Source organism: Halioglobus maricola, assembly GCF_009388985.1.
GTDB lineage: Bacteria > Pseudomonadota > Gammaproteobacteria > Pseudomonadales > Halieaceae > Halioglobus > Halioglobus maricola.
The window spans coordinates 2,549,897-3,011,269 of record NZ_CP036422.1; the positions used below are offsets into that span (position 1 = coordinate 2,549,897).

At 56.2% G+C, this 461,373-nt stretch carries 422 protein-coding genes, 3 tRNA genes and 1 pseudogene (2 of these 426 only partly in view); 197 read left to right on the forward strand and 229 right to left on the reverse strand.

What is annotated here, in order from left to right:
- Positions 1 to 162, reverse strand: partial view of a DUF1294 domain-containing protein gene (locus EY643_RS11600; protein ID WP_152662358.1) — the 5' portion only. 495 nt of this gene lie to the left of the window's left edge; 162 of the gene's 657 nt are visible here — the first part of the coding sequence; the start codon lies at positions 160 to 162; its stop codon lies beyond the left edge, outside the window.
- Positions 163 to 324: 162 nt separating this feature from the next.
- On the opposite strand from EY643_RS11600, the gene EY643_RS11605 reads away from it, so the two are divergent.
- Together EY643_RS11605 and EY643_RS11610 are read left to right on the forward strand one after the other, a co-directional pair.
- Positions 325 to 663: a hypothetical protein gene (locus EY643_RS11605; RefSeq protein ID WP_152662359.1), complete on the forward strand. Its 339-nt coding sequence runs from the start codon at positions 325 to 327 to the stop codon at positions 661 to 663.
- An 83-nt stretch (positions 664 to 746) separates the two neighbouring features.
- Positions 747 to 2,876: a TonB-dependent receptor domain-containing protein gene (locus tag EY643_RS11610; protein WP_152662360.1), complete on the forward strand. Its 2,130-nt coding sequence runs from the start codon at positions 747 to 749 to the stop codon at positions 2,874 to 2,876.
- Between the two features lie 13 nt (positions 2,877 to 2,889).
- Here EY643_RS11610 and katG read toward each other — a convergent pair whose 3' ends face one another.
- Both katG and EY643_RS19895 read right to left on the reverse strand, forming a co-directional pair.
- Positions 2,890 to 5,055: a catalase/peroxidase HPI gene (gene katG, locus EY643_RS11615; RefSeq protein ID WP_153241004.1), complete on the reverse strand. Its 2,166-nt coding sequence runs from the start codon at positions 5,053 to 5,055 to the stop codon at positions 2,890 to 2,892.
- 385 nt (positions 5,056 to 5,440) lie between these two features.
- Positions 5,441 to 5,800 carry a response regulator gene (locus EY643_RS19895; protein ID WP_152662361.1) on the reverse strand — a complete coding sequence of 120 codons (360 nt, stop codon included), beginning with the start codon at positions 5,798 to 5,800 and terminating at the stop codon, positions 5,441 to 5,443.
- A 110-nt stretch (positions 5,801 to 5,910) separates the two neighbouring features.
- Here EY643_RS19895 and EY643_RS11625 point away from each other — a divergent pair, with 110 nt between their 5' ends.
- Positions 5,911 to 7,278 carry a metal-dependent hydrolase family protein gene (locus EY643_RS11625; protein ID WP_152662362.1) on the forward strand — a complete coding sequence of 456 codons (1,368 nt, stop codon included), beginning with the start codon at positions 5,911 to 5,913 and terminating at the stop codon, positions 7,276 to 7,278.
- Between the two features lie 280 nt (positions 7,279 to 7,558).
- Here the strand turns inward: EY643_RS11625 and EY643_RS19935 are convergent, their stop codons facing one another.
- Positions 7,559 to 9,502: a hypothetical protein gene (locus EY643_RS19935; RefSeq protein ID WP_205743044.1), complete on the reverse strand. Its 1,944-nt coding sequence runs from the start codon at positions 9,500 to 9,502 to the stop codon at positions 7,559 to 7,561.
- Between the two features lie 313 nt (positions 9,503 to 9,815).
- Here EY643_RS19935 and EY643_RS11635 point away from each other — a divergent pair, with 313 nt between their 5' ends.
- Positions 9,816 to 11,564: an ATP-binding protein gene (locus EY643_RS11635; RefSeq protein ID WP_205743045.1), complete on the forward strand. Its 1,749-nt coding sequence runs from the start codon at positions 9,816 to 9,818 to the stop codon at positions 11,562 to 11,564.
- 4 nt (positions 11,565 to 11,568) lie between these two features.
- Here the strand turns inward: EY643_RS11635 and EY643_RS11640 are convergent, their stop codons facing one another.
- Complete coding sequence (locus EY643_RS11640; RefSeq protein WP_152662364.1) at positions 11,569 to 12,177, reverse strand: response regulator; 609 nt, start codon at positions 12,175 to 12,177, stop codon at positions 11,569 to 11,571.
- A 478-nt stretch (positions 12,178 to 12,655) separates the two neighbouring features.
- Here EY643_RS11640 and EY643_RS11645 point away from each other — a divergent pair, with 478 nt between their 5' ends.
- Entirely contained in the window at positions 12,656 to 12,811 is a 156-nt protein-coding gene (locus tag EY643_RS11645) for a hypothetical protein (protein WP_153239449.1), read from the forward strand.
- Positions 12,812 to 12,890: 79 nt separating this feature from the next.
- Here the strand turns inward: EY643_RS11645 and EY643_RS11650 are convergent, their stop codons facing one another.
- Genes EY643_RS11650 through EY643_RS11660 form a run of 3 tightly spaced genes read right to left on the reverse strand, consistent with a single transcriptional unit; the run spans position 12,891 to position 16,550 of the window.
- Complete coding sequence (locus tag EY643_RS11650) at positions 12,891 to 13,541, reverse strand: LamG-like jellyroll fold domain-containing protein (RefSeq protein ID WP_152662365.1); 651 nt, start codon at positions 13,539 to 13,541, stop codon at positions 12,891 to 12,893.
- A gap of 22 nt (positions 13,542 to 13,563) precedes the next feature.
- A complete protein-coding gene (locus EY643_RS11655; RefSeq protein ID WP_152662366.1) occupies positions 13,564 to 15,693 on the reverse strand; it encodes an MAC/perforin domain-containing protein in 2,130 nt (709 codons plus the stop codon).
- Between the two features lie 26 nt (positions 15,694 to 15,719).
- The gene (locus EY643_RS11660; RefSeq protein ID WP_152662367.1) at positions 15,720 to 16,550 is read right to left on the reverse strand and encodes a hypothetical protein; all 831 of its coding nucleotides are present in this window, start codon (positions 16,548 to 16,550) and stop codon (positions 15,720 to 15,722) included.
- A gap of 488 nt (positions 16,551 to 17,038) precedes the next feature.
- Between EY643_RS11660 and EY643_RS11665 the strand changes: the two genes are divergently transcribed.
- Positions 17,039 to 17,926 carry a UDP-glucuronic acid decarboxylase family protein gene (locus EY643_RS11665; protein WP_240732681.1) on the forward strand — a complete coding sequence of 296 codons (888 nt, stop codon included), beginning with the start codon at positions 17,039 to 17,041 and terminating at the stop codon, positions 17,924 to 17,926.
- Between the two features lie 45 nt (positions 17,927 to 17,971).
- Here EY643_RS11665 and EY643_RS11670 read toward each other — a convergent pair whose 3' ends face one another.
- A complete protein-coding gene (locus EY643_RS11670; protein ID WP_152662369.1) occupies positions 17,972 to 18,976 on the reverse strand; it encodes a hypothetical protein in 1,005 nt (334 codons plus the stop codon).
- Positions 18,977 to 19,334: 358 nt separating this feature from the next.
- On the opposite strand from EY643_RS11670, the gene EY643_RS11675 reads away from it, so the two are divergent.
- From EY643_RS11675 to EY643_RS11685, 3 genes are all read left to right on the forward strand, one after another.
- The gene (locus tag EY643_RS11675; RefSeq protein WP_205743046.1) at positions 19,335 to 20,012 is read left to right on the forward strand and encodes a methylamine utilization protein; all 678 of its coding nucleotides are present in this window, start codon (positions 19,335 to 19,337) and stop codon (positions 20,010 to 20,012) included.
- Positions 20,002 to 21,267, forward strand: a complete 1,266-nt coding sequence (locus EY643_RS11680; RefSeq protein ID WP_152662371.1) for a hypothetical protein — start codon at positions 20,002 to 20,004, stop codon at positions 21,265 to 21,267. Before EY643_RS11675 ends, EY643_RS11680 begins: the two co-directional genes overlap by 11 nt.
- Positions 21,268 to 21,332: 65 nt before the next feature.
- Positions 21,333 to 23,687, forward strand: a complete 2,355-nt coding sequence (locus EY643_RS11685; protein WP_152662372.1) for an EAL domain-containing protein — start codon at positions 21,333 to 21,335, stop codon at positions 23,685 to 23,687.
- Positions 23,688 to 23,726: 39 nt separating this feature from the next.
- Here EY643_RS11685 and EY643_RS11690 read toward each other — a convergent pair whose 3' ends face one another.
- Positions 23,727 to 23,924 carry a hypothetical protein gene (locus EY643_RS11690; protein WP_152662373.1) on the reverse strand — a complete coding sequence of 66 codons (198 nt, stop codon included), beginning with the start codon at positions 23,922 to 23,924 and terminating at the stop codon, positions 23,727 to 23,729.
- Between the two features lie 270 nt (positions 23,925 to 24,194).
- Here EY643_RS11690 and EY643_RS19700 point away from each other — a divergent pair, with 270 nt between their 5' ends.
- Both EY643_RS19700 and EY643_RS11695 read left to right on the forward strand, forming a co-directional pair.
- Positions 24,195 to 24,362, forward strand: a complete 168-nt coding sequence (locus EY643_RS19700; RefSeq protein WP_205743047.1) for a type 2 periplasmic-binding domain-containing protein — start codon at positions 24,195 to 24,197, stop codon at positions 24,360 to 24,362.
- Between the two features lie 178 nt (positions 24,363 to 24,540).
- The gene (locus EY643_RS11695) at positions 24,541 to 26,808 is read left to right on the forward strand and encodes a hypothetical protein (RefSeq protein WP_152662374.1); all 2,268 of its coding nucleotides are present in this window, start codon (positions 24,541 to 24,543) and stop codon (positions 26,806 to 26,808) included.
- Here the strand turns inward: EY643_RS11695 and EY643_RS11700 are convergent.
- Positions 26,805 to 26,957 (reverse strand): hypothetical protein, encoded by a 153-nt coding sequence (locus tag EY643_RS11700; RefSeq protein ID WP_153239450.1) that lies wholly within the window; start codon positions 26,955 to 26,957, stop codon positions 26,805 to 26,807. The genes EY643_RS11695 and EY643_RS11700 overlap by 4 nt on opposite strands.
- Positions 26,950 to 27,894: a bile acid:sodium symporter family protein gene (locus EY643_RS11705; RefSeq protein ID WP_152662375.1), complete on the reverse strand. Its 945-nt coding sequence runs from the start codon at positions 27,892 to 27,894 to the stop codon at positions 26,950 to 26,952. The genes EY643_RS11700 and EY643_RS11705 overlap by 8 nt, the downstream gene beginning before the upstream one ends.
- Positions 27,895 to 28,083: 189 nt before the next feature.
- Here EY643_RS11705 and EY643_RS11710 point away from each other — a divergent pair, with 189 nt between their 5' ends.
- A complete protein-coding gene (locus EY643_RS11710) occupies positions 28,084 to 29,316 on the forward strand; it encodes a YHYH protein (protein ID WP_152662376.1) in 1,233 nt (410 codons plus the stop codon).
- A 122-nt stretch (positions 29,317 to 29,438) separates the two neighbouring features.
- Here EY643_RS11710 and EY643_RS19705 read toward each other — a convergent pair whose 3' ends face one another.
- On the reverse strand, positions 29,439 to 33,197 hold the full coding sequence (locus EY643_RS19705; protein ID WP_205743048.1) for a thrombospondin type 3 repeat-containing protein: 3,759 nt from the start codon (positions 33,195 to 33,197) through the stop codon (positions 29,439 to 29,441).
- A 333-nt stretch (positions 33,198 to 33,530) separates the two neighbouring features.
- Between EY643_RS19705 and EY643_RS11720 the strand changes: the two genes are divergently transcribed.
- Positions 33,531 to 34,478 (forward strand): TolB family protein, encoded by a 948-nt coding sequence (locus EY643_RS11720; RefSeq protein WP_152662377.1) that lies wholly within the window; start codon positions 33,531 to 33,533, stop codon positions 34,476 to 34,478.
- Between the two features lie 94 nt (positions 34,479 to 34,572).
- Here EY643_RS11720 and EY643_RS11725 read toward each other — a convergent pair whose 3' ends face one another.
- From EY643_RS11725 to EY643_RS11740, 4 genes are all read right to left on the reverse strand, one after another.
- Positions 34,573 to 36,687: a TonB-dependent receptor family protein gene (locus EY643_RS11725; protein ID WP_152662378.1), complete on the reverse strand. Its 2,115-nt coding sequence runs from the start codon at positions 36,685 to 36,687 to the stop codon at positions 34,573 to 34,575.
- Between the two features lie 191 nt (positions 36,688 to 36,878).
- Positions 36,879 to 37,904: an ABC transporter ATP-binding protein gene (locus EY643_RS11730; protein WP_152662379.1), complete on the reverse strand. Its 1,026-nt coding sequence runs from the start codon at positions 37,902 to 37,904 to the stop codon at positions 36,879 to 36,881.
- Complete coding sequence (locus EY643_RS11735) at positions 37,888 to 39,459, reverse strand: ABC transporter permease (RefSeq protein ID WP_240732682.1); 1,572 nt, start codon at positions 39,457 to 39,459, stop codon at positions 37,888 to 37,890. Before EY643_RS11735 ends, EY643_RS11730 begins: the two co-directional genes overlap by 17 nt.
- A gap of 110 nt (positions 39,460 to 39,569) precedes the next feature.
- Positions 39,570 to 40,610 (reverse strand): Fe(3+) ABC transporter substrate-binding protein, encoded by a 1,041-nt coding sequence (locus EY643_RS11740; protein ID WP_152662380.1) that lies wholly within the window; start codon positions 40,608 to 40,610, stop codon positions 39,570 to 39,572.
- A gap of 256 nt (positions 40,611 to 40,866) precedes the next feature.
- Here EY643_RS11740 and EY643_RS11745 point away from each other — a divergent pair, with 256 nt between their 5' ends.
- The 3 genes from EY643_RS11745 (at position 40,867) to EY643_RS11755 (ending at position 44,227) form a co-directional block, all read left to right on the forward strand.
- Positions 40,867 to 42,105 carry an amidohydrolase family protein gene (locus EY643_RS11745; protein WP_240732683.1) on the forward strand — a complete coding sequence of 413 codons (1,239 nt, stop codon included), beginning with the start codon at positions 40,867 to 40,869 and terminating at the stop codon, positions 42,103 to 42,105.
- Between the two features lie 43 nt (positions 42,106 to 42,148).
- Complete coding sequence (locus tag EY643_RS11750; RefSeq protein ID WP_152662381.1) at positions 42,149 to 43,063, forward strand: sulfotransferase domain-containing protein; 915 nt, start codon at positions 42,149 to 42,151, stop codon at positions 43,061 to 43,063.
- A 195-nt stretch (positions 43,064 to 43,258) separates the two neighbouring features.
- A complete protein-coding gene (locus EY643_RS11755) occupies positions 43,259 to 44,227 on the forward strand; it encodes an alpha/beta hydrolase (RefSeq protein WP_205743049.1) in 969 nt (322 codons plus the stop codon).
- Positions 44,228 to 44,319: 92 nt separating this feature from the next.
- Here EY643_RS11755 and EY643_RS11760 read toward each other — a convergent pair whose 3' ends face one another.
- Positions 44,320 to 46,752: a TonB-dependent receptor gene (locus EY643_RS11760; protein ID WP_170287372.1), complete on the reverse strand. Its 2,433-nt coding sequence runs from the start codon at positions 46,750 to 46,752 to the stop codon at positions 44,320 to 44,322.
- A gap of 175 nt (positions 46,753 to 46,927) precedes the next feature.
- Positions 46,928 to 48,169, reverse strand: coding sequence for a carbohydrate porin (locus EY643_RS11765; protein ID WP_240732900.1), 1,242 nt, complete (start codon positions 48,167 to 48,169; stop codon positions 46,928 to 46,930).
- Between the two features lie 256 nt (positions 48,170 to 48,425).
- Between EY643_RS11765 and EY643_RS11770 the strand changes: the two genes are divergently transcribed.
- Both EY643_RS11770 and EY643_RS11775 read left to right on the forward strand, forming a co-directional pair.
- The gene (locus EY643_RS11770) at positions 48,426 to 50,129 is read left to right on the forward strand and encodes an OprO/OprP family phosphate-selective porin (RefSeq protein ID WP_152662385.1); all 1,704 of its coding nucleotides are present in this window, start codon (positions 48,426 to 48,428) and stop codon (positions 50,127 to 50,129) included.
- A gap of 74 nt (positions 50,130 to 50,203) precedes the next feature.
- Positions 50,204 to 50,989 (forward strand): hypothetical protein, encoded by a 786-nt coding sequence (locus tag EY643_RS11775; RefSeq protein WP_152662386.1) that lies wholly within the window; start codon positions 50,204 to 50,206, stop codon positions 50,987 to 50,989.
- A 55-nt stretch (positions 50,990 to 51,044) separates the two neighbouring features.
- Here the strand turns inward: EY643_RS11775 and EY643_RS11780 are convergent, their stop codons facing one another.
- Positions 51,045 to 52,076, reverse strand: coding sequence for an alpha/beta hydrolase (locus EY643_RS11780; protein WP_152662387.1), 1,032 nt, complete (start codon positions 52,074 to 52,076; stop codon positions 51,045 to 51,047).
- 180 nt (positions 52,077 to 52,256) lie between these two features.
- Here EY643_RS11780 and EY643_RS11785 point away from each other — a divergent pair, with 180 nt between their 5' ends.
- Positions 52,257 to 52,724 carry a nitroreductase family deazaflavin-dependent oxidoreductase gene (locus EY643_RS11785; RefSeq protein WP_152662388.1) on the forward strand — a complete coding sequence of 156 codons (468 nt, stop codon included), beginning with the start codon at positions 52,257 to 52,259 and terminating at the stop codon, positions 52,722 to 52,724.
- A gap of 62 nt (positions 52,725 to 52,786) precedes the next feature.
- Here EY643_RS11785 and EY643_RS11790 read toward each other — a convergent pair whose 3' ends face one another.
- Both EY643_RS11790 and EY643_RS11795 read right to left on the reverse strand, forming a co-directional pair.
- Positions 52,787 to 53,050 carry a hypothetical protein gene (locus EY643_RS11790; protein ID WP_152662389.1) on the reverse strand — a complete coding sequence of 88 codons (264 nt, stop codon included), beginning with the start codon at positions 53,048 to 53,050 and terminating at the stop codon, positions 52,787 to 52,789.
- 187 nt (positions 53,051 to 53,237) lie between these two features.
- On the reverse strand, positions 53,238 to 54,476 hold the full coding sequence (locus EY643_RS11795; RefSeq protein WP_170287374.1) for a cytochrome P450: 1,239 nt from the start codon (positions 54,474 to 54,476) through the stop codon (positions 53,238 to 53,240).
- Positions 54,477 to 54,667: 191 nt separating this feature from the next.
- Here EY643_RS11795 and EY643_RS11800 point away from each other — a divergent pair, with 191 nt between their 5' ends.
- Positions 54,668 to 55,729 carry an alpha/beta hydrolase family protein gene (locus tag EY643_RS11800; RefSeq protein ID WP_170287375.1) on the forward strand — a complete coding sequence of 354 codons (1,062 nt, stop codon included), beginning with the start codon at positions 54,668 to 54,670 and terminating at the stop codon, positions 55,727 to 55,729.
- Positions 55,730 to 55,773: 44 nt separating this feature from the next.
- Here EY643_RS11800 and EY643_RS11805 read toward each other — a convergent pair whose 3' ends face one another.
- Together EY643_RS11805 and EY643_RS11810 are read right to left on the reverse strand one after the other, a co-directional pair.
- Positions 55,774 to 56,466: a pirin family protein gene (locus EY643_RS11805; RefSeq protein WP_152662392.1), complete on the reverse strand. Its 693-nt coding sequence runs from the start codon at positions 56,464 to 56,466 to the stop codon at positions 55,774 to 55,776.
- A 24-nt stretch (positions 56,467 to 56,490) separates the two neighbouring features.
- A complete protein-coding gene (locus EY643_RS11810; protein WP_152662393.1) occupies positions 56,491 to 57,450 on the reverse strand; it encodes a glutathione S-transferase family protein in 960 nt (319 codons plus the stop codon).
- A 136-nt stretch (positions 57,451 to 57,586) separates the two neighbouring features.
- Between EY643_RS11810 and EY643_RS11815 the strand changes: the two genes are divergently transcribed.
- From EY643_RS11815 to EY643_RS11835, 5 genes are all read left to right on the forward strand, one after another.
- Complete coding sequence (locus EY643_RS11815; RefSeq protein WP_152662394.1) at positions 57,587 to 58,462, forward strand: LysR family transcriptional regulator; 876 nt, start codon at positions 57,587 to 57,589, stop codon at positions 58,460 to 58,462.
- A gap of 225 nt (positions 58,463 to 58,687) precedes the next feature.
- Complete coding sequence (locus EY643_RS11820) at positions 58,688 to 60,220, forward strand: phytoene desaturase family protein (RefSeq protein ID WP_152662395.1); 1,533 nt, start codon at positions 58,688 to 58,690, stop codon at positions 60,218 to 60,220.
- Entirely contained in the window at positions 60,213 to 61,397 is a 1,185-nt protein-coding gene (locus EY643_RS11825) for an FAD-binding oxidoreductase (RefSeq protein WP_152662396.1), read from the forward strand. The genes EY643_RS11820 and EY643_RS11825 overlap by 8 nt, the downstream gene beginning before the upstream one ends.
- Positions 61,398 to 61,433: 36 nt before the next feature.
- On the forward strand, positions 61,434 to 61,829 hold the full coding sequence (locus EY643_RS11830; protein WP_152662397.1) for a nuclear transport factor 2-like protein: 396 nt from the start codon (positions 61,434 to 61,436) through the stop codon (positions 61,827 to 61,829).
- 5 nt (positions 61,830 to 61,834) lie between these two features.
- Entirely contained in the window at positions 61,835 to 62,449 is a 615-nt protein-coding gene (locus EY643_RS11835) for a TetR/AcrR family transcriptional regulator (protein ID WP_152662398.1), read from the forward strand.
- A 54-nt stretch (positions 62,450 to 62,503) separates the two neighbouring features.
- On the opposite strand, the gene EY643_RS19710 is transcribed toward EY643_RS11835, so the two are convergent.
- Together EY643_RS19710 and EY643_RS11845 are read right to left on the reverse strand one after the other, a co-directional pair.
- A complete protein-coding gene (locus EY643_RS19710) occupies positions 62,504 to 63,265 on the reverse strand; it encodes a GNAT family N-acetyltransferase (RefSeq protein WP_205743050.1) in 762 nt (253 codons plus the stop codon).
- Between the two features lie 13 nt (positions 63,266 to 63,278).
- Positions 63,279 to 64,274, reverse strand: coding sequence for an alpha/beta hydrolase (locus EY643_RS11845; protein WP_205743051.1), 996 nt, complete (start codon positions 64,272 to 64,274; stop codon positions 63,279 to 63,281).
- 219 nt (positions 64,275 to 64,493) lie between these two features.
- Between EY643_RS11845 and EY643_RS11850 the strand changes: the two genes are divergently transcribed.
- Positions 64,494 to 65,900, forward strand: coding sequence for a TIGR00341 family protein (locus tag EY643_RS11850; RefSeq protein WP_152662399.1), 1,407 nt, complete (start codon positions 64,494 to 64,496; stop codon positions 65,898 to 65,900).
- 96 nt (positions 65,901 to 65,996) lie between these two features.
- On the opposite strand, the gene EY643_RS11855 is transcribed toward EY643_RS11850, so the two are convergent.
- On the reverse strand, positions 65,997 to 66,863 hold the full coding sequence (locus EY643_RS11855) for a TIGR03619 family F420-dependent LLM class oxidoreductase (RefSeq protein WP_170287376.1): 867 nt from the start codon (positions 66,861 to 66,863) through the stop codon (positions 65,997 to 65,999).
- 110 nt (positions 66,864 to 66,973) lie between these two features.
- The gene (locus EY643_RS11860; RefSeq protein ID WP_152662400.1) at positions 66,974 to 67,588 is read right to left on the reverse strand and encodes a TetR/AcrR family transcriptional regulator; all 615 of its coding nucleotides are present in this window, start codon (positions 67,586 to 67,588) and stop codon (positions 66,974 to 66,976) included.
- Between the two features lie 106 nt (positions 67,589 to 67,694).
- Here EY643_RS11860 and EY643_RS11865 point away from each other — a divergent pair, with 106 nt between their 5' ends.
- The 3 genes from EY643_RS11865 to EY643_RS11875 all read left to right on the forward strand — a co-directional run bounded on the left by EY643_RS11865 (position 67,695) and on the right by EY643_RS11875 (position 72,156).
- A complete protein-coding gene (locus tag EY643_RS11865) occupies positions 67,695 to 69,128 on the forward strand; it encodes a phosphotransferase (protein WP_152662401.1) in 1,434 nt (477 codons plus the stop codon).
- 90 nt (positions 69,129 to 69,218) lie between these two features.
- A complete protein-coding gene (locus EY643_RS11870; RefSeq protein ID WP_152662402.1) occupies positions 69,219 to 70,925 on the forward strand; it encodes a hypothetical protein in 1,707 nt (568 codons plus the stop codon).
- A 31-nt stretch (positions 70,926 to 70,956) separates the two neighbouring features.
- A complete protein-coding gene (locus EY643_RS11875; protein WP_152662403.1) occupies positions 70,957 to 72,156 on the forward strand; it encodes a patatin-like phospholipase family protein in 1,200 nt (399 codons plus the stop codon).
- Positions 72,157 to 72,227: 71 nt separating this feature from the next.
- On the opposite strand, the gene EY643_RS11880 is transcribed toward EY643_RS11875, so the two are convergent.
- The 3 genes from EY643_RS11880 to EY643_RS11890 all read right to left on the reverse strand — a co-directional run bounded on the left by EY643_RS11880 (position 72,228) and on the right by EY643_RS11890 (position 74,241).
- Positions 72,228 to 72,728 carry a YehS family protein gene (locus tag EY643_RS11880; RefSeq protein ID WP_152662404.1) on the reverse strand — a complete coding sequence of 167 codons (501 nt, stop codon included), beginning with the start codon at positions 72,726 to 72,728 and terminating at the stop codon, positions 72,228 to 72,230.
- The gene (locus EY643_RS11885; protein ID WP_152662405.1) at positions 72,715 to 73,626 is read right to left on the reverse strand and encodes an NAD(P)H-binding protein; all 912 of its coding nucleotides are present in this window, start codon (positions 73,624 to 73,626) and stop codon (positions 72,715 to 72,717) included. The genes EY643_RS11880 and EY643_RS11885 overlap by 14 nt, the downstream gene beginning before the upstream one ends.
- Before the next feature lie 180 nt (positions 73,627 to 73,806).
- Positions 73,807 to 74,241, reverse strand: coding sequence for a nitroreductase/quinone reductase family protein (locus EY643_RS11890; protein ID WP_170287378.1), 435 nt, complete (start codon positions 74,239 to 74,241; stop codon positions 73,807 to 73,809).
- A 201-nt stretch (positions 74,242 to 74,442) separates the two neighbouring features.
- Here EY643_RS11890 and EY643_RS11895 point away from each other — a divergent pair, with 201 nt between their 5' ends.
- Positions 74,443 to 75,576 (forward strand): diguanylate phosphodiesterase, encoded by a 1,134-nt coding sequence (locus EY643_RS11895; RefSeq protein WP_240732684.1) that lies wholly within the window; start codon positions 74,443 to 74,445, stop codon positions 75,574 to 75,576.
- A 41-nt stretch (positions 75,577 to 75,617) separates the two neighbouring features.
- Here the strand turns inward: EY643_RS11895 and EY643_RS11900 are convergent, their stop codons facing one another.
- The gene (locus EY643_RS11900; RefSeq protein ID WP_240732685.1) at positions 75,618 to 76,025 is read right to left on the reverse strand and encodes a BLUF domain-containing protein; all 408 of its coding nucleotides are present in this window, start codon (positions 76,023 to 76,025) and stop codon (positions 75,618 to 75,620) included.
- A 138-nt stretch (positions 76,026 to 76,163) separates the two neighbouring features.
- On the opposite strand from EY643_RS11900, the gene EY643_RS11905 reads away from it, so the two are divergent.
- Positions 76,164 to 76,805 (forward strand): glutathione S-transferase family protein, encoded by a 642-nt coding sequence (locus tag EY643_RS11905; protein ID WP_152662409.1) that lies wholly within the window; start codon positions 76,164 to 76,166, stop codon positions 76,803 to 76,805.
- A 36-nt stretch (positions 76,806 to 76,841) separates the two neighbouring features.
- Here the strand turns inward: EY643_RS11905 and EY643_RS11910 are convergent, their stop codons facing one another.
- Positions 76,842 to 77,390, reverse strand: coding sequence for a histidine phosphatase family protein (locus EY643_RS11910; protein ID WP_152662410.1), 549 nt, complete (start codon positions 77,388 to 77,390; stop codon positions 76,842 to 76,844).
- Between the two features lie 155 nt (positions 77,391 to 77,545).
- Between EY643_RS11910 and EY643_RS11915 the strand changes: the two genes are divergently transcribed.
- Together EY643_RS11915 and EY643_RS11920 are read left to right on the forward strand one after the other, a co-directional pair.
- Positions 77,546 to 78,616 (forward strand): MBL fold metallo-hydrolase, encoded by a 1,071-nt coding sequence (locus EY643_RS11915; RefSeq protein WP_152662411.1) that lies wholly within the window; start codon positions 77,546 to 77,548, stop codon positions 78,614 to 78,616.
- A gap of 5 nt (positions 78,617 to 78,621) precedes the next feature.
- Positions 78,622 to 79,407: an enoyl-CoA hydratase/isomerase family protein gene (locus EY643_RS11920; protein ID WP_152662412.1), complete on the forward strand. Its 786-nt coding sequence runs from the start codon at positions 78,622 to 78,624 to the stop codon at positions 79,405 to 79,407.
- A 3-nt stretch (positions 79,408 to 79,410) separates the two neighbouring features.
- Here the strand turns inward: EY643_RS11920 and EY643_RS11925 are convergent, their stop codons facing one another.
- Both EY643_RS11925 and EY643_RS11930 read right to left on the reverse strand, forming a co-directional pair.
- Entirely contained in the window at positions 79,411 to 80,781 is a 1,371-nt protein-coding gene (locus tag EY643_RS11925) for a DsbA family protein (protein WP_153239451.1), read from the reverse strand.
- Positions 80,782 to 80,886: 105 nt separating this feature from the next.
- A complete protein-coding gene (locus tag EY643_RS11930) occupies positions 80,887 to 82,425 on the reverse strand; it encodes an Lcl domain-containing protein (RefSeq protein ID WP_170287380.1) in 1,539 nt (512 codons plus the stop codon).
- A gap of 207 nt (positions 82,426 to 82,632) precedes the next feature.
- Here EY643_RS11930 and EY643_RS11935 point away from each other — a divergent pair, with 207 nt between their 5' ends.
- From EY643_RS11935 to yegS, 7 genes are all read left to right on the forward strand, one after another.
- Positions 82,633 to 83,139 carry a 2,4'-dihydroxyacetophenone dioxygenase family protein gene (locus EY643_RS11935; RefSeq protein WP_153239453.1) on the forward strand — a complete coding sequence of 169 codons (507 nt, stop codon included), beginning with the start codon at positions 82,633 to 82,635 and terminating at the stop codon, positions 83,137 to 83,139.
- A 112-nt stretch (positions 83,140 to 83,251) separates the two neighbouring features.
- A complete protein-coding gene (locus EY643_RS11940) occupies positions 83,252 to 84,094 on the forward strand; it encodes a lipoprotein N-acyltransferase Lnb domain-containing protein (RefSeq protein ID WP_153239454.1) in 843 nt (280 codons plus the stop codon).
- Positions 84,095 to 84,221: 127 nt separating this feature from the next.
- Positions 84,222 to 85,637 carry a cardiolipin synthase gene (gene cls / locus EY643_RS11945; protein WP_170287381.1) on the forward strand — a complete coding sequence of 472 codons (1,416 nt, stop codon included), beginning with the start codon at positions 84,222 to 84,224 and terminating at the stop codon, positions 85,635 to 85,637.
- Between the two features lie 122 nt (positions 85,638 to 85,759).
- Positions 85,760 to 86,593: a CE1 family esterase gene (locus EY643_RS11950; protein WP_205743052.1), complete on the forward strand. Its 834-nt coding sequence runs from the start codon at positions 85,760 to 85,762 to the stop codon at positions 86,591 to 86,593.
- A 92-nt stretch (positions 86,594 to 86,685) separates the two neighbouring features.
- Positions 86,686 to 87,006, forward strand: a complete 321-nt coding sequence (locus EY643_RS11955; RefSeq protein ID WP_153239457.1) for a hypothetical protein — start codon at positions 86,686 to 86,688, stop codon at positions 87,004 to 87,006.
- 9 nt (positions 87,007 to 87,015) lie between these two features.
- Entirely contained in the window at positions 87,016 to 87,465 is a 450-nt protein-coding gene (locus EY643_RS11960; RefSeq protein WP_153239458.1) for a phage holin family protein, read from the forward strand.
- 7 nt (positions 87,466 to 87,472) lie between these two features.
- The gene (gene yegS, locus EY643_RS11965) at positions 87,473 to 88,375 is read left to right on the forward strand and encodes a lipid kinase YegS (RefSeq protein WP_153239459.1); all 903 of its coding nucleotides are present in this window, start codon (positions 87,473 to 87,475) and stop codon (positions 88,373 to 88,375) included.
- Between the two features lie 72 nt (positions 88,376 to 88,447).
- Here the strand turns inward: yegS and manD are convergent, their stop codons facing one another.
- Genes manD through EY643_RS11985 form a run of 4 tightly spaced genes read right to left on the reverse strand, consistent with a single transcriptional unit; the run spans position 88,448 to position 93,933 of the window.
- Positions 88,448 to 89,671, reverse strand: coding sequence for a D-mannonate dehydratase ManD (manD, locus tag EY643_RS11970; protein WP_153239460.1), 1,224 nt, complete (start codon positions 89,669 to 89,671; stop codon positions 88,448 to 88,450).
- Between the two features lie 34 nt (positions 89,672 to 89,705).
- Complete coding sequence (locus tag EY643_RS11975; RefSeq protein ID WP_153239461.1) at positions 89,706 to 91,274, reverse strand: aldehyde dehydrogenase (NADP(+)); 1,569 nt, start codon at positions 91,272 to 91,274, stop codon at positions 89,706 to 89,708.
- A 28-nt stretch (positions 91,275 to 91,302) separates the two neighbouring features.
- Positions 91,303 to 93,108 (reverse strand): sodium:solute symporter family transporter, encoded by a 1,806-nt coding sequence (locus EY643_RS11980; RefSeq protein WP_153239462.1) that lies wholly within the window; start codon positions 93,106 to 93,108, stop codon positions 91,303 to 91,305.
- Positions 93,109 to 93,144: 36 nt separating this feature from the next.
- The gene (locus tag EY643_RS11985; protein ID WP_153239463.1) at positions 93,145 to 93,933 is read right to left on the reverse strand and encodes a GntR family transcriptional regulator; all 789 of its coding nucleotides are present in this window, start codon (positions 93,931 to 93,933) and stop codon (positions 93,145 to 93,147) included.
- 104 nt (positions 93,934 to 94,037) lie between these two features.
- Between EY643_RS11985 and EY643_RS11990 the strand changes: the two genes are divergently transcribed.
- On the forward strand, positions 94,038 to 94,736 hold the full coding sequence (locus EY643_RS11990) for a ribonuclease activity regulator RraA (protein ID WP_153239464.1): 699 nt from the start codon (positions 94,038 to 94,040) through the stop codon (positions 94,734 to 94,736).
- 35 nt (positions 94,737 to 94,771) lie between these two features.
- Here EY643_RS11990 and EY643_RS19780 read toward each other — a convergent pair.
- Positions 94,772 to 96,028 (reverse strand): annotated as a pseudogene (locus EY643_RS19780) (dipeptidase).
- 75 nt (positions 96,029 to 96,103) lie between these two features.
- Complete coding sequence (locus EY643_RS12005; RefSeq protein WP_153239467.1) at positions 96,104 to 96,760, reverse strand: cupin domain-containing protein; 657 nt, start codon at positions 96,758 to 96,760, stop codon at positions 96,104 to 96,106.
- Positions 96,761 to 96,929: 169 nt separating this feature from the next.
- On the opposite strand from EY643_RS12005, the gene EY643_RS12010 reads away from it, so the two are divergent.
- The 4 genes from EY643_RS12010 (at position 96,930) to EY643_RS12025 (ending at position 100,888) form a co-directional block, all read left to right on the forward strand.
- Positions 96,930 to 98,240, forward strand: a complete 1,311-nt coding sequence (locus EY643_RS12010; RefSeq protein WP_170287383.1) for an MFS transporter — start codon at positions 96,930 to 96,932, stop codon at positions 98,238 to 98,240.
- A 45-nt stretch (positions 98,241 to 98,285) separates the two neighbouring features.
- Positions 98,286 to 99,227 (forward strand): sodium:calcium antiporter, encoded by a 942-nt coding sequence (locus EY643_RS12015; protein WP_153239469.1) that lies wholly within the window; start codon positions 98,286 to 98,288, stop codon positions 99,225 to 99,227.
- A 108-nt stretch (positions 99,228 to 99,335) separates the two neighbouring features.
- Positions 99,336 to 99,761: a hypothetical protein gene (locus EY643_RS12020; RefSeq protein ID WP_153239470.1), complete on the forward strand. Its 426-nt coding sequence runs from the start codon at positions 99,336 to 99,338 to the stop codon at positions 99,759 to 99,761.
- A 185-nt stretch (positions 99,762 to 99,946) separates the two neighbouring features.
- On the forward strand, positions 99,947 to 100,888 hold the full coding sequence (locus EY643_RS12025; protein ID WP_153239471.1) for a c-type cytochrome: 942 nt from the start codon (positions 99,947 to 99,949) through the stop codon (positions 100,886 to 100,888).
- A 36-nt stretch (positions 100,889 to 100,924) separates the two neighbouring features.
- Here EY643_RS12025 and EY643_RS12030 read toward each other — a convergent pair whose 3' ends face one another.
- From EY643_RS12030 to EY643_RS12050, 5 genes are all read right to left on the reverse strand, one after another.
- Complete coding sequence (locus EY643_RS12030) at positions 100,925 to 101,335, reverse strand: DUF6691 family protein (RefSeq protein ID WP_153239472.1); 411 nt, start codon at positions 101,333 to 101,335, stop codon at positions 100,925 to 100,927.
- Positions 101,336 to 101,755 (reverse strand): YeeE/YedE family protein, encoded by a 420-nt coding sequence (locus EY643_RS12035; RefSeq protein ID WP_153239473.1) that lies wholly within the window; start codon positions 101,753 to 101,755, stop codon positions 101,336 to 101,338.
- The gene (purK, locus tag EY643_RS12040; RefSeq protein WP_153239474.1) at positions 101,752 to 102,837 is read right to left on the reverse strand and encodes a 5-(carboxyamino)imidazole ribonucleotide synthase; all 1,086 of its coding nucleotides are present in this window, start codon (positions 102,835 to 102,837) and stop codon (positions 101,752 to 101,754) included. Before purK ends, EY643_RS12035 begins: the two co-directional genes overlap by 4 nt.
- Before the next feature lie 12 nt (positions 102,838 to 102,849).
- Positions 102,850 to 103,353: a 5-(carboxyamino)imidazole ribonucleotide mutase gene (purE, locus tag EY643_RS12045; RefSeq protein WP_153239475.1), complete on the reverse strand. Its 504-nt coding sequence runs from the start codon at positions 103,351 to 103,353 to the stop codon at positions 102,850 to 102,852.
- Between the two features lie 100 nt (positions 103,354 to 103,453).
- A complete protein-coding gene (locus tag EY643_RS12050) occupies positions 103,454 to 104,566 on the reverse strand; it encodes a zinc-binding dehydrogenase (RefSeq protein WP_240732686.1) in 1,113 nt (370 codons plus the stop codon).
- Positions 104,567 to 104,648: 82 nt separating this feature from the next.
- Between EY643_RS12050 and EY643_RS19785 the strand changes: the two genes are divergently transcribed.
- On the forward strand, positions 104,649 to 105,875 hold the full coding sequence (locus EY643_RS19785; RefSeq protein ID WP_240732687.1) for a peptidylprolyl isomerase: 1,227 nt from the start codon (positions 104,649 to 104,651) through the stop codon (positions 105,873 to 105,875).
- 7 nt (positions 105,876 to 105,882) lie between these two features.
- Positions 105,883 to 106,731 (forward strand): CvfB family protein, encoded by an 849-nt coding sequence (locus EY643_RS12060; protein ID WP_153239476.1) that lies wholly within the window; start codon positions 105,883 to 105,885, stop codon positions 106,729 to 106,731.
- Here EY643_RS12060 and EY643_RS12065 read toward each other — a convergent pair.
- From EY643_RS12065 to EY643_RS12085, 5 genes are all read right to left on the reverse strand, one after another.
- Positions 106,728 to 106,913 (reverse strand): hypothetical protein, encoded by a 186-nt coding sequence (locus EY643_RS12065; protein WP_153239477.1) that lies wholly within the window; start codon positions 106,911 to 106,913, stop codon positions 106,728 to 106,730. The genes EY643_RS12060 and EY643_RS12065 overlap by 4 nt on opposite strands.
- 11 nt (positions 106,914 to 106,924) lie before the next feature.
- Positions 106,925 to 107,395, reverse strand: coding sequence for an FKBP-type peptidyl-prolyl cis-trans isomerase (locus EY643_RS12070; RefSeq protein WP_205743053.1), 471 nt, complete (start codon positions 107,393 to 107,395; stop codon positions 106,925 to 106,927).
- Positions 107,396 to 107,453: 58 nt separating this feature from the next.
- Positions 107,454 to 107,663 carry a cold-shock protein gene (locus EY643_RS12075; protein WP_153239478.1) on the reverse strand — a complete coding sequence of 70 codons (210 nt, stop codon included), beginning with the start codon at positions 107,661 to 107,663 and terminating at the stop codon, positions 107,454 to 107,456.
- 213 nt (positions 107,664 to 107,876) lie between these two features.
- Positions 107,877 to 109,034: a serine hydrolase domain-containing protein gene (locus EY643_RS12080; RefSeq protein ID WP_153239479.1), complete on the reverse strand. Its 1,158-nt coding sequence runs from the start codon at positions 109,032 to 109,034 to the stop codon at positions 107,877 to 107,879.
- Positions 109,035 to 109,132: 98 nt separating this feature from the next.
- Positions 109,133 to 110,647, reverse strand: coding sequence for a phospholipase D-like domain-containing protein (locus EY643_RS12085; protein WP_153239480.1), 1,515 nt, complete (start codon positions 110,645 to 110,647; stop codon positions 109,133 to 109,135).
- Between the two features lie 113 nt (positions 110,648 to 110,760).
- Between EY643_RS12085 and EY643_RS12090 the strand changes: the two genes are divergently transcribed.
- Positions 110,761 to 111,165: a YidB family protein gene (locus tag EY643_RS12090; protein WP_153239481.1), complete on the forward strand. Its 405-nt coding sequence runs from the start codon at positions 110,761 to 110,763 to the stop codon at positions 111,163 to 111,165.
- Positions 111,166 to 111,194: 29 nt separating this feature from the next.
- Positions 111,195 to 112,076, forward strand: coding sequence for an alpha/beta hydrolase family protein (locus EY643_RS12095; protein ID WP_153239482.1), 882 nt, complete (start codon positions 111,195 to 111,197; stop codon positions 112,074 to 112,076).
- A gap of 14 nt (positions 112,077 to 112,090) precedes the next feature.
- Here EY643_RS12095 and EY643_RS12100 read toward each other — a convergent pair whose 3' ends face one another.
- A complete protein-coding gene (locus EY643_RS12100; RefSeq protein ID WP_153239483.1) occupies positions 112,091 to 113,947 on the reverse strand; it encodes a propionyl-CoA synthetase in 1,857 nt (618 codons plus the stop codon).
- Between the two features lie 152 nt (positions 113,948 to 114,099).
- On the opposite strand from EY643_RS12100, the gene EY643_RS12105 reads away from it, so the two are divergent.
- On the forward strand, positions 114,100 to 114,864 hold the full coding sequence (locus EY643_RS12105) for a DUF2189 domain-containing protein (protein ID WP_153239484.1): 765 nt from the start codon (positions 114,100 to 114,102) through the stop codon (positions 114,862 to 114,864).
- A 73-nt stretch (positions 114,865 to 114,937) separates the two neighbouring features.
- Here EY643_RS12105 and EY643_RS12110 read toward each other — a convergent pair whose 3' ends face one another.
- Positions 114,938 to 116,380, reverse strand: coding sequence for a coniferyl aldehyde dehydrogenase (locus tag EY643_RS12110; protein WP_153239485.1), 1,443 nt, complete (start codon positions 116,378 to 116,380; stop codon positions 114,938 to 114,940).
- A 150-nt stretch (positions 116,381 to 116,530) separates the two neighbouring features.
- Here EY643_RS12110 and EY643_RS12115 point away from each other — a divergent pair, with 150 nt between their 5' ends.
- Complete coding sequence (locus EY643_RS12115) at positions 116,531 to 117,958, forward strand: SDR family NAD(P)-dependent oxidoreductase (RefSeq protein ID WP_153239486.1); 1,428 nt, start codon at positions 116,531 to 116,533, stop codon at positions 117,956 to 117,958.
- Positions 117,955 to 119,346: a cryptochrome/photolyase family protein gene (locus tag EY643_RS12120; protein WP_153239487.1), complete on the forward strand. Its 1,392-nt coding sequence runs from the start codon at positions 117,955 to 117,957 to the stop codon at positions 119,344 to 119,346. Before EY643_RS12115 ends, EY643_RS12120 begins: the two co-directional genes overlap by 4 nt.
- Here EY643_RS12120 and EY643_RS12125 read toward each other — a convergent pair.
- From EY643_RS12125 to EY643_RS12145, 5 genes are read right to left on the reverse strand one after another with little or no spacing between them, the layout of a single operon-like run.
- Positions 119,334 to 119,963, reverse strand: a complete 630-nt coding sequence (locus tag EY643_RS12125; RefSeq protein ID WP_153239488.1) for a hypothetical protein — start codon at positions 119,961 to 119,963, stop codon at positions 119,334 to 119,336. The genes EY643_RS12120 and EY643_RS12125 overlap by 13 nt on opposite strands.
- On the reverse strand, positions 119,944 to 120,471 hold the full coding sequence (locus tag EY643_RS12130) for a DUF2878 domain-containing protein (protein WP_205743054.1): 528 nt from the start codon (positions 120,469 to 120,471) through the stop codon (positions 119,944 to 119,946). Before EY643_RS12130 ends, EY643_RS12125 begins: the two co-directional genes overlap by 20 nt.
- A 2-nt stretch (positions 120,472 to 120,473) precedes the next feature.
- Complete coding sequence (locus EY643_RS12135) at positions 120,474 to 121,724, reverse strand: SAM-dependent methyltransferase (protein ID WP_153239490.1); 1,251 nt, start codon at positions 121,722 to 121,724, stop codon at positions 120,474 to 120,476.
- Positions 121,721 to 122,479 (reverse strand): DUF1365 domain-containing protein, encoded by a 759-nt coding sequence (locus EY643_RS12140; RefSeq protein ID WP_153239491.1) that lies wholly within the window; start codon positions 122,477 to 122,479, stop codon positions 121,721 to 121,723. The genes EY643_RS12135 and EY643_RS12140 overlap by 4 nt, the downstream gene beginning before the upstream one ends.
- Positions 122,476 to 123,750, reverse strand: a complete 1,275-nt coding sequence (locus tag EY643_RS12145; RefSeq protein ID WP_153239492.1) for an NAD(P)/FAD-dependent oxidoreductase — start codon at positions 123,748 to 123,750, stop codon at positions 122,476 to 122,478. The genes EY643_RS12140 and EY643_RS12145 overlap by 4 nt, the downstream gene beginning before the upstream one ends.
- A 181-nt stretch (positions 123,751 to 123,931) precedes the next feature.
- Here EY643_RS12145 and EY643_RS12150 point away from each other — a divergent pair, with 181 nt between their 5' ends.
- From EY643_RS12150 to folE, 5 genes are all read left to right on the forward strand, one after another.
- Positions 123,932 to 124,522, forward strand: a complete 591-nt coding sequence (locus tag EY643_RS12150) for a sigma-70 family RNA polymerase sigma factor (RefSeq protein WP_153239493.1) — start codon at positions 123,932 to 123,934, stop codon at positions 124,520 to 124,522.
- Position 124,523: 1 nt separating this feature from the next.
- Positions 124,524 to 125,180: a ChrR family anti-sigma-E factor gene (locus EY643_RS12155; protein ID WP_153239494.1), complete on the forward strand. Its 657-nt coding sequence runs from the start codon at positions 124,524 to 124,526 to the stop codon at positions 125,178 to 125,180.
- 122 nt (positions 125,181 to 125,302) lie between these two features.
- On the forward strand, positions 125,303 to 127,570 hold the full coding sequence (locus tag EY643_RS12160) for an ATPase, T2SS/T4P/T4SS family (RefSeq protein ID WP_153239495.1): 2,268 nt from the start codon (positions 125,303 to 125,305) through the stop codon (positions 127,568 to 127,570).
- Positions 127,567 to 128,667 carry an ATP-binding protein gene (locus EY643_RS12165; RefSeq protein ID WP_153239496.1) on the forward strand — a complete coding sequence of 367 codons (1,101 nt, stop codon included), beginning with the start codon at positions 127,567 to 127,569 and terminating at the stop codon, positions 128,665 to 128,667. Before EY643_RS12160 ends, EY643_RS12165 begins: the two co-directional genes overlap by 4 nt.
- Before the next feature lie 56 nt (positions 128,668 to 128,723).
- A complete protein-coding gene (gene folE / locus EY643_RS12170; protein ID WP_153239497.1) occupies positions 128,724 to 129,401 on the forward strand; it encodes a GTP cyclohydrolase I FolE in 678 nt (225 codons plus the stop codon).
- A gap of 24 nt (positions 129,402 to 129,425) precedes the next feature.
- On the opposite strand, the gene EY643_RS12175 is transcribed toward folE, so the two are convergent.
- The 4 genes from EY643_RS12175 to EY643_RS12190 are packed head-to-tail and all read right to left on the reverse strand — an operon-like array spanning position 129,426 to position 132,036.
- The gene (locus EY643_RS12175) at positions 129,426 to 130,025 is read right to left on the reverse strand and encodes a PepSY domain-containing protein (protein ID WP_153239498.1); all 600 of its coding nucleotides are present in this window, start codon (positions 130,023 to 130,025) and stop codon (positions 129,426 to 129,428) included.
- A 32-nt stretch (positions 130,026 to 130,057) separates the two neighbouring features.
- Entirely contained in the window at positions 130,058 to 130,657 is a 600-nt protein-coding gene (locus EY643_RS12180; protein WP_153239499.1) for a 1-acyl-sn-glycerol-3-phosphate acyltransferase, read from the reverse strand.
- Between the two features lie 48 nt (positions 130,658 to 130,705).
- Positions 130,706 to 131,158, reverse strand: a complete 453-nt coding sequence (locus tag EY643_RS12185; protein WP_153241014.1) for a YaiI/YqxD family protein — start codon at positions 131,156 to 131,158, stop codon at positions 130,706 to 130,708.
- A 2-nt stretch (positions 131,159 to 131,160) separates the two neighbouring features.
- Entirely contained in the window at positions 131,161 to 132,036 is an 876-nt protein-coding gene (locus EY643_RS12190) for an SDR family NAD(P)-dependent oxidoreductase (RefSeq protein WP_153239500.1), read from the reverse strand.
- 237 nt (positions 132,037 to 132,273) lie between these two features.
- Here EY643_RS12190 and EY643_RS12195 point away from each other — a divergent pair, with 237 nt between their 5' ends.
- The 5 genes from EY643_RS12195 (at position 132,274) to EY643_RS12215 (ending at position 138,015) form a co-directional block, all read left to right on the forward strand.
- Entirely contained in the window at positions 132,274 to 132,633 is a 360-nt protein-coding gene (locus EY643_RS12195; protein ID WP_153239501.1) for a secondary thiamine-phosphate synthase enzyme YjbQ, read from the forward strand.
- 72 nt (positions 132,634 to 132,705) lie between these two features.
- Positions 132,706 to 133,944: a tyrosine-type recombinase/integrase gene (locus EY643_RS12200; RefSeq protein ID WP_240732688.1), complete on the forward strand. Its 1,239-nt coding sequence runs from the start codon at positions 132,706 to 132,708 to the stop codon at positions 133,942 to 133,944.
- 12 nt (positions 133,945 to 133,956) lie between these two features.
- On the forward strand, positions 133,957 to 135,627 hold the full coding sequence (locus EY643_RS12205) for a hypothetical protein (protein WP_153239502.1): 1,671 nt from the start codon (positions 133,957 to 133,959) through the stop codon (positions 135,625 to 135,627).
- Positions 135,624 to 137,615, forward strand: a complete 1,992-nt coding sequence (locus EY643_RS12210) for a tyrosine-type recombinase/integrase (protein WP_153239503.1) — start codon at positions 135,624 to 135,626, stop codon at positions 137,613 to 137,615. Before EY643_RS12205 ends, EY643_RS12210 begins: the two co-directional genes overlap by 4 nt.
- On the forward strand, positions 137,602 to 138,015 hold the full coding sequence (locus EY643_RS12215) for a hypothetical protein (protein ID WP_153239504.1): 414 nt from the start codon (positions 137,602 to 137,604) through the stop codon (positions 138,013 to 138,015). Before EY643_RS12210 ends, EY643_RS12215 begins: the two co-directional genes overlap by 14 nt.
- Positions 138,016 to 138,146: 131 nt before the next feature.
- Here the strand turns inward: EY643_RS12215 and EY643_RS12220 are convergent, their stop codons facing one another.
- Positions 138,147 to 138,830, reverse strand: coding sequence for a hypothetical protein (locus tag EY643_RS12220; RefSeq protein WP_170287384.1), 684 nt, complete (start codon positions 138,828 to 138,830; stop codon positions 138,147 to 138,149).
- Between the two features lie 847 nt (positions 138,831 to 139,677).
- Between EY643_RS12220 and EY643_RS12225 the strand changes: the two genes are divergently transcribed.
- The gene (locus EY643_RS12225) at positions 139,678 to 139,866 is read left to right on the forward strand and encodes a helix-turn-helix transcriptional regulator (protein ID WP_153241016.1); all 189 of its coding nucleotides are present in this window, start codon (positions 139,678 to 139,680) and stop codon (positions 139,864 to 139,866) included.
- 360 nt (positions 139,867 to 140,226) lie between these two features.
- Here the strand turns inward: EY643_RS12225 and cadR are convergent, their stop codons facing one another.
- Positions 140,227 to 140,622 (reverse strand): Cd(II)/Pb(II)-responsive transcriptional regulator, encoded by a 396-nt coding sequence (cadR, locus tag EY643_RS12230; RefSeq protein WP_153239506.1) that lies wholly within the window; start codon positions 140,620 to 140,622, stop codon positions 140,227 to 140,229.
- 79 nt (positions 140,623 to 140,701) lie between these two features.
- Here cadR and EY643_RS12235 point away from each other — a divergent pair, with 79 nt between their 5' ends.
- The 7 genes from EY643_RS12235 (at position 140,702) to EY643_RS12265 (ending at position 150,140) form a co-directional block, all read left to right on the forward strand.
- Positions 140,702 to 141,601 carry a cation efflux transmembrane domain-containing protein gene (locus EY643_RS12235; protein ID WP_153239507.1) on the forward strand — a complete coding sequence of 300 codons (900 nt, stop codon included), beginning with the start codon at positions 140,702 to 140,704 and terminating at the stop codon, positions 141,599 to 141,601.
- A gap of 10 nt (positions 141,602 to 141,611) precedes the next feature.
- Positions 141,612 to 142,274 (forward strand): class I SAM-dependent methyltransferase, encoded by a 663-nt coding sequence (locus EY643_RS12240; RefSeq protein WP_240732689.1) that lies wholly within the window; start codon positions 141,612 to 141,614, stop codon positions 142,272 to 142,274.
- A gap of 697 nt (positions 142,275 to 142,971) precedes the next feature.
- Entirely contained in the window at positions 142,972 to 144,315 is a 1,344-nt protein-coding gene (locus tag EY643_RS12245; protein WP_153239508.1) for a TolC family protein, read from the forward strand.
- Positions 144,315 to 145,238, forward strand: a complete 924-nt coding sequence (locus EY643_RS12250; protein ID WP_153239509.1) for an efflux RND transporter periplasmic adaptor subunit — start codon at positions 144,315 to 144,317, stop codon at positions 145,236 to 145,238. The genes EY643_RS12245 and EY643_RS12250 overlap by 1 nt, the downstream gene beginning before the upstream one ends.
- Before the next feature lie 90 nt (positions 145,239 to 145,328).
- Positions 145,329 to 148,469: an efflux RND transporter permease subunit gene (locus tag EY643_RS12255; RefSeq protein WP_153239510.1), complete on the forward strand. Its 3,141-nt coding sequence runs from the start codon at positions 145,329 to 145,331 to the stop codon at positions 148,467 to 148,469.
- Positions 148,470 to 148,643: 174 nt separating this feature from the next.
- A complete protein-coding gene (locus tag EY643_RS12260; protein ID WP_153239511.1) occupies positions 148,644 to 149,525 on the forward strand; it encodes a cation diffusion facilitator family transporter in 882 nt (293 codons plus the stop codon).
- A gap of 21 nt (positions 149,526 to 149,546) precedes the next feature.
- A complete protein-coding gene (locus tag EY643_RS12265) occupies positions 149,547 to 150,140 on the forward strand; it encodes a methyltransferase family protein (protein ID WP_153239512.1) in 594 nt (197 codons plus the stop codon).
- Between the two features lie 200 nt (positions 150,141 to 150,340).
- Here the strand turns inward: EY643_RS12265 and EY643_RS12270 are convergent, their stop codons facing one another.
- The 11 genes from EY643_RS12270 to EY643_RS12320 form a co-directional block, all read right to left on the reverse strand.
- Entirely contained in the window at positions 150,341 to 150,604 is a 264-nt protein-coding gene (locus EY643_RS12270) for a DUF5676 family membrane protein (protein ID WP_153239513.1), read from the reverse strand.
- On the reverse strand, positions 150,601 to 151,092 hold the full coding sequence (locus tag EY643_RS12275) for an ion channel (RefSeq protein WP_153239514.1): 492 nt from the start codon (positions 151,090 to 151,092) through the stop codon (positions 150,601 to 150,603). The genes EY643_RS12270 and EY643_RS12275 overlap by 4 nt, the downstream gene beginning before the upstream one ends.
- Positions 151,089 to 154,283 carry an efflux RND transporter permease subunit gene (locus EY643_RS12280; RefSeq protein WP_153241018.1) on the reverse strand — a complete coding sequence of 1,065 codons (3,195 nt, stop codon included), beginning with the start codon at positions 154,281 to 154,283 and terminating at the stop codon, positions 151,089 to 151,091. Before EY643_RS12280 ends, EY643_RS12275 begins: the two co-directional genes overlap by 4 nt.
- The gene (locus EY643_RS12285) at positions 154,276 to 155,835 is read right to left on the reverse strand and encodes an efflux RND transporter periplasmic adaptor subunit (protein ID WP_153239515.1); all 1,560 of its coding nucleotides are present in this window, start codon (positions 155,833 to 155,835) and stop codon (positions 154,276 to 154,278) included. The genes EY643_RS12280 and EY643_RS12285 overlap by 8 nt, the downstream gene beginning before the upstream one ends.
- Positions 155,828 to 157,285, reverse strand: a complete 1,458-nt coding sequence (locus EY643_RS12290) for a TolC family protein (protein ID WP_240732690.1) — start codon at positions 157,283 to 157,285, stop codon at positions 155,828 to 155,830. The genes EY643_RS12285 and EY643_RS12290 overlap by 8 nt, the downstream gene beginning before the upstream one ends.
- On the reverse strand, positions 157,197 to 157,382 hold the full coding sequence (locus EY643_RS19790; RefSeq protein ID WP_240732901.1) for a DUF2933 domain-containing protein: 186 nt from the start codon (positions 157,380 to 157,382) through the stop codon (positions 157,197 to 157,199). The genes EY643_RS12290 and EY643_RS19790 overlap by 89 nt, the downstream gene beginning before the upstream one ends.
- 115 nt (positions 157,383 to 157,497) lie before the next feature.
- Entirely contained in the window at positions 157,498 to 157,857 is a 360-nt protein-coding gene (locus EY643_RS12300) for a cupredoxin domain-containing protein (RefSeq protein WP_153239518.1), read from the reverse strand.
- A gap of 5 nt (positions 157,858 to 157,862) precedes the next feature.
- Positions 157,863 to 160,148 (reverse strand): heavy metal translocating P-type ATPase, encoded by a 2,286-nt coding sequence (locus EY643_RS12305; protein WP_153239519.1) that lies wholly within the window; start codon positions 160,146 to 160,148, stop codon positions 157,863 to 157,865.
- Positions 160,132 to 160,590 (reverse strand): MerR family DNA-binding protein, encoded by a 459-nt coding sequence (locus tag EY643_RS12310; RefSeq protein ID WP_153239520.1) that lies wholly within the window; start codon positions 160,588 to 160,590, stop codon positions 160,132 to 160,134. Before EY643_RS12310 ends, EY643_RS12305 begins: the two co-directional genes overlap by 17 nt.
- A gap of 191 nt (positions 160,591 to 160,781) precedes the next feature.
- Complete coding sequence (locus tag EY643_RS19715; RefSeq protein ID WP_153239521.1) at positions 160,782 to 161,192, reverse strand: hypothetical protein; 411 nt, start codon at positions 161,190 to 161,192, stop codon at positions 160,782 to 160,784.
- 373 nt (positions 161,193 to 161,565) lie between these two features.
- A complete protein-coding gene (locus EY643_RS12320; protein ID WP_153239522.1) occupies positions 161,566 to 161,976 on the reverse strand; it encodes a MerR family transcriptional regulator in 411 nt (136 codons plus the stop codon).
- Between the two features lie 77 nt (positions 161,977 to 162,053).
- Here EY643_RS12320 and merC point away from each other — a divergent pair, with 77 nt between their 5' ends.
- The 9 genes from merC to EY643_RS12360 all read left to right on the forward strand — a co-directional run bounded on the left by merC (position 162,054) and on the right by EY643_RS12360 (position 173,476).
- Positions 162,054 to 162,458, forward strand: coding sequence for an organomercurial transporter MerC (gene merC / locus EY643_RS12325; RefSeq protein WP_153239523.1), 405 nt, complete (start codon positions 162,054 to 162,056; stop codon positions 162,456 to 162,458).
- Positions 162,459 to 162,523: 65 nt separating this feature from the next.
- Complete coding sequence (locus EY643_RS19855) at positions 162,524 to 162,670, forward strand: GDCCVxC domain-containing (seleno)protein (RefSeq protein ID WP_476729739.1); 147 nt, start codon at positions 162,524 to 162,526, stop codon at positions 162,668 to 162,670.
- Positions 162,671 to 163,146: 476 nt separating this feature from the next.
- Positions 163,147 to 166,254 carry an InlB B-repeat-containing protein gene (locus tag EY643_RS12330; RefSeq protein ID WP_153239524.1) on the forward strand — a complete coding sequence of 1,036 codons (3,108 nt, stop codon included), beginning with the start codon at positions 163,147 to 163,149 and terminating at the stop codon, positions 166,252 to 166,254.
- Between the two features lie 94 nt (positions 166,255 to 166,348).
- Entirely contained in the window at positions 166,349 to 167,455 is a 1,107-nt protein-coding gene (locus EY643_RS12335) for an EAL domain-containing protein (protein ID WP_153239525.1), read from the forward strand.
- Positions 167,456 to 167,493: 38 nt separating this feature from the next.
- A complete protein-coding gene (locus tag EY643_RS12340; protein WP_153239526.1) occupies positions 167,494 to 168,954 on the forward strand; it encodes an FAD-linked oxidase C-terminal domain-containing protein in 1,461 nt (486 codons plus the stop codon).
- Positions 168,947 to 169,981, forward strand: a complete 1,035-nt coding sequence (gene glcE, locus EY643_RS12345) for a glycolate oxidase subunit GlcE (protein ID WP_153239527.1) — start codon at positions 168,947 to 168,949, stop codon at positions 169,979 to 169,981. Before EY643_RS12340 ends, glcE begins: the two co-directional genes overlap by 8 nt.
- Positions 169,982 to 169,983: 2 nt before the next feature.
- Positions 169,984 to 171,204 carry a glycolate oxidase subunit GlcF gene (glcF, locus tag EY643_RS12350; protein WP_153239528.1) on the forward strand — a complete coding sequence of 407 codons (1,221 nt, stop codon included), beginning with the start codon at positions 169,984 to 169,986 and terminating at the stop codon, positions 171,202 to 171,204.
- Positions 171,205 to 171,308: 104 nt separating this feature from the next.
- Positions 171,309 to 172,976, forward strand: coding sequence for an AMP-binding protein (locus EY643_RS12355; protein ID WP_153239529.1), 1,668 nt, complete (start codon positions 171,309 to 171,311; stop codon positions 172,974 to 172,976).
- A gap of 5 nt (positions 172,977 to 172,981) precedes the next feature.
- A complete protein-coding gene (locus tag EY643_RS12360; RefSeq protein WP_153239530.1) occupies positions 172,982 to 173,476 on the forward strand; it encodes a GNAT family N-acetyltransferase in 495 nt (164 codons plus the stop codon).
- On the opposite strand, the gene EY643_RS12365 is transcribed toward EY643_RS12360, so the two are convergent.
- The gene (locus tag EY643_RS12365; protein ID WP_153239531.1) at positions 173,473 to 174,045 is read right to left on the reverse strand and encodes a class I SAM-dependent methyltransferase; all 573 of its coding nucleotides are present in this window, start codon (positions 174,043 to 174,045) and stop codon (positions 173,473 to 173,475) included. The two genes, EY643_RS12360 and EY643_RS12365, sit on opposite strands and share 4 nt — an antisense overlap.
- Before the next feature lie 19 nt (positions 174,046 to 174,064).
- The gene (locus EY643_RS12370; RefSeq protein WP_153239532.1) at positions 174,065 to 174,457 is read right to left on the reverse strand and encodes a bactofilin family protein; all 393 of its coding nucleotides are present in this window, start codon (positions 174,455 to 174,457) and stop codon (positions 174,065 to 174,067) included.
- Between the two features lie 509 nt (positions 174,458 to 174,966).
- On the opposite strand from EY643_RS12370, the gene rmf reads away from it, so the two are divergent.
- On the forward strand, positions 174,967 to 175,170 hold the full coding sequence (rmf, locus tag EY643_RS12375; protein ID WP_153239533.1) for a ribosome modulation factor: 204 nt from the start codon (positions 174,967 to 174,969) through the stop codon (positions 175,168 to 175,170).
- 27 nt (positions 175,171 to 175,197) lie between these two features.
- Here the strand turns inward: rmf and EY643_RS12380 are convergent, their stop codons facing one another.
- Positions 175,198 to 180,078, reverse strand: a complete 4,881-nt coding sequence (locus EY643_RS12380) for an NAD-glutamate dehydrogenase (protein ID WP_153239534.1) — start codon at positions 180,076 to 180,078, stop codon at positions 175,198 to 175,200.
- Positions 180,079 to 180,313: 235 nt separating this feature from the next.
- On the opposite strand from EY643_RS12380, the gene EY643_RS12385 reads away from it, so the two are divergent.
- From EY643_RS12385 to EY643_RS12410, 6 genes are read left to right on the forward strand one after another with little or no spacing between them, the layout of a single operon-like run.
- Complete coding sequence (locus EY643_RS12385; protein ID WP_153239535.1) at positions 180,314 to 181,273, forward strand: AAA family ATPase; 960 nt, start codon at positions 180,314 to 180,316, stop codon at positions 181,271 to 181,273.
- The gene (locus EY643_RS12390) at positions 181,270 to 182,214 is read left to right on the forward strand and encodes a DUF58 domain-containing protein (protein WP_240732691.1); all 945 of its coding nucleotides are present in this window, start codon (positions 181,270 to 181,272) and stop codon (positions 182,212 to 182,214) included. The genes EY643_RS12385 and EY643_RS12390 overlap by 4 nt, the downstream gene beginning before the upstream one ends.
- A complete protein-coding gene (locus EY643_RS12395) occupies positions 182,211 to 182,687 on the forward strand; it encodes a DUF4381 domain-containing protein (RefSeq protein WP_170287385.1) in 477 nt (158 codons plus the stop codon). Before EY643_RS12390 ends, EY643_RS12395 begins: the two co-directional genes overlap by 4 nt.
- Entirely contained in the window at positions 182,684 to 183,718 is a 1,035-nt protein-coding gene (locus tag EY643_RS12400) for a VWA domain-containing protein (RefSeq protein WP_153239537.1), read from the forward strand. The genes EY643_RS12395 and EY643_RS12400 overlap by 4 nt, the downstream gene beginning before the upstream one ends.
- Positions 183,715 to 185,505 (forward strand): VWA domain-containing protein, encoded by a 1,791-nt coding sequence (locus tag EY643_RS12405; RefSeq protein WP_240732692.1) that lies wholly within the window; start codon positions 183,715 to 183,717, stop codon positions 185,503 to 185,505. The genes EY643_RS12400 and EY643_RS12405 overlap by 4 nt, the downstream gene beginning before the upstream one ends.
- Positions 185,489 to 187,126, forward strand: a complete 1,638-nt coding sequence (locus EY643_RS12410) for a BatD family protein (RefSeq protein WP_153239538.1) — start codon at positions 185,489 to 185,491, stop codon at positions 187,124 to 187,126. Before EY643_RS12405 ends, EY643_RS12410 begins: the two co-directional genes overlap by 17 nt.
- 7 nt (positions 187,127 to 187,133) lie before the next feature.
- Here EY643_RS12410 and pepN read toward each other — a convergent pair whose 3' ends face one another.
- The 6 genes from pepN to EY643_RS12440 all read right to left on the reverse strand — a co-directional run bounded on the left by pepN (position 187,134) and on the right by EY643_RS12440 (position 193,211).
- Positions 187,134 to 189,788 carry an aminopeptidase N gene (gene pepN / locus EY643_RS12415; protein WP_153239539.1) on the reverse strand — a complete coding sequence of 885 codons (2,655 nt, stop codon included), beginning with the start codon at positions 189,786 to 189,788 and terminating at the stop codon, positions 187,134 to 187,136.
- Positions 189,789 to 189,796: 8 nt separating this feature from the next.
- Complete coding sequence (locus tag EY643_RS12420; protein WP_240732693.1) at positions 189,797 to 190,633, reverse strand: DUF2797 domain-containing protein; 837 nt, start codon at positions 190,631 to 190,633, stop codon at positions 189,797 to 189,799.
- Between the two features lie 9 nt (positions 190,634 to 190,642).
- On the reverse strand, positions 190,643 to 190,894 hold the full coding sequence (locus tag EY643_RS12425) for a YeaC family protein (protein WP_153239540.1): 252 nt from the start codon (positions 190,892 to 190,894) through the stop codon (positions 190,643 to 190,645).
- A gap of 98 nt (positions 190,895 to 190,992) precedes the next feature.
- The gene (locus EY643_RS12430) at positions 190,993 to 191,403 is read right to left on the reverse strand and encodes a zf-TFIIB domain-containing protein (protein WP_153239541.1); all 411 of its coding nucleotides are present in this window, start codon (positions 191,401 to 191,403) and stop codon (positions 190,993 to 190,995) included.
- An 87-nt stretch (positions 191,404 to 191,490) separates the two neighbouring features.
- Positions 191,491 to 192,336, reverse strand: coding sequence for a rhomboid family intramembrane serine protease (locus tag EY643_RS12435; protein WP_153239542.1), 846 nt, complete (start codon positions 192,334 to 192,336; stop codon positions 191,491 to 191,493).
- A complete protein-coding gene (locus tag EY643_RS12440; protein ID WP_153239543.1) occupies positions 192,336 to 193,211 on the reverse strand; it encodes an NAD(+) kinase in 876 nt (291 codons plus the stop codon). The genes EY643_RS12435 and EY643_RS12440 overlap by 1 nt, the downstream gene beginning before the upstream one ends.
- Before the next feature lie 41 nt (positions 193,212 to 193,252).
- Here EY643_RS12440 and EY643_RS12445 point away from each other — a divergent pair, with 41 nt between their 5' ends.
- On the forward strand, positions 193,253 to 194,167 hold the full coding sequence (locus EY643_RS12445) for a DUF1853 family protein (protein ID WP_153239544.1): 915 nt from the start codon (positions 193,253 to 193,255) through the stop codon (positions 194,165 to 194,167).
- Here the strand turns inward: EY643_RS12445 and EY643_RS12450 are convergent.
- Positions 194,110 to 195,054: a 1-aminocyclopropane-1-carboxylate deaminase/D-cysteine desulfhydrase gene (locus EY643_RS12450; protein WP_153239545.1), complete on the reverse strand. Its 945-nt coding sequence runs from the start codon at positions 195,052 to 195,054 to the stop codon at positions 194,110 to 194,112. The two genes, EY643_RS12445 and EY643_RS12450, sit on opposite strands and share 58 nt — an antisense overlap.
- A gap of 61 nt (positions 195,055 to 195,115) precedes the next feature.
- Here EY643_RS12450 and EY643_RS12455 point away from each other — a divergent pair, with 61 nt between their 5' ends.
- A complete protein-coding gene (locus EY643_RS12455; protein WP_153239546.1) occupies positions 195,116 to 195,802 on the forward strand; it encodes a DUF3313 family protein in 687 nt (228 codons plus the stop codon).
- Positions 195,803 to 195,839: 37 nt separating this feature from the next.
- Here the strand turns inward: EY643_RS12455 and lipA are convergent, their stop codons facing one another.
- The gene (gene lipA, locus EY643_RS12460) at positions 195,840 to 196,829 is read right to left on the reverse strand and encodes a lipoyl synthase (RefSeq protein WP_153239547.1); all 990 of its coding nucleotides are present in this window, start codon (positions 196,827 to 196,829) and stop codon (positions 195,840 to 195,842) included.
- Between the two features lie 126 nt (positions 196,830 to 196,955).
- Here lipA and EY643_RS12465 point away from each other — a divergent pair, with 126 nt between their 5' ends.
- The 6 genes from EY643_RS12465 to EY643_RS12490 all read left to right on the forward strand — a co-directional run bounded on the left by EY643_RS12465 (position 196,956) and on the right by EY643_RS12490 (position 204,181).
- A complete protein-coding gene (locus EY643_RS12465) occupies positions 196,956 to 197,672 on the forward strand; it encodes a fumarate reductase cytochrome b subunit (RefSeq protein WP_153239548.1) in 717 nt (238 codons plus the stop codon).
- Positions 197,672 to 199,651 (forward strand): fumarate reductase flavoprotein subunit, encoded by a 1,980-nt coding sequence (locus EY643_RS12470; protein ID WP_153239549.1) that lies wholly within the window; start codon positions 197,672 to 197,674, stop codon positions 199,649 to 199,651. Before EY643_RS12465 ends, EY643_RS12470 begins: the two co-directional genes overlap by 1 nt.
- On the forward strand, positions 199,648 to 200,388 hold the full coding sequence (locus EY643_RS12475; protein WP_153239550.1) for a fumarate reductase iron-sulfur subunit: 741 nt from the start codon (positions 199,648 to 199,650) through the stop codon (positions 200,386 to 200,388). The genes EY643_RS12470 and EY643_RS12475 overlap by 4 nt, the downstream gene beginning before the upstream one ends.
- Before the next feature lie 22 nt (positions 200,389 to 200,410).
- Entirely contained in the window at positions 200,411 to 202,201 is a 1,791-nt protein-coding gene (locus tag EY643_RS12480) for an ABCB family ABC transporter ATP-binding protein/permease (protein ID WP_240732694.1), read from the forward strand.
- Positions 202,202 to 202,280: 79 nt separating this feature from the next.
- Positions 202,281 to 203,375 carry a sensor histidine kinase gene (locus EY643_RS12485; protein WP_153239552.1) on the forward strand — a complete coding sequence of 365 codons (1,095 nt, stop codon included), beginning with the start codon at positions 202,281 to 202,283 and terminating at the stop codon, positions 203,373 to 203,375.
- Entirely contained in the window at positions 203,372 to 204,181 is an 810-nt protein-coding gene (locus tag EY643_RS12490) for a LytR/AlgR family response regulator transcription factor (RefSeq protein ID WP_153239553.1), read from the forward strand. The genes EY643_RS12485 and EY643_RS12490 overlap by 4 nt, the downstream gene beginning before the upstream one ends.
- Positions 204,182 to 204,200: 19 nt before the next feature.
- Here the strand turns inward: EY643_RS12490 and EY643_RS12495 are convergent, their stop codons facing one another.
- The 3 genes from EY643_RS12495 to EY643_RS19585 all read right to left on the reverse strand — a co-directional run bounded on the left by EY643_RS12495 (position 204,201) and on the right by EY643_RS19585 (position 207,914).
- Positions 204,201 to 205,250 (reverse strand): energy transducer TonB, encoded by a 1,050-nt coding sequence (locus EY643_RS12495; RefSeq protein WP_153239554.1) that lies wholly within the window; start codon positions 205,248 to 205,250, stop codon positions 204,201 to 204,203.
- A gap of 80 nt (positions 205,251 to 205,330) precedes the next feature.
- Positions 205,331 to 207,631 carry a serine/threonine-protein kinase gene (locus EY643_RS12500; RefSeq protein WP_153239555.1) on the reverse strand — a complete coding sequence of 767 codons (2,301 nt, stop codon included), beginning with the start codon at positions 207,629 to 207,631 and terminating at the stop codon, positions 205,331 to 205,333.
- 130 nt (positions 207,632 to 207,761) lie between these two features.
- The gene (locus EY643_RS19585; protein WP_170287386.1) at positions 207,762 to 207,914 is read right to left on the reverse strand and encodes a hypothetical protein; all 153 of its coding nucleotides are present in this window, start codon (positions 207,912 to 207,914) and stop codon (positions 207,762 to 207,764) included.
- Here EY643_RS19585 and EY643_RS12505 point away from each other — a divergent pair.
- The gene (locus EY643_RS12505; protein ID WP_240732902.1) at positions 207,882 to 208,655 is read left to right on the forward strand and encodes a PP2C family protein-serine/threonine phosphatase; all 774 of its coding nucleotides are present in this window, start codon (positions 207,882 to 207,884) and stop codon (positions 208,653 to 208,655) included. The two genes, EY643_RS19585 and EY643_RS12505, sit on opposite strands and share 33 nt — an antisense overlap.
- A gap of 1 nt (position 208,656) precedes the next feature.
- Here EY643_RS12505 and EY643_RS12510 read toward each other — a convergent pair whose 3' ends face one another.
- The 4 genes from EY643_RS12510 to EY643_RS12525 form a co-directional block, all read right to left on the reverse strand.
- Positions 208,657 to 209,376, reverse strand: a complete 720-nt coding sequence (locus tag EY643_RS12510) for an FHA domain-containing protein (protein ID WP_153239557.1) — start codon at positions 209,374 to 209,376, stop codon at positions 208,657 to 208,659.
- An 82-nt stretch (positions 209,377 to 209,458) separates the two neighbouring features.
- Entirely contained in the window at positions 209,459 to 209,929 is a 471-nt protein-coding gene (locus EY643_RS12515) for a tellurite resistance TerB family protein (protein ID WP_153239558.1), read from the reverse strand.
- A 135-nt stretch (positions 209,930 to 210,064) separates the two neighbouring features.
- Positions 210,065 to 210,141: transfer RNA gene (locus tag EY643_RS12520), tRNA-Asp, on the reverse strand.
- Between the two features lie 63 nt (positions 210,142 to 210,204).
- Positions 210,205 to 210,280, reverse strand: a tRNA-Val gene (locus EY643_RS12525).
- 180 nt (positions 210,281 to 210,460) lie between these two features.
- Between EY643_RS12525 and queD the strand changes: the two genes are divergently transcribed.
- Positions 210,461 to 210,817, forward strand: coding sequence for a 6-carboxytetrahydropterin synthase QueD (queD, locus tag EY643_RS12530; protein WP_153239559.1), 357 nt, complete (start codon positions 210,461 to 210,463; stop codon positions 210,815 to 210,817).
- Positions 210,818 to 211,227: 410 nt separating this feature from the next.
- Here the strand turns inward: queD and EY643_RS12535 are convergent, their stop codons facing one another.
- Positions 211,228 to 211,827, reverse strand: a complete 600-nt coding sequence (locus EY643_RS12535; protein WP_170287388.1) for a TetR/AcrR family transcriptional regulator — start codon at positions 211,825 to 211,827, stop codon at positions 211,228 to 211,230.
- A gap of 72 nt (positions 211,828 to 211,899) precedes the next feature.
- Between EY643_RS12535 and EY643_RS12540 the strand changes: the two genes are divergently transcribed.
- The 3 genes from EY643_RS12540 to EY643_RS12550 are packed head-to-tail and all read left to right on the forward strand — an operon-like array spanning position 211,900 to position 215,695.
- Positions 211,900 to 213,603 (forward strand): GMC family oxidoreductase, encoded by a 1,704-nt coding sequence (locus EY643_RS12540; protein ID WP_153239561.1) that lies wholly within the window; start codon positions 211,900 to 211,902, stop codon positions 213,601 to 213,603.
- Positions 213,604 to 213,620: 17 nt separating this feature from the next.
- The gene (locus EY643_RS12545; protein WP_240732695.1) at positions 213,621 to 215,069 is read left to right on the forward strand and encodes a coniferyl aldehyde dehydrogenase; all 1,449 of its coding nucleotides are present in this window, start codon (positions 213,621 to 213,623) and stop codon (positions 215,067 to 215,069) included.
- Positions 215,070 to 215,074: 5 nt separating this feature from the next.
- Complete coding sequence (locus EY643_RS12550) at positions 215,075 to 215,695, forward strand: LysE family translocator (RefSeq protein ID WP_153239563.1); 621 nt, start codon at positions 215,075 to 215,077, stop codon at positions 215,693 to 215,695.
- A gap of 1 nt (position 215,696) precedes the next feature.
- Here the strand turns inward: EY643_RS12550 and EY643_RS12555 are convergent, their stop codons facing one another.
- A complete protein-coding gene (locus EY643_RS12555) occupies positions 215,697 to 216,023 on the reverse strand; it encodes a DUF3301 domain-containing protein (RefSeq protein WP_153239564.1) in 327 nt (108 codons plus the stop codon).
- Between the two features lie 127 nt (positions 216,024 to 216,150).
- On the opposite strand from EY643_RS12555, the gene EY643_RS12560 reads away from it, so the two are divergent.
- Positions 216,151 to 216,780 (forward strand): TetR/AcrR family transcriptional regulator, encoded by a 630-nt coding sequence (locus EY643_RS12560; RefSeq protein WP_153239565.1) that lies wholly within the window; start codon positions 216,151 to 216,153, stop codon positions 216,778 to 216,780.
- On the opposite strand, the gene EY643_RS12565 is transcribed toward EY643_RS12560, so the two are convergent.
- Positions 216,766 to 217,569 carry an alpha/beta fold hydrolase gene (locus tag EY643_RS12565; RefSeq protein ID WP_205743055.1) on the reverse strand — a complete coding sequence of 268 codons (804 nt, stop codon included), beginning with the start codon at positions 217,567 to 217,569 and terminating at the stop codon, positions 216,766 to 216,768. The genes EY643_RS12560 and EY643_RS12565 overlap by 15 nt on opposite strands.
- Before the next feature lie 30 nt (positions 217,570 to 217,599).
- Here EY643_RS12565 and EY643_RS12570 point away from each other — a divergent pair, with 30 nt between their 5' ends.
- On the forward strand, positions 217,600 to 218,379 hold the full coding sequence (locus EY643_RS12570; protein ID WP_153239566.1) for a hypothetical protein: 780 nt from the start codon (positions 217,600 to 217,602) through the stop codon (positions 218,377 to 218,379).
- An 11-nt stretch (positions 218,380 to 218,390) separates the two neighbouring features.
- Here the strand turns inward: EY643_RS12570 and EY643_RS12575 are convergent, their stop codons facing one another.
- The 7 genes from EY643_RS12575 to EY643_RS12605 are packed head-to-tail and all read right to left on the reverse strand — an operon-like array spanning position 218,391 to position 224,906.
- Positions 218,391 to 219,410: a HupE/UreJ family protein gene (locus tag EY643_RS12575; protein WP_153239567.1), complete on the reverse strand. Its 1,020-nt coding sequence runs from the start codon at positions 219,408 to 219,410 to the stop codon at positions 218,391 to 218,393.
- A complete protein-coding gene (locus EY643_RS12580; RefSeq protein ID WP_153239568.1) occupies positions 219,407 to 220,339 on the reverse strand; it encodes a peptidyl-prolyl cis-trans isomerase in 933 nt (310 codons plus the stop codon). Before EY643_RS12580 ends, EY643_RS12575 begins: the two co-directional genes overlap by 4 nt.
- A gap of 23 nt (positions 220,340 to 220,362) precedes the next feature.
- Positions 220,363 to 220,920, reverse strand: a complete 558-nt coding sequence (locus EY643_RS12585; RefSeq protein WP_153239569.1) for a nitroreductase family protein — start codon at positions 220,918 to 220,920, stop codon at positions 220,363 to 220,365.
- 16 nt (positions 220,921 to 220,936) lie between these two features.
- Positions 220,937 to 221,740 (reverse strand): FkbM family methyltransferase, encoded by an 804-nt coding sequence (locus tag EY643_RS12590; RefSeq protein WP_240732696.1) that lies wholly within the window; start codon positions 221,738 to 221,740, stop codon positions 220,937 to 220,939.
- A 39-nt stretch (positions 221,741 to 221,779) separates the two neighbouring features.
- Positions 221,780 to 221,965: a hypothetical protein gene (locus EY643_RS12595; protein WP_153239571.1), complete on the reverse strand. Its 186-nt coding sequence runs from the start codon at positions 221,963 to 221,965 to the stop codon at positions 221,780 to 221,782.
- Between the two features lie 3 nt (positions 221,966 to 221,968).
- Positions 221,969 to 223,459, reverse strand: a complete 1,491-nt coding sequence (glpK, locus tag EY643_RS12600; protein ID WP_153239572.1) for a glycerol kinase GlpK — start codon at positions 223,457 to 223,459, stop codon at positions 221,969 to 221,971.
- 19 nt (positions 223,460 to 223,478) lie between these two features.
- On the reverse strand, positions 223,479 to 224,906 hold the full coding sequence (locus tag EY643_RS12605; protein ID WP_153239573.1) for an aldehyde dehydrogenase family protein: 1,428 nt from the start codon (positions 224,904 to 224,906) through the stop codon (positions 223,479 to 223,481).
- A 127-nt stretch (positions 224,907 to 225,033) separates the two neighbouring features.
- On the opposite strand from EY643_RS12605, the gene EY643_RS12610 reads away from it, so the two are divergent.
- On the forward strand, positions 225,034 to 226,170 hold the full coding sequence (locus tag EY643_RS12610; RefSeq protein WP_153239574.1) for an acyl-CoA dehydrogenase family protein: 1,137 nt from the start codon (positions 225,034 to 225,036) through the stop codon (positions 226,168 to 226,170).
- A gap of 10 nt (positions 226,171 to 226,180) precedes the next feature.
- On the opposite strand, the gene EY643_RS12615 is transcribed toward EY643_RS12610, so the two are convergent.
- The 3 genes from EY643_RS12615 to aptA all read right to left on the reverse strand — a co-directional run bounded on the left by EY643_RS12615 (position 226,181) and on the right by aptA (position 228,981).
- Positions 226,181 to 226,555: a PilZ domain-containing protein gene (locus tag EY643_RS12615; RefSeq protein ID WP_153239575.1), complete on the reverse strand. Its 375-nt coding sequence runs from the start codon at positions 226,553 to 226,555 to the stop codon at positions 226,181 to 226,183.
- An 86-nt stretch (positions 226,556 to 226,641) separates the two neighbouring features.
- Entirely contained in the window at positions 226,642 to 227,613 is a 972-nt protein-coding gene (locus EY643_RS12620; RefSeq protein ID WP_153239576.1) for an AEC family transporter, read from the reverse strand.
- Positions 227,614 to 227,640: 27 nt separating this feature from the next.
- A complete protein-coding gene (gene aptA, locus EY643_RS12625) occupies positions 227,641 to 228,981 on the reverse strand; it encodes an omega-aminotransferase AptA (protein ID WP_153239577.1) in 1,341 nt (446 codons plus the stop codon).
- A 132-nt stretch (positions 228,982 to 229,113) separates the two neighbouring features.
- On the opposite strand from aptA, the gene EY643_RS12630 reads away from it, so the two are divergent.
- The 4 genes from EY643_RS12630 (at position 229,114) to EY643_RS12645 (ending at position 232,673) form a co-directional block, all read left to right on the forward strand.
- The gene (locus EY643_RS12630; protein ID WP_153239578.1) at positions 229,114 to 230,037 is read left to right on the forward strand and encodes a LysR family transcriptional regulator; all 924 of its coding nucleotides are present in this window, start codon (positions 229,114 to 229,116) and stop codon (positions 230,035 to 230,037) included.
- A 37-nt stretch (positions 230,038 to 230,074) separates the two neighbouring features.
- Positions 230,075 to 231,229, forward strand: coding sequence for a tetratricopeptide repeat protein (locus EY643_RS12635; RefSeq protein WP_153239579.1), 1,155 nt, complete (start codon positions 230,075 to 230,077; stop codon positions 231,227 to 231,229).
- A gap of 70 nt (positions 231,230 to 231,299) precedes the next feature.
- Positions 231,300 to 232,133 carry a glutathione-dependent disulfide-bond oxidoreductase gene (yghU, locus tag EY643_RS12640; RefSeq protein ID WP_153239580.1) on the forward strand — a complete coding sequence of 278 codons (834 nt, stop codon included), beginning with the start codon at positions 231,300 to 231,302 and terminating at the stop codon, positions 232,131 to 232,133.
- A gap of 15 nt (positions 232,134 to 232,148) precedes the next feature.
- Positions 232,149 to 232,673 (forward strand): retropepsin-like aspartic protease family protein, encoded by a 525-nt coding sequence (locus EY643_RS12645; RefSeq protein WP_240732697.1) that lies wholly within the window; start codon positions 232,149 to 232,151, stop codon positions 232,671 to 232,673.
- A 2-nt stretch (positions 232,674 to 232,675) separates the two neighbouring features.
- On the opposite strand, the gene EY643_RS12650 is transcribed toward EY643_RS12645, so the two are convergent.
- The 9 genes from EY643_RS12650 to EY643_RS12690 form a co-directional block, all read right to left on the reverse strand.
- Positions 232,676 to 233,176: a potassium channel family protein gene (locus tag EY643_RS12650; protein WP_153239581.1), complete on the reverse strand. Its 501-nt coding sequence runs from the start codon at positions 233,174 to 233,176 to the stop codon at positions 232,676 to 232,678.
- Positions 233,177 to 233,242: 66 nt separating this feature from the next.
- Entirely contained in the window at positions 233,243 to 234,223 is a 981-nt protein-coding gene (locus tag EY643_RS12655) for an NADPH:quinone oxidoreductase family protein (protein WP_153239582.1), read from the reverse strand.
- A gap of 5 nt (positions 234,224 to 234,228) precedes the next feature.
- Entirely contained in the window at positions 234,229 to 235,149 is a 921-nt protein-coding gene (locus EY643_RS12660) for an SDR family NAD(P)-dependent oxidoreductase (protein WP_153239583.1), read from the reverse strand.
- A gap of 35 nt (positions 235,150 to 235,184) precedes the next feature.
- On the reverse strand, positions 235,185 to 235,649 hold the full coding sequence (locus tag EY643_RS12665; protein WP_153239584.1) for a MaoC family dehydratase: 465 nt from the start codon (positions 235,647 to 235,649) through the stop codon (positions 235,185 to 235,187).
- Positions 235,650 to 235,812: 163 nt separating this feature from the next.
- Entirely contained in the window at positions 235,813 to 237,228 is a 1,416-nt protein-coding gene (locus EY643_RS12670) for an MFS transporter (RefSeq protein WP_153239585.1), read from the reverse strand.
- On the reverse strand, positions 237,228 to 238,055 hold the full coding sequence (locus EY643_RS12675) for an SDR family oxidoreductase (RefSeq protein ID WP_240732698.1): 828 nt from the start codon (positions 238,053 to 238,055) through the stop codon (positions 237,228 to 237,230). The genes EY643_RS12670 and EY643_RS12675 overlap by 1 nt, the downstream gene beginning before the upstream one ends.
- On the reverse strand, positions 238,055 to 239,239 hold the full coding sequence (locus EY643_RS12680) for a 3-hydroxyacyl-CoA dehydrogenase NAD-binding domain-containing protein (protein WP_153239586.1): 1,185 nt from the start codon (positions 239,237 to 239,239) through the stop codon (positions 238,055 to 238,057). Before EY643_RS12680 ends, EY643_RS12675 begins: the two co-directional genes overlap by 1 nt.
- A gap of 3 nt (positions 239,240 to 239,242) precedes the next feature.
- A complete protein-coding gene (locus EY643_RS12685) occupies positions 239,243 to 240,052 on the reverse strand; it encodes an acetoacetate decarboxylase family protein (RefSeq protein ID WP_240732699.1) in 810 nt (269 codons plus the stop codon).
- 82 nt (positions 240,053 to 240,134) lie between these two features.
- On the reverse strand, positions 240,135 to 240,872 hold the full coding sequence (locus EY643_RS12690; protein WP_153239587.1) for a Crp/Fnr family transcriptional regulator: 738 nt from the start codon (positions 240,870 to 240,872) through the stop codon (positions 240,135 to 240,137).
- A 134-nt stretch (positions 240,873 to 241,006) separates the two neighbouring features.
- On the opposite strand from EY643_RS12690, the gene EY643_RS12695 reads away from it, so the two are divergent.
- The 5 genes from EY643_RS12695 (at position 241,007) to EY643_RS12715 (ending at position 247,466) form a co-directional block, all read left to right on the forward strand.
- Positions 241,007 to 241,579: a peroxiredoxin gene (locus tag EY643_RS12695; RefSeq protein WP_153239588.1), complete on the forward strand. Its 573-nt coding sequence runs from the start codon at positions 241,007 to 241,009 to the stop codon at positions 241,577 to 241,579.
- Positions 241,580 to 241,663: 84 nt separating this feature from the next.
- The gene (locus EY643_RS12700; RefSeq protein ID WP_205743056.1) at positions 241,664 to 243,793 is read left to right on the forward strand and encodes a carbohydrate-binding family V/XII; all 2,130 of its coding nucleotides are present in this window, start codon (positions 241,664 to 241,666) and stop codon (positions 243,791 to 243,793) included.
- A gap of 93 nt (positions 243,794 to 243,886) precedes the next feature.
- Complete coding sequence (gene mutS / locus EY643_RS12705) at positions 243,887 to 246,427, forward strand: DNA mismatch repair protein MutS (RefSeq protein WP_153241026.1); 2,541 nt, start codon at positions 243,887 to 243,889, stop codon at positions 246,425 to 246,427.
- A 108-nt stretch (positions 246,428 to 246,535) separates the two neighbouring features.
- Complete coding sequence (gene fdxA / locus EY643_RS12710) at positions 246,536 to 246,859, forward strand: ferredoxin FdxA (RefSeq protein ID WP_153239589.1); 324 nt, start codon at positions 246,536 to 246,538, stop codon at positions 246,857 to 246,859.
- A gap of 52 nt (positions 246,860 to 246,911) precedes the next feature.
- Positions 246,912 to 247,466, forward strand: a complete 555-nt coding sequence (locus EY643_RS12715) for a nucleotidyltransferase family protein (RefSeq protein ID WP_153239590.1) — start codon at positions 246,912 to 246,914, stop codon at positions 247,464 to 247,466.
- A 13-nt stretch (positions 247,467 to 247,479) separates the two neighbouring features.
- On the opposite strand, the gene EY643_RS12720 is transcribed toward EY643_RS12715, so the two are convergent.
- Positions 247,480 to 248,724: a cytochrome P450 gene (locus EY643_RS12720; protein WP_153239591.1), complete on the reverse strand. Its 1,245-nt coding sequence runs from the start codon at positions 248,722 to 248,724 to the stop codon at positions 247,480 to 247,482.
- Between the two features lie 11 nt (positions 248,725 to 248,735).
- A complete protein-coding gene (locus EY643_RS12725) occupies positions 248,736 to 249,056 on the reverse strand; it encodes a 2Fe-2S iron-sulfur cluster-binding protein (protein ID WP_153239592.1) in 321 nt (106 codons plus the stop codon).
- A gap of 99 nt (positions 249,057 to 249,155) precedes the next feature.
- Here EY643_RS12725 and EY643_RS12730 point away from each other — a divergent pair, with 99 nt between their 5' ends.
- Genes EY643_RS12730 through EY643_RS12740 form a run of 3 tightly spaced genes read left to right on the forward strand, consistent with a single transcriptional unit; the run spans position 249,156 to position 251,159 of the window.
- A complete protein-coding gene (locus EY643_RS12730) occupies positions 249,156 to 250,196 on the forward strand; it encodes an AraC family transcriptional regulator (RefSeq protein ID WP_153239593.1) in 1,041 nt (346 codons plus the stop codon).
- Between the two features lie 54 nt (positions 250,197 to 250,250).
- Complete coding sequence (locus EY643_RS12735; protein ID WP_153239594.1) at positions 250,251 to 250,412, forward strand: YqaE/Pmp3 family membrane protein; 162 nt, start codon at positions 250,251 to 250,253, stop codon at positions 250,410 to 250,412.
- Positions 250,413 to 250,418: 6 nt separating this feature from the next.
- Positions 250,419 to 251,159 carry a hypothetical protein gene (locus EY643_RS12740; protein ID WP_153239595.1) on the forward strand — a complete coding sequence of 247 codons (741 nt, stop codon included), beginning with the start codon at positions 250,419 to 250,421 and terminating at the stop codon, positions 251,157 to 251,159.
- Between the two features lie 41 nt (positions 251,160 to 251,200).
- On the opposite strand, the gene EY643_RS12745 is transcribed toward EY643_RS12740, so the two are convergent.
- Positions 251,201 to 252,109: a fatty acid desaturase family protein gene (locus EY643_RS12745; protein ID WP_205743057.1), complete on the reverse strand. Its 909-nt coding sequence runs from the start codon at positions 252,107 to 252,109 to the stop codon at positions 251,201 to 251,203.
- Between the two features lie 121 nt (positions 252,110 to 252,230).
- On the opposite strand from EY643_RS12745, the gene EY643_RS12750 reads away from it, so the two are divergent.
- Positions 252,231 to 253,262, forward strand: coding sequence for a helix-turn-helix domain-containing protein (locus EY643_RS12750; protein ID WP_153239596.1), 1,032 nt, complete (start codon positions 252,231 to 252,233; stop codon positions 253,260 to 253,262).
- On the opposite strand, the gene EY643_RS12755 is transcribed toward EY643_RS12750, so the two are convergent.
- Positions 253,235 to 253,483 (reverse strand): hypothetical protein, encoded by a 249-nt coding sequence (locus EY643_RS12755; RefSeq protein ID WP_153239597.1) that lies wholly within the window; start codon positions 253,481 to 253,483, stop codon positions 253,235 to 253,237. The genes EY643_RS12750 and EY643_RS12755 overlap by 28 nt on opposite strands.
- Positions 253,484 to 253,628: 145 nt before the next feature.
- On the opposite strand from EY643_RS12755, the gene EY643_RS12760 reads away from it, so the two are divergent.
- Both EY643_RS12760 and EY643_RS12765 read left to right on the forward strand, forming a co-directional pair.
- Positions 253,629 to 254,549: a LysR family transcriptional regulator gene (locus EY643_RS12760; protein WP_153239598.1), complete on the forward strand. Its 921-nt coding sequence runs from the start codon at positions 253,629 to 253,631 to the stop codon at positions 254,547 to 254,549.
- 171 nt (positions 254,550 to 254,720) lie between these two features.
- A complete protein-coding gene (locus EY643_RS12765; protein ID WP_153239599.1) occupies positions 254,721 to 255,743 on the forward strand; it encodes a DUF1254 domain-containing protein in 1,023 nt (340 codons plus the stop codon).
- A gap of 25 nt (positions 255,744 to 255,768) precedes the next feature.
- Here EY643_RS12765 and EY643_RS12770 read toward each other — a convergent pair whose 3' ends face one another.
- From EY643_RS12770 to aceE, 4 genes are read right to left on the reverse strand one after another with little or no spacing between them, the layout of a single operon-like run.
- Complete coding sequence (locus EY643_RS12770; protein ID WP_153239600.1) at positions 255,769 to 256,077, reverse strand: DUF1272 domain-containing protein; 309 nt, start codon at positions 256,075 to 256,077, stop codon at positions 255,769 to 255,771.
- Between the two features lie 8 nt (positions 256,078 to 256,085).
- Positions 256,086 to 256,733 (reverse strand): hypothetical protein, encoded by a 648-nt coding sequence (locus EY643_RS12775; protein ID WP_153239601.1) that lies wholly within the window; start codon positions 256,731 to 256,733, stop codon positions 256,086 to 256,088.
- 21 nt (positions 256,734 to 256,754) lie between these two features.
- Complete coding sequence (locus EY643_RS12780; protein WP_153239602.1) at positions 256,755 to 257,417, reverse strand: hypothetical protein; 663 nt, start codon at positions 257,415 to 257,417, stop codon at positions 256,755 to 256,757.
- Between the two features lie 32 nt (positions 257,418 to 257,449).
- Entirely contained in the window at positions 257,450 to 260,128 is a 2,679-nt protein-coding gene (aceE, locus tag EY643_RS12785; RefSeq protein ID WP_153239603.1) for a pyruvate dehydrogenase (acetyl-transferring), homodimeric type, read from the reverse strand.
- 220 nt (positions 260,129 to 260,348) lie between these two features.
- On the opposite strand from aceE, the gene EY643_RS12790 reads away from it, so the two are divergent.
- Positions 260,349 to 261,827 carry an aldehyde dehydrogenase family protein gene (locus tag EY643_RS12790; RefSeq protein WP_153239604.1) on the forward strand — a complete coding sequence of 493 codons (1,479 nt, stop codon included), beginning with the start codon at positions 260,349 to 260,351 and terminating at the stop codon, positions 261,825 to 261,827.
- Here EY643_RS12790 and EY643_RS12795 read toward each other — a convergent pair whose 3' ends face one another.
- Positions 261,828 to 262,280 (reverse strand): DUF2141 domain-containing protein, encoded by a 453-nt coding sequence (locus EY643_RS12795; RefSeq protein WP_153239605.1) that lies wholly within the window; start codon positions 262,278 to 262,280, stop codon positions 261,828 to 261,830.
- Positions 262,281 to 262,383: 103 nt separating this feature from the next.
- On the opposite strand from EY643_RS12795, the gene EY643_RS12800 reads away from it, so the two are divergent.
- Positions 262,384 to 263,286: a DMT family transporter gene (locus EY643_RS12800; protein ID WP_205743058.1), complete on the forward strand. Its 903-nt coding sequence runs from the start codon at positions 262,384 to 262,386 to the stop codon at positions 263,284 to 263,286.
- A gap of 19 nt (positions 263,287 to 263,305) precedes the next feature.
- On the opposite strand, the gene EY643_RS12805 is transcribed toward EY643_RS12800, so the two are convergent.
- The 3 genes from EY643_RS12805 to EY643_RS12815 all read right to left on the reverse strand — a co-directional run bounded on the left by EY643_RS12805 (position 263,306) and on the right by EY643_RS12815 (position 266,370).
- On the reverse strand, positions 263,306 to 263,827 hold the full coding sequence (locus EY643_RS12805) for a DUF2306 domain-containing protein (protein ID WP_153239606.1): 522 nt from the start codon (positions 263,825 to 263,827) through the stop codon (positions 263,306 to 263,308).
- Positions 263,800 to 264,366, reverse strand: a complete 567-nt coding sequence (locus EY643_RS12810; RefSeq protein WP_153239607.1) for a dihydrofolate reductase family protein — start codon at positions 264,364 to 264,366, stop codon at positions 263,800 to 263,802. The genes EY643_RS12805 and EY643_RS12810 overlap by 28 nt, the downstream gene beginning before the upstream one ends.
- A gap of 66 nt (positions 264,367 to 264,432) precedes the next feature.
- Positions 264,433 to 266,370 (reverse strand): DUF3604 domain-containing protein, encoded by a 1,938-nt coding sequence (locus EY643_RS12815; RefSeq protein ID WP_205743059.1) that lies wholly within the window; start codon positions 266,368 to 266,370, stop codon positions 264,433 to 264,435.
- 333 nt (positions 266,371 to 266,703) lie between these two features.
- Between EY643_RS12815 and EY643_RS12820 the strand changes: the two genes are divergently transcribed.
- The 3 genes from EY643_RS12820 to EY643_RS12830 all read left to right on the forward strand — a co-directional run bounded on the left by EY643_RS12820 (position 266,704) and on the right by EY643_RS12830 (position 268,834).
- Entirely contained in the window at positions 266,704 to 267,333 is a 630-nt protein-coding gene (locus EY643_RS12820; protein ID WP_153239608.1) for a hypothetical protein, read from the forward strand.
- A 93-nt stretch (positions 267,334 to 267,426) separates the two neighbouring features.
- Complete coding sequence (locus tag EY643_RS12825) at positions 267,427 to 267,720, forward strand: DUF1330 domain-containing protein (RefSeq protein WP_153239609.1); 294 nt, start codon at positions 267,427 to 267,429, stop codon at positions 267,718 to 267,720.
- Positions 267,721 to 267,814: 94 nt separating this feature from the next.
- Positions 267,815 to 268,834 (forward strand): AraC family transcriptional regulator, encoded by a 1,020-nt coding sequence (locus tag EY643_RS12830; RefSeq protein ID WP_153239610.1) that lies wholly within the window; start codon positions 267,815 to 267,817, stop codon positions 268,832 to 268,834.
- Between the two features lie 3 nt (positions 268,835 to 268,837).
- Here the strand turns inward: EY643_RS12830 and EY643_RS12835 are convergent, their stop codons facing one another.
- From EY643_RS12835 to EY643_RS12850, 4 genes are all read right to left on the reverse strand, one after another.
- Entirely contained in the window at positions 268,838 to 269,143 is a 306-nt protein-coding gene (locus EY643_RS12835) for a hypothetical protein (RefSeq protein ID WP_153239611.1), read from the reverse strand.
- A 137-nt stretch (positions 269,144 to 269,280) separates the two neighbouring features.
- Positions 269,281 to 269,943 carry a hypothetical protein gene (locus EY643_RS12840; protein ID WP_153239612.1) on the reverse strand — a complete coding sequence of 221 codons (663 nt, stop codon included), beginning with the start codon at positions 269,941 to 269,943 and terminating at the stop codon, positions 269,281 to 269,283.
- Complete coding sequence (locus tag EY643_RS12845) at positions 269,943 to 270,401, reverse strand: VOC family protein (RefSeq protein ID WP_153239613.1); 459 nt, start codon at positions 270,399 to 270,401, stop codon at positions 269,943 to 269,945. Before EY643_RS12845 ends, EY643_RS12840 begins: the two co-directional genes overlap by 1 nt.
- Positions 270,398 to 272,074, reverse strand: coding sequence for a carbon-nitrogen hydrolase family protein (locus tag EY643_RS12850; protein WP_170287389.1), 1,677 nt, complete (start codon positions 272,072 to 272,074; stop codon positions 270,398 to 270,400). Before EY643_RS12850 ends, EY643_RS12845 begins: the two co-directional genes overlap by 4 nt.
- Positions 272,075 to 272,183: 109 nt before the next feature.
- On the opposite strand from EY643_RS12850, the gene EY643_RS12855 reads away from it, so the two are divergent.
- The 5 genes from EY643_RS12855 (at position 272,184) to EY643_RS12875 (ending at position 276,648) form a co-directional block, all read left to right on the forward strand.
- On the forward strand, positions 272,184 to 273,035 hold the full coding sequence (locus EY643_RS12855) for an NAD-dependent epimerase/dehydratase family protein (protein ID WP_153239615.1): 852 nt from the start codon (positions 272,184 to 272,186) through the stop codon (positions 273,033 to 273,035).
- The gene (locus tag EY643_RS12860) at positions 273,032 to 273,832 is read left to right on the forward strand and encodes an SDR family NAD(P)-dependent oxidoreductase (RefSeq protein ID WP_153239616.1); all 801 of its coding nucleotides are present in this window, start codon (positions 273,032 to 273,034) and stop codon (positions 273,830 to 273,832) included. The genes EY643_RS12855 and EY643_RS12860 overlap by 4 nt, the downstream gene beginning before the upstream one ends.
- A 31-nt stretch (positions 273,833 to 273,863) precedes the next feature.
- Positions 273,864 to 274,673 (forward strand): hypothetical protein, encoded by an 810-nt coding sequence (locus tag EY643_RS12865; RefSeq protein ID WP_153239617.1) that lies wholly within the window; start codon positions 273,864 to 273,866, stop codon positions 274,671 to 274,673.
- Positions 274,670 to 275,953 (forward strand): MFS transporter, encoded by a 1,284-nt coding sequence (locus EY643_RS12870; RefSeq protein WP_153239618.1) that lies wholly within the window; start codon positions 274,670 to 274,672, stop codon positions 275,951 to 275,953. The genes EY643_RS12865 and EY643_RS12870 overlap by 4 nt, the downstream gene beginning before the upstream one ends.
- 92 nt (positions 275,954 to 276,045) lie before the next feature.
- Entirely contained in the window at positions 276,046 to 276,648 is a 603-nt protein-coding gene (locus EY643_RS12875; RefSeq protein ID WP_153239619.1) for a LysE/ArgO family amino acid transporter, read from the forward strand.
- 9 nt (positions 276,649 to 276,657) lie between these two features.
- Here the strand turns inward: EY643_RS12875 and EY643_RS12880 are convergent, their stop codons facing one another.
- The 10 genes from EY643_RS12880 to EY643_RS12925 form a co-directional block, all read right to left on the reverse strand.
- Complete coding sequence (locus EY643_RS12880) at positions 276,658 to 277,434, reverse strand: maleate cis-trans isomerase family protein (protein WP_153239620.1); 777 nt, start codon at positions 277,432 to 277,434, stop codon at positions 276,658 to 276,660.
- A 92-nt stretch (positions 277,435 to 277,526) separates the two neighbouring features.
- On the reverse strand, positions 277,527 to 278,162 hold the full coding sequence (locus EY643_RS12885) for a hypothetical protein (RefSeq protein ID WP_153239621.1): 636 nt from the start codon (positions 278,160 to 278,162) through the stop codon (positions 277,527 to 277,529).
- A 3-nt stretch (positions 278,163 to 278,165) separates the two neighbouring features.
- Complete coding sequence (locus EY643_RS12890) at positions 278,166 to 279,002, reverse strand: maleate cis-trans isomerase family protein (RefSeq protein ID WP_153239622.1); 837 nt, start codon at positions 279,000 to 279,002, stop codon at positions 278,166 to 278,168.
- A gap of 13 nt (positions 279,003 to 279,015) precedes the next feature.
- Positions 279,016 to 280,227 (reverse strand): FAD-dependent oxidoreductase, encoded by a 1,212-nt coding sequence (locus EY643_RS12895; RefSeq protein WP_170287390.1) that lies wholly within the window; start codon positions 280,225 to 280,227, stop codon positions 279,016 to 279,018.
- Complete coding sequence (locus tag EY643_RS12900) at positions 280,224 to 280,826, reverse strand: isochorismatase family protein (protein ID WP_153239624.1); 603 nt, start codon at positions 280,824 to 280,826, stop codon at positions 280,224 to 280,226. The genes EY643_RS12895 and EY643_RS12900 overlap by 4 nt, the downstream gene beginning before the upstream one ends.
- 5 nt (positions 280,827 to 280,831) lie before the next feature.
- Entirely contained in the window at positions 280,832 to 281,638 is an 807-nt protein-coding gene (locus EY643_RS12905) for an alpha/beta fold hydrolase (RefSeq protein WP_170287391.1), read from the reverse strand.
- Positions 281,635 to 283,071, reverse strand: coding sequence for an aldehyde dehydrogenase family protein (locus EY643_RS12910; RefSeq protein WP_153239626.1), 1,437 nt, complete (start codon positions 283,069 to 283,071; stop codon positions 281,635 to 281,637). The genes EY643_RS12905 and EY643_RS12910 overlap by 4 nt, the downstream gene beginning before the upstream one ends.
- 6 nt (positions 283,072 to 283,077) lie before the next feature.
- Positions 283,078 to 284,349 (reverse strand): acyl-CoA dehydrogenase family protein, encoded by a 1,272-nt coding sequence (locus tag EY643_RS12915; RefSeq protein ID WP_153239627.1) that lies wholly within the window; start codon positions 284,347 to 284,349, stop codon positions 283,078 to 283,080.
- A 37-nt stretch (positions 284,350 to 284,386) separates the two neighbouring features.
- Positions 284,387 to 285,139, reverse strand: coding sequence for a hypothetical protein (locus EY643_RS12920; RefSeq protein WP_240732700.1), 753 nt, complete (start codon positions 285,137 to 285,139; stop codon positions 284,387 to 284,389).
- 109 nt (positions 285,140 to 285,248) lie between these two features.
- On the reverse strand, positions 285,249 to 286,952 hold the full coding sequence (locus tag EY643_RS12925; protein WP_240732701.1) for a nitrilase-related carbon-nitrogen hydrolase: 1,704 nt from the start codon (positions 286,950 to 286,952) through the stop codon (positions 285,249 to 285,251).
- A gap of 122 nt (positions 286,953 to 287,074) precedes the next feature.
- Between EY643_RS12925 and EY643_RS12930 the strand changes: the two genes are divergently transcribed.
- Positions 287,075 to 287,737 carry a hypothetical protein gene (locus EY643_RS12930; protein WP_153239628.1) on the forward strand — a complete coding sequence of 221 codons (663 nt, stop codon included), beginning with the start codon at positions 287,075 to 287,077 and terminating at the stop codon, positions 287,735 to 287,737.
- A 51-nt stretch (positions 287,738 to 287,788) separates the two neighbouring features.
- Positions 287,789 to 289,090, forward strand: a complete 1,302-nt coding sequence (locus EY643_RS12935) for an MFS transporter (RefSeq protein ID WP_153239629.1) — start codon at positions 287,789 to 287,791, stop codon at positions 289,088 to 289,090.
- Here EY643_RS12935 and EY643_RS12940 read toward each other — a convergent pair whose 3' ends face one another.
- On the reverse strand, positions 289,091 to 289,894 hold the full coding sequence (locus EY643_RS12940) for an SDR family NAD(P)-dependent oxidoreductase (RefSeq protein WP_153239630.1): 804 nt from the start codon (positions 289,892 to 289,894) through the stop codon (positions 289,091 to 289,093). It lies immediately after the preceding gene.
- A 91-nt stretch (positions 289,895 to 289,985) separates the two neighbouring features.
- Between EY643_RS12940 and EY643_RS12945 the strand changes: the two genes are divergently transcribed.
- The 5 genes from EY643_RS12945 to EY643_RS12965 all read left to right on the forward strand — a co-directional run bounded on the left by EY643_RS12945 (position 289,986) and on the right by EY643_RS12965 (position 294,241).
- Positions 289,986 to 290,630 (forward strand): hypothetical protein, encoded by a 645-nt coding sequence (locus tag EY643_RS12945; RefSeq protein WP_240732702.1) that lies wholly within the window; start codon positions 289,986 to 289,988, stop codon positions 290,628 to 290,630.
- A 100-nt stretch (positions 290,631 to 290,730) separates the two neighbouring features.
- On the forward strand, positions 290,731 to 291,552 hold the full coding sequence (locus EY643_RS12950; protein WP_153239631.1) for a red chlorophyll catabolite reductase: 822 nt from the start codon (positions 290,731 to 290,733) through the stop codon (positions 291,550 to 291,552).
- Between the two features lie 202 nt (positions 291,553 to 291,754).
- Positions 291,755 to 292,393 (forward strand): hypothetical protein, encoded by a 639-nt coding sequence (locus EY643_RS12955; protein WP_153239632.1) that lies wholly within the window; start codon positions 291,755 to 291,757, stop codon positions 292,391 to 292,393.
- Positions 292,394 to 292,514: 121 nt separating this feature from the next.
- Positions 292,515 to 293,489, forward strand: a complete 975-nt coding sequence (locus EY643_RS12960; RefSeq protein WP_153239633.1) for a hypothetical protein — start codon at positions 292,515 to 292,517, stop codon at positions 293,487 to 293,489.
- An 80-nt stretch (positions 293,490 to 293,569) separates the two neighbouring features.
- Positions 293,570 to 294,241 (forward strand): Crp/Fnr family transcriptional regulator, encoded by a 672-nt coding sequence (locus EY643_RS12965; protein WP_170287392.1) that lies wholly within the window; start codon positions 293,570 to 293,572, stop codon positions 294,239 to 294,241.
- Here the strand turns inward: EY643_RS12965 and EY643_RS12970 are convergent.
- Positions 294,238 to 294,876 (reverse strand): glutathione S-transferase family protein, encoded by a 639-nt coding sequence (locus EY643_RS12970; protein WP_153239635.1) that lies wholly within the window; start codon positions 294,874 to 294,876, stop codon positions 294,238 to 294,240. The genes EY643_RS12965 and EY643_RS12970 overlap by 4 nt on opposite strands.
- Before the next feature lie 84 nt (positions 294,877 to 294,960).
- On the opposite strand from EY643_RS12970, the gene EY643_RS12975 reads away from it, so the two are divergent.
- Genes EY643_RS12975 through EY643_RS12990 form a run of 4 tightly spaced genes read left to right on the forward strand, consistent with a single transcriptional unit; the run spans position 294,961 to position 298,840 of the window.
- Positions 294,961 to 295,836 (forward strand): isocitrate lyase/PEP mutase family protein, encoded by an 876-nt coding sequence (locus EY643_RS12975; protein ID WP_153239636.1) that lies wholly within the window; start codon positions 294,961 to 294,963, stop codon positions 295,834 to 295,836.
- 4 nt (positions 295,837 to 295,840) lie between these two features.
- Positions 295,841 to 296,791 carry an alpha/beta fold hydrolase gene (locus tag EY643_RS12980; protein ID WP_153239637.1) on the forward strand — a complete coding sequence of 317 codons (951 nt, stop codon included), beginning with the start codon at positions 295,841 to 295,843 and terminating at the stop codon, positions 296,789 to 296,791.
- Positions 296,788 to 297,825, forward strand: a complete 1,038-nt coding sequence (locus EY643_RS12985; protein WP_153239638.1) for an alpha/beta hydrolase family protein — start codon at positions 296,788 to 296,790, stop codon at positions 297,823 to 297,825. The genes EY643_RS12980 and EY643_RS12985 overlap by 4 nt, the downstream gene beginning before the upstream one ends.
- Before the next feature lie 7 nt (positions 297,826 to 297,832).
- Positions 297,833 to 298,840 (forward strand): hypothetical protein, encoded by a 1,008-nt coding sequence (locus EY643_RS12990; RefSeq protein ID WP_153239639.1) that lies wholly within the window; start codon positions 297,833 to 297,835, stop codon positions 298,838 to 298,840.
- On the opposite strand, the gene EY643_RS12995 is transcribed toward EY643_RS12990, so the two are convergent.
- Positions 298,827 to 299,996, reverse strand: coding sequence for an aromatic ring-hydroxylating dioxygenase subunit alpha (locus EY643_RS12995; RefSeq protein WP_153239640.1), 1,170 nt, complete (start codon positions 299,994 to 299,996; stop codon positions 298,827 to 298,829). The genes EY643_RS12990 and EY643_RS12995 overlap by 14 nt on opposite strands.
- 158 nt (positions 299,997 to 300,154) lie before the next feature.
- Here EY643_RS12995 and EY643_RS13000 point away from each other — a divergent pair, with 158 nt between their 5' ends.
- The 3 genes from EY643_RS13000 (at position 300,155) to tal (ending at position 302,671) form a co-directional block, all read left to right on the forward strand.
- On the forward strand, positions 300,155 to 300,574 hold the full coding sequence (locus tag EY643_RS13000) for a hypothetical protein (RefSeq protein WP_153239641.1): 420 nt from the start codon (positions 300,155 to 300,157) through the stop codon (positions 300,572 to 300,574).
- Positions 300,575 to 300,660: 86 nt separating this feature from the next.
- Positions 300,661 to 301,707 (forward strand): tRNA dihydrouridine(20/20a) synthase DusA, encoded by a 1,047-nt coding sequence (dusA, locus tag EY643_RS13005; protein WP_153239642.1) that lies wholly within the window; start codon positions 300,661 to 300,663, stop codon positions 301,705 to 301,707.
- Between the two features lie 10 nt (positions 301,708 to 301,717).
- Positions 301,718 to 302,671, forward strand: coding sequence for a transaldolase (gene tal, locus EY643_RS13010; RefSeq protein ID WP_153239643.1), 954 nt, complete (start codon positions 301,718 to 301,720; stop codon positions 302,669 to 302,671).
- Positions 302,672 to 302,749: 78 nt separating this feature from the next.
- Here tal and EY643_RS13015 read toward each other — a convergent pair whose 3' ends face one another.
- Genes EY643_RS13015 through tsaB form a run of 6 tightly spaced genes read right to left on the reverse strand, consistent with a single transcriptional unit; the run spans position 302,750 to position 308,641 of the window.
- Complete coding sequence (locus EY643_RS13015) at positions 302,750 to 303,757, reverse strand: tryptophan--tRNA ligase (RefSeq protein WP_153239644.1); 1,008 nt, start codon at positions 303,755 to 303,757, stop codon at positions 302,750 to 302,752.
- A gap of 54 nt (positions 303,758 to 303,811) precedes the next feature.
- A complete protein-coding gene (locus EY643_RS13020; protein ID WP_153239645.1) occupies positions 303,812 to 304,915 on the reverse strand; it encodes a tRNA-queuosine alpha-mannosyltransferase domain-containing protein in 1,104 nt (367 codons plus the stop codon).
- Complete coding sequence (locus EY643_RS13025; protein ID WP_153239646.1) at positions 304,916 to 306,226, reverse strand: M18 family aminopeptidase; 1,311 nt, start codon at positions 306,224 to 306,226, stop codon at positions 304,916 to 304,918. It abuts the gene before it with no gap.
- Between the two features lie 15 nt (positions 306,227 to 306,241).
- Positions 306,242 to 307,114, reverse strand: coding sequence for an NAD(P)-dependent oxidoreductase (locus tag EY643_RS13030; protein WP_153239647.1), 873 nt, complete (start codon positions 307,112 to 307,114; stop codon positions 306,242 to 306,244).
- Positions 307,115 to 307,124: 10 nt separating this feature from the next.
- The gene (locus tag EY643_RS13035; RefSeq protein WP_153241033.1) at positions 307,125 to 307,928 is read right to left on the reverse strand and encodes an undecaprenyl-diphosphate phosphatase; all 804 of its coding nucleotides are present in this window, start codon (positions 307,926 to 307,928) and stop codon (positions 307,125 to 307,127) included.
- Positions 307,928 to 308,641 carry a tRNA (adenosine(37)-N6)-threonylcarbamoyltransferase complex dimerization subunit type 1 TsaB gene (gene tsaB, locus EY643_RS13040; RefSeq protein WP_153239648.1) on the reverse strand — a complete coding sequence of 238 codons (714 nt, stop codon included), beginning with the start codon at positions 308,639 to 308,641 and terminating at the stop codon, positions 307,928 to 307,930. The genes EY643_RS13035 and tsaB overlap by 1 nt, the downstream gene beginning before the upstream one ends.
- Before the next feature lie 68 nt (positions 308,642 to 308,709).
- On the opposite strand from tsaB, the gene mobA reads away from it, so the two are divergent.
- The gene (gene mobA, locus EY643_RS13045; protein WP_205743060.1) at positions 308,710 to 309,297 is read left to right on the forward strand and encodes a molybdenum cofactor guanylyltransferase MobA; all 588 of its coding nucleotides are present in this window, start codon (positions 308,710 to 308,712) and stop codon (positions 309,295 to 309,297) included.
- 52 nt (positions 309,298 to 309,349) lie between these two features.
- Here mobA and EY643_RS19795 read toward each other — a convergent pair whose 3' ends face one another.
- From EY643_RS19795 to rpoE, 16 genes are all read right to left on the reverse strand, one after another.
- The gene (locus tag EY643_RS19795; protein ID WP_153239649.1) at positions 309,350 to 310,135 is read right to left on the reverse strand and encodes a hypothetical protein; all 786 of its coding nucleotides are present in this window, start codon (positions 310,133 to 310,135) and stop codon (positions 309,350 to 309,352) included.
- A 147-nt stretch (positions 310,136 to 310,282) separates the two neighbouring features.
- Positions 310,283 to 310,927 (reverse strand): adenylate kinase, encoded by a 645-nt coding sequence (gene adk / locus EY643_RS13055; protein ID WP_153239650.1) that lies wholly within the window; start codon positions 310,925 to 310,927, stop codon positions 310,283 to 310,285.
- Between the two features lie 116 nt (positions 310,928 to 311,043).
- Positions 311,044 to 311,856, reverse strand: a complete 813-nt coding sequence (gene mazG, locus EY643_RS13060) for a nucleoside triphosphate pyrophosphohydrolase (protein ID WP_153239651.1) — start codon at positions 311,854 to 311,856, stop codon at positions 311,044 to 311,046.
- Complete coding sequence (gene relA / locus EY643_RS13065; protein WP_153239652.1) at positions 311,853 to 314,087, reverse strand: GTP diphosphokinase; 2,235 nt, start codon at positions 314,085 to 314,087, stop codon at positions 311,853 to 311,855. The genes mazG and relA overlap by 4 nt, the downstream gene beginning before the upstream one ends.
- 6 nt (positions 314,088 to 314,093) lie before the next feature.
- Positions 314,094 to 314,990: a cysteine synthase CysM gene (gene cysM / locus EY643_RS13070; RefSeq protein WP_153239653.1), complete on the reverse strand. Its 897-nt coding sequence runs from the start codon at positions 314,988 to 314,990 to the stop codon at positions 314,094 to 314,096.
- Between the two features lie 71 nt (positions 314,991 to 315,061).
- Positions 315,062 to 315,817 carry a DNA repair protein RecO gene (gene recO / locus EY643_RS13075; protein WP_153239654.1) on the reverse strand — a complete coding sequence of 252 codons (756 nt, stop codon included), beginning with the start codon at positions 315,815 to 315,817 and terminating at the stop codon, positions 315,062 to 315,064.
- 21 nt (positions 315,818 to 315,838) lie between these two features.
- The gene (gene era / locus EY643_RS13080) at positions 315,839 to 316,738 is read right to left on the reverse strand and encodes a GTPase Era (protein ID WP_153239655.1); all 900 of its coding nucleotides are present in this window, start codon (positions 316,736 to 316,738) and stop codon (positions 315,839 to 315,841) included.
- Complete coding sequence (gene rnc / locus EY643_RS13085) at positions 316,728 to 317,420, reverse strand: ribonuclease III (protein ID WP_153239656.1); 693 nt, start codon at positions 317,418 to 317,420, stop codon at positions 316,728 to 316,730. Before rnc ends, era begins: the two co-directional genes overlap by 11 nt.
- A complete protein-coding gene (locus EY643_RS13090) occupies positions 317,417 to 317,803 on the reverse strand; it encodes a DUF4845 domain-containing protein (protein ID WP_153239657.1) in 387 nt (128 codons plus the stop codon). The genes rnc and EY643_RS13090 overlap by 4 nt, the downstream gene beginning before the upstream one ends.
- Before the next feature lie 41 nt (positions 317,804 to 317,844).
- Positions 317,845 to 318,684 carry a signal peptidase I gene (gene lepB, locus EY643_RS13095; RefSeq protein ID WP_153241035.1) on the reverse strand — a complete coding sequence of 280 codons (840 nt, stop codon included), beginning with the start codon at positions 318,682 to 318,684 and terminating at the stop codon, positions 317,845 to 317,847.
- Positions 318,685 to 318,705: 21 nt separating this feature from the next.
- Positions 318,706 to 320,505, reverse strand: a complete 1,800-nt coding sequence (gene lepA / locus EY643_RS13100; protein WP_153239658.1) for a translation elongation factor 4 — start codon at positions 320,503 to 320,505, stop codon at positions 318,706 to 318,708.
- A gap of 84 nt (positions 320,506 to 320,589) precedes the next feature.
- Positions 320,590 to 321,984 (reverse strand): DegQ family serine endoprotease, encoded by a 1,395-nt coding sequence (locus EY643_RS13105; RefSeq protein ID WP_153239659.1) that lies wholly within the window; start codon positions 321,982 to 321,984, stop codon positions 320,590 to 320,592.
- A gap of 23 nt (positions 321,985 to 322,007) precedes the next feature.
- Positions 322,008 to 322,475, reverse strand: a complete 468-nt coding sequence (locus EY643_RS13110) for a SoxR reducing system RseC family protein (protein WP_153239660.1) — start codon at positions 322,473 to 322,475, stop codon at positions 322,008 to 322,010.
- A gap of 1 nt (position 322,476) precedes the next feature.
- Positions 322,477 to 323,415, reverse strand: coding sequence for a MucB/RseB C-terminal domain-containing protein (locus tag EY643_RS13115; protein WP_153239661.1), 939 nt, complete (start codon positions 323,413 to 323,415; stop codon positions 322,477 to 322,479).
- 1 nt (position 323,416) lies between these two features.
- Positions 323,417 to 324,013, reverse strand: coding sequence for a sigma-E factor negative regulatory protein (locus EY643_RS13120; RefSeq protein WP_153239662.1), 597 nt, complete (start codon positions 324,011 to 324,013; stop codon positions 323,417 to 323,419).
- A gap of 48 nt (positions 324,014 to 324,061) precedes the next feature.
- A complete protein-coding gene (rpoE, locus tag EY643_RS13125; protein ID WP_153239663.1) occupies positions 324,062 to 324,646 on the reverse strand; it encodes an RNA polymerase sigma factor RpoE in 585 nt (194 codons plus the stop codon).
- Positions 324,647 to 324,911: 265 nt separating this feature from the next.
- Between rpoE and nadB the strand changes: the two genes are divergently transcribed.
- Complete coding sequence (gene nadB / locus EY643_RS13130; RefSeq protein WP_153239664.1) at positions 324,912 to 326,513, forward strand: L-aspartate oxidase; 1,602 nt, start codon at positions 324,912 to 324,914, stop codon at positions 326,511 to 326,513.
- Here the strand turns inward: nadB and EY643_RS19590 are convergent.
- Positions 326,490 to 326,918, reverse strand: a complete 429-nt coding sequence (locus tag EY643_RS19590) for a protein YgfX (protein WP_170287393.1) — start codon at positions 326,916 to 326,918, stop codon at positions 326,490 to 326,492. The two genes, nadB and EY643_RS19590, sit on opposite strands and share 24 nt — an antisense overlap.
- The gene (locus tag EY643_RS13140; protein ID WP_153239666.1) at positions 326,869 to 327,135 is read right to left on the reverse strand and encodes an FAD assembly factor SdhE; all 267 of its coding nucleotides are present in this window, start codon (positions 327,133 to 327,135) and stop codon (positions 326,869 to 326,871) included. The genes EY643_RS19590 and EY643_RS13140 overlap by 50 nt, the downstream gene beginning before the upstream one ends.
- A 129-nt stretch (positions 327,136 to 327,264) precedes the next feature.
- Between EY643_RS13140 and ygfZ the strand changes: the two genes are divergently transcribed.
- Positions 327,265 to 328,194 carry a CAF17-like 4Fe-4S cluster assembly/insertion protein YgfZ gene (gene ygfZ, locus EY643_RS13145; protein ID WP_205743061.1) on the forward strand — a complete coding sequence of 310 codons (930 nt, stop codon included), beginning with the start codon at positions 327,265 to 327,267 and terminating at the stop codon, positions 328,192 to 328,194.
- 9 nt (positions 328,195 to 328,203) lie between these two features.
- Here the strand turns inward: ygfZ and EY643_RS13150 are convergent, their stop codons facing one another.
- Together EY643_RS13150 and EY643_RS13155 are read right to left on the reverse strand one after the other, a co-directional pair.
- Positions 328,204 to 329,943, reverse strand: a complete 1,740-nt coding sequence (locus EY643_RS13150; RefSeq protein WP_153239668.1) for an isocitrate/isopropylmalate family dehydrogenase — start codon at positions 329,941 to 329,943, stop codon at positions 328,204 to 328,206.
- A gap of 68 nt (positions 329,944 to 330,011) precedes the next feature.
- Entirely contained in the window at positions 330,012 to 330,767 is a 756-nt protein-coding gene (locus EY643_RS13155) for a hypothetical protein (protein ID WP_153239669.1), read from the reverse strand.
- 121 nt (positions 330,768 to 330,888) lie between these two features.
- On the opposite strand from EY643_RS13155, the gene EY643_RS13160 reads away from it, so the two are divergent.
- On the forward strand, positions 330,889 to 331,458 hold the full coding sequence (locus EY643_RS13160) for a phosphoribosyltransferase (protein ID WP_153241036.1): 570 nt from the start codon (positions 330,889 to 330,891) through the stop codon (positions 331,456 to 331,458).
- Between the two features lie 15 nt (positions 331,459 to 331,473).
- Here the strand turns inward: EY643_RS13160 and ung are convergent, their stop codons facing one another.
- Genes ung through npdG form a run of 5 tightly spaced genes read right to left on the reverse strand, consistent with a single transcriptional unit; the run spans position 331,474 to position 337,778 of the window.
- Entirely contained in the window at positions 331,474 to 332,160 is a 687-nt protein-coding gene (ung, locus tag EY643_RS13165) for a uracil-DNA glycosylase (RefSeq protein WP_170287494.1), read from the reverse strand.
- Between the two features lie 10 nt (positions 332,161 to 332,170).
- Complete coding sequence (gene cofH, locus EY643_RS13170) at positions 332,171 to 335,350, reverse strand: 5-amino-6-(D-ribitylamino)uracil--L-tyrosine 4-hydroxyphenyl transferase CofH (protein ID WP_153239670.1); 3,180 nt, start codon at positions 335,348 to 335,350, stop codon at positions 332,171 to 332,173.
- Positions 335,347 to 336,312, reverse strand: a complete 966-nt coding sequence (gene cofD / locus EY643_RS13175) for a 2-phospho-L-lactate transferase (protein ID WP_153239671.1) — start codon at positions 336,310 to 336,312, stop codon at positions 335,347 to 335,349. Before cofD ends, cofH begins: the two co-directional genes overlap by 4 nt.
- Entirely contained in the window at positions 336,312 to 337,079 is a 768-nt protein-coding gene (gene cofE / locus EY643_RS13180; protein ID WP_153239672.1) for a coenzyme F420-0:L-glutamate ligase, read from the reverse strand. The genes cofD and cofE overlap by 1 nt, the downstream gene beginning before the upstream one ends.
- 15 nt (positions 337,080 to 337,094) lie before the next feature.
- A complete protein-coding gene (npdG, locus tag EY643_RS13185; RefSeq protein WP_153239673.1) occupies positions 337,095 to 337,778 on the reverse strand; it encodes an NADPH-dependent F420 reductase in 684 nt (227 codons plus the stop codon).
- A gap of 206 nt (positions 337,779 to 337,984) precedes the next feature.
- Between npdG and EY643_RS13190 the strand changes: the two genes are divergently transcribed.
- From EY643_RS13190 to EY643_RS13270, 17 genes are all read left to right on the forward strand, one after another.
- Positions 337,985 to 338,764: an SDR family oxidoreductase gene (locus tag EY643_RS13190; RefSeq protein WP_153239674.1), complete on the forward strand. Its 780-nt coding sequence runs from the start codon at positions 337,985 to 337,987 to the stop codon at positions 338,762 to 338,764.
- Between the two features lie 67 nt (positions 338,765 to 338,831).
- Positions 338,832 to 341,060 (forward strand): lipopolysaccharide kinase InaA family protein, encoded by a 2,229-nt coding sequence (locus EY643_RS13195; protein ID WP_153239675.1) that lies wholly within the window; start codon positions 338,832 to 338,834, stop codon positions 341,058 to 341,060.
- A 101-nt stretch (positions 341,061 to 341,161) separates the two neighbouring features.
- Positions 341,162 to 345,112: a DUF1631 family protein gene (locus tag EY643_RS13200; protein WP_153239676.1), complete on the forward strand. Its 3,951-nt coding sequence runs from the start codon at positions 341,162 to 341,164 to the stop codon at positions 345,110 to 345,112.
- On the forward strand, positions 345,102 to 346,280 hold the full coding sequence (locus EY643_RS13205; protein WP_153239677.1) for a helix-turn-helix transcriptional regulator: 1,179 nt from the start codon (positions 345,102 to 345,104) through the stop codon (positions 346,278 to 346,280). Before EY643_RS13200 ends, EY643_RS13205 begins: the two co-directional genes overlap by 11 nt.
- Before the next feature lie 125 nt (positions 346,281 to 346,405).
- The gene (hemN, locus tag EY643_RS13210; RefSeq protein ID WP_153239678.1) at positions 346,406 to 347,833 is read left to right on the forward strand and encodes an oxygen-independent coproporphyrinogen III oxidase; all 1,428 of its coding nucleotides are present in this window, start codon (positions 346,406 to 346,408) and stop codon (positions 347,831 to 347,833) included.
- 78 nt (positions 347,834 to 347,911) lie between these two features.
- Entirely contained in the window at positions 347,912 to 348,664 is a 753-nt protein-coding gene (fnr, locus tag EY643_RS13215; RefSeq protein WP_153239679.1) for a fumarate/nitrate reduction transcriptional regulator Fnr, read from the forward strand.
- 144 nt (positions 348,665 to 348,808) lie between these two features.
- Positions 348,809 to 349,408: a Yip1 family protein gene (locus EY643_RS13220; protein WP_153239680.1), complete on the forward strand. Its 600-nt coding sequence runs from the start codon at positions 348,809 to 348,811 to the stop codon at positions 349,406 to 349,408.
- 53 nt (positions 349,409 to 349,461) lie between these two features.
- Entirely contained in the window at positions 349,462 to 350,901 is a 1,440-nt protein-coding gene (ccoN, locus tag EY643_RS13225) for a cytochrome-c oxidase, cbb3-type subunit I (protein ID WP_153239681.1), read from the forward strand.
- 13 nt (positions 350,902 to 350,914) lie between these two features.
- A complete protein-coding gene (gene ccoO / locus EY643_RS13230; protein ID WP_153239682.1) occupies positions 350,915 to 351,523 on the forward strand; it encodes a cytochrome-c oxidase, cbb3-type subunit II in 609 nt (202 codons plus the stop codon).
- A 4-nt stretch (positions 351,524 to 351,527) separates the two neighbouring features.
- Positions 351,528 to 351,707, forward strand: coding sequence for a cbb3-type cytochrome oxidase subunit 3 (locus EY643_RS13235; protein WP_153239683.1), 180 nt, complete (start codon positions 351,528 to 351,530; stop codon positions 351,705 to 351,707).
- The gene (gene ccoP, locus EY643_RS13240; protein ID WP_153239684.1) at positions 351,700 to 352,575 is read left to right on the forward strand and encodes a cytochrome-c oxidase, cbb3-type subunit III; all 876 of its coding nucleotides are present in this window, start codon (positions 351,700 to 351,702) and stop codon (positions 352,573 to 352,575) included. Before EY643_RS13235 ends, ccoP begins: the two co-directional genes overlap by 8 nt.
- A 75-nt stretch (positions 352,576 to 352,650) precedes the next feature.
- Positions 352,651 to 354,063: a cytochrome c oxidase accessory protein CcoG gene (gene ccoG, locus EY643_RS13245; RefSeq protein ID WP_153239685.1), complete on the forward strand. Its 1,413-nt coding sequence runs from the start codon at positions 352,651 to 352,653 to the stop codon at positions 354,061 to 354,063.
- Between the two features lie 29 nt (positions 354,064 to 354,092).
- Positions 354,093 to 354,590: a FixH family protein gene (locus EY643_RS13250; protein ID WP_153239686.1), complete on the forward strand. Its 498-nt coding sequence runs from the start codon at positions 354,093 to 354,095 to the stop codon at positions 354,588 to 354,590.
- Entirely contained in the window at positions 354,568 to 357,012 is a 2,445-nt protein-coding gene (locus EY643_RS13255; protein WP_240732703.1) for a heavy metal translocating P-type ATPase, read from the forward strand. Before EY643_RS13250 ends, EY643_RS13255 begins: the two co-directional genes overlap by 23 nt.
- A gap of 11 nt (positions 357,013 to 357,023) precedes the next feature.
- On the forward strand, positions 357,024 to 357,215 hold the full coding sequence (gene ccoS, locus EY643_RS13260; RefSeq protein WP_153239687.1) for a cbb3-type cytochrome oxidase assembly protein CcoS: 192 nt from the start codon (positions 357,024 to 357,026) through the stop codon (positions 357,213 to 357,215).
- Positions 357,202 to 357,936, forward strand: coding sequence for a sulfite exporter TauE/SafE family protein (locus EY643_RS13265; RefSeq protein WP_153239688.1), 735 nt, complete (start codon positions 357,202 to 357,204; stop codon positions 357,934 to 357,936). Before ccoS ends, EY643_RS13265 begins: the two co-directional genes overlap by 14 nt.
- Positions 357,937 to 357,961: 25 nt before the next feature.
- Positions 357,962 to 358,945, forward strand: coding sequence for a phosphotransferase (locus EY643_RS13270; protein ID WP_205743062.1), 984 nt, complete (start codon positions 357,962 to 357,964; stop codon positions 358,943 to 358,945).
- Between the two features lie 93 nt (positions 358,946 to 359,038).
- Here the strand turns inward: EY643_RS13270 and EY643_RS13275 are convergent, their stop codons facing one another.
- The 11 genes from EY643_RS13275 to EY643_RS13325 form a co-directional block, all read right to left on the reverse strand.
- Positions 359,039 to 359,698: an OmpW/AlkL family protein gene (locus EY643_RS13275; protein WP_153239689.1), complete on the reverse strand. Its 660-nt coding sequence runs from the start codon at positions 359,696 to 359,698 to the stop codon at positions 359,039 to 359,041.
- A 134-nt stretch (positions 359,699 to 359,832) separates the two neighbouring features.
- Complete coding sequence (locus EY643_RS13280; RefSeq protein WP_153239690.1) at positions 359,833 to 360,501, reverse strand: COG3650 family protein; 669 nt, start codon at positions 360,499 to 360,501, stop codon at positions 359,833 to 359,835.
- Between the two features lie 3 nt (positions 360,502 to 360,504).
- Complete coding sequence (gene rarD, locus EY643_RS13285) at positions 360,505 to 361,395, reverse strand: EamA family transporter RarD (RefSeq protein WP_153239691.1); 891 nt, start codon at positions 361,393 to 361,395, stop codon at positions 360,505 to 360,507.
- A 22-nt stretch (positions 361,396 to 361,417) separates the two neighbouring features.
- Positions 361,418 to 362,137, reverse strand: a complete 720-nt coding sequence (locus tag EY643_RS13290; RefSeq protein ID WP_205743063.1) for a TSUP family transporter — start codon at positions 362,135 to 362,137, stop codon at positions 361,418 to 361,420.
- A 7-nt stretch (positions 362,138 to 362,144) separates the two neighbouring features.
- On the reverse strand, positions 362,145 to 364,019 hold the full coding sequence (locus EY643_RS13295; protein ID WP_240732903.1) for a S8 family serine peptidase: 1,875 nt from the start codon (positions 364,017 to 364,019) through the stop codon (positions 362,145 to 362,147).
- Positions 364,020 to 364,106: 87 nt separating this feature from the next.
- Positions 364,107 to 365,138: a 4-hydroxy-2-oxovalerate aldolase gene (gene dmpG / locus EY643_RS13300; protein ID WP_153239693.1), complete on the reverse strand. Its 1,032-nt coding sequence runs from the start codon at positions 365,136 to 365,138 to the stop codon at positions 364,107 to 364,109.
- Between the two features lie 12 nt (positions 365,139 to 365,150).
- Positions 365,151 to 366,059, reverse strand: coding sequence for an acetaldehyde dehydrogenase (acetylating) (locus EY643_RS13305; RefSeq protein WP_153239694.1), 909 nt, complete (start codon positions 366,057 to 366,059; stop codon positions 365,151 to 365,153).
- Between the two features lie 12 nt (positions 366,060 to 366,071).
- Positions 366,072 to 366,860, reverse strand: coding sequence for a fumarylacetoacetate hydrolase family protein (locus EY643_RS13310; protein ID WP_153239695.1), 789 nt, complete (start codon positions 366,858 to 366,860; stop codon positions 366,072 to 366,074).
- Between the two features lie 87 nt (positions 366,861 to 366,947).
- Positions 366,948 to 367,781: an alpha/beta fold hydrolase gene (locus EY643_RS13315; protein ID WP_153239696.1), complete on the reverse strand. Its 834-nt coding sequence runs from the start codon at positions 367,779 to 367,781 to the stop codon at positions 366,948 to 366,950.
- A 15-nt stretch (positions 367,782 to 367,796) separates the two neighbouring features.
- Positions 367,797 to 368,987: an acyl-CoA dehydrogenase family protein gene (locus EY643_RS13320; protein WP_153239697.1), complete on the reverse strand. Its 1,191-nt coding sequence runs from the start codon at positions 368,985 to 368,987 to the stop codon at positions 367,797 to 367,799.
- 114 nt (positions 368,988 to 369,101) lie between these two features.
- Complete coding sequence (locus tag EY643_RS13325) at positions 369,102 to 369,965, reverse strand: SDR family NAD(P)-dependent oxidoreductase (protein WP_153239698.1); 864 nt, start codon at positions 369,963 to 369,965, stop codon at positions 369,102 to 369,104.
- 127 nt (positions 369,966 to 370,092) lie between these two features.
- On the opposite strand from EY643_RS13325, the gene EY643_RS13330 reads away from it, so the two are divergent.
- Positions 370,093 to 370,824, forward strand: a complete 732-nt coding sequence (locus EY643_RS13330) for a trypsin-like serine peptidase (protein WP_170287395.1) — start codon at positions 370,093 to 370,095, stop codon at positions 370,822 to 370,824.
- Here the strand turns inward: EY643_RS13330 and trhO are convergent.
- Genes trhO through EY643_RS13345 form a run of 3 tightly spaced genes read right to left on the reverse strand, consistent with a single transcriptional unit; the run spans position 370,793 to position 373,143 of the window.
- Positions 370,793 to 371,749: an oxygen-dependent tRNA uridine(34) hydroxylase TrhO gene (gene trhO, locus EY643_RS13335; protein WP_153239700.1), complete on the reverse strand. Its 957-nt coding sequence runs from the start codon at positions 371,747 to 371,749 to the stop codon at positions 370,793 to 370,795. The two genes, EY643_RS13330 and trhO, sit on opposite strands and share 32 nt — an antisense overlap.
- The gene (locus tag EY643_RS13340) at positions 371,746 to 372,066 is read right to left on the reverse strand and encodes a BolA family protein (RefSeq protein WP_153239701.1); all 321 of its coding nucleotides are present in this window, start codon (positions 372,064 to 372,066) and stop codon (positions 371,746 to 371,748) included. The genes trhO and EY643_RS13340 overlap by 4 nt, the downstream gene beginning before the upstream one ends.
- Positions 372,067 to 372,108: 42 nt before the next feature.
- The gene (locus EY643_RS13345; RefSeq protein ID WP_240732704.1) at positions 372,109 to 373,143 is read right to left on the reverse strand and encodes an AraC family transcriptional regulator; all 1,035 of its coding nucleotides are present in this window, start codon (positions 373,141 to 373,143) and stop codon (positions 372,109 to 372,111) included.
- Positions 373,144 to 373,260: 117 nt separating this feature from the next.
- Between EY643_RS13345 and EY643_RS13350 the strand changes: the two genes are divergently transcribed.
- Entirely contained in the window at positions 373,261 to 374,094 is an 834-nt protein-coding gene (locus EY643_RS13350) for a hypothetical protein (protein ID WP_153239702.1), read from the forward strand.
- 10 nt (positions 374,095 to 374,104) lie between these two features.
- Here EY643_RS13350 and EY643_RS13355 read toward each other — a convergent pair whose 3' ends face one another.
- Both EY643_RS13355 and EY643_RS13360 read right to left on the reverse strand, forming a co-directional pair.
- A complete protein-coding gene (locus EY643_RS13355) occupies positions 374,105 to 375,472 on the reverse strand; it encodes a sensor histidine kinase (RefSeq protein WP_153239703.1) in 1,368 nt (455 codons plus the stop codon).
- A 5-nt stretch (positions 375,473 to 375,477) separates the two neighbouring features.
- The gene (locus EY643_RS13360) at positions 375,478 to 376,161 is read right to left on the reverse strand and encodes a response regulator transcription factor (protein WP_153239704.1); all 684 of its coding nucleotides are present in this window, start codon (positions 376,159 to 376,161) and stop codon (positions 375,478 to 375,480) included.
- 128 nt (positions 376,162 to 376,289) lie between these two features.
- Between EY643_RS13360 and EY643_RS13365 the strand changes: the two genes are divergently transcribed.
- Positions 376,290 to 376,775 carry an RDD family protein gene (locus tag EY643_RS13365; RefSeq protein ID WP_153239705.1) on the forward strand — a complete coding sequence of 162 codons (486 nt, stop codon included), beginning with the start codon at positions 376,290 to 376,292 and terminating at the stop codon, positions 376,773 to 376,775.
- Positions 376,776 to 376,778: 3 nt separating this feature from the next.
- On the opposite strand, the gene lptG is transcribed toward EY643_RS13365, so the two are convergent.
- Positions 376,779 to 377,840 carry an LPS export ABC transporter permease LptG gene (gene lptG / locus EY643_RS13370; protein WP_153239706.1) on the reverse strand — a complete coding sequence of 354 codons (1,062 nt, stop codon included), beginning with the start codon at positions 377,838 to 377,840 and terminating at the stop codon, positions 376,779 to 376,781.
- Entirely contained in the window at positions 377,827 to 378,936 is a 1,110-nt protein-coding gene (lptF, locus tag EY643_RS13375) for an LPS export ABC transporter permease LptF (protein WP_153239707.1), read from the reverse strand. Before lptF ends, lptG begins: the two co-directional genes overlap by 14 nt.
- A 92-nt stretch (positions 378,937 to 379,028) precedes the next feature.
- On the opposite strand from lptF, the gene EY643_RS13380 reads away from it, so the two are divergent.
- The 5 genes from EY643_RS13380 to EY643_RS19800 all read left to right on the forward strand — a co-directional run bounded on the left by EY643_RS13380 (position 379,029) and on the right by EY643_RS19800 (position 384,645).
- On the forward strand, positions 379,029 to 380,516 hold the full coding sequence (locus EY643_RS13380; RefSeq protein ID WP_205743064.1) for a leucyl aminopeptidase: 1,488 nt from the start codon (positions 379,029 to 379,031) through the stop codon (positions 380,514 to 380,516).
- The gene (locus EY643_RS13385; protein ID WP_153239708.1) at positions 380,513 to 380,932 is read left to right on the forward strand and encodes a DNA polymerase III subunit chi; all 420 of its coding nucleotides are present in this window, start codon (positions 380,513 to 380,515) and stop codon (positions 380,930 to 380,932) included. Before EY643_RS13380 ends, EY643_RS13385 begins: the two co-directional genes overlap by 4 nt.
- Positions 380,933 to 381,004: 72 nt before the next feature.
- On the forward strand, positions 381,005 to 383,773 hold the full coding sequence (locus EY643_RS13390; protein ID WP_153239709.1) for a valine--tRNA ligase: 2,769 nt from the start codon (positions 381,005 to 381,007) through the stop codon (positions 383,771 to 383,773).
- Positions 383,774 to 383,863: 90 nt separating this feature from the next.
- Entirely contained in the window at positions 383,864 to 384,076 is a 213-nt protein-coding gene (locus EY643_RS13395; RefSeq protein ID WP_153239710.1) for a cold-shock protein, read from the forward strand.
- A gap of 410 nt (positions 384,077 to 384,486) precedes the next feature.
- Entirely contained in the window at positions 384,487 to 384,645 is a 159-nt protein-coding gene (locus EY643_RS19800) for a cold-shock protein (RefSeq protein WP_240732904.1), read from the forward strand.
- 7 nt (positions 384,646 to 384,652) lie between these two features.
- Here the strand turns inward: EY643_RS19800 and EY643_RS13405 are convergent, their stop codons facing one another.
- The 4 genes from EY643_RS13405 to EY643_RS13420 all read right to left on the reverse strand — a co-directional run bounded on the left by EY643_RS13405 (position 384,653) and on the right by EY643_RS13420 (position 390,541).
- The gene (locus EY643_RS13405; RefSeq protein WP_153239712.1) at positions 384,653 to 385,297 is read right to left on the reverse strand and encodes a TetR/AcrR family transcriptional regulator; all 645 of its coding nucleotides are present in this window, start codon (positions 385,295 to 385,297) and stop codon (positions 384,653 to 384,655) included.
- Between the two features lie 128 nt (positions 385,298 to 385,425).
- On the reverse strand, positions 385,426 to 387,015 hold the full coding sequence (locus tag EY643_RS13410; protein ID WP_153239713.1) for a DUF1302 domain-containing protein: 1,590 nt from the start codon (positions 387,013 to 387,015) through the stop codon (positions 385,426 to 385,428).
- 15 nt (positions 387,016 to 387,030) lie between these two features.
- Positions 387,031 to 389,400 (reverse strand): efflux RND transporter permease subunit, encoded by a 2,370-nt coding sequence (locus EY643_RS13415; RefSeq protein ID WP_153239714.1) that lies wholly within the window; start codon positions 389,398 to 389,400, stop codon positions 387,031 to 387,033.
- On the reverse strand, positions 389,393 to 390,541 hold the full coding sequence (locus tag EY643_RS13420; RefSeq protein ID WP_153239715.1) for a WD40/YVTN/BNR-like repeat-containing protein: 1,149 nt from the start codon (positions 390,539 to 390,541) through the stop codon (positions 389,393 to 389,395). The genes EY643_RS13415 and EY643_RS13420 overlap by 8 nt, the downstream gene beginning before the upstream one ends.
- Positions 390,542 to 390,707: 166 nt before the next feature.
- On the opposite strand from EY643_RS13420, the gene EY643_RS13425 reads away from it, so the two are divergent.
- Together EY643_RS13425 and EY643_RS13430 are read left to right on the forward strand one after the other, a co-directional pair.
- On the forward strand, positions 390,708 to 392,720 hold the full coding sequence (locus tag EY643_RS13425; RefSeq protein WP_240732705.1) for a DUF3604 domain-containing protein: 2,013 nt from the start codon (positions 390,708 to 390,710) through the stop codon (positions 392,718 to 392,720).
- Between the two features lie 2 nt (positions 392,721 to 392,722).
- Positions 392,723 to 393,343 (forward strand): class I SAM-dependent methyltransferase, encoded by a 621-nt coding sequence (locus EY643_RS13430; protein ID WP_240732706.1) that lies wholly within the window; start codon positions 392,723 to 392,725, stop codon positions 393,341 to 393,343.
- A gap of 17 nt (positions 393,344 to 393,360) precedes the next feature.
- Here the strand turns inward: EY643_RS13430 and EY643_RS13435 are convergent, their stop codons facing one another.
- A complete protein-coding gene (locus EY643_RS13435) occupies positions 393,361 to 394,647 on the reverse strand; it encodes a hypothetical protein (RefSeq protein WP_205743065.1) in 1,287 nt (428 codons plus the stop codon).
- A gap of 119 nt (positions 394,648 to 394,766) precedes the next feature.
- On the opposite strand from EY643_RS13435, the gene EY643_RS13440 reads away from it, so the two are divergent.
- Positions 394,767 to 396,533 carry a WS/DGAT/MGAT family O-acyltransferase gene (locus EY643_RS13440; protein WP_153239717.1) on the forward strand — a complete coding sequence of 589 codons (1,767 nt, stop codon included), beginning with the start codon at positions 394,767 to 394,769 and terminating at the stop codon, positions 396,531 to 396,533.
- 68 nt (positions 396,534 to 396,601) lie between these two features.
- On the opposite strand, the gene EY643_RS13445 is transcribed toward EY643_RS13440, so the two are convergent.
- The 5 genes from EY643_RS13445 to eda form a co-directional block, all read right to left on the reverse strand.
- On the reverse strand, positions 396,602 to 397,177 hold the full coding sequence (locus EY643_RS13445) for a lipid-binding SYLF domain-containing protein (RefSeq protein ID WP_153239718.1): 576 nt from the start codon (positions 397,175 to 397,177) through the stop codon (positions 396,602 to 396,604).
- Positions 397,178 to 397,246: 69 nt separating this feature from the next.
- Positions 397,247 to 399,871 (reverse strand): phosphoenolpyruvate carboxylase, encoded by a 2,625-nt coding sequence (ppc, locus tag EY643_RS13450; RefSeq protein ID WP_153239719.1) that lies wholly within the window; start codon positions 399,869 to 399,871, stop codon positions 397,247 to 397,249.
- A gap of 12 nt (positions 399,872 to 399,883) precedes the next feature.
- Complete coding sequence (gene gap / locus EY643_RS13455) at positions 399,884 to 400,882, reverse strand: type I glyceraldehyde-3-phosphate dehydrogenase (RefSeq protein WP_153239720.1); 999 nt, start codon at positions 400,880 to 400,882, stop codon at positions 399,884 to 399,886.
- Positions 400,882 to 401,904, reverse strand: coding sequence for a glyceraldehyde 3-phosphate dehydrogenase NAD-binding domain-containing protein (locus tag EY643_RS13460; RefSeq protein ID WP_153239721.1), 1,023 nt, complete (start codon positions 401,902 to 401,904; stop codon positions 400,882 to 400,884). Before EY643_RS13460 ends, gap begins: the two co-directional genes overlap by 1 nt.
- 20 nt (positions 401,905 to 401,924) lie before the next feature.
- On the reverse strand, positions 401,925 to 402,542 hold the full coding sequence (gene eda, locus EY643_RS13465; protein WP_153239722.1) for a bifunctional 4-hydroxy-2-oxoglutarate aldolase/2-dehydro-3-deoxy-phosphogluconate aldolase: 618 nt from the start codon (positions 402,540 to 402,542) through the stop codon (positions 401,925 to 401,927).
- A 126-nt stretch (positions 402,543 to 402,668) separates the two neighbouring features.
- On the opposite strand from eda, the gene hexR reads away from it, so the two are divergent.
- The 5 genes from hexR to EY643_RS13490 all read left to right on the forward strand — a co-directional run bounded on the left by hexR (position 402,669) and on the right by EY643_RS13490 (position 408,257).
- A complete protein-coding gene (hexR, locus tag EY643_RS13470) occupies positions 402,669 to 403,511 on the forward strand; it encodes a transcriptional regulator HexR (RefSeq protein WP_153239723.1) in 843 nt (280 codons plus the stop codon).
- A 75-nt stretch (positions 403,512 to 403,586) separates the two neighbouring features.
- Positions 403,587 to 405,071 (forward strand): PQQ-dependent sugar dehydrogenase, encoded by a 1,485-nt coding sequence (locus EY643_RS13475; RefSeq protein ID WP_205743066.1) that lies wholly within the window; start codon positions 403,587 to 403,589, stop codon positions 405,069 to 405,071.
- 16 nt (positions 405,072 to 405,087) lie between these two features.
- Positions 405,088 to 405,642, forward strand: coding sequence for a CDP-alcohol phosphatidyltransferase family protein (locus EY643_RS13480; protein WP_153239724.1), 555 nt, complete (start codon positions 405,088 to 405,090; stop codon positions 405,640 to 405,642).
- Between the two features lies 1 nt (position 405,643).
- Complete coding sequence (locus EY643_RS13485; RefSeq protein WP_153239725.1) at positions 405,644 to 406,408, forward strand: endonuclease/exonuclease/phosphatase family protein; 765 nt, start codon at positions 405,644 to 405,646, stop codon at positions 406,406 to 406,408.
- A 49-nt stretch (positions 406,409 to 406,457) separates the two neighbouring features.
- Complete coding sequence (locus tag EY643_RS13490; protein WP_153239726.1) at positions 406,458 to 408,257, forward strand: long-chain-acyl-CoA synthetase; 1,800 nt, start codon at positions 406,458 to 406,460, stop codon at positions 408,255 to 408,257.
- 21 nt (positions 408,258 to 408,278) lie between these two features.
- Here the strand turns inward: EY643_RS13490 and EY643_RS13495 are convergent, their stop codons facing one another.
- Both EY643_RS13495 and EY643_RS13500 read right to left on the reverse strand, forming a co-directional pair.
- Positions 408,279 to 409,604, reverse strand: coding sequence for a DEAD/DEAH box helicase (locus EY643_RS13495; RefSeq protein WP_153239727.1), 1,326 nt, complete (start codon positions 409,602 to 409,604; stop codon positions 408,279 to 408,281).
- 86 nt (positions 409,605 to 409,690) lie between these two features.
- A complete protein-coding gene (locus EY643_RS13500) occupies positions 409,691 to 410,491 on the reverse strand; it encodes a glycerophosphodiester phosphodiesterase (protein WP_170287396.1) in 801 nt (266 codons plus the stop codon).
- A 23-nt stretch (positions 410,492 to 410,514) separates the two neighbouring features.
- Between EY643_RS13500 and EY643_RS13505 the strand changes: the two genes are divergently transcribed.
- Positions 410,515 to 411,834: an MFS transporter gene (locus tag EY643_RS13505; RefSeq protein ID WP_153239729.1), complete on the forward strand. Its 1,320-nt coding sequence runs from the start codon at positions 410,515 to 410,517 to the stop codon at positions 411,832 to 411,834.
- On the opposite strand, the gene EY643_RS13510 is transcribed toward EY643_RS13505, so the two are convergent.
- The gene (locus EY643_RS13510) at positions 411,835 to 412,350 is read right to left on the reverse strand and encodes a DUF4124 domain-containing protein (protein WP_170287397.1); all 516 of its coding nucleotides are present in this window, start codon (positions 412,348 to 412,350) and stop codon (positions 411,835 to 411,837) included. It abuts the gene before it with no gap.
- A 159-nt stretch (positions 412,351 to 412,509) separates the two neighbouring features.
- Between EY643_RS13510 and EY643_RS19860 the strand changes: the two genes are divergently transcribed.
- Positions 412,510 to 412,641, forward strand: a complete 132-nt coding sequence (locus tag EY643_RS19860; RefSeq protein WP_276612646.1) for a hypothetical protein — start codon at positions 412,510 to 412,512, stop codon at positions 412,639 to 412,641.
- A gap of 12 nt (positions 412,642 to 412,653) precedes the next feature.
- On the opposite strand, the gene EY643_RS13515 is transcribed toward EY643_RS19860, so the two are convergent.
- The 5 genes from EY643_RS13515 to EY643_RS13535 form a co-directional block, all read right to left on the reverse strand.
- Positions 412,654 to 413,463 carry a putative RNA methyltransferase gene (locus EY643_RS13515; RefSeq protein WP_153239731.1) on the reverse strand — a complete coding sequence of 270 codons (810 nt, stop codon included), beginning with the start codon at positions 413,461 to 413,463 and terminating at the stop codon, positions 412,654 to 412,656.
- 23 nt (positions 413,464 to 413,486) lie between these two features.
- Positions 413,487 to 414,374 (reverse strand): crotonase/enoyl-CoA hydratase family protein, encoded by an 888-nt coding sequence (locus EY643_RS13520; RefSeq protein WP_153239732.1) that lies wholly within the window; start codon positions 414,372 to 414,374, stop codon positions 413,487 to 413,489.
- Positions 414,367 to 415,257 carry a phytanoyl-CoA dioxygenase family protein gene (locus EY643_RS13525; RefSeq protein WP_153239733.1) on the reverse strand — a complete coding sequence of 297 codons (891 nt, stop codon included), beginning with the start codon at positions 415,255 to 415,257 and terminating at the stop codon, positions 414,367 to 414,369. The genes EY643_RS13520 and EY643_RS13525 overlap by 8 nt, the downstream gene beginning before the upstream one ends.
- Before the next feature lie 119 nt (positions 415,258 to 415,376).
- A complete protein-coding gene (locus EY643_RS13530) occupies positions 415,377 to 418,511 on the reverse strand; it encodes an efflux RND transporter permease subunit (protein ID WP_153239734.1) in 3,135 nt (1,044 codons plus the stop codon).
- Between the two features lie 34 nt (positions 418,512 to 418,545).
- The gene (locus EY643_RS13535) at positions 418,546 to 419,682 is read right to left on the reverse strand and encodes an efflux RND transporter periplasmic adaptor subunit (protein ID WP_240732905.1); all 1,137 of its coding nucleotides are present in this window, start codon (positions 419,680 to 419,682) and stop codon (positions 418,546 to 418,548) included.
- 196 nt (positions 419,683 to 419,878) lie between these two features.
- Here EY643_RS13535 and EY643_RS13540 point away from each other — a divergent pair, with 196 nt between their 5' ends.
- Positions 419,879 to 421,741, forward strand: a complete 1,863-nt coding sequence (locus EY643_RS13540; RefSeq protein ID WP_153239736.1) for a Na+/H+ antiporter NhaC family protein — start codon at positions 419,879 to 419,881, stop codon at positions 421,739 to 421,741.
- Here EY643_RS13540 and EY643_RS13545 read toward each other — a convergent pair.
- From EY643_RS13545 to EY643_RS13555, 3 genes are all read right to left on the reverse strand, one after another.
- Entirely contained in the window at positions 421,726 to 422,808 is a 1,083-nt protein-coding gene (locus EY643_RS13545; protein WP_153239737.1) for an Ldh family oxidoreductase, read from the reverse strand. The two genes, EY643_RS13540 and EY643_RS13545, sit on opposite strands and share 16 nt — an antisense overlap.
- Before the next feature lie 67 nt (positions 422,809 to 422,875).
- On the reverse strand, positions 422,876 to 423,430 hold the full coding sequence (locus EY643_RS13550) for a lipid-binding SYLF domain-containing protein (protein ID WP_153239738.1): 555 nt from the start codon (positions 423,428 to 423,430) through the stop codon (positions 422,876 to 422,878).
- A complete protein-coding gene (locus EY643_RS13555) occupies positions 423,427 to 424,881 on the reverse strand; it encodes a MipA/OmpV family protein (RefSeq protein WP_153239739.1) in 1,455 nt (484 codons plus the stop codon). The genes EY643_RS13550 and EY643_RS13555 overlap by 4 nt, the downstream gene beginning before the upstream one ends.
- A 350-nt stretch (positions 424,882 to 425,231) precedes the next feature.
- Here EY643_RS13555 and EY643_RS13560 point away from each other — a divergent pair, with 350 nt between their 5' ends.
- The 4 genes from EY643_RS13560 (at position 425,232) to EY643_RS13575 (ending at position 429,749) form a co-directional block, all read left to right on the forward strand.
- Positions 425,232 to 426,209, forward strand: a complete 978-nt coding sequence (locus EY643_RS13560) for an AraC family transcriptional regulator (protein WP_205743067.1) — start codon at positions 425,232 to 425,234, stop codon at positions 426,207 to 426,209.
- Positions 426,210 to 426,327: 118 nt separating this feature from the next.
- Positions 426,328 to 427,098, forward strand: coding sequence for a class II aldolase/adducin family protein (locus EY643_RS13565; RefSeq protein WP_153239741.1), 771 nt, complete (start codon positions 426,328 to 426,330; stop codon positions 427,096 to 427,098).
- A gap of 39 nt (positions 427,099 to 427,137) precedes the next feature.
- Positions 427,138 to 428,076 carry a TauD/TfdA dioxygenase family protein gene (locus tag EY643_RS13570; RefSeq protein ID WP_153239742.1) on the forward strand — a complete coding sequence of 313 codons (939 nt, stop codon included), beginning with the start codon at positions 427,138 to 427,140 and terminating at the stop codon, positions 428,074 to 428,076.
- 56 nt (positions 428,077 to 428,132) lie between these two features.
- Entirely contained in the window at positions 428,133 to 429,749 is a 1,617-nt protein-coding gene (locus EY643_RS13575; RefSeq protein ID WP_153239743.1) for an AMP-binding protein, read from the forward strand.
- A 121-nt stretch (positions 429,750 to 429,870) separates the two neighbouring features.
- Here EY643_RS13575 and EY643_RS13580 read toward each other — a convergent pair whose 3' ends face one another.
- On the reverse strand, positions 429,871 to 430,821 hold the full coding sequence (locus EY643_RS13580) for a hypothetical protein (RefSeq protein ID WP_153239744.1): 951 nt from the start codon (positions 430,819 to 430,821) through the stop codon (positions 429,871 to 429,873).
- A gap of 518 nt (positions 430,822 to 431,339) precedes the next feature.
- On the opposite strand from EY643_RS13580, the gene EY643_RS13585 reads away from it, so the two are divergent.
- Positions 431,340 to 432,533: a serine hydrolase domain-containing protein gene (locus tag EY643_RS13585; RefSeq protein WP_153239745.1), complete on the forward strand. Its 1,194-nt coding sequence runs from the start codon at positions 431,340 to 431,342 to the stop codon at positions 432,531 to 432,533.
- 123 nt (positions 432,534 to 432,656) lie between these two features.
- On the opposite strand, the gene EY643_RS13590 is transcribed toward EY643_RS13585, so the two are convergent.
- The 9 genes from EY643_RS13590 to EY643_RS13630 all read right to left on the reverse strand — a co-directional run bounded on the left by EY643_RS13590 (position 432,657) and on the right by EY643_RS13630 (position 440,286).
- Positions 432,657 to 432,733: transfer RNA gene (locus EY643_RS13590), tRNA-Arg, on the reverse strand.
- 80 nt (positions 432,734 to 432,813) lie between these two features.
- On the reverse strand, positions 432,814 to 434,097 hold the full coding sequence (locus EY643_RS13595; RefSeq protein ID WP_153239746.1) for an acetyl-CoA hydrolase/transferase family protein: 1,284 nt from the start codon (positions 434,095 to 434,097) through the stop codon (positions 432,814 to 432,816).
- Positions 434,098 to 434,108: 11 nt separating this feature from the next.
- On the reverse strand, positions 434,109 to 435,881 hold the full coding sequence (locus EY643_RS13600; protein ID WP_153239747.1) for an alkyl sulfatase dimerization domain-containing protein: 1,773 nt from the start codon (positions 435,879 to 435,881) through the stop codon (positions 434,109 to 434,111).
- Positions 435,882 to 435,910: 29 nt separating this feature from the next.
- A complete protein-coding gene (locus EY643_RS13605; RefSeq protein ID WP_153239748.1) occupies positions 435,911 to 436,324 on the reverse strand; it encodes a hypothetical protein in 414 nt (137 codons plus the stop codon).
- Complete coding sequence (locus EY643_RS13610) at positions 436,321 to 436,704, reverse strand: hypothetical protein (protein ID WP_205743068.1); 384 nt, start codon at positions 436,702 to 436,704, stop codon at positions 436,321 to 436,323. Before EY643_RS13610 ends, EY643_RS13605 begins: the two co-directional genes overlap by 4 nt.
- Positions 436,705 to 436,779: 75 nt before the next feature.
- A complete protein-coding gene (locus tag EY643_RS13615) occupies positions 436,780 to 437,193 on the reverse strand; it encodes a PGPGW domain-containing protein (RefSeq protein WP_153239749.1) in 414 nt (137 codons plus the stop codon).
- On the reverse strand, positions 437,193 to 438,146 hold the full coding sequence (locus EY643_RS13620) for an alpha-L-glutamate ligase-like protein (RefSeq protein ID WP_153239750.1): 954 nt from the start codon (positions 438,144 to 438,146) through the stop codon (positions 437,193 to 437,195). Before EY643_RS13620 ends, EY643_RS13615 begins: the two co-directional genes overlap by 1 nt.
- Positions 438,143 to 439,663 carry an inactive transglutaminase family protein gene (locus EY643_RS13625; RefSeq protein ID WP_205743069.1) on the reverse strand — a complete coding sequence of 507 codons (1,521 nt, stop codon included), beginning with the start codon at positions 439,661 to 439,663 and terminating at the stop codon, positions 438,143 to 438,145. Before EY643_RS13625 ends, EY643_RS13620 begins: the two co-directional genes overlap by 4 nt.
- Entirely contained in the window at positions 439,663 to 440,286 is a 624-nt protein-coding gene (locus EY643_RS13630; RefSeq protein ID WP_170287399.1) for an ATP-dependent zinc protease family protein, read from the reverse strand. Before EY643_RS13630 ends, EY643_RS13625 begins: the two co-directional genes overlap by 1 nt.
- 183 nt (positions 440,287 to 440,469) lie before the next feature.
- On the opposite strand from EY643_RS13630, the gene EY643_RS13635 reads away from it, so the two are divergent.
- The 4 genes from EY643_RS13635 to EY643_RS13650 all read left to right on the forward strand — a co-directional run bounded on the left by EY643_RS13635 (position 440,470) and on the right by EY643_RS13650 (position 444,108).
- A complete protein-coding gene (locus EY643_RS13635; RefSeq protein ID WP_153239751.1) occupies positions 440,470 to 440,793 on the forward strand; it encodes a DUF4124 domain-containing protein in 324 nt (107 codons plus the stop codon).
- Between the two features lie 98 nt (positions 440,794 to 440,891).
- Positions 440,892 to 441,920 (forward strand): L-threonine 3-dehydrogenase, encoded by a 1,029-nt coding sequence (gene tdh, locus EY643_RS13640; protein ID WP_153239752.1) that lies wholly within the window; start codon positions 440,892 to 440,894, stop codon positions 441,918 to 441,920.
- 2 nt (positions 441,921 to 441,922) lie between these two features.
- Positions 441,923 to 443,107 (forward strand): glycine C-acetyltransferase, encoded by a 1,185-nt coding sequence (locus EY643_RS13645; protein WP_153239753.1) that lies wholly within the window; start codon positions 441,923 to 441,925, stop codon positions 443,105 to 443,107.
- Positions 443,108 to 443,142: 35 nt separating this feature from the next.
- The gene (locus EY643_RS13650; protein WP_153239754.1) at positions 443,143 to 444,108 is read left to right on the forward strand and encodes a YheT family hydrolase; all 966 of its coding nucleotides are present in this window, start codon (positions 443,143 to 443,145) and stop codon (positions 444,106 to 444,108) included.
- Here the strand turns inward: EY643_RS13650 and EY643_RS13655 are convergent.
- Positions 444,105 to 445,523 carry a DUF3482 domain-containing protein gene (locus tag EY643_RS13655; protein WP_153239755.1) on the reverse strand — a complete coding sequence of 473 codons (1,419 nt, stop codon included), beginning with the start codon at positions 445,521 to 445,523 and terminating at the stop codon, positions 444,105 to 444,107. The two genes, EY643_RS13650 and EY643_RS13655, sit on opposite strands and share 4 nt — an antisense overlap.
- 1 nt (position 445,524) lies before the next feature.
- Positions 445,525 to 446,925, reverse strand: a complete 1,401-nt coding sequence (locus tag EY643_RS13660) for a DUF2868 domain-containing protein (protein ID WP_153239756.1) — start codon at positions 446,923 to 446,925, stop codon at positions 445,525 to 445,527.
- A gap of 41 nt (positions 446,926 to 446,966) precedes the next feature.
- Here EY643_RS13660 and EY643_RS13665 point away from each other — a divergent pair, with 41 nt between their 5' ends.
- Positions 446,967 to 447,410 carry a hypothetical protein gene (locus EY643_RS13665; RefSeq protein WP_153239757.1) on the forward strand — a complete coding sequence of 148 codons (444 nt, stop codon included), beginning with the start codon at positions 446,967 to 446,969 and terminating at the stop codon, positions 447,408 to 447,410.
- 3 nt (positions 447,411 to 447,413) lie between these two features.
- Positions 447,414 to 448,982 carry an alpha/beta hydrolase gene (locus EY643_RS13670; RefSeq protein WP_153239758.1) on the forward strand — a complete coding sequence of 523 codons (1,569 nt, stop codon included), beginning with the start codon at positions 447,414 to 447,416 and terminating at the stop codon, positions 448,980 to 448,982.
- Here the strand turns inward: EY643_RS13670 and EY643_RS13675 are convergent.
- The gene (locus EY643_RS13675) at positions 448,979 to 449,692 is read right to left on the reverse strand and encodes a YebC/PmpR family DNA-binding transcriptional regulator (protein WP_153239759.1); all 714 of its coding nucleotides are present in this window, start codon (positions 449,690 to 449,692) and stop codon (positions 448,979 to 448,981) included. The two genes, EY643_RS13670 and EY643_RS13675, sit on opposite strands and share 4 nt — an antisense overlap.
- Positions 449,693 to 449,736: 44 nt before the next feature.
- Here EY643_RS13675 and EY643_RS13680 point away from each other — a divergent pair, with 44 nt between their 5' ends.
- Positions 449,737 to 450,957 (forward strand): serine hydrolase domain-containing protein, encoded by a 1,221-nt coding sequence (locus tag EY643_RS13680; protein ID WP_153239760.1) that lies wholly within the window; start codon positions 449,737 to 449,739, stop codon positions 450,955 to 450,957.
- A 1-nt stretch (position 450,958) separates the two neighbouring features.
- Here the strand turns inward: EY643_RS13680 and EY643_RS13685 are convergent, their stop codons facing one another.
- The gene (locus EY643_RS13685) at positions 450,959 to 452,320 is read right to left on the reverse strand and encodes a cytochrome P450 (RefSeq protein ID WP_153239761.1); all 1,362 of its coding nucleotides are present in this window, start codon (positions 452,318 to 452,320) and stop codon (positions 450,959 to 450,961) included.
- Positions 452,321 to 452,475: 155 nt separating this feature from the next.
- Between EY643_RS13685 and EY643_RS13690 the strand changes: the two genes are divergently transcribed.
- Both EY643_RS13690 and EY643_RS13695 read left to right on the forward strand, forming a co-directional pair.
- Positions 452,476 to 452,943, forward strand: a complete 468-nt coding sequence (locus EY643_RS13690; protein WP_153239762.1) for an EVE domain-containing protein — start codon at positions 452,476 to 452,478, stop codon at positions 452,941 to 452,943.
- Positions 452,940 to 454,472 (forward strand): acyl-CoA carboxylase subunit beta, encoded by a 1,533-nt coding sequence (locus EY643_RS13695; RefSeq protein WP_153239763.1) that lies wholly within the window; start codon positions 452,940 to 452,942, stop codon positions 454,470 to 454,472. Before EY643_RS13690 ends, EY643_RS13695 begins: the two co-directional genes overlap by 4 nt.
- Here the strand turns inward: EY643_RS13695 and EY643_RS13700 are convergent.
- Positions 454,469 to 455,833, reverse strand: a complete 1,365-nt coding sequence (locus EY643_RS13700; RefSeq protein ID WP_153239764.1) for a wax ester/triacylglycerol synthase family O-acyltransferase — start codon at positions 455,831 to 455,833, stop codon at positions 454,469 to 454,471. The genes EY643_RS13695 and EY643_RS13700 overlap by 4 nt on opposite strands.
- A 173-nt stretch (positions 455,834 to 456,006) precedes the next feature.
- Here EY643_RS13700 and EY643_RS13705 point away from each other — a divergent pair, with 173 nt between their 5' ends.
- Positions 456,007 to 458,820: a DUF885 family protein gene (locus EY643_RS13705; RefSeq protein ID WP_205743070.1), complete on the forward strand. Its 2,814-nt coding sequence runs from the start codon at positions 456,007 to 456,009 to the stop codon at positions 458,818 to 458,820.
- A 72-nt stretch (positions 458,821 to 458,892) separates the two neighbouring features.
- A protein-coding gene (locus tag EY643_RS13710) for a mechanosensitive ion channel domain-containing protein (RefSeq protein ID WP_153239765.1) crosses the window boundary here: on the forward strand, positions 458,893 to 461,373 show its 5' portion. Its footprint extends 777 nt past the window's final position; 2,481 of the gene's 3,258 nt are visible here — the first part of the coding sequence; its start codon is at positions 458,893 to 458,895; its stop codon lies off the right edge, out of view.

The window sequence follows — 461,373 nt, forward strand, 5'->3', positions numbered from 1 at the left end:
CTTGGATATCGCGTATGTAACAGCTTGGCCGACTTGAGGTCTTCGATTGCGGTGCTCCAGGTCTGAAACATGGAGAAACAACTGTTTGCCTCCATCACTGGGCTCGATAAAACCAAACCCTTTTTCGTCGTTCCATGACCGTATTTCTCCACTCTTTCGCAAACCCTACTCCTTCTTTTTAACCGGCTAGGGCGTATATCTACCCCGTACTTCCGCTCGTGCAAGCTCCACTGCAATTTCTGATATCTGATCTATTCTTAACTTCAGCCTCGGTTGCGTTGGGTAAGGTTCATTTTAACCGGGGTTCAAATCAGGAGTTATCTCATGCATATCATCTCAAAACTAGTGGTACTGTTTTCGTTTTCAGTTCTTGTTGCGGCTAACCCGTCACTGGCAAAGACACCTGACGGTAAGACTCCCGCTGAAGAATCGATTTGTAGCGCTTTCCAGGAATTAAAAGGGCCGGCTTTTGGCCTGTGCAATGCCTATTGCGAGGCACTGGACTGCGGTCACCCCGAGCAGCGGGCGAATGAGAAGGCCTGCGACAAAATCAACAAGAATTTTGAGCGGCTCACGGGCTTTAAAATTCCCGACGATCTGGAATACGATGAGTACGGGGAGGCAATGGATAATTGTAGTATTGAATCTGAAGAACCGCGCTAAGACGCACACAGGCTTTGCACGATAGATTGGGGCCGGCTTTTTTGAGCAATTGCCGGCCCCTGAGCAGTCAGCGATTCTTCTGTGTGACGCCAGATTTGGAGACAAAGGCTGATGGCACCTTGTTTGAGGGCGGTAGTGCCGCTGTACCGGGTGGGTACTTTCCTGCACCGGCGCAGGTCGACGGCGAGCTGGCACCTGACGGATTTGGTTACGACAAGTCTGGCGACCCGGTCGCATTTGCGCAACCCGAAGACCTGTATAACCTTAATGAGCAAACATCACTGACCTCGGCCATGCAGCGTTCCGGGCTGGGCCTGTTCGCCCATTACAATCTTGGCGAACACATGGTACTTGACGCTTCCCTGCTACATGCACAGAACACTGTGGATTCACAATTTTCCCCAGCCGCTGCGTTCCTGGGTAACCTTATTGTCAACCTCAAAAACCCACTGTTAAGTGAGGCTAACCGAGACACCCTTGCCTCCAGCTTCGACCCCCAGAACCGGGGTTTTGTGGTGCAGCCGTATTACTACCGTGCGATGCAGGCGGGTAATCGCACGCGAAAGGATGATTCAGAAAACACCTGGTTCAACCTGGAAGCCAGTGGACGTCTATTCGATGACTGGCAATGGACTGCAGCCTATACCCAATCAGACTATGACATGGAACTGAAGCAAAAAGGTGGCGTGTTGGCGCCATCCATACGCCAGGCTGCGCTGGTCAACCCCGCCACCGGCGGTTGTTTTGACACATCTGGAGGGTGCCAGCCAGCAGATATCTTTGGCCCGGGACGCCTGTCAGAGCAGGCTCTGTCTTTTATTTCCGCCGAGCCTTACCTCAGTACCGAGTCTACCCGCCAGCAGGTGGCATCCCTGCGCGCCAATGGTTTTATCAACATCAGTCAATGGACGGATATTGGCCTGGCTGCAGGCCTGGAGTGGCGTCGCGATAAGAGCCGCCATCGCCCCGACCCTCGCCTCTTGGAAGCAAACAGCTTTCGCATCGCGCAGCCAGTGTCCGGTGAGGACGATGTGACCGAGGCCTACGGCGAGATACTCTTGCCTTTACTTCGGGAACGCAAAGGCGCACAGCTACTGGAGCTGGAACTGGGTGCACGATTCTCCGACTACTCAAAGACCGGCAATGAGTGGACATGGAAAGCAGGCGCCAACTGGGTACCGATGGACGGGCTGCGGCTGCGCGCCAGTTTTAATCGCGCCGCTCGGGCACCCAATATGAATGAAACCTACACCCCCCTGGTGGAGGAAGACTTTTTTCAACTGGGGGCCATCTTCCCTGACCCTTGTGCCGCCTCTAACCGCCCGCAAGACACTCCCGGCCGCTCGGAACTGTGTATCAGTCAGGGCATGGACCCTGCCAACCTGCCTACCTTCGAACCCCCCACCGTTTTCCGATTCACCGACGCCATTAGCGGCAATCCTGAATTAGAAACAGAGGTGGCCGACACCTATACGCTGGGAGTGGTATGGACGCCGCCCAGCGTAACAGGCTTGTCTGTCACTCTCGATTATTACGATATTGAAATCACAGACGCTATCAGCGCAATTAACCCCTACCCCGCGTTCCAATTATGCTGGGTGGACCAGGCATTTTGCCAGGGCATCGAGCGGGCGCCAGAGGGCCAGGTAACAAGATTTTTCGGCACTTATTACAACACCGACAGCCTGCAGACCAATGGCATTGATTTGGCCTTCACTTACACCTGGTCGCACCAGGCCCCATGGGCCTGGCCCTCCAGTCTGGGAGTGTCGGTTGCGGCTAATTGGTTACACAGTTTTGAGCTGGTCGGTAATGTCGGCAGCTGGGAACGCGCAGGACGATTTGGTAGCCCCTGTCGCGCGGTACTGCCTGATTATCGGAGCCTGTCGAGTATCCACTACAACACAGGCCCCCTATCGGCCACACTCAGTTGGCAGTGGCTGGATGGCGCGGAGAACGCGGGCGATTTGCTAACCCCGCCCGGCGCCACCCCGGCGCCACAGGCGGTTCCTGAACTGGCATCTGAAAGTTATTTTGACTTAACCCTAGGTTGGCTAGCCAGCGAACGTCTGTCACTCAACTTCGCGGTCATCAACCTGACAGATACCACTCCACCCTTGCTAGGGCACAACGCTAGCCATGCTAATACTAATTCCGCCACTTATGATGTCTTGGGGCGTCGCTATCACGCGAGTATCGCGCTACAGTTTTAGCCAGGCGAGTGCCTCAAGTGCGATCGAAACGATCTGCGTTCATAACTTTGGTCCAGGCTGCGACAAAGTCACTCACAAAGCGCTCACTGTTGTCGTCCTGGGCATAGAACTCTGCATAGGACCGCAGGATGGAATTCGATCCAAAAACCAGGTCGATGCGGGTGGCCGTCCACTTCTCATCGCCAGACCTGCGGTCACAGATTGAGTACAGGCCATTGTCGAGTGGTATCCAGCTGTTACCCATGTCGGTCAGGTTGACGAAGAAATCGTTCGTCAGTGCGCCAACCCGATCGGTCAGCACGCCATGAGCTGTACCACCATAGTTAGTACCGAGTACCCGCATACCTCCGATCAGCGCCGTCATTTCATGCGCTGTCAGACCCATGAGTTGAGTACGGTCGAGCATCAACTCCTCGGGGCTGACCAGATACTCATCCTTGAGCCAGTTCCGATAGCCGTCGTGAATGGGTTCCAGCACATCGAATGATTCCGCATCTGTATGCTCCTGGTCTGCGTCGCCACGACCGGGCGTGAAAGGTACATCCACAGTGAAGCCGGCAGCCTTGATCGCCTGCTCTATACCCACACTACCAGCCAGCACGATCACGTCTGCGAGACTCGCGCCTGTGTCAACGGCAATCCCTTCCAGTAGGCCAAGTACCCGTGCGAGACGGTCCGGCTCGTTGCCCTCCCAGTCCTTTTGGGGTGCGAGGCGGATTCGTGCCCCGTTGGCGCCGCCGCGCATATCCGAGCCGCGGTAGGTACGGGCACTGTCCCAAGCGGTGGCGACCATGTCGCCGATACTGAGTTCACTGTCGACGATCCGGGCTTTCACCGTAGCCACGTCATAGTCAGTGTTGCCTGCGGGTATGGGGTCCTGCCAGATCAGATCTTCCGCGGGGACGTCGGGACCCAGGTACCGTACCTTCGGCCCCATATCGCGATGAGTCAGCTTGAACCAGGCGCGGGCGAAGGTGTCTTTGAAGTAATCCGGGTTGGCGCGAAAATTCTCCATGATCTCCCGATAGGCCGGGTCCACCTTCATCGCCATATCGGCGTCGGTCATCATCGGAGTACAGCGGATTGAGGGATCCTCGACATCCACTGGCCGGTCTTCGTCTGCGAGCCCCACCGGTTCCCACTGGCGCGCACCCGCGGGACTTGAGCGAATCTCCCATTCGTGGTCGAGCAGCATGTCGAAGTACCCCATATCGAACACTGTCGGGTTGGACGTCCAGGCCCCCTCGATACCGCTAGTCACAGTATCGCGGCCGACGCCCTTGCCACCCGGGTTGTGCCAACCCATGCCCTGCATTTCGACGTCTGCACCTTCCGGGTCCGGGCCAATATTTTCGGCATCACCGTTGCCGTGGGCCTTCCCCACGGTGTGTCCGCCTGCGGTCAGAGCAACGGTTTCCTCGTCGTTCATGGCCATGCGGGCAAAGGTTTCACGCACCGCCTCAGCGGTTTTCTGCGGGTCGGGTTTACCGTCCACGCCTTCCGGATTTACGTAGATCAGGCCCATCTGAACTGCGGCCAGCGGGTTCTCCAAAGTGCTTTCGTCCCTGCCATCTGCATAACGGTCCTTGGCCAGCCACTCTTTCTCCGCGCCCCAGTAGATGTCCGTCTCCGGGTGCCAGATATCCTCGCGTCCGAACCCGAAGCCGAAGGTCTTTAACCCCATCGACTCGTACGCGATGGTACCGGCAAGCATGATCAGATCCGCCCAGCTCAACTTGTTGCCATATTTCTTTTTGATAGGCCACAACAGACGTCGCGCCTTGTCGAGGCTCACGTTGTCGGGCCAGGAATTCAGAGGGGCAAAACGCTGATTACCAGTACCGCCACCGCCGCGTCCATCCGCTATGCGGTAAGTGCCGGCTGCATGCCAGGACATACGGACCATCAGGCCGCCGTAGTGGCCCCAATCTGCTGGCCACCATTCCTGGCTGTCGGTCATCAGGTCGTGCAAGTCCTTTTTTAACGCGCCAACATCTAGAGATTTAACTTCTTCACGGTAGTCGAAGTTCTGCCCTAATGGATCTGTTTTCGTATCGTGTTGATGAAGAATGTCCAGGTCCAGTGCGTCGGGCCACCAGTTCATCACCGTTTTTTCAGCAGTGGTATTTGCGCCGTGCATAACGGGACATTTCCCGGCCTGATTCTCGCCATTGTCCATGGTTTCGTCCTCCATCTTTCGATTTTTGTGCGGCCGGGACATCGGAATGGTCAGCGCTGTCCGGCTGGAATCCGCAGGCAGTTTGTCTTGCCTGACTGTTAGAGCTTTAAGCGTAGGCAAGGAATGGACATACGTAAATTTGAAATATCGTATCGTAGCAATAGATATATTTGATACACCCTCTATAACCAGGCGGGCTCTACTCTATCAATTTGGCCTTTCTAGCTTGGCAATACCCCAGAAAATAATAAACACTGGAGTACATGGAATTGTCGAGCATTCAATCAATAACACGAAGCCAATCTTGAGTTCTACGTCCAGGAGAGAACAATGCGCAATGCACCACCACAACTATTTCTGTGGTCAGCCAATGCCAGTGCCCTGCTTACCGCGTTAGTGGCGCCCGGTTTGCAGGAGAGAGTGATCTGTGAGTGCATTGGTATTCAGGGGTGCTGGCGGTCAGAAAAATTATCGGAGTATTGACCCCATGATCTCTTCGAAGGGCCTGGCACGCGGTTAGGCCATCCATAATTGGCATCGATACATCCATGATGATCACCGCATACCCATTGGTGCTTGCCAGCTCGATAGCGCTGCGTCCATTAAACGCAAAATCTATGTCGTAACCAAAATCTGAAAGAAAGTCCGACAGTGATCTCGCGAGGCTGGAATCGTCCTCTACGAGAAGAAGTGGTATGTTGTCGGCTTTCAAGATAATGGGCTCTTGGTTCTCAGGCGCATGCAAACAATAGTAGAGGTGATTATAACCTTGTTAATGTGACTCATTTGTCACGCTCGCCACAGAGCAGTCCGATTGCCGCAACGACATCACTTGATCGCGAAGGAATATACTTTATGAAATTAGAAAAAATATTACTCTTCATAGGCTTATCTGCTTTATCAGTGGCCGCTTTTTCAGACACGGAAAAAGAAAATCAAGTAGCTCAAACCTTGATCACCAATGCTCATGTTTGGGATGGCACCAGCGACGGCATCACCAAGAAGGTCAATGTTCTTGTTGAGAACAATTTAATCAAAAAAATCCGAGCAGAAGTCAGTGATGCTCATGCCGAAGCAACGATCATCGATGCTCACGGCAAAGTACTGATGCCAGGCCTTATAGATACACACACTCACATTGCGGCACCAGAGCAATTAGAGAGGCTAATGGATGACGTTGACTGGATGTACTGGGGAATTTCTGCCGCTCAAGTTACCGAAGACTGGTTAATGAGGGGATACACCACAGTTCGCGATGCAGGCGGTCCGGCGTCAAGCATACATAAAGCAGTTGAAGACGGTCGCCTTATAGGCCCGAGAATTTACTCATCTGGTCAAGTCATATCGCAAACTTCAGGGCATGGCGACCATCGGCATTTTAATACTCCGCATCCAAATTTTCAGGGTAATCATGGAGGCAAAATGCAAAGCATGGACGGCTTTGAACTTATATGTGATGGCGTAGATGAAGTATTGCGCTGTACAAGAGAAGTCTTACGCCAAGGCGCCACGCAAATAAAGATCATGGCAGGTGGTGGCACATCATCAAACTTTGGCCCTCTCTACACGATGCAGTACTTGCCAGAAGAGATCGAGGCGGCTGTTCGAGCAGCAGCAGACTACGGAACTTACGTTATGGTGCATGCCTACCATGATGAGTCGATTATCCGTAGTCTTGATGCGGGTGTTCGTTCAATTGAGCACGGTACGTTGATGACCGAGAAAGGCATGGAAGCGATCATGGAAAAAGATGCCTGGATTTCACCATATTTCACTGTGCTGTCCTTGCCGTTCGAGGTGGTCGCTGCCTATGTGGGTCCGGAAAACGTAGACAAATCAAAGCAAGTTATTGATGGCGCAAGAAACCAACTTAGAATCCTAAAGGAGTCTGGGTACGAAAAAATTGCGTTTGGCGCTGATGTTGTAGGACCTCTTTCTGTACAGCAAACAGCAAACAACGAATTTGCAGTGCGTGCCGAATACTGGACGCCGGTAGAGGTACTGAAACAAGCGACTTATAACAATGGCCGAATGCTTAAAGAAGAAACTGGACTACGCAACCCTTACCAGGAGGGGGATTTGGGCGTTATCAGGGAAGGTGCATATGCCGATATGATTATTGTTGATGGGAACCCTCTAACTGACATTTCATTATTAACCCGGCCTAAAGAAAGCATCGATCTAATTATGAAAGATGGCGTGATCTACAAAAACACCTTGTAGTAAATATGGAACGCTATTCATCTGGATAGCGCTCCATCTTCATTCTCTTTCTACGATTCTGACAAGTTGACTGGTTGAGACGGACGAACTCCAGTGCGCAGTAACCCGTTATTCTTGCACTTTAAGCGCACTTCAAGTTGGCCATACGCTCGGCTACTCTTCCTAAACCAAAACTCCAGGAAACGTCCAGCTTTTCGAGCTTACTGTCGAAAACCACCTCGACCCCACCAACCCTGGGGCCAGGCGAATCAGCTCAGGCTGGCCACTTACAGATTCAGAGTTACAGAGATGACGCCCGCCGCCTTGTCTGAACCAGATTGGCAGCACCCCAGAGAGCCATCAGAACGGTAAGGGCCATCAGAATATGGGAAGGCAAAGCTGGTATGGCGTTTGGTACGGTCGCCGATCTTACCGGTGCAGCGGCAGCGGGAACAGCAACAGAAACCGGGTCGCTGATCCTTCCAATAGCTGGATCCTGATCCAGGAAACCATCGTTGTCGGAAATGGAATAGCTGATCTTGCTTTCTCTAACTATTGCTCCCGGTATAGCAGCCCAACTGTCACCGATCACCTTGTAAGCAGCTGCTCCGGGTGGCAACTCAGTGCCGAAGTCAATTATGATTTGTATTGTTTCACCACTGATATAACAACCCGCCAGCTCAAAGTTAACACCGAAAGTCAGTGCATTCTCGGCTATGGCCTTACCTGGAGCTGCCATTTCAATAGAAGGGTTGAAGCCTTCTCGAACAAGAGTGCATTCTGAGTTCGGATTGCTAGGGATGGCGGTAATTGTTACATCGCTTTGACCTATTTCGGTCAAGGCCCTAGGGAAATCGTCTGCGTTGTCGCCGACACCGTCACCGTCGGTGTCTTTACTCTCGTTAGGATCACTCGGGAAGTCGTCTGCGTTGTCACCGACACCGTCACCGTCTGAGTCTTTACTCTCGCTGGGATCACTGGGAAAGTCGTCTGCGTTGTCGCCGACACCGTCACCGTCGGTGTCTTTAGTCTCGCTGGGATCACTGGGGAAGTCGTCTGCGTTGTCGCCAACACCGTCACCGTCGGTGTCTTTAGTCTCGCTGGGATCATTGGGGAAGTCGTCTGCGTTGTCGCCGACACCGTCACCGTCGGTGTCTTTAGTCTCGCTGGGATCATTGGGGAAATCATCGTCAAGGTCACCTACACCATCGTTGTCGCTGTCTGCCAGGACAAATTGCACACTGATATTACAAGCGCCTCCCGTCATTCTCGCCGTCCTATAGACATAGCGTCGGAGAAATTCGGAAGCCTCGACTATGCCACCGCCACATGTGCCTTCAACGATAGGTCGATAACCAGGACTCGTGGTTATCGAATAGCTGGCAGAGGTATTGTGCGAAACAAATTGACTTAGTGACGAAACGTCAAGCGGCGACTGAGCTTGCACGACGCCACCAGGCGGAAAAGTATTAACGACTACCAGTGTAGGAGCAGTAATTTTTGCCTGATACCTTGGAAGGAGATCGTAATACTTTCCCTTGTCGCGTTCGTAATTGAAACGTATCCGATACAGTGATTGTTCATCTTCGCTGTAGACGAATAGATCCTTGTCGTACAGCGTCGGAAAATTTCTAATCAAGACACCCCCAAGATTATCCCAATCACTCCCGAACAGGCCCCCGACATCGACCTCAAAAAGTTGGAGAAATGCCCCCCAATTGGAAGGCGCCGTAAAAACTATCCGTGTTCGTAAAATTTGGGAACTGCTAATTGGCTGGAATGGCTCGCGACTAGATATAGAAGGCACGACCCGATCTACATAGTTATTGGGATCTTCTCTGGTAGCAGGTACTCCGAGATAAACGGCCAGGTCGTCCTGAATATCCGTTAGGTCGGCTAATAATTGCACATTGGTCATTGCTGCTTTCGCCGCACCGGTTGCGCTGGTCAATCCTTCAACGCCGGTAAGCCATACAGCGCCCTTAACCCCTTTTAGAGCCAGCCCAGCGGCGCTAAACGGACCCGGCCCCCCTGGAACTATCCCCGGTAGCTTGAACAAAGCCGAATACAAAGTATAGCCCGCAGCGCCAGCTATCGCGAGAGTGACCTCGTCTATCGAGTTCGATATCGCTACGGCCTCTATTTCTGTGATGGTGATCACATCAATGCCGGCTTCTGCATGAGCTGACCGCTGCTCTAGCAACATCGAGAATGAGAGCACAACAACCACCAAAATTTTCTTCATATAACACCCAAAATATCCACAATCTGGTGGCCAACATCGAGTTCTACAGTGCAGAACATATCACTGCCCCGAACGTTCATTGCCTCGGCCACTTCCGTTACAAAAGATAGCCAGTTCTGGCACTAAGCGGTATTACCCGGACGTCTGCCTCACTTACAGACTTAAGTCTGTATCGTGAATCGCGGACAAAGCCTTTATCCCACCTAGCTCGTACCGCGTAACGTTCAACTTTCTCAATCATTTCGTTGTAGCTTTCTCAATCAAAACGTATGTTGGTGACTTGAGAAACCCAGAGACCAATATGCCAAACACAGTGAGCACCCCGAATGATCCCGGCAACGCTATTCGAATAGAGCAGATAAAGACGCTCTACCAGTCGATTGCTTCATTGGTCTTAATCAACCTGGTAGTCAGTACAGCATTGGTCTATGTATTTTGGGATGTGGTAGCCCATAGCTGGCTCTTGGCGTGGATGGCCACAATGCTTGCCATGCTCAGCGTACGAGTTGCTATCTACCTTTCGTTCAAACAACGCTTTGACGAAAGCAAACTGAAGCGTTACCAAACGTTCCTGATATTAGGCAGCGCCTCTGCCGGGATCATCTGGGGTGCTGGTGGCCTGATAATGTTCATTCCAGGTCAGCTGGAATACCAACTTTTGATTCTACTGAGCCTGCTTGCCATGGCAGCCGGGTCGGCTTTCTCACTCAGCATCTACTTGCCTGCCTATTTTGCCTTTGTGCCGCTGATGTTAGCGCCTATCACCCTGCGCTTACTGTTCACAGGTGACACCATTCACACGGCGCTGGCCAGCGTGACGATTATCTTTTTGATTGCCCAGACCGCTTTCAATATGAAGATCAATCGAGGCCTAAGCAGCGCCATGGAGCTGCGATTCGAGAATCTGGACCTGATTGAACAGCTCAAGGAGCAGAAGGCTGATGCAGAACAGGCTAATAGTGCGAAATCGCGTTTTTTGGCAGCCGCCAGTCACGACTTACGCCAACCTCTCTATGCGCTAACGTTGTTTGTATCGGCACTCGAAGAACGGATTACTTCGCCAGAAGACCGAAAGATCACTCACCAGATCAAACGCGCTGCCGAATCGTTGCAGAGTCTTTTCGAAGCCTTGCTCGATATATCGAAACTCGACGCGGGTACCGTTGATATTCAAAAGACCGATTTTTGGCTGGAGGATATGCTAGCCAGATTAGAGGATGAGTTTGATCCACAGGCTACTCAAGGCGGAATCACTATTCATTGGCCGAAGGTGCCCCCTGCGGTGCACAGTGAACCCGCCTTATTAGAACAAATATTGCGCAATTTTCTCGCCAATGCTATTCGCTACACCGAAGCTGGCGAAATCAGTGTGACCTGCGAGCCATACACTGACAGCACAAAGATAAGTGTGAGCGATACCGGAATTGGCATTCCCGGTGAAGATCAGAGCGCCATATTTGAGGAATTTTATCAGCTGGGAAACCCTGAGAGAGATCGACAGAAAGGTCTGGGGCTTGGTCTTTCAATCGTTCAACGTGCGGCAGAGTTGTTGGATCACAAAATCGAGGTGGCTTCAAAGCCCGACCAGGGCTCAACTTTTTCCGTTACGGTCGATACCGCCGTTGAACCCGAACTGATATCAAGCAACGTCAATCCGATAGACCACGAAGCAATGATAACGACCCAGCCACTCATCGTTGTCATAGATGATGAAGAGAATATTCGCGACGGCATGCAGCAGTTGCTAGGGGCCTGGGGTTGCGAGGTAGTGGTAAGCGCAGACGCAGAAGACACCATTGCACAACTGAATGCGGGCCATCGCAAACCCGATGGGATTATCAGCGATTATCGGCTACGTAATTCGCAAACTGGACTGGAAGCGATCAAGGCTATCAACGGTCTCTACGACTCGGCTATCCCTGCCCTCATTGTTACCGGAGATACAGAAAAGCAGTTGCTTATTGAACTGAAGACGAGCGGACATCAAGTACTACATAAGCCCGTTGCACCCGCCAAACTCCGGGCTTTCTTACGCAGTTTGCCGATCAGCCAGGAACTTTAACCCGCTATACTAACGCCTGGCCGGCGAGAGCGGCCTGGGTGCGGTTCTTTACGTTCAGGGCTTTAAAGATAGCCGTCACGTGCATTTTGATGGTCGCCTCGGCAATTCCGAGTTTTCCCGCTATCTGCTTATTGGAGTCGCCACCCACCAACAAGGCCAGAACTTCCAACTGGCGGCCGGTTATCGCTACTTCGTCGTTCACACCTCCGGCCACTTCCGATAGCGTAGTAATTGGCGGCGTATAGAGGCCGCCTGCCAGCATGAGCTGCACGGCGCCTAGAAGTAATTTGCTCGGCGTATTCTTATGAATATAGCCTACCGCAGATGTTGCCATAACCTTATCCACATCCTCCTGCCTCGCAGACGCCGACAGCACCGCTACCGGGACAGTTGAATATTCCTGGCTCATGGCTTCGAGAACAGAGAAGCCATCTTCTCCAGGAATATTGAGATCGAGGAGCATAAAGTCCAGATCGGGGTGTTTGGATAGCGCATCGAATGCTGAAACCGAATCGACAGCCTCAATCACAAGGACGTCTTCAGCCAGTGTGTCTAGCAACAGTGATAGGCCGTCGCGAAACAGGGCGTGATCGTCAACAATTAGAATTTTCATGCGACTCAGTTTACCGGCTTGCCGGGCTTAACAATAGTCGCTGTCTATTTTTTGCATGTTTAGCGTGAACCGGCTGGCTATCATTGGCATTCCTTGCTCGAGGCAGCCTTGCTTCACTCGCTGCTAGGAACTGCGGCTTCGACGCATCTGGTTCTTACTGACTAATTTGGTGCTATTTGGATTCCCCGGTTCTCGCTGCAAACGGGGTAGTACCACCGACGCAGTGCTCTCACGACGCGGCTCATTGAAAGTGACACCCCGATTGATGTTGCGGTCCATTCTTTTGAGACCAGAATTCTGTTCCGCCGCATTGGTTTGCCTGGCGTTGGCCCGGTTCCAGCCTGACCACGTGGAGGTCGGACTGCTGCTTAATCTAACCCCTTGTCGCTTGTTACCACTCAGCGCACTTTGGCCACTGTCGACACGCCGTTGTTTCATCGCACTGTTGTTCGGGTAGTTTCCGCGCTTCAGCGATCGATTGCTGTACGTCGAGGACTTACTCTTGCTGCTCGGGGCGCTGGTTGAAGCGCTGGCAGCCGTCGATTTCGGCTTTGCATTACTGTTTGGCCGGGATGAAGCGGCACTAGCGCTGGTGGAACCCTTTGCAGCAACAGCCTGTTCCGGCGCCAGCTGAAACGTGGTTGCAGTTATCGTCATGGCAGCCGTTAAAAATAGTTTTGTGATTTTCATTTTTCTCATCTCGCTATGCTGTTCTATTCGGCAAGTAAAAGTTCAGATGTATTGAAGTCACTGATGGCGAGCAGGTTAGCCAGCTCCGGATGCTCGGCCGCGAAAACGTCCTGCATGACATTATTCACTAACATTTCCTGGGTAAGCACAGCATCCCATATCCGCAGGCCAGCGATTGCGCCATAAAAGGGATTGCCCTCCCCATCTATTGTTCCCAACCAGAAACCGCTGGTAGCAACGCTTGCGATATCCAACTCCATGGCGGCGACAAAGCGTCCGTCAATAAGCACATCTTGCCCCTCATCAGGAAAGAAGCGTATGGCCACATGGTGTAGCTTGTTGTCAGCGAAATTGAATGCCGCCACATCTTCTTGCTCACCGCTGGCGAGAATCAGGCCATCACGCTCGCGAGAAATGGCAATCAGGTAATTGGCGCCATCGGGGCCGGCGTTAACAATAAGTGCGGGGTCATAGCCAGGATCGTCGTTCCAGTCAGCGGCAACCCAAAATTCTATAGTGCCGCCAGACGTCATTTCGTACATGACGGATGGGTCGAACTCCAGGCCATTGGCGCCTTTGAATTCGTAAACATCCGGGCTGTAGCTCTGGCCGCTGACGTTGGTCGCCATGAGCAACCCCAGAAACACCATTCCAAATATCGTTTTTACTTTCACAGGATTACTCCTTGGCTGCTAACTACTGGGTATCTTTTAGTCTATCGACCACAAACTTGAGTTTGATATCTGGCCACTTGCTCTCACCAAATGTGACGTTGTAGCTGTGAGATTTATTTTCTTTCACCTTGCCGCTTTTGAGTGGATGATCGCTGGTGCCATACGGGTCATCTTTTGTCTCTTTGTTCCAGTGCTTCTTAAACAGCGTGCCATCGTATTTCCACTCGACGTCGTAAAGGATGCGAGTGTTCTTGAGTTGTTCACGGGTAGCGGTGAATGACAGCTGAGCCTTGCTGCTGGCTACAAGCTTGTGCTTGGTTTTGGAGTACTTTTTCTTGCAATCGACCTTAGTCGTCGCTTGCGAAGTTTTCTGCGTCTGTTTAGCGTCGCTCTCAATACGGATGGTAGTTTTTACAATTGCGCTCTTAACTTGCCCGACTTTTTTGCCGGTGCAATAGACCTCTGCAAGGCGAATATGCCATTTTTCCATTGGCGCTTTCTTGGCCGGCTTTATATTTGCCACCAGTGACTCGCTGCTAATGTCGCCCTGTATTGAGTCGGCGTAGCGGTTTACCGCACCTTCGAGGTTTTTCCGCACGACCTGATATATCTCCGGCTGCGCCGGAAAATACATGGGATTGAGCAACTCCCATATGGGACGTAAATGCAAAAGTACGGGGGGGTGCGAGTCGCCGGCCATATAACCGTCCTGGTTCCAGGATCCGTTGCCGCCCACCGCGATGAATTCAATTTCCTCGTTCTCGGAAGTTCCAGACTTTCCGTTCATGTCACTCAAAGCCACACTGAAGTTACCGCTCCCTGTATTGAGGCCTTTTTCTCCAGCTACCTTGCTCGATTCAGTGAGAGTCTGGGAATAGCTTTCGCTCGTCATATTTTTGGTGAGTTTGGCTGAGGCACCATAGGTAACGGCGTAGGGATAATGCGTGCCGAACTTATCAATCAGAGCCTGATAACGGAAGTTAGTGCGGGCGTCATCAACAGCGTCTATGAAATCCTCAGATAAGCTGGTGTAGGCGTAGTCGAGGATCAATGTGTACTTTTTAGTGCGCGAGTAGGCAACGGCTTGCGCAACGCTCTTCGACTGTTTCATCCTCTCCATCGAAGATTGAGTGGCCTTCAGAGAGGCCTTGGGTCCTACGCCTCGCACTGCTTGTGTTTTGTCAAAACCCAGTGAAAAGCTGAATGTGTTCTGCATCTGGGATGCGGAAGTGATCAAGGAGCGCCGGTATATCATCCCCTGCAGGGTTTCTGGCTGATACAAGTAGTTAACGGGAATGATTTTTTTCTCTTCGATGTAGTATTTTTTATCGTCAAGTTTCGCAAAGACGTTTTGTTTCGTGTTTGTATCCCAAAGAAGAAATGGGTCGATATTAATCACGTCATACCCGCGGCGGCTTGATTCCACGAATTCCAGAGTACGATCAAGAAGAAATGGGTCGTTGGCAGAAAGTTGAGCCTCCATTGCTTCGGTGGAATTATTGGGTGCCGGTCGCTCGTAGGTGATGCCGCCCAGGTTGAGCAGCATGCGTCCACTGGCAGATACTTTCACAATAAGGCGATTGCCTAGCGCAAATTGACCGGTAGCCGTGTACGTTTTCTGCGCGCGGCTTTCTACAATATCTGCAATTGCTATGCCGTCAGCACTGACAAATTTTACGAATGGGCTCCCGCCGAAACCCGACGAGAGATAGAGTGCCTCTTCCGGATTTTTGGGTTCCACAATAACCAGATGATTGAGCATGCTGTAGCGACCAGAGGCGAGACCCAGCAGCGCAGCGTTGCTGGCCTCCCAGACGTCAGACCCGGTCTGAGTCCCAATGAAATGAGGATCGTCATCTTGACGCCAAATTCCATCCAGCCTTAACCAACACAGCGATGCAAGACTCTCGTCGTCGTTTTGTTCAACCTCATCGAGACTGAAGCTGGCAAAGGCGCGCTGGGTAAACGGGTCAACTACATCCTGATTACGGTTATCTATACGATCTCTAGGGTTACCGCTAGGCGCTGATTCGACCCGTTTTTCGCAGCCAGTGAAAACACTGCTTTCTTCACTACCGAAAACTTGCACTGAGCAACTGAGCGCCAGTGCAAATAGTGGCACCGCTAGCCATTTCGAGTGGTGAGCTTTCATCCTTGATCTTCCGCGACAGGTTTATTTCAGGCGCAAATCGTGGCACCGCTATCCGGATCAATACCGATAGGGGTGCAATCAGCAGCCGGCACAGTCTGGGACGGCGGCTGTGGCGAGGTGTATACCGGTTGGGGTGGCGGTGGTGCTTGCACCGGTTGGGGTTGCGGTGGCACTTGCACCGGCTGCGTGGCTGGTTGCTGATACCCGGGATGAGTTTGCGGCGGCGGTGACTGAACGGTCTGCGGATGTAATTGTGGCTGCGGTTGTTGCGGATACGTCTGTGGATACGATTGCTGCGGCTGCATGGGTTGATACCCGCCACGCATCTGTGCCATGGCTGCAAGTTCCTGCTGCATATGCTGGGGATAGCTCAATTCACGCTGCTGCAATTCAAATTTAACCGGGCCAAAAGTGCCATCGACATGTACATCGATATTGCCATTGGGTTTAAGACTCATCGTGGACGGCCCAAGCAGTGGCAAGTCGTAACCGCTGTACTGTCCTACATTAACCTGCTTGATGTCCCTAACAACCACCATGCCCTTATTTACTTTAAGGACAAACAGATGCAGCCAAGGATCGATGACAATAGCCCTGCCCTGTTCGATGCGAATTTTTTTATTGATTATGGATATATTCCACAACCCGTCTATCACCAGGGGCGCGGTTTTTGGCACGTCGTAAGAATGAGGAAGGAAAGCATCCAAACTCGGTACCCCTGCGGCCTTCATGAGCATTTCGGCATAATCCTGCGCTTTCGCGGCGGATGAGAAGGCGACTATTGAGAGCAATACAGGCAACCTCAGGTAAGTTAAAAGTGGTCGCATAAGCGCAACGGCAGAGATTTTATTAGTCATCGCTCGATTTCTCGCATAAGATGCCACCGCCTTGCTCGATGTTCTCAGACCCATCTGTCTTCCACTGCATTTTCAAATAATTTCTAAAGTTATAGACCTATTTGGCGCAACGTGCATACTTCTTGTTGGCTCTAAAACCCTAGTTTTTATAGGGCAATATGACTCTCAGCCTAAAAAGTGCGTTTATTTGCCGGGATCGGCTTCTGCTCAATTGGGACTACTGAACCTGGGACACGTAGAGTTGGGAGGAAGTTAGGATGGCTCTTTGTGCGGGTGATTTTGAGCCGCATAAGCAGTTGCTCTTGTGGCTCTAGCTTTTCTAGAGAGCTGATCTAGCAAGCACATTCGTGGTAGAATTTTCGGCCTCAAATCAGCAGGCGGTCCACCCTGACAGCCCACACTAAATCTACTGTCATTATGGGAGATACAACATCCATTTACGTAAAAGAATTCTAGTCACAGGTGGAGCAGGCTTTGTCGGCTCACACTTGTGTCGCCGCCTGCTCGCCGAAGGCAATGAAGTGATCTGCGTCGATAATTTCTATACAGGAACAAAGGACAATATCCTGGACCTGTTGGCGAACCCATACTTCGAGCTTTTGCGCCACGACGTAACGTTTCCTCTCTACATAGAAGTGGACGAGATTTACAATCTTGCGTGCCCCGCTTCTCCCGTTCATTATCAATACGATCCTGTCCAAACCACCAAAACCAGTGTGCATGGCGCGATCAATATGCTGGGGTTGGCGAAAAGAAATAACGCCAAGATATTGCAGGCATCCACCAGTGAAGTCTATGGCGACCCTCAGGTACACCCGCAGGCAGAGGGTTATTGGGGGCACGTGAATCCTATCGGTATTCGGTCTTGTTACGACGAAGGAAAGCGCTGCGCCGAGACGTTGTTTTTTGATTACCATCGACAGCACAAACTGCAGATCAAAGTGGCACGTATCTTCAACACCTATGGCCCGAATATGCATCCGAATGACGGGCGGGTTGTGTCGAACTTTATTATGCAATCATTGCGCAGTGATCCGATCACAATCTTTGGCGATGGCACTCAAACTCGGTCCTTCTGCTATGTTGATGACTTGGTGGGAGGACTGATAGCGCTGATGAGCACCGGGGAAGACATTACCGGCCCTATAAATCTCGGTAATCCCAACGAATTTACAATGCTTGCGCTCGCCGAGAAGATTGTTACCTTAACGGGCTCTAAATCCGAGCTGGTTTTCAAGCCCTTACCCCAGGACGATCCGGTACAGCGACAACCGGACATTAGCGTTGCCAGACGGGATCTAAACTGGGAGCCGCTTGTCCAGTTGGAAGAGGGATTGAGTAAGGCTATCCCCTACTTCAAGAGCCTGGCTGGCTAGCTTGCTGACTGGACCCAAGAAGCCCTAAACAGTCCTGAACTGCGCTTAGCGTCGATGTAAGCGCTTTACACCAATACTCACTAAAATACCCGCAACTAGCACGAGGAATGGTAAAGGCAAGGTTGGGACTGGCGTCGGTATGGCAGTCGGTGTCAGGGTAGGTGTCGCTATTGGTGTTGCGATCGGAATGGGGCCAGGAATCAGTGGAGGGATAGCTGTCGGCACTAACGGCAACTGCAGGCTAACAAGCGTACCCCAAGCATAAATGCTCTCCTGATACGACGGCCCAACTGCCGGGATCACCTCCGCTTCACCGAACCTCAAATTCAGAGGACGATTTAAGTTAGTCACTGCGAAGCCTGTGCCAACAATGTCATCGTCTAACAGTACAAGATCACGGACATTGCCAGTCACTCGCGATGCTCCCTGGAAGAACAGGTTAAAATCAAACGGAGACACAGTGACGCTGCGATCCTCGAGGTAGTCTTCGGGATTAGAGGCGTTGAGTGGCTGAACATTACTGAAATTAATCACCACATCCGTTAAATCTCCACCCAGACCCGCGGGCGTTGGTGCTGTCGCGGCTAGTAGTCGAATAACTTCCTTATTGGCGACAGCGTTGTTTGACTTGTAAACAGCTACGGCATCAGATGTGGTTGATGCGGTAGACGAGCTAATAGAAACACCCGATGGATCGTATGTGCCAGCATTGCCTGCACCGGCCTCAATGGCTAACGAATGTAATACTGAGCCGAAGTTACCAATTCGCGCATCTGAAGCAAGAAAAGCATTATCTTGCATATCGATAACATCACTCGAGTCCGTTTGATCTGTATCGATAATGAAGTGAACCGTGAATTGATCGCCGATCTGAACCTCGTCGAAATCCCCACCAGTGATGATTACTGTGTCAGTAGGGTCAAACGTGGTTTTTCTGTCGATCTGAAATACAGCCTCGAATTGCACCAGCTCGGCATGGACAGGAGCGCTCGACAGCAAGAGCCAGAAAGATAATCCGAGACCCATCCGAACAGAAATTTTCTTCAACATATGTCACCCTTTTTATTTGACCGCCATTCACACCTCCGTTCAAAGATAGCGCACAATCGCGCCCACGTGAACGACATATTTTGGCCGCGGCACCCCACCGCCCCCCAGCCACTCCTAGGCGGCAGGTCGGCCCGCCATTCCCGGCTATTTTCAGTAAATACAGGTGTTCCCCGTAAATGGTGAGGAGCCGAACTCCGCTGCACCGGGCGTTCTGTGATATGCATCACATCTGGGCGCTGAAAAACCGAAAAGTCGAGATAACAGTTAAAGCCGCCACTGCGTCACTGTAGGATTTGCTACATGTGGAAAACCTCGGGTATTTTGACGTCTCCCGAACGAATAGACTTGCTGAGCGACTATGGGTTTGTCTCAACTAATAAGAAAACAGGTACTGTTGGCGCTGACGGTGGGCCTGGTGTGCAGCGCGGCCCTGGCCGATCTTTCCGTTGCCTTGCGTTCTGATAATTCAGACGGCCCCATCAGCCTGCCCGGTGCCGTGATTTCTGCCGTACCTCTTGATAGCCAACTCAGCGAGGGTGTCACTGCCCCACCGCGGGACATGGCACAGGAAAATCGGCAGTTCAGGCCCTATATACTGGCCACCCAGGTGGGTGCACCTGTCCACTTCCCCAATCGCGACCCTATCGCACACCACGTCTACTCGTTCTCGCAAACCAAGACCTTTGAATTGCCTCTTTATCGTGAAGATACGCCCGAGCCCATTATATTCAATGAGCCAGGAGTTGTGCCGCTGGGCTGCAATATCCACGACTGGATGCTCGGCTACATCGTCGTCGTGGACACACCGTTCTATACCCAAATGACAGGTGCCGAAGCCGTACTCAAAAACCTGCCGCCGGGAGAATACGAGATCGCCGTCTGGCACCCGTCACTGCATCCTGAAGAGACGCTTGGCAAGATAGTCACAGTTACCGGAAAGGATCAGCTTGAGACTCTCGTCCTTCACTTCAAAAGGAGAAAAGTGTCACAACCAGAGGCGCCTGAACCTCGGCTGGATGAGTGGGATGATTACTGAGAACTGCAGACAGTTCCTACCCGCTTTCCTGGCTGCGATTCTGGCCGCCACTCCGCTTCATTCCCATGGAGAAGAAGTACGCAAGAAAGGACTTCAGGTCTCTGGCCTGGTTGATACACAGCTATCCTTTAATGACGGGGAAGAAAGTTGGTTACAGCGAGGCCCGGGCAAGTTCCGTTACGATGAGAGTGATTCCGGCGACCTCCAGCTGAACCAGCTGGCACTGGGTCTACGCTACTCCTTCAATCTAGAATCCCACATCAAGATAGCAGCGCACTATTACCCCGACCCGGACAGTTCGGTGGAGCTCACAGAAGCCTACTGGCAGCATCGCTCCATGAACAGCAAGTCGTGGCGATCACGCTACCGCATTGGCGCATTCCACCCCGAGTTTTCGCTCGAAAATCGGGGCAAATTCTGGACATCGCCGTACACCTTGAACAGCTCTTTCATCAACACATGGATTGGCGAAGAGATACGGACGATAGGCGCCGAAGGTAAATGGACCTGGTCCGGGCGGGACTCAAAAGGCACCCAGCACCGGGTCAGTTTCACGGGAGCCCTGTTCGGATTCAACGACCCTATGGGGGCTATGATCTCCTGGCGCGGCTGGGCCGGCCACGACCGGCAAACGGGCATCAACGGCACTCTGCCGGCTCGAGAGCTGCCAATTCTGGAGCCCCAACCTGGCGGGTCCGAGCTGAGCCCCGACTTCGAGCCCTTCATGGAAATCGACGACAGGCCAGGCTACTACCTCGCTGCCACATGGGAATTACCCAGAACGCTCGAAGTTCAGGCTGTGTTCTACGATAATCTGGCAGACGACGAATTGCTTGAGGACGGTCAGTACGGCTGGCGCACCTGGTTCTACCAGATTGGTGCAAAGTGGCAGTTACCGGGCGATTTCACCCTGCTCAGCCAGGTCCTTCGCGGCAATACCATCATGAATGTCGATGTTGTCGACAACGACTTTGAGTCGGCTTACCTGATGTTGGTCAAAACCCATGGCCGCCACCGGTTAGCAGCGCGCTGGGAATACAGCGAAGTTATCGATCTCGACGACACTGACATTGATTATAACGATGAGGAAGGTGACGCCTGGACTCTGGCATACTCTTATCTATTGCCAAAGAACTGGAAGTTCTCAATAGAAGGCACGCGCCGTTACTCTAACCAGAAAAGCCGTATTTACTTTTCAGAACCAACCCGGATGACAGAAAAGCAGCTGTTGCTTAGCGTCCGGTATTACTACTGATACATTGGCAGCACTGACGAAATGCTGATTTTTATAAACACAATTCAGGGGGTTCGGTGATAACCATGAAGCTACACAGTCGAATATTCCTGTTACTCATGTCCCTGCTGCTGGGTCTGGCGATCGCGAGCATGGGCTTCCTGTACAGTTCGGCGCGAGAAAATGTCGAGCTGGAGACTGAACAGCGCCTGGTCACGGCGCAACGCTCGTTCACGGACTCCCTGCAAAACCAGCAGACTTTTTTAAGCCAGAACGTAGTGACGGTTGCCCGTGACTGGGGCTTGCGCCAGGCCGTAGGTCAGCGCGATACCGAGACCATGGAGAGCGTACTGGCAAACCACAGTCGACGCATAGGCGCTGACGTCGCGCTTTTTGTCGATAGCCAGGGGACGATGCTGGCGAGCACCGATCTCGACATTGACCATCTACCTGATGAACTCTGGTCATTCCTGAACAACGAGAACGAACAGCGACTCGGGTTGGCGAAACTCGCAGGCAGGTATTATCAGCTGGTTTTCGTCGAAGTTATGGCACCGCTATCCATGGGCTGGATCGGCATGGGGTTCGTGGTCGACGACGCACTTGCCATGCATCACAGTCAGGTGACAGGCGTGGACATCAGCTTTATGGAGACAGCCGAATCCGGTTTCGCATTTGTTGGCAGTTCACTCAATGCTGACCAAAAAAAGGCAATTAACGATAAAGGCGTCATTACTCAGGGCATCTGGCAAGTCAGCTCGCCGGGGTGGGAAGACCTGGCCCTCTACAGCGAGCTCGGCAATCACGCCGCCGGCCTGGGTGTGCTACTACAGAGTTCGCTGAACGAACCCCTCGCCCGCTTCCAGTCCTGGTGGATGAGCCTCCTAAGCATCTACCTGGCGATTACCCTTCTCGCACTTGGTCTTGCCTATGTTTTCGCGCGTGGCATCACGCGCCCGTTACACACCCTGATGAAGGCCGCGGGCGACATCGCGCGAGGCGACTATTCAACGCCACTGGACAGTAAGCGTCGTGATGAAATCGGGTTCCTTTCACGCTCCTTTGCCCACATGCAGGGCGCAATCTCCGAACGTGAGAACGAAATTCAGTACCAAGCACACCATGACAGTATCACTGACGCCTTGAATCGTGCAGGTTTCATTCACCGGCTACAGGACGAAATCAAGGTGGCCGATGAAAAAGGAACGCACCTGATCGTAGCTTGCTGTGGCCTCAATCACTTCAAAGATATCAACGATTCACTGGGGCACAATTGGGGCGACAAACTACTGGCAATCATCACGGAGCGCCTGGAGCAGCGATTTAACAAGCACTGTATCGCCAACCTCAATTCCAGTGAATTCGCCGTACTCATAAGTACCGATCGCGTAACCAACGCCTATCACTTGGCCGAGCAAATTCACCAGTGTTTCGCCAATGAATTCAATATTCGCGGTATTGCGCTGTCTGTCTCTTCAACCATAGGCATTGCGGCATATCCAGAGAATGCTCCAGACGCACAAGGTCTGCTTCGGCTCGCGAGCGTAGCTGCAAACGAGGCGAAGCAAAGGCACCTGACCACTATGGTCTACGACCCTGCCCTGGACCAAAACAGTATCAAGCGCCTGACCCTTATGAGCGAACTGCCGAGTGCTGTCAGAAATGGCGACCTGGAGCTGTACTACCAGCCACAGGTTTCAGCACTAGCCGAACAGAGAACTGTACACGGTGTAGAGTGCCTGGTGCGCTGGAAGCATGCTGATTTAGGCTTCGTCCCCCCGGATGAGTTTATCGGGCTGGCCGAAAAAACAGGCTATATTGTGGAATTGACTGAATGGGTGCTGACGCAAGCGCTTGCCCAGTTTGCCATCTGGCGCAAACAAAAATACCACCTGACCCTATCGGTAAACATCTCCGCCCTTGATATTCAGCGCGAGGGTTTCGAGGAACTGCTGCTCAACTTACTTCAATCTCACCAGATACCGGCCGAGATGCTAACGCTCGAGATCACGGAGAGCGCAGCGATGCGCGATCCCGAAGCCTCTATCGCTCAACTGAAAAAGTTACACAAACTGGGCGTAAGGCTGGCCATCGACGACTATGGCGCCGGGTACTCTTCGCTTGCATACCTGAAGAAAATGCCTGTTCACGAACTGAAGATCGATAAAAGTTTCGTAACCGAGTTGGATCGCGACAAAGACGACGAGACTATCGTGCGCTCGACCATTGAGCTTGGGCACAACATGGGCTTAGCTGTTGTCGCAGAGGGTGTTGAAGACGCTCGAGTGGCATGGGAACTGGAGCGACTGGGCTGCGATATCTTGCAAGGTTACTACGTGTCCAAGCCACTCCCGGTGGCCAGCCTTAACCAATGGCTACAGGAGAATTCCCGACAAGTGCCTTCTGTGACACGCATCGTCGACAAGGTGCTCAAGACTTAGCCTATCAGGCAGCGGACCTCATCATTACGTAAAACGGGCTTAGTACTCCCATCCAATACCCGTCGTCAGGGAATAGTCCCTGCTGGCTTCAGAATTCTCCGCTGCATTGTCGGTAGCGGCCCAGGCAGTGATATGCCAGTAAAGATCCTCGATCAGCTCCCAGCGTAGCCGGATATTGGTATTGGAGCGAACTCGCTCCGTTCCAGTTTTCCAGCGCCAGTTTATCGTTATCCTCATAGCTGGCAAATACAGCACGAAAGCTATCGGCACGGTGCTTGCGCCACACATCCCGAAAAGATCGACGCGGGTGGTAGAGGTAACGTCTTCCCTGGTCGCTGTTCGGTAACCTGCAACCCCTCCAGTTCGTGCTCGCCGAGTGTATCCAGAAGTACAACCTGTCCTACAGCGCGCTTTCAGCCAGGGATCGATAGAAACGGCGGCCGTCGCTAAGCAGCAATCACATCATTTGTGAAGGAAACGCGGTTGATTGCTACGGAACTGGAATTAATGAAGCTTTGCACGCTCAAGGATCTCGACGTTGCCCCGCTGCCACAGACATCTGACCCCGTCAGGATGTTCATGACCTGGCATCGCCGCAGTGATCAGCAGCCAGCCCACATGTGGCTTCGCTCTCGAATCGAGAAAATAGCGCAGGAAGCAAGAAAAAAACCATGAACGACCACCCATCCAGTCTTATCCGTTGCACCTGACGAAAAGACCAGCCGGCTGGGAAGATGTTCAGCACGTGCGCTCGTTCAGCCTGACTCAGGCTCGAACACATTCACACCTTTTGCGTGACAGGATAGAACTGTATATATTCAGGTGAACTCGACAGGGCCGGTCATTCATTCCAATGAGTGCAGAGAACAACAACGAGCCAGATCAGCAGGCCACTCTGGGCTTCTGGAAGGAACTAAGGCGCCGCAAGGTCATTCGCGTTGCCTCGGTCTATATCGTTACCGGCTGGCTCATCATCCAGGTGGCCTCGTCCACTTTCGCCAGTTTCGGCATCCCTGATTGGGCATTTCGTTTCGTCGCTTTGATGCTGCTATTGGGATTCCCGGTAGCGCTCATAATTACATGGGCGTTCGAATTAACTCCGGATGGGATCAAGCCATCGAGTAAAGCGGTGGCCGCGGGAGATTCGACGCAGGCTTTGACCGCGAAACGGAACTGGCACGCCTATGGACTGGGCGCAGCCATTCCGACGCTGATATTCGGCACTCTGGGGCTCTTCTTCTATTTTCAGGAGCGGACTCCAGTGACCGCGATGAGCCCCTCAGCCAAGCACCAATCAACCGTGATGGAAGTCCAGATTGAAGAGTCGATCGCAGTCATGCCGTTGGTCAATATGAGCTCGCATCCGGAAAACGCATTTTTTGCCGGCGGCATTCACGAGGATGTGCTGACCAACCTGTCACGAATCGATGACCTCCAGGTGATCTCGCGTACCTCCATGCTCAAGTATGCCGCTTCAGATATGACCCTGCGCGAGATCGGCGAAGAACTGGACGTGGACTACATCGTTGAGGGCTCAGTACGGCGTATGGGCGATCATGTGCGAGTCACGATCCAGTTGATTAACGCCCACAACGATCTCCACCTGTGGGCGAACAATTATGAACGGGAAGTGGTAGACGTGTTTGCTACCCAGAGCGAACTCGCTCGGGAGATCAGCGACTCTATTCACCTGGAACTTCAGCCAGAGTCGGTGGGTGACCTGCATGACATGCCAACGGTGAGTGTCCTCGCCTACGACAGCTACATCAAAGCAGCAAGCATCGAGAAAACCGAGGGCGAGAACGAAGCGAGCATGACGCGCAGGCGAGAACTGCTCGAGCAAGCTGTGGCGGAAGACCCCGATTTTGTAGAAGCATGGGCGGTCCTCAAGCGACTCTATGACCTTCAGCTGGATCGCCTCAAGCGACGGGGCTGGTATCTCAGCGACGAGCAGGATAGAGAGAAAGCGATCGCTGAACTCACAGCAGATTCACAGCGCGCACTGCAGAAGGCTGTCGCTCTGGATCCCCAGAACGAAGAGACCCTCATTTCCCAGGCTGTCGACTATAACTGGCCAAAAACTGCAGCAGAAATGGAGACACAGAGAGCGATATTTGACCAAATCATCGCCGCCTATCCAGATAGCGCCAAGGCCTGGTACCACTTGGGTCACTGGCATTCACACCTCGTTGATCTGCCTGACCATGATCAGGAAACAGCATGGTCTGCTGCAATTGAAGCTTTCGACAAGGCCCTTGAACTGGACCCTTTTAACGCACGTATGGTAGCTGCCGTTCTCAAATGGCACAGGGATAAAGGGTTCGAGGAGAGCTTGCCGCGTCTTGCCGCACGGCTGAATCAGATTCTCCCTGAGACCGCCGCCGATCGAAACCTCGCCCGGGTTGCCTGGAACTTCAAGCGGCGGCAGATTCGCTCAGCGTTTCTGATCACTGCAGACGAATCCTTCCTGAAAGAGTATGAAAAAGGACTCGCTGAAGCTATCGTCAACGAGAACTTTGTCGACCCGGTGTTTCGCTTCTGGGACGAGGTGGATCTGCACATATTCACCAACGATCTCGACAGCTTGATTGAGATGTCCTCAGATGACGTGGTGCCCAGAGAAAGCCCCTGGTTTCCTCTGGTCTCAAATGTGGTCGATGCTGCCGCGATGACGGCTCACCTATCCAGGCAAGAGCAGGACAGCGCCCGCCTGAGAGCCCGGAAAGTCCTGGCCAACGAAGAGTACGTGTTGTCCCAGACTGTGGACGACGGCCACGAGCACATAGCATTGCTGATCAAGGCCCACAACCTGCTGGGAAGCAACGACCAAGCCGAAAGATTGACTCGGGAGGTCTTATCAAAAATCAAAGCAGACGGGGAATGGCAGCCCTGGGAACTCAGCATCGTGGCGGGCATGGATGCGGAACGGGCTGTGAATTTACTGTTTGAACAGTTGGAAAAACACCCGGAATGGAATGGCTTTGACGGTATTGCAGCCTACCATTTGTGGAGCCGGAAATTACTCGTTCATCCGCGGGTGAAGAACTACTACCTGTCTGAAGGCAAGTGGACGAAATTTCTCGCGGCGCGCCTGGATGAATACGCTGAACCCAAACCCTAGAAGTCAAACTTCTTGAGCAAGGCAAAGGAATTCACTGCGCACCGAGGAGGAAAATGGACGACATTCTGGCAGCCTGCGAAATAGCGCTGTAAATCCTGAGTGCCATCAATATCCAGTACCGGCAGACTCTGGATATTGCCATTAGTCATTGTCGCCCTTTCGAACGCTGTCCGCGCTTTTGCGCCAATATGAAGCCAGAATGGAACCATTGATATTCATTATCGGGCCGAAGACAGCCGGCGCTATGCCCATGGAGGCGACACGCCCCATCTCCACTGCAATGCCGGATGCCAGACCAGAGTTCTGCATGCCGACTTCGAACGCAATCGAGCGCGCCGAAGCTTCGTCCATACGTATCAGTTTCGCGGTACCGTAACCCAGTGCCAGGCCCAGTATGTTTTGCAGTGCGACGAAGCCAATCAAGGCAAATCCCAGTGACAGCAGGTTGTCTCGGCCCGCGGCAGTGATCACCGCAATAATAATGACGATCCCCCCCATCGACACCAGCGGCAGGGCTCGATCGAGCAAGGGGAATTTTCCATGCATGTAGTGATTGAACAACAGGCCAGCGCAAACCGGTAAGAGCACCATTTTCGTGATACTCCAGAACATCTCTATCGGGTGTATGGGCACATGCTCGCCGGCAAGCAAAGACATCAACAGCGGCATCGTCAAGGGCGCAATAATCGTGGAAAAGGCAGTCAAAGACAGGGAAAGAGCCAGGTTTGCTCCCGAAATGTAGGCCATGACATTCGAGGCAAGCCCACCCGGTGCGCAGCCCACAAGAATCATTCCGACGGCGATTTCAGGTGGGAGCCCCGATGCACTTGCCAGAGCCACCCCGATCATCGGCATCAACGTATATTGACAACCCAGGCCGACAGCAATGCTCTTGGGCATCTTCAATACCCTCACAAAGTCAGCCACTCCAACAGATGTCCCCATCCCGAACATGATTATCATCAGCAGCGGAACGATCAATCCTGTGAGTTCGAAATTGCCGATACTCAGAAACAGAGAAGGAAACGCCAGGGCGATCGCTACGACGATCAGAATAGACAGCGTAAATGCAGCGTTCTTTAACATCCGGTGATCCCCAAGTCAGAGAATGGCTATTCTCAATGGAAGCGCGCACTTAGTCAAAAACCCAGGTCGTGCGCCCAGCATATTACGGCACAGCACATGCCGCTGCAGGTATTAACAATTCTTTACTTCACTGGCCGCTGACGAAACACTACGATGGCGATCTACTGATTCTTCAGGTCACTTGATTTCATGCGCAAGATACTACTTCTCTGGCTACCGCTCGCACTGGCCGGCTGCAAGATACAGATCGACAACCCTGAAACCGGGGCAGTGATTTCACAGAATTACGGCTGCGCGGCAGCCAGTTCCTGCACTATCGAGGTTGGGGGCGTCGACTTTGATGAAACATTTGTCGCTGTTCCCGAATCCGGATTTGCCTTCATTGGGTGGAAGCGGCAGTCGCGAGGTCTGTGTGGTGGTAGCGATTCCTACTGCCAACTGGTGACAAATGGATTCCTCGGTATAGAAGCTCTATTGTCCATACTCGATTCTGATGAAGTGTTCTATCTGACGCCAGAATTCGCACCGCTGGCTGACGCTGAAGCGGTGGACATCACCGATGCCATCCTGGTGGAGACAAGTGGCGACTGCGCGCTCTACGCACAGCTTTACTCATCTTCCGTATTGGACGTTCAACGCAGCCAGTTGTTCGCGGGTGATGTATCAATCGTCGCAGGCCTGGACCGCTGCACTCTCAGCTCCAATTCGATCCCAAATCACAATTTTAATGATGATTCGGCACGTTTCGCCACGAACGTGAGCGAAGTGGGTCAGGACTTCGAGCTGCCGAGACTGCCCACGCTGGCCGCGGAGCCGACAGCCCTCAGCCAGATCTATTACAACGCGGTAATGCTCAATGGCGTGCCGCTGGACCTGTTGTCCGCGGGTTGCTACAGCCCTGATGACCCCCGGGCGGATGCCGATGGCAACGTAGCTATCGGCTGCGAGCTCGGGCGAGATGACTGGATGCTCGATCCACTGGGCACCCCAGGTGGCTTTGGCGTAGACGCCCACAACGCACATACCCAGCCCAATGGGTTGTACCACTACCATGGCAATCCGCTTGCCCTCTTCGACGACAATCCCGGTCGCAATGGTTCACCGGTGATCGGCTTCGCAGCTGATGGGTTTCCCGTCTACGGCAGTTACTTCTACGACAACGACTCAGGACAAGTGCGCAAGGCCCAATCAGGCTACACCTTGAAGAGCGGCACCCGCCCGGCTGGCAGCGCCGACCCCGGAGGCAACTATGACGGAATGTACATAGACGACTGGGAGTTCACGAACAACGGCGACCTGGACGTCTGCAATGGCATGTTCGTCGATAACCAATACGGCTACTACGTAACCGACACTTACCCCTGGGTGATGGCTTGCTTCTCGGGCACTGCAGACCCCTCCTTCGCCAAGGGCGGCAATTGAGGAGAGTAGCCTGTACTTCCTCACCAATCGTAAGAGCACAGTGCTGTCGGTGACACCGCAAGAGCAGGCCCATCGTCTCCAGAATCTGGGGGCCTGAGCCAATAGCTAAGCAGACTCTCTCATCAACGGGGCCTGCTCACTGTAAGGCCAACAGCGACAAGCATCAGCAATACCAATAGCCAAACCCAGTACTGCATCATGGGGACAGGCCTGGCCATGCTGCCGGCAGAACTTGGCAAGGACACCCCAGGGCCGTCAGCAACGCCAGCAGCCATTAGCCCCACCGTGACCGGGTCAGAAATCGCGCCTGGCGTGGGGTCTGTGTCCAGAGGGCCATTGTCTATCAACAAGTATCGGATCCGTGTGTCAGAAATCTGCTCTGCGGCAAATGGTGCCCAGCCGTTCGATTGAAGCTTGAGCGCTACCGCGGATTTGGGAATAGGCACCCCAAAATCGATGATAACTTCAATTGCTTCGTTCTCATCGCAACCGTGCAGAGTGAAGCTCACCTGGCGATCGATGCCAACCTCAAGTTGCTGCGGTTTATCAGCAGCACCAACAAACCCACTGGTCAAGGAGCAGGAAGAAGATACGCCGGGGCGCGTCTCAATTGTGGCAGAAAACTCGCCGGCGCTGACAGCCTTCATTACAGTAACCGCGTCAGGATACGGGTCATCAACATCATCAATGCCGTCGTTATCCCCGTCGTATTGCATCGCATCACAGATATCACCCAGGCCGTCCAGATCTGAATCCAACTGATCTGCATTGGCCGTGTAAGGACAGTTGTCGAGAAGGAATTCCACCCCATCGTTGTCGTCATCATCACCGAATACCGTCGGATCGCAGCTGTCGCCCAATCCGTCCGCGTCCGCATCTTGTTGCTCCGCGTTTGGAGTATCCGGACAGTTGTCAAAGAAGTCGGTCACACCGTCTGTATCACGATCGGAGATCTGCTGTATGGCATCACAACGGTTGCCCAGGCCATCGCCGTCATCGTCCAGTTGATCCGCATTAGGCGTCTCAGGGCAATTATCCAGCAAATCGGGGATACCATCTCTATCTTTATCGGCGATTGTTTCCAGATCGAAATCGGCCAGCCGTGCGCGTTCTAACGCGGCTGTGGCAATCACTTCGAGTTGCGCTCGCCAGTACTCACCGCCGCTCACGCTCGTTTCCTGAGTTGCCAGAATCCAGTACTGATGCAGCAGCGCTGTGCCACCTTCCTGGTCAACCATTTTTGCCAAATCGACATCTCTCTTCGCGAAATCTATCTGTGCGATGAGTTTCGGTTCCATATTGGCGTTTTCGACAATTTCCGTAATGATCAGCTCGGCTACCAGCGCGGCGACGCCAACAACGTTCATAGCCGTCGTTACGGATCTGGTTGCCGCCAACCTGGCTGCATTTATCGCGGCCTGGGTAGTGAGCTGGCCGGCGGCTTGCGCAGCCTTGAGCGCACTCTTTGTATAAATTTTTGTGAGAGCCGTCTGCAGCGTCTTTTCAGCAAGGATAATGCCGACTTCCTGTCCACCAGCGGCGGCAGCATTGAAATAGTCTCCCGAGAACAGCGCATAACTGATGGGAAGCACCATCAAGGTGTTGACCCCCGCGTCAAGATACTTGGAGCTGGGAGTATCCAGAAGATCGCTGCCTACGTTCGTAGCGCCCACTACGCCGGTCGTTTTCAGCAACTTATTGACGCTCTGCGTATTGGTGAATACGACCGCAGCCTGGCCTATGGCGTCGGCCGCCAACACACCGGCAGCATTAAGCTCGATACTTTGCGTGGAGATGATCTCGAAAAAGTCCGGTCTCGAATGAATCCCATACTTGAACAGGCTATCAAAAGGGAGCTCGCCCTGTGAGAAGCGCCAGAGTTTTGCATCCTCGTACGCATAAAAGGCCTTGAGCGCCTCCTGCGCGATTGCCACGCGTCGCTCACGCACATACAGCTCCACTGCCTCTACAAGCGCCTGCTCCTCCGCATTGCGATCCGGCTCCGGGACAATCACCGCTTCCAGCAATCGAAAGTAGAGAACCTGCTTGATATGAACGTTATCGAGCGGGTTTTGTCGAATCAATTCCCACTCTCTGTCGACAGCAGCCTTATCCTGATACACCTCCTGCAGGTACCACGTCAGTAACGTTTCATCTGCCAATAACTTTTCCAGGATTCCAACTATGGGCGACTTCTTGTCGGTGACATCCAGGTCATCGTAAGTACCATTGGTGCCAATTTCCTCAGCACTTTTTGGTTCGACACTCACCAGGCCTACCATACCCGGCTCCCGAAACTTCTCAGCCTCCCACACGAAGCCACTACTGATGCAGGCGTCAGTCCGGGTAATGTGGGTAGCGCTGCGCTGATGCTGGCTCGGGCACTCCCAACAACTGCCGCTGCCTGTCCCCTTACCATCGTCATAGAGATCAAAGAAGGAACCCGTGGGGCAGTCAGCCTTACGCACAAACTCCGCAGGACTGATTTTTGCAATATCCAGAGCGCACGCGGTCGGCGAATCAATAGGATCCCAGGTTCTACCGTACAACTCCGGACACTGGTAACAACCTGGTTTGGTCAAATCATTGAACGTCCCATCATCGCACTTGAGGGACTTCTCAAAGTTTGCGAATACGCGCTCGTGCTCTACCGCCTGAGAACAGGCATTACCCGCCGTTACGGGCGCCAACGAGCGGTTATAGCCAGACGGGCAAGACCAGCATTCCCCGCCACTTCGAGGGTCGAAAAATGTGCCTGAGGAGCACTTTCTGTCAAGATGAAAAGTGGCCGCGCTCAGGTCTCCCGGAATCAGTTTTGAACAGGCGTTATAGGCCGTCACCGGAGCCAGGGAACGATTGTACGTAGCGGGGCATGACCAGCATTCCCCGCCATTGCGCAAGTCGCCGAACTGCCCCGCGGCACAGCCGGTTTTTTTATGGAACGTAGCGCCACTGAAGGGCCCCCAAACCGCCTTGGAGCAGGCGGTTGAAGCCGTAACCGGGTCCCAGGTTCTGGCGTAACCCGACGGGCACGACCAGCACTCTCCACCGCCGCGCGGATCAAAAAAAGTACCTGACTCACAGCCGGACTTCCCATGATAGTCAGCTTCAGTAACACTCTCGGACGCAAGCTTCGCACAAGCGGTACCGCTGGTTACCGAATCGAGTGTTCTGCCATAGCCAGAGGGACACGACCAGCACTCGTTGCGCCCGATATCCAGGAATGTACCGGAGGGGCAGGATGCAGGTACCGACTTTTCAAAGGTAGCCACAGAGCGCTTTTCCGTCCTGATGCAGGCATCCCAGGCGTCGACCGCCGACAAAGTCCGGTCAAAACCCGCCGGACACGACCAGCACTCATCGCGCCAGATATCATGGAACGAGCCGGCAGGGCAGCTCGTCTCCTTTTCACTGACCTTTACAATTTTCTCAAATGCGACCGGCTTATCGACGCTACTCAAGCACGCGCTGCTCGTCGCTATGAGGAGCGGGTCATTGATTGTCCCATTGGGGCAGGAGTAGCAAAACCTGTTTTCCGGGTCGGGGATCTGCCCGGCGGGGCATTGTCTATATTCAGGAGGATTATGCTTTACCGCCGCCGTGGTTATATCGGTCCAGGGGCGAGAACAAGCGTTATCTCCATCGACCGGCGCGAGAGTGCGACCATACCCGGCTGGACACTTCCAGCACTCGCCTTCATTGCGAGGATCGCGAAATGTGCCCGGCCCACAAGGATCAGGGCCGGCAACCCGCTCGGCAGGAGAGGTGCCACAGATACCGCTCTCTTCGCCTCCGCATACTTCTTCCGACTGCGCAAAATGGCTGGCGGCGAGCAACAGCACGCCGAGTACCAGCGGCACCAAGGTAATCTTTCGAACCATCGCCCCTTCCCTGAGTTTTTATTGCCCCGTTGGCTCCCGCTGTTGCCGGAGCATTAATCTTTGTACATTGAACAGGGGTAGGTAGCAAGCTCATGGATAGGCCCTGCTCGGGAAGTGGCTACTTATTCCGGTAATCGGTTGCCAAATCCCACCAACGAAGCCGGCAAGCCTGCCTGGCGTTACAACGGCGGAACGACATGCGTTTATCGTCTAAGCTATTTGAATATGTGAACCGCCCCTAAAGCACCACATCAACCAAACTTGTGGTTTGATGCGCACAGTGCATGTGACCTTTTGGCGCGGGAAACTTAGTGTGAGACAGGAACGGAATTCATGAAGAAAAATGACCCGGCAATGATAAAGGCGCCCATCCTTGCACTGATTGCGCTTGTGATGACTACGGGCTGCCAGATCAGTGAGCCGCCTCCATCTACTCAGTACTCGATCGTGTATTCAGCAAATGGCGAAAACGGCAGAGAAATCTATCTTAGTGATGCGCAGGGGGAATCACGGGTCAGGGTTACTAATTTCACAGGAGACGATGGCTATCCCGCGGTTTCGCCTGACGGAAAAAGCATCGCGTTCTACGGCAAATACGATAACCGTAAGACCTGGTCGATACACTCCGTAAATACCGACGGTAGTAATATGCAGAGGCTGACCCATCTCGACAACGTATGGGACAGCGCACCGGCGTGGTCACCGGATGGAAAAACGATTGTCTTTGCACGTGAGTACGAGGATTCGCAAAACGGTTGGCAAGAAGAAATTTTCCTGATGGATGCCGATGGTAGCAACCAGCGCCAGATACAAGGGCTTGAAGGTCGGGCGCCTTATTTCCTGCAAGACGGGAGAATACTCTTCCACTCCAAAACAGGGCCCAGCCAGATTTGCATAGCCGACATCGACGGCAGCAACATCATACAACTCACGAACAATCAGGCTAACGATTGGTCTCCCAAAGTCTCGCCCGATGGTTCCAGGGTCGTTTTTCTATCAAACAGAGATGGGAACCAGGAAATTTATACGATGAACATTGATGGTTCCAACCAACAACGTGTTACATACAGCGATGATGAAAATTGGGGGCCCGTCTGGTCTGCAGATGGGGATCAACTGTTCTTTAACTCGAAAACCGAGTCAGGCATGCGCTACGTCTACAAAATGAATAGCGACGGATCGTCATTGGAGAAGATCATCGACAATGGTTCACAGCTTGCTTCGGTCAAACATCTAGACGAGCGCAATCTGAAAAAACTGATTGCGAACACGGCGCAGTAACTCAAGCTCTACGAGTTTGAGCCACTGGACGGTTGAGCCAGGCTACTCAAGTGTCTCCTGGTTCCTCCACCTACACCGCGCCCATATTTAAACTTCAGAACTGCCACTCGAAGCCAACAGAAGCAGTGCGTGGCTTATTCGGCCGAGCGCCGTCGGGCTGACGTGAGACGATAGCCTGCTCGTCCATCAGGTTGTCGACCTTGAGGAACACGGTGGCCGAATCATTGATGCTGTAACGACTGATCAAGTCCAACACGAACAGGTCTTCACTGCGATCAAACTTGGTGCCGCCATTGTTGCAGCCCACGTTCATGCACATCTCATCGATGTACTTGGCCACTGCATAGTTGTTCCAGCCAAAGCCGGTTTCTACGCCCAGGCGGAGGCTGAAAACGTTCTCCGGGACGGATGCGAGATGGTCGCCCTTGACGAAACCTTCCTCGTCGTTGTCCTTGCTGATTTCTGCGTCTGTGTAGGTATACATGGCATCAAGCGGGATGACGACGCTGCCCACGTCGAAGGAGGTACCTGCCTGCAGTTCCAGGCCAGCAATGGTCGCCTCGCCGGTATTGAAAGAACCAGAGGTAGAACCGTCGCTGCAGGGGCTGGCGTTGGAGCAGTTCTCAGTCTTGTTGTCGAAATCACTGTAAAAGCCGATCGCCTCGACAAACCAACTGCCACGGTAACGTACACCTGCTTCCCAGTTGTCACTGGTCTCAGGCTCTTCATTGGCCTGGGCACCACCACCCAAAGGTGAGAAACCCCGGTGCACACCAGCCAGCACTTGCCAGCTGTCGTTCAAATCGTAAGTGAAGGATGCTCCGGGCAACCATTCGTCAGAGCTATTTTTACGGCGGCTGTCCAGTACATTGCGCTCGGGGTCAGCATATTGCTTGCGCCAGGATTCAACATCCTCGTAGCGCAGGGCCAGATTGACGTTCAGCGCGTCGTTCACCTGCCAGCTGTCCACTGCCCAGAAACTCAGGGCGTCTGCTTCTTCCAGCCGATTATTGCTGCCGGTGGGGGCCTTGGTGCTCACGTAAACCAGATCGCCATCCACCTGATCGTAGTACTCGGTAGGCTGGAAGCGGTCCATCTCGTCCTGGTGTACGCGTCCACCCAGGGCCAACTGGTGGGAGCCGAGGTCGACATCAAAGTTGACGTCCACGCCCTTCGATTCATACTCCCGGTTGTTGTGCTTATAGGACAAGTCTTCAGCATCAGTAGTGCCGTCCAAAATGCCCTGGGCCAGCGTGTCACCGCCATTCGCTGCATTCACGAGCGAGCCGCCACCGCTGAGCTTGAACCAGTCCCGGGCGAATTCGTTGTAGTACGCAATCGCTGTCATAGAGACGTTATCGCCCAGCCCCAGATTGTAAGTCAGGCTGTAGCCCTGGTGGTCGTTGTCCATCTCGTCAATACTGGACAGGCCATAACGACGATTTTCGTCGCGGTCGAAATCAGCATCGGTTAGCCCCAGGTAGGTTTCGTCAGAGGTCTCCTCGGAGTACTGGGCCTTGAACAGCAGGCTCTGTCTTTCACCTTCCCAACCCAACTTCACCAGGTAGTCGGCGATGTCATAGCCGGAGTCATTGCTACTGCGGTCAATGTCCTTGAAGCCATCGCTCTGGCGCTGTGCGGTTTCAACCAGATAGCCGAAAGCGCCGGAACGGCCGCCCCAACTGGCCAGCAGATCCATCTCGTTGTTCTCACCGTAGCGAAAGCTGATTTTGCCGGTATTATCCTGCGGGATCGGCGTCGAAATCATGTTGATCACGCCACCAGTGGTCTGGGGACCATAGCGTAGTAGCGGAGCGCCTTTAAGAACTTCCACCGAATGCATACGCAGGGTGGTGGGGAAATAATATGCGGCCGGATTAGAGTATGGAGCAGGGGCGATCATGACGCCGTCTTCCATCAGCGTGACCTTGGATGCACGCTCACTGGTAGCGCCACGGATACCGATATTCGGGCGCAGGCCGTAGCCATCTTCCTCCTGGATATAAATTCCAGGCACCGTCTTGAGGAGCTGGTTGATATCATTGGCAGCCTCGATGCGGATCTGTTCATTATCCACAACGGAGCCTGAACCGGGCAGCACCCGGGCATCTTCCTCGCTACCTACAATCGTTATTTCCTCGAGCGCGGTGCCGTTAGCGTTGCTCGCTACCGAGGCCGCTAGCGCGACAGTGAGAATTCCCCGTTTCATGCCCTACTCCTGAATGCTGTTCTCTTTAAACTGAGAGTGGTCTCACAATGGCCACATCAGTATGAATCGGGAGGCATCTTAATAGCACTGATTCTCATTTTCAACTCATATTGAGAAGTATTCTTATTCGGTATTGGGCAAGTTTGGATGCGAACGGTGCCCCGGGAGTAGCACCTCAGATGCTGGCTGGGTTAGTGAGGGAGCTTCACTACGCGAGTGCTATCGATGCGCACCGGGAGTAGCGAGCCCACCGTCAAGTCCACCTCATTCGGTGCGAGACAGAGCAAGCGCTGATCGCCTTCCAGAGCAAGCTCATACAAATACTCGGAACCGCGGAAGGTGCGCGCTGTTATGGTCAGGCGCAGGTCACTGTCGGCGCTATATGTCACCGCTTCCGGGCGAATGAGCACCCGGTGTTGCGCGCCAGTTGATACGCCGCCCAGACCCAGCTGCCGCGCCAGTCTCTCACTCCCGCCTTCAGCAAAGGTAATGACACTCCCCTGCCCCATGAACCCGGCGACGAATTCGTCCACAGGACGGTTGTAAAGTTCCCAGGGCGTTCCCGCCTGTACCACTCTACCCTCGTCGAGAAGTGCTATGTGCTCGGCCATGGCAAAAGCTTCGTGTTGATCGTGCGTCACCAGAACTGCAGTAACGCCTGTGGCCTTGAGCAGGTCTCGCACTTCGCAGGCAAGTTGTTCACGCAGCTGGCTGTCCAGGCTTGAGAAGGGCTCGTCGAGCAGCAGCAGTTCTGGCTCGGGGGCCAGGGCACGCGCCAGTGCGACCCGCTGTTGTTGCCCACCGGAAAGTTCGTGAGGGTAGCGCCCGCCGTACCCGGCAAGCCCTACCAGTTGCAACATTTCCTGCACCCGCTGGCTCCGCCTCGAAGCGTCCAATCCGGCCAGGCCAAAACCCACGTTGCGCTCTACGTCCAGGTGGGGAAATAGCGCAAAGTCCTGGAACACCATGCCCACCTTGCGCTGCTCCGGTGGCACGCTGTGGCCGCTGGAACTGATACGTCTTCCCTGCAAATTGATCTCACCGGACGCAATCGCTTCGAATCCGGCGATGGCCCTCAGTAGAGTCGTCTTGCCGCAGCCAGAGGGGCCTAGCAGGCAGCCGATCTGGCCCGCGCGCAGGGACAGGGATACATTGCGGGCCGCGACAAACTCACCATAGTTAACACTGACCTCTCGCAATTCAAGTTGGCCGGACATAAGACTCTCGCTTGGCCGACAGGCCTCGGCTCAATAACATGACAGGTAACAGGCCGATGATAACGACAGCCAGCGCGGGCGCAGCGGCGTCCGCCAAGCGCTCATCGGATGCCAGTTCATAGGTTCGCACCGCCAGGGTGTTGAAATTGAAGGGCCGCAGTATCAAGGTGGCGGGCAACTCTTTCAGTACATCAACGAAAACCAACAGCAGCGCCGTCAGCAAGCTGCCGCGCAACATCGGCATGTGAACCCTGCGCAATACGCCCGCCGGTGTCAGACCCAGCCCGCGAGCAGACTCGTCAAGACTGGGACGGATACGCGCCAGGCCAGATTCGACTGACTGCAAGGAGACAGACAGAAACCGCACAACGTAGGCAAACACCAGCGCAACCAGTGTACCGCTCAACAGAAGACCACTGGAAACACCGAAGTACTGCCGCAGGAAACTGTCCAGTTGATTGTCCAGCCAGGCAAATGGGATCAGCACCCCTACCGCAATCACGGTGCCGGGTACGGCATATCCCATCGCTGCAGTTCGAACGGAGACGGTTTCCACCCTACCCGGGTGAAGTCGTCGACCATAGCCCAAAAACAGTGCCACCAGTAAACAGCACAGGCTGGCAATAGCTGCCAACATAAAGCTGTTGCCCGCCAATTCGAGAAAGGCGCCACTGGAGAACTGCGACCAATCACTCGCTGCCCAAAGCGATAATCTGGCTGCCGGAATGACAAAACCTGCCAGGAGTATTCCTCCGGCCAGTAAAAAACAGCAGCTACCGCGCCAACCCGTGAGACGTATTGGCTGTGCCTGCTGCGTTGGGGCTGCGGGGTGGAACCGCATACGTCCGCGAGACCGACGCTCCAGCGCAAACAGTACGAATACAAACAAGAGCAGGAACGAGGCAAGCTGTGCCGCCGTCTTCAGCTCGCCCAGCCCATACCACGTCCGAAAAATACCCGTGGTAAACGTACTGACGCCGAAATAGTCGACCGTGCCGAAGTCTGCCAGCGTTTCCATTAGCGCCAGGCTGACGCCGGCTGCTATTGCCGGGCGGGCCATAGGCAGCGCCACAAAAAACAGTGTCTGCCAGGGGCCTCTACCCAGGTTTCGCGAGGCTTCCAGCAAGGCAGTGGATTGTTCGGCAAAAGCGACGCGGGCAAGGAGATAAACATAGGGGTAAAGTACCAAGGACAACATGCAGACTGCCCCACCCAGCGATCGTATTTCCGGGAACCAGTAATCACCGTAGCCCCAGCCAAAGGACTCACGCAAACTCGTCTGAACGGGGCCAGTAAAATCCAGCATCCCCGTATAGGTATAGGCAATGATATAGGCTGGCATTGCCATGGGCAGAAGCAACGCCCAGCTAAAAAAGCGGCGGCCAGGAAAATCGCACATTACCGTGATCCAGGCGGTACTCACCCCCAGCAGGAATGTACCGACGCCTACGCCGATCATCAGCAACAGGGAATTCAACACGTAGTCGCCGAGAACCGTATTGCGCAGGTGCACCCAGACTTCGCTGTAGGGCAGCGCCAGGCTTCCTCCAATCACAAGTATTGGCAATGCGAGTAGCGCAGCTACTGCAACGAGCCCTATCCGCCAGTAACGGCCAGGCTCTGATATGGCTATAGGGGCTGACGCCACCGTTGTGTTTGACTGACCTACTTCCAACCGGCCCGGTCCATTGCCATCACGGCCTGAGCATTGAGCCTGCCCAGTTCACTGGCATCCACCTGGTCTTGCTTGAAGCCTCCCCATGATTTGAGCAGGTCGCTAACTTCAACGCCTTCCCTTGCCGGGTACTCATTATTGGTTTCGGCGTACCAGCGCTGGCTTTCCTGACGCGCCAGGAATTCAATCAGGGCGATTGCCTGATCAGTGTTCTTGCTGGCAGCGACCACCCCGGCCCCGCTGACGTTAATGTGTGTGCCGCGCCCCGCCTGGTTGGGCCAGAAGATGCCAACCTTGCTGGCGGCCTGTTGCTGCGCAGGGTCATCAGACTTGACCATGGCTCCCAGATAGTAGCTGTTGACCACCGCCACATCACACTGGCCTGCCGCCACCGCAGCGATCTGGTCTCGGTCTCCACCTTGCGGTGGGCGGGCAAAATTCGGCACGAAAGACGACAACCATTGTGCAGTTTTGTCTGCGCCTTCAGTGGCCAGCATGCCGGCGACCAACGATTGGTTATAAATATTGCCGGAGGAGCGAATGCACACTCGGCCTTTCCACTCAGGGCCTGCCAGCGCCTCGTATGTGCTCAGCGCTTCGGGCTCTACCCTATCGCTTGCGAATACAATCGCTCGAGCGCGCACTGACAGCCCATACCAGTAGTTCTCCGGGCTGCGCAGATGGGCGGGAATCGCCGCCTGCAAAACTTCCGATTCGACCGGCTGCAGTACGTCGGCTTCTTGCGCACGGTACAGTCGGCCGGCATCTGTGGTTATCAATACATCCGCAGGCGAATTGGCGCCTTCACTCTTGAGCCGCGTGAGCAAGGCATCGCCTTTGGCGGTGACCAGGTTCACATCAACACCTGTCTCTTTAGTGAACTTGTCCAGCAGAGGCTTAATCAGCGCTTCTTTCCGGGCCGAGTAGACATTCACTTCCGCGGCAGAAAGCAGCGGCGCGACAAGTATGGAAGACAGCAGCGTGGCACAGAGCGTCAATCGACCCTGGAAAGAGTTCAATGGCTTTCTCATGGTATGTTGTTCCAGATCTATTTGAGAACGCCAATTATTCTCATTATCCTGAAAGTTGCAAGGCAATTACGTTACTTCTGGACATCGACGCGCTCAGTCCCCCATCGGAATCGAATCACGCCATGCCGGGCTCAGGTCTAGTCCATTCTATTACCATCGAGGTCATCTGACTGATCGCTGCGACATTTCAGCTTAAACATGCGATCGGTTGGCTGCTATTCTAGTATTCAAAATAGTATCCCAACACGAGGCTCTCGTGAAAAATATCAGGCTTAGCAGACGACGGTTTTTTGCCGGCGCAGGTACTTGCGCCGCCGCCATGGCCATACCTGGTTGCTCAGATGAACCGCCACACGAACGCTACAATCAGGCAGACCGAGACCTGCTGCGACGGCAGCGTGAGCAAGAACAACGTTCGAGCGGCATGAGTCGCTTCGGTCCACAGGTATATCGGGGGTATCAAGGCCTTTCAGCTCTTCCCTGGTTTGATCTAGATGAACACGGCAAACTGCAGTGCATCGATGACAGTGTGCCACTAGCGATCGATATGCACAGTCATCTAGGAATATCTGTCCTGCTTGCTCCCGATATCAACCTGCAAGCCCGCACAGAAAGAACACGACATCTGCTCGACTGTGATGCACCCAACGCGCCCTGCCGTCTTGACCTTGACGTATACGCCAATGCCAACTTTACCGAAGAAGACGAACGCTCCATGCAGAGGAGCACGCTAGCCCAGGGGCTCTGGGGAAGCGACATGGCGGCCACGCAGACAATACCGAACCTGCTCGCGGAAATGGATGCAATGCGCGTCAAACAATCCGTGGTTCTACCGATAAAAATGGGGCTACCCTTTGGCGATAACCTGACATCCCGGTGGCTTGATGCCATCGACACTGCCAAGGTCGGCGATCGCCTGGTGGCAGGGCTCTCAGTACACCCTCGCGGGGCCGACCGTATACAACAACTGCGCTCCCACGCTGCCAGAGGTGCGAGGGTGATGAAGCTGCACCCCACCGTGCAGGCTTTTTACCCCGACGACCCCGACATGATGGAACTGTATGAGGAAGCGCAGCGGCTAGGTATCGTCTTGTTTTTCCACGGCGGTCGCGCTGGAATAGAACCGGAGTCACGCCAGCGATATGCGATGCCCAGGCACTACGAAGCGGTGCTGAATGAATTTCCGAAACTCCAGGTAGTGCTGGGGCACGGCGGCGCCCGGGATGGCTCAGCAATGCTGGAGATGGCAGTGCGCTATGAAAACGCCTGGCTGGGCATTCACGGCCAGTCTATCAGCGCCCTCGACACCATGATCAACCGTACGGGTGGAGAGCGCCTGCTCTTCGGTTCAGACTGGCCCTTTTACCACATAGGCATGTCGCTGGCGAAAGTCCTGTTAGTTACCGAAGAAAAGAAACGCCACGCTGTGCGTTCCAGGATACTGCAGGGCAATGCACTCGAGCTCCTCCCCGCTCTTGCCATCAGCCAAGACTGATTCCTGAGCTATACTGACTCCAAAAATTCAGCAGATGAAACCTATGTCAAACCAAAAACCGAGACGTGCTCGCACATTGGAAGAATTCATCAGGATTTCATCGCTGGCAGCGCAGGGCCCCTCTCCAAACTATCGTCCTTACGAACCCGGCAATGAGGATGTGTTCATCAGCAGCTGGGCCAAAAGTGGAACGACACTGCTGCAGCAGATGTTCCATCAGATTCGGACCGCGGCAACCGGCGGCGACATGGACTTCGACGACATCAGCCGGGTGGTACCGTGGGAAGATACGGCGCAAATGGTTGACCTCGATATGCAAGCCGATCAGCGTGCGATCCCGCGCGGATTCAAGTCTCATCGGGAGTACGAGCGACTGCCAGCAGGCATGCGCTATGTGATCGCGCTTCGTGACCCCAAGGAAACCTTTGTATCCTTCTATCGCTTCTTCAACGGATGGCACCTGGAACGCGATGCCCTACCCTTGGAAGACTTTATGCCTCTATGGATGGGCGGCGGCCCGGGTGGCTGCGACTACTTCTCACACCTGCTTAGCTGGTTCCCACGTCGCGACGAGAACGATACCTTATTGGTGACTTATGACTGGGTGACCAGGCATCGCGAAAAGATGGCCCGACAACTTGCGCAGTTTTGCCGGGTCGAGCTGGATGAGGCTCAACTGTCCATGGTCGTCCAGCGCACATCGAGGGAGTACATGTACACCCACAAGGATCGATTCGACGACGCTATGATAGTTCGAGCCATGGAAGAGCGGAGTGGCCTGCCGCCCGGTAGCGATTCGAGCAAAGTTCAGGCCACTGGCAGCAACGCACACGCGCTGCCAGATAGCATTGCCTCAGAGATAGATCGATTCTGGGAAGAGCGTGTACTCCCCGCAACCGGGCACGCGAACTTCGCTTCGCTGGCAAACGCAGTAGACAATTTACCCGGCAACGCCTGATTTCTCCCTCAAGCAAAAGCGGAGGTCACACACTAACTCCGCCCAGTGAGTCGTCTTTTCACACAAAAAATTTCACTGCCGCAGGACTCTCTATGTCACGTGAGTGACACATTTTAAGCAGCTCGATCGCTTATCGTTGAACGTACCTGCTAATAAGAAGTGCATGCAGTTCAATCTGCTGAAAGAGGTTCAATGATGCTATCCCCAAAAGTCCCCTGCCAAATCGTGGCACCCTTGATCGCCCTGTTGCTTGCGGTCGCTACGCCCGCCTATTCGAATGAGCCCTCGATCAATGAGGAATCGATCACTTTCTGGAGTGGTGGCGCTCAGCTGCGAGGGAGTGTTTTCAAGCCGCAAGGCTTGCAGCCAGAAGAAAAACTTCCCGGGATACTGCTAATTCACGGCTGGGGCGGAAACCGAAGCAACCTCAACAGGTCATTTGCCCCGAATTTTGCCAGCAAGGGCTTTGTCGTGATGACATTCGATCTCCGCAGCTGGGGAGAGAGCGAAGGGTTCCTGTTGAACACAGGGGAAATTCCGGTAGCAGAAGAGGCCAATGAAGTAAGCCTCAAGGCACAACATCTTCGCTCCATAGTGAATCCCGCGAAGATGATTGAAGACTCTCGCGCCGCCCTCTCATGGTTTGTAGCTGAACCCAATTTGCAGGCAGACAATATCGGCGTTTGGGGTACCAGCCTGGGTGGAGGCCTGGCACTGGTCACCGCCGCCAATGACAAGCGAATCAAGGCGGTGGTCACCCAGGTAGGTGCCGTCAACAACAAGGCAAACTTTCTTATGATTCCTGACAAGATGGTGGCCGAGTGGGAAACACAGCGAGCTCGAGGAAAAATTGCGCCCTACCCTGGCCCGGAATCGGCTATTCCTGGATTCAAGGGCTACCCGGACATGATCGCCATCAAGCAGTATGACCCAGCGGCATACTGGCAGGATCTCAACGTGCCTACGCTTATTATCGACGCAGAGGACGAAGAGCTGTTTGACCGACGCGTCAATGGCATGGCACTGCATGAATCTCTAGAGGGGCGCGTTGAGAATCAATATCTCGTGCTTCCGGGAAAGCACTATGACATCTATCGCGACGAAGGCTACAGGCAAGCGCTGACGGCGGCCCAGAATTGGTTTTTGAAGTATTTGAAGAAGTAACTGGACCCCTTTGCAGCACTAGCATGTGCTGCAAAGGGGTGTCCTCGTATAGATAACCAAAGAGCTGTTATCTGCACGAGGTGGCTTAAACGCTAGAAGTTATACGTCAGGCGTATACCGTAAGTACGAGGCTCGGTGAGGTCGTACTCAGCCACTTGCTGCGTTGTGCTGATTTCACTCTTCAAAATCACCTGTCGATCGTCGGTGATGTTCTTAACATAAGCAGTGACTTCCCAGGTCAAATCCGTAGAACCGGCACTGAGCCGAGCGTCCCAGCGATCCCAGCTATCGAGCGTGTCATAACTGTTATTGAAGGGGCTGGTGTACTGCTCATCAGTATACATATAGCTCGCCGCTGCTCTCCACGCCAACGACATCATGTCCCATTCGTAGATGAGATTGGCAGAGAAGCCAAGCTCCGGAGAAAGGGTGAAGTTGTTGCCCGACAGATCCTGTTCCTCAGTACAGAGAGGCGCCAGACTATTGCCTTGCGCCAACGGCCCAATGGCACAGCCGGTACTATCGAGAGAGCTGAAGTCTTCATATTCAGTATCGTTATACGACATTGCCATACTGAAGGTTAGCCCTTCAGCCAGCAGCGCAGCCAATTCAGCTTCAAGGCCCCAGGCATTGGCTTCATCTGCGTTTTCGTAGATAGCGATGGCGACACCGTCAACCACTTCATCTTTCTGAACCTGCAGATCGGTATAGTCATAGTAATAGGCGGCGGTCGTCAGGTTCAGGCGCTGGTCCCAGAAGCTACCCTTATAGCCCACCTCAAACGACAGTAGGTTTTCCGGATCTACAGAACCCACTTGATCACCACCGGATGGCGACAGCAAGTTAAAGCCGCCCGAACGATAGCCTGTCGCGGCAAATGCATACAGGAAATGATCGTCCGAGAGGAAATGATCTACGCCGACACGCCAGGTGAACTTGTCCCAATCGTCTTCAATACTGCGATAGGTCGTTGGATTCTCGGGATCACCCACCCACTGGGCAAACCAACTGTCATCGCCATCTTTCTCGTCATAGCTGTAACGCAAGCCGAATGTCAGGATGGTACTCGCTGTCAAATCCCAGTTCATCTGGCCATAAACTGCGTAAGAGGTGGTATCAACACTGCCGACACCGCGAAAGAGATCACCCCCTTCCACATCCACTGGCGCACCGATAAATGACCCGAACAGTGCGTAGGTTTCCATCAACTCGCGATTGTGTTCGATAAATGCGAGGGTCTGGTCTTCTTCGCTGTTGTAGTAGTACAAACCACCGATGAAATTGATATCGCCATCAAAATCGGAGGTCAGTTGCAGTTCATGAGAGATCGTTTCAGAACTCAATGAGAATGGCCTGGTAGTATCGTTTGGCGTTACCCCATAGCCGGTAAGCAGCGATACCGGAAGTGCAAGGCCGGGAGCAACGGTGAGATTCAGCTGGTTCCAGTCCAGCCTGGAGTCCTCTGCCCGAATGCCATCCGCATCCCGGTCCGACTTGTAGTTAAAATCCGACCAACCGAAGGTGTACTTTAGCGAGAAATTATCGGCGTCGTAGTCGCTGATAAAGGTAACGCCATCACGCTCGTTTTCAACAAAGGGCTTGCGATCGACAGACACGTACTTCTCGTCCCGAAGCGCCGGATTGTTTTCTTCCATACCCTGATTCGGGTTGACGAAGTTTTGCCCAGGGAAGATGCCCGGAAAATTCAACTGCTCCCCAGTGTCGACATCAAATACTTCCTGGATATAGTCAGTGGAGTAGGCATCCAGAACATAGGGGCTTTCAGGTGTAGTACTGGCGTCGCGGGTAAATACCTTGAGTGAGTTGGTCCAGCGGTCTGTCGTCAGATGCTTGAAGGCAATCGAGGCATACTCCCTGTCAGCGAGATCGTATTCATCGCCATTGCTGATATTTTCCTGAAAGCCTTCTTTTCTTTCAATCTTGGACAGGGCCGCCAACATCGATAGTTTGTCAGTAATGGGCCCACTCACCATGCCCTGGGCAAGATACGATTCATGGCTACCCACCTCGCCAACGACCTTCCCTTCCCATTCGTCTGTTGGCTGCATGCTAATGAAGTTGATCGCGCCGCCAATGGAATTGCGCCCATAAAGCGTACCTTGCGGGCCTCGCAGCACTTCAAGACGCTCGATATCGAGAAAATTGGAATAACCGAAGATGGTTTCCGTACTGTAAACACCGTCCCAGTACATTCCCACACCGGGATCTGAACCCACGCCAACAGTTGTCCGTCCTACCCCTCGAATACCGACCCGACTGGGCGCAACAGTGAGTGACGGCGTGCGAGCCGATATGTCCTGGCCATTTTCAATCCCCAACTGATCGCGCATGCCAGCGTCAAACGCTGTGACCGCGGTGGCAGTTTCCATCAAGTTGGACTCCACACGATTCGCGACGACCACAACTTCTTCCAGCACCATTTGGGCAGACACGCCAGAAGACAGGGCTGAGAATCCCGCCACGGCAAGAGCGCCGGCTATCGGTTTACGCTTTAGTAGGGTCATGTATATCTCCATTAATTTTATATGGGATACATCCTAGCGATTCTGGCGGCCACAAGGGTGTCACGCAGGTGACTACCCTGGTGAGTTTCTTGATCTCAGGGGGTGGGACCGGACTGTGGGCAAACTCGAACTAGAGAGCGCGAAAAGACAATACGCTGTCTCCCGCATCAGGGCTTCATAGGGTGAAGCGAATGCGCAACCCCGTAACCCATACCGCGTCCTCTTGATTATTAAGCGCTGGATCCTTAAGCAATTGAACGTTGGGAGTGAGCGCGAGGTTCTCAGCCAATTGCAGGCGGTAAAACAGCTCACCCGTGGTCTGGGCTTCGAGATCGTCCTGAGGCGGATCACCCCAATCGACGGCCAGGCCCAGCAGGTCTGCATTGCGTCTGAACTTACGCATAAAACCGAGCGTGTACGATTCCTGATAGACAGCGGAGTCACCATCCGCCCAGCCGGCGCGACCAAAGAGCATCCAGCGCTCGTCCTTACTGGTCCAGTTTCCGCCGATGGTGACACCTTCAGCAGAAACAAGGCCAAGATCCTCTCGCTCATCCACGTGCCAGGCCGCCAGATGAATGTTGGTGGTGTACCGCTGTGAGCGGGAAGGCGACCAGCCCACCTCACCCCAGTAATAAAACTCCGAGCCGCCTTCAAAGAATTCGTAGTTCGTCAGCGTGCCGTTGGCGTCATTGATTGAGCCTTTGACATACCAATTCTCATCGCCCAACCAGGAACCACCGCCAATACCCCAGGAAGCATCCGGGAAAGCCATGGCTTTATTGAGTAAAGAGGCCAGATTGGCAAACGTCGTCCAGGGGTTGGCATACCCCAGCACGGAGACATAGTCAGAGGGGTCAAAGCGGCCCGCGATTAGACCACCGCTACCATCGCCCAAGTCCTGCTGCCAATTGAAATTGATCACTTGCCAGCCGATATCATTGAACAACGTGGCTGTCTGGCCGATATATCCTGCCTCAGCACCAAGGTTAACCGCCGTGATATCAGAACCAACTTTATGGCGGTTATCTACCATTAAAACCAGGCGGCCCGCGCTCTTATCCTGACGGTGGAAAGGCTGCCACTCACCGTATACACGGAAGATACCGGAGGCAGCCCAGTCATCGCCGGTCAATGAATCGCTGAGTTGCTGGTACCAGGCCGTATAATCGATACCGAAGCGAAAGCCGTGCTCCTCATTGACCTGCGTCTTGAAGTCGTACCAGCCCTCCATGGAGTCATCAATCTGGGGAAAACGTAACAGGGGCTCGGTGCGAATATCTTCCTCCACCAGCAAGCGAGACGAGGTATTGGGCGATCCAAAACTCGCGCCTCGGTCCTCATAACCTGCCTTGACGCGCAATTCCCCCTCAGCCACCGCAATCTTCGCATCTTGCTCTTGCGCTGCTACAGCCATTGCAGCCACAAGCAACACCGAGCAAGCAGTAGTTCGGCGGGCAACCACCACAATCATTTTCATCCCCCACAACGACAACTGAGCAACAACATATCCCTATAGATCACACCATCTTTTATGCCTATCCGCAACGGCTTGGCTGGCCTGATGTTTGTCCAGCAGCTGCCACAGCCCGCCGTTTACCAAGGTATTACTTCCCCTCAAACGCACTTCACGAGACAATAAGCGATCACTCTAATTTCGGCTGTACCGATCGATGAAACACCTGGCCACTCTGCTCAGCTCACTGGCACTTGCTATTTCGCTCCCTGTCCTGGCGGATGATAAGCTCGTCTCGACCTCTACAGAAACTGCGAAAGAGCAGTTCACATCGCTCTTGACGGAGAATCCGAACTCCATTCTTCTTCGCAACGTACAGCTAATCGACCCGAAGAATTCCGGAAACAAGCTACAGGTCAGCATCCTGATCAAGGGTGACACGCTGGACTTGATCTCTGAAGACCTGATTCCCCTCGAAGAAGCCGATGTGACCTATGATGCGCGCAATGGCGTGGTGCTTGGAAAACTGACGCTAGGTGAACCCGCCAGTTTTATGGTGATGAACGGTGATCCGCAACAGAATATAGATATCTTACTCGACACGAAGCGCCACAACCTCTTCGCTATTCGACGTGGCGAGGTACTACGCAACAGGCTGGAGATCGTGACTGGCCAGACACCGGAAGGAGAGAAACGCAGTTCGGGTGGCTGGCTAGCCTACGCCCCTCCTCCGCTGGCTGTACCACTGGATTATCAAGACCCGAGCAAGTTCAACCGCTTTGATACCAAGGCGGTATCTGGCATCTTCGCCGGCGCGGTGGTACTCGATCGTATGAAGTGGCTGGACCAGGACGCTGACAGCGCACTTCAGGTTGGCGACCTGGAGGCGTTCGACGGCGGAGAAATTCGAGGCCTACGCGCTGGCGGAGTAGGTACAATAAATTTTCAGCGGCCATGGGTGTGGACGGTATTTGGCGCCACTCATGCATTCGACAAGGGCTTTGATTCGCGCGAGAGCGACGAATTCACATTCTTTGATGTACGGTTGGACATCCCTGTATGGGAAAAAACCAGCTTCTCCATAGGGAAACAGAAAGAGCCAATTTCCATGGAGCGCATGATGTCTATGGTCTATCTGCCACAGCAGGAACGCTCCGCAATAGCAGACGCCATTCTGCCCTCTCGCAATGTGGGTCTGGTAATGGCCGGCTCCGCCTTCAACGACCGTATAGTGTTGGCTGGCGGCGCCTTCAATGACTGGATCGACAAAGATCAGCCAAGTTCTTTTGACGACAATACGACCAACTATGTCGGCCGCGCCACCTGGGTACCTTTCGAGGATGAGAGTAAAAGTACGCTGCTTCACCTGGGGCTGGGGTACCGTTACTCGGACGCAAAAGAGGGTGCCAGGGTTACCAGCGAACCTGAATTCAACCAGGCACCGGACTTTATCAATAGTGACATTTTCGAGGCAGAGCGTATCGACACCTATCAGGCAGAGGCCTCCTTGCGATCCGGCCGGTTTTGGCTGCATGGCGAATGGCTAAGCGCTGATACGGAATCCCTCGAAATGGGGGACCCCTCAATTGACGGCTACCATGTCACGGCCTCCTGGTCCCTGACCGGCGAGATGCGCGAGTACAACAAGCCGGTAGGTATTTTCAAGAGGTTGCCCATTGCGCGCACCGTGCACCAGAACGGCTGGGGCGCCTGGGAAGTTTCCGCTCGCTACAGCACGCTGGACGCCAACGACAGTTTGCTTGAAGCAGGTGATATGGACATCTGGTCCGCGGGGCTCAACTGGTGGCTGACGCCCTATTTCAACGTCAATCTTAACTATCGCTACATCACGCTGGACAAAGATGGCATTGAGGGCAGCAGTCAGGGCATCAACTCCCGGATTGTATTGGTGCTGGAATAGATTGAAATAGAGAAAAAGCCTCTAATGCCAACCACCATCGCCCGCCTTCCTCGCTACCAACAAGGGAACACACTGTGATCACAACACGCCTGATTTTAGCCTCTGTCTTGAGTATATTTTTCAGCGCCCTCGCGGTCGCATCCACAGCATCCGAGCCCTACCCCACGCATCAAACCTCCTATGAAGCGATCGAGGCAGACATCGCGCAAGCGCGCGAAACTGCCATCAAGGATGAAACCCTGCTGTTATTGGCCCTTGGAGGGAACTGGTGCCACGACAGCGTTGGCTTTGTGGAGAAGACACAGGACACAAAGGTGGCAGCGCTGTTCGACGACCGATATACGGTGCAGCTGGTAAACGTGGGCTACCTCGAATTTATACGCGAGATTGTGCAGCACTATAACGTGCCGGTGATCTACGGCACGCCCACGGTTTTGGTCATAGAGCCCAATAGCAACAGCGTACTGAACCGAGATACCCTGTCTTATTGGCGCAGTGCCGACGCTCGCAGCATCGATGACACACTCGAGTATTTTGGGGCGTTTGCTCCTGGTCAAATGCCCGAGACGGAGCAAGTTGGGGTTGCACTGTCTGCTGCCTACAAGCGAATAGACGCTTTTGAGCAGGAACAGGCTGAGCGCCTCTATGAGGCCTATTCAGATCTGGGTCGCCAGATGGCCGCCACTGGCGACAACAAACCTTCAGATGACTTTATTGAAAAATGGACGAATGTCGGAGCGATGCGTAGCAGCATAACCACCGATCTAGCGAACTTGCGCGCATCTGCCCGAGAACAGGATGAACAAGGTGTAGCACCGATTGAGCTGAGCTTTCCGAGCTACACCCTGTATACCGATTGAGACAGTCCCTTCCCTCCTTCGGGCGACTAAATAAGTTGGGGACTGTCCACGGTGATTAGATCTCGCGGCAGAAACGGGCGATACTCGCGGCGCATTCACGGCTCACATCAGGACAGCAGATTGCGAACACCTCCGTGCCGTGGATGGTACCCATGGTCTGCAGGCAGCGGGCGGAAACTCCAGCCCGCAACAGCAGACGATAGAACTCTATACCCTCATCGCGCAGCGGGTCGCATTCATTCACGCTAATCACCGTCGGCGGCAGGCCCTTCACGTCATCTTCCGTAGCAAAGCCCGGCCAAGCCAGTGGATTGCCCTTCTCGAACTCCTCTATTCCATAAGCCATTGCGCCGTAGTTACTGTGCAGATCAAGCAACAGACCATTGTTCTCGGTCGAAGAAGGGTAACGCTCCTGTGGCCAGGCGCCTGCGATGTAGGGGCAAAGCGCATAAAGACCGCGAACAAGATCGATATCGCCATCCTGTTTCAGTCGCAGGCCCGTAGCGAGAGTCAGGTTACCTCCACCGCTCTCGCCAGAAACGATGATGTGATTCTTATCGATACCCAAGTCGTCCGCCTGGCTTGCCAGCCAACGTACGCCAGACACACAGTCATTCAACCCCGCCGGGAAAGGCGCGACCTCCGGTGCAGAGGACGGGTTAACGCAGTTGCGGAAATCTACCATCGCCACCGCCACGCCCTGCGCGGCGATAATTTTGCCCCAGGCCCGATAAATACCGTAGTAGCAGGACATCGACTGCATGCCGCCACCGTGTATGTAATACACACATGGCAGTGGGGCTTCCGATTCGGGGCGGATAAACTGGATCTTCACCCTATTGCCATCGGGTTGGGAAACAAAGTCGAGATCGCTAATGGTTAAACCCGACGAGGGCGCGACATCCTCGTTATCCGCCAGCTCTAACATAGCTCTCATTTCCTCTATGCGCGCGACGCTTTCCGGACGATTTGCATCCTCGAGCAGCTGCTCGCGGGAGACCACATCCTTACTCTTGGGCAGAGGCATACTGCCCATCAGGGCTTTTATTCGGGGGTCGATCCGGGGGTCGTCTTCTAAATTACTCATCGACTGGGGAACTCATTAGCTTTAGCGAGAGAATAGAATATCGAAAGCCGTGTGATAGCTCTAACACTATTTCCGCCATGAGGGACGGCCAGGCCGAGCAATTGGTATTGCCAAGCAGGCCATTATGGGCGTAGATTTTCTCTCGGATCACGACACTCGCCAAACAGGCAATTTCAAATCATGGCTCTACTTCAAACCAATCTGGCAGCGAAGGCTCTAAATCAAACCAAAGTGGTCACGCTGCTAAAACGTGTGGTGCCTCCTCTGGACAGATTTCTGCTGAAGATATCTCGCGGCTGGATAAACACGGCGATGCAATCGGTAATGTTGTTGGAAACGACTGGCGCGAAATCAGGGCAAACCCGACAACTCGCGACGCTGTGCATGCCTTTTAATGGTGACCTGATTCTGGTCGGGTCCAACTGGGGTCAGGAGCGACACCCTGCATGGGTGCACAACTTGCGAGCCAACCCAACGGCCAGAGTGCGTTTTCGAGGCTATGTAGGCACAGTAACCGCCACAGAGCTGGAACCGGAACAGCGTGATCGTGTTTGGCCTCAGCTGGTGAAATTCAACCCCCAGTATGCCCAATACCAGGCGAACACCTCTCGGACGTTACCCGTGTTCACGCTTTCTCCAAATCCCTAGAAGGAATACCGGAGGCAGACCAAGGCTAAACAATCGTTGCCTGCCCCCTTTTAACCTGAGACTCAGTTGACGCTGGTGTATCCCTGGCGGATACGGACTGTGATCTGTGGCTCCAGATCCATCGCCATCTGCTGTTCCAGCATGTTATCCAGATTCGGCGTGAGATCTTTCTCCAATGCCTTTATCTGGACAGCGCTGGCCTCTGTCTCAACAGGTGCGAGCGTATTCTTTGCTTCAGCCGCAGCGACCGCTTCAGTCGAAGAATCTGCCAGCACAAGCTGGCTGGAGAGTGTGAGTACCGCAATAACAGATAACTTTATTTTCATGATTTTGTCCCTGCCTGTTCGTACTATCGCTTATGGGTGACCGTATTAATTCGGGTCGTGCGTACAATATTGGTCACCCGTTGCAATAGCGCAATGTCCGCTTCTCATTTCTGAGAACCGCCTCACATTCAGGAAATCTGGCGTTTTATCGTGTTTTTTGTTGACCAGAGCAAACCAGACCGGCTCGCTATCGGGAAAATGTCAAAGGCAAGCGCCGCAGGCGGCGGACGAATATACTGGGCACATACTCTGGCCTGGTATTGGGCGTAACGAAAAATGTGCTGCTCGCGCTGAGCAATTCCTCAATGATCACGATCGCCTCCATCCTCGCGAGCCTGGCACCAACGCAAAAATGAATCCCTCGGCCAAAGCCCAGATGGTCCCGCGGCTTCGCTCTATCAAGCTGTAGCTCGTTCGGCTCAGAAAACGCGCCAGGGTCCCTATTCGCAGCCGACCAAAGCAAAAATACGCGTGCGCTTTCAGTCAGCTCAATGCCATTGAGCCGCGTGGGGTGCAAAACTGCCCGATAGTGTCCCTTGAATGGAGATTCGAGGCGCACAATTTCTTCAACAAAGTTGGGTATCAGATCCGGTGACTTTCGCAACTTTTGCTGCAGAAGCGCATCTTCTGCCAGTACTCGTACGGCGCTACCGGTGAGACTGGAAGTCGATTCTCCGGCTGCCCCCACTAATACGACCAGGATGGAGACCGCTTCGCGCTCACTGATCAGGCCGGATCGAACGCCGTTAACCAACTCTTCTGTGAGGTCATTAGGCGCGGAAACCGGCTCTGGTCGCTCAGCAAGCGCACCCTGCATATGTTTCTGTAAATACGTATTCATAGCCTCGGTCGAGACCGAAAGCGCCAATAACTGATCCAGGGTTGTGGTGCCGGCAAGTATCGCCCCACCACTAAAGGCCCAGTCGAGAAGCTGAGGCAGGTCTACCAACGGTAATCCAATCAAACGAGCCATCGCCAGTACCGGAATGGGGTCGGCGACTTCTTCAATCCAGTCACCCGCCCCACGTTCTACCAGCGCCCCCACCCTCCGTGCAGACCATTGGCGTATCTCTTCCTCCATAGCGTCGATCTTGCGAGCATTTAGCTGCGGCATAACCAGCTTGCGATGAACACTGTGAACGGGCTCGTCGGCGTTGGCGATAGCATCGACAACCCCGCCAAATGCCGTGAAGTCGAACAATTCTGCCGTGCCATCAGCCCCAGTTACGAGAATACCGGTAAGATTTGCCGAGTAGTCTTTTTGATTGCGTAGAACCTCTTCAATCAACTGCCAGGATGACACCAGATAGATGTCGGTTCCGGGGACTCTGTACAGTGGCGCCTGCTGCAATAAAGCCTGATAAAAAGGATATGGATTCTCAATCACGTGCGTATCGAGAATATTGAATTCGGAAAGTGTAGGCATCAGCGCACCCATCTGGATATTTGTAGGACGTATCCGCAATCAGTCATACTACTCGAAATACTCATGCAACTTCAGGACAAATAATAATGCGAAACTGCAGAGCTTCGGCCCGATCAGTCTACATATTGTCTACATTGCTTCTTGTTGCAGCATGTTCCGATAGTAGTACGCGTAGTAGAGATGAAGCCGAAGTGCCATTGATAGAGCCCACCCAAACGGCAAACAGCGTTGGCCCCTTCGTTGTCGGCCACAAGCGCGTTGATCTGTTTGATCCCGCTCGAGAAAATCGAAGCCTCCCCTACGATATCTGGTATCCCAGTGATGAGCCCCAGACAGAGGATTTACCTCGCACCCGCTACCCTCTCGCCGGACCTATTGCCCTAACGTCGGAATTTGCGTTTGATGACCTGCCTGTATCCGATTCAGGGAAATTGCCTTTCCTGGTGTTTTCCCACGGCTCCGGCGGCACCAACACGCAGTCCATACGCATGATGGAGGCACTGGCCAGCCACGGCTTTGTGATTGTCTCCCCCGAGCATACCGGCAACACCAATGCTGATTCCAGTGACACGCTTGCCGAAGCGGGTGCAAAGCGCGTGCCGGATGTCAGCTTTATCATCGACACGTTTATGGGGCGGAACTCGATTCAAGGCGACGAATTTTTCGAACGGCTAGACCCCGACAAAATTGGCGTCGCGGGCCATTCCTATGGCGGCGGCACAGCACTTGGAATGGTCGGTGGGTTCTTTGGCGCTCAGCCCGATGACAGGGTGAAAGCCGTAATGCCAATTTCAGCCCCGGTTTTCGACCTGTTTACAGAGCGGGCCTTACTCGATATTGAAGAGCCCGTGTTATTCCTGGGCGGCACAGAAGATACCGCTGTCTCCATAACCAATCAGGACTATGCCTTCGATACACTTACGAACTCCAGCGCAACATACCAGATCGATATTCGCGGCGCCGGCCACAACGCCTTTGCGGCCATTTGTGACATTGGCAACACACTGATTGAAAATGGCCTGGGCAAGGAAAGCTGGCCGAGCATCGGCGCATCGGCACTATTGGAGCCCTACGAAGACGCCTGCGGAGAAGCAGCATTTCCGATAGAAGTTGCGCAGCGTATCCAGAACACCTTTGCCGTCGCTTTCTTCAGGCGCCATTTATTGGAGCAGCAGGAATATGACTTCTACCTCCGAACCGAGTGGGCAGAAGAAAACGAGCCAGACGTGAACTTCAGGTCGCGTACTAAATAATCGAGACAGACTCCAATTAAAGACGCTGCCTGTCTCCCTATTTCTTATGGCAAGCTGAACCAGAGAGCTTCGAAGCCAGTTGCACCGGCTACAACATTCACTTCCTGCTCACTCTCAGTAAAGCCGGCGCCGTCTCCATCAGCGATGGAGAATCCGTCCACTTCGGCCATCCCTGAGACACCATGTATGTATCCAGTTCCTGCGCCCCGTTTTAGTTTCTGCGATTGGCCAGGCGCCAGTTTGAGCCTGTACAAGATGACATTCTGATTGATTGATAGCGTGCTATCTGCGCCATTGGGCGTGACCAGTGTATTCAAACCATCGGAGGAGCCCACCGTCAGCGTTTCGTAGCCGGGCTCTCCACCTTCCTGTGCCGGCCGGATCCACATTTGCAGAAACCGCAAGGGCAGATCACTGGAAGCATTGTATTCAGAATGAACTATGCCAGTGCCCGCACTCATCCGCTGGATTTGTCCCGCCTTTAGCAGGGAGACATGCCCCATACTGTCACGATGCTCGATAGTGCCCTCTAAAACATAGGTAATGATCTCCATATTTTTGTGACTGTGGGAATCAAAACCTCTGCCGGGTGCGACCCAGTCATCATTGATGACACGAAGCTCAGAAAACCCCATGTGTGCAGGATCATAGTAGTGAGCAAAGGAAAAAGTATGGTGGCTTTTGAGCCACCCATGATTTGCTGCGCCTCGCTCTTCTGCTCGTCTGTAATAGTCCATGTTGGTTCTCCCTGACGAGCCCATCTAGCCAATTAGCTGGCGATCATGAGGCGCGTTGTAGTCCACGTCCGCTCCCACAGGCACAATTCCGGTCGGGTTAATTGTTTGATGACTGACGTAGTAATGGGTCTTGATATGATCGAAGTTGACTGTATTCGCCACTCCCGGCACCTGGTAGAGCTCACGAACATAGGCGCTGATAGCTGAGAACTCCGTAAGCAGTTGACGATTAGTTTTGAAATGTCCGTGATACACCGCATCAAAGCGAATCAATGTGGTAAACAAGCGCCAGTCTGCCTCTGTTAGCTGATTGCCCGCCAAATACCGCTGCCGAGACAGTCGTTCCTCCACCCAGTCAAGCGCGGAGAACAGTTGATGGAAGGCCTCATCATAGGCTGCCTGCGATGTCGCAAAACCGGCCCGATAGACGCCGTTGTTGATGCTGTCGTAAATACGGTGATTCAAGTTATGTATTTCTTCGCGCAGGGTTTGCGGGTAGTAGTCGTCGCTGTTGCCGGTAAGGTGGTTAAAAGCGCTATTTAGCATCCGGATAATCTCAGAGGACTCATTGCTCACTACACTCTCCTCTTGCTTGTCCCAGAGCACAGGGACAGTCACCCTGCCCTCATAGCCTGGATCGGCCTTCAGGTACAACTCATAGAGAAAATTCAGTCCATAAAGTGGGTCCGCCATTTCCCAGCCGTTTTCCAGCATGATCGGATCAACCACCGTCACGTCGATGTAATCTTCCAATTGCTTCAGCCGACGGAAAATCAATGTCCGGTGGGCCCAGGGGCATGCCAGTGATACATACAAGTGATAGCGGCCTTTCTCTGCCTTGAAACCCGCCTCCCCATTGGGTCCAGCAGAGCCATCCGCTGTCAGCCAATTTCTGAATCGACTGTCCTGTCGCCGAAACTCGCCGCCCGAATTTTTGGTGTCATACCACTGATCAACCCACTCACCGTTCTGTAATAGACCCATTTTTCTGCTCCATTAATAATACCCGAAATAGCTTTTTTAAAAGCTCATGGATCAATTTTAATGGATAGCGAACTCGTAATAAGGCTCAATTTCTGTTTAATATGTTCTAAATTTCAGAACAATAGAGGTGGGCACCATGCAGCGAAATCCAATCACATTGGAGTTACTGGAGATGCTTGATGCCATAGACCGGCGAGGAAGCTTTGCAAAAGCTGCTGAGGAGCTGAACAAGGCCACGTCGGCCATTTCCTACGCGGTGCAGAAGATCGAAGAGCAATTGGATGTTGCACTTTTTCAACGCCAGGGGCGGCGTTCCGTATTGACGCCGGCAGGCCGACTGATGCTAAACGAGGGTCGGCACATACTCCTCGCCGCATCACACTTGGCCAACCAGGCCAAGGAGGTCGCCACCGGCTGGGAAACACGTATCCGTATTGCGGTAGAGTCCCTGCACAACTATTCAGCTTTCTTCGCCGTGCTCGAAGCTTTCATGCAAGCGCACGCCAGTATGGAACTTGATATAAGTGAATGTGTCCTAAATGGTGGCTGGGAGGCCCTGGAGCAGGACAGAGTAGACCTTATTGTCGGCGTGCCCGGACCAATACCACTACAAAAAGGTTACCGGGCAATTCCCATCAATCAGAGCGACCTGGTTCCCGTAATCGCCGCTACGCATGAGCATGCAAGATGCGCCAGCGCTGTCGACGAACTGCGGCGCGTCATTGTCCACGACACATCCACTTCCCATATTCCCCGCAGCGCCGGACTCGCGAGTGGCGGCAGAAACTTGTACGTGCAGACTATTGAGCAAAAGGAACAGGCGATACTTGCGGGGCTCGGGGTCGGCCACCTACCCCGCCACCGGATTAGCAAACGCCTGGAGGACGGCACCCTGGTGGAATTGCCGCTCGACGGAATTATCAATCACGAGCAATTCGTTGCATGGAAGATCAGTAACAAAGGCAAAGGGCTACAAGCACTGAGCAGCGCGCTTGCGCAAGCACGGCAATAACCACCACATCGCCCGCTGTTTCTACCTCATCGCTTTCCATAAAACTCTCTTCTGACTAGCTAGCTCACTAATGTAAGCCCGTGGCGCCATAACAAAAGAACCGAGCTCACGGCCCCGCCCACATGGATCAAGGCACTTGACCCGGCTTTCAGCACACTCTATCCTTACACTGTATAGTTTGTAGCAGATCCTGAAATACACAAGTTATCGACAACGAGATTTACCATGACCGACTACGATGCCATCGTTATTGGCGCAGGCAACGCCGGGCTCACAGCCGCGACGGCCCTCCAACTCGGGGGCGCCCGCACCCTGCTTCTGGAACGGCACAATATTCCCGGCGGTTGTGCGACTTCCTTCGTGCGTGGCAACTTTGAGTTTGAGGTAGCCTTGCACCAGTTGAGCGGAATGGGCACTGAGGAACAGCCCTTCGTACTGCGGCAACTCTTTGATCGCCTGGGCGTCATGGACCGAATTGAGGTGGTGATAGAACACGAACTCTACCGGACGATTCTGCCTGGCGAGTTTGACATCACCTTGCCCGCCGATTGGGTTTCTCTGCAAGACACACTCACCCAGGCGTACCCATCAGAAGAAACCAATATCCAGCGCTTTATGACGCTGTGTGAGACTCTTACGCTTGAAACCTTTATGTCACTGCCTCGTGCGCTTCGCGCAGAGAACGCCGAACTGCTGGATAACACCTGTGCAAACTATAAAGAGTATGGCCTGCGCCCTACGCGCGATGTTCTGGACGAGTTTTTTGACGACCCTGACCTGAAATCGATCATAGCCTCCTACTGGTGTTACCTGGGAATGCCACCAAGCGTGCTGCCGTTCTCCGATATGGCCATGCTTCTCTACGCCTACGCAGCGTTCAAACCGACCCACGTGAAGGGCGGATCGCAGGCGATATCCAGCGCAATGCTCGAGTCATTTCTTGAAGCCGGCGGGCAAGTACAGTTCAACACAGGCGCAGCAAAGATCGTAACCAGCAATGGACAGGCAGCCGGCGTAACCACTGAGCATGGAGAGACATACAGCTGCGAGGCGGTTGTATCAAACGCCAGCGCACTGCACACCTTTAATGAACTGCTGGACACCGGGCCGCCGGCTCAGGCCTCAGACGACTTCAAAACCCGACGCATCGGCCCTTCGGCATTCGTTCTGTACCTCGGGCTGGACTGCTCGCCAGAAGACCTCGGTATCGACTGCGCGACCAATTTCATGATCAGCCACCGGGATGAAGACTTTGCCTTCGCTGCTACTCGCAATATTGAGCCTGCCGGTGCCTTAATGCTGACGTGCTATAACCTCACGGACGCAAGTTTTGCGCCTCCCGGAAAAACCGTCATCTCACTGTTGTGCCTGCAATATGGCGAACCCTGGGAAAAACTTGCAGCCGCCGAATACAACAGCGCCAAGTACGAGATGTCCAATCACCTGATCGATGCTGCGGAAAAAACGTTCCCCGGCATTCGCGAGCACATTGAAGAGGTGGAAGCCGCATCACCTCTCACCATGATGCGCTATCTCAATACACCGGGTGGTGCAATCTATGGATTCGACCAGAATGCTCAGGACTCGGGCATGTTCCGCCAACGCCTGGATGCGGTCGACGGCTTATATCTGGCGGGTAGTTGGTCTGATATGGGTGGTTTTCAACCTACCTATATGGCAGGAGAGAGCACCGCCAAAGCTGTGCTGAAGCGCCTCGCTGAAACCCATCAAAAGCAGGAGCAAACAGCCAATGCCTGACCAGAATACGCAAGTAAAAAAGGCCTCAGTACTCTCCGGAGTCAGAGGCTACCAGGAGGTCGTTGATCACCAGGCTGAACTGGCAAAAACCGGGACCGACTACCTCGAGCAAAGAGGTGCTGTAGCCAATACTGTCGGACGCTTGCACCCAAAGCGGATCAAACTTGTGGTAGACGAAATCCGTGAAGATACTCCAAGTACTGGCACGCTTCGACTAGTTACTGAAGATGGCGGCACCCTCCCCCCCTTTCAGGCAGGCCAGTACATCAACCTGTTCGTCAGCATCAACAATGTAGAAACCGCCCGGCCTTATGCGATTTCATCGTCACCACAGTCTCTGGAATACTACGACCTGACAGTCAAAAGAGTGGATCCAGGCTTTGTGAGTCACCACCTTCTCGACCAAATCGAAGTGGGAGAGCGTCTGCTCAGCACCGGCCCTATGGGAACCTTCTATCACAACCCGCTCTTTCATGGTGAGCAGTTGGTATTTCTCGCAGGCGGCTCCGGCATCGCGCCGGCCATCAGTATGATTCGGGATATCGCAGAGCGCGCACTGCCCTATCGCTTCCACCTCATCTACAGCTCAAGCTACGAGGTTGACGTAATTTTCGAACGTGAACTCAAGCTGCTGGAGGAAGCGCACGATTTCCTCACCATCGATTGGGTAATAACCCGTCCCAGTAATGGCTACAACGGACACACTGGCCGTCTCTCTGCCGATTTCCTCGAAAAGCAAATAGGTTCTCTGGAAAGTAAAACCTACTACATCTGCGGCCCCACGCCGTTCAACGAGTGGTGCGAGCAACAGCTAGCTGAACTGGAGATTAAGCCCCGCCGTATCCGCGTTGAGTGCAATGGCCCGCCCTCCCATCCTGAGCAGTTGCAGGAGTGGCCTACAGATCTCCCCGCCACAAAGGAAGTTACAGTGACCATTCAGGGCAAAGGCAGCTTCAAGGCGCTCTCGGGTGAGCCATTGTTAAACAGCATGGAGCGCAATGGCTACGGTGCCGAGAATGCCTGCCGTTCGGGGGAATGCAGTCTCTGCCGGGTCAAGGTAGTAAGCGGCTCTGTGCTGAACCCCAAGGAGGCTCGTCTGCGCGCGAGTGATGCCCAGTATGGCTGGTGCCATTCCTGTGTAGCATTCCCCACGGAAGATATTGAAATCATCGTCTAGACCACAACACTTACATTACTGCTATCAGGAATCAACATGTCTGACCCACGACTAACACTATGGCACAAGGCGGTTATCGAGAATGATAGCGAGCTGTTACGCGACCTTCTCGACGAGAATGTGTCCTTTCATTCCCCTACGGTTTGGCAACCGAAGGAAGGTCGTGACATCACGCACTTCATTCTCTCCATGGTTAATGACATTTTTCAGGACTTCACCTACCATCGCCAGTGGATCGACGGCAACAATATGGCACTGGAGTTTTCCGCTGCAGTGAAAGGGAAGCAGATCAAAGGCATCGACCTTATCCGCTGGAATCAAGCAGACAAGATAGTCCACTTCGAAGTTATGATGAGGCCCATCAACGGGCTACAACTCATGCTTGACGAAATGACCATGCGTCTGGAAAAAGGTGGCTTTCTCAAGTCATAACTCTCATGAGCGCTAGAAAAAAAGGCGGCGGTAGCTACCACCATGGTGAACTGAGAAGCTCGCTTGTTGCAGCGGCAGATACAATCTTGCAGCGAGATGGTGCCGATGCTCTTTCGCTAAGAGCAATAGCCGCCGAGGCCGGGGTTTCTCACATGGCCCCCTACTCTCACTTCAAAAACAAAAAAGAGCTAATAGAGGTTGTCACGGAGACGGGCTTCGAGCGACTGGCCACCGCCATGACCAAGGCAGCCCAGGCCTCTGCCGCGGACAAAGACCTGGTACTCACCTACGGCGTCGCTTACCTCGAGTTTGCTATCGGCAACCCACAACTCTATAGACTGATGCTCGGGCAAATCGAATCCCGCGGTAGAAAGAAATCGTCCGCCCAGCCCCCGCCGCTAGACACCGACGAGATCAGCCCGAGCATAAAGCGGCCCTTCCAACTTCTGTGTGCAGCATTTTCGACAAGTTCCGGCGATGAGAAGCAGATAACGAACAAGGCCCTCGGTGCCTGGGCATTGGTACACGGTTTAGCTGCATTGATTATCGAAGGTCGAGTTAGCTTACCTGAAGACCAAACACTGAGAGATTTTCTCCTGCAGGTGACACCGCAGCGCTGATCAAGCGATTTCAGACGACTATTCGCCCTTCATCGTGATCTGTCCATTCACAATCTAGAATGCCAGGCGCATGCATACCTCGCCCTCATCGATCTCGCCGGTCTCGATGAAGCCCAGCTTGCGATAGAACTGCGCAGGGCCCTGCTCGTGTGGGATATAACTCAGCGAAAGTTCACTAGCACCAGGACGAGATTTCACATAATCGATAATGCACTCTATGGCGGCTCTGCCATAACCAAATTTCTGAAACTGCGGAGCGATCATAAACCGCCACAGGTAATAGTTTTGATTCTGTTCGTCATCTTCCAGCATAGCAAAGCCGACCGGGGCCTTACCGACATAAACCGCGCGATACCACGCAATATCACTGAAAAGCGCTTGAGCAAGTGAATAAGCATTTGGCGCTACAAACGTACTCTGTGGATATTGCATCAGCTCGCTGAGCAAGCACACCCCGTTAACGGTCGTAGAGTCGATCTCGCGCAAGGTCACCGCTTCATATGGCCCAAAGTGGCCATCGAGCTGCGTTTCGAGCTCATCCATCGCCTGGCCATACTGGGAATTCAGCGCGGGAACGTCCTCGAGGCCTTTACGGATGATGTACAGCCCTGTCTGCCACCAATGGGTCTCATGTGCATCCGGATCGAGCACCTCACGCAGCAGGGTTCGTTCCCCGAACTCGATTCTGTACTTGTGCTGGGCTGGGTAAAGCGAACTGAGCGCAGCCACCGCCTGGACAAATTGCTCCAGGCCCGCCTCCAGCTCATCGCTGAAGCTCGCCGAGCGAACCTCGCGGATCAATTCCTGGTTGCTCATATGGGAGATCCTGTTACGAGGGCACGCCTGAGGCGTCCGCACCGCTGACAACATATTTGTCGTAAAACGCAGCAAAATTATCATACGTAAAAGCACGGGCTTTCCTGCTCACTTCCGCTTGCCCTCCCAATGCGTCAAACGCGTGGTAGCAGCCCTCATACTCTTCGTAGGCGACATCAACCTGCTCGCTCCTCAAGGCGTCAACATACGCGGCAGTTTCCCAGTAAAAAGGCTCCAGCGTGCCTACAAAGGTTATCGTGGGCGGAAAGCCGCGGTAGTCGCTGTTCCGCGCCGGTGCCGCATACGCCGGAATTTCTTCCCCACTGCGCTTCAAACCCGCGAGATACGCACCCCACCCGAGTTTGTTCATGCGCGTATCCCAGACAGGCGTGTGAATCTCACGTGCTGGATCGTCCGGCTGAGTGTCATCGATCATCGGGTAGATAGGCATCTGGAAAGCAATATCAACGTCCTGGGTGTCGCGAGCCTTCAGCGTAACCGCCGCGGCCAGCCCACCACCTGCACTATGCCCAGCAACGATAAACCTCGTGGCTGCTATGCCAAGTTCCGCGGCATGGTCTCTTGCCCAGAGCAATGTGTCGTAGCAGTCATCAAACCCGGCGGGGAACGGTTTGGTAAACGACTTTCGATAGTCGGGCGCGATGACGACACAGGGCCGGGTCTTGATGAATTTTTCGATCATTTCGACTGATTGTTCAGGGTTCCCCATGATGTAGCCACCGCCGTGGCAGTAGAGCAACGCCGGCAATTCGCCGGATACATTCTCAGGGCGGTATATCACCAGGCGAAGGGTCGCGGTTCCGTCGCTGCTGCGGATAGTCCGCTCTTCGAGATGGACTCCCTCAATGACCTTTGCCTGACGAAAGCGCTCGACGACATAGTTAAGAAGTTTCACCACCCGAGGAAACCTCAAAATCTTTGGCATGAAATTGAGAATGCCGTACAGAGAGCGCAGATCCTCGCGCAGCATATCTTTGGTAACTTTCATCTAAATCTTAGTGAACCTCATAGTCTTGATCCCCAAACCCTGAAACATCCGATGCACCAATAGTAATGTAGATCGATCGTGTTGCTACAGCTAAAACTTCAAACGCCCGGCCAAGCATGCGCTCGTGCCGTGTTTGTACCCTGCGGGCGTCGCAATGAATCGACCTTGTGGTATTGTTCAGGCCTTTAATGAGCACCTTCACAACTCGGAATTTGATTGATGGGAAAGTTCAGTTTACAGGCACTTCTTGCCGACCGCGGTCTCACCCCGGAGGAAAGACGCGAGGTACTGGAAGACCTGTTCGTTTTCGGCAAGAAAAACCGCAATCCCTACCTGGTGAGAATGAGCATCCTCCTCGTTCTTTCAACCATGATAGCAACGGCGGGACTATTGTCAGACTCGGCGGCTGTGGTTATCGGTGCGATGCTTGTCGCGCCCCTGATGAACCCGGTAATGGCTGCCGCCGGTGCGGTCGTCATGGGATGGCCCGGGCGTTTTTATGGTGCGCTATGGCTGGTAACGGCCATGGGGCTGGGGGCCCTGCTGCTGTCCTCGCTGATCACTGGCCTGTCACCCGATCTGGTCTTTCTACCCGAGCAGGTGCTGGCGCGCACCCGCCCGACCTTCTATGACCTTCTGATCGCCCTGGCAGCAGGCTCTGCAGGCGCCTACACCATCACCCGCAAACAAACCAGCGCAATCCCCGGCGTGGCTGTTGCTGTCGCCCTACTGCCCCCCCTCGCTTCCGCGGGCATCCTACTGACGAGTGGAGAGTATGAGCTGGCGACACGGGCCGTTGTGCTGTTTTTAACCAATCTAATCGCCATGGTGCTTGCAGGTGCGCTCACTTTCATGGCGGTGGGCGTATCACCGGCGACCACGCGCAAGAAGACAGCCGCTTTCGTGCGCAGCCAATTATCACTATTCCTGGTTTTGACCATAGCGGTGTCCATCCCGCTTTGGTTCTACAGCGAGAAAATTCTCTTTAACGCACGCTATCGCGCTGCGAAATCCGAGGTCTTGCAAAACTGGCTACAGGCGAGTGATCTGGAACTGGTCGATATCGAGCTGCTAACCGAGCGAAAAACCATCTACCTTGCACTGGAAGGGCCCTCTCCCCCTGTCACGCTTGGCGAACTGCATCAACAGCTATCTGAAACACGATCAGACTGGGCGGTACACAACTTCAAAATCCATTACACATGGACCCAAAAAGTGACTGGTGTATGGCCGCAGGTTGGAAACTCGATCAGCAGCATAGCAAAGCAAGCCGAGAGTAGCCTGGACAAACTGGCGGGTGTTAACTGGGTCTGGCAATCCACTCAATACAATGCGGAATCTGCAGCAACGGCTTCGGATGGAGAACACTACAGCCTGGTATTCGCCGACACAGGCAAATTCAAACTTACGGCGGCATGCGGGCAATGGACAGGCAAGTACAGCTTCGGCGGGCGCTCTCTGGACATTGAAATGAACAGAAACTGGTTCTCCGGATGCCGCGACGACAATGTACTCAAAATTTTCCTCGATGACCTGGATCGCGCGCGTGCGGCGTACATCGACAAGAACAACTTGCAGATCACGCTCGCAGGCAGCGAGGGAATCATGTATTTCAAGCAGCAATAGCGTTTTGTGGAGATAGCGTGCCTGGTGTTGCTTGATGCGCTCTATGTCGAGTAGTTCAGTCGTTTGGACAATCCTCCAAACCGGAAGTCCGGTTCTCTAGTTTCGAATAAATTCGTTCGCATACCATTCGAGCATTTTAATTTTGTCCTCGAATGAACTGTCCGGCTGGCCCGCAAAGGGATCCCTGAAACCGATAACCACGTCGGTGACGCCAATACTTTCGAGGCGCTCTATGCCTTCACGGGTAAAGGCATCCTGACCGGTAGCCCAGAATCTGAAGGGGGTATCGCTGCAGCCATACTCTTCGCGCAGCTCGCGTATACGCTTGATATACGCTTCCAGCTCATCCGTCTGCGCACCGGCACAGGCCCAGCCGTCTCCTACTCTGGCCGCGCGTTTTAGAGCAGCCTCTGAATGGCCGCCAATGTAGATCGGCGTTGGGTTGGCCGGAGCCGGGCTCATCTTGCTCTCTGGCAGACTATGACAAGCACCTTCGAATCCAAAGTACTCTCCCGTCTCCAGACCTCGCAGAATCGCCACTTGCTCATCCAGGCGCTTGCCGCGCTTCTCCCAGGGCACACCGGCGACGGCAAAATCCTCCGGCCATGGGCTGAGACCTATCCCAAGATCAAGGCGCCCCCCGCTAAATGCCTGGATACTCTGTACTTGCTTGGCCACAATGGCCGCTTGCCGAATGGCAAGCTTATAGACGTAAGTGCAGAAACGGATGTTCTTAGTCACCGCCGCCATATGGGTTACGGCGATCAGGGCTTCCATGAACGGCTGGTTCTCCAGAAAATCCCGACCACCATCCTTGGTATAGGGGTACTTGGTGTCAGAGGCTTTTGGATAACAAATGCTATCCGGCACCGCGATACTGTCGTAGCCTGCTGCCTCCGCCTTTTGTGCCATTGGTGCGTAGTGAGATGGCTCGCACATTCCAATGTTCAGACTAAATTTCATTCTGGCTTTTCCTTTTCTACCGGGACGCGTAAGTGGCGACAACAATGTCGTCCACCCGTTGACTTTTCAAGCCACTAAAAGTCAATGAGCTCACTCGGCCCCTATAGGGTCTAAGCCTGAATACCCCGTATAAACACTGCGCTAGCCAGTTGCACTGTTTTACTGTCGTAATGAGGGAGCGTGTTCTCGGAAGCCTTACTGGACAATAACCCCGTCTGTAACTGATGAAATATCAACGACATTCGCCGGATATCAAGATCACGGATCTCCCCTCTCTCAATGCCCTGCTTCAGTGTTCGCCTTACCCGATCCCGCCAGCGCCGGTTTTGGCGGACGATCTGGGGCAAGTAAGGCGCCAGCAGCGTATCGTCCTCACGAGCGAACAGCGATAACACCGGATTGCGTTCCATGAAATCAAAGGAAGTGATGAAAAGGCTATTGAGCTCTTCCAGCGTCGTTTCTTCCGAACCGGAGGCCTTGTATTCGACAAACGTCGTCCACTGCTTCAGCGTGTCTTCCACCACGGCATTAAACAAGCCGGATTTGCTGTCAAAGAAGTGGTACACGAGCCCCTTAGAAACCTCAGCTCGCCGCGCAACTTCATCCATCGTGGTTTTCTTGTAGCCCAGCTCTGCAAAACAGCCCCCTGCCTTGCCCAAAACGGCAATACGCCGCCTGGCAGAACCCTGCTTACGGCGAATTTCATAATCAGAATGTTCACGCATACATCGACACTCAAGCAAACGTCATTGACCCTAGCTATCTATTATAGTCAATAGTGTCCTACTATCCTTCAATCAACACCAGTTACCGATAAAGAGAGTTCACAGGATGGCCACTTCAACCAACGTTACATCAGCCGACGATCTTGACCCTGTTGAGGCGGAGAACCTGGCAGGAATCAGTGCCTGGGTATTAGCTAAGCTCGGCGGCGAGGTGCAGGGAATGAGACGCCTGGAACGGTGGCGCCCTCAATGGAAGGTCAACTACACCGTCGACGGTGAGAATCGGGCCGTACTGGTGAGGGGCGACAGGCCCAACTCCGGCAAACACGACCTCAGGTTCGAGATGGATGTAATGGCCGTGCTAGAGTCCAATGGCATTCGTGTTCCACACATCTATGGCTGGATGGAAACCCCGAAAGCTTTCGTTATGGAGTGGATAGACACAGAGGACCGCGCGCCAGGAATGCTGCATACAGCGATCGAAAACCCGACAACAATGGATGATGAGCGTTGGCAGGCAATGCTGAGCTATATGGATCATCTGGCCAAGGTTCATGCCGTTCCAGTCAGTGAGTTTGCCAAGGTCAAAAAGCTCAGCAGCCCTCCCGAAACTGCTGCAGACATCGCCCTTAGAGCAACTGAAGAAATGTATCTGGCGGGTGTCTATACCAACAACAACGAACCCACCTTCGAATTTCTTCAGTCATGGCTGAGACGCAACGTGCCCTCACACCGCACCCGTGCGAGCTTCATCGCGGGCGACGCGGGACAGTTCATGTCCGCAGGCACGGAAGTACTCGCGCTGCTCGACTTTGAAATTGCCAATATTGGCGATACACACTGGGATCTTGCCTGTTTCCGGGGCAGACATCCTTACGAAAACATGGGTGACATTCCCGCACTTTACCGTCGCTATGCTGAGGTCACCGGTGAAGAGGTCGACCTTCCGGTGGTTGGCTACTACACCGTCGCTTTTCTCCAACTGGCAGGCATAGCCTCAAAGTTCTTTGGTGATCCAAAAGCGGTCGGCGGCAACTGGATTGAAGGCCTGCTTGAATACGCAAGCATCACGCGGCGCGCCTATGAGGCCATTGCTGAGTTGCAGGGCATCACCCTGGACTATGACCTGAAGCTACCAGAACCGACAAGCAACGACCGGGAAGAATCCGCACTCAAAAAGCTCTTGGTGGATATTGAGCGACTCCCCACCTCCAAAACATTCGAGCCCTGGGAACGCGACTTGCTGCATGCTATTCCGGAATTCTTGCTCAATAACTCTCGCTATCGGAATTGGTTTGAGAGAGAGACAATCGCCGATATCAATGCCCTCACGGGGGGCAAACATGAAAACCTACAGAGCGCCGATGCCGCAGCAACAGCGCTCATTTCGGCCAATGATCCAGCCAACGACGAAGCCATTGTGCGGCTTATGCACCACCGCGCGCTGCGCTTATCCATGATCATCGCAAACAGTAACCCCAATGACACAAATCCACTTTTCCACAAGCTTGATCCCATCCTCGCAGTGGCAGCTGATTAGCGACAACACCGAACTCGAATTTTTCATCGTTTTGGATATCTCGTGCGGTACACTGTGGGGCGTGTACTTTATCTTTGGAAAGAGCTACCAATGCGACGTTTCAAGCCCCTGGCCGTTAGGTTCAATGCTCTGGTTTTATTGCTTGCGGCTTCTTTTCCGGCGTTCGCCCTTGCCGATGCTACGCCCATACTGGGCCCGATAAACAGCGACCCCCTAACCCAGCGCGGCATCAGCCCGCGCATTCTCGATGTCGCCATTGTTCCCATGTCTCAGGGGCTCGGCTGGAAGAGCAAGGCCGTATACCGCCAGACTCTCCCTGACGGCTCCTCTGGCACGGAACGATTCCGGGTGATATTTGATCCAGATACTGACTACGGTCGCGACCTATATATAGAGCTGGAATCTGAGCCATTGCGATCGGCGCGAAGCTATCGGCGAATTCTTGAAGTGACTCTGGGCGCAGACCAATGGCTGAGAACAGGCGATCGCCTTCACGATGCGGCCAGCATCAAACTAGTCTCCTCCGATAATGGGCAGGAAATTATCGAGTTTCGCTACGCGACACAAAGTCTCCCTACCAGCCTCAAATGGCTGACAAAACTGGCTGGGCGAGTCTATGTACTCGATGGCCGTCTGGACCGCATAGAATTGACAGCCAGCGGAGAGATGCAACGGGAAGGGATCACTCACCAGGACCTCACAATGAAGGTCTATTTCGGCGAAGTACAGTCACCGGGTGGCCACGTAATATCAGCCATACGTGAAACTTTTCGCGCTCGCCTGGGCCGGCAGTGGGTAGATGTTGATTCCTGGGTGCGGATGCTCGAATACTCTGGCACAGATCTTGGGGATATCGCCTGGGACACCAGCAACCTGCCCATACCGGATAAAACCGAAGAGGGCCCACTCCCCGCGCCAGATGAAGCCGTGGCAGCGCTTAACAAGGATACGATGGGAAGCCTTCCTGTTATCGGCGATATGCTAAACGACGATGTAGCAGCCGAAGATACCATTCGCCTGAACCTGCAGCGCACCCTGCCCATCTGGGCAGATGACGTACGCAAGCTAGGGTTCGAGTTACCAAAGACCTACGGATTGGGGCTGGCGGGCTACTATCAGCGCCAGGATATCGACCTGCAGGGTTTCAAAGTACAGGGCATTGACATCACTAATGATCTACCGCTGATTGACCCCTTCGGATCCGATGTGGAAAACGAGGCCGTCACCGGCCAACTGCGCGCAGACGTCTGGGTGCTGCCGTTCCTGAACGTAAGCCTGCTACTGGGCGAACTCGAAACAGAATCCGATGTGACCCTGCGCTTTACGCCTGGGTTCCGCAACCTGGTCGGTTTGGGTGGAGGTGTCGAACTTCCGGAATTCTATAGCTTCGAAAGCAATACCAGCGGCAGTACCGTGGGGCTTGGTTTGTTGACCGGCTTTCAGTACGAACAGCTCGTAATGTCTCTCGGGGTCAATTATGTCGAGACTACAACCAACGAAACAAACTCTGACATAACATCGATACTCTGGCTGGGCATGGTGGGCTATGACTTCGGTGCGATCGGCCTACAAGCGCTCGCGGGCGTGCAATACCTGGATATCGAGCAGACGCTGGAAGGAAGCTTACCCCTTGAAGGCGGTCAAGCGTTAAACTTCTCACTCGACCTGGGTATCGATGAAACCACCTTCCTGGTTGGCTTCAACAAGGACATTGGCAGCAACTGGACTTTGTCCGCATTCCTGGGCGCCAACAGTACCAAGTCTTCCCTAACCGGCAACTTTGGCTATCGCTGGTAAGGCGCGAAGGCCTCGACTTTGAGATGTAGAAATGCGAGCTGACCCCAACCGACTTATCTTCCTGCTGGCCCTGTTCGTTCTCGCAGGCTGCAGTAGCATCGCGCGAAACCCCCTACCGGAAGAGCAACATCTACAGGCATCTGTTCTCGGGCGCAATGACCTGCGCTTCTGGGGCGACGAGCTGGACGCTGATCGCCTCTCCTGGTTAACGAAGGAGAGTGATGTGAGCAAGGAATTCCCCGGGATCATCAACCGCCAGCACGATTACCTTGTGCTCTCTGGCGGCGGTGCTAACGGCTCGTATGGTGCGGGCTTACTCGTGGGTTGGACCGACGCCGGATCGAGGCCAGAATTTACCATTGTGACAGGCATTAGCATCGGGGCTTTGACAGCACCCTTCGCTTTCCTCGGCAGCGACTATGATCCGGTGCTGACCGAGATCTATACCACGCTGGACAGCAGCAGTATCTTCGAGTTTCGCAGTGTCTTTCGCGTACTCGGGCAGGATTCACTTGCCAACACTGCCCCCATGCAGCGCACACTCGAAACCTACGTAGACGATGACGTCATAGAGGCGCTGGCACGCGAGTATCATCGAGGCCGACGACTACAGATAGGCACTACCAATCTTGACGCGGGGCGATCAGTAGTCTGGGACGTGACTCGTATTGCAGCCACTGGCCATCCTGAGGCCAAGAGTCTTATTCACCAGGTCCTTATGGCCTCAGCTGCTCTACCGGGTCTGTTCCCTCCAGTGTATATCGACGTCGAAGCACCCGATGGAAGCCGCTACGATGAAATGCATGTAGATGGTGGCACCACCGCCCAGATGTTCTTCTATCCCAACAATGTGGATTGGGGCCAAGTCACTGAGCGCCTGAATGTCCAGGGCACACCCACCATTTATGTGATCCGTAATTCCAGGGTACGTCCCGACTATAAGACCGTCCCGCCCAGGATGAGTGCTATCGGTGGCCGAACGATCAACTCCCTCATACGCACCCAGGGTATTGGCGACTACTACAGAATTCTTGCTCTGGCCGAACGGGATGGGCTTGATCTCGAGATTAGCTGGATTCCCAGGAGCGCTGCCTCTGATGTGGAAACAGATGAGCCATTCGATCCAGAAATGATGCGAGCGCTTTATCACTTTGGCTATAAACGGATGATCGAAGGGAGCGCGTGGAAAAATCCACGAGAGACCGGTGGCGTTCTGGAGCGCTCAAACTAGTTTCATCCCTATCTGCTACCAGTCTCTGCCTAGCGGAGCAGAAATCACTCGCTGTCGTTGTACTAGCTTGTCTAGGTTTTCCAGGGCGATTTCACTACGGGCTTGTCCTCGTTGGCTCCTCGACGCTTCACCTGTAAACCCATAAGGAAGTTTCGCAAAACCTGATCCTTGCACTCACGATAGTTCCGATGCCCGGGTCGTCTCAGGAAAGAGCTCAGCTCGTGGGCGGACAGCGCAAAATCGGCCAGCGCCATGGTCGCGATGATATCTTCCGATTTCATATTCAAGGCTATTTTTAACTTCATCAAGATGAGGTTATTGCTGAGCTGATTCTCGGGTTTGGGTTGCGGCCCATCTCTCTTGCCGCGTTTTTCGATAATAAGGCCGTTGAGAAACGTGGCCAGCATCCGGTCATTACATTCCTCAAACGCGGGATCAACATCCTTCAGGGTCCAGGCGATGATATGGCCCCGCTTCACATCTCGGCCCGCATTGGCAAAAATCTTGATCATTTTTGCGTCGTTAAAGCCAAAGATATAACGGAGGCGGCGTAATACATCATTGTTGGTCATTGTGGCTGCCTTTCAGAATCGGTAAGTAACCGGCTTTGTAATCGGGAAATTGTAGTTTGTATCCGGTGGCATTGAGTAGCTTATTGATGCAGCGCTTGTGGCCAGTCGCGCCGCTTTTGGCCGCTACATCAGGTACACACCCCATTCTCGCAGCGAGCCAGCTTTCAACCTCATGCGCAGCGGCTGGATCGTTATCCACACCGTTATAAACCGGAAGCACCTCGTCACCCTCCCCGGCCATCTGCATCAAATGTGCAAGAAAGCCGACGCAGTCATCGCGATGGATTCGATTGGTGTACCGCACAGGCTCGGCGGGCGCAATTTCACCTCGAGCAATCCTCGCCATTAGCCGGCTGCCCTCACCTCCATATATGCCGCCAAAACGTACTACCGTTGCCTCGTGTTGCGATGCCAGCAGACAGCGCTCTGCCTCAGCGATGGCTACTGCCCTTTCATCCATCGTGGAAAGTTCGGAGGACTCATCAACCCACCCACCTTCTTTCTCCGCGTAGACGCGTGTGCTGGACACCATGATCAGGCGCTTCGGACGGTGCTCTCCCAGACCCTGCAAAAGATTATATGCTGCGTCGGTAAAGCCTCGTTGATAGCCCGAGATATCCCGTGTGCCTGGCGTGAATGTCGCTACAACGAAGTCCGGTTGTAGGCTCTCTGCGAACTGGAGGCTTCCTGGCACAGTGTAATCAGCAGCAAACTGCGATATTTGTGCTCCGGGATCTGGGTGTCGTCTACAGGCGCTTATATCCCAGGTATCGCTGTAAAGCAGCCGGGCCAAGCGTGAACCCAGGTCGCCGAAGCCTACGATAAGGAGTGAGTTAGTATTGGCCAAAAGAATCTCAGATAGTGGAATGGAAGCTTTAACAGTGCTCAAGGCTACCACACAGAACGCCCTGTCATCGGCAAAATCCCGTCACTAATTAGAGTCAATGTTCCTTGTTCTGCGCCTCGGCAAGGGCTGCTCGCTGTTAACGGGGACCTGCAAGCAAGTCGTTACAGCGCGGTAAAGATGGCGGGAGTAGTACCTGGCGAAGCAGGTAAAACTGGGTAGGCGAATTCAGGCTCAGACCTCGGAGGGAACCAGAATCGCAAAGGCCCAACCCTGCTGCACCTGCCGTGACAGCACAGACGTTAAACGCGCCAGCCACGAGTTCAATTCCCACTCATCGAGATTGTCGAATTGAGGCCCTATCACAATAGCTTCAGCTGCTTGGGCCTTGCCACCGACGATAAATCGGGTCTGTGACCGCTTCTGCAGGTTCTTGACCCAGAAAGACCGATCTCCCCGTGCGGTGCTGATCAATCTGTAGCGACCCAGGCGGAGGCTCCAGAGTGGCGTACTTCGTTGCTGTCCACTCTTGAATCCAACCGTTTCAAGCACCACCAGGCTGGCTGGTGCACAGCTGGGCGATCCAATACCACGGCGAACCAGTGGCTCCACAACCGTGTTTATACTGCGGAACATGCTTTGCTCAAGCCGTTTGCTTCTTTCGTTCATAGGGATTCTCTTCTTGGATGTCTGTACTACGAGCAACCGGATAAGACGGATCATAAAAGGGACCGCCACTGTCTCCTCAGAGTCGCATTATTCCCAGGCCTAATCTATAGTTATCGTATACAGCCGGAAAGGGATATAGACATTAAACTAGTCCACTTGGTGTATAGCAGCACAACCTCCCCTCCTCTATGTCGCTCAGACATGGATCAATTGCTCAGTCATGCTCGAAAACGTAATGAGGCGCTCGGGATCACAGGCATGTTGCTCTACGCTGAAGGCGACTTTTTCCAGGTCATTGAGGGCCACCCCGATACAGTAGAAGAACTCTTCAAAAAAATAAGCGCAGACGAACGTCATGGCAAGGTGACAGTCATTATCCGTGAACCTATAGCACAGCGCTCATTCGCTGACTGGACCATGGGGTATGCGGATCTCTCCGCAGAAGAGGCTGAATCTGCCATCGGAGTGAATGATTTTTTCAGCAAGGGCAACTCACTCGGTGATCTCACTGAAGGGCGCGCAAAGAAACTCTTGAGCGCCTTCAAGCAGGGCCGTTGGCGAAGTCAGATACACGGCAAGAAAAGCCCATCAGCAACGCCAGCCAGGCGCGAATCAACAAGCAAGCCCGACGCACCTGCGTTTTCATATGCGTTCCAACCCATAGTGAATGCTTCAACCGGCAACATTTTCTCATATGAAGCATTGGTACGTGGCCCAAACAACGAACCGGCCGGAGAAGTACTTGGAAAGCTCACGGGGTCAGATCAATACAAATTCGATGAGCACAGCCGCACTTTGGCTATCGAGATGGCTGCGAAACTGGGTATTGATACCAGGTTAAACCTCAACATGATGCCGCGATCTATAGAATTTTCTTCAACAGCTCTCACCTCTGTCGTTGAAACAGCGAAAGAAGTGGGTATCGAGCCAAATCGAATCGTGCTCGAAATTCTCGAGAATGAGATCATCAACAACGTTGATCGCTTCCGCGAAGAGGTCGAGTCATACCGAATTCACGGAATTAACTTTGCGATCGATGATTTCGGCGCTGGCTACGCTGGCCTTAACCTGCTGGCCGACTTCCAACCTGACATCATCAAGCTGGACATGGCTCTCGTAAGAGGCATTGAAAGCAACGGACCTCGCCAGGCCATAGTGCGCGGCCTAACCCGAACCTGCATGGATCTCGGCATCGATATCATCGCGGAAGGCATTGAAACACAAGACGAATTCCTGTGGCTCAGAAACGAGGGTGTTGAACTATTTCAGGGGCTTCTTCTGGCTGGGCCAGCATTCGAGCAGCTAGCGGTATCCTTCAGCCTTCCCGAGCAATGACCTGGAAGCGGTAAAATCCTCCCTGACCAAGGATCTTTGATTTATTTCTTCCATTCCGGAAGGTCGCGAATCATCTTGATATCGCTGATCATCGCCAGCGCCTGCCATTCCTCCAACGGGAAGTGAATACCGCCTTCTTCTTCCCCATACTTCTCAACCAGTTCACTCTCTATCTTCTGGTTAAAATCAAAGGCACCTATCCCGCGCATACCCCACCCACCGAAGAGACGAGCATCGATGATGCTGTATCCAATGATACAAAGCTCCGAGTGCCTTTCATCTTTGCATATACGCTGAAAAGCAGCGTTAACGTCTTCAAAATTACCTTCAATAACCTGTAGAAAATGTGTTCTGCTGGCAAGCAAAACACCGGTGAGACCCGCGATTTCATTATTATTTTCACTGACACTGGTGATGCTGCGCACGATCCCCCAGTTCAGAGTTTCCACGCTACGGCTTTTGTATATTAGTCTATACATATCAGTTATCCGACTCCAAGCTACCGACTAGTCTCGGACACTGGTAGATTAGTTGCAATAACAAAATATAAAATGGCATATGTTCCACGAATTTTACAGGAGGAAAGAATGATTAAAATCTATGGCGTACATGGGTCGCCATTCGTGCGGAAAGTACTTATTGCCCTCGACTACAAGGGCATACCCTATGAAATCATCCCGCAGATGCCTTTTTCCGGCGACAAGGAATACCTCAAGATTAACCCACTGGGTAAGATCCCCACACTGGTGGATGGTGAGCTGACGCTAGGGGATTCCAAGGTGATCTGCCGCTATATCGAAAGTGCCTATCCAGAGCCGGCTTTGTACCCTACCGGCACTGCAGACAAGGCCATGGCAGACTGGTTCGAAGATCTATGCGGTGGAGCTGTAGCGGAGATGGCCGCTGGTATTTTTTTCCAACGCTTCATGCGGCCCTTCGCATTCAAACAAGAGCCTGACGAGGAACTGGTTGCCAAAATTATCGAAAAACGTCTACCTCCGATGCTCGACTACCTGGAGGGCAAGCTTCCTGAAAAGGGCTTCCTGTTCGGCAACTTCACCATGGCAGACCTGAGCATCGTCAGCCCCTTTATCAATGCCTCCTATGCAGGCTACGAAGTAGACCCCTCTCGCTGGCCGCGCATGGCGGGCCTGATCACAGCTGTGCGGGAAGTATCCGAAGTGAAATCTGTCCTCGAAAAAGAAGCCAAGGCGTTGGGACTAGGATAGCGAAGTTCCCGCTCGTAGCAGACCGAAGCGCGGCGACTAGTTGACCACGGTCTGCATTTGCTGGCCCAGGGATGCCAGTTCTAGCTGGCCGTTGGATATTTTAAAATGTGTTACGGAAGCATTGTCGGGATAGAAGCAGACCGTTTCCGAGCGATCGGTCAACTTGCCGACGATGGCATTGATGGCAAGAAAATGGCTAAAAATGACCGTAGTGTTGGGTAGCAAGGCAAGCTCTTGGTGTAGCGCATCTCTCCAGGCGATTAAGTAGTCTGGTTGATCACTCCACTCCCCCGCCATAAATGCACCAAGCCAGGCCTTGCGCTCTGTCAACGCTACGCGAGCGGGAATTTCGCGATAGGTATCGTCGACAACCACAGGCTTATCCATCAGTTCAGCCAAAGCCTGTGCCGTTTCCCGGGCGCGCAGCAGTGGGCTGCTAAGCAGGCTCACATTATCCGGAAGTAGCGTCAACAAATCTGTAGCTGTGTCTCTGGCCTGCTCCCTGCCCAGCTCGCTAAGCCCAGGGTCGGAAGACTTGCCCCAATCCGTCGCTGCCTCTCCATGCCGAACTAGATAGATATCCATGCCACTGCCATTCTCTTACCCGGGGAAAGAACACATTCTATAACGAATGCCAGCGACCCCTAAATCGCACCTTGTCCTCTATTCTTTGCAATTTGACACAGGTAGTGCCACATCTTATGCTCGCGACCTGAACATGATTTCCGGAAAACTGTTTCATGAAGAAGATCATTGTAGTACTTGTTAGTTTGGCCGTGTTGACTGTCATCGCTTATAGCCAGCGAGCCAGCATCGCAACGATCCTGCTGGAGAAAGGCCTTGAGACGGCCATGGGCGCCGACAAAATCGCGGACCTGGAGGATGGCCTACACCTGGCATTGTGTGGCGCCGGCGGCCCTCTGCCTGCCCCCAACGCCTCTGGGCCCTGTGTTGCAGTGATTGCCGGCAAGCAGCTTTTCGTGGTGGACGCGGGCACCGACAGTCCTCGCAACCTCGGCCGAATGGGATACCAACAAGGTTTCGTACAAGCCGTGTTCCTCACCCACTTTCACTCAGATCACATCGATGGGCTCGGTGAATTGAGCACGCTGCGCTGGGCTGGCGGCGATGTCAGCGCCCCTTTGCCTGTCTATGGACCGAACGGTGTCGAGCAAATCGTCGACGGCTTCAACGCCGCTTATGCACAAGATTTTACTTATCGACACGAGCATCACGGCGACACAGTCGCGCCAATGAGCGCTGCGGGCATGCAAGCCATGCCCTTTGACAAACCCGCCATGGGTGAGCTGGCATTGGTATATGAAGGCGAAGGCGTCAAGGTAGAAGCCTTGGCAGTCGACCACTCCCCGGTAGAACCCGCTGTGGGATATCTCTTCACCTACAAGGGGCGCTCAATACTGATTTCTGGCGATACGACCAAGCAGGCCAATATCGAACATTTCGCTCAAGGTGTTGATCTGCTGGTCCACGAGGCTCTGGCCCCCAATCTAGTCAACATGATGAATGACGCCGCGACCAAGCAAGGCAACAAAATCATCGCCAAAATCACCTACGACATTCTGGACTACCACGCGAGCCCGGTGGAAGCGGCAGAGACGGCACGAGACGCGGGTGTTGGACATTTGCTGTACTACCACATCGTGCCGCCGCTGATTATTCCAGGGCAGACAGCACTGTTTCTGAATGGCGCAGAAGATATTTTCCCGAACTACACCGTCGGTCAAGATGGCGTCAGCTTCACCCTCCCCGCCAATAGCGATGAGATCAAACTGACCCAAAAAGGTTTGTAGACAGCATGAGTGAATCACTGCTGTTCAAGCTGGAAGGCCCCGTCGCGATCATCTCTGTCAATGACGCGCCTCGCAATCGCATGACCCTGGACTTCATTGACGAACTGGAAACCCTGGTAAACGATATCGCCAACGACGACGGCATACGCGCAGTGGTTATCACTGCGGAAGGGCTGGAAAACTTCTCAGTCGGTATGAACCTTAAACAGCTTCCTGAAGGTATCCAGCGGGCGGGCGATCCCGAGACGTTCTTCGACCAGCGCCTGCGACTGATTGCGGCTATCGAGAACATGGGTAAGCCCTGGATCGCCACCCTCTTCGGCTATTGTCTGGGAGCCGGCCTGGAACTACCTCTGGGCTGCCACTTCCGCCTGGCAGCGGAAGAAGGCGCGCAAATTGGCCTGCCGGAAATGGACCTGGGCACAGTGCCTGCCTGGGGCGGCAGCGCTCGCCTGAGCAAATGCGTCGGGCGTAATCACGCTCTGGACCTGATTTTGCGCGGGAAAAAAATCTCCGGGCCGGAAGCCTTGCGCATCGGTCTCGTACATGAGGTTTGGCCACTGCAAGAGCTTAAGCAGCGTGCCATAGATCTGGCGCAAGAACTGGCGGCGCAACCTGCCGCAGCGGTAAAAGGTGTAATGGACGTGGTGATTGGCAGTGAAGATCGCGATCTGGCGGACTTGCTCAAAGCCGAACGGGCAGCCGTAATGGGCACCTTCGGCACGCCCGACCAGCAGGAGGGCATGCTCGCCTTTCTGGAAAAACGTAAACCTGTCTTTAATCAGGGCTAGCGCTTACCTTTGCTCTAACTGGCGTTGGATTTCACGGGCAAACAGCCACAGTCGATCCTGCCCCCAGAGCGCCAGAAGCTGCTCGCCCTGTTCGTCCAATAAGCGCAAACTGGGCACGCCCCAGAGGCCTGCGTCATACATAGCCAGACGATTTACCTCTACGACCTCCTCCCAACCCGGCTGACCGAGATGTTCTTGCGCCTCGGACCAGCTGAGCCCCGCAGCTTCCACAACTTTGCGCAGGCCTCGATCGTTGTTCGTGTTGATACCCTGCGCAAACGCCGCACTGAGGAAACTAGACAGGAGCTCATTACCCTTGCCCTGCTCGCAGGCCCAGGGATAAAGGGAATAGCAGCGCCGCACTGGGTCGCCAATCGGATCGTAAAAATTGCCGTAGGGCACACCAGCCTCTTCCGCCTCCCGCACGGTATCCGAGAAAATATACAGGCCTTTTTCCCGCGTGGCAGGCACGCCGCGCATCACCATGGGCAACACGGGACGCACCGATAGCGTTACGCCAGAATCATTGGCTAGCTTCACTGCGCGATCAAACACAATCGCACTGTATGGGCTGCGTAATGAAGGATAGATTTCGAGCGTGAGACTACCGTTGTCTTTTAGCGGCCCTGCTTTCGCATCAGGACGAGGCACCAGTAGCTCCCCACCAGGCTCGCGATCGGCACCTAGTTGCGCAAGACGCTTTTCCAGATGGTAGAGACGATCGACGCCCCAGTACCATTCGCCGCTGTAGTAAAACATCGCTCCCGAATAGTGTTTTAGCTCGGTACGCCGGGCAGTACCTGCGTCCAGGCACGCTTCACGTTCGTTGTCGCTGGCACGGCCCAGGCTATCGGCCAGGCTTTGAAGCCGCGCCGTATCGCCGGACCAGAGCGCGTCGCCAACATAGGCTGCGCACTCGATGAAGCCCTCGGCCTCTTGTGCTGCCAACACTGATGTCGCCAAATCCACCTGGCTCTGATCCAAAGGCTGGGGGTGCTCGGGAAACTGCAGGCCATATTCTGGCCCCACATGAAAGGCGTCATAGCGCGACAGCTGTAGCAGCAGCTCAGGCTCGGCTGAGTTTTTGCCCAGGGGCCCACGCACCAGGTGGCACACAAGTTCAATATCGTAGCGCTGGCACAACTGCTGGAGTATCTGCGCGGTCAGGTGGCTATAACCATCGTCCGTCTGATGGAAGTACTCCACCACATGCCCCTCGCCCGCCTTGACTCGAGCACGCTCCACTTTCTGCCGCTGTTTTTGAACGCGCCGGGAATTGCAGATCCGCCCGACGACGCGCGAACTCATCCAGCGCACGAAAGGACTGGGGTCCATGGAGGCAAGCCCTCCCTGATCCTTGAATTGCTCCGCCATAAGTTACGTCTCCGGGTTACTCAGCCATGACCCAATGAAATCGGTAGGCCAGAATAATTACTGACAGTAGAAGTGCCATATCATCACCCAAAGCGCCCGGACTCTTCAAGGGGTAGCGTAGCTTTCACAGTAGGGCCCGGTGGACTCCCACACGCCACCCGCGAAATTACAGACAATATCGCCCACGTCCATCAGGAAATAGTGCTTGCTGTCCTGCTCTACGACACAGCGGCCGCTAGCGCTTCCGCCTTGTTGCACCAGCGCGCTTTGCCCACCGCCGTGCACAATACGAGGATTGTTTACCCCTGCTATGGTAGCGCAGGTTTCGAGGGCGTCGCTCTCATTCCACCCCTCCGCCAGGGGATAGTCGATGACCGTGAGCGCACCGGCATCAAAGCCGTTCTCGTACACACAACTGAGTATGTCATCGTCTCCAGGGCAATCGGGGTGACAACTGCTGCTCTCTGGACAAAGGCTGGTTAATTCACACGCAGCTTCATCCACCGCACAACTCCCGTCACGACAGGCGGTTGGGGTATCGTCGGGGCAGCCGACTAGTGAGAGTTCAACTTCAAGCTCCAGCATACCTGCGCTATGTTCAGCGCCATTGAGCGGAAACGCTATCGCCGCTTCACCCTCTCCGTAAACAAAGTCTCCATCCACAGGAATGGGCGGAAAGACATTCACGCTCTGGAGCATGAAAAACAATTGAAACTGGCCTTCCAGGAGTGCCTCCCGATAGTACGTTGTCGCGGGAATCTCCATCACAAAGGGCGTGGTTTCGTCGAAAATGGGGGCACCCTCGTCAGCGAAAAAGACCTGGTTATAATCGGTGCCCCCTGCCGGGGGGCCAATAGGCGGATACCAGTTGGGTCCGGACTCATAGAGAAAACCCAACAACTGATAGGGCTGCTCAACCGGCAGCGGCCCAGGCAGCGTCACTGTCACACGCAAGGTATCCGCCTGGCTTGTCAGGTCTTGCTCACAATGAGCCACGCTGCGGTAAAAATCGTGACATGGCTGCCCGTTCAACTCACAGGGGGCTGACGGCTCATCACTGCGAACACAGCGCACCTCGGCGAGGCTGCAGGCGTGATTGTATCCTGCAGCGCCGGTGGCAAAAGTGATATATGAAATCCAATTGTCGGGCTTGTCATTCGCCGGGTCCGCCGCCAGGGTTTCGTAAGGGTGCCTGCCAAAGGGATCTATCCGATCACATGCACCCTTAAGTCCTTCCTTCCAATAGCAACCCTGAAGCCCCGGGCCACCGTACTCGCCTTCAGCAGCTGTGCTTGCACAGGCCGGCGTAATGCCGTCGCTGGTACCCGCGCCGGGCGCACCTACCCGGCACTCTCCCCCTGCCTCAACTGCAGGATTTCCGACAAGAATACTCTGAAGCTCTGCAAACCTTGGCAGTCGCCAGTCGCTATAGCCCCCAGCTTCCAACTGCTGGCAATATTCGTAGGCTTCAGCAGGGATGATGCCAAGAAACTCTGGGTTATCGCTCCCTTTACCGTACAGCTGCCAGTGAAGGCCTGTGACCTCGTCCAGCCATACCTCGCTCTCCTGAGGAACGGGCTCGGGCGCTACAGGAGTGGCTCTGTCACTCGTATCGGAGCAGGCAACGCATAACGAAACGGACAATGTTAAGACAGCGAGTGATCTGAAGGTCATCATTTCTCTGATTATAAGTATTTTTATTCAGCTCTCTCAGCGTACGCCTGGCAAGTCTGTGAGGCAAATCGGCCGCCGGTTAAAATTCCAGAATTGCCCATTCCGGTTTGCCCCCGGCAAGCTATAGTGTAACCAAGCCCTTAAACCCTATTCCGTAAAAGAAACGAGGAACACGTCATGGCACTGCCCGAACCCTTCAACCACCAGGACTTTCTGCTCACCCTGGACACCAGCAAATTGCCTCTCATCGAGAATGCACTCCCGGGCGTTCACATCTGGCCGCTGTTTCTGGATGCCGAGAACGGACTGTGGGTGATTCGGGCCAAATTCGAGCCTGGCATCGTCCTGCCGAAACACTTTCACACCGGCACCGTTCATTTCTATACCACCGCGGGTAGCTGGCACTACCTCGAGTACCCGGACCAGCCTCAAACTGCCGGTTGCTACCTGTATGAGCCCGGTGGCTCGATACACACTTTCGCCACTGACGCCGAAGGTGAAGGCGCCGACGGATTTATGATCATCAACGGCTGCAACGTCAATTTCGACGATGAAGGTAATTTCCTGAACATCATGGATGCCGGCTGGATTGAGATGATGGTGTTGGAAGCGGCCAAGGCCCAGGGCATACCTTCACCGCGTTACATCCGCCCCGGGGGCAATGCAAAATTCACGAGTGAGTAACCAGAGCCTAGCGCGACAGAGGACAGTTATCCATGAATAGGCCAGGCCTTCGGTTGCTGGCCGCTCCGGCTATCGCTAACAAGCCGCCACAAAGTCGTTGGGAGAGATCGATTTGAAGTTGATCGCAGCTATTTTTCTCGTGTTGCTGGCAGGTGCTATATACCTGTCTCAGCTGGAACCCGGAAACTCTGGCCCCTGGCAACCACAGCATTCGCTCACACCGGAGGCGAAGTTTGAAGGCAGAACCCTTCGGGTTAAAAATGTGCGCGATTTTCGCTATGCGGGCAATGGAGAAATCCTCGAGAAAAACTATCGCTCTCTTGCATATGACCTGAATAAACTGGAGCGCATGTGGTTCGGGCTCTCACATTTCGGCCCGAGCGGGCTGGCTCACTCCTTTCTCAGCTTTGAGTTTAGCGACGGACAGAATCTGGCCCTGTCAGTAGAAGCCAGGCTGACCCCTGAGCAGAACTATAGCCCGGTACTGGGACTATTCAGGCAGTACACCAAGATCTACGTACTCAGCACGGAATCTGATGTCATCGGTCTCAGAAGCCACTATCGCAAAGAAAAAGTATTGCTGTATCCGGTGATAGCCAAACACAAAGATGAGCCGGAAATAGCGCTACGGTGGTTACTGGAGGATGCGAACGAGGCCAGACTAGAGCCACAGTTTTACAATACCGTTCTGGATAACTGCCTCACCAGCCTGTTGCAGCACTCAGCAAGATTTGCAGAAATCAGCTGGCACGACGCGCGTATACTGCTGCCAGGTCGAACAGATCGTTTAACTTACGCCTTTGGTATGACGCCCGATACTGTGCCCTTCGATCAGGCCCGGGCGATGGCGACGATACACGCCGACTACACCACAGCAGAATCTGCCGATTTTTCGGAAGTTATACGCTGCGGCTGGCACGATTTAATGCCCCAGCACATTGCCGCGTGCCCCTGACGCTGGCTTCGGCCAGCAGTAGTGCTCACCACAGCTCGTACTCTTCGTCGAGCGCCATAGCGAAATGCCTTTCCAACAAGGAGCGCAGCAGCTAGTCTGCTATCAGCGTCTTCCCACGAGCCAACACATGATCGCATTCATTGTAGCGCTATCCTTTATTCTCGGCATCGTCAGCGCTGTTCACGCTATTTTGGAAACTCGAACCCCGCAAGGTGCCATCGCCTGGGTGGTTTGCCTGCTCGTTTTTCCAATTGTGTCTGTGCCGGCCTACTGGGTACTCGGACGCTCGCGATTTCATGGGTATGTGAACGCATGGCAAGAGGCATCGGACGCGATACGAAAGCCTCTCGATGAGGCACTGGAAGAATTCAAACCGTTGCAGGTACAAGCGCCTGAATCAATGCCAGAATATGCCGCGATCACTAGGCTGGCTAACTTCCAGTTCGTCACTGGGAACCACACCGAGCTACTAATCGATGGCCAAAACACCTTTGAAAGTATTGAGGCCGGAATAGAGGCCGCAACTGACTACGTCTTATTTCAATTCTACATTCTGCGCCTCGACGGGGTGGGCAATCGGTTTAAAGAACAGCTCATTCGCAAGGCCCGCGAGGGAGTTAAGGTGCTGGTACTTTATGACGAGCTCGGCAGTAGTTCACTCGCCAAGGAGAATGCCGCCTCGCTGGTAGCGCCGAATATCAGCGTGCGACCCTTCAACACTCGTCAGGGCCGCCGCAATCGTTTTCAGCTGAACTTCAGGAATCACCGAAAGATCGTCGTCGTTGACGGCAGAGTGGCGTGGCTTGGGGGCCTCAACGTCGGCGACGACTACCTGGGGCTGGACCCCAAACTATCGCCGTGGCGAGACACCCACATGCGAATCGAAGGCCCGGCCGCTGTGACGGCTCAGGCAATTTTCGTCTCCGATTGGTACTGGGCTGCGAGAGAGTTTCTGGACTTCTTGTCCTGGCGGCCATATCCGACAGAGGCCGCAGGCAAACCGGCCCTGGTTCTGGGATCCGGGCCTGCAGATGAATTGGAAACCGCCAGCCTGTTTTTTACCACGGTTCTTAATCTCGCCCGCGAGCGCATATGGATTGCCACTCCCTATTTCATACCTGACGAAGCAACCATGGTTGCTCTGCGCCTCGCGCTGCTCAGAGGCACCGAGGTCCGTATTCTGACTCCGCGCCTGAACGACAATTGGTTCGTTCGACAAGCAGCCAATGTCTATCTCAGTGAACTCGCCGATATGGGAGCCCGAATTTTCTTTTATGAGAAGGGTTTCATGCATCAGAAAGTTGTCCTGATAGACAGCGCTGCAGCCATCATTGGCACTGTAAACTTCGACAATCGTTCTTTCCGCCTGAACTTTGAAGTATCCGGCGCTGTTGCCGACAGCGAATTCGCGAACCAGGTGGAAACGATGCTGGAGCAAGACTTTGGCAATTCGACAGAGGCCTCAGATTACCGGTTGCGCGATCAACCTTTTCTGGATCGCCTCCAGGCTCGCACTGCAGCGCTGCTGGCGCCGGTGCTGTGAGCCGCCCTGAACAGGCTTGCCCTCTTTGGCGTTCTCACCGTATAGGCCTGCTCACTCACCTACTTTTGCTGCTACTTATCACAAGCTGTAGCACACAAGAAAAATCATCCGATACATTGGCCGTGCTCTCTGCCAATACTTTACGCCCAACCCAACTGTTCATCCCTGCGTCTTATCACGATGGAAGGCCAGCGCCCCTACTCATCCTGCTCCATGGCTTTGGGCTCGATGGCCGGCTTCAGGATGCCTACCTGCATATTAAACCGGCGGCACTCGAACGCGGCTATCTCTACGCCCATCCAAACGGTACACGTGACGCAGGCGGCTCTCGATTCTGGAACTCGGGCGAAGCCTGCTGCAACTTCTTTAACGCGTCCGTAGATGATGCTGCCTATATCACGGAGCTGGTGAATGAGGCGAAAGAGCGTTTCAAGGTTGATCCGGAGCGAGTTTTTTTGGTGGGTTACTCAAATGGAGGGTTTCTTGCACACAAGCTCGCTTGTGATCAGGCAGACACTTTCGCCGCTATCGTGAGCATTGCCGGTTCGATGGATAGTTATAATTCGCCTTGCATGGTGAACGGGAGGGTCAGCGTTCTGCAGGTACACGGCACTCTCGATCTCACGATTCTGTATTCGGGCGGGATGCTGGCCGGCAGTCAGTATAAAGGGGCAATGGATACAGCAGAGACATGGGCTGCCCGTAATGGCTGCCAGTCGCCGCCGGAAAAGGCGCCCAACATCGACCTCGAAGCTGGCATCGCTGGACGAGAGACTGGCGTTTATCAGTGGCGCAAAGGTTGCGATTCAGGCGCTCACGTGGAGCTCTGGAAAATTAACGCAGCGAGCCACGCGCCCTTGTTCAATAAGCAATTTACCGGAGCGCTGCTGGACTTTCTTGACGACAATATTGCCGCCAAAGGAACTACTTTATGGGGCGGCCCAGGGAATCAGTGATACGATGCGAGCAATAATCCATGTTCCGCTCCTGTCTCAAGCTACACTGGCTCGGACATGCGTGAGTTTCAAGAACTCGATGGAGGGCACCGATGCCTGATACAGCCGCAGAATTGTCAGCGCTTAAGCAGCAGCTAGAGCAGGTGCGTGAAGCACGTCTAAGTGCACCGGCGCCAACCACTCCCCCGCCTGTGCCGGTTGAAACCGACGCGCCCGGCGTCGATACCATACCCGAGGCACTCAGCGACTGGCTGGATGAAAACGGTGAACTCGATCCGGAAATCGCTATGGAAAAAATACAGAAATTCGGGCGTGAATGGCTGGAGGGGTTCAATGAAGACCTGTCCGATGCCAAGCCATCAAGCATTCTTGCAATATTTGCTCTCGGCGTGATGGTCGGGAAACTAAGTTAGGAGAACATCATGTCTGATCCGGTATTCAAACTGCAGCTGCTCGCCCGGGCGGAACTGGCGCTAACGGAAATCTATGCCCGCCGCGCCGCCACTCGCACAGGCTATCTGGCCTTCGCCCTGGTCTTGGCCCTACTTGGGTTGGGTATGCTCAATCTCGCAGGCTACCTGGCCCTGAGCACGAGTGTCAGCCCTGCGATGGCAGCCTTAATCATGGCCATCGCCAACGGGGTCATTGCTGCCTTGGTCATCTCGGCTAGTCGCAAAGCGGGCCCCTCTGAAGGCGAAGAGCGCATGGCCAGAGAGCTCCGTGAGTTGGCCTATCGTGAGGTAAGCGAAGATGTCGATGAAGTTAAAGCCCGGCTTGAACACCTCACTGGTGAAGTCACTGCGATAGGCGAAAGTGTCAACCGCGGTGCCAGTACCTTGAAATTCCTGATTGGCCTGCTGAAAAAGGGATAGCGTTGAGATGGGCAAGCGAAAACGCAAACAACAACCGGTACTGGTGCTGCACCGAAAATCAGCGAACCGGCCTGAAGTAAAGGCCGCCGTGAAAGCAGTGCGTAGTCGAGGTATTGATCTCAAGGTACGCATTCCCTGGAACAAGAAGGACAAGCCCCGCGTAGTGCGTGAACTCATTGCCGCGGGTCACCAGCGCCTGATCGCCGGCGGCGGCGACGGCACGCTCAATGCCATCGCCGACGCACTGGTGCGCCATGCAGAACACGACGAGTGTCCCACGATGGGCATCCTGCCGCTGGGCACCGCGAATGACCTGGCTCACGGCCTTGGCTTGCCCTGTGAAGATCTGGATTCCTGTCTCTACCTCGCCGCCACGGGCGATGCGAAGCCGATGGATCTGGGTATTATGAATGGCCGACACTTCATCAATGTAGCCAGCGGCGGCTTCGGAGCCCAGGTGACTGCGACGACGCCTCAAGACGTCAAACGTCATCTGGGTGGCGCAGCGTATACACTCAACGGATTGATCAAAATCTGGGAGATGAAGCCTTACCGAGGGTCTCTTCATCTTCCCGGCCAGGCACCCATTGAAGGGAGCATGGTATTGATGGCGGTCGGTAACAATCGCCTGGCAGGTGGTGGCTTTGAGGTCGCTCCGGCCGCAGATCCCGCAGACGGCCTCCTGGATCTCATGATATTGACCGATTCCGTGATCACCGAGCCCGGGCCCACCCTGGCCGAGCTCAAGGACCCGCTCAATCCCGCCAACACACGCCTGCGCTATGTGCAGGCACCCGCGTTCAGGATAGAGGCAGAGACCCCCGTCCATATTAATCTGGATGGGGAGCCGGTTGTTTCAAAAGAACTGAACTTCTCTGTACTCGAGCACGCGCTTAACGTGGTGTATTAAGAGCAAAGCTCGGGAACCTGTCTACTGATCGCAAGTGACAGGAACGGTATCGCGCTCCGAGCACAACAGCTCTCAGTAGTTCCACATCGTACCGTCTTCCAGACGTACCACTGGATGATAGCGGCGCTCGTAGCTGTAGCGCTGCGCCTCATTCTCATCGAAATCTACGCCTAGCCCCGGCGCATCGCTGATAAGAAATTGGCCGTCTTCGCAGCGGTGCTCAGAGGGAAACAGAGCATCGCACTCAGGGGTTCCCAGCACCAGATATTCCTGAATGCCAAAATTGGGAGCCCAGGCGTTGAGGTGGCCCTGGGCGGCCATTGAGATCGGGGAATGACTGGGTGCCCCATGGAAGCCTGTTCTAACGTGATGGATGGCGGCCAGCTCGACGATCCGTTTGGCGTGGGTAATGCCGCCAGCATAGGTAACCGATACCCGGATAAAGTCGATGAGTTCCTGCTCGATCATATCCTTGCAGTCCCAGAGCGAATTGAACACCTCCCCTATCGCTATCGGAATTGTGGTGTGCTCCCTGATAAGCTTAAGAGCCATCTGATCCTCCGCGGGCGTTGGGTCTTCAAGCCAGAACAAATTGTACTTCTCAACTTCCCTGCCGAAGGCAGCGGCTTCCCGGGGGGTTAATCGATGATGGACATCGTGTAGAACCTTCAACTCCGGGCCGAAGCGATCTCGAATTTTCTCGAAAACATGCGGCATATACCTCAGGTATTTTTCACTATCCCAGATCTCCTCATCTGGCAGCGTGCCGTATTGGGTAATGAAGTGTTTGCTATCGTCATTCTTGCCAGAGATTCCGTAGCCTCCGGCTGGCATTCCAGGGATGCCGCATTGCACCCGAACCGCCTTGTATCCCTGGGACTGGTAGTGCTCGATCGTATCGAGCAAGGCCTCCAGGTCTGATCCAGTGGCGTGAGCGTAAACCATAGCGCCATCGCGGCTTTTGCCACCAAACAACTGATAGGCTGGCAGGCCGGCCACTTTTCCCTTGATATCCCAAAGCGCCATATCAATCGCGCCAATCGCCGCCATCGAAATTGGCCCGCGTCTGAAGTAGGCACCGCGATAAAAGTACTGCCAGATATCCTCGCTGTTCATCGGATCCTTGCCAATAAGACAGGGAATCAGATAGTCCGTCAGATATTGGGCTGGGAGGGTTTCGCGATTGTTGAGGGTGGCATCCCCGAGGCCGTAAACACCCTCATCGGTCATGATCTTTAAGGTAACGTAGTTCTTGCCGGGGCCACCAACGAATACTTCAGCATGTGTAATTTTCAAAATAGTTTTCCTGTTCCAGTCGCCACAAAGGCAATCAATATGAACCGTCTACAAGTCGTCTTAAACCAGTGTTGCCATCCCGCAGCTCAGCGGACAGCAAAGATGCCGGCATATCCTGATAGCTAACCGGCCTTAAAAAACGGTAAATCGCAGCGCTGCCCACCGACGTAGTGCGGCTATCTGATGTCGCGGGGAATGGCCCGCCATGAACCATCGCGTGACAAACCTCCACACCAGTTGGATAACCATTGCAGAGCACCCTGCCCACCTTGCGCTCCAGCACGGTAAGCAGCTTTCTGGCGATATCAGTATCATCATCATGCAATTGCAGAGTGGCCGTCAGCTGTCCTTCCAGAGACTCCGCCACGGCAACGAGCTCCTCTGTTGATTCACATTGAACGACAAGTGACGCCGCACCAAAAACTTCATCTTGCATACTCGCGTCTTCGAGAAACTGTTTTGCAGTAGACATGAATAGATTCGCCTGACATCCGTTTGGGGAATCTGCTTCCGCTCCCTGTGAAAGCAGTTCCACTGCGGGATTTCCGACCATGTTTGCAACGCTGTTCTCATAGGCTCGATGAATACCTTCGGTCAGCATAGTCTGCGCCGGCACGCCGGAGAGGTCCGCAGAAGCTGCACTGATAAATTCATTGAGCGCTTCGCTCGCCAGCCCTACAACGAGGCCAGGGTTGGTGCAAAACTGCCCTGCCCCCAGCGTCAATGAACTCACAAATCCAGAAGCCAGCTCCTCCCCGCTGTTTTCAAGAGCATTGGGCAGCAGGAACACAGGGTTAATACTGCTCATTTCTGCATAGACTGGAATGGGCTCCGACCGTCTTGCAGCGACATTCATTAGCGCCAGACCTGCTGCTCTCGACCCCGTGAAGCCAACGGCTTTTATGGCTGCGTCCGCTACCAATGCTTTTCCTATTTCAATTCCACTGTCAAAGAGCAGCGAAAATACACCCGCGGGGATATTGCTTCTGCTCGCGGCACAGTGAATTGCTTTTGCTACGAGCTCACTGGTACCGGGATGCGCTGGATGCGCCTTGACGACAACCGGGCATCCCGCAGCCAAGGCAGACGCGGTATCGCCACCGGCCACCGAGAACGCCAGCGGAAAATTGCTGGCACCAAATACCGCTACGGGGCCCAGTGGAATGTGGCGAAGACGAATGTCAGACCGAGGCAATGGCGTTCTATCGGGCAGCGCAGGGTCAATTCTCGCATCCACCCAGTGGCCTGCGCGTACCACACTGGCAAACAGCCTCAACTGGCCGACCGTTCGACCGCGCTCACCTTCGATACGTATCCGTGGCAGGCCACTTTCAGCCACGGCCCTGTCAACAAGCGCATCACCCAACGCGAGAATTTCTTCGGCAATGCACTCGAGAAAGCACGCCCGCTGCTCCAACGGAATATTTCGATACTCATCAAAAGCGACAGATGCAAGGCTACAAGCCTCGCGGACATTGTCCTCATTCGCACACGCAAATGACGGCTCGAGCGTTTCCCCGCTCGCCGGGTTCTGTGCGTAAAACGCTGTGCCACTCCCTGCAATACAGCGCCCGCCTATGACCATCTCACCGCAAATATTCACTTCAACTACTCCTGTTAGTAACTTTCTTTCACACTCGGACCGGGTTGCTTATGTCAGCACCATCGTCGACATCATCCTCATCGCTGTCATGCCCTTCTGGGACGTCAGTTGTCGCAGAGAAGAGCGCAAAGCCGACGAGAAAAACCAATGCGCCACATGCCAGAAACACGAGCCTGCCCCACAGTGGATTTGGCATCGCCATCAAGGCCATTACCAGGATTCCCGCTATAGCGACCATACGGCCCAACAAGATGCGCTGGCGGTTATCCAGGTGGGCATGGTCTCGTTCCTCTTTCACCAGCGGCGTATGGATATTGGTAAAGAAGCGCTCTACCGCTTCACTTCGTTCCGCGGGCAACTCTTTATAGAACAGCGTCGTCAAACAAAAGAAGCCTCCGGTGATAACAATGTGACTGAACAGACTGATCGTGACTGTAAGGTCGGTCCACTCGCGCCGCGTGAATTCAGTGCTCAGACCCAGCAGCTGCTGCACATGCGCAGGCTCCAGGACTGCAGCGATGAAATAGGAAACGATAGCGCCGACCATGATCGTCGCCCAGGCAGCCCAGTCGGGAGTCTTGCGAATAAAGAAGCCCAGGAAGCTCGGGATCATTTGCGGGAATCCCAGCAGCGCACTCATATATAACATCGCATCAAACAGGCTCAGTTCCTTCAGCGAGTTCAAGAACAACGCCAGCGAAATAATGATCGCTCCAAAGCAGATCGTCGCCACGCGAGAGACAATCATCAGTCGACTTTCTGAGATGTTCGGAACCAGTACCGGCTGCACAAAGTTTTTAACAAATATGCCCGCATTACGATTCAATCCAGAATCGATAGAGCTCATGGTCGCAGCAAACATCGCTGCCACTAACAGGCCGATCATACCGACCGGCATATAGATCTCGACGAAGGCGAGATAGGCTGCATCTGCATATTTCGCGCCGAGCTCAGGATGCATGGCACTGATATCTATGCCCGAACCCGCCATAAACCACGAAGGAATGAACCAGATAATGGGCCCAAGCGTCATCAGCAGACACGCCAACAACGCGCCTTTACGCGCATTGTTTGAATCCTTGGCGGTGAGGTATCGGTAGGAGTAAAGGATGTTATTGGTCAATCCAATTTGCTTGAGGAAAATACTAAACGCCCAGACATAGATGATGGCCATGTAGTTCATATCTGATCCGGCGACGAAATCACCCGGGAATTTTTCGACGATTGGCATGAAACCGCCCGCCTCGTAGATCCCCACAGCAGCGCAAGCCACGGTGACAGCCACAATCACAATCATCTGCATAAAGTCCGATGCAATCACAGCCCAGGCACCACCGGTCACTGACATAATCAGTACCACGAGGCCGGTGGCTATGATCGTGACCTCCATGCTGTAGTCAAAAATAGTAGAGGTAACAATTGCCAACCCATTTAGCGCGATACTTGCGCTAATCATGGTGGTGAACATATTGACCCACGCAAAGGCCTGCTCATTAGTCTTACCAAACCTCAGGCGCAAGGCCTCAACCACCGTGACCACCCGCATCTGTCGAAAGCGTGGCGCGAAGTACAGGTAATTCAAAAAGAACCCGATAGCGTTACCTACAAAAATAAAAGCCACCGCGATGCCGTCCGTGTAAGCCTTGCCAGCAGCCCCTGTGAATGTCCACGAAGAGAACTGGGTCATAAAGGCGGAGGCACCCACCATCCACCAGAGGACGTTTCCCCCGCCCCGGAAATAGTCGCTGGTATTACTCGTGAGATTTCTGAATGCCCAGCCAATGGCGATCAGGAATACGAAATAAATCAGCACAACCGCCGTATTCAAATCCATAACAACTTCTCTTATCCGGGTGCGCTATTAGCGGTGCTAATCAATTTTTCGCTTGTTGCGGGTTTTGCGGCTTAATGCCACCAGTTCGTTCAGATCTTCAATCGTCTTAATCAATTGCGGATGTTTCGATATCACCGAAATTTCATCGTCTATCCCGCCAATATGGCTCTGCAGTGTCTTACCAGCCACATCCGGGTTCTGAGCCACGATGGCATCGACAATTTTCCTATGCTCGCTGACCACAGCTTCACTGCGTTTTACACCGAACAAACGTTTCAAGTGACGCACTCTATCGAGCTCGGCTTTGGCAGCATTCAGCGTATCCCAGGCACTGTTCAAACCTGCAAGTTCAAACAGTTTGCGATGGAACTTCTCGTCGAGGGCGAAGAAATTGGCATAGCTCTCTTCATGCATTGCGCTTTCTTGCTCATCGACTATTGCCCGCAGTTCCTCAGCACCTGCTGGATCTACTCCCATCAGGGCAAGTCGTTTCACACAGCCTGATTCCAGCTGCTGGCGCACAAAGCAATCCTGCAAGTAGCGATCAATATTGATCGGGGTCACGTAGCTTCCGCTTTTGGGAACGACTTCGACCAATCCTTCTCGGGTGAGTCTGATGATGGCTTCGCGCACTGGCGTCTTGCTCGCATCGAGAAGGACAGCCACGTCTTTCTCTACCAGCGGCATCTCCGGCGGCAGAGACAAATCGATTATGCGTGCCCGCAGCAACTTGTAGATCCTGGCGACCAGGCTCGCCTCGTCACACAAATCGTCCTTGCGCAGTACCTCACCGAGGGGTTTGATCTCGAATTCCAGCTTTTTCATTGCTACATATCTAATATATTAGATTTGCATTCTAGCCATCTATTGAGAGAAAATACAGCCCTCACAACAAACACCTCTACCCAGCGACCACTGGAACCCTGTCTATGAACTCAGATACACACGCCATTTTGAAAGCAACAAGCACCGCCTCGATCGCTACGATGCTCTACAAGCGCGGGCTCAGAGGGCAATACATTCAAGGGGTAGCGCGCCTGAACCCGGCAGCACAGAGAATGGTTGGGCCGGTATATACCCTGCGCTATATCCCAGCGAGGGAAGATCTGAACCCCATCACCGTATTTCAGGATACGAACCACCCCCAGCGCCGGGCGGTGGAGGAAATACCCAGCGGTCACGTGCTGGTGATGGACTGTCGTCAGGATGCCAGCGCCGCGTCGGCCGGCTCGATTCTCGCCACGCGCCTGGAAATTCGCGGCTGTGCCGGGATTGTTACGGATGGAGGCCTGCGTGATGCAGAAGAGATCGCGCAGCTAGACATGCCTTCCTTCTGCACCAAGCCGTCAGCGCCCACCAACCTGACCAAACATCAGGCGATGGACCTCGATGTACCCATCGGCTGTGGCGGCGTAGCGGTTTTCCCCGGCGACATCGCTGTCGGCGACGGGGATGGCGTGATCATCATTCCCGCACATCTGGCTGACGAAATCGCACAAGAAGCCAAGGGCATGGAAAAATACGAAGCCTGGGTGATCGAACAGGTGAAATCGGGCAGGCCCATTATTGGGCTCTACCCTATGAACGAAGATACCCGGGCTGAATTCGAGGCCTATCTCGACGAATAGATACGCTGGCAGGAAACGTCATTGTCTATGAAAGACTAGTTCCAAACCTGGCCATAGAATCGAACCAGATTCTCACCAAGAAAGCCGGCGATCTCCGTTTCTGTCCAACCATAGGTCTCTTCCAAAACGCGGGCAACAGCCCACATTTCGCTGGGCTTACCCATATGCGAAGGCGTCGCATAGCCGCTTTCCACCGGAAAATCTTTTGGATTGCGCAATATCCAATGCAGCGTACCTGCATAATTCCACACATAATCCGAACCAGCACAGACATGTTCCGGCCCCGTCAGATTACGAACGTACTCAGCGTGTTTGGCAATGCTGAAAGCTGAGGCGTCGCCACCAGCGTTCAGGAAACCACCAATGAAGTTCACACAGATAACGCCACCGGTCGACGCGACGGCCTTGATGGCTTCGTCTGATGCGTTGCGGTCAATCGGCTGTAAGGTCGCCACATTTGAGTGTGACAACATGATCGGCTTGGTGCTCGCGGCAGCACCTTCGATACAAGTCTGGTTCGAAGAGTGTGAGCAATCAAAAGCTATACCCTAACGGTTCATTTCCCTGATAACAGCGAAGCCCGCCTCGTGAACACCCTGATCGGTGCCATCGGAGTTTGAGACTCCTCCATCGGCATAGGGGGTATCAACATTATAGGTAGCCATAATCTGGCGCACACCAAGATCATAAGCCTTGTGTAAATTGCTTATCGCTTCCTTTTCATCACCACTCTGACTGAGCGGCATCATGCCCTGGTAGTTGTGAAACACGCCCAACTTGCCACTTTTCTTGGCCTTGTAGAAATCATCAACCGTACGCACTTGCATGTACTTGTCACTACGTTCGGCCCAGTACTTGTTGGTATCCTCAAGTCGTTTGAATACCACATCAGGAGTATCTTCCGCATTGGCGTTGGTGACCGTCCAGGACGCGACATTATATTGATGCTCGACTGAATGAGCGGTGCCGACCTCATACATTTCACTACTGAAACCTGCTGGAAAACCCGGAGCGCCCACGGCCAGTGAATCGACGATCATGGTGTCGCGAAAACGATACTTTATACAGTCGTCCTGCTGCATCTGCGCTTCACTGCGAGGGTTAGCGACCTCTACCAGAAATTGCACATACTCATCGAAATATTGTTCTTCCGTAGGGCGAGGTCGCATCTCAAATTGTGGAGAGACGATCATCGCCGAGGGCTCACTTTTTGTGCAGGGATCAGCTGCACTGGCTATTGCAGGCAACAGAAAAATCAGAATCGCTGCATGAAAGAACACGTTTTTAGTCATCACAGGACCTCTCCGAATTTCAGGACCCGAATAGCCTAATACAAAATTTTTGTGCGTGCGAACTCAGCCACTCATTCACCCCTGCAGGTGACCCGTCTTAACGTAAATCACGCACCCTTGCTCGCTAAAAGGGCTGTGAACGCTACCCGGAGGGTTACGTAGCCAGGTTCCTGCGGGATAAGCACCCTCTTCATCTTCAAAAACGCCGGAAATCACGAAGATTTCTTCCCCTCCAGGATGCCGGTGTTCGACAAACCGACAACCGGGCTCCCATTTCACCAATGCCACGTGCTCTGCACCAAACTCATGCAGCGGCATCACCGACAAACCTGCGGCGGCCCCAGGACGCCAGGCGGTCTGTTTGGTATCAATCCGCACAAAATCCTGGTCCGCAGGATCAAACTGCTGCAGCTTGACAAGGATGACCGCTCCGTCTCTGGAAAAAGGTTTGTGCGAAGACCCCACCGGATTGCGGACATACATACCTGTTGGAAAGTCGCCCATCTCGTCAGAAAACACACCATCCAGTACGAGAAATTCTTCCCCTCCCCCGTGAGTGTGGGCATCGAAATAGGAGCCCGGCGCGTAGCGGACGATCGTCGTGGCGCGGGCCACCTCGCCGCCATCACGTTCGAGCATACGTCGCTCTACCCCCGCCAATGGCGATGCCACCCAGGGCAATTGATTGGAGTCCACGACTGCGCGTTGAGCAAGGTCGGCGTGTATCTGCATCCGTCTAGATCCTTTCGTTGTCACTGCTAGCATGCGCAAAGTAAGGTTTACGAGCAAGACTAAACCATGGATCTTCGCTGCCTGTAGCGGATAGCAGCACGCTTCGTCCTTGTGTTTCACCAGTCCAACTACGATACTCAAAGACTTGCACCACAATAAGAAGAAGCCATTGCGCTCAAAAAACCTGCTCGACACCACCAACGGACGCTTCCTGACATTCGGTCTGCTCTATATCTCGGAAGGGATTCCCTACGGCTTCACGTCCACCGCCATGGTGGCCATCATGCGCAAGCAGGGGCTTAACCTCGAACAAATCGGCGTATTCGTCGCCGCCCTCTTCCTACCCTGGGCCTTCAAATGGGCATGGGCTCCCCTGATCGACCTGATCAAGCTGCCACGTATCGGGGGCCGCAAAGCCTGGATCGTGTTTTGCACCGTTATGATGATTATCACGGTGGCGATAACCGGCCTGATCGATTTCGCAGAAAATTTTCACCTCGTGCTGATGATGGTTGTCCTCAACAATGTGTTTTGCGCCACTCAGGACGTGGCTATCGATTCGCTCGCGGTGAATACCCTGAGAGAAGAAGAGCGAGGACGCGGAAACGGCTTCATGTTCGGCGGCCAGTATCTGGGCATTGCCTTGGGCGGGGGCGTCGCGATCTTTGTCTACGGCCAATTTGGTATAGAGACAACCATGACGTACATCAGCGGCATGTTACTGATGACACTGCTGTTCGTGCTGTTCTTCGTCAAGGATCCGGAGGCGAACCCCAACGCGCCCAGGGAACCGGGTCTCGGTAGTAAATTGATCCAAAACCTGGTGGCCTTCGTTAAAACTACCTACGACAGTTTCTGGCGATCAGGGCCAGGCCCCAAACTGGGCACACTGTTAGCGCTTCTGCCTATGGGAACAATGGCACTCGCCTATGCGACCCTCGGCACGCTTCAGGTGGACTACGGTCTAGACGAAAACCAGATCGCGGCACTCACCATCTACAATACGATTGCCAGTGGTGCCGGCTGCCTTGTGGGGGGCTGGCTGGGCGACCGCTATGGCCTCAAGCGAACTCTCTTTGTGACCTATATATTGACCGCCCTGCCCACCCTGCTGCTCGCCACCCAGATCCAACAGCTTGGTCTGGCTGCGGTACCTGCCGCATTACTTTACGGGGCGATCATCGGCCATGGCCTCCTATACGGCATGTGCTTTGGCGTGTGCAGCGCCGTCTTTATGGGCATGACCAATCCCGCGGTCGCCGCCACCCAGTTTACTGCGTATATGGGCATGAAAAACCTGGCCATCAGCTTTGCCAATTACTGGCAGGGAAGCGTTGCCGAGAGCTACAACTACTCGACCGTTCTCTATCTGGATTCGCTGTTCATTCTTGTACCGCTCATGATCATTCCGTTCCTGCGCAATCGTGAACCCAAGCAGTTAAGCGCAAAAGATGAGGCATTGATCGAGATCAGTACCTAATATGCCGGGGATGACTACTGTGTGGGCTGATAGACAGGGGGTTTCTTGCTCGATTTATTCCTACTGGTAGTCGGCCTCGCGGGGCTGTGGGCCGGCTCGGAACTGCTGGTAAACGCTGCGATCTCGATCGCCGATCGCTTTCGCCTGTCCGACGCTTACATCGGCATGGTCGTTCTGGCGATTGGCACAGACCTGCCTGAGATATTCGTGGCGGCCGACGCCTCGATACACACACTGGCTGGGGAAGATTTCAGCCACGTTGTCATTGGCAGTGCGGTAGGCAGTTCCATGGGGCAACTTGGTCTTGTGCTGGGTATAGCTGGCTGTTTTGGTTTCGCGTCCAGGCCCTTCCGCAGAGTGTGGCGCAACGCATTGTTTCTCCTTGGAGGTCTGGCTGCTCTTGCCCTGTTCTCTGTTGATGGCGTCATCTCGCGTTTGCAGGGATGGGCTCTGATAGGCTGCTACGCGGCCTATCTCGCCTCGCTGGCACTCTGGCGCCCTGCCGCTGGAGATACGGAGCCCACAGAGCCCTCAAACACACCCTCAAGGGACCTCGTATACCTATTGGTGGGTTTTTGCGTATTGCTGGTGGCTGCAGAACTGACCGTTACCCACGCAGTTAGCTTTGCAGCTTACGTCGGTTTGAGCCAGCTCAGTGTCTCGGCGGTAATCATCGGCCTGGGCAGTTCGCTGCCGGAACTCAGTGTGTCGCTCATTGCGCTCTGGCGGGGCCGTGGCGGCCTCTCAGTGGGCAACCTGCTAGGCAGTAATGTGCTGGACACTCTGCTCGTACCGGGCATTGGTGCCGCGATCGCGCCGCTGATTGTGCCGCCTGAAGTGCTCTTCATTGATATCCCCATGTTGGCCCTTGTCACCACACTGGCACTCGGATTTCTCTACGCGTCACCGCGTGGCATCAAGATGCCCGAGGCCCTACTCTTACTCAGCATCTACCTGCTCTACGTCGGTATTCGACTGACTGCCTGAAATACTTCCTAGCAGTGATTAGTTTTTGTACTACGCTCAATTAACGTGTTTGCGGCTTTCACCGCGAAGATGTCGAATAACAATTGTGTTTTACAAGGAGCAGTAAAAATGAAAAACGTTCTGTTAGCGGTACTGTTACTACTTCCTCTGGGTGCTATGGCCCAGGAGGATTACTCGTGGGGGTCATACTGGTCGGTGACATCTGTCGACACCATGGATGGGCGCTTCGATGATTACATTGCGGACCTGAAAAAGAACTGGCGCCGGTCGTTGGAGATGCAGAAGAAAGACGGCCATGTATTGAGCTACAGGATGTTCGCTAACGCGGACAAACGCATGGGAGAGCCTGATCTGTGGTTGTTCGTGGAGCACAAATCCGCCGGCTCAGCCTATGACCTGCCCTACGACTATTGGGAGAAAATGGCCGATAAGCTCTGGGGCTCAACGGAAAAAGGCGACAAAGCGAATGTGAAGCGTGGTGAACTGCGCACCATCATGAGCAGCACCCTGCTGCGAGAATTCGACTTCAAGTGAGTTGAACCCCTGACGAGGAGCCGGGCCCCTGCGCCCGGCTCCTCACTCACATATTGAGTCCATGTTAGCTAACCACGGCATGCTTGATCTGTGTCAGAAAAGCTCCAAAGGGGTTGGAGTAGGATTTTGAGGTATAGGCCGAGTTGCACCGGCATAAAGCAGACCTTAATAATCCAGGTGACACTATGCGACGCACACTTCCCAAGCTGATGGCCACGGCAATGGCCGTGTTCACCCTTCACGCACCCGCTCACGCTGAAGGTTACGATTTCAATCACAATCTCGCGCAGGTTGACTACGCCCTGGAAAACAACCCCACGCACGCCCTGCGGCTGTCCATGGAATCCTGCATGCGCCAGCGCAATCACGCGGTGGCATTGAATCGACGCGGTCACGAAGAGCGAGCACGCAGGGCACTACAGTACTGCTTCGATTCCCTCAATCTCTCGCAAACCTACGTACCGAGAGAGACCGCTCCCTCCCGTAAAGAGCTCTCAGACAAGGCCATGGCTGAATTCGACGTCGCTATGACGTTGACGCCTGACGTGAGAAATGGCCTCGCGATCTATCGCGAATGCGCTGCCTGCCACGAACCCGAAGGCTGGGGTCGCACTACCGGCAGTGTGCCGCAAATTGCCGGACAGCACGCCAAGGTACTGATCAAACAGCTGGCGGATTTCCGTGCCGGCAACCGGGAGGCCGTGCTGATGGTGCCCTACGCCACGGTAGAATCTATCGGCGGTACGCAAGCGCTGGCGGATGTGACTGAGTACATATCGACTCTGGAGATGAGTGTGGAAAACGGCAAAGGTGCCGGTGAAAATTTGACCTTTGGCGAACAACTCTACAAAGACAAGTGTATGGACTGCCACGGCCCCAGTGGTGAGGGCAACAACGATGAGTTTGCCCCCCGCATTCAGGCTCAGCACTACAAATACATGCTGCGTCAGTTCAAGTGGTTACGCAGCGGCACGCGCGGCAATGCCAGTGACGAGATGACCTCACTCGCGCTCGCGCTTAATCAGGAAGAGATTGAAGCAGTGCTGGACTACGTGTCCCGGCTGCAACCACCGGAAGAGTTTATCGCTGCGAAGGACTGGAAAAACCCGGACTTCGAACAAAAATAGCACGGGTGATTTACGGCGCTTGACCTGAACATGGGTTCAAGTGCGGAGAAAACGCTGGGACACCGCCATGCCAACCAACATGGCAAGCACGAACAGTACCGTGTTGGTATTGAGATACACGAGGGCGGCGAGCGCGGGCCCCGGGCAATAGCCGTACAGCCCCCAACCCACGCCAAACAAAGCAGCGCCGCCAATCAGGCGACCATCGATATGCTTGCTGAGGGGCAGTCGGAACTCAGTGTCCAAGACCGGGGTCTGGCACCGCAGGATAAAGCGAAAACTCACCAGGGTAATGCAGACAGCACCGCCCATGACAAAGGCCAGGTCGGGATCCCACTGACCGAACAGATCCAGAAAACCCTGCACTTTGGCTGTGTCGGTCATGCCTGAGACCGCCAGGCCCGCACCGAACAGCAGGCCACATACCAGGGCGACAAGTGACTTCATTCAAATCACTCCCAGTAGCTGGCGAAACACATAGACGGTCGCTATACCGGCAGCCATAAAGGTCAGAGTAGCAACAAGGGAACGCAGAGAGAGCCGGCCCAGACCGCAAACACCATGACCACTGGTGCAACCTGAACCCAACCTGGTTCCAACGCCAACCAGCAAGCCGGCGACGATGGCCAGCCAGGCCGGAGCTTCACTGGCGCGGGGAAAAGGAACACCGAGCACCAGGTGGTAGACGAGCGCGCCGCCCAGTAAACCCAGCAGAAACATCCAGCGCCAGGCGTTGTCCGAGCTCGCTGAGATGGCACCCCAGAGAATGCCACTGATCCCGGCGATACGCCCCAGCAGGTACAGCAATAAGCTGGCCGCGACACCAATCAGGATTCCTCCTGCCAGCGGCGTGGCAAACGTCATCATCCCGCGAGACTCCGAAGCTCCTCGCGAACCCAGTCGAGAACCTCACCGTAGTTCTCACTCAAATGCGACTGGAGATTGTCTAGCGACACCAGGAGTTTTTCGATACTGCCATCGTTGATATTGATATGCCCCACTTTGCGGCCCGGGCGCACTTCTTTGTTATACCAGTGCAACTGGGTGTCGGCGAAATCCAACCACGCCTCGTCGTAATCCACGCCGATCAGGTTAATCATCACCGATGTATTACGAATCAGTGGTTGAGGCAGGGGCAGCTCAGTAATAGCGCGCAGATGCATTTCAAATTGACTGATACTTGCGCCAGCCTGGGTCCAGTGGCCGCTGTTGTGAACGCGGGGAGCCAACTCATTCACAATCAACTTGTCGCCGATTCGAAAACACTCCATCGCCATCACGCCGACGTATTCGAGTTTGTTTAAAATCGCTCCCAGCATCTGCTCCGCCTGCGGTTGCAGGTGATCCAGCCGTTGCAGCGGAGAGATAGATGCCATCAGGATACCGTTGACATGCAGGTTTCGTGTTAGCGGGTAGAACACCAGTTCGCCGCTCTGGGTGCGCGCGCCAACCAGGGAAACTTCTTCATCAAAGGGGCACTTCTCCTCGGCGATAGAGGTCTGTTTCCATTCGTCGGGAAGCGCATCACCGTCGGCCTGCTTCAGCCAGAGCTGACCGCGGCCATCGTAGCCGCCGGAGCGACGCTTGAGCAAAACCGTGTCACCCAACTCACGGTAGCACTGCTCCGCTGAGGTCGAGGCTTCTACATTCAGCCACTTTGCGGTGGCCACACCGAGTGCATCGATCAACTCTTTCTGAGTCTTGCGATCGGCGGTGCGCCCAAAGACGGTGTTGTTTTTGAAGTTGCCATGGGCCTGTAGCGCCTGGCCCGTTGGCGTCTGGGGCCAAAGTTCACGCTCGGCGGTAATAACACCATGAGCGGGCAGTTCAGGGGCTGGCAGTGTCGGGTCATCGACATTGACCGGATGTACGTTAATACCCAGGGGAGTCCCGGCGTACTGCATCATGCGCCCGAGCTGACCAGCGCCAATCACCCAAACATCTTTCATAGTCAGGCCGCTCTACTGCTCACGTGGGTCTGGATTGTCGAGTACGTCCTGCGTTTGCTGGGCGCGGAAGGCGGCCAGCTTTGCGGCGACGTCGGCATCGTGCAGGGCCAGCATCTGGCTGGCCAGCAGCCCTGCGTTGAAAGCGCCAGCGCCACCGATCGCCAGTGTGCCGACAGCTACGCCACGTGGCATCTGGACGATAGACAGCAAACTGTCATTGCCGCTCAGTGCCTTGCTCTGCACTGGCACGCCCAACACAGGCAGCGGCGTCATCGCAGCGATCATACCGGGCAAATGCGCTGCACCGCCGGCGCCAGCGACAATCACATCGTAACCATTGGCCTGAGCCTCTTTGGCAAAGCTCATCAGCTTGTCGGGCGTGCGGTGTGCAGATACCACTTCCACGTGATAGCTCACACCGAGCTTGTCCATAATGCCGGTGGCTTCCGACATGGTGGGCCAGTCGCTCTTGGAGCCCATGACCACCGCTACTTTCGGCTGGCTTGTCGCTGTCATTTACAGTCCTCGCATTCGCGCAGATTGTGCGAAAAAGCCGGCGATTATAAACCCAGAGCGAGCGGAAACAAAGCGCCGCGCCAACTTGCCGCTACAGCCCTCAGGGCGTGACCAGGTACTTCTCGCCCGTTCTCATCACGCTGTAATCGAGCACTGCTTCTTTGGTCAGCATTTCTTCCAGGGTGACGTTCGCTTTGTAGGAACTGGCAAAAGTGGATGTCAGGCCTTCCAGCACGCGTTGACGCATGCGAATCACCGTTTCCATGCCCGCATGCTGCAGGAACGGAGTGAGTAGCCAGCCAGACAGCGTCCAGCCGAAACCGTAGGCTGGGGTGAGGATGGTGGGACCCAGATCGAGACGTCCGTAGATGAACATTTTCTTGGCCTGATCAGAGCCATAGCGTGAGAATTCCGTCATCTTGCGTGACGCAACCTGCTCCATCGCTTTGAAACAGGTATCCGTCATCTGGCCACCGCCAATGGGATCGAAGCCAAAATAGGCGCCAGTTTCATCGATAGCGGCACAGAGCTGGGCGAAGAAATCATCGTCCGAAGTGTTGACTATATGAGTGGCGCCGAGCCCCTTGAGCATTTCGACGTGTTCCTGCTTGCGCACAATGTTCACGAGTGCGATGTCGTCCTGTTGGCAAATTTTCACCAACATCTGACCCAGATTAGACGCCGCCGCCGTGTGGATGATCGCGCTCTGCCCTTCAGCCTTCGCGGTTTCCACAAATCCCAGCGCGGTCATGGGGTTAACGAAGGCGGAAGCCCCCGCTTCAGCAGATATGTCACCCAGCGGCAGGCAGAGGCCGGCATCGGCAATACAGTATTCCGAATAAGCAGTGCCTGGGACACAAGCTACACGCTGGCCTACAAGAGACTGTGCATACTCGCTGTCGCCCGCTGCGACGACCTCCCCGGCACCTTCATTACCCACGGGCAGGCGTATCCCGTGACGCGCTTTTTGCCCGCTATAGAAGGGTTCCGGCATATCTGCAACAAATTTGCCAGCGCTGTATTCTGCATTGGCGAGATCGGCCGGGCCCGTGAGTATAGCCAGATCAGAGGGATTAATAGGCGCCGCCTCCATCCTCACCAACACCTGGTTGCCAGTGGGCTCGGCGACCGGTGCCTCGGCGACTTCTACGGTCAGTTTGCCATCGGCCAGGGTGCTAAAAATTTGTTTGCCTGTTGTAATTGCGGTGGTCATTGATTTCTCCAATCCTCGGGTTGCTGCTGGACGTTAACACGCTCACAATACGCGATCTAGATATTGATGGATTTGAACCACAGTGACCCTGCAAAAAATTGCTCTCGCCGCTCTCTCCAGCCTCGCTCTGAGCGGCTGCTTCCAGACCCAGCTCAAAGGCGGGGTCGGCGACGCCGAACTCAGCATCGCGCCGCTGCGGTTCCCGAATAATATCCAGGCCAGCGCCACATCCTGGAATGCGGCGACCCTGCGAGAGAATTGGGGGGAAGACACCTGGGCCGACGCCAGCGATCTCTTCAAACTGATCTCCGTGGGCGCTGCGCAGCCCAATACCGACGGTATCGACCCCGCCACCCTGTACCTGGTCACTGCCACCGGCGGCGTAGACTACGACCCTAATCTGCAGCAGAAACGCCTGAGCGATAACCCAGAAACGGTACAGGGGAGCTGGCACGCTATCGTCAGCGGCGAACGCATTCTGGAGGGCAACCTGAAAGTCTCTGCCCTCACCGAGGCACTCTATCTTCAAGTACGCAATGCGGGCTTCGACTCACAGCAGGAGGACGAGATTCTCACCCAGCTCAACGCCGCGGCACAGCTGGTGGTAAGCGATATCGATGACAATGGCATCGTCGACTACAACGATGTGTTGCGTTTTCATCGCTCTCTCGATGCAGAATCGTTTGTTGGCGACCTCGCCGCGCTGGACCGGCTTGCCAGGGGCGTTATCGCTGGCCAGCCCGAGAGCACTCTGGCTCAGCATGCCAAAGACGCTTTCAGTACCTCTCCCGTCACCCTGACGTTTGACGCAGGGATTGTCGAAGTTGAAACCTACAACTGGGAAGCCCCAATCACCGCGGCAAACTTCCTCAACTATGTGACCACGGGTTTTTATGACCAGACACTGGTTCACCGCGCGATTAACGATTTCATGATCCAGATGGGCTGGATTGCCTACCTCGGCCGCGATACCTTCGAGCGGATAGAGTGGGAGCAAAAAGCGCCCGGCCCCGCCATCTTCAACGAAGCCAGCAATGGCCTCTCAAACGTGCGCGGAGCACTGGCCATGGCTCGCACCAGCGACCCCAACAGCGCCACCAGCCAGTTCTTTATCAACCAGGCAAACAACACTTTCCTGGACTATGGCTCTGCCAGCAACCCCGACGGCTACGCGGTATTCGGCCGAGTCATCTCCGGGCTATCAGTGGTAGATACCATCGCCGCCGAGCGCACTACCTCGGTTAGCGGTATCGGTCAGGATGTTCCCTCTCGCGGCGTTGTGCTTGAATCAGCAGTAGCGGGAAACTGAGGCCCACATGAATTCTCCCACCCTTGAGATCGGCCGCTACAATGAGCTCACCATCCTTGAAACAGGCGATCACGGTGTCATTCTGGACGGTCATCAAGCTGGCCGTCTGCTGCTCTCGCGCCGCCAGTGTCCTCCGGACCTAAGCCCCGGGGATAATCTGGAGGTGTTTATTTTCGTCGATTCACTCGGCGACGCTGTACCCACCACTCGCCGCCCGGCGGCGCAAGTCGGCGAAGTTGCCTGGCTAGAGATCGTAGAGGTGAACGAGATCGGCGCCTTTGCGGATTGGGGCATGAGCAAAGACCTGTTCATTCCCTTCGCCGAACAACCCCACAAACTCAGCAAGGGTCGCCATGCCCTGGTGCGCGTCTACATCGACAACAAGGGCCGCCTCGCTGGCTCCAATCGTATTGATCACTGGATAGAGGATGAAACCGAGGGATTTAAAACAGGCCAGGCGGTGAGACTGATGATAGCTGACAAGACCGAAATGGGATTCAAGGCCATCATCAATCACCAGTATTGGGGGCTACTATACGCCAACGAACTCTACCAACGGGTGCGTAAAGGCCAGACCGTAGACGGCTACATCAAGCGCGTGCGGGACGACAGCCGAGTAGACCTCACCCTGAGTCAACCGGGTTTCAGCAAGGGCAAAATGGCGGGGATCAGCGAGCAGATACTCGCTGCGCTCGAAGACAATGACGGATTCCTGCCCCTAAACGACAAAAGCCCACCCAAAGAAATTTACGCGACCTTCAAGGTCAGCAAAAAAGTCTTCAAGCAGGCTGTTGGTGGTTTATACAAGCAGCGCAAGATTGTGCTGGAAAATGGCGGGATTCGCCTTTCCGACTAATTGCCTCGCGGCGTGGCTGTTTTCACTGCACCCAGAATAGGTGCTGAACTGATGCCGGACTCAATCACATCAATTTTGTTACCAGATTCCAGGAACGCCTTGGTTTGCTCGGCGATGGTCTCAGAACTGGTCACCGCGGCCGGGGCCTTGCGGGATGAATTTTTAGATCGTAGTTGCGCCATGATGGCCTCCCTTAGTGCACGTGACCGTGAGCGATTTCTTCTTCTGTAGCTTCCCGAACATCGACAATCTCTACATCGAAATTGAGGTGCACGCCCGCCAGCGGATGGTTGGCATCAACTGTCACCTGCTCAGCTTCAACCGCTTTGACAACAACGCGACGCGCATTGCCTGAGGGATCCTGGGCTTCAAATGCCATACCTGGCTCGATCTCTTCAACGCCCTGGAATGCTTCCAGCGGCACCTGCTGAATCAGCTCAGGCTGAAGTTCGCCATAGGCCTCAGCGGGCTCTACGCTCACTTGTGCTTTGGCGCCGGCAGTCTTGCCGACCAGTGCCTTCTCGAGGCCCGGAATAATATTGCTTGCACCCTGAAGATACGCCAGTGGTTCAGCGCCCTCGGAGCTATCCAGAACTTCACCCTCGTTATTTGTCAGGGTGTAGTGCATTGAGACGACCACATTGTCGCCGATCATCAGACTCATTTTATTAGTGTTCCTTAAACGACACGGGCGGCCCGAAGGCCGCCCGCTAAAGACAGGATCAGGAGATTACGGTGATCGCTTCTGCCTGAGGGCCTTTCTGGCCGGCTGTAACGGTGAACTCAACTTCCTGGCCCTCTGCGAGAGTCTTGAAGCCGGAACCCTGGATGGCGCTGAAGTGTGCAAACACATCGGGGCCGGATTCCTGTTCGATGAAACCAAAACCTTTAGTCTCGTTAAACCATTTAACTTTGCCAGTAACTCTGGACATGTCATATTCCTCTATTCATTTAGATATTTCCCATTTTGGGGCAGTACTTGAGGGAAAAACTATCTATGCACTACAGGAAGGAGGCTTAGCACGGCTAATCGCTAAATGCGATACACAAATAAAGAATCAAACAAGCTGGCGCGCATCATACAGGGATTTTTGGTGAATTAACATCCACTTATATGACATCAAATTGCAGATACGCGCCCGCGGTTATTCCTGCTCTGCCCTGGCGCGATCAACCTCCGCCGCGACGGCAGCGATGATTTCCGCTTCGACCAGCTCTCGGACAGGACCTGAGGTGCCTATTGAGTATGTATCAACGGCAACAAAACCCCCTATTCCACGCTCGATATCAATCCAGGTGGTATGACCGAACAAGCCAGGATCAGTGAACAAAGTAGGGGCTGAACCGTCTTCAGGCACGTCAATAAACCATCCCATACCGTACGGAGTCCCGAATTCACCTCCCCGATCCTCGCGCATAAACGCTGCCGCACCTGGTGCCAGTACCTGGCTATCGCCACAAAGCCCGTCGTTCAGATGCATCATCATCAGCTTGGCCACGTCATCGAGATTACTGATGGCGCCACCTTCGATATTGGGATTGTCTCTACCGATCAGGCTGTCCGGACTGCCGTCGAAGCTCTCGAAGTCACTCCAGGGGTTTCCGAACTCCATCACTTCCAGCTCACAAGGCTGAGCAATATACGCGTCGAATGCCTGCGCCCAGGTAGAATTGCTCACGATTTCAGCGACGGCGCCGGCCACCTGCCACTGGCTACCACCATAGTTATACTCAGTGCTGGGAGGGACGATGCCCGGAACTTCGGTGATGTAAATACGTTCAGCGCACTCTTGTAACGTCCCGGTCGGGAAGAACTGGCAAGCGAGATCCCAATAGGTCGCCGTGTCTGCCAGAATAGTCGTCAAGCCGGGCATGCCCGAGGTATTGCTCACTAATTGCTCGACCGTGCGATCGGCAAAAAGACCGTCCCAGGGCAGGTACGGGCCGATGGGCTCTGAGATACCAAAATCCAGGCCTTCGTCGCCGTCGAGTGCCATCAACAAACTTACCGCTGGCACCTTACTGCCGGACGCCAGCTGGGTGATGAGATCCTCTGTGTGATCTCCGAACGCGGCCCGATGAATCACACCCCATTCAGCGTCTACGAGAATATAAGATACTCCGTCAAAATCTGCCGCTTCATCAACAAATTGCTGCATCCGGTCATCGACAGCAGCAAAGTCATACGCCGGGGGAGCAGGTGGTGGCTCAGGGGCCGTATTATCTCGATCACTGGAATCGGAACAAGCGGTTGCAAGTATCAACAGCGGTGCCGCCATCAGGGCACGCAAGGATTGGGTCATCGGGTCTCTCCGTTTTTATTGTCGTCAGCGATATTCGAAGTACCGCGATAGTGTATATGCTTCGCTTGCGCAATTGGATCACCCAACTCTAGTCTAGGTCACATATTGGCGTCTACTGGCAAGAGCCCGATGAACCAATCTTCCAGTCGCTGGAATTCTGAATCAGCGGGAGACTGATGCAGCGTTTCGTTCAGGCCTCGCCACTGCAGGTGCCCGCTTTCATCAAGGGCCACCTGCCAGCTATTGGCCGGTTCGAAATCGATGGCTATCGCAGCGCGCAGTTCGCTGTTGAATGCCTCACTTTCGATCAACAGTCCCACTTCCGTGTTCAGCTCAAGTGACCGCGGATCCAGATTGCTACTGCCAATAAAAATGCGATCGAAGTCGAAAAGCATGAATTTCGCGTGCAGCCCCAGCTCTTTTTCCGCCACGGGCGAGCGCATGTAGAGCTGTCTGTCGCTGGCATCCACCCGGACTTCATATAGCTCGACGCCCTCTTGCAACAACTCGCGGATATATCCCGAATAGGCAGCGTGTGCCGCCAGGTGATTATTGGATCGCAGTGAATTGGTGAGAATGCGCACCCTCACCCCCCTGGCCCGGGCCTGTGCAATTGCGTCACTCAATTCCGCCGTCGGCACCAGATAAGCACTCACCAGCACCACATCTTTCTCGGCAGCGTTAATCAACTCGACCAATTGGCCCGCCAACTGCCGGGGAGCTTCTCGCGAGGGGTCTTCCAGCGCCGGAGAATCCGCTATCAAGGTAGCCTTGCCCGGCAACGCACCCGTCGCAGCCTCCCGCCAACGCTCACCTAATTCCGTGTCATCGGCTACCTGGACATCGCCAACGGCCGCTGCCAGTTTTTGCCTCAGCCGCACCAACGCCTCATCGCCCTCTTTAATGAACACTGTCGCTTCGACGGGCACTGACCAACCGCTGTTCCAGAAATCAGCAAAGTGCTGGCTGACGCTGGCGACCCCACTGCCCATGGCAAGAACTTCCATATCGCGAAAGTTATAATCGCGATGCAAGCCGAAGTACTCGTCCGCGAGGTTGCGCCCACCCACGATCACGGCCCAGCCATCGACGGTCAGAGTCTTGTTGTGCAGGCGATGATTTACCCGCAGAAAATCATCGAGATTAAAGACCATTCGACTGAGCATGCCGCCACTGCGATTGCCGTAGGGGTTATAGACACGCAACTGGATCCGGGGGTGATGTGCGATGCGGCTCAGCACCAGGTCCTGGTGGGGCGTGAATGAGTCGTCAAGCAAGACCCTGACTTGCACTCCGCGATCAGCCGCTGCCAACAAGTGTGCCAAAATTTTCTGGCCAGCCTCATCTTCCTTCCAAAGGAAGGTTTCCATATCGATCTGGTGGTGGGCGCTGTCGATCATTGCCAAACGCCAGGCGAGCGCCTCCTCACTGCCGTTGAGGAGATGAAACCAGTCGTGCCCACCTGCGGCATCGATGTGGCGCCAGAACTGATCGCTACTCGCGATCGCCGCAGGCTGTGCCAGGTGATCGTGGCGCTGCACTGGCGCACTGCAGGCGATCATCGCAAAAACAACGAAAGCTAACCCTAACTGCCTACACCAAAAATTCTGCATGGCCCCTCCCTCAGTCCCCCATTATTCTCACATTGAAGGAAGTCAGGCAACGCATCTTCACGAGCAGCATCTATACTGTTTCCATCCTTTCCACCTACAAGAGGTAACGCCCCATGGATATGATTGAACTTGGCGCCCAGATGCTGCAAGAAAAACTCGGTCTTGACGTAGACCCCGCCACACTCCAATCCGCCCTCTCCTCCCTGCTCGGCGATGGCCAGGGCAATATCGATATCGCCGCACTGACAAGCCAGTTTGCAGCCAGTGGAGGCCTGGGAGATGTTGTGAACTCCTGGCTCGGTGACGGCAGCAACTCGCCTATTTCTGCCGACACCATCGCGAATGTGCTTGGCAGTAACAAGATCAATGATTTTGCCAGCCAGGTGGGCACAGATGCAGGCTCTGCAGCAGGTGGGCTAGCCGATATGATTCCAGGCCTGGTTGACCAGGCCAGCAGTGGCGGTAATTTGCTGGAATCCGCCGGCGGCCTCCTCGGTGCGGCAAAGTCATTCTTCTGACCTCTGACTTCTGACCAAGAGTTAACAGCATGAAAAATTTTCTGGGGGCCATCAGCCTCTGGCTAGGTGCGATTGCGCCGATGACCCTGGCCGCACAGGACCCGCAACCGCATCCGGCACATCTACCAACCATTGAGGAGCTCACAATAGTCAGCGCTGGCAGCCGGATGCCAGGGCTTATCTATGTCGCCGACGGCCCAGGCCCCCACCCCACTGTGGTGATGCTGCACGGTATTCCCGGTAACGAGAAAAACCTGGATATTGCCCAGGAATTACGCAGACAAGGCTTCAATACTGTCTTCTTTCACTATCGCGGCGCCTGGGGCGCCGAGGGCGACTACTCTGTATTGACGCTGACTGATGACGCTGCCGCGGTTGTGGACTATCTGCGGGCACCGGCAAACGCAGGGCGACTCAGAATCGATACCCATAAAATCTCCCTCTTGGGCCACTCTCTCGGAGGCTATACAGCACTCGCTGCCGGGAATCGTATTGAGAGCCTGAGTTGTGTAGGCGCTATGGCGCCGGTCAATATGGGGTTGTGGCAGATGGGGCTCGCGGTGGAGGACAAGAATTCGCTGCGCCTGCTGGAATACGCCGACACGCTGTTTATGCTGAACAACTTCAACGGGGCTGCTCTACTCGCCCAACTGCGTGCAGGCTCCCTGCGCGAGCTGGACACTCGCGGCTTCGGCCCGGGACTGAAAGGCAAGTCGGTGTTGCTGGTGGTGGGTGAAGCTGACCCGGTGACGCCCGCTGCCACTATGACACTGCCCGTCGCCAAGGCTTACGAAGACGTACCCGGTCTAAAGGTAGAGGCACACGTCATCCCGGGCGACCACTCCTTTTCACAAAGCAGGCTTCAGCTGACCGGCCTGCTACTCGAGTGGCTGAACAGGGACTGCCGCTGACCGTACCGCCGGGCTCAGCTGGCGTATCCCAACCCGCGCAACGCTTCGGTGATTTCCTCGAGAATCGTGGGATCGTCGATGGTCGCCGGCATTTTCCAGGCCTCACCATCGGCGATATTACGCATGGTTCCCCGCAGAATTTTCCCTGACCGCGTCTTCGGCAAACGCTCTACCACCGCACACAGTTTAAACGCGGCCACAGGGCCAATTCGATCACGCACCAGTTGGACACACTCGGCTGCTATCTCAGCCACATCTCGGTCGACACCGGAATTAACCACAACCAGCCCCAGTGGCAGTTGGCCCTTCATCGCGTCCGCCACACCTACCACGGCACACTCGGCCACATCGGGATGCTCGGCCAGCACCTCCTCCATGGCGCCGGTGGACAAACGGTGCCCCGCCACATTGATCACGTCGTCAGTGCGCGCCATTACGAAAATATAGCCGTCGTCATCGATATATCCGGCATCTCCTGTTTCGTAATAGCCCGGATAGCGATTGAAGTAGGCGCTTTTGTAGCGATCTTCCGCATTCCACAAAGTGGTAAACGTACCGGGTGGCAACGGTGACTTGACTACCAGGGCGCCGATATCGCCCGCACCCACTTGCTCGCCATTCTCATCCAACACCTGCACGTCGTAACCTGGCACTGCGCGGGCAGGCGAACCCGGCACGATGGGTAGTTCTTCGATGCCCAGACAGTTGGAGCAGATCGGCCAGCCTGTCTCGGTCTGCCACCAGTGATCGATTACCGGCACGCCCAGTTGCTGCTGGGCCCACTCAAGCGTGCTCGGGTCACAGCGTTCTCCAGCAAGAAACAGCGACTGAAGACAGGAAAGATCATAACGTTTCAGGTATTCCCCGGTCGGGTCCTCCTTCTTGATCGCTCGAAACGCCGTGGGCGCCGTGAACATCACCTTCACTTTGTACTCGGAGATGACCCGCCAAAAAGCGCCAGGGTCAGGCGTACCGACGGGCTTGCCCTCGTAGATGACCGTCGTATTGCCATTGAAGAGCGGGCCGTAAACGATGTAGGAATGGCCCACCACCCAGCCTACGTCAGACGCGGCCCAGTAAACATCGCCAGGCTCAACGTTATATACGGCTTTCATGCTCCACTTGAGGGCCACAATGGAACCACCGGTATCGCGCACAACACCCTTGGGCTGGCCGGTAGTGCCTGATGTATAGAGAATATACAGGGGGTCGTTTGCCGCAACTGGCGTACAGGGCGCAGGTTCTGCAGAAGCCATCGCGTGCGCCCAGTCGAGGTCGCGACCGGAGACGAGATCAGCATCCTGCATCGGGCGTCGCAGGATCACACAGGCATCAGGTTTGTGTTCGGCCAGCTCAATAGCAGCATCAAGTAATGGCTTGTAGGGAACAATGCGCGCGGGCTCTACACCGCAGGTTGCAGACACGATCACCCTCGGAGCTGCATCGTCTATACGAACCGCCAGTTCATTGCTCGCGAAACCGCCGAAGACCACCGAGTGAACGGCACCCAGACGCGCGCATGCCAGCATGGCAATCAGCGCCTCTGGCACCATAGGCATATAGACAATCACACGATCGCCCTTGACCACGCCCTGCTCGGCGAGCACACCGGCGAACCGTGCAACCTCGTCCAGCAACTCTGCGTAAGTGTATTGGCGCTTGGTATCGGTGACCGGGCTGTCGTAAATCAGGGCCGCCTGATCACCACGCCCTTGCTCCACGTGCAGGTCTAGCGCGTTGTAGCAGGCGTTGGTTGTACCATCCGGAAACCAGCGATAGAACGGTGGCTTGGCGGCGTCCAGAACTTCACTGGGCGAGTCGTACCAATGGATGTTTGCGGCGGCTTCACGCCACAGATCCAGATTGTTCATATTCTCACTCCGGGTTGTCGGTCTATTGCCTCCAGCGTAGTCGCGATTGCTGCCTTATTACAATTCGACCAAAGTGGAAGCGGCTTACAGCAGCTTTCGTTCTAGCCACCGCCCCTGTCGCATCTATACTTTTTAGACTAGGAGGAATCGCTATGGCGTCTGTTCACGAATCCACCGAGATGTATCCGGTACACCGCGTACCAGCCACCCGGCCCTTCGTATGGCTGATGGAGGGTTGGGATTCACTCATCCACAGCTGGCAGGCAAGCCTCGCCCACGGCGGCATTATCGCGCTTTTAGGCAGCCTGATTCTGGCCTATGACCAACACCCCCTGTATATCGCAGCGGCAATTTGCGCCTTTCTGGTGGTGGGCCCGGTGGTCACCGCAGGTATCTGTGAATTGAGTCGCTGTCGCGACCACGGTGAGCCCTGCGACTTCGGCGGTTCTCTGGCGCCCCTCTCGCGCAATCGAGCGAGTTTGATTGTTTTTGCCGAGGCACTGGTATTCGTCGCGGTCGGTGGTTTCAGCCTCGCAGCGCTGTTTCTCTACAGCGGAACCGGGGCCATCGCGCCGTCTATTGAGGCGACCGTGTGGGGTGACGTGGTGAGCCAGCTTACGCCGTTGCAAGTAACCACCTACACAGCGACCTTTGCTGTACTCGCGACGGGAGTTTTTCTGCTTTCAGTGGTCAGCGTACCCATGATCATCGACCGCCATGTCGATGCCGGCGTTGCCATGCGGATGAGCCTGAAAGTGGCCACTCGCGACTTCCCGGCCATGATTATCTGGGCCGGGTTAATCATTGCATTGGTTGCTTTCGGCTTCGGTACACGGTTGGTGGGAATGATCTTTGTCGTACCGCTGCTGGGCCACGCCACCTGGTTCGCTTACCGCGAGATGGTCTCCGAGGCCTGAAACAAAAAAGCCCGCTCATTGAGCGGGCTATGCAATTAATTGCAGGTAGCTTTCACTGACTGCCGGTAACTACCTACCCTTTGAACTTCACCAGGAAATCAAACACCCGCGTGGCGAATTTCCCATAAGGCGGACGCAGAAGCTGCATGGCGGAAAAACCTGCCTGGTAGAAGATCGGACGCATCTTGGAGAACGTCTCGAAACCCTCACGCCCGTGATAGTGGCCCATGCCACTTGCGCCAACACCACCGAACGGAATATCGTGCTGCGCCACATGGAACAACGCATCGTTGACGGTCACCCCGCCAGACATCACTCGCTCGATATACATGTCCTGTAACTTGCGGTCATTCGTGAACGGGTAGAGCGCCAGCGGGCGATCCTTGCTGTTTACGTAATCCACGACTTCCTGATGGTCAGTGTAAGTCATCACCATAAGCAAAGGGCCAAAAGTCTCGCGGTTGCGGATCGTCATGTCCGGTGTTGTGTCCATGACCGCCGTCATCGGAAATTTACGTGTCTCAAAATTGGGCTGTTGGTCACCACACAGGTTAACGATGGTGGCACCTTTGTCGCGGGCATCTTCCAGGGTATCGGAGATACGCTGCATAGAGCGGTCATCGATCAGCGAGGTGTAGTCAGTGTGCTCAATATCGGGACAGTGCTTGGCAGCATAGGCCGTAGCGTGCGCCACGAACTCATCGCGCTGACTCTCGTGTACAAAGACATAGTCGACGTTGGTACAGATCTGGCCGGCATTGAACTGTTTCACGAACATGATCCGTCCGACCGCTTTCTCCAGATCGTAATTGGGGTCGATAACGGCCGGCGCCTTGCCACCCAGCTCCAGTACTACCGGTGTCAGGTTTTGCGCTGCTGACGCCATGACGGACTTACCGGTCTGGCCGGAACCCGTAAAGATAATCAGGTCGAAGGGTATCTTGGAAAATTCGATGCCCACACCGCCGGTTTCCTCAAAGAAGCGCAGCTTGTCTTCAGCAAAATATTTCGGCGACAACTCCATCAACAGGCGGGTCAGGTGGATGGAGTTCTCAGACATCTTCACCATGGCCCGGTTGCCCGCCGCAAACGCGGCTGCCAAAGGCATAAAACTCAGGTTGATAGGGAAGTTCCAGGGTACGATCATGCCCACTACACCCAAAGGCTGAGGTATCACGCGATTTTTGGCCCCAGGAAACATCTGGAAATCAACGTGTCGTTTTTGCACCTTCATCCACTTCTTCAGGTGTTTGATGACATCCTGAACACCGTCAGTCACTGAGATGATCTCAGCAAACTGGGTCTCGTGGCGGGAGCGATTACCGTAGTCCGCACTGATAGCGTCCATGATCGCATCGACGTTCTCGGATATCATCCGCTTCAGGTTCTTCAGATCCTGCTTGCGCTCGTCATAACTGGGATTGGGGGCATCCATGTAGTGCTTGCGCTGGAGCTCAAAATGATCGCTAAGGAGGGTGGCGGTGGGGTTATCGAGATTCTCTTGTGCGGCAGTCATGGTATCTCTCTGTTCTTCTGCTCAATAATTCGTCAGTTTAGCCCATTGGGGGCATTCCGGGCCACCCGGGTCAAAAAAAGGTAAGCCAACCATCGTCAGTGTGCGTATCAACCCTTAATCCAATCTGAAACACCACCAGGAAACACCGCCATGACAACTTTGCGCGAAACTATCCGCGTCAGCCGCCCCGCTGCAGAAGCCTTCAACTACATCGCTGATTTCACCACGACCCAGGAGTGGGACAGCACCGCGCGCCGGGCGAGCAAGCTCACCCAGGGCCCCATAGGGGTCGGCACATGCTTCCTGGTCAACTGCAAGCTGCCCGTGGGCGCGGTTGACTTGGAGTACACAGTGATCGAACACCGTCCTCCAGAGCGGATTGTGCTCAGGGGGCAGTGCTCGCTGTTTACCGTAGAAGACACTATTACCCTCGCCCCCGATGGGGCGAAGACCCGCATTGATTACGAGGCGAAGTTCGAATTTTCCCCTCTGCTCCGACGGACAATGTTCGCCATAGGCCCGGGCATGCGCAAGATGGGCAGGGAATCGCTAGAGGGCCTGCGGGCCGCGCTCGATGACGCGCAGCCGGCACCAAAGCCTGCCGAAAGTTCGGTATCCGGGCTGGCATCCATGGCGTCGGTAGCGCGCTTCTCCCGCCTTGGTTATCGTCGGGCTAGCCCCGGATTTGCGCCATTATCGGCTGACATCCGCGAGCGTCATATCCTCCTCACGGGAGCAACATCTGGTTTGGGCCTGGCTACCGCGCGAGACCTCGCGGCACGCGGTGCGCAATTAACGTTGGTGATACGCGACGCTGAGCGCGGGAAGCGACTACGAGACGAATTGATCGCCGACACTGGCAATCCTCATATCAGGATTGAGGTGGCTGACCTTGGCCTGCTCGCAGAAACGGAAGACCTCGCCAAACGCCTGCGCAAGCGTGGCGAACCGATCGATATATTGATCAACAATGCCGGCGCGCTATTCCCCGAGCACGCGCTGACCAGCGAAGGCTACGAGCGCAGTGTCGCCCTGCTGCTTCTCTCACCGTGGATCCTGACGCTCGGCATAAAGCCATTACTCGCAGGCCGCAGCGATTCCAGAGTGATCAATGTCGTCTCCGGAGGCATGTATACGCAACGCCTGAGCACACAACAGCTCGGCAGTACCTCTGATGAAGGCTACTCTGGCCCGGTGGCCTACGCTCAAGCCAAGCGTGCGTTAATGATTGTGACCCAGGCATGGGCCCGGGAGTGGGCTGACGAGGGCATCACCGTTAATGCGATGCACCCCGGCTGGGCAGACACCCCCGGGGTGCGTGATTCACTACCACGTTTCCATCGCCTCACCCGTGGCATTCTTCGCACTCCGGAAGAAGGCGCAGATACCATCATATGGCAAGCGGTGTCCCCGGAAGCGGGCGAAATCAGCGGACAACTACTGCTGGACAGACAGCCGCAGCCATTCTACCTGAGCGGAAAAACCGTCGAAGACGAGCTGGAGCGGCAGAGACTGGTACAGTTTCTCGAGCCGTTCCGTCCCGTCATCCGCAAAGCACGCAAACGGGCTGTAAAATGACCGCACCGGTCATCTACTGGCATCGTCAGGATTTGAGGCTGGACGACCTGCCGGGGCTGAGTGCAGCGAGCGCCGAAGGCGAGGTCATCCCCTGTTACATCCTGGACGATACCCCGTCAGACCCCTGGGGCCCGGGAACGGCCAGCCGCTGGTGGCTGCATCACAGCCTTGTGGCTCTGAGCGAGCAATTGAAGGAAAGGGGCGGCAAGCTTCTGGTCCTGCGCGGCAAACCCGAAAAGCTGTTGCCAAAGCTGGCCGCTGAAACCGGTGCCAGCGCTGTCTACTGCAGCGAATTACTCGAACCCGCGGCGCGTCAATTGCAGCAACATGTGGCCCGATCACTGGAACAGGCAGCATTAGTCCTGCGCGCCAGCCCAGGCACTACTCTGGTACACCCGGAGTATATGCGCCGACCCGATGGGAGCTTTTACAAAGTCTTCACGCCGTTCTGGCGAAAATTACGCCAGGGCGATATCGCTGCGCCAACTTCAACCGCCAGCACTCGCTTCTGGCGTGGCCCGCTGACATCCCTGCCCGCTTCAGAATGGGGCCTGCTTGAGGGATCTCGGGACTACAGCGCAGCTCTGGCCCACCCCTGGCAACCCGGTCAGCACGGCGCCCAACAGCGGATGGAGAGCTTTGTAGCGAGCCAGATTCACCACTATGACGCGCACCGCAACGCGCCGGCGAAAAATGCCTGCTCGAGACTGTCGCCGCATCTGCACTACGGCGAAATTTCTCCCCACAGGGTCTGGCACACGGCTATCGCGCAAGGGCCGGAAGCGGACGGATTCCTCTCTGAGGTCGCCTGGCGCGAATTCAACTATCACCAGCTCTACGCCAACCCCGACATGCCCGAGGTCGCTCTGCGGGCTCCTTTTCGCGATTTCCCGTGGCTGCCAAGGGAAGATTTATTCGAGGCCTGGAAGGCAGGGATGACCGGGTATCCGTTGGTGGATGCAGGCATGCGTGAGCTCGCCCAAACCGGCTTTATGCATAACCGGGTGCGCATGGTCGCCGCCTCATTTCTGTGCAAACACCTGTTGATTCCCTGGCAGTGGGGCGCGCGATGGTTCTGGGATCAACTGGTAGACGCCGACCTGGCAAGCAACAGTGGCGGCTGGCAGTGGGTAGCAGGTTGCGGGCTGGACGCAGCGCCCTACTTCCGGGTTTTCAACCCGATCATTCAGAGCGAGAAGTTCGACCCGCAGGGCGACTACCTGAAACAATGGCTACCCGAACTCTCGGCACTGCAGGGCAAAAGCGTGCACAAGCCCTGGCTTACTCCTCTCCTTGCGCCGGACTACCCCGCCCCCGTCGTCGATCACGCGGAGGCGCGTCAAGCCGCTCTCGCCGCCTGGGATACCATTCGCACTCAGTCGGCGTAGCGGTATCGGATCTCGACGTTCTGACCCTGCCCCTGGGCATCGGGAATATTGCTGAGGCCGGAAAACCTGACCAGTCTCCGGTCACTGTCATACGCCAACTCAATGTTGTCGGTCAGCATTGCGAGCCACCAGGCATCAAGGCTGACCGACAAACACGTTAGACCTTCCTCGCATGCGGCACCGGAATTGGTGACACGCATTCCCAACGGCTTGGATCTGCCGAGCACGAGAAACGGAAAGGCCACTTCGTCACCGGCGCTCAATGCGTCCCAGCTCTGGCGTATGAAATGATCAAACCCCGCGTCTACCACGACATCCGGTTTTAGCCCGGTCGGTGATGTTGTGGTTTTACCGCGGCGCAGATCGCGCATCGTTACCGTGGGCGCTGGCAACGCAGTGGAATAGTCGAGCGATTTGACGCCAATGGTTTCTCCACTGGCATCCACGTAAGTGATCTCGCACTGACTTTTGGTCTCATTGCAGGCATGCATTTCTCGATACAGTAACTCCTCGCCACCCAGAGCCCGTGCTTCACCAATAATGTCAGCTGCGCTGGATGCACCTGCAGTCCCGCTCACGAGTGCCAGGAGCAGCGCGTTAGTAAGCTGATTGCGCATCGGCACTCCCTGCGGCTGCACCGCGTTCCAGACGACCTGCGAGCACCAGCAACAGGGGGAATAATAAACCCCAACTCACCAGTAACACTGCAGTACTGACACCGGCTGAACCCAACTCCACATCACTCAGGCTTGCCCCCAGCCGATAGCTGCCGTAACCACCAAAACCTCCTACCAGCGCGGCCAGCCACAGGTGCTCGCGTAAACCGGCAAAGGCATGCATCAAGGTTGAGGCGAATGCGGGCCACAGCGCTGACAACCAGAGTGGTGCCGTTCCTGCAGCAACAACAAGAATGCCTGCCGCAAACATGAGCTGGTCGAGCAGGAAACCGCCCGCCGCCACCAGCGCCAACAGCATTAGCTCAGCCCTGCCCGGTTTGAAAATGGCAACATGCACCGCGAGATAGACGGAGGTAGCCACCCAGGACCACAGGTCATGCTGCAGCATCACGACCGCAAACCAGCACACGTTGAACAGGGTGCCGTTGAGCAGCTTCCGCGCCATCATCATCAAGCCCCGAACCGGTACCCAGGCTTGGCCATGGTGACCTGCACTGTGCTGATAATGCGTTCCCTGAAACCGCCTTCGCAATAGCAGAGATAAAACTCCCACATACGCTCAAACGTTTGGTCAAAGCCTTGCGCGGTCACCTCTTCTCGTGCGGCTGTAAAGCGCTCACGCCAATCGGCCAGCGTGCGAGCGTAATCGAGTGTGATATCGCGAAGATTGATGATCTGCAGATCGGTATCCTTGGCCAGATGCTTTGCAATCACTTCCACTGAAGGCAAGGCGCCACCGGGGAAAATGTAGCGTTTGATGAAGTCGACCGAGTCCCGCGCCTGACGGTAGCGCTGATCCTGAACAGTAATCGCCTGCATCGCAAAAAGACCGCCGGGCTTGAGCAGGTGGCTACAGCGGCTGAAATATTCGCTGTAGAACTGGTGCCCCACCGCTTCTACCATTTCTATTGAAACGAGTTTGTCGTAGGTTCCTTCCAATTCCCGATAGTCTTTACACAAGACCTCTACACGGTCTTCCAGGCCCAGTTCTTTAACCCGCGCCTGCGCATACTCGTGCTGCTCGCGGGAGATAGTAGTTGTAGTGACCCGACAACCGTAGTGGGTGGCCGCGTGGATGGCCATGCCGCCCCAGCCAGTACCAATTTCCAGCAGATGATCATCGGCTGTTAGCTCCAGTTGCTTACACAGCAGGTCGAGCTTGTGGACTGAAGCCTCCTCCAGTGTGCTGTCAGCTGCTGGATAGACGCCCGACGAATACATCATGGTCGGGTCTAAAAACAGGCTGAAGAAGTCGTTACCCAGGTCGTAATGCGCTGAGATATTGCGCGCCGAGCCAGACTTACTGTTGGCGTTGCCCAGATGCATCAATTTCAGCAGCACCTTCTTGCTCCAGGAAGCACTGGTGTTGATCGCCTGCATTGCCTGCAGATTGGCACTGAACAGACGAATAACAGCGACGAGGTCTGGCGTCGTCCACAAGCCCTGCATATAAGCCTCACCTGAGCCGACAATGCCTGAGCGCAGGAGACTGGCATAGGCCTCGTCAGAATGGATATGCACCACCGCCTCCGGCTGCCCGCCCGGTCCGAATTCCTGACGGCTGGTGCCTTCTACAATCGTCAGGGACCCTGTGCTGACCCTGGACAACATGCGCATCACAATGCGGCGGGAAAAGCCCCCTCCGCGCCAATGCTCACGCAGTGTGGGCAGGCGGACGAGACGAACACTGGGATTACTCATAAAATATTCTCGCTCTTGGAGTTGTGTGGGTGGGGAACAAAAGGAACACCTTTAGACCAGAGGCGCAGCGCCTGCCAGTAGATACCGAGGGCAACGCGCGCAGTCATGAACGGGTACAGCAACAAGTGCCGGGTGAAGTTCGCTGCACTGGCGGGCTGTCGCTCCAGGTGAAGCGTGGCATCAAATTCCTTGCTGCCCCTGCGCAAATTAGCCAGGTGTAAGACCAGCTTTTCATCCGGGACGTTACAGCGCCAGCGGTAGCGCATATCCATCGGCATAAAGGGAGAGACATGCATAGCCTTGTCGAACTCGGTTTCCTGCCAGCCGGGGCGGCCGCCGGCCGCCAAGACATAGATGTGGCTCTGATTCCAGGGCGTATTGGTGACTTCCAGTACCGTGTAGCGCAGCTCATCGGTCTCGTCATAGCAGTAGTAGCAGGTGATCGGGTTAATCAGATAGCCAAAATAGCGCAGATTGGCGAGCATACACACTCTGCCAGTAAAGGGCTCTCCGCTGAAATTCTCCACCTCCGCCAGCACCGCCTCCTTGAGGGGTACCTGGGGGTCGCCAAGAAAATCCTCGCGGCGGAACCTGGCCAGCGCGGGCGATGTTGCTGACCATCCTGGCGCACGGCCCAACAACTGGGGCAATTCATCGAGATCGAGGAAAGGCATGAAGACGCGATAGCGAAAGCTGTGTCCCTTGCCCGTCAATCGGCGATGCTGCACCCAACCCGTGTAGAGGGCACTGTTCACGCAACGCTGCCAAGGCTGGTAATGACGCTGGCACGGCTATTCAATTTTTCGGCTACCCGCTTGGCAGAGAATACGCCATCTTCGTGAAAACCGTTGCGCCAATAAGCACCACAAAACCACGTGGCGCCGCCGTTGATCTCACCCCAACGTTCCTGTGCGGCCATCCCCTCCACGGTGAAGACCGGGTGGTCATAGCTGAACCTGCCAAGAATCTTGTGGGGGTTGATCGCCTCACTGTCGTTAAGCGTGACGCAGAAAGTCTCCGGCGCTTCGATACCTTGCAGCAAATTCATATTGTAAGTGAGCGTAGCCCGCTCACGACCCGGTTTGCGTTGATAATTCCAGCACGACCAGGTGAGGCGATTGGTGGGCAGCAAAGTGGTATCTGTGTGCAACACCACATCGTTGCTCTGGTAAGGAATCGCTCCAAGTACGGCAACTTCGTCTTCGCTCGGGTCGGCCAGTAACTTCAGGGCCTGGTCGCTGTGGCACGCAAAAACCACCGCGTCGAAATTTTCCCGCTTGCCGTTCTGGAATAGAATTTCTGCTCCGCCAGCACTGCGCTTGACGCCAGAGATATTCACATTGGTGCGCACACGGTCGAGAAACGGATCCACGAGGGGCTTGAGATACTCTCTGGAGCCGCCTTCTACCACCCGCCACTGGGGCCGGTTGCGGACACTCAAAAGCCCGTGGTTAGCGAAGAAACGAATGAAGAATTCCAGCGGGAAATCGAGCATTACCTGTACATCGGCGGACCAGATAGCGGACCCCATGGGCACAAGGTAATAGTCGCGGAAGGTATCGCTGTAGCTGTTGTGTGCAAGATACTGGCCCAGCGTCATGCCGGGAGCCAGCTTCCCACTCTCGAGATCGGCGACCGACTCCCGGTTGAAACGCAGGATATCTCGCACCATTCTCAGGAAACGCGGTGACACCAGGTTCCGGCGCTGGGCGAACAGGCTGTTGAGGCCGGAACCGGCATACTCCAGGCCGCTGGCGCGGTCAGACAGGCTGAAACTCATGCGGGTGGGCTTGTTACTCACCCCCAGCTCGTCCAGCAGCGCGATAAAGTTAGGGTAGGTCCAATCGTTATAGACAATGAACCCCGTATCGATCGCATAGCGCCGACCGCCAAGTGCGACATCGACCGTCGCCGTGTGGCCGCCGATGCGCTTGTCTCGCTCCAACACGTGCACTTCGTGATCCCTGTTAAGGTAATGCGCACATGCCAGCCCGGAGATACCTGACCCTATCACTGCAATTTTCATAAGCTCCCTGCTTATATGGTTACACGTTCATGGCTAATTACGCCAATTCAGGGCCCGCGGATCAATCTAGCCAACAAATGGACAATCGGGGTGATCCACCCCCAAAGAACACGCGTAACAATGCTCAAAGGTGCTAGACTTTGGAAGAATAACAGTGACTTACACGGGAGCTCAGCCTCATATGGCAGGTAGCATCGGGATAGATTCCACCGGTCGCAGAGACGACGAGTGGAGCCAATGTCTGCAATTAGTTGCAGACAACCAGGACCGCGAGGCATTTTCACGCCTCTTCGGACACTTTGCTCCTCTCATCAAGGCCTTCGCGATCAACGGGTCCGCTATGGCGGCAGCCCACGCTGAGGAGCTTGTGCAAGAGGTCATGATCAAGGTCTGGCAGAAGGCCGCGGCCTTCAACCCGCACAAGGCGGCCGCAAGCACCTGGATTTACACAATAGCGCGGAACTGTAGAACCGACATGTACCGCCGCCTGCAGAAGTTTGACACGCCTTTGAGCGCGGAAGACATCTGGCCCGATCACGAGGGCGATAACGAAGAACTCTTCACCGCGGTGCAGCAAAAACGCGATGAAGTGAAGGTGAGGGAAATGCTCCAGCAATTGCCACACGAGCAGGCACTGATCCTGAACAAGGTATATATGGAAGGCAAATCTCATAGCGAGGTCGCAGAGGAACTTGATCTGCCACTGGGGACAGTGAAGTCCCGAGTTCGACTCGCAATGAAAAAATTACAACTGACAGCAGAAAGACACTGATATGGCTAAGCATCATCCAGACGCACGACTACTAAACGAGTATGCCTCCGGCACCCTCCCGTTGGCCCAGTCGGCATGCATATCCCTTCACCTGAACTACTGCGAGCAGTGCAAACGCACGCAGCAGCGGCTCCAGCAGATGGGTGCAGCCCTGTTCGAAGATCTCTCTCCTCAACAGGTCGATGACTCTTTGCTGAACACGGTGATGGCTCGCCTGGACCAGGAACCAGAGCCCCTGCGCTATGCGCCACCGGCGGACACCGAGGACGGCTACCCGTCCCTGGTCCAGCGGCTGATGCAGCGTGACTATGAGGACCTGGAGTGGCAACGTATCAACTCCAACCTTCGGATCAGTCGCCTGCGCACCGGGGACGTCGATAATGAGTTTGCCCTCTACCATATCAAGGCCGGTGGCACGATTCCGCTGCACACGCACAAGGGCAATGAGCTGACCCTGGTATTGGAAGGCGGCTTTTCCGACGACGAAGGTCACTACACCCAGGGCGACTTCCTCTTCCGTGACGCATCCCAGCAGCACAGCCCAACAGCTGACCAGGACGGCGACTGCATTTGCATCGGCGTATTGGATGCACCGATCAAGTTCACCGAGTGGAAATATCGCGCTCTCAACCCGTTCCTGAAGCTGCGCGCTGAGTAACGGTTCACACTTTCACACGAGGCTCCCGGTTGGTCACTCTCCGGGGGCCTTTTTTTTGATCCATCTCATGGGGATCGAGGCTCGCTCCGGCCTATGCTCTAATAGAAGCCGGAGGAACACCCATGACTTCCACCCAACAGGCCATCGCAGAACGCACAACTGAGGCGTTGCGCTCGCTGCCGCGCGACCACTTTATTGAGATGAGCGATCACTCATTAGTGCTCGGCCGCAGTATTCCGCCCACTAACGCGGTCTCGGAAATTCTTAATCACGCCGCTATCGAGCCGGATCACAAAGTGCTGCAGATCGGCACCGGCGCTGGCTACAGCGCGGCACTGTGTGCCCGTCTGGCACAGCAAGTGGTGACCATTGAGATCAGCCAGGCAATGGCGCAACAAGCCCAGGAGCGCTTCAACAAGCTCGAATTAGCCAACCTTATCCTGCGCGTAGATGACGGCAGCCATGGCGCCGCGGATCTAGGACCGTTCAATCGTATTCTGGTCGCCACGCCGCGCATTCATGATAAAGGGCCGCTGATTGACCAACTGGCAGACGGCGGCAAACTCATCGCCCTGGAACAGGGAGAGAACGACACTCTCATTCTCGCCAGCTACAGAATCAGTGAGTTGGGCGCCACGCTGCGCAAGGAGTTGGCTCTCGTTGATTTTTCTCGCGATTCCGGGATGACCTTGCTGGATATGGGCGTGGTTGACCAGGTCATGTTGTCGGAAGCACGGCGAATCGCCCGCGACCGCAAGCAACCGATCATCAAGGTGCTGCGGGACAAACTGGATGTCGAGCATGCGACCCTGTACCGCAAGCTCGCGGAAGAAAACGGCATGCCATTCGCCGCCGTCGACGACCTGCTGCAGCAAGTGCACCCGGAATTGATGGAAGCCTTTTCCCGCAGCTTTCTCGATAGCCACCACCTGATCCCCCTGCGGGTCGATCACCGTGTCCTGCATGTCGTCACCGACGATCCAGATAGCAAAATCGACGATATATTTCACATGTACCCGTACGACCGGGTGGCAAAAGTCCTGGTGACACCAAATGATTTCAAGCGCCTGTGGACCACGGTGGAGCTATCACTTCAAGGTGAAGCCATCAGGTCGCGGCATCGTCAGGCACAGCTGGAGGCGATCAAGCCGAAGGAAGATCTGCTAGACCCCGGCAGGAACAAGGTGGAAGCACGCCTGATTACATTGTGCGACGCCCTGCTGCTCGACGCCGTGAGCGAGGGCGCCAGTGATCTCCATGTTGAACAGTATGATGACAAAGTCAGAATCCGCCTGCGAGTAGACGGCGACTTGCACGACATCACGCACTATACGCTCTCCCCCGCCGATGCCCGGGGCCTGATCAACGTTATCAAGATCCGCGGTGACATGGATATCGCCGAGAAGCGCCTCCCCCAGGGGGGTCGGTCAACACTCACCGCCGGCGGTGCCAGCTTTGACCTGCGCATCCAGGTACAACCCTCCCTGCACGGAGAGGCCGTGGTCATCCGCATGCTGCCCCAATCGGGCAATGTCGTCGCCATTGAAGATCTCGGCCTGCCACCCAGACTGATGAAGGACTACCGACGCCTGCTGGATAATCCCTCTGGCCTGGTACTCGTGGTTGGCCCCACCGGCTCGGGAAAATCCACGACGCTTTACGCGGGCCTTTCTGAATTGGCCAAGGATGGACGGCGCAAGGTCATTACCATTGAAGATCCTATTGAATACTCCATTGACGGCATCCAGCAGACCCACACCCGGCCGGACATCGGATTCAATTTCGCCGATGGCATGCGCTCCTTTGTGCGCCTGGATCCCGATGTCATCCTCGTGGGTGAGATACGCGACACCGAGACCGCTGTCGAGGCCATACGAGCCTCCCAGACCGGCCACGTGGTGTTATCGACCCTGCACGCGAACGATTCTGTGGATGCCCTTCAGCGCATTTTTGACCTTGAGGTCCATGCCAACTCCATCGCCAGCGAGTTGATGGCCGTGATCTCACAGAAACTGGCGAAGCGCATCTGCCCGGACTGCCGCAAGCCTGCCGTGCCGGACCCAGCCATTCTCGCCGAATTGTTTCCGGAAAGTGCGCCGGACAATTTTGTTTGCTTTGAAGGCACCGGCTGCAGCGAGTGTGGTGGCCGTGGCACCCGCGGTCGGGTCGCCGTGGTGGAATACATGCAGACCAACAGCGAGATCCGCGACGGTATTTCCCTGCGCTACCCTATCGCCCGGCTCCGCGCTATCGCTCTGGATTCAGGCCTGATCACCATGCGCGACAGCGCACTGGAACACGTTGTGGCTGGCGTCATCCCCCTGGAAGAGCTGCCCCGTATCCTGCCTGCGGAACGAATGGCCCCCGAGAAACGAGGAGTATGGGAATGAGCGACTCGAGCAAGCAAGTCCAGCGCCTGCCCGCAGAACAGTTTTTCGCGGATGAGCTGGCTCAATTACGGGACAAGGACCCCTGGCCGCGACCACCCGGCTGGCAGCTCTCGCCTCGGGGAGTTGAAGCGTTTGTCCTGGGTAGCGAAGAGATGGGAACAACGCCCAAGTTTGTTGCCCCTCCGGAGATTGTCACCCGGGTCATTATCTCTCTGGCAACCCAGCGCGGCGCCATGCTCGTTGGCGAACCAGGCACCGCAAAGTCCTGGCTGTCAGAGCTCATCTGCGCAGCCATCTGCGACAACTCCACCCTGGTCATTCAGGGCGGCGCCATCGAGACCGTGCAGCAACTGCTCTACAGCTGGAATCAGTCCATCCTGGAGAACAAGGGCCCCTGCCCTGAGGCGCTGATTCCCGGCCCCATTTATCGCGGCATGGCACAGGGCATGCTGGTGCGCTATGAAGAAATTGCTCGCTCATCTCCCGCCCTGCAGGACGCCCTGCTCTCCATCATGTCCGAGCGCGCCATTACCGTGCCCGAGCTGTCCGGAGATGCATCGATACTCTATGCCCGCGATGGCTTCAATCTGGTCGCCACGTCAAACACCACCGATGTGGGCGTGAATGAGATGAGTTCAGCACTCAAGCGCAGAATGAACTTCGAAACCATCAAGCCAATATCAGCAGTAGATGACGAAATCGCAGTGGTGATGCGCGAAGCCGCCAGATTGTTGCGCAGCTCCGGTGTGGAGGTAGAGCCCGATCCGGACATTGTTCGCGTGCTGGTAACTATTTTTCACGAATTACGCAATGGCCAGTCGCTGGAGGGGCGCAGTACAGACCGCCTGGCCAGCGCCGCCATGTCCACCGCAGAGGCAGTGTCTGTGGCACATGCAATGGGCGTCTACGCCTATTACTACCGGGACGGGACAATGAACGCAGAGGACTTCACCGACTTCCTGGTGGGCGCTGCGATCAAGAACAACACCGCCGACCTCAGACGCATGAACCACTACTTCGAAACCGAAGTTGGCAGTCGTAAGGGACATGTCTGGGAAACCGCCTATCGCCGCTGGCGTGCGTCATTCAGATACTGACAAATCTGTTTCGCTCCTACGCCCGTATGTAAGAAAAACATACTATGGACTTGAGCATGAACGCGATTACCTCCCCCGCCCTGGAACGGGCAGCTAATTATTCTCCTGAAGCCCTCCTCGTACGAGAAGCCCTGATAGAAAAGGGTTTGGAGACGCCCCTCGTGGAGACCGGCCTGGCCCCCGAAGAGCAATATCAACGGCTGCACGTGGCCTTCACCGACATCATGTCAGTGCTCGGTCTGGATCTGCGTGATGACAGCCTGAACGAAACGCCACATCGCATCGCCAGCATGTATCTGAACGACCTTTTCGAAGGCCTCGATTACGCCAGCTTCCCCAAGATCACGTCAATTGAGAACAAGATGGGCGTAGACGAGATGGTGTTAGTCGACAACATCGAATTGATCTCTACCTGCGAGCACCACTTTGTGACCATCGATGGTTTTGCAAAGATCGCCTACATCCCGGGCGAACGCGTCATCGGCCTGTCCAAGATCAATCGGTTGGTTCGCTTCTTCGCACGCCGGCCCCAGGTACAGGAACGACTCACCCGGCAGATACAGGTCGCACTGCAGACGCTGCTCGCCACAGAGGATGTCGCTGTCGTGATTGAAGCGACCCACTACTGCGTCAAATCGCGCGGCGTGATGGACACAAGTTCATCGACGCGCACTCAGGCGCTAGGTGGCGTGTTCAGTGAAAACGAAAATCGCCGGCGTGAATTCCTCGGCTAGGACTTTTCAAACCCGCCTGACACGCTAGCCTCGCTTTTTCGCGTAGCTGAAGAGGCCTAGCCCAGTCAGGCACAATAGCAATACCAGGCCCAGCACACCCAGAGCGGTGTTCACTCTGGGCCCGGTCAACCACTGCAGGTAATGTATCTTGTACAGTGTGTTGATCAGCCTGGTATCATCGCCCTGCTGTCGCAACTTCAGCGTCTCCCAGTCAAAGCTAATCGTCACCCCGGTGTCGGTGGTGACGGCCCCATTATCTAGTGATACTGCCCTGCCATAGCGCTCAACATTATGCGCGGTTGCATCATCTATCAGTCTAAAGACAGCTTCTTCCGAAGGCCTGGACGCGGGCTCAAGCGTCACCGGATCGAGGTTAGCGAGGCCGTCACTGCCTCTGGCAAGCAAGTGATATCCAAGTGTCGTGCGCACGAGCCGCAACTCCTGCCATTGGCCCGATGGCGGCACTACCCATTCTCGCTCGATGGCATAGAGTTTTGGTGCCAGCTGTTCGTAGGCAGTTTCATACCCCGGCTTGGTGAGAAAAACGAAACCCGTGAGCGCCCAGAGCAGTAGCGGTATCGCCATGATCAGACCAGCGAGACTGTGGAGGCTGTTGATTTTCATTGTTGGACTGAGAGGTGGCCGACAAACAGCCCTCAAGCCGCTTCGCGCGGCGGGGTATCCTCAAACACAGGGTCCTCTTCCCGCAACCTGATGGGCCCGAATTTGTCAGGAAACTTGCCGCTGGCGCCAGCGTAGACATCACGAAAGTAATCCATGTCCAGCTTCACATTCCCTGTGGGCATTATGCCGGCACCAAAGCCGCCACGTTTGCGACCGAAATCCAGCACAGAGGGAACAATAGGCACATTGGCCTGGCGAGCAATGTGATAGAACCCTGACTTCCAGTATTCCACTCTTTCGCGAGTGCCCTCGGCGGGCACTACCAGCACCAGTTCTTTTGCCTTGACCAGGGTTTGCGCCATCGAGCCCACAATGCCATTGCTACTTTTACGATCGATAGGCAAACCACCCAGAGCGCGCATAAGCCAGCCTGTGAAGGGGTTGAACAGGCTGTCCTTGGCCATCCACTGAATCTTGATATCAAATGCCGCAGCAAACAGCAGCATCATGGGAAAATCCCAGTTGGATGTGTGCGGCGCCGCGATCAAAACATAGCGTTCGTGAACCGGCCGTGCCCCTTCCAGGGTCCAGCCCATCCAGGCCAGTAATTTTCGTGCAATTGTCTGTTTCATATTCCGTGTCTCTTACCGGGCGCGGATACTAGCAGACACCAGCCTATATTACTTATGATGTTTCGCAAGGTAGCGGTCCAGAACATTGGCAAATTCCATTTTGTCCCGCTCGCCCAGAGCAGGTGGCCCACCGCGTATTTCCACCGCCGATGAGCGCATGGTGTCCATGAAATCGCGCATATTGAGGCGCTGGCGAATATTATTGGCCGTGAATTTCTCGCCCCGTGAAGACAGCGCCCCCGCGCCCTTCTCTATCACCTCTGCCGCCAGCGGGATATCCGAAGTGATCACCAGGTCCCCCGCCTCAACTTGCTGGGCTATGTAGTCGTCGGCGACATCGAACCCTGATTCGACCTGACGTGCGGTAATCCAGGGGGACGCGGGGATGGGGATCAGATGATTGGCCACAAAGATAAGCGGGCACTCAACCCGCTTGGCCGCGCGGCACAATATTTCCCTGATCACCTTCGGGCAGGCATCGGCGTCCACCCAGATAGTCATGCTCACAACTGTGGAATTTCCGCCAGATCGATAGGAAGTTCGCTACGCCCAATGCGAGCGGCACGCTCCTGCAAGGTGATTTCTGCTTCTTCCACGCCAATCATAATGACGAAGCGCTGCTCGCGAATACCCTGCAGGCAATACCGTGCAAGTTCATCAAGGTCCTGCACTTCCAGGGTGACGCCAGCAGCCTCCATAGCAACCTTGAAATCAGCCACAGTCGGCACTGGGTCGTATGCTTTCTCGCGCGCCAGTTCCTCGGGGCGATTGCGGTCAGTGGTCCAGATACCCGTGTCCAGGAGTCCGCCAGAAGGGTAGAACACAGAGGCACTCAGCCTGGTCTCCTCGCTTTGCAACTGGGCCGCAAGGCACTCGCTGATACACGACACCGCGGCTTTACTGGAAGCGTAGACGGACTGGTAAGGCAGTGGCGAGATACCGCCGTCGCCCGATGAGGTGTTGATAATGTGCCCTTCCTGGCCACCCTCGATCATGCGCGGTACGAAAGCGCGTATGCCGTTCATCACGCCGCCGACATTCACACCGTGCACCCAGGTCCAATCGTTTTCGGTAGTTTCCCAGACGTTGGCAGAAGGTGCGGCCACACCAGCGTTGTTAAACAACAGGTGACACACACCATATTTGGCATACACTTCATCGGCGAGCGTATCCAGCGAGGTCTGGCTGGACACATCCGTCACCACCCCAGTGATCTCACCTGCTTCTGAGAATTCGGCCAACACTTTGTCCAGGGCCGCCTGCTCAACATCGCCGACGACAACCTTTGCACCTGCCGCGAGCAATTCCTTGACGATGGAACGACCTATACCTGAAGCGCCACCAGTAACCACGGCGACCTTTCCACTGAAATCCTGCATTCGCTTGTTTTCCTCTGTTATCGAATTGGTGTGATTACAGTAGCGTCACTGCCGCTACTCGGCCACCAGTTCCAGTTGCCGCGGCACGCGTTTAACGCCTTGGTTTATCTTTGTATTCAGCGCCTGGCATGAATGGCCTCACGCATAGTGGGTATATTCCTTTTTCAGGATTGTTCTCCTTGTCGACCCGGAGTTACGATAAGGTTTCTTCCAATACCCCAGAGCGACATTCAAGCGGTGATTCAGGAACTCAACATTCGCGTCAAGGGCCAGGGCCTTCATGCTTTCACGCCACAGGTGCAACAGCTTGTCGCACAGAGTGGCTCTGGCGAGGGCCTGTGTACGCTGTTTATTCGCCACACGTCGGCCTCCCTGCTGATTCAGGAAAACTACGATGAATCAGCCCGGGTCGATCTGGAAGCCTGGCTCAATCGCCTGGTGCCGGAAAATGACCCGCTCTACACCCACACCCTGGAAGGCGCGGACGACATGCCGGCTCACATCAAGAGTGCGCTCACCGCCACCCAGATCAGCATTCCGTTCCAGCGGGGGGAGTTGATGCTGGGTACCTGGCAGGGCATATTCCTTACACATTAGTTAGCATATTGACATAACCACACATTAGTGGAAATATAGCTGACATAATTCTAAGCACACAGGCACTGCCCTTTGGCTTTTATTCAACCCTATTCGGCTCAACCATATATCCGCAGCAGTGGGGAGTGGGTTCCGGATGAGTCTAGAAGTCCGAAGACCAAATACACCATTTTTTGGTCAGACGGAGAACTATGGATGGAGGCTCACCGTTATTTAGCAGAAAGAAGGGCAAAATCTGAAACAATTCGTAGCAACGCTAATGATCTGAGGGCTTACGCTGACTGGCTGGAAGCAAATAATCTTCACTGGTTGCATTTCCCCATCAGACGAGAGGACCGCTGTTTAGACCGATTCAGGGGCTACCTAATAAAAACTTCGAGTGGAACCAGCGCAGTTCCTTCGCGAAGAATGAACGCTGTCGTAAATTTCTACAAGTGGGCCAAGGCTAAAGGACTGATCGACAAACAGCTCGATATGTGGGAAGACCAGCAGGTGGCAGTCACGTTTTTTAACCCAACAGGGTTTCAAAGAACGGCAGGCGTTTGGACCACCGACCTGAGAATCCCCCATCGAAAAACTAACATCACTACCCTTGAAGACGGGCTTCTGCCACTTTCTGCAGTGGACCGAGATATCTTACTGGCTTATCTCAAACGCAAGCCAAGCGAACAGAACACAGTTCTACATGCCATGCTCACTCTTGGTTTTTTCACTGGTGCGCGTATCGGTTCCATCAGATCCCTCCGGATCGAAAATTTACTAAACGCAATACCGGACCCGACTTTCACACCAGAGCCCACGCATCCTGAGAATTTACTGCTGTTAGTTGCGGCCGGACCCGGCACAGGCATTGATACCAAACTTGATGTGGCTGGAAACCTGCGTTTCCTCTCAGCAATACACAATTTCATTCTTGATTATGCTCAAACAAACGTCACCAGACTGAAACGGCAAGCGAAGGCAAATAAGGAAGATAAGTCTCACGTTTTTCTGACGAAAGATGGAAAACCATACAGCGAAGGCAGCGTGAATACAGCCATTTACGATCTGAGAAAGGCTTTGGTTCGCGATGGTTTAACCCAGTTTCATGACTTCAAATTTCACCAATCCAGAGCGACCTGTGGAACTGAACTGGCACGGCTTTACATGACGAACAGCGACGCTGACGCAATTGAACACGTTAAAGACTGGCTGATGCACAAGGACGCACGCACAACGTGGACTTACATAAAGTTTTTGAAGTCAACAAAGACCGCGAGAAAGGTAAATATGGCGTTCACGAACCAGTTCTTAGGCCCAAATTTTTCATAGCGAATTGACTGAATGCCGAAACCTGACAATCTAACCATCAAAGAAATTGAAGGCGCCTGGTCCGATCTCAGTCGCTGGCTCGTCAAAGGCGGGGCTGCGATCAACCCCAGGTGGTTCTATCACAGTGCAACCACTAATACCTGGAAAAACGTGATCAAGGATCGCCTTCCCTTCGTCGAAGCAGCTAGAGACTATTTCAACTATGAGGTAACGCGCGGCACCAAGGTGTCATCACTAGCTGGCTATGCCTCTTACATGAACACGTTTATGCAATGGGTGGATGAAAATAATATCGTTCTATCGCTGGACGATAATGAGTTAGAGGAGATTTATCTCGCATTCGATGAATACTGCTACCAAAGTGCCTGGATCAAAAAGGAGGTAAAGAAAAGCTCGGCCTACCATAAATCTTTCAATGTATCTCAATCTTTATCCAAAATATTGGAAAGACCTGCTCATGCGTTATTAAGGTATAAATCCAGAACTGTCAAAGCGTTCAGTCGGACCGCAAAAACATCAGTCAGCCGAGCAGCTGAAAAGCAGCACTTAGGCGATACAAGTACTCTTGGTTACTACTGTGTCGATCTAGCGAATGCGATAACGATCGAGTCTGTCTACGGCCAACTACCTATCCGAGCAAACTCCTTTAGACCTGATGGGACAGTTCTACCAATCTCAATAGTACCGCCAGGCCTCCAGAGCGCACTTGATGGTAAAAGATACAATAGGTCTAGAGCATGGGCGGAAAAGATGTGCGCCCCAACAACATCTATAGGAAGGGATCGCGCGCCCCTTTTACGACTCCGTCTGCTAGCGGAACTGGTAGTCTTCGTTTATCAGACTGGAATCAACGTATCGCTAGCTCTCCAAATTGAGCGCAAAGGCTTCAAGTACAAGTCCCAGGGGAATAGTGATTGGCTAGTCACCGGGCGGAAAGGCAGAAAACAAGGACCCGCAAGCTTTACTATCTACAAGGAATACAGAGAACGGTTTAAACGTCTTATAGATTTTGTCGATCATTTTTATCCGGGGGATACCCAACTTTTTCCTATCGCGACAAAGAGCGGAAGGCAGAAAGGAACTATAAACTACGATGTGTTAAAGAATCACGCGGCACGTGATGATGTGCCTTGGATTCCCCCCAGGGTTACACGAAACACTCGTGCAAACTTTCTAGATCGCCAATCTGGTGACCCGAATCTCAGTGATGAAATGAACCAGCACACCAGGGAGGTATTTCGACAGAATTATGAGAGGCCGTCACAGCAACGCGCAATGACAGCGCTGACACAATTCTGGAAAAATAGTCCGGTTAGCTTGATAAACAGCGGCTGTGACGCGAAACCCGAATCGACAGAAGATAAACCATCAGGCGTTATCAGCCCTAACTGTATCAACGAATCCGGCTGCCTGTGGTGCAAGAGTCACCGTGACATCGACTCCGAGGACTATGTTTGGTCGTTAGCAACGTTTAGACACCTAAAACTGATTGAAGCCGCACAACCCATCAAACGTGAAATCCCCTCCGATCTAGTGATTGATCGTTTGTCGAATAAACTTCAAGCCTTCAAAGATCGAAACGAAAAGTCGCGGAAATGGGTGGAAGAGGCGCTTTTGCGGATTGAAGAGGGTGACTATCACCCAACGTGGAAAAATGTCTTAAATTTCTGGGAGTCTAGATGAACAAGCATGCACTTCGATTCTGTGGAAATCTCGAGTCATCCCAGGAAGCATCAGAACTTCGTAACTACCAACCTTGCACCTTCCCTCCTCCGGATGACTTTTACGTTTCTGTAGACAAAGACGGAAACCCACTTTCAAAATATTCCGATGACAGGTGGGACTTCAGCGCCTACGGCAGCAAAGGATTTAATTTTGGCAAACATAAACTCACTTCAAAGAACAATGACCTACTCAAACAGTTGATCTTTTTGTATCTGTATCACATGCCGCTTTTTCCTGGAAAAGTACAGTCAGTCAACCACCCGTTTTACACTCTAGCCAAGCTCTGCAAACTTGCAGATTCTCATAACGTAAGCGTAGATCAGCTATATCGCTTTCCACGGTTGGCTGGCGACGTTATGAAATATTTTCAGCCAGCACAGCACGAAAAATTGTTCGGCGTCCTGAATAGCTTGTTGAGATCAGAGGAGTTCCTTGGCTGGAAGATAGCTGATGCCGCTTTCATCGAAGAACTCGCCCGACATCGTATTCCCCACATAAATACGCAGAGTGCTTACATACCTCCACGCCTTTGGATGTCATTGATTCAGAGCACCGAGACTGTTATGGACGCATTTCAAACACACCAAGCAGCTTTCGAAAAGGCCTGGGTATGGATATCAAATGCGTACCGGCACAACATAGAAAATGGCTACAGCCAGATGAGCCCATTTCACAACTCAGAAGTGGACGTCAACTATATAAATCATAGCTCGAGGAAGCCAAGACGGGTTTATCCAGGTGGTTCGAAGGCCTTTTTTGAAAACTATGGTATAGCGAATCTATTAAACCAATGGGTTGGCTACGTACCTGATCCTACATATGATACCGCGGCTCTGTCCTCCTACGCGAATCTAGTCCGAGATTGCGCATTCACATTTATCCTGGCACACAGTATTCAGCGTGTTGGAGAGGGGTTGTCCTTGCGCTCAGATTGCTTTCACTTAGACTACGACCCCACTCTTGGAAACATCGGGCTATTGGTGGGTGAAACCACGAAGACAGACCCTGACAGTGACGCACGCTGGGTGGTGCCAACCTCAGTTGAACGCGCGGTGAACATCCTCAAGTTTCTAGGTCATTTGCGCATAGACAATACATTCAAGTCAGTCACACAAGAATTTGCCAGAAACCCATATCTTATGACAGGCCAGATAGAATGCTGGCACAGAGGCTCTACTTCCCTGAATTTGAGCCAATGGGGTTTGGGTAAGTTTGTAGAAAAAAACCCTCTTGTCTTCGAAGAAGCCAACTTTTCCATCACTGAAGAAGATTACAAGATTGCGTACCAACTTACACCGCGCCTCACAGAGAAGAGCTGGTTCAAGGTTGGTGGGATTTGGTCGTTCAGCGCACACCAACTACGGCGCACGTTGGCCGTAAACCTATTTACCTCCGACGTACCGGAATCAGTCATTCAGTGGATGATGAAACACAAAAGCCTCAATCAAAGCTACTACTATGGTCGCAATTATACTCGCTTGCGAATGAATACCGCTGCGGAACAGGCTGTTGTGACGGAAAGCTATAGAGCGACAATAAGGAACCTAAGCGAAATAGCTGATAACACCTTGGGTGAAAATGTCCACGCGACTGGAAACAACCTGATCAATGTCGACACTCTTAATCTAATTGAAAAGCGTGATCACAAGAAACTTGAGGCCCTTGCAAAGAAGGGGGAGATCGCTGCAAGACAAACACTACTCGGCTTTTGCATGACACAGAGTTGCGAGTACGGTGGAGTAGAGTCTGCTGTACATTGCGCTGGTGTCGATGGCAGCGGCCCTTGCAAGGACGCTGTTTTCTCCAAACGAAACCGCAAGCGACTTAAAATTATGTACGACAACAATGCGGAGGAACTAAACGATTTAGTTGAAAATACCCCGAGGCATTCGAAACTGAAGGCCGAAAACGAAGCCATTGAGGTATATTTCCATGCCACGTCCTAAGACTGTTGAATCAGAAATGCGAGCTGCGTTTGAGCGACTGAAAAATGACGAACCAATCATTCTGGCCAAAGGCTCCCCCGTGTCTCTCTCTAATGTCGCCAAAGAGGCTGGAAGTCTACCGAATAGCTTGAGAAGCGATCGCTACCCGGGTCTACACGGAGAGATTACTTCTTACGCCGAGATTAATGCCAAGCCAGTTAAGAGAGCCAATGCCCGAAAGACAAGAGAATCTGCCTCCAAACGTATCAAACGACTGCAAAAGCAGCACCAGAAGCTTCTAAATATAGTAAACGCGCTAACCTCCCTCAACGAAGAGTTGAAACGAGAGAACGAAATGCTCAGGGAAGGAAACGTAACGCGGTTAGAAAAGCCAATGAGTTCAGAAGGTGATGTGTTATGAGTGACTTCAGATGGATCAGCTTATAGATGCTACTTATCAATCCAGTGCGATGGTATCGGAAGATATTGTGGCTGTTATTTACTCTACTTTGGGCTTCTGATAATGACCTAAACCAGATCGTAGACTCGTGCTCAACCGACTGTTGAGTCAGCCAACATTACATGAAAGTTTGCAAAAGCTGTTTCGGAGTTATCGATAAGCACCTGATAATCTGAATTGATGCCTCCGAACTGGTCTTGGATTTGCCTGAGTTTCTTCTTGGAAAAATAGTTTGTAGCAAAGGCAGTCCCCAATGCCTCCTTTAGAGAGTTTTCTGAGCTCTTAATAGCCTTGCTGCACGAACTTTGCAGTTCCTTACGCTTTTCCAATTCACCCGCCTGCGGAATCGGTTTACCCGACATCAGCGATATCGCCAGTTCGAACGGGAGACCTTGACCCGTACGTTGAAAATACTGAAAAGCTGCCTGTACGGCAAAGTATCTTCTCCCCAAGGCAGCCTGTTGGCCACGGCTAGCGACGCGCATGAATTTTTCGAAATCTATTGAAACCATCATAGGTGACTGCGTGTCGTGCACGGGACTACACTCAACAAGAAACTGGACCACCTTTTTTTGCAGTGATAGTTCACTAACACGGACTTTCTCTTCGTTGCCAATGGCGCACGACAGGTCATCGAAAATGCGCCGCAACCCGGGTGATGTAATATTAGGCTCATCTAAAAGATATCTAAGTGTAGAGGTTCTAATAGCGTAGTGTTGACTTAGATTGCTTTGTGATCGTTGCACTTCAATCAACACAGCAAACAAAACACGCATCTTGATTGAGGTTCGCATTAGACAGGGGTGTACCATCATACTTATTGAAACGGGCACACTACGTCCAATTTTTATTACTGCTCTTTGAAGAAAGTTTGCCTCTAATAATTCGGCCGTTCTGGCAGGGCTATTTCCAATCCAATCACCAGTTCCGTCATCTCTTTCGTTGAGAGCGGAGCAAGACATCGTGCACGGGCGCGCCCTAGTTGTCGTTAGAACCGCGGGAACTAGACTTTTATCCGATGACTCTTTCCGCTCAATGTATTCTCTAAGTCGCTCGAGTACTGTCTTCGCATCGGACCGCCAATGGCGGAGCAAGTGTTCTTTATTCAGTATTTCCCAGTTTTTACCAGGACCTAAGCGACGGGATTCTTCATACGACTCTAGTATCAGTCTCTTCTCTTCGTCTTCAAGAACGCTTTCCAGGGTGCCACACGGGAATTCGGACAGTATAATTTTGTGCCAACCTAGCTCGGCTTGTTCCTTTCCGAAGCATAGAACAGTGTTCGCTATCACCCTATTGAGTTCAGAAGAACCGGATAGATATCCCGAGTTTTCCCCTGAAGACCTCCCAATGTACGAAATGGTCTTCATTCCATTTAACGAGAAATATATCTCGTAAATATGTGGGAAACCTACCTTGGACCGGTCAGCGCGGATAATTGGCATCTACATACCCATCTATCCACTGTTACCGCACTTCAACTGAATAACCATCGTCTAAACCCCGATAAAGCATCAATTTCTCCAAAATGAGCATTATAGCCCGTGGTGTTATAGCGCTCAATTCCAGATATTTCTATCTTTTGGCTGGGAGTGTATCGGCGTGGAAAGTAATCTAGAGTCAATGGGCCGACGGATTAGAGAAACAAGAAATTCTCAACAAATTTCACAAGAGACTCTAGCCGACATGGCAGGGGTCGATCGGAGTCACATGGGCTTTATAGAACGTGGAAAGAGGGATATCCGAGTTAGTACTCTGTTTAAGATAGCCCGGGCGTTAAAAATGCCTCCTGGCAACTTACTGGATTTCTAGAGATAGCCGCATTGCATTGGTGGCTTGCTTCTAATCTAAGGTTTCACTTGACTCTCGATTCTAACGAATTTGCGAGAGCCGATATTCCGTTCCTAGGCACATTACCATTCGCCCTCGGAACCACGCCTCTCTCAAACAATCTGGCAGGACAGCTTTGAACTTCCATGGAGGCCTATCCTTCTCCCGACAAAGCCGAAATACTATCAAAAGCTCGCCACCCCAGAGCTCTCCGCATCGACTTGCACCCTACCGGCGCTTAAAACCGCTGGACTGCTTGAAGTTGCCAAGCTGAGGCTCCAAACACGCTTTTCATGGCGCCTCAAGTGAAGTAGTTTGACCAAATCATTGATAGTGCTGTAGTCACTGCCCAGACGACAACGATTGTAAAATTCCACAGTGCTCTACTGTTTGCTGATCTGAGCAATGGCGGCGCAGTGACTTCAATTGTGCATTTAGCTGCATCAGTTCGCGAATTCTCGTCTCTACCTGCTGAATATGCGTCTCCATCATGCGATTCACCTCATCACATTGAGCCCCTGGCGAGCGCTTCAGTTCCAACAATTGGCGAATCTCTGACAAGCTGAGGTCCAGTCCACGACAGAGTTTGATAAATGACAGCTGCTCTATGTGACTGTCGTCGTAAAGGCGGAAGTTTCCTTCACTGCGTTGGGTCGAAGGCAGCAAATTCTCCTTTTCATAGTAACGAATGGCTTGCACAGAGCAGCCGGTCAATTTTGCGAGTTTACCGATTTTCATTGGGGGTTCGCCCTGGTGCTTGACTCTATAGTAACTATAGAGTTTAGACTGCAATGCATTAACGTGACAAGAGGCCTGTATGACTGATCAAAATGACAGTTGTTGTCAGGGCAATAAAACGAAGAGTCCTACCCAGGATGCGACAAATGGCGACCTTTCAGCAGTCGGCTTTGTCAGTGAATATGATGTGCCCAAAATGGATTGCCCCTCAGAGGAGGGAATCATCCGTATGGCGCTGGAGGGTGTGAAGCCGAGCGTTGTTCTGGAGTTTGATACGCCCAATCGGAAAGTCCGCATTTTCCATGGTGAGGACACAGAAGCGGTTGAAGAACGGATGCTTTCCATAGGCCTTGGGGCCCGGCGTAAGAGCACCGAGCCAGTGTCTGACGATGCGATCGCTTGTGCCCAGGAAACCGCCCAGGACACAGCAGAGAAGGAAATGGGCGTTCTCAAGTGGCTGCTAGCAATTAACGGCATTATGTTTGTCGTGGAGATAGTGGTTGGCTGGTGGGCGCAATCCACTGGTCTGATTGCAGATTCGCTGGACATGTTTGCCGATGCGGCGGTCTACGGCGTCGCACTCTATGCCGTCGGCCAAAGTGCTCAGATGAAATTGAGGGCTGCGCATTTTTCAGGCTGGCTGCAGGTTATTCTGGCTCTCGGCGCATTGAGTGAGGTTGTTCGTCGATTCCTGTACGGCAGTGAACCGGACTCAAACTTGATGATGTCGTTCGGTCTAATAGCTCTCGCAGCTAACGTGTTGTGCTTGGCGCTCATCACCAAGCATCGCGAAGGTGGAGTGCACATGAGAGCCAGTTGGATTTTCTCTGCCAATGACGTCATCGCTAACCTGGGTATCATTATTGCCGGAGCCCTGGTCGCCTGGACAGGGTCACGCTATCCGGACCTGATCATTGGCTTCATCATCGCCGGGGTCGTTCTGAACGGTGCCTACAGAATACTGAAGCTTAGATCCTGAACAGAGAAGTATGATGAAACCTTCCAATACCCAATCATATATTCCGGCCCTCAAATATCATGCGCTAACGCGGTATTACGATCAGGTGGTTTCCCTGACGACGCGAGAAGCAACGTTCAAGTCCGCACTGGTAAACCAGACTGCCCCGCTTGCTAGACATCACCTGCTCGATATTGGCTGCGGAACAGGCACATTGACCCGGATGTTTGCCGAACGAGAGCCATCGTTGACGATTACAGGCCTGGACGCTGATCCAGGCGCACTTGAGATCGCCAGAAATAGGCTTACGTCAGCAAATCAGTGCGTGAGCTTGCAACAAGGGTTTGCTCAAGACATGCCGTTCGAATCGGCCACTTTTGACATGGCAGTGTCGAGCCTATTTTTCCACCACCTGAACCGACGGCAAAAACTTGAAGTGCTGCATGAGATTCGCCGTGTCCTTAAACCGGGAGGACAACTGCACATTGCCGACTGGGGTAAGCCATCGTCATTGGTTCAACGTGGCCTATTCTTGCTGGTTCAGTGTCTCGACGGCTTCGAAACAACCCGGGATAGCGTGGAGGACTTGCTGCCGGTCTTACTTGAGGAGGCTGGATTTCTCGATATAGCCAGAGGCGTATGCATTCCTACCGCTTTAGGTACCATCAGATTGTTCCAGGCAAAGGAGAGCTAATTCTGTGGAACTCACGAATAAGACATCCAAGACCAAAAATCTACCAAACCCCTGTGGCCCAGAGGTGGTACGGTGTGTTCTTTAAACACTTGTGCTACGATCTGTGGTCTTAAAACTGTTGAATGATCCGTCCTCGAGACAATGATTAAATTCCGCCGCACAATAGCCATATGTATTTTGGCGCTGCTAACCAGCCAGTCAGTGATGGCTGGCCTCGGCGAGCATTACGCGGTTTTCGCTGGCGATGAGGCAGGGCATACACAATCTACGGATAGCGCGAATCACTCTGTTAACAGCCAATCTGATCATGGACAACATGACTCGGAAGACATATTCGACACCAATTGTTGTCATTCCCACGGCCACTGCCATGTATTGGGCATAGGCAGCTTGGTGAATAGCGTGTCAGCTCTCTTTGGGCGGCACTTCGTTGCTCCTCCCTCTCCTTCATACCACTCTCAGTACCAAGACCCCCTTCTTAGGCCCCCTGCGACCGCCTGATCTCGCCACACCTGGCGAGAAAGCGCATTCTGCTACACAAATTCCGTACCTGAAATACCTCGGGGATGTACGCGTATCCCTGTTGAAAATCGTATCCCGGATACTGAGTTTGGCGGCAGCTGCGTTGTTTTGAGCTTGTGTTTCGCCTCGGCGATCCAGGCAAAAACAGGTAGACCTAAGCTAGGGACATAACAGGATGTATCAAACTATCTGCGGGGCGCAAACCCGCTATATTGATGGGTATCGATCTTCGATACTCACTTTTCTCTGCTGCCTCTTCGCGGCCCTGCTGGCATTGCCCGCAAATGCCGCTGAGCGGAGCGACACAGCGATGACGCTGGGGTCCGCGATAAAACTCGCTCTTTCCGAGAACCCGGACCTCCAGGTTTATCGGCTCAGAGAGACCGGTCTGCAGGGCCTGGTGCAAAACGCCAGTCTAGCGCCGCCGATTGACCTGAGCGCGGAAGCTGAAAACATTGGCGGCACCGACGATTACAGTGGGTTCGATAGTGCAGAATTTACCCTTGCCCTATCGTCAGTTATCGAATTGGGCGACAAGCGAGAGGCGCGAGTTGCGGCTGTCGAAGCTCAACGACAGGTAATCGCTGGAGAGCGCCAGACCCGCGCCCTGGATCTGATGGGTGAGGTGACCCGCCGCTATGTGGAGGTGGTCGCCACCCAGGCACGACTTGATCTTGCGGTCAATGCCAGGTCGCTTGCGCAAGAGGTTGTCCAATCAGTAGAGCACCGCGCCCGCGCTGGCGCTGCTCCCGAGGCAGAGCCCCTTCGGGCGCGAGCGAATTTGGCACAGGCTGAGTTGGTAGTGAGTGAAGGACAGAATCGGCTGCGAGCCGCCCGGCTTTCACTCTCCGTATTGTGGGGAGATATGGAGCCCGGTTTTGTGCGAGTGGCTGGCAACTTAGATAATCTGGGCAATGTCGGTGACTTTGACGCACTCTATCAGCGAGCAATCCAGAACCCGGCTATCGAGTTCTTCGCCAGCGAGGAGCGCTTACGCGAAGCGGAATTTCAACTCGCCACGTCCCAGTCCAATACCGATATCGGCTGGTCTGTAGGCATTCGGCAATACCAGGAAACAAACGATACTGCTTTTGTTGCTGGATTGAGCATTCCGCTGGTCGGCGCTAAGCGGAATACCGGCGCCCTCCAATCTGCAAGAGCTGCTCGGGATGAGGTCTCAATGCGCCGCGAGTCCGCCCTTCTCAATCTGCGCGCTAGTCTTTTCGACGCGTATCAGCAGCGGAGGCTAGGGATAGAAACAGCTAACTCACTCCGAAGCGATGTCATCCCCTTATTACAACGCGCGCTACAGCAAACCCAGGCGGCCTACGAAAACGGACGCTATAGCTATCAGGAGTGGGCTGCGGCACAACAGGAACTACTCTCAGCAGAGTACGCCCTGATAGCGGCAGCCTCGGCTGCGCTCCAAAGTGGCGCCACGATAGAACAACTCACCTCTGAACCCCTATTACCTTCACTGGAGCCCGGTTCCAGTAACATTGAGCAGGAATCTGACTAATGCAAACACTTACACGAAAGCGCATCATTTCCTGGCTGCACCTGCTCATATTGGCCACTTCGTTTGGTTGGGTAGTTGCATCCGCTGATGAAGAGGCCCACAGTGAGGAGGGCCATATCACTCTAACGCCAGAGCAAGTCAAACACGCCGGAATAACCCTTGATCGTGTCGGGCCTGCAAGCATACGTGAGACCCTTCCGCTATACGGACAGGTCGTGCCCAATGCGCTGCGCCAGCAGGCTGTCTCCGCTCGTTTCCCTGGCGTCATCAAAAGCGTGGCCAAACAGGTGGGCGATGCAGTGCAACGGGGTGAAACGCTGGCAACAGTGGAAAGCAACGAGAGCCTGAAGTCCTACCCCGTGGTTGCTTCGCTTGACGGCGTTGTCGCGCAGCGTAGTGCCAATGTGGGCGAGCAGACTGACGGCAGAACGTTGTTTGTGATCGGCGACTACTCCACCGTGTGGGTGGAGCTCGCAGTATTTCCGGCAGACCTTTCCAAAGTGCACGTCGGGCAGCCAGTCAGAATCGAAACCCGTGATGCCACCGTTACCGGAAAAGGCAAGATCATCGCCATTTTGCCTGTAGGCAGCAGCACCAACCAGACCACCACGGCAAGAGTCCTCCTCGACAACCCGGATCGGCAGTGGATACCTGGACACTTTATCACCGCAGAAGTGTTCCTTTCTGAGGCAGTAGTAGCGACGGTTATTCAGGATAAAGCCATTCAAATAATCGAGGATGAAAGTGTTGTTTTTGTAGCTGGCGATGAGGGCTTTGAACCACGGCCTGTAATTCTGGGACGTAGCGATGGTCAGGTCAGTGAAGTGCTGGAAGGGTTACGAGCCGGAGAGGCCTATGTATCCACCAACAGTTTCACCCTGAAGTCTGAACTGGGCAAGGAGGACCTTGAACATGATGACTAGGGCTCCCCAAGGACAGAATTTTCCCTTCACAAGTCAATTGGCTTCGCGACTTAAAGTCTGTGTCGTAAAAGCCGCTAGCAGGTTCGTACTATGATTGATGCGCTTATCCAGTTTTCCATTGCCCGCCGCTGGCTGGTTGTCTTTCTGGTTGCGATAGTGGCTGCGGTCGGCGTCTGGAACTACCAAAAACTTCCCATCGATGCGGTCCCCGACATCACCAATGTGCAGGTCCAGATTAATACCGAGGCGCCTGGTTACTCACCTCTGGAAGTTGAGCAACGAATCACCTATCTGGTGGAACTGGCAATCACCGGGCTACCCCTTGTGGAGCAGACCCGATCCATATCCCGCTACGCCCTATCCCAGGTCACTGTTGTATTTGAGAAGGGTACCGATATCTACTTTGCTCGCAATCTCATCAATGAACGCTTGCAGCAAGCCAAGAGTGAGATGCCCTCGGGCATTGAGCCTGTCATGGGTCCTGTTGCTACAGGGCTGGGTGAAATATTTCACTACGCGGTGAAAGCTGAGCCCGGGGCAAGACAAGACAATGGCGAACCCTACGACGCGATGGCGCTGCGCACGCTGCAAGATTGGGTTATTCGGCCGCAATTGCGTCTGGTGCCAGGGGTGACAGAGATCAACACCATTGGGGGCTATGAAAAAGAGTTCCACATCACCCCTGATCCCGCTGGATTGCTAGCCTACGGTCTGACCTTTGATGATCTGGTAGATGCGCTACCAAAAAATAACGCCAACGTTGGGGCAGGCTATATAGAGAAAAACGGCGAGCAGTACCTTATTCGTGCGCCGGGTCAGGTATCTGATATAGCGTCTATAGAGAGCGTAATCGTCGCCCATCGCGATAACGTGCCGATCACAATATCCGATGTCGCTGATGTCGGTTTCGGCAAACAACTGCGCACCGGTGCCGCCACGCTGGATGGGAAGGAAACGGTTCTGGGAACAGCGGTAATGTTACTCGGAGCCAACAGCCGAACTGTATCAGCCGCGGTGGCTGAGAAACTTTCTGAGATCAACAAAACCCTTCCCGAAGGGGTCACTGCTGAGCCTGTCTACGACCGCACGGTGCTGGTAGATAAAACCATAACCACGGTGCAGACAAATTTGCTAGAAGGCGCCGTATTAGTAGTCGTTGTACTGCTGGTGATGCTGGGAAATGTCCGCGCTGCACTGCTCACAGCGATGGTCATACCCCTGTCCATGCTCATGTTGATGTCCGGCATGGTGGAAACCAAGGTCAGCGCCAATCTGATGAGCCTGGGTGCGCTGGATTTTGGTCTGATCGTCGATGGTGCCGTTATCATTGTTGAAAACTGTATCCTCCGACTCTCCGAACGCCAGCAACATCTCGGTCGCCTCTTGAAGCTGGAGGAGCGTTTGCAGACAGTGTTTACCGCCACTAGAGAGGTGTTTACCCCCAGTCTGATCAGCGTGCTGGTCGTGATTCTGGTCAACCTCCCGATTCTGGCCCTGACGGGCGTTGAGGGCAAGATGTTCACGCCTATGGCTATGGCAGTGATTATGGCATTGGTTTCGGCGTTAATACTCTCACTCACGTTTGTACCGGCGGCCGTTGCTCTGCTGCTCACCGGGCACATAAAGGAAAAGGACAACGCCATTGTTCGCGGCGCCAAATCACTGTACCTCCCCACGTTGACGGCTGCTCTGAAATTCCGACTTCCCGTATTCCTCAGCGCGGTGCTGTTTGTGCTCGGCTGTGGTTGGTTGGCAACCCGGATGGGCGCTGAATTCATTCCAAACCTGGATGAGGGGGATGTTGCGATACAAGCACTACGCATACCAGGCACGAGCCTGACTCAATCGCTTGAGATGCAGTTTCAGCTGGAGCGCGCGATTCTCGAACTCCCCGAAGTGAAAACCTACTTCTCGCGTGTAGGGACTGCTGAAGTCGCCAGCGATCCCATGGGGCCTAATATTTCCGATGGCTACGTAATGCTCAAGGACCGAGAGGAGTGGCCAGACCCGGATAAGTCCAAAACACAGTTGCTGGAAGACATAGACGAGAAACTGGCGCAATTGCCTGGCAATGCGTTTGAAATCAGCCAGCCCATTCAGTTGCGCTTCAATGAACTGATTTCCGGTGTGCGCTCTGACCTCGGGGTGAAGGTGTTTGGTGACGATTTGGGGCAACTGTTGCGCTCTGGCAATGAAATCGCCGAGGTCATCAATAGCATCGATGGCGCAGAAGGGGTTAAGGTCGAACAGGTGTCAGGTCTGCCAATCCTATCGATTGAAGCAGACCGGCCGTCCCTGTATCGCTACGGCCTCAATGTTGCCGATGTCCAGGAAGTCATCGCGGCCGCTACTGGCGGCGAGGATGCGGGACTTGTTTTTGAGGGTGACAGACGATTCTCGATTGTGGTGCGGCTGTCCGAGCGCCTACGTAGTGATCTCCGTACGCTGGAGCGCCTGCCAATCCCCTTACCCAGGGGTGGCTATGTACCCCTTGGCGAGGTGGCGACGGTAAAACTGGCGCCGGGTGCGAACCAGATTTCGCGAGAAAATGGGAAGCGACGACTGGTGGTCAGTACCAATGTTCGAAACAGAGATCTGGCAGGCTTTGTTGCCGAAGTTCAGCAACAGGTGGAAGAACAGGTCAAAATCCCCCCCGGTTATTGGTTGAGCTACGGCGGCACATTCGAACAGCTAGAGTCAGCCTCTAAGCGGCTAAGCCTACTGGTGCCAGTAACGCTGGTGATGATCTTCGCACTATTGATGATGACGTTCGGCTCAGCGAAAGACGCTGTGCTGGTTTTTAGCGGTGTTCCCCTTGCCTTGACGGGTGGTGTGATTTCGTTATGGCTGCGTGATATACCGCTATCGATCACCGCAGGCGTTGGGTTCATCACCCTGTGCGGCGTATCGGTACTGACAGGCGTCATGATGGTATCGGCGTTCCGCGACGGGCTGGCAAGTGGCAAAGATATCGATGCATCGATTCACGACGGTGCCATGTTGCGGTTGCGCCCCATCCTGATGGTGGCGCTCGTGGCTGCCCTGGGGTTCTTGCCGATGGCACTCAATACAAGTACTGGTGCCGAGGTGCAACGTCCGCTCGCCACAGTGGTGATTGGCGGCATTATGTCTTCCACCTTACTGACACTCGTTGTGTTGCCCGGGCTCTATCGGATGGCCTATCGGAAGCCGAAAGCTGCAACAGTGTCTACAGAGTTGGCTTCGACATGAAAAGTGTAAAAGTTTTTCACGGTGACGCTGCAGAAATAGTTGACCTTCCAGTCACTAGAAGGTGTAACTTTCATTATGTCCGAGCGAGTGTGGTAGACATCGGATCAATGGACACCTTCCGGGTGCACAAGGGTCAACTTCGAACAGACGTACTATTTATGTAGAAAAATTGTTATGCACGATCACCAACACGACCATAAGAATTCCTCCTCCAATCGAATCGGTTGGGCATTCTTTTTGAATGTCTCGTTTACCATTATCGAGTTCGTTGGAGGCGTGCTGACAAACAGCACTGCGATTATGGCGGATGCTGTACATGATCTGGGAGATAGTCTTTCTATCGGGCTGGCGTGGTTGCTCAGCAAGCTGGGGAGCAAAGAGCCAAACGGGTCATTCACCTACGGTTACCAGCGATTCTCACTACTGGGAGCGCTGATAAATGGGCTGGTTCTCATCGCAGGCTCTTTATGGGTTCTCAACGCCGCAATCCCCCGACTCTTTGAGCCACAGCAACCGCACGCGGTCGGTATGTTTTGGCTTGCCATCCTGGGGGTTGTTGTAAATGGATATGCGGCCTTCAAATTGAGTCATGGGAAAACTTTGAACGAGCGGGTGTTGAATTGGCACCTGCTAGAAGATGTCCTGGGATGGGTTGCGGTGCTGATTGTTGCAGTGACTTTGATGTTTGTGGATTGGCCCATTCTCGATCCGTTGCTGTCTATTGGGTTCACACTTTTTATACTCGTCAACGTGGTGAGAAACTTTATCGAAGCGATTTCTCTGCTTATGCAAGGTACTCCGAGCGGCTCTCTCCATTCTCGCGTCGTGGAGGCATTGCTCGAAATAGAGCACGTTGAAGAGACTCACCATGTTCATTTGTGGTCGCTGGATGGCGAAAGTCATGTGTTAACGGCCCATCTACGGTTAGATAAGACTGTAGATTCGGAGAGGCAGAAGGAGATGAAGGAGGAAATTGGCAAAGTTCTTGATCCTTTTAGCTTCCTCCATACGACCATCGAGTTTGAGTTTCCGGACGAATATTGCCGAGACAATTGAAGACTTATAGAGATAGCTATCATGACATTGGACACCTGGCTCATATTGCTGCACCAAGTACTATTTCAGGGCATGTTTCTGGCAAAGAATATCCTGCTTCGGCACAGACTCCAGCAGCCCATCAGGGGCTACAACCTGGAGGCCAACCTGTCCATTGCGTTCTTCGTGATCTTCATCGGCGTCGCACTCTGGTTGTCCCTGGACCCGGATTCACATCGGGCCACTGGCTCTACGGGTGGCGCAGCGCAAGCCATTGCCGGGCTGTTCATGCTAGCGAGCTTAGGCATTGCCGCCGCGTCACTGAATGATCTTGGCGACTCCTGGCGCGTGGGAGTCATCGAGGAGCAGGAGACCGAACTGATAGAGACGGGAGTATACAGCTTCAGCAGAAATCCCTATTTTCTCGCTTATTTGCTAATGTTCGCCGCATACACCACATTACTCCAAAGCATTCTACTACTGGCGCTATCTGTAATTGGTTTCGGGATGGTACACACCATGATCCTCCGGGAAGAGCGGTACCTGGTGAACAAACATGCGGCCGACTATGAGCGCTACCGGAACCGTGTGCCACGCTACATGAACCTGAAGCTACGTAAGGCGAAAATGTCCTAGGCGTAAATCAAGATGCATTCTTGAAATTTCTATTGCTTTTCTGCCAAGCCTTAAGTGAAAGGCTCCCATCTCTTTAGCCAGGCGACTAAAAGTTACTACTCCAGCACATATTCATCTGGTAGTTCTGGATATCTTGCCAGTGGTTCCACAAAAGGGGTAGTAATCCCAGTGGTGAACGTGGAGCTCGTTTCTCGTTGTTTCTAAGCATCTGGCCCCGATAGTTGATTGTAAACTAACGCCAATAACGCACCCGCCAAAGCCGCCAGCACACTCCAGCTCAATAGGCCTGAAAAGAACCCAGACCAGTCCATTGCCCAGCTCACCTCGGAAAGCTCAACATGAAGCATCTGCGCTGTCATTTTCCACATAGCTTCAGGAAGGACGGCAACCAGCGCGCTGCACCCGATCCATAGTATTGCGGCTGTTACAGCGCTCGCCGCAGAAAACGCCTTCGTCTTGATCATTTTCTTTCTCCTCTATCGGTAATTAGTGTTGAGTCCACATACTGACTCGATTGATCACATTGCTTCTCCCATGGCCACAAGCGACCCATCGCCAGGAAGGTAAACGAAGCCGACCATGTGATGAGTAGGAACCCGTTCAGTGCCTCCATCGCAGTGATGAAGCGGATGTGTCCCTGTGGCTCAATATCTCCCAAACCTAGCGTCGTATAGATCACGCCTGAGTAGTAGAGATAGCTCATCGCATCCGTGACCAAGGCACCTTGAAACACGCCAAGCTCAAGCACCGACACAGAGAAACCGTAGGTAATCGCATACATCCCGATCTCGGCTATATGCACAAGAAAGAGTGTCACAACGATAAATAGCACTTTTGCCTGTGTAGAAATTCCGAACCGGGTAGCTCTTAATCCCAGCCAAAGTAACGCCCGGTAGTGAAAGAGGAAGGTCAAGGCGACGAGCCCGAATGCTAGCGCAATCGCAATAATCATGAAGCCGCACCTGCGGGCCGATCTGCAGAAGGTGCGTCAGAGCTATCGGCCAGAATACGTCCCTCCTCCTGAAACTGGAGGACAAAGCTATAGATCACCGGCAGCACTAGCAGATTGAGAATCATTACCGTCAGCATTCCACCGAGCATAGGCGCGGCAATCCGATGGGTGACATCTGATCCTGTGCCACTACTCAGCATGATTGGGATTAAACCGGCCATCGTGGAAATCGCCGTCATCGCGACTGGCCTGACACGCTTTGAGGTCGCGCTCAGCACAGCGTCTCGAACCTCTTCCAGCGTAAGTCGCCTGTCACTCTCGCTTCTGCGCTGAGCCATCTCTGTGTCGATAAAGCTCAGTACCAGTACGCCAATCTCTGCCGCCATGCCCGCTAGCGCAATAAATCCAACAGCTACGGCAACCGACATGTTGTAGTCGTTGAAGTAGATAAGCCAGATTCCCCCTATCAACCCGAAGGGAATTGACATCATCACTACGACGGGCTCAACCACATTCCGGAAGTTGAAGTACAGAAGCAGGAAGATAATGAAGAGTGTTGCAGGCGCGACAATGCTAAGTCGCTTAGCGGCCCTTTCCATGTACTCGAACTGGCCGGACCACGTTAGTGTATACCCAGATGGAATCTTCACTTGCTGGTTTATGGCCTCTTTGGCCTTGTTCACGAAGCCACCAATATCTGATGTTGAGATATCGACATAGATCCACGCATTGGGCCTGGCATCCTCACTCTTGATGACCGGCGGACCTCTTGTGTAGTTGATCTCGGTCACTAGCGCGAGCGGTATTTGCGCACCCGTTGGCGTGGGTATGATGACGCGTTTCAGAGTCTCCAGATCATCCCGGAGCTCTCTGGGATAGCGAAGATTCACGGGATAGCGCTCCAATCCCTCCACTGTCTCAGTAATATTCATACCACCGATGGCGCTCTGAATGACGTTTTGGACCGCGCCCACCGTGAGTCCATAGCGCGCTGCGCTTTCCCGATTGATGTCAAAATCTAGGTAGTAGCCACCAACCGCGCGATCCCCGAACGCAGAGGTCGTTTCAGGAAGGGTTTTCATCGCCTGTTCTATATCCTGCGAAACCTCCTGCAGGACATTAAGATCCGGTCCCGATACTTTGATGCCAATGGGGGTCTTGATACCGGTGGAGAGCATGTCGATACGTGTCTTGATCGGCATAGTCCATGCATTAGCAAGACCCGGAAACTGAATCGCGGCATCCATCTCGCTCATGAGCTCCTTTGTCGTTTTACCTGGATCGGGCCATTCATCCTTCGGCTTCAATCGGACAGTGGTCTCAATCATTGCTAGTGGAGCAGAGTCGGTCGCTGTTTCCGCGCGGCCAACCTTGCCGAAGACATGATGGACCTCGGGGAAGGTCGCAAGAATCTTATCGGTTTGCTGGAGTAACTCCTTTGCCTTGGTAATTGATATGCCGGGGAATGTAGTCGGCATATAGAGAATGTCGCCCTCATCGAGTGGTGGCATGAACTCACTGCCCAGCTTGGAATAGGGATAGTAGGTAGCGCCTAGAAGCGCCACAGCACACACGACTGTCACTACCCTCCAGCGCATCGCCATTTTCAAAGCAGGCCGGTGGAGTGCGTGAAGTGCGCGATTCAGTGGGTTCTTTTGTTCCGCAATAATCTTGCCTCGAAGGAAGTAGCCCATCATTACTGGCACTAATGTGATGGCCAGTATTGCCGAAGCGGCCATTGCATAGGTCGCGGTGAAAGCCAATGGACTGAAAAGCCTCCCTTCTTGCGCTTGCATCGTAAAAATGGGGAGGAACGATACGGTAATCACGAGAAGTGAGAAAAAGAGAGCTGGCCCGACCTCCTGGCAAGATTCGCCGATGGTTTTCCAACGCTCGTCAATCGTGAGATCACTACCCTTGGCGTCTCGGGCGATAGCTAACCTGCTGTGCGCGTTCTCCACCATCACGATGGCACCGTCCACCATGGTGCCAATAGTGATTGCAATACCACCGAGCGACATAATATTGGCGTTGAGCCCCTGAATGCGCATAACGATAAAGGCCATGAGAACGCCCAATGGCAGCGTGATGATAACCACAAACGCCGAGCGAGCATGCAGTAGGAATAGAATCACCACGATGCTCACGATAACTAGTTCCTGTGCAAGTGATGTGTTCAGACTGTCTACTGCGCGCTCAATCAAATCACCACGGTCATAGACCGGAACGATCTCAACGCCTTCGGGCAGTCCTGCTTTAAGATCCTCGAGTTTCGCCCGCACCGCTTGAATCGTAGCCAGCGCATTCTCGCCGAAGCGCATAATGACAACGCCGCCTGCAACCTCGCCCTCTCCATTGAGATCCACAAGTCCGCGACGAAGCTCGGGGCCGATCTGAACGTTCGCGACGTCGCGGAGCCTGATTGGCGTGCCATTTTGATCAACCGAGACCGGTATCGAATTGAGATCATCAATAGACTGTATATAGCCCAGTCCTCGGACCATATACTCGGTCTCAGCCATCTCCACGAGGCGACCACCGACATCCTTATTGGACATCTTGATTGCCATCCTCACTTTGTCGAGCGGGATGTTGTAGCGAAGCAGCGCGTTCGGATCGACTTCAACCTGATACTGCTTTACGAAACCGCCAACAGACGCGACTTCAGAAACGCCGTTTACCGTTTGTAGTGGATATCGAAGATACCAATCCTGCAAGGAGCGAAGCTCCGCCAGGTCGTGTTTTCCCGTTCTATCGACAAGCGCGTATTCGTAGATCCAACCCACACCCGTCGCATCGGGACCTAGCGTAGGCGTAACGCCCTGGGGCAGTCGACCGCTGACGTAGTTAATGGACTCCAGGACACGGGATCGCGCCCAGTACATATCCGTCCCATCTTCAAAGATGATGTAGACAAACGACAACCCGAAAAATGAATAACCTCGTACGACTTTCGTATCAGGAACGGCAAGCATCGAGGTCGTCAGTGGGTAGGTGACCTGATCCTCCACAACCTGTGGCGACTGGCCGGGATATTCGGTGAAGATAATGACCTGTACATCTGACAAATCCGGAATAGCATCCAGCGGAACGTTCTTATAGGCAAAGATGCCGACCGCCCCGATGATGAAGGTTGCCACCAGGACCATAAATCGGTCACGCAAGGAGGCATTGATGATGGCCTTAATCATGAACCATGCCTCCTTGAGCGTCTTCGCCCATCCCGTGGTCTGGTTCATCACTCATCTCATGCCCCATATCGCTATGAGAGTCGCCATGTCCCGCCCCGGACATATCGGAATCACTACCATCGATACCTTCATGACCACCTGAGTGAGCAGAGTGATCAGCGTCGGTTTGTGGATCGCCGCCTTTAAGTGCTTCCATCATTTTGGCGGTGGCCTCGCGCAGCTTTGATTCTGAATCAACAAGAAACTGAGCGGATGTCACCACCTCCTCTCCATCACTAACACCGTCAAGAACCTCGATGCGGCCGCCTGACTCCACGCCTAGCGTAACGACCCTTGGCTCAAACTTTCCGGGCTCCCTCACAACAAACACCTGCGGATTGCCTCCAGAGCGCACTACCGCCTCTGATGGCACGACTATGGAGTTCGTACGCGTATCAGATAGTATTTTCACCTCGGAGAACATATCGGGTCGTAGCAATAGATCAGGGTTGTCAAACACCAGCCTGACTTTGGTGGTCCGGGTCTTGGCTTCCGAATAGGGATAGATGTAAGCCACTTCACCTGTGAAGGTTTTACCGGGCACAGACGTTAGGGTCATTTCGACGTCATCGCCGACATTTACCCACGGAATCTCATTCTCGTAAATGTCCGCCAACACCCACACTTCCCTCAAGTCTGCCAGCATGTAGAGCTCTTGCTGGGGCGTTACATGTTGGCCCTGTCGCACACCAATCCGCAGCACCGTTCCATCTACAGGCGAATGAATGTGTATGTTTTTCTTGATCTCGCGGCTTTTTTCAAGCTCTCGGATCTGATGCTCAGGTACATCCAAAAACTGCAACCGCTCTCGTGAACTCTTTGCGAGGTTCTCCGCTCCATGGCGGATCTCCTCAAATGGGCTCTCGCCAAGTGCAGCCAAATTGTTCAGCGCCAGCAGATATTCCTGTTGGGTTGACACCAACTGCGGAGAGTAAATACTGAGTAAAATATCGTCCGAAACAACAGTCTCTCCGGTCTTATCAATGTACAGCTCCTCAATCCAGCCTTGCACCTTTGGATGAAGGCGCGCCATCCGTTCTTCATTGAAATCAACGCGGCCAACGGTTCTTATTGTTCGGCTAATGGATTCAGATTTCGCAATAGCGGTGCGAACACCGATATTTTGCACCACCACAGGATCAATCTTGACCGTACCAACAACATCGCCACTTTCACCTTCGGCATACACAGGTACATAATCCATACCCATAGAATCCTTCATCGGAGTAGGCGAAGTGACCGATGGATTCATCGGGTTTCGGTAATACAATATCTTGCGCTCGCTCGGTGTGCTTTTCTCCTCAGCGTAGACCGGGATATAGTCCATACCCATAGAATCTTGGGCAGGGACCGGCGAGGTGACGCTGGGGTTCATCGGATTACGGTAGTAAAGCGGCTCAGAGTCACTGACTTCAGCAACCATGCTGCCTCCGATGTTCTGGGACAGCCAATAGCCTCCTGCCAGCCCGAGGCCAAGCATGATGACCCCTGCAATAATTGTTGCTTTACTCATAGATGGACCCCTTTCCTACTGCGGCTTCTAGACGCGATAACGCCTGGTTTGCTTCACTAACTGATTTCCAATACCGAAGCTCATAGTTGAACAATGTCATTTGACTGCGAACCAAATTGAGAAAATCGACTTCACTAACCTGATAGGCAGCCAGCATGGATTGAACCGTTTGTTCGGCTTGTGGAATGATCCCCTTACTGAACAATTTGTTCTGCTCTTGCGCTCTTTGATAGTCGGTGGTGGCAGCCGCAATGGCGGCTCTCACGACACCTTTTTCATCAATTAGTGCATAACGATTCTTCGCGAGCTCTGCGGTTTTTTGAGAGATCGCCCGTGACTGTTTGCGGCCTGAATAAATCGGTATCTTGGCCCCAATCATCACCGAGAGAAGATCCGCTCGTGATCCACCCATGAAGGGTGGATTGTCACCAGTCCGCTCTCCATACATCACTCCTAGCTTGAAATCCGGATATCTGTCTTTCTTCGCAAGCTCGAGCCGTGATTGAGCCGCTTCTACTTGGGTCTCCTTTTGTTTAAGCGTCGGTCTGGCCTCATCTGCGATCTCAAAGAGTTCCGTTTCGCTGAGGATGTCCGGCATTGCTGTGGGGTCAATCACGGCGAGCACTACATTATTGCTGGCCGGCCTATCCATTAGCGTATTGAGTTGGATCGACTGGTGTTTTCTCAAAGCCTCCAGTTTGATGCCCTGATCAATAAATTTGGACAGTTCTAGCTGTGCAAGAAGAATGTCCTGCTGTAGTCCCTTACCTGTCTCGTACTTCGTTTTCGCCACCGCAATAAACTGGCGCAGTAGCTCCTTATTCTTTTCCAGCGTCTCCAATGCGCGATCGAGATAATGTATCTGCCACCACGTTGTTCTTACGGAGTTGGCGAGCCGCACTCTCATTTCGTCCACAGAGTAGCCAGCAGCAATCGCATCAAACGTCGCAGCTTCCTCTTTGAGATCCAGCTTTCCGGGGAAAGGGAATACCTGGCTAAACCCTAACTGCAGTTGCGTCATGCCCTCCTGGTCCCGATCAAAACTGTCAGTTGGAAAATTCATCGCATTTATATTGACCATCGGGTCTGGCAGGCTGCCAACCTGGCTGGGCACTTCCTGCAGCGCCTCGTAGCGATGCTGCATTGCAGCCAGGCTAGGATTGTCGTCGAGCGCAACCAACACCGCCGCCCGCGCCGTCAGACGTGATTCCGTTGCCCTGGCCTCCGAAGCAAGGGCGTTTGTCGACTGGTTCACCACGAGGCAAAACATCAGCAACCGAAACAGTGCTCGACCTCGTGAGGCGCGCGCTCGACTACCTATGGAAAATCGAGCGAGTTTGTTGGATAAGAGGCAGGCCATGCTAGTTGTTCCTTTCTTGTTTTGCTCGGTGAGAGTCGATCTCATCACCTGTCGATGGCGCCTTTGAATCTTCATGATCAGCAGCGACACGGGTGTCATTCCAATGACGCACGTGCGAATGGCCACCGTGCATAAAGATGTGAACGAAGGGACACAGGATAAAAATGGCGTAGGGGAGAAAGTGGATGAGATGCGTGTGGTGCTCGACCCACAAGTAGTAGAGCACCGCGCCGCCAATCGAGGTGATGGCGATATTTCTAGTCGTTAGCCATTGCTTTGGTTCATTCTCAGTTATGTTCATATCACACCTCCTTCACAGTTAGATCGCCCCGATACATTTGCATCTGGCACGTAAATGGGTACTTACCAGGCGGCAGAGCAGGCAAAGCAACTTCAGACACCTCACCCACTGTCAATTCCTGGCTAATATCTAGATCAGCGAAGACAACTACAGCCGCGCACGGGGACTCATCCATTCGTAGAAATCGCAGCGTTGAGGGCTGGCCGGAAGTGATGGATATGTGCGCAGGATCGTAGATGCCATTTGCAACATGGATTACCGCATCACCGCCACTTTTAGTGTCCGATTCAGATTTGTACAGCCAAAACCACCATACGATTAGTGCGATTAGGAGCAGTCCAGCTATATTTATTGCAAGCATCCTAGTTACCCCTCAGTTTCATTGGCTTTGAAAAGTCGAAGCCGGTTGGCATTAGTGACTACCGTAAGAGACGAGAACGCCATTGCTGCTCCGGCAATAACGGGATTCAAGAGAATGCCAATAAACGGGTACAAGACACCTGCCGCAACCGGGACTCCGGCTGCGTTATAGATAAATGCACCTACAAGATTCTGCTTAATGTTGGTCATGGTGGCTCTGCTGACTTCTATGGCGTCCGCAAGACCATGCAGTGACCCGCGCATTAAAGTGATATCTGCGCTTTCGATCGCCACATCAGTCCCCGTGCCGACCGCAAAGCCCACATTGGCTAACGCAAGCGCGGGCGCATCATTGATACCATCTCCCGTCATACCGACGATTTCGCCACTCGCTTGCAGCTCCGATATTTTTTCCGACTTCTGACCTGGTAACACTTCCGCGTAATACTCATCAATCCCCACGCGCGCAGCAACGGCTTTGGCCGTTTCCCGATTGTCGCCGGTCAGCATAACGATACGTATACCGTCCTCTTTGAGACGATTGATGGCTAATATGGAGTCCTCTTTGATCGGGTCTTCCACCGCGATGATCGCTGCGAGCTTCCCATCGATGCTAAAATACATTGGCGTCTGGGCACGCGCCGCCATAGCTTGGCTCTTGGCTACATAGTCCCCAAGTGAGATTCCGTGCTTGTCCATTAAACGTTCGTTGCCGAAAAGAAGATCATGCTCACCTACTGTTCCGCTCACGCCATGTCCAGCTATTGCGCTAAATGATTCGACTTGTTCTACGGAGATGCCGCGTTCTTTAGCGGACTCTACAATCGATTGGGCCAGCGGATGCTCCGAGCCCGATTCCAGACTTGCCGCCAGGGATAGAACATCCTCTTCGAGCCCGCCATCAACGAGCACGATCTCTGTGACTTTTGGCTGTCCGAGCGTAATCGTGCCGGTTTTATCCAACACCATCGCCGAAAGCTTCGAGGCTGTCTGCAGAGCTTCTCCATTGCGGATTAGAACGCCTGCTTCGGCAGCCTTACCCACACCCACCATGACGGACATAGGTGTGGCTAGTCCCAGTGCACAAGGGCAGGCAATGATTAAGACAGTCGTCGCGCAGACAATCGCGAAGGCCAATCGGGGATCTGGGCCGAAATTAAGCCAAGCCAGGGCGCTAACAACGGCGATGATCATGACTGCGGGAACAAAATAGGCCGAAATAACATCAGCTAGTCGCCCAATTGGCGGCTTGGAATTCTGGGCCCGTTTTACCATCTGGATGATTTGAGCCAGGGCCGTATCTTTGCCCACCTTTGTCGCTTCGAAGACCACAGAGCCGCTCTTGTTTATGGTTCCCGCTACTACGGTGTCGCCGGGTTGTTTTTCTATCGGCATCGGTTCGCCCGTTAGCATGGACTCATCGACCGATGTGTGGCCCTCGAGCACCACACCATCTACCGGTAGCTTGTCGCCTGGGCGCAGCCGCAATTGATCACCCAGAACAACCCTCTCAATCGCTATATCGATTTCCTCTCCATCGCGAAGAACGCGTGCGAGCTTGGGCTGCAGGCCAATAAGGCGCTTGATCGCAAGGGATGTCTTGCCTCTGGCGCGAAACTCTAGCGCTAGTCCAAGATTGATTAGTCCGATAATCATGGCCGTCGCCTCGAAGTAGACGTGCCTGGCCATCTCTGGCACCGTAGCCGGAAATACCACGACAAACATGGAGTAGATCCAGGCCGTGCCTGTTCCTAACGCGATGAGGGTGTCCATATTTGCCGAGTGATTGAGGAGCGACTTCCATGCTCCTACGTAGAAGTGTTTTCCTGCCCAGTACATAACGCCAAGCGTTGCAAGCCCTACGCCAAGCCAGACGGAGCGCTCGACTGGAGTATTGACTGTCATCTCACCGATAAAGAGACCGTAGATCATGAGCGGAGCGCCCAGAGCTAGAGCAACCCAGGTTTCGCGCATTAATCTGCGATAGTAGGCTTTGTCAGATTTCTCCTGCTCATCCAGAGCCTCTGGGTCCGAGGGGTCACCCGCCACCTTCGCTGTGTAACCGGCATATTCGATCGCTTCGATTAATCTGGTTACTTCTGCAGAGCCGGTCACAGTCACACTTCGCTGCGCGAGGTTCATCGCGGCTTCCTGAACATCCTCCAGTCCAGTGAGGGCACGTTCAATCTTGTCTACGCAACTCGCGCACGACGCATCCGGGACACTCAAGAACACCGTTAGAGTGTTGGGCGCGTCAGCCCGCTGCAATGTTTGTTCACTGGGGTTTTTCATCACGGTCCTCTGGCTTTATCTCGGGGTCGATTACACCAGCCTGCCAGGTCTCTATGAGGTGACAGATCGAGTCTCCCGATGGCATTCGGTCTGGTAGCTCGCGCCATCTATCACAGGCGAGTTCTAGGCGATTTGCTAGGCGTTGCGACTCGGCAATCTCTTCCCTGATCTCGCCAAGTCTTCGTTGAATCAGCTCTCGAACGAGTGGACACGGCGTATCGCCATGATCGGCGGTAACAAGTATTTGTCCGATTTCCTTTAGGCTGAAGCCTAGTTTCTTGGCCGACAGGATGAAGCCGAGCTTGTTTGCTTCGGCAATATCGAAATAGCGATAACCATTGATTTCACTGCGCAAAGGATTGAGCAGCCCTAGCTTGGTGTAGTGCCGGACAGCGTCCGGACTGACCCCATAATGTCTAGCGACGACGGTGACCGTTCTCATTGCGTATATCTTTCTTGTATGAGCACGAGCATCAGCTGCGGGACTTGCGACCATTTACAGATCAAATGGCTCGCGCTCAGAAATTCGATTCTTAATCGGATTTATCGTACAACCTAGGAGTAACACCTAGGTCAATGGTCTAACCCAAAAAAGTTTTTGCGGGAGAGCGCGGGGGCACGCTCAAAGAGGGATCAAGCGTGTTTCGGGGGATGAAAAATACGTGTAAGGAGGCCTTGTAGGAGTGCGTCACTCGTTGCAGCAACTCGAGCAGGTGCACGACCCACGATTTTTGTCAGGGCCTGGTTAGCAATTGCCGGACTGCTAACCGAGCAGGATGAAGCACATGCACCAGTCGCACATCCATCATCACAATCGGCACAATCCAACGATGAATTTGAAACTTCATCGACCATGTCATGGCAGGGGGATACAGAGGCGCTATTGTCGCTCATGGCATGGTGAGCGGCAGCCAAAGTGTTATCGCTATCAACGACCACTGCTGTAGAAGAACCGTCTACAGGCATTAGATCGGGAACAGCAGCTCTCAGAGGTTGAAGAATCAACCCCCAAATCATCAGCGCTATTACGATCTTGTGCAGCATAGTTTTCCTCTTCTCTTCCAGTATAATCACAATTAGTGCAATTGAAGCAAGCCAGAACCGCAGCAGTACACTCAGACTCTCAACCAGACTCCAAGTTCCTTGACCACGATCAAGGGTTAGCTCGGCATTATCACGACCCATTGGTAAACGGTACGAACGACTGGCAAGAATTGTCCAACACGGCCCCCGGCCAAGATTCAAGTAAATGCGGCCACCAAAGCACTATACCACTGGTGCTGCCTGCAATTGATTTCGGGATGGTACACACCATGACCCTTGGGGAAGAACGGTACCTGGTGAACAAACACGCGGCCGACTACGAGCACTACCGGCAGAAAGTGCCCCGCTATCCGGGTCTGTGAAAGTAAAATTTCTAGTTTTCAGACAGGGCTTCGATAATTGGACATATAGGTGATGAAAGATCGTCGCACTGACTGATTAACACAGCCAGTGTAGCTTCCATTTTTTTCAGGTCTGATATTTTTTCCTGCACGTCCTTTAGGTGGACTGCCGTGGTATGACGAACTTGCTCACAAGTTTTGTCCTCGCCGCTATCTAGTTCTAGCAAACCTTCGATCTCTCCTAAAGAGAACCCTAACTCTCGGCAGCGTCGAATAAATTGAAGTCTTTTTACGTGACCCTCTGAATAAATTCGATGGCCTCCTGCACTTCTGGCAGTCACGGCCAGCAGTCCGCACTTCTCGTAATAGCGGACAGTTTCGCTTTTAACTCCGGTTACTTCGGCCAGTTGTCCTCGGGAGTATGTACCAGAAAGTTTCGGCATATTGGAGCTTGAACCTGTAGTTACTACAGGATTTATAGTCCGCATATTGTTTGTCGTCAATTAGGTGCGAAACGAAAATGGCTCGATTAGTTCGATATATCGATAAGATTGGCGTTGGAGGTGTGATAATAGCCGCACTTAGCTGTGCTGCCTGCTTCCCCGCCTTGGGCACGCTTGCCGCAGCCTTGGGCCTTGGTTTTCTCAGCCAGTTGGAGGGAGTTGCTATAAACAGGCTACTGCCCGCATTTGCTGGCCTCGCGCTGACGGTCAATGCCTATGGCTGGTACCAGCACCGGATACACTGGAGAGGTATATTGTCAGTTTCAGGGCCGATAGCGATACTGGCCACTCTCTACCCACTGTGGCAGTACGGGTGGAGCACATACTTGTTCTATGGCGCACTGGTCTTGATGTTGGTGGTATCGTTTGCCGACCAGATCTGCCCCCCGAAAGCAGTCTGCTCGTTACCGGCTGCGGGATAATGGCTAAGCCGATGCTGAACTCAGAGATTACTTGCCCTGCCTGCGGGCATAAGAAGACTGAGATAATGCCTACTGATGCCTGTCAGTGGTTCTATGAATGTGAATCCTGTCACGAACTATTGAAACCTAATTCCGGCGACTGCTGCGTGTATTGCTCCTATGGAAGCGTAAAGTGTCCGCCTATTCAAGCCGGTGATTCCTGCTGTGGCTAATTTTCAGTGACCGGCCATGGATTGTAGATCAAAACAGGAAACTCGTAAGATGGGGTAGTGACCGCATAGCTGCGATAACCGCCAACTTTTAGGCCGCTCGGTGTCAGGCGACCCCAGCAAGAGATATGTTTGGCTCAAATTAGTTAAGGAAAGCGCCTTACCAAAAGCTGCTTCTCACTTTGTGAGCGCTATATCGGTTTAGCTCGAAGATGATAAGAGTCTGCCCAGGCAGCGCTCTCATCGTATAATGCAAAGCGGCATCCAAGATTAAGCCCCTTATCACCTGACATTTGAAATTGCCCCAAATTCGCAAATTATGGACATATCGACATGACAAAACAGAGTCCACACAAATCCACCAGGTGCGGGGCCTCAGCGAGCGTCATATGTTTTGTCACTAATGGGGACGACGTCTGGGAGCACCGCCATCACCAAGGCACACGCCAGGTGATCGTACACATTTAGCAGCGAGAATCATGACTAGAAAAAGCGCCCTGACCAGACTTACCCTCGTTCCCATTTTCTTGCTAAGTGCCTGCCGCCTGGACGTGAGCACCGAGGGCAACGGGGTAGTTCAATCCGACTCAGGAAAAATCGAGTGCCGCGAGGCTCAGGGTGCCTGCCAGGGCTGGTACGGATCCGCCGAACCGGAAACAGAAATTCTCGTGGCAGCAGCAGACAACGGCCATCGCTTTGTCGGCTGGAGCGGTGCCTGTAGCGGCGAGGCGCAGAATTGCGAGCTTCTCATCGGTGCCACCTCTGCAGACCTCGAGGTTCGCGCCCACTTCCAACCGGGGCAAGGGGCAGTGTTGGAACTCCAGCCCGCCGCCGGGGGCGTCATTACCTCCTCGGACAACCGGCTGCGCTGCGGTATCGAATGTGCCGCGGGCTACCCTGCCGGCAGCGAAATCACACTGACGGCCACCCCGCTCCCGGGCTACCGCTTTAACGGCTGGGTAGGCGCCTGCGCCGGCAACGAACAGGCCACCTGCACGCTCGTCACCGGCAGTGATCGCAGCAACGCAGCGGCGATATTCAGCGGCAGCCTCACCTCGAACTCCGAATTCGTCAACTTCGAGAGTGGCCAGGTGCGCCCCCTGGCACTGTCCCCCGATGGCAACTTGCTCTTTGCGACCAACACACCCGCCAATACCCTGGAAATCTATGCCGTGAGTGGCGGCCAACTTGAATTTCAACACTCAGTGCCCGTAGGTCTGGAGCCTGTCGCGGTAGCGGCGCCCGACAATAGTGAAGTCTGGGTCGTCAATCATCTTTCCGATTCCATCAGTATTGTCGATCTCGACGCCGAAGTTCCCCAGGTCGTGCGCACCTTACAAGTGGGTGATGAACCTAGAGATATCGTATTTGCCGGGCCCGGCGGCAACCGCGCCTTCGTCACCACCGCGCGGCGCGGACAGAACACCCCATACCCGTTGGAGGAATACCGCACACCCGGCCTGCCACGGGCCGATGTCTGGGTATTCGACCGGGGCAGAGATGATCTGATGTCCGGCGGCGAGCCTCTGACCATTGTCAACCTGTTCGGCGATGTGCCGCGCGCACTGGCCACCAATGATTCCGGTAGCCGGGTGTACGCAGCAGTGTTCAGCTCCGGCAACCAGACAACATCGCTACTCATGTCCCCCGAGGTTGATATCGGCAAAGCAGCGCCACAAGCGGACATCCACGGTGACCGGCAACCCGCCACTGGCCTGATCGTGAAATACGACGGCGCCGCATGGCGCGACGACGCCGGCACTGACTGGAGTGACCGCGTCAGGCTTTCCCTGCCCGACTACGATGTCTTCGAAATTAACGCCAATGCCAGCACCCCGCGAGAGATAAACCGGGTCAGTGGTGTGGGCACCACACTGTTTAACATGGCCTTCAATCCTGTGCGTCAGGAACTCTACGTTACCAACACGGAAGCCAGAAATGAGGTGCGCTTTGAGGGCCCTGGCACGATATCTACCACCGTGCGTGGGCATATCGCCGACAGTCGCATCAGCGTGATCAATCGCGAGCGTCAGGTAAATCCAGTAGATCTTAACCCCCACGTCGATTACAGCCTGCCCCAGGGCGAGGCCATTGATCCGGCTGACAAAGCACTAAGTCTCGCTCAACCGGTGGGCATAGCAGTAGCTCCGGATGGGGAGCGCGTGTTTATCGCTGCTATGGGGTCCAATAAGGTTGCCGCGATCAGTGCCGATGTTCTCAGTGCGGATTATCAAGCGCAGCAGGCTGCAACAGTGTCTATACCCGGGGGCGGCCCTACAGGGATAACGCTGGATGCTGCCGGCCGCTATTTGTACGTACTCGCACGCTACAACAACAGCATTGTGGCCGTCGATACCACTGGTCTCAGTATCACGTCGACCACTGCGATGGAGAACCCGGAGCCCGATCTCATCCGTCAGGGCCGGCCGTTTTTGTACGACGCCACGCTCACCTCGAGCAACGGCACAACGTCCTGCGCCGCCTGTCATATTTTCGGCGACACCGATCACCTCGCCTGGGATCTCGGCAACCCCAACGAGGAGGTCGTGTCCAATCCACTGCCGTTTACCCCGACAGGCCGCCCCGATGGGGGCGCTACCTTTCACCCGATGAAAGGCCCCATGACCACACAGACATTTCGCGGCATCAATGACTCTGGCCCCATGCACTGGCGCGGCGATCGCACGGGCACCAACAGGGTCGAAGTCAATGGTCAGCTCGAATCTGTAGAAGCCGCCGCTTTCAAGGAATTCCGCGGGGCGTTTGTTGGCCTGCTGGGTAGAGAAGAAGAAATCGATGAATCAGACCTGCAGGCCTTTACCGATTTCGCACTCACACTGATGCCGCCGCCCAACCCTCTGCGCGCACTGGACAATAGCCGCACTCCGGCACAGCAATTGGGCGAACAGATTTATTTCAATGAAATCACTACCGGCGGCAACCTTGTATGCAATGACTGCCACACCCTCAATCCTGGACAGAACCAGTTCGGCACCGGCGGCGAGGTCAGCGATGAGGGCCCGGGCATTACCGAGGACTTCAAGGTGCCTCACTTCCGCAACCTGTACACCAAGGTAGGCATGTTTGGCCTTTCGCCAGGTGCAATTCTGCGCGGCACACCGCATCAGGGAGACCAGGTCCGTGGTTTCGGCTACCTGCATGACGGCTCCATGGACACTCTCGACAACTTCTTCTCTGCAATACAGTTCAACCTGTTCAACAACACTGAACGCCGCTTTGCAATTATTGACTTCGTGATGGCATCGGACAGCAACCTGGCACCCATCGTGGGGCAACAAATCACACTGGACGGCACTGGGCGCTATGCAGCGGCATCGCTGCGCCTTGATCTGCTGATAGCTCGCGCCCTCGCGGGAAGCGATCGCCCTGAGTGCGACCTGGTCGTCCATGGTGTGGTGGGCGGGGAGCAGCGCGCCGCGATGCTCCGCGAGGATGGCTATTTCCACTTCGGCAATCCTGCCTCCCTGCCGTTGCCTATCGGCGAAATCAAACAACTGGCGAAACAGCCTGGGCGCGCTTTCACGTTCAGCTGTGTCCCCCCGGGCACGGCGCCAATGCAGCTGTGAGCTAGCGCCGCTTTTCGCGAGGAAGCTATTGCTTTCTTTGCGAATTCTCTTAAGGTGGTGACCACTAGGTTATGTGGGACGTACGAAATCGTTCATGAGCAGTGAAGATCAGTGGTTCATTGAAGGATATTTCAATGGCCTGGACGTTCTCGGCCGGGTAGCTGTAAACCAGTTCCCGTTCCAGATCGGACGCAAGCCCGGCATTCACTTTACCGTGCCCAGCCGGAAAACATCGCGCCTGCATGCGGTCATGGAAAATCGCGGCGGCCAGATTTTCCTCACCGACACAAACAGCACCAACGGCACCTACATCAATCGCAAGCTCGTTCAAGGAGAGCAGCGTTTGCATCACGGTGACGTCCTTCACTTTGCTGACTTCGAAGTCCGCTTGATCAGGGCCCGGGGCGAGGCAGCAACAGACGCCCCCAACAGTGACATGACCGTCACCAGTATGCCCGCCCTGCCAAGGAACCTGGCAGTTGGCATTCGTGAATTGCAAGAGTTACTGGAACATAAAATGGTGGAGCCAGCGTTCCAGCCCATCGTTGAGTGCGCCCAAGGCAATGCCATTCACGCCTACGAAATACTCGGTCGCGGTACCCATGAGCAGCTGTCTCCCTTTCCCGGTCCACTGTTCCATATTGCCGAAAGCATTTCCGGGCTGGCGCTGGAGCTGAGCAAGCTGTTTCGCAGCAATGGCCTTGAAGTCGCTGCCCAGATCGACACCGACCTCACATTTTTTATCAACATCCATCCCGAAGAAGTCAGAAACATTCCGCTCTTACTCGAGCAGATTAGCGCGTCTCGCGAGCAATACCCCTCCATGCCTATGGTATTGGAAATCCACGAAAAAGCCGTGTCCGACATCCCCCAGATGAAAATTCTGCGCGACGAGCTCAGCCGCCTCGACATAGGGCTTGCCTACGACGATTTTGGCGCGGGACAGGCGCGATTGATGGAATTGATCGAAGTACCTGCCGACTACCTGAAGTTCGACATGAACCTGATTCGCGATATCGACCAGGCCGAACCTAAACGCAGGGAAATGGTGCGCATGTTTGTGGACATGGCCAAGAGAGTGGGCAGTAGAACGATTGCCGAGGGCGTGGAAACAGCAGGCGAATCACAGGCCTGTCACGACATGGGCTTCGACTTTATCCAGGGCTATTACTACGGCAAACCAAAACAAGGAAAGCTTTGACACACGCTCTGCTTGTATAGCTGTTAACATTCCCTCCCATGGACAATCTTCAACCCAAGCTACAGGCTGTTGCCGCTGATGAATTGCGCAACCGCCTGGCGGCGATCCTACCAGCGCACTCGCTGATCGAAGAGACGGAAGCCCAGCGCCCCTATGAGTGTGATGCACTCTCTCTCTACCGCGAATTGCCGCTATTTGTCGCCCTGCCAGAAACTGTTGACCAAGCCCAGGCCGTACTGCGCTGTTGCCACGCGTTGGAAGTACCCGTGGTCGCACGCGGCGCCGGAACAGGCCTCACAGCCGGCGCCATGGGCCACCCCGAAGGCGTGCTCCTCGGGCTCGCCAAACTGAACCGTATTATCAAAATCGATCCAGTGGCACGCACCGCGACGCTCCAGCCGGGCGTCACCAATCTCGCTATCTCAGCGGCAGCGGCAAAATATGGCCTGTACTATGCGCCGGACCCCTCCTCCCAGATCGCTTGCACCATCGGCGGCAACGTGGCGGCGAATTCAGGCGGGGTGCACTGCCTCAAGTACGGCCTCACCACACACAACCTGCTGTCGATCGAGATGCTTACCGTTGAGGGTGAGCGGGTAACGATCGGCAGCCCCGGGCTAGACAGCCCGGGGCTGGACCTGATGGCCGTCATCACTGGCTCCGAAGGACTTCTCGGTATCGCAGTCGAGATCACAGTGAAACTACTGCCACAACCCGAGCTTGCGCGCGTCCTGCTGGCGGGCTTCGACTCGGTGCGCAGTGCCGGTGACGCGGTAGGCGCCGTGGTTGCAGCGGGCATTATCCCCGCCGGCCTGGAGATGATGGACGCACTGGCCATACAGGCTGCCGAGGATTTTGCCCAGGCAGGCTACCCGCGCGATGCAGAGGCACTGCTGCTGTGCGAACTTGACGGTACGGTGGAGGAAGTCGATCAACATATTGCGCAGGTTAGCAATATATTCAGCGCCCACGGTGCCACCAGCCTGCGGATATCACAGGATGAGGCTGAGCGCGCGTTACTGTGGAAAGGCCGTAAATCAGCCTTTCCTGCAGTGGGCAGGTTGGCGCCAGACTACTACTGCATGGATGGCACCATCCCAAGGGGCCAGGTCTCCCACGTACTGGAAAAGATAAGTCAGTTAGCCGAGCAGTATGACCTGAGGGTCGCGAATGTCTTCCACGCGGGCGACGGTAACTTACACCCCCTGATCATGTATGACGGCTCCGATCCCGCGCAGATCCGGCGTGCTGAGCAATTCGGGGCAGATATCCTCGATCTGTCGGTGGCCGTCGGCGGCGCCATTACCGGTGAACACGGCGTCGGCCTGGAGAAACTCAATCAGATGCAAACCCAGTTCGGCGAGGCCGAACTACACCTGTTTGAAGACATAAAAATCGCTTTCGATCCCCGGCTGACACTGAATCCCGGCAAAGGCATTCCTATTCTGAAGCGCTGCCAGGAATATCGCGCGCTACCAGGAAAGCACAATCATGGCTGACCTGACCCAAAATCTGCTGGACGCGGTCTCGGAAGCTCACGAGCGCAGCAATCCGATATACCTGCGTGCAGGCGGCACCAAAGCCAACTCGGTCGGCCGCGATTGCAACGCTCATGTACTGGATATTTCCGGCCACAGCGGCGTGATCGACTATGAACCCGGTGAGCTGGTCCTGCGTGCGCGGGCTGGCACTACGCTGGCAGAGCTGACGGAATTGCTCGCTGGCGAAGGACAAATGTTACCGTTCGAGCCCCCGGCTTTCGGCGGCAAAGCCACTCTGGGCGGGACCCTTGCCTGCAATCTATCGGGCCCGGGACGGCCGTGGTTTGGCTCTGTGCGAGACGCAACCATGGGGCTCGGCCTGATCAACGGCCGTGCCGAACATCTCGCCCTGGGCGGCAAAGTCATGAAAAATGTAGCGGGATACGACGCGAGCCGGCTTCAGGCAGGCGCACTCGGTTGCCTCGGGCTGATCACTGATATGGCCGTGAAAGTACTGCCACTGCCGGAGGCCAGTGTGACACTGCGCTACGAGGTGGACGCACAGCAGGCTCTGGCGACCATGTGCGAACGCGCCGCAGCGCCGCGACCGCTGACCGGGGCCTGTTGGCTAGACGGACAGCTCTATCTCCGCCTTGCCGGCGCATCCTCGGCAGTGCAGGCGACGGCCGCACAATGGGGCGGTGAGCAACTCGATAACGCCGGTGCATTCTGGGCTGATCTGCGCGATATGGCCCTGCCATTCTTCAGCGCCTCCTCGCCCCTGTGGCGCCTATCTACCAGCGCCACAGAAGCACTGACGCCGGACGTCGGCCTCATAGACTGGGCCGGCCAGCAGCGCTGGGCTCACAGCCAGGCCGCACCGCAGGTACAAGCCGGTCACGCCGTGATGTTCGCCGGTGGCGACCGCAGCGCTGAAGTTCGCGGCGAACTCGATCCAGTACAACAACGCCTGCAGCACAAACTGAAGCAGGCCTTCGACCCGGGCAACATATTCAACCCGGGCCGCTTGTACAGCTGGATGTAATCATGCACGTCGAACTTCACAACGATTTCGTGGACAACACTACCGCTCGCCGCGGTGCCGACCTTATCAGCGCCTGCGTCCACTGCGGGTTCTGCCTGGCCACCTGCCCAACATACCTGGATACGGGAGATGAGCGCGACAGCCCTCGCGGCCGGATCTATCTGGTGAAGCAATTACTGGAAGAAGGCGAGGCCTCAGAGATTACGCGGCATCATCTGGACCGCTGCCTCACCTGTCGCAGTTGCGAAACGACATGCCCCTCTGGCATGCGCTACGGCGCGCTGGCAGACCTTGGGCGCGGCCTCATGGAAGCTGAGGCTCCGCGCTCATTGCCCTCGCGCGTGTTCCGCACCGCTCTTCGACGAGTCCTTTCACGACCTGCGCTGTTCACCCCGCTGCTGCGTGTCGGCCAACTTCTCAAGCCCCTCCTGCCCGGCGCACTTGGTCGCAAAGTACCGCCGCGCCAAACCACCGGCGCTCGCCCGCAGAAGCAACACACCCGCAGAGTCCTGGTGCTGGAGGGCTGCGCCCAGAAAGCGGCCACGCCGGCCACCAATGCGGCCGCAGCGCGAGTACTGGACCGCCTCTCGATAAGCCTGCAGGCAATCCCAGGTGCGGGTTGTTGCGGCGCCGTAGACTATCATCTCGGCGCCCATCAAGACGGCCTGGCACACATGCGCCGCAACATCGATGCGTGGTGGCCGGAACTAGAGAAAGGCGCTGAAGCCGTGATCTCAAGCGCCACAGGTTGTGGCAGCTTGCTGCAGGAATACGGTGAACTGCTGGCCCACGATAAGCACTACGCTGCAAAGGCGCAGCGCATTTCAGAGCTACACAGAGACCTGGCGGCCTATCTGCTGGAACAGGATCTCGAGACACTCCAGCCGACACCGACAAAGGCCAGAATCGCCCTGCACATTCCCTGTAGCCAACAGCACGCATTACAGCAGCCGGACACCACGCGCGCCATTCTTTCCCGAGCCGGGTTCGAACTGGTCGTCACCCGCGATGACCACCTCTGCTGCGGTTCTGCCGGCACCTACTCCATTCTCCAGGCCGACACCAGCGAGCGCCTGAGGCAGCGTAAACTCACGGCCCTGTGCGGCGATACACCAGAGATTATCGCCACGGCCAATGTGGGTTGTCAGATGCATCTGGGAGAAGAGGCAACAGTGCCAGTGCAACACTGGATTGAACTTCTGGACGAAGCGATCTCCCCTTAGCTGGCGGCGAATAACCAATATCGACCGTGGTGATGCACCTCAACATTGCCTGTCAGCCCGGATTCCTGTATTAACCCCTCTTCCACAGAGAAGGATTAACAATAATGAGCGAGCACACTCAAACTCTCGTACTTCAGGCTGCAGTAGAGCGCGAACGCAAACACCCAGACCGGATATTCATGACCCAACCGATTAACGGCCAGGTCACCGAGTACACCTGGGGCGAGACGATGGACCAGGCGCGCCGCATGGCTGCGCATATCGACACCCTGGGTCTGCCGGCCAATAGCAATATAGCGATGATTTCCAAGAACTGTGCTCACTTCATCATCGCCGAGTTGGCTATCTGGATGGCCGGTCACTGTACCGTGGCCCTGTACCCCACTCTGAACGCCGAAACCGTGAATTATATTCTCGACCATTCAGAGTCAAAACTCCTGTTCGTCGGCAAACTGGACGGCTGGGAAGCGATGAAAAAGGGCGTCCCTGAAGACATGCCCCGCATCGCCCTGCCCCTGGCACCGGAGAACGACTATGCCAAGTGGGACGACATCATTGCGGCGCAAGAGCCGATCACCGAAGTCCCGGTATGGCCGGCAGATCAGCGTGCACTGATCTGCTACACCTCTGGCAGTACTGGCCGGCCCAAGGGAGTCGCTCACTCGTTCCAGTCGATTTCTGCGCCTGCCTCGCTGCAGGGCAGCGTGCTCGAAATTAACGAGAGTGATCGCATCATCTCCTACCTGCCGCTGGCTCACGTGATGGAGCGGGCACTGGTCGAAGCGGGTTCAATCTATCAAGGTGTTCACGTTTTCTTCGCTGAGGAACTGGACACATTCTTGCAGGACTTGCACCGGGCCAAACCCACACTGTTCATCAGCGTGCCACGCCTTTGGCTTAAATTTCAATCCGGTGTCTTCCAGAAATTCCCCGAAGAAAAACTGAATCTGCTACTCAAAATCCCCGTGGTAAAAGGCATTATTCGCAAAAAAGTGTTGGACGGTCTCGGCCTGGGCAGCGTCCGCATGGCAGCCAGTGGCTCCGCCCCGATCCCCGCGGACCTGATTCGCTGGTACGACAAGTTGGGCCTGACCATCATGGAAGGCTACGGCATGACCGAGGACTTCGCATACTCGCACATGTCCACCGAGGGAGGGCGTGCTCCAGGGACGGTGGGTCATCCGGCCGAAGGCGTGGTTTCGCGCATATCCGACGTCGGCGAGATCGAGGTGAAGTCCCCCGGTTTGATGATGGGCTACTACAAAGCCCCCGAACTCACCGCCGAAGTAATGACAGAAGACGGCTTTTTCAAAACCGGCGACCGCGGCGTCTATGAAGACGGTCTGCTGCGTATTACGGGCCGGGTAAAGGAGTTGTTCAAAACCAGCAAGGGCAAATACGTGGCGCCCGTACCGCTGGAAAACCTGCTCAGCGCCGATGGCTGGCTCGAGCAATCTTGTGTGTCGGGCCCCGGACGCCCGGCTTGTTATGCCACCCTGCAACTCGCTGAAGGTCTGCGAGACAAATTCGACGATCCGCAGTTTCGCGAGAAAGCCACAACGCACTTTGAGAAACTGATCAAGGAGGTCAACAGTCAGGTAGAAAACTACGAACAACTGCAGTTTGTCGCCGTGATTCGCGAGCCCTGGCAGGTGGAGAACGAATTCCTCACGCCCACCCTCAAGATCAAGCGCAACGTGATCGAAGAAGCCTACGAGCCGCTGTTGGATGGATGGTATGCGAGTGGCGACAAGGTCGTCTGGCAGGACTAAAACCAATGGTCGAAATCACTACCTGGCACCTGGAAATGACGTCCCCGGAGCAATCGGTCCCGCGGAACGAAAGCCGGGGCCTGCTCGTCGCAGAATGCGAAGTCGACCAGTGGCAATTCAACCGCTTCCTCTACCAGTTTGTGGGAGCGGCCTGGGAGTGGCAGGACAAGCTCAGCTGGCCTGAACAGGAGTGGCGCTCTTACGTCGAACGGCCCGAACTACGCACCTGGCTTGCCAGCTGCGAGGGATCACCCGCGGGCTATTTCGAACTGGAAAAACAGGGCAGTGATGTAGAGATCAAATATTTCGGACTCGCGCCCGCCTTCATCGGCCGCGGCTTTGGCAGCTACTTACTCAGCCAGGCTATTCACAACGCCTGGCGCTGGGATTCACCGGAACGCGTGTGGGTTCACACCTGCTCGCTGGACCACCCCTCTGCCCTCACCAACTACCAGGCCAGGGGCTTTTCCCTCTTCAAGACAGACGTCGAAGCGATCTAACGCGCGCCCAGCAGCATCTCCAGGCGACTGTCGGCCAGCAACACCGTTCGCCGAATTTCAAAACCCTCCAGCACTTCCTTTAACTTGCTCTGCGGCAGCGGGGCATAGCCCGGCAGGCGGGCACGCCGTGGGCGCAGCCTGAGGCTATCAGTGCGCTCGATACTGAACGTCACATCCTGTTGTGGTGCACGCGTGTTATGGACTCCGAAACCGTGGCCCAGGCATCCGCGCTGCAACTGGGGTTTGAGCCGCGCATCGATCAGGCGCAGGGCTGCGGGCTCTAGATAATTGAATAGATCCCAGAACAGACACAGATCTATTCTGGCGTCCGGCGAAATTCCCACCATCGCCGCATCCACCCGCGCTTGCAGGGATATATCGCCCTCCGGATCAGCGATCAGCGGCAGCTCCGAAAATGGGTCAACAAAATGCAGCTTGCAGCGATAGTCTGAGAAAAACGTCACCGTCTCGGGCAATGCAGGCCCGAAATTGAGCACCTCGAAACGTTGCTCGGGATCGATATTCTCAAACAAGGCCGGCAGCAGCTTGGCGCTTTGCTGCGCAGACATGGGAAGTCCTGGTCAGGTATCAGCCACTCTTAAGATCAAATCCGGGGGCAATATCATCGCTCTTGGGTGCCGGCTTGGTTGCCAACGAGACTTTGGCGCCCTCGTCACCGGGGTCCATGTCGATACTGCCTTTGAAGATGGCGCCGTCTTCCAGGGTAACCCGCGGGGCGACGATATTGCCGCGCACATTGCCGGATTTGGAGATAATCACCTTCTCATGCCCCTTGATATCGCCGGCGACCTCACCGTCGATTCGCACGGTCTTGGCGGTAATATCAGCACTGACCCTGCCGCTCTGGCCGACAGACACCTCGTGCTGGCCCAGTTCCACGGTACCCTCCACGCTGCCCTGTATGACCAGGTCCTCGTCGCCGCTCACTGTTCCTTTGATGACTATGCTCTGTCCGATCATGGCTTCGCTCCTAGAGGGGGTTTGGGGGGCACTGGGTGCCGGAGTGCTGGACACCCTGGCGCTCGGGCGCTCGGGCTCTGGTGCAGCTCCGGGCTTGTTCTTGTTTCGCTCAAACATCGATCCACTACCTTCGATTTGCTCGGACGAAATATCCTACCCCTCTCTCACCTCTCCGTCATTCCTTTCGCTGGATGAAACTCGACTTTTTGATTTTTGACGTCGATTCAGCATTGCAAAATAAAGCTAAGCTATTGAAAAAAATGGCTATTCAATCCAGGGGCACAAAACCGTTATAAAAACCGTATTTTCAAAGAACAAATTGTTAGTGGCCGTGGGCAGCCAGCTTTGGTTTTATAGATCCTGTGCCTGCGGGCACCTCCGCTGAATTGCTTCGTTGTATCAAGTCAAATACCAGCAGTACAGACCACATATTTAGCACCGCGAACCGGTGCGCGAGGGGAAGCTCCCCGCGCCGGCAGCGACTGCTCCGCCTGAAATCGGAGATCTCTATGAGAAGACAGAAGCGTGATATGAACACCCGGGCATTCGACAAAGGCTACCAGGCCGGCATAACAGGCCGCAGCCAGGAGCTTTGTCCCCATTCCGACGACGAACACCGCCAGAACTGGATCTCCGGTTGGCGTGAAGGCCGTTCGGATCAGTGGGACGGCCTTACCGGCGTGTCTGGTGTTCATAAGATCAGAGCGCTCTGACCTCTCAAGCCACCTAGATCACGCCAGCTAGTCGTCGCCCTGGCTCTCCCCAGAGTCGGGAGAAGCTGTGCGCAGACTGCTCTGGGCCAAGTCCAGCAGCTCTCTGTTGGCCACCGCGAACATGGCGAAGTCCGGTACGTCTGTGGCATGCAGCTCGGCGAGCATCTCCTGCCAGCGATTGAGCAGAACACTCTCCTGCTCTCCCCAACGCGTGAGACAGGTCAGTAGGTTGCGGTCTTCCGGCAGGTGATGCAGCGCACCGACTGCCAGAGTACGCTGCTGCCACTCCAGGTCTTCCAGATAGGTGTCACGGGCAAGGGCCTGCCACTCATTGCCGACTTTTGCCGCCAGAATCTGGCTACCAAACCAGTCGAGCTCGAGTTGTTCACCCATGGCATAGTAAAGACTAGCCACATTCTCCAGCGGCGCGCCGCTCTCTTTGGCAGCCTGGATAATCCCCAGTGCGGTGTAAGCAAGATGATTGCCAGACACTCTTGCCGCAATATCCTCTCGCACTCCCTGCTCGAGGTAGCTGCCCATAATCTCTTCATACTGTTCCCGGGCGCGGCCGCGCAGCATGTCCTGAAAGGAATCTCGCAGCGCATCCAGCCCGGGGCGGAACTCGTCAATCAACGGGGTAGGTGCTAGTTCGTGCCTGCGGTTGCGCAGCAACCATCGGCTGGCACGTTTCACCAGGCGAATAAGCCGCACCATCATGTCCAACTGCACGCCAGTAGACACCTTGTGATCCATAAGCTCTATCAGTTCCCACAGTTCCCTGAGCTGGAAAACCTCCATCACTGTCGTGTACGCGCGCGCCACGTCCGCTATTGAGGCACCGGTGGCTTTGCGCAGGCGGAGAATAAAATTGAGCCCCATGCGGTTAACAATATCGTTTGCCACCTGCGTACACATGATTTCCCGGTGCAGGCGGTGGCTGAGAATTTCATCTGGGTAAGCCGCGACCAACCGCGCCGGGAATGCGGTCTTAACGGCATTGGCAAGATAGGGGTCGCGGCCAAGATCAGATGCGATCAGTTCCTCTTTCAACACCCCTTTGCTGTAGGAGACCAGCACGGACAGCTCTGGACGTGTCAGTGGTTGGCCGGCGCTGCGTCGCTCCTGCAACTCCTCATCGTTCGGGAGAAATTCAAGTGCCCGGTCAAGGCGTCCCATCTCCTCCATATTCTCAATGAAACGCTTGTATTCGTCGAAACGCTCATCGGCTTGCATTTCAGTCAGCGAAATCGCCTGTACCTGGCGATAGTTATTGTGCAGCACCAGATCGGAGACCTCGTCCGTCATCTCTTCCAACAGAATATTACGCTGCTTCTCGGTAAGATCCCCGCGGGCCACAACCGCGTTGAGCAGAATCTTGATGTTGACCTCGTGATCAGAACAATCGACTCCACCAGCATTATCGATAAAGTCAGTATTTGAGCGTCCGCCTGCAAGGCTGTACTCGACGCGGCCGAGTTGGGTCATGCCCAGATTACCGCCCTCGCCCACCACGCGACAGCGGAGCTCATCGCCATTGATCCGCAGACCATCGTTTGCCTTGTCGCCAACGTCGAGGTGCGATTCACTGCTGGCCTTCACATAAGTGCCGATCCCGCCATTCCACAATAGATCCACCCGTGCCCTCAACAGGTAACCAATCAATTCGTTGGGAGGAAGCTGCGTGTGAGGAATGTCGAACAGATCGCGCATCTGTTCAGACACCGGAATCGACTTGGCCGAGCGCAGGAAAACACCTCCTCCAGCCGACACCAGATTTTCATCGTAATCAGACCAGGCCGAACGCGGCTGCTCAAACAGACGCTTGCGCTCGGCATAGCTCGCACTGGTATCAGGGTCCGGGTCGATAAATATATGCATGTGGTTAAAGGCAGCCACCAGCTTGATATGCTCGGACAGCAGCATGCCATTGCCGAAAACATCACCGCCCATATCGCCTACGCCGACAACAGTGAAGTCGGTGCTCTGTATATCCAGGTCCATTTCGCGAAAGTGTCGCTGTACAGACACCCAGGCACCTCGCGCGGTAATCCCCATTTTCTTGTGGTCATAGCCCTCGCTGCCGCCCGAGGCGAAGGCATCACCGAGCCAGAAATCGTAGTCGGCCGATAGCTGGTTGGCGATATCGGAAAACGTCGCGGTGCCCTTATCTGCAGCCACAACCAGATAGGGATCGTCCTCGTCTTTTGCCACTACATGCGGCGGCCGTATCACGTTTACGTCACCGCGGTTGTCGGTGATATCCAACAGGCCGCGGATAAACATCTTGTAGCAGGCAATCCCTTCCTGCTGCACCTCGTCACGACTCATGCGCGGATTGAGCTGGCGGGCTACGAAGCCACCCTTGGCGCCCACCGGCACGATAACGGCATTTTTCACCTGCTGTGCTTTCACCAGGCCCAGCACTTCGGTGCGAAAATCTTCTTGTCGATCTGACCAGCGCAATCCACCGCGGGCAACCCGACCGCCGCGCAAGTGCACGCCTTCCACGCGAGGAGAGTAGACGTAGATTTCAAACATCGGTACAGGCTGGGGAACGTCGGGTATCGCAGACGGATTCAGCTTGAATGACATATAGGGTTTGAGACTGCCATCGCGCTCCTGTTGGAAAAAGTTGGTCCGCAGAGTTGCCTTGATGGCCTTGAGGTACTGGCGAATGATTCTATCCTGACCGAGGTTTTCCACCTCATCCAGCATTTCAGAAATTCGCTGTTCAACACTTAATTCACGCTCGCCGCGCCAGTCCTCATCGCCGTCAAACACCGGCGAGAAACGCGTCAGGAACATCTCCACAATACGGGCAGTAATGTGTAGATGGCTCGCCATGGTCTCTGCGATGTACTCCACGCTGTACGGGAACTGCAGCTGGCGCAGATAGCGTGCGTACGCTCTGAGCATGGCAATTTCACGCCAACTCAAACGGGTTCCAATCAATAATCGATTGAACGAATCACTCTCAGCTTCGCCGTACCAGATACGGGCAAAAGCGTCTTCGAATTCCTCCTTGATTTCGTCCAGCTCAAAATTCTGCGACAGGCTGTAGAGCACCGTGAATTCCTGCACCCAATACAGCTCGCCACCACGAGCCCTGATCCCATAAGGGCGCTCGCTGGTGACACGCAGCCCCAGGTTCTCCAGAATGGGCAGCACGTCCGAAAGAGGTAAGCTCTCGCCGGCGTGATAGAGCCGGAGGCGCAAAGTGGTGGTGCTGTCTTCCGCCAGCCGGTAAAGCGACAGTTCCAGCGACTTGCCACTGACCAGCGACAAAATTTTGCGTATATCTGCCACCGCCATACGCGGGTCAAAATCGTCGCGATAGCCGGGTGGAAAACCATTGCCCAGGAGATTGGCATGGGCATTGCCAACTTCCTCGCCAAACTCTTCGACCAGGCGAATACGCAGGCGGTCTTCCCAGGCCAGAGTCGCCTGTACCAACTCCTCTTCCAATTCGACCGGATCGCAGTCAATGTCGCGAGCAGGGTTTACTCGCAACACAAAGTGACAACGGACAAGAATAGATTCGGAGAATTGGGTGTTGAATTCCGACTCTTCGGCCTCATAGGCTCGAGTAAGAATTTCCCCCATCAACTCGCGCAGTTCCGTCGTGTAACGATCACGCGGCACAAACACGATGCAACTGACAAATTTGCCATGTACATCGCGGCGCACAAACAAACGCGTCTGGCGGCGCTCCTGAATCCGGTTAATCGCATTCACGGCTGTATCCAGGTCGGCAATGCTGGACTGGAACAACTCGTCTCTGGGGTACATCTCGAGCACACGCGCCAGTTCGCGGGTTTCATGTTCGGCCCAGTCTACATGTGACATTTCCATGATCGTTGCCACCTTGCGGCGCAAGATCGGTATGTACTTGGGGTTCATGGTGTAGACCGATGAGGTGTAGAGGCCAATAAACCGGTGCTGGCCAACCACCCTGCCCTGCTCGTCAAAAACGCGCGCCTCGACATAGTCTGGGTAGGTCAGGCGATGCACCCGCGAACGTTTACGCGACTTGGAAAAACTCAGTTGGCGGCGATGCAGCTCATCTGATTTCATACTCGCAAGATCCGCCTCCAGATCAGCCACTCCCCGGGTCCCGCGCTGACGCAAGAGCCCGAGACTTCGGTCCCTGCATACGCGCACAGCAGGTGCAGCATCGCCGTATTCCACCTCCAGATACTCATAGCCCAGCATGGTCATATGCTGTTGCCGCAGCCAGATGAGAAATTCAGCGGCCTCATCCCGATAATCGGGCTCGACACAGGCACTGGCGTTGATCGCGTCTACCGCTTCACCCAGACAATCGTTCATGGCGGGGAAGTCGTCGACCACCATGCCGACTTCAGCCAGAATTTCCAGCAAGGTTTGTTTAAGCTCGTCCAGCTGCGAAGGGTCGGAGTGGCGACCGAGCTCGAAGTAAATAACGGCCTCGCTGCTGCTGTCTTCCGCCGAGGCTTCACCGGGGCTGAATATCTCCTGCAGGGCTCCTGCCGCGTCACGATGAACCGCCACATTGGTACTGGCAATAATGTGGATAGGCAGATTGCGACGATTGAGCTCTCCGCGCACGGAGGCGGTGACGAACGGGATACCACGACAGAGGATAACCAATACCGTGTTCGGGCTCTCCCAGCCGTCGCGGTGCAGCTGCGGGTTAAAAAATTCCACCTTGGGCACCGCGCCATCCCAACTGCGCGCAATCTCCAGCAGTTGGTAGAGTGAGCCGTACAGGTTCTCTACCGCCCTGCCGTGCAGGTCTTCTGCCGCGAACCGGCGGAACAGGGACGCCGCCAGGTGTTGCAGGGATTCTCGATCGACAGTCTCGGCGCGATCTTCGATACGCTGTTGCAGAGATTCAAGCAGGGCTTTCTTGTGGTTTTCCCAGGTCATTGCTCAGTTTCCAGTGTCAGAGGGGGAGCCGCTTGCAATGGGCTTCCATATCTTGGAAGTCTAGACCAGAAGTGGTGAAAAAGACGTATTCGATGGAACCTTTAGAGCGGTGAAAAGTCACAGTTTGCGCACGGGATGGAACCCGCGGTTCGATGCGCTACAATGCCTGCCTCTTCGGCGCCGCGACCCAGGTCCGACAGCCCAAAAAATACTCATTCAGAAAACAGGAGCGAGCGTGGCTAGCGCTGATTTACGATCTCTTCAGGACTGGCTCAGCAGCCAGATTATCGGTCAACAACACCTGGTGGAACGCCTCATCATTGCCCTGCTGGCAGATGGACACCTCTTGGTAGAAGGCGCACCCGGGCTGGCCAAGACGCGGGCAGTCAAATGCCTTGCGGATGGTCTGGAAGGAGACTTCCAGCGCATCCAGTTCACGCCCGACCTGTTGCCGGGTGACGTCACCGGCACCGAGATATATCGTCCCCAGGAAGGATCTTTCCACTTCCAGCGCGGGCCCATATTTCACAATCTGGTATTGGCGGACGAAATCAACCGCGCGCCCGCAAAGGTGCAATCGGCGCTGCTTGAGGCCATGGCGGAACGCCAGGTCAGCGTGGGCTCTGAAACCTACGACTTGCCGCCGCTATTTCTGGTGATGGCCACCCAGAACCCGATCGAGCAGGAAGGCACATATCCGCTGCCGGAAGCTCAGCTCGATCGTTTCCTGCTGCATGTCAATGTGGACTACCCTGCCGCCGACGCCGAGCTCGAGATTCTGCGCCTCACCCGGCGTGAAGCCGGCCAGACCGAGGCTGCCAGCGCTCCGCCGGAACTGTCCCAGCAAAGTATTTTCCAGGCGCGCGAAGAACTTCTGGCACTGCACATGGCTGAGACGGTCGAGCAATATATCGTGCAGCTGGTGATTGCATCCCGCAATCCCGGCAACTACAGCGAGGAACTGGCTGCCTGGATAGCCTACGGCGGCAGCCCCAGGGCAACCATCGCCCTGGACCGCTGTGCCCGTGCCCACGCCTGGTTGGCCGGCCGCGATTTTGTCGGCCCCGACGACGTCCAGGCCATCGCCGGTGACGTTCTGCGCCACCGCCTGATCCTGACGTTTGAAGCCGAAGCAAATGGCGTGACCCCGGACCAGGTGATCCGCGAACTACTGACACTGGTGCCCGTGGCTTGAGCCAGCTGGGTGACATCACCGGCAAGGCCCGCGGCAGCTATGCCGATCTGGAGCAGTTGATTGCGCTGCGCTTCCCCGCACGCCAGTTACAACTGCTGCGCCGCAACCGCGCGCTGAGCGCCCTCGCCGGCGCCAACAAATCCAATTTCCGTGGCCGTGGCATCGACTTCGAAGAAGTCCGCCGCTACCAGGCCGGCGATGACATTCGCAACATCGACTGGCGCGTCACCGCCCGCACTGGCGCCGCCCACACCAAAATGTTCCGCGAGGAGCGCGAACGTCCCGTGATGCTACTGGTAGACCAACGCCAGGGCATGTTCTTTGGTTCACGCAACTGTTTCAAATCCGTACTGGCAGCGCACATATCCGCGCTGCTCACCTGGGCCGCACTGGAAGGCGGCGACAAGGTGGGAGGCCTCGTCTTTAATCGGCAGGGCCACCGCGAAATTCGGCCCCGACGCAGCCGGCGCACCGCGCTCGCCCTGCTCTCGGAAATTTGTAGCTACAACGCTAGCCTGCCCGTCCCGCCAGGCGAAGACGGCGCGACCCTGAGCGACACTCTGGCCAACTTGCGCCGGGTAACACGCCCCGGCAGCAACGTCTTTTTGATCAGTGATTTCCAGGGTATCGAAGACGAGCAGGCACGTGACCATCTGTTCCAGCTCGCCCAGCACACCCAGATTTCCGCCATCGTCTGTAGCGACCCGCTGGAGGCGAAATTACCGCGCGGCGGACGCTATGCGGTCACTGACGGCGAGCATCGCAGCGAACTCAACACCGCAGACCGGCATCTGCGCAAGGCCTACCGTGAAGCCTATGCCAAGCGGCAGGAGACTCTGGAAGACATCATGCAGCGGCTCGGTATCCCACTGATCGGGGCGAGCACCAGCGAATCTCCTTTCAGTGTGTTGCAAACCTACTTCGGCGAGGCGAGGGTGTGAACCCAAACGATCCACTCGCCGCACTCAATCCGCTGCGTGAGCCAGCGCCCATCAGCGCCTGGCCGTATGCCCCCGGGTGGTGGCTGCTCGCGGTGTTGCTGCTGACGGGCATCGCTGCTCTGCTCTGGGTGCTGGTGCAACGACGGCGCCGTAACTTGTATCGACGTCAGGGCCTCGCGGCACTGGCAGTGATAGAGCAGCGCTACGCCCAGATGAATGACCCGCTCACCTGTGTCTCTGACGTTAACCGGGTGCTCAAAACTGTCGCCCTGCACGCCTATCCCGATGAAAATGTGGCCGCGCTCCACGGCTACGAATGGGTGACGTTTCTCGAGACGAGAGCGGCCCGGGCTGTGACCTTTGATCCCGCATTCGCAGACTTCCACTATCGCAAACCCGGAACGGATTTTTCCGCGGACGCCTTGCTGCAACAGGCACAGACCTGGATTGCCCACCACAAGGTGAGTGCATGATAGAACTCCTGTGGCCATGGTTACTACTGCTCGCGCCGCTACCGCTGCTGGTGCGTGCACTCCTGCCCCCTGCCAGCGGCCAGGAACCCGCGCTCAGGGCGCCCTTTTTCAGTAGCTGGGAAGCTCTCAGTAAAGGCAGTGGCAAACGTCGCGGTGGCCCCGGCGCTATAACGCTGGTACTGGTGTGGCTTATCTGGGCGTTGTTATTGTTGGCGGCGTCCCGCCCGATGTGGATCGGAGACGCTATCGAGTTACCCAATAGCGGCCGCGACCTGATGATGGCCGTCGACATTTCCGGCTCCATGGAGACTGACGACATGGAAGTCAGCGGCAACCGTGTTTCTCGCTGGGAAGCCGTGCGCCAACTCGGCGCCAACTTTATCGACCAGCGCCGCGGCGATCGCCTGGGCCTCATTCTGTTCGGCAGCAACGCCTACGTGCAATCCCCACTGAGCTTCGATGGCGCGACCGTGAAACGCTTCTTGTTGGAGGCGCGAATAGGCTTCGCCGGCCAGGAAACCGCGATCGGCGACGCCATTGGCCTGGCGGTAAAACGGCTGAAAGAGCGTCCGGCCGAAAACCGGGTCCTCATTCTGCTCAGCGATGGCGAGGACACTGCCAGCTCAGTCCAGCCTCTGCAGGCCGCCAGACTCGCAGCCGATCTCGGCATCCGTATCTATACCATCGGTATTGGCGCCGACAAGATGACGGTGCCCGGTCTGTTCGGTTCCAGTTTCGGGTCTCGCCAGGTCAACCCCTCTCGTGGCCTTGATGAGGCCACGTTGGGGGAAATCGCCCAACTCACCGGCGGCCGCTATTTCCGCGCCCGCAATCCAGCGGACCTCGCCAATATTTATGCCGCGGTCGATGAGCTGGAACCCATAGAAGTTGAGAGCGCAAGCTACCGGCCACGCCAGGCGCTGGCCTATCTTCCACTGGGAGCAGCGCTCGCACTCAGTTTCTTGCTGGCCCTCACACGGGTATGGCGCCACTTCGGCTGGCGCAGCCATCCATTGGAGGAATCTGCGTGAGCTTCCACCTGATGCGCCCCGAATGGCTGTGGGCCCTGGCGCCCGCAGTTCTGCTCGCTCTGGCGCTCTGGCGCCGCAGCCGCAACGCCGGCAACTGGGAAAGTGTTATCGCCCCTGAGCTGCTCGAGTCACTGCTCGACGGGAAAGCTACGAGTGCCAAACGCAATCCGGCACCAGCAGTTCTCGCCGTCTGGCTGATCGCAGTCTTCGCCGCTGCCGGCCCCAGCTGGGAGAAAATCCCGCAGCCCGTGCACCAGACCGAAGACGCCCTGGTGGTCGCGCTGGACCTGAGCTATTCCATGATCGCCGCAGATCTGGAACCCTCGCGGATCGATCGCGCTCGACAGAAACTGCTCGACCTGCTGGCGCGACGCAAAGAGGGCCAGACCGGCTTGATTGCCTATGCAGGCGACCCGCATATCGTCACCCCGCTCACCGACGACACGCCTACTATTGCCAATCTGTTACCCGCGCTCCACCCCGAGATCATGCCACTACCCGGCAGCGATCCAGCTGCGGCGCTGGGCGAAGCTGTATCGCTGCTGCACTCCGCCGGCATCCGCGACGGCAAGGTCTTGCTGGTGACCGACAGCATCACTGCGCGTGACCAGCGCGCCATCGAGGACGTCCTTGAAGGCAGTGGCGCCAGCCTTGCCATCATGGGTGTGGGCACCGCCACCGGAGCGCCACTGCCCCTCCCCCGCGGCGGTTTCCTCAAGGACAGCAGTGGCGGCATTGTCATGCCTGGTCTTGAAGAAACCAACCTGCGCGCAGTGGCTGCCGCTACGGGTGGTCGCTATATGCGCATGCAGATTGACGACGGCGACCTGGACTATCTGCTGGCGGAAAACGAACTGAACCTCGCCACCCGAACAGCCGAGCTCGGCCGCACGGCAGACGCATGGGAAGACCAGGGCTACTGGCTTGTCGCAATGCTGTTGCTACCGGCGCTCGCGCTGTTTCGTCGGGGCTGGCTGCTCGGGCTTGCCCCACTGATCTTCCTGCCGGCCACGCCTGATGCCCATGCTGCTTTATGGGATGATCTCTGGCTCACTCGCGATCAACAGGGCCAGCGCGCACTGCAGGCTGAAGACCCTGAAGCAGCCTCCCGCTTGTTCGAAAATAAAGACTGGGCTGGCACTGCGGCTTATCGCAATAGCGACTACGAGCGCGCTGCGCAGGATTTTGCCAATGGCGACAGTGCGGATGCCTGGTACAACCGGGGTAATGCCCTGGCGCGCGCCGGCCAGCTCGAAGAAGCGGCATCGGCCTATCGTGAATCTCTCGCTCGCAACCCTGAGGCTGAGGACGCCCAGCAGAACCTCGATCTCGTAGAGCAGCTACAACAACAGCAAGAGCAGGAGCAACAGCAACAGGAACAGCAGTCCGGTGAAGATGGCGAACAAGACGACGCCAACCAGGATGCGCAGCAGGACTCACAGCAAGACCAGGGCGAGCAGCAGGAAGGCGAGCAACAACAGGGCGAATCACAGGACAGCGAAGGCAGCGAGGGCGAACCGCAGGAGCCCGCTGAACAGAACGAGCAAGCAGGCGAGCCGCAAGAGGGAGAGCAGCAAGAACAGCAGCCCGCTGAACCCGGCGACGAATTGATGGATATGGCGCAAGAGGCCGCCACCGACGACAACCTCGAACGCGACCAGGCCATGGAACAGTGGTTGCGGCGCGTTCCCGACGATCCCTCGGGCTTGTTGCGGGAAAAATTCAGGTACGAGAGCCGTAAGCGGCAGCAGCAAGGACAAGACAACGACAATGAAACGTACTGGTAATCTGGCGATCGCGGTGCTGGGTTTATTTCTGGCCCAGGTAGCACTCGCTAAAGTAGAAGCCACACTGGACCGCTATCAGGCGGCCCTGGGTGACACGCTAAGCCTGACGATAACCGTCACCGAGAACGACGAAAATCTGGCCGACATCGACACCGCTCAGGTCAGTCGTGACTTTGAGATCCTCAATAAGTCGACGCGCAGCAGCACGCAGATCATCAATGGCCAACGCACGCATGAGCGCCAGTTGATTCTGAATATTACCCCGCTGCGCACCGGCTCGCTTAGCATCGGTGCGTTCCGCAGTGGCAACAGTAGCAGTGCGCCCCTGACGATAGAGGTCAGCGAACCGGTTGAAATCGATCCCGGCGCCGAAACCGTGCTGTTTGAAGCCGAGCTCGACCGCGAATCAGTTTATGTGCAGGGCCAGTTGATTCTCACCTTGCGCTTGCAACAGGCCGTCAACCTAAATCAACGCAGTATCAGCGAGCTACAGCTGGACGACGCTTTCGTGCTGCCACTGGAACAACGCAGTTTCCAGCGCAATGCCGGCGGCAGGCCGTGGTTGGTGCACGAGGTGCGATATGCAATATTCCCCGAACAAAGCGGCACGCTGAGGATTCCCGCGCAGTCATTCAGTGCCCGGGAAGGCAGCCGCCTGCGCGGACGTCTGGTGCGCATGAATACGCCCGCGCTTTCAGTGGACGTTCTGCCGCGGCCCGCTAACTACCCGCTGGGAGCCACGTGGTTGCCAGCGCGAGATCTGAAAATCGAAGAACAATGGTCCAGCGACCCACAGCAGCTGACAGCGGGAAGCTCGATCACCCGCAGCATCCGTCTGGTCGCTGAGGGAATGCAGGGAGCCCAGTTGCCGCCTGTGGCGAGCACACCGGTCGACGGCATCAAGCTATTCCCTGACCAACCTGTGATCGGTGACAGCGAAATTGCCAGCGGTAAACGGGGCGTGCGCACTGACAGCGCGGCTCTCGTTGCGACTCGCGCAGGCTCGTTCACCCTGCCGGAGATTCGCATCCCCTGGTGGGACATCGAAGCCGAGCAATTGCGCTACGCCGTCGTGCCGGCTCGCACCATCGATGTCACCAGCAGCGGCTCCCCTGCCCTTGGCAACAGTGCTGCGACGAAGCCCTCCGCGCCCGTATCGGCAGATCAACAACGCGACCCCGCCAATCCGTTCTGGCAGTGGCTGGCGGCACTATGCGCAATCGGCTGGGCCACGACCGCACTGCTCTGGTGGCGCGCCCGCAAACCCTCCCAACCCGACGTGGCTGGCCACACAGACTCACCAAGGCTTGGTAAAAGCTACAAGAGCTTGCTGGCTGCCTGCAGTGCAAACCAGGCCAATCAGGCTCGCCACTGGCTGCAACAATGGGCAGGCGCAATCAATCCGGCGCTCGAGGGAAGCGCACTTGCTGATGTAGCGCGCCAGTTCGACGACGAGTTGTTAACGCAGGAAATCGCGCTACTGGATCAGCAACTCTACAGCGCTAACACTGGCGCATGGGATGGGTCAGTACTCGCACTGAGCGTGAAGCGCCTGCACAAAAGCAGAAAAAAAGGCGGCAAGGCCACCAACGACCTGCCGCCTCTTTACCCGGGAAAGTAACGTCCCGTTATTTTAGTGACTTACTAACCACTTCGAACACATCCGGGGATAGGCCGTCCAGCGCTGCCAACTGTTCCAACTCGGCGCGCATCAAGTCAGCGCGGCCACTGTAATAACGCCACTTGGTCAACGGCGCCAACAGCCGTGACGCGATTTGAGGGTTGATGGCATTGAGCTCTGCGACGATCTGACGCAACAGCCGATAACCCGTGCCATCAGCGCGATGGAAATTCACCGGATTCTGGCCGGCAAATGTACCCACCAGAGAACGCACCTTGTTGGGGTTTCGAATATCAAAATCAGGGTGCTCCATCAGATGACGCACACGAGCGACGGCCGCATCATCCGGCATAGTGGCCTGCAGCGCCAACCACTGATTGACGGCCAGAGTCTCGTGCCCCCAGTCCTTATAGAACTGCTCCATGGGCTGTTCCCAATCGGCACGCTTACCAAAATGGCTCAGCACCCGCAGTGCCGAAAGACGTTCGGTAATATTGTCGGCGGCGGAAAACTGCTCCTGGGCAAGCTCAAGCCCGCGCTCACCTGCTGCAGCAAGGTAAGTCAGACAGGTCGCGCGCAGGCTGCGTGCAGCAATCTGTGCACCGCTCGCCGCATAGGCTTCTTCTACCCTAAGTTCACGATAGCGTTGCTCCAGTGCCTGCGCACAATGTCCGCCAACCGCAGCCTGCACCGCACGACGCGCTGAGTGAATAGCGTCAACGTCAGCCGCTCCCTCACCCGCCAGTTCAGCCAAATAGTTCTCACTGGGCAAGGTTAGCATTTCGGCCAACATCGCCGGATCGAGTGACGGGTCCTGCAGCAGTTGGATACTCGCCTGGAGGAACAATGGATCCACAACAGGCTCGCCGCCGCTGGCAAGCTGCTGCTGAACTTCTGCAATCACGCCCACTGCCAGAGTCTGGGCGCTATCCCAACGTACGAAGCCATCGTCATCACCGCTCATCAGGCGGCACAGGTCTTCGCGGCTGTAATCAAAATCCAGACGCACTGGCGCGGAGAAACCGCGCAACAGTGAAGGAACCGGTTTTTCCGGCAAGCCAGTGAAGACAAAATCCTGCTGCTGTTGGTCAACCATCAACACGGTGTGTGTGTTGTCCTCCAGCTCAGGGTCTGGCTCTTCACCCTCAAGCTGCAAGCGCAGGTTACCCGCGTCGCCGAGCAAGCCTATGCCCAGCGGGATAACAAACGGCTTTTTCTCAGCCTGACCGGGTGTGGGTGGGCAGCTTTGCGCCACGCTGAGCGTATAGGCTCCCGCGTCCTCGTCCCAACTCTCGCTTACCGCCAGGCGCGGTGTGCCGGCCTGGGAATACCAGTTGCGGAACTGACTGAGGTCCTTGCCGCTGGCCTCTTCCATCGCCAATACAAAGTCTTCACAAGTCACTGCCTGGCCGTCGTGACGTTCGAAATAAAGATCGGAACCTGCCCGGAACGCGTCCGGCCCCAGCAGGGTATGAATCATGCGAACCACTTCCGCACCCTTTTCGTAAACGGTCAGGGTGTAGAAATTGTTGATTTCGATGTAGGACTCCGGGCGAACCGGATGAGCCATCGGGCCCGCGTCTTCAGCGAACTGGGCGCTGCGCAACAAGGTCACATCCTCGACTCTTTTCACTGTGCGTGAACCCATGTCCGAGGAAAACTCGGCATCGCGAAATACAGTGAAGCCCTCCTTTAAACTCAACTGGAACCAGTCGCGACAAGTGACCCGGTTGCCGGACCAGTTGTGAAAGTACTCATGGGCCACAATAGCTTCGACACGCTGATAACCAACATCCGTTGTGGTATCAGGATCGCAGAGAACACAGGACGTATTGAATATATTGAGGCTCTTGTTTTCCATCGCCCCCATATTGAAGTCATCCACCGCGACCACGTTGAAAATATCCAGATCATACTCGCGACCAAAGCGCTCTTCGTCCCAACGCATGGAGCGCTGCAGTGAATCCATGGCGTGGCCGCACTTGTCTATGTCTTTCTCCTCGACATATATGCGCAGGGTGACGTCGCGGCCACTGCAGGTGACAAAGCTGTCCTCAACATGCTCCAACTGCCCCGCCACTAGCGCGAACAGATAGCTTGGCTTGGGGAATGGATCGTGCCACACGACACGGGTGTCACCGCTGGGCAGAAGCGTGGTCTCTTCGAGGTTGCCGTTGGACAGCAGTACCGGATAGCGCGACGCATCAGCATCAATGGTGACAGTGAATACGCTCATGACATCCGGGCGATCGAGGTAGTACGTGATCTTGCGAAAACCCTCGGCCTCACATTGAGTGCAGAACATAGTCTGGGAACGATACAGCCCTTCCAATGATGTGTTGAGCTGGGGCTGTATGCGCGTGACACAGGAAAGCAGGCACTGCTCGGGAAGGTCGCGCAATAGCAGAGAAGCCTCGCGCAGTTCATACCTGTCCGCCTCCAGGATTTCACCATCGAGACGAATTTCCACCAGCTCCAGATCCTGGCCGTCCAGCTCAAGTTCGCCGCTGCTACTACCCTCGGTGTTGCGCAGCAGATGCAGCTTCGACGTTACGATAGTGTCTTCCTCGCCGAGGAGGAAGTGAAGTTCTGTACGATTGACCAGGTAACCTGGGGGCTGGTAATCCTTCAGATGAATGGTGCCGGGGGTTGCGTCTCGCATGTTTAGTCTCAGTCGATTTGCGCTACTTCAAGATGGTAACCGGCGTACTTGCGCATATTAATCACACCGGTGTCGAATATCAGGTACTGGCCTTTGATGCCCTGAAGCGTGCCTTCAACCAGTGGAGCCTTATCCAGATTAAAAGACTTCACCTTGCTCGGGTGCTCCAGCACGGGGTAGCTGATACGGGTTTCTTCCGCACCCTCTAATTCCGTGATTGCTTGCAAGCCATAGCGTTCGCGCAACTGGGCCAGTTCTGCCGCGCAATCGGCTGTCAGTTGCTGCCGGCGCTGCTCGAGGTCCACCGGTTCAGCATCGCCCTTGAGCATGGCCTGCCAACTGGTTTTGTCCGCAACATGGGATTTGAACGCAGTTTCGACCAGCCCTGACTGCAGCCTAGTGCTCACTCTAAAGATCGGTTGTGCCTGTGTAGCCCCCTGGTCCATCCAACGCGTTGGCACCTGACTATGGCGCGTGATACCCACTTTTACGCCAGAGGTATTGGACAGATACACGATATGATCGATCAGGCAGTTCTCCTCGCCCCAGGCGGGTTCGCGGCAGGTGCCCGCGTCATAGTGGCACTTTTCTGGAGACACAATGCAGCTATCGCACTGCGCCAGGCGCTTGAAACAGGGGTAGCAAAAGCCCTGACTGAAACTCTTGTTGGTTTTGCGATCGCAGGCGATGCAGTTAATTTGCCCCGCATAGGATAGAGACAGCGTCTTGCCCAGCAAGTCATTCATGGGCAGCTTGGTATCGCCGAGTGGCAGCTTGTACTGCACCTGTTCAGCGAGTTCGGTTTTCATCTTGCGCACCGCACCGGCGGCCAGGGTCTGGGGCACGTTGTTCTCCTACTTCCAGTTAAGTGGGGTTTCAGTAGGGTCGTCGCAGTCGTCCCCATCCTTGTGCCCTTTATCGATAAAACCAACCCTTTCCTCGGCCGGCAGGTGCTGTTCGCCCCAGGCGATAACCGCCTGCATTGCGTTGGCGCGCTGCTCGGGAGTAACCGGGTTGCCATCGGGCCATTTGCCAAGCTCTACGGCCCGACGGAGGTTGGTATACAACTCCGGGGTCATATTCTCGATCATTTGTTGGTAATCCATGGGGAATTCCGCGCAATTCGTGGAGAGGTGGGGGATTATACTCTCCGGCGGCCCATAGAAAAACGCCCCGCGGTCGCGGGACGCCTGATTTTGTTATTTCAGGGGCAGACGGTTTCCCGATTACCCTTAATAACGCCGCGGAACCAGTCCAGCAGATTTTCTTCCTTGAAGTCGGAGAATTCTCCCGCGTCCATAAACATGCCGTGATCCGGACAGACCTCGTACCAGATATGCTTTTGCTTGGCGTCCGAAGTCAACTCCATGTGCTTGCCACAACGTGGGCAGTCGATATCGACGCGACTGTCCCACTTCCATCCTTCTTTTGAAGACCCTGTATCGACGACGGCGCTTTCCGGCAGGCTCTTGAGCTGTTGTGCTTCGTCCGCGTCGAACCAGAGGCCCTGACAATTACTGCAACGATCAATCGTGACGCCTTCGTGAGTAACCTCCTCCATGCCGTGCCGGCACTTGGGGCACTTCAGGCTGTGTACTGATGCATCGTGTTCCATGGCTGAGCCTCTGTTATGTCTCCTGCTTCCAGTATAGCCACGTCGAGGCTATCAGCAAGAGCGGCAGCAGACGTACCCGAAAGACGCTCAAGCCCGCCTGGCAAGCACCCCGAGCAGTGCGCCCAATGCTGCACCAGCCAACAGCCCACCAAGGTGCGCTGCATTGGCTATAGATCCCATGCCAAGCCCCTCCAGTACCCCAAGGTAACCGGCGACGAGCCAGCCAACCATGAAGACCATGATGGCGGGAGGTGGCTGGATATCCCAGCGTGATTGCAGCAGCGGCGCCACCCAGGCAAAGCCCAGCAAGCCATACACCACACCGGAAAGTCCGCCAAAGATGGAAGGGCCGCTACTGAAGTACTGGAGACAATTCGACACGAGTGCAATCGCAAGAATCAGCCCTATCTGGTTAACCGGACCCAAAACTCGCTCCGTGCGCCGGCCAAACTCCCAGACCCAGAGACAGTTGAAAATAATATGCAACCAGCCGAAATGGAGGAAGATAGGGCTGATCAAACGCCAGTACTGTTGTCCCATCTCGTAAAAAACAATCTGGCCAGCCACGATATCCACGGGCAGGAACGTCAACCAGGGAATCAGCCCCTGCATTCCCGCTACGTCGATAAGCAGAAATACAACTATGGCAATCACAGCGAAGACGGCTGTCACAGGCCCCTGACGCCAATTGATGGACGGTGCGCGGGCCTGAACCCGATTGCCCCGCTCCACCGAGATGGTGACCTCCTCGGCCCGCCACGCTCGATACAGCTCCCGCACAGGCGCTACATTATTCTCAGCAAACACGGTGAGGATCTGCCTGCCCTCTTCCTCATAAATTCGGTGCGGCACACCCCGGCTGCGCAGCAGCGCAGTCAGCGGCAACAGATCTTCCTCGACCGAAACGTCGAGCACGTCAAAGGTATCAGCCATCAATCGACCAGCGCGTTGCCCCAGCGCAGCTTGTCGCGGCAACTGGCGTAGAAGCTGTGACCCACAGGGTGCAACAGACGCAACGAATACGGCTTCTTGCGGATGAGCACAGCATCGCCCGGACGCGCGGTCATGTTTTCCTGACCATCGCAGGTCACGGGGGGATGGATTCGATTGCGCGCGAGTATGTCCACGCGAATCTCACTCGAGCCATCCACCACGATCGGCCGGCTACTGAGCGCATGGGGGAACATGGGGACCAACACTATCGCATCCAGCGATGGATGCATGATCGGGCCACCTCCAGAGAGTGAATACGCGGTGGAGCCGGTAGGAGAAGAGACGATCAGCCCGTCGGCGCGCTGGCGGTAAACAAAGGTGTTATCGATACTGAGCTCGATTTCGATCATCTGCGCTGATGCGCCGGAGTTCACCACGACATCGTTGAGCGCGTCAGCCCGAGCCACGACCTCGCCGTCGCGCAAGACATGGGCGTCCAGGAGAAAGCGATTCTCTTCGTCGAACTGCCCGTCCAGCACTTGAGGAATCTGGTCGGCGATAAGATCCGGCGTAATATCTGTGAGAAAACCGAGGCGACCGCGATTTACGCCCAGTACCGGTGTACCGTACTTGGCCAGGGTGCGCGCGGCACCCAGCAGGCTGCCATCACCACCTGAGACGATCACCAGGTCTGCCCACTGGCCGATCTCATCAGGAGTGCCCAGGCCAACACCATGATCGGGCACCAACTCTGCCAGACGATCCTGCAGCATGACCTCGTGGCCGCGAGAGCCCAACAAAGCCAGCAGTTCTTGTAACACGGGGCCGAGGCCATCTTGCTGACTGCGGCCTACCAGCCCAACCTTGTCAAACATTGCCTAAGGTCCGTAATAGTGAGGGCTGTTATTATAGCCACATGATCACCCTCGCCCACAAGCCACTGCTGTCCCTTACCCATACGGCGGTGCGAGATCTCGCCTGGGCCTGTTTCTCGACCCCGATCATTGAATGCTGCGACCTGCAGTGGGAAGGCCCACCTGCCGCCAACTGTCAGCTGGGCCTAAGCTCGCAGCGAATGGCCTGGCTGGAAGCCCTCGACCGGCAGCCAGATGCCCTCGAAGCGCACCTGGCAGACGCCAAGAGCGCCCGTCTGGGGCTGTATGTTGAATCCTTATGGCATTTTTTCCTGACACAGGACCCGCTGGTTGACCTGCTGTCCACCAATCTGGCAGTGCGCGAGGGTGGCCGTACCATCGGCGAATTCGACGTCCTCTACTACTGCCACCAGCGTCGACGGCACGTACATCTCGAGCTCGCAGTAAAGTTCTATCTGTGCTCGCCAGGCCTGGACGGCAGCGAATGGCGGCATTGGCTGGGGCCCAATAGACGCGATCGACTGGATTTAAAACTGGACCGTTTGATCCAGCACCAGCTTGCGCTTTCTGCTCGCCCTGAGTCCGCTCCCTTGCTAGCCGAACTGGGCATCGACAATCCGCTGCGGGAGATGGAGATCAAGGGCCGCCTGTTTGCACAGAATCCTGACGTCTCGAAAAAGCCGCCTGGCTGGCCCGCGAACAAGAACATGGACTGCTATCTTCGCGCCCACAGCAGCGACTTGGCGGCAAGCATTCCCGCCGGCGGTCAGCCTCTTGAACGGCGTCAATGGCTTGCTCCTGTGGATGCAAGCTCCCTTCCCCAACGGGAAGACAAGGACCGCGGGGACAGAGCGTTTGTGGCTGCAGAGTTCGACCGCGCAGGCCGGGAGAAGCGGCGCTACTTTGTCGTTCCGCCAGACTGGCCTGACTCGGCCGAGCCATCGAGCCAGGGGTAACCCCGCCGGCCCTGTAGCCCCCCGGTGTGCACCAACAGGAGCTCTTCAGTATCAGCCCAGTGTTGTTCACACAACATACGGTAGGCCGCGTAAAACATTTTTGCCGTGTAAACCGGCTCGAGGCGTATCGACTGGGCTGCTTCAAATGCCAGTAGAAAATCCCGTAGTTCGCGATTGACGCGGGCGAAGCCACCACAGTGGAAGTCGTGCAGGATGCTCCAGTCGACGCGAGCAGCTTGCGCCGCGTCCTTCAGGATTGAAGAGATAGTTGCACCCAGGTCGGAAGCGCCCCGCAGTGCGGAAACACCGTGCAGCACAGTGCCAGGGGCTAATCCGGCGGCAAGACCTGCCAGGGTCGCTCCACTACCTACTGGCACCAGAACACGGTCAAATTTTTCGCCGCGGGCATTAATAGCATCGGCGATATGCATACACCCTCGCACCGCTTCAGCATTGGCACCGCCTTCGGGGAGGATGGCACAGGGGCCGAATCGCTGGGCAAGCTCGCGCTGGAACTCTACTTCATGGCGCCGCTTATAGTCGCTACGGGTAATTTTCACTATCTGCATTCCCCAGCGCCGGGCATCATCAAGCATCGCTGTTTGAACCTCGCCCCCGCGCACCACCCCGATAGTTTCGAGCCCGTGTTCGGCGCCCACAGCCGCCAGCGCATGAAGATGATTGGACCAGGCGCCGCCGAAACTGAGCACGCGAGACTCACCGCTCTGTTGCAGCTTTTGCAGGTTGTAGCGCAGTTTGAATACCTTGTTGCCCGGGGCATTCCCACCCAACTGATCCAGGCGCAACACGGTGATATTGCCCATAGCCTGGCCAAGAACCGGCAGCTGATTAAGGCGATAGAATGGAAGCTCAGGGGTTGCGTGCATCTCGCGTATTGTGCCTGTATTCTATGTTCGGAAACACGCAAAAAAAACTAAAGGAGCAAGCATGTTGAACAGATTTTTCCTTTCCGCCGCTACCCTGGCATTGGTCAGTGCCTGCTCGGGCACACCCCCAACTGTACAGACGGGCGAAGACGCTGAAGTGATCGGCGATAACCTGCACCGGGTCGACAACTCCCGTGCCGATGCGGCCTATATCGATCCGCAGGCTGACTTCAGCAAGTACACCAAGATACTGCTAAGGCCACTGGGCGTCGACAACGTTGAGATCGTCCAGCCCGACCGAACCACCAGTGCAGTCAATCGTCGCGACTGGGAACTCACCGACAAAGATCGCGAGTCACTGCAACAGATCTACCACGACGCCATGGTGAAACAGCTGCAGGAAAAAGGAGACTTTGAAATTGTAGCGGCACCAGCGGACGACGTTCTGGAAATCGGCGCAATCATCACCGGTATCGCGCCATCCGCGGCGAAAGACGACGGCCAGTCGCGCACTGTCGGGCGCAGCTATGTTGTTACTGAAGGCGCGGGCGCTATCGCAGTGGCTGTGGCTTTTGGCGATTCAGAAACCGGAGAAATTCTTGCACTGATCAAAGATTCACGCACAAGTTCCACTCACTGGGGGCTAAACAACAGCGTCAGCAATAGAGCGGATGTTCAGCGGGTATTTACCAGTTGGGCGATGCAGATCAACACCTCACTGGCAAAGATTACCGGCAAAACCGAGTAATAACCGCCTCGATTGTGGCCCCGAGCCGGGGCCACCCTCACAAACCCACGTTATTTTTTGCCAACACCTGTTCCGCGCGATAGCTGGAACGAACAAATACACCTGACACCACTTCCATAAAGCCTTTCTCAAGGCCCCACTGACGGTATTGCTCGAACTCCTCAGGGGTCACGTAGCGGGCGATGGGATAGTGATTGCTCGTTGGCTGCAGGTACTGCCCGAAGGTGAGTATGTCTACTTTGGCCGCTCGCAGATCGTCCATGCACTCGAGAATCTCTGCCTCGGTTTCCCCCAACCCCAGCATCAGGCTGGTCTTGGTCAACACATCCGGGCGATAGGCCTTGGCGTGTGCGAGCACCTCTATCGTCTGCTCATAACTCGCGCGGGGATCGCGCACTGGGTGGGTCAGGCGCCTGACCGTTTCCACGTTCTGGGCGAACACTTCGATACCAGAGTCCACCACTGTTTCAACGTCGGCAAGCACACCGAGAAAATCTGGCGTAAGCGCCTCAACCGCCGTCTCCGGGTTGGCTGTTTTTACCTGCCGCACGCAGTCAGCGTAGTGCCCCGCCCCACCGTCCGGCAGATCATCACGATTGACCGATGTCAGCACAATGTACTTGAGCCCCATCAATTGCACAGACCGCGCCGTATTGGCAGGCTCTTCAGGGTCGAGCCAACCTCTGGGGTTGCCGGTATTGACCGAGCAGAACTGGCATGCCCGGGTGCATACGTCACCCATCAGCATGATGGTTGCAGTACCCGAACTCCAGCACTCGCTCATATTCGGGCACTTGGCCTCTTCACAAACGGTGGCCAGCTTGTGTTCATGCACAATGGCAGTGACCTTGTCGTAAGTCTGACCACCCTTGACCTTGATTCTCAGCCAGTCCGGCTTGGCCAGGCGCTCAGTATCGCTAGAGCTGGCCTTGATGCCGTCCTTGATGGCCTTAATTCCCCGCGCATTAACGAATTTTTCGCCACTACTCACCTGGGTGGCGGGAATGATGTTGTCGTTTTCAGACATGCTGGATGCTCGGGATTCACAAGTTGAGGCCGATTATACCTCAGAGCGGCAAGAATATTGAGCCAGCGCAAAGTGACATGCCGCGAATACGATCTAGAATAAAGCTGTCGCCAACGGAGCCCAACCATGTCATCGATCAGCAACCGCTGGCCCGCCCGAATGGATGTGCTGCAAAGCGCGAGTGGCCTGCTGCTTGTGTTGTTCGTCTGGGCACACATGTTCTTCGAATCCAGCATCCTGCTCGGCAAGGATGCGATGCTCTGGGTTACCAGAATGTTCGAAGGTGAGCCGATCCTGGGCAAGCCCTACCCTGTCCTGGTGTCATTGGTCGCACTGTTCATACTCACTCTGCTGGTCGTTCACGCCATTCTTGCACTGCGCAAGTTCCCCGCAAACTACCGCCAGTACAGCCAGCTCCACCGCCACCTCGGACAACTGCGACACGGTGACTCCACGTTATGGTATGTCCAGGTCATCACAGGCTTCGCATTATTTTTTCTCGCCGTTGGCCATGTTGTGATGGTGCTGTTACAACCGGACAATATCGGCCCTTATGCGTCATCAGACAGAATCTGGACAGGCCGGTTCTGGATTCTCTACGCCCTGCTGTTACCGGTAGTCCATATCCACGCCGCAATCGGTATCTATCGCCTGAGCATGAAATGGGGCGTTTTCCCCAGCGAGCGCCACGGTCTGTGGCGCGGACGCATAAAACTCGCGCTCTACTGTATCTTCGCTTTCTACCTGTGTCTGGGGACCGCATCTCTGGCGACCTATATGCAGATTGGCTACGAGCACGCCGATCAGGCCGGCGAGCGCTATCGGCCGGTGGGGGCGCACTGATGGAAATAATCTACACCGACGTACTCGTCATCGGCGGGGGCCTCGCCGGGCAACGGGCTGCCATAGGGGCGCGGCGCCGCGGCCTCGATGTCACCATACTCAGCCTCGTGCCGGCCAAACGCTCGCACTCGGCAGCGGCGCAGGGCGGGATGCAGGCGAGCCTGGGCAATTGCCTCGGGGGTTCGGGAGACAACGAAGACCTGCATTTTGCCGACACCGTGCGCGGCTCCGACTGGGGCGCCGACCAGGAAGTCGTCAGAATGTTCACCCATACAGCGCCCAAGGCCATTCGCGAAATGGCCGCCTGGGGGGTGCCCTGGAGTCGGGTGCGCCAGGGACCTCACTCAATCACTGAGGATGGAGAACAAAAGACGATCACCGAGCCCGCAGCAGCTCACGGCCTGATCGACAGTCGCAATTTTGGCGGCACGGCCAAGTGGCGCGCCTGCTATGTCGCCGATGGTACGGGCCACGCGATGCTTTACGCTATGAGCAATCAGGCGATAGCCGCCGGTATTCCGGTGCATGAAAGACTCGAAGCGATCGCCCTGATTTGCGATGGCGAGCGTTGCTGTGGCGCCGTGGTCCGCAACTTGATGACCGGGGCACTTAGCGCCTACATGGCCCGGGCGACCTGTATTGCAACGGGCGGCTTTGGCCGTATTTATCGGGTTTCAACCAACGCTGTGATCAATGAGGGTATGGGTGCTGCCATTGCCCTGGAAACCGGTATCGCCCGGCTGGGCAATATGGAGGCAGTGCAGTTTCATCCGACCGGTATCTTTCCGGCGGGCATCCTGGTGACTGAAGGCTGTCGCGGCGACGGTGGCTTGTTGCTCGACGGCGCTGAACATCGCTTCATGCCGGGGTACGAACCGGAGAAGCGCGAGCTCGCTTCTCGCGATGTAGTGTCGCGCCGCATGGAAGAACACATCGCCGCGGGCCACGGCGCTACCACTCGATTCGGCGATCACCTGTGGCTCGACATTCGCCTGCTTGGCGCCGAACATATCGATGGCAAGCTGCGCGAGGTCAAAGAAATCTGCCAGTATTTTCTCGGCATAGATCCAAGCCGCGAGCTTATCCCTGTGCGACCCGCCCAACATTATTCCATGGGCGGAATCAGAACCGATCACAACTGCCATAGCAGGGAATTGCGCGGGCTATTCGCCGTCGGCGAGGCCGCCTGCTGGGACATGCACGGATTCAATCGTCTGGGCGGAAACTCGGTCGCAGAGACCGTCGTGGCAGGCATGATCGCCGGTGAATCCATCGCCGATTTTTGCGCTTCAGCGGACGGCTCAATTCAACTTGCAACCAACCTGGCTAACGACGCACTGAGCGCACAGGCGGCGCAGCTGACGGCCATCGCAGACAGTACTGGCAATGAAAGCGCCGTAGAACTCACCAAACTGATGCAGGAAACCATGACCGACAAGGTCGGCATATTTCGCCGCGGCGAATCACTGCAACAGGCAGTGCAGACACTGCTTGAACTACAGCGCCGCAGTGCGGGGGTTCGATTGCGTAGCAGCGCTTCAGGTGCAAACCCGGAATTGGTAGCGGCCTATCGCCTGCCTCGAATGCTCAAGCTGGCCCTGTGCGTCACCCACGGCGCCCTCATGCGCTGCGAGAGTCGCGGTGCGCACTACCGCGAGGATTACCCGCAACGGGATGACGCCCAGTGGTTGCGGCGGACCCTCGCGTCCTGGCCCGATGCGGACGATACATTGCCCACCCTCGACTACGAAGCGCTCGATATACACCGCATGGAGCTGCCGCCTGGGTGGCGTGGCTACGGCACCAAAGACAGCATCGATCACCCTTCGACTGCCATACGCGAAACCGAGATTGCCCAGCTGATTGCCAACTATCCTGAAGCGGATCGCTACCAGCGCCAGAACCTCCTGATGCCCTTCCACCACCTTCTTCCTCCCGGATTCCGCGGCCGCAACCAACGGCTTGAGGACACTGAATGAACACCATCCCTCTCAACCAGGCTCGCACGCTCACCCTGCGTATCCTCCGGCACAACCCAACGGATCCTGACAGCGAGCCTCGACTACAGGATTTCCAGGTTGAGGAGACCGACGCCATGACCTTGTTTGTGGCACTGAACATCGTGCGCGAAGAACAGGACCCGAGCCTTCAGTTCGATTTTGTCTGTCGCGCCGGCATTTGCGGCAGCTGCGGGATGCTGATCAATGGCCGTCCAGCCCTCGCCTGCCGCACACTGACCCGAGACCTTGGCGACACGGTCGTGCTTGCGCCGCTGCCTGGGTTCGCCTTGATAGGCGACCTCTCAGTGGACACGGGCAAGTGGATGCGCGGAATGTCTGAACGTCTCGAAACGTGGATTCACGCCGAGGGTTTAGAGACAAAAAACCTCGACGCGATTGAAGACGCGATGGATCCAGAACTCGCAGAACAACTCTATGAACTAGAACGCTGCATTGAATGCGGCTGCTGTGTTGCAGCCTGCGGCACCATGCAAATGCGCGAGGAATTTGTCGGCGCGGTGGGTCTGAACCAGATCGCCCGCTTTCAGTTGGACCCGAGGGATACACGCAGCGACAGCGATTACTACGAATTGATCGGCGACGACTCCGGTGTTTTCGGGTGCATGACTTTGCTGGGCTGCGACGACATGTGCCCCAAGCAATTGCCCCTGGCGACCCAGATCGCCTTTCTGCGCAGGCGGATGGCCGCCGTCTGAAGAAAGCCGTAGAATGCGCGGCATGCGTGGAACCAATACCGTCGTAGATCCTGATACTCCAACCAACTGGCGAATCGTCAAACACCTGCTGCCGTACCTGCTCGAGTCGAAGTATCGAGTCGGCCTGGCCCTGGCCTGTCTGATAGCAGCCAAAGGGGCGATCCTGCTCATCCCCTTTTTGCTCAAGCACCTCGTCGACGCCCTGGAACAAGGTGGCCCGGGGCTCACTATTTCACTGCTATCGGGCCTGGTATTGGCCTACGGTGGCGCGCGCTTCGCCAACGTATTTTTCGGCGAGCTACGCGACACAATTTTTGGCCGGGTGACGGAAAACGCGATGCGCAGAATCGGCCTGCAGGTGTTTCGTCACGTGCACTCGCTGGACCTTAAATATCACGTTGAACGCCGCACCGGCGGACTGGCCCGAGACATAGAACGAGGCACAACCGGCATCAGTTTCCTGATGCGATTTTTCGTTTTCAACATCGCCCCCACGCTGTTCGAAATCGCAATGGTGGTGGGCATTCTGCTGTTTAATTACGGCCCCGGTTTCGCGGTCATCACCCTCATAGCGGTCATTTTCTATGGCCTGTTTACCGTCCGCGCAACAGATTGGCGGACCCAGTTCGTGCGTGAGATGAACGAGGCAGATTCTGCCAGCAATACGCGCGCCGTGGACAGCCTGCTCAATTTTGAAACAGTCAAATACTTCACCAACGAGGCGTTCGAAGCACAGCGCTACGACAAAGAACTAGCAGCATGGGAGCAGGCCCGCCGTCGCAATCGTCTCTCACTATTTGGCCTGAATGGCGGTCAGGCGTTTATCATCGCCGTGGCGCAGACGGCGATGATCGGCCTCGCAGCGTGGCAGGTGAGCGACGGCATTCTCACCCTCGGTGATTTCATCCTGATAAACCAGTTTATGATCCAGCTGTTTATGCCGCTGGGTTTTCTCGGCTTCGTGTTCCGTGAAATCAAGGGCTCCATGGCCAACATTGAGAAACTGTTCGAGCTGCTTGCAATCCGACCGCGCATCCAGGACCGACCGGGGGCGTCAGAGTTGGCGCTGCAGGCCGGGCATATTCGTTTCGACCGTGTGGCCTTCGCCTACGACGAGCAGCGCCAGATTCTCAAGGATGTGAGTTTTGATATCAGCCCGGGTGAGAAGGTGGCAGTTGTCGGTGCGAGTGGCTCGGGCAAATCCACTCTGGTCAAATTGTTGTTCCGCTTCTACGACCCGGACAGTGGCTCGATCACGATCGATGGCCAGGATATCAGCGCCGTGAGCCAACACAGCCTCCGCCAGGCCATCGGCATCGTCCCCCAGGACACCGTGCTGTTCAATGACACTATTCGCGAGAACATCCGCTACGGTGATCCCGAGGCCAGCGAAAGCGATGTCGATGAAGCCATTCGACTCGCGCATCTCGAAACCTTTATCGCCCAGCTGCCCGACGGCGACAACACCCTCGTAGGCGAGCGCGGCCTCAAGCTGTCCGGCGGTGAAAAGCAGCGCGTGTCCATTGCTCGCACCATCCTCAAACGCCCGCCTATCCTGGTCTTCGATGAAGCTACCTCCTCCCTCGATTCCCGCTCCGAGCGAGCCATCCTGGAGGCCCTGGCGCAGATATCCGAAGGCCACACCAGTCTGGTGATAGCTCACCGCCTCTCAACCATCATCGATGCTGACAGGATCATCGTGCTCCATCTCGGCGAGATTTCGGAGAGCGGCACCCACGAGGCATTGCTCGAGCGAGATGGCCGCTATGCGCGCCTTTGGCGCGCACAGCAACGCAAGCAAGATGGCGAATAGTTACAGCGCTTGCGGTGAACTGCCGCTGGTTTGAGATGAATTGCGCCGCCCAGGGTGGCAATGCCCGTATAATGGCGCCATGAATACGAATACTCTTCTCAAAGATAAGCGCACCCTATTCTGGACTCTGCAGTTCGCAGGCTGGAGCGGATGGGCCATGTCCTTCTACCTCGGCGTGATCATGTGGGGCAGCCCACCTCAGAACTATCTATGGTACCTGCCGCTGATCGCCACCATCGGCATGGGCCTCAGCCTCGTACTGCGCGGAATTTATCGCTACATGTGGGAAATGGACCTGCCGCGGCGAATTGTCGCCATCGTCGCAGGCTCCTACGGTGCCGGGTTGGTCTGGATGGCTTGCCGAGGTACGATTTTCTACAACATGTTCCCCACAGAGCGCAAGACGTCTGAGCGGGGCGGCATGGAGTTTTTGTCCTATTTCGACGGTGCCATTTCCGCTTTCTGGGTCATGCTGGTCTGGAGCGCCCTCTATTTCGGGATCAAGAACTATCTCCAGGCCCAGGCTGAAAAAGAACGCAGCCTCAAAGCCCTGTCCATGGCCCACGAGGCGCAGCTGAAAATGCTGCAATACCAGCTCAACCCACACTTCCTGTTCAACACCTTGAACGCAATATCCACCCTCGTCCTGGACAAGAACAATGAACTGGCCAATGTGATGGTCACTCGCCTCAGCCGCTTCCTGCGCTACACCCTGGACAATGACCCAATGCAGAAAGTGACCGTATCCGAGGAGGTTGAAGCGCTAAAACTCTACCTGGACATCGAAAAAGTCCGCTTCGACGAACGCCTGCAACTGCGTTTTAACATTCAGCCAGAGGCCAGCGGTGCGATGATGCCCTCACTGCTTCTCCAGCCATTGGTGGAGAATTCCATCAAGTATGCAATTGCGCACGCGATCAATGGCGGCTATATAAGTGTTAACGCCCGCGTCGAGCCAGACACTCTGGTACTGGAAGTAGCAGATGACGGCCCGGGGCTGGATGTCAACAATGGTGTCTCGACCAACGGCGGCGGTGTTGGCCTGTCGAACTGCCGTGAACGTCTCAATGAGATCTACCATGAGCGCCAGTCCTTCACGCTAGGCAAGACGGAACCACATGGCCTGACCATCACCATCAGGATACCTCTCGAATACGGCAAGGAAGTTCAATGAACAATCTTCGCGCGATCATCGTTGACGACGAATCTCTGGCCCGCCGCGGCCTGTCGCTACGACTCCAGCAAATCCCCCAGGTAGACGTCATTGCGGAGTGCGCCAACGGAGCTGAAGCACTGGCGGCGATTGCCAAGGAAAGTCCCGACCTGGTCTTTCTCGACATCCAGATGCCTGGCATTGACGGTTTCGAGGTTGTACGCCAGCTGCAGACCGACAACATGCCCATGGTGATTTTCGTCACTGCTTTCGACCAGTACGCCGTGGAAGCTTTCAAGGTTCACGCGGTGGACTACGTCCTCAAGCCAATCGATGACGACCGCCTGCACGAGGCGATTGATCGCGCAGTCGCACACCACAGCCAGGAGCAGTCCGAACTGACCAAGCAGCGCCTGATGGAGCTCATGATGGGCATGACTGGCGCCACCGCGAGCTCTATCGAGGAGATGGCCAAGGGCGAATCCGCGGCCCAACAGTGGCCTGAAAAACTGGTGATAAAGGATGGCAGCGACATTCACCTGATCAAGGCCCAGGATATTCACTGGATCGACGCGGCTGGAGACTACATGTGCATTCACGCCGGCGGCGACACCCACATCATGCGAATCACGATGAAGGAACTGGAAGCGATGTTAAATCCAGCCCAATTCCTGCGCATTCACCGCTCTACCATTATCAACACAAACTACATCAGTGGCGCCCAGACGCTGGGCAACGGTGAATACATGCTGGCGCTGGAAGGCGACACCCAGCTCAAGGTCAGCCGCGGCTTCCGCGACCGGGTGAAAGAACTTCTTAGCGCCTGATCGAGCTGCTCTGAGAGCGTCAGTTCAGCTGGTGTAAAACCAGGCTCGTACCCGCGCGGCCAGTCACGTCGATCACACAATCGCTCCAGCCAGTGGGAATGGTCCAGGGCTCTTGAGAGGGATAGCGCAGGGGCATTTCCGAGGTACCACAAACCAGAAATACTCCACCGACGCGTCCGCGCACATCCGAAATGGAGAAGCGTGAGCGCGACAGACCGATCTTCAAAGACCCGGGACCGTCGCGAAACAGTGGCAACAATTCTCCGCGCACGGTGATATCAGCGACATTCTGCAACGAGCTCAAGGATTCGCTATAACGCCGGGCCGCATCATTCACCGCATCCGATCCACGGCCCAGTTGCTGCATATCGTCGAGGGTGCCCCCCGCATCTGCCAGCATGCCGCGATTAAGCTGCAAGGTCACGACACGATTGAGCACCTGCAGGTACTGATCCGTGGGCATGTAGCGATTTTTGAAGTTGTTATCGATGGCGAGGTTCTGAAATTCGACCACGCGCGTGAGATGTTGCAGTTCCGCCGCCTCGTCCTTCCAGCGGCTCGCAAGCGAGGCCGCGAGTATCTGGAACTTCACTTCCTCCAGGGCATTGCGGCCGGGGTAATTCTTGAGCTCGGCAGCAATATCAAAAGCCCCGTCGTAGTTTTCCTCTGAATAGAGCGCCCAGGCCTCGCGATACTTGTCCGCAAATGCCGCAGACATGATGCGCGGCTTGTCCAGAATCCAGGTATAGACCACAGGGTCAGCAGAAACCTTGACCGGCATACCGCTACGTGAAGCAGGCTCGAAGCGCATGGAGCGTATCTGCGCGAGCACAGCCTGCTCCACTGCGACGACACCATTGGAGCTCTGGATCGTGGCGTTGATTACACTGCCGGTATGGTCGATATCATAGGTGTACACCAGCCAGGCGTCTTGCTGGAAGGTGCTGTCGAGTTGAATGGTCGAATTCGCCGGGTCCAGATTTCGCGGCGGCACAAAATTACTCCAGGCAGGTGCCGCCAGGCTGAACAGGATCACTGCAAACAGTGGCAGCGCGCGGAAACGGATCATCTCAACTCCAACAGATAGATACTGAAACCGAAAGTGTACCAGAGCGACGCAACGCAGTGCGCGCTATTCTCAGGAGCAAGTCAGTAGGCGCCCAGGCGGCGACGAGAGCTGGAACGGCCGGTTTCGATCTCGGCCTGCAATTCCATCCACAAAGCGTCGTCAGGGAAGCTCGTTTCGCCCTGCCCGACGAGCACTTCAGCTGCATCGAATTCCTTCAGATCAATCTGTTCCCGGGCTGCAGAAGCATAGCCCTGCAGCAGGGCCTGGCCCAAACCCTGGACGGCCGCCACCTCACCGAACTGAACGGATACCTCGTCATAGGCTGCCTGCGCCACATCCAGCGTGCCGCTCTCCAGAGCGCGCATGCCCTTGGCGGCAGTAGCTTCCGCCCCGGCGATGGCCTGCTGCTGTCGCTCTTGCTCTTCACGCTGGCGCTGGGCCCTGTCCTGCTCCGCCTTGGCAGCTCGCTCTTCGGCAGCAATTTTTTCGTTCCAGCTCGATTCCAGTGAACCCAGAGAGTCGCGCATTTCCTGTGCGCTGGCGCTTTCAGGCAACAATGCCAGAGAAGAACTAACAGCTGCACGAGCCGCCTCGAAATCGCCTTCGGCTGCTGCGGCCTCAGCTTGCTGCAGTAATTCATCGACCTGCTGCTGTTGCGCCGCCGCCAGCGCTGCAGTCTCAGCGGCCACTTCATCCTGCGCTACTTCAAGCTGGCCCAGCAGTGGCGTGAGTTCTGGCGCTTCTTCATCAATGGATGCAGCTTCCGCGAGAGAGGATGCCGCCAGCTCCAACTCGCCGCTTTCGAGCGCCGCTTTGGCCGCAACGATGCTCGTCAGAAAAGTCTGTTTTTGCTCTTCAGTGAAAGGGGCCCAACGCTCCTCAATGGCCGCAGTTTCTGCCTGCGCCGTCGCAAAGGCGGCCTGCTCCGCCGCGAGATTCTGCTCCTCCTCGAGCAGGGCCACCTCCGCGGTGTACCGTTCGAGGTTCAGGTTGTTGGCGAAGTAACCGGTAAAACTGTCGAGCAGCTTTTTCGACAGGTCGATGTCACCGGCGCTGAGCGCAGCCTCTAACTGTTCGGTATACAGCTCTTCCACCTGCGCCATCCCCGCGGAAGCGGCAGCATTATTTCGATCCTGGCTCAGCACCTTGAAAAAGGCACTCGCAGCGCCCTGCAGGTCGTTGGCATTCATGGCGCTGTATGCCGTTGCCAGTTCCGCCGTTGCATTGCGTCGATCCTTGACTGAGCCACCCTGCTGCTCCTGCAACCAGAAATAGCCACCGGCACCGAGCCCAACGGTGACTAACACCGCTACCAGCCACTTGAGTGCACCGCCACCCGACTTCTTGGTAGACCCACCCTCCGCGTAAGTACCACTCACCATGCGTTCACGCTGTAGCGAGTTTTCCAGACGATAGGGGCGCGATTGCGAACCAGGGGCCGATACCGCGGGCCCGGATGACTGACTGAGACGTGTTGCCTCAAAGCCCGCCAGCGAAGTCTTGTCGTTCTCATCTGCAGGTGCTGAAGATGGGCTGGGCTTGCGCGGTTCTGCGGCCTCAGTAAGAACATCGTCAGGGGCGAAGCCAGAACTCGCTTCCATCATGAAGTCGTAGAGCTCACGCCCGGTCTGGAAACGATCGTCTGCCGCTTTGGCCAGGCCCTTGTTGATGAAGTCCTGGTAGGCAGCAAGATTCTCCGGGAGCGTCGGAATATCTTCTGTAAGATGCTTTACCGCCGTGGTTACCGCTGATTCTGACTCATAGGGCAAGGTCTTGGTGAGCATTTCGTAGATAAGTACGGCCAGCGCATAGAGGTCAGAGCGACCATCGACCTCGTGCCCCTTGGCCTGTTCCGGACTCATATAACTGGGCGTACCAACCATCAGCCCGGTCTGCGTCATCTGGGTTCCCGAGTTCGCGGCCCGAGCGATACCGAAGTCCGCCAGAACAAAATCATGCTCAGAGCGCAGCATGATGTTGCTGGGCTTGATATCGCGGTGCACATAACCACGGCCTGCCGCATAGTCGAGCGCGTCCGTCATTTGCTGCACGATCTCGTAAATCCGTTGCTGCTGAATCTCGCCGTGAATAAAATCTGCGAGCTCTCCACCCGGCAGCAATTCCATGGCGATATAATTCAGGCCTTCAAAGGTATTAACGTCGTAAATCTGCAGGATATGCGGATGGGTCAGGCGCGCCGAAATTCTCGCCTCGCGGATAAAGCGCTCCGAAAAGCTCTCGTCGGCGTTCATGGACGGATCCATGACCTTGATCGCCACCTCACGATCGAGGTTGAGGTGCAGGGCACGATAGACCGACGCCATACCGCCCCGCCCTAAACGCTCGTAGATTTCGTACCCTGGTAACTCGAAGTCCGCCATGCTGAATTCGTTTTCGCACCGATTCTGAGAACGATCTAGAGTAGCTATTATAGCGACTACACACAATTACACCGCCATTGTAAAAATTTCGCGCTACAGGCAGGATTATTGGTATAAACTGATTTGACGCTCAGCGGTCGAGAACAGGACGATCATCGATACCGAGATAACAATAAGCTTCGGAGACACTCACTCCGGGCACAAGCGTAGTCACAATGAGGATTGCTTCCTCACTGACCCTGAAAGGGGGCTGTATCTCGTCGCCGATGGTGTGGGTGGACATGCAGATGGCGAAGTAGCAGCCGCGATTGTACGCGATACTCTGCAGCGCGATGTCGGAGAAGGCCTCCCCCTGATTGAAGCCATTCATCGGTCGCACAGAGCCGTACTCGATGAGATAGATCGCCGCACCGACAGCAATATGGGCTCTACCGTTGTCGCCGCGCGTATTGGCAGCGATGAATATGACATTGCCTGGGTCGGCGACAGCCGGGCCTACTTCTACGATGGCGAGCTGAAACAAGTCTCCCGCGACCACAACCCTGTCAGTGAAATGGTGGCGCGCGGCGCCATCACCCCAGAGCAGGCGGCATCCCACCCGGAGCGCAATGTACTCTCCCAGTCACTGGGCGTTTCAGAGGCCATCAATGTTGCGCCCGGACGTATTCGCGGCGACTTTGGGCCTGGCGACCAGTTAATTCTGTGCAGTGACGGTCTCACCGACGAAATCAGCGATACCCAGATCGCCCAGATAATGGGCCGTGAGGCGACACCTGAGGCACAAGTCAAAGGGCTGATTGAAGCTGCTCTCAACGCCGGCGGCAGAGACAATGTCACGGTAGTGGTCATCGGGGCCAAAGGCGAACAGGCTGGAGGCAGCAAGAAGGGCGCCAGCACTCTGGGTGGCTCACCGGCCGTCTACGCTGACGCCAAAGATAGCGGCGGTCACGATAACAAAGTACTTATGCTGCTGGGATTGATGGCTGCAATCGCGATTGCCTGGGTGGCAATAAAAATCTTCTGAACTAGTCGCCGACCCCGGGCGCCTGGATAAAGGTCGTCTGGCTGGATGCCTGGCGCTCACTATGACCGCGAGTCAGGTTCTCAGTTACCCTGAAAATAATATCGTGAAAACGCAATTCGTCATCGTGGCGCAGCCTGGTTCGGCCTGACGCGCGCTTGCCGTTCACGACGGTGCCGTTGGACGAGCCGAGGTCCTCTATGAACAGGCCATCCTCTGCCTGCTCCAACTTGGCATGTTGACGCGAGACATGGGGAGTAACAACGGCGAGGTCGCAATCCAAGGCGCGTCCCAGCACCATCTCTCCATGTACCGGATAACTCATGCCACTTAGTGGGCCGGTCTCCGCTGACACTATCCACTCATGCTCTTCCTCTTCCTCGCCTTTGCGCAAGAAATTGGACACACCCGAACGTCGGCGATCATTCACCGGAGAGACATTATCGAGAACGCGTCGCTCAACAAAGGACTGGGTGCGCACGATGCCGCCAGTGGTGAACTGGAAAAACCAGGCGAGCGCAAACGTCACCGGAAAACCGAGCACGGCTGCGTAGATGAAATAACGGGACACCAGATCTGCGTCGTAACCCAGGGCGGGCACAACAATGTCGAACACCTGAAGCACACCCCAGCAAACCAGAACATAGAGCAGGCAGGTGCGAATAACCTTCCGCCTGCGCAACTCGCTGAAGAATGAACCCGAAGACTTGCCGCTCTCTTCCATGATGCAACTGCCGCCTTTAACTAGAGGACTGGTCTAATATAGACCTTTGCCCCTCCTATGTGAATGACCCTGTAATAAGCTGTCACTGTTCACTGGAAGCGAAGTAACGCTGAAAAGCAGCATGACGCTCCTCTTCAGTGAGTTCCAGACAGGCCACCACCTCGTCGATCGCCCTGAGCTCGTCCGCGCCCTGCCGGCCGTCTGCCGCCACAACCCTGAGCATCATGAGCATCACCTCTTCTCGCTCGGCAGGCGTCAGAATTTCGCGCAGCACCCGCCCCACCTCGGCCAGGTCCATGCTTCCCGCATAGAGATTCAGGGCATGGGCGAGCCGCGATCGCGTCGCTGTTTCGTCAAGGGAGAAGTGATCGGAGACAAGGGCCAACATGGTTTCCGACTCGACTTCACTGACACTGCCGTCACCGTGAGCCACATGGTCCAGAAGCGCTGCCACCAGAAAGCGCGGGTCAAAAAAACCATTCTCGCTGTTAGCCACAATCGACAAAACATTGCCGCTAAGCTCAAGGCCGTAAGTCTTTGCCTGGGTCGCCATTGCGCGCTCCCCCGTGGTGCTGTGGATACCCCCAAAGTATAGATGAGCTTACCCGGTAGGGGGGGAAGGATTGTTAAGGCGTCTAAATCGCAGGCAAAAAAAAGGCCATCCCAAGGGGATAGCCTTTTTCATATATGGCGGACCGGACGGGACTCGAACCCGCGACCTCCGGCGTGACAGGCCGGCATTCTAACCAACTGAACTACCGGTCCAAAACGGTAGCGATTCTCCTTTGAACCGGGCGCTGTCAGGTGCCCTGAGAATCTGTTCGGTATTGGTGGGTGATGACGGGATCGAACCGCCGACCCTCTGCTTGTAAGGCAGATGCTCTCCCAGCTGAGCTAATCACCCCCGAACCGAGATGCGCATTATAGGGATTCTTTAGAGGCTGTCAAACGTTCGCGGAAAAAAAGTTTCAATTTTTTGAAAGCGTGAAAAGCCATTGATTTTAGTAGTAAAATTCGCACACTCAGATCGTGCAAAAACTGCTCGCAGAGTAGCCTCCTATCCGCCCCTGAAGAGTTCGACGCTATGGAAATCTACAAGGAATTTCACTTCGAAGCAGCACACCTCCTGCCTAACGTCCCGGAAGGTCACAAGTGCGCCCGCCTCCACGGTCACTCATTCCACGTGCGCCTGTCGGTGACAGGACCGGTCGGTGAAACCTCCGGCTGGATTATGGACTTCGGTGATCTCAAAGCGGCATTCAAACCGATACTTGAGCAGCTTGACCACTACTACCTGAATGACATTGATGGCCTGGAAAACCCTACCAGCGAAAACATCGCCCGCTGGATCTGGCAGCAACTCAAGCCCGCCCTACCCCAATTGTGCGCCGTGCAAATCCGCGAGACCTGCACCAGCGGCTGCATCTACCGCGGCGAGTGAATGTAACTGCAACAATTCGGTAACACTGAAAATAAATGTTGACGGATTCGCATACGCTACAAATAAAGATTGAATCGTCGGTACGAGGTGCGGGAAGACTCACCAGGATCCACATGATGTTCCCAGAGCTACCCTAAAAGTTACCTGCGGTAGCACAAGCACAAAGGTTATACACAAAACAATAGTGATAGCGAAATTTTCACACAGTTACCTATCACTTTAAAATCTCAACATCAGATAACGGTCATATCTACATGTTTTTATTGAATTTTTAGGGTTTGTGCATTTTTTAACCAATCTGTAACATACTGGGCAAACACTGCGCTACCTCCCCGGTTAAACACTTTATTCACCGACTTATCCACAGAATCTGTGGACAACACTGGACCGGATGTTACAGATCTAAGCTGTTACCCCAGGCCGTGATACACCGCCTGCTCGACATAGGCCTTCAAGTGCTGTGGATCGTCCAGTTTCATCCCCATATGCGGAAACATCACCAGTGAAACCGCGAGCCGCATGAGAAAGTCTGTTGCCATCTCCACATCGACGCTGGCGGCGATTTCACCGCGAGAACGCGCCAGTTCAACATGGGACGGCCAGAAAGAAACACTGCGAGCGTAAAAACCTGGGCTGAGATACATCATGGCAACGGTTTCCGGCTCGATCTCTGCAAGGTTGGCGATCAGCCCCCGGGCAGCAGAAGCTCTGCCCCGGGTTACCGAGAGCAGAACTTTATCGACGAGCGTCTCCTGCTTTTCCAACTCAGCCTCAGTTTCATTCAGGAAGGTCTGCTGCCGCCGCTGCAGAACAGCCTGCACCAAGGCATCTTTATCGCCAAAGTGATGATAGATCGAGCCGCGAGATAACTTGCCGATCCGTGCAACCTCCCCCATCGAGGTGCGCCGAATCCCATAGCGGCCAATACAATGCTCCGCGGCATCAAGGATGCGGTCCACCATCGGGTCTGTCTGGTCTGGCGATTTGAACTGCAGGCCTGGGTCATTCACGTACCATGCTCTCCACATATGCTACAATTGAACAATATTCGTTTTTTGTTCAAATGTCTAACGAGCGTAAGAATGGCCACATCAAAAGAATTCGATTACATCATCGTCGGTGCTGGTTCAGCCGGCTGCGCCCTCGCCTACCGCCTGTCCCGGGAAGCGAGTCGCAAGGTATTGCTGCTGGAGGCCGGCGGCAAAGACAGCTTCCCCATGATCCACATACCGCTGGGCTTCGCCTTCATGATGAAGAACCCCAAGGTGAACTGGTGCTACGAAACCGAGCCTGAAACCCAGATGCACAATCGCCGGATAACCTTTCCGCGCGGCAAGGTGCTCGGCGGTACCAGTTGTATCAACGGCATGGTTTACATCCGCGGGCAGCGCGAGGACTACGACGGCTGGGCGGCGCAAGGCAACAGCGGCTGGTCATACGATGAGGTACTACCCTACTTCAAACGCTCCGAACACCGGGCCGAAGGCGCCAATGAGTTCCACGGCCAGGGGGGGCCATTGTGGGTAGAGAACCCGCCGATGGAAGAGAAGCTGGAGCTCGCTGATATCTTTGTCCAGGCAGCGGTTCAGACCGGCCTGCCTTTCAACGAAGATTTCAACGGCGCCTGCCAGGAAGGCGCCGGCGACTACCAGACCAATATCTGCAAGGGCAAACGCCAGAGCGCAGCGAAGACTTTTCTCAAAGCCTGTGAAAACCGGCCAAACCTCCATATCGCTACCGGCGCTCTGGCAGAGAAAATCCTGCTTGAAGAAGGGCGAGCCGTTGGGGTTCGCTACAGCACCTCAGGCAAGAATGCTGAAACTGTTGAAGCGCGCACCAAGGGTGAAGTCATCCTGTGCGGCGGTGTTATCAATTCTCCGCAACTTCTGGAGCTGTCCGGTATCGGTAATCCGGAAGTACTGGAAAAAGCCGGCATTGAAGTCCAGCACCCATTACCTGGTGTGGGCGAGAATATGCAGGATCATCTCACTATCAATGTTCAGCAGGGGATCAACGGCCTGCAAACCTTCTACGAGGAAACCCGGCCGCTCTCTCTCATCGGCAATGTCATTAAGTACTTCACCCGTGGCAAAGGGCTATTGGCCCACCCGGCTGCGCAGATCGGCGTATTCTTCCGTAGCAGCGACGATGAGAAAACACCCAATGCGCAGATCCATTTCGCGCCAGCAGCGAGTGAGCCAGACGCAAAGGGTAACCTTAAGCCCACCCCCGGAACTACAGCGACTGTGTGTAATCTCCGGCCCGAAAGTCGTGGCAGCGTACACATCCGCAGCGCCGACCCGAAGCAACATCCGATTATTCACGCCAACTACCTGGACACCGAGAAAGATCGGCAGGTTCTGATTGATGCGTTGCGCAAGGTCCGAGGCATCTTTCGCGCCCCTGCCCTGGCAGGAAACCTGGGCACGGAGTTTCGCCCCGGCCCCGAGGTCGAATCGGATGAAGAGATTCTGTCCTACATCCGCGCCGAGGCAGAATCGGTCTACCACCCTGTGGGTACCTGCAAGATGGGCAGCGGCGAAGCCGCGGTGGTCGACGAACGGCTTCGCGTCCATGGTATCGCCGGTTTGCGCGTGGCGGACGCCGCTATCATGCCCAACATCATCTCCGGCAACACCCACGCCCCCGCCGTTATGATTGCCGAAAAATGCGCCGACATGCTGCTGCAGGATGCCGGCGTTCGCGTCACCCTGCCCGAGGGGCTGGAATCCGATTCGCAGGCTTCGCCCCGTTCGCCCGCTGCGTTAAAAGCCGTCGCCAACTAATTACAGGAGAAAACACAGTGAATGCACCCACCATCGTACAAGACGCCGCCGCAGAACTGCAGCTGATACTCGACAACCAGCGCCAGGCCTTCAGAGCAGAGGGGCCGGTCAGCCTGGAGACTCGCATTGACCGCATCGATCGCTGTATCGCCCTGCTGGTCGACCACAAACAAGCAATCTGCGACGCAGTGGACAAGGACTTTGGCTGCCGCTCACCCTATACCACCCAGATGATGGACATCATGAACTCGGTTGGCAGTCTCAAGTTCGTGAAGAAAAATCTCAAAAAGTGGATGAAGCCGGAAAAGCGCACGCCGTTCATGCCGATGAACTTTCTCGGGGCCAGGGCCTATGTAAAGTATCAGCCCAAAGGCGTGGTAGGCATCATGACGCCATGGAATGTGCCAGTGAACATGATTTTCAGCCCTCTGGCTGACGTGCTGGGCGCGGGTAATCGAGCCATGATCAAGCCCTCGGAATTTACCCCTCATACGTCTGCACTCATGGGCAAACTATTCGCCCAGTATTTCGAGGAAACCGAAGTCGCGGTCGTCACCGGCGGACCCGAGGTGGGTGCAGCGTTCAGCTCATTGAAGCTGGATCACATCATTTTCACCGGCGCCTCCTCCATCGGCCGCCTGGTCGGTAAAGCGGCCGCGGACAATATGGTACCGGTCACTCTGGAACTGGGCGGGAAGTCACCGGTGGTGATTTCGCCATCAGCCGACATCAACAAAGCAGCCGAGACCTTAATCACGGGCAAGGCCATGAACGGCGGTCAGCTCTGCGTGAGCCCTGACTACTGCTTTGTGCCACAGTCGAAACTGGAAGCGTTCATCAAACGCTGCAGGGATGTTATTGCCGAACAGTTCCCCACTGTGCAGGGCAATCCAGACTTTGTCGCCTGCATCAACGAGCGGCACTACGAGCGCGTGAAAGGCTATATCGACGAAGCGGCTGAGCGGGGCACCCGAATCGTTCCGCTGTGCCCCAAGGGTGAAGAAGTATCCTCGCCCGAAGAGCACAAGCTCGCCCTGCATCTTATTGTCGATCCGGCGGATGACCTCGCCTGCATGCAGGACGAAATTTTCGGCGCCGTGCTGAACGTCAAGACCTATGACGATCTCGACCCGGTGCTTCATTTCATCAATGAGCGCGAGCACCCCCTGGCCCTCTACTACTTCGGCGAGGACAAGGCCGAGGAAGAGCGGGTCATCAATGAGACAATTTCCGGTGGCGTTTCGGTCAATCAGATTGCCATGCACGTCGGCTGTGACGACCTCCCCTTCGGCGGAATAGGCCATTCAGGCAGCGGGAACTACCGAGGCTTCGACGGATTCCGCACCTTTAGCCACGGCCGCGGTGTGTATCGCGAAGGCTGGGTGAACATGGCTAAACTTGCGGGCACCCTGCCCCCGTTCGGGCAAAAGCTTGATAAGATGCTGGACTCGCAAATCAAGAAGTAACATCCATGGATATTGGCCAGTGGCTGTCCCTGGCTGGTATCTGCCTGTTGGGCGCAATGTCGCCCGGGCCGAGTCTGGCCGTCGTCGTTAATGCCGCCCTGCAGAGCGGGCGCAATGCAGGCGTGATCGCAGCTGTGTGTCATGGGGTGGCCACCGGGCTATACGGCCTGCTCACGGTTACCGGCCTCGCGGTGCTGATAGCGCGCTCGCCCGCGGTTTTCCTTGCCATTCAACTCGCCGGCGCCTTCTACCTGATTTATCTGGGCGTTAAATCCCTGCGCAGTCAAGGCTCTGGCGCCCTCACCGCGCAGGCTAAAACCGACAACCGCGGTGCCGCAGTGAGCGGTTTCCTGGTCGCATTCCTCAACCCCAAACTCGCCATCTTCATGCTGGCTCTGTTTGCACAGTTTCTGCGACCCGATGCAGACGTCGTCGAGAAAGGCATCATGGCTGTCACCGTCGGAGTGGTCGACGGTGCCTGGTACTGCCTGATGGCGCTGCTGGTGTCTCACCCGCTGTTCTTTGAGCGCCTGCGCAGCAATAGCCGGAAGATTGATAGGCTTTTCGGTGTCATCCTGATCGCACTGGCTCTTACAGTGCTGTACCGCGCCCTCGCCGCTGCGTGATTCAGTGCAGCACTCGCGGCTGTTCGCTCACCACGACAGACTGAAGCTTCCGGCCCAGCATAATCACATGCCCCTGGCGGCGCTGAACACCATCGTAGCTGTAGTCAAACCGGTATTGACGCCAGATTCGCCAGCGGCCATCCGTGTCGCGACTGAGTGATACACGCTGCACATGAACCGATTGATCAAGCAGCTGAAAATCGTCTCGCTGACCGGCGCGGGCGACATGCTGCAGGGCAATTTCGCGCACTCGAGTCGAGGAAAATAAATAGAGGCAGACTGTTCCCACGATGAAGAGCGTGAGAATTTCGCCGAGCGAAAGATACATCGAAAATGGAACACCGGTCAGTAATGAAGGGCCAAGGATACCTAGGCTCGCCCCCAACGTATAGCCGCTCGTAGAGTGGGCGTGTAAACTTCACTGTACACACGTATTGTCACTTGGATCGCTCGCTATGACTCAGGCTGAGGAGGCGCTTACCAGCAGACAGCGCCAGCGCCAACAGACCCGCTCTCACATACTCGCCGCCGCTGCAGATGCGTTCGCTCGCGCTGGCTTTGAAGCCGCATCTCTGGCGGATATCGCGGCGAGCGCGGACGTCAAAAAAGCACTGGTACAGTATCATTTTTCTACCAAGGAACAGCTGTGGCGGGAGACAGCACTGCACATCTGGCAGCTGCGTAACGATGCCATAGCCACCCGCATGGCGTCGTGTGGAGATAGCGAACTGCCCAGAAAAATGCGTGAGGGCTTTACCGCGCTGCTGGAATTCACCCGGGAAAAACCCCAATGGCTGTGGTTCATGTTTCACGAAGCTGCTGCTCAGGGAGAACGCCAGCGTTGGCTGATCGAACACTGCCTGGCGGAAGACTACCGGCTCGGAGAGATTTTCGTAGTGGAATTTCAAAAACAGGGGCTGATTCGCGCCGGTTCGCCACTGCACTTATTACACCTCATCTCGGGCGCGCTTACCTACAATCTATTGGTGGCCCCCTCTACCCGCCTCACCACCGGCGTCGATCTTGCAAGCCCCGCGGCTATTGCCGAGCAGGTTGACCTGCTCCTGGAGCTACTGCGCCCCTGAATAGTTAGTCTCAAGGAAGCGCCCGACAATGCTGTTAAACAGCGCAGGTTGCTGCGCGTGCAACCAGTGGCCACAGCCTGGCATCGTTTTCAGCCCGGCGGCAGGGAACAACTGCAGCACCCGCTCGCGATGCTCAGGCAGGATGTAGTCAGAGTCGCCGCCTTTTACAAACAGCACCGGGCCGCTGAACACCCGATCTCTATCTGGCGCCGCCCGCACTGCACTATAACCAGCCTTGATGCCCTCCAGGTTGAAACGCCAATCATAGTAACCGTCGGCTCCGCGCTGCAGGCTCATCAGCAGGAACTGAATCACACCCTCCTCTCTCAGGTGAGACTTCATAAGCTGCTCCGCGTCGGCCCGCGAGCGGCAATGGCCTGTGGAAACCGCATCTAACGCAGCAAAAACAGCATCGTGATGAGGTGGGTAGGCTACTGGCGCGATGTCCGCGACCACCAACGCTGCAACCAGCGCGGGGTCCTGCAGCGCGATTTCCATGGCAACCTTACCGCCGAGGGAGTGTCCCATCAGGGCCGCCTGCGGTAACCCCTGCTCTGCAATCCAGGCGCGCACAATGGCAGCGAGCGCGGCCAGGCTGGTGTCATCTGCCCAACCGGAGCGCCCGTGGTTGGGCAGATCCAGGCTGTAGACGGTGTAAACAGGAGCCAGGGAGCGAGCTAGCGCTCCAAGGTTATTGCCGGCGCCAAACAGGCCGTGCATCAGCACAACAGGTGGCCCCTCGCCAGAGACGCTGAAATGAATGTGCTGGTTTTGAGATTTTGCTACCATGCGGCCCACTATATCGAATTGGATTCCATTATGCGTATTGTCCTCGCTCGTCTCGGCGCCCTGCTGACCCTGTGTACTGTTGCTGCCTGCTCCAGCACCCCCAGCTATAACCCGACCACCTTTAACTCTGAGATCGAAACAGCCAAGCTGGCTGAAAAGCCGATCAAAACGGTCGTTATCCCGCACGTCAATCTCGGTATGCCATCGCGCAACTATCTCGAGAAAGAAGCGCCCCGCATCGACGGAATGATCTCAGCCTACCTCAAGGATAACGGCTACAAGGTCATTCCTCAGCGTGAATTCCAGCAGCGCTGGAGCACCGGCGTCCGCGCCTATGGTAACCCTGTCGAACCGACCACGGGCAAAGTAAATATGCGTACCTTCGCCCAGATCATGGAAAGCATTCGCGACGACATGAAGAAGGAATTCAAACTGGACGCGTTCGTTTTTACCGATCTGGTAGAAGTGGAAGTAGCCTTCAATATTGGCATGAAGCACCTTGCCCGCTGGGATGGCGTGAGTCGCAAGCCTGCTCTGCAAGGCCCGGGGGACGGTGTCTCGGTCGATTTCGACTGGAACCAGCTGGCCGCAGTGGCGACTCTACAGGTGGCTGTTTTTGATACAGACTTACAGCGCCTTTTCTTCGGTCGCGGTGGCCTGGATGCGACCGAAGCGATCGACACCCGTTCTTCCAGCGGCCGTTTCACACGTCGCCGCAATATGCTGGAAAACTACAACCACCTCTACGAGGGTATCCAGCTCGCTTTCCACCCTCTCATCGAAATGAAGGCCTGGCCAGGTAACCCCTAGCGAGCCCTATATCAAGCGAGGGTTTCCAACCCTCGCTCGATACACCACATGGCGGACAGGCCACCCAGCACATAGACCGGCACCCAGCGCAGACGATCCTGCCAGGGTGCTATCGGTTTGCGCACAACCCACCACAATGCCAGCACTGCAAGAATGAACGCGATCTGGCCCAGTTCAATTCCGACGTTAAAGAACAGTAGTGCCAGGGGAACGTTATCCTGCGGCAGGCCGGTCTCTGCCAGCGCGCCGGCAAAGCCCATGCCGTGCAGCAGGCCAAAACCGCCCGCCAGCCACCAGGGGTGGCGCCAGAGCAAATCATTACTGCCCTTGCGGGTAAGCTCGACTGCCAGCAGAAAGATGCTCAAGGCGATGGTGAATTCCACCAGTGCCACCGGGTAGTCAAAGAACCCCAGGGTGACCAGCGACAAGGTAATACTGTGGCCCACAGTGAACGCTGTAATTGTCCACAGCAGGCGCGCACCGCCCCCTACCAACAGCAACAGGCCGAACACGAACAGGAGATGGTCTATACCGCCCCAGATATGCTCGAAGCCGAGCACGGTGTAATCCGTAACCACCTCTCCGGCGCCGGGCTCCACGGGCACGACAAATTCCGCTTGCTCGCCATTAAGGACTTCCTGGTACTGGCGCCCGTCCAACAGGCTCAGCATCACCATTGCAGACGCCTGGTTCGCACTGAGGCCGGACACGCCGATGGTGTCCCCAACGAGACCATCGTCACCCAGGCTCTTGCATGTGAGTTGCAGGCTCGTCACCTTGCCCGTGCCCTCGATCTGGGCAGGACTGCTCTGGCTCACCTCACAGCTCTCTGGCCAGGTGGGCCTTAGCGGAACACTACTGGTTGCCTGGACCGGCGTTTTCCACACCAGGTGGTACTGCTCGGCGCCGATCTGCTTGATTTTAAGCAGCGAGGGCGCGAAGCGATGTGCATTGGCGGCGTTGCCCAGAGTCAAACCAAGGGTCAGCAGCAACAGGCTGGCGAGTACTTTTTTCATTGCAGCACCTTTCATTGCAGCACCTCGTAGTCTTCACGCATCCGAGTGATGCTCCTCTCCAGTGCCTCTGTCCGCGCCTGCGACTTGAGATCGCGTTCAAGCATCGGCCGCACTTCTTCCAATGTCGCCGGGCGAGCGGGGACTATTTCACTGGTGAACACATAGTGCTGGCCGTAGGTGGAACGAACCGGCCCGACCCAGCTGTTAACTTCGGGCTCCGCCTCAATCAGATTCATGACAAATGCACTGCCAAAGTGACGCGCAAGCTGGTCCGGTGTCTGGCGAACGAAACGGTATCCCGGCAGGAAGGGCGAACTGAGCTGACGCGCCTCCGCTGGTCCCAGGCCCTCGGCCTCAATCTGGGCTATCGTGCTCTCTATCTCCGACTCGCGGTCGCGATTGAAGTAAATATGCTCAACGGTATAACGCGCAGGCCGGCGAAGCTCTTCCTGACGCTGCTCAAACTCCGTCGCTATTTGGGCCTCACTCGGCAATGCCGGCGGGTTAGCGGCCAGCAACAACTGCTCTACCACCTGAATCATTCGCCGTTTGACCACCTCGTCGCCGAGATGCAGACGCATTTCCAGCGCCTGTTTATATTTCTCCTGCTCGCTCATGCCCTCGCCCATACCGAGAAAGAGCATATTCCGCAGCAGACGCTGATAGACCACCGGGTCATACAGGTGCAATTCAAGTTCAAGCGCTCGCTGGTACAACATATCCCGATCCAGCTCGGCGCTTACCATATTAGCCAGTTGTTCTTCTGACGGCGGGCGACCCACTGCAGAAAACCACTGCTCTTCGAGCGCCTCAACACGCGCATCGGAAAGCGGTCCGATTGTTGGCTTGGGTTCAGGAAACAGCTGGCCCTGCAGCCACAAAAGCAGTATCCCCAACAAAACGAAATGTATCCAGGGCCGATTCAGCCTGGCCAAAAATTGCATAAATAAAACTCCGGAAGGTCAGCTCACCAGTAACGGTTAAACTCGTCAGGATTCATATCGGGAAGTGGTTTGGCATTGCCGTCTCGGGTACCGAGATACAAGAAACCCGTAATTTCTTCATTTGCAGCCAGCTCCATGGCGTCCATAAATGTGCGGTCAAATGCAGCGTCCCCGGTGCGCCAGATGCCAGCGAAGCCTAGCGCTTCTGCAGCGAGCAATAGCCCGTGGGCCGCGCAAGCCGCAGACTGGCGCTGCTCTATCGGGGGCACTTTGGGATGCTCAGACAATGTGCAGATCACCACGACCACGAGCGGCGCCCGCAAAGGCGAATTGCGCGCCTTGGCCTGGGCAGTCTCATCGGCATCGGGATTTCGCTGCAAAAGGGCCTCGTGTAACAGGCCTCCCAGGGCTTCGCGGCGCTCGCCGGCTACCGTCAGGAAACGCCAGGGGCGCAGTCTTGCGTGATCAGGCGCGCGCATGGCGACCTTGATCATCTGTGCCATTTGGTCGGCGTTTGGACCAGGAGCACAGAGTTTCGGGGCAGAATTCCTGTTGGCCAGAAACTGAAGCTGTTCGTTCATCAACATACCGCGTTTGTTATTGCCGGCCTATGATAGCAGGCTCGGGGCCGACCATGATATTCATGAAGCCCTCATCTTCCGGCACAGCGTCTACATTGTCACACCACTGCGCCAGCTCGGCGGCATCGCTGGCGACCAGACGATGTTCGATGTGATCAACAATCCAGAAAGGCTGGTTCAATTGCGCAAGAAGTTCAATCAGTTGGCGGCCACTACTACCACATTGACGCAAAGACCGCGGGGTGAGCTCGACGATAATCCTGCAGGGCGCCGCCTGCGCCTGCAGTAGTGGCAGCAATCCAGCAACGACACCGTACTCCGAACCCTGGGTGTCAATTTTGAGTAAATCAATACGATTGGTGCGCGCCACCAGATAATCGGTTCCATTGAGCAGGGAAATCGCAACACTGCGTCTCGCGTCCCCGGCATCAAAAATCTGGTGATCGCCGAGATTGTGTTCACTGAGATAAAGCTGGGCGTCGCTGGCCTGTGCTGCAAGCCCGGCGTTGACGGCCTCGATACAGCTCAGTTGATTGTGACCAATGCTTCTCTGCATCAGGATGAAATTCGCCGGATCAGGCTCGAATGCAAACACCCTCCCCTTTGGCCCGACGACACCAGCGGCCAACAGCGAGAAGTAGCCTATATTGGCACCCACGTCGATGAAGACCTGGCCGGGACGCAACACCTGTAATAACAGGCTGGATTCATAGGGCTCCCACACTGCTGACTCACGCAGCTGGCGCGAGACATGCTGGTCGTGATCGCCGTGTACATAAATACTGAGAGGAGCAGCCTGACCAGGGACTGCCAGCGACACCAGCTCAACTCCGGATTGGACATCAGTACTCGACATTATTCAGTGCGCTTTTACTTTTGCTTCGCCGCAGCGGGTACAAACATATCGGGTCACCAGTTTGCCCTGCTTGACGTCAAACTGCTTCGCCACATCCACCTGCCACTTGTGGTGGCCATGGCGGCACAGGGTTTTACCCTTGTGCTTTTCTTTGGCTGAGGGTTTGCGAAATGGAATTACGTCGGCCATGGTTCAGAGGAGTGTCCGCTCCAGAGCTTTGTCCCATGACGCCTGGCGCCTGCGTCGTGCACTGGCGTTCATGGTCACAGAAAACTCATTCTCGACCTGCCAGATATCGCGAATTTCCTTGGGGCTCTGCCACAGGCCTACCCCTAAACCGGCGAGGTAGCATGCACCAGCAACTGTGGTTTCAATCACCTGCGGGCGGATCAGCTTACGGCCCAATACATCTGCCTGGATCTGCATCAGCAGATCGTTTGCAGCGGCACCGCCATCTACGCGCAGTGGCTTCATACGCTTGCCCAGATCTGCTTCCATCGCGCGCAGAATATCTGCGTTTTGTAATGCCATGGCGTCCAGTGTCGCCCTGGCGATATGACCCCACTCAGTGCCTCGGGTGAGGCCGGTGAGCGTGCCGCGGGCCTCCGGCGCCCAGTGCGGTGCGCCCAGCCCCGTCAGGGCCGGCACGAACTCAACCCCGCCGTGGTCCGGCACTTCTCGCGCCAGCGCTTCCACCGCGTGGGCTTGTTTAATAATTTTGAGGCCATCGCGCAACCACTGCACGGCCGCGCCGCAAATAAACGCCCCGCCCTCCAGCGCAAATACAGGCTTGTCTTTCTCACCCAGTTGCCAGGCAACTGTCGTGAGCAGACCTGAGTCGGATTGCAGCGGTTCGGTCCCTGTATTCATCAGGATGAATGAGCCTGTACCGAAGGTACACTTGGCATCGCCAGTGGCAAAGCAGGCCTGGCCAAACAGGGCCGCCTGCTGGTCGCCGGCCACCCCGGTAATAGGAATACCATCGGGCAAGCCAGGCACGCCCTGGGTACGCCCGAGCTCGGCGCTTGACGGCGCAATCCGCGGCAAGATGTCGACAGGGACCTGAAACAGATCCAGCATCTTGCGATCCCAGGCGCAGGTTTTGAGGTTCATCAGTGAGGTGCGCGAGGCATTCGACACGTCGGTGACATGGCTCTCGCCACCACTAAGCTGCCAGATCAGATAGCTATCGACAGTACCTGCTGCCACTCTGCCGGCTCGGCGCAGACGCGAGATACCAGAAGTGTTATTGAGCAGCCAGCGAAACTTACTGGCTGAGAAATAAGGATCAAGCACCAGGCCGGTCCTGTGCCGGACATCCAGCTCATGACCGTCTGACTTGAGCTTTTCGCAAAAATCAGTGGTTCGCCGGCACTGCCAGACAATCGCATTGTTCAGCGGATCGCCTGTCTCGCGATCCCACAAAAGTGCGGTTTCACGCTGGTTGGTAATGCCAATTGCGGCAATATCGGACGCCTTGCAAATACGCTTGCGCAGCACTGCGCGAATGCCCTTGAGGACCGAGCCCCAGATCTCCGCAGGCCGGTGTTCAACCCAACCGGGCTTCGGGTAGATCTGGGGAAACTCGTTGTTGACGCTGGCCCTGACCTTTCCCGCAGAATCCATCAGGGCCACTGTGCTTCCCGTGGTGCCCTGGTCGATTGCCAGAATGAAGTCGGCCATATCTCAGCTCCGCATTAGTTTACTCGCCGTAACCTTCTACGGCTTTAGTCTCGAGGAAATCCGTGAAGCCATGTTCGCCCCACTCGCGCCCGTTGCCGGACTGTTTATATCCGCCAAAGGGTACGGCATAGCCGCCCGACTGGCCATTGATTTTCACGTTGCCGGCGCGGATTTGAGAGGCCACCTGACGCGCGTGCTCCATGCTTTCACTCTGCACATAACCGGCAAGACCGTAAACGGTATCATTGGCGATCGCGATAGCCTCTTCCTCTGTCTCGTAGGGAATCATCGTGAGCACCGGGCCAAAAATTTCTTCTCGCGCGATCGTCATATCGTTATTCGCAGCCGAGAAAACAGTGGGCTGCACAAAATAACCTTTGTCGATGCCCTGGGGAAGACCGGGCCCACCAGCGACCAACTTTGCGCCTTCGGCAACACCCGCTTCAATCAGGCCCTGAATTTTGTCGTACTGCAGTTTCGACACCACAGGCCCCATGGTTGTCTCGGTATTGGCCGGGTCGCCCACTACCACCGAGGCAGCTGCCCTGGCTGCAATGTCTTCGGCCTCGGCAAGCTTGGCCGCGGGCACCAGCATGCGCGATGGCGCATTACAGGACTGCCCCGTATTGGCGAACATGTGCAATGCGCCGCGCGTAACAGCCACTTCCAGATTGGCATCGTCGAGAATAATATTGGGGCTCTTGCCGCCAAGTTCCTGGGCAACTCGCTTCACCGTGGGTGCCGCGTTCTGAGCCACGGCAATTCCAGCGCGGGTAGAACCGGTAAACGACATCATATCGACGTCAGGATGTTTCGACAGCGCTGTTCCCACGCCAGGGCCATCGCCGTTGACCATATTGTAAACACCCGCGGGAACACCGGCCTCGTGCATGACTTCAGTCCAGAGCCAGGCCGACAACGGGGCGATCTCACTGGGTTTGAGCACCATGGTACAGCCCACCGCAAGCGCGGGCGCCACTTTGCAACCGATCTGGTTAACCGGCCAATTCCATGGTGTGATCAAGCCGCACACGCCAATCGGCTCGCGAAACACACGCGCATTGCCCACATCTTCCTCGAACTCAAATTGGCGCAGCACGCGCAGGGCCTCAGCAAGATGGCCCAGGCCGCAGTCCGCCTGCTCTTCCACGGCAAATGTCTGGGGTGAACCCATTTCCTCACGGATTGCCACCGCGATATCGTCATAGCGTTTCTTATAGATTTCGACACAGGATTCCAGCAGCTCAATGCGCTCCTGACGTGTGGTGCGACTGAAGCTTGTGAAGGCGCGCTTCGCCGCTGCCACCGCTAGTTCAACATCGGCCTCAGCGCCAATAGAAATCACAGCACAGGCCTCTTCGTTGGCCGGGTTAATCACTTCCAGGTCAAGTGGTGTAGCAGGGGCCACCCACTGGCCGTCGATATAGAATTTGCGGTAGTCGCGCATGACTGGCTCCAAAATAGACTAGTAACAATCCGTCCAAGTCTAGCAGCGACGTCGCCCTTGGGTATCACCCAAGAGGGGTGTACAATCCGCGCGTTTTTTAACCAACTTGGTTTGGAGATCCACGCTCATGGACAACGAAGAATTGACCCTGTTTCGCGATATGGCACGCCGCGCTTATGAACAGGAAATCGAGCCCCACTACGAAAGCTGGGAAGAACAACACATCGTGCCTCGCGAGTTGTGGAATACCCTAGGTGCTGCCGGGCTTCTGTGCCCCGATATGCCTGAGGAATATGGCGGTGCAGGCACCTCCCCCCGCGTTTGTCTCGCCATGATTGAGGAGATGTCGCGCATGGGCTACGGCGGTCTCGCCAGCGGCTACGGCATCCACAGCAATATCGTTGCTCCTTACATTAATCACTTCGGCACCGAAGAGCAGAAACAACAGTGGCTGCCAAAAATGATTACCGGTGAGGCTGTCGGCGCACTGGCGATGACCGAGCCCGGTGCGGGCTCTGATGTTCAGGGTATTCGTACTTCCGCGGTTCGTGATGGCGATGAGTGGGTACTGAACGGCTCCAAAATATTCATCACCAACGGCATCCACGCCGATATTGTTATCGTGGCAGCGATTACAGACCCCGGCAAAGGCGCCAAGGGCACGTCCCTCTTTCTGGTAGACACCACCCTCCCCGGTTTCGAGAAAGGCAACAAGATCGAGAAAATAGGCCAGCACGCGTCAGACACCGCCGAGCTGTTTTTCCAGGATGTACGTATGCCTGCCAACGCGCTGTTGGGAGAAGAGAACAAGGGCTTCGTGATCATGATGACAGAGCTGCCACGCGAACGCCTGGGCATTGCGGCACAGGCCGTGGCCGCGGCGGAAGGTGCCCTCGATCTTACCGTGGACTATGTGCTGCAGCGCAAGGCCTTTGGCCAGACGGTAGCCTCTTTCCAGAATACCCGCTTTACTCTTGCCACCGTGAAAACAGAGATCGCCCTGAACCGGGCCCTGTACGAAAAGTGTGCCGAGGAATATTCACGCAACGAGCTGTCTGCCGACGATGCGGCGATGCTCAAATACGCCAGCACCGAAATGCAGTGCAGCACGGTTGATGACTGCCTGCAGCTCTTCGGCGGCTACGGCTACACCGCCGAGTACCCCATCTCACGTTACTACACCGACGCGCGTATCCAGCGCATTTACGGCGGGTCTTCGGAGATCATGCGCGAGCTGGTTGCTCGCTCCATGCTGGGCAGGTGATTCTCGTCGCTTAGTTGGCTCCTAACTGGTGCACCACTTTGCACCACTTTTCCATGTTCTCGCGGGTGGTGTCCTTGAGCTCGAGGCCCACCCAGTAACCCGACTTTCCGTGGGCGTCCTGACACCATTTGGCCTCGCCCACCAGTTCGAGGTTGTTTTTCCAATCGCTCATTGGCACTGCGATATGCACGGTGCTGCCAGCATCGATACTCTCGGGCACCAGAATACGCAGGCCCGCCACCGAAACATCAACAGTCTCGCAGCGAATGACCTTGCTTTCACTTTGCCTGCGGCCACCCCCGGCCTCCACCTCTAGAAAAATCGCCTGGACGACGGAAACTCGTTCGTGCTCACGGCGTTCAGCGTAATCAACGGCTTCGGACATGACTTCCTCCTGATTGATGTCAGCTGGAAATATAGCCAGTGATGATGATGTTCGTCAGCAGGGAATTGGAGTTTTCTCGAGTTTTTTTAGCCGCTGAAACTTCCGACCAAACCCAGCAGCGACAGTAGAAATAGGCCGGCCGTCAGTGTGATGCCTGATAGAACAGTGGTGAGCACCACAATATTTGCCGCCAGTACTGCGTTGCCCCGCGCTGCGGCGACCATGATATACCCCGAGGCTGCTGCCGGGGTGCCAACCAGCAGAAACAACACACCCAGCGCCTCTCCGCGCACACCCATGGCCAAAGCCAGCAACACCGTCAGCAGCGGCGCCACAACAAGTCGCCAGACACAGGCCTCCCAGGCCAGAGGGCCTGAGCTGCGCAATTCACCGAGGCGCATCGCAGCACCGATACACAACAACACCAGAGGCAGGAAAAATGCTGACAGCATCGGCGCGCTCGCCGTGACCAATGGCGGTACCGGTATCGGCGCGATCGACAACAACGCGCCAGCTATAATCCCGATAATCAGCGGGTTGCGCAGCACTCCGCTGACAGCTCCCCAAAGAGAAGCGTTTCCACCCAGTGTGGCATTGAGCACGATCACAGCGAGAACATTGTAGAAGCTTGTCATGGCTGCAATTGCCAATGCCGCGAGCCGCGCTCCCTCCTCACCGTAGGCTGCGACACACAGCGCAACGCCGACGATCGCGAGATTAGAACGGTACGCTCCCTGAACGAAAATGCCCCGCTCGGCAAAAGGATGGCCGCGTCTGGCACTGTATATCCAGGCGCCCACTACGACGAGGGCAGTACTGAGAACACCTGCTAACAGGTAGGTGACGCTGTTGATATCATTGAAGTCGATACTGGCGGCACCGGCGAATAACATCAGCGGCAGCCCCAGGTTAAACGACCAGCGAGATATCCAGTCGTTCAAGGCTTGCGGAAACAGGCCAATGCGATTGAGTAACACACCCGCTGCCACCCAGGCAAAGGTGGGCAGCGAGACTGCAAGGCAGGCGGAGAGGAGCTGAGAGGCGTCTTGTAAATTCAAGCGCCAATTCTGGCGCAAGCAGCTTGATTACGCTAGTTCTGTCAGGGTATCGCCAAGTGCGCTGACCAGGCTGTCGATCTCATCTTTCTCGGTAATGAAAGGCAGGCCCAGCTGAATAGTGTCTCCACCATAGCGCACGTAAAAACCCTTCTCCCACATGCGCATAGCGATTTCATAGGGGCGGCGAGCGGGCTCGCCCGGGTAGGCGGCGAAAGTCAGACCACCGGCGAACCCGTAATTGCGGATATCCACGAGGTGCGGTAAGCCCTTGAGTTGATGCAAGGTTTCCTCGAAGTGCGGTGCCAGCGCGGCAACACGTTGAGGCAGCTTCTCCGCCTCCAGCAAGTCCAGTGCAGCAAGGCCCGCAGCGCAGGCCACAGGGTGGGCAGAATAGGTATAGCCGTGCGGGAATTCGAGCATATACTCGGGTCCGCCCTGTGCCATGAATGTCTGGTAGATCTCATTGCTTGCCATCACAGCGCCCATGGGGATGGCACCGTTAGTCATCTGCTTGGCCATGGTCATGATGTTCGGGGTCACCCCGAAGGCATCGGCACCGGTCATCGCCCCCATACGTCCAAAGGCGGTAATCACCTCGTCAAAGATCAACAAGATGTCGTTGGCGTCGCAGATGTCGCGAAGGCGTTGCAGGTAGCCTGCGGGCGGAGGGATGACACCGGCAGACCCGGCCAGCGGTTCCACGATCACTGCTGCGATATTGGAAGCATCGTGCAGGGCAATGAGCTCATTCATTTGATCCGCCAACTGCCAGCCCTCAGCAGGCATCCCCCTGGTGAATTCATTACCTGCTATCTGAGTATGGGACAAGTGATCGGCATCGACCGCCGGGCCAAACAGCTTGCGGTTGGCGCCGATGCCGCCCACGGAAATGCCGCCGAAATTCACGCCGTGGTAGCCCTTGGCGCGACCGATCAGTTTAGTCTTACTGGGCTGCCCCTTGAGGCGCCAGTAGGCTCGGGCCATTTTCAGCGCAGTCTCCACACTCTCGGAGCCTGAGTTGGTAAAGAAAACATAGTCCAGCCCCTCGGGTGTAAGCTCCTTGAGCTTGTTGGCAAGCTGAAATGACTTTCGTTGGCCGAACTGAAATGCCGGAGAGTAATCGAGGGTTGTGAGTTGCTTCGCCACCGCAGCGGCAATTTCGGGGCGATTGTGGCCCAGGCCTGTGGTCCAGAGCCCAGAGAGGCCATCGAAAATCCTGCGCCCCCTATCGTCGATGTAGTAGGCGCCTTCCGCCGCCACCAGCATGCGCGGGTCATCCTTGAACTGACGGTTGCCCGTATAGGCCATCCAATGGGCTTCAAGTTCCTCACGGGTCAGGGGAGGCTGAACGTCTGGAATGTTGGTCATTTCGATCTGCTCGGGTAAAAGCACGACATTCTACGGCGCAGACTTAGTTTCATAAATAATTACCTATAAACGTAAAGTTTCATTACTATCTAACTTTAAACTCAATCACTTTCATTGTGGAGAACACCTACCGTGGCCAGAAAAGCACTACTGGGAAATGTCACCGACAATGATTTGCGCCTGCTGCGGGTGTTTCTCGCGGTGGTCAGCTGCGGTGGCTTTGCCGCAGCCGAGTTAGAGCTCAATATCAACCGCTCCACTATTTCGCGCCATATCAAGGATCTCGAGACCCGGCTCGGAGTTACGCTATGCCGGCGCGGCCGTGGCGGTTTTGCCCTCACTCGCGAAGGCGAGCAGGTTCACGCCAGCACCCAAAAAATCATGACCGCGATGGATGAATTCCAGCAGGATGTGCACGGCCTGCATCAGCAGCTCACAGGCAATCTCGCAATCGCCATCTTCGACAAAACCGCCTCCAATCCGGCCTGCCATATCGACCGCGCTATTGCCCGCTTTGACCAACTCGCGCCGGATGTGGAACCAGAGATTCACGTGGAGCCTATCAACGCTATCGAGCGCGGAGTGATGGAGGGACGTTTTCAGCTTGGAATTATCCCCAACCACCGCCCCTCCTCCAGCCTGAATTACTACAAGCTGTTTGATGAGCAAATGTACCTGTACTGCGCCCGAGGAAATCATCTGTTCGATCTGGCGGAAGACGATGTCTCGGCCCAGCAGATCCGCGAATCACGCTATGTCGGCATCGGTTATCACTCACCCAACATGGAGGCCAGCCGCAGTGTAGGCCTGGTACGCCACGCCACCGCCCACGACCAGGAGGCTGTCGCCCACCTGGTGTTGTCGGGGCGTTATGTTGGCTACCTGCCGGAACACTACGCAGAGACTTTCGTCAGCAAGGGTGTGATGCGTGCCCTGCGCCCGCAAACGTTTCAGTATGCATGTGAATTCAGTGCCATAGTGCGCCATTCTCCGCCACCTTCGCGGGTTGTACAGACGCTGCTTGATGCGCTGGTAGACGCGCACGCACGGGTGTAAGCTCAGATGTCATTCCGCTGAGACGGGAGATCAGACAATGAATACTTCAATAAGAGTAATTTTTGCTGTTCTGTGCGGCGCGCTATTGGGCGGCTGCGCAAGCCAGGACTACGCCCAGCCCCGCCAGGCACCCTATACGGACTACGCCAGTTTCGCGGCCACCCCGGATATTCCCTCAGCAGACGCTATTCATCAGCTCGACAGCAACCAGCAAGCCCGTTTTCTCCAGTATTTCCACGATCCCGCAAAGGCCGAGCTTCCTCCCCATCGTCGGCTCGCACAGTTCATCGCTTCTTTTGGGGAAGCGTTTACTTTCTACGACGACACCCTGACGGCATCCGACACTTTCACGGAAGAGCGAGGCAACTGTCTTTCGCTGGCGATTCTCACCACCGCGCTGGCGGAGCTCGTGGACGTCGAAGTGCAATTCCAGCTTGTTGAATCCATTCCGGTGTATAGCCTGGAAGGCGCCATTACGCTCAAACAACAACACGTGCGCAGCTACATCTATACCCCGGTTACCAAAGCCGCGATCGGCTCAAACATTCGCAGGCCACCGGGTATCACCATCGACTACTTCCCCTCCGGGGATGAGGTCTTTGTCGGCAATATCAGCCGCCAACAGTATATCGCCATGTTCTATCGCAATCTGGCTGCCGAAGCGCTGATTGAGGGGCGCCACGATCGCGGCTTCGCCCTGCTGCAGGCATCTCTGGAGTTTGCCCCTGACCACCCGGATGCACTGAATATGATGGCCGTGCTTCACCGCCGGGTGGGAGATTCCAGTCGCGCGGAAAAAATCTATCGCCACGCGATTGTCGACAACCCAGAGAATGTATCGCTGCTGAAGAACTATCAGTTACTCCTGGCCAGACAGGGACGCGACTCAGAGTCCGAACAGTTGAGCCAAAAACTGCTGTTGCTCGAGGACCCCAGCCCGATGAACTGGATCGCTGCCGGTGATATCGCTTTTGAACAGGGGGAGTACCGTCAGGCAAAGGCCCTGTATCGCCGCGCCAGTCAGATTGCGCCATACATGCACAACGGCTATTTTGGTCAAGCCAGATCGTCTTATATGCTAGGTGACATCGACAGTGCCGAGACACTCATGGCCCAGGCCAGGGATAGGGCCACTGACGACCAGCGCCAGCGTCTCTACGAGAGTAAGCTCTCGGCGTTGACTTCACACTGAACCGCCCCCATCTATTATTCGTATCCACGAAGGCCACGCGCCTTCACGGCCCACTACGCAGGAATTTTTCATGACCGAGTATGTACCCCCTAAAGTCTGGACCAACGACGCCGAAAATGGCGGCCGCTTTGCATCGATCAATCGCCCCGTTGCCGGCGCTACCCACGAGGAGGAACTGCCGGTAGGTGAACACCCGCTACAGCTGTATTCCCTGGGCACACCCAACGGTCAGAAGGTGACCATCCTGCTGGAGGAACTACTGGAGCGCGGTATCAGCGACGCCGAGTACGATGCCTGGATCGTCAATATTATCGAGGGCGCTCAATTTGGCTCGGGCTTTGTTGCAGCCAACCCCAACTCCAAAATCCCGGCCATGGTCGATCACAGCGGTGCTACCCCTATTCGGATATTCGAATCCGGTGCCATCATGATGCACCTGGCGGAGAAGTTCAGCGCCTTCCTCCCCACCGATACCGCGGACCGCGCCGAGTGCCTGTCCTGGCTGATGTGGCAAATGGGGGCAACACCCTTCCTCGGCGGCGGCTTTGGTCACTTCTACGCCTACGCGCCAGAAAAATTCGAATACCCAATCAATCGCTACACCATGGAAGTGAAGCGTCAGTTAGATGTACTCGACCGCAACCTGGCAGAGCGAGAGTTCATGATTGGCGATGAGTACACTCTGGCCGATATGGCCATCTATCCCTGGTACGGCGTGCTCATTACCGGCCAGACCTACAACGCCCAGGAATTTCTCGAGGTGGAAAGCTATGAGAACGTCAATCGTTGGGCTCGCCAGCTGGAGGCCCGCCCCGGTGTTGATCGTGGCCTTCGCGTCAACGTGCGCTGGGGTGACGAGGATCGCCAGGTGCCTGAGCGCCACAGTGCGGCCGACTTCAAGTAAGCGCTGGTCTCAGATATGAGCGAGCACCCCGGGCTTAAAGAGCAGAAACGCATGGGGGCGGGCATGATGATCCTCGCCTGGATTGTGCTGCTCGGCCTGGGAGCCGTATTTTTCGGCGACGTGCTTGAAAAGCAGTTCAACCCCAATCAGCGGGTGGATACACGCTACGGTGAAGGCGGCTCCCGTGAAGTGGTCTTGCAACGCAACAAGTTTGGCCACTATGTCACCAGCGGCACGATCAACGGTCAGCCTGTGACATTCATGCTCGACACTGGGGCTACCGGCGTTGCCATTCCAGAGGCGGTCGCCAATCGGCTGGGCATACCGCGTGGACGGAGCTACCGCACCCAGACGGCCAATGGGATGTCTACCAGCTACGCCGCGTTACTGGACAGAGTTGCCGTAGGAGATATTGAGCTACGCAATGTTCAGGCCGGCATCGCGCCGGGCCTGCGCATGGAAGAAATACTGCTGGGTATGTCTTTTCTGAAGCATATTGAATTCACCCAGCGGGGAGATACGCTAATCTTGCGGCAATAGTTTCAACTGCCCTGGTCGCCGGATGATGCTCCTGGAGATTGCGACAATTGTTCATCGCCCCGCAGCATGTAGAGAATCTTGGCAACAAAAATACCCATGAAGACATAGCCGAGCAAAGCCTCGGTCATCACCCAGACCTTTGCGTCGTGCACCGGGCGGAAGTCGCCATAGCCGAGCGTGGTCCAGGTAACCACGCTAAAGTACATCGCATCAAGCCACTCGGGCCTGATCGTCTCTCCGGTTGCACTGTCGATAATACCGAAAACACGGTAAATCAACGCGAAATAGAAAATAACAACGACTGCCTGAATCAAAAACAGCAGCAACTTCAGGCCGCGATTATCGCTGTGAAAAAAGGTGTAACTGTAATAAAAGGTGGTGAGACACAGCACCATCACAGAGCTCCACAGCGACCACTTACCCAGCAGTGAGTAAGCTGCCGTCAGCGCAAAGGCCGACCCCAGGCCCGCAACCAGCACGAGCTCATCTCTGTAACGTCGCAATCTCTATCCCTCGTGTTCGTTGACTGATGCACTACCAGACAGTCTGCCTGATAGTGCAACTCGATGTCACTCGGTCGTGAGAATGACCTTGCCCCGCGCCTTGCGATCGATCAGGCAGTTGAACGCGTCTTCATACTGCTCCAACGGAAAACAATCAGTCACCACAGGGTTGAGTTTACCCTCTTCAAACAATGCCCATAGTTCCTTGGTGTTCTCCATCTGGATGCCCGGGTCCTCTCCAGAGAAACGCCCCCAAAACACGCCAACTATAGAACAGCCCTTGAGCAAGGTCAGGTTCAACGGAATAGAGGGGATCGGGCCACTGGCAAAGCCGATCACCAGGTAGCGACCGTTCCAGGCCATTGAGCGCACGGCAGGCTCCGAATAGTCGCCACCGACCGGGTCATAGACAACATCAACCCCTTTGCCATCGGTTAACTCCTTCACTGCTGTTTTCAGATCAACTTCGCTGTAGTTGATCAACTCATCAGCACCAAGTTGTTTACAGAGCTCCAGCTTCTCATCGGAACTGGCTGCAGCGATCACTTTCGCGCCCATTAGCTTGCCGAGTTCTACTGCGGTAGAGCCGACACCGCCGGCAGCACCGAGCACCAGAAGGGTCTCCCCGGCTTTGATCTCGGCCCGCTGCTTCAGCGCATAGTAGGACGTGAAATAGGTAATGCAGACGCCTGCCGCCTGCTCAAAGCTCAGGTTTTCCGGCACCGGAAAGGCGCCCAACTCATGCACCACCGCAACTTCGCTGAACGCGCCAATGCCAGCGGCCACAATCACTTTGTCACCGGGCTTATAACGGGTAACGCTCTCCCCTACTTCACGCACAACGCCGGCGCACTCGCCACCTGGAATGAAGGGCATCTCCGGCTGCATTTGATATTTACCCTGAATCATAAGCACGTCAGGGAAATTGAGGCCCGCTGCCTTAACATCGACGAGAATCTCGTGCTCTCCCGGCGTGGGTTCGGGCCAATCCATCTCAAGACTCAACTTGTCCGGCAGGCCAAGCTCTTTACATACAACAGCTTTCATTACGTCTACTCCGCGCCAATGCCCAGTGCTTGAGCCGCTTTCGCTACAAATTTAAACCCCTGTTCACCGCCCGCCTGCAGCGCCTTTTCGCCGGACGGGTCGGTGATAGCGTCCCAATTCGCGGCGATCGCTTCAGGCGTCTGCTCGCCTTCAGGGAGGTAGATACCCTCGGTTTCTATCATACGCGTCACCGAATAGCCGCCTGCGCCAGCGCAGAGAATCGTGCGAGTCGGGGCATCTTCACTGACCAGGTAGAGCACAGCAGGCGTCACCTTCTCAGGCACCAGAAGATCAAGCGCCTCTTGCGGCATCAAACCTTCAGTCATACGTGTTGCCGCGGTAGGAGCCAGGGCGTTCACCTTGATGTTGTACTTTGCGCCTTCCTGCACAAGAGTGTTCATCGCGCCCACCACGCCCATCTTGGCCGCACCGTAGTTAGTCTGGCCAAAGTTGCCATAGAGACCGCTGGAAGATGTCGTTACGACGATGCGGCCATATTCCTGCGCGCGCATAATGTCCCAACAGGCCTTGATACAGTTGATGGACCCCATCAGGTGTACGTCGAGCACCATCTTGAAGTCGTCCAGAGAGCCTTTGGCAAAGCTCTTGTCACGCAAGATACCCGCATTATTCACCAGGATGTCCACCCGGCCCCACTGGTCCATGGTCTGTTTCACCATAGCCTCGACCTCGTCGTACTTGGCGACGTTGGCACCGTTGGCGATCGCCTCACCACCAGCAGCCTCGATCTCAGCGACAACCGCCAGTGCTGCTTCGCTTGAACCACCAGTACCATCGGCCGCTCCGCCGAGGTCGTTGATTACTACGCGGGCGCCGCGGGCGGCCAGCTCCAGTGCATGGCAGCGACCCAGGCCCTGGCCCGCGCCAGTAACAATGGCAACTTTGCCGTCATAACGAATTGTCATCTTGTGTATCTCCGTGAGTAATTTCTGTTCGTGGTTCAGCCGCAAACGACCATACTAAGCCATTCGGCCACGAGAGCCGGCGTTTCCTCGCCCTCAATCTCCACTGACACACCCTGCTTTATCAGCAGGCGGCCACCGTCTTTTTCAGTCAAATCCAGGAGCTCTACATTGGCGCGGACACGCTTACCTGCGCGCACGGGCGAGAGAAAGCGAATCTTATCGAAGCCATAGTTCATCCCCATCACGACATTCGCAGGCATGACGCCCACGTCTTCGATCATCTTCACCATCAACGAAAGCGTAAGGAAACCATGGGCGATTGTGCCGCCAAACGGTGTTTGCTTGGCCGCCTCCTCATCAATGTGAATGAACTGGTGGTCCTCGGTGCAATCGGCAAAGGTATTGATCCGGTCCTGTTCGATGCTTATCCAGGGGCCGGGTTCAAATTTAGTGCCCACCAGGGCGTGGAATTCTTCAAGGGATACTGTCTTTAACGGCATGTTTATTCTCCAGAACCAGGGCAAGGGGGACTGCATGGTAGCAGCGGCGAGCGTTAGTAAAAACCATCGTTACTTATAGCACCAATTAATTAAGTGAATGCCCCCCAATAAGCCCGACTTATTATCTCGTCATGTGTCACTCGAATAAGATCACCTACGGCCTTTAATCTCGAGCTTCAATCTCTCGCATGATTTCACGGTGGCGCTCCTCGGACATCGGGTAACGGCTGGAAATGAGTACCGTAGCCGCGAACAGGATAAACATTACCGGGCCGGAGAATACGGCCAGGTGCGTGACTGCCTCAGGTGAAACAGTCTCGGGGTTGGCCGACTGGGGAAAGCGAATGATGTCCAGGCCGATGCCGGCAAAGAAACTACCCAGACCATAACTGGCCTTGGTAGCGAAAGAGCGAGCGGCAAAAAACAACCCCTCCTCTCGCTTCCCACTGTGCAGCTGATGTTCGTCTATACAGTCGGACAACATGGAGTCCAACAGGATCATATAGCCGATAAAGAAGATCTGTGAGATCCCATTCACAGTGAAGATCAGTCCAAACTTCAATTCGGTGCTCATCAGATCGAGAAAACCACCGAAGTAGAGCACCTGAGGGGAGAAGGCAAACAAGCCTCCTGTCACCACGCAGATATTGAGCGCCCAGCGCTTGTCGAACCGGCGCGACAGCGACTGGGCAACAATCGAGGCAAAGATAATACCGACGAGCACCGAACTGGCCAGCCCCGCCAGGTGTTCGGGCTGAAATTCAAAGACGTAAGTCGCCACATAAATCAGCAACGTCTGGACAATACCTGCAAGCGTACAAAACACTAAAATCGCGGCAAATAGTATCCGGAAAGATGGCTGACGTAATGTGCGAAATACATCGAGGAATGCCAGCCACGCGCTGCTCTCGACACCACTGAGAACCGGCTTACTCAGATTTGGGATGGATCGCCAGGTGCCAGCGACTGATAACAGCATGGCGCAAGTCCCCAGTAGACCACAAAAGATCCCGAAACCTGGGTAACTGGTCGCATTCAACATGCCGTTGGGGTAAATCTCAGTGGGCGGGAAAAACACGGCGAATCCGATCACGCTGGTCACCAGAATGCCCGCATAAGTGAAGAAAACCCGATAGCCAATAAGTGAAGTTCGGCCGTAATAATCCGTGGCAAGCTCTGCACCCAGCGACAAGTGGGGAACAAAGAACAAAGTCAGCATCAATCGCACTGCAATAGCGCCGCCCAACATCCAGCCGAATAGCGCCATCTGTGACAGACCCACCGGCGGTGAAAACAAAATTACGATGGCAATTCCAAAAGGAATAGCACCTGCCAGCATGAATGGGTGCCTGCGTCCCCAGCGCGACTGACACCGATCTGACAATTGTCCTACCATCGGGTCGGTGATCGCATCGACCATCAGAGCAAGTAACGCTGCCAGGCCCGCGAGGCTTCCCGAAAGACCCAGAACCTGGTTGTAGTAGAAGAACAGGAAGGTGCTGAATGCCGACTGCTTGACGCCATCGGAAAGCTGCCCAACACCGTAGCTCAGGCGCAAGGCAAGTGAGGGGCCAGCCATCAGCTGCTGCCCTCACTTCCTCGACTATGGCGGTGATTCAGCAGTGTGCCGCCGTCGACCGGGATGATAGCTCCGGTGGTGTAGGCACCGGCGCGACTGCAGAGGTAGATTGCAATACCCGCCATTTCCTCGGCACGCCCCACTCTCCCAAGAAGCGCATTGCCCTCAACCTCTTTCAGCTGCTGGCCGAAGATATGCTCTGTCATTTTGCTCGGAAAAAAGCCTGGTGCAATCGCGTTCACGGTAATACTGCGGCCACCCAGCTCTACCGCCAGGTGCCGTGTCAGATGGTGCACGGCCGCCTTGCTCGCGGTGTAGGCATAATTGGGCTCAGCGTGAACCACGGGGATGTGCAGCCCCTCCATCGAACCGATGTTAATCACGCGACCGGGTTCATCTAGTCTCGCGCTTTTCTCCATCAGCGGCGTCAAATCCCGGGTCAGGGCAAACACAGCGCTGACATTTGTGGTCATGACTTTGTCAAAGCCCGCCTGCGGATACTCCGCATAGGAAGCCGCCCACGCCGTCCCAGCGTTATTCACCAGAATATCGAGAGCCTGCTCCTGTGCCGCCAGCGCCTCACACATTGCCTGCCGCGATGTTTCATCGGCAACATCTGCCGGAATGGCCCGACAATCACCCCATTCGCTCAAGGCAACGGCAGCCGCCTCGCACGCCTCGGCCTTACGCGCAGAGATATAAACTCTGGCACCGGCCTCTAACAAACCTCGGGCTATCATATAGCCAATACCGCGAGAGCCACCGGTCACCAGCGCTACCTTGCCCTCCAGGCCAAACAGGTGGGCAATGTCCATTCGTTCTTGCATCAGTTCAACTCTCCATTGTCGTTTACATGCGCAGTGAGCCAGCTGCTCGCCTGAGTTACTTCCTTCGCAGACAACAGGCCTTGAAGCCCAGACTCTTGCAGCTGCGATAGCACTTGCACTTTACCTAGCTCAGCGATGAGCGCAAAAGGCCCGCGCGGTGCGTGCATGCCAACACTCCACGCAAGATCCACCTGCTCGACGCTTACCACCTCCCCCGCGACCAATCGTATCGCTTGCGCCATCAGCGCGGCCTGCAGCAACCGCGCGCAGCGGTCATCTGCGTGACTGGCAAAGTCCTGAGAGCCGTAGGCTGGCTCGGGGTAAGTATAAAAACCCTCTCCTGAATGCATCCCCAGCTTTCCGGCCGCCAGTTTCTGCTCCAATAGTTCGACGATCTGATGCTTGAAAGGTTGCAGCGCATCCATTCGATCCCGATGCCCCCAGGCATCGCGAAGCACACCCAGGCCAAACAGGTCTATCAGACCGAAGGGGCCCATCAAAGCCTGCTGCGCCTCAAGCCAGGACGCATCAATCGCAGGTACAGAGAACTGCTTGCCGACCAACATCGCGAGCGCCGTGCCAAGCACATTGCCCAGCATGGCGTTAAGCACATAACCTGGGTGCTCTTTCTTCATTACAAGTGGCACGCCGCGCAGGCTGCGCACGTAGGCCTCTAACAAAGCCACAAGCTCTGGCCGGGTAGATCGCCCCGGGACAATATCCACCAGTGGCGACGCGTAGTGCGAGTGCAGTGCCGCGAAACGATCGCACCGGGTCACCGCCACTTCAATGTCAGAGACCAGTAGCGCTGACGAATTCGTCGTGAGCAATGTTTCAGCATCACAGATTGCATCCAGTTCTGCGTGGACCTGACGTTTCAGCTTAAGATCTTCAAAGACTGATTCGTTCACCAGATCTGCACCTTTGCAGGCCTCACCCAGATCACAGGTCACCACCGTGCGACCGGCAGCTGCCTCGACATCTTCTTCACTGCACCAACCTGCACCGACGAGCATATTGGCCATTTCTCGCTGTCGCTGAGGTATCGCGGCAAGGCTTGATTCACTGGGGTCGTACAACACGACAGAGTAACCACATACTGCCGCCGCGAGGGCGTTGTAACAGCCCATGGTTCCGGCACCGACAAAGCAAACCTTGTCTATTCCACTCACCGTCTGGGACATAGGCTAGCGAATCTCCCGCGGCAGGCGCTGCGGCACAATCAGGTTGGTGCTACCGCGCGCCACAACGGCGGGGAGCCAGGTGACAACCGGCAGTGCTGCGAGAGCGCTCACGATATGGCACTGGGTAGGGTTCTGTTCCCAGGTAGGTATTTGCCAGTCAACTCGGCCCTCGCCCACCCAGGCTTCTTCAATAATATTTTCTGAAGGAAAGGTCGTGAACTGGCTAGCGGCGATGCCAAAACCGCCCACGTTCGGAAGGTAGCGCCACGCCATAGGGTTGTCGCGCCCTGCTTTGGCTGCCTCGCTAGCCGCTATCTCCTCCGCCGTGGGCTCGCGCAAACCGTCAACACTCATCTCTAGAAAAGTATGACCAAAATGGCTAGCTTGAGTGCTCCACCGACCATCCTCAATCCTGTGATCTTCGATCTCGGCGAACACCTTGGGTATGCCCTGTAATTCCCTACCCGTCAGAATCGGGTCGGCCATGTTTTCCCACATGACCAGGCAATAGGTTCCGTCCAGCTGCTCATGCTCGCCGACAAATCGTGCCGAAACAGACACCGCGACCAGGTTGTAGCCGTGACCCGCGAGCCAGTCGACATCGCGATTACGCGCATAGGTGATGGTAACGATGGGGAGTTCAGCCACTTCATAAGGCGCGGGTAGAAAGCGCGCAACCTGATCGGCATCGGTGATGTAGGAGAGAGTCATGCTGGTCACGTCGCGATACCAGCCACTCGATTTGGGCGAACTCGGGCGCGGCCCGAAGTGGGCGGGCATCATATAACTGCCCTTAGGGTCAAACTGGAACATGCCGGTATCCGCAGGCTAGGGTGTACAGGCATGGTAGCAACCGCAGGCACACACACCCTGTCACCCAGGTGACTGACCCAGGTTACTCAAACAAGTCGATCTCTTGCTCCAGTTCTTCGAGGTCACGCACCCACAGATGATCCTCTCTGGTTTCCACCAGATTCCGGTTCGCCCAATCACGGAACACACGGTTCACCCGTTGCCGCGATCCCAGCGCCAGTCGAGCGAAATCGTTCTGGGTGACCTTGATGTCGAGCGACACACCGCCATCGTTGGGCACGCCGTGCTCCTGGCACAAGTGAAGTAGCCGTCCAGCGACGCGCGCCTTCAAGGGGTAGAAAAGAATGCCGCCAACCAACTCATGCAGGCCGCGCAGAATTCCCTGGCTGTAGCGGAAAAGGTTTTCGTACATTCGCGGGTGTTCGGCGCCCACTCTGAGCACCACTTCTCTGGAAATAACCAACAAACGCGTCGGCTCGATGGCTCTCGCTTCGATGACTCGCCCCTCGTCATTCACCAAGCCCGGCTCACCAAACCAGGTACCCGGCTCCCGCTCGACAAGGGCAAATTCGTGACCGTTGGGGCTAAACAGGGAAACTCTTACTCTGCCGGTAACAATACAAAACACTTCGGTGGTGGGCTGTCCCTGCTGGTAGATATAGCTTCCGGACGCCACCTCCTTGATTTGCGCGGCGGCAACCAACTGCTCTAGCGCTGCATCAGGCAACCCCTGGAACCAGGGTGAATCACTCACCAGGGTCCGCGCGCTCCCGCTATCTGTTTCAGTTACGCTGATAGTAGCCACTCTGCGTCCAATCATTGAGGTTATCCGCCATGGTAGCAGCGCATCTCGTATAGTTAAAACGGAGCCGCTCAATTGATATATACAATTGGTACAAGCGATATTGATAGTCTAAATTAAACACATCAAATCACTGATCACAGGAGATCACCATGTCAGCCATCACTCAGGTACCCAACGTCACCTTCAAAACTCGCGTGCGCGATGAATCCGTGGACGGCCCCAATCCATTCCGCTGGCAGGACACCTCCACTGCCGACCTGTTCGCGGGTAAAAAAGTGGTTGTGTTCTCCCTGCCGGGCGCATTCACCCCCACTTGCTCTTCCAACCACCTGCCTCGCTACGAAGAGCTTTACGAAGAGTTCCAGGGCCAGGGCGTGGATGACATCATCTGCGTATCGGTAAACGACGCTTTCGTCATGTTCCAGTGGGGCAACCACATCGGCAACGAAAAGATCACTTTGCTGGGCGACGGCAACGGCGAATTTACCCGCAAGATGGGCATGCTCGTAGACAAGTCCAACCTGGGCTTCGGCATGCGCTCCTGGCGCTACTCCATGCTGGTGAATGACGGCACTATCGAAAAGATGTTCGTAGAGCCCGATTTCGGTGACAACTGCCCTACCGATCCCTTCGAAGTCTCCGACGCGGACACCATGCTGGCACACCTGAAGGGCACCGATGCCCCCGGTGTCTCGGCACCCGTCAAAGCATTCCAGGGCTAATGCGCGAGCGGACGCCACAATAGTGGCGTCCGCTGCAACACCACCTATACTGGATTGAAAGCCATTCGACCCAGTGGAATCATCTTGACTACGCTCCGCCCTCTCTTCTTCACACTTCTCACTATTTTCAGCTGCCATGCATTTGCGATTGACTGGCCCCAGCAGGTCACCGTCGACGAAGGCATCTTGACGGTCTATCAACCGCAACCTGAGTCACTCTCCGGAAATACCTTGCAGGGTCGCGCGGCCATGTCCATCACCCCAAAGGGAAAGTCCGAGCAGATATTCGGGGCCTTCTGGTTTGAATCCCGAGTAGAAACTGACCGCAGTTCAGACACCGCGTTGGTCGTGGATATAAAGGTGACCAAGGTCCGCTGGCCAGACTCCAAGGACGCTCAGGAACAACGCTTTACGGCACTGGTCGAGGCGGCCGTGCCCTCCACCGGATTCGAGATTTCGCTGGAGCGCCTGGCCGCGAGCCTCAACACGGCAGAGCTGGAAACGAAGAGTCTGGAGCAACTTAACAATGACCCTCCGGCCATCGTGTTCCGGGAAAAGCTCGCTGTTCTGCTGATGTACGATGGCTCACCCCGCTATGGCGATATCGAGAACAGCGACTATCAGCGCGTGCTCAATACGCCCATCGCTGTGGTAAAAAACACACGGGGCACTCACTACGCCACCAACGGCACGCTCTGGTATGTGGCTGACAGCGCGCTCGGCCCATGGCGCCCTACAACCTCGCCGCCAAAGGACCTGGCCGAGGCCATGCCAGCGCCCGACGCGGATGCGCCAAGCTGGGACACGCCGCCGGAAATTGTGGTCGCCACCTCACCCACCGAATTGATCGTTACCCAGGGTGCCCCCGAATGGAAACCCCTGACGGGTGGAGAGTTACTCTACGTCACAAACACTGAATCACCCTGGCTGCGCGACCTCCCAACCGGCAATATGTACCTCCTGCTATCTGGCCGCTGGTACCGGAGCAAGAGCACCAAGGGTCCGTGGACATTTGTGCCCGCCGACGAGCTACCAACGTCCTTTGCCAATATTCCGCCAGCGTCGGACATCGGCGGCCTGCGCACTTCAGTTGCAGGCACACCCGAAGCGGAAGAGGCAGTGCTGGACGCACAGATTCCCCAGACTGCCGCCATCAGTCGCGACACCACTTTGGAGGTCAGCTATGACGGCGAGCCGAGCTTTGAGCCCGTTACCGGCACCTCGGTCTCCTACGCGGTGAATACCGCTACCCAAGTGCTAAAAATCGATGGCCGTTACTACGCCGTGGACAATGGTGTCTGGTTTACCGCGACCAATCCCAAGGGGCCCTGGGCCGTAGCAGACGACATTCCAAAAGAGAAAATTGCAGAAATCCCACCCAGTTCGCCGGTGTACAACACCACCTACGTGAACGTGTACGATTCCACCCCCGAGGTGGTTTACGTCGGCTACACCCCAGGTTACATGTGGTCGTTCCCCTACTACGGCGTACCCGTCTATGGCTCCGGCTGGTATTACCGCCCCTGGCCGGGCCGCTGGTATTACCCGCACCACCCCACCTGGGGCTTCCACGTCGGCTACAACCCGTGGACGGGCTGGAGCTTCGGCGTTAGCTGGACCAACGGTTTCCTGAGCTTCGGTGCCCGTTGGGGCGGCGGTTATCCGTATCGCCATCCGGGCCGCGGCTGGTACGGCGGCGGTTATCGCGGGCCAGTGGTGATCAACACCGGTGATATTAATATCGGTAACAACGTCAATGTGGGCAACCGCGCGGATATCAGCAAGAAGATCAAAAATAACGATGTGAAGGTCAACCGGGACCGGCTGCGCAGTGACAATCTCTACACTCGCAAGGACAACCAGCATCGTCTGGCAGATCCAGGCGTAGCCCAGCGAGACATAAAGAAGGCCCGCCCCAACAATAAGCTCCAGAACAATGTCTACGCCGACCGCGATGGCAAGGTTTCCCGCAACGTGGACAATCAGTGGGAGTCGCTGGATAAAGGTAGCTGGAAAGCCGACAAGGAGCTCAACAACAAGGTCAGCAAGCCCAGCACGCGCGAGGTACAAAAGCCCTCGACGAGCCATCAGCAGCGCCCGAGCACGGCGAATCGACAACACGAAATGGAGCGAGCACGCCAGGCGCGCACGCGTGGCAGCCACTCCGAGGCTCGCCGTCCAACACAGCGCCGGGAGTTTCAGCGCCGGCGTTAAGCTGGTACTGTAGGCGGATAATTTACAAGCCCGCCTACAGTACAAATTTTGAGCAACGCCACCAAAACCAAAGATAAATCCGGCCACACGCCGATGATGGTGCAGTACCTGGCCATCAAGGCAGATCACCCGCGCGATATGGTGTTCTACCGCATGGGCGACTTTTACGAGCTGTTTTACGACGACGCAAAGAAAGCGGCCGAGATTCTCGACATCACACTCACCGCGCGTGGCAAATCCGCCGGGGAACCCATCCCCATGGCGGGCGTGCCCTACCACGCCGCCGAGAACTATTTGGCGCGGCTGGTCAAAGCTGGCGTGTCCGTGGCCATAGCCGAACAGATAGGTGACCCGGCAACCAGCAAAGGTCCTGTCGATCGCAAAGTGGTACGCGTGGTCACGCCCGGCACAGTCTCCGACGAGGCGCTGCTGGACGAGCGGGTAGACAACCTGCTCCTCGCCATCAACCACAGCGCTGATGACTATGGCCTGGCCTACCTCGACCTCAGTACCGGGCGATTCCGGGTGCTGGAAGTATCCGGAGAGGAAGCCCTGACAGGTGAACTGCAGCGACTCAACCCCGCCGAAACGCTTTACAGCGATACCATTGGCCACACCATCGTCAGCGAACGCACCGGTGCCCGCGCCCAACCCGAATGGGAGTTCGACAGCGAGAGCGCCCGCCGCGCCCTCAATACGCAATTCCAGACCCACGATCTGCAGGGCTTTGGCTGCGATGACCTTGACCTGGCCATCGGCGCTGCCGGCTGCCTGCTGCAGTATGTAAAAGACACCCAGCGCGCAGGGTTGCCGCACCTGCGCAGCATGAGCCATGAGAGCCGCGCCGAGAGTGTGATCCTGGATGCCGCCACCCGGCGCAACCTGGAAATTGACATCAACATGGCCGGCGGTGATAGCAACACCCTGTTCTCGGTGCTGGACAAAGGCGTCACTGCCATGGGCAGTCGCCTGTTGCGTCGATGGCTGCACCGGCCGCTTACCGATATCGGTGTTCTCGAAGCACGGCAGGATGCGATTAGCGCCCTGTGTGCCAACTACCATTACGAAACCGTGCGCGAGAACCTGAAGCCCATCGGAGACATGGAGCGAATTCTGGCCCGTGTGGCGCTGCGTTCCGCACGCCCGCGCGACCTCACCCGCTTGCTGAGTTCCCTGGCTGCCCTGCCCCAGTTACGCTCTGAACTTGGCCACTGTGCGGCACCGCTTTTGGCCTCCCTGAGCGCTCAGGCAGACACTTACCCCAAGCTGGTTGATTTGCTCGACCGAGCCGTTATCGACAATCCACCGGTGGTGATTCGCGACGGCGGCGTGATCGCGGACGGCTACGACGCCGAACTCGATGAATTGCGCGAGATAAGCACCGGCGCCGGCAACTATCTGCTGGAGATCGAGCAGCGCGAGCGCGAGGCAACCGGCATCAGCACCCTCAAGGTCGGCTACAACCGGGTGCACGGCTACTACATCGAAATCGGCCGTTCTCAGTCTGAACGTGCACCGGACGAATATATTCGGCGCCAGACTCTGAAGAACGCAGAGCGATTCATCACCCCCGAGCTCAAGGAGTTCGAAGACAAGGCCCTCTCCAGTAAGAGTCGCGCCCTGGCGAGAGAAAAAGCCCTCTACGATGAGCTGATCGATAAACTCAATGAAGACCTGGCAGCACTCCAAGACACCGCTGCCGCCGTCTCTGAAATCGATGTTCTGGCTTGCCTCGCGGAGCGCGCCGAAAACCTCAGCCTGTGCCGTCCCACGTTTGTTCAGGAACAGGTATTTGAGGTCAACCAGGGCCGCCATCTGGTGGTGGAACAAGTGTTGGACGAACCCTTTATTGCCAACGACACCCTGCTCGACAACTCGCGCCGCATGCTCCTCATTACCGGGCCGAACATGGGCGGTAAGTCTACCTATATGCGCCAGAACGCGGTGATTGCGCTGCTCGCCCATATTGGCAGCTTCGTACCCGCTACATCCGCTCGACTGGCGCCGATGGACCGGATCTTTACCCGCATCGGCTCTTCAGACGATCTCGCCTCGGGCCGCTCGACCTTTATGGTCGAGATGACCGAGACTGCCAACATCCTGCACAACGCCACGCCCCGCTCGCTGGTGTTAATGGACGAGGTGGGCCGAGGCACCAGCACGTTTGACGGCCTTAGCCTGGCCTGGGCCGCCGCGGTCGAACTGGCCCAGCGGGTGCAGGCCTTCACCCTCTTCGCCACGCACTATTTCGAGCTGACCAGCCTGCCGGAATCCTGCTCCACCATGGCCAATGTGCATCTGGATGCCACCGAGCATCAGGACCACGTGGTGTTCCTGCATCATATTCAGGAGGGGCCGGCCAACCGCAGCTTTGGCCTGCAGGTGGCCAAACTGGCGGGGATTCCTGGCCCGGTGCTCAAAGCCGCCGGGGAGAAACTGCTGGAACTGGAACAAGGCACGCCCGAGACACCTGCTGTAGCCAGCCACCCGGCAGCAGCCTCGTCTGCCCAGGTGGACCTGTTCGCCAGCCCGGCGCCGCACCCGGTTATCGACAGGCTGGAAGCACTGGATGTAGACGATTTGACGCCCCGCCAGGCGTTGGATTTGTTGTACCAGATCAAGAAAAAGCTCTGAGTGGACGAACAGCGAAGTTCCACCTTCAGAGTGGACTTCAAATCCAGCATCCTTGGGGGTAAACTACCGCCCCTTAGTTAGACCCCGGAACCAAGAGGCGTTTTTGGAATGACATTTGTTGTAGGCGAAGATTGTATTAAGTGTAAGCACACGGACTGTGTAGAGGTGTGCCCCGTAGACTGTTTCTACGAAGGCCCCAACTTCCTGGTGATTCATCCGGACGAGTGCATCGACTGCGCCCTGTGCGAGCCCGAGTGCCCCATCGACGCAATCTTCTCCGAAGATGAGCTACCAGAGGACCAACAGGTATTCCTCGAACTCAACGCTGAACTGGCGGAAGTGTGGCCCTGCATCACCGAGATGAAAGAGGCGGCGCCAGATGCCGAGCAATGGGCCGGCAAACCGAACAAGCTGGAGCTTCTGGAGCGTTGATCGACGCCCGTAGCTGCACCGAAAGCCTCGCTCATGCGGGGCTTTTTCGTTTATGAACGTCGGTATTCTCATACTGGCGGCAGGTTCGTCGCGCCGCTTCGGCAGTGACAAACGCCGCGTCCTGCTTCCCAATGGCAAGAGCTTGCTGCAGCAGTCAGTAGACAACGCCCTGGCAAGTGGCCTGAGTGTCGCGGTGGCCATCCGCGAAGGTGAAGATTCGATGGTCAATGGGCGTGTAAGCGCTCTCAATTGCCCGGACGCCCACCTGGGAATGGGCCATACACTCGCCCAGGGTGTCGCCCAATTACCGCGCTGGGAGGGCGTTCTCATTGCCCTCGGAGACATGCCGGGCATCAGGCCTGCAACTTTTTGCAATGTGGCCGAATTGATTCGCCCCGAGGTCATCGGTCAGCCGGTTTACCGCGGCAAGCCCGGGCATCCTGTTGGGTTTTCGAGCACGTTCTTCGCCGCACTGGAGAACCTCGACGGGGACAGCGGTGCAAGAGCTCTGCTGAAACAAAACAGGGAGGCGATTGTGCGCCTCCCCGTAGATGATCCAGGCATTCTCAAGGACGTCGATACCGTCGCAGACCTGCCTGGCGTCTAGTCACTCGCTGCACCTACAGTGGATGTACTCGCACCGGCAGCGTCTCATATCCCTTCACGAAATTGGAATTCACCCGCGTAGGCTCTCCCATTACCTCGATGTGGCTAAAGCGCAGCATGATCTCTTCCCACAGGATGCGTAACTGCATCTCCGCGAGCCGGTTACCCATGCAGCGGTGAATGCCGAATCCAAACGCAATATGGTGGCGTGGATTGGCCCGGTCGATGATGAACTCATTGGCATTCTCGATGCTGCGCTCATCCCGATTGCCCGACATGTACCACATCACTACCTTGTCATCCTTCTTGATCTGCTGGCCGCCAAATTCAATATCGCGAGTGGCGCGTCGACGCATGTGAGCCAGTGGCGTCTGCCAGCGAATAATTTCACTCACCATGGAGGGAATCAGACTCTGGTCGGCCCGTAACTTGTCATACTCAGCCGGATTCTGGTTCAGGGCGAGCACGCCGCCGGTCATGGAATTGCGTGTGGTGTCATTGCCTCCGACAATTAACAGCAGCAAGTTGCCCATGTACTCCATCGGGCGGTCTACCATGTCGGCCGTCGCTGGATCGCGTTGCAACATACTGATTAAGTCAAAGCCATCGTCGTTCTGGGCTTTACGGTCGTGCCAAAGCTGGGTGAAGGTGGCCAGGCACTCCATCAGTCCATCAAACCGCTCCTGGGGATCAATGTCGCCGCCAGTCATCTGCGGACCCGCCGCCGCAATGTCAGACCAGTAAGTGAGCTTGGCGCGATCCTCGAAGGGGAAGCCGAACAGGGTTGCCAACATCTGGGTGGTGATATTGATCGACACTTTTTCTACCCAGTCAAAAGTCTCTCCCACGGGAAGGTCATCCAGTGCCTCCTGCACCCGCGTACGTATCAGGCCCTCCATCTCCTCAAGATTCTTGGGCGCCACCACGCCCTGAACGGCCTTGCGCTGCACATCATGCTTCGGTGGATCCATAGCGATAAACATTTCCGCTGGAATTTCCTCGCCCACCTCGCCAATGATGATCGTGGGCTCAGACGAAAAGTCCTGAAAGTTTGAGTCCACTGCTACGATGTCTTCGAACCGCGTGATTGACCAGAACGGCCCAAACGGGCTCTCGGCCTGGTAGTGCACGGGAGATTCATCGCGTAAACGGGCAAAGTATTCGTGCCAGCTGTCGTCTTTAAGTAACCGCGGGTCGCTGAAATCAATCTGGTCCAGCGGTGTCTCTACAGCGTCCGGCATATCGGCTATCTGGTTCATCACAAGTGCTCCTACATCTGGTATTCGGGCATGCGTACCACCATGCCATCCATAGCATCGGTAATCTCGATCTGGCAGGAAAGGCGAGACACCTCCTCACGGTCAGGGCGCATGGACAACATGGAGTCCTCCAGCGGATTGCTCTCCCCGGTCGCGTCAAACCATTTCTGCTCAACGAAGACATGGCAAGTACCACAGGCGCAGGCGCCGCCGCAGTCAGCATCGATACCAGGGATGCCATTGTCGATGGCATTCATCATCAACGACTTACCAGTCTCTGCATCAATCGTGTGATCAGTGCCATTGAATTCAATCAGGGTTACCTTGGGCATACGCGCCTCCTTTATTTCGAAAGCTTAAGTGTAGTTGCCTAAAGCAACTATTGGAGGTCATTTTTTGACACCACGGGGTCATTTGAAGACAATTGGTACATGCTAAATTCAGGCCCCGGCGCATATTTCATTCCCAGCAGCTACTCGCGGATCGTGGCTCGTGTATTACAACTGCAGGAGCGGGACCTACCCAAACTGCTCCGCGATACCGGCCTGCCTCCCGAAGTTCTGCTGGCCGGTGACGAGAGCCGTATGAGCGGGCGGCAACAACTCCAGGTGATGGACAATGCCCGGACAATGGGTCGAGCGCCGGATTTTGGCCTGCGCCTGGGGCAGCAACTCCAGCCCTCAGCTCACGGGCCCACGGGGTATCTCGCCCTGGCCAGCCCCGACCTGCGCACGGCCCTCCACTCACTGCGCGATTTCCTGCCCATCCGCATTCCCTTCGCGCAATTGGTACTCGATGAAGAAGGCGACTGGCTCAGCTGCCGGGTAAACACGCTGTTGGATGCGGGGCCGGCTGAACAACGTATGCTGATGGAATGTTTCGCCCTGGTCTTGCAGGCATTGGTGGAAAGTTTCCTGAGCAGGCGCCTGACTGAGGCGCGCATCGATTTCGAATATCCCAGCCCTGCCTATCACGCAGTGTATTCAGAGTACCTGCACTCGAAGTTTTACTTTGACCAGGCAGACACCCGAGTACTACTGCCTCTGACCCTTCTGGATGAACCCAACCCCGGGGGGGATGCCGATTCCTACGCCGCCGCTCGAGAAATGTGTGCTGCCCTACTGGAACAGGTGCCGGTCACTGACCTGACGACCACTGATCGGGTCCGTCGCTTCCTGCTAGCCCAACCTGTCGGCAGCGTGGGCGAAGAGCAGGTCGCGCGCTCGCTGTTCGTGTCTAAACGCACTCTGGCCCGGCGCCTGGCCAGGGAAGGAAACAACTACCGGAAAATCCGCGACCAGCTACTCGCCGAAATGGCAGCTCGTTACTTGCGGGACAATCGCCTCAGTGTTGAGGCTGTTGCCGCCCTTCTCGGCTACCATGACAGCGCGAATTTCCGCCGGGCATTTAAGCGCTGGCATGGAATGCCGCCACAATCATTTCGCGCTGCCTACAATGTTGGCGACAGCTAGAACTATCCTCTATATTGGTTGGGTAGTGCCAAAATAGACCACAAAGGACATCCAATGGATAACAAAATCGTCGCGCTCATCGTCTCCATCCTGCTGCCACCTCTGGCAGTTTTCCTGAAAAAAGGCGCCGGCTCAGATCTGGTGATCAATATTGTGCTGTGCATCTTTTTCTATGTGCCCGGCATTATTCATGCTATCTGGCTGACAGTGCTTTAATACACGATGGATTGGCGCATTGCCTTTGGCCTGGTGATCACCACGGCCTGGATTACGGCGGGCCTTTTTTATCTGTTGGGGATCGTGGGCTGGACTAATTTCCTGTATCTACCCACGGCCGATATCGGCAGCTTCCTGGAAGGGGCATTTGCACCCCTGGCGTTCTTCTGGCTGGTTATCGGGCACTTCATGCAGCAAAAGGAAATCGCCGCCAACACGCGAGCAATCTCCATTCAGGAACAGAGCGCGCGCCGGCTCGAAGTCCACTCCCAGCGAGATTCCTATTTCAAATTGCACGAGTTAGTGCAGGACCAACTGGGCAGTATTGCGGGCTTTCACTATATGTCTGTTTGCGGGCCCACCGGCACCGGCGCGATCACCGCTGAGGAGTTCTCGAGCACTCGCAATCAGGCCGCTGGCAGCGACCCCGCGATATTTATTCGCAAGATGATCGCGCTGACCGTAAGCCAAAGAGAAAACCCCGAAGAGCTTCACGAAACACTGTTTGGAACCGCTATTCGCCAGCGCCACTCCGATAACTTCGCGCGAACCTTCGAGAAATTATTCGGCTCAGCCCAGGCGGTCGACACTGACGAGATGATCGCCGATGCCCTGCTCAACGCCTCGGCCGCCGGCATCTTCTATCGCATTATTCAGCATGTGAGCGGAGAGAAGGAGATCGACCAGTTAATGGGTTTCCCCTTGCAGAGCGACCTGAGTTCAGAAGAACTGAAAAAAATGGATTAGACCCTGGAGCCCATCCATAGCGTTTTCAGGCCACGACTCTCTCAAACAAGCGCGGCCACATCAGGGCGATGCTCAGCGAGGCCGCGCATCGTCAACCGATAAATCGGTGCTCCTTTTGCAAGCATAATCGGTTCAATCTCAGCAAAAAGCTTCGCGTATTGATAGAACGGCACGCGAGGGAATAGATGATGAATAGCGTGGTAATTCTGGAACATCCACAGCCACGTCACCACCGACTGAAAGGGACCCGGAGCAAGTATTGTTGACGTGTCTACATATCGGCCGACCTCTGTATGGGGCCGATGAACAATATACGCGAAGAGGTATAGCAGCAGCGTCGTTCCACCGAGCCAGCCAGCTACCGTAAGAACAAGCACCTCCGTCCAGTAACCGGCCAGAAGTAGACCCAGACGCGGCAGCAGCATCGCTGCAATCTCCAGACACAGGTACAGATTTTGTTTGCCGGTCGCCTTGCTCCACCGATGTTCCATGTAGTAGCTGAACTGTCCGCTAAAAATATTCACGGCTGCCATCACCCAGGCATAGGGCGATTTCGTCATGTCTCCCACATGGAAATCCGGATCGTCAGCGCCGTCATTGGTGTGTCGGTGATGCGCCAGATGTTCATGCCGATGCGCGGTGAGGGGAAGCATCAATATCCAGGCAGCGATATATCCAAGCGCTTCGTTCATCCAGCGCAAAGAAGTATGACTGCCACTGATCGAGCCGTGTGCCGCGTCGTGCAGAACCGTGTAAGCCAGGTAGGTAAAGACCACAACCAGCGGACCCGCCATCCACAGCGACAACTGCCCCGTCAACGCGAGCGCAAACGTCGAGACGTAGCCAGCGGCTACGGTAAGCCCAAGGAGTACGGTCGGCCATGCGACGGCGCCCATGTAGCGTTTTGCACTCGACAGTGCCTGCTGATCAAGAGTCTGCGCGTTGTCCACGTCGGCTACCTCCGCCTGTGTTTAAAGTGTTAGAAAACTATGCCCGGAAAAAAGGAGCATGATCAGTGCAATTGACGCCACAAGGGTGTCATAATTCGCCAAAGTTTTGGAAATACGTCATTTGCAAACTATTAGTCCTGTCTATGCCCGCCTGGTGCTAAGAGAACTGGAGCAGAACGGTGTCGACCCTGAGCCCATGTTCCGCGGCCTGAGCCTGAACCGCAATGACTTGTGCCTTGGCGGCGATATCGCCCTGCACGATTTTCTACAGATTCTGCAAAGAGGCCAGGAACTCATCCCCCATATCAAGCTGGGCCTGGCATTGGGCCGCAACGCCCATGCCTTTGTCCTTGGCCCGATCGGTGCGGCGATGAACATTGCCCCGACCGTGCGCGAGGGGCTGCAACAGTTGGAGAGCTTCACTCGCCTGCACGTCAGCTATATTGACGCCAACGTGCAGTCATCACCCAGCGGGATCATCATCCAGATGATCTATCATGAAGATACAGGCACCCTGGAGAAATTCCACACTGAGACAGCCATGCTGCTCTTTCAGAAGTACGTCGAAACGTGCACCGGCAAGGAACTGACGGACGCCCGTTATAAAATGGCCTTTCCTGCGCCCGATGATCCACAAACGTATCAGGGAATATTCCATGGGGAGGTCTGTTTCGATGCCGAGTGCAATAGTGTCGAGATACCCAGGCAGTGGCTCGATCTCCCCTCCCCCTACTTCCATGCCGAGATGTGGGAGGAAGCACAGATCAAGCTGTCACGGCTTCTTGCAGACCAGGTCGGTTCTGCAAACGATACTTTTACCCGGCACATCCGCGCGTTATTGCAAAGTAGCGAGCCGCCTCTACCCGACCTTGAAGAAGTCGCCGGGCGTTTGTTTGTCTCCCAGCGTACGCTCAACCGACGCCTGCAGGCCGAAGGCACAAACTATCGACAACTGAAATCAGCAGCCCTGGCCGAGCGGGCCAAGGCCTATCTGGTGCATACGAGCGACAGTGTTGAGTCCATCGCCGCCACGCTGGCCTATCAGGATGCCGCAAATTTTCGCCGAGCTTTTCGCAAGAGCACCGGGTTCTCACCTGATCAATTCAGGAAGAACCTTGCCGCTAGTCACTCGTCATCGAAGCGTTCACCCTGATTGCCTCGTACGCCATCCCGAACCTCTTCCTGCTTGCACTCGCGCTTGTCCTGCCCTACCACACCTTCTTCACGCCGGCAGTCCCGACGATCATGTCGTTCGTCAGCTCGGCCGCGCTCCTGGCGGCGGTCCTGGCGGTCGTCGGGGCCTGCGTAACTCACAGCAGGCACCAGGCTAAAGGCGAGAAAAATGGCAGTAAAAATAACAGCGAACTTCTTCATGGTAAGTCTCCCTAAGAGTGTTGTTTGTATGCCGGCCGGTTTGCTGCTGAGCTCCCCGAGCCGATGAGACTATCCTAGCCAGACTTGACGAATTAACATACTGACTTAAAGTAATCTTATTAATTCGAAAAGTGACTTGAATCGCATGGCAATCAATCTGGAACGCGTCGACCTGAAAATGCTCCGGGTACTTTCGGTCCTGGCGCAAACCCGCAACACCTATCGGGCCGCCGAACAGCTGCATCTATCCCAGTCTGCTGTCAGCCGCGCGCTGAGCAGGCTGCGAGATATTCTTGACGACCCTCTGTTCATTCGCACCGCAGGGGGCCTGGAACCCACTGCTTTGACCGAGCGAGTGGTCGCACGCCTGCCCGAGCTGTTTGAATTACTCGAGGGTGTCGTGGAAGGGAACGACACATTCGACCCCTTGGCAATGAGCGGAGAGATGCGCATCGCCCTGGGTAGCCCTGCCCTGCGGAGCTGGGGCCGTGTTTTGACAACGCATCTCGCACAAGCGGCTCCCAACGTCACATGGTCTCTGGAAACATGGCGGGCCAGTACCTCCGGGGAGATTCTCGAAGGCGGGGTTGCACTAGGCGTCCACTTCGGAAGCAGTAAATGGCCCCAGGCCCTCTACCAGCAGCGCCTGGGCAGAGATGAATACACCCTGATGGTACGAACCGATCATCCTGCAGGAAGGCGAAGGCCGACGATGAAGGTCTTTGAGCGCTATCCCCTGATTTCACTGTTGCTGCCTGACTGGAACGACCACGAGAATCTGCTCGAGTCTACCTTGCGCAGCCTCGACCTTATGCCCAAGGTGGCGCTACGCACGGATAATTTCACGCTGGCGCTGGATAGGTTGAGGCACACCGACGAATTGATGGCAGGTACGATGGCCGTTGTGCAGCAGGAAAGTGACATAAAAGCCGTGCCGTACCCCGCTGAGATTCCGCTGCCAGATGCCGAGGTAGTTGCCTGCTATCCTCGCCGCCTTCGGAACAGTGCGCGACAGCGCTGGCTGGTAGCGCTGGTGGCGGAGGTCATTACTCCGCACCTCAACTGAGGCAAAAAAAACGCGACACAGCAGCAAGTCGAATTTCGACTTATAAAAATCACCGAAAGTCACTATCACTCAATAGGGTTTCCGCCTAGAGTGACCACATCTTGTAGGGAAAGGCTTCGAAAGGCTTCGAAAGGCTTTCGAATATCTCACTGGCGAAAAGGAAACGTCACCATGAAGACTAACGCATATCCAGCATCACTGATCTCAGCCGCCATAGTAGCGGCAAGCATGGCACTTGCCGGAGCTGCTCATGCCGGGACTGACACTATTGCTATCAACGAGCAGAATTTCTCCCAGGCGGAAACTGCAAAGAACTTCCGCAACTGGGCTGCCCGCGGAGCCAACAAAGGCATTTCTCATATGGACAGGCTGCCCCCTCGCGGCGACAAGGCACCCACCATCCAGATGAACGACGACACTCTTTATTCTGTTGTCATCACCGAGGTTGATGACAAGGGCCAGGTGACATTCACCATTCCAGAGACTGACGTCTATATGGCGGTGCAGGTGGTCAATGAGGGTGGGCATGGACAACACTACATTGTAGAGGACGGCACTCATACGGTCAGCGTCGATTCAAAGCACGCATTCCTGATCTACCGCTCTGGCACCGAACAAGGTCTCGAGGTCGCCAGGGCTGCACAGCAGCTGATCCCCGACGATAGCTTTATTTTCGGCACCTACGAGGTGAAACCCTACGACTACGATGAAGTTCAGCAGTGGGTAGAGAAGTATCGCGCAGAAACACGTGACTACGTGCTCGAATACACTTTCCCCAGCAGCGCGGCTGACATCACCGACTTGCATCAGTGGAACCTGGAAAACGCCAATGGCTGGGGCGGTGCCTCTCCGGTCGCCAATGTCGCCAACAAGTACACCAACTCGCTGTTCATGGATGGTGAAACTTGCTACCAGACCACATTTGCAGACCCCAAGTCGCGCTACTTTACCTCGGTCACTCCTTACGATACCGGACGCTACCTGATGGAAGGCGTGAAAAATGTTAACTCGCATACCTGGCAGAAAAACCAGGATGGATCGATCACTGTCTCGTTTAACTGCGGTGACGACGCTCCCAACAACATAGACACCAAAGGTGAGCGGTTCTCCTTCACCATGCGCTACTACGGCGTTAGCCAGGACGTCATCGACGGTAAGATTGCGCCCACCCGAAATGTGGTCAAGGGCAGCTAGAGAACAGGAGAGGAACCGCTGAGACTCAGCGGTGTTCCGGAGCAATATGCTTGGTCGCCGCTGAAAACCTTTTGATCTCTTCCTGCGAATAACGTGTATTTACCCGGTTTTCAGATGGCGGTTGATACTCGAGACTAACGCCAGGACGCCGTGCAGTTTTAGGCCGCACTGGTCGAGTGGAAAAGCCACCTGCGCAGTTGGGGCAGACATTATCGAGAACTTCATCAACGCATTGTCGACAGAACGTGCACTCATAGGTGCAGATCATGGCCTCGACGGAGTCCGGAGGCAGATCTTTATCGCAGCACTCGCAGTTGGGCCTGAGCTCTAACACAATACCGCCTACTCCCTTCCCAACAGATTCAATGAGTAACCCACGGCGAAAAACGCGAAGGCGACGAGGCTAATAGGGGGCAGTCCACCTTGCCAGCCAGCAGGTTTGAGCCAGCCTTCATACCCCATAAACACCAGATGAAGACCACCCAGAAGCAACGCAAAAATCAGAAAACGACGCGAAGTAATGAATTCGATGAAAATGGCATCCTCGCTAAGTTTGGTTTGGAAACTCAGGTTGTAGGCCCAAAGCACCACGAAACCAAGAATACCGGCGAGCATACTCAAGCTGGCTACCGCCGTGAGAGTCCCATCCGGATTGAAGAACTTCCCGTAATAGGACGCAGAAAAGAGCATAAAACTTATCAGCGCATGGATGAGAATCAGCAGGAACCCCGTCATACCGAAGGCTTTTCTTGCCAACAACCATTTCCTGGGGACAGGTACACCGAGGTTTTTAGCCGGCCCCAGGGCGAAATTAAACGCCAGTAGGATGAATCCGGCCAGGCAGAGCCCCTTGTTCAGAATAAACAGCGAGAACTCGCTCCAGGGCACGTCGCCAGCGACATGGTATCGAACAATCGCATAGGCTGTAGCGAGCAGGATGGTACCTGCAATGACGCTCCCGCCAATACCTTCCGCTTCCGGTTCATTCATTGAAATTATGCTTCCGATTATTCAAGTCTCTCTGATCTTAGTACAGCGGGCCGAAAATTGCTTTTCTGTGCCAAGCAGAGTCAATACATAGACGATCTCGGCGAAATTTCCGACTGCAAAGCCCCAGGCTTGCGCGCCGGTTGCACCGTTGACGACAAAAATGAACAGTGTGCCTAGCAACAACCATCGCCACTGAGCAATGCGCCAGATAGCAAATGCAATCGGTAGCACCAACAGGTTCGTCAGGATAGTAGCGACAGGCGGCAGCGTCGAAGTACTTCGGAGCTTGTCCACACCGGCAACGGATACGGGCTCCAGTTGCAGAAGCCAAACCTCGTGATATAACCCCCACGCAATCGCTGCGGCAGTAAACAGTCTGCAACTCGATATAAAAGCGGGAGTCCTCGCAACACCGACGCCGGCCAGCTGCGCCGTATGAAGCGCGAACAGCATCAGCATTGGCAGTAACACTGCGTGCAGGAAAAACCTGACTGTGTTGGCTGCTTCGTACCAGGCTTCGCCGACAAACCATTGTCCGCTCGCTTGCACGAGGTTGTCGTAACACATGCCAACCAGCAGTGCGCGCAGCCACCACAAACCAAGAGAGCCGCTATTACCCGCTCGAAACGTCCAGGCCAACAGCATGGCGTGCGTCAGGGCGAACGCCAGCAGCAGATTGTTCAATGCCCATCTCGCTGAATGTGGTCCACGCCTGTCTACCGATCAGCCGGAACAGGCTTATCAGGATCGATACCAATCTCGGCCAGGTGTTCACTGAGCTCAGCTTCGGCCAGCTTGCCGGCGCGATACAACTCTACCAGCGCAGCCTGGATAATGTGGTCCGCACTCACTTCAAAATGGTTGCGTAAATCGGAGCGGGATTCACTGACACCAAAGCCGTCAGTGCCCAGTACGGAATACGCACTGGGCATCCAGCGGGCAATGCCGCCGGGCAGGCTCTTCTGGTAGTCGGTGACCGCGACTATGGGGCCCGCGCAATCAGCAAAGAGCTTCTCTACATAGGGGCGCGGGCATTCACCCAATGGGTTCAGGCGGCCTTCTCGCTCGCAGGCCTCAGCCTCGCGGGCCAGTTCTATATAGCTGGTCACACTCCAGATTGCGGGAGCATAACCCATCGCCTGCAGGCGTTCAGCAGCCTCAATGACCTGTTGCATCATAGAGCCACTACCCATGAGATCGATATGTTCGCCATCCCCTACCCGCTCGCGCCAGAGATAAGCGCCCTTGATGACGCCTGCATCGACACCATCGCGCTGGGGCATAGGCGGCATGGTGTGATTTTCGTTGTACAGGGTGATGTAATAGAAAATATTCTCTCCTTCCTGATACATCCGCCGAATGCCATCGCGCACAATGACTGCCAGCTCATAGCCGAACGAGGGGTCGTAGCTTTTGAGATTGGGAAAGGTGCTGGCCAACACGTGGGAGTGGCCATCCTCATGTTGCAGGCCCTCCCCATTGAGTGTGGTGCGGCCTGCGGTCCCACCGAGAAGGAACCCCCGGGCCATCATGTCGGCACAGGCCCAGATCATGTCGCCCACCCGCTGGAACCCGAACATAGAATAGAAAATATAGAAGGGAATGGTGGGCACACCGTGCACCGCGTAGGCCGTTCCGGCAGCAAGAAATGACGCCATTGCACCGGTCTCACAGATGCCTTCCTGCATGATCTGACCGTCCACCGCCTCACGGTAGGACATCAGGGAATCAGCATCCACCGGCGTGTAGTTCTGGCCTTCGGGTGAGTAAATGCCTGCCACTTTGAACAGCGCATCCATACCGAAAGTTCGCGCCTCGTCGGGCACGATCGGCACCACATACTCGCCGATACTCTTGTCTTTCATCAATTGCGCGAGCATCCGTACCATGGCCATCGTAGTCGACCCTTCCCGCTCGCCACTGCCTTCCACCTGACTTTTGAACAGTGCCATGTCCGGCGCTGCCAGCGTGGGAACGTCGACCTTCCGCTCAGGCAGGTAGCCGCCCAGACGTTCGCGATGGTCCTGCAGGTAGCGCATCTCCGCACTGTCTTCCGGCGGGCGATAAAACTCGGCATTGACTACCTGTTCGTCGCTCAGGGGAATACCGTAGTTGCGCGCACACTCCAAACGTTCTTCCGCATTGAGATCTTTCTTCTGGTGGGCGGTGTTGCGACCCTGCGCAGCTGAACCCATGCCATCGCCCTTCACCGTTTTCACCAGAATCACCGTGGGCTTGTCGGTGGATTCGCTGGCTCTCTTGAACGCAGCGAACACCTTCTTCGGATCCTGGCCGCCGCGCTTGATCTGCTTGACCTCTGCGTCAGTAAGCGAGTTCATCATTTTCTCCAGCGCCATATCACCATGCACCCAGTGTTCCCGCTGGGCGTCACCGTCGAGAATGGAATAGCGCTGATAATCGCCGTCAACACAGTCTTCCATACGCTGGCGGAGTACGCCGTCGGCATCCATGGCAAGCAGGGAGTCCCAACCCGAGCCCCAGATGACCTTAATCACATTCCAGTCGGCGCCGCGGAACGTGCGCTCCAGTTCCTGGATAATCTTACCGTTGCCACGTACCGGGCCATCCAGGCGCTGCAGGTTGCAGTTGACGACAAGAACGAGATTATCCAGTTTCTCCCGCGCCGCGATATTGATGGTCCCCACGACTTCCGGCTCGTCTGACTCTCCATCGCCTACAAAACACCAGAATTTGCCACCTGTTCTGGGTTTCAGACCACGGTTTTCCAGATACTTGGCAAAGCGAGCCTGGTATATGGCCGATGGGGTAGAGAGGCCCATGGAAGCGTTTGGCATCTGCCAGAATTCAGGCATGGAACGAGGGTGCGGGTAAGAACACAGTCCACCACCCGGCTGTAGCTCTCGACGGAAATTCTTCAGGGTCTGCTCGCTGAGCCTACCCTCGACGAAGGCGCGCGCGTAGATGCCCGGTGCCGCGTGCGGCTGTGGCATAACCATGTCGCCTCCATACTCCTGAGAGCGAGCACGGAAAAAATGCTGAAAGCCAACTTCCAGCATGGTAGCCGCCGATGCATAGGTGGCGATATGCCCCCCTACGCCAGTGCCTTCATCCTGGGCCCGAAGCACCATGGCCATGGCGTTCCATCGCACAATGTTTTCAATTTTTTCTTCCAGCGCGATATCACCGGGGTACACGGGCTGCTCTGACACGGGGATTGTATTGATGTATGGGGTATTGAGCGTGGCTTCACTCAACACCACACCCCGGCCAAGCGCGTGATTCTGCAGCGAGCGCAAAATGTCACGAACTCCCGCCTCGCCAAACTGGGTCTGAATCGCGTCGAGCGCTTCGGCCCATTCCTGGCGATCTTCAGCGAGGGCGTCGATCAGGGTAGTCTCAATTTTTTCGCTCATATTCAAGGTGTGCCCCTCTTACAGGCAGGTCATTACAGCGAGCATGATTGCCCAAGGTGCTTAGATACCAATAGCCCCTTTCGACAACAATGACAAATATCAAGTGTGCCCAGCCCCCCGGGTTACCACGGGTGGCCCAAAATCAAAATTGACAATCCGCAAAGCAGCAACGGGGCCTCTCCCCGAAACTAGGCGCAATTGATCACCAAATCGGGTTTTCGTGGAACAAGCAATTAATCAGGGATCGGTTCAGACACTCCCGCCTCTGCTGAGCTATATCGACGGTACAGCGGAGACGCCTGCGCTCGCGCGCGGGAATGCCCTGCTCAATCCCAACACTCTGGAGCCACTGCAAGAGCAACTCGCCTGCTCCGATGCTCAGGTAGAGCGCGCTCTTGCCGCATCAGAGGCGGCCTTCGAACGAGCGGAGTGGGAAAATACACCGATTTCGGAGCGCGCGGACATACTCGAGGCAATCGCCGAGAAATTGAGTGAGCCCGGACTTGCAGCCGAAATCGCCTACGTGGACGCGCTTACCACGGGTGCAGTACTCAAAGTCACCGAAGGCATGTCCGTTGTAGCGCCTATGACCTTTCGAGCTGCAGCCCAGTATCTGCGTGAAGGGCACCTCGAAAAAACCCTGCCAGGTAAAGTAGGCGACGTAGAGTCCTTCCGTCGCCCCTGGGGCCCGAGCCTGCTGGTGTCGCCCTGGAACGGCCCTACTGCGATTGGTTGTCATAAGGTGGCAAGCGCACTGGCGGCCGGCGCGCCCTGTATAGCCAAGCCTTCTGAGTGGGCGCCCCATTCCGCTGTATTGATCGCCGAAGCCATCAATAGCATGGGGCTACCACGGGGAACGTTCCAGTTGGTATGCGGTAGCCGTCAAACCGGCAGCACCATGGTGAACGATTCGCGCATCAGGGCTATATCCTTCACTGGCGGCACTGCTGGTGGGCGCGCCATGACCCATGCGGCAGCCAACGACTTCAAGCGCCTGCAATTGGAACTCGGAGGCAATAACCCACTGATCGTGTTTCCGGACGCGGACATTGAAAATGCCGCCCGCGGCATCGTGTTCGGCATGACCAACCTCAATGCCCAGTGGTGCAGAGCCCTCGGGCGCGTCATCGTGCATAACTCAGTAAAATCCGCACTGCTCGACCGGGTGATGGCTTTGTTTGCTGAGGTGACACTTGGCAATTCACTGACTCGCACATCCGACATGGGTCCACAGATCAATCACGGCCAGTACCAGGGCATTCTTGGAGCACTGGAGCGGCTGGAGTCCTGCGGTGGGTCGCTGCTGAGCAATACGACGATGCCCGACCTACCGGGCTACTTCATCCCACCCACGTTGGTGGACGGCTGCGCACCAGAACATACGATAGAGGAAATTTTCGGGCCGGTCGCCAGCGTACACAGCTTCGACACTGAGGCAGAGGCACTCACACTGGCCAATGGCACCGACTACGGCCTGGCCGCCTACGTGTACAGTTCCAACGAAGAAGCCGCCTGGGCCTTTTCCCGCAAGCTGCGCACCGGTGGTGTGAAGATCAATGGATACAACTTGCTGTCACTGAGCCCGGATGCGCCCCGTGGTGCCTGGGGATTGTCCGGACTGGGAGAGGAAGGTACCGGCCATACCATCGAGTTCTTTACCGGCGCCCGTGTGGTTGGAGTGGCGCCGCCGAACAACTGATCAGTCGACCGTTACCACCACGATATTCTGATTTACCCCTTCAGCGGTAAGGGTGAATACTGCATCTTTATATTTTGGCGGACCAAAGCGCGCCTTGGCGTTATTGGACATCGCCACTGGTTCCTTGGGAATACCAATAAAATTAGTATCCATCTCACCATTGCCATTGGCATCGAAGTAAAGGGAAATAGCGTACTCTCCTACCGGTAATTCGACACTGCCCTTCACAATCTCCTCGTCCCGCGATTGCTCTACATCCAGAACCACCCTGGTGACCGTGGCATCGCCCAGCCAAGTATCTTCAGAATCATAGAAACTGACGTAAACTGAGCCGGATGCTGTAGCGAGCCCACTGAGCTCAAAATCTATTACTCCGGTCTCTTCGGCCATTGTCGGCAAAGCCGTAGCTGGAAGTATGAGTCCCATTGATATTGCCGCGAACAGTTTTCTCATTGTTATTTCCCCGTGCTTGAGCGTCCAATGTAGCTTAGAGTCTACTCCATTGTATACGGTACTTGTGCCGGCCCGGATGCTCTTTTAATAGACCGTTGTTTGTATGGAATCACAGCTGATAGCCCCCTGGATCGCTTTCACCCTGCTTGCGGCGTTAATGCAGACAGTGCGCACTGCTGGCCAGAAGCGTATGGCAGGTAGCCTCAGCCCAATGGCAGCCACCACAGCGCGCTACCTGTTTGGACTGCCCTTCGCCGTGGCATACCTGCTGCTATTTGCATCTGATGAACCTGTTTCGGCAACCAGGGCGGCCCTTGGCAGCATTCGCTTTATTGGCTATGCGGCTCTTGCTGGCCTGGCCCAGATACTCGCCACCTACTGGCTGATTCGCCTGCTAACACTGAGAAACTTCGCTATCGGTACCGTCTTCTCAAAAACGGAGGTCATCCTCACTGCCGTACTCGGCTCAATTTTCTTCGCTGCTTCGCTGCCGGGCGCCGGATGGATCGCTGTACTCGTTGGCACGGCCGGAGTGCTAATGCTTGCGGCTCCCTCAAACTCTCTCAAGCTAGAGCCCCATAGCCTGACTCTTGGCTTGCTAGCAGGGCTTGGGTTCGCTCTCACAGCACTGTGGTTGCGAGCAGCGAGCATCTCACTGCAAGGCAGCCCAGTTGAGGCTGCCGCCGTTACCCTGGTGTGCACGGTTGCTCTCCAATCACTGGTATGCGTGGTTTATCTTGCCTGGGCCGAGCGCCAGCAATTGGCACGACTGGCAAGGGAGCTTCCTCTCGGGCTATTTATCGGTGTAACCAGCGTGCTGGGTTCTATCGGCTGGTACACGGCGATGACCTACCAGGAGGCGGCGCTAGTGCGAGCACTCGGCCAGATCGAACTAATCTTCGCGCTTTTACTCGGGCGATTCTGGTTTGGCGAAAGACTGTCTCCCCGCGAGATCGCTGGCCTCGCCCTCGTCACTGCCTGCGTGGTCACGCTGTTACTACTGTGAACTGTGTTGTCGGATGACCTTAGGCTCCACCGACGAATTGAGACTGATACCTGGGCAATAGAAACAGCCCCGCGCCAATCAGGACAAGCATCAAATAGGTGTCTAGCGAAGGAACAACCGCAAGCATGGCTGTCGCGACCTCTATCTGTGCGAATATCTCACTGATCGTTGCGCAGAGCAGGCCGATATAAGACCAGACCATAAAATAGTAATGGGGAACTAGCTTTCTGTAACGTATCGCGACGTAGCCGGCCAGCAAGGTGGTCAGGCTGGCCAACGACATCCAGTGAAAAAAACCCCAGCCATCAAAAAGGCGGTACATCCCAAACGAGCTTAAATTCAGCCCGAGCATACTGAAAAAGTAGGCTCGCCCTACTAAGCGATGCCTGCGGTCACCTTTCCTCCAACAAAGAACGAGCAATCCGAATATCAGTGATGCAAACCCAAGGGCCGTGTGCAGAATCGCCAACATTTTTTTAATCAATCCACTAAGAGCGCTACCGCCAGCAGCGCTTAAGACTTGCTGACTTTGTACTTCCACTGAACAAAGTCATTTGAATAGGCAGTGGTCTCCGCATCGAAGAGCGCTATTTTCTCCCGAAGCGGGCCAAATAATGGCAGGCCATCCCCGAGCAGTACCGGCACCTGGGTTACACATACTTCATCAATCAAGCCCTGCTGGAGAAACGATGTAATCGTGCCACCGCCATCCACATACGCGTGCTTGTGTCCATTCTGTTCCAGCGTTGCCAGTAAAGCGGATATGTCACCAGAGTAGATACGGACCGTATCGGGAAGATTCTCCGGCACCTCGGTAACGGTTCGGCTAATGGCGAAGATGGGCATGTCGCCGTAGGGCCATTGCTGCGGAGAAAGATTGAAACTGGCGATCTTCTCCATACATTTGCGCCCCATTATCATACAGTCGACAGAGCCGAGATAATGCGCGAAGCCGCCATCTTCAAACGCGGGCCGGCTACCAGATTCAGGATTCGCTGCTGTATCAAGCCAATCTACGCTGCCATCAGCCGTGGCGATAAACCCATCCACGCTCATAGCAATGTAGGCTGAACATTTCATGCTTTAACCCTTAAGCGATAGTGCCTGGGCGACGGCCGCTAGCTCCGCCCCAGGCAAAAAGGGTACTCAAGGTGTATACCAGATGGGTGAGGTATATGCGCGCTCCTGGTGAATCAGCTTGGCGCCCTCAGGAATTTTGCTCCCGTAACGCAGCCGGTCATAAACCACCCAGCGGGGCGTGGGTATCTCTATTACTCGCGCGTAATAGAACGCCTTGTGTTTGGGGTTGAAGTCTGGATCTGACCAAACTGTGGCGAGCTCGGAAGCACCAATAGTATTGGACCAGTTGGCTGCTTCGAGGTCTACCGTGTTTCCTACCGGGGGTAGGTTACCTTTGGCGTCCGCTTCACGGTTATCTGACCAGGCTACGTTGTAAACCTTCTCATGGGTCTTCCCTTTGGTATCCATCCATCCCTTTACGATTTGGATGCGGTCCAGATTGGCACCTACAGGATCACGCAGGGCATACACCATAAAGCTTGGTGACTCGCCCGCAGCCGCAGGAAGGTCTGAACCCATAGGAACGCCTTTTTCATAGCCGCGAAACGCGGGGGCCCGGCTACGTAAATCTTCATCGGTAAAATTCCAACCGCCAAAGAAACGAACGGGAATGCGCGGGCCTGTTGTGGCATAGGTTTCCTTGCGCTCCATCGCATCGAAAATCGCTTCACGCGTGTTCTCGTTCGCCCAAACACCCTGATAGCCTGATGCCGCCAGTTCATATCCCTCGATGGCACCGAGCTTGGATTCTACAAACGGATGTTCCACGCGCGAGGGAGATGGCTCGGCACTGGTAGACTTGCCAAAGAAATTCTCCTCCTCTGCTGTGGATAGGGCTGTATGGCTGTCGGTAGCGCCAACCATGCCAAACTTGTATGGATTCGTGCCCAGGGACGTTTCCAGCGCCAGGCCGTTCTTCAAGGCTTCGCGTGCGTACTCGCGCTGCAACATGTCATCCTGCTTCAACTGGGTAAGATCCAGATTTCCCTTGTCCAGAGTCTCGTAATCGGCAAACTCATCATTGGGGGAAAGGAAGGGGTGGGTTTCTCCATCACCCTTTATCTGGGTTACCTCATAGAGAGGCTCCCATTTTGCGCGCAACTCCACGTAATTCTTGTCCACCTTGCCGCCCGCATAGGTATCTGTGAGCGGGAAAAGCCAGCCGTTGGACAGATTGCCGTTATGGGAAATCGCCAGCGCCTGCCCTCCCGTGTTGTCCTCGTAATCTTGCAGCCATGCGTACAGGTCCAGCGGGTCTGTCGTTCCCAGCGGTGGCTGGGTGGTCAATGGTGTTACCTTTCTGGCCTTGTCGCCACCATCACGCAGAATAACGTTGCGATGCAGATTGAAACCCTTGGGTACGGATGTCCATTCGTAGCCAATCAAAGCAGTGAATTGCCCTGGTTCATTGTAGGCATCCGCAGTTTCTGTAATGTCGTACCAGAGATTGTTGTAAACCTCGGAACCGGGCGAATACTGCTCCACCAGCTCTGCGGGCACCTTCATCTGGGCAAAGTGCGTGATCAGATCAAACGCGGCTTCGCCGGCGGCCTCGCCGCCTTTCTTGAACCCTTCCGCCCACTCCTTGCCTTTTGGGTTGGCCAGAATGTTGGGCGCACCGCTTTGGATGTCAGTTGCTATTCCCATCATGTCCGAGTGATCGGTGATCACCAGCCAGTCCAGAGGGCGGCCAAGCTTGACCTGGAGGCCGCCGGACGAAGTGATCTGCTCGCCCCGTGCGAAGCGATAAGCATCTTCATGGCCCAGAATATTGCCGAATAGGCCAGCATCCAGAGACAAGCCCGTATGGAGGTGAGTTTCACCCCAGTAAACGTTATTTGGAAATGAGCGATCCGCGTAAGGTGAATACGCCTTGCCCGGGTAGATCCTTGTCAAAAGATCAGGATCGGGAGATCCAATGTCTTGAGATTGCGCGAGAACACTGGCAAAGAGTGTGGCAGACGCCAGCATAACGACCGTTGAACGTTTACGATTGAAGTACATTAAATCTATCCTCTACCTGCATTTAAGCTATTCCTGGGAAACCGCTGCTGCGATGTGCTCAGCCCAGTTGAATAGCGACTACTTAACTCTAGCCTGCCGGCGCAGTATTACAAGTGCACGACCCGTTTCGTGCGCACAAAAAAGTTCACATCGTTCGTTCGAGATCTCACCGTTTGCGGTATAAGCACGCTTTCGATTGATCCGGAACCGCATTCCCGCTGCAAACGTCCGCACTGGCCCGGAACTTGCCGTTCTATCATTTCCGAGTAAAACTATAACTTTCGTTCCATAGTGGACCGGCTGACTAGCGTTAGCGCAAACGAGATTCGATGCATGATTGATGACGAACCAGCTTCAGGCGAAGTTAGCTCAGGCGCGGCTCACTCCCTCTTACGCGCCGAGCACCACATAATTCGCCTGACCTTCTGGCAGACCATCCTCTCGGTCGTCGGTATCGTGATTGCGGTGCTCGCCCTCTATGCGGCGCTGACAGAATCTGCTGCAGTTCGCGAGCAGACCGCCGCGGCCGTCTGGCCGTTTGTGCAGCTGATGGTTGAAGATTACGACAAAGGTGAAGAAGCAGGATTCTCGTTATCATTCACGAATGCCGGTGTTGGTCCAGCAAAGATGCAGGATGTGCGCGTTAGTATTGATGGCAAAGTCACACGTAACTGGTCCGAACTAGTTGCCAGCGTAGATGGGGAAGCGGGCGCCGCGGTCAACCGAAACTTTATTAGTGACCGTGTCATTCGAGCCGATGAAACAGTTGTCATGTTGAGTACAAACAATGCGGATCTGGCGCGAAAACTGATGGGTGCCGTCACCAAGCCGAGAGGCGTAGTCACTTTTTGCTACTGCTCGATATTCGATGAGTGCTGGCTTGCAGATAGCCGCAAAGAACGGCAGGCAGTGGAATTAGTCGAAGCCTGTCCGGATTTTGGCGAAGAGACTTATATCAACTAGCTGAAGCAAACTCAGGTGAAAGACCTTCGGCCCTGCCTGATGATGGACAGTGGTCTATGCTTGGTCGATATCTAACGGAAAAGGGAAGGCGTAATGACGGCGTATGTAATAGCGAATTATCGAATCACAAATGCGGAAGCCTATGAGGCATACCCTCCAGCGGTGACGGCAACGTTACTTGCTTGCGATGCCGAGGTACTGGTCGCAGACTACAAAAGCGAAGTAATGGAAGGTAAAGCTTCGAGCGTAAGTATCGTACTGAGATTTCCCAGTAAAGAAGCCGCGAAAGCGTGGTACAACTCTAGCGAATATCAAGAGATCGTTCACCACCGAACCGACAACAGCGAGGGATTCATTCTAATTGCTGACGGATTCATGGCTCCATGATAGGTCAATAACAGTTAGCCCAGTTTTTGACCTATCCCATTGAATCTACGCGCTTGTCGTTGTTAATCTGACCTCACCCAATGTGAGCCATGAAATGACCAAGCTAAACCTGCCGGAACAATCCGTTTTAGGAACACTCATTCTGCCGGTCGCCGAAGTCCTGGAACTGCGGGGGATCAGCGCAAAGCCATTGATAGAGTCCGTTGGAATCGACCCTGCTCGACTATCTCACCCTGACTATCGTGTGCCTGGCGCCCAGTTTCACCAACTTCTCAAGCTATGCGTAGAACAGACCAACGACGAAGCCATAGGCCTGGCTTGCGCGGAGGTTATGCAGCCACAGGCTCTACATGGACTTGGGCTTGCCTGGCTCGCCAGCGATACGGTGTACGATGGCTTGCGCCGACTCGTGCGATTCGCTCGCATCATTGCTTCGATTGCACGGCTCCATATTGAAGAGGAAGATGATCTCGTTCTTCTTCATTTGCAAAGAACCACCGACGCAGACGAATCTTCACCTACCGGCAGAGACTACGGTATCGCACTGGTTGTTCGAATGTGCCAGCTCAACCTCGGGCAGTTTATTTCCCCTTATCTCATAGAAATAGAACGGCCCGCCCCGGAATCCCCTGGCACATGGGAATCGAAGCTTGCATGTCGGGTAAAATTTAATGCCTCTCGCACCTGCATTAGTTGGGTGCGTGCAGACATCGAAAGCCAGATCGTGACCGGTGATCCTGCCCTTGCCCGAGTGAATGATGAACAAGCTGAGGCGCTGATAAAAGACTACACCGACGAAAGCCTGTCTAAACAGGTAGTGGACAAAATTCTATTGCGACTTCCTGATGGCCCTCCTGAGCAGGGCCTTATCGCTCAGGATTTGTGCATGAGCAATAGAACTTTGCAGCGAAAGCTGAAGCAAGAAGACGTCAATTACAGCGACCTTCTCCAGGATTGTCGCATGCGATTGGCCAAAAAATACCTCCGCCAACACGGCCGCTCCGTATCGGAAACCTCATATATGCTCGGATTTGCCGAGCCAAGTGCTTTCAATCGAGCTTTCAAGCGGTGGACGACAATGACGCCAGCCCAGTTCAGGAGCCATGGAGACTAAGCCCTAAAGCTCCAGCAGCGCAGCGTTCAATCGGTCCTTGGCCGCCTTTAATCGTAATTCATACTGCTCGACGGAGAGAAAATTGTTCTCCGCCAGATGCTTGGCTTTAAAGAGGGCGAAGATACACGTTAGCATCTCCCTGACGTCGTCAGGATTCACCTGTTCCAATCGCCTGACGTCTACGGTACTCATGATCTTCCCCAGTAGATCGTCGAACACGCAGGAAGCACCTTCGCGATCAAAGCTCTCTTCCTCGATGAACTGAAGAAGCGTTTGCCGCTCATCAGCTTGCAGGTCCACAGTGAACATAGTTTATCTAGCGCCAGCACTGGTTTTTCAGGGATACGTGTGTTCACACGATAGAGAAAACCACACAGCAAAGTCATGGCTGAACACGCCAGATTCATGACTGCATACGACAGTAGAAGGAATGCTTACAACAGTTCTTACTTGCCCTGTTGCAGCCAGACATCCCAACGCTGCTCAGGGGACTGGTGCCAGGTGTATCGTGCTAGCCGCCCACCTGAATTCAACCAGAACGCGGCATCTTCCGTGTACTGGCCACCGATAAACTGCCATCGCTCACAGGGAGTTATGCTGCCTGCTGGATTCTGCAAATCTTCTGTGCCCAATAGATGTACTGCGCGCCGACTTATATCGGGTAGAAGCAGGGTATCGAGCTCCTGTGGGCTGCCGATGGAAGGAACGAGCACCTGTCCCGCGCCCCTTGCTGCCGCGAGCTCGGCGATCACGGATCCGGTGAATATGCGCATCAATGGGTAGCCTACAAGCTCACTCCCCAGCGGGGTAAAGTCTTCCACATTGCCATCAATCTCACGGCAGCCGCACCAACCACTGTTTACATCCAGGCGATAGCGCGCGCGAATGGGATTTGCACCATCGGCCTGCCAATCGACGTCAAATTCTGAAAGTTGGCCCCGTACGACCCGCGCAGCAACGCGTATGGCAATACCTGGTGCAGCGCGCTCACTGGCGATCGCCAGCGCACCCTCATCCAGCCGGGTAACACTCCATGTTTCCTTGACAGGCACGGGCTCATCGTTAAGTAGATACAAATAGCTGCCAATGCCCTCTTCCAATTGCCACATCAGCGCTGCGATTCCTGGATCAACTCCACCAGCTGACCGCCGGTGGTATTGGGATCGAGATAAACCATCAATTTCTCGCCGGTAGAGATCACGCCGTCCGGCGTCACATACCCAGGCCGGACACCGGCCTCAGCGAGCACGGCTACAGCGGCGTGAATGTCGCTGACACACCAGGCGATATGGTTGATGCCTCCCCCTCCGCTTGGGCTGGCAAATAGCAGTTCTCTAAATTTCTCACTACAAGGCTGAATATACTCAAAGGCCAGGCCACCCACTTCAAAGAAAGCAAAACGCGTTTCCGCCGGCTGGTCCGGTGATGGCACCTGACGAATGCTGCCCGGCTTGATGCCATACAGTCGCATCGCTTCCGTCAAAGCCCCCTGCAAGTCCTCAACCACGTATCCCACGTGCGCAGGGCAAAGGATGTAGTCGCACAGTAGTTGGCGGACATCGTTCATTCCGCGAGCTCCGCAACAATACCGCCACTCAAATGCCAGGGACGATCGGCGATCAGGTCCGTTTGCTCGGACATCAGTTTGTTGGCTGCCGCGCCCAAATTCAGCTGCACTTCTGTCACGCTCGCTCGCACCCGGGTAATCAGGGGTTGATTGATATAGCCGTCAAAACTTCGTTCTCGCCACGAGGTCATCAGGGTAAAGTCGGCGGTAAGGTTCGCTATCTGGCCGTGCTCGCTGCTGTAGACGACACACATCCGATTCTCTGCTGCTCGGCTGGGCAATGCCCATGCGGCCTCCCAATCAGGATGTGGCACGCCAGGCACGAGGAGCAAGTGCGCACCCTTGATCGCCGCAAGCTTCGCGATTTCCGGGTAGCGCATGTCATCGGCAGTGCAGATACATACCCTGCCCCACTCGACTTCGCAAAACTTGAATTCATCGGCCAGACTCAGCCCGGGAAGACGGGCATTAGCGTGAAGCTGATCCTGCCGAAACACCAGGCCATCAGCACCTACCAGCACCGCAGCAAGGGCACTGCCGCCTGCCGCGGGCAAAGGGAGCGATGTGCAAAGCAAGAGATCACGGCGTTCCTGTAACGATGCTGCGAGCGCGTCGATAACATCAACAGCAAAATCTACCTCTTCCCAGGACAGGCAGAACATTTCAGGCAAAACAGCCACGCGCGTTTCGCTGGAGATCCTGCTGATAAGGTCCGGGAGTTCCGCTAGTGCCGCTTTACCGGAGGACGAGGGCACCAGGGTTGCCACCTGTGCGCTGGCCACGGGCTCTGTCGCCTGTGCCTGCTCCGGTGCTTCCGCGATCTCTGTGTATATCTCTGGCCGCCTACTGGCAACGATGTCAGTGCCGTCTTCACGTCGCTTGTCGAGCGCCTGCTCCAACTCGATATCGGCCCAGACTACCGCTTCCTCATCACGAGGCCCGCGCGCTAACACCTCTCCTGCCGGGGAGACAATCTGGCTCTCACCGGCTCCGTACAAAAACTTCACCGGGATATGCGTTTCTGCGCTCACCGCTTCCAGTACATTGGCTGGTATGAGTGGCCCCACCTTGTTTGCAGCCACCAGAAAGCAACGGTTCTCAGGTGCCCGGGCCGGCACGTGCAGGCTGGCCTCATCCAGGGCAAAGGAATTCAGTGAGTCACAAAATAACTGTACGCCCCGCAGTGCGAGGCAGCGCGGAGTCTCGAAAGTTACCCCATCGCGGCAGGGGAAAATCCCTACCTTGCCAAAAGGCGCATCAACCACATCGCCCACCGTGTCGGCACGCGTAAACCAGGTATTCTCATGCCCCATCAATGTCTGCTTGTCAGCGCGCGCGAGGCGCGCACCACAGGGGCTATACATCAACGAAGTTACCGTGATCAAACCATCGGTATTGCGCAGCGAAACATTGATCACGATATAGCAATCGTGTTGCCGGGCACGCGCGGCAACGGCTTCGAGAAAACTGCCTTCAAGCTCCACCGCTACACGCCAGGCGTGGTCGGCGTCCTCATACCAGGAGATATGGTTACAGAATTCTGGCAGCACCATCACATCCGGACAGTGGACCGCTGCCTCGTCGATCATACGCAAGCACGTGACCAGGTTTTCACCGACATCCGTGCCGCTCGCGAACTGCAGAGCAGCTACTCTCGTCTTGCCTTCACTCACCTTTTGATGATCTCTTTCGTTGTTAGCATTTTGCATTAATGATATGGTTTTAAGTCATTATAAACAGAAAAACACGCTCGCCGCACAGCGAGATATCAAAGGGTGATAGATGCACATTTTTGTCCTCGGCATGGGTCATGTCGGCAAGGCGCTGGCGGCCCAGTTACGCGCTTCAGGCCACCGTGTTACCGGTTCGACAACCACACCAGGCAAGGTAGACGGCCTACTGGACCATGCGGATGATGTTGTCGTCCTGAAGGGTTCCGAAACTGAGAAACTCCATGCGGCAGCCGCTGGCTGCGATGCCATCATCGTCACTGTGGCACCGGACGTAAAGAAAACCAAAACGATTGAAGAGCGTCACGAGCACTACCACGAAGTACTGGTAAAGAGCTGCCACAGCGCAAGATTGGCATGTCCGCACGTCATTTTTCTCTCGTCTTTCTCGGTGTATGGAGATGGCGGCAACGAGGAAGGCCCCGTGTCCGAAACAACGCCCACAGCCAACAAGGAGGAACCTTCTTCTCGCTACTACCAGGAGGCGGAACAGGAGGTATTGAGCAACACTGAGGGCTGCGTCCTGCGTTTCCCTGATATGTATGGTGCACCGGGTGACCTGAGCTTCGAGGAACGCGTGGCGCTGTGCCACCAGTACTTTGGTGGCAAGGCCATTTTCAGCGCCGATGCCCCGCTGTACGCCATTCACTTTGAAGATGTCGTCAACGCTGTACGCCATGCGCTGGTGGAGAACCTCAGGGGTGTGTTCAATGTGTGCGACAACGACAACATCCCCCACTCCAACAAAGAGGTGTTTGACGCGATCTGTGTTGCCGCAGAAATGGCGCCGCTCGAATTCCTCGACCAGATCAAGGCCCCGCTCAAGAAAATCTCGGCGGCCAGGATCTATGCCACTGGCTACAAGGTCAGCCACGCTGATCCCAACGCACACTTGTTCCAATGACGTTGAACGTTGTCATTACCGGTAGTACCGAAGGCATCGGCCTCGGTCTTGCGGCAGAGTTCGCCAGCCGCGGCCACAATGTCGCCATCTGCAGCCGCAGCGCTGACAAACTGGAATCAGCCCTGGCGAAACTGGCGGCACAGCCCGGAAAAACGGTGGGCAGGATCTGCGACGTTGCCGACGTTACTGCCGTTCAGGCGCTGTGGGACAATGCAAAAGAGACGTTTGGCGAAATTGACATCTGGATCAACAATGCCGGTCTTGCCCGCACCGTGTGGCCCATCCTGGAGGTACCTCAGGGGGAAGTCGAAACCATGCTACGCACCAACATGCTGGGCACCATCAACGGCTGCCGCGTAGCGGCTAACGGCATGCGCGCCCAGGGCCAGGGCAAGTTGTTCAATATGCTTGGTGGCGGCAGCAGTGGCGAATACTTCCCAGGGCTAGGCATTTACGGCACGACCAAACGAGGCCTGGATTACTTCACCGACGCACTTGGAAAGGAACTCGCCGACTGCGACGTTATCATCGGCAAGATTCGTCCCGGCATGGTCATTACCGAGGCCGTGATCCGCGAAGCACGGGAGAAGCCCGAGGCGTTCGAAAAATCACGCGCCACGATGAACAAGCTGGTAGACAGGGTCGACACCGTCGCGCCGTACCTGGTCGATGGCATTCTCGCTACGCAGAAGAGCGGCACCATGGTCCGCTGGCTCAATGGCGGCAAAATTGCCATGCGCATGACCAAGGGACTTTTTGTCAAACGTCCTGATCAGTTCGAACCTTTTGGCCTCTAGGCCGCCAACACCAAAATAGAAGGAAACAGCTGTGACAGCTCACGCCGATACCAAGACTATCGATCAGTTTCTGGCAGAAAACCCTGACGTAGACGTCAGCCAGGCATGGGAAAAGTGCTGGGGGACACTGGCAGACATCAAAGGCAAAATCGCTGCCCGCTTCCCGGGGTTGGAGTTTGAAGCCAACTGTGCCGACCGCGAGTACTACACATCGCCCAACGGCGAATTTGAAGGTTCTTTCCAGGCCTGGAGCGGCCCTGGCTGTGAATGGTTGGTCAACTCGTGGCTGGGCAATCGCAAGGCCAGTATTCTGGACATGAATACGACCGCCTTTCTCGGCCAGGACACCGATGTCCCGCACTTTGTCATGGTGTTCGGCACGATCCCAAAACTGTTTTTCTACTTCGATTTCACCCCGCGGCGCAATTTGATGGTGGATGCCGATTACCTTGATCGCTACTACACGCCGATCAACGACGAATATCTCGCCCTGCGCGGCAACCCCGACTTTCAGTGGTCCGTAAGCCATGGCCCCTACATGCGCGCGCTCACCAATCCCTCGACCCAGAGCCTGACCGCAGAGCTGAACGAGACCAATATCGATCTGCTTTCGGACTACGCCTATCGCATGCTCGATCACTGGACGGGCTGGCTGGATGACGCCAGCATCATTCCCGAGGCCGAACAAAGCGCCCTGCGCGTCTACGACCACAAGGTCCGCGAGCTCGGCTATGCCCGCGACCCGATGAACAAGCTTGCCGAGCAGGTCTTCGGGGCAGACCAGGTCGATTACATGCTCAACTTGCGCATGGGCCGTGAACAGATGAACCGCAATTCATGAGCACGCCTGTGCGCTTTCTTGGCATAGACCTCAGCGATGGCGTAAAGAAACATCACCTCCTCGCCTATCTGGTCGCAGCATTTGTGTCTTCGAGCTACGCCGGCGCACTTGCCATGTTACAGCCCGGCTTGTTGCAGGTCATGGGTATAGAGCGTGCGGCGCAGGCCACTCTCACCGGCAATCTCTCAGCACTACAGGAAGTCGTGCTAATACTGTTCATGGGGCCGATTGGCGCGCTGGCTGATCGTTATGGACGCAGGCCTGTTTACGCTTTCGGCCTGCTGGCCACTGCGATCGGGTTCGCACTATATCCGCATGCTGACTCCATCAGTGAACTGGTCGCCTACCGCATCATTGTCGCCTTTGGCGGTGCTGCGATGGTGGGCATGATGGTGACGGTGATCGCCGACTACACCTGTGACTCAACCCGCGGCAAGGCCAATGGTCTGCAGGCACTGATCGCCACACTTGGCGCTTTCCTGCCACCAATGTTGGGCGCCCTGCCCCAGCTATTCGTAAATCAGGGCTACGACCAACTCGCGGCCCAACAGATAACTTTCGCTATTGCCGGTAGCCTGGGCGTATTCGGCACCCTTGTCGTGATCGTCGGCCTGGCACCCCATGTGGGCAAAGCCACTCACGCCGCTGGCGAATCCATCGCCACCATGATGCGTGAAGGTTTGAAGCATTCGCGTGATCCGGGCATTGCACTTTCCTACGGTGCTGCATTTATTTCTCGCGGCGATCTAGCGGTCACCGGTGCATTCCTCAGCTTGTGGTTGGTTCAATTCGGTACAGGCGTGCTTGGCCTGGAACCCAGCCAGGCCATGTTCGAGCTCGCTGTTCCCCGCGTTCTGATGGTCGTTACTGGAGCCTTGATTGGATCGCTACTCATGGGCTATATCAACGACCGGGTCAGCCGGGTGACAGCAGTGACGCTGGCTTCAGGCCTCGCCGCCGCAGTATATCTCTCGATTTTCTTTGTCGATGATCCCACGGCACCCTGGGTATTCGGCTTACTCGCTGTGATGGGCGTGGCGGAAATCAGCGCCTTTGTCAGCAGCCAGGCGCTGGTGGGCGAACGCGCGAACCCAGAACGCCGCGGCGCCATCATCGGCCTGTTCGGTGTCGCCGGTGCGGTTGGTATTCTGGTGGGCACCGCAGGCGGCGGCTGGCTGTTCGCAACCTTTGGGCCATCTACCCCATTCGTCTTGTTCGGTGTGCTCAACGGTGTAGTGTTCGTCTGGTCTATGCTGGTGAGGCGCGCAGAAAAGGCCTGAAAAGTCGATCACTGGAAGCCGTTGTGCCGGCGCCCTGACAACCGTACGTGTATAACAGTATCAATCTAGATAACAGCTTACCGAGTCACTAAATGGAATCACTCGCATCAGGTTTTCTGCTCAGTATCTCGCTGATCATGGCCATCGGAGCACAGAACGCCTTTGTGCTAAAACAGGGCATCAAGAAACACCATGTGTTTTGGGTGAGCCTCGTCTGTGCGGTTTCCGACGCGCTTCTGATTGCCGCTGGCATTGCTGGTTTTGGCGCCGCTGTGGAAGCCTTCCCCACGCTTGAGACTGTTGCGCGCTATGGCGGTGCGGCCTTCCTGATCATCTACGGTATAAAGAGCCTGATGTCTGCCTTTGGCCCAGATCATTCGCTTGAACCGGAAGGAGAGGAACCCGACTCGCTGGTCAAGATCATCGCCATGACGCTGGCCTTCACATGGCTCAACCCACACGTCTACCTTGATACAGTCGTATTGTTGGGTGCAGTCGCGACCCAGTACGAAGGGACAGCGCGGACACTCTTCGGTATCGGTGCCATGTCTGCCTCGGGCGTATTTTTCTTTTCACTGGGCTACGGCGCGCGCTTTCTCGCGCCGCTATTCCACAAACCCGTCGCCTGGAAAATTCTCGACGCGCTGGTGGCGATGATCATGTTCACTATCGCAGCGTCACTGCTGCTGGGCTAAGCCAACGCGCTAGAACTCTTCCAGCAGACGACCCTTGCCCGTGATCTTGTCATTGACGCCGCAGGCGCGCAGGGCGTGCCAAACAGTGGCGACATTGATCGGCACCAGGGGTTTTTCGAGGTAGTGCTCCAGTGTTGGAAACAAGTCGACGGTAGAGAGATTAGTGCCCGCCTGGATAATAATATCCACGTCGTCGCCATCAACTTCTTTAACAGCATCAATCACATCCTGAATGGGCGTTTCAGCGATCGCCGTCGCCGAGGGGCGATTTAGACCTTTCACCGCTTTCACTTCATAACCCAGCTCTTCATAGTATTGACGCACATTGACGTCGCCGACGGGTGGATAAGGTGTGATAACGGAAACCGTCTTGGCGCCAAATACATCGATGGCCTGCTTGGTCGCTTCCGCACCTGTGGTCAGGCCGAGATCGCCGATATGCTCGCGAATACCCTGTTCAAACTGGATGCTTCCCTCCACACCGCCCCAGAAAGTCTCTGCAGACATGCCCAACATGATGTGATTGACCTTGGCAGACATCACATAGCGCAGGGACTGCGGAATCTCACCGCGCATGATTTCAAGAAAACGTTCAAAGACGGTATCTGCAGATTCGCCTGTGCTATCCACCTCGTCAGCCCAATTGCGCAGCTCGATCCAAAAACGGGAAGGATGCCAGGTGACGCCATCCAGGCCGAACTTCTGCAGATCGTACTCCACACCGGTATTGGTTGACGGGATGATCACGCCGATCTGGGCGCGCTTAGCAATTTGATAGTTATCCAAGAGACTGACTCCAAAGATCCAATTGTGTCACTGACATAGGTAGCGATTCTAAAGCGCACTGCCCCGAATCACGCATGACTTTTATCAAGCGTTTATGGGGCAGCCCTGCCCCTGATCAACTGATCGAGATAGGAAGGTGCCACAAGATGACAATAGTAGTTGCCGAGAAAGCGCTCGGGCATGGGAATCCACCAGGCGTTGGGTGCGTATAGCGCGCGAGTAAGAAGCGTGAATCTACCCCTGGAATGCTCGACAGGTGTGAATGGCCATGGCTCCAGCCAGCTGGGGCCCATGTAGGTGACCTCTTCTTCGGTCACCGTCCAGCTTGCACGGGGAATCACCGGCGTTGAATCGCCGAGGTTCGCATAGGCCTTGTCGAGCATCTGCCGATGGATTTCGTCACAACTACTTTCAGTGCCCGCTGCGCGCGTTTCACTGCCCTCTTCCACGTGAGCGCGATTGATCTGCTCGGGCGTACGCATCTTGCATGAAACAACGGTAGGGCCGCTTCCTTCTCCAGCCAGGTGACTACTGAAGTACTGATGCACCGTAAACGGATCGTCGAAGGGCTTGGACTCTACAAAGGCATCGTAATCTTCATACAAGCTAACCGCTGGCTCCAGCGATGTCTCAGCGATAACGCCCTGTGCCCAGGCGCAGAATTTATTATCCTCTGCACTCACCGACATCGAGAGTGTGACCGCCAGTATCGCCAGTAAAGCCCTCACGTTTCAGTGCTCCTCGAACAACAAGCCAAGATGGTCATACTGGTCGCGCACGCCGCAGCTTCGTAAGGCGTGCCAGGCAGTGGCAATATTGATGGGCAATACGGGCTTGCCCAACCATTTCTCGACGATCGGGAAATAGCTCGCCGTAGAGAGGTTGGTGCCCACCTGGATGATCGCATCGATATCGTCACCGTCCACTTGCTTGACCATGTCCATCACCTGATGCTCTGAAACGAGAGAAATCGCATCGTGAGCGTTTTCGCAGCGCAGGCCCAGCACATGCTTCACGTTGTAGCCAGAATCTTCAAAGAAGAGGCGCACATTCTTATCGCCGATAGGCTGATAAGGGGTCAGGACGGCGACATTCTTATTGGTATTGCCCGGGACACCCAATGCATCCAAAGCTGCAATCACGGCATTGGCGCCTGTGGTCAGGCCGGTATCCTCGCCCACCATTTCCTGAATGCGATCGACAAAGCCATCGTTGCCCTTGATACCGCCCCAGAACGTCTCAGCCGACATACCCATCATCACGTGATCTGGCTTGCAAGTCATGAGGCTCTCTATCGACAGACCGATAGTCTGGCGCAGCATCTCGAGAAACTGCATAAAATTGTCATCATCGCTCAGGTCGGCGTGTTGAATCAGAAAACGGCTGAAATGCCAGGTCACACCGCGAGGGATCAGGCGCTGACAGTCGTATTCCACCGAGGTATTGGTAGATGGAATAATTACCCCGATCTTGGCCCGGTGGCCGATATAATTGTCCAGATGGCCATCGGTACGCTGATCACGTTCGCGGGTCTTGGCCAGATCAATACTTGCGTTCATCAAATCCATCACTCACTCCTATTCAGGCAACAGCCAGGCTGTCCCTGACACAGTTAATCATAGCGCGTTCCAACAGGAAGGCCTTTGCCTTTTCTCTATCGGCGGCCGATTCCATCAGCATTTTTTGCCTGGCATTCTGGGTTTGCTCGTCGGTAGCTTCCATCAATTTTTTGTTGGCAATCGTGTGGTCCTGCACAAAACGCACGGCAAGGTCGCGCCGCTGACGATTGTAGAGCTCAAACAACGGCTTATGATCTTCGCCGTCGCGCATAATTCGGACAAGTTTTTCACCGAGGTTGTTGGCATCGTGCAAGCCGCCATTCATCCCCATACCACCCAGCGGATTATTGATATGACAGGCGTCGCCCGCCAACAGCACCCGGCCCTTGAAGTAAGTCTCAGCGACACGTTGATTCACGTTGTACAGCGTACGATGCCCAATTTCGTAGTCGCCATCTTTATTCCATAAGTGATGCAGACGTTCCTGGATAAACGCGTCCGAGAGCAACAGCGCCTCGTCATCCACATTGTCCGGGGTTGTCGGAAACAATACTCGCCAGATTTTTTCGGTGCGCAGAATGACACACCACTCATCGGGGTCAGACACATAGTTAACCCAGGAGAGATCATCGAAGACATCCTCGAAAGGATAAGGCGTGCTGACTACCAAGAACTTCTCATCGTAGGTAAAGCCCAGATAATCGATATCCGCAGCCTTGCGGATACTGCTGCGAGCACCCTCCGCACTCACCAGGAAAGCGCCCTGCACTGTTTCCAATTTATCGCCAGAGCTGACTTCAACGGCGACACCGCTGTCACTCTGGCTGAATCCTGTCACCTCACTACTAAAACGTACTTCGGCACATTCCAGTTGTTCCAGCACCGGCACTACCAGGCGGGTGAACTCGTACTGTTCCAATTGCAGGCGAAACGGATAGCGGGTGCTATCGGCGATCAGGCTCATATCAAAGCTGGCTACATCGCCATTGCGCCGATCGCGATACTGATAGCGATCCGCTACCAGGCCTTGCTCCAACATCTGATCGATGATGCCAAATCCGAGGTCCGCGATCATCTCCAGGCTGGGAGGATGGAACGTGGATGCACGAAGGTCCACCGGTAATTCAGCTTCCTTCTCGAGCAGCAGCACAGGCACATCGCGCTTGGCCAGATACAACGCCAACAGGCACCCAACCGGCCCGGCGCCCGCGATCACAACAGGGCTGGCACTCACAGCGATTTCCTCATTCTGATATCGGCCAGGACATCGGCCACCGGCCAGACATCAGCATATTTGGCATGCATGTCAAACAAATTGGCCTCGTGCGCCTCGGCGTTGCGATCTCCAACAGCCTCCTTCGCCACTACGACGCGATAGTCGTATTGCAGGCCATCCACTACCGTGGCGCGAACACAGCCGCTTGTAGTCAGGCCGGTGACGACCAGTGAGTCCACGCCCTGGGCGCGAAGCTGCTCATCGATATCAGTGCCGCGAAATGCACTCGCCCACTGTTTTTCCACCAGCACTTCGCCTTCGCGCATGGCCAGACGCTCATCCACTTTTACCCAGTTTGACTGGGGGGTGAGCACATTCAGGGCGGGCACTCGCTCGCGGAAAACGCGAGCCTGTTCGTCTCCATGAAAGACCACAGTGGTATAGAAGATCGGCATTTTTGCTGCGCGAAACGCCTCTAGCACATCCGCGTTGGCCGCGACTACCTCAGGGCAATCGCAGCCCAGCGGACACTCGGGATTCGTAAAGCCCTCGATCATATCCACCAGCAACAACGCGGGTTTGACCCCCAGCCCCAAGCTTTCCCTGTCCAGATCCATGTTTCCTACTCCTCGTTTCTGGCGGCCCCGAAGAAGTCCGCCAGGATAGTTGCAACTTCCTCCGCATGGCTCTCGCACACATAGGTACGGGCCGCGGCTATCGGCGCACGGGTCTCCCCGCACTGGAGCCGCGCCAGGGTAGGCTCAACGGCGCTCAGCAATGCATCGTCTTCACCAGCGAACGCCAGTACCGGGCAGTGCAGTGCATCAAGACAGGCCTCATAGTCGTGGTCACACACAGCCTGATAGCTGCCGCGATAATGCTCACCGCAATGCAGTGCGCTCAACATCTCTCGCTGGCTTAACGCGAGGGGAACACGAGGGTCCTTTGCTCGCAGGCGCTGCCACAGTTCCAGCAGGTGGTTCCCATCCGCATCTGCAGGCACACCGGCTACAGAGCCGGGTAATACAGCCCGTTGCTCATCCGTCAACAGGGTCGGGCCCGAGAGTGCCAGTGCTGAACAAAGGTCAGGGCGCTGAGACGCGAGTTCTGTCGCGACGGCGGCCCCGGTGTGGTGCCCGAAAAAACCGCAGCTCGATACTTTCATACCGTCCAGCCAGGCCGACAGATGACCAGCATAGGCTGGGATACTATCGCCTCCCTCCAGAGGATCGCTGCCGCCAAAGCCCGGGGAATCAGGGGCCAGAAGATAGAACCGGCCAGTGAGCTTTTCCATTATTGACTGGTACATTGCTGACGTACTGGGTGACTGGTGAAACAACACCAGGACAGGCGCACCACGTTCGCCGGCAACGCGATAGTGAACCTGCCTGCCCCCAACGTCAGCGTAGGCGCGTCGAACGGCGCTCACTGATCTTCCAACGACAGGCTTATCCATTTCAGCTCAGTAAATTCCTCGGTGCTGTACTTGCCACCACTCCGACCAATACCCGACATCCCGTGGCCGCCGATGGGCGCCAGGGCATTACTCTGGAATGCGTGCATCCCGATATGGACGCTGCCGGCCCTGATACTGCGGGCGGCCTTAAAGCCCCACTGCACATTGTGAGTAAGCACCGCAGCCGAGAGGCCAAAGTCGCTGTCGTTGGCAACGTCAATCGCCTCCTCGAGGTTGTCGACGGCAACGATGGACGCCAGCGGGCCAAAGCTCTCTTCACGCCAGATCGCAGTGTCGCGCGCCGGATTCAGCACCACTGTGGGCTGCAGCACCAACCCTTGCACGACCTCACCGCCGGTGAGCAGTGTGGCGCCAGCGTCTAGAGCGCCGCGAATATGGCTTTGCACTTTTTCCAGCGAAGCCCGATTGATCAGCGGCCCATAGCGAGTATCGTCAGCGCGCAGGTCGCCGAGCTTGATCGCCTCGCAGTTGGCCTTGAGGGCGGCAACAAAATCATCGTAGATATCGCGCTCAACCACGATGCGGGAATTGGCCATGCATATCTGTCCGGCGTGGGTAAAGATTCCCTGAGCAGCGACCTCTGCAGCCCGTTTTGGGTCCGCATCGCGCAACACCAGCAAAGCGCTCTTGCCACCCAGTTCCAACTGACAACGGCGCATGTGTTTCATGGATTCGGCGCCAATGGCAACGCCAGTATTGGTTGAACCGGTCAACGCGATACAGTCGACATCAGGGCTATCTACCAGAGGCGCACCACACTCGGCACCAAAGCCCGTAACAACGCTCACAGCGTCAGCAGGCATGCCTGCATCGAGGAGAACCTGGCCCAGGGCAAGCGCCGTGAGCGGAGTTTCCTCGGAAGGTTTGATAACCACAGCATTACCAGCGGCAATCGGAAACGCGGCCATCTTGGTCAGTAGAGACAGAGGCGCATTGTAAGGTGAAATAACCGCCACTACGCCCATCGGTTCTCGAAACACCATCGACATTCGGTCAGGACTATCATTGGGGAAAGTATCACCGTAGAGACGGCGAGCCTCGCCTGCCGCTGTGCGCAACAGGTCGACGCTATAGGCAATTTCACCCCGCGCCTTCGCGATCACGCTGCCACTCTCATCGATCAGATTCTCAAGAAAACGCTGCTGGCCTTCCGCTGCAATAATGTCTGCTGCGCGCAGCAGGCAGGCCTCACGCTCTCTGGGCGCAAGTGCCGCCCAGGTGTTAAAACCGCGCCTAGCGCAGGCCACGGCCTTCTCAGCATCCGCAGCGGACGCCCGGGCCACAAGAGCCATTACCGACTCGGTAGCCGGCGCAAACACCTCGAAATACTCGCCACTGGCGGGAGCGACGGTTTCGCCGCCAATAATCAGATCGTATTGCTGCATACTTCCTCAGCGTGTTCCAAACTGGGCCTGTTCACTGCCCTCTATTTCCATCTGCGCGGCCATCAACCGGCCCCGCTCGGCGGGAAATGCCTGCACCAGGCCCATGCACAGGTCGCGCAACGCTCGCGCGGGTACCCCGTGATTGCCGGTACCTCCGCCAGTACCGCTCGCTTTTACGCAGTAGGTGCCAAGCTTGAATGCCGACTCCGCGACAACACCCTTGCACAGACGCCAGCGCTTCACGACCTCGTCCTTGGACATGATCGGCGACTCACTGCTCTCCAAATCCACCTGGCGGCGCAACCAGATGGTGGCTGTTTCCAGCTCGACCAACATCTTGCCAATCAACTCCTGCTGATAGGGCGCTGTGCCCACAGGTTTATCACTGTCGGCAAAGGTCTTGGTGCGAAGCTGATTGATAGTGTAGTTGTAGAGGCTCCAGGCTGCACCGAGATAGCAGGCGATCCCCGCGACCTGGTTACCGACGAAGCTGCCTCGGCTCATCTGCATACAGCGAGTGAACGCGGCCGGAATGGCCAGCGCGTCTTCCGCCGCTACAAATACATTGTCCAGGATAATGCCGTGCGTTGCCGTACCGCGCATCCCAATGGCATCCCAGTGCTCGCGTTCACTGACGCCATCGGCATCGCGATCCACGAAGAAGGTACACAGGCCGGCCGCGGTGTCATGCCCCTCCAGAGAAGCCGTGACCAGGTAGCGGTCAGCGACGCCGGTGGCACAGCCGAAGGACTTGACGCCGCTTAAGCGATAACCACCCTCTACAGGCTTTGCGGTGGTACTAATCGTGATGGCCGCTTTTTCCGACTTCACTGACTCACTGGCAAAATTTGCCAACCACTTTCCTTCCGTGCCCATGGTATGCAGCACTTTGTCAGCAAATGCCTGTACCTGAGGTGCTTCCTGTTCATCGAACAGGCCGGCGTCCAACGCTTCCAGCGCGAGCAGACCCCGCGAGGCGCTACTGCAGTGAAAGAAAAACGTCAGCGCAGTTGACGGGCAGGCCGAGGCTATCGCAAAAGTGGCAGCGCAGAGATCGCGCAGCCCTCCTCCGAGGCCGCCATACGCCTCCGGCACAATCAGGCCCAACAGACCGGCATCGCTCAGGGTCTTGATATGGGGCACGTGAAACTCGCCCCGAGCATCGACCTCTGCAGCCTGAGCGGCCAGAGCAGGGAGCACGCTATCGACGCGACGGGCGCGCTCTAGCTCCGCCTCTGTCATATCTTCAATAAATGCCTGTCCGGTAAACTTGTCCATGTGCGGCTCCTGTTGTTACTCGAATACTACTCGTCTGTTACTCGTCTTCGCCGATAAGCAAACCGCGGATGGCGGCGACAGCGTCCTCACCGATCATGCCGGTGATGCGCTCCCATACTGGATCTATTTCAGGATCGAAAATCATGCGCTTATTCGCCAGGTTGCGAGCGGCCAGTTGCTCTTCAGTGATATCACCAATGGCAGCGGCAGAGACTCCGTCTTCCAGCAATTTGAACCAGTGCTGGGTGTAGGCTTCTACGCTGACATCGATTGCCGCGAAGGCCTCATCAGTTGCCCGCTTGGCCAGCATCCACGGCGACATAATCGCATTCTGGCGCGGCGACAGGTGCGCAGGACTCAGGCCTTCAATCGCATTCCCGGCCTCGAACAGTTCCGTCATCGGCGTAAATACCTCATCCATATAGCTGCGGTTAGCACCGAGATCCAGCCGGGGAATCAGGTCCAGGTGAAATGCGTGGTGCTCACCCGCGGACACAGAGTCCAGGGTGAAGTGAGGCACCGCTGAGTTACCCGGGGTAAAGAAGAACACCATGTGACTGTCGAGCTGGATGGGCTCAACTGCCAGAGAGCATGTAACCACACGAAACAAGGGGCCGCCGGTGAACACTCGCACGTTGCCAACCTCGCCCTGTACCATGGGCAACTGGCTGACCAGAGTCATGTATGGGCCGCCATCCTCGCCGTTCTCTTCGGTCAGACCCAGGTGCTCCACTACTCGCTCCAGAGTATTGGTAAACAAGCGTTTGGGAGGGGAAAGTGTTTCGCTCATGGTTTGCTCCATAAAGGGGCCGCCCTGTAAAGGCTGCACGTTCAACGGCAGTCTGAACGCGGGAGGTCCAGACCACCTTGATAAATCTCAAAATAGAAATTGCGTCAGATCAGGAAACAATCGCCGTGGCGAGATCCCAGGGGCGGCCCGCCAGCAGATCAGTATTCTGTGACACCACTTTGTGAGCCGCGTTGACCGGGCGCAGTGTTGCGTAAAGCTCGCCCGGAGCGCTCGCAGCGCGGTGCCAGATGGGCTGACTCAGCAAACCATCGAATTCCCTTTCCTGCCATTCGGTCATCACCGTAAAGTCGGTCTGCAGTTCTGTGCAAAACGCCGGGCCATGCTGCACAGTATCAACGGCCACTAGCAAGTTGATGCGATTTTCCGCCGAGCGCTCCAATAAGCCGGTCGCCAATTCCCAGTCCTCCAATGGCGCCAGAGGCACGACAGCTACTTCTACGCCGGCAATTGCCAGCAGACGAAAAGTCTCGGGATAAATAGAATCGTCTGAAGGCACAAGTGCGAGGCGACCAAAGGGGGTTTCCAATGGTTCAAAGCGATCTGCGAGTTCACTCCAGGCAAAACGCTCCGAGTGGTGCACCTGGCCCTGGCGCTGCAGCAAGCCGGTCTTGTCGACAGCCACAGCGCAGTACTGATACCCCTCTCCCGCCGGCAACACGATGGCAGTGGTGACTATCGCATCGCTGCAACAGTCCGCTATTCGCGCCAACACAGTGTCGCCATAGGCCGCTGAAGCGGCGGGATCAGCCACAACGGGCACCATTGGAGGTAACGCAATCAGCTGCGCTCCCTTTGCCACGGCCCGGGCTATGGCAGCGGCGGCCTCATCGAGATCCGAAGCATCGGCCAATGTAATCACAGCACCGGCGATTTCAGCAGCGCCCTCCATCGGCGGCAAGGGTTGATCTGCCGGGTCCTGAGCAATGGGGGCATAGAGCTCCGGCCGCCGGCTGGCAAAAACATCCGTGCCGTCCGGACGGCACTTATCTGTTGCCAGAGAGGGCTCGATATCCGCGTAGACATACTCCTCCTGGTCGAGCGAAGCCATGGCCAGAACCGTGCCATCTGGCGCGACTATCTGGCTCTCGCCGGCGCCGCTGAGGAATCGCGGTGGAATGCCTGTGGCCGCGCTTATGCCCTCCACCATGACTTCGGGCACCAGTGGGCCCACTTTATTTGCAGCGATTACGTAGATTTTGTTTTCCGCAGCGCGCACCGGAATGTGCAGAGAAGCCTCGTCGGTAGCAAAGGAGTTGAGACTGTTGAGAATCATCTGGGCGCCATTCAACGCCAGACAGCGAGGCGTCTCATTGATCACGCCATCCATACAGGCATACAAGCCTGCGCGGCCCAGTGCAGTCTCTACCACAGGCCCCTCAGTGGTGGCCCGCTCGAGAAAATCGTTCTCGTGGCCGATATAAATCTGTTTGGTGTTGTCCGCGAGCAATTCACCGGTTGGGGAGTAAAGCAGGCTGGAGCCTGTTGCCACTCCTCCCTCTCGCTGTACCGTGCAATTCACCACCACGTGCACTGCGAGCTGCTTTGCCTTGTCGGCAATCGCCGCAAGGAAAGGGCTGTCGAGCGCTACTGATACGTCAAAGCAGTGCTGCTTGTTGTCATACCAGGACAGGTGATTACAGAATTCGGGCAGGACGATCAGGTCTGGCTGGCACTCGCTCGCCCGGTCCAACCAGTGCAGGCAACTGGCCAGGTTCTGGTCGATATCGGCCCCCGCATGAAACTGCGCCACCGCTACCCGTATTTTGTCCGCCATACCGCGCCCTTCAGTCATGGAATTTTTCGTGGTGAAGCTTAAAGGTGCCCACCCTCAACACGGATGACAATTGTCAAAAGCACCAGCCGCCTGCAGCTATACTCTGGAGCATCATAATCGGGCCAGGGAACCCCCGCACAATGAACGAATACCTGCTGTTAAAGTTTGCCCATATTCTCGCCTTCGTCTACTGGCTGGGGGGCGATCTCGGTACTTTTCTGGCGAGTCAGCAGGTAATCAATCGCGACAACGCCCCCGAATCGCGCCACGTGGCACTAAAAATCATGCTCGCCTGCGACATGGGTCCAAAGCTGGCAATGCCGCTGATCCTCCCGCTAGGGGTTCATATGGCCGCGATCATGGGCACCTTGCCCCTGAGTGGCATGGCACTCGCGCTCATCTGGGGTTTGTGCCTATATTGGTTCACCGTTGTGTTGGTGCTCTACCTGAACGAGGGCAAGCCCTTCACCGCCATATTGTCGCGGCTGGACTTCTGGTTCCGCATCGCCTTTGCCAGCGGCCTGGCTGCCTGGGCTATCTATACGTTCATAACACCCGACTACGGTACACAGTGGGCGGCGATCAAACTGCTGGTCTTCGTGGCCATGGTGGGCTGCGGCGTGCTTATTCGCGTGAACCTTGCGCCATTCGTGCCCGCCTTCGGAGACCTCATGGCCAACGGCCCCACGGATGCCAACAACAGCGCCATGGAGCGTTCCATCGGCCGCTGCCGTCCCTGGGTCTGGTGCATCTGGGCCGGACTCTTCTTCAATGCTGCGATGGGACTTCACCTCTTTGGATGATCCAGCGATTGGTCACCTGCGTACCGACATTAACAACTTCTGGACAATAATATGACAACACCCCCACTTGCTGCCGTTGCACCCATCCCCTTCCTGGGCATGAAACTCAATGAGGGCGTCGTTCGCGGCCACATGCTCACATTTTACCTGGCCTGCTATGCGACCATCATGCTGGCCACCTTTGTGCCGGCAACTCAGCCCTTCCTGCTCGATCAGGTACTGGGAATGGAGCGAAGCCGCCAGGGCGTAGCCAGCGGCAACCTCAACTTCTGGGGTGAAATCGTGATCATCGTCACCGTGGGACTGTGGGGAGGACTGTCGGATCGCTTCGGTCGCCGCGCTGTCACTTCTATGGGGTTTGCGCTTATTGCAGCCGGCGCCCTGCTATACGGTCTCGCGCGGGACATCGGCGGGCTCTATCTCGCTCGCGGGGTTTACGCCGCCGGTATCGCTGCAGTGAGCACCATGCTGATTACGTTGATGGCCGACTATGTCAGCAATAACAGCCGCGGCAAGGCCACCGGATTGCTGGGCGTGATGAACGGGCTGGGCGCAATGACCGCCGCCTTGTTTCTGCTCAGGCTGCCGGCAATCTTTCAGGGTCGTGGCTTCAGCGCCGAGCAATCCGCGATCGCCACCTACGGCCTGATGGCTGCGATTACTGCGCTTATTGCCCTCGCCATGTACTTTGGCCTGCGTCGAGGCCAGGCCCACAGCTCAGACGAGCGCGCCCCAATACTGCGCCAGCTGCGGGAGGGTATAGCCGAGGCACGCCGCCCACTGATTGCACTGGCCTACGCTTCTTCTTTCGTGGCTCGAGGTAATCTGGCTGTCGTGGGCACGTTCTTCACGCTATGGGCCTCGGTGTATGGCACACAGGAGTTGGGGATGAGTGCAGCGGAGGCCGTCAGTAAAGGTGGTGCCGTGGTCGCGATCTCCTATGCCGCGTCACTTATCTCAGCACCTGTATTCGGCATCATGACCGACCGGCTTAATCGCACCACCGCATTGGCAGTCACGCTGGCGATCGGAGCCGTGGGCTATGGCTCAACCTATTTTGTAGATGATCCCTTCAGTCTGGGCACCATCGCCTGCCTGATATTGATCGGCATGGCGGAGGTTGGCTGCATTATCACCAGCGGTGTGCTGATCGCCGAGCAGGCGCCGGACCGCCTGCGTGGGTCCATTGTGGGTTTGTTCACCCTGTCCGGCGCTATCGGTATTCTGATTGCGTCAGTGGTAGGTGGCTACCTCTTTGATCACTGGCTCAAGACAGGGCCCTTTGTCTTCTTCGGCGCAATCTCAGCGCTGGTTTGCGTGTGGGCCATCGCCGTGCGCATGCGACACGCCTGATCAGGCGCCCTCAATGTCGGCGAACAGGTCGCGCTTGTTGAAGGCGGCAGTCATAAAGCGACCAAATGCCTTGGGGCCGGTCAGCCAGGCAACGGTGGCCCCAGACTTGTTGGTCTTGAGAATGCCGTCGGCCAGGTAAGGGGTAACCGTTTCGACCTTGTCGCCCAGGATATTGAAGATTTTCTTGCTCTTGGCCCACTCTGGCGACGAGGTATCGTAGTCGCCAATCAGCAGATCGGTCACCACAATACCCGGGCTCAGGACACACACCTGAACAGGCGTTCCCTTGACCTCCTTCTGCAGTGACTCGCTCATGTAGTGCACTCCGCGCTTGGTAGCGCCATAGGGAGTCATTCCCGGTTGCATCTGGTCCCCTGAACCAAAACCCTCCATATTCCAGATCTGGCCACTGCCCTGGGCGAGCATACCCGCGAGCGCCACCCGATTGGCCAGCAACATTCCGGTGAGATTAATATTCACTATGGCAGCAATATCGCCAGGGTCGGCGTCAGCCAGATTGAGCCGCGGCAGGCTTACGCCCGCGTTGTTGATCCAGATATCTACCGTGCCGAATGCCTCTGCGGCCTTGTCCCAGAGATTCTGGAGCTGATCAGCATCGGTAATCTCACAGGCCACACCGGCGACATTCTGTGCCCCGAATTCCGCACCGAGTTCCGCGACAACGGTATCGACGGCACCCTGGCTGCGGCCAGAAACAACAACCCTGCAATCCCGCGCAAGGAATTCGCGCGCCAAGCCGCGACCTATGCCGCGGGTACTACCGGTGATAACCACTGACTTCATTATTTTCTCCCCACATGACAATTGTCGGTTGGCGATCAGCCCATGCTGATATGATCAGGACCTGCTCAGACAAACTACAGGACCACATCGCATGGCCAACCCCTACCCTGTTTTTCCCGTCGGCTCGGTGGGCTATAACCTGATGCTGCTGCGCGGCACCTGGCACGACCACATCGAACTCTATAATCTGGATGGCACACCACTGGACGACGATTCCGCCGCCGGCAGTGGCACACCCGGTCCCGGGCCCTTCGACAACCTCGTCTATATCGACTTCGACGGTGAGAATTTCTCCCTCACCAATGTCCATTTCCGCGGTCGTGATCCGGCGGCCAAAACGTTCACCGGCAAGCTTAAAGACAATCTGCTGGTGTTCGATCCCCTCGGACCCGGCGCCTATGAAAACGTCGGCGTCTCGGGCGGACCGGGTATTCTCACCTTCAACGCACGCCAATTGGGCCCTGCCAGCGATGTCTATATGGAACCCGACTTCATCGTGCTGACTGCGCCCGGCGAGCGGATACGTCACACCGTGCTATATCGCGACGGCGTCGCCCTACGAACACTGACTGCCAAGGGCACTCGCTTGAGCCCCACTTGCGACAGCCGACATGAACTCGACCCCAGGGGACCCGGCAACCATGTTCACGAAGCGCCCTTCCGTTCGCCGATCTGGTCTCATCTTGTCGATGACCACACGGATGCCCGAACCGATAACAATAATGTAGAGGAATGAGATCACGGCCTATTTGATTTTAGTCAAGCAGCCCCCGCAGGGGCTCAACCATAATGCTGCGATAGACGCCTAACTAGCAGCGGGAATTCCGGAGACCAGCATGAGCGAACGCATTCTCACACCGATTATTGACCTGGTGGAAGCATCACCCGATGTCGACAACCGTGAGACTTTTGAACACCTTTGGGCCATTCTCGCCGAGATGAACGAGAAAATTCAGGCCCGCTTCGAATTGCACCTGGATCCTTGCAGTGAACGCTTCGCAGACTACAGTAACATCTCGGGCAGCGCGGAAGGTGCCGAGGGATCGCTGAAAACCTACACAGGCCCGGAGGTCGACTGGTATGTGCACTCGTTCATAGGGTCACCGGAATCCAGCTTCACCAACATGCACATCACCCTCAGCCTTGGGCCGCAGTATGATGTGCCTAACTTCGGCTTTGCGCTGGGCACCGTACCCGACCTGTTCATGTACATGGACTACATCCCGCGCGTTGACCTGCTCGCCAATCCAGAGTACGTCGACAGATACTACACCGCTGTGAACGAGGAGTTCCTCGACCTCCAGGAGGACGCGCGGTTTAACCCCTTTATCAGCCGCGACCTGTGGACCCGTGTCGCCATGACGCCCACAGCTGTCGGCTACACCGCCGGCAAAGATCCCGCGATTCTGGAGAAGGTCAAGGGCATCTCACTGTCTCGCCTGGATCGGTGGCTGAAGTGGGTTGACGAGGCCGAGCCAACAGCCCCTGCCGACCGCCCAGCTATTGCAGCGCGCGACCAACTTATCCGCAAGACCACCTGTGAACGCGACCCTGCCAACAACCTGGGAGACCGGCTATTTGGCAAGGAAGCAGCGGAGGCCATGGTAGCCACACTGTGGGGCGGAGCCCGCACCCTGCCACGCCCGACAGGAGAGTGAACCAGGTCCCGATTTCTCAACTGGACAGGTCGTCAAAATTGACTTTTGGCAATCTTTTGCGGTAGTAGTGTGGCATTCTGGTTACAAAGGGCAGTCGCTTCAGGGAGCAACACCGTCAGGACCCACTCAAAAATAAGGCGTCCGACACTGCGATTGGTAATCCCCCCAGGATTTCGTGTGTATTTTTTTGAGGTGACAAGCAATGGAAATAAAAAAACTGATAGCGGCCGCCGCCGCTGCGCTGGCTCTAGCTGGTTGTAAGATTCAAATCGTCGTCCCCGAGGGCGGCAGAGTCGTCACTGAGTCGGGCTCAATGGTCTGCGAAGCGGGTGAAACCTGTGTCGTTGATGTTTCCGATTTCTTCTTTGACGAAACCTTCATACCCGAACCCGATGAAGGCATGATGTTTGCTGGTTGGGAAAAGCGCCATCGCGGCTTCTGTGGCAACAGCAAAGACCCCTGCCGTCTGCTGACCACGCAAGGCTTTGAGGGCGACCCCAACCTGACCGCGGTACTGGAAAGTGCCGAACAGGAATTCCACCTGAATCCCACCTGGGCTGTAGATGACGGCAGCGGCGACACCGTTGGCTGTGAATTCACCCAATCTACCCCCGGCGGCGAGTTCCCGGTATGTGCCATCACGGCGCTCGGCGATCAGGCCAGCTGCGACTCCGTTGCCGGCGCTTCGTTCGGAGACGCAGGCGTATTGACGGACGCCGACTGCACAGAAGGCGCGATAGGTTACTGTGAGACCAGCTTTGGTGATCTCTACTATCACGAGGGCGACCAGGAAACCATGGCCATGGGCTGCAACTTCCTCGGCACCTGGCACGAATTGTAAGCGTCATCTGCAATAACAAAAAACCGGGCACTGCCCGGTTTTTTTATATTTGATAATTGGCAAGGTTCGCAGTTCAAGTCCAAGCGAAGATACCACTCTCCAGAGAATCCAAGGAAACATCATGTCCGACAAACAACCGAGCAACTGGCAAAAAGCGATCGAAGGCGAGTGGCACGGCTGCCCCTCCCTGTTCGAAAGCGACGGCACCTGGGTGGGTACCAATAAGGTGAATCGTGCCAGCGAGTTCAAGGATGGCCGCACCACCTACTGGATGGAGACGCGCTTCGATGCCACAGGCCCATTGATGGACCGTTTTGAGATCGGCGCGCGAATGGAATTTGGCGTGGTGGATTCTGACCAGGACCGCATCTACACCGGACCGGACTTTATTGGCTCAGGCCGCCCATACGGCCTGCTGGTTGACTCCAACTATTACTCGCCGGGCTGGAACGTAAACCTGCGCACCGTCAACCATGTGGTGCCCGAACTCGGCATGCAGGTGTATTCCTCCCAGCTCTTCGAAGGAGACACTATTGTCGGTGTCTTCAATGGGCTGTACATCGTCACCCAGGACCACGAATCCAACCCGGCCACCCAGCAGCAAGTCAGCGACTGGCTGGAGAAGGAAAAGATGGACGGCAAGAAGCCGTTTAACTTGTCCGTAAAACACGAGGGTGTCTATCGCGGGGAGTTCGAGGTTTACGACGCCAATCAGCAACTGGTCGGCACCAACAAAGTCACGATCACCCACCGCCCCATCAATCTGCTGCACTCAGAGCAGACCATCGAACTGGAGGGTGTGGTCAATCATAAATGGACGGCCATGCGCACGCGCAATGGCAACACCCAGCAGTTTCACGGCCCCGACATGTTCGGCAACGGCAAGTCCTATGGCCGCTACCTGTACTCTATCCGCCATGTTTATGGAGAGCCGCTCAAGCTGTGGTCTCGCGAAACCGTGGTTGACGAAGACAACACGCTGGTCTGTGCCTGGCAATTGATCGAGTCGCAAAAAGAAAAGTACACACTGTTCGGCGTACTGCGCTTTGAGGCCGGTGAAAACGTACTTGCACCTACCTACGTAGACCGAGGATGACCGCCATTCAGCAGGGGCTGGCCAGCAGCCGTCGAACTCATTACCATGCTGGGGTCAAAACCGCCGTGGGATCACCCCTTTTGAGCATCGAGACAAACACGCCTCTTACCATTTATTCCGGCCTCAACCAGAAGGACGCTGGCCAGTTGGACGAGCTGGTGACCCACCGTCTGCTGGATTCAGGCGACTACTTGTTTCACCAACACACGCCGGCAAAATCTGTCTATATGCTGGAAGAAGGCATGCTGATGATGGAGCGATCATCCTCGACCGGCCGGCGTCAGGTCATGGCGTTCATGCAGCCGGGGAATTTCATCGGCATTCCACACAACCAACACTACGACTATACGGTGTCTTCGCTACAGCAGTCGAAAGTGAGGGAAATACCGCTCAAGCCCTTTGTGGCGCTGCAGGATAAATGCCCTCAGTTAATGGAAAACGTGCGTGGTATCGGCGGTAATATTCTCGCCCATACACTCGACCAGGTGTTCGCCCTGGGTCAGAAAAAAGCTCATGAACGTGTGTGCTTCCTGCTCAAGCAACTGTCAGATCGGGCACCAGTACCCAACTGCCGGACGGTAGATCTGGTGATGACCCGCCAGGATATCGCTGACTATCTCGGATTAACGATCGAAACTGTGAGCCGTGCATTCGGCAAGCTCAAGCGCGAAAAGCTGATTGATATCTACTCTGCGCACACTGTCGAAATTATCGACATGGACGCGGTTGCCGAACTCGCCCTGGCGGACTAGCCAAAGAATGCTGCTACGGCCTGCTTCATCTCTGCCGTGCAGGCTTGCACATCCTCATCCCCACTCACCCAATGCTGCCAACGCTCTGCGGCGGGATATTCAGCAAGCGGCTCTGCCCGACCGAACATGGGCGCGAGCATGAGCACGTACTCCATATTGGTAGCCAACACCATGTCACCTGCATGCACTGCGCGATCGGCAAAATCTGGCAGCATGTTCAACAAGCGATCCAATCGGGCCAGCTCCTTGTCCAGCGCTTCCAGCACTTCTTCTGCATTTTCAGTGCCGCCAGGCTGCACCACGCGCTGGAACATCGGAAACAATGCCAACGGGCCCAGATATGTATCAGCATACCGCGCCAGAAGTTGCATATGCGCTCGTGCGAGAGGCTCTGCCGGAATCAATTGGGTGCCGGACAGGGCATCCAGATACTCCATAATCACCCAGGAATCGGGTAACTGGCTGCCATCATCCAATTCCAAAACCGGAATTTTACCCAGCGGAAACTGCTCTATGAACTCGGGCGTTCCCGTGGGCGCAGGAGGGTCGAGAATCTCTACTGCCAGACCCTTTTTGCGAATCAACATGCGTACGCGAGTGGCATAGGGAGAGTGATTCATGTTGTACAGTTTCATCGTGCCGCCTTTCTTGGGTGGAATACAATATCGGTTCGCTAGAATGGAGCGGCCCGAAAACAAACACAAGCCCCGGGGAAAAAGATGAGCAATCCACAAGGCAAGATTCTCCGTGAGCGACTGCGCCAGCCCGAGCTGCTAAAGGTGCCGGGAGTTTACGATGGCTTGTCCTCGTTGCTGGTGGAGCAGGCCGGGTTCGAGGCGGCCTTCCTCTCCGGAGCCTGCCTGTCCTTCGCCCGTTTCGGCAGGCCCGACATGGGCCTGGTGACCGCATCAGAAGTCGCAGAAACCGTGGCAATCCTCCGCGATCGCGTGGCTCTTCCTCTGATCATCGATATCGACACTGGCTTTGGCAACGCTCTCAACGTGCAGCGCACAGTGCGCGATCTGGAACGCGCCGGCGCCAGCGCACTCCAGTTGGAAGACCAGGTAGCGCCAAAACGCTGCGGTCACATGGTCGGTAAGAACGTGATTCCAACCGAGGAAATGGTCGGCAAGATCAAAGCCGCGCTCGACGCGCGTGAGTCCGCAGATACCCTGCTGTTTGCCCGCACCGACGCACTCGGCGTGAATGGTTTCGAAGACGCGCTGGAGCGCGCCGAGCGCTATCTGGAAGCCGGCGCCGATGCACTGTTCATCGAGGCGCCGCAAACGACGGACCAGATGCGTGAGATCGGCGCGCAATTCGGCAAGCGCGCAGCTCTTATCCACAACCTGGTTGAGGGAGGTAATACGCCAGTGGAGCAAGCCGACGAACTGGCATCGCTGGGGTATCGCATAGCCCTTTATCCAGCGGCCCTCTTGCACGGATTCACCCCGCTTGCTCAGGATCTTCTCGCTCACATCAGCGAGAAAGGTGACACCATGGCCAGACGCAAAGAGATGCTCCAACTCGACGACATGAACCGTATTCTCGGAGCTGGCGAACTTCTGGAAACTGGCGATAGCTACGGAGAATAAGGCGATGAGGCAATTAGTGACTCTGCTGGGCAAACTATTTCTGTTAGTGATGCTGGCGCTGGCTCTCGGAATCGCCTGGCTGGCCTGGAGCAATCGCGACCTGCCGGTGGCGGTCCTGGAAGCACGTTACGGCGGTGACGGACTGCAGCAAGTCAAGATCGATGGCGTCGAGCTGCGCTACAAGCTCGAAGGACAGGGCCCGCCCGTGGTGCTACTGCACTCTCACTTTTATACCATGCGCATGTGGCAGCCCTGGGTGGACGCACTCAGCGAAGAATTCACTGTTGTTCGCTACGACCTCACCAGCCACGGCCTCACAGGCCCGGATCCCAGTGAAGACTACTCCCGCGAGCGCGGTACCGATCTATTGGATGGCCTGCTCAAACACCTGAATATAGAGCGTACTGCTCTCGCGGGTTCGAGCACAGGCGGTGCCCTCGCCTGGTACTACGCTGCCCGCTTCCCGAACAAAGTGAATGCGCTGGTACTTGTGAATGCCCCGGGCATGCCACGCGTCACCAACAAGTATATGGAAAAAGAATTGCCTGGGTGGTTCGGCCACCTGCTGTACCTGCTGCCGGAATCACTGTTTCGTCCCTTCCTCGAAGCCCCGGTTGTCGACAAGTCACTCATCACCGATGAATTGCTACACGAGTTTCACAGCATGTATCGCAGGGAAGGCAACCGCATGGCCGAGTACCATCGTTTACTGGCCTGGGAACGAGGTGACATCCGCCCTACCCTTGCCCGCATTACGGCCCCCACACTCGTCATGTGGGGCGAGGACAATCCTCAACTGCCTGTCGAACACGTCGCCCAATACGCCGATGCCCTGACCGGGGCCGCGTCAGTAAACACAGTGATTTATCCAGATATCGGCCACGTGATTCCGTTAGAAATCCCGACCGAGTCGGCGCGCGATACCCGCACGTTCCTGCGGGAGGCACTGCAATGAACGTACTTACCGCTCGGCTTATGTCTCCGCTTTTAGCCCTGTTTCTGACAACATTGTTGGCCGCCTGTGGTGAAGATCCCGTGCTACCCCCTGCCAAGCCCCTCTCAGCACCGGCAGCTGCTATAGACGCGCTGTATGGCGCCCAGCCCGGTGAACACGAGGTACGTATTGCACGTGATCTGGTGCTGCCGGAGACAGCGCTGCGTCGTGAGCTGACATTTAACCTCGTTTATCCCGCACACGGTGGCGACTATCCTTTGCTGGTCTTCTCCCACGGCAACTTCTCCAGCAAAGACAGTTACGATCGGGTCATTGAACACCTTGTGAGCCATGGCTACGCAGTTATTGCGCCCAACCATCTCGACTGCTGTTCAATGGTGGGCGGCATCGTGGCGAGCCTGCGCCTGGGCCAGTACGGGCAGATTGAAGCGCGCCAGCAGGATGTCATTGCCTTGCTGGACGCCTTGACCGAGATTGACTCTTTGGCACCGGCATTTGCCGGCAAGTATGACATCGACAAACTGGCCATGGCCGGCCACTCCTTTGGCGCCTTCAGTGCGCAACAATTCGGCGGCGCGGCGGCATATAACCCCGATCAGGAAGCCTATATCGATGCTTTCGATGCTCGGGTGAAGGCCATTTTTGCCCTGTCTCCGCCGGGCCCTATGTTCGATACCATCACCGCAGACAGCTGGACCCAACTGCGGCTCCCCACACTGGTGACCACCGGCACATGGGACGTGCAGAAAGGCTTCTGGACGGACTACCGAATGCACTTGATGTCGCATGATCGGTCGCCGGCTGGCGACAAATACGCGCTCGTGATCGACGGTGCAGACCACTATCTGGGAAATTTGATATGCCGACCTGAACGCGAGGCGGAGCCGCAGCATGACGCTCTCCGGATGGTCAACGCGATGGGCGTGGCATTCCTCGATGCCTATCTGAAGAATCTGCCGTTAGCATGGGCCGCATTGCAGAAAGACCGGATGGCCGAGGTAAGCGACGGCTTCGCTCGGCTAGACCGACGCTGATCTGGCCATGTCCAACTTGCGTACAGATTCCATGCGGTGGATATACATAACAGGGCTGGGCGGTTGCATAGCGATCATGGGGCTTATTCTGGCTCTGGCGCCCTTCAGCACGCCGGACATGTTTGTGCCGGATCAGGGCGTTCACTGGTATTACTGGAAGCTGCAACACCCTGATTTCTGGTCGCGTTTCTCAGCCTGGAGCCTGTACGCCCTGCACCAGCTGGGCCTATGGAGCGTGATTGCCTGGGCCCAGGCGAAACGACCTGGCTATACCGCTGCTCTCCATCCTGTAAACATCGCCGCCCTGACACTTAATCTGGTTTTCGTACTACTGCACATCGGCCAGACGAAGTTCTTTTACGACGGCCTCGCCCAGGACACCCATGTGATGTCCTCGCAATTCTCAGTCATCTTTATGCTGGTCTTTATCCTGCTGATGGAAAACAGCCGGCGAGGGCTGTTCTTTGGACTAAAACTGAACTTTCTTAACGGGCCGGGAGGGTTCCTGCGAAAGTACCACGGCTATTACTTCTCCTGGGCAATCGTCTACACCTTCTGGTTCCATCCCATCGAGGACACCCTCGGCCATCTGCTGGGCACGTTCTACACGCTGATGCTCCTGATGCAGGGCAGCCTGTTTTTCACCCGCGCACATCGCAATCGCTACTGGACCTTACTGCTCGAGGCCTTTGTCGTCTTGCATGGCGCGATGGTGGCCTACCTGTCGATCCAGGGCGAAATGTGGCCGATGTTCCTGTTCGGGTTTTTGGCGATCTTCGTCATCACCCAGATACATGGTATCGGGCTCGGCAATCGCACCCGGTGGCTACTCGCTATCGGCTACATCGCCGCTGTAGTGGCACACTATTGGGGGAAGGGATCTGAATGGATAGAGGTGTTGCGTATCCCTGGCGCGGAATACGCACTCGTCTTCATCTGCGCGGGCGTAATCTGGCTGCTACTCATGCTGGCTCGCCGGCTCAAACCACCGCGCCCGGATACTAGCCCTCGCTGATACTGACTAAATTGTCCGGGCCAGAAGGCGCGTTGGTAGCGGGCACCAATGGCACCGTTTCCAATGCCCAGCGCAACTCGGGATTGCGCCGCCTGGCGGGCGAAGGAATAGTGAAAATCTTTTCGCCTTCGTAGGGCTGCATCGCCTTGTGATCGATTTTCCAACCCTTTTCTTCGACATGCACCTTGCGCACCTTGCGCCAGGCGCCCATGAACTTGTCCTGCTCCACTGAGACTTCGCTCTCTAGTGACTCCGGAAGATAATGCGGCGACAGTGCTTCGACAATATCGGCGTCTTCCTGAAATACCTTTAAGGTACGCTTGACCGAACCGCCATCGAACATGCCCCATTTGAAGAAATTGCGAACCTGCACCACGAACGACCGTGTCGTGTGCTCATCTATCGGCGTATTGCAGTCAAAAATGATCATCGACATCCAGGAATTCACCTGGATGTGTAAGCGCACTGTGTGTCCTGGCAGGTAGAAAGACGGGTGTACGTGGGTCTCTGCTTTGTCCTTGCGGAAGAATTTATTCAGGCCCATCCCCCCTTCCAGTGGAGGAGGATAGAGTACGCAGGACGATGTACCGGAGTACTCAGTACGCTCCATTTTGGTGATGTGATTTTTATCGGCCATCTCCCGGTAGCCGAATCCTGGATGCACAAAAGACGTGTGGGCAATGTCGATACCATTTTCTACGACCCGATTCACCTCGGCATTCCAGCTGAACTCGGTATAAATGGGCCGCCAATTGGCGCGGTCTTCATACTCCGGAAATGGGGGAATGGGATAGCGATCCGCTTCATCCAGGTCGCCCATAAACACCCAGATCATGCCGTAGCGTTCCTCGGTAGGATAGGCATCGATACGGGCGCGTTCAGGCACGTCGCCCCCTTCGCCACGGGAAGGGATAAACTGAACTTTACCCTCAGGATCGAACTCCCACCCGTGATAGGGGCAGGCAACGCAATCGCGCTCGGTAGTCCAACCCCCGGAAAGGGCGCCGCCGCGGTGAATACACACATCACTCAGGCAGTGAGCTTTACCCTGGCTATCGCGAAAGAGAACAAAATTCTGACCCAGCAATTTTGCTCTCACCGGCTTATCCTTCACCTTGTCGGACCATTCGGCCACGTACCACAGATTTACCAGCATCGGTTATTCCCCTCTTTATTATAAACCCTACGTGTTCGCGTCACCATTGGATCACTGTACGCAGCTATATTCATTGAAGCAGCAATTTTTTTCCCCGCAAGTGAACCGATACTCGTCGACAACCCGTATCTCTGGCAAACCAACACGGAGATGCTCCAATGAAAACACTTCTGGCCCTACTGACAGCAACTATCGGACTCACCTGCGCCCAGCTGTCTACCGCCGCTACTGACACCGCTGCAGCTGAGGGTGCAGAAACCGCTACCGTCATCGTGTACCGCAACGATGACAGCGTCCGCAGCCGTGGCATCAAATTTGATGTTCGCGCAGAACAGCGCAATCAGGGACGGATCGCCGCGGGCGAAGCCATCGTGATCAAACGCGAGGCTGGTACCTTCGTGCTCTCCTCCAGCTTGCAAGGCTCCCCCTCCCTTGAACTCAACCTCAAGCCAGGCCAGGTGCACTATGTCGAATACGATCTCACTGTGCGCAACAATCGCACGGATCTCGAACTGAACGAAGTTGGCGAGCAGGTAGCTAAAGTACGCAACAACGAAATCGCTGAACTGACTATTTAACCCGGGTCCTATATCCCCTCTTAGCCGCCCCCCCTGGGCGGCTTTTTTTCAGGTAAAATCGCCGCTCTTGGACCTTGAGAGCACATATGCCCGCAGTACCCAACAAACTTGATCGCCGCATCTCGATAGCGCCGATGCTCGACTGGAGCGATCGTCACTGCCGCTACTTCTGGCGCCTGATGAGCCGTCAGGCTTTGCTCTATACCGAGATGGTCACTACCGGCGCTCTGATCCATGGTGAACGCGATCGATTTCTGGATTTCGACACCGCAGAGCACCCTGTCGCACTGCAGCTCGGAGGTTCCAATCCGGCAGACCTCGCACAATGTGCAAAATGGGCCGAGGAATGGGGCTACGACGAGGTCAACCTGAACTGCGGCTGCCCCTCCGACAGGGTGCAGTCAGGCATGTTCGGCGCCTGCCTCATGGCCCAGCCGCAGCTGGTAGCCGATGGTGTCAAGGCCATGCTTGACGCCTGCGACCTCCCGGTCACGGTAAAACACCGGATTGGCATTGACGACATGGAATCGTATCAAGAGCTGCTGGACTTTGTTGGCCCCATCGCAGACGCCGGCTGCGAAGTGTTTATCGTGCACGCCCGCAAAGCCTGGTTACAGGGCCTGTCGCCCAAGGAAAACCGCGAAATCCCGCCGCTCAACTACCCCTGGGTGTATCAGCTGAAACAAGACCTGCCGCAGTTGGACATTGTCATTAATGGCGGCATCAAAAGCCTGACTGAGTGCGCTGAGCACCTGCAGCATGTCGACGGGGTAATGATCGGCCGCGAGGCCTACCAGAACCCCTGGATGCTGGCGGAAGTGGACGCCGCCCTATACGGGATGGACAAACCGGCCCAATCCCGCGATGATGTCGTCGCTGGTTTGCTGTCCTACGTGGCTGATCAGCTCGAAGGCGGCGCCCATCTGAATCACATCACCCGGCACATTCTCGGCCTCTACCAGGGGGTACCGGGAGCGAGGAAGTTCAGGCGTCATCTCAGTGAAAACGCTTACAAACCACAAGCGGGACTTGAGGTACTAACCGAGGCACACAGACTGGTACAGGCGGCGGAAGCTTACGCCGCCACCCGAAACCGGCAGCCAACTGCAATCGAGTTCAGCACAGACCGATAGGAACTCATCGATGACCAGTAAACTGGACCAACTAAAGGCCATGACCGACGTCGTGGCTGACACCGGCGATATCGAAGCTATCAAGCGCTTCGCGCCGCTTGACGCTACCACCAATCCGTCCCTGCTTCTCAAAGCAGCTGCCCTGCCCCATTACGCGGATCTGCTCGACCAGGCCAAGGCATGGGCGACGAGCCAGGGAGGCTCTAACAGTGAACAGCTCAGCAATTGCTGCGACCGTTTCGCCGTAGACGTGGGCAAGGAAATCCTCGCGATCATTCCAGGCCGCATCTCCACCGAAGTGGATGCACGACTCTCCTTTGACGCCGAAGCGACCAAAAACAAAGCCCGCAAACTGATCGGCATGTACGAAGAGGCCGGCATCGGCCGCGAGCGCATCCTGATCAAAGCTGCCTCTACCTGGGAAGGGATTCGCGCTGCAGCGGAACTTGAGAAGGAAGGCATCAACTGCAACCTCACTCTGCTGTTCGGCTTCGGCCAGGCCGTCGCTTGTGCCGATGCTGGCGTCTTTCTGATTTCACCCTTTGTGGGGCGCATTCTGGATTGGTACAAAGCGAACACCGATGTCGTCATCGAGAAACCACAAGACGATCCCGGCGTGCAGTCGGTGAGCCGCATCTACGACTACTACAAGCAGCATGGTTACGATACCGTGGTAATGGGCGCCAGTTTCCGCAACACCGGCGAAATTGAAGCACTGGCCGGCTGTGACCGCCTCACTATCAGCCCCGCGCTACTGGAAGAGCTGGCTGCTGACAACGGCGAACTGCCTCGCCAGCTGTCCGCCGACGGCGCCAGCTCCGATGTCGCCAAACACAGCCCCTCTGAAGCCGGCTTCCGTTTCGACTTGAACGCCGATGCCATGGCCACAGAAAAACTCGCCGACGGTATCCGCAACTTCGTTGCAGATCAGATCAAGCTCGAGCAGCTGATCGCCGCGCGGTAGCCTCTGAGTGGAAAAGAGCTGCTTCGGGCGCGAGGAAACCCCGAACCGCCATCGAAGCAGCGATTAGACCGAAAATATCTAGCGTATGGCCGAGATACCTACAGCCTCACGAACCTTTGCAATAAGCGCCGAAGAATGCTCTCTCGCACGCTCGGCGCCCTTGAGCAGAGTCTCCTCAATGTACCCAGGATCATCCATCAACTGGGTATAACGCTCCCGAGCCTCCCCAATTTCAGCATTAACCAACTCAAACAGCTGTTTCTTCGCCTCTCCCCAGGCAATACCCTTCTCAAACTCACCACGCATGCGCGCAGTCTCGGCCTCATCCGCAAAGGCCGACCAGACCTGGAACACTGTTGAGTCATCCGGATCTTTCGGTTCACCCGGCTCAAGCAGATTGGTCTTGATCTTGTTGATGTGCTTTTTCAACTGCTTTTCAGTGAGGAACAGCGGAATCGTATTGCTATAGCTCTTGGACATCTTGCGTCCATCAAGACCCTGAAGCACAGCCACGCTGTCATCGACCACGGCCTCGGGCAGGGTAAATACATCAGCAAAGTTATGATTAAACCGGCCCGCAATATCGCGCGCCATTTCTACATGCTGGATCTGGTCCTTGCCCACGGGAATATGGTGCGCATTGAACATCAGAATGTCCGCTGCCATCAGCACCGGATAACTGAACAAGCCCATGGTCACCGCGAAATCAGGGTCTTCCCCCGCTTCTTCGTTGGCCTGGACTGCCGCTTTATAGGCATGGGCGCGGTTCATCAGCCCCTTGGCGGCGTTGCAGTTAAGGACCCAGGTAAGCTCGGGAATCTCGGGGATATCCGACTGGCGATAGAACACTGCCTTGTCGGTATCCAGACCTAGCGCGAGCCAGGTAGCGGCGATTTCCTTGGTCGACTGGCGCACAAGGGCCGGGTCCTGGCACTTGATAAGGGCGTGATAGTCGGCCAGAAAGAAGAACGACTCCATGGACGCGTCCCGGGATGCCTCGATGGCCGGACGAATGGCGCCGACATAGTTACCCAGGTGGGGGGTACCGGTCGTAGTGATGCCAGTGAGAACCCGCTGTTTGGCCATGGAGAATGCCCCTTGAGAAAAAGGCGCAATGATACCGACTGTGGCTGCGGCTGGCTATCCTGCCGTGGCTGCGAGGGACTGGAAAATACGTCGGTAGCGCGGCTGCAATGCATGCTGTTGATAGGCATCCAGATCACAGGCCCGCACGGCCCCGGAGCGCATCTCCGCCGCCAACTGCAGGGTCAGGGCGATGGCGTCTTCGATCGAACCGTAGCAAAGTTCGGCCGGATAAATCTCCGGATAGGCCAAGCTGTTCGGCACCACCGGGACACATCCCGCCGCCGCTGCCTCCATCACCGCAAGGCCCTGAAACTCATGTTGTGCCGTCGACAACACGATATCGGCGTTGCGCTGCAGAGTATGAAACTCAGCTAGCGACTCGACATAACCAAAACTCACCAAACGGTGGGCAAAATCCACCGCTATCTGCTCGAACACCGCGGGTGAATTGCGGAACTGCTGGCCGGTTAGCGCCAGCTCATAATCCAGTTCTGCCACCTCGAGTCCAGCCAGTATTGCCGCCAGCTCCTCGCCACCCTTGTCGTGCTCAAAGCGCGCGCTCCACAGCAACCGTAAAGGCCGCTGGGGATAAACGCCCTCACGCCCCGGCCACTCCCCTGGTTCAATAATTTCCGGCCCGGCCAGCAGCGGCACTGGCAACACTTCGGCGCGCGTTGCCAACTGACCTGGGATACCACTGGGCACATGATCTGGCATGCGACTGAGCAAGGTATCGACACCTGCCAGAAACGTGTCCCGGTTGTAGCCAGAGTTAAACAACAGGCAGTCTGCCGCAAGCGCAGCGTAAAGGCTGACCATCTGTGCTTCCAACAAATTGTGCTGCTGCCGATCCTGCGGATACTCAAACTGGTTTTCGTGAAAATAGAGCACCGTAGGAATGCGGGTAAGCGCGGGCACCAGACCACGGAGAGTCGCTAGATCAACCATGGACGTTGCTACCAGTAAATCGTAACCCTGCTCCAGGGTGGCGCGCTCAGTCTGGGACCAGGTGAGCGGGTTTCCACGCATCCTCCAACTGAAGTAGCGAGGCGGTAGTTCCAGTTCGGTCCAGGCCCAGTCGGTAAACATCTGCTTCAGCCCACGCTGCCAGTAACGATGGCTTTGGGCGGCATAGGCCGAAAGCAGTAAGACTCGCATCTAACTTGCGGCCAAAGGCCCCGCAAAGTTGTAGTAGCGGCGCAGCACGCGCGAAAGATTGTAGGCATCCTGGGTACCGGCGAGCTCCCGAATGGAATGCATACCGAAGGTGGGTACACCAATATCAAGCGTGCGGACGCCTACTTCGCCGGCAGTGATCGGACCGATCGTACTGCCGCAGGCCATATCTGTCCGCACCACGAATGACTGCACGGGCACGCCCTCTGCCGCCGCGAGCATTCGGTACATACCGGTCGTCTCACTATTGGAAGCGTAGCGCTGATTGCTGTTGATCTTGATTACCGGGCCCGCATTGAGCAGCGGCCCGTGATTCTCGTCATGACGATCGGCGTAGTTGGGATGAATACCGTGAGCATTATCTGCGGAAATCATCATTGAACGCTCGGTAAGCGCGCTGTAACCCGCCAAATCGCCGGCAATGCGTTTCAACACACTCCCCAGCATCGGCCCCTGGGCACCGGCAGCGGACAGGCTACCCACCTCCTCGTGATCGTTACACACCAACAGCACCGTTGCCTTGCCGTCCCACTGAAGCAGCGCCTGCAGTCCGGTATAGCAGCTCAACAGGTTGTCGAGCCGCGCGGACGCCAGAAAATCTCCCTGAAGACCGATAACAGCGGCCGCCTGGGTATCGTAAAAACAAAGCTCATAGTCCAATACCTTGTCCACGGCGCAATCCGGGTGCTCCTCCAGCAGCTGCGCGCGCAGAATGTCGCGGAAATCGGCTTTCTCACCCTCTCCCAGTTGGCACAACAGAGGGGGAATGTCTTTCTGCGGATTCACGCTGCGGCTCTTGTTCGCCTCACGATCCAGATGAATAGCCAGACTGGGCACGGTAGCGATGGCCCGGCGAAAATCGATCAGTGCGGTGCGCAAGGCGCCACCGGCACACTGGAACGACACACGTCCCGCCAGCGACAGGTCCCTGTCAAACCAGGGATTCAGAAGCGCCCCGCCGTAAACCTCCACACCGAGCTGGAAGTAGCCGTGAGACTGCCGCTCAGGCGCCGGCTTAACCATCAGGCAGGGACTGTCAGTGTGAGCGCCAACCATGCGTACCCCTTCTACGGGGCCAGCATCGGTCCCGATGCCGAAGGCGATAATGGAGCTGCCATTGCGAATTACGTAGTAGCGACCACCGGCTTTGAGCGACCAGTCAGCGTCTTCAGCCAGTGGGCTGTAACCCGCTGCCTGCAAGCGCCTGGCCATCTCAGCGACGGCGTGAAACGGTGTGGTGGCCACTGTCAGAAACTGGCAGAGATCGTCATTAAACTGTTGCGCGTTTTCCATCAAAAATTCCTCGGTCTACTTACTGCGTTGGCGCATTCTGGCGAACAGGCTGGACGTATCCCAGCGACCACCGCCCATCGTCTGCACGTCGGCATAATAACTGTCGACCAACTCGGTCACTGGCAAATCCAACCCCAGCCTGCCTGCCTCGGCCAGCACCATACCGAGATCCTTGCGCATCCAATCGACGGCAAATCCGTGCTCGTATTCGCCAGCGAGCATAGTCTGGTAGCGATTCTCCATTTGCCAGGATTGCGCAGCACCCTGGGAAATCACCTCGACGACGCCGGCGGAATCCAGGCCCGCTTGTTCAGAAAATTCAAGCGCCTCGGCGAGGCCCTGAACCACACCGGCGATACAAATCTGATTCACCATCTTGGCCAATTGACCACTGCCGCAGGGGCCTAGTAAGCGAGCGCAGCGCGCGTAGCACTGGAGTACAGGCTCAGCATCGGTAAACGTCTCGGCCTCACCACCCACCATAATCGTCAGAGCACCGTTCTCTGCCCCCGCTTGCCCCCCTGAGACCGGCGCATCCAAAAAGCCAATACCGGCTGTGGCCGCCGCGTTTGCCAGGTCGCGCGCCAGTTCTGCTGATGCGGTGGTGTGATCCACGATGCTTGCGCCAGCCCTAAGACCCGCCATCACGCCTTCATCGCCCAGCACCACGCTGCGGACATCATCGTCGTTGCCGACGCAGATAAAGGCAATGCTGGCGCCGGTAGCCGCGGCTGCCGGTGTGGTTGCCATGGCGCCATGGTATTCCTTCACCCAGGCCTCCGCCTTACTGCTCGTGCGGTTGTAAACCGTCACATCGTGCCCAGCCTGTTGCAGGTGGCCGGCCATCGGATAGCCCATAACACCCAGGCCGATAAATGCGAGCTTCATAGGTAGTCCTCTAGCTGGTGGCCCAAACGCCATAAAGCAGAAGTGCCAGCGCAATTCGATAGTAAACAAAAGGCATCATGCCCACCCGGTCAAGCAAACGCAGAAACAGCGCGATGCAGGCATAGGCAGCCAGACCCGATACCACCGTGCCCAGGGCCATCATCTGCCAGTCAAAAGGCTCTCCCAGGCCGATCAGCTCCCAGGTTTTCAATGCACCGGCACTGGCAATGATCGGTATAGATAGCAGAAAAGAGAAACGAGCCGCGTCCTGCCGGCTCATATTGAGCCAGAGCGCTGCGGTGATGGTGACACCTGAGCGAGATACGCCCGGAACGAGCGCCATCGCCTGCGCCAGTCCAATACACATACCACGGCCGAAAGTGATTGGATTATCGCCGGGGATGCGCGTTGCATGGCGATCGGCCAGGCCCAGCAATACACCGAAGATCAAAGTGGTGCTCGCAATCACCAGCAGGTTGCGCGCATGCTGCTCTATAAACTGCTCCAGAAAAATACCGGCAAGGCCAGCCGGTACCGTGGCGAAGCCCAGGTACCAGACCAGGCGACTGTTCGCAGTCACACCACCTCCGGCCAATGATGAAAACCAGTCTCTCGCCAGAGCACACAGCGTGTGGCGATAGTAGAACACAACGGCAGTTAATGAACCTACGTGCACAGCCACATCGAACGCCAGCCCCTGATCGGGCCATTCCAGAATCAGCGAGGGAATCACCAGGTGCGCCGAACTGGAAATCGGCAGGAACTCGGTCAAACCCTGCACCAGTGCCAGCACTATGGCTTGGATTGCGTCGATCACGATTTTTTACCCTGCGCTTTACCTTGATCTGGCAGCTTTTTCCAGTTGACCTCATCGCGCACGTACACTGGCTGCACGTCGAGAGCCCGCTGGACATCCCCAGCGGCCAGCGCTTTTTGCGCCAGAGGCAGCAAGTCGCGAGCCTCGGGGAGTAAATTCGGGTGCACTTGGGTCAATGCAGAACTGACACGATCAGGAAATTGCTCGATAAAATTGCAGCCGCTACCCAGGCCAATCATTGCCTCTGGCATGCTCGCCTGGACGATTTTCGCAGGAGCATCACCGCGAGCGGCCTGCACCTCAACTGCGACACCGTTTTCAATACGATACAAGGCGAAATAGATTTCCCTGATGCGTGCATCCAGACTGGAGAAGACGTAATCGCCTTCGCTGACCAGCCCCAACCGCAAAGCCGTATGCACCTGACAGGCCAGAGTTGAAACTGGCAGCGCCGGCAAGTCGGCGGCATAAGCCAGCCCCTGGACTGCACTGGCGGCTATGCGTAGCCCTGTAAAAGAACCCGGACCACTGCCGTATGCAATGGCATCGACGCCATCGAGCCCTGCCGGCATCAAATCTTGCAACATAGCGAAAATGCGCTGGTTGTGTTGACGCGCCGCCAATTCGTACCTGTGCTCGATATCGCCATCGCGCCACAAGGCCACGGAGCATGCTTCGGTAGCGGTTTCAATGGCGAGGATGCCAGTCATGAATTCTCAGTGTGATGCTGTGAGTGATAAACTGGAATTATCCCACAGGCAAACACGAGTAAGAACCGTTGGCAGGCGAAAACCTGATACCGAGAAACATGATCACCGGGCTACTCCTCGCCGGTGGTGCAGGTCGACGAGTCGGCTATCGTGACAAAGGAACGCTGCCCTGGCAGGGTGAACCTCTCGCTGCGCACAGTTTTGCGCGTATGGCACCACAGGTTGGCAAGGTCATGATCAGCTGCAATCGCAACCGGGGTTTTTATCTGCGCTTCGGCTGCGAACTGATTGCGGACTTGCGCGAAGACTACCAGGGACCGCTCGCTGGCCTGGAGGCAGCCGCCGTTCATTGCAATACCGACTACCTGCTATTGGCTCCCTGCGATACACCGCGATTACCCGAGAATCTCGGCCAACGCCTCGCGGCAGCGTTAGCTGATACACCCTCGGCAAATATCAGCTATGCCCGTGCCGCGGGGCGCGACCACTTTCTATGCGCGCTGCTAAGACAACACTGCCTGCACTCGCTCGGCCCCTTTCTCGACAACGGCGGGCGCGCCGTGCGCCACTGGTTTGCGGAACAGTGTGCGATCGCTGTCGATTTTCCGGATGAGGACAATGCATTCCTGAATATCAATAGCGAGGCCAGCCCATAAAAAAACCCGCGGCCGTTTCCGGCAGCGGGTTTATCGCTTAAGCCTCTGGGGCTTACTTTTTCTTCGCTGCGGCCTTTTTCTTAGGCGCTGCCTTTTTCTTCGCTGCTACCTTTTTCTTTGGCGCCGCTTTTTTGGTTGCCGCTTTTTTGGGGGCCGCCTTTTTGGCTGCAGCTTTTTTCTTCGGCGCAGCCTTGCGCTTGGTAGCCTTGGTCGCTTTTTTAGCAGCCGCTTTCACTTTGGCTGCAGATTTCTTCTCGGCAGCACTCAACTGCTTAGCGAGTTTCTTCTCAAGGGCAGCCAGCTTTTTCGCGTCGGCCTTGGCGCGGGCCTTCACCCACTTCTCGGCATGGCTGGCCAGCGCTTTGGCTTTGTCCACTTCCGCCTTGGCGGCAAGTTCAGCCTTTTGCGCCAGCACCTTCTCCTGAGCTGCCACTTTCATTGCTTTCAAGCGCGCTGCGTCAGCAGTGTCTGCCAAACGCTGCTTGGCATCGTTCAGCTTGCCGCGCATGCTCTTTATACGCGCGCTATTCTTAGCCGACGCAGTTCGTGCAGCCTTAACCGTACGCTTGTTTGCTGCAGTTGCTTTCTTGGCGGCTTGCTTGCGAGCAGCCTCCAGTTTCTTGCGAGCAGCTGCAAGTGACTTCTTTTCTGCATCCAGCGCTTTTTGAACTTTCGCCAGTGCATCATTAGCCTTTGCTACCGCGGGAGACACTGCCTGTTTCTTCGCAGGTTTCCTCTTTGCAGCAGTTTTCTTCGCTGCAGGCCGTTTCTTGGCCGGGGCTTTTTTACGGGAAGCCGGCGCTTTTTTCGCTGTGGTTTTCTTCTTAGCCGTTGCCATTACGTTCATCTCCAGGGAAGTTATTAAGGTAACGCAAGTCAAAAATAGCAATAAAGGTAAAGGCTTACAACAAATGCAACATCTTTTTACACGACACAAAAAAGGAGCCAATGGCTCCTTTTCGAATTTGCGAGTGTAATTTTGTGGTTAACCGAGCTGTTCGAAAACGCGATCTCGAATTTCTTCGACGCCACCAACACCCTCTATGCGATGATATTCAGGCGCATTTCCGCCAGTCATATCCTGATAAAAACCTACCAGTGGGCTGGTTTGTTCGTGGTAAATTTCCAAACGTTTACGGACGGTATCTTCCTGATCATCGTCACGCTGCATCAGCGGCTCGCCAGTTTCGTCGTCGACACCTTCTGTCTTCGGCGGATTGTGAATCACATGGTATACGCGACCAGAACCAGAGTGCACTCGACGTCCACTCATGCGCGAGACAATTTCTTCGTCATCTACCGCTATTTCTACGACGTGATCGATATTGACGCCCGCTTCAACCATCGCCTGAGCCTGCGGGATGGTGCGAGGGAAGCCGTCAAACAGAAAACCATTGGCGCAGTCAGATTCGGCGATGCGTTCCTTAACGAGCCCAATGATGATGTCGTCCGATACCAGACCACCGGCATCCATGACTTTCTTGGCCTCGATGCCAAGCTCTGTCTGTGCCTTGACAGCAGCCCTGAGCATATCGCCCGTTGAGATTTGCGGAATTCCGAATTTCTCTGTGATGTATTGGGCCTGAGTGCCTTTTCCGGCGCCCGGTGCGCCCAGCAAGATCAATCGCATTGACGAGGTTCCTCGTGATTCTGAGACCGCCATCTAGGACGGTTTTAAAAGATTGGTAATATGAGAGGGCAGTAACCATACACAGCGGTTTGCGAGGTGACAACCCCTACCTTTGGCTAGGTCAACTGCGCTTTGGCACGTTCCCAAAGGGCATCCAGAGCTGCATCATCCAGCTCGGTCAAATGCTCTCCTGTATCCGCAGCCAATTGCTCCATACGCCGAAAACGATGCTCGAATTTACTCGACGCGCGACGCAAACTGGTTTCTGCATCGACTTTCAGGTGGCGAGCGAGGTTCACTCCGGAGAAAAGCACATCGCCCATTTCCTCTTCTATTTCAGCGCGACGATCAGCCTCCAGTGCTGAGCGCAACTCTCGGATCTCTTCTTCAAGTTTGGCAATCACCGGCTCAACGTCCGGCCAGTCAAATCCAACAGTTGATGCGCGCTTTTGTAGTTTTTGGGCGCGGGGTAATGCCGGCAGAGCGACAGGCACGTCCGCGAGAATGCCGTGCTGGTCTCGCTCACCTCGCTCCTGCTGCTTGATCGCTTCCCAATTGGCATTAACATCGTCCTCGCTGATATCCCCATCGACAATGCCCTCTATCTCACCGCGAGCGAATACGTGCGGATGCCGGCGGACCAACTTCTCCACCAATGTGTCGACAACCTGTTCGAATTCGAACAGGTTCTGCTCTCGCCCCAACTGGCTGTAGAAAATCACCTGAAAAAGCACATCGCCAAGTTCTTCGGCCACGTGCTCAAAATCCTGCTCCTCTATCGCATGGGCAAGTTCATAACACTCCTCCAGCGTGGAGGGCACGATGGTAGCGAAGCTCTGCTTCAGGTCCCAGGGGCAGCCATGTTCGGGGTCGCGCAGGCGCTCCATCACCCGCAACAGGTCGTTGATGCTATAGCGCTGCCGGGTCATTCAGACGTACACCGATTTGCCGAGATGACATTATTCAGACTGTTGATACGTTCCAGCATTTTTGACAGTGACGCGAGATTAGGAACTTCCACGCGCAGTCGCATAGTCGCCGTGTGTGACTTCTTGTTGGTCTGGGTATTGATCGACAGCACATTGATATGAGCGTTGGCGAATAAGCCGGTGATATCACGCAGCAGTCCGTGCCTGTCGTAGGCTTCGATCGCCACATCCACCACGTAATTGTCCGTTGGGGCACCGCCCCACTCCACCCCAATAACGCGCTCCGCCGCAGACTCCTGTAATTTCACCAGCCGGGCACAGTCTGTGCGGTGGATACTCACCCCTCTGCCCTGGGTGATAAAGCCGGTAATAGCGTCACCCGGCACCGGTTTGCAACAACCGGCCATGTGGTTGAGCAGATTACCTACGCCGTGCACCTGCACTTCGCTGCGGTAGCGTGTAGCCCCGGGCCGCGCCAGTTTCAATGCCGGTTCTGCCCGACGTTCTACAAGGCCCTGGGCGGCATTCAATACCTGGCTCGAAGCCAACTCGCCAGAGCCGACCGAGGCGAACATATCCTCTACCGATTTGGCACTGACTTTACGCGTGATGCGCTGGTAATCGATGCTGGTCAGGGCGAGGCGCCGGAACTCGCGCTCCAACAACTGGCGGCCAGCGGCGATATTCTCTTCTCTGGCCTGGGAGCGAAACCAGTGCTGCACCTTGGCGCGAGCGCGTGAAGTGCGCAAATATCCCAGGCCGGGCTGCAACCAGTCGCGTTTAGGAACGCCCTCTTTGCTGGTGAGGATTTCCACTCGCTCGCCGGTCCCAAGCTCGTAAGTCAGGGGCACTATGGAACCGTTGACTTTAGCCCCGCGGCAACGATGCCCCACTTCGGTGTGAACGTGGTACGCAAAATCCAGCGGCGTGGCCCCGTGCGCTAGGTTGACCACATCGCCATCCGGGGTAAACACGTACACTCTGTCCTGGGCGACATTGAAACTGAACTGCTCTGCCACTTCGTCGGCGTCACCGGTTTCTTCATGCCAGTCGAGCACCTGTCGCAACCAGGCAATTTTTTCCTCGTAGGTGCTGGCCATGCCATCACCGTGATCCGACCCCTTATAGCGCCAGTGCGCGCAGACACCCAGCTCCGCTTCCTCGTGCATCTGTCGGGTGCGAATCTGCACCTCCAGAATCTTGCCCTCAGGGCCAATCACGGCCGTGTGCAGCGAGCGGTAGCCATTCTCCTTGGGGTTGGCGATATAGTCGTCGAATTCATTGGGAATGTTGCGCCACAAGCCGTGGACCAGGCCCAGGGTCGCATAGCAATCCTTGACCTCCGGCACCAGAATACGCACCGCACGTATATCGTAGACCTGGGAGAAACCGATGCCCTTGCGCTGCATTTTGCGCCAGATGCTGTAGATGTGTTTGGCCCGACCTTCTATTTCAAACTCGAGCCCGGCACCCCCCAACACATTGCTGAGCAATTCGGTTACTTCGACAATGAACTGGTCCCGTTCCAGGCGCTTGCCATCCAGCAGGCGTGCAATTTTTCGGTAAGCGTCGGTATAAATGTAGCGGAAGGACAGGTCTTCCAGTTCCCATTTCAAGTGACCAATGCCGAGACGATGGGCCAACGGCGCATAGACATCGAAAACCTCGCGCGCGACAAACTCCCGGCGTTCCTCGTCATTCTTCACCGCGCGAATGGCGCAGGTACGCTCCGCCAATTTGATCAGGGCCACCCTAACGTCATCAACCAGCGCGATGAGCATCTTGCGAATATTATCTTTCTGGGCGTGGGCCTGGCCGAGCACAGGTTGCTCCTGATGCAGGCGTAACTCGCCGATGGCGGCCATCCGCAATACGCCCTGCAGCAGACCCTGTACCTCGTCGCCAAACTCTGCGCCGATTTCGTCGAGCGAAATACGTTTCTCACGCACGGCTCGATACAGTAGCCCGGCGACCAGACAGGCGACGCCTACATGCAACTCCGCCAGGATCAGGGCGGTATCCAGGCCGGCGGTAAAGCAATCGCTCTCAATAGCCCAATCACCGGGGTCTTCACCTTCACCCTTGGACCGTTGCTGGAGCAATTCGCAGGCGCGCAGCAGTTGCCCTCCCTCCTCGTCATCGAGGCTGATGGCAAGATGTCGGACCCACTCCTCAAGGTCGATGACATCGCCACTGGCGGGATCGGGAAGCTGTTTACGAACCTGGACCATCGCTTGTCAGGCCCCCGCGAATACGCCGGTTGAAAGGTAGCGATCGCCGCGGTCGCAGACAATAGCGACGATCACGGCATTTTCAAGCGTATGTGACAGGCGCAGGGCTGCAGCCACCGCACCGCCGGACGAGACACCACAGAAGATGCCCTCCTCCGCAGCCATCCGGCGCATAACATGCTCGGACTCTTGCTGGGATATATCCATTACCCGGTCCACCCGCGCAGCATCGTAGATAGCCGGCAGATAAGCGGCAGACCAACGACGGATGCCGGGAATGCTGGAGCCGTCTTCCGGCTGCAGGCCCACGATCTCAATCGACGGGTTCTGCTGCTTCAAGTAGGCAGACGTTCCCATGATGGTCCCGGTGGTCCCCATGGAGCTGACAAAGTGGGTAAGAGTGCCATTAGTCTGCTGCCAGAGTTCCGGCCCAGTGCCGGTCAAATGTGCCTTGGGATTGTCCGAATTGGCGAACTGGTCGAGGACGGTGCCCTCGCCACGGGCCTGCATGGCCATGGCCAGGTCGCGCGCGCCTTCCATGCCCTCTTGCTGTGAGACTTCGAGCAGATTCGCGCCATACGCAGACATGGCTTGCTTGCGCTCATCGCTCATATGAGACGGCATGATAAGGGTCAATTTGTAGCCGCGGATCGCTGCTGCCATCGCCAGCGCGATACCCGTGTTACCGCTGGTGGCCTCGATCAGGCTATCACCAGGTTTGATGTCTCCTCGCGCCTCAGCCTCAGCGATCATGCTGATAGCCGGGCGGTCCTTGACCGAGCCCGCCGGGTTCGTACCTTCCAGCTTTACCAGAACAGTATTGGTGGTATCGCCAGGCAGGCGCTGCAGGCGAACAAGAGGGGTATTGCCTATACAGGCTTCTATCGTTGGATAGTCAGGCATTGCTTCTCAAACTCTGTTTTGCACGCGCAGTGTACAGGCTCAGGCGAGTACCGCAAAGGCGACGACCGCGATCACGTGTCTGACGCCTGTGAGGGCTCATGGGAGGGCGAGGATGGCGCCTGCTGCGCGCGAAACAGCTCCCGGCTGCGCAATGGAGCATCGCCCAGATGTACCGCGAGCGCCTGGCGCATCAACCTGCGGGCGGTCAGGCGCGCACTGCCAGCCAAATCGCCGCGACCGATTTGTAACAGGTCAGCCCCTTGATACGCCGGCCGGTCTGGTTTTGCACTGGCAGGACAAGGTATCAAGCCCAACTCGGGGTCGTAGTGGTACCAGATATCCTGCTGCAGTTCCTCGCCCCGGCTGCCATCGGTAGTGAGATCCAGACGATAGCCAAGCTCGTCGAGCAGTTGCAACTCAAACCCTCGCAGGGTCACTTCGATATCATCGCCATGTTGCAAGCCCTCTACCGCACGCGCGTAACGCGCAAAAAGTGTCGGATGGGGGTCATTGCGGTGCAGCAGACGCACCAGCAGCTCATTCAAATAGAGACCGCTATACAGGCGCTCGCCACGCAAATTCGTCGCAGTACCCGCCGCTTCAACCTGGGTGAGCGTTTTCAACTCTGCGCGGCCGCTGAAGGTTAACAACAGGGGGGTGAACGGCTGTAACAGAGCCACCTGACTCCCACCGCGACTGCGTCTACGAGCCCCTTTCCCAACCAGACTGACCCGGCCGTGTTCGGCGGTGAATACTTCCAGCAGGCTGCTGGTGTCTTTGTAGGGGCGGCTGTGAAGTACATAGCCCGGCTGTAGCGAGATTCGCATAAGCTACCCTGGGCCGCCCTGTCAGATATCGTCGTAGCCGAGGCTGCGCAAGGCTCGCTCGTCGTCCGACCAGCCAGACTTCACCTTCACCCAGAGACGCAACATCACCTTGTTGTCGAAAAGGCGTTCCATGTCCTGTCTTGCTTCGGTACCGATAGATCGCAGGCGGCTGCCCTTCTCGCCGATAATGATTTTCTTCTGCCCGTCGCGCTCCACCAGAATCAATGCTGAGATATGGATAATTCCATTGTCAAACGCGAACTCCTCGATCTCGACATTGACCGCATAGGGAAGCTCATCACCGAGTTGGCGGGTAATCTTCTCGCGCACAATTTCCGCTGCCAGGAAACGCTGGCTGCGATTGGTAATCTGATCCTCGGGGAAAAAGTGCTCCGATTCAGGCAGGTACTTGATCACTTCCGACTCGAGGGACTCCACATTGTGCTGTCGCAGCGCTGACAGCGGGATCACAGCCTTGAAATCCGCCTTCTCTGTCAGGCTTTGCAGATGAGGCAGAAGCACCGCCTTGTCCTCCAGCAAGTCCACTTTGTTGACGACCAGAATGGCGGGGAGACCAGACTGCACTACTTGCTGCAGCACCATCTCGTCTTCCTCGGTCCACGCCGTGCGGTCAACCAGGAATAACACCAGATCCACGTCGCGGATAGCCGAGCTCGCTGCCTTGTTCATATAGCGATTAATCGCCTTCTCCGCGGCCTTGTGCAATCCCGGAGTGTCGACAAATATAATCTGGTGGTCGTTCTCAGTCTTGATACCCAGCACCTGGTGGCGCGTGGTCTGGGGTTTGCGCGAGGTAATACTGATCTTCTGCCCGAGAATGTGATTGAGCAGTGTGGACTTGCCAACGTTAGGCCGCCCCACGATCGCGACATAACCGCAGTGTTTGGCCTCATTTTTCATCCGGGTTCAACCTCTCAAGAGCTGTGCGTGCCGCGGCCTGTTCCGCCTTGCGCCGGCTGGAACCTGAACCCTCTACAGTGAGGGCAGGCTTGGTCAGGCGGCAGACCACCCGGAATTGCTGGCTGTGATCGTCGCCCTGCACTCCGAGCAATTCATACTCGGGGAGCGGCTTGCCATGACCCTGCAGGAACTCCTGCAGGCTGGTCTTGGCATCCTTGTCGGCGCCGCCCAGAGACAGGGTGTCGAGGCGCCCGACAAACCAATTGAGAACACAGCCGCGACAGGTTTCGACATTACTGTCGAGAAGAATCGCCCCGGTCACCGCCTCAAGTGCATCTGCCAAAATCGAAGTGCGACGACGACCACCACTCTTGCGCTCGCCGGCTCCCAGAATGAGATGCTCACCGAGCTCGAGCTCACGGGCAACTTCGGCCAGCGTGTCACCCTTAACCAGGGCAGCGCGCATGCGGCTCATATCACCTTCACTGGCGCTTGGGAATTTGTGGTAGAGAGTCTCGGCAATGATGTGATTAACGATGGAATCGCCGAGAAATTCCAGCCGTTCATTGTTGCGATTGCCGGCACTGCGGTGGGTCAGCGCCAGCTCAAGCAGAGCCTTGTCTGCAAATTCGTACCCGAGAGCGCGCTGCAGGCGCGCGGCCTTTAGCTCGCAGTCGGTCACTTGATATTGGGTTGTCCTGCCACAAACAGCAGGTCATCAAATCGCAGAGCCAGATCCATATTGGCGATGATGTTGACGCGACCTTCATAGCGCCCGTCGATATACATCTTGCCGCCCTTGCGGTAGAACTGCACATCTTTAACTTTGATGGCTTTGATCTGGTTTGAGTTGAATAGGTTTGCCAGACGACGACGCATCTCACCGATGGTAGTGACGTTCGGTTTATGCTCGTCCGAAATGGTCGTAAGAATATGCTTGATGGACTCATATTCTGAATACACTGGAACGACCTTTACTATGCAGAGCACATAGAAGCCGGCCATCATGGCGATAATCAGGCCCCCGAAAAGACCTATACCTGTTTGGCGTTGACGTTGACGCATATCTCGATCCCCTCAGCTAATCCATTCGCTGTTCATTATGATCATTCGATCAGGCCGACGCGGCTGAAGCCTGGAACACTCAGGAATGAATCCCAGTGCATCCATATTGCGAAAGCCTTCCCTACTATATCCTTTTCTGGCACCTGACCCCAAACCCGACTATCGGAGCTGTTGTCGCGGTTATCGCCCATCATAAAGTAGTGACCGGGGCGCACAAGCACCGTAAAGTCTCGAGGTACCCGCCCCTCGTCTACCTGCATCAGGTGGCGTGCTTCTCCCAACTGTTCGAGACCCACGCGCTGTCGCACATTCGGGCCTGGCATAATCGCCACTTCTTCCCTGCTCACCTGCTTGCCATTCACAAACAGCCGCTTCTTACGATATGTCACTGTGTCGCCCGGTAAACCGACCACACGCTTGATGTAGTAGGTGTCATTCATATGGGGCGGAAAAAACACCATCACATCACCGCGCTCAGGCTCGTTAAGATCGAAAACCTTGGCGCGGCTCACGGGCAGGCGAATGCCGTAGGTGAATTTATTAACCAGAATATAATCGCCAACCTGAAGGGTGGGCACCATCGACGACGACGGGATCTGGAACGGCTCTACAAGGAACGAACGCAGCACGAAGACGACGAACAACACCGGGAAAAACGAGCGCGAGTACTCCACCACAACAGGTTCTGATGCCTGGCGTTCCACACTGGCGTTAAACTGCTGATGCTGTGGGCTCTCTTCCTTGTCCCACTCGGGATACCTGGCCTGCAAGCCGGCAATCTCCCGACGGCGCCCAGGCGCCAGGAACAGCGTATCCAGCAGCCAAACCACCCCGGTTCCAGCCACCAGAATAAGCAGTATCAGGGGAAAATCGATTGTCATACCACTCATTAAGAGTCCGTCCTAGCTATCAACCTTAAGTACCGCGAGGAAGGCAGACTGGGGGATCTCCACACTGCCTACCTGCTTCATTCGCTTCTTACCTGCTTTCTGCTTCTCCAGCAGTTTTTTCTTGCGGCTGGCATCGCCACCGTAGCATTTGGCCGTGACATTTTTGCGCAAAGCCTTAACCGTTGTACGGGCAACAACCTTGCCCCCCACGGCCGCCTGAATGGCCACATCGAACATTTGTCGCGGAATCAGCTCTTTCATTTTTTCAGTCAGCGCGCGACCCCGATACTGCACCTGATCCTGGTGCACAATCACCGCAAGCGCATCGACCCGTTCGCCATTGATCAGCACATCCAGGCGCGATAGCTTGGCAGATTCAAAGCGCTCAAAGCTGTAGTCCAGAGAGGCGTAACCACGGCTAACAGATTTCAGTCGGTCGAAGAAATCCAGCACCACTTCCGCCATCGGGATATCGTAAACCACCTGCACCTGAGCACCGAGGAATTGCATATCCTTCTGCACACCGCGCTTCTCGACACAGAGTGTGATCACGTTGCCCAGGTAGTCCTGCGGCACCAAAATATTGCAGCGGGCGATGGGCTCGCGCATTTCCTCAATATCGCCGACATCCGGCAGCGAGGAAGGATTGTCGACCCGCACAGTTTCACCGGTCTTGGTGACAACTTCATAGATTACCGTGGGCGCTGTCGTGATCAGATCGAGATCGTACTCACGCTCAAGACGTTCCTGGATAATCTCCATATGGAGCATGCCGAGGAAGCCACAGCGAAACCCGAAACCGAGCGCATCAGAGCTTTCTGGTTCATAGAACAAAGACGCATCATTGAGCGTGAGCTTCCCCAGCGCGTCGCGAAAGTCTTCGTAGTCATCTGACGAGATCGTGAAGATACCGGCGTAAACCTGTGGCTTAACCTGCTGAAAGCCCGGCAGCGCAGGCACATCCTGCATTTTTTCGTGGACTAAAGTGTCCCCTACCGGGGCGCCGTGAATATCCTTGATGCCGGCAACGACAAAGCCTACCTCACCTGCCTGCAGGCAGTCCTGCTCATGGCGCTTGGGAGTGAAAATACCCACACTGTCTACCTGATGAGCCTTGCCCTGGCTCTTGGCCACTATCTTGTCACGCTTGCGCAAAACGCCCTGCTTGACGCGCACAAGCGATACGACGCCAAGGTAATTGTCGAACCAGGAATCAATAATCAGTGCCTGCAGAGGCGCATCGCGATCCCCCTCGGGTGGCGGGATTTCTTCCACCAGGTACTCGAGCGCATCTTCAATACCCATGCCAGATTTGGCCGATACCGCACAGGCGTTGCTGGAATCGAGGCCGATAATTTCCTCGATTTCAAGTTTGACCTTGTCCGGGTCGGCTTGGGGCAAGTCCATCTTGTTGAGGATAGGGAGGACTTCCAGGCCCTGCTCGATCGCGGTATAGCAGTTCGCTACAGACTGGGCCTCTACCCCCTGGCCTGCATCGACAACCAACAGTGCGCCCTCACAGGCGGACAGGGATCGTGAAACCTCGTAGGAAAAATCCACGTGCCCCGGGGTATCAATAAAATTAAGTTGGTAGACCTGGCCGTCTCTGGCCGTGTAGTCCAGAGTGACGCTCTGGGCTTTGATGGTAATTCCGCGCTCGCGCTCGATATCCATAGAATCGAGCACTTGCTGTTCCATCTCCCGGTGTGACAGGCCGCCACAGTGCTGGATGAATCGATCAGCCAAGGTGGATTTGCCGTGGTCAATATGGGCAATAATGGAAAAATTGCGGATGTGCTGGAGATCACTCACTCAATAAGGCCTGACATGGTTGCTGGGCGGCCGCGGAAGGGCCACCCAAAAACGCGCGATTGTACCCCAACGGGCCCCGCGCGGCTATTGTGTCAACCGCAGGCCGATAAACAGAGGTGTGCCGCGGCGCATCAGGCGCAAAGGTAGGGTGTCGCCGGCTTCGAGTTTCTCCACGGCGCTGGCAAATGCATCGAGGCTCTTCACCGGCGTATTGCCTATCAGGGTGATCACGTCACCAGGGCGCACCCCAGCTTCCGCTGCAGGCGAGCCCGCAACAACGTCGTGCACGACCACACCACCAGAGAGATTCCACCGCTCCAGCATCTCAGCGTCGGCCTCAGCGACCACCACGCCGATACGGCCGCCCTCGTCGCCGTCCGGCTCCCCGCCAGCCAGCGAGTAGCTGTCATCGGCTGCCAGGCCGCCCACCTCGACTTTGACGGTGCGTTGCTTGCGATCGCGAACAATCTCCGCTTTCACGCGTGTGCCCGGGGCAATCAGGCCCACCACATGGGGCAAATCCGATGACGCGGGGATATCTCGTCCATCGAAGCTGATGATCACATCGCCTTCGCGCAGACCGGCGTCATCGGCAGGTCCATCTTCGGCAACCTGGACGACCAATGCGCCACGCGGCCGCTCGAGGCCAAAGGACTCTGCCAGGTTCTTGTCCACATCCTGGATGGTGACCCCCAACCAGCCGCGAGTCACCTTGCCGTGCTCCTCGAGCTGGGTCACAACATTGCGCACCACACTCATGGGAATGGCAAAGGAGAGGCCGATGGAGCCGCCACTGCGGGTAAATATCTGGGAATTGACGCCAACAACCTGGCCGTCGAGATTGAAAAGAGGGCCACCGGAGTTACCAGGATTAATGGCGACATCGGTCTGTATAAACGGGACATAGTTTTCGCCGTTCTCGGTGGGCAAGCTCCGCCCCTTGGCACTCACTATGCCCGCAGTCACGGAGTAATCGAGCCCGAAAGGCGAACCGATAGCCAGCACCCATTCGCCCACATCCAACTCACCTGCAGCCGCAAGCTTCACAACAGGCAGGTCTTCAGCGTCTATACGGAGCAGCGCCAGATCACTGCGCGGGTCTGTGCCGACAATTTCTGCTTCGAATTCGCGCCGGTCATTCATTCTCACCAAGACCTTATCCGCGCCCGAGACCACATGATCGTTAGTGACGATCAGGCCACTGGCATCGATAATGAATCCGGAGCCCATGCCCATGCGAGGCTGCTGCGACGGCGCGTCGCCGCGAAATTCGAAGAATCGGCGAAGGTACTCTGGGATTTCCTGCGGCCCCTGGCCCTGCTGCGGGCCACTGGCCTCGACAATGATCTTCACCACAGCAGGTGAATTGTCGCGCACAATGCCGGTGAAATCTGGCAGCGCGGCTGCGTTGACCTGCACGGCCATACCCAACATGAGAGCAATGGTCAGAAAAAAGGAGTACTTGCCGGATAGCTTCATAAATACCTCTTGAAAACGAAAACTCAATCCAGACTTACGGCCTGGGCGGAAGGGCTCAATATGTCTTCCAGAACGGGTTGGAAACTGTCGTCCTGGCGATGGCGATTTGCATGCAACCGCACCAGACCCACGCCGGCCGCGAGCCCCGCCAGAGCGCCGATTGCGCTGCCGGCATCGCCGCCCAGAGCAGCCCCGGCCGCGGCGAGCGCCAACATGGAAACAACAGGAACAATATAGACAACGACGGAGCCTCGCAGGATCACTTCCTCCGGGATACTGATCTGCACCTCGTCGTCGACGGCACACTGCTGGGGGTGAATCTTACCCGGCAGTGCGCGAATAAGGGAGCGATGTCCCTCGGAAATACGGTTCATCACTCCGTGGCCACAACCACTCTTGGCAGCACAGGTGCCACACGTCGTGCGGCGGATCGTTTCGACCCAGACGCTGTCGTCTTCAACGGCCACCACGCGGCCGGTTTCAAGCAACATGTCAGCGCTCCCAGACCACCGAATCTGCAACCATACGCGCCGTATTAACCGGCACCTCTCCGACGACCGTCAGTAAGACAGGCTCTCCCGCCAACTTGACCCCGCGGGTATAGGAGGTACTGCTGCCCTTGCGGGCAACGCCCTCACCCGGACGGATCTCGCGGTCCAATTTCTCCAGAAAAACAGAAAAGACAGCCAGGCCATCGGTATAGGTTTTACGCGGAGACGCGGAGCTGACTGCATCGGTTGCAGCGAAGCCGGGTGGTAGCCAGCGCACTCGCCAGCCGGGACTCTTGGCAGCTGCGTTGGTCGAGCTCGCCGCTGGCACCGGGTGATGTGCACTGTGTGATATAGCAGTATCCAGCCCCTCCGGCGAGTCATCGCCATAGGAAAGATTGGCGAACTGGAATTTCTCAAGCACCTTGTTGCCGCGGCCGATCGTAGCGGTCTTCAACAGGAGACCGGTGTCGCGATCGAGTTCCATGACATAGCCATAGCGGTACATGTCGCGCGGAGCAACTGCAATGCGCACCGAGTGACGACCCGCGACAAGGTCGCCTTCACTGACACTTAATCGGTAGTTGGCGGCCACGCCACACTGGTTTTGACCCAGGCGCAGCAAGTTGTGACCCGGGTGAATACAATCCAGCGGGTGGTCCTTGCGCACCACCTCGGCTCCCTGCCCGGTCAATTGAGTCAAGCGGTCGGTACTGGTACCGCCATCTACAGAGTGCGACACCTGAACAACCTGCATATCCTCACCGCCACGCTGAAAGGTCACGACCCCGTGATAACTCACGTGCTGAAGGCTGCGGGACATCTTGTCCAGCCACTTTACTGCTTCCGGATTGACCTCCGGACACTCCTGGGCTGATGCCCATGGCACCGCTGCCAGTGCCAGCATCAGCGCAGCGAAATGAGAAAAGCGGAGCGCGCTCATATTATTCGCGAATCTCCTCTACACGGACGAACGGCATGAGGCCCTGCGGCGTATTGAGCGCCGCGTGTTCAGCGTGCTCTTGCATATACATTTCCATGCGCTGGCGAGCCAATTCCTTATAGGCTGTTTTTGCCGCAGGCTGCAATGAAGGCACCGCCTGCGTCCCGTAACTGGCCTGCACAGCGGTGGCTCCCATAGTATTGACCAGACCGACCGGCGATGAGCCGACAGTGGCTACGGCCTTATTGCCATAGGGATCGTCAGCAGAGCTGATCTGGGCGAGCTGTTGGCCGCCGAGAACCACGGTAGCCGCGACTGACGCCGCCACCGCAAAGCTCGCAAATGGCCTGCCAATTCGCTGGCGCAGACTGGGAGCAGCCTCGCTCTCGGCGATGGCCGTGCGCACCCTGGCAGAAATATCGATGTTGAGATTACCGGCGCCCTGCCCGGCCATCACCGACCGAGTGGCGTTATAGCGCACCCAGGTCTGACGCAATTCGCCATCGTTCTCCATCTGCTTCAGCACTCTCTGCAACTCCAGCTCATTGGCCTCGTCGTCCATCAGGGCAGAGAGAGATTCACGCATTTTGTCACTCATTTCAGTTTTTCCTCGCGTAAGTACGCGTCTGTCTGTGGCAGGCCAGCATCAGTGCTGACCGTCCAGTTGTTCCTTCACCTTTGCATCGATCGCTTCCCGTGCCCGGAAAATTCTCGACCTCACTGTTCCCACGGGGCAATCCATAATGTCGGCGATGTCCTCGTAACTGAGACCATCGAATTCGCGCAAAGTTACCGCAGAGCGCAAATCATCCGGCAGATCGGCAATCGCTGTGTCGACGACTGCTTTTAACTCGTCGCCGAACAGCGCGCTCTCAGGGGTTTCAATGTCCCTCAGCGCAGCGCCACCCTCATAATATTCAGCATCTTCCACCTCGACATCCGAACCCGGAGGCCGGCGTGAGCGAGACACAAGATAATTCTTGGCAGTGTTGACCGCGATCCGGTAAAGCCAGGTATAAAATTGGCTATCACCGCGAAACTTGGGCAGCGCCCGGTAAGCCTTGATAAAGGCTTCCTGGGCCACGTCCTGCGCCTCGTCCGCATCGTGCACATAGCGACCAATCAGGCTCATGATCTTGTGCTGGTACTTGAGCACCAGCAGATCGAAGGCCCGTTGATCCCCCTTCTGCACTCTTGCGACGAGCTGCTGGTCCGTCTCGGCGGCCGTCACTCCCCTATCCCCTCCATGGTCACGGCAGTACCGCCCTGACTAAATTCTTGTGTTGTATACCCGAATAGACATTGCATCCGGGTTTTAGTTCAGCCTGATACGAGATCAGGCAGCTGTATGAAACTGTTTGCATCAAAAAGTTCCCCGGCGGGGTTTCCTTATTGCACCAGAGGTCGTATATACTCGCAGCCGGCCGTGCCTGACTGCGCTAAGTCGTTGAGGCACATGATATATTTCGCAATCTACCGCAGCAAGTGAGCGCGCGATGCCCACCACTTACAAGCACGATGTCCTGGTTATTGGCAGCGGCGCCGCGGGACTGAGCCTGGCGCTCCACCTGCCGGCTGACTGTCGGGTGGCGCTTCTGTCCAAAGCGGACCTGAACCAGGGCTCAACCTATTGGGCCCAGGGCGGTATGGCAGCGGTGCTGCACGACCGCGATACGGTCGACTCCCATGTACAGGACACGCTCACCGCAGGCGCCGGCCTGTGTGACCGCGAGGCGGTGGAGTTCACCGTGCGCAATTCCCGTCGCTGCACCGAATGGCTGGTGGAGCAAGGCGTGGATTTCGATCTCCGTGAAGACCAGGCCGACGCCGACGACCGCGAATTTCACCTGACCATGGAAGGCGGACACAGTCACCGTCGTATCATACACGCTGCCGACCGCACAGGACGGGCCATATCTGAGGTCCTCACCGAACAGACATTGGCCGCCTCCAATATCGAGGTCTTCACCCACCGGGTGGCGGTAGATCTGGTGCGAAAAGATGCCCGCTGCCAGGGCGCCTACGTGCTCGACCGTCGCTCGGGCCACGTTGAGTTGTTCCAGGCCAGGACAGTTGTCCTGGCGACAGGCGGGGCGAGCAAGGCCTATCTCTATACCAGCAACCCCGACGGCGCCAGCGGCGACGGCATCGCCATGGCCTGGCGCGCTGGCTGCCGGGTGGCCAATATGGAGTTCAACCAGTTCCATCCCACGTGCCTGTACCACCCCAAGGCGAAATCGTTCCTGATCACGGAGGCCTTGCGCGGTGAAGGGGCTCATCTCTTACTGCCGGACGGCGAGCGTTTTATGCACCGTTTTGACGAGCGCGGCGAACTGGCACCACGCGATATCGTGGCCCGTGCCATTGACCACGAGATGAAACGCCTGGGCGCAGATTGCGTGTTCCTTGACATCTCCCACCAGCCGCGTGAATTCCTCGAAGCCCATTTCCCCACGGTTATGAGCCGCTGCCGAGACTTCGGTATCGACATTGCCGCCGAGCCCATACCGGTGGTGCCAGCCGCGCACTACACTTGCGGCGGCATCGTGGTTGACACCAATGGACGCACTGACCTTCGCGGCCTGTATGCCATCGGCGAGGCCTCCTCCACGGGTTTGCACGGCGCCAATAGAATGGCGTCCAACTCGCTGCTCGAATGCATCGTGTACGCCGAATCGGCGGCTCGCGACATAGCCGCGCTGCTGCCAGACCTCCCGCCGCCCGAAAAGGCGCGTGTTTGGGATGAAAGCCAGGTCACTGATTCCGACGAAGACGTCGTGATTTCACACAACTGGGATGAGTTGCGACGATTCATGTGGGACTACGTGGGTATCGTTCGCACCGACAAACGACTCCAGCGCGCGCTTCACCGGGTGCAGCTATTACAGGCGGAGATCGCTGAGTACTACGGCAACTATAAGGTTGGCAATGACCTGCTCGAATTACGCAACCTCGCCATGGTGGCCGAACTCATGATTCGCTGCGCGATCGAGCGCAAGGAGAGCCGCGGCCTGCACTTCACCCTGGACTACCCTGAGTTGCTTCCACAAGCAGTGGACACCGTGCTCAGACCCTTAAACTCGCCGCTCCAGCAGTAACCTCACCCGCACTTTCCGCAGCTCCTGGGCCGGCACTGAATCTGCCAGCAGCCAGAGCGTGTGCCGCGCGCCATGCATATCCTGCACCGTGAGAAAAACCCCGCCCGGGCCAGCCCGGGATTCCCTGCACATTTGCACCATTTCGGGACCAGCACCGCGATCCAGGGTCCAGCGCCCCTCGCGCCAGGCGAGCCCCCAGCCCACCCAGGGTTGGCCGACCAGTCGCGGCAGCCACATACATAAACAGAGTGTGAGTAGAACCGCGAATTCAGGTCGACCGGACTGGGCAACCAGCAGACAGGCAACTAACGCGGCGCCGAAATGAAACAGCTGCAAGCAGCGGCAACGGCTGGAATCAGCGATGCTCAGGTGGAGTGTGGGCGAAGTCGAGAATTTGCTGGACAATGACTGCGTGCTCCGAATCTTCGGGCTGCCGGCGCTGGAGAAACCAGGCAAACAGATCCTGGTCCTCGCAAAGCATCAACTGCTGGAAACGCTCCCGATCGGCAGGGCTTAACAACGCATATCTCGCCTGGACAAAGGGCTCCAGCACGAGGTCGAGTTCCAGCATCCCGCGTCGGGCGGCCCAGCGCATACGATTGATTTCTTGTTCAGCTACCATTCCAGATTCACAGACGCTTGTATTCATCAAGGGTGGCCATTATATAAGTAAATGCGGTCCGCCGGGGAGCGGCTGACAGAAAACGCTATTGCGCCTATGATGGGCGCCCCAGATCTCGAGGTACTCACATTGAGCGCTCACTATGCACTGCTCGAGCAGGAGACCCTGCTTCACATCAATGGCCCAGACACACTGACCTTCTTGCAGGGCCAGACCACCTGTGACTCCAGCGTGATAACCGCTGATCAGGCGGCAGCAGGGGCTTACTGTACGCCAAAGGGGAGAATGGTTTGCGACTTTGTGCTGGGCCAGCTAGGCCCGGAGCACTACGCTTTGCGCCTGCGCAGCAGCGTAGCACCCGCAACCGTCAGCACGCTGGGAAAGTACATCGTTTTCTCGAAGGCCGACATCAATAGCGAACGCAAGGACTGGCAAGTGGTCGCGCTCTGGGGCAGCGGCGTCGCCTCTGCTCTGGCTGCGCTTGGCATGACCCCACCGGGAGAGCGCTACCAGGCTAGCAGCGACGACGGCTATGTGTTGATCCAGCTGGACGAGGCAGGCAACTTCTTTGAAGCCTGGATCGACATGGAGCAGCACGCAGACCACTTTGAGGCCCTGCAAGACGCACTGGAAGAGAGTAGTGCCGACACCTGGAACAGCCTGCAGATATGCGCGGGCTTGGGCCGAGTCGAAGGTGCTACCAGTGAGGATTTTCTGCCGCAGGATCTCAACTACGACATCACCGGCCATGTGAACTTCACCAAGGGCTGCTACACCGGACAGGAAATCGTGGCTCGCCTGCACTATCGAGGCAAGGCCAAACGGCGTGCTTACCCGGTGGCATTGAATAACACCGAGGCACTCGCCGCCGGCACCCCCCTGTTCAACGAGGGTGGTAGCCAGAGCGTGGGATCAGTGGTGAATAGCGCCCGCGACGGCGAACGCACGGTGTGCCTGGTCAGTGCAACCAGCAACGGCCTCGCGCAAGGCCTGCGGGTAGACGGTGATGAGGGGCCGGTCATGGAACCCCTCGAATTACCCTATTCGCTGGAAGTCTGACTGGGGCGATCAGGCCTCCAGATTCGCCTCGATTGCGTCGAGGAAACCATACATATCGACAACCCGTTCCGACTCGGGGTTGAGTGTCTTGCCCTTGAGATCACCGGTGATCGTGCCCTGCGCCACTGTCTCGATGAGCGCGGCCTTTAACTTCGCCGCGTAATCCCCAAGCGGCTGGTTAGTCTCCCGGCGAGCGAGTTCCTCCAGCGCATTAGCCACCGCAAAGATAAGCGCCGACGAATTGAAGTTGGCCTCTTTGCCGTCTGTTTCCAGGTAGCGCAGGTACAGGTCGTGCGCGGTGCCATGGGGCGCCTCGTACAACATGGTGCCGTCCGTGCTCTTGATCACTGAACTCGCCGTGGCCAGGCTTCCCCCGAGAGCAGCGGAGATATCCGAAAAAATATCACCGTCCAGATTCTGCGCCGGGTAGAGGCCCCAGCGAGGCGGATCGCAAATCATTTTGCTGAGCTGGCGTGAGGGCCGCATGATCATGAATGACGGAGGCGGTGTGTCCAGCGCTGCCAACTCCTTGCGAATTTCCAGAATAATCGAGCTGTACACCTCGTCGTAATTGACGAACTCCCGTTTCAGGCCGAAGTACACTTCCTTCTTGTTGACGGCCGCATCGCGAAACACCTGCTTGACCCAATCCTTGATCGCAGCGCGGTCATTCGACATAAACAGCAGTGGATCACCAGCTTTCACGTCACGCGCATGCTTCTCCACGCCGTCCATGACGACCTTGATAATGCCGTCTTCCGGGGCCGGTGTGTTGTAGCTACCATACTGGTCGCCACCGCCAGCACTCATGCGGGAAATCGAGACGTTGGCCTTGCGCTCGGGCAAGCCGTAGCGCTTGAGCTGCTGTACCAGTTTGTACAGCTTCATGCCGCTGATATTGTCCGGCACGCCCCACAGTGCGCGCTCAGGCGGGTTGGAGACAATGCGCGCAGCCTGGGCATCGATCAACTCGTAGTGATACTTGAGACCCGCCGCTGCAACCTTGTCCTTGTACTCACTGTGGTAGATATCTTCAATCGCAGCGCGCATCACACCGTCATAGCCGGGGACCACGGTATCTTTCAGGCCAAGGTAAATATCGCGTTTTTCGTCCAGTGCGCGCTGGAAGAACCTGTGTGCCCAGGCCTTTACGTCCTCCAGGTCGTTGGAAGCCAGCATCCAGGGGTCGCCCTTGCGCAGCGTACGGCGGTGCAATTCGACCGGGTCACCGCTGCTGCCGACGAAGACAACTTTAGCCACTCCGGTGGCGTTAGACAGTTCGCTATAGCTGAAATCGATGCCACCTGCGTCCATGGTATCGACTTCAATTTCACGACCCACCCAATCCGGCCGAACACTCTTGAGATTACTGAACTCGATATCTTCGCGCGTGATATTGCCGTGGATACCCTTGCGGATTGCCCCGTTGGGCGATTTGGTCGCGAGTTTATCCAGCGCGTCTTCACTCACCTCGGGATGCGCAGCCAGCAGATCAAGTAACTGCTCGCGGTTCACGGTCATGCCGGCATTCTTGATGCCGACGCCGTATTTCTTGAGTGACTCAATGGCGTCCAGCACTACCTGGCCGTTACTGGTCAGGCGTTTCTCGGCCGACAGATCGATCTCCACCAGCTCGATGTCCAGCCGCGAATTCACAAACTGTTCCAGAATGCGCTCAAAGGCAATCTGGGCCATCTCGTCGCCGTGCAGAATCACCATAGGTTTGGCGACCTGAATTTTTGTAGTCATGCTTGCTCCATTAAATATAAGCGGTCCCAGGCAAAGGACCGAAAGGTACGCGCTCCCAGAGCTCGTGCCTAGTCGATTTTAGTCGATACTGGGGTATCAGCCAGAGAGAAACGTGTTCCCTCTCCTCGCTGCAAATACAGTGCCCGCAGGAAGAACTGCAGGCTGGCAACCTCTTCCACCTGGTGACGCTGCCATTGCTCCATCATTGCGGGATGGAACATGAAATTTCGAATGTAGTAGTTGAGCACAGCGCCCACAACTGGCAGGTCGGAGCCAATCGTCGAGGTGACCGTGTAATAAGTACCGCTCTGACGCTGTTCGAAACGGTGCTCGATGCGGCCCATCGCCAGGCCCGCGAATTCCGGAATGGCCACCATACCGGTAGAGGAAAACTCACGCAGTCTCGCCCTGCCTCGGCTATCGTAAGGGCCGAACCACTCTTCCCGCTCGATCAGCGCACCCTGCCCCATACCTTCAGCACCGTCAGCTGCCGCTTCCAACACCCTGATCCTGCCGTGTTCGGTAGGGTGAAAGATGTGATAGAGCGGGATTGTTTCCCCGCGATAAGCGATCGTTGACACCGGCAACACCTGGTAGAACCAGGACACCATCTGCGGCGATATATCCTGGAGAAAAAAGTGTTCTACATGCGCCTGGATAAGGCCGTTTTCGTCGACCTGCCAACTGCGCGATGCCTCGCGGTAGTCTGGTAGCTCCCAGGGCAGTTGCCGAGGCGGGTCGCGATACAGGGCCTGCGGCCAAAACGCCCACGCCAGTGGGGCGGCAATCAGCGCCACAACGAGTAGTCTTCGCCAGTGTTGCACGCACCCTCCTCAAAAGGCGCGTATTCTGCCACAGAGCGGTGCCGTGAAACAGTCGGACTTGCCAAGCGGCCGCGCTCCACGGACAATCGCCCCTCGGAGCCGAGGAAGCAAAAAAATGACCATTGAGAAGACCTACATCAGCGCCAATCAACTGCTGGTAGATTCCTACGAGCTGGCCCTGAACGTGCTGGACAGCGATTTTCGACCGGACTACATCGTAGGCGTCTGGCGCGGTGGTGCACCCGTGGGTATCGCCATCCAGGAATTGCTCAAGTACGCGGGTCACGAAACCGACCATATCGCCATTCGTACCTCCCACTACACAGGGATCAACCAGACCAGCGAATCGGTGATCGTGCACGGCCTCCACTATCTGATCGAACACGTCAATTCGGATGACAATGTTCTCATCGTCGACGACGTCTTCGACTCCGGTCGCTCCATCCAGCAAGTCATCTGGGACCTGGAGGCAAAATGTCGGCGCAATACACCCAATTTCCGTATCGCCACCCCGTACTTCAAACCCAGCAACAACAAAACCGAGCTGGTCCCGGACTACTATCTGTACGAGACCAATGAGTGGCTGGTATTCCCACACGAGCTAGAGGGCCTCACGGCAGAAGAGGTACTGGAAGACAAACCGGGCCTGAAGCGTCTACGCGAACGAATCGTCGCTCTTCACCCCGCCTGAGGTGCAGCCAGAGGATCAGGCAACTGGAGGCAGCGACCAATCCACAGCTTTGTCACCGCGAGACTGCAGGTAATCATTAGCCGCCGCGAAATGTCCGCAACCAAAGAACCCGCGGTGTGCACTCAAAGGTGAGGGATGCGGTGCCTGCAACACACAGTGCCGGCTGGTATCAATCTTCGCGCCCTTACTCTGGGCATAGCCGCCCCAGAGCATGAACACGACCCCTTCCCGATCTCTATTGATCACCTCAATCACCCGATCAGTGAATGTCTCCCAACCCTTGCCACGATGCGACGCGGCCTGGCCACACTCCACCGAGAGCACGCTGTTTAGCAGCAGGACTCCCTGCTCCGCCCAGGCACTCAGATAGCCATGCGCCGGCACGGGCAGACCGAGTTCTGTATTGAGTTCTTTGTAGATATTTCGCAGTGACGGGGGCACTTTCACACCGGGGGGCACCGAGAAGGACAAACCGTGGGCCTGGTTTTCTCCATGGTAGGGGTCCTGGCCAAGTATCACGACTTTTACCGCGGGCAGTGGCGTGTGCGTAAATGCGCGGAAAAAATTCTCCCGTGGCGGAAAAATGCGCTTGCCGTGATCTTCTTCTGCCTGCAGGAACTCACACAACGCTTGCATATAGGGCTGCGCAAATTCATCACCGAGACGGCTCATCCAGCTCGACTCGAGCTGAGAACCCATCATCCCTGTTGTGTCAGTCACAAGCCGCCATCAGATAGACCTGGGCATCCGCTCCTGCGGATGTCAGGCTTACCGGCACACTGACAACAGGTATCAACTTGCTTCGCTCTCGTTTGCCAGCGGCCTGATTGCGGGAAGGCCCTAGTGCCGGTGCATTAAACGCCTTCATACGCTGATCCACACGCGGCGAACCATATAGCGTTGTGCGCATCCGGGGGCGACGCCCAAGCGCCTCTATATGGGCCTCCATTTTCTGGGGTGCCCACTCCTGGCCATGATCGGATCCGGCAGCGCGAGTAATGCTCTCATTCATGAGCGTGCCACCGAGATCGTTCGCACCGGCGTTCAGGCAAGCAGCAATACCCGCCTCGCCCATTTTCACCCAGGACGTCTGGATGTTATCGATTGCGCCGCTCAGCACCAGGCGAGATACCGCGTGCATCAGCACTGCCTCGCGGAAGGTGGGGCCGCGTCTGGCCCGCCCCTTCAGGTACATGGGCGCTTCCATGTGGACAAAGGGCAGCGGCACGAATTCGGTAAAGCCGCCAGTGCGCAATTGCAATTCCCGGACCGCCAGCAAATGGTGGGCCCAGTGTTCCGGCGCTTCAATATGGCCGTACATAATCGTCGCCGTAGTGCGAAGCCCCTCCTTATGAGCGGTTTCCATCACCTCTAGCCACTCGGCGCTATTGAGCTTGTCAGGGCAGAGCGTTGCTCTGACATCATCGTGCAGGATTTCCGCTGCCGTACCTGGCAGGGTATCCAGCCCGGCGTCCTTCAGCTGCTGCAGGAACACATTCAGCGGCAGACCAAGTGTTTCGGCGCCCTGCCACACTTCCAGCGGCGAGAACGCGTGAATGTGCATATCCGGCGTAGCTGCGCGTACTGTGGCGAGAATATCGAGATAGGTCTGGCCAGTATAATCAGGGTGAATTCCACCCTGCATACAAACCTCGCTGCCGCCTCGATCCCAGGCTTCCTCGCAGCGACGAGCGATCTCTTCACCGCTGATGTCATAGGGCTTACCGCGCAAGTTTTCACTCTGTTTGCCCTTCGAGAAAGCACAGAACTGACATTTGAAGTAGCAAACATTGGTGTAGTTAATATTGCGATTGACCGCGTAGCTCACCGCGTCGCCCGCTACAGCAGCACGCAGCTCATTCGCTTGCTGCACCACATAGGAGAAGTCAGCCCCGCGCGCCTCGAACAGGCGAGTTGCTGCGACCTTATCCAGAGTTTCTCCCTGACGGCAGCGACTGACGATAGCTCTAATGTCCTCACTCACCGCAATATTGCCAGCAACCTGCTGCAGTAGTTCTTTTTCCACCTGCGGTACCGGTCGCTCCTCGCCAGGCACCCAATCGTCACGACGGGCAAAACCGGTCGCATCGCACTGCTGCATAACCGCGCCGTGCACCTGCGGGTGCAGCCAGCGCTCAGCCTCTAAAATGTAATCTGGATAAATGGTCAGGCGCTGGTCGAGGAATTTCCCGGCCGCGGCGGTCTCTCTTGCCAATTCCAGCAGGTGTGGCCACGGGGCTTCCGGATTAACATGGTCCGGGGTCAGTGGCGATACGCCGCCCCAGTCGTTGATTCCCGCTGCGATTAATTGTGGCAAGACACCAGGACTCAGATTGGGCGGCGCCTGAATGCTCATTTGCGGCCCAAAGATCAATCGCGCCGCTGCAATTGTCCACAGTAAATCCGCGAGATCAGGCTCAGGCGCCTGCGCCATCTGGGTGCCCTCTTTGGCGCGGAAATTCTGCACAATCACTTCCTGCAGATGACCATAGCGCTCATGTACCCGGCGCAAAGCCAGCAGAGACTCGACGCGTTCGCGGCGAGTTTCACCAATACCGATAAGAATGCCCGAGGTGAAAGGCACCTGGGCCTGCCCGGCCAGGTCCATGGTTTCCAGGCGCACCGCCGGCACCTTGTCAGGTGAACCAAAGTGGGGCTTACCCCGCTCGCACAGACGCTCAGAGGCCGACTCGAGCATAATCCCCATGGATGGACTGACTTCCCGCAGCGAGGCAATTTCCGCGGCAGTCATACAACCGGCGTTGATATGCGGCAGCAAGCCAGTTTCTGCAAGTACCCGTCGGGCTACTTCGCGTACGTATTCAAGCGTGGTAGCAAAACCCATTTCCTGCAGTGCGTCCCGGGCTGCCCGATAGCGCAGCTCGGGTTTCTCGCCAAGGGTAAACAACGCTTCCTGGCAGCCCTGGGCGGCGCCTTCGCGGCAAAGCTCCAGTACCTCCTCCACGGGCATGAACACCTGATCAAGCCGCGATGGAGTCTGGGCAAACGTACAATAGTGGCAGACATCCCGGCACAACTTGGTAAGCGGAATGAAAACCTTGCGCGAGTAAGTGATGACATTGCCGTGGCCGCTGTCGCGAATCGCACTGGCGAGTTCGGTCATGCTGGCAATGTCGTCGAAGCCTGCCAGAGCCAGAGCCTGAGCTTCGCTGGGCATTTGCCCATGCTTCAGCTGAGCGCTGAGAATATCCCAGTCCAGCGCTGGCTCCGGGGTGAATTTATGCACCACATCCGAGCCACTCACCCAGGCAGCCGTATGGCGGCCAATATGCTCGCACTTCAGCAGCGCATCGAGGTCCATCGGCTCATCGATATCCAGGCCTATACCCGGACGTTTGAGTTCAGACGCCGACAGGCCCGCAGATTCAGCCCAGGCACTATGGCGCTGGCAACTGGCAGCGCCGAACTGATAGTTGGGATCCACACCGGAGGCAAGGGCTAGCAGGTTGGTACCCATGGCGGCGTTGTCACTGCCGATAACGACGTCGGTGTTTTCAAGTGCCGTCAGTACCGCGCTGATGTCACTTTCGCGCAACAGCGGTAGATCCGCATGCAAGACCAGCAGCGGCCCTTTCCTGTCGGTGCGTATGTGCTCTGTCGCCGCCGCCAACAATGCGTTCAAGCCCTCGCCGGCCAGCGCCGCCTCAGAGAGCACCTCCGCGCCAAACTGTTGTGCAAGCATGGTGGCTGCGGGGTCGTCTGACACCAATGTGACCGAGGTAACCGAGCGATGTGACGCCAGCACCTGCAGGACATCTGCGGCCATCGCTTGAACCAATGCAGCCCGGTCGGCAGGCCCCAGCAACGGCGCCAGCCGGGTTTTGGCAAGCGTCAGCGATTTAAGGGCAACCAGCGCGTGGGCTTTGTTCACAAGGGCTCCAGTGCCAGGCAATAGCGAGCCAGCGATTCTTTTTGTTGCTGATTTTTCATGACCGTAGGCGCGACAACTGCACGCATCCCCAACTGCTCTATCTCCGGAGCTAGTGTAGCGTCACTTTCATCGATCACGAAATAATCGACCAGCCCTGGATAACGGCGGCGATAGTGCTCGGCAACCCCCAGGGCTGTGACGGGCACATCCAGCTCACGCATCATCTTTGCTGCCGGGCCCTTGATGGCCAAGCCGGAGACTATGGGGCTTACGAACACTACCGGTGCGGCACTGTCGCGCAGGGCCGTCCAGACGCCCGGCACCTGCAGAATAGGATCTATGCTCACGTAGGGATTAGAGGGAGAGACAACGATGCGGCCGTAATCTCCGGCCTTTAACTGACGCAGCACTGACGCGTTACCGCGGGCTGAGGTAATGCCCTCGAAACTGAACCCTGTCACCGGCGGTTCACATTGACGGCGCACAAAATAGTGCTGGAACGGCAGGTTACCTTCATCACAGCGCACGATGGTTCGCACCTGATCATCACTCATGGGATAGATACCCACAGCTATATCCATCTGCTGTGCTAGAGCCGCGACAATATCGGCAGCGCCCCGCCCTTGCCGCTGTGCTTCCGCACGCCAAAGATGGGTAGCCAGGTCTCTGTCGCCCAGCCTGAACCAGGTCTCACCACCGAGACTCTCGAGCGACTCCATACAGTTCCAGCTCTCCCCTTCCAGGCCCCAGCCAAGCGTCTGGTTAGCGCGCCCGGACAGGGTATAGAGAAGCGTGTCGATATCTGGCCAGATCGGCAGCCCCAGATGCTCAAAGTCATCGGCGGTGTTTACAAGAATATCCAGTTCCGACGCAGGCAGAACCTGCGCCAGTCCGAGACACAACTTGGCGCCGCCAACACCACCTGTGAGCGCGAGTGTTTTGCTCGTTTCAGTTGTCGTCATCAGCGAAACATATCCATATGTTTGTCGCGCAGCAGTGACCGCGACCCGGTCTCTGCAGGGCGTAAATTTGCCCCGCGCACATGGACGACGGGACAAGCCTCCGCCGCCTGCCCCATCAGCAGCGAAGCGGCGGCCGCGAGTTCGTCGGCAACCGCTGCTTCGGTCACCTCGAGCACGTTACCAAACATGTCCTGCTCGCCTATCTGATTAAAAAGGGGGTCGAAGCCGGCTGTGCCGATGGCAATACCGACCGTGCCGTTGCGCCAGGCACGCCCGGCACTGTCGTTGATAATAATCTGCGGGGCTGTGCCGCAGCTTACTGCCAGACTATCGCGCAGTTTCGTGGCAGAGGCGTCGGGATCCTGCGGCAGTAACAGCACCCGCGGATCTTCCGGGGTTGTTTCGATATTGGATTTATCGATACCTGCATTGGCGTGCACATAACCATTGCGGTGCTCGACGATCACAACGCCAGGGCGAACGCGCACGACCTCATTGCTTTCCCTGAGAATCAGTTCAGCCTGACGAGGATCTTTGGCGGCACGCTCCGCCAGATCCAGCGCTTCAGGACTGGGCGTGACGTCCGCAAGCCTGACGTAGCAGTTCTCCGCCTTAGAGACGATTTTCTGGGCCAGCACGAGCACATCGCCACGCTGCAAGCGAATGCCATTGTGTTCCAGACTAGAGGCTAGCAGTGCCGACAAGTCGTCACCCGGCTCTACCCGAGGAAAGTCCGCCAAAGCGGTAAGCTGCAGAGAGCCGGTCATTAAAGTCAGGACAAATCAGTCGTCATCAAGACCGGTAATCCGAATACCGGCATGGCAGTTATACTGTTTGTTAATTACGATCAGCACTGAGGTCAGGGCTTCAGCGGCGGCAGCATTATTGATCATACCCGCGTGAAACCCCCGCATGCCGGCAGCTTCAATCAGAGTGATGACTTCCTGCCTTGCAGCCTTCTTGTTGCCACACACAAGGACGTCACAATCGAGGTTACTACCCTCTTGAAGATGCGCAGCAGCCACATTCTGGAATGCAGAAACGACAGCGACCTCTTCACCCAGTAGCTCCTGAGCTATCTGGCCTGCACTGCCGCCTTCCGGCAACTGCACCCTGGCAACCTTGGGCGGCACCAGAGGAACGGTGACATCGATAAGAATCTTGCCCTGCAAGGCCGGCTTAACCAACTCCAGGGTCGACGCCTGATGGCTGAAAGGCACGGTTATAGCGACGATATCGGCCGCCTCGGTCGCCGCCAGATTCTCCATCGCGGAGACCGAAATTTCCGCCACGCCACGTTCCGCCATCACTTCCTTGAGGTCGGAAACTGCCGCATCGGCTTTCTCCTGGGTGCGCGAGCCAATGATCACCTGATAGCCGGCTTGGGCCCAGCGGCGCGCCAGACCGGTACCGAGATCGCCGGTTCCTCCAAGGATAGCCAGTACGGGGAGAGATTCTGTTGTCATGATGTGTTCCCTAGTTTCTACGGATGAGGAGCAGTACAGAAAATCTGACCAAGCTCCGCTTGTCCTTGATACTGCCTGGCGGGTCGCATGGATCAAATGTCCAGCCAACGCCAATTGATTTAGGATGGTTACCGGACCGGCATAGTATGTAATTCGACAAATCACCACAAGCCCGGCGCAGAGCTAGCCAACTGGAGTCAAACTATATGGACAACCCCCTGAATTTTACCGGCCAGACCGTCCTCGTTACCGGCGGCGGCAAAGGCGTCGGCAAGGGGATCACCGAGCGCTTCCTGGAAATGGGAGCGGACGTGGTTATCTGTGGCCGCAACGAACCCGACAAGCTGCCTGCCGCTGGCGGCAAGACCTGCGTATTCACCCCCTGCGACGTCCGGGACCACGAGCAGGTGGAAGCATGTGTCGCTTTTGCCGTGGACAGATTCGGCAGCCTGGACGTACTGGTCAATAACGCCGGCGGCGCGCCCTTTGCTGACGCGGCCACTGCATCCCCGCGCTTTTCTGAATCTATCATCCGCCTCAACCTGATCGCACCGCTCAACTTCGCCCAGGCCGCCAACCGGATTATGCAGAGCCAGGACAATGGCGGCAGTATCATCAATATCGCCAGCGTGAGTACTATCCGGCCGTCCCCGGGCACGGCCGCCTATGGCGCTGCCAAAGCCGGACTGGTCAATCTGGGCAGCTCGCTCGCGGTGGAGTGGGCACCAAAGGTGCGGGTGAATGCACTCGTCGTGGGCCTGACCCAGACCGAACAAGCCCACCTGCACTACGGCGACGAAGACGGCATAGCTGCCGTAGGCGCCACCATCCCGCTCGGACGGATGGCCGTGCCCGAGGACATTGGCAATGCCTGCTTGTTCCTGGGCTCGCCTCTCTCCTCCTACGTCAGCGGTACCAGTTTTGCCGTACACGGGGGCGGAGAAAAACCTGCTTTCCTGAACGCGGCGAACGTCGACAAGGACTGACACCCGAGCCCAACGTCGCCTGTTATACTGCGCCATTGGAATTCGACCCGGCACAGGGAACACCGCCTTGAACAAACTGCTTCACCCGCTTTACGGCTATCCATTGGCGGCGCTGGAATTCTTCCGCGCCATCGGCCAGAGCCTCTCCCAGTTGGGCGAATCACACCTTCCTGCCGAGCGTCACGTAGTGGCCAGCGACTTTTTCGGCGTCAACGTGGCGCCCGGGGAAAGCGCCAGCATAGATGCTTATATCTGCTCTAGGCTGGAAGAACTCAGCATCAAACAGGTGCGGATGCACTTCAGCTATGAGAGCCTTGGCGGCCCGGCAGAGCGCCTGCTCGAACAGCTGCTTGACGAGAAATTCGACGTCATGCTCGACCTCCTGCCGCCTGCGGCGGAGGCACACCAGATCTTCGATGACGTCCAAGTACAACAACGATGGGGGGATTTCGTCGAGGAAGTTTACCGTCGGTTTGGCGACCGGGTACACGCCATCGAAATAGGTAACACGCCCAACCGTGGCAAGTGGTCGGGTTTTACCTCTCCAGGCATTGTCATGGCCACCTATATTGCCAGGCAACGTGCCGAGGGATTGCGCGTCCCCCTGGGTGGGCCCAATGTGTCGGATTTTGAACCCCTGTACAACGCCACATATCTCGGTGTTTTGCGCCATCTACAGGCCACACCGGACATCCACACGGACAATCTGTTTGTCGAGCGAGTGGTCGAACCAGAAGCCTTCGATCACCGGGTCCTGGGGCGACTCGCCAGGGACGTACTCAAGTTCAATCTCATCAAGAAGGCGCGCGTGCTGCGCAAAATGGGAATCACAGCTGGCGCCGAGCGCCTGTACTGCACCTACACTTGCTGGACCATCAAGCGGTTGCAGCGACGCGGCGCCGAGCCAGAACAGAAACGCGCGGACTACCTCGTGAGGTATCTCACTCTGGCCAGTGCCAGCGAAGCGCTCGAGCGTGTCTACTGGGGGCCGCTGATCTGCTCCAGGGACGGCCTGATCGACGACGCCGCTGACGACTACCCGGTCATCGACCAGGTCAGCTACTACCGACACATCCGCGGTGAAGCTGAACATTTCCAGCCCACGCCCGCGTTCAGCGCTCTCGGCCATCTGGTTCCCCGTCTCTCGGGCGCCAGCTGTGAACTATTTCAGCACGACCCACTTGGGCTCAGCATCGCCCGCTATACCTCCGCCGCCGGCAAACCTTTTCTAGTCACCTGGTGCAGAGACGCCATGGTCGTCCCCCTCTCCAAACTTCTGTCACCTACTCAGGTCCAAAGTGGCAGTTTCAGGGATACTTGCGGCAACACCACCGATGCACCAGTTGTCATCACCGAACACCCCTTGTTTATCGACCTGGCAGACGCCGCGGAGTCGACCTCACTGCCGACCACCGACGACCTCGCTTGCTTCGCGCACATCGATCATTTGAGTAGCGCAGAGTGGCAATCCGCGCCGGTCCAGAACGACCACTGGCTGGGCGCCGCCATGCTGCGCTCAAGCGCGCAGAGCATAGACCTCGAAGCGGTGCCTCTCTTATACCCGGCGGCTCTGGGCAGCTACCCAGAACTCAAAGTGCTGCGAGACAAACGCAACCGCCTGTGGAACATTGATGACCCTCGCGGCCCCACCGGTAGTCTCACGGTCAAACTCAACCGGGTGGTTGGGTTGAAAAAGCTCACGTACCGCTTCCGGCCCAGCAAAGGTCGCCGCCACTGGAACAACGCCTGCCAGATGCTGCGACGAGGCGTGGCCACACCCCTGCCAATCGCGTTCTTTGAGGCACCGGAACAAGCCGGAATTCGCGACTCCTGGTATCTGTGCCAATTTGTTCCCGATGCTTTTTCCAGTCGCGATGTTTACCGGGCATTTAACGATGGAGCGCTGGAGTTTCGCGGGCACGACAAGGAGACATGGTTTGACATCATCGCCGGCTTTGTTTGCCATATGCATGACAAACAGGTGATCCACCGGGACCTGTCTTCCGGCAATTTGCTGCTGACCCAGGCGGATGATGGTCAGATAACACCCATGGCCATCGATATCGGTCGCGCCCGAATCTGGTCCGGCCCCGGTTCGAAAGTTCGCCATCGCGATCGTATGCTCGACCTGATTCGCATCGCTTATAAACTGTCCTGGGCCGATCGCGAACAGTTTATCGATATCTATGAGAACCACCTTGGAAAATCGCTGTCGCCGCTGTGGCGGATCCCGTTCCACTACTATGACTACAAGCAGACGATGAAAAAGTGGCTCAAAGGCAAGCGCGGCAAGTAAGGTAGCGAACCGGTTTGTCCCTACGAATTATATCGTTATACTCACTGGTAGAGCCGGCCCACGGCTCCCCACAGCGTTTGTCACTGTAAATCAGGATAAAAATGCCCGCAGCGCAAGGAAAAGCTCCGTCTATCTACGCCACCCTGACACTCGAGAATTCAGCGAGGCTGGCGGGACAGCTGTCCGTAGCTGATCGAGGTGAATTTCTTCTGGCCGGCGTGCAGCTCGTCGAAGGGCCCGCGACAGGAGGCAAAGTCAGCGTGAAGCCCGGCATCAACGCAGCGCTCTATTACGACAGCCAGGACCCTGAAGAGCATGTCGAGGCCAGCGTCGTTGCTATCGCCGGCGCCGACCTGACCTTGCGGTTACTGGAGACTGGTCATCGCGACACTTTGCTTCGGCTTATTGCTGACCACTCGGGCAAAGACATTCCTGGCACAGAGCAGGAGATAAAAGGTTCCAGCGCAGAACATACTCGCCTACTGCGCGAGCTGCGCACGCGATCAATGTTGCGTATTTCCGAGATTCTGAAAAACTTCCTCCACGACCTGGTCCCGCACCTGGTAGATATGTCAGCTCAGGCCGGCAACAGCAATGACCATGGCCACCCTCTCTACGATGGGGCCAATACGATTCGTCATGAGCTGGAAAACCTGCGCCGCGACACGCTGGAGATCGTCGCAGCCTATTTCAACGAACTTTGCCCGCCAGAGGGAGGGCAGAGTTTTGGCCAGGGCGCGATCCCGTCGGACCAACTCGACCTGGTAGACCTGAACAAATTCGAGCACGATCTTGCCATTAACCGCATGGTCACCATGGGTGAAGAACAGCACAGCCTCTCGCTCGAAGCCCTGATCATCCGCACAGCCCAACTGATTAATGCCGCTCCGCTTAAAGTGCGCCTGCCCATACACCCGCGCCAACTCAGCAATGCCTTCCAGGAAACCATCGCCCGACTGGACCTGCCCACGGAAGCCGCCAGCGCGAGCTTCGACTATTTTTCCCGCAAAGTCATTCGCAAACTTGACGAACCCTACCAGTATCTCAATAGTTTTCTGGAGGAACAGGGGATTGGCCCAGGCCTGGAGGAGCGGATTCGCACCAAGGGCTCGCTGCTCCGTGCACCAAGCAAGACTTCATCCGACAGAAGCACCCCCGAGCGCCAGCGGGAGCCCATGGGGCAGAACCTTGATGATGTAGCGCGCAACCTGCCACATGCTGCCGAGGACGGCTACCAGGCCGGGTATCCACCTCAAACGGGTCAGCCACATGCCGCTGCCGCTCATGGACAGGCCTTTACCGGGGCCCAGTCCCAGGGTATGTACGATTCGATTATCAATGCTCTCGCCATGCGGCGCGGCCTCGGCGGGCAGCAAGCAGGCGGGCAGCAGGCACCAGCCGGTAGTTGGGATACCCATCCAGGCGCCGCTCAACAGCAGAACGCAAGCCTGGCCGATGCCCAAACGGTGGCCAATGCACTGGGCAGCATCCAGCGGGATACGCATGTACAGGCTGCACTGCAAGAGGCCACATCGCTGCGCGAGTTTTTAGCCGATCACCGCGAACGTCTGGGCGACTTGCGCGAAACCAGCGGACTCACCGCGGACAGCCTCAATCAACTCGATCTTGTCGACAATTTGTTTGGCACTATCCACTCAGAACTCAACGTCAATGAAGAGCTGAAACCCGCCCTGAGCAATCTGCAAATTCCGTTGGCAAAGCTCGCCCTGCAGGACCAGAATTTTTTCGTCGACAGAAGCCATGTGGCGCGGGGCATGGTCGACAAGCTATCGGCACTGGCCACCTCGGCCAATTTCCCTAACCGGGTATTGGAAGATCGTATCAATCACGTCGTCGACGAAATCGTCAACGACTACGAGCAGGACGACGCTGTATTCGAACGTGCGGTAGAAAAAATCGACCGTCTCGCCGAACAGCAGGAGCGCGCAATAGCGCGCAACGTCGAACGCGTGGTGCGCACTCAGGAAGGCCAGGAAAAACTGCACCATGCGCGCCGCGCTGTCAGCGAGGTCATCAATGAGCGGATCCGGCCACCTGCGGCCCCAAGAGTCCTGCTGGATTTGGTGGAGAGCGGCTTTCGCGACCTGCTGGTACTCACCCACGTCAAAGAGGGCACAGAAAGCCAGATGTGGGCCGATCAGGTCAACAGCCTAGACACGCTGGTCTCCTGGCTGAGTGAGCTACAGGACGGCGATACCAACGAAGAACTGGTCATGCAGCGAGGCCTTGAGGCCGACACCCTGCTCGACATGGTGGGTCAGCAAATTACCGCTGCCCTGCCCACCAACGTCGCGCACGAGAGTGTGCTGGATGAATTGCGTGACATTCTGGCCAGCAACCAGGCGGTGGAATCCGCCGAGATCGATGAGAAAACAGACACCGAGAGCGAATCGGCTGAGGCCTTGCGCGCCAAGGTCAATGAACTGCCCCGCCTGCGCCGCTGGATCCGCCGGGTTGAGCAACTGCAAGCAGATTCCTGGCTGAGCTACCGGGACGCCCAGGGCGAGCGGCACAGGATGAAACTGGCCTGGATCAGCGAGGCCAAAAATCGTTTCATCTTCGTCGACGAAAGAGGACACAAAACCGCTGATCTCAATGCCGTTCAGCTGGCGCGCAAGCTGAGCCAGGGAGCCCAGTCCCCTACCCCCGCTGAAGATCTGTCAGTGGTGGACAAGAGTATCTACCAGACACTGGAGCAGGCGCAGCAGACCCTCAGCTTCTCCCGTAATCACGACACGCTGACCAAACTCGTCAATCGCGAGAACTTTATCAGCCAGATGGGACGCGCTTTGCGCCACGCCCAGCGCAAACAGGCCCAGCACGCCCTGCTCTACATCAACATTGATCAGTTCGACCTGGTCAATCAGGTATACGACCAGGTGAGTGGCGACCAGGTGTTACTGGAATTCAGCAAACTGTTGGCTCAGCTCCACGGCAAAAAATGTTCCTCGGCCCGGATAGAAGGGGACGAATTTTCCCTGCTGGTGCTTGATCGCTCACTGGAACAGGCCGCCCAGCTGGGAGAGAAAATCCGCGCTGATATCGAGGGTGGCAATCTGGAAATCGAGGGAGAGAAAGTGTCCTTCACCGTCTCCATTGGCGTGGCACCGATACTCGAATACAGCCCGCCGGTAGAAGAATTGCTCGAATCCGCCCGCACCGCCATGCTCTACGCCAAAGAACAGGGCCGCAACCGGGTCGAGACGTATCACGAAGACCAGACTCTGGCGACCCAATACCAGAGCGAGAAGGACCGTTCACGGGAAGATCTGGAGCAGGCGCTCGCCACCGACCGGTTCGTACTTCGCGCCCAGCCGATTGTACAAAGTGCAGTCGAAGATGGCAGCGCACGACGACGCCACTACGAACTCTTGCTGGCGCTGCGCAACAAGGACGGCTCCATCAGTTCACCCGAGGAGTTCATCAACTCCGCCGAGCGTTACGGCTTTATGACGCTCGTGGATCGCTGGGTGGTGCGGGAGGCTTTCAGCTGGATCAGCGAATTGATGGACGACCAGAAGGAGGTCCCGCATCTGGCGATCAACCTGTCTGGTGCGAGCGTCACTGACAACGACTTCATGGAATATCTGCTGGAGCAAATCTCTGAATTCGGCGTGGGCACCAGCCTCGTCTGTTTTGAAATCACAGAGACCGGTACCATTTCCAACCTGGTGAAAGCAGCCGACTTCGTTCAGGCATTCCGCAACATCGGCTGCAAATTCTCTATCGATGACTTTGGTACGGGACTCGCGAGCCACAACTACCTGCGCGAACTGCCGGTTGATTACGTCAAGATCGACGGCACTTTTGTCTCCAATATTCACCAGAGCCGCGCCGACTACGCCATGGCCCGGTCGATCAATGATCTGGCCCATTTCCTCGGTCAGGAAACGATCGCGGAATCGGTTGAGAATGATGAGATCATCGAAAAACTCAAAGAGATCGGCGTGGATTACCTGCAGGGCTGGGGCATCGGCAAACCCAAACCACTCGCAGAAGTGACCGAAGACCTCTCCAATATTGAACGTTGACCACCTCGTGGCCGCGACTATCGACACCGCTTACGACGCACTGCTTGGCGCGATTTATCAGGGTCCGCTAGAGGACAAGCCCTGGCAGAGTGCCCTCCCCGCCCTGCGCGAGTTCCTGGATGTGCAGGTTGTGTCACTGGTGCTGCGCCCGCCCTCTGCCGGCGACCCCGGCCTGATTTTGAATAGCGTCCGCCCCGACGGTTCGGACGCCGCGGAATCTGCCAGCCCTGACGATTGGGAGCTGACGGCCTATCGGGACGAGTTTTTTTCCCTTGACCCCTTCGTTAACCTGCCACTGGATGAAGTCACTGCGCTGGAAGATATCCTGCCAGACGAAGCGCTGATGGAATCCGATTATTACCGCCAGTATCTGCACCCGATTGGCCTGTTTCGAATACTGGGGGTAGATACCGCGGAATCTGGCGGCATGCTCGCGCGGTTGCGCCTGTCGAGGCGAGAGGAAGAAGCCAGATTCGACGCCGATGACCGGGCCTTGCTGACCCGCCTCACACCGCATCTGCGCCGTGCCATCGAGTTGTACGCCGCCTTGAACCGGGCCACTTCAGAGCGAGATGTCTACGCCGGCGCCGTGTCCCAACTGGCAGTGGCAACGATTATCCTCGATGAGCAGGCCCGGGTTCTCAACGTCAATCCTATCGCACAGGTCCTGCTCGAACAGGCCGACGGACTCTCACTAAGAGGCGACACCCTGCAACTCGCGGGCCGGGATGCCCATCGCCAACTACAGGAAGCCGTTGCCACAATCATCAGCTCCCAGCATCAGGGCCAGCCCTCGGTTGCGCGCGCCCTGCGGGTACCCCGCTCAGGTGCGCGAGCCGACCTCGGTCTGGTGGTGCGTCCGGTGCCCCATTCCGAGTGGAGCCAGGGGCAGTCTGGCCCCTGCGCGGCGGTCTTTATATCCGACCCGGATTTACACGAACCTGCCTCAAAACAGGCCCTGGGGGACCTGTTCGAGCTCACCCCGGCCGAGGCCAATCTGGCGATTCTGCTCACGCGGGGACTGAGTCTTGCCGAAATATCAGAGGCCCAGAACATTTCCCAGCACACCGCACGCGCCCAGCTAAAATCCATATTTGCGAAAACGGGCGTCTCGCGTCAGGCCGAACTGGTCAGGCTCATCATCAAGAGTGTCGCCTCACTGGGATAGATTTCGTCCGCGACCCTCGTGGGCAGGCGACCGATATACAGCTGTTGACGCAGATCAACGAGCCTTTTTGAGGTTCTTGCTATGGTCGCCACCTGTACCATCGCAGGCTGGAACCCACCATCAATATGCCCACTGACTTTCTTGCATCGACCACTGTTCCCCCCGAATTCATGGAGGACATGGCATTGGCACGCAAATATGCCTGCCAGGGACCCCGCTATACCTCCTACCCCACTGCGCCGCAGTTCCGCCAGGATTTCCCGATGCAGAGCTACCGCAAATGGCAGGGCACCGACGGCGACCACAAACGCGAGCCGCTCTCGCTCTATTTGCATGTCCCGTTCTGTAACGACATCTGCTACTACTGCGCCTGCAACAAAATCGTCACCCGGGAGAAAGGTGTTGCCCAGCGATACCTGCAGCGCCTACAGACTGAAATTTTGATGCAATCCGAACTGGTAGGCGACCAGCGTCCTATCACCCAGATGCACTGGGGCGGCGGTACCCCAACCTATCTGGACCATGCCCAGATCACCGAATTGATGCACCTGCTGGCAAGCCACTTCAAGCTACTGGACAAGGGCTACCGCGAGTACTCGATCGAAATCGACCCCCGCACTGTCGACCTGAGTACGATTGCCCTGCTCAAAGGCGTCGGATTCAACCGCATCAGCCTGGGTATCCAGGACTTCGACCCGCTGGTGCAGAAAGCGGTCAATCGCATCCAATCTTATGCGGACGTTGCCCATTTGGTGGACAGCGTGCGCAGCCACGACTTCCGCTCCCTCAGTTTCGATCTCATCTACGGCCTGCCCCACCAGGACCGCCTTACGATGGAAGAAACCCTGCGCAAGGTCATCGCCCTGCGGCCGGACCGCATCGCCTGCTATAACTACGCCCACCTGCCAGAGCGTTTTCTCAGTCAGCGCGCTATCGACCGCCTCACCCTGCCAGAACCCGACGAGAAACTGCTGCTGCATGAGCTGATCAGTCGCACGCTGCAGGATGCTGGCTACGAACTGATCGGAATGGACCACTACGTACTCCCCGACGACGAGCTCGCTATTGCCCAGAGCGAGGGCCGTCTGCAACGTAACTTCCAGGGCTACTCGCTGCGCATGGCAGACGACCTGCTGGGGCTGGGTGTCTCTGCTATCAGCCAGATCGGCGACTACTACCTGCAAAATGAACGAGAACTGGACAATTATTACGCAATGATTGACGCCGGTGAGCTGCCTGTCACCCGCGGTTGTATGGTGACCGACGAGGACAAACTGCGCCGCCACGTGATAATGAGCCTGATTTCGGACCTGAAACTCGACCTGGGCGATGTGAATCGTCAGTTCGGTATAGACTTTAGTCGAAAGTTTGCCCGCGAACTGGACGCCATTCAGCCCATGGTTGGAGACGGTTTCCTGACCATTTCCAACGAACAGATCACTATCCACAAACGCGGGCGCCCCTTCCTACGCAACATCTGCATGCCTTTCGACGCTTACCTGGGAGCCCATCAGGGGGATGAACCCGCGCCAAAATTCTCTGCTACCGTCTGAGCCAACTACAAAAATCACATTACAGGCTATGCGAAATTTCGATTATAATTGAGGTTGTTCTCGCGCAAAGGTTTCCACATGACGAACATTGCTCAATCGGGGAGTGACAGCGCCAAAGCGTGTACCCACGACTTTCAGGTCAATTGCGGCAACTGTCGCCTGAACAGCATTTGCCTGCCTCTCGCTCTCGAGAGCGATGACATCGCCCAGCTAGACGAGATAATCCAGCGCAGCAAACCACTACAGAAGAACCAGCATCTGTACCGTGAAGGCGATGACTTCCAATCCGTATTCGCTGTGCGCTCAGGCACCCTGAAGGCCTACAAGACAACGGATGATGGCCGCGAGCAGGTCACCGGCTTTTATTTCCCGGGCGAAATCCTCGGCATGGATGGTATTTCCAACAACGCACACGCCTCGTCGGCAAAGGCCCTGGAAACCTCCGCGGTCTGTGAAATCCCCTTTACCTCACTGGAAAAGCTCAGCGCGTTGATGCCCAATCTGCAAAGACACTTTTTCCAGCTGATGAGCCACGAAATTACCGAAGACCAGCAATTGATCACGCTGCTGAGTAAAAATTCAGCCGATGAACGCGTGGCCTCATTGATGCTGAGCATTTCGGAACGCAACGCGCGCCGCAAGCTCAGCGCCACCAATTTCCGTCTGCCCATGTCGCGGGTAGACATCGGCAATTACCTGGGTCTGACGGTAGAAACCGTTTCCCGGGTCTTCAGCCGCATGCAGAAAATGGAAATTCTGCGAGTTGACAACAAGGAAATCGAAATTCTGGATGCCAGGGGCCTGAGGAACGTAGCAAACCTCACCAGTTAACACGGCTCTGTCGACAGCTAATCCCCAAACCGGGGAAGCGTTATCGGCGTCAATTTCTACCTTGATACACATCAAGGTGAATTGTTCTGGACACCCTAGAATGCACGACAATTACCAGCGTAGCTTTGGGGAGAGAAAAACCTAATGATTCAGCACACCTTCGGCCTGCTTGTTAAGCCCAGTTCTCAGTGGAAGAGCATTTCTGAGCTGTCAGACAGCTCCTTTAAGACCCTGCTGCTCTATCCCTTGATCCTGTCACTTATTCCTGCGGTTGCCTGGTACTACGGCACCACGAATGTCGGCTGGACTGTCGGCGATGGCGAGAGCATCAGGCTAACGAAAGACAGTGCCCTGCAAATATGTATTCTGTTCTATATAACGCAAGTGGCATGCCTCGCCGTACTGGGCTACTTCGTTCACTGGATGAGCGACACCTACGGTGCACAATCCACGATCGCCAAGGGCATCATCATCTGCTCGCTGGCGGCGACCCCCATGTTTATCTTCGGTGCAGTGGGTTTCTTCCCGGTGCTGTGGCTGGATCTGCTGATCGGCATTGTCGCCGTATGCTGGGCGGTTTACCTGATGTACTTGGGAATCCCCATCGTGATGAACATCCCCGAGGAACGCGGCTTCCTGTTTTCCAGTGCGGTGATGGGTGTGGCACTGGTACTGCTGATCTGCATTATGGTCGGCGCAGTGATTCTGTGGGACTTCGGTGCGGCTCCGGCCTTCACTGACTGACCCGTACAACAACGATTTTAGTTTTTCTCAAAATCTGACTTTGGAATGAAACCATGAGCGAGCTTAACTCCGCACTGGAACATCCCACCTATAACTATAAGGTGGTGCGCCAGTTTGCAATCATGACAGTCGTCTGGGGGATCGTGGGCATGCTGGTAGGCGTAATTATCGCCGCCCAGCTAGCCTGGCCCCAGCTCAACTTCGGAATCGAATATCTGCACTTCGGGCGCCTGCGCCCGCTGCACACCAACGCAGTCATCTTTGCGTTCGGTGGATGTGCGCTGTTCGCCACGTCGTACTTTATTGTGCAGCGAACCTGCCAGGCGCGCTTGATTTCAGACAAGCTCGCCGCCTTCACGTTCTGGGGTTGGCAACTCGTCATTGTTGCCGCAGCGATCACTTTACCTCTTGGTTTCACGTCTTCCAAAGAATACGCAGAGCTGGAATGGCCGATCGATATCCTGATCACCCTGGTTTGGGTGACATACGCGATCGTATTCTTCGGCACTATCATGAAACGGAAAGTGCGCCATATCTATGTCGCCAACTGGTTCCTGGGGTCCTTTATCGTCACAGTCGCGGTTCTTCACCTGATGAACTCCGCTGCCATCCCTGTCTCAGCATTCAAGTCCTACTCCGTTTATGCCGGCACCGTCGATGCGATGGTTCAGTGGTGGTACGGCCACAACGCAGTTGGCTTTTTCCTGACTGCTGGCTTCCTGGGCATGATGTATTACTTCGTACCCAAGCAGGCGGGTCGACCCGTCTACTCCTACCGTCTTTCTATTGTGCACTTCTGGGCATTGGTCGCTGTCTACATCTGGGCCGGCCCTCACCACCTGCACTACACCGCCCTTCCCGACTGGGCCCAGAGCCTCGGTATGGTAATGTCCCTGATCCTGCTGGCACCTTCCTGGGGCGGCATGATCAACGGCATGATGACCTTGTCAGGCGCATGGCATAAGCTGCGTACCGACCCCATCCTGCGCTTCCTGGTCGTGAGCTTGTCGTTCTACGGCATGTCCACCTTCGAAGGCCCGATGATGTCCATCAAGACCGTGAATGCGCTGTCGCACTACACGGATTGGACCATCGGTCACGTGCACTCCGGTGCTCTGGGTTGGGTCGCCATGATTTCCATAGGTGCTCTCTATCACCTCATCCCGATTCTGTTCGGCCGCGAGCGCATGTACTCCACCGACCTGATCAACGTGCACTTCTGGATGTCGACTATCGGTACCGTACTTTACATCGCGTCCATGTGGGTAAACGGCATCATGCAGGGCCTGATGTGGCGCGCCTACAACCAGGACGGCACTCTGACTTACAACTTTGTTGAGTCGGTAGCCGCGTCCTACCCTGGTTATGTTGTGCGGGTACTCGGTGGCGCGATCTTCCTGGGTGGAATGTTCATCATGGCCTACAACGTGTACATGACTACTCGCCAAGATGTCGAAGCCCAGCCGGCACCGGCTGCAGCAAGCGCAGCCTAAGGAGCAATAGACAATGAAACATGAAGCAATCGAAACCAATGTCGGCCTGATGATCGTTGGCATCATCATTGCCATCAGCTTTGGTACGCTGGTGGAACTGGTGCCGCTGATGTTCCTCAAGGAAACCAACGAGCCCATCGCTGGCCTTAAACCACTGCCCGCGCTGGAGCTGGAAGGCCGCGACATTTACATCCGGGAAGGCTGTAACACCTGTCACTCGCAAATGATTCGCCCGCTGCGCGCAGAAACAGAGCGCTATGGCCACTACTCAGTGGCTGGTGAATTCGTCTACGACCACCCCTTCCTGTGGGGTTCCAAGCGCACGGGGCCGGATCTGGCACGCGTGGGCGGCCGATACTCCGACGACTGGCATCGCGCGCACCTTTACAACCCGCGCGACGTGGTACCGGAATCAAATATGCCTGCATTCCCGTGGCTATTTGAGAAAACAATCAGTGGCGACAAAACCGGTACGAAGATGGAAGCGCTGCGTACGGTTGGCGTACCCTACACCGACGATGACATTGCCGGCGCTAAAGCCGCGGTGGAAGGCAAAAAAGAAATCGACGCTCTGGTTGCGTATTTGCAACAACTGGGCCTGCTACTGAAATCGAGGCGCTAACACTATGGATATCAACGATCTTCGAGGGATCAGTACCGCCTTCCTGATGTTCACCTTTATCGGAATGTGTTTCTGGGCCTATAGCGGTAAACGTAAAAAAGCATTTGATGAAGCGGCCGAACTGCCCTTCGCAGACGAAGAGCTGAATCAACGCACCATGCAGGAGGAAGCAAGGAATGACTAGTTTCTGGAGTTTGTGGGTAATCATACTCACTTCGCTCACCATCATTCTGGTTACCTGGGTACTATTCGGAAATCGCTCACGCGAAAACCCCGAAGCCAAGACCACTGGCCACGTCTACGACGGTATTGAAGAGTATGACAACCCAATGCCGGCCTGGTGGTTCATGATGTTCGTGATCACCATCGTATTTGGTATTGGCTACCTGATCGTCTATCCCGGCATGGGCAACTATGAAGGCGTTCTCGGCTGGACCCAGGTGAAGCAGCACGACAAGCAAGTGGCCGCCGCCGATGAGCGCTACCGCGACATGCGCGACCGCTACCTGGCTCTGCCGATAGAGGAAATTGCGTCTGACCCCGCTGTGCGCAAAATGGGCATGCGGATGTTCAGCAACAACTGCGCCCTGTGCCACGGCGCGGATGCCAAGGGCGCCTACGGCTTCCCCAACCTGACCGATGATGACTGGTTGTACGGCGGCAGCCCCGATGCCATCAAGGCCAGTATCGTTCATGGCCGGCAGGCTGCAATGCCGCCCTGGGGTGGCATCCTGGGAGATAAGGGCGTGGCCGACGTCTCCGCCTATGTGATGTCGCTGAGCGGCCGCGAAGTGGATCCTGCCCAGGCCGAGGAAGGGAGCAAGCACTATCAGACTTACTGCCTCGCTTGCCATGCTGCTGATGGCACTGGCAATCCCGCGCTCGGCGCACCCAATCTCGCCAACGGCATCTGGCTGTACGGCGGCTCAATGGAGCAGATTAGCCACAGCGTGCGCGCTGGCCGCAACGGTGTAATGCCCGCTCAGAAGAAATTGTTAAGCGAGGACAAAATTCACATCCTGACCGCCTATGTCTACGGCTTGAGCAATTAACCCAGTAGCAATCCCCAGCTGTACCGGAGGGACCAGGTTCTGGTCCCTCCGCCTCACTCTAGCGAGAACATCGCCATGTCTGACAAGGATCTGATCGATCTTACTGAAGTTGCGCCCGCTGAAGTCGGCGAAGTCGATCTCTACCAGCGCCGGGAGCGAATCTACACCCGCAAAGTCGAGGGTTTCTTCCAGAAAATCCGTCTCTATACGGGCTGGCCGCTACTGCTCGGTTACTACCTGTTGCCCTGGCTCACCTGGGACGGCCGGCAAGCTATTCTGTTCGACCTGCCCGAGCGCAAGTTTCACATCCTCGGCTTGACCTTCTGGCCGCAAGATTTCCCTATGCTGGCCTTCCTTCTCATTATTGCCGCATACATGCTCTTCGCGGTGACTACCTTTGCCGGCAGAATCTGGTGTGGCTATACCTGCCCGCAAACCGTTTGGACAACGATGTTCATGTGGTGGGAACAGAAAACCGAAGGCAGTCGCAACCAACGAATAAAACTGGACAAGAGCCCGATGTCATTGGAGAAGTTTCGCAAGAAATTTCTCAAACACGCAGGCTGGCTGTTTATCGGCTTAACAACCGGGGTCACCTTTGTCGGCTACTTCTACGGCATTCGCGAACTGTTGACTGACCTGATCTTCGCCCAGGCCGGCGGCTGGGCCTACTTCTGGACCCAGTTTTTCACCTTCGCTACCTATATCAATGCTGGCTGGATGCGAGAGCAGGTGTGCAAATACATGTGCCCATATGCGCGCTTTCAATCTGTCATGTTTGACCAGGACACCCTGATCGTCTCCTATGACAAGACCCGTGGTGAAGCTCGCGGAAGCCGAAAAAGAAAAGCCGATCCGAAAGAGTTAGGGCTGGGCGACTGTATCGATTGTGAACTCTGTGTTCAGGTATGCCCTACCGGCATCGATATCCGCGACGGCCTGCAGTACGAGTGCATCGGCTGCGCCCTCTGCATCGATGCCTGCGATTCGGTGATGGAAAAAATGGACTACGACAAGGGCCTGGTTCGTTACACCAGTGAGCGCGAACTCGATGGTGGTGGTAAAACCCACTGGATGCGCCCGCGTATTATCGGGTACATCGTAGTGCTCTGCGTGATGGTCGGCGTGTTTTCCTACAATATGGTGTACCGTGTCCCACTGGAACTCACTATCATCCGCGACCGAAACCAGCTCTACGTCACGACAGACAGCGGCGCAATTGATAACATCTACACGCTGCAGCTGGTGAACATGGATCCAGATATGCATGAATTCGAGATTTCAATCAGCGGCCTTGAAGGCGCCGAAATCATCGGTGAAACACATCACACCCTGGACGGTGGTGAGGTTCGCTCGATCAGCCTGCGTATCAGGATGGAGCCGGGCATGCTGGACAAGCCGAGTACAGGTTTCGACTTTACCGCTCAGGCCACGGACGCCGACGCACTTAATATCGTCCATGAATCCCGCTTTGTGAAACCGCTTTAGGATCACAACGGAGTAGAGTGACAAGCACAATGAATAAGCAACTGCCCCGCGAAGACAGCCAGCCCTGGTACAAACAGTTCTGGCCATGGTTCCTCTTTAGCCTGCCCGCAGTGGTCGTTGTCGCCGGCATTAACATGGTCTTCGTAGCCCATGAGGGCGCCGACGATCTCGTTGTTGACGAGTACTACAAAAACGGCCTCGCGATCAATCGCAAACTGGAAAAGCTCGAGCGCGCAAAGGAACTGCGTATCGGCGCCGCCCTCGCCATCAATGGCAGTGATATCGTCATTGTGACCAGCGGCGAGGTGGACCAGAACCAGTTGCGTCTGGCTCTGTCACACCCGCTGGAGTCCAATCGGGATTTCGAACTGATGCTGGTACAGAGCGTCCCTGGCGAATATCGCGGAAGATTGCCAGCAGAAATCGCTCCGCGCTGGCACTGGGCGCTGATCAACGACGGTGAACCCGCGTGGCGTCTTGACGGTTCCATCACTGCAGCCGACTTTGGCACAGGTACAGGTGGCTGACAGCGACACCTCGCTCAATGGGGAGCCCTGCTATCACTGTGGTGAGGAAATACCCCCGGGCATTCTCCTCGACGTAGAAATAGGCGGGAAAAATCGCCCCATGTGTTGCCCCGGCTGTCGTGCGGTAGCCGGCATGATCGCGGCCAACGGTCTGGACAATTTCTATGAACAGCGCACCGCTTACAGCGAGCGTCCCCCTGAAACCGAATTCCAGCTCAACGACCAATATCTTATCTACGATGAGCCTGAAATGGCGGAGCGTTTTGTCACGCACAACAGCGACGGCACTGTCTCCGCGCGGATTCTACTGGGCGGTATCACCTGTGCAGCCTGTACCTGGTTAATTGAACAAACCCTGGCGCCGGTGGCTGGTGTCATCAGTGCGTTGGTCAACCTGCAGCAAAGTCGACTGGATATTTGCCTGGATCCGGCGCAGATCAAGCTCAGCGAAATTTTCTCCCGGCTGGAATCCCTGGGCTATCGCCCCCGCCCCTTCCACAGCAGCACCCAGCGCGATCAGATGCAGTCGGATTACAGACGTGATCTGCGTCGTCTGGGCGTAGCGGGTTTCGGCATGATGCAGGTGGGCATGTTTGCCGTGGCCCTGCACGCGGGTGACATCCAGGGGATTCAGCAGGAATATCAGGGGCTACTCCGCGGCTTTAGCCTGCTCGTCTCGACCTTCGTGGTGTTCTTCTCCGCAGGAACGTTTTTCACCACTGCCTGGCGCCACCTTAAACAGGGCGCATTGGTCATGGACCTGCCGGTGGCGCTGGCCATCGGTCTCGCCTGGCTTGCCAGCGCATGGGCAACGCTCACTGGCACGGGCCAGGTCTATTTTGACTCGGTGGTGATGTTCACTTTCTTCCTGCTACTGGGACGGTTCCTGGAAGCTCGCGTAAGGCAACGCCACGCCATGACATGGTTTGACGCCGAGAGCACGCTCCCGGACGCAGTGAGCTGCAAACGCGACGGTGCCTGGGTCACTGTGCCGCGCACCCAGGTAGGCGAAGGTGATACCGTGCTCCTGCGCCCGGGCCAAACCATCCCTGTAGACGCTACGGTTAGCAATGGCCAAAGCGCCGTGCGTGAAGACACATTTAACGGCGAACACTTGCCCCGCACCGTGGGGGAAGGCGACACAGTCTACGCCGGCACCATCAATGTCGAGGCCAGCGTCGAAGCCGAGGTGCTCGGCAGTTACCTCGAGAGCCGTCTGGCGGCACTGCAGCAATCGGTAGAAGCGGCCCAGACGGAGAAACCGCTACTTGCCAGAATGGCCGATCAAGTGGCGTCGTGGTTTGTTGCGGGCGTGTTGCTGGTGACATCGGCCACTGCCTTCATCTGGTATCAGATAGACCCCTCCCAGGCCCTGTGGATCTCGCTCTCGGTACTCGTCATCAGCTGTCCCTGTGCATTGGCCCTGGCCACGCCTGCCGCGCTCACCTCGGCCGCCAGCGCCCTGCGTGGACACGGCGTAATCGTGCGTGGCGAAAACGCCCTCGAGGCCCTGTCGCGCTCGACGCATATGCTATTCGATAAGACCGGCACGCTGACCGAAGGCAGCCTTACAGTCGCCGAGGTCAAGCTACTCGGAACAGCAGGACACGACGAGGTAATGGCTATTGCCAGCGCACTGCAACGCTATTCCAATCATCCGCTCAGCCATGCGTTTACTGAGCTGGAGAGCGCTGCAGGCTTCACCGAGGTCGAATATTTCGTCGCTGCGGGCTTGGAAGGTGAGCGCGAAACGCGGAGCTACCGTATGGGCAGCGAAGCTTTCTGTCGCGCCATATGCTCTGACCTGCAAGCCCAACCCAACTCACCCCTTTACTGGGTGGCACTTTGCAGCGACGTGGAACCGCTGGCCTGGATTGGCCTGAGCGATCCGCTGCGCGAGGAGGCGTCACAGGTAGTCACCACAGCACACACAGGAGGCCTGCAAGTGGGCCTGCTCACTGGTGACAGTTCCCCAGCCGGCCCGGCGCTGGCAGCGCAGCTGCAACTAGACAGCTGCGCCCACGGGCTGCAACCCCAGCAAAAAATGGCAGAGGTCCAGAAGCTGCAGAGTCAGGGTGCCGTGGTGGTCATGGTCGGCGACGGCCTTAACGATGCTCCCGTGCTGCGCATGGCAGACGCCTCCTTCGCGGTCGCAGGTGCGACCGACCTCGCCCGTACCCAGGCAGATTTCGTGGTGGTAGGCGGCGATTTGAACGCCGTCACCTACACCTGGATCCAGGCCAAACGCTGCCGCCGGATCATCCTGCAGAACTTTAGCTGGGCGCTGGGGTACAATCTGAGTGCGATCCCGCTAGCCGCAATGGGTTATGTTCCGCCCTGGGCTGCCGCGATCGGAATGTCGTTAAGTTCGTTACTGGTAGTGGTAAACTCGCTGCGCCTCAACCGACAACCGTCCCCCTAGGAAAATTCACTGTGGACAGCTTGTATCTGCTCATCCCCATCGCCATCGTCTTTGTCGCGGTGGGCATAAAACTGCTGCTCTGGGCGATCGACAACGGTCAGTACGACGACCTGGACAAGGAAGCATGGAGCATTCTTAACGAAGACAAGCGGGCCGAAAAAAAGCAGCCCTCTCAGAGTCAGGTCAACGATGACTCCCACTGAACTGAGCCTTGTTTCCGCATTCACGCTTGGCCTTGCCGGCAGCGGCCACTGCCTGGGCATGTGCGGCGGTATCGCGGCGGCGCTGAACCTGGGCGGCCAGCGACCCACATCGGTAACGCTTTCCTATCACACGGGCAGAATTCTCAGCTACACCCTGCTGGGCGGCTTGCTTGGGCTGATAGCGGGCAGCATTGACCTCGTTGCCTGGACCATCGGCCTGCGCTATCTGGCAGGCTTCCTGCTCATTGCCATGGGTCTGTCTGTTGCAAACTGGTGGCAGGGTATCCGCTTCATAGAGCAAGCCGGCAGCGTCTTGTGGAAACCTGTGCAGAGTTTCTCCTCGCGATTCCTGCCGGTAAAAAATCCGTTGCAAGGCCTGGCTCTGGGGTTGTGCTGGGGGCTCATGCCCTGCGGTCTGATTTACTCCGCCCTGGCGTGGTCGGCCACCGCCCAGAGCGCGCCGGTCTCTGCCGCGCTGATGCTGTGTTTCGGCCTGGGCACACTGCCAGCGATGCTCGCGGTATCACTTGGCGCGGATAAGCTACAAGTTTTCCTACGCCGACGGGGATTGAAGATCTTCATTGCATTGATGCTCATCGCCTCTGGCACCTGGACAATCTACCTGGTCTACTCACACGGCGAGCATCTCAAGCACAAAGCACCCGGTGCTGTACCGATGCAGATAGAAGAGATGGATCACTCGAAGATGGGACATCATTAAGCGGCGCTCCCGCGTCGTTTACTCCATGGGTATGCACAAAGCCATCGCTGACACTATTCTCGAGGCAGCCTCCGCTCGCGCAATTAGTGGCACCACCGTGATACAGACGCTGTGGAGCGGCTATGGGGAGATTGTGCGTGCAGACCTGCAAGGCAGTGAACACGACTCTGTCATCCTCAAGCACATACAATTGCCTGACACTGGCGACCACCCTCGCGGTTGGAACACCGATCTTTCTCATCAGCGAAAAATACGTTCCTATCAGGTGGAAACACATTGGTACGAACACTACGCCCAACGCTGCGATGACCATTGTCCCGTTCCCGCCTGCCTTGCGGTAAATACTGCTGAAAATGAAACCTTACTCGTTCTGACCGACCTTGATGCGGCAGGTTTCGATGATCGCAAGGACCACGTCGACATCGAAGACATCCATGCCTGCCTCGATTGGCTGGCAAACTTTCATGCTCTATTCCTGCACAGTTCAGCACAGGGGCTCTGGGACTGCGGAACGTACTGGCACCTCGACACGCGCCCTGATGAACTTGAAGCACTCGAGGATGCCGCCCTGCGGCGCGCCGCACCGCTAATTGACCAGCGCTTGAAGCAATGTCGCCACCAAACACTGGTTCATGGTGATGCCAAGCTCGCCAATTTCTGTTTCACAAAAGACACCCCGCTCCCCCGTGTTGCCGCCGTGGACTTCCAATACGTGGGACGCGGCTGCGGCATGAAGGATGTTGCGTACTTTATCGGCAGCTGCCTGCGAGAAGACCAATGCGAGGCGCTTGAGCACCAACTGTTGGATCGCTACTTCTCTGTCTTATGCAAGCGGATCGGGCAGGAACAACCCGGTACAGATGTGGCAGATCTTGAAAGAGAATGGCGTGAGTTGTACGCGTTTGCATGGGCAGACTTTCACCGTTTTATCAAAGGCTGGAGCCCCGGCCACTGGAAAATCAATAGTTACAGCGAACGCCTGAGCCGCGAAGTCATCGCAGCCTTATAATTAACTGCACGGACATAAAAAAGCCCGACTCATAATGAGCCGGGCCAGGCGCCATGTGACCGTAGGTGAGCCGGCCACACGGGGATCTTGAGATCAGAACTTGTAGGCGATACCGATGTTGTACACCCAGGGGTCGATGTCGACATCGAACTTGACCTTGGCACCACCAGCTTCTTTCAGTTTTACGGTAGCGGTAGTGTCGATATCGATGTACCAGACACCTGCATTAAGCGCCCAGTTTTCACCCAGTGGAATATCTACCCCGGCAGAGGCAGACAAGCCGAAAGAATCGTCCAGATCCAGGTCGGCCTTACCTACGATGGCTTCCAGATCACTATTGGCTTCTTCGTCGAAGAAGTAAGTGTAGTTGACGCCAATACCGACGTAAGGCTGCCAGCCATCAGCAGCACCGCGAGGGTACCACTGTACACTCAGGGTAGGCGGCAGATGTTTGGTTTCGCCCGCTTGCGCATCGACTTCATTAACGTCAATGTCGTGGCTGAACGGAGTTGCGGCCAATAGTTCGATACCCCAGTAGGGATCTACCATATAGGCGCCAATGATGGACAGCTGGGTGTCGTCATCAACATCAACGGTAACAGGCAGGGACTCATCGACAATATCGCTGTCGGCGTCCGGGGCAACGGTGACGGCACCTGCGCGCAGAATCCAATCGCCAGCCTCGTAGGCCTGGGTTACAGCGGCACCACTTGCCAGGGCGGCAGCAACGGCCAGGGTTAAAATTTTCTTCATGCTCTACTCCTCACTATGGACATATAACGAGGAGTTTGCGGTCCCCTCATCATTTGTGCGTATAGTAGGAGCCGCAGTAAATATGAACATTGATCCCAGTCAAGAGAACCGCCGGGTGCGCAGGGAAAACGCAATTACTCCCACGGATAATCGAGATCTCGACCACAGCCACGATAACGTCGACCGTCCAGCTCTATCGTTACTGAAAACGGGTATTCGACATCTGCCATCGTGTCGCGACAGAACGCATTGTCAATCACAACACTTAGCCGATGCCCCGACGCTTCAGCGGCATACTCTCTTACATCGCCGTTCTCGCTCTTCACCTGGTCAGGGAAAAGTAATACCGTCGATCCGTAGTCGCCTCTGAAGAGAATATTCTGGCCGTCGCGAATCTCCAGCGACCAAGCGGGCTCATTGCCCACCGCGCGAAAGTTTACGCCGCGACGGCGCGCATCTTCCCAGGGAGCGCGGGCATGATTAATCTCGCAATCGCTGTAGCGCAAGCCGTCAACTTCCAGAATAGCCTCCTGCCCCTTGCTCCAGAACAGGATATCGCCCTCCTGATATTTGGTACCGGAGGCAGCGCGCACCTGCGAGAGCACCACATAGCGATCTTCCAACCACAGCGCCATCTCGCCCGGGCCGACGCGGGTCATAAACTCAATGTCAGCGCACTCGTAGACATAGGTTTTTCCCATAGGTCGACTGTCGGGAACAAAGTCAGCCGGGGCTTCGACTTTGTCTTGCCCGGCGCATGCGGCGAGCATTGCCAGAAATAGGCAGACTATTAGCTTTCTCACGGTTCACTCCAGTTTTTGTGCTGCGCGCTGCCGGCGGCTCCGGCGCAAGCTGTCAGCGGTCACGAATGCCAGCCCCACCCATACCATACCAAATGCGATTGCCTGCACCAGATCGAAGGGCTCCTTAAAGACCAGCAGCGCCACCAGTAATTGCGCGGTTGGCCCAATATAGAAAATAAGGCCAAGGGCAGTCAGCGGCAACAAACGGCTCGAAGCCACATAGGTGATCAGGGGAATCGCTGTGAAGGCCCCTGCCCCCAGCAGGAATAAATCTACTTTCAGGCCGTGAGCACCCAACCCTGCCCACTCGTGCGTCAGCATCCAGGCGAGCGCAAAGGGCGACATCATCAAGGTCTCAATAAACAGCCCCTCCAGGGAGTCTACCGAGACTTTTTTGCGAATAGCGCCGTACAAACTGAAACTACCGGCCAGGCCCAAAGCCACCAGCGGTAGGCCGCCGTGGTAAACGAATTGCAACAGGACCGCTGCGATAGCGAAGGCAATACCGACTTGCTGGGCCCGATCAATCTTTTCATTGAACACTGTCAGGCCTATCACAACGTTCAGTAAAGGGAGCAGGAAATAGCCAAGGCTGGCCTCAGTCGCCTGACCATTGCTGATAGCCCAGAGAAAGATCAGCCAGTTGGTCCCACCAAGAAGCGCGGCAATGGCCATAATGCCAAGGACTCGCGGCTGGGTCATCAGGCGCAGCGCGCCAGCCAGACGCCCACTGACCAGCAGACATAGAAATACAAAGGGCACTGACCACAAAGCCCGATGGGCCAGCAGGTCACGTGAATCGACGGGTTCGGTCTGCATCCAGTAAAGCGCAGCGAAACCCCATATCAGGTATGCGGTGACGCCGTAAAGAGCGCCCCGCCGCTGGTCACTCATAGCGGCAAGCATATCGGGTCCGTCAGCTGAAGAAAGGCATGGCGATCATACGCAAAGCCAGCACAGAAACCAGTGTTTTAAAAAGTGGCGCGAAGTTTCTCTGGGGTATCAGACCTCGCATTCGAGTACCCACCCAGGATCCCGCTATGACCGCAGCCGCCATCGCCAGCATCAGTGGCCACCAGGGACCAAAGCTGAAGCCCAGCATAGCGAACGCAGCCAGCCTGATAGCGTGATTGAGGCTCATGTAGAGCGCCGTATTAACCACGACCCAGTCCCGCTCCTGATTGCGCCGTAACAACAACGATGCGCCTAATGGGCCCGTCGCGCCCGCCAGCATTCCTAATCCGGTCTGGTAGAAGCCAAGCACTGCCAGTGCCAGCTGACCACCACCGGGGACCTGAGGTAAGGGCACCCAGGTAATCAGTAGTATCAAAACGCCAATGATCGCGGGCAACCAGAACAGATCTATCTGGCCATAGATCTCGCCACCCCCCCAAGCACCCGCTATCGCGCCCAACGCAAAAGCAGGCACGATAGACCATGCAATATCGCGCCAGCCAAATGCAGCACGGGAGGCATTGCTGGCTAGCTGAGTAAACGCGTGAACAGGAATGATAGCTTGCGCCGGCAAGAGCCCTGGCATGGCGGCAATCAACAGCATGCCACCTCCCAGTCCCATCACGCCGGCGATAGCCGATGTAACAAAAGCCACCGGCACCAGAATCAGTTCGGCGCCCACGACCAACTTATTCGGCCAGCTGTTTTTCCAACAACGCCAGCGAGGCCTTTGGATTCATCAGCTTGATGGTGCGGGTTTCGAGTTGTTTGTCGTCGGCCCCATCGAGAATAAGCTGACGCAGCTCGGCCATCGTCAGGTCTGGCGCGAGGGCCAGCAATTTACCCGCAAGGTTCAGCACCTGTGGAGACGACATGGACGTGCCATTCAAGGGAATCCTGTCACCGCCCGGGACATAGCTCTCAACCTCAAAGCCATTGGCGTAGATGTCGACATTGCCGAGACTGGTGAAGCTGGTCTCGTCTCCGGCAATATCTACCGCCCCTACGGTCAGCAGGTTAGGGTACTCATAGCTGCTGGGGTAAAACTCATCAAACTTCACATCGTTGTCGGAATTACCCGCGCTGGTGATAAACAGGATCTCGGGCGAACCGCCAATAGCTTCGCGCAGGCCCTCGTCACCGATTTTATACAACTTTCGCGCCAGAGCTTTGCGCTCTTCTGGCGTGTCGCCAATGTTGTGAGCTTCAAGGGAAGATTCGATACCACGAACACTCCCGCCCCAACTCATATTCACAGCTCGCACACCGTTGTCGCGGAAATAGTCACCCGCTGCGCGGAACATAGCACCATCGCGCTCAGCCTGCTCTATCGTCGGCTTGGGCGGCATCTGCGTGTGGCTGTATGTCATACGGGCCACGAGCAGTTCAGCAAAAGGGTTGCCAGCAAGGGCGATACCAGACACGTGAGTGCCGTGAGCATAACCACCGTACAGGCTCAGGTTTTCCAGAAAAGCGGGTATTTCCTCCTGCGGCAAACTGGAGATATATTTGCGCAGTGCTGCAGCTTCAGGGCTATCGATGTTGGAGCTGTTGTCGCCGAGGCCTTTTGCGTGGCCCTGCAAGTCTGCTGGATTTACACCGAATTTTTCTTCAATCGGGCGCAACAGATCCGGCACTTTCTCGCCTTTCAGGTTGTAGGCAAAACCGTGGATATCATCGACAAAGCCGTTCTTGTCGTCATCAATGTTGTTGCCCGGAATCTCATTCTGATTAGTCCACAAGTGGCTGGCGAGACCCGGAATCGATGTATCGACGCCGCTGTCCCATACCGAGAGGACAACCGGGCTACCCTTGGCAGTACTTGGGAGCACCACTTCGCGCGCCGCCCAGATGTCTACCTTCGCCACATCATTAGCCGCAATATAATCGGCGTATACGGTGCCAACGATCGCTCGATTGGGAATGAACGAATCCAGGGTGAAGCTCACCGAAACGAGGGTGGAGGCAACGTCATAACTGATTTCACCGCCGGTATTGTCTACCAGTGGCTGGTAAGTGGATTCCATATTCCCCAGCACCAGCGCCTCGGTCAAAATCTCGGAGCGACCCTTGCCACTTTTAAGATTGTCCTGCACCGTGCTGTAGGGCAGCGCCTCTACCAGCCGGGTAAGCTCGGCTTGCAAAGCCTCTGCGTCTCCGCCCTTGCCTGCCAATTCAACCGTCGCCAGAGCTTCGCCAAAAAGGCCCATGGTCAAACGATTGGCATCCTTGCTTTCCAATTCACGGCGTTTGCCCAGGTAGTCGAGATAGTCCTGCCAGCGCCCCTCAAGGATCGCGATCGTGCCCAATACCGAATAGAACCCTTGAACCGTGTTGTCGTCACGAATGTCATACTTGGCCAGATCGCCTTCAACGTCTGCCTGGACCTGATCTGCCAGCTCGCGCAGGACTTCGCGGTTTTCCTCAGCGTAGAGGTCGACCACCTTTATATTCAGCTCGTATGTGTGCCGGGGAAGATCGTCCTGTGTCTCGATAACAGGCTTGGCCGCGGCGGCGGCCAGGGGAAGTGCGACAAGCAACAGCGCGCTGCCAAGAGTTGTCATTATTTTCACGGTCAAAGCTCCAGAACCAAAACGGGCAGTATTGGTGAATACTGCCCGTCGGTCCAGCCCTTTGCGGTGAAATGCAGATCAGATCGTGCCCTGCTCCCGGGCCATATCCAGCGCCAGATCCTCGATCATATCTTCCTGTCCACCCACGGTGCGACGGCGGCCAAGTTCCAGCAGGATATCCCGGCTTGAAAGCTTGTACTTCTCTGCGGAGCGCTTGGCAAATAGCAGGAACGATGAATACACCCCCGCGTAGCCCAGCGTCAGGGCATCTCTGTCGATTCGAACCTGTTCGTCCATTAGCGGCGTAATCAGGTCCTCAGCGATATCCATCGCCTTAAAGGTATCGACACCGGTCTCAATACCCATGCGGTCGCAAACAGCAATAAAGACCTCGAGCGGCGTGTTTCCTGCCCCCGCGCCAAGTCCCGCCATGGAACCATCGATGCGGTTGGCGCCTGCCGCTACTGCGGCAATCGAGTTTGCCACCCCCATGGCGAGATTGTGGTGGCCGTGAAAACCAATCTCGGTTTCGGGCCTGAGCTCTGCTCGCGCCAGTGCCACTCGTGCAGTCACATCGTCGGGAAGCATGTAGCCGGCCGAGTCGGTGATATAGACACAGTTGGCACCGTAGTCCTCCATCAATTTGAGCTGGGCCAGCAAGGCTTCCGGCTCAATCATATGCGCCATCATGAGGAAGCCGACCGTGTCCAGCCCATTCATGGAGGCCGCCATCTTGATGTGCTGCTCACAGACATCTGCCTCCGTGCAATGGCTCGCCACGCGGATCGTGGATATTCCGCAATCGACAGCCATCTTCAAGTGATCGACCGTGCCGATCCCTGGCAGCAGGAGCGCCGAAACGCGAGTGTTCTTCATTTCCTTGCAGACCGCGGTCAGGTACTCCTCATCCGAGGCTGCGGGGAAACCATAGTTCACCGAGGTGCCACCGAGGCCATCGCCATGGGTGACTTCAATCAACGGCACGCCGGCCTCGTCCATCGCCCTGGAAACCGTCACCATTTCATCCACGGTAATCTGGTGGCGCTTGGGGTGCATACCATCGCGCAGACACATGTCGTGCACGGTTACTTTCTTGCCTTTCAAATCCATAGTGCTCACTCCTTACGCCGCGGTAGGCACAAATGTGCCAGCCTGGATTTCCTCAGCGTACATCTCTGCGGTACGCAGGCCCGCGGCTGTCATGATGTCCAGATTACCCGCATATTTCGGCAGGAAGTCACCAAGACCCTCCACTTCCATATATATCGATACCCGCTTCCCGTCGAACACCGGGCCATTCTTCAAGGTGTAGCCAGGCACATATTTCTGCACTTCGGCTATCATTTGCTGAATGGACTCGGTAATCGCGGCTTCGTCGGGTTCGCTTTCAGTCAGACAATGCACGGTGTCGCGCATGATCAGCGGCGGCTCCGCAGGGTTGATGATAATAATCGCCTTACCGCTACTCGCTCCGCCGCAAATCTCAATACCGCGGGAGGTTGTGCGAGTGAACTCATCGATGTTCTTGCGCGTTCCAGGGCCGGCAGACTTGGAACTGACGGTCGCCACAATTTCTCCGTATGCAACTTTTTGCACTCGACTGACTGCAGCCACCAGGGGAATGGTCGCCTGGCCCCCGCAGGTCACCATATTCACGTTCATCGCTTTCTCAGCCACGGCTTCGGCAAGATTCACCGAGGGCACGCAAAAAGGGCCAATCGCTGCAGGGGTAAGATCAATCATCACCGCGCCCTGCGCGTTGACCTTGCGGCTATTCTCGGCATGAACGTAAGCACTGGTAGCATCGAAGCAGATTTGCACGCCGTCTTCCCGCATATGCGGCACCATACCGTCCACACCTTCGGCGGTAGTCTTCAACCCCATCTCCCTGGCCCGGGCCAGCCCGGGAGACTCAGGTTCCACACCCACCATCCACACCGGTTCGATCACGTCACTACGCATCGCTTTCATCAACAAGTCGGTGCCGATATTGCCGGGGCCTATGATGGCAGCCTTGATTTTCTCAGTCATAACTAGGTTCCTTTAAACAAACTTGCAGCTGCAGCCGCCGACGCCCTCGATCTCCAGGCTCATCTCGTCGCCCGGCACCACAGGAATCAACGGCGCCAGCGAACCGGAGAGGATCACCTCACCGGCCTTGAATGGAATACCGAACTCACCCAGGGTATTGGCCAGCCACGCAACGGCCGTCAGGGGATTACCCTGTACGGCACTACCCAGCCCCTCGGAATGCAACTCGCCGTTCTTGTAGATTTTCATTTTGAGCCCGGGGAGGTCGTGATCCCGCGGATCCACTTCACAGTCGCCCAGCACGTAAACGCCGCAAGAAGCGTTGTCAGCTACTGTGTCCTGAATCTTGATTTTCCAATCATCGATACGGGAGTCCACAATCTCGAAACAGGGCATAATTGTTTCTGTAGCCGCCAGCACATCCGCTTCGGTCACACCGGGCCCTACCAGATCCTGTTTTAGGCGAAATGCGATTTCGCCCTCTGCGCGAGGCTGGATCAAATTGTCCGCCACGGGAATGTCCGCGCCGTCGGGGTACACCATCGCGTCGGTGAGAAACCCAAAATCCGGTTGGAAAACGCCGAGCATGTCCTGCACCGGTTTGCTGGTGACGCCGATCTTCTTGCCGACGATTGTCTCGTTGTCGTCATCCACGCGGCGATTCAGCATGTGCAGGCTGATGTGATAAGCATCATCAATGGTGATGTCACTGTACTGCTCGGTGAGGGGCGCCAGCGTGCGGCACTCGCGCAGAGCCGTGTAAAGCTCGTCGCCAAGTTGCTTGATTATCCGGGGATCCATAACTGTGTCTCTAGCTGAGCAAGGGGCGTAATTCTACACCGCCCCTGCAACAGTAGGGGTTCAAATTGATTGTCTAACCCGGGGTTCTCAGCCGTGCTCGAGGAAATCCAGGCAGGCACGGTTAAACATTCCCTCGTGCTCCACCATCACCCAGTGACCGCACTCGTTAACCAGGATAGTCCGCAGATGGGGAATCGCCTTGACCATCTTGTGCAGGCCGCTCTCGGGCATCATCTGTTCGTCCATACCCCAGAAGCCAAGGCAGGGGCATTCAATGCCAGGCAGCTGGTCTACGAGATTGGGGATTTGCATGGTAGCCATCACATGGCCGTTCATGATCTGCATAATCTGCATGCGTTCAGCCACCAGTTCGTCGGTGGCGAGTTCGCCGTTGTACATCAAGCCGGTGGCGAACAGATCTTTCATTACCTCTGGGGTGACGGCTGCGCCGGACGAGAACGTCTGGAATACCTTCTGCATACCTGGCATGGCCTGATACTCAGGCAGGTCATTCAGGCCTCCAGGCGCCATGAGGATAAGTTTCTCGACCAGCTCCGGATATTCCAACGCCAGGCCAAACGCAATTGCACCGCCAAGAGAATTGCCCACCACAGTACACTTGCTGACGCCGGCAACATCCAACGTCTGTTTAATGCATTCGACGAAAAAGGACAGAGGATGATCTACATCATCGGGCTTGTCGGAAAAGCCGTAGCCGATGTGATCAGGCACGATGCAGCGGTATCCCCGCTCCGCCAGGAAAGGGTAATTCCCCTTAAAATTAGAGTGCCCACTGGCACCCGGGCCCGAGCCATGCAGGAACAGGACGACCTCGCCCTGCCCCTCATCGAGGTAATGAATCCTGTAGCCGTTGGCGCATTCGGCATAGTTCGCTTCCGGCAGCAGGCCGTTCATACCCATATTCAGATCCTCGCTCTAAATGGCATAGTCGACATTTTCTTCACCGAACATCACGCCACCCAGATTGTTGGCGAAAGGCGCTGAATGGTTCGCTACATGAGCCTGGCTGCACAAGACATCCAGGTGGAAATCCAGCAACTCGCTTCCCAGGCGAACACCACCCGACCCAGAGGCCTTGAGCATGCGGCTGGTCAGCGCCAGGGCGCGATCGGCGACCACAGCTGAGTCATATCGGTAGCGTATGCGATCGTCCACCGGGATCGGTTCGCCTGCGCGGCACTTTTCCATCATGGCATCAAAGTTGCGCACCATGACCAGCTTCATCTCTTCTATGTCAGCGCGCGCCTCTGCCGCCAGCTGGCGTGCCGCAGGATCATTCTTCATTTTGTTGGGCCCTACCTGACGTGTCTTGGCCACATCAATAAAGGCCTGCAATGCTCCTTCACAGGCGCCCAGACTGGCCGTGCAAACGGCACGGACGAATACCTGCATAAACGGCATCCGGTACAAAGGGGCATCGTTAACTGCGTTACCGGGGTTATCGCACAGGAAGCCGTCCATGGACTTGTGCGTGCGGTGCTCCGGCACAAACACATCGTCCACCACGATGTCGTGACTGCCCGTTCCCTGCAGGCCGACAACATCCCAGTTATCGGCTATTTCGTAATCCTCAATAGGCACCAGGAAAGTCCGGTAATTGGCCATATCAAATGGCGCTTCTGGCGTGGGCACTACAGCACCCAGGAAGGCCCATTTACAGTGTTCAGAGCCACTGGAAAAACTCCAGCGACCGCTCAGGCGAAAGCCCCCATCAACCACTTTGACCTTGCCCACAGGGGCGTACGAAGAAGAAATCAGTACGCTGGGATCATCCGCCCATACATCCTGTGCGGCCTGATCGTCGAAGACCGCGAGCTGCCAGTTGTGGACCGCGATCACCCCCAGAATCCAGGCGCTGGAGGGGCAGGATCGAGCCACCTCGTAACCGACCATATAAAACACTTGTGGGTCCATAGCGTAACCACCCCACTGCTCGGGCTGCAGAATCTTGAAGAAGCCTGCATCATGAAAGTCCTGCACTGTGGCGTCGGGTACCCGACGGTCGGCTTTGCACTGGGCGCGTCGCTGCACAAGGGCTGGCCCCATTGCTCGTGCGGCCTCGATCAGCTCTTGGGCGCGGGAAGATTCTAGTCCGTATTCGTTCATGGCATATCTACCTGTTGCATCGTTCTGAATTTGATCACTTATATGAGTGTGTCACTCTATGGCCTGCCAGCTCTCGCCGCATCCTTCATTTGGGGTATCGCCATAGTCCGGCGACTACTCGACAACCGCTTCACCAAAAGTCGTTGGCGGGCCGAAAAACTCGCGATGCGAAGGCGGCTGGCTGCCGTCGCTATCGGTAACCCCGTAACTGGCAGCGAGTTCCGCGCCTATCCACACCTGACCCGAGCGTGTCATCAGATCCGGGTCTTCGAACAATGCGGCGATAATTCGACCGGTGAACTCAGGCGTTTCGCAGGTGGCCATGAGCTCGGCATATTTTTCCGGCTCAGCAGCGAAAACTCGCTGGCTACGCTCTGTTAGCAGCAGCCCCATCCAGATCGACATGACGGCGACACCGTGCGGTTTAAAATCGTAAGCCATATCGTGAGCCATCTTATCGACGGCCGCCTTGCCGGCGCCATAGGCAGGGCCATGCATGTAGATCCTGCCCCCAAATGACGAGGTGTTTACAATCAGGCCACGCTGCGCCTCGAGCAGCAGCGGCGCCGCGAAGTAGGCCGCAACGTAGTGAGAGCGCATTCCCACGCCCCAGATATCAGTGAGCTCCAGGGGTTTCTCCCAGAAAGGCCCCGGCGTTACCAAGGCATCGTGCAGCGCAGTCGCGTTGTTCACCAGAATATTGAGATATCCCTGTTCTGCGAGAATCTGAGCAAACAGAGCCTCCACCTGAGCGTCGTCTGCGTGGTCACAATATACGGCGATACCTTCGCCGCCCGCAGCCGTTACCGCAGCAGCGGTAGCGTCAACCGTTCCCGGCAGGGACGCATCGCCCTCCCTGCGAGAACGCCCAGTAACATAGACGGTGGCTCCTGCGGCACCGAGTGCCACTGCGATGCCCTTCCCTGCCCCACGGCTTGCACCTGTTACCAGGGCGACTGTTTTCTGTTGCTGGTTCATCGCGGTTCCTTTACCGACGCAAGAAGCTTCTCTACTATTATTTCAACTAGCGCCTAATCCTAGGCAGCTGAAGAGCGCGCGCCAAGCCCGGCGGACTCCAGCATTAAACCCGGAGCAACTATTTCCTGTGCGACCATTTCTACTCCCCTGCCTGCTGGCTCTCATCAGCACTGCGCCGATCGCACAGGCGGAACAGCGCCTCGCTTTCTCTGCTCAATCGCCGCTCTGGTTGCGGGCAGTAGGAAAGCTCGAGGTTTCCGGCAGCCAGGTTGAGAACGGTTACCGCAAGCACAAGCGAGAGGATTGCAGCGGCACCCTGATCGCCCGCAACCCCGACAGCAACCAGGCAGATATCGTCGTCACCGCGTGGCATTGTCTGGAGTACTACAACGATCTCAGCCGGCCCATCGTCTTCACCCTACTGCCAAATAGCGATACGCCGCTGGTACGCGAGGCCCGCCGCATAGCCTCGGGAGGCAACATGGATGCCGACTGGGCCCTGCTCAAACTGACCCGGTCGGTCAGCGCGGAGCAGGTGCGCGGCCTCACCGTCCATCCGCAGCAGGCAGATACCGGTCTTCAGATTGTTATGGCTGGGTATTCTGGCGATCAAGGGTTGGGGGACAACGGCGAGGTGATGACCTACCACTCTGGATGTCGCATTACCGCGCAATCGCGCCGTGCGAGTGAGAGTAACTGCGAGGCCTACAAGGGCGCGTCCGGAGGGGCTGTCATCCAGGTAACCGAAGGAGGCGCCCCGCAACTTGCAGGGGTCATTTCCCGCGGCGACAGCGAGACGGTAAGCATATTCGTTCCGATAGCGGGCTTCAGGACGTCCCTGAATCAGGCTCTTCGCTAAGCTGGCGCGCCGGCGGAGGTGAGCCAATGTGATACTCACCTCGCTCTGCAGCGAGCTGAGTCTGCTTCTGGCGCTCTTCGAAGCGTGCCCGCTGCTCCGGGGTCAACTCGTCGGCACAGCGTGGACAACAAATGCCCGCGCGGTATTTTTCTGAAGATTTGTCAGCCTCGGTGATCGGCATGCGGCATCCGTAGCAGAGATCATAGCTGCCTTTTTCCAGCTGGTGATTAACCGCGACCCGGTTATCAAAAACATAACACTCGCCTTCCCAGGCGCTCTCTTGCGCAGGGACCTCCTCGAGGTATTTGAGGATGCCGCCCTGAAGGTGGTACACCTCTTCGAAGCCCTCCTGCAGCATATATGCGGAGGCCTTTTCACAGCGGATGCCACCGGTACAGAACATCGCCACTTTCTTGTGCTTGCCAGGATCGAGGTTTTGCCTTACATAGTCGGGGAATTCACGGAAACTGTCCGTACACGGATCGATCGCGCCGCGAAAGCTGCCTATCTCGTATTCATAATCGTTGCGAGTATCGATCAGCAATACCTCAGGGTCACTGATCAACGCATTCCAATCTGAGGGCTTCACATACGTGCCCACAACCCGGTTGGGGTCAATACCTTCGACCCCCATGGTGACAATTTCCTTTTTGAGTTTCACCTTCATGCGATAGAAGGGCATCGCACTATCCAGAGACTCCTTGTGCTCCAACGCGGCAAGACGCGGATCAGCGCGCAGATAATCCAACACCGCGTCGATACCCTCTCGAGTACCGGCAATTGTGCCGTTGATCCCCTCACCAGCGAGCAAGAGAGTTCCTTTCACGTCATGCCGGCTACAGATATCCAACAGCGGCTCGCGCAGTTCAGCATAATCATCGAGGGTGACAAATCGATACAGGGCGGCGACGACAATCTCGCTCATGCTTCAGCCTTTGAGCCGCCGAGGCAATCAGGCGAGGCTGGCGCAGCTCCTTCCCGCTCGGCCCATTCGCCCGGGGTATAGATGTGCAGAGCCAGCGCGTGAACCGGGCCGGCCAACTGGTCGGCCAGCGCTCCATAGACCTGCTGGTGTCTGGCCACCTTGCGTTTACCCTCGAAACCCACGCTTACAAGGACAACCTTGAAGTGGGTTTCCGAATTGGCCGGCACGCTGTGCATGTGGCTTTCGTTCACCACTTCCAGCGCCACAGGCTGAAACTGGTCGGTAAGTATTTGCTCGATTTCTTGCTGGACGATCATTATGGCCTCCTTTGCGGGGGGCAATATTATACCCGAGCGAACTCAATCTCGCCGCAGGGTGGCGCGAAATTGCCCAGGGGTCTTGCCGGTCCATTTTTTGAATGAGCGATGGAACGCGCTGGGATCGGTAAAACCCATCTCCAGCGCCACCTCATTGATCGACAGATCGTGGCGATTGAGACACAGTTTGGCCGCTTCGCAGCGAGCTTCATCCTTAAGTTGCTGAAAGGTTGTGCCCTCGCGTTTCAACCTGCGGCGCAGGGTTGGCGCCGACATTGCCAGTGCACTACAAATCATCTCAAAACTGGGAAAACCGGCGCTGAAATCGTGACCGATCATCGCCCGGACCTGGGCCGAAAGGTTATCGGTACCCGGGTGACTCTCCATAATCAGCATCTGGTAGGGCGCAGTGCGCAGAAACTCGCGCAGTGAGTGCTGGGTGTGAACCACTGGCCAGGTCAGGCACTCACTGTCGAAATAAAGCAGATCATTGGTCTGTCCGTAGTAAACCGGACAGTGAAAAAGCGCCTCATATTTCTCCGGTTTTGCAGGAGGCTCGCCAGTGAAATCGACCCGGTGCAACTTGATGGGTCTGCCACACAACCAGCCAAAAAACCGGTGCCAGACCTGCAGCCCATAAACATCCGCAGGGCCAACCTGGGGGCGCTCGCTGCGATCAATAGTGCGATAGCCCACCCGGGCATGCTCCTGGGAAAAATTGGCATAGAGCTGGCTGCGCTCATCGAAGAAGGTCCGATAAAACTCGGAGGCACGCTGAATGGCCTGACCAAGATTGTCACAAGAGATAATGCAGTAACACATCATCCGAAATGCGCCAGGTGCTACCAACTCGCTGCCGGTGACCCCAAAAGTCTCATCCTGCAATAGCCGCAGCACCTGCTGATACACCTGCGAATACTGCATCGCCGAAATCTCAGCCCGGTAAGCGGGCGCACTTTCGACAAAGGGATCGAACTCGATTCCAGCCTCGGCCAGCATGCCACTGAAATCATAGCCGCGATCGCTGACCATACGCAGCAAGGTATTCAAAAAACGTGTGGGTACGCGATCACTCAAAGCCGGGAGCCGCCAAATAAGCCAGCGCGCATCTTAGCAGATCGCAGCGACTCTGCGGCAAGACCCGGGCGGCCAAACTGCGTATACTGAGTTCAGTCATCGACAGGAGTCAGGGTGATGGAAATGCGCTATAACATCTATTTTGCCGGTGAAGTACTACCCGGCCACGATCCAGACAGGGTACGGCTGGCTGTCGGCCAATTGTTCAAGGCCAACGAGGCGACGCTGAACAAACTGTTCAACGGCCGTCTACAAGTCGTCAAACGAAGCTGCGACAAGGCCACTGCACTGAAGTACAAGCAGGCCATGGAAAAAGTCGGTGCCCGCCCGGTTATCAAAACAGCCGATCCTGCCGACAGCGCTCCAGTGACAAAGACCGAGCCCACGCCGGCCCCGGCTGCCGCCACCCCCGCAGAGAAGCCACTCTCGGCTGCCGAGCGCATCGCCGCACTCGCGGCAGCGCCGGACGTGCCCAGCAGCGCTGAACCTGCTCCCGCAGCCGAAAGCGAAGGGCCAGCAGACAGCAGCGGTGTCAGCGTAGCGCCCCCCCAGAGTGATGTGCTCCGCCCGGAAGAGCGCCAGCGTGTTGCAGAACGCGATATCGATACCGGCGACCTCGCGGTGGATGAATCCGCAACTCGCCTAGCAGACCCCTCCCCTGCGCCGCCTCCGGCACCCGATGTCACGCACCTGAGCATGGGCGATACAGGCGAAGACATTCCCACCCTGCCGTCTGACACCACGCCATTAAATCCCAATACGGATGCCATCGATCTCTCTCCGGAGGGCACGGATTTCAGTGATTGCGCAGCACCCGACGCCCCGGATCCACAGCTTGACCTGTCTGCCATCGATCTTGCCCCAGAGGGGAGCGACGTACTGGCAGAGGAATTCAGGAAAAAAGCTCCCGCGCAATCGCCGAAGACTGACCATATCGCCCTGGAAGACTGAGCACCTGCTCTCAGGGCAGGTTGACCACGACTCGCAGCCCGGGATTATTGTTTTCGAGGTCTACCGAACCGCTGTGATAATGGGCGATTGCCTGCGCCATACTCAACCCGAGACCGTGTCCGGGTTGCGCCGAGCGACTGGGCTCCACCCGGTAAAAGCGGCGAAACACATCGCGCCAGTGCTCGGCGGAAATACCCGGCCCGGTATCGCTGATACTCACGCTGTTCCCGCCACCGGATGAAGCTCGCAGACGCACCGACACCCGCCCGCCTTCAGGCGTATATTTGATCGCATTATCCAGCACATTGGCAAACATCTGGAACAGCAGGTCGGCCTCGCCCTCACAACTGCAGGGGCCTGGCGCGTCGATCTCGAACGCTATTCCTTTCTCTTGCGCCACAGGCTCATACAGATCGCACACATCGTCGAGCAATGCCGCCAGGTCCAGCCGCGCCACACCGCTGTATCGGCTACCTGCCTCCAGTGTTGAAATTCGCAGTACCGCGTTAAAGGACGTCAGCAGTGCGTCGCAATCAACTATCAACGCCTCCACCTCAGCACTGCGCTCGGCGTCGACATTGGCGTGCAATTGGCTGAGCTGGTTGCGCATGCGGCTGAGCGGCGTGCGCAGATCGTGCGCAATATTGTCAGAGACACTGCGCACGCCCTGCATCAGCGACTCGGTTTGATCGAGCATCTGGTTCATGACGATAGCAAGCTGCTTGACCTGCCCTTTTTCGCTGTCGACATCCAGCCGCTGAGAGGGGTCACCGCGCACTATTCGGGACATCTCTGTGCCGAGCCAGTCTACGCGCTGCAAACTGCGAGCGGCGGCAAAGAAACCGCCGATCAGGCCCAGCAGAATGGTCGCCGCCATGGTCCGGTAGAGCATTCCAGCGATAAGCCTTCCCTGCTCACCGACCTCATTGAGATTGCGTGCGACGACGGCGAAAAGTTCGTCATCCAACTGTACCTCGCGGGCGAGAAAATCCACCCCCACTTCCTCGCCCCACTCCAACAGCGCAAGCTCGATACCCAGCCAGCCGTCATCGAACTCGCGATAGAGGGTTCCCGCTGGCAGGTCGCCAAGTATCTTGACGCCATCGGCGTCTCGAATCAGGTAGTGAAAACGATCGACATACCAGTTCTCACGCTGGTCCCCGATATAGGCCACAAGACCACTTCGGCCCTGCCCCCGATAGATCAGCTCAAGGGTTTCATGTTCCTCGACGATACTCGACCCGAGATCGCGAAAATAACCATAGCTGTAAAACGTGTAGAGTCCTACCATCAGCGCAGACACCGCTGCGCTCAGCACCAACAAGTATTTGGCTATGTAGCGAAAGGTGAGGCTGGCAACGACCTCGCGAAAATTCACGGGTTTTACTCCCCCTCAGGCCCGAGGCGATAACCTGCACCGCGCACCGTGTGCAGCAGCGCTTGCTCGAATTCCTTGTCGAGTTTCTGGCGCAAACGAGAGATATGAACGTCGATAACATTGGTCTGCGGGTCGAAGTTATAGCCCCAGACATGTTCCAGTAGCATGGCCCGGGTCACCACCTGACCGGCGTGACGCATGAGGTATTCCAACAGTCGATATTCGCGTGGTTGCAGGGTGATGGCTACGCCGCCGCGGTCAACACTCTGCTGCAGTAAATCCATAGTGAGGTCTTCGACCTGCAGGCGGGTGACTGTTTCGCTGGCGTTGGCGCTGCGCCGCAGTAAAACCTGAAGCCGGGCCTGCAGCTCATCCATGGCAAACGGTTTGACCAGGTAGTCATCTGCACCGCTTTGCAGGCCTTGCACCCTGTCGTCGACTTCGCCCAACGCGCTCAACACGAGAGCCGGGGTCACTACCCCTTGTCGACGGAGCTCCTGGATGAGACTCAGACCATCGCGGCCAGGCAACATGCGATCGACGATCATCACATCAAAATCGCCGGCGAGGGCCGTATTCAGGGCAATATCGCCATCGGCACAGTGCACGCACTCGTCACCGCCGCGGCGTAACTCGGTGCCAATAAATTCAGCCAGGGACTCGTCGTCCTCCACCAGCAGTACTTGCATAACTACCAACTCATAATCTTCAGCGGCAATGTAGCACGCACACTGGGGCGGACAAAGCCCACGCGCGCCGATCACCACTTACATTAACGATCATTAATTCCCGGGCTATAGTGTTAGACTACGCCGCCATGAGCACCGACAAGAACACAGAACCAAACGCGGGGACAACACCGCCCTCCCCCTCCCTGCTGCGCCATCTCACATCGATGATCTACGACAGCCTGCTGGTGATCGCCCTGATTTTCGTACTGAACGCGCTGGGGCTGGGCATCGCTGTGCAATTGAGCGGGGGGGAGCTGGAAGTGCTGCCACCGCTGGCCGGTCAGGTGCTGACTGCGCTCTCAGTACTGCTTTTCTTCGGAGCATTCTGGATCAAGAGCGGCCAGACCCTGGGCATGCAGGCCTGGCGCATTCAGCTGGTGCGAATCGACGGTGGAAAAATTGGCGTCATTCAGGTGATCTTGCGCTGCTTCGGCGCAACCCTCAGTGCTGGCTTTCTTGGGCTGGGCTATCTGTGGAAACTGGTAGACAGAAACAAGCGCTACTGGCACGACTATCTGTCGGGAACCGAGTTGATCCTGCTGCCCAAAAAGAGCAGAGATTCCAGTCGATAGCTCTCAGCGAGCCCTCATGAGCAAGAGTGTTCCCGCGACCAGGCACAGGATAATCGGGCCCAGAGCAGCGTAAACGGGAGGGAAACCAAACACCATGCTCGCCGGTCCCAGCAGGTCCTGACTAGTGCGAAACACGATACCCACGATAACCCCGGCAAATATTCGGAAGCCCATGGTGCCTTCCCGCAAAGGCCCAAAAATAAATGAAATTGCGACCAGCACCAGCGCACCGACTGCGAAGGGCTGGAACAACTTGCGCCACAGGGCCAGCTGGTAGTCTTCTGACTCCAGCCCCTGCTGCTGCAGGTAGCGGCTGTAGCGATAGAGATCGGCCAGCGGTAGTTGCCCCGGCTCCACAATCACCAGCGACAACAACTCGGGGGTTATACCCGTGTCCCAGCGCAGAGTAGCGTGCTCCTCCAGAGTGTTCTGCCAACTGCTGAAATTGGTTTTCACAACATCTTCCATCACCCAGTACGAACCCTCATAGGTCGCCTGACGGGCGCGCAGCGAAGACTGCATCTGCTGACGCTCGTCCATCTGCAGCAGTGTTATACCGTGGACGACCCCATGGGTTTCAACGGCGTTGAAATGAAAGAACGTATTGCCCTCGCGATTCCACACGCCGTGACGCCCTGAGTAACTCTGCCCGGGGTTCTGGGCGAGAGCGCGCTGGGTTTCAGCCATCTGGTCAGTGCGTGGAGCCATGAATTCACCCAGGGCAAAACCCAGCACCGCGATCATCAACGTGGGCTTCATCGCCAACCAGGTCAGACGACCTATGGAAACGCCTGCCGCGCGCATCACCACCAACTCGCTGGACGTGGCCAGCTGGCCAAGGCCCAACATACAGCCAATCAGGGCAGCAAAAGGGATGAACTCATAGCAACTCCCGGGCAAGGTAAGCAGCACATACAAAGCTACCTGGCCAAAGGTATAGGTCGCAGAGACATCCTCTGCCTCATCGATAAACGCTGCAATACCATCAAGACCGACGATAACCACCAGCACCAGCAGAATAGAAACCAGTACGGTCTTGCCTACGTAGCGATCAAGCCTGCGCACGGTTGCGTCTCCAATAGGTATAGCGGGACCGGAGCGTGTCCCCATACAGCATGAGCAGGGCCACTGTCAGGAACAGGCAGTGCACCCACCAGAGCCCGCCTGGCACACCGCCACCTTCGGCAAGCGCCGTGCGCGCATTGGCCAACAGCATGAGATAGGCAATGTAGATCAAGAACGCCGGGGCCATCTTGGCATAGCGTCCGCGGCGGTGGTCGGTGCGGCTCAGGCACATTGCGATGATCGCCACTATGGGCACCATAAGAGGAATGGACAGACGCCACTGAAGCGCCGCCCTGTCTTCAGGTCGATCTGACTGCCACAGCCGCGCCGTTGAACGGCCATCGACCGGGTCTGCAGTACGAATGCCTCCTTTCGGCTCCGGAATCATCTCGCCGAAGGTCTCGAATTCAGCGACCTGGTAGTCGAGATCGCCGGGATATCCGCTGTAGCGGGAACCGTTGCGCAGCTCGAGATAGCGAGCACCGGACACCGTATCGAAAATCACCTCTGCCTCTTCCGCGACAGTGACGACCATGCGCAGTTCGCCCTCACTGTTGCGTTCGCGCTGGGACAGGAAGACCGAATACATGGTTCCGTCCTGAGCGATGGTCTGGGCGTAGCTGACAGTGTCGCTGGCACGGCGGGTCTGAAATCGTCCCGCCGCCATCGCATGCAGGCCCTGAGAAGATTCAGGATCATCCAGCAATGCCTCGGAACGCGTTGCGCCCAGCGGAGTAATCCAGAGACTGAGTGCGCCTACGAGGACACTGACAATAAGCGCGGGGGCAAGGGTATATCTGGCGAGACGGGAAGGACTAACGCCGCAGGCAGAGAGCACCACCATTTCGCTCTCTACATAGAGCCGCCCATAGGACATGAGAATGCCTATGAATAGCCCGAGGGGCACGATTAATTCAAGAAAACCGGGCATGCGATAGAACATGACTGGCAGCAGAACATCTGCCGCGAGGTCACCCACTGCGGCCTCGGCAAGATACTTCACAAAGCGCCCGCTGATGATGATCACCAGCAGTATGAAACTCACGGCAACCATATGAGTGAGTACTTCGCGAGTTAGGTAGCGTAGAATTCTCATGCTCAGGGCAGGTGACGGGTAGGCATTTTCAGTTCAGTTTGTTTGCACAACATCATACACTAACGCCCGTTGAAACTAAGAGGTAATTCCCCATGAGCACAATCAAGTTCTCCGCTCGCAAAGTAGAAGATGCCAGCACAGCCACAAGCGCCTGCGCTGTTCTGCCCCTGTTCAAGGGCGAGGCGCTCTCAGGTGAGGCCAAAAAACTGGACAAAGCCAGCGGCGGCGCCATCAGCGCTTCCATCAAACTGGGCGATTTCAAAGGCAAAACTGGCGAAGGCCATACCCTGTTGGGCTGCGGCAAGCTCAAGCGCATCCTCCTGATTGGCTGCGGTGAGAAGACATCTTTCGACCGCAGTGCCGCGCGTGAGTTCGTCGGGGGCCTGTACGCAGCCCTTAACCACCTCGACGCCAAAGACGCCCTGCTTCTGCTCGGTGATATCGCTGTCACCGATGGCGACGAAGCCTGGCTTCTTGAAATGTTGGCACGTCAGCTGACTTCCAGCGCCTATCGCTATACCGAGACAGTCTCCAAACCCCGCCCCGCCCTGGCCTTGAATCGGCTGGTTATCGCCGGCAGCCTGAGCAAGGGCGCTGCTGAAAAAGCCCTCGCGGCAGGTGCCGCGACAGGCTCCGGCATCAACGTCGCTCGCAATCTTGCCGACCTCCCCGGCAACTACTGCACGCCATCCCACCTGGCAGCACAGGCCCGCAAACTGGGCCGAGGCAATAAGAAACTCAAGGTTCAGATCCTCGAAGAAAAGAAGATGCGCGAACTGGGTATGGGGTCTCTGTTGTCTGTCACAGCGGGAACGGATGAGCCGGCCAAGCTTATCGTTATGGAATACACCGGCGCCAAGAAGAGCGACCGACCCTATGTGCTTGTCGGCAAAGGCATCACCTTCGACAGCGGCGGCATCTCCCTCAAGCCCGGCGCTAAGATGGACGAAATGAAGTACGACATGGGCGGCGCAGCCAGTGTGTTCGGCACCATGACAGCCATCACCGAAATGGATTTGCCCCTCAATGTGGTCGCCGTCGTCGCCGCCGCCGAGAACATGCCCAGTGGCCGCGCAACCAAGCCCGGCGACGTGGTCACCAGCATGGCCGGTAAAACCATCGAAGTGCTGAACACCGATGCTGAAGGCCGTCTCGTACTGTGCGACGCCCTCACCTATGTTGAGCGCTATAAGCCGGCTGCAGTCATCGACATCGCCACACTCACCGGCGCCTGCGTTGTTGCCCTGGGTGCCCACGCGAGCGGTCTATATGCCAACAAGGACGAATTGGCTGAGCAATTACTCGCCGCAGGCATTGAGAGCCATGACCGCGCGTGGCACATGCCACTGTGGAGCGAATACACCAAGCAGCTCAAGAGTAACTTCGCCGACCTCGCCAATATTGGCGGCCCCGGCGGCGGCAGCGTGACCGCTGCCTGCTTCCTGGCGGAATTCACCAAGGCCTATGACTGGGCCCACCTGGATATCGCTGGCAGCGCCTGGAGCAGTGCTCCTAAGGGTGCCACTGGCAGGCCAGTGGGACTGCTCACTCGCTACCTGCAGGACCGCGCCGGCAAGTGACCCGAGTCGGCTTTTACGTGGTCCAGGCAACCGAGGCGTCCCAGCGCCTCGGCGTTGCCGCCCGCCTCGCTGACAAGGCATTCGCCCAGGGCCACCGCATCTACATCAATGCCGAGGACAAGGCCCAGGCAGAAGCTCTGGACGAGCTCCTGTGGAGTTTTCGCCCCAGCAGCTTTCTGCCCCATGCCATGACCGGCGACCCCCAGTCACAGCAGATAGCCATCGGTTGGGGCCAGGATCCAGGCGACCACAATGACCTGCTGATCAACTTGCAGCTCGACATACCGGCTTTTTTTAGCCGTTTCCAGCGCGTTGCTGAAGTCGTCACCCAGGATGAACAGAGCCTCGCCGCCCTGCGGAAGTCCTGGGTTTTCTACAAAGATCGCGGCTACCAGCTCGAGAAGCACGACCTCTAGGGAATCCTACAAAGGTGGCGCCCCTTCGCGTATAATCGCGCCCCTGATTTATACCCCCGGATTCCCTCGAATATGGATAAGACATTCCAACCCGCTGACATCGAAACCCGCTGGTACCAGGAGTGGGAAGAAAAAGGCTATTTCGCACCCCAGGGTGGGGACGAGGCCTACAGCATCATGATCCCTCCGCCCAACGTCACCGGCAGCCTGCACATGGGTCACGGCTTCCAGGAAGCGATCATGGACGCCTTGATCCGCTACCACCGCATGGCCGGCTACAACACGCTGTGGCAGGTAGGGACAGACCACGCCGGCATCGCTACCCAGATGGTGGTCGAACGCCAGCTCGAAGCGCAGGGCATCAGCCGTCATGACCTGGGCCGTGACAAGTTCATTGAGAAAGTCTGGGAGTGGAAAGAAGAATCCGGCGGCACCATCACCCGCCAGCTGCGCCGCCTTGGCGCCTCCATGGACTGGTCCCGAGAGCGATTCACCATGGACGAGGGCCTATCTGGCGCCGTCCAGGAAGTCTTTATTCGACTGTACAAGGAAGGTCTGATTTACCGCGGCAAGCGCCTGGTGAACTGGGACCCTGTGCTGCACACTGCCATTTCCGACCTCGAGGTTATCTCCGAGGAAGAGCAGGGCCACCTGTGGCACTTCAACTATCCGCTTGCCGGCAGCGAAGGCCACCTGACGGTAGCGACCACCCGTCCGGAAACCATACTCGGCGACACCGCCGTCGCCGTCCACCCGGAAGACGAGCGCTATGCACACCTGATCGGCCGTATGATCAAGCTACCCCTCACCGACCGCGAAATTCCGATCATCGCCGACGACTATGTTGATCGTGAATTCGGAACCGGTTGCGTGAAAATCACCCCCGCACACGATTTCAATGACTATGAGATGGGCAAACGCCACGGCCTGCCCACCATCAATATACTCGACGACGATGCCCGCATTGGCGGCGAAGCACCCGAACAGTATCTTGGCATGGACCGCTTTGACGCGCGTAAACAGATCGTTGCCGACATCGACGCGCTGGGCCTGCTGGAGAAAATCGATGATCACACCCTCAAAGTCCCCCGGGGTGACCGCTCCGGTGTAGTCATCGAGCCCTACCTGACCGACCAGTGGTACGTGGACGCGCGTGAACTGGCCAAACCCGCCATCAAGGCCGTGGAAGACGGCGACATCCAATTCGTGCCCAAACAATGGGAGAACACCTATTTCGCCTGGATGCGCGACATCCAGGACTGGTGCATCAGCCGCCAACTGTGGTGGGGCCATCGAATCCCCGCCTGGTACGACGACAAAGGCCACATCTATGTCGGCGAGTCCGAAGAGGCGGTGCGCGCAGAGAACAGTCTGGCCGACGAAATGACCCTGCACCAGGACCCTGACGTGCTGGACACCTGGTTCTCCTCCGCCCTGTGGACATTTTCCACCCTCGGCTGGCCAGAAGAAACCGAGGAATTGAAAACCTTCCACCCCAGCTCGGTGCTGGTCACCGGCTTCGATATCATCTTCTTCTGGGTTGCCAGAATGATTATGATGACGCTGCACTTCCGCAAAGAGGTGCCGTTTCACACGGTTTACGTACACGGCCTGGTGCGCGACAGCCAGGGCCAGAAAATGTCCAAATCCAAGGGCAATGTACTGGACCCGATCGATCTCATCGACGGCATCGACCTCGACAGCCTGCTGAAGAAGCGCACAGCCGGCATGATGCAGCCCAAGCTGGCCGCCAAGATCGAAAAACTGACCCGCAAGGAATTCCCAGAGGGCATCGCTCCCTACGGCACTGACGCCCTGCGCTTCACCTATTTTTCACTGGCGTCGACGGGCCGCGATATCAAATTCGATATCGGCCGCATTGAAGGCTTCCGCAACTTTTGCAATAAGATCTGGAATGCAGCTCGCTACGTGATGATGAATTGCGATGGCGAGGATTGCGGCCAGGACGAATCACTGCCTATAGAGCGCAGCCTGGCCGACCGCTGGATCATCAGCCGCCTGCAGGAAACCGAACAGGAAGTGGCCAAGGCCATTGCCAGCTATCGCTTCGACCTCGCGTCACAGGCGATCTATGAATTCATCTGGAATGAGTACTGCGACTGGTACCTCGAACTGTCCAAGCCTGTGCTCTGGGATGACAACGCGGATCCCGCGGCCAAGCGTGGTACGCGTCGCACCCTGATCCGGGTTCTGGAGACGTCACTACGTCTGCTGCATCCGCTGATGCCCTTTATCACCGAAGAGATCTGGCAGGCCGTAGCACCTCTGGCTGGCAAGTCCGGTGATACGATCATGCTTCAGCCCTATCCGCTAGCGGATACTAACGCTATGGACAGCGCCGCAAATGCAGATATAGAATGGCTCAAGGGTGTAATCGTGGGCATCCGCAACATCCGTGGCGAAATGAATATCGCCCCGGGTAAAGAGCTCACGGTACTTCTGAAGAACGGCGGCGAAGACGATAAGCGCAGATTGCGAGATAACGCCCTCTTCCTCAGGAAACTTGCGAAACTCTCCGACATCGAGTGGTTGGACGAGAGTGACGAAGCACCCGTGGCCGCCACGGCTCTGGTTGGTGAACTGGAGATTCTGATCCCGATGGCAGGCCTGATTGACAAGGATGCAGAACTTGCGCGCCTTGCCAAAGAAATCGACAAACTGGAAAAAGATCTGGCCCGAGTAAAAGGAAAACTCGCGAACAGTGCGTTTGTCGACAAGGCCCCCGCAGCCGTCGTAGAAAAAGAACGGGAAAAAATGCAGGCGCAACAACAGGCGCTGGAAAAACTGCAGGAACAACAACAGCAGATCCAGAACATGTAGTCGCTGCTGCAATACGGTTTCAAGTCTCCGTCGCCCACCAGGCAGGCGGAGCATAATAAAAGCAATATGCTAAAAACCGAGGAAAGTGGTATGAGTGATCGTGTAAATGGCACGGTGAAGTGGTTTAACAACGCCAAAGGATTTGGCTTTATTACCCGTGAGGAAAGTGAAGACGATGTATTTGTTCACTTCCGCTCCATCGAAGGCGACGGCTATCGCACTCTTAACGAGGGCCAGACCGTTGAATTCAAATTGGTAGAGGGCCCGAAAGGCCTGCAAGCCGAAAACGTCCAGAAGATGTAACTGACCTGGATTCGCCCCACGCGGGCAGTATTCACAAAGTTCAGTCACTACCCGCAGGAGCTGAAGCTCCTGTGGAATGCTTTTGTCTAAAGAAACTATAGAGATATTGTTCCATGAAACTATTCGCCAAAATCGCCATCGCCGCCCTTATCGGCGCAGCCGCCTGGATTGCCAACGAGGCTGCACCCCAGATTCCCGCCATCGCCCTGTTCCTGGCAGCAGCCATTCTCAGTGCACTCCTTCCGGGCGCCGCCCCGACCAACAGCGCTCCTGCCTCGAAGGACAAACAACGCTCGAAGCCCAAGCCCCAGGCAAAGAAGAGCAGCGCTCGAAGCACCGAATCATCCAGTGGAGGCCAACGAGAAGAAGGCCAGGTTAAATGGTTCAATGGCACCAAGGGTTTCGGATTTATCACCAAGGACAACGGCGATGAGATTTTCGTACACTTCCGCTCAATTCTCGGCGGCGACCGCCGGGGCCTGCGCGACGGCCAGCGCGTCAGCTTCGTAGAGGCTCAGACCGACAAGGGCCCTCAGGCAGAAGAGGTAGAACCTCTGGAAGACAACTGAGGAACGGCTAGGTACTAATGACCCTATCCAGATAGGCGTGCAGCATTCGCGCGCCTTCGCGCAGTAGCTGTTCCTCCGGCAACGCGCTGTCTTCCAGCGCGTTCTCCACCACGGCATAAGCCATTTCGACACCGAGCCGGCATTGCAGCTGCAGCTGCTCGTCCAGCGCGATTCCTGTTGCGTTTGCCATGTATGCGGCGAACTGCTCCGACACCATGCGGTTGGATGTAATACGCAACTCACGCAACGGTTCTACTGCACGCAGCGCTAGAGAAACCTCCAGGCCGCCGGGCATATCGCGAGTCACGTCATAGGTCAGTTTGAGAACACTGTATATGTCGGCGAGCACATCCTGCTCATCAGTGCCGCCAGAAAAGCTCTCCATCCATTGTTCGAAAGCCTCATTCTGCCGGTCCATCAACACGGCACCGAGAGCGTGGAGAACGGCGTACTTATTGGGAAAATATCGGTACAGGGCGGGGACCGTTATACCGGCTCGCTCAGCAATCAGATTGGTGGAGATTCTCTCCACGCCTACCTCTACGAGCAACTCTGCAGCAGCATTGATAATCGCTTCGTATGTACGCTTGGCCCGCTCCTGGCGCGGGCGATTTTTCTCCAGCAGCTCTACCTGCCGTTTGGGTGTCGTCATGGGCGCCCCTGTCTACGCAACCTTAGTGGTCATCGCATTCTTGAAAACATCCTAACGCAGCCAAGCAGGCTTTGCTACCGGCTGTAAGAGCGAGTAATGTCGGGCGCTCGCAAGACCTCTCCGGGGCACTAGAAACTGTAGGAAATATTGAAAGTAACGTTGTCTCGATCAGAGATAAGGTTGTCATCACCACCGTCAAAATACGCTGTATAACCCACCTGTGCAGAGAGATTATTCAGGTACACGCCCTTGAGGGTAAGATTGAAGGTAGTCGCCTTTTCGGCCATTTGGGCTTCCAGCACCGTGCCATCCAGCGTGTGCTGCAGGAATGGAATCAACCTTAGATCAACCCCCGGCATGACATTCAGGTAAGCGAGTTCAGCGCGCAGAGCGACAGCCAGAGCGGCATCATCGTAGCGCAATTCACGATTGGAGTGGGAATCGATCCCCGTGCCAGCGAACTCAAAAGTGAGGTTGAAATCGTCCCACAAGGCGGTAGGTTCAAGCACGGTAGAGCCGCCGACCTGCACCGCCCACACATCGCCCGCCACTGGATCGCCGTTGGCCAAGACCACCGGCATACCCTCTTTCCAGGAAACCTCCCCCTGGACATTAGCGCCGCCGACCACCGTAGTAAAACTGGCGGCAATACCTTCAATATCCTCGAAGTAGAGAACGGAATAACTGGAAGGAATCAAACCCTCATAATGGAGCTGATAGGCCGGCGCCTTATTGTGCGCATTGACGTAGTAGAAGCCAATATCCGTGCCACCATCTGTAAACCAGTGCAACGCTGCACCCCACTGACCACTGTCACTGGCGTCAGCAATCTCCTCCAGGGGTGCCACGAGGAACAGTTCAGGCGAAAGCGCCACCAAAAAGCTGCTTGCCCCAGGGCCAAGGAAATCGCGATCACTCAAGTAGCTGCCCACGCCATTGAGTTCCGTTTCTTTCCATTCGTACTGGTAATAGGCCTCAAAGCTCAGGGCGTCAGTCAGATCGACCTGGCCGTACAGTGCCCCCGTCGGCAGCAGGATCTCTTTCACTTCAACGCCGGGTGTCGTAGCTGCAATGGCATCAGCCCGATTCTGCAAGCCGTTAATACCCTGGTAGAACGTGGCCTCCCCCCAGTTGATAACCTGGCTTCCCAGGCGCAGTTGGTACAAGCGCTCTCCCAGTTCACCACCGGAATAGATAAAGTAATCGAGCATTTCAAGGCGGTCTCGATGCTCGTCCACGGTGCCCCCGGGGAATTCCTGAAAAGCTGCGTCACCACCGTAAATATCGGCTGAGTTATAGGAGAGATAGTCTTGTTGGCGATGGCTGGTACGGCCATCGTAAGCCTCATCATAGTAGGCCCGGGCCCGGGCAAAAACGCCAAAGTCATCGCGGTTAATATCGACTTCAGTTACAACAGATATTCGGTTCTGGACCATTTCTCGACCAAAGTTGTAGTTGCCATCGGTCGAGTTGGCCATGAGTGTGTAGCGCGTTAGATCGCCCAGAAGATCTCCCGTATCCCGGAATGCAAATTTGTCCCGGTCCTGCTTCTCCACTCGCCACATCGCGGAATAACTCACGATGGTATCCCAGTCCAGAGTCCACTCGCCCGAATCACCAAAATCAAATGACAGCGCCTGCGCTTGAGGGCTCAGCCCCAGGGCAAGCCCAGCGCCAAGCACCCATCTTGATTGGCCCCTTGTTTTCACTCTGCTCATCAGTTCATCCGCCTGCTAGTTCTCTGTCTTGATCAGGAATCGGGCCAGCGCCGGCAACAGCCAGAGTGCACCCACCATATTCCAAATAAACATGAAGGTGAGCAACATACCCATGTCTGCCTGAAACTTGATCGGGGAAAAGATCCACGTGGCCACCCCGACTGCCAGCATCGCGCCCGTCAGTGCTACCGCCGCGCCTGTGCTGCGCAAGGTGTGGTAATAGGCTTCCTCGATGCCCTCCCCCCGGCGCAGGTAGTGGGACAGCTTGCTGTAGATATAAATGCCGTAGTCCACTCCGACACCGACGCCGAGTGCGATAACTGGCAACGTCGCGACTTTTACACCAATACCCAGGTGTGCCATCAGTGCCTCACAGAGAAACGACGTCAAAGCCAGCGGCACAACGATGCACACCACTGCTCGCCAGGAAGCAAAACTGATGAACACCAGGGCGCAGACAGCCGTGTATATGAGCAGCATCATGCGGTTCCGGGCGCGAGCGATTTCCTGATTGGTGGCCGCTTCAATGCCTGCATTGCCCGCGGCCAGAGCAAACGAAATTCCGTCCTGGCGATTCTCCGCGATGAACGATTCGGCGGCATCCACGACGGCCTGCAAGGTCTCGGCCTTGTGGTCATCCAGAAAAAGTGCGACAGGTAAAAGGCTGCAACGGGTATTCATCAGCACTGCTGGCATGCTGTTAAAGGTCGTCCCGAGAAGACGCTGGTTGCGCGAGACCGTTGCCCACTTGAGGCTGCCCTCGTTGTAGCCCGAAGCCACCAGCTTGGATATCTTTACGGCGGACATGGAAGAGTTGACGCCGGGTACGTTTTCCATGTGCCAGGTAAAACGATCGACCATGTCGACATTGGCATAATCGGCACAGCGCTGCTCCTCGGTCTCAGCCATTATCACCATGACATCAGAACTCGTGGCATAGTTTTCCGTGATGAACTTGTTATCCAAGTTGTACCGCGAATCCGGGTGAAGCTCCGGCGCTCCGGGGTCGAGGTCACCGATCTGGAGGTTCTGTCCGCCGTAAATACCCACCGCGAAACCCAGCGTAGCGACCACGATCGACAGTGTGGCAACGCGCGCGCTTGCGAGACTGGCAAGCCTGCGCGCAACACCTCGTCGATTAGGGTCCGCCAGCTTTTCCTCAAGATTGTCTACCGCACGCTTACCGGTACCAAAGTAGGAAATGAGAATGGGCAACAAAAACAGATTCGTCAGGATGATCACCGCTACACCCACACTGGCAGCGATACCAAGATCCTTGATCACTTCGATGGGGATAAGCACCATCGTTGTAAAACCCACCGCGTCAGAAATCAGGGCAATCAGTGCAGGTACGTAAAGTACGCGAAAGGCTCCCCTCGCGGCATCGAAGTGGTTTTTGCCCGCAGCTGCCTCGACCATGATCGCGTTCATCATCTGAACGCCGTGACTCACACCTATGGCAAACACCAGAAAAGGAATCAATATGGAGTAGGCGTTGAGGCCGTAGCCAAGAGTCGTCAGCAATCCCAGCTGCCAGATCACTGCTACCACGGCACACAAAAGTACCGTTGCGGTGCCACGTACGCTGCGCGTATACCAATACAAAAGCAGAGCAGTAATAACCAGAGCGATCGCCGCGAACATGAAGATGGAGACAATGCCATCGAGCAAGTCACCCACCATTTTCGCAAACCCAATGATGTAGACACGTACCTGAGGCTCGCTCCCGGGAGTTCCTTGCTGATACTTCTCGCGAATATCCTTCTCCAGGCGTTGCGAAAGATCCCAGTAATTCAGTGGCTGACCAGAGGCGGGGTCGATATCTATCAACGGGGCCTGCACGATGCTCGACTGAAAATCATCCGAAACCAATCGGCCGACCTCACCAGAGCGCAACACATTCTGACGCAGCCTGCCCATCGCTTCGCTAGACCCGTCATAGCGGGCATCGATAACCTTGTCACCCTCAAAACCTTGCTCAGTCACTTCAATCCAGCGGACGTTCGGCGTCCACAGGGAGCGCATTCGGTTGCGATCGACCCCAGGCAGGTAGAAAACTTCATCGTTGATCTGTTGCAGTATGTCCAGATACTCGGCGTCGAAGATGTCGCCCCGAGTATGCTCGACCGCCACCTGAATGGTGGTGCCCGCAGCGCCAAGGTCACCCCGGTGCTTCATAAACGACTTGATAAAGGGGTGCTCCATCGGAATCATTTTTTCGAAGCTGGCGTCGGGGCGCAAATTGAAAGTCTGGTAGGCGAAGAACACCGTGCCAAGCGCAAACAGCACCAACCATAGCGGGCGATAAGAGAAAACCAGGCGCTCCAAAATGGGTTCGCCTTCGCCGAACTGGTAGGTGTGCAGATGCGGCCGCTGTTCACTCATTCAACTGGCCCTCATTGCGATATTTCACCCCGCCCTGTCCAGCCAGTATTAACCTGTCTCCGACGAGCAGCGCTGCACCCAGTGGGAGGCGATCTTCAATCTGGTAAAATTCAAAACTATCGCCGCCGTTGACGCTCATTAAAACGGAGCCTGCACCTCCGACAACGACGACGGTGTCATCGCTTGCGGTGCCACCCGAGAGGGTTAAATCTGTGCCGCCTTCGGGTTGTCGCCAGCTATCCCCAAAATCATCAGAGAAATAGAGATTGCCCCGCAGGCCATAAACCAGAAGACGTTCGAGTTTCGCAAGCCATAGCGCGCCAAACCAACTGCCCTGATAGAACCCTTCCAGACGGACGAAACTACGGCCACCATCGAGGGAGCGATAAAGAAGACCGCCCTCCCCAGCAATAAATACTCGCCCTTGCGAATCACCCACGACGGCGTTCAGATGAAACTCTTCCGGGTTATCGACCCGTTCGGGCACGTGCTCCCAACGCTGCCCTCCATCAACAGTCACCAACAAACTGCCAAAGGCACCTACGGCAAAACCGTGTTCAGCATCGCGAAACCATACGTCCATTAGCGGCGACGTAAATACGTGTTCCTGGAGGGCCAGTTCGGCATCCTCAAGATCCAGCAACGCATCCTCCAGCGCCAGTTGGAGATCCTGCATCTGCTCTCGCGCAGCTGCTGGCCCTGCTTTTGCAAGGGCGGCCTCAATGCGGCCGACCTCGCGATGCGCTCGCTCTCTGGCCTCAAGATTCAATTGCTGCTGAGCTGCCAACCCATCGCGCTGGACGCGCCAGCTGGCCCCGCCATCGTCAGTCAGCAATACCAGGCCGTCATGGCCTACCGCCCAACCACGCGATTCATCAACAAAAAAAAGTGCCGTCAACATCTGCCGGGTGGGCACGCCCGCCTGGGTCCACGTAGCACCGCGATCATCGGAAAATAGAACATGCCCGCGCTCGCCGGCAACAACCACGCGATCACCAGCATGTGCCAGATCCAGCAGTAGCGAGTGCTGCGCCAGCGGCATTATGGGTGCATTCTCTGCGGCACTAATCGCCCCAGAGTACACTCCGGCGAGAGAGAGGAATGCCAACAATACGCAGCTTGTGATCGATTTCGTAGCCAAGATTCACTGTTTTTATTGAGTTCTAGTGATCGCTATTTGACCAGACGCGCACAATCCCACCATGACCGGGATCAATAATGCCCACGAAGTTGACCCTTGCGCCCAATGCAGAATTGAGTGGTTCGACGTATCATCCCCCCAATAACAACGACCCCGGGAGTTGGCTATGCCCTTATCTCATCCCTCCATGTTCGCCCTGACACTGCTCGCCTCTTTAATTGCGAGTAGCCCACTCAATGCTTTCGATCGCACCGAGGAGCGCGAGCCCTGCCAGGACTTCAGCGAAACCCGCAGGCCCATGTTCGGCGACCTACACGTGCACACCAGTTACTCCTTTGACAGCTACGTCTCCAGCCAGCGCAACGACCCGTCCGCGGCCTACCGCTACGCAAAGGGTGAGGCCATTACCCTGTCAGATGCCGATGGCCAACAAACCCTGCGAGCCCAGATCGAGCGACCACTGGATTTCACTGCAGTCACTGATCACGCCGAATTCCTTGGCCCTATCAACCTGTGTTCGCAGGACTCGTCCAAACTCGCATACTGGTTCCCCGCTTGCATCATGGGTCGCAGCGACTGGTACATAGTGCAGCTGCTGGCAGCCGACTACTGGGCCAAGATAGGCGTGGTCGACGACAGCAGTGAAAAAGCCGAGTCCTTCGTCTGCTCTCTGGGGGATTGCGACGCAGCCCACAAAGAGGCGTGGCAAGGAATCCAGGACGCAGCGGAGGAGCACTACGACCGCAGCGCCGAGTGCAGCTTCACCACGTTTGTCGGTTACGAGTACACCGATGCGCCTAATTACTCCAACCTCCATCGCAATGTGATCTATCGCACTGATCAGGTGACCGACACAGCTATCTCCACCTATGACACCGGTTCGCGCAACGTCCCTGACCTCTGGCGCCGTCTGCGAGCGGAGTGCATCGAAGGCAAGGAAGGTTGCGATGTGCTCGCCATACCGCACAATTCCAACCTCAGCCGAGGGCTGATGTTCCCGGACCCGCAATCCGAGGAGGAGGCGCAGGAGCGCTTGTTCTTCGAGCCTCTGGTTGAACTGGTACAGCACAAGGCCGCCAGTGAATGTCGCTACGATAGACTGGCGGGCCGCGGGCTGGACACCGAGGACGAACTCTGTGACTTCGAACAGGTGGAAGCCGACAATCTGGCAATGCTGGGCACACTGTTCGGTGAAGTACAAACCGACGAGGCCGACCCAGTACCCCTGGACGAGTTCGGCCGCCGCAACATGATGCGCAATGTTCTCAAGGATGGCCTCGCTCTCGAACGGCAGACCGGCACCAATCCGTTCAAGCCAGGCTTTATCGGCAGCACCGACACCCACAGCGCATCACCGGGTGGCGCTGAGGAGTTCAACTACAAAGGCCATCTGGGACGCCGGGACGCAGGCTATCGCAACGTACAGGATCACTTCTTTGACAACCCGGGCGGCCTTGCCGTGGTCTGGGCAGAAGAAAATTCGCGCGACGCCATATTCGAAGGTATGCGCCGCCGTGAGGCTTATGCCACTAGCGGCACCCGCCCGGTGGTGCGCTTTTTCGCCGGCAGTGATTACCCCGATGACATTTGCGGTGACCCAAAGATGCTGGAGCAAGCCTATGCCGGCGGTGTGCCCATGGGTGGCGAGCTCGCAGCGCCCGCAACATCACCCGCATTCCTTGTCAGCGCAGCGAAGGACCCAGGTACAGCGGCAAACCCCGGGCTGGATTTACAGCGCATCCAGATCATAAAGGGCTGGCTTGACGACGAGGGGGTCACTCACGAAGAAGTATTCGACGTGGCGGGCAGCCCCACTAACAACGCTGGTGTAAATCCACAAACCTGCGCCCCTACTGGCAGCGGCCACAAAAACCTGTGTACCGTCTGGCGCGATCCCGCGTACAATGCGAAGGAGTCCGCGTTTTACTATGTCAGGGTGCTGGAAAACCCCTCTTGCCGCTGGAGCACGCTGCAATGCCAGGCACAAGGCGTAAACCCATTCGCTGAAAACTGCAGCGAGCAAGCCGCTATCCAGACCGAGAAATTGCAGGATGAGGGCGCGATCGGCGATGTATTCGGCCGCTGTTGCCTGAACCCTGAGGAAGAGCCTTTTTACTCCCCCACCCTGCAGGAACGCGCGTGGACCTCGCCAATATGGATCAATCCGAATGAGGAGTAATTTTGGCCAAGAAGCCTGTCACCGAGCGCCGCTTTCGCGGCGTCCGCATACCTACCGCGTCACATCCAGCGATTCGCAGAGTTAAACGCCAGGGAATCGAGCCTTCGATTCATGGCAACAAACTGTGGAAGTCCAGCTGCCTGCTGATCGACTATATGAAGAAACACCCTCCAGAGCACGCCGGCCGGGTTCTCGATGTTGGCTGCGGCTGGGGCGTATCCGGTATCTGGTGCGCCCAAAACTTTAATTCCAGGGTCACTTCGATGGACGCAGATCCGGACGTTTTCCCTTTCCTGCAGGCCACCGCGGATGTCAACGGGGTGGAGACCGAACACCTGGTGTCACGTTTCGAAAAACTCGGTACCAAGCAACTCGAGCAATACGACATGCTGATCGCGGCAGATATCTGCTTCTGGGATGAGTTGGTAAAACCCGTTACGAATATGGTCAACCGCGCGGTGAAAGCGGGTGTGAAGCATATTCTTATCGCCGATCCCGAGCGCTCGCCGTTTTTTGAGGTCGCCGAAAAATGTGCCGACAAACACTGCGCAGAAGTATTTGAGTGGAGTACCCGCGGCTCGATCGAAGCCAGCGGTGCGATCATGGTGATAGAAAACGCCTGACACCAGAGGTCGCGGCATCAGGGCAGAATCTGGTAATTCCGCTCGATGCCGCTACTGGCAACGGGCCGCCCACCTTCCCACCGCGGGCGGAATAAAGTAGCGGCAAGGCGGCGGCGAAAAAGAGATGTATCCACTTCCATGCCCTCCACAGCTGTTGCCTGAATATCTCTTACGTCGCCCTGGCTGGAGACATCAAACCTCGCCCTCACATTGCCGGTCTGGTCCGATGATGGCGGGCGCACAAACGCGCCATTAGCTGGCAACTCAACAGGCTGCCCCAGCCACTGCGCCAATACTTCTTCCTCTCCGGCAGCGCGCAGCTGCTCTTCAACGCTGGTATACGCCTGTGCGGCCCGGTACCGGTTGCCATTCCAGTGATACCAATCGCCAAGGTGTAAATCGATACGTGCGGATTCAAGGACATCGTCGCCCGCAAGGAGCCTCAAGTCCTGCAGCACCTGCCGCCCTTTTGCCGGCGCCGAGCGCAACATCATACTCATACGCTGTTGCTCGATATCCAGCGCGAGCGGTTTGGCACCAAAAATGTCCTTGGAGTTGCTGAATTCAGCTTGCTGGATATACGGCTGGAGAACGTCCCGGATCAGGTAGAAATTTTCCATCTGACTCGTAACGAATTCACGTTTCCAGAGATCAGGAGCCGCCGGGTCACTCATCAGCTCGCGGACAAGGCGTTCATTCAGTGCGATCAGATCCAGCAAACGACGCGACTTTTCACCCAGCTTTAGATGCAGCGCCTCGCGCTGCCAGCGCAGGTACTCCAAGGCTGCGCGCATACGCACTTCCGTATAGGGTGCCTGCCCCTGACCATAGACACGGAAAAAGTATTCGTAACGCTCGTCGAGAGTTTCCCAGTCGCGTGTTTCTCGAAACGCCAGGATCAACTGCCGCAACACGGGAAGTTGGCGCTCGCTGTAAAGGCCGTCATTCACCCGCAGTATATGCAGGGCGCGGCGGTAGGTGGCGACCGCCGCTGGATAGTTGCCAACTGCGAACAACTGGTTGCCCATCTGCGCCAGGGGTTCCGCCAAACCGTCCGCGTAGGGCCCACCCAGGAGTTCAGCTTGTTGCAGCTGCAATGCGTATTGGTCCACGTCCGAAGCGGGAGCGCGAGCCACTGAAACGGTGCTGTACTCTGCTACATCGTCAGCGCGTAGAAAGTATTCGCCGTAGCCGACTGGCGCTGCGACGGCAGGCAAAGAGGCCAACAACGCAGCCACCAACGCCGCCACCAACACAGTGCAGACCGGGGGCGTTACAGACCAACTATTCGGAACTATGGACAATTTTTGTACAACCGTTCTGGCGACTATTCGCATTCAATGATATAACGGCGCCTCACTCGGAACACAGCAAAAAAACCGCCGATATCTGGATCGCCAGACACTGGCAGGGCACTGAAATTATGAAGCAGCTTGGCATACTCGACTCCGCATTCATCAACCTGGAGCAAACCAATACCCCACAGCACGTTGGCGGACTGGGCATATACGACCCCTCCACCGCACCCGGCGGCTTCGTTCGTTTTAAAGACGTGATATCCAGCTTCCAACGGCGGTTGAACAAACAGCCGATGTTCCGCACCCGGCTGATTGAAGTCCCCGGCGGCCTCGATCGCCCGTACTGGGTCAAAGACGCCAACTTCGATGTGGAATTTCACCTCCGCCACATCGCCCTGCCCGAGCCAGGCGATTGGCGCCAGCTGTGTATTCAAGTTGCCCGCCTGCACGCCCGACCGCTCGATATGGGCCGCCCACTCTGGGAGGCCTATATTATCGAGGGCCTGGACAACATTCCCGGATTGCCCAGCGGCTGCTTCGCGATCTACACCAAGATGCATCACTCGCTGGTAGACGGCGCCGGTGGTTCATCCTTTATGGCACTGATCCACGATCTTGTCGCCAACCCTGGCCCCGAGGCGGAAGACGACGAAGAGCCCATGCTGGTAGACGTAGAACCCAGCATGTCAGAGCTGCTATCCAAAGCCAGCTTTAATAGCGTGAAGAACACCTTCCAGGTCATGCGCGGCACGGTGAAAACGGCAGTGGATCTCGGCCGCTATGCACTAGATGTCGCCCGCAATGAAATTCCTGCACCAGACCTCTCAGCGCCGAAGACCGTGCTCAACCAGCCCGTAGGACCGCACCGGGTCTTTGACGCCGCGGAGTTTCCGCTGGAAGGTTTCAAAGCAATCAAGAATGCCGCCGGCGTTACCGTCAACGATGTGGCTCTCACCGTCATCGGCGGCGCCATGAGGAAATACCTGGAAGCCCGCGGCGAGCTACCTGCAGAAGGGTCACTTGCGGCAGCGATTCCACTGAACATGCGCACCCGTCGTGGCATTACCGACGACAATAACCAGGTGGGTTCCGTGTTCTGCTCGCTGAACACCGATATCGCCGACCCGATGGAACGCCTCCTCGCGGTGAACCAGTCCTCCAAGGATGCCAAAACCAGCGGCGAAGCCAGCCCCTTGGTTGACGCACTGAAGATCGCTGGAGCAGTGTCGCCAGTGGTCGCCAAGACTGCCGCCGGCATCTGGGCCCGCAATGAATTATCGAGCTACATACCAGCCAACACCTCCACGGTGGTATCGAATGTCGCCGGCCCGGACTTCCCGCTCTACTGTGCCGGTGCACGAATGGTCGATTACTTCGGTCTCGGCCTGCTGACACCCGGGATGGGCTTGTTCCACCTGGTATTCAGCTATTCCGGCAAGATCACCCTATCGGTGCTCGCCGACCGCAATATCCTGCCCGACCCGGAGATGTACCACCAATATCTGGTCGACGCCTACGAGTCGCTGTTTGAGGCGGCAACCGCTGGCAAAAGCAAGGATGGAAAGGCTGAGGACAGCAAGCGCAAGCGCTCTGCAACCAAGCCCCCCGCCAAAAAGAAAGCAGCCGCGAGGAAGAAGGCTCCAGCGAAAGAGAAAGCGCCGGTGAACAAGAAAGCACCTGTGAAGAAGAAGGCTCCGGCCAAGAAGAAAGCGCCTGCGAAGAAGAAGGCGCCCGCCGTGAAAAAAGCGCCGGCCAAAAAGAAGGCCGCTAGCAGCAAGGCCCCCGCGAAGAAGAAGGCAGCCGCTAAAAAAGCGCCGGCCAAAAAGGCCACTGCTCGCAAGAAGTCACCTGCCAAGGCCCGCCCCAAGGCTAGACCGAAACTGGCCAGCTAGATAGCGCTTCTTCATCACCCACAAAAAAGCCCGGCAGTTACGCCGGGCTTTTTACAGAAGAGAAAAACTTACAAGGGCGTGTAAGTGAACTTCTGGCCACCCAATGCCGCTTCATACATCAGGCCACCCTTGGCGATCGTAAAGATCGCCATGCCCTTGCGGTATCCGGCATGGTAAGTCGACGCATCGTTCTGGCCACCGGAAGCGCCCGCTGCCAAACCACCGCCAGTACTCGCTTCGGCCGAGACACCGGCGGTCAACGCTACCGCAGTCGCCTGAGCGCTGAATTCGAAATTACCGGTGGTGAACTCACGGAACGCGCGCTGGTCTTCAAAGAAGATCACCTGGCTGAACGCCTGGCCACCCAACTGGAAACCCATAGTCAACTGAGTCATGGTCGTGTTGCCGACATGACGACCGCCGACATAAACCTGGCCGCCGCCATGGGCGCCACCGATCCCGATACCGCCCTTGCCAATAGTCGGGAACAGGGCATAGCCGTAAGCGCTGTTGAAATAGGGCGCGGTGCCATCAGCGCCTTGAAACGCCCCCAGTGTCTTGGCGTACTTGTCCTGTGCCCAGGCACCCTGCCCCGCTAACGCGAATACAATGAGCAGGGCAATGGAGCGGATAATGTGTGGCATGGATGTTTTCCTCGAGTGAATGCAATGCAGCAGCTATTTTCAGCAGCAGACGCGCTCGGGTCAAGGATATCAACCCGTATTGCGCATTCCCGCTGCGATACCTGCAATTGTGACCATAATTGCGCGCTCCAGTTCCGGACGAGTTTCCTCTCGATTGCGGCGCAATAGCTCCGCCTGCAGGAAATTCAGCGGATCGGTGTAGATATTGCGCAGCCGGAGGGACTCAGCTTCCCAGCTCTGGTCACTCATAGGCGCCTCTGCGCCGGTCAGTTCCAGGATTGTCTCGGTGTCGCTGGCCAGTTGGGCACGCAGCCCCTCACCAATCGACTTGAGCTCATCGGGCACCAGGCGCTCATCGTAGAAGGCGGAAAGCCCGGGCTCGCTCTTGGCAAACACCATCTCCAGCATGGACAGGCGGGCCGCAAAAAACGGCCAGTTGTCGGCCATCTCATGCAGGAGATCACTCTGGCCATCCTCGATTGCCATCGCCAGGGCCTTGCCTGCTCCCAGCCATGCCGGCAACATCAATCGATTCTGCGACCAGGCAAAAATCCAGGGAATAGCACGCAGGCTCTCGATTCCACCCCCACTCTTGCGCCGGGCGGGCCGGGATCCAAGCGGCAGCTTGGCCAGTTCCTGCTCAGGCGTCGCATGGCGGAAGTAAGGTACAAATTCCGGTTCCTCTCGGATCACGGCGCGATAGGCATCGCAGGAGTGCATGGAGAGCGTATCCATCATCTCGCGCCAACGGTCGTTCGGCGCCGGAGGGTTCTTCAAATTAGCCCGGCAGATGGCCACTGTGTAGAGTGCCAAGGTCTTTACTGCCAGCGATGTCCAGCCGAGTTTGGTACGAATCATCTCGCCCTGTTCGGTGACGCGCAGACCGTTGCGCAATGAGCCTGGGGGTTGGGACAACAAAGCCTGGCGCGCCGGAGCACCACCGCGACCGATAGTACCACCTCGGCCGTGGAACAGGGTCAGGCTGACAGCGTTGGAATTGCAGACCTCAAGCAGCTCTTCCTGGGCGCGATACTGAGCCCAGGAAGCCGCCAGTACACCGGCATCCTTGGCCGAGTCCGAGTAGCCAATCATGACCATCATCTGGCCGCCGATATGGCCGCGATACCAGCTCTGCTCCAGCAATGTCGTCACCACCTGACGAGCCCGCGAGAGATCGTCCAGGGTCTCAAACAGAGGTGCGACAGGTAGCGGATAGGCTACCCCTGCGTCCTGTAGAAGGAGATGCACGGCGAGAATATCGGAGGCCTGGCGAGCCATAGAAATTACATAGGCACCGAGCGCCTGCTGCGGCTGTTCAGCCACGACCGCACAGGTATCCAGCACTTCCTGGGCATCAGCGCTGGGCTGCCAATTGCGCGGAATCAGGGGCCGACGGCTACTGAGCTCACGCAATAGAAAGGCCTGACGTGCCTCCTCGTCCCAGTCGGCGTAATCGCCCAGCCCGAGGTAGGTTGTGAGCTCCGAAAGCACTTCAGTGTGACGAGCGCTGTCCTGTCGCACATCGTGACGGACAAGATGCACACCGAAACAACGCACTCGACGCATGACATCCAACAGGGTTCCACGCGCGATAATATCCATGTCGCAATCCAGCAGCGACTGGTAACAGGCGTTGAGCGGATTCCACAATTGGTCGACATCGGTAAGAATTTCGCCTTCCGGCGGTAGCTCGCCTTGCAACTGTGCTTCGATATGATCCCGGGTCCTGCGCAGCAATGTGCGCAACAAACGTACCACTTCCCGGTAGGGTTCATGGGCGCCATTGGCCAGTTCTCGCAGAGCATCATTACAGCGGGTCATCGAGAGCTCTTCGATCAGGCGGGTCAGATCACCAAGGTACAGCTCAGTTGCCTGCCAGCGGCTGAGCAGCAGCACCTCGCGAGTAACCGTCGCTGTAACATTCGGGTTGCCATCGCGGTCGCCGCCCATCCAGGAGGTAAAGGTGACGGGCGCTGCATCCAACGGTAGCTCGCGGCCTCCGTGTTCCTGCAGCGCACTATCCAGTCGGCGCAGGAATTCAGGCACTGCCCACCACAGAGACTCCTCAACAACAGCGAAGCCCCACTTGGCCTCATCGACCGGGCTGGGGCGCTCGGTGCGAAAATCATCGCCGTACCAGATCTGCGCTATCAGTTCGCGCAGGCGAACTTCCAGTTGCTCCCGTTCTCGTTCGGCAAGGCCACCAAGCTCGAGCTGGCTGAGACAGCGACCAATTTCGCCGTGCTTGTGGATCAGGGTGCGACGGGTAATCTCGGTAGGATGCGCAGTGAGCACAAGATCGATTTTAAGATCGGCAATTGCAGCGGCGATCTCATCAGGCGATGCACCCTCCGCCGCAAGTTCACGCAGATTGCTGTCGAGATTGCGTGACGCCGACAGCATAGGATCCATGCCACGTGAAATCATATGCTGCTGGTCGGCAATATTCGCCAGGTTTAGAAACTGGGCGAACGTCCGTGCCACAGGCACCAGCTGCTCACTATCGAGGCTTCGCAGCTGCTCCAGCAACGCTTGCCGATCCCCCGCTTCTCCGTCTCGCGCACCGCGGGACAGTGTGCGAATGCGCTCGATCAGCGCGAGAAAATCATCGCCCTCTGCGTCTGCTACCGTATCACCAAGAATCCTGCCCAGCAGGCTGACATTGCCTCGCAGGCTCGCGTAATCTGCTTCCACTTTCTACCCCTGTTACCAGCTACCGATCCGTCCCAGCAGGTCACAGACCCGGGAGGAGTAGCCCCATTCGTTGTCATACCAGTTCAGAACCCGCACATAGCGATCAGCGGTCACACCACTGAAACCGGCATCGTAAATAGATGAGTGTGAATTGCCGATAATGTCAGAAGACACAATCGGTGTTTCGCTGTATTGCAGGATGCCCTTAAGGCGATCGGACTCCGAGGCTTCACGCACCGCTGCGTTAACATCATCAACCGTGACCGACTTACCCAGTTTCACGAACAGATCCACAACCGAACCGTCGGGAACGGGAACCCTGGCAGCTATGCCGTGCAGCTTGCCCTGCAGTTGCGGCAACACCTCGCCCACCGCTTTGGCAGCGCCGGTGGATGTTGGAATAATGTTCTCCGCGGCTGCCCGGCTGCGACGCCAATCAGAGTGGGGAACATCGGCCAGGCGCTGGTCATTGGTGTAGGCGTGAACGGTATTGATCACCCCCTCCTCAATACCGAACGCATCATCGAGTACCCGCGCCATAGGCGCCAGGCAATTGGTCGTGCAGCTGGCATTGGAGATGATACGGTGTTCTGGCTTAAGACCATCATCATTCACTCCGAGCACGACCGTATAATCAACCGGATCCTTGGCGGGCACAGTCAATACAACACGGCCCGCGCCGGCTGTCAGGTGCTGCTCAAGTTGCTCGCGCGCGCGGAACACACCGGTAGCTTCAACCACCGCATCGATGCCCAGCTCGGCCCAGGGCAGATTGGCCGGTGAACGTTCCTTCAGCAACTTTACCCGCCCCTTGTCGGTGACAAACTCATCGCCTTCAAGCGTCAAGTTTTTACCAAAAGGGCCCATGACTGTGTCGTAGCTGAGCAAATAGCGCAGCGCGTCGTTATCAAACAAGTCGTTGATAGCGACAACATCAACGCCTTCAACGTTTTCCAGAATGCGGAAAACCGAGCGACCAATACGGCCAAAACCGTTAATTGCAACTCTCATTACGCGGCCTCCTTCTGTGCATCCAATGACGAGTAGAGCCTGACCACGTCCAGCAGGCGGGCGGCGTGCCCCAGATTTTCATACCAGCTCAGCGTCTTGATCGTATTGTGACCGGCCTTGATTGTGCCCTTCGTGTCGTAAAGCAAGGACAGCGAACTGCCGATTACGTCAGAGGAAACAATGGGGTCCTCCACTGCTCCGATGATGCCGGGCTTGGCAGCCGCGGCCGCGCGCATGGCGTTATTGATCGCCTCGGCATCCACCGAATCGTCTTTCATCACCAGATTGACATCCAGCAGGCAACCTTCCTGAACCGGCACATTGAGCGCTGAGGTGAGAATCTTGCCTTCAAACTGGGGCAGTACCTTGCCCAGCCAAAGTGAAGCCTCGTGGCTATTGGGGATAATATTCTTGGCGGCGGAGCGGCTGCGACGGAAGTCTGATCCGGCGTAGTCCTGCAGCGCCTGATCCGAAGTGAAAGCGTGGACAGTTGTCATGCTGCCGCACTCAATTTCGAAGCTGCCTGAAAGGCTATCGAGCAAGAGGGCAAGTGCACTGGTCGTGGCACTGCCAGCTGAGATCATGCGATCCGAAACGCTCGCACTCGCCTCGTTGATACCGGAAATCACGATCCGATCGATATGATCGGTGGGCAAGGTGCGCAAAAGCACTCGAGGCGCGCCATTGCCCAGATGGTCTTCCATGTAGTTGCGGTTGCGGTACTTGCCGGTGGAATCAATAACGATATCAACGCCAAAAATATCCCAGGGCATTTCCGCCGGGCTATCAATTTCCATCAGGCGAGCGCGGAAGCGATCATTGGCCAGGAAATTCCCATCGAGGCGATGCTGTGCAGGATCGGAGCCTTCTGAGCACAACAGGTAGTGAAGAATTTCGGGCTTGCCGATATCCGCAATTGCCACCACTTCTACATCGTCACTGGCCGCTGCCAGTTGATAGATCTGGCGGCCCGTCTGGCCGAAGCCCATGATGCCCACACGAATGGGCTTGCGCTGTGTCATCGTATCTCTCCTGTTTCCAATTACTGTTCTGACATGGCCTCGCGGGCCAGTGTCTCAATTTCATCCCAGCGACCATTGTCGACCAGGCTGGAAGCCACCATCCATGACCCACCGCAACAAACCACGTTGGGGAGTGCGAGGAAGTCGCGAAAGTTGTCCGGGTTTAGCCCACCGGTGGGGCAGAATTTCACATCGGGGAAAGGGCCGCCCAGGGCCTTCAACATACCCTTGCCACCCAGGGTCACTGCGGGAAACAGCTTGAGCAGCTCAAAACCGTGAGCCTGAGCCTGCATGATGTCGGACGAACTGGCCACGCCGGGAACAAAATCCAGCGGCGCGTCGGCAGCAGCCTGCAATAGTGCGGGCGTCGCACCGGGACTCAGCGCGAGCTCAACGCCAGCGTCCACGACTCGCGCGACCTCCTCCGGCGTATTTACAGTGCCGGCCGCCACCAGAAGCCCGGGAAGCTCTTCCCGCACGGCTACGATGGCATCCAGCGCGGCAGGCGTGCGCAGAGTGATCTCAATGGCGGTCATACCACCCTTTTCAAGGGCTCTCGCCAACGCTACTGTGGAGTCCACATCGCGCGCGGTGACCACCGGGAGAACCCGGCTTGCAGCTAATTTTTGTTCCAGCATCGCTCTCTCTCGACTGTAATTTTATTACATTTGCGAAACTTTAGACGCAAAGTTGCGATTTAACAAGCTATAGTTGCCATCCTGATGTATTTTTATTACATTTTAGAGAAACAGAGAGGATTTCACATGACTTTACTGGCAGATCTTGCCGACCCCCGGGTAAAGCGCAGCAAATCCGCCCACAAACTCGCCGCCTGCGTCACCGCAGACCCTGAAGCGATCGTCTCAATGAGCACCGCCGCACTAGCCGGACTGGCCGATGTGAGTGAACCCACGGTCAATCGCTTTTGCACAGGGCTGGGCTACAAGGGCTTCCCGGATTTCAAGATTGCCCTGGCGGGCGAGCTGGCGCGCCGCCAGCCACGCATTACCCAGGACATCGACACCGACGACTCGGCAGGTCAGGTCGTCGCGAAAGTGTTCGAACACACCCTTGCCAGCCTCGCCAATGCCCAGCAACACCTCGATCTGGAATCCCTGCATCTAGCGGTAGATGCCCTCGCCAACGCCCGCTCGATCGCTCTGTGCGGCCTGGGGGCCTCCGCCTCGGTGGCACTGGATGCCCAACACAAGTGGCTGCGTTTTCCGGTACCTGTTTCAGCCCACACTGACATCATCAACCAGCGCATGCTGGCCACCGGCATGACCAGTGAGGACTGTCTTGTGTGCATCTCCTACACTGGCCGCACCACTGCCATGGTAGAGCTGGCCCAACTCGCTCGACTGAACGGCACCCGGGTGCTGGCGCTCACGGCGCCAAACTCGCCCCTCGCTGATGCGTGCGACCTTGTGCTCGGGGTTGCCAGCGGTGAAGACACCGACCTCTACACGCCCATGAGCTCGCGTATTGCCCAACTCGTGATCGTCGATGTGCTGGCGACCTGCCTCGCCCTGCGCCTTGGCGACGCATTCGGGGAACACCTGGCGGCGGTGAAAGACAATCTTCGCAGCACCCGCAATCCGGTGTAGGGCAAAACCAGCCTCGCAAGCAGGGCCGATGGGAGCTACTATCATGAATATGCTCCATCGCGAGGAAGAGATCTCTTGAAGAAAATTTTCGCTGGTCTGGCAACGCTTGTAGGGCTGCTGGCAATTGCCTTGGCAGGCCTGTTACTCAGTGGCAATATCAGTAGCTACAGTTTGCCGATGATTCTCAATGTTATGACCGGTCGCCCCGGTGCGAGCATTGACGCTGAATCCGCCCAACAACACTACCGCCTACCGCCTGGATTTTCGGTCCAGATTTTCGCTAACGATCTGCCCAAGGCACGCTTCATGCGTTTTACCCGAAGCGGGGACCTGCTAGTAAGCAGGCCACACGCAGGGGATATCATTCTGCTGCAGCGGGACAGTGACGGCGATGGTTACAGCGATGGCCGACGCACGATCATCAGTGAACTCGATCGGCCGCAGGGCATAGACTTCTCCGGCGACTGGCTCTACATCGCCGAGCGTGAGCAGGTTGGCAGAATTCGGTTTGACCACGCCGCCGGCATCACTCGCGATCACTACGAGCCCGTCATTACCGGCCTGACCGGGGACGGCAATCACTGGAGTAAAACACTGCGCTTCGGCCCGGACGATATGCTCTATCTGGCTCAGGGATCCACCTGCAATATCTGTGAAGAAAAAGACCCCCGACGAGCAACAATCATGCGCTTTGCCCCCGACGGCAGCGACGGAGAGATTTTTGCCACCGGCCTGCGCAACAGCGTCGGCTTCGACTGGTCGCCCTGGGACGACGAGCTCTACGCCACCGACAACGGGCGCGACATGCTCGGCGACGACTTTCCGCCCTGCGAGCTAAACAGAGTGGAGTACGGTAATTTCTATGGGTGGCCCTATTTCAATGGCGCGAATGTCCCCGACAACGATATGGGACCCGACCCGCTCGCGACCCAACGCGTTCCCATACCCCCTGCGCACGCATTTCGCGCCCACAACGCGCCACTGGGCATCAGCTTCGTCGACACAAGCAACTGGCCAGGCGACTTCGAGAAAGTGGCTCTGGTTGCGCTGCATGGCTCCTGGAACCGCAGCGAGCCCGACGGCTACGAGGTGGTCTCTCTTCACTTCACAGACAAGGGTATAGAAGAGCGTGTATTCCTCGGCGGGTTCAATCAGGATGGCAACATCCTGGGCCGACCTGTCGATGTTGCCCAGGGACCGGACGGGGCGATCTACATCTCAGATGACTTCGCCGGAGCGATCTATCGCGTCTCACACAGCGAAGCTGTTGACCAGTTGGCAATAGAACCCTCGCAGCAGCAAGCGCCTGCCGCAGACACTATTCCCGACTGGGTCGCGGCAGCTGATCTTGAGGCCATGTCCAGCCGCGGTGAGCAACTCTATCTCCAGCACGATTGCGCCAGCTGCCACGAGCAGGGCGAAAATCCGGTAACGCTCGAACAGTCGAGCTACGCCGCCATCGAGCGAGCCCTGCTCTCACCACAAGCACCCATGCCATTACTGCCACTGAGCGAGCAAGAGCGCCGGGAGCTCGCCGCCTATATTGCGAGCGAGCAATAAAGCACCAGCGCGCCGTATGTTGAGGTATCTTCCCAATGCCCTCACCACACTGCGCCTGCTGCTGGCACTGCCGCTGGGCGTGCTAATCCTGCGAGAGCAGTACAGCAGCGCAGTGGCAATGGGGCTGGCCGCGGGTTTAACCGATGCACTGGACGGGTTCGCCGCACGCAAATTACATGCGCAGTCACAGCTTGGCGCCATGCTGGACCCTATCGCCGACAAAACTCTCGTCACCGCAACCTTTCTCTGCCTGGCTCAGGTGGGAGTCATCCCCTGGCCTGTAGCGATGTGTATCGTGGGGCGCGACCTGGTCATCGTGGCAGGCGCGGCGTGTTACCGCCTGTTTGTCGGCCCGTTCAAATTTGGTGCACGGCCCTTGAGCAAGCTGAACATGGTCTTGCAGATCGGCTTTTGCGTACTGTTGCTCGCAGCCCAGATTACCCCTGTCATCAGCCCTGCCGTGCTCCTGGCCGGCACGTGGACCGTGATCGTCATCACCTTGGTCAGCGGCGTGGACTATATCCAGGCCTGGAGCCGCTCAGCGCTGCGAGAACTCGGGGCCAGACGTTGACATGGCAGCAGTCACGCTCAAGGCGCTCACTTACAACATCCACAAGGGCTATACCACCGGCAATCGAAAGTTCATGCTTGAGTCCATGCGCGAGCGTATTGCGGAGACCGAGTCAGACATCGTATTCCTGCAGGAAATTCATGGCACGGCGATCAAGAGTGAGGCCAAGAAGCGCAAATTCTCCTATCCTGAGCAACCCCACTTCGAATATCTGGCCGATCAGGCCTGGCCGCATTATGCCTACGGCCGCAACGCTATTTATCGCAAGGGAGATCACGGCAACGCAATCCTGAGCCGCTACCCGTTCGTCGCCTGGGAAAATATTGATGTCTCCATTTTCCCCCGCTCCAGCCGCAGCATTCTGCACGGCATTATTGAAGTGCCCGGCACCTCGCGGCCATTACACACCCTCTGCGTACATCTGGGCCTTCTGGAGCAGGAGCGCAAAGAGCAGTTGCAGACTCTCACCGACCGTATCGACCAGCATGTCCCCCGGGACGAACCGATGATCATCGCTGGTGATTTTAACGATTGGCGTCGGCGCGCCGAGAATCACCTTCACGACGATCTGGGCCTGCAGGAATTGTTTGTCAAACTACAGGGACGGCACGCGCGCACCTTTCCAGTGTGGGCCCCACTACTGCCGGTAGATCGCATGTACTTTCGCGGTTTGACACCATTGAGCTGTGATCGCTTATGTCGCGGACACTGGCGCGACCTGTCTGACCACGCCGCGCTGGCGGGGGTATTTGAACTGGATTGCTGAGCGAATGCTCGCTAAGGTTGGCACTGAACTTTCTCGCTGAATCAAAAAGATGCAAAACGCTGTAAACATCCTCAAAACGCTCCCCATGCTCGCCAAACTGCCAAAGTTGTTAAAACCCAGGCCAGATTCCACCAAAGGGTGCATCTCTCTGCACGTCCAGCTTCAGGCCGAGCGATTTCCGTACCACACCGCTATTAGCTTTGAGGGCGACGAACGCACTTGGGACGAATTCAACCGCGAGGCAAATCGCTTTGCGCGCGCGCTGCAGAACGCTGGCGTAGCCCGCGGAGACGCTGTCAGCGTATTGATGGAAAACCGCATCGAGTATCTCAGCTGCCTGATCGCCATCAACAAGCTGGGAGCCTGCGCCGCACTGATCAATACCAACCTGAGTGGCGGGTCACTAGCCCACTGTCTTACCGTGACCAATTCGACGCACTGCATCATCGGCGAAGAGCGCTGTTCCACAATCGCAGAATTGCTGGATGAAGACCTGCCGGCCCTGCGCAAACCGCTCTATGTCGCCGATAGCGGCGAACTCAGCTGCCCTGACTGGGCGAATGATCTGGGCGTCTCGGCAGCAGCACAGCAGGATCAAAACCTCGCGGAGACTGACGATGTCACTATCAGCGAGGACTGCCTGTATATTTTCACTTCAGGCACCACCGGCATGCCGAAAGCGAGTGTCATGTCGAACAAACGGCTGCTTGCCACGGCCTCGCTGTCAGCTATCGCAGGACTGCGCTGTGACGAGCACGATTGCATCTACCTTTGCCTGCCGTTGTATCACGGCACCGGCCTGTTCCTGGGCGTGGGCGCGGCGTTCACCACGGGTGCCAGCATCTACCTCCGTCGCAAATTCTCCGCCTCCGCATTCGTGCCGGAAGTGCGCGAGTCCGGTGCAACCTGCTTTATGTATATCGGCGAAATTTGCCGTTACCTTTTGGCCACACCGGAACACGTGGATGACCACGCCACGTCGCTGCGCACCATCATGGGCAATGGCCTGCGTCCGGATATCTGGCACGCATTCAAGGACCGCTTCGGTATTGACCTGGTCTCGGAATTCTACGGATCCAGCGAGGGCAATATTTCAGCCATCAACCTGTTCAACAAAGATTGCACCATCGGTACTATCGCCCTGCCCCACGCGCTGGTTCGTTACGATGTGGACAACGACGAAATAGTGCGCGACCAACAAGGCTACTGCATACGTGCAGAGAAGGGAGAGCCGGGGCTGGTACTCGGAGAGATCACCCCCAAAACCCAGTTCGAGGGCTACACCAACAAGGAAGCGACCGAGGCAAAAATCCTCCGGGATGTGTTCAAACCGGGTGACGCCTGGTTCAACACTGGCGACTTGCTGAAACAGATAGAGGTCGGTTTTGCCCTGGGTTTACCTCACTATCAGTTTGTCGACAGAGTCGGTGATACCTTCCGCTGGAAGGGGGAGAATGTTTCGACCAATGAAGTTGGCGAGATCATCAACACGCACGATCAGGTGCACTTCAGCAACATCTATGGCGTTGAGGTGCCTGGCACCGACGGCCGGGCAGGGATGGCCGCGCTCATTCTGGAAGAAGGCTGTGACGCCCTGGACGTGGAGAGTTTCTCGAAGCTGGTAACAGCACAACTGCCGGCCTATGCGCGACCGCTATTTTTGCGCGTCCTGCCACAGATGGACACGACGGGAACGTTCAAAATGCTCAAGGGTGATTTGCGCAAGGAAGGTTTTGACCCCGCGCTTGTGGACGGCCCCTTGTATGCACTGAAACCTGGATCCGCCCACTACGAACCGCTCGAGCAGGCGTTTTTCGCGGACATTCAGAGCGGCCGCAGCGGTTACTGAAACCGCGGGCCGGAAGCGCGCCTAAGCCCGATTACCATTACTGCTGGAAGGCGAGCCAGCGCGTGACCTGCGCCGCCGACGGGGTGGCCGGCTGCCCTCATTGCGATTACCGTTGCCGCCGCTATTGCCCTGGCGTTGGCCACCGGATTTGGCTTTCCCTGCATGCTTACTCGGCTTGTGTGCCCGGCGCAGTGGTGCGTTCTCGGGCACGTCATGTTCGGGCTCAAAACCGTCGACGTACTCACGGGTAATATGGCGCTGGATCAGCTGCTGAATACCATTGAGCTGCTTGCTCTCGTCGGCGCTCACCAGTGAAAAGGCTTTGCCGGTAGCGCCAGCGCGACCGGTGCGGCCAATACGGTGAACGTAATCTTCAGCTACATTGGGCAAGTCGAAGTTCACCACCTGGGGCAGCTGGGCGATGTCGAGGCCGCGAGCCGCGATATCAGTCGCAACAAGTACTCGTACCTTGCCAGCCTTAAAACCTTCCAGGGCTCGAGTACGCGCGCCCTGACTCTTGTTCCCGTGAATGGCCGCAGCCTCGAGACCAGCTTTGTCCAACTGCTGTGCAAGACGGTTGGCACCGTGTTTGGTCCGGGTAAACACCAATACCTGCTGCCAGTTGTGGTCGATCACCAATTCGCGCAGAAGTGCTCCCTTGCGCTTCTTGTCGACTGGGTACACCCACTGCTCAACCGTGTCGGCGGTGGCATTGGCAGGGTTCACTTCAACCTCGACCGGATTGCTCAGGATACTGGCGGTAAGAGAGCGAATCTCATTGGCAAAGGTCGCCGAAAACATCAGGTTCTGGCGCTGGTCGGGAAGCAATTTGAGGATACGACGAATGTCGTGAATGAAACCCATATCAAGCATACGGTCGGCTTCATCCAGCACCAGAATTTCCAGCTCGGAAAAATCGATCTCGCCCTGTCCATGCAGGTCGAGCAGACGGCCCGGAGTAGCCACCAGGATATCCACACCGCGGCGCAACTTGGCAATCTGCGGATTGATTTTGACCCCGCCGAAGACCACAGTGGACTTGAGTGGCAGATGGGTGCCGTAAGTGTCGACACTTTCGGCCACCTGGGCAGCCAGCTCTCGCGTGGGCGTCAGCACCAGGGCCCGCAGGCGATGCGGATGAACAGGTGCGCTCTCGTGCAGGCGCTGCAGCAACGGCAGGGTGAAGCCAGCGGTTTTACCCGTGCCGGTCTGGGCGGCGGCCATGACATCGCGGCCCGACAGTACAGCAGGAATAGCCTGCGCCTGAATGGGGGAAGGTTCGCTGTAGCCTTTTTCCTGAACGGCCTGAAGCAGCGCAGGGGCGAGGCCCAATTGCTCGAATGACATGACGTGGTATTTCTCTTGAGGTAGCCAGATACGGCGAGGGCGCGCATCTTACTGTATTGGGCCCCGAATAGATACAGCCGCCGGTATCACGCCTTTGGGCAATATTGGTCCAAAATAGACTGCAATTTCACCGCATCATTGCTGAAAATCCACTCTACCGGGCGCCCCAACTCCCGAAACAGGCTGTTGCGCGAACGGGGAAAGCCGACACCAATGCGCTGACCGGCGGCCTCATGACGTTGCTGAACCTGCCTCCCCAGCAGCAGGAAGTGCCCCGCCAAACCACAATAGCCCCGCTCCAGGCTGATCTGGCTCAGTGCCGCGACATTGGTTTCCGCGACCGGAAGCAATGCCGCAGGCGGGCAGAAGGACACCAGGTCGAATAAATCGGGATCCAGCGCCAGGAAATGATAATCCCTCCCCGGCTGGAGCCTCGCCAATTGGGATTTAAGGATATCCTGCTGCTGCGTCAGACACTCAGGATTGAAGGCTTTGATTTCCAGCATCAAATGGCAGGCCGGGGCGAAAGCATCAATCAGCTCTGCCAGCGTTGGGATGTCAGGGAATTCGCGCCGCAGTTGCTCAAAGGAGGTCTCGACGATTACGCGTTTTTGCCCGAAAACACGCTCGGTATCCTCATCGTGGCAAATAATCGGAACGTTGTCGCGGGTCCAGCGGATATCGCACTCGATGCCCCAGACGCCCGCCGACCTTGCAAGTGCAAAGGCCTTCGCGGTATTTTCCAGCACTGTAGTATTATCGTGTTCACCGCGATGGGAGATGATTTTGCAATTGCGCAGCGCAGCATCCGAGGGTACGGCCCTCGGCAGGACGGCCACTGTGCTATCCACCAGGCCCATGGCCAAACTTTGTAGTCGTTCCTTCACGCTATGCTCCATTGCGGTGACTCTTGACCAGGCCTGAACCGTCAGCCGGCAAGTCCGCTGCCAGCCCCCGGGAAATTCTCGCCTGGGCGTTTTATGATTTCGCCAATTCAGGCTACACCACCGTGGTGCTTACCACCATCTACAGCGCCTATTTCGTGGCGGTTGTTGCGGCTGATCTGGAAATGTCGAATCCCGGCACCGCCACCCTCCTCTGGACTCTGGGGATTGGGGCTGCGAACTTGCTGGTGCTCTTCGCCAGCCCCGTAATCGGTGCCATGTCCGACGTGCGTGCCTGCAAGAAGCGCTTCTTACTGTACTCCTCCATCGCCTGTGTCCTGGGCACGGCCGCCCTCGCAGCCGCGGGCCCGGGCGACGTGGTGCTGGCCTTGTCTCTGGTCGTAGTTTCCTACATCGCTTTTTCCTTCGGTGAGAGCCTGATTGCCGCTTTCCTACCAGAGATCGCTACCCCTAAAAACATGGGCCGTATTTCCGGTTACGGCTGGGGTCTTGGCTATTTCGGAGGCTTGCTCACACTCGGATGCTGTCTTGCCTATATCAACCACGCCACCGAACTGGGCAAAGGAGCAGATCACTATGTGCCAGTGGCCCTGTTGCTGACAGCCACTGTGTTTGCCCTGACGGCCGCTCCCACCTTCATATGGCTGCGCGAACGCGCCACCCCCCGCCTGGCCGATGGCACCACTGGCTATGTGCGCGCGGCGTTCGCACAGGTGGCCAGCACCCTGCGCCACGCTGCCAGCCTGCCAGACCTCTTTCGCTTCCTGCTGTGCATCGTGCTATTCCAGGCCGGTGTATCCACCGTGGTGGTCGTGGCCGCCATTTACGCTCAGGAAGTTATGAGTTTCAGTAGCCAGCAGCTCATCGTACTGATTATGGTCGTCAACCTGACAGCCGCCCTGGGAGCCCTGATCTTTGGTTTTGCGCAGGATCGGTTTGGTTCAGTGCCGAGCCTGGCAGCCGCCCTGCTGCTGTGGATCACCGCCATCGTGATAGCCCTGCTGGGCGAGAGCGAAGCGATGCTGTGGCTGGCGGGCAATGTCATCGGCCTGGCTATGGGAGCAACCCAGGCAGGCGGCAGGGCCCTGATCGGCCAGTTGACGCCCGAGGCGCATAACGGCGAAATGTTTGGTCTCTGGGGCCTGGCGAACCGCGCTGCAGCCATCGTGGGCCCCGTCAGCTACGGCTTGATCAATAAAATCGGGAATGGCGACCATCAGCTCTCTATGCTGAGCACACTGGCCTTTTTCCTAGGAGGGTTAGCCTTACTACTTACGGTGAGGGAAGCCCGCGGCCGAGCAGCAGCCCAGGCCTACGCGGGCTGATCAGCGCGAGGTCATGGGCCGCATAAGCTGCGAATTGTGGTGCGTTGGGCGTTGCGGCTGAACCGCCGGTGGCCGAGGTCTAAGAGGCGGCCTTACAATCGGGTGCACCGGCCGCAACGGGTAGTCCGGCCGATAGTACCCAGAACCATAATAGCTGCCAGACGTGTACATATTCGGGGAGCTATCGTACTCCACCACCTGCTGTTGCGACCCGCCATAGGCGTCCGTTCTCGCGGCCATCTCCCGCATCTCGGCCCGATGCTTCTCGCGCGCCATGCGGTCCTCTGCCAGACGATCGGTGGTCTCACGCATCGCCTCTAAATTATCCTCGTAGACACCGTCTGCCTGCACCGCAGGCGCATCGACAACCACAGTCTCTACTCCGGCATCACTGGCCGGTGGCGTGTCAGAAAAACTGACCACACCCTCATCGTCTACTGTCTTGTATACCGTGGCTTGCTGCGCCAGCGTCACTGTGCCAGCCAGCAGGCATATCATGGCGAACAGGATTCGCATATCGAGTACCTCTTTGGAGGAGTATAGCCCACGGTGCTTCGACCACAGTAAAACTGTGAGGTTCATCACACAGGAAAAACCAAAATTGGGCCCCGGTCACAGTTTAGGTTTCAAGCACTGGCACCCCGGCCGCTGCGCCCTAAAATAGCCCGGATGAAAATGACAAATTCGAACACCTTCACTTCGGCACGCGCCGACACTGCATCGCGCATTGGCGCTTCAACCGGTGAGCTCGCTACCCTGACATTCGCCGTCGTGGCCGTTATCGGCCTGAGTAGCCTTATGCTCTAGCAGCGGGACGCTCTAGGCTGTGGCTTGTTCACGGCGGTAACACTGCAGCAAAAACTCCATCTGTACCTCGAACACACCGAGCTGCTCCAGCGTTGCCTTGCTCTCGCGCTGGCCCCCGTATGCATACGGTGTCATTGCCACAAGATCTGCCAACAAAGGCGGCTCCAGCGCCACTGAAAACCCAATCTTCTCCTGTTTCTCCAGCGCCAGCCCCGGCAGTGCGGCTGCCACCTCTTTATGGGGCTTTGGATCCGCATATAAATGCTCTCGCAGTTGCCACAGATGCCGCGCCGCAGGACAGATATTGAGGAAAAAGCCTTCATGACTTAGCAGCCGCGCCGGCTCACTCTCCCCCACGGGCGCAAACACAGAGAAAATCGCATCCATACTGCTATCGCCCAACGGCACCTCATAGGCACTGGCTACCGCGAACCGGCCTCGTGGGTGGGCCTTGGCCGCCAACCGCACAGCAGGCTTGGCAATATCGATACCCCACATTGAGATTTTCGGGGCATGCTCCAGCACTACGCCACCGTAATAGCCCTCTCCGCATCCGAGGTCAAGTACTGATGCATGCGACAATTCTTTGAAATACGCTGCCACCGCTTCCGCCAGCGTCCGATAGACATCCGCAGCGTGAACCCGCTTGCGTGCTTCCACCATTTCCCGGTTGTCTCCCGGATCTCGGCTGCGCTTGCGGTTGGCGGGCAGGAGGTTCACGTAACCCTCCTTCGCCTGGTCAAAACAATGGCCGGTCTCGCAGTGGTAACTGCGTTCCACTTTCACCAGCGGCTCTCTACAGTGGGGACAAATCCAATTCACAGGTGGCTCCCGGCTCCAGTGGTCTAGCGTATGCCGAACGGGCTGAAATCCTTGCTGCGACCCTCGGCGATTGGCTCTCCAGAATCGCGCTCGGCAACAGCCTGCTTGTAGCCGACATCGCGAGCGCGCTCCTCAAACCACTTACCTTCCGGAGAATGGCGGGCAAAGCCGTCGAACAGGGTAGCGAACCGCTGGGTATTGGCCATGCCCATCGCCTCGTAAGCCTGGTTTACCACCATCTTGCTCATCATCAACTGATTGCGCGGCACGCCCTTGATGCGATCGCACAGGGCCTGCACCGCGGTATCGAGCTCGTTGGCGGGAACCGACTGCTGGATCAAGCCCATCGTTTCCGCTTCCTTACCGCTCACCAGATCGCCGGTGAACAACATGCGTTTTGCCTGCTCGATGCCGAGGCGATAGACCCACATCATGGTGGTCGGGATTCCCCACACTCGGGTCGGCGGATAACCGATACGCGCATCGTCCGCCATCAGGATCATGTCGCAGCACAGAGCGATGTCGCTACCGCCGGCAACAGCGGCGCCGTGGACCTTCGCGATCACCGGCTTATTGCACCGCCAAATGCTCATATAGTGTTGGGTGCACTCCCACATCGCCTGGAAATCAGCGGTCTGGTCCCATGGCATCTCGTCCTGGCCGCAGGGGTGCTCACTTTGCTGCTCGGCGTATTCCTGTAGGTCGTAACCGCCGCAGAAGCCCTTGCCCGCGCCCTGCAGCACGATCACATGCACCTCTGGATCTGCCGCAGCGGCATCGATCACCCGGGGCAATTCCCGGGCCAGTTCAAACGTAATGGCATTCAATCGTTCGGGGCGATTGAAGGTAATGGTGGCCACTCGATCATTCACTTCATACAGAAAATACTGGTACGGCCCTGACTCAGCCATTGGCTATCTCCTCGAAAATCTCGTGGCCGAAGCTATTCGGGTATTCCTCCCAGTAATACTTACCTTCATCGTCCTGCCAGTTCTCGTAGATCGCCTGCCAGCTGATTTCCGGGAGACGAAAACCGTGGTGAGGATGCAAGTTGGTGGCAAAGACAGGGGCACCGTAATCGCAAAACCGGGTATCAACGCTAATGCGCACGGCCGACTCGTTCGTGTTCGCTTCCGCTCTGTGAACAGTGCAGGAACCGAAAATCAAAACGTCGCCCTGTTCGAAATCGGAGACATGCCAATGTGTTTCATCCTCGTGGATTTCGCACTGCACCCCGCCCACGCCCTGGGCCTGGAATACCTCGCGCACCCCGCCCTTATGGGAGCCCGGCAACACCTTAACGCGGCCCATGCTTGAATCTACATCGTGCAGCGCAACCCAGACACCCGCCATGGTCGGGCCAGCATGATGAGAATAGGCATCCTGATGCGGAGGCGTTTCATACCCCCGCATGCGCGGCGTCGCCAGGCGCGTCATCTTCACTGGATAGACGAATACCTCGGGGCCTGCGACCCGGGACATGATGTCCAGCATCCAGGGCTGGTGGAAAAAGCGATGAAATGACTCCAGTTTCTGGATACGCGGATAGATCTCATCCCAGATAGCGTCAGTTTCAAAAAAAGGTTCGCCCACCAACTGCGGTGCCTGTGCATTGCCAGCTCCTGCGACGACGTGCGGGGCGCAAACTTCGAGTACATCGTTCAACAGCGATTGACAGTGATCAGGGGCCACCGCCCCCTTGAGGAATAAATAGCCATCCTCTGCCATGCGAGCCTGCAAGTCTTCAATGGAATCCTGCAGTGAGGAACGGGTGAAATCAGATGATGTGGTCACGGAACTTCCTTAACTTTCCAGACAGCTATCGTATCATCTACTCGCGAAAGTCGAGAAGAATTCGCGCCCACCTCTGGTGAAAACCATGCGCAGAGCTTACCCGTTTTCCTCTTGAGGATTCACTCGGGTGGATTCGTAGGGCCACGATGAATAATTTCACGGATACTCTGGAAAAGCTTGAAGAAGACCGGCACCAGAATCGTGCCACCGATAGCTGCCATTATCGTGCCGCCGAACACGGTTAGCCCCAGTGACACACGACTGGCAGCACCGGCACCCGAGGCGATCGTGAGAGGAAATACGCCGACCACAAAGGACAGACCTGTCATCATCACCGGGCGAAAGCGCAGGCGCGCCGCTTCTACCGTGGCTTCCAGTAAATCCATGCGCTGCTCCTCGCGCAGCTGCTTGCCAAATTCAACAATCAGGATAGCGGTCTTCGATGCCAGGCCCACCAGCAACACCATACCGATCTGACCGTAGAGGCTCAGAGGTTGGCCAGCGAGCATCAGTGCCGCTACCGCGCCTATCATGGCGATAGGCACTGAGAAAATAATGGCCAGCGGTGTGGTAAATGATTCATACAGCGCGGCAAGAAACAGAAAGGTAAATACCAGCGACATGGCCAGCGCAATCGGTGCCATATTGCCGGATTTGCGTTCCTCGTAGCTGGAATCAGTCCAGTCAAATTTGTAGCCAGCGGGCAATACATTGGCACTGAGGCGTTCCATCGCCATCATTGCATCGCCGGAGCTATAACCCTGCGCCACATTTGGGCGGCCCGTAATAGTCGCCGAATCGTAGGTGTTGTAACGGTAGAGCACGTCGGCACCCTGGGTCGAAACCGTATCGACAAATGTACCCAGGGGGACCAACTCACCCCGGTTGTTGTTGACGTAGAGTGAATCCAGATCTGCCTCGTTCTGCCGGTAGGGCGCATCTGCCTGCACCATAACTTTGTAGGACTGGCCGAACAGATTGAAGTCATTGACGTACATGCCGCCGAGCTGGGTTTGCAGGGTGGTGAAGATGTCGTTGACCTTGACGCCCAGTGTCTTGGCTTTGACCCGATCCACCTCCAGCCATATTTGCGGATAGCCAGCGCGGAACGTCGAGAATGCCATTGCCATTTCCTCCGCCTCACTAGATGCCTGCACCATCGCCATGGTGGCTTCGTACAGGGGCTGAACACCCTGTCCCTGAGTATCCAGAAGAACATAGGATGCACCGGCAACTGCTCCCAGACCGGGAATAGCGGGCGCCCCGAATACCAGACTTCGCCCCTCAACCATCTGATTGAATGCGGCCTGGTATTTTTTCTGCAGCGCAAACTGATGCTGCTCCGGTGCTTTGCGCTCGGACCAGGGTTTGAGTTTCGCAATGATCATGCCCGCATTGGATTGCAGCGCGGTGTTGAGCAAACTGTAGCCATTCACTGTCAGCACATACTCGATCGCCTCGTCCGCCATCAGCATCTCGTTCAGTTCATCGACATAGTCTGCTGTACGATTGAGAGACGCTGCTTCAGGAAGCTGTACATCAACAATAAAAAAGCCCTTGTCCTCTTCAGGGACAAAACTTGACGGCACCGTGCTGAAACCGGCAAACAGCAAGGCGAACAATCCCGCAATGAGCACGCAACTAACGGCCATATGCCCGGCCAGGAAACGCACCAACTTCACATAGCCAGAAGCAATTACGTCGAATCCACCATTGAAACCGCGCACCATAATATTGGGCTTGTGGTGACCGGGTTTTAGAATCAACGAACAGAGTGCAGGGCTCAGGCTCAGGGCATTGATCATAGAGATCAGCACCGAGATCACCAGCGTCGCACCAAATTGCGCAAACATCTGCCCGGTAATACCCGGCAGCAACATGGTTGGACCAAACACGGCCGCCAGCACCATGGACGTTGCGAAAATGGGTGCCGCCACCTCATTCATGGCCTGCTCAGTAGCAGCCCTTGGAGACATGCCCTCATCTTCCATGAGGCGTTCAACGTTCTCCACCACAATAATCGCATCGTCTACCACTACACCGATAGCGAGAATCAACGCGAACAGGGTTACGGTATTGATTGTCATGCCCAGGAAGTAGAGAGCCGCCAGAGTGCCGATAATGGATACAGGTACAGCAATGGTTGGCACCAGGGTGGCCCGGATACTTCCCAGAAACAGATAGGTAACGAATATTACAAGGGCGATAGTGAACAAGAGCGTGAGGATCGTCTCCTCCAAAGATGCCTCGATGAAGAGCGTTGTATCGTGGCCCACGACATACTCTACCCCTTCAGGAAAGTACTGCTCGAGTTCATCCATTTTTTCTCGCACCGCCTCCGCAGTGGCGAGAGAATTGGCTTCCGACAACTTGTAGATCGCGAGCAGTACGCCGGGTTTGTTCTCAAATTCACCAAAACCCTTGTAGGCCTGAGCACCTAGCTCCAGGCGCCCCACGTCTTTCATTCGGATGACGGAGCCATCCGAGCTGGCGCGCAACACAATGTCTTCGAACTCTTCCACCGTGGCCAGTCGACCCTTGGTTTTCAGCACATACTGAAACTGGGTCACCTCGGGATTGGGCGGGCCACCCAACTGGCCCACGGCCGCCTGAATGTTCTGTTCCTTTATCGCAGCCAATACCTCATTTACCGAAATACCCTTAGCGGCAAGTTTGATCGGGTCGAGCCAGACCCGCATGCCGTAATCCAGGGCACCGATAATCATCGCCTCGCCGACGCCCTCAACACGGGCGAGTTCCGCCTCTAGATTGAGACTCGCGTAGTTGGAGAGATAAACACCGTCGAAACGGTTGTCGGGGGAGAACAGATTTACCACCATCAACATATCCGAGGAGCGCTTGCGCACGCTCACCCCACGCTGACGAACTTCTATCGGCAATTGCGGCTCGGCGAGTGCGACCCGATTCTGCACGTCCACCTGTGCGAGGGAGGGATCAACGTCAATCTCAAAGGTGACCGTTAGCGTGTAGCTGCCATCGCTGGCGGACTTGGAAGACATATAAACCATGCCCTCCGCGCCGTTGACCTGGTCCTCAATCGGTGCAGCCACAGCATCCTTCACAGTTTCGGCAGAGGCACCGGGGTAATTGGCCCGCACAACAATTTTCGGAGCGGCGATATCCGGGTACTGATCGACGGGCATCACCAGGCCTGCGATTAGCCCGACAATGACCGTGATAATAGCGATGACGAACGCAAAGCGCGGCCGTTTAATGAAGAACTGCGGTCCCATATTATTGCGCCCCCTATAGGCCCTGGCTGGATGCTTACTGAATCGCTACTTTTGCGCCTTCGCGCAGGCGTTGAGCACCTGCGGTAACCACCCTGTCTCCCACCTCGAGGCCGTCGATGATGACCCAATCAGCACCGTCCCTGATCCCCACGTCCACGTTGCGTCGCACCAGGGTATCCGAGCTATCAACAATTTTGACGTACTCACCCTGCTGGTCGCGCAGTACCGCTTTCTGGGGAATGACAATGCGATTGATACCACCTACGACCTTACCTTCCAGCGTGACGTTGTTTCCAGGAAGAAGAAGCCCGTCAGGGTTAGGGAAGAGGACGCGGCCGGTAATCGTGCCCGAACTTGCCGAGGAGGTGTTATCCCAGGCCTCAAAAACACCAGAGTGAGGATACTCGCTGCCCCCCGAAAGTTTCAGGCCAACCTCAAGCTCCGGGATGGTCTTACCGGCGTCTAACCAGGCTTTTCGTTTGAGTACGAATTCGTGATACTTCTCCAGCTGCACGCCCGCAGTAACAAATACCGGATCCATACTCACGAGAATGAACAAAGGCTCCGGCGCGTTAGGTGACGATGGCATGGCGGTATCACCAATTGCCCAGTAAGACTTGCTGATCTTGCCGCTAAAGGGCGCGGTGATAGTGGTGTGTGAAAGATCCAGCTCGGCTTTATTCAGGGCAGCTTTAGCCGAGGCAACCGCAGCGCGCGCGCTATCGATTGCGGCACGGGCTCCGTCATAATCCTGCTGAGATATATAACCTTTAGGCATGAGGTCTTCAGCCCGATCCCAGTTGGAATTAGCATTGACCTGAGATGCCTGCGCAGACTGCAACTGAGCCCGTGCTGTGTCGTACGCGGCCTGATAGGCGGACGTGTCCAACTCCATCAATACATCGCCCTCTTCCACCATCTGCCCTGGTGAGAACTTGATTTCTCGAATGGTCGCGCTGATCTCAGGCCGAACTCTCGCCATCTGGACGGCCTCAACCACGGCGGGAAGTTCGAAAGACGGACGCACCAGGCGTTTGGCGGCCACCGCTATGGAATCGCTGGCAATCTTGATTGCCGTCGACTCCGCAGGAGCAACGGGCCCCTCCTTCCCAGATTCGCCACAAGCGGCAAGTGTGATCCCCAGCATTAGCGGCATCAAGATTCGCAGCATCACGTACCAGTACTCCTTTGCTTATCGATTGGACTTTAGAATTATCAATATCTTATGGAGTATAGACACAATTTTGGAGTGTGTCGGGTCAGGCCAAGATACTGATGGATCGAGGTAAAATAGAAGTGCAATAATGTCCGCGTAGCCGCCGTAATTCTGCAAAAACACTACTTCGAAACCTTTTTGGGACAGCGCAATGTCGAAGAAAATAACAAACAACAACGACCAGGGCTCGCAAACCTCTGCCCCTCTCGAAGAGGCCGCGGTAACCCCCGCACAACACACAGAGACTCTGATCGAAAGCGATGTTCGGTTGCGCCCACTACTCAAGCCCGCCGGCATCATTTTCCTGTGCTCTCTCGCGATCTCATTTTTCGTGGCACAGACGGTGAATCCAGTCTGGGTTGAACAAAAAACCGTGTTCCAGGTGTATGAAAGCAGCAATGGTTCGCTGGTATACACATACAAGGGCGAAGAAGTTGCGTTCACCGCGGACACCGTTCCGTACGCCCAGGCAGAGCTCAATCAACAATCTCTGGACCAACTCGTCGGTGAACCGACTACTCGACAACAGTGGGTGACGGAGGTAGTCAGCAACGCGGGTGAAGAATCGGTGCAATATGCGCAACTAGAGGCCAAGTACCACCTGGGTATCTGGTCGCTGCTGCCTGCTGTACTCACGATTGCATTATGTGTACTCACCCGGGAACCGCTGACGGCCCTATTGGGCGGCGTAGCCGTAGGTGCTTTCATGCTGGGGCGCTTTGACCTCACCGGTGATGTACTTATTCCCTCTCTGGCGAGCCCCGGAACGGCGAGTGTCCTGCTTTTATACCTCTGGCTGCTTGGCGGTCTGCTTGGCATATGGTCGAAGACCGGCGCCGCCCAGGCGTTCGCTGATTACATGACGAAGCACTTTGTACGCGGCCCCCGATCCGCAAAGGTCGTTACCTGGTGCCTGGGAGTCTTCTTTTTCCAGGGCGGCACTATCAGTACTGTACTGGTAGGCACCACAGTGCGACCACTGGCCGATCGAGAGAATGTCAGCCACGAAGAAATGGCCTACATCGTAGACTCAACCGCATCACCCATCGCCTCCATACTCGCTTTCAATGCCTGGCCAGCCTACGTGCAGGCTCTCATATACGTGCCAGGCGTGGCATTTCTGGCGACCGAAGCAGACCGCATCAGCTTCTTTTTCAAAAGCGTACCTTTCAGTTTCTACAGCATTTTTGCCGTCCTGGGTACGCTGCTACTCAGTTTGGGAATCACGCGATTCGCTGGCGGCGGCATTCGCCGCGCCCAGCAACGCGCCGCAGCAACAGGCGAACTGGATGCACCCGATGCCACGCCGCTGGCAGCCGAGGAACTGCAAACCAGCAAAGTACCGGCAGGTTATGCTTCCCATGTGAGTGAATTCCTCATACCGATCATCCTGATTATCGGTACCGCGATTACAACGTTCGCGCTGACCGGGTCACCCAATGTGCACTGGGGCTTCGGTTTTGCATTGCTCACGGCTGCATGTATCGCACTCTTCAAGGGAATGAAACTGGGCGAATTGGTGGAAGGGCTTGGAGACGGGCTGAAAGGCGTTGTTGTCGCCTCGGTTATTCTCATGCTGGCGATCACCATCGGTGCGATCAGCAAAGATGTGGGTGGCGGCCTGTTCCTGGTGGAAATGCTGGGAGAGCGTATTCCTTTCTGGACGCTACCCGTCTGCCTTCAGCTGCTAACCATGGCTGCCGCCTTCTCCACTGGTTCAAGTTGGGGGACGTATGCCATCGTATTCCCACTGGCGATGCCGCTCGCCTGGGCTGTTGCGGTAAACCAGGGTGTTTCAAACCCTGAGCTATTCATGACCATCTGCTTTGTAACCGTACTCAATGGCAGTGTATACGGCGACCAGTGTTCGCCAATTTCTGACACTACTATCCTGAGCTCCATGACCACGGGCTGCGACTTGATGGATCATGTAAAGACCCAGTTGGTGCCAGCAACGATCGCATCGGCAATAGCCGCCGTGCTATGGACAGCAACCGTCTACTGGTTTGCCTGATCACTCTGAAGTGAGGTGGGCGCAGTAACGCCAAATTTTTCGAACCAGGGAAACAGGTCTTGCATGATGTGAGGCGACAGGATCACGCCCTGCTCAAGCTGTTGCCGGCGCAAGGCCAGGGCCCTATCACCCGGGACTCTCACGGGGGGCTCGCCCTCGCGCACCGCCGATGTTCGGCACATATCGGCCAGGAACTGAGCCTCGCGCTGAAAGCGCCCCAGTGAACCGTAGACGTCCGGATCCATCACCTGAATAAATACGGAATTCTCTTCCGATTCGTCGAGCTCGTCCGCCCGCCCGTAATTACCCAGTGCCATGGTCATCAGCTCGCTCCACAGGGTTAAGGCATAACCCTTGTAGCCATGATCCAAACCGCCGATAGGCATAATGGAACCCGGCGGCTCGGCTGAGTAGACAGCGGGATCATCACTGGGATTGCCCTCAGAATCCTTGAGACACTCGCTATCCATCAGTACGCCTTCACGTTTCGCTTTGGCGACATAACCAGCAGCAACAATAGACAGGCTCATATCTATCAATATCGGCTCTTCCTCGGTTGGGACCGCGAAGGCAAATGGATTGGGCGCAAAGATGGGCTCAGAACCACCGAAGGCCGACACAGCACGTTCCGCCGGACTGCTGGCGATAATCTGAATCACCAGCCCTCTGTCTGTGGCGCGGCGCAAATAGGCGGCCAGACAGGCAATGTGCTGTGCCCTGCGCAGATTCATCGTCGCAATACCGTACTGTCGTGCGCGGTCGCACAGCAGGTCTACCGCCCTGGCAACAACCAGTGGGCCGGGCAGCTGCTGGGCATCCCAGCTGACGACTGCCCCGCGATCAACCAGCACTTCCGGCTCGCGACCCGCAATCGTCTCGCCACGTTCGAGCCAGTCGAGGTTGCAGGCCACGCGATTCAATCCATGGGTAACAAAACCCAGGAGGTCGGCCTCAATAAATGCTTCAGCGACCAGACGCGCGTCTTCAAAGGCAAGACCGGACGACTCAAAAAGCTGGGAAACACTCCGGACAAGATCATCCGTGGCATAACGCATGGAAGTGGACATGACTGTTTTCAATACTGATCGGAGATTGCAGTCAGGATAACAAAATACGCAGCTTGGAACCGACTGTTCAAGGCTTCACTACATCGCCTGCAAGCGGGAAGAAATCATAGCGCTGGGTACCGACGCTAACCTCAAGCAGGAGCCCCCCCTTTACCTGGGAAAACATTGCCACCTCAGGATGGTAGGCGGGTGAAGCAGATACACTCGACTTTACCGCAGTCGCATTCGCCTGCCCGGTGAACTCAAAACGGCCCCGCTTGAACTGATCAAGGGCCCATTCGCCGCGAAAGAACAGGATTTTGCGGTAGCCCTGCACGCCAACATTTGCACCAACAAACAGTTCGGTCATCATGGCGCGACCCGTGACATCACCGCCCTCAAACAACCAACCCTGACCGTAAGCAGCACCGAATCCCGCGCCGGCGCGATACGTCGCAGGAAATACGGCAAAGGCGCTCGCTTCGTTGAAATACGTGGCCAGCTGCTCTTCCGCCCTGAAGGCCGCCAGCGCCAACTCGACCGATTCCTGTTGCTCATCTGAATAGGTAACTGGCTCCCACACCACACAGGCGCTGCACAAAACGACAAGCACCGTTGATGCGAGTAATTTAAAGGTATTCATCGCTTGCACTCCAGGTGCCCAGTAAGCACGTCCGAACCTCCAGAGACATTGCCCAGAATATCTACCCGGCCAAAAATACCTGACCGGTGCACGATTGTCAGACCGGCGTAGCAGTCCTTCCACCAGCCCCGGCTGCCAAACGTATTTCGCAAGGGAAAGTCCACCTGCGCTTCCAGGTAGTTGAGAAAATGGGACGTGTTCTTGTCGCGCTTTTCCTGTTTAACCTGCTCGACCCAGGGTACTTTTTCGGCATAGGAAAAGCCGTAGCCAAAACCATACCGAAAGACCTCTCGATTACTCCAGGGGGAATAGCCAGTGCCCATTAGCATGATGTAGGGATTGATTTCCCAGAAATCCTCCTGATAGTCCTTCTCCAGGCGACGGTTGACAGACAACTTGCCCCAGACGTCGACACGGCGCCCATCCAGCGCCAATTTCCCCAGAGTCGCGCCGGCGAGATAGGTGTGCACGTCGTCATTGCGCCGGACATCACCACGATGCACTTTGTGGAAAGTAGATTCAGCCGTATACCCGTAGTTGGCTCTCCAACTCCATTCGCCGACACGCTCAGGTCGCTGGCGACGCACCGCTGCATCATCAATCACATTCCCAAAAGCGTAAGCGAGACCCACCATTGCACTGGGCAAATAATCTTCATCGACTATCGGACTGTCAGTGATTTCATCCGAGAGCTTGTCCAGAGAGACGTTGGCAAAGAGTCGCATGCGCTTGGACCAGCGATAAGAGGTATTCAGCCCTGCCCGCCAGAACTCCGTCGAACCCGGCTGATAAGAGGGTATGTGGCCGCTGGCATCAGACTCTTTTGCAGTGACGCCGTAATAGTAGTTAGCGAGACTGTCGCTCCAATGCAGGTAGCTGAAGAAGGGCGATAGAGACCACTTCTCCCCCTGCCATCGGTAGCGGTACGTCAGGTCAAGCTCGTCGCCCTCATGCCTGCTCTGCATGTCGGTCACCCAGGCCAAGCTAACACTGCCCCAGTCGCCCTTTAGCGCTCCGCGAAAGCCGCCATCCAGCGATTGCTCCCTGTCCTCAATGCCATCAAAGAATTCGTCCCATTCAGTTTCAAGGCGATCAAAACGGTAAGCGATCAGCGCATCCAGAGAAAAGTTCTCACTATCCAGAAGGTGGACGCCTGCGGTACTTCCATGAGCAAACAGATAGCGACCCTCATAAAAGTAAAAAGGCATCAAGTCGCTCTTGTTGTCGTGCTCGACACTGCCCACATAGTCGAGCCCGGTGTAGGGGCTGTCCGCCCATCGCCAGCCCATACCCAAGGCCAACGTACCCTCAGGAACTTCCTCGGCTATGATTTCAGTAACAGGATTGGCAGCCACCGCTGGTGGGCTGACCATGAAATGGCCACCACCAACCAGCCCCAACGCAAAGGCGTAGACGGCTGATATCCGGGCTCGCACGGAATGGTATGGCATGAGGTCTCGATTGTTTAACTAAGCGCTTCGATGATGCCACAAACGAAAAAGGCGCGCCTGACACGATTCAAACGCGTGACGGCCTGGTTAGTCGCTAGCTGAAAGAAACATAGTCCTTTTTCTCATTGTATTTCATACAGAGAAACTCGCTACAACTCCCATAATTGCGGGGTATCCATGCAGAATGATCGACACCCCGATATGTTAGTATAAATCGGAATTGGCTCAGCCATACCACTCAGCACCCATCTGGTCATTTGATGTCTGTCATGCGCCGCAGCATCAGGCCCATCGCAGCACCGCTAATTGGAGCTTAAGTCATCAACACTGACGCACGTTACATAATCTGGTTGTTCGACTTTTTGTCTTCGCTGGGCCTCGATACCGAGGCACTGAGGATTCAGAATCAGATCAAGACGGCGCAATTAGAAAACCCTGATAGTGCGATCACAGCAGAACAGCACCGCGGCGTTCTCAGAGATGCTCAGCTAGCGAGCAACGACAGCGCTTTAGGCCTGCGCATTGGACTGCATCGTTCAATGGCAACGCTTGATCAGCTGGCTTACCTCATGATGTCCTGCGCAACACTGCGTGAATCAAGCACTGTAGGACTGCGCTACCAGAATTACTCTGGCCGTTTTTCGGGTGGACAAGTCGTTACTTCATTCGGCGAAATCAAGGGTGAGGGTTGCTACCAGATTCAGGCGCAGGCAAGCCTTGGAGAACTACGCTTACTTGCTGTTGAAGACATTTTGGCAAACATCGTCACGACCTGCCGATGGGTTCTCGGTAAGAATTTACCTATCACACGCCTGCATTGCGATTATCCCGCCCCGCCACACGCAGCGCTTTATGAGACTATTTTTAATTGCCCAGTTCAGTTCGAATCGACGGCTATTCAGCTCTTTTTCGAAGCCTCCATTCTGGATCAAGCACTACCGCAGGCGAGCCCACGCAGTGCCGCCCTGTATGAAGAAATGTGCGAAAGAAAAAGCATCTCACGCAATCAGGGCGATGTGGCCTGGCGTGTATGGCAGATTATTGTCGACAACCTCGCTGATCCCCCGCTTCTCGACGATATAGCCGAGATACTGCACTCCAGCAGCAGAACGCTGAGTCGTAAGTTGTTGGAACAAGGATGGACTTACCAGCAGTTGCTTGACCAGGTACGCGAGATACACGCGCGCCGCTATTTGAGTGACCCCACCCTATCAGTCACTCAAATAGCTAACTCTCTTGGTTATGCAGACAGTTCTGGCTTTCAGAGGGCATTCAAGAAGTGGACAGGGCATTCCCCCAAGACCTATCGCAATACTATTTTCGGCTGACTCCAGTCTGGCGTAATCGGACATAAACTTGGCTTGATTTGCGCTGCCAGCAGCGCCTGCATGATCTACTATCATACCCACAGAATTTCTCTGGAGTGTGTGACAAGGTGATAGCAGCGTGAACAAATTTGACGGATTGAATCAAGCGATGGTGGAGCACTACGCCCCCAGGCCGGGCCGCCGACCACTACTACCTCCAATGAGCGACAAAGCTCGCATTGCCTTAATGTGCCGAATGCTGTTCAAAGAGGGCTGGAACGAACACATTGCCGGGCATATTACCTTCCGCCAGGCCGACGGCACGATTCTTACCAACCCCTGGGAACTGGCCTGGGATGAATTGACCGCCAGTGACATTATGACACTGGATTCAGAAGGCCAAATTATTGACGGCGAGTGGAATATAACCCCGGCGATTGGCTTGCACGTTCAGTTACACGCACTGCGCCCCGAGATAGATGTTGTCATTCACAACCACGCAAAGTGGAGCGGAATCTGGGCCAACCTACAGCGAGTACCTCCGGTCTACGATCAAACTGGCGCGCACTGCGGTGCGGAACTGCCCATCTATAACGAGTACACCGGCACTTTTGAGAACGAGAAAAGCAGCCTGTCAGCGGCTGAAGCATTGGGAGATGCCAAATGGGCCCTGCTCGCCAACCACGGCTCACTGGTCGTGGCTAAAGATTTACGCCAGGCCCATCTGCGTGCCATTACCCTGGAGTGGCGCTGCAAGCGCGCCTACGAAGTGGAGCTGGCCGGCGGGGCCGAGCCACTTAGCAACGAGGAGATCGAAAAAGTCAGTATCACCGATACCCATGGCTTCCCCTTTTGCTGGGAAGCAATGGCCCGTCGGGAACTGCGCCTGGACCCCAGCATACTCGAATAAAGCTATCGCACCGGAATGGAATAATTCAAGGATATACTCATGACTCTCACAGTTACCCCCCTGGACAACGTCGGTGTGCAAGTTTCTGGTTTCGATATCAACGAACCTATCACTGATGAGCTTAAGGCCGAACTGAAGGCGCTCTGGTACGAACACGCCATCCTCGTATTTCGCGATCAAGAAATCAGCCCTGAGAAACAAATTGAATTCAGTCGAATCTTTGGCGACCTGGAAATACACCCACTCGAGACGATAACCAGTGGCCAGCACCCTGAGTTGTTTGTCCTGGAAAATGGCGGCGACAAGGACAAGTTCTTCACCGCGTATTATGGCGGTGAAGAAATTGTCGGGCGCCTCGACTGGCATATGGACCTGCACTACACAGCGCGCCCCAACCACGGCGCACTACTGCGCGCGGTGGTAGTGGCCAAGGAAGATGGCCTCACCGGCTTTGGCGATCTCGCCAAGGCTTATGACGCACTGGATGACGATACCAAGGCACTACTGGAAGAGCTGGAAGTTGCCTACACGTTCAGCATGCAGCGCCGCCATATGCGCTATGTGGATCTCGAAGGCTATGAACCCGGCCCCTATAGCCCGAAAAAACCCGCAGACGTTAACTTTCCGGATTTCGCCGACGCGGTTTATCCCGCTGTTGTTACCCACCCTATTAGTGGTCGTAAGATCCTTGAGGTGGTTGAGCAATTTCTGGATCGAGTCATTACTCCACAGCAGTTCGGCATGTCCAATGACGAGTCTATCGAGCTGCTGGAGCGATTGGTGGCACATGGCAAAAATCCAGAGTTCACCTATTTCCATAAGTGGCGTGAAGGCGATATGGTGCTCTGGGATAACTGGCGGGCCATGCACTGTACAACGGGGACCAAGCCCGGTATCAAGCGGGTCATTAACCGCACCACTATCGAAGGCGACATTACTTTGGGCCGTACACTAACCTCAGAATGGAACGGCGCTTGATCGCTAATTCGAAACACACGCACAGCATCTGATAACAATCACTCCCGAGGCAGTTAATGAACAAGCTAGATCTCTCGAATACCGCCGATAGGACTTTTCCGCTAATCCTCAGACAGCAGGCCACACATAATGGTGAGGCTGCGTTTCTCGTCACCGATTCTGTCCGCATTAGCTTTGCCGAGGCTGATACCATGACTGATCGGCTGGCAGCTGGGCTGCTAGGCCTCGGCATCACCAGGGGCGATATCGTATCCCTGTTTCTGGGAAATCGTCCGGAAATGGTGTTACTGGCGTTGGCCATTAACAAACTGGGAGCAATCTGGACACCGATCAATGGCGACTACAAGGGCGCCTGGCTGCTGGACAACCTGAAGATGGCACGCTCCAAGGTGTTGATCACTGATGATCAATACCAGGATCGCATCGCCGACATCGAAGACCGGCTTGGCATTGAGACCATCGTGCTTTTGGGCAATACGGAAGCGACGTCATTAAAAGGCCCCGTGAACTATCAGCAGTTACTAGATCACAAACCCGCTGCGCTGGATTATGCCGACCTGCACTATGGTGACAACTGCTCCATCCTCTGGACCTCAGGTACCACGGGTAAATCCAAGGGCGTGTTACAAAGCTATAACTCCTGGATACGTCCGATTGTCGATGGATGCAGCCTTCAATATAACTCACTGCCTGGCGACAGTATTTTCTGCGTATTGCCGTTGTTCCACACCGCCGCCTGGACCACTTCGATCTTTCGTGCCCTGATCGAGGGCATTCCTTGCATCATTGAGCCACGTTTTTCAGTAACCACGTTCTGGGAAAGAATTAAACAGTTCGGCGCCACTCAGACATTCCTGCTAGGCGCGATGGGTGCTTTTTTACTCAATGCACCCGAGCGAGATGATGATAGCGAAACGCCACTACGGCTTGCCCAAATCGTGCCGCTGGCACCTAACCAGTGGCCGATTTTCGAACAGCGCTTCGGCCTGCAATTGATTCGTACCGGGTTGGGCCAGAGTGAGTGCCAGCTGGTGATGACACAAATTGAAAACCGTAAGGATGTTCCCGTATACGCGCTCGGATTTCCCGCTGACGACACTACTATTCATTTACTTGATGACAATGGCATTCAGGTACCGACTGGTGAAGTCGGCGAGATCTGCATCAAACCACTAAAACCTTACGTGCTGTTTAATGGTTACTTTGAAAATCCTGAAGCCACCGCTGAGGCCTACTTCGGTGACTATTACCGCACCGGCGATCTAGCCAGGCAAGACCCTGCGAGCGGCGCCTATTTCTTCGCGGACCGGAAGAAGGATGCTCTTCGATACGCTGGCCGCAACATTTCCACGCTCGAAGTGGAGAGCATAGTTCGACGCCATCCTGCAGTGCAGGATGTGGCTGCCTTCGGCATTACCTCCACGGAAGTCGAGAGTGAACAGGAATTAAAGCTGAACATCATCTTGAAAGAAGGCAGCAGCGACACTGCAGAGGTGATCTGCGAGTTCATTAATGACAATGCACCGCACTATTTCGTACCGCGTTATCTGGAGTTTGTAGAATCACTCCCCTATACCCCAACCAACAAGGTTCAAAAGTTCAAATTACGGGAGCAAGGTGTTAATGAACGCACCTGGGATCTAAAGAAATCTGACTATATCGTTAAGAAATAGGTGTTTGGCTTCTTTCGCGAAAATACAATTTCGCAATCGATCATTCCAACAAACGGCTGTACTTTCGGGCGGTAACACGTCGTGGTGATGCGCCGATCACCATCTTGTGAGCTGCGGTCAACTACCAGTCTAACGGGATACGTATTAGGGGAACGTGTGCATCCTCTCGACCGTCGTCGTTAACAAGCATGAGCGTCTTCCCTTGATCATACCAGGCCAAGCCTTCCCAATTTTTATCGCCAGGAACTTTCAAGGCTTTCAGCTCGGGAGTAAGTTCAAACGGATCTCCGATGGGTTCACCGGTTAGGTCAAATCGCTGAAGTACTACTGGGCCATATAGGCTACTGTCGTCGTCACTTGGCATTCGAACACCAGACAGGAGCACAATAAACCCATTTCGGTGCCATACAAGATCGGGTGCTCGAAAACGAAACGCATGAGGTTCTTTACCCTTGGGCTCTTTTTCGTCAACCCACTTCGAGAGTGAATCGGTGTTGAGTACAATTTCCGTGAATGGCCTTGATACTTTTCCATCATTCACCGTATGCGTGATTACTACTGGTCGAAATGCCTGGGTGGGAAGTGCCGCTTCGGAGGGTAAATATCGAGATTCTGGGTAACCCCCCTCCCACAGAACAGCGATGTCATAACTCCCCGGCACACCACTTGTCGGCCGTGATGTAAGGCCTTCAAGCCCCACTTGAGCGTACTCCCCAAACCGACTTGGATACGAAATGATTGTGCCCCCAGCAGACACAAGAGACCGCAATCGCTCCGACAGTACAATAACTTCCCCGTCAGCGAGCATGTCGATACTTTCAAAGTCCACATGCAACTTTGTTTTAATGATCTGCTTTTTCTGTATTCGGTTCACTTCACTTAGAACGATGTGTCGACTATCAAGATTGGATATGTCGTATTCGTAGTAATTTTCCAGATCACCGTCGGCGACAATCAACAGTTTATCGCCCAACCGTACAATGCCAGAAACCTCTTTGATCAAAGGTTCAGCATTTGCCGTGTATACATTTAGCGTCAGCAGTAGAAATGTAAGTATTCGATTTATGGGCAAGATCGCTTCCTTCTCATTTGGGGCGAAGTAGGATTCCGATTTGGCAGCTTGGCCCAGCTTTGTGAACTGTATAGCTTGAAAAACCTGCGTTCGTATTGGCTGCACCCAAAGGACTTGCAGAAAGCGAGTGCTTCGGAGCGTTGATTCCCGCCGGGCACTTCTAACTCTACGCAACCATGAAGAACAAAGAAAGCCCGGGCCACTCGAACGAGAAGCTTAACCAAGACCATACCCGTGGACCGGGTTCAACGTCTTAAGCGCGTGTTCAATATCGATATTTACCGACGTTTATCCCGCTGCGCTAACCGTCCCCAGTCTGTTAATAGCGGCTACGGATACACGTCACTCTGTGGAACTTGCCAAAGATCAATATCGCTTTCACGGCACTGTGATTGACTACACGCAGGCGTCCGGCATTCACGGCACTGATGAGTGGGCCTCGATTGAAGATTTAGTCAATCTATCCAAGTGGCCGTCGGTATGTAGCGCCACGGCTCTCAATAAAAGGGGATACTGCAGTGATAAAAAAGGTTGTGCTGGCAACAGTTCTCGCAACCGTAGCGTTTCTGGCGTGGGACTTTTACTCCGCTCCGGTGTTCTGGAAGCGAATGGCGGCCACGTTCAGCGCCTCCGGCAAGGGTGCCTATTCCGAGGTCTTTGATAACCGCGAGGTGGTTCGCGGGGCGCCGGAAGAGCGCGACCTGCCCGTTGCCCCCTCGGGCTTGGCGAGCATCTCCGGGGACGCCCTTGCGGACATGGTTGAGTACGCCGCCTATTTTGATTCGTTCAGCCTGCTGGTTCTGCACAGGGGTCAGGTTCAGCTGGAATGGTATCGCGACGACTATTCGGCAGCGAGCCTGACACAGTCCCAGTCCATGCATAAGTCAATTCAGGCGCTGCTGATCGGCCAGGCGTTGGCCGAGGGGCTGATTGCGTCCATTGATGACCCGGTGGGCAAATACCTTTCCGAGTGGCGCGACGACCCGCGCGGTGACATCACCATCAACGAGTTGCTGCAGATGAGTTCGGGCCTTGAAAGCTTCAGCGGCGGGTTCAATCCATGGGGCGATGCATTCCGTTGGCTGTATGCCGATGATACCCGGGCGGCAACGCTGGCCTTTGGCCAGTCAGGCGCAGCGGGCGAGCAGTTCGACTATAACGATCTGAACGCGCAGCTTCTGGGGCTGGTGTTAAGCGAGGCGACCGGTGAGCGCTATGCGGACTATCTGTCCAGGGTGTTATGGCAGCCGCTGGGCAACAGCGACGCCCAGGTGTGGTTGGACCGGCCCGGCGGCGAGGCCATGCACGCCTGTTGCCTGCTGGCTACGACCCGCGATTGGGCGCGCCTGGGACAGTTGTTGCTGCAGGAGGGGCAGTGGGACGGTGAGGCCGTGCTCGATGCACAGTGGATTCAGCGGGCCGCCACGCCGTCGCCACATACTCCGCACTACGGTTTCCAGATATGGTTGGCGAGTAATGTCCAGGCCAACCCGCGTAAAACCGGTTATCAGCGGAAGGCAGACTGGTTGGATCCTGCAACATTTTACTTTTCCGGATACGGCGCCCAGCGAGTCTATGTGAGCCCCAACTATGATCTGGTGATCGTGCGCACGGGACCGGCGGCGGGGTACTTCCCCAAGATTATTGAAGAGTGGGACAACAGCTTTCTCGTGAATCGCGCGATACAAGGCCTGCAGCAGGAATCTCCCTGATAGGAATACATACGACTCTGGTCCGGGAGGAATTTGCCGAACGTAAAGGTACCTCTTGCGGCTAGACTCACCATAGAAACAAAAAAAAAGGCCACCCCTTCGGGGTAGCCTTTTTTGCTTGTATGGCGCGCCTGGCACGATTCGAACGTGCGACCGCCTGGTTCGTAGCCAGGTACTCTATCCAGCTGAGCTACAGGCGCGTTGAGGGGGCGTACTATAGGGACGAACTTGTTTACAGTCAAGGGCTTAGCAGCGAATTATTTTGTCCGCATTCTGTCCTCTAAATGGAGAGACCGAGGTTGTCGCTGGCCTCCTTCGCCAGGGCCTCACGGAAGTCTGGATGAGCGATATTAATGAGGTCCCGGGCACGTTCAGCGATGGACCGACCCCGCAGTTCAGCGATGCCATATTCCGTGACGATGTAGTCCACCAGGGCTCTTGTCGTGACCACGCCGGCGCCGCGCTCAAGCGCCGGCACAATGCGGCTCAATGTGCCCTTTTTAGCGGTACTGGGCAGGGCAATAATCGACTTGCCGTGATCGGAAAATGTCGCCCCGAGCACAAAATCTACCTGCCCGCCGACCCCGGAATAGATTTTGTGGCCCATCGAATCGGCGCATACCTGACCGCTGAGGTCGATCTGGATAGCGCTGTTGATCGAGGTGACCTGGGGGTTCTTTGCTATTACCACCGGGTTGTTCACAAATTCGATGTCCAGAAAAACCACTTCGGGGTTGTCATCCACGAAGCGATACAGGCGCTCACTGCCCATGGCAAAACCGGTAACTGTGCGCCCGTGGCTTATTTTCTTGTTGCTGTTGTCGATCACACCAGATTGTATGAGATCGACAACCCCATCAGAGAACATCTCGGTATGCACCCCCAGATGGCGTTTGTCTCGCATGCAAGCGAGAGCCGCATTGGGAATCGCACCTATGCCCATCTGCAGACAGTCGCCATCGTTCACCTGCTCCGCGATGATTTCACCGATGCGCCGCTCAATCTCCGTCTCAGGCTTACCCTCGGGCGAAATCAGTGGCCGGTCGTCCATGTAGGCATAGTCAATATCGCGAATATTGATAAAGCTGTCGCCATGGGTGCGCGGCATGGACGGGTTCACGTGGGCGATGATCCTGCTGGCAACCTCGCACGCCGCCGCGGTGGCTTCGACGGAAATTCCGAGTGAACAGTTGCCGTGCTGATCCGGTGAAGACACCTGAACCAAGGCCGTATCTACTCGCTGGTGGCCGCGGCGAAATTCCTTGGGAATCTCCGAGAGAAACATGGGTACGTAGTCTGCCCGCCCCTCGTTGATGAGTTGGCGCGTAGACCTGCCGGCAAAAAAACAGCGGTTGCGCAAATGCCCGTCCAACGCCGGGTGAGCAACATCTTCGGCGTGCTCGAGGTGTAACTGCATCAACTGGACATCGCTGAGCGTGCGCGCGTGCTGGCCAAGTGCCTGCAGCAATACGGTGGGCGTGGCTGCCATTGAATGGCACCAGATGTGTTCACCGGAGCCAATAATCTGCACTGCCTCAAGGGCAGTTTGGGTGAAGATGGCCATCCCTGTAACTCCTACCGTACGTGGAGTGAAAAATTCGCAGGTTCTCGATCAAGGTATGTCAGCAATTCACTCAGTCGCTCACTGTCACCGATATCGGCATTGACTTCCTTACCCGCCAATATGGAACGCAACTGTGCAATCGTGAGTCGCACTCGCGGCAGCCCCTCTGGCAGTTCTGTCTCATCGACCTCCAGAATACTGTTGCGCAAGGTCAGATGATAAGTCTGCGCGGGGATACTCTCGCTCGCGCCGACAAATTCAAAGCCGAGCTGCAACCGCGTCGCGCCGGCCTTATCCGCATCTACCTGATAGCGCCAGCTGCGCAGGAGTTCGCCGGGGGGCATTGAACCCGCCACGACGCGCTGGCCCATGCCCAGCAGCATGCGCGAATTGACCTTGCCCTCGAGCTCGTTGGCGCCATTGAGATACCAGGCGCGAGCGATGGTATTGATCTCGCCGTATCCCCGGGCACGCAGTGCTGCGGCCTTGAGATAGCGGGCATCCCAATCTAGGTGTTCGATACGCACCAGTAACTGGGTCAGCTCAGCGGCAAACTGGTAATCCTCGGCAAAGAACGCCCTTTCTGCCTCGGCAAACACCTTGTCCCGGCCGCCCATCAGCTTCACATAGCGGCGCGCCTTCTCCACCGGCTCTGTCGGCAGTAGGTCAGTTGCATCACCACTGAACCAGCTGACCCAGCCATGGAAAATTTCCGGCGCGATAATCCAGGGCGTGCCATACATCGGCCTGGTGTAAGGCGGGTGATCGAGATGCGGCGGCAGGGTGAGAAACTTCTGTTGTAACTCCGCGGCGTTATAGCCCTTGTTGATATAGCGAATGGACTGATCCCAGATGTACTGGATCGCATCACGGCTGACCGTCACCGCTCGCTGGATCTCTATCGGGTCGCCCATCGGCATGATGTGTGAACCCAGCAGCCAGTCCGGCTGGATCTCTCGGATCTTGTCCAGAGCGCTGATATAGTTTTCGGGCAGGCGCGGCTTGGAGCCACGGATTGAATGCACATTGGCCAATGCGTAGAAGAACTCATCCCCCATGATCATCATGTTCATATCCGGCAGATGGAGGCCGAACTCGGATATCGCCTCACCTCCGGTGTAGATCACATTGATCTTTACGCCGGCAATTTCCAGCTGCATATCCTGATCCATGGTATGCGTAGGAGGCAGGTAGCCCGGCGCGCCGCCAAGCACCTTGGGTGCACAACAACCGTGATAGTGTTGCTCTTCCTTGGGCAAAATATCAGGCCCATAGTAAAAAACGCCCATCAACTGGCGCGGCAGGATCGCGCCAAACTCTTGCGCCACCTCGCGCTCAAAGTTTTCCCAGGCGTAGATCTGTACCTCACCCCGCTCCACCTGCTCCTTGCTGACCAGTGCGGAGGTACCGTTGTAGTGGTCGGTGTGGTGATGGGAATAGAAAATTGCCTTGATCGGCTTGTCTGAAATCTTTCGGATTTCTTTGGCAATATGCGCACCGGCCTCAACGTTGACACTGGTGTCGTAGACGATGAGCCCATCGTCACCTTCGATGATCGTACTGTTACCGATCCAGCCACCCGGCACATGCACTGTCCACACCGGGTGCTCGCCGGCTCGATAGGTGCCCGACTTCTCGGTAAACAGTTTCTTGTGTTCGAGGAAGTAATCCGGCCACGTGCGTTCCACGTGATAGGGGCTCGGCTCTTCGATGACCTCTACCTGCGCGACTACGGCGGCACTGAAGACGCCAGCCAAAAATCCGATGGTTCTCGCTATCCGCATTCGGGCTCTCTCCCTGAGCAAGGAATAGATTATTTGGTATAGCCGGGCGCTGAGTTCATGAACAGGCGTATCGGCCAATTGCCCTCACCGATATGTATTACCAGGCCGTAGTTGTCGTTGTCATAATCGCGCAGCCATTCGTACTGCACCTCAAACGGCAATTCCATCGGCTCAGCTTGATCCGGCATGGTGCCGTATACCATGACCTCCTCAATAGCATCGGGATCAGCTATCGCATCCTTGGGCACCGCCAGAGTGACTTTGCGCGTACCCTGAGTAGCGCCCGGCTCAATCGACATTAACTCAACGCCGAGAGTCTCCCCTTTGTGTCCAGTGACAAACTCAAGCCAGTCAGACTGCAATGAGGTTGCTTCCTGCGTCGGTGCCAGGGATGCAAACGCCAGCAGTGAAGCGGCGGTAACCAGGGTATAAATTTTGTTCATGATGACTGTGCCTCGTGTTCAATAATGATGCCTTCCTGGCTTTGGGCCAGTTCGCGCCCTGCGTGACTGGACAACCACAAAGCCCTCAGCAAATTGACCGCTGCCATGCTCAGATGTTGCTCTGCTGCCTCAAGAGCAAGGCCCGCCGCCTGCGCTTTTTGTTCGGCGCTCAGATGCCCTGCTTTAGCGCTCATTTCGGCATCGACTCCGGCTATTACCGCGCGAATTTCGCGGGCAGCATCTTCAGATGCGAGACGAAGCTCTTCCGAGAACTGCTGAAACTCAGCCGCATTCATGGTCATCGCCCGGGCGCTGCGCCAGGTAAGGCGCGCGGGCATGGTGGCCAGATCAAAGCCCATCGACATCATTTTTCCGATCATTACGTCACTTCCGGATTCATCAACTGCAATGGGGAATTATAAGACCAACCCCCTGAAGATAGCACGCGCTGAAAGCTAGGAGGATGTGCGGGGAGAATCGAAATCTGGCAGGCCCTGGCGCTGACGCATCCAGTTAAGCGCTCGAAATACCCCCTTTCTCGCGACCACAGCGCGCTCCAAACGGTACTTGCCGGGAAAATTCATGAGCAACAGACCGGCCAATAGGGTCAGTAAGCCCTGGCCGGGCGTGAAAAGCAGCAGAATTCCCAGCAACACCAGAATGGCCCCAAAAAGGTTCTTGAGCCCCGCCAACAGATAGGCAGTAACGCCGCGAGGCTCATCAGCTGACAAGCGCTGAGGCCTGGAAAAATAGTCCTGCGGTAGCCGCTTCACGACCCAGGGCACGGCCACTAGTGCCGCGAGAAACGTCGCCCCCGACAACACCGTCACCCACACGAGTAGCTGCGGCAGCAGCGCGGCAATATCCATCAGCTGAGCGCGCCGAAGGCCTCGCGAGCGAGCGCAATACGCTCGTCGTGGTTGGCCCCCGTTGCCGCAATTGCCGCCGCGCGATCCAGGCGGTGGCGCAAGCCCTCCTGATTAGCCACCTGAATCGCCAGCCCAGGGCGCGCGTTAAGCTCCAGCAGCATCGGGCCCTGACTCTGGTCCAACACCACGTCCGCACCGAGATAACCCAGGCCTGTCATTTCCACGCAGCTCGCGGCGAGGTCGAGTACACGTTCCCAGTGGGGAATGACCAGGTCGGCGAAACAGGCGCCAGTGTCGGGATGCCTGTCCAGCAGCACATCATTCTGTACCGCTCGCACGCTGCGGCCACTCGCTATATCTATGCCCACGCCCACAGCTCCCTGATGCAGGTTGGCCTTGCCATCGGAGGCGTGGGTCGCGCACCGCATCATTGCCATCACTGGCACCCCGCGAAATGCGATCACGCGGATATCAGGTACTCCCTCGTGGCTGTATTGCGCCAGACAGGGGTCAAACTCTATTAGCGCTTCAATCATGGCGCTGTCATTGCGCCCACCCAGGCTATGCAACCCGGCGAGCACGTTGGTAACATGCCGCCGCACCTCCGCCGCATTGATCTCCAGGCCTGAGGATTTGACATAGCGGTCGCCTCGCCGCCCGGTGATCACCAGGATGCCTTTGCCGCCGCTGCCCTGAGCCGGTTTGATAACGAATGCATCGCGTCCCTCCAGCGTTTCTATCAGGCCCTTGACCTGGTGCTGGTATTCGACAACACCAAACAACTCCGGCACTGGAATCTGGCGCTCCTGCGCGGCCCGCTTGGTGAGCAGTTTGTTGTCCACCAATGGGTAATTCTTGCGCGGATTATGCTCGCCAATATAGCCAATATTGCGCTCGTTCATGCCCAGCATGCCGGCGGCACGCAACTGGCCCGGCGAGGCGAACAGTTTCACTGCTTATCCCCCATCGACCTGAATCGATACAGCTCGGTGAGACGGTAGCCCGTATATTTTCCGAGCAGCAGGATGACACCGAGCAGGCTCAGGGTCAGTTCAGGGAAATTGAACGTGAGATGAGACACGAGACGATTGGACATGGCCAGGTACGCCAGTGTCGCTACAAGCAAGCTGCCCGTGCCCTGCAACAGCACCTCGTGCGGCCCCTCCTCTTCCCACAGTATGGACATTCGTTCAATCGTCCATGCGAGAATGACGACCGGGAAAAATGTCACTGACAACACCTGGTCCAAACCCAGGCGATAGCTTGTTAAGGCCAGTGCTGCCATAAGGAAAATCACGACAATCACCACCGCCGAGATGCGCGACACCAACAACAGGTTCATATGCGAAAGCCAGGAACGAATCCACAGCCCTGCAGCGACCAGTCCCAGAAAAATCGCCAACCCCAGCAACAATGTGGTTTGGATAAATGCGATCGCTATCAGAATGGGCATAAACGTGCCGGACGTCTTGATACCCACCAACAGGCGTATCATCACAACCACCAGTGCGGCTACAGGAATAAGTAACAGGCCCTTGAACACGCCCTGCTGCTCAACCGGTAACGCATAAATTGAAAAATCCAACAGCGCATATCGGCCTGAGCGCTGCTCCATAGCCAGCACCGAGCGCGATGGCAAGCTGTTGCTCACAAGAGCAAACTCGAGACGCGAGGAACGCGCGCCAGTGACATCAAGCAGCGCATCTGTGCCGCGCTGCCAGATAAAGAAATCCTCACGCAGGCCCTCTTCGCCAGTGCGCGGATCGAATACCCGCCAGACTTCCCCGTCGTAAATTTCAAGCATTGCGCTCAGAGTCTGGCGGCGGCGACCATCTTCCAGCCGTATGCCCCGCAGGACAGTCGCGGGAATGCCGGCGAAGCCGAGAGTTTGCAACAGAATATTGCCGGATTCTTCGTCCCAGGTGCTGCGCAGGAATCGTCCATCAGGATCTTCGGAGCGCCGGTCCAGCGCCCGGATCAACAGTGTGGTGAAACTGCGACGATCAGCTGATTTTTCCTCCAGCACTTCCACCAGCCGTTCCATCGCGGCGCGCTGATTCGCGGCGAGCAAAGGCGCTTGCACCTGCGGGTCGGGCTGGCCGGACAAGGCATCTGGCTGCTGACGATACGCCTGGATTTTGTAGTACAGGGTAGTGGGTTCAGACAGGGATTTTCGCGTCCACGTGGCGCGACGCGGGTCACCGTCAGCCACAGAAAAACCGAAGCCAGACGACGCAAAGTGCTCGTCCAGCAACACCCAGCCTGCGTGTTCCTCAGGCAACGTCAGGTCCGCCTGCACCTGGCCCTCGCCAGGGCGGAAACTGATCTTGGACTCTATCGTCCAGACATCGCGGTATTCCCCCGGCAGCAGTGGAAACCCCAGGAAGAAGACCTTGTACACCATGAGGCCGACACCCAGGAGAATCAGCAGAGCGGCGACAAATTCAATTTTGACCCGGGTGCTCAGCATCACATGGCCTGGGTATGGCGCCGGCTCACGTCAACGATCGCCGTGTCTACCAGAAAGTTACGCCCCACCAACAGCGAATACTCAAACACCTGCCGGTCAGACAGGGTCACATCGACCCGAGAGCGCATCTCGCCCAGCGTGAGCCACATCCTGACCACGTACCGACGCTCCGGCTCACCGGAGTGCTGCTTGATCAGCACCTGGCGGCGCAGCCGCAACTCCATGTTCACCTGGTCCCCGGTCGCGGCGTCAGGCACGATGAAGCGCACGTATCGCTTGCCCTCCTTCTCCACCAGCCGAATATTCTCGGCGTGGATCGAGGTGGTTTCAGCGCCAGTATCGAGGCGGGCTTCCAGACGCAGACCCGCCGGCTCCACATAGACCCACTCCACCGCTCCCACAATTGGCAGATGCATCTCACCCGCGGTGGACGCCTGGGGCGGTATCGGCGCGGGCACCTCTACGATTCGCTCGACAATTTCGACCGCAGGCTCAGGGCACTGCATCACCTCACAAGCCGGGCAGGCCACGGGCTCAGGGCACGCGGGGGCGGCTTCCGGGGGCTCGAAAACTGCGCAGCCGCTAAGGAATAGCAAGGCGATAAAAACAGGAGAAAATTTCATGCGCGCAGAGTAATGAATTGACTAGCGGAAGTACAGATCGCACCAATCTGGTGCACCCCTCTACACCATTGCGGACCTCAATCACACTTTTTGCACTTTCTGGAGAAATCACCAACTTCTTCTGGACCCCTGTTGACCACCCTCCTAATCTCCTATGAAAAGCTAGTATTAGGGAGCACTCTAATGAAACGCACAGTACTTACAGCACTTTTGTTGCTCGGCAGCCTGGTAACAGCCCAGTCTGCGCTTGCTGGCGTTTACATGTGTGTCGACCCTGACACTGGCAAGAAAACCTTCACTGACCGCGCCTGCCCCTCCAAGGCAAGAGGCGACAAGGTCAAGGTGCAGACCACCAATTTTGGCGATGGCATCGCCAACCAGCGCCGCCAGAATGCCACCTGGACCAGCCATATCGACACCACAGTTTCCGGCCGCGAGAACTTCAAAGATGATCCCGCGGTAGCCACCTCGATCAGCGGCAACGGTCTCCTCGGCGCCGACAGTTAGGCTCCCACCCCCTCCACTCCCCAGTTTCGTACCCGAGACGAGCCTCGCCGCGGGTTTTAGACTAGAATTCGCCCTTTGGTCTACCCGGAACACACACAATGAAAGCACTGGTCAAGAAGGAAGCTCGTGAGGGCATCTGGCTGGAAGATGTGCCCGAGCCCGAACTGGGCATCAACGATGTACTTATCAAGGTTAAGCGCACCGCGATCTGCGGCACGGATATGCACATCTATAACTGGGACGCCTGGGCCCAGAAAACCATTCCAGTACCCATGGTGGTGGGCCACGAATTCGTCGGCGAAATTGTTGACGTCGGCGCCAATGTCAACGACTTCCACCCCGGACAGATCGTCTCGGGCGAAGGGCACGTGGTTTGCGGCCGCTGCCGCAACTGCATGGCAGGCCGCCGCCACCTTTGCAACCAGACCTCCGGCATTGGTGTAGACCGCCCCGGCTCATTTGCCGAATACGTTGCCCTGCCCATGTCCAATGTGTGGGAGCACACTCCCGGCATCGATCTGGACGTGGCGGCACTGTTCGACCCGTTCGGCAACGCCACCCACACCGCCTTGCAGTTCGATCTGCTGGGCGAAGATGTGCTGATTACCGGCGCAGGCCCGATTGGTGCGATGGCCGCGGCGGTGTGCAAGCATGCTGGCGCCCGCCATGTGGTGATCACCGATGTAATCGAATCGCGTCTGGACCGCGCCAGGGCACTGGGCGCCACGCGCACAGTGAACGTCGCGCAAGAGAGCATCGCCGATGTGCAAAGAGAACTGGGTATGTACGAGGGTTTCGATGTCGGCCTGGAAATGTCGGGCAACGCCCAGGCCTTCAATGACATGATCGACAGCATGTGTCACGGCGGCAAAATTTCGATTCTCGGCATTCCCGGCGAAGATACCGCCATCGACTGGAACAAGGTGATCTTCAATATGCTCACCCTGAAAGGTATCTATGGCAGGGAGATGTATGAAACCTGGTACAAAATGTCGGTAATGATCGACTCCGGGCTGGATATATCACCGGTGATCACTCACCGGCTGCCCTACAGCGATTTTCAGCACGGCTTCGACGTCATGAACAGTGGGGAGGCCTCCAAGGTCATCCTTAACTGGGAGGAATAAACGTGTACGACCGTTTTCAGGAACACCTTGCCAGTGAGTTACAAGGGATTGAAGAGGCCGGGCTATACAAGCACGAGCGCCAGATTACGACCCCACAGGGCGCCCATGTCGGTGTACGCGAGGGCGAGGTACTTAACCTCTGCGCCAACAACTACCTCGGCCTGGCTCAGCACCCCGAGGTAAATGCCGCGGCGGCTCAGGGGCTAGAGGACTGGGGCTACGGGATGGCGTCGGTGCGCTTTATCTGCGGCACCCAGACCCTGCACAAGCAACTCGAGGAGAAACTCAGCGAGTTCCTTGGCACCGAGGACACCATCTTGTACCCGTCGTGCTTCGACGCCAATGGCGGCCTGTTCGAGACCCTGCTGGGAGCCGAGGATGCAGTGATCTCGGACGAACTGAACCACGCCTCCATCATCGACGGTGTACGGCTGTCCAAAGCTCAGCGATATCGCTACAAAAACAACGATATGGCAGACCTCGAAGCACAACTCAAGGCTGCTGATGCCGCCGGCGCAAGGTTCAAGCTCATCACTACCGATGGTGTGTTCTCAATGGACGGTTATATCGCCCGCCTGGACGAGGTCTGTAACCTGGCGGACAAATACAAGGCACTGGTGCACTTCGACGACTGCCACGCCACTGGCTTTGTCGGCGCGGGCGGACGCGGCACCCACGAGTTGCGCGGCTGCATGGACCGGGTGGACATCATCACCGGCACGCTGGGCAAAGCGCTTGGCGGGGCCTCTGGTGGCTATACTGCCGCCCGACAAGAGGTGGTTGACCTGTTGCGCCAGCGCTCGCGTCCCTACCTGTTCTCCAACACGGTAGCGCCGCCGGTGGTGGCAGGTGCGCTCAAGGCCATCGATCTGGTGTCCGAGTCGCCGCAATTGCGCGAGCGCCTGCAGCAGAACACGACGGTATTCCGTGAAGGTCTGGAAAAGCTCGGTTTCGAGTTGCTACCGGGAGAACACCCGATCGTTCCAGTGATGCTCCACGACGCGGCCAGGGCAGCCAAATTTGCCGAAGCAATACTGGCCCAGGGTGTCTATGTGACCGCCTTCTCGTTTCCGGTTGTTCCCAAGGGCAAGGCTCGCATACGCACCCAGATGTCCGCTGCCCTGTCCAATGACGATCTGGAATTCGCCATCGAGGCCTTCGCCAGAGCCAGGACCGCATTGGACTAGGCCGTGCTGACGGCCTGCCCCACTTTGCAAACGCTATGAGCACATTCAACCCGCCTCCGGTGCTGCGCAACCCGCACGTACAGACGCTGATTTCGAGCACGCCACTGCGGGCCTGGCCCCTGGCAAGGCGCACACGCCAGCTCCAGGCAGAAGCACAGGACGTGATACTCCAGTGCAGCGACGGTATTCGATTGCATGGTCTGTACAACCCCAATCCGAACCCGGAGCGTGGGCTGGCAATTCTACTGCACGGCTGGGAAGGGGATGCTGAATCCAGCTATCAACTCTCAAATGCCTTTACCCTGCATCGCGCCGGCTTCAGCGTCTTCCGCCTGCACCTGCGCGACCACGGCCCAAGTCATGCACTAAATCCGGAACTATACAACTCCACCCGCTTGCGTGAAGTGATTGACGCTATCGCGGAAATTTTACGCCTCTACCCCCATGACAAGCACTTCCTGTCAGGGCATTCACTAGGCGGTAATTTTTCCCTGCGCGTCGCTGCCAGGGCACATGAGTTCGGCTTGAATCTCGATCGTGTGGTGGGTGTATGCCCCGTGCTCGACCCTTGGCGCACCATGATCGAAATAGAGAATGGCAGCGCTATCTACCACCGCTACTTTGTGCATCGTTGGAAGCGCTCCCTGAAAATCAAACTGAAACACTATCCAGAGCTGGGCTACGGCAACACGCTGCTGGAGCTGCAAACACTCGGGGATATGAACGACTACTTCGTGCCTAATTACACCGCTTACGATGACTCGCGCAGCTACTATCAGGCCTACGCCCTGACCGGCAGCACGCTGGAAAACTTGCGCGTACCCAGTCATATCATCCTCAGTCAGGATGACCCCATGATTCCCTGCGACGATCTCAAAGACCTCGCAAACTCGCCGGCGCTTTCGATCGAAACGCCGCGCCACGGCGGCCACTGTGGTTTTCTAATGAACTGGAAGCTGGACGGCTGGATTGACCAGCGGCTGCTGGAACTTTTGCGCTAGGCTGAGTCGACAGCGAGACACCACTCGCCCAACATCTGGGCAAGCTCTACCCGCCGCTGATCGGCCTTGCGATCATTGCGGATGTCGTCGAAGGCCCGCGCCAGTTTGCGCCGTTCCTTGTCGCTCAACCATTCCAGCGCTGGATCATCCAGCTTGAGCGTCTCGCGCACTGCATGCGTGCGCTGGCTTATCAAGCGGTGGTGCTGCATGGCCCTGCCCATGACCACGAAAGGAAAATTTGCATTACGTGAAGGGCCGTAGGCCAATTCAGTGCCGCCACTGGGAATGCCACTCACTTTCCACTGGGCGATATCGTCTGCGTGTTTTTTTACCTGACTGCGAGCGGCAAGCGCTCCACCTACACCCGAAATCAATGTACCCAGGCCACCTGTCAGGCCGCCCGTTGCACCATCAATCACCACGCCGGCACCGCCACCAACAACTCCGCCGGCCGAGGTTGCCGCAAACAATAGTTGCCGCTTGCTCAAGCCCCACAGATACCAGTTTTCCTGATTGAACAGATCGTCGCTTTCCAACGCGAGCCGCTCTTCAGATGTTTGCAGGTCAGTGTAATAGAACAGTTCCTCCACCTGGCGCCGGCAGCGGCGCTCGGAGGCTCCGAGGTGGTGCACGTACTGTTTGAACAGGATAGCTTTGACCGGATCTTCCGGCGCCCCCTCGGGAAGCTTCTGCCTCGCACTGTAAGTGAGCGCCTCCAGAATTAAATCGCAAACCAGATAAGCTGCGCCCTCATGCTGCGCTCTGCGGTCTGCCTCCAGAATCTCAACTGCCCGCTTCAAGGGTTGTTGCCACTCCGGATCCAGATGCCCAAATAATTCCAGCAACTCCAGCTGCTTGCGGTGCTCCGCACGGTGGGCATCAAAGGCGCGCACCGTCTGAAAATACTGCCCGAGCCCGGTCGTCCACTCCTGCACATAGTCAGTGCTGTCGATAGGATTGATCAGGGCCAGGCTGGGCCTGCCGGTCCAACGTAGAATCTCCATCTCAGCTTCATAGTCAGCGCCAAAGGGGCAGGAGCCATCCACCACATAGATAATGCCCGCACCGTCCATAATCGGCGCCAGCGCCTGACATTCGTGCTGGTACTGGGGATCTTCCGCATGGGCGTCGAGAAACGCGCGCACGGTGTCTGGGCGGGAGGCGGCATTATCATTATGCGCCTGCAACCAGGCCAGCACCGAGCGAGCGCGCTGAATCCCCGGCGTGTCCACCAGTTCATAGAGGGTTTCACCGTCAATGCGCATCGGGAATCGGCGCATCATACGCGTTGACCCCGCCTTCGCTGCAATATGCACACTGTCGTCGCGGGCAAGCGTTGCAACGATGGACGACTTACCCTTATTGGGCCGCCCGACGACGGCAAAGGCCGGAATACTTGGCTCTTGAATACTCATATCAGCCCCACCTCAATGCTTCACATCGCAGGGCCGGAACATCCAGTTCATGGGCAAAAGCCAGCCACTCTTCCATATCGTGCTCTGACACCTCGCGCCCGGCCAATGGCACCAGACACAGCGCGGCCTGAGGCACGCCATTTAACTGCGCGAGCACATCCGCCAGATCCGCCATGGGCGGCTCCCAGGCTTTTACCGAAATGAGCAACAACTCAGGCCGGTAAGCATTCACAACTTCAATAGCTGCGGTGTCCTCCGTCGGTGCGCCTAATCCTGCTTCCAGTCGATTATCCGAGGGCACCCGTGCCAGCAGCGGCAACTGCTCAACCTGGTCCGTCGACACAGCCTGGGCCCAGTTGAGTAACATCACACCTTCATCGATATCGTCCACAATCGAATCACTCACAACGTCTTTTTCCAGCGCCTGCGTGCGCACCGCAGGCGCGCGCATCCGCGACAGCACTGCTGCCGCACCGGGAGCTGCTACAAAGGCGCGCTGCAATTCACGGCGGTACGCTACACGCGAAAATACCCAGAGCACCAAACGAGGTAACAGCGCATAGCAAGCCATGCACATGAACAGGAACCACCACCACCCTGCCCTGCTCTCCTCGGTGAGCAGGCTGAGGTCGGATGCGGAAGCGTAGTAACGCGTAGCACTGATGACTTCGGGCGTTAAGGGGGTCGCCGGCAACCACCCCTGCCACGGCGTGGCCAGCGCTCCGGTCAGTGCAACCATCCACTCGTCTCCCAGGGCAAACGTGGAACCCCAGACGAAACCGAAACCTGTGACCGTAGCCAGGCCGAATAAAGCCACCATTGCACCGGCGGTAAACAAAGCGCCGAACTCCTGCCCATAGCGCAGTAGCAGCAAACGCACAGCACCGCTGTTCTCGCTTAGATAACGCGCATCAGGAAGCGCACGGCGAGTGATCAGGCGGGCGGGATTCAGTGGCGACACCGCCGGAGGGCTGCCGCGCAGGGAGCGCATCATGGTAATAGCGGCGACAAGCGAAGCGAGCAGTTGCAGGACAACGAATACCAGCAAGAATAGCAATACATTGACCAGTGCTTGCTTACTCGCCAGCAGGAAACCAGCCATGGCAAGCGCACCAAAAAGCAGGGCTGACAGACGCAGAGCGACCGCCATCGTCTCTGCGCGAATGCCTCCGGATGTCTCACGATCACCAGGATGCACGCAGCGCAACCAGTACAACAGCCGCCCGGCATCATCCTGTGCCAGGCAATCCTGCCCTATCTCGTGATCGCGACGCCGCAATTCGGCCAGCGAGTCCTCGCGGTCAGCGGCCATCTGTTCTCCGAGCGCGTATAGATCCTGTAATCGAGGCGAGCTGCCCTCTGCTGCCATCGGCAGTTCTCTTTTTACTGAGTAGAGCCACATGATAGATTAATCCGACACGCTTTTGGACGATGAATCATTTTATGCGCCGACGACTTCTTCTCGCTTGTTTGTTTCTGCTGGGTTCGCTGGCGGGCTGCTCTGAGCCAGTGGGCCCTGAAACACAAATCCGGGCCAACATCATGGCGATGGAATCGGCCCTGTCTGAGCGCAGCCCAGGTGACTTCCTAGAGCATCTTGCGGAATCTTTCACCGGCGGCAAGCAGGGCAGCGGAGACGTAACAAGAGACGACGCCAAGCGCATGCTCGGCGTGTATTTCCTGCGCTATCGCAATGTCGATATTCTGGTGTCGCAGGTAGACGTGGAAATCGACGCCTACGAGGATGCTCTCGCGACCTCAAGCGCCATGGTCGCGCTCGCCGGCGGTCGGGGGTTGATTCCAGATTCAGCGCGCCTATATCAAGTAACAGGCCGGTGGCAGAACTTCGACGGCGACTGGAAACTCACCCGACTGAGCTGGGAATAAGCTATGGAAATCCTTTTTTGGGCAGGCCCCGCGCTGCTGCTGTGTGCCAGCCTGTTGTTGCTTGCACCAGGATCGAACCGAAACGCGCCGATAATCATCTTGCTGATGACATTGGTGACAACAGGGTTCGGTGTGCTTCTCGGACTATGGCAGGCCGGCATCGGCGCGATATGGGCGGCGCTGTGCCTCGCAGTTCTCGGCTTGTGCAAATCCAGAGGCTGGCAACTTGCTCCAGTTGCCCGCTACTGCCTTGTGCTCGGCACGCTTTCTTGCGCAGCGCTGGCTGGCTACGTGAACTGGTCGGCACCGATCAGATCCCTGCCGCACCCGGATGGCAGTTTTCAGGTTGGGGTTGTCGATTTCGTCATTGAAGACGAGTCACGTCCGGGCCTGCAGGGAGCGCCACACAGTAGTCCACGCAAGTTACTGGTCCGGGCCTACTACCCTGCCGACTCTGACGTCACGGCCAATGTCGAGCCCTATATGACCGCCCAGGAGGCAGAAGCCGTCGCCAGCGGCGAGACTGCCCTGGGTGAGCCGGGCGTGCTCAACAAGCACTTACAGCACATACCCACACACACCTACCGGCGGGTCAGCGCAGCGAGTGGGCGCTTCCCTGTTGTCATTCGCAGCAATGGCTTCAGCTCCCATGTAGCCAGCAGCACCATCCTCCACACGCACCTGGCCAGCCACGGCTATGTGGTCTTCAGCCTCACTCATCCGGGCGACATGTCCGCCGTGGTATATCCGGATGGCAGTGTGCACCCGATCGCCAAAGAAACCTTAGCCAGTATGTCCAAGCGGCATCACCAGAAAAAACGCGTGGGTGAACAACTCCCTCCTCCAATTGAAGAGCATTTTTTCGACACCCTCTGGCGCGACACAGAGCAGTTCAACTGGGTGCGGCTCGCACCCGAGGGAATGCATCGCAGCCACGCTACATGGATGGCGGATATCGGCTTTCTGGCTGACCAGCTATTCGCAAATCAACTGCCTGCCGATGCGATGAAGCTGCTTCCCGATCTGGCGCTACAGGATCTGGCGTTCGCCGGAACTTCTTTTGGCGGCACCGCCTCTGTGGCTGCCTGTCACAGGGATTCCCGTTGCCGGGCGGCGATCAACATCGACGGTGCCAATTTTGACCCTGAGCTGGTGAACGCCACTGTGCGTATGCCCGCACTGTCCCTGCAGCAGGATTTTTCGCGTATCCCCCAGTTCGCCGAGGCACGGATGCACGGCATCCGCAATCCACGCGACACGGTCTATGAAAAAAATCAGGACGCAGGCCTCACTGGCCTGGTGGAGAGGGTGGAGATCAAAGGTATGCGTCACCAGAGCTTCAGCGATAGCACCTGGTTTGCTCGCGGCGCTACTGCGCGCGGCATTACTGCCACAGGAGCCTTGTCGCCAGAACGAACTGTAGCCCTGACAACCCAGCTGGTCACCGCATTTCTGGATGAGCAGATCAAGCGTGACGGAGGTGCTTTTGCAAAGGCAGTCGAGGCACTCCCCGAGGCAGAGCAGTACTCGCTTGAAGCACTGCGTGAATGGGCACTGGCGCGCCCAGATTAGCCGACGTTGTGGTAGACCTTCTGCACGTCTTCGACATCGTTAAGCATGTCGATAAATTTCTCGAACATGGGCTCATCCTCGGCTGAGATTGACGCCGTCTCGCGCGGTACAAACTGGATTTCCTCCACCTCGAACTCGATGCCGTCAAAAGCTTCCGTCAACGCCTCGCGTACCTTGGCGAACTCAGTATGAGGGGCGAATACAGTAATCTTGCCGTCTTCACACTCGATGTCTTCCACATCTGCATCCGCCATCATCAGCGCTTCCAGTGCGGCCTCTTCATCATCACCGGCAAAAACAAAGATCGCGCTGTGGTCGAAGGAGTGGCTAACACTGCCGGGAGTACCGAGTTTTGCTTTGGTCTTGGTGAAGCACACTCGGACATCGCCGATGGTGCGATTGGGGTTATCAGTGAGACAGTCGACAATGACCATACAGCCACCGGGACCGAAACCCTCATAACGGGCCGGCGCGAAGTCTTCGCCAGAGCTTCCCTTGGCTTTGTCGATGGCCTTGTCGACCACATGGGCCGGCACTTGATCGCGCTTGGCGCGGTCGATAGCACTGCGCAGTGCGAGATTGCCATCCGGGTCAACGCCCCCTTGTTTGGCAGTCACGTAGATCACGCGAGCGTGCTTGCTATAGACTCGGGCCTTCTGGTCCGAGGTCTTGGCCATGGATTCCTTGCGATTCTGGTAGGCTCTGCCCATGGGTTTGGCTCCTGAAAAAGGAGCGATTATACAAGGAGAAGTCAGTGATAAAAACAAACCGTGTAATACAGGCGCTTTCGGCGGCGATAATTACCGCACTCGCCCCCCTCTCGTTCGCCCAGGGGGTCACCATCGGTGGCACCGCCAGCGACAGCGAGGCCACCGGCGTGATGGCGCTGTTTAGCGGCGATCGCTATGAGAACTTCCGTCACATGGAACGCTTTGTCCCCACCTCGGCGATGACCGCCTCACCACAACCCTGGAAGCTGGGTGAAAACTCGGCATCACTGCGTTTTGTCGGCGAGATGGACGGTGAACCCATGGATGTGAACGCCTTTGTCGAGCATTCGGGCACGTCCTCTCTGCTGGTGATTCACGATGGCAAGGTAATCTACGAGCACTATGGACACGGTGACACCGCAGACAGCCTGCATATTTCCTTTTCAGTGGCCAAATCTTTCACCTCGACGCTGGTCGGTATCGCCCTGGCAGAGGGCGCTATCGAAAGCCTGGACGACCCTATCAGGAAATACCTTCCGGAGCTGACCAGCGCCACATTCGACGACGTCACTGTTAAGCATATATTGCAGATGTCTTCCGGCGTGCGCTTTAACGAAACCTATACTGACCCGAACTCTGACATCAATCGCATGACGGCCATGGTGCCGCCGATGAGCTATCTGGAGTACATCAACACCCTCGGGCGAGCTCAGGCGCCCGGGAAGTTCAACCACTACGCAAGTATCAATACGCAGCTACTGGGCTTGCTACTGGCGCGTACAACCGGCGAGACCATGACCGACTACATGCAGGAAAAACTGTGGCATCCCCTCGGCATGGAAAGTCAGGGGCTATGGATGCTGGACGCCCAGGGGCATGAGTTCGCCATGGGAGGGCTGGCGGCCACCGCGCGTGACTACGCCAAACTGGGGCTGCTATATCTCGACCATGGCAAACGGGGAGACAAACAGATCGTACCTGCCAGCTGGGTGAAAGCCGCTGTCACGCCAGACGAGCCTCACCTGATGCCGGGTAAAAACCCCGGTTCGTCAAATACCTCAGGCTATCAGTACCAGTGGTGGACACCGCGAGACTGGGACGGCGATTTCCTTGCGCGCGGCATCTGGGGCCAGAGTATCTACGTACATCCTGGCAATCGGGTCGTTATCGTCCGCCTGGCTGCGAACGCAAGGAACTTTGAGCCCGCGCACAAGCTGGCCAATATCGACTATTTGCAGGACCTGGCACAGTCCCTGACCGATTGAGTCAGCTGAGTGGCTCGAGCACCAGCGGCAAATCGTCCATTGGCTTGGCGAAGGGGAAGTGCTGGATTTTCGCCGGGAACTGCCCCTCTTTTGCGAAGCGGATGCGGTAACGTGTCAGCACCTGAGCCATGGTGCACTTAAACAGCATGTCAGCAAAATGCAGGCCGATACATTTGTGTGCTCCGCCGCCAAAGGGCGCCCAGAGGAATGAGTGTTGCTTGTGCTCATTTCGGGCAAATCTATCCGGGTCGAAACTGTGTGGGTCCTGCCACCACTCCTTCATCCGCATCGTGTACAAGGGGGAGGTCTGCACCAGTGTGTGCGGTGCCAGCGTGTAACCACCCAATTCCACTTCCTTCACCGTGCGGCGCTGATACATGGGCACAGGTGGATTGAGCCTGAGGGTTTCCTTGAAGCAGTGATCCAGGTCGGTAACGTTTGAGCCGAGGTCGTCGTAGCTCAAACCCTGCCGCCCCAGTGTCGCAACTTCCTCGCGGAGACGATCCTGCCAGGCCTGGTCGTTGGCAAGGTAGTAACTGGCCATTGTCAGCGCGCTGGTGGTTGTATCGTGCGCCGCCAGGAGCAAGAAAATGAGATGGTCACCCACGACCTTGTCGGAAAAGTACTCGCCGTCTTCGGATTTTTCATTGGCGAAGAACGTCGCCATGTCTGTGCCTGTCTGGCCGCGTCGCCGGGGTGCGAGTTCGGTGAAATAGCGCTCGAGAGCGCGGCGACCATCCATACCCTTACGGTATTGAAGCCCGGGCCAATCCTTGCGAATCAGCGCCAGCGGGCCCTCATTCAGATCGAGGAAAGCCTGGTTCAGAGTGCGAGTTTCTTCGCCCTCCATATCCAGCCCGAGAAACACCTTGGCCCCGACATCCAGCAGCAGGGTTTTAACATTGGGATAGAAGTGGAAACCTTCCACATCGCTCCAGCCCGCAACCTGCTCATCAATGATCGGATTCATGATGTCGACATACTGCCGCATCGCATCGACCTTAAACGCTGTCTGCATGATTCGGCGATGAAACTTGTGCTCGGCGAAGTCTTTCATCAGCAGGCCGCCAGCAAAGAAGTCACCCAGGGGGCCATCCCAGCCCATCTGCGCTGAGAAACTCTGACTGGAATCCAGGGTGAGCTGCTGGACGAATTCTGGCCCCAGTGCCACTACCATCTTCTGGAACGTCATACTGATTTTCGACACTGGCCCGTATTCACGGTAGCGCTGGTCCAGGGTTTCGAAAGGCTTGAGCACAAAGCGGAACGTGTCGCCAACGAACGGCAGACCGTAACGCCCTGGGATGTGATCGAGGTTCTTGTTGTCCCGATGATGCACGTAATCAGGTACTGAAAATTCCATTATCGTTTTCTTCCAGCGTCAGACTAATGGTCATTAGTTTAGGCGGGTAGACGTCCTTGAGCAACGTTGAATCAGCCAGATCTGGACCAATAGATTGACCTGTGGCCCTGTCATTGAGGCACAATAGCGCTCCGATTCACCGCATGAGCAGGCGCATGGCTTACTGGTTATTTAAAACCGAGCCCGACGATTTCAGCATCGATGACCTTCAGGCACTGGGGACAACCCCGGAGCCCTGGGATGGCATCCGCAACTATCAGGCCCGCAACCTGCTGCGGGACGTTGTCACAGCAGGCGACGAGGTGCTTATCTACCACAGCAGTTGCAAGCATGTGGGTGTGGCGGGTGTCGCCAGCGTAGCAAAGAGTGCCTATCCGGATCCGGACCAGTTTGACCAGAAGAACAAATATTACGACCCAAAAGCGACGCCCGAGAATGTGCGCTGGTATCGAGTAGATGTAGTATTCGAGCGCAAATTTCCACGCTTTGTCCCGCTCGGCGAAATCAAGGCCATGCCCGGCATGGAGAACATGATGCTGCTGAAACAGGGGCGCCTTTCAATCCAGCCAGTGACGCCCGCGGAGTGGGACGCCGTCATTGCCGCCAGTGAGACCGACATATGAGCAACAAGTCACGCCCGGGTGATGGCACCCTGGCTCCACTCGAAGAACTCAATGCACAGCTCGCCTTCACCGAGGATGCCCAGCGGCCGGATGCCGTCGCCGGACGTCACTCCCGCGGGTTTCGGACCGCCCGGGAAAACCTGGCAGACCTCGTAGACGAAGGCTCCTTCGTCGAATACGGCCAACTGGCAGTTGCAGCGCAACGAGGCCGGCGTGAACTCGACGACCTGCGCACCAACACCCCCGCCGATGGCGTCATCACCGGCCTCGCAACCATCAACGCCGAGCGGATAGGCGAGCCGTCAGCCCGCGCTGCGGTCATCATTAACGACTACACCGTGCTGGCGGGGACACAGGGCTACTACCACCACCTCAAACTTGATCGCATGATCAGTGTGGCCCGGGAGCGACAGCTACCCACCGTGATGTATACCGAGGGTGGCGGAGGCCGCCCGGGAGATACCGATGTCACCACCGGCAGTGGCGGCCTGAATGTAACGTCCTTCGTGGAATGGGCCCGGCTATGCAGCGAAGTGCCGACAATCGCCGTGAACAATGGTTATTGCTTCGCTGGCAATGCAGCACTCCTCGGTAGCGCAGACGTGCGCATCGCCACGCGGACATCCTGGATCGGCATGGCCGGGCCGGCCATGATCGAAGGCGGCGGCCTGGGCAGTTACGCCCCCAAAGAAATCGGCCCCATCGAGGTCCACCAGGGCAATGGCGTCCTTGACCTGATTGCCGAGGACGAGGAAGAAGCGACTGCACTGGCCAGGAAAGTGCTCGAGTACGCACAGGGAGACGTCAAGGGCTGGGCGTGCGCGGAACAGGGCAGCCTGCGCACGGCCATGCCTGCCGACCGCCGCTTTGCATACGACGTGCGCGGTATTATCGAGACAATCGCTGACGAGGGCACATTCACGGAACTCACTCGCGGCTTCGGCGGCGCGATCATCACCGGTTTCATTCGAATCGAGGGGCGCCCGTTGGGGCTGCTGGCAAATGATTGCAAGGTACTAGGTGGAGCAATAGACAGCGAGGGTTCTGATAAGGCCGCGCGTTTCCTCGCTCTGTGCGACAAATGGCAACTGCCAGTGGTCTCACTGTGCGACACCCCCGGGTTTATGGTTGGACCTGCCAGCGAAGTCGCCGGCGCACCCACACGCATGAGTGCATTGTTCGCTGCGGGGGCAACCCTCAAAGTACCTCTGGTTTGCCTGATTCTGCGCAAGGCCTACGGCCTGGGAGCGATGGCAATGGCGGGCGGCGGTTTCCATATCCCCCTCTATACCGGCGCATGGCCCACGGGAGAAACAGGCCCCATGGGCCTGGAGGGCGCAGTAAAGCTGGGATTCAAGAAAGAGCTAGAAGCAGAACAGGACCCGCAGGCAAGGGAGAAACTGTTCAACGAGCTGTTGGATGCGATGTATGAGAAAGGCAAGGCCGCGGAATCAGCCGCAGCCATCGAGATCGATGGCGTGTTCGACCCCGCTGACAGCCGGCGTACCATCCTGCGCGCTCTCGCTTAAGCGACGGCGTCGCGCAGCTCTCTGTAACTGGCTTTGAGCAGCGCTTCGAGGGTGTGAATCCGCGGCTGGTCTTTGGGGCAACTGGCAATGGCAAAGCACAGCTTGTTGGCGTGGCTGACCACCGTAATGTTCAGGCCCATCGCGTCGGTGAGTACCGATAGCGGATATATCGATTCCAGCTCCGAGCCATCCAGATACAATTTCTCTTTAGCGCCCGGAACATTAGAAAAGATCGCGTTAATCACCGGCCGAACGCGGGTCGCATTACCACTGTTGGAAAGTAGAATCGTAGGCACCATGACCATCGCAAAGAAGTCTTCAGCCGCGGTGACGGACAGATTCGCCATCTCCTTTTTAGCTCCGCTGGTAACTTTGATGATCCGCTGCAAGCGCTTGTAAGGATCTCTTTCCTGGGTGAAGAATGGCGACAGGATGTAACTCAGCTTATTGCCCTCACCCGGCGTGTCTGATTTGAGTGATACCGGCAACCCGGCAATAAGCGACGCGCGCGGCAGCGCTTGCTGCTCCAATAGATACGCCCGCAGCGCACCACCACAGACCGCCAGCAATACATCATTTACCGAGCCACCGCTGCGTTTGCCTAACCGCTTGACCTGCTTCAGCGGCAATTCACACAACACGACCGAACGCCGCGAATCCAATTCAGTATTGAACAGTGTGCGCGGCGCGCTGAACGGCAGCCGCATCACATCTTCATTGCCTTTAATGGCCTCCGCCCCCATGTGGGCAATTAGTTTGGACAGCTCTGGCACCGCCCTATACTGATTCAGCAGCCCGGTTCTGGCCTGACCAATACGCTTGAACAGCGAACCGGGTTTGCGTTTTGGCATTGGTGTTCCAGGTTTATCAAACCGTAGCCTGGTGCCCGGCGAGGTGCTGAACATACCCTCCATCATTTTCATCGCTCCCACCCCATCCACGAGGGCATGATGTACTTTGCAGTAAATCGCAAAGCGGTCGCGAGGCAGGCCTTCGATAATATGGAGCTCCCAGAGCGGACGGGTACGATCCAGAGCGCGTTCATGAGCCCGGGTGACCAATTGCATGAGCGCCTGCATACCGCCGCCTTCGGGCAGCGCGTAATGCAATACATGGAGCGAGGGATCGAAGTGCTCCGGTATGATCCAGGTCGCATTGGCGAGATCCCCCGGGTTGGCGAGTTGCTTATTAAACGCCGACCACAATTCATTAAGCCTGCCGCACTTGACCGCCAGCCTGCGCAGATAGCCGGCAGATGCGCTCTCTGGTTTCTTCAGAATCATCAACCCAGCCACGTGGAATGCACAGTGGCTGGATTCCATTTTCAGGAAGGCCGCGTCCTGAGCGCTCAATTTTTCCATGCCATATCTCCACTAGCTCAACCCGGCAGACGCTAACCCATCCAGGCGCCCGAGGGCACCGACTGGATCAAGAATAGGCCATTTTGTTCCAGCCGCGGAATACGATACATTGCACGGTCAAATTCCGAGAGCGTTCCAGAGAAACGCCTGTATCGCGCACCATGGAGATTACTGTGCCAACAAAGATGCTCAAACTTCTGCCGAAACTGCTTGTGCTGGGCACAGCTCTACTTATTACCGCTTGCGCCAACGACGAGACTCCTCCTGGGCTCCACACCGTGGTTGGGCCGCAGTCTGTAATGCTGACCGATACGGTGCGCGACCGGAAAATCGAAGTTGTATTCTGGCACCCCAAGCAGGTAGCGCAGAATTCCCCATTGGTTGTATACGCCCATGGGTTTGGAGGCAATCCCGAGGATTCCACCTGGCTGACGACCTACCTGGCCAGCCATGGCTACGTGGTTGCTGCAGTGCGTTTCCCCGGCACCAACACTGATCTGGGTGATGAGAACCTGCAGCTTAACGACGTGGTAAATCAGCCTGCGGATATCAGCCGCGCTATCGATCTCGCCCTGGGCGAGCTCCCCGGAGCGCCAGCAGCCATCAGCGGCATGATCGACCCGAACCGGGTCGGCCTGGTGGGGCTTTCTTTGGGGGGGCTCACCACCTACCTCGCTGGCTATGATCGGGATTTGATGGAACCGCGCCTGCAAGCCGCCGTTGGCCTCGCACCGGGTGCTGGAGATATTTTCTATCCGGATTTCTACCAGACTCGCGACCTACCGCTGCTGATCATTCACGGTGACATAGATTTACTGGTGGACTACGCCAGCACCAGTGTCGCCAGCTTCGAACGTTCCAGCGCACCGCGCATACTCGCCGAGCTCACCGGCGGTACACATATGGGCTTTACCGACTTCGGCTGGATGGGATTCAACCCGGATCATCTGCCTTGCATGTTTTTCGCCGACGCGCTGAACAAAGACCCCAGTGAGGTGACTTTCCACGGCGACCTCATGGCCAGGGAGCCCTCGACAGGCGTCGGCCCGTACACGGCTCCGCCGCCCTGCACCTATACCGTGCCGGACGTGCCAGCGATGAGTACACCGCGCCAACACGCGCTGAGTAAAGCACTGATTCTCGAGTTCTTTGCCGCGACACTCGGCAACAGCGACCTCCAACAATACGGCGAGTTGGTAACCGCGCTTGCGGCAGAGAATACTGACCTCAGCATAAAATCGGCTGACCTCGACGGCACCGCTGACGAAGCCTTCGAGCAATTCCTGGCGGAAAGCTATGCCGAAGACATGGTGCGAGCGCCCTATACAGCGAGCTATCGTGGCCAGGACACCGACAACGGCAAATGGAACTCGATTTCGGAGTCTCATCAAGAGGAAAGCCAGGCCATTCGCGAACAACGTCTGGCAGTGTTGGATGGCATCGACACCGAAGCACTATCCTCGAAACTGCAACTATCACAGCAACTGTATCGGAGTGATCTGGAGCGCCGCAGCGCCTCAGATGCCTTCCGCCATCACAAGTACGTGATACACCAGCACCGAGGCCCCCACACCCAGGTTGCTAGCAACCTGATCAATGTTCATACCGTCACAAACGCCGCTGACGCTGAAGCGTATATCAGCCGTATTCAGGACACAGGCCGCTGGTTTGACGAGGTGATAGAGCAGCTGAGAATCCGCGAAGAAAAAGGCATGTTCCTGGCGAACTGGGCCTACCCTAAAATGGTCGAAGCCTCGCGCAATGTGATCAGTGGCGCGCCTTTCTCCGAGGGTGATGACTCCACGATCTGGGCGGACTTTAAAGCCAAAATGGAGCGGCTTGAGTTATCACATGAGCAACAGCAAGACTTGCTGGCCCGAGCGAGCAACAGCCTGCTAGAAGCACTTTACCCGGCCTACGAGCGGCTGATTGAGGAATTCGAGCATCAGGCCCAGCTGGCGCCCGTAGATGATGGTGTGTGGAAATTTCCAAACGGAGAGGCTTTTTACGCTGAGCGGCTACGCTGGTACACCACCACTGAACTCACCGCAGACGAGGTACACAATATTGGTCTGAGAGAGGTCGCGCGTGTACACAAGGAGATGCTGGCTGTCATGGAGCAGGTTGAATTCGACGGTGACCTCGCCGCATTCTTCGAATTCATGCGAAATGACGAACAGTTCTACTACCCAGCCACTGACGAGGGCCGCGCGGCCTATATGGCTGAGGCGACACGTCTGATTGATGTGATGCGAACACGACTGCCCGAACAATTTGGGCTTTTCCCGAAAGCGCCGATGATCGTCAAGCGAGTAGAAGCGTTCCGTGAACGTTCAGGCGGCAAAGCGTTTTACCAGCGGCCGCCGGCAGACGGCAGCCGGCCAGGCATCTACTATGCCAACCTATACAACATGGCTCAAATGCCGAAGTACCAGATGGAAGCCCTGGCCTACCACGAGGGCATACCGGGGCACCATATGCAGCTAGCCATCTCGGTGGAACTGGAGGGTGTACCCGAATTTCAGAAGCACACCACATTCACTGCTTTCACTGAAGGCTGGGGGCTCTACAGTGAGTTCCTCCCAAAGGAAATGGGTTTCTATGCAGACCCCTACTCAGACTTCGGTCGCCTGGCAATGGAGCTGTGGCGCGCTGCACGCCTGGTCGTGGATACCGGCATCCACAGCAAGCGATGGACCCGGGAGGAAGCGATAGCTTACCTGATTGAAAATACGCCCAATGCTGCCGGAGACGCGAGCAAAGCGATCGAACGCTATATCGCCCAACCAGGCCAGGCCACGGCCTACATGATCGGCAAACTGAAAATTGTAGAACTGCGAGAGAAAGCGAGGACAGCTCTGGGCGAAGACTTCGACATCCGGGCCTTTCATGATGAAGTTCTTAAAGATGGACCAGTACCTTTATCGATACTTGAAGCCAAGATTGACCGCCTCATAGAGCAAAACATGAGTTCACCGAGTGCGTGAGGAATCGCCACAGTCTCGCAGCCAGCGTCTATTATTAGTGGGAACTCTTTACTACGGTAACTCGTCTCCCCAATGCTGATCACCGCGCAGATACGCTGCATTGTTCTCGCCGGTCTCTTACTGCTGGTCTCGGCAGTAAGCGCTGCCACCCCGACACTCGATGATATTGCTGCCGAACGGGCCGCAATTACGAGCGATAGCAGCCTGACCGAGGAAAATCGCAGCTCGCTATTGGCAAATCTGGATCGGGCTCAAAATCAGCTTGAAGCTGCCAACAGGTTCCGCGAGCAGACCGCCCAGTTCAAAGCGGTCATGAGCGAAGCAGACAACCAGACTGCCAGCTTCAACCAGAAACTTAAAGACGCCCAGGAAGCTGCAGAAGACGCACCCCCAACCGCCCCCACTGATGCCAGCGCTGCGGATCTCGAAGGACAAATTACCCTCTTGCTCGCTGAACGTCAGGCACTCAGCGAACGCCGGACACAGCTGCTTACAGAGGTCGATGAACTCCCCGCCCGGCGCAAAGTGATTAAGACAAGGCTGGTCGAATTACAGAGCCAGGCGCAAACACCTGTCAGCGAAAGCCTGCCGGAAATACCGCGAGAACGAGTACCTGCACTGCTGGCACAGGCCCAACTACTGGCCAACACCGCAGAGAAAGAGGCGCTGGAAACGGAGGTATTGAGCGAACCTTCGAGAGGTCAGATTGCCGCAGCTGAACGCACCTGGCTTGGTCAAGCTATTGAGAGTGCAGATTCACTGCTGGCGGTTCTAAACGATTCGCTTGAGGCGGCTCGCAGCAGCGCCACAGCACAGCAACTGGAAACCACTTATCAGCTACAGGAGCAGTTGGCGACGCAGGACCCGCGCCTGAAGACCTTTGCCCGGCACAATCGCGAGTTGGCACAACATCTTCAGCAGACCGCGGCTCTGACCGATACGGCACGCAACAATGGCCTGAGCATGCAGCGTTTGCTGGAATCTATCGAACAGGACGCGGCGCTTATGCAGCGCAGGCTGGATGTCGCAGGCCGCAAAGAGTTGCTCGGACGCGTGATGATCACTCGCCTGAGCAGCTTGCCCGATATCGACGAGCTGCAACGTGATATGGAGCGGCGCAATGAATTGATCGCCTCGACCTCGCTGACCCAGATAGATACGGAAGAGGATTTCCGCGCGCTCAATGAACGTCAGGAGTACCTGGATGTGCTTGTGCCAGATCTTGCCAGCTGGGACAAAGACTCACGCAATCTGGTCAATGAGCTTGTGGACCAACGCTCAGCGTTACTGGAAGACAACCTCAAAGGCATGTCATCACTTCTGAGCCAACTATTGGACAACAACGACAACACGGCGAGATTGATCGATAGCACAGAAGAATTTCATCGTTTCTTGCTCGGAAATCTGCTCTGGGTTCGCAATTTTAGCTATGTCGATATTGGAATGTTGTCCGATCAGCTGAAGAATCTGCTCGCTCCGCGATACTGGCAACAGCTTCCCAGGCAGTTGAGCAGTGGTTATCAGGAACAACCTTGGTCATCCGCACTGCTCATCCTGTTCCTGGCTTCGCTGTTGCTTCGCTGGCGCCTACGACCCACTTACAACGAATTGCTCAGCCGCCCTATTCTTGTCAGTGGTTCCACCCTCTGGCACATTCTGGCAGGCCTGATCTGCTCTGTTCTGCTGGTGCTGCCGTGGCCCCTGCTGGTCTATATCGCCGGCTACCTGCTGAAAGCCGCCCAGCCCGCCAGCGAGTTGTCCGACGCTTTGGCTGAAGCCCTAAAACTGACCGCGCGGGTGCTATTGGCCTTGCTGTTCACCCGGTTGCTGTGTTCGCGCCTTGGCGTCGGGCGCCGATTCCTCAAGTGGGACGCTCGCATGCTCGACAGCATACGCAACGAGCTCAATTGGGCGGGTCCAGTGGTCGGCATCGCCCTCGTTATCGACCTCACCGCATTCTATCTCGAGACCCTGGCCAGCGGCGGCCCTCTGGGCGCCCTCGCGACAGCGGTCATCGCCGGCAGCATTATTGTGTTCTGCGTACGCCTGATGCAGCAGGACATTTTCTCCGAGGACCGCACGCTGATCATTGCCCTCCGCGTTATCAGTGCGGTTGCCGCGGCAGTGATCGGCATGCAATTGGTCGGCCTGTTATTCGCGGGTGAAATTTACTTATTGGCACTGGGTCGGTCCATCGTTCTACTCGGCGCAATAAAACTGATTGGCGATGTCCTGGAACGCTGGCTGTTGATTCTGCGTTCCCGAATTGAGCGTCAGGCACGTGAAGAGCAGAAGAATCAGCTCGACGAAGGTGACGAAAGCAGTGAAGAGACCGACGACAACCTGGATCTCTCATCACTGTCCGAAGCCCACCGGAAATTACTCGCGATGGGGCGCTTTATTTCCCTCGCTGTCGGCCTCTACATCATCTGGTCACCACTGCTTCCCGCGCTGAGCCTGTTGGACTCGGCCGTGCTGTGGCAGGTGACCGATAGCACTGCAAGCGATGGCGCCCTGCGCTCCATCACCCTGTTCGACCTGTTCGTCAGTGGC

Bases quoted from the DNA above. Each gene is read 5' to 3' on its own strand.
- EY643_RS12110 (WP_153239485.1), bottom strand. From the start codon at position 116,380: ATGACTGCCGCACAAGAGAATCTCGATAACCCCACCGCCACCCTCCTT.
- EY643_RS12435 (WP_153239542.1), bottom strand. From the start codon at position 192,336: ATGGCTGATACCTTTGACGTGCTCGACGTTTCGGTCGAGGAAGATCTG.
- EY643_RS12715 (WP_153239590.1), top strand. From the start codon at position 246,912: ATGAACGTCGGTATTCTCATACTGGCGGCAGGTTCGTCGCGCCGCTTC.
- EY643_RS12380 (WP_153239534.1), bottom strand. From the start codon at position 180,078: ATGACCTGGGAAAACCACAAGAAAGCCCTGCTTGAATCTCTGCAACAG.
- EY643_RS19705 (WP_205743048.1), bottom strand. From the start codon at position 33,197: ATGGTTCGAAAGATTACCTTGGTGCCGCTGGTACTCGGCGTGCTGTTG.
- mutS (WP_153241026.1), top strand. From the start codon at position 243,887: ATGATGGTGCAGTACCTGGCCATCAAGGCAGATCACCCGCGCGATATG.
- EY643_RS12270 (WP_153239513.1), bottom strand. From the start codon at position 150,604: ATGATCAAGACGAAGGCGTTTTCTGCGGCGAGCGCTGTAACAGCCGCA.
- EY643_RS12085 (WP_153239480.1), bottom strand. From the start codon at position 110,647: ATGCAGAATTTTTGGTGTAGGCAGTTAGGGTTAGCTTTCGTTGTTTTT.
- EY643_RS13495 (WP_153239727.1), bottom strand. From the start codon at position 409,604: ATGTCATTCGAGCAATTGGGCCTCGCCCCTGCGCTGCTTCAGGCCGTT.
- EY643_RS11740 (WP_152662380.1), bottom strand. From the start codon at position 40,610: ATGAGAAAGCCATTGAACTCTTTCCAGGGTCGATTGACGCTCTGTGCC.
- EY643_RS13595 (WP_153239746.1), bottom strand. From the start codon at position 434,097: ATGGCCATCTTCACCCAAACTGCCCTTGAGGCAGTGCAGATTATTGGC.
- EY643_RS13615 (WP_153239749.1), bottom strand. From the start codon at position 437,193: ATGGATATTGCCGCGCTGCTGCCGCAGCTACTCGTGTGGGTGACGGTG.
- hexR (WP_153239723.1), top strand. From the start codon at position 402,669: ATGACTTTACTGGCAGATCTTGCCGACCCCCGGGTAAAGCGCAGCAAA.
- yghU (WP_153239580.1), top strand. From the start codon at position 231,300: ATGACCGAGTATGTACCCCCTAAAGTCTGGACCAACGACGCCGAAAAT.
- EY643_RS11895 (WP_240732684.1), top strand. From the start codon at position 74,443: ATGGATCAATTGCTCAGTCATGCTCGAAAACGTAATGAGGCGCTCGGG.
- EY643_RS12900 (WP_153239624.1), bottom strand. From the start codon at position 280,826: ATGGATCTGGACAGGGAAAGCTTGGGGCTGGGGGTCAAACCCGCGTTG.
- adk (WP_153239650.1), bottom strand. From the start codon at position 310,927: ATGCGATTGATCTTGCTGGGCGCACCGGGCGCCGGAAAAGGCACTCAG.
- EY643_RS12330 (WP_153239524.1), top strand. From the start codon at position 163,147: ATGACTAGAAAAAGCGCCCTGACCAGACTTACCCTCGTTCCCATTTTC.
- EY643_RS11710 (WP_152662376.1), top strand. From the start codon at position 28,084: ATGCGCAAGATACTACTTCTCTGGCTACCGCTCGCACTGGCCGGCTGC.
- EY643_RS12985 (WP_153239638.1), top strand. From the start codon at position 296,788: ATGAACGTACTTACCGCTCGGCTTATGTCTCCGCTTTTAGCCCTGTTT.
- EY643_RS11625 (WP_152662362.1), top strand. From the start codon at position 5,911: ATGAAATTAGAAAAAATATTACTCTTCATAGGCTTATCTGCTTTATCA.
- EY643_RS11765 (WP_240732900.1), bottom strand. From the start codon at position 48,169: ATGGCTGTAGCAGCGCAAGAGCAAGATGCGAAGATTGCGGTGGCTGAG.
- EY643_RS13690 (WP_153239762.1), top strand. From the start codon at position 452,476: ATGGCTTACTGGTTATTTAAAACCGAGCCCGACGATTTCAGCATCGAT.
- EY643_RS12210 (WP_153239503.1), top strand. From the start codon at position 135,624: ATGAACAAGCATGCACTTCGATTCTGTGGAAATCTCGAGTCATCCCAG.
- ccoO (WP_153239682.1), top strand. From the start codon at position 350,915: ATGAAACATGAAGCAATCGAAACCAATGTCGGCCTGATGATCGTTGGC.
- EY643_RS13190 (WP_153239674.1), top strand. From the start codon at position 337,985: ATGGACAACCCCCTGAATTTTACCGGCCAGACCGTCCTCGTTACCGGC.
- EY643_RS13685 (WP_153239761.1), bottom strand. From the start codon at position 452,320: ATGGAATTTTCAGTACCTGATTACGTGCATCATCGGGACAACAAGAAC.
- EY643_RS13220 (WP_153239680.1), top strand. From the start codon at position 348,809: ATGATTCAGCACACCTTCGGCCTGCTTGTTAAGCCCAGTTCTCAGTGG.
- EY643_RS13410 (WP_153239713.1), bottom strand. From the start codon at position 387,015: ATGAGCAGAGTGAAAACAAGGGGCCAATCAAGATGGGTGCTTGGCGCT.
- dmpG (WP_153239693.1), bottom strand. From the start codon at position 365,138: ATGGATTTGAAAGGCAAGAAAGTAACCGTGCACGACATGTGTCTGCGC.
- EY643_RS11855 (WP_170287376.1), bottom strand. From the start codon at position 66,863: ATGAAATTTAGTCTGAACATTGGAATGTGCGAGCCATCTCACTACGCA.
- dusA (WP_153239642.1), top strand. From the start codon at position 300,661: ATGCCCGCAGTACCCAACAAACTTGATCGCCGCATCTCGATAGCGCCG.
- EY643_RS12995 (WP_153239640.1), bottom strand. From the start codon at position 299,996: ATGCTGGTAAATCTGTGGTACGTGGCCGAATGGTCCGACAAGGTGAAG.
- EY643_RS13395 (WP_153239710.1), top strand. From the start codon at position 383,864: ATGAGTGATCGTGTAAATGGCACGGTGAAGTGGTTTAACAACGCCAAA.
- EY643_RS11770 (WP_152662385.1), top strand. From the start codon at position 48,426: ATGAAACACCTGGCCACTCTGCTCAGCTCACTGGCACTTGCTATTTCG.
- pepN (WP_153239539.1), bottom strand. From the start codon at position 189,788: ATGCGAGACGCAACCCCCGGCACCATTCATCTGAAGGATTACCAGCCC.
- EY643_RS12425 (WP_153239540.1), bottom strand. From the start codon at position 190,894: ATGGATTACCAACAAATGATCGAGAATATGACCCCGGAGTTGTATACC.
- EY643_RS12205 (WP_153239502.1), top strand. From the start codon at position 133,957: ATGCCGAAACCTGACAATCTAACCATCAAAGAAATTGAAGGCGCCTGG.
- EY643_RS12030 (WP_153239472.1), bottom strand. From the start codon at position 101,335: ATGAAGTCACTTGTCGCCCTGGTATGTGGCCTGCTGTTCGGTGCGGGC.
- EY643_RS12275 (WP_153239514.1), bottom strand. From the start codon at position 151,092: ATGATTATTGCGATTGCGCTAGCATTCGGGCTCGTCGCCTTGACCTTC.
- EY643_RS12155 (WP_153239494.1), top strand. From the start codon at position 124,524: ATGGCTAAGCATCATCCAGACGCACGACTACTAAACGAGTATGCCTCC.
- EY643_RS12760 (WP_153239598.1), top strand. From the start codon at position 253,629: ATGGCAATCAATCTGGAACGCGTCGACCTGAAAATGCTCCGGGTACTT.
- EY643_RS19795 (WP_153239649.1), bottom strand. From the start codon at position 310,135: ATGGCAACGGCTAAGAAGAAAACCACAGCGAAAAAAGCGCCGGCTTCC.
- EY643_RS12185 (WP_153241014.1), bottom strand. From the start codon at position 131,158: ATGACTATCTGGGTGGACGCCGATGCCTGCCCGAAGGTGATCAGGGAA.
- EY643_RS13540 (WP_153239736.1), top strand. From the start codon at position 419,879: ATGTCGAAGAAAATAACAAACAACAACGACCAGGGCTCGCAAACCTCT.
- EY643_RS11640 (WP_152662364.1), bottom strand. From the start codon at position 12,177: ATGAAAATTCTAATTGTTGACGATCACGCCCTGTTTCGCGACGGCCTA.
- EY643_RS19860 (WP_276612646.1), top strand. From the start codon at position 412,510: ATGACAAATTCGAACACCTTCACTTCGGCACGCGCCGACACTGCATCG.
- EY643_RS13485 (WP_153239725.1), top strand. From the start codon at position 405,644: ATGGCAGCAGTCACGCTCAAGGCGCTCACTTACAACATCCACAAGGGC.
- EY643_RS12835 (WP_153239611.1), bottom strand. From the start codon at position 269,143: ATGTTCACTGTGGACCTGCAAGCTGATGAGCGGCAAACGCTTCTTCAG.
- EY643_RS12540 (WP_153239561.1), top strand. From the start codon at position 211,900: ATGGCCACATCAAAAGAATTCGATTACATCATCGTCGGTGCTGGTTCA.
- purE (WP_153239475.1), bottom strand. From the start codon at position 103,353: ATGACAGCGACAAGCCAGCCGAAAGTAGCGGTGGTCATGGGCTCCAAG.
- folE (WP_153239497.1), top strand. From the start codon at position 128,724: ATGAACGCGATTACCTCCCCCGCCCTGGAACGGGCAGCTAATTATTCT.
- EY643_RS12605 (WP_153239573.1), bottom strand. From the start codon at position 224,906: ATGCGCGACTACCGCAAATTCTATATCGACGGCCAGTGGGTGGCCCCT.
- EY643_RS13120 (WP_153239662.1), bottom strand. From the start codon at position 324,013: ATGAGTGACAAAATGCGTGAATCTCTCTCTGCCCTGATGGACGACGAG.
- nadB (WP_153239664.1), top strand. From the start codon at position 324,912: ATGCCCACCACTTACAAGCACGATGTCCTGGTTATTGGCAGCGGCGCC.
- aptA (WP_153239577.1), bottom strand. From the start codon at position 228,981: ATGACCAACATTCCAGACGTTCAGCCTCCCCTGACCCGTGAGGAACTT.
- EY643_RS19700 (WP_205743047.1), top strand. From the start codon at position 24,195: ATGAAGCTTTGCACGCTCAAGGATCTCGACGTTGCCCCGCTGCCACAG.
- EY643_RS13265 (WP_153239688.1), top strand. From the start codon at position 357,202: ATGACTCCCACTGAACTGAGCCTTGTTTCCGCATTCACGCTTGGCCTT.
- EY643_RS12670 (WP_153239585.1), bottom strand. From the start codon at position 237,228: ATGGCTGGCCCCTCACTTGCCTTGCGCCTGAGCTACGGTGTTGGGCAG.
- hemN (WP_153239678.1), top strand. From the start codon at position 346,406: ATGCCCACTGACTTTCTTGCATCGACCACTGTTCCCCCCGAATTCATG.
- EY643_RS12515 (WP_153239558.1), bottom strand. From the start codon at position 209,929: ATGGCGACCCAGGCAAAGACTTACGGCCTTGAGCTTAGCGGCAATGTT.
- EY643_RS12955 (WP_153239632.1), top strand. From the start codon at position 291,755: ATGGAAATAAAAAAACTGATAGCGGCCGCCGCCGCTGCGCTGGCTCTA.
- EY643_RS11835 (WP_152662398.1), top strand. From the start codon at position 61,835: ATGAGCGCTAGAAAAAAAGGCGGCGGTAGCTACCACCATGGTGAACTG.
- EY643_RS12560 (WP_153239565.1), top strand. From the start codon at position 216,151: ATGACTCAGGCTGAGGAGGCGCTTACCAGCAGACAGCGCCAGCGCCAA.
- EY643_RS13315 (WP_153239696.1), bottom strand. From the start codon at position 367,781: ATGGGTATGAACGGCCTGCTGCCGGAAGCGAACTATGCCGAATGCGCC.
- EY643_RS11815 (WP_152662394.1), top strand. From the start codon at position 57,587: ATGCAGCGAAATCCAATCACATTGGAGTTACTGGAGATGCTTGATGCC.
- EY643_RS13530 (WP_153239734.1), bottom strand. From the start codon at position 418,511: ATGGGACCGCAGTTCTTCATTAAACGGCCGCGCTTTGCGTTCGTCATC.
- EY643_RS12755 (WP_153239597.1), bottom strand. From the start codon at position 253,483: ATGAAGAAGTTCGCTGTTATTTTTACTGCCATTTTTCTCGCCTTTAGC.
- recO (WP_153239654.1), bottom strand. From the start codon at position 315,817: ATGCGAATCTCGCTACAGCCGGGCTATGTACTTCACAGCCGCCCCTAC.
- ccoN (WP_153239681.1), top strand. From the start codon at position 349,462: ATGAGCGAGCTTAACTCCGCACTGGAACATCCCACCTATAACTATAAG.
- EY643_RS12450 (WP_153239545.1), bottom strand. From the start codon at position 195,054: ATGCACGCAACCCCTGAGCTTCCATTCTATCGCCTTAATCAGCTGCCG.
- EY643_RS13310 (WP_153239695.1), bottom strand. From the start codon at position 366,860: ATGGATCCCCGGATAATCAAGCAACTTGGCGACGAGCTTTACACGGCT.
- EY643_RS13380 (WP_205743064.1), top strand. From the start codon at position 379,029: ATGAGCACAATCAAGTTCTCCGCTCGCAAAGTAGAAGATGCCAGCACA.
- EY643_RS13600 (WP_153239747.1), bottom strand. From the start codon at position 435,881: ATGCGGATAGCGAGAACCATCGGATTTTTGGCTGGCGTCTTCAGTGCC.
- EY643_RS12500 (WP_153239555.1), bottom strand. From the start codon at position 207,631: ATGGCGGACTTCGAGTTACCAGGGTACGAAATCTACGAGCGTTTAGGG.
- EY643_RS11805 (WP_152662392.1), bottom strand. From the start codon at position 56,466: ATGGACTATTACAGACGAGCAGAAGAGCGAGGCGCAGCAAATCATGGG.
- EY643_RS11820 (WP_152662395.1), top strand. From the start codon at position 58,688: ATGACCGACTACGATGCCATCGTTATTGGCGCAGGCAACGCCGGGCTC.
- EY643_RS12855 (WP_153239615.1), top strand. From the start codon at position 272,184: ATGCACATTTTTGTCCTCGGCATGGGTCATGTCGGCAAGGCGCTGGCG.
- EY643_RS12910 (WP_153239626.1), bottom strand. From the start codon at position 283,071: ATGCAGCAATACGATCTGATTATTGGCGGCGAAACCGTCGCTCCCGCC.
- EY643_RS13425 (WP_240732705.1), top strand. From the start codon at position 390,708: ATGCCCTTATCTCATCCCTCCATGTTCGCCCTGACACTGCTCGCCTCT.
- EY643_RS13630 (WP_170287399.1), bottom strand. From the start codon at position 440,286: ATGAAATTTTCTCCTGTTTTTATCGCCTTGCTATTCCTTAGCGGCTGC.
- EY643_RS11920 (WP_152662412.1), top strand. From the start codon at position 78,622: ATGAGTGAATCACTGCTGTTCAAGCTGGAAGGCCCCGTCGCGATCATC.
- EY643_RS13610 (WP_205743068.1), bottom strand. From the start codon at position 436,704: ATGATCGGAAAAATGATGTCGATGGGCTTTGATCTGGCCACCATGCCC.
- EY643_RS12735 (WP_153239594.1), top strand. From the start codon at position 250,251: ATGGATAACAAAATCGTCGCGCTCATCGTCTCCATCCTGCTGCCACCT.
- EY643_RS13510 (WP_170287397.1), bottom strand. From the start codon at position 412,350: ATGCGAATCCTGTTCGCCATGATATGCCTGCTGGCTGGCACAGTGACG.
- EY643_RS12580 (WP_153239568.1), bottom strand. From the start codon at position 220,339: ATGCAATTTTTGGCCAGGCTGAATCGGCCCTGGATACATTTCGTTTTG.
- EY643_RS12090 (WP_153239481.1), top strand. From the start codon at position 110,761: ATGGATATGATTGAACTTGGCGCCCAGATGCTGCAAGAAAAACTCGGT.
- rmf (WP_153239533.1), top strand. From the start codon at position 174,967: ATGAGAAGACAGAAGCGTGATATGAACACCCGGGCATTCGACAAAGGC.
- EY643_RS12360 (WP_153239530.1), top strand. From the start codon at position 172,982: ATGGTCGAAATCACTACCTGGCACCTGGAAATGACGTCCCCGGAGCAA.
- EY643_RS13665 (WP_153239757.1), top strand. From the start codon at position 446,967: ATGCGCCGACGACTTCTTCTCGCTTGTTTGTTTCTGCTGGGTTCGCTG.
- EY643_RS12740 (WP_153239595.1), top strand. From the start codon at position 250,419: ATGGATTGGCGCATTGCCTTTGGCCTGGTGATCACCACGGCCTGGATT.
- merC (WP_153239523.1), top strand. From the start codon at position 162,054: ATGGCTCGATTAGTTCGATATATCGATAAGATTGGCGTTGGAGGTGTG.
- EY643_RS11850 (WP_152662399.1), top strand. From the start codon at position 64,494: ATGGGAAAGTTCAGTTTACAGGCACTTCTTGCCGACCGCGGTCTCACC.
- EY643_RS13570 (WP_153239742.1), top strand. From the start codon at position 427,138: ATGACTCTCACAGTTACCCCCCTGGACAACGTCGGTGTGCAAGTTTCT.
- glpK (WP_153239572.1), bottom strand. From the start codon at position 223,459: ATGGCCGACTTCATTCTGGCAATCGACCAGGGCACCACGGGAAGCACA.
- EY643_RS11985 (WP_153239463.1), bottom strand. From the start codon at position 93,933: ATGAAAAAGCTGGAATTCGAGATCAAACCCCTCGGTGAGGTACTGCGC.
- EY643_RS11860 (WP_152662400.1), bottom strand. From the start codon at position 67,588: ATGCGTGAACATTCTGATTATGAAATTCGCCGTAAGCAGGGTTCTGCC.
- EY643_RS13270 (WP_205743062.1), top strand. From the start codon at position 357,962: ATGGGTATGCACAAAGCCATCGCTGACACTATTCTCGAGGCAGCCTCC.
- EY643_RS12765 (WP_153239599.1), top strand. From the start codon at position 254,721: ATGAAGACTAACGCATATCCAGCATCACTGATCTCAGCCGCCATAGTA.
- EY643_RS12190 (WP_153239500.1), bottom strand. From the start codon at position 132,036: ATGCAGGATTTCAGTGGAAAGGTCGCCGTGGTTACTGGTGGCGCTTCA.
- EY643_RS12050 (WP_240732686.1), bottom strand. From the start codon at position 104,566: ATGACCACCGCAATTACAACAGGCAAACAAATTTTTAGCACCCTGGCC.
- lipA (WP_153239547.1), bottom strand. From the start codon at position 196,829: ATGTCTGAAAACGACAACATCATTCCCGCCACCCAGGTGAGTAGTGGC.
- EY643_RS12875 (WP_153239619.1), top strand. From the start codon at position 276,046: ATGGAATCACTCGCATCAGGTTTTCTGCTCAGTATCTCGCTGATCATG.
- EY643_RS12635 (WP_153239579.1), top strand. From the start codon at position 230,075: ATGAATACTTCAATAAGAGTAATTTTTGCTGTTCTGTGCGGCGCGCTA.
- EY643_RS11825 (WP_152662396.1), top strand. From the start codon at position 60,213: ATGCCTGACCAGAATACGCAAGTAAAAAAGGCCTCAGTACTCTCCGGA.
- EY643_RS13020 (WP_153239645.1), bottom strand. From the start codon at position 304,915: ATGCGAGTCTTACTGCTTTCGGCCTATGCCGCCCAAAGCCATCGTTAC.
- EY643_RS12940 (WP_153239630.1), bottom strand. From the start codon at position 289,894: ATGAAGTCAGTGGTTATCACCGGTAGTACCCGCGGCATAGGTCGCGGC.
- EY643_RS11845 (WP_205743051.1), bottom strand. From the start codon at position 64,274: ATGAAAGTTACCAAAGATATGCTGCGCGAGGATCTGCGCTCTCTGTAC.
- EY643_RS12060 (WP_153239476.1), top strand. From the start codon at position 105,883: ATGAATTCTCCCACCCTTGAGATCGGCCGCTACAATGAGCTCACCATC.
- EY643_RS12100 (WP_153239483.1), bottom strand. From the start codon at position 113,947: ATGAACAATCTGGATCTGTGGCGTGAAGCCGCCGCAAACATCCATTGG.
- EY643_RS12570 (WP_153239566.1), top strand. From the start codon at position 217,600: ATGCGTATTGTCCTCGCTCGTCTCGGCGCCCTGCTGACCCTGTGTACT.
- EY643_RS12490 (WP_153239553.1), top strand. From the start codon at position 203,372: ATGAACAATCTTCGCGCGATCATCGTTGACGACGAATCTCTGGCCCGC.
- EY643_RS13140 (WP_153239666.1), bottom strand. From the start codon at position 327,135: ATGGTAGCTGAACAAGAAATCAATCGTATGCGCTGGGCCGCCCGACGC.
- EY643_RS12440 (WP_153239543.1), bottom strand. From the start codon at position 193,211: ATGTTTGACAAGGTTGGGCTGGTAGGCCGCAGTCAGCAAGATGGCCTC.
- lptF (WP_153239707.1), bottom strand. From the start codon at position 378,936: ATGAGAATTCTACGCTACCTAACTCGCGAAGTACTCACTCATATGGTT.
- EY643_RS12935 (WP_153239629.1), top strand. From the start codon at position 287,789: ATGACAACACCCCCACTTGCTGCCGTTGCACCCATCCCCTTCCTGGGC.
- EY643_RS12220 (WP_170287384.1), bottom strand. From the start codon at position 138,830: ATGCGTGTTTTGTTTGCTGTGTTGATTGAAGTGCAACGATCACAAAGC.
- EY643_RS12340 (WP_153239526.1), top strand. From the start codon at position 167,494: ATGGACAATCTTCAACCCAAGCTACAGGCTGTTGCCGCTGATGAATTG.
- relA (WP_153239652.1), bottom strand. From the start codon at position 314,087: ATGGTCCAGGTTCGTAAACAGCTTCCCGATCCCGCCAGTGGCGATGTC.
- EY643_RS11925 (WP_153239451.1), bottom strand. From the start codon at position 80,781: ATGGCGGAGCAATTCAAGGATCAGGGAGGGCTTGCCTCCATGGACCCC.
- EY643_RS12065 (WP_153239477.1), bottom strand. From the start codon at position 106,913: ATGGCGCAACTACGATCTAAAAATTCATCCCGCAAGGCCCCGGCCGCG.
- EY643_RS13625 (WP_205743069.1), bottom strand. From the start codon at position 439,663: ATGCTGAGCACCCGGGTCAAAATTGAATTTGTCGCCGCTCTGCTGATT.
- EY643_RS12655 (WP_153239582.1), bottom strand. From the start codon at position 234,223: ATGAAAGCTGTTGTATGTAAAGAGCTTGGCCTGCCGGACAAGTTGAGT.
- EY643_RS12255 (WP_153239510.1), top strand. From the start codon at position 145,329: ATGATTGATGCGCTTATCCAGTTTTCCATTGCCCGCCGCTGGCTGGTT.
- EY643_RS12285 (WP_153239515.1), bottom strand. From the start codon at position 155,835: ATGAGTAAAGCAACAATTATTGCAGGGGTCATCATGCTTGGCCTCGGG.
- EY643_RS11880 (WP_152662404.1), bottom strand. From the start codon at position 72,728: ATGACCAACAATGATGTATTACGCCGCCTCCGTTATATCTTTGGCTTT.
- EY643_RS11890 (WP_170287378.1), bottom strand. From the start codon at position 74,241: ATGAACGAAAGAAGCAAACGGCTTGAGCAAAGCATGTTCCGCAGTATA.
- katG (WP_153241004.1), bottom strand. From the start codon at position 5,055: ATGGACAATGGCGAGAATCAGGCCGGGAAATGTCCCGTTATGCACGGC.
- EY643_RS12365 (WP_153239531.1), bottom strand. From the start codon at position 174,045: ATGTCTGCGCAGCAAAGCGCCAAGCTGCTGCCGGCCTTGTTTGAGAAT.
- EY643_RS12235 (WP_153239507.1), top strand. From the start codon at position 140,702: ATGACTGATCAAAATGACAGTTGTTGTCAGGGCAATAAAACGAAGAGT.
- EY643_RS13305 (WP_153239694.1), bottom strand. From the start codon at position 366,059: ATGACTGAGAAAATCAAGGCTGCCATCATAGGCCCCGGCAATATCGGC.
- EY643_RS13700 (WP_153239764.1), bottom strand. From the start codon at position 455,833: ATGGAAAAATTGAGCGCTCAGGACGCGGCCTTCCTGAAAATGGAATCC.
- EY643_RS13415 (WP_153239714.1), bottom strand. From the start codon at position 389,400: ATGAGTGAACAGCGGCCGCATCTGCACACCTACCAGTTCGGCGAAGGC.
- EY643_RS12930 (WP_153239628.1), top strand. From the start codon at position 287,075: ATGAACGAATACCTGCTGTTAAAGTTTGCCCATATTCTCGCCTTCGTC.
- EY643_RS13535 (WP_240732905.1), bottom strand. From the start codon at position 419,682: ATGCTGCGAATCTTGATGCCGCTAATGCTGGGGATCACACTTGCCGCT.
- EY643_RS12980 (WP_153239637.1), top strand. From the start codon at position 295,841: ATGAGGCAATTAGTGACTCTGCTGGGCAAACTATTTCTGTTAGTGATG.
- EY643_RS12675 (WP_240732698.1), bottom strand. From the start codon at position 238,055: ATGCAAGAACGAATGGACATTGCCCACCTGTTTGGCCTGGAGGGCAAG.
- EY643_RS11705 (WP_152662375.1), bottom strand. From the start codon at position 27,894: ATGTTAAAGAACGCTGCATTTACGCTGTCTATTCTGATCGTCGTAGCG.
- tsaB (WP_153239648.1), bottom strand. From the start codon at position 308,641: ATGACTGGCATCCTCGCCATTGAAACCGCTACCGAAGCATGCTCCGTG.
- EY643_RS11780 (WP_152662387.1), bottom strand. From the start codon at position 52,076: ATGAGTAATTTAGAAGACGACCCCCGGATCGACCCCCGAATAAAAGCC.
- EY643_RS13550 (WP_153239738.1), bottom strand. From the start codon at position 423,430: ATGAATACCTTTAAATTACTCGCATCAACGGTGCTTGTCGTTTTGTGC.
- glcE (WP_153239527.1), top strand. From the start codon at position 168,947: ATGGCTGACCTGACCCAAAATCTGCTGGACGCGGTCTCGGAAGCTCAC.
- EY643_RS11660 (WP_152662367.1), bottom strand. From the start codon at position 16,550: ATGACTAATAAAATCTCTGCCGTTGCGCTTATGCGACCACTTTTAACT.
- EY643_RS12095 (WP_153239482.1), top strand. From the start codon at position 111,195: ATGAAAAATTTTCTGGGGGCCATCAGCCTCTGGCTAGGTGCGATTGCG.
- EY643_RS11730 (WP_152662379.1), bottom strand. From the start codon at position 37,904: ATGTCCGGCCAACTTGAATTGCGAGAGGTCAGTGTTAACTATGGTGAG.
- EY643_RS12430 (WP_153239541.1), bottom strand. From the start codon at position 191,403: ATGGAACACGATGCATCAGTACACAGCCTGAAGTGCCCCAAGTGCCGG.
- EY643_RS11785 (WP_152662388.1), top strand. From the start codon at position 52,257: ATGGCTCTACTTCAAACCAATCTGGCAGCGAAGGCTCTAAATCAAACC.
- EY643_RS19710 (WP_205743050.1), bottom strand. From the start codon at position 63,265: ATGAGCAACCAGGAATTGATCCGCGAGGTTCGCTCGGCGAGCTTCAGC.
- EY643_RS13015 (WP_153239644.1), bottom strand. From the start codon at position 303,757: ATGGCCAAACAGCGGGTTCTCACTGGCATCACTACGACCGGTACCCCC.
- EY643_RS12695 (WP_153239588.1), top strand. From the start codon at position 241,007: ATGTCAGCCATCACTCAGGTACCCAACGTCACCTTCAAAACTCGCGTG.
- EY643_RS11675 (WP_205743046.1), top strand. From the start codon at position 19,335: ATGGGTTTGTCTCAACTAATAAGAAAACAGGTACTGTTGGCGCTGACG.
- EY643_RS12845 (WP_153239613.1), bottom strand. From the start codon at position 270,401: ATGAACGATGTCCGCCAACTACTGTGCGACTACATCCTTTGCCCTGCG.
- EY643_RS13360 (WP_153239704.1), bottom strand. From the start codon at position 376,161: ATGCAAGTACTGCTGGTGGAGGACGACGAGTCCCTGGCTGAATTTATT.
- EY643_RS12145 (WP_153239492.1), bottom strand. From the start codon at position 123,750: ATGAAAATTGCAGTGATAGGGTCAGGTATCTCCGGGCTGGCATGTGCG.
- EY643_RS12810 (WP_153239607.1), bottom strand. From the start codon at position 264,366: ATGAAATGTTCAGCCTACATTGCTATGAGCGTGGATGGGTTTATCGCC.
- EY643_RS13445 (WP_153239718.1), bottom strand. From the start codon at position 397,177: ATGCCACACATTATCCGCTCCATTGCCCTGCTCATTGTATTCGCGTTA.
- EY643_RS12950 (WP_153239631.1), top strand. From the start codon at position 290,731: ATGAGCGAACGCATTCTCACACCGATTATTGACCTGGTGGAAGCATCA.
- EY643_RS13695 (WP_153239763.1), top strand. From the start codon at position 452,940: ATGAGCAACAAGTCACGCCCGGGTGATGGCACCCTGGCTCCACTCGAA.
- EY643_RS19715 (WP_153239521.1), bottom strand. From the start codon at position 161,192: ATGCTGCACAAGATCGTAATAGCGCTGATGATTTGGGGGTTGATTCTT.
- EY643_RS11915 (WP_152662411.1), top strand. From the start codon at position 77,546: ATGAAGAAGATCATTGTAGTACTTGTTAGTTTGGCCGTGTTGACTGTC.
- EY643_RS12870 (WP_153239618.1), top strand. From the start codon at position 274,670: ATGAGCACGCCTGTGCGCTTTCTTGGCATAGACCTCAGCGATGGCGTA.
- EY643_RS19585 (WP_170287386.1), bottom strand. From the start codon at position 207,914: ATGTCCACCCACACCATCGGCGACGAGATACAGCCCCCTTTCAGGGTC.
- ccoG (WP_153239685.1), top strand. From the start codon at position 352,651: ATGTCTGACAAGGATCTGATCGATCTTACTGAAGTTGCGCCCGCTGAA.
- cofD (WP_153239671.1), bottom strand. From the start codon at position 336,312: ATGACGACAACTGAAACGAGCAAAACACTCGCGCTCACAGGTGGTGTT.
- EY643_RS12815 (WP_205743059.1), bottom strand. From the start codon at position 266,370: ATGTACTTCAATCGTAAACGTTCAACGGTCGTTATGCTGGCGTCTGCC.
- EY643_RS13490 (WP_153239726.1), top strand. From the start codon at position 406,458: ATGCAAAACGCTGTAAACATCCTCAAAACGCTCCCCATGCTCGCCAAA.
- EY643_RS13670 (WP_153239758.1), top strand. From the start codon at position 447,414: ATGGAAATCCTTTTTTGGGCAGGCCCCGCGCTGCTGCTGTGTGCCAGC.
- EY643_RS12775 (WP_153239601.1), bottom strand. From the start codon at position 256,733: ATGAATGAACCGGAAGCGGAAGGTATTGGCGGGAGCGTCATTGCAGGT.
- EY643_RS12005 (WP_153239467.1), bottom strand. From the start codon at position 96,760: ATGCAGATACACGCCGACCTTGCTCAACGCGCAGTCGTGGACTCCAAT.
- EY643_RS12135 (WP_153239490.1), bottom strand. From the start codon at position 121,724: ATGAGTAATCCCAGTGTTCGTCTCGTCCGCCTGCCCACACTGCGTGAG.
- mazG (WP_153239651.1), bottom strand. From the start codon at position 311,856: ATGACCCGGCAGCGCTATAGCATCAACGACCTGTTGCGGGTGATGGAG.
- EY643_RS11905 (WP_152662409.1), top strand. From the start codon at position 76,164: ATGATTAAAATCTATGGCGTACATGGGTCGCCATTCGTGCGGAAAGTA.
- EY643_RS12565 (WP_205743055.1), bottom strand. From the start codon at position 217,569: ATGGTAGCAAAATCTCAAAACCAGCACATTCATTTCAGCGTCTCTGGC.
- EY643_RS11955 (WP_153239457.1), top strand. From the start codon at position 86,686: ATGCCTGATACAGCCGCAGAATTGTCAGCGCTTAAGCAGCAGCTAGAG.
- EY643_RS13295 (WP_240732903.1), bottom strand. From the start codon at position 364,019: ATGACAACTCTTGGCAGCGCGCTGTTGCTTGTCGCACTTCCCCTGGCC.
- EY643_RS12305 (WP_153239519.1), bottom strand. From the start codon at position 160,148: ATGAAAAACCCCAGTGAACAAACATTGCAGCGGGCTGACGCGCCCAAC.
- EY643_RS11680 (WP_152662371.1), top strand. From the start codon at position 20,002: ATGATTACTGAGAACTGCAGACAGTTCCTACCCGCTTTCCTGGCTGCG.
- EY643_RS12550 (WP_153239563.1), top strand. From the start codon at position 215,075: ATGGATATTGGCCAGTGGCTGTCCCTGGCTGGTATCTGCCTGTTGGGC.
- EY643_RS11830 (WP_152662397.1), top strand. From the start codon at position 61,434: ATGTCTGACCCACGACTAACACTATGGCACAAGGCGGTTATCGAGAAT.
- glcF (WP_153239528.1), top strand. From the start codon at position 169,984: ATGCACGTCGAACTTCACAACGATTTCGTGGACAACACTACCGCTCGC.
- EY643_RS11870 (WP_152662402.1), top strand. From the start codon at position 69,219: ATGCGACGTTTCAAGCCCCTGGCCGTTAGGTTCAATGCTCTGGTTTTA.
- ung (WP_170287494.1), bottom strand. From the start codon at position 332,160: ATGATGGGTTCTCAGCTCGAGTCGAGCTGGATGAGCCGTCTCGGTGAT.
- EY643_RS12800 (WP_205743058.1), top strand. From the start codon at position 262,384: ATGGAATCACAGCTGATAGCCCCCTGGATCGCTTTCACCCTGCTTGCG.
- EY643_RS12250 (WP_153239509.1), top strand. From the start codon at position 144,315: ATGCAAACACTTACACGAAAGCGCATCATTTCCTGGCTGCACCTGCTC.
- EY643_RS13635 (WP_153239751.1), top strand. From the start codon at position 440,470: ATGAAACGCACAGTACTTACAGCACTTTTGTTGCTCGGCAGCCTGGTA.
- EY643_RS11670 (WP_152662369.1), bottom strand. From the start codon at position 18,976: ATGTTGAAGAAAATTTCTGTTCGGATGGGTCTCGGATTATCTTTCTGG.
- aceE (WP_153239603.1), bottom strand. From the start codon at position 260,128: ATGAGCGAAAAAATTGAGACTACCCTGATCGACGCCCTCGCTGAAGAT.
- EY643_RS13675 (WP_153239759.1), bottom strand. From the start codon at position 449,692: ATGGGCAGAGCCTACCAGAATCGCAAGGAATCCATGGCCAAGACCTCG.
- EY643_RS11795 (WP_170287374.1), bottom strand. From the start codon at position 54,476: ATGCCTACACTTTCCGAATTCAATATTCTCGATACGCACGTGATTGAG.
- EY643_RS11755 (WP_205743049.1), top strand. From the start codon at position 43,259: ATGCTATCCCCAAAAGTCCCCTGCCAAATCGTGGCACCCTTGATCGCC.
- EY643_RS12370 (WP_153239532.1), bottom strand. From the start codon at position 174,457: ATGATCGGACAGAGCATAGTCATCAAAGGAACAGTGAGCGGCGACGAG.
- EY643_RS13150 (WP_153239668.1), bottom strand. From the start codon at position 329,943: ATGACTACAAAAATTCAGGTCGCCAAACCTATGGTGATTCTGCACGGC.
- EY643_RS12470 (WP_153239549.1), top strand. From the start codon at position 197,672: ATGGAAATAATCTACACCGACGTACTCGTCATCGGCGGGGGCCTCGCC.
- EY643_RS13575 (WP_153239743.1), top strand. From the start codon at position 428,133: ATGAACAAGCTAGATCTCTCGAATACCGCCGATAGGACTTTTCCGCTA.
- EY643_RS12335 (WP_153239525.1), top strand. From the start codon at position 166,349: ATGAGCAGTGAAGATCAGTGGTTCATTGAAGGATATTTCAATGGCCTG.
- queD (WP_153239559.1), top strand. From the start codon at position 210,461: ATGGAAATCTACAAGGAATTTCACTTCGAAGCAGCACACCTCCTGCCT.
- lepB (WP_153241035.1), bottom strand. From the start codon at position 318,684: ATGACAATCGATTTTCCCCTGATACTGCTTATTCTGGTGGCTGGAACC.
- EY643_RS11935 (WP_153239453.1), top strand. From the start codon at position 82,633: ATGGCACTGCCCGAACCCTTCAACCACCAGGACTTTCTGCTCACCCTG.
- EY643_RS12215 (WP_153239504.1), top strand. From the start codon at position 137,602: ATGCCACGTCCTAAGACTGTTGAATCAGAAATGCGAGCTGCGTTTGAG.
- EY643_RS11810 (WP_152662393.1), bottom strand. From the start codon at position 57,450: ATGGGTCTATTACAGAACGGTGAGTGGGTTGATCAGTGGTATGACACC.
- EY643_RS12025 (WP_153239471.1), top strand. From the start codon at position 99,947: ATGCGACGCACACTTCCCAAGCTGATGGCCACGGCAATGGCCGTGTTC.
- EY643_RS13365 (WP_153239705.1), top strand. From the start codon at position 376,290: ATGAGCACCGACAAGAACACAGAACCAAACGCGGGGACAACACCGCCC.
- EY643_RS13480 (WP_153239724.1), top strand. From the start codon at position 405,088: ATGTTGAGGTATCTTCCCAATGCCCTCACCACACTGCGCCTGCTGCTG.
- EY643_RS13350 (WP_153239702.1), top strand. From the start codon at position 373,261: ATGGAAATGCGCTATAACATCTATTTTGCCGGTGAAGTACTACCCGGC.
- EY643_RS11655 (WP_152662366.1), bottom strand. From the start codon at position 15,693: ATGAAAGCTCACCACTCGAAATGGCTAGCGGTGCCACTATTTGCACTG.
- EY643_RS12960 (WP_153239633.1), top strand. From the start codon at position 292,515: ATGTCCGACAAACAACCGAGCAACTGGCAAAAAGCGATCGAAGGCGAG.
- EY643_RS11960 (WP_153239458.1), top strand. From the start codon at position 87,016: ATGTCTGATCCGGTATTCAAACTGCAGCTGCTCGCCCGGGCGGAACTG.
- EY643_RS12455 (WP_153239546.1), top strand. From the start codon at position 195,116: ATGTTGAACAGATTTTTCCTTTCCGCCGCTACCCTGGCATTGGTCAGT.
- EY643_RS11910 (WP_152662410.1), bottom strand. From the start codon at position 77,390: ATGGATATCTATCTAGTTCGGCATGGAGAGGCAGCGACGGATTGGGGC.
- rarD (WP_153239691.1), bottom strand. From the start codon at position 361,395: ATGAGTGACCAGCGGCGGGGCGCTCTTTACGGCGTCACCGCATACCTG.
- EY643_RS12660 (WP_153239583.1), bottom strand. From the start codon at position 235,149: ATGACAATTCGTTATGACGGCAAAGTTGCCATTGTTACTGGCGCGGGC.
- EY643_RS12555 (WP_153239564.1), bottom strand. From the start codon at position 216,023: ATGTATCTTTCGCTCGGCGAAATTCTCACGCTCTTCATCGTGGGAACA.
- EY643_RS12890 (WP_153239622.1), bottom strand. From the start codon at position 279,002: ATGGATTTGATGAACGCAAGTATTGATCTGGCCAAGACCCGCGAACGT.
- cofE (WP_153239672.1), bottom strand. From the start codon at position 337,079: ATGACCGGCTCTCTGCAGCTTACCGCTTTGGCGGACTTTCCTCGGGTA.
- EY643_RS12690 (WP_153239587.1), bottom strand. From the start codon at position 240,872: ATGATTGGACGCAGAGTGGCTACTATCAGCGTAACTGAAACAGATAGC.
- EY643_RS12020 (WP_153239470.1), top strand. From the start codon at position 99,336: ATGAAAAACGTTCTGTTAGCGGTACTGTTACTACTTCCTCTGGGTGCT.
- EY643_RS13655 (WP_153239755.1), bottom strand. From the start codon at position 445,523: ATGAGTATTCAAGAGCCAAGTATTCCGGCCTTTGCCGTCGTCGGGCGG.
- EY643_RS12860 (WP_153239616.1), top strand. From the start codon at position 273,032: ATGACGTTGAACGTTGTCATTACCGGTAGTACCGAAGGCATCGGCCTC.
- EY643_RS11695 (WP_152662374.1), top strand. From the start codon at position 24,541: ATGAGTGCAGAGAACAACAACGAGCCAGATCAGCAGGCCACTCTGGGC.
- EY643_RS12945 (WP_240732702.1), top strand. From the start codon at position 289,986: ATGGCCAACCCCTACCCTGTTTTTCCCGTCGGCTCGGTGGGCTATAAC.
- EY643_RS13200 (WP_153239676.1), top strand. From the start codon at position 341,162: ATGCCCGCAGCGCAAGGAAAAGCTCCGTCTATCTACGCCACCCTGACA.
- EY643_RS12150 (WP_153239493.1), top strand. From the start codon at position 123,932: ATGGCAGGTAGCATCGGGATAGATTCCACCGGTCGCAGAGACGACGAG.
- EY643_RS12825 (WP_153239609.1), top strand. From the start codon at position 267,427: ATGACGGCGTATGTAATAGCGAATTATCGAATCACAAATGCGGAAGCC.
- EY643_RS12645 (WP_240732697.1), top strand. From the start codon at position 232,149: ATGAGCGAGCACCCCGGGCTTAAAGAGCAGAAACGCATGGGGGCGGGC.
- EY643_RS12130 (WP_205743054.1), bottom strand. From the start codon at position 120,471: ATGATGGCGCGGAAGCTGCTCAACGGCACCCTGTTCAACGTGTGCTGG.
- EY643_RS13545 (WP_153239737.1), bottom strand. From the start codon at position 422,808: ATGTCCACTTCCATGCGTTATGCCACGGATGATCTTGTCCGGAGTGTT.
- EY643_RS12160 (WP_153239495.1), top strand. From the start codon at position 125,303: ATGACTTCCACCCAACAGGCCATCGCAGAACGCACAACTGAGGCGTTG.
- fdxA (WP_153239589.1), top strand. From the start codon at position 246,536: ATGACATTTGTTGTAGGCGAAGATTGTATTAAGTGTAAGCACACGGAC.
- EY643_RS19855 (WP_476729739.1), top strand. From the start codon at position 162,524: ATGCCTACTGATGCCTGTCAGTGGTTCTATGAATGTGAATCCTGTCAC.
- tal (WP_153239643.1), top strand. From the start codon at position 301,718: ATGACCAGTAAACTGGACCAACTAAAGGCCATGACCGACGTCGTGGCT.
- EY643_RS12495 (WP_153239554.1), bottom strand. From the start codon at position 205,250: ATGATCCGTTTCCGCGCGCTGCCACTGTTTGCAGTGATCCTGTTCAGC.
- EY643_RS12795 (WP_153239605.1), bottom strand. From the start codon at position 262,280: ATGAGAAAACTGTTCGCGGCAATATCAATGGGACTCATACTTCCAGCT.
- EY643_RS12175 (WP_153239498.1), bottom strand. From the start codon at position 130,025: ATGAAAATCAACAGCCTCCACAGTCTCGCTGGTCTGATCATGGCGATA.
- EY643_RS11750 (WP_152662381.1), top strand. From the start codon at position 42,149: ATGTCAAACCAAAAACCGAGACGTGCTCGCACATTGGAAGAATTCATC.
- EY643_RS12730 (WP_153239593.1), top strand. From the start codon at position 249,156: ATGCTAAATTCAGGCCCCGGCGCATATTTCATTCCCAGCAGCTACTCG.
- EY643_RS12840 (WP_153239612.1), bottom strand. From the start codon at position 269,943: ATGTGGCAATTGGAAGAGGGCATTGGCAGCTATTTGTATCTACTTAAC.
- purK (WP_153239474.1), bottom strand. From the start codon at position 102,837: ATGAAAGATGTTTGGGTGATTGGCGCTGGTCAGCTCGGGCGCATGATG.
- EY643_RS11725 (WP_152662378.1), bottom strand. From the start codon at position 36,687: ATGAAACGGGGAATTCTCACTGTCGCGCTAGCGGCCTCGGTAGCGAGC.
- EY643_RS12320 (WP_153239522.1), bottom strand. From the start codon at position 161,976: ATGCCGAAACTTTCTGGTACATACTCCCGAGGACAACTGGCCGAAGTA.
- EY643_RS11990 (WP_153239464.1), top strand. From the start codon at position 94,038: ATGAACTCAGATACACACGCCATTTTGAAAGCAACAAGCACCGCCTCG.
- EY643_RS12225 (WP_153241016.1), top strand. From the start codon at position 139,678: ATGGGCCGACGGATTAGAGAAACAAGAAATTCTCAACAAATTTCACAA.
- EY643_RS13520 (WP_153239732.1), bottom strand. From the start codon at position 414,374: ATGGCTGAGTCAGGGCCGTACCAGTATTTTCTGTATGAAGTGAATGAT.
- EY643_RS13390 (WP_153239709.1), top strand. From the start codon at position 381,005: ATGGATAAGACATTCCAACCCGCTGACATCGAAACCCGCTGGTACCAG.
- EY643_RS12990 (WP_153239639.1), top strand. From the start codon at position 297,833: ATGTCCAACTTGCGTACAGATTCCATGCGGTGGATATACATAACAGGG.
- EY643_RS12300 (WP_153239518.1), bottom strand. From the start codon at position 157,857: ATGCTTGCAATAAATATAGCTGGACTGCTCCTAATCGCACTAATCGTA.
- tdh (WP_153239752.1), top strand. From the start codon at position 440,892: ATGAAAGCACTGGTCAAGAAGGAAGCTCGTGAGGGCATCTGGCTGGAA.
- EY643_RS13025 (WP_153239646.1), bottom strand. From the start codon at position 306,226: ATGGAAAACGCGCAACAGTTTAATGACGATCTCTGCCAGTTTCTGACA.
- EY643_RS12915 (WP_153239627.1), bottom strand. From the start codon at position 284,349: ATGGACAAGTTTACCGGACAGGCATTTATTGAAGATATGACAGAGGCG.
- ccoP (WP_153239684.1), top strand. From the start codon at position 351,700: ATGACTAGTTTCTGGAGTTTGTGGGTAATCATACTCACTTCGCTCACC.
- EY643_RS12610 (WP_153239574.1), top strand. From the start codon at position 225,034: ATGGACAACGAAGAATTGACCCTGTTTCGCGATATGGCACGCCGCGCT.
- EY643_RS12510 (WP_153239557.1), bottom strand. From the start codon at position 209,376: ATGGAAGAGAGCGGCAAGTCTTCGGGTTCATTCTTCAGCGAGTTGCGC.
- EY643_RS12970 (WP_153239635.1), bottom strand. From the start codon at position 294,876: ATGAAACTGTACAACATGAATCACTCTCCCTATGCCACTCGCGTACGC.
- EY643_RS13030 (WP_153239647.1), bottom strand. From the start codon at position 307,114: ATGAAGCTCGCATTTATCGGCCTGGGTGTTATGGGCTATCCGATGGCC.
- EY643_RS13110 (WP_153239660.1), bottom strand. From the start codon at position 322,475: ATGTTGCTTGAAACCGGCCGCGTGGTGGCCGTTGAAGACGACAGCGTC.
- EY643_RS13660 (WP_153239756.1), bottom strand. From the start codon at position 446,925: ATGTGGCTCTACTCAGTAAAAAGAGAACTGCCGATGGCAGCAGAGGGC.
- EY643_RS12310 (WP_153239520.1), bottom strand. From the start codon at position 160,590: ATGAGAACGGTCACCGTCGTCGCTAGACATTATGGGGTCAGTCCGGAC.
- EY643_RS13650 (WP_153239754.1), top strand. From the start codon at position 443,143: ATGAGCACATTCAACCCGCCTCCGGTGCTGCGCAACCCGCACGTACAG.
- EY643_RS12080 (WP_153239479.1), bottom strand. From the start codon at position 109,034: ATGACCCAATCCTTGCGTGCCCTGATGGCGGCACCGCTGTTGATACTT.
- EY643_RS12615 (WP_153239575.1), bottom strand. From the start codon at position 226,555: ATGTCCGAAGCCGTTGATTACGCTGAACGCCGTGAGCACGAACGAGTT.
- EY643_RS12115 (WP_153239486.1), top strand. From the start codon at position 116,531: ATGACAACTTTGCGCGAAACTATCCGCGTCAGCCGCCCCGCTGCAGAA.
- EY643_RS12035 (WP_153239473.1), bottom strand. From the start codon at position 101,755: ATGATGACGTTTGCCACGCCGCTGGCAGGAGGAATCCTGATTGGTGTC.
- EY643_RS12920 (WP_240732700.1), bottom strand. From the start codon at position 285,139: ATGAGCGAAACACTTTCCCCTCCCAAACGCTTGTTTACCAATACTCTG.
- EY643_RS12355 (WP_153239529.1), top strand. From the start codon at position 171,309: ATGAGCGAGCACACTCAAACTCTCGTACTTCAGGCTGCAGTAGAGCGC.
- EY643_RS13115 (WP_153239661.1), bottom strand. From the start codon at position 323,415: ATGAGCGCGCTCCGCTTTTCTCATTTCGCTGCGCTGATGCTGGCACTG.
- EY643_RS11690 (WP_152662373.1), bottom strand. From the start codon at position 23,924: ATGAGGATAACGATAAACTGGCGCTGGAAAACTGGAACGGAGCGAGTT.
- EY643_RS12465 (WP_153239548.1), top strand. From the start codon at position 196,956: ATGTCATCGATCAGCAACCGCTGGCCCGCCCGAATGGATGTGCTGCAA.
- cadR (WP_153239506.1), bottom strand. From the start codon at position 140,622: ATGAAAATCGGTAAACTCGCAAAATTGACCGGCTGCTCTGTGCAAGCC.
- EY643_RS12180 (WP_153239499.1), bottom strand. From the start codon at position 130,657: ATGAAACAGACAATTGCACGAAAATTACTGGCCTGGATGGGCTGGACC.
- EY643_RS13325 (WP_153239698.1), bottom strand. From the start codon at position 369,965: ATGAACCAGCAACAGAAAACAGTCGCCCTGGTAACAGGTGCAAGCCGT.
- EY643_RS12120 (WP_153239487.1), top strand. From the start codon at position 117,955: ATGACCGCACCGGTCATCTACTGGCATCGTCAGGATTTGAGGCTGGAC.
- EY643_RS12245 (WP_153239508.1), top strand. From the start codon at position 142,972: ATGTATCAAACTATCTGCGGGGCGCAAACCCGCTATATTGATGGGTAT.
- EY643_RS12925 (WP_240732701.1), bottom strand. From the start codon at position 286,952: ATGACTGAAGGGCGCGGTATGGCGGACAAAATACGGGTAGCGGTGGCG.
- EY643_RS13340 (WP_153239701.1), bottom strand. From the start codon at position 372,066: ATGATCGTCCAGCAAGAAATCGAGCAAATACTTACCGACCAGTTTCAG.
- EY643_RS12165 (WP_153239496.1), top strand. From the start codon at position 127,567: ATGAGCGACTCGAGCAAGCAAGTCCAGCGCCTGCCCGCAGAACAGTTT.
- EY643_RS11865 (WP_152662401.1), top strand. From the start codon at position 67,695: ATGGCCACTTCAACCAACGTTACATCAGCCGACGATCTTGACCCTGTT.
- EY643_RS11980 (WP_153239462.1), bottom strand. From the start codon at position 93,108: ATGGATTTGAATACGGCGGTTGTGCTGATTTATTTCGTATTCCTGATC.
- EY643_RS12280 (WP_153241018.1), bottom strand. From the start codon at position 154,283: ATGATTAAGGCCATCATCAATGCCTCCTTGCGTGACCGATTTATGGTC.
- cysM (WP_153239653.1), bottom strand. From the start codon at position 314,990: ATGCCTGACTATCCAACGATAGAAGCCTGTATAGGCAATACCCCTCTT.
- EY643_RS12265 (WP_153239512.1), top strand. From the start codon at position 149,547: ATGACATTGGACACCTGGCTCATATTGCTGCACCAAGTACTATTTCAG.
- EY643_RS12725 (WP_153239592.1), bottom strand. From the start codon at position 249,056: ATGCCCAAGGTAACCCTGATTGAATTCAATGGCACTGATCACACGATT.
- EY643_RS13405 (WP_153239712.1), bottom strand. From the start codon at position 385,297: ATGACGACACCCAAACGGCAGGTAGAGCTGCTGGAGAAAAATCGCCCG.
- EY643_RS12595 (WP_153239571.1), bottom strand. From the start codon at position 221,965: ATGGCCGACGTAATTCCATTTCGCAAACCCTCAGCCAAAGAAAAGCAC.
- trhO (WP_153239700.1), bottom strand. From the start codon at position 371,749: ATGAGCGAGATTGTCGTCGCCGCCCTGTATCGATTTGTCACCCTCGAT.
- EY643_RS12685 (WP_240732699.1), bottom strand. From the start codon at position 240,052: ATGTTCCAGTTTGACCCTAAGGGCAGTTATATGATGCCCGCCCACTTC.
- EY643_RS12975 (WP_153239636.1), top strand. From the start codon at position 294,961: ATGAGCAATCCACAAGGCAAGATTCTCCGTGAGCGACTGCGCCAGCCC.
- fnr (WP_153239679.1), top strand. From the start codon at position 347,912: ATGACGAACATTGCTCAATCGGGGAGTGACAGCGCCAAAGCGTGTACC.
- EY643_RS12075 (WP_153239478.1), bottom strand. From the start codon at position 107,663: ATGTCCAGAGTTACTGGCAAAGTTAAATGGTTTAACGAGACTAAAGGT.
- EY643_RS12830 (WP_153239610.1), top strand. From the start codon at position 267,815: ATGACCAAGCTAAACCTGCCGGAACAATCCGTTTTAGGAACACTCATT.
- EY643_RS12125 (WP_153239488.1), bottom strand. From the start codon at position 119,963: ATGCGCAATCAGCTTACTAACGCGCTGCTCCTGGCACTCGTGAGCGGG.
- EY643_RS13105 (WP_153239659.1), bottom strand. From the start codon at position 321,984: ATGAAGCTATCCGGCAAGTACTCCTTTTTTCTGACCATTGCTCTCATG.
- EY643_RS12720 (WP_153239591.1), bottom strand. From the start codon at position 248,724: ATGAACCAGATAGCCGATATGCCGGACGCTGTAGAGACACCGCTGGAC.
- EY643_RS13250 (WP_153239686.1), top strand. From the start codon at position 354,093: ATGAATAAGCAACTGCCCCGCGAAGACAGCCAGCCCTGGTACAAACAG.
- era (WP_153239655.1), bottom strand. From the start codon at position 316,738: ATGAAAAATGAGGCCAAACACTGCGGTTATGTCGCGATCGTGGGGCGG.
- npdG (WP_153239673.1), bottom strand. From the start codon at position 337,778: ATGACAACAGAATCTCTCCCCGTACTGGCTATCCTTGGAGGAACCGGC.
- EY643_RS12680 (WP_153239586.1), bottom strand. From the start codon at position 239,239: ATGTCCCAGACGGTGAGTGGAATAGACAAGGTTTGCTTTGTCGGTGCC.
- EY643_RS12445 (WP_153239544.1), top strand. From the start codon at position 193,253: ATGATCACCCTCGCCCACAAGCCACTGCTGTCCCTTACCCATACGGCG.
- EY643_RS12585 (WP_153239569.1), bottom strand. From the start codon at position 220,920: ATGAACGAACAGCTTCAGTTTCTGGCCAACAGGAATTCTGCCCCGAAA.
- EY643_RS12665 (WP_153239584.1), bottom strand. From the start codon at position 235,649: ATGCCGTTAAAGACAGTATCCCTTGAAGAATTCCACGCCCTGGTGGGC.
- EY643_RS13605 (WP_153239748.1), bottom strand. From the start codon at position 436,324: ATGAACAAAATTTATACCCTGGTTACCGCCGCTTCACTGCTGGCGTTT.
- EY643_RS12475 (WP_153239550.1), top strand. From the start codon at position 199,648: ATGAACACCATCCCTCTCAACCAGGCTCGCACGCTCACCCTGCGTATC.
- EY643_RS12260 (WP_153239511.1), top strand. From the start codon at position 148,644: ATGCACGATCACCAACACGACCATAAGAATTCCTCCTCCAATCGAATC.
- EY643_RS11875 (WP_152662403.1), top strand. From the start codon at position 70,957: ATGCGAGCTGACCCCAACCGACTTATCTTCCTGCTGGCCCTGTTCGTT.
- EY643_RS12400 (WP_153239537.1), top strand. From the start codon at position 182,684: ATGATAGAACTCCTGTGGCCATGGTTACTACTGCTCGCGCCGCTACCG.
- EY643_RS11760 (WP_170287372.1), bottom strand. From the start codon at position 46,752: ATGACCCTACTAAAGCGTAAACCGATAGCCGGCGCTCTTGCCGTGGCG.
- eda (WP_153239722.1), bottom strand. From the start codon at position 402,542: ATGCTGGAACAAAAATTAGCTGCAAGCCGGGTTCTCCCGGTGGTCACC.
- EY643_RS12105 (WP_153239484.1), top strand. From the start codon at position 114,100: ATGGCGTCTGTTCACGAATCCACCGAGATGTATCCGGTACACCGCGTA.
- EY643_RS13320 (WP_153239697.1), bottom strand. From the start codon at position 368,987: ATGAACGAATACGGACTAGAATCTTCCCGCGCCCAAGAGCTGATCGAG.
- EY643_RS11605 (WP_152662359.1), top strand. From the start codon at position 325: ATGCATATCATCTCAAAACTAGTGGTACTGTTTTCGTTTTCAGTTCTT.
- EY643_RS11790 (WP_152662389.1), bottom strand. From the start codon at position 53,050: ATGAAAATAAAGTTATCTGTTATTGCGGTACTCACACTCTCCAGCCAG.
- EY643_RS12410 (WP_153239538.1), top strand. From the start codon at position 185,489: ATGAAACGTACTGGTAATCTGGCGATCGCGGTGCTGGGTTTATTTCTG.
- EY643_RS12575 (WP_153239567.1), bottom strand. From the start codon at position 219,410: ATGAAAGGTGCTGCAATGAAAAAAGTACTCGCCAGCCTGTTGCTGCTG.
- cls (WP_170287381.1), top strand. From the start codon at position 84,222: ATGATCGCATTCATTGTAGCGCTATCCTTTATTCTCGGCATCGTCAGC.
- EY643_RS13235 (WP_153239683.1), top strand. From the start codon at position 351,528: ATGGATATCAACGATCTTCGAGGGATCAGTACCGCCTTCCTGATGTTC.
- EY643_RS12485 (WP_153239552.1), top strand. From the start codon at position 202,281: ATGAATACGAATACTCTTCTCAAAGATAAGCGCACCCTATTCTGGACT.
- yegS (WP_153239459.1), top strand. From the start codon at position 87,473: ATGGGCAAGCGAAAACGCAAACAACAACCGGTACTGGTGCTGCACCGA.
- EY643_RS12070 (WP_205743053.1), bottom strand. From the start codon at position 107,395: ATGAGTCTGATGATCGGCGACAATGTGGTCGTCTCAATGCACTACACC.
- EY643_RS11700 (WP_153239450.1), bottom strand. From the start codon at position 26,957: ATGACTAATGGCAATATCCAGAGTCTGCCGGTACTGGATATTGATGGC.
- EY643_RS13440 (WP_153239717.1), top strand. From the start codon at position 394,767: ATGAAGCAGCTTGGCATACTCGACTCCGCATTCATCAACCTGGAGCAA.
- EY643_RS19935 (WP_205743044.1), bottom strand. From the start codon at position 9,502: ATGAAGAAAATTTTGGTGGTTGTTGTGCTCTCATTCTCGATGTTGCTA.
- EY643_RS13000 (WP_153239641.1), top strand. From the start codon at position 300,155: ATGAAAACACTTCTGGCCCTACTGACAGCAACTATCGGACTCACCTGC.
- EY643_RS13090 (WP_153239657.1), bottom strand. From the start codon at position 317,803: ATGCGTCAACGTCAACGCCAAACAGGTATAGGTCTTTTCGGGGGCCTG.
- EY643_RS13460 (WP_153239721.1), bottom strand. From the start codon at position 401,904: ATGACACAGCGCAAGCCCATTCGTGTGGGCATCATGGGCTTCGGCCAG.
- EY643_RS11685 (WP_152662372.1), top strand. From the start codon at position 21,333: ATGAAGCTACACAGTCGAATATTCCTGTTACTCATGTCCCTGCTGCTG.
- EY643_RS12480 (WP_240732694.1), top strand. From the start codon at position 200,411: ATGCGTGGAACCAATACCGTCGTAGATCCTGATACTCCAACCAACTGG.
- EY643_RS11720 (WP_152662377.1), top strand. From the start codon at position 33,531: ATGAAGAAAAATGACCCGGCAATGATAAAGGCGCCCATCCTTGCACTG.
- EY643_RS13555 (WP_153239739.1), bottom strand. From the start codon at position 424,881: ATGCCATACCATTCCGTGCGAGCCCGGATATCAGCCGTCTACGCCTTT.
- EY643_RS13275 (WP_153239689.1), bottom strand. From the start codon at position 359,698: ATGAAGAAAATTTTAACCCTGGCCGTTGCTGCCGCCCTGGCAAGTGGT.
- gap (WP_153239720.1), bottom strand. From the start codon at position 400,882: ATGAGAGTTGCAATTAACGGTTTTGGCCGTATTGGTCGCTCGGTTTTC.
- EY643_RS12820 (WP_153239608.1), top strand. From the start codon at position 266,704: ATGATTGATGACGAACCAGCTTCAGGCGAAGTTAGCTCAGGCGCGGCT.
- EY643_RS12240 (WP_240732689.1), top strand. From the start codon at position 141,612: ATGATGAAACCTTCCAATACCCAATCATATATTCCGGCCCTCAAATAT.